We start from the raw sequence: 461,373 nt of genomic DNA, 5'->3' as shown, positions 1-461,373 counted from the left end.
AAAGTAGGGAAGTGTGTGAGCCATGCGTCAAGAAAAGCCGCTATTGTTTATACCGTACCCGTACCGTAAACCGACACAGGTGGATGAGGAGAGAATCCTAAGGCCGACGGAAGAAGCATTGCCAAGGAACTCGGCAAAATGACCCCGTAACTTCGGGAGAAGGGGTGCCAGGGAGACCTGGCCGCAGAGAATAGGCTCAAGCAACTGTTTAGCAAAAACACAGGTCTATGCAAAACCGAAAGGTGAGGTATATGGGCTGACGCCTGCCCGGTGCTGGAAGGTTAAGAGGAGATGTCAGGAAACGAAGCATTGAATTTAAGCCCCAGTAAACGGCGGCCGTAACTATAACGGTCCTAAGGTAGCGAAATTCCTTGTCGGGTAAGTTCCGACCCGCACGAAAGGCGTAATGATTTGAGCGCTGTCTCGGCAATGCATCCGGTGAAATTGAAGTACCAGTGAAGATGCTGGTTACCTGCGCCAGGACGGAAAGACCCCATGGAGCTTTACTCCAGTTTGGTACTGGGGTCCGGTATTGCATGTACAGGATAGGTGGGAGGCTGGGAAGGCATGACGCCAGTTGTGCCGGAGCCAATGTTGGGATACCACCCTTGCAGTATTGGGCTTCTAACCAGCCGCCGTGACCCGGCGGTGGGACAATGCCAGGCGGGGAGTTTGACTGGGGCGGTCGCCTCCGAAAGAGTATCGGAGGCGCCCAAAGGTTCCCTCAGAATGGTTGGAAACCATTCGCAGAGTGCAAAGGCAGAAGGGAGCTTGACTGCGACACCGACGGGTGGAGCAGGTACGAAAGTAGGGCTTAGTGATCCGGTGGTATTAAGTGGGAATGCCATCGCTCAACGGATAAAAGCTACCCTGGGGATAACAGGCTTATCACTCCCAAGAGTTCACATCGACGGAGTGGTTTGGCACCTCGATGTCGGCTCATCGCATCCTGGGGCTGTAGTAGGTCCCAAGGGTTGGGCTGTTCGCCCATTAAAGCGGTACGCGAGCTGGGTTCAGAACGTCGTGAGACAGTTCGGTCCCTATCCGGCGTGGGCGTAGGATATTTGAGAGGAGCTGTCCTTAGTACGAGAGGACCGGGATGGACGGGCCGCTGGTGTATCTGTTGCACTGCCAAGTGCATAGCAGAGTAGCCAAGCCTGGAAGGGATAAACGCTGAAGGCATCTAAGCGTGAAGCCCCCCTCAAGATGAGATATCCCATTCATAAAGAAGTAAGACCCCTTGAAGACGACGAGGTGGATAGGGCAGAGGTGGAAGTGCAGCAATGTATGGAGCTGACTGCTACTAATCGGTCGAGGGCTTGACCTAAGCACGAAAGTGCGAACGGCGGGTAAGAGAAAAGGTTTTTGTGTTTTGTATATGCGGTTTTGAAGGTATATACCTTCGTGATGGCCCAGTGGCTCAGTTGGTTAGAGCGCCGCCCTGTCACGGCGGAGGTCGAGAGTTCGAGTCTCTTCTGGGTCGTTATTTTCTTGAAAAAGAAAATAATAAAATATAATGGGATCTTAGCTCAGCTGGGAGAGCATCTGCCTTACAAGCAGAGGGTCATAGGTTCGAGCCCTATAGGTCCCATTTTTGGACGATTTCCCGAGTGGCCAAAGGGGACAGACTGTAAATCTGCTGCAAATTGCTTCGGTGGTTCGAATCCACCATCGTCCATTTAGCTGATAAGGTCAGACTTTAAAGTGAATATGCCGATGTGGCTCAATTGGCAGAGCAGCTGATTTGTAATCAGCAGGTTATCGGTTCGAGTCCGATCATCGGCTTTTCAACAATAAATTGTTGATTTAAATTAATAACGCGGGGTGGAGCAGTCTGGAAGCTCGTCGGGCTCATAACCCGAAGGTCACAGGTTCAAATCCTGTCCCCGCTACTCAAGTTTTACGCCCAGATAGCTCAGTTGGTAGAGCAGAGGACTGAAAATCCTCGTGTCGCTGGTTCGATTCCGGCTCTGGGCATTTTTATTGCCTATTAGTTTGCTAATTGAATATGGAGCATTAGCTCAGTTGGTAGAGCACTTGACTTTTAATCAAGTTGTCCGGGGTTCGAATCCCCGATGCTTCACTGTAGGACAGTTCAAATTCAGATATTTCTGTGTTTGAGCTGTTTTTTTATTATTTTTATGCAGGAAGGTCATCAGAGATTTTTACATAGAAAATAAGAAGCCATAATCTTGAGGGGGGATAGATCATGGCCTCTTATTTTCATGTCTACTTTTATAAAAATATAAAAAGAAGGAGAGCCGGTATAAGGGAATACCGGCATATGAAAAAGAAAAAGATTTTGAAAAAAGTCTTATTGGCTTTGTTCAAATACTAATATACATTGTAAATGTGATGAATCTGTGATGAAATAGTAAAAGAAATGTGAAAAAGTTTTTCATTTTTTATTTATATATGGATAGAAATCACTTACGTCCATACGAAGTATATATTGTAACGGCCGTTAAAGAATATAGAATCGGGTGACAGCTTATGAAAATAAATGAAGATAACTTTATAGAGCAGCTAAAGTTCTGGAACGAGAAGGCTCTTGAATATGTGATTGACAACTATGGAAGTATTGTTAGATCTGAGGTGTGGATGATTGTGGAAATCCAGTGGAATTTACATTTTCCCGGTGGAGTGATGGAATGGGAAGAATGAAGATCTCAACCATTGATAAAGGAAATCTCAGTGATGAGGCCACAGAATTGCATCTGACACCATACGCTGTGAAATTTCCGGAGCAGAGCAGAAGACTCAGTAATGATTTTAAACAGGCCGGAGATGAATTTGTTATCAATATAAGGTGACTGTGAGAACAAAGGGGCAGGCGGTTACGCCTGTCCCCTTTGTGTTATAAATTTGCTTTGTAGGGCGGATCTGCCGGATAACCGCTTCCTGCTTTCTGCATCCCCCGTTGAATGGCATCTCTGGAGTTCTTCCAGTCCGCATCCTTGTTCCGGTAATCAAATTTATCACAGAACCATTCCAGATCATCTGTGACTCTCTGCATGTTATCAGTCATGAGAGGAAAGAGGATTTCGTAGAAGGAAGCTTTCTCCTTGTCCGTAAGAAGAGATTCCGCGGTTTCTACCAGGTCGCCAAAATGGGAGAGGCAAAAGCCTTTACTATTTTTAAATAAAGCTACAAATTCCGGATTTTTTCTGTATAGCTCAAAAAAGGTATCAAGATAACGCACATATGTATTTTTGTAGTAGTCACAGATATAACAGTTCTGCTCCTGTTCCTTTATCCAGGCACCAATGTTGGTTTTAGGATTGTCCGCATCCAGTTTTGCCTTTTTAAAATGTCCCAGCATGGAGGCTTTTCCAGGAGAGAACATTTTGATCTGCTGTTTTAGCTCTTCGTTTTTTTTCTTAAAGTGTGTAGTCAGGATCAGCCCGCATCCCAGACGATTACCATAATCGAACATTTTCTTATAGTGTTCATGACAGAACCCAAGTTGATCTGTCTCTGCCCGTACATCGTCCTCCATATATGAGGCACCGGATCCAAGGACAAAGTCCATGGAGTGCTGTTCCAGATTTCTTTCGATAAAGCAGAAAGGGCATTCGTCGCCGGCATGGAATGCATCCATCAGCGGTATGGTGTATATTTTTTCCTTCATTTTTTCTTCCCCCGGTTTTTTTGCTTGTCTGCTATTAGAGTAACATAAAAAAAATAAGAAAGAAAGAGTGCAAAATGTATTTCTATGCGATACAATAGTAATATGGGTTTTTCCAGAAGATTTATGTGGATATCTAAAAAAAGTGTGGATAACTTCCGGGAAAGATCCATGTTCTGTTGAAAACTTCCGGTTACTGTATAAAAAACTGCGTTATCTGGAAACTGTGGGCAGGAACTCCTTCAGGGTTTCGCCTGGGAACCGGTTGCAGGTTTTTTTATGTCTGATAGTATAAAGTTTAGAGTCTGAAAGTGGGGATTTAAAAGAAAAATGAAGAGAAATGTAGATTTGCTGGAAGGGCCTATAGCGGGTTCTATGGCAAGATTAGCCTTTCCTATTATGGGAACATCATTAATACAGATGGCGTACAATATGGTGGATATGATTTGGATCGGACGTGTCAGCAGCAACGCGGTAGCAGCAGTAGGAGCCGCTGGTATGTACATGTGGCTGGCAAACGGCATTACCACCATTCCCAGGATCGGGGGACAAGTGACCGTAGGGCAGTCGCTTGGAGCTATGGATAAGGATGCTGCCATTGACTATGTCAGAGCCTCCCTGCGGATGGGGACGCTGCTGGGAATTATATATGGAATTATCTGTGTTTTGTTTGCCGGCCCGCTGATTGGTTTTTTTAAGCTGAACAGTCCGGAAGTTATAAATGATGCAGAAATATATCTGGTGATTACCTGTGGAGCTATTGTGTTTTCTTTTTTGAATCAGGTATTTACAGGAATATTGACAGCTATGGGAAATACCATGGCTGCCTTCCGGGCAACTACCATTGGGCTGATCATTAATCTGGTGCTTGACCCGGTCTTGATATTTGGATTTGGACCTATTCCCAGAATGGGAGTGACTGGAGCAGCGCTTGCCACAGTATTTGCTCAGATTATTGTGTTTGCCCTCTATATTGCCACTGTTTGGAGTGAGCCGGTTATTTTTCAGCACATCCATTTGACCCAGAGGGCAGAGAAGCAGCATGTGCGGGATATAGTGCGTATTGGATTTCCACCGGCTGTACAGGATGCGCTGTTTTCCGGAATTTCCATGGTAATTGCCCGTTTGATCGCAGGGTGGGGGGATGCCGCGGTAGCTGTACAGAAGGTTGGAAGCCAGATTGAATCTATTTCCTGGATGGCTGCCGGAGGGTTTTCCACAGCTGTAAATGCGTTTGTAGCCCAGAATTACGGAGCGGGAAAAAGGGATAGAATAAAAAAAGGGTATAAGACAGCCATGGGGATCATGGCTCTCTGGGGCATTTTTACCAGCTTTATTCTCATTGCGTTTCCTGAATTTTTCTTCCGGATTTTTATTACGGAGAAAGATGTACTGCCAATGGGGGTTGATTATCTGAGAATAATAGGAATATCGGAGTTCTTCATGTGTATGGAGATCACCACCGCCGGAGCTTTTCAGGGATTTGGAAAGACGGTCCCCCCTTCTGTGACTGGAATTGTTTTTAATACACTGAGGATACCGGGGGCTATGCTGCTGTCCTCTACGGTTCTTGGACTCAATGGTGTATGGTGGACGCTGAGCCTTTCCTGTGTATTGAAGGGCTTGGTGCTGCCGGTATGGTTCCTGATCATCTTTGTGAAATATTATAAAAGCGGACGGAAAGAATTTTAAAGGATAAGCAAGAAACAATATTTACGAAGATGACAGAATAGAAGAATCGTGGTAAAATGAACAACAGTAAAGTTTTGCCTGTAACTGTGGAGGTACGGAACCGTTACAGTTTTGGTATATTATGAAAAGGGGAAAGAACAATGGATAAAGAATTTCGCATTGAAACCAAATGTGTGCAGTCAGGATGGAAACCAAAAAAAGGAGAGCCCAGAATTCTGCCTATTTACCAGAGTACAACGTTTAAATATGATACCACTGAGGAGATGGGACGTCTTTTTGACCTGAAAGACGAAGGGTATTTTTATACAAGATGCCAGAACCCAACCAATGATTTGGTGGCAGCTAAGATTGCAGACCTGGAAGGCGGTGTAGCGGGAGTGCTTACCTCATCAGGACAGGCTGCTATCTTTTATGCTGTATTTAATATTTGTGAGGCGGGGGACCATGTGATCTGTGCGTCTGCCATCTATGGCGGTACATTGAACCTGCTGGGCGTCACAGCAAAGAAGATGGGCATTGAGTGTACCTTTGTGGATGCGGATGCGCCGGCAGAAGAGTTGGAGAAAGCTTTTCAGCCAAACACCAAGGCTGTTTTTGCTGAGACCATTGCTAATCCGTCTCTTGTTGTTCTGGATATCGAAAAGTTTGCAGGTCTGTCACATGCCCATGGGGTTCCGTTGATTGTTGATAATACATTTGCAACACCTGTAAACTGCCGTCCATTTGAGTGGGGTGCGGATATTATAATCCATTCCACAACAAAATATATGGACGGACATGCAATGCAGGTAGGCGGCGCTATTGTTGACAGCGGTAATTTTGACTGGGATGCTTACGGTGATAAGTTTCACGGCCTCACAAGGCCTGATGAATCCTATCATGGGGTGGTGTACACAAAACAGTTCGGAAAAGCAGCATATATTATGAAAATTAATGCGCAGCTTATGCGTGATCTGGGTTCCATTCCATCCCCCACCAACTGTTTCATGTTAAATGCCAGCCTGGAGTCCCTGGCGCTGCGTGTGGAGCGTCATTGCTATAATGCCCGGAAGGTGGCTGAATTCCTCAATGAACATTCCCTGGTAAGCCATGTAAATTATGCGGGGCTTCCCGGAGATAAATATTATGAACTGGCTAAGAAATATATGCCAAAGGGTACCTGCGGTGTTATCTCTTTTGAATTGAAGGACGGAAGGGAAGCAGCAGTGAAATTTATGGACAGCCTGAAGCTGGCAGCAATTGTAACGCATGTGGCGGATGCAAGAACAAGTGTCCTTCATCCCGCAAGCCATACACACAGGCAGTTAAATGATGAACAGCTTGTGGCAGCAGGGGTTTCACCTGGAATGATCCGTTTTTCCGTGGGTATTGAGAATGTAGAGGATATTATTGAAGACCTGGCACAGGCGTTGGAAGCCAGCACAAAGTAAGAAATGAAATCTTATCAGATCACAGAGTGGTGCCATGAAAGTTTTAGAATACATGCAAAGCGCGGAGGTGTGTATATAGATGCCACCATGGGGAATGGAAATGATACGCTTTTTCTGTGCAGGATGGCAGGTGAGACTGGCCGTGTAAAAGCCTTTGATATCCAGCAGCAGGCAATTGATGCCACAGAGAAGCTGCTGGAGCGGAATGGTTTGAGGCAGCGGGCAGAACTACTGCTGGAGAGCCATACCAATATGGGACTGTATGAGCGGAAAGAGACAGTTGACGGTATATTCTTTAATTTTGGATATTTACCCGGTGGTGACCATTCTCTAGCCACAAAGCCCGAAAACAGTCTGAGGGCCATTTTAGAGGGCCTGGAGCTGTTAAAAAAGGGCGGTGCTATGAGTCTTTGCATCTACAGCGGAGGAGATACCGGTTTTGAGGAGAGGGACAGCATTCTGGAAATGCTGAAAAATTTGGACAGCAGGAAATATGTAGTCATTTTGAGTACATACTATAACAGAGAAAATAATCCACCCATACCGGTATTGGTTTTAAAAAAATAAAATTTTTTCTCAGGGAATACATTGCGAAAGGCAGTGTATTCCCTGATTGCATGTAATAGGTATGGGACGAGAATGCCGATTCATATAATAAAAGAAAGAAATCGGCCGGGTTTTGTATGAAAGCAGGAAAAGGTCCGGGGATTTCCGGAATACTCATATTGTTTTTACTGCCATATCTTTTGACTGTTATTATATGCGGGAGAAAAGCGTGCCCTGTTTCCAGGGAATCAGATATGGAAGATTATCTTCCGGCTGTCACAGCATCTCAGATATCCTGGGATGCGCCCCGTGAAGCCATAAAAGCACAAACCATTATCGCCAGAAATAATCTCTATCTGGAGTGGAAGAAAGGAACCGCGGCGAATACCATTCAGAATGCTTCCCAGGCACTGAAAAAAAGAAAAATGGATGATCTGTTCCTGGAGCAGTTCCAGAAGTTCCAGGATGCGGCGGCTGATACCAGGGGGCAGGTACTTATGAAAGACGGGGATGTGGTGGAACTTCCTTATCATGAACTGAGCCAGGGAAAGACCAGGGATGCCCAGGAGGTACTTGGAGATGCTTTTTCCTATGCCCCTTCCGTGGAAACTCCGGAAGATATCAACAGCCCTTCCTACATACAGGGATGCTATTTTTCCCTGGATGATTTGAAAAAGCAGATCCAGAACACGTATCCCGGTTTTTCCATTGATGATATGGGGGAAATTGAGATCAAAAATACTGACCGTGCGGGTTATGTTATGGAGATCAATGTGGGAAACCAGGAATTTCAGGGGGAGAAGATAAGAGAGATCCTGCATCTGCCCTCCTCCTGTTTTACGGTCCAGACATTGGAGAATGAGGTGAGGTTTCTCTGTAAAGGTATTGGTCACGGGGTAGGGTTGAGCCAATATACAGCGGAAAAAATGGCGGGACAAAAGAAAAAGTATGAGGAAATCTTAAATTATTTTTTCCCTGATCTAAAATTGAAGGAAATACAAAAGTAAAAGAGTTGCTGCGCGGAATTTTAAAATTATGTATAAGTTCACATATTCTGGCAATCCTATAAGAGAAAACAAATGGTTACTATTTACATCCACTTTCCCGGGAAGAATCTTTCCAATGGGATGCAGCGCGATGCATAGCAAAGCGTGTTACTGGTCAGATAACTGCGCTTTTAAGGCTGTAAACAGTAACAACAAAAGGGGCGGATGCCCACTATAGGTTGAGGTGAAGAATATGAGTAAAAGAAACAAAATCCGCGTGGCTCTCAGCAGTTTTTTAGTGCTGGCCATAGTTGTAACATGTGCGGCTGTATATCAGTCCGGGAGTAAGAGCACACCGAATGAAAAGGAACTTGTCAAGAATGAGGAGAATACTTCTGACGAGGCAATGACAACAGAAGAAAAACCTGAGGAGGAATCCCAGGATGCCAACACCACTCAGGTTGAAGGTACCAGAGAAGTGCCGGAAGAGGCAGATACACAGTCAGAAGCAGTCCAGGAGCCTGCAGCAGAGCAGACTGAATCTGCAGACGCCTCTGCAGCAGAGAATACACAGCCGGAGGCTGATACACAGGATGCATCCGCAGAGGTGGACAACCAGGCAGCAGTTGCAGCTGCACCGGATGTGAACTTTACAGAAAGCTCTCTTATGGAGTGGCCTGTAAGTGGACAGGTAGTCATTGATTATGATATGGAACACACTGTATATTTCCCCACTCTGAATGAATATAAATACAGCCCGGCAATTGCTATTTCCTCAGAGGTTGATACACCGGTTGCCTCTGTTGCAAACGGTCAGGTAGTGGCTGTGGAAGAAAACGTTGAGACAGGAACAACAGTTACTGTTGACCTGGGTAATGGATATCAGGCAGTTTACGGTCAGTTAAAAGATGTGGCATTCCAGCCGGAGCAGTATGTACAGGCAGGGGCAACACTTGGTTATGTGAATGAGCCTACAAAATATTATACAAAAGAGGGTGCAAACCTTTATTTTGAACTGAAGAAAGACGGAAGCCCGCTGGATCCTATCCAGTACCTGCCGTAATCAGGAAAACCACTTCAAGACAGAATCACTGTTTTGAAGTGGTTTTTTATATTTACATAGAAAAATCTGTAACTGTAAGGGTAGTGAACAGTTAAAAAAGTTTTATTGGGGGTGTGAGGCGCAGAAAAGGGTAGTTTTTGAAACCCCCAAAATGGTATATTTTAAAGTAAGATAGAAAAATTTGTATACAATGTAAATTTTTATTTAGTTTGTTTGAATTTTTAGTGAATTTTTATTTTCTTGTTGACATTGGAAAAGAATGGTGTGAAAATATAAAGTATAAAGAAATTTATGCTTTTTTTGCAGTAGGAAAAAGCCGGAATGGAAGGAGTTCTATGCATTTAAAAAAATTGAGCAGAGTCGTGGCTGTAACAGTGGTGCTGACAATGGTTACACCGTCCGCTGTTTTTGCCGGCGATATGACAAAGGTTGGAACAAATAAAATTGAAAAGCCTGAGGATACGGATTCTGCAAGTATAAAAGATCAGGATAAAAACCAAAAACCGACAGGTTCGGAGAATCCCGAGAACTCAGACAATCCAAATACTGAAGAACCAGACCCGGAGAATCCAGACCCGGAAAACCCCAATCCGGACCCAGAGAACCCGGACCCGGAAAAACCGGAAAATCCAAATCCGGGCCCGGAGAACCCGGACCCGGAAAATCCAAATCCAGACCCGGAGAACCCAGATCCGGAAAATCCAGATCCGGACCCAGAGAATCCGGACCCGGAAAATCCAGATCCAGACCCGGAGAACCCGGACCCGGAAAATCCAGATCCAGGGAAACCAGACCCGGAAAATCCGGATCCCGAAAAACCGGAAACACCGGCGGAGCCTGAAAAGCCTGCAGAAGAAACACCCGCAGAGCCTGAGGCACCAGCAGAGGAGCCGGCACAGGATGCAGAGACAAGCGGCAATTTGATTGATAGCCAGCAGGCTTTTGAAATGCCGGATATTAAGGAAAATTTCCGTTTTCGTACCATTCGCAAGGTCTATGCATTTGCCCTGGAGAATCTGAACGTCTATGAAGAAAAATCAGAGCAGGCAAGGGTCATTGGAACACTGGATAAAGATGGTGTATGTTATCTTCTGAGCAATGATGGATTGAAGCTTCGTCTGGGCAATGAAGAGGAAGAACAGACCATGGATACGGATGATGGAACATGGGTATACATAGAGTCAGGAACTGTCAGAGGATTTGTGCTGAAGTCAAAACTTTTAACAGGTGATGAGGCGCAGAAGATAGCAGACGCAAAAGCAAAAGAAAAACAGGAAGCTGAAGAAAAAAACAAAACAGCCAAGAAGAAAATCGTGGTTGAAGAATTTAAACAGGCAAAAGAATTAATTTCACCTCTGGAAAATAAAGCATTCCTTTATACAAAGACTACTGTAAGGTCTACTGTAGTCTCAAAAGATTATGCAGTGTGCAAATCTTTACTTGGAACCATTCATGAATCTCAGAGTGATAAGAGCCGTGTCATCGGTAATTTGAATCTGGATAACATTTGTTTTGTACTTGCAGATAAAGATAAGGATTGGATATATGTAGAGTCCGGAGATGTAAGAGGATTTATTAAAAAGAGTTCTCTTTACCTGGATGATGAAGCAAACAAGATCATAGAAGAGCGCGGGGAAGAGAATCTGGATACCGCTGCAGAGCTTATAAAACCGGAAGATAACAGTGCATGTTACTATACGATCACCTCTATAAAGGGTGGAGTTCCGGGTGGAGCACTGAGACAGTCTATTCTGGAGTTTGCATCCCAGTTTGTAGGCAATCCCTATGTGTGGGGCGGCACAAGCCTGACAGACGGTGCGGATTGTTCTGGTTTTGTTCAGAGTATTTATTCACAGTACGGTTATGACCTTCCCAGAGTTGCCGAGGATCAGGCTTATTACGGTACACAGATACCGGTTGATGAAGCACAGCCGGGCGACTTGATCTTCTATTCCAACGGAAGTGAGATTTATCATGTTGTGATGTATGCCGGAGAAGGAAAAACTGTAGAGGCGGCAAACAGCCGTGCAGGAATTATTGTAGGAAATGTCAATACTGCAAACGCAGTGTGGGCAACCAGAGTTCTGGATGACACATATGGATTCTATGGAAGTGATATCGGAGAAGTTAACGCTTCCCAGGATCAGTATGGCGAATGTCTGGGCACATATAAGATTACACATTACTGCGGCGGTGCATGCTGTAATGACCAGTGGGCAGGGGTTACCTCCACCGGAGCACCTCTTGTGGAAGGCGATACCATCGCAGTAGACCCAACAGTTATTCCATATGGAACAAGAGTTATTATTAACGGACATATCTTTACCGCATCTGACTGTGGTGGTGCGATCAAAGGCAATCGCATAGATGTTTTTGTCAATGACCATAATCGCGGGAACAATCTGGGGGTATATTACACCAATGTATATCTTTTAAAATGATCATTTCAGAATATCTTTTTACAGGGACTGCCATTTGGTGGTCCCTGTATTCACATTTATGAGACTTTAGAGTATAATAAACTATGCGGAACAGAAAATCCGCAGCCGATCAGATTTCTACAGGTTTTATATCAGAACAGCGCTTCACTGTTCCTCTGCGGAAATATCCGAATTTCCGCAAATGGGAAATATACTTTTTTTCATCGGCAGCTTTGGAATAGAGGCGCCGTATTTGCCACTGGCGGGTGCGGTGCCATTACATAGAAGGCAGGTTAGGGATTTATCATGAATTATACTTACATCCTTAAATGCGGTGACGGCAGCCTTTATACCGGGTGGACCAATGACCTGGAACGGCGTATAAAGTGCCACAACGCCGGAAAAGGGGCAAAATACACAAAGTCCAGACTTCCTGTTGAGCTGGCCTATTATGAGTCCTTTGGGACTAAAAGGGAGGCCATGCAAAGAGAGTGGGAGATAAAACGGCTTTCCAGGAAGGACAAGCTGAAATTATTCAAGTAAGGATTGAAGGCAGATCATAAGCAGGGGGAGCGTAAAGAAATGTGATTTTTGTGGGGAAACAATACAGGGATAAAAGACGGCGAAAGGCAGCTGGATGTCCAGTGCGCTTTCGCCTTTTATTTATTATAATACTTTCTTCAGATTATACGCGTCATCCACCAGCAGGATATCCGCTTCTTTTCCGGGTGTCAAAGATCCGACTCTGTCATAGACTCCAATGCTCTTGGCTGGATTTCTTGTTGCGGCGAAGATGGCGTCTGCCTCAGAAATACCGAATTTCATAGCTGTTTTCATGCAGTCAAACAGGTTGGTTGCGGAGCCTGCGATCGTGCCGTTTGCCAATGTTGCCTTCCTGTTGTTCATGGTAACTTCCTGGCCGCCCAGCTCGTAGGTGCCGTTTTCCATGCCTGTTGCCATCATGGAATCACTGATAAGCACAACTCTTTCACTTCCGAACATACGGAAGGTATTTCTTACAACACTTGGGTGAATATGGATCCCGTCACAGATCAATTCCACCATACAGTTTTCTGCATCTGCAGCAGCACCCACAACGCCCGGGTCACGGTGGCCGTATGCCGGCATGGCGTTGAATAGATGGGTTACATGATTGGCGCCCTTTCTCATGGCTGCCAGTGCGGCGTCATAGCCGGCCATGGTATGACCAATGGATATTTTAACCTCATCCTTCAGTTCCTCTATAAATTCATCGGCGCCTTCCATATTGGGGGCAAGTGTTACGAGTTTTATGAGATTTCCGCTTTTTTCGTTGCATTCACGGAAGAATCCCATATCCGGTCTGCGTATATGGCGTTCTACATGGGCACCTTTTTTATCTGGGTCAATGAAAGGCCCTTCCATATTGATTCCAACAATCCTTGCCTGATCTTCTGCATTTCCTGCCTTTACAGCAGTTGCGAAAATATCCAGGAGCTGCTCTTTCGGCAGTGTCATGGAGGTGGGGCAGTAGGAAGTCACGCCATGGGATTTTTCATAACGGAGGACAGTTTTAAGTCCTTCCACATCCGCGTCGGAAAAATCGTGTCCGAATGCACCGTGGCTGTGTACATCCACAGCGCCGGGAAGGACTTTCATGCCCGAAGCATCAATCTCTTTCCTGTCTGTCACTTCTTCTATAGAAGATACAATTTTTCCGTTCTCTACATACAGGTCTTTCTTTTTAAAAGTGCCGTCTTCCTGAAATATAAATCCATTTTTTATTATCATCTGATTTCACTCCTTTTCTGATTTCACTCTATCACATGATTTGTTCCCTGTCCTTGTATTTTTTTGCACTTCTTTGGGAAAATATGTGATGTCACTACATTTACATGGTATGGTTCATGCTTCTATTATAATTCCCTTTACAAGTTAATTCAATGTATGATGTATAAATTGAAAGAACTTTCACAAAACGTCAATATCGATAAAAAACAAAGGTTTAACACGGCTAAAATTTGTGCAAGTTGATATTTGGTGTGAAAGGAATTTCTGAATCGGAAAAAATATTGAAAAAATTTTCATAAATGCTATACTGAAATCAAAGCGAAGGCAGCAATTAGAAGCCGAGATGCGGAAAGGAGAGAGTTATGAATCAGCGTTTAGAGAAGCTAAAGGGACATTTGATCGTATCCTGCCAGGCGCTCCCTCATGAACCCCTGCATTCTTCATTTATTATGGGAAGAATGGCCAGAGCGGCAAAGGAAGGCGGGGCCATGGGCATTCGTGCCAATACAAAGGAGGATATAGCAGAAATTCAGAAAAATGTGGATCTTCCCGTAATTGGAATTGTGAAACGGGACTATGATGACAGCAAGGTCTATATCACCCCCACCATGAAGGAAGTAGATGAACTGATGGAGGTAAAACCTGAAATCATTGCCATTGATGCCACAAAAGAGTTGAGACCCGGAAATGTTACTTTGGATGAATTTTATGTGGAGATCAGAAAGAAATACCCCGAACAGCTTTTGATGGCAGACTGCTCCACCGTGGAGGAAGCGCTTCACGCAGACGAGCTTGGATTTGACTTCATTGGAACGACACTGGTTGGCTACACAGAGCACAGCAAGGGCGACAGGATTGAAGAGAATGATTTTGAGATCATTCGCACAATTTTAAGCAAAGTGAAACATCACGTGATCGCGGAAGGCAACATCAACACACCCCAAAAGGCAAAACGTGTGATCGAACTGGGATGTTACAGCGTGGTAGTAGGGTCTATTATCACACGTCCCCAATTGATCACAAAATCCTTCACAGATGTGATGGCAACCCTGGAAAAGTAAATTTAAGAGGAAGATGAAAGGAGTCACAGCAATGAGTAAATTAGATAAGTACAGAGGAATTATCCCGGCGTTTTATGCATGTTATGATGAGGAAGGCAATGTGAGCGGAGAGCGTGTACAGGCCCTCACACAGCATTTTATTGACAAAGGCGTAAAAGGTGTGTATGTCAATGGTTCTTCAGGTGAATGTATTTACCAGAGCGTAGAAGAGAGAAAGCTCATCATTGAGAACGTAATGGCAGCGGCGAAGGGAAAACTGACTGTTATTAACCATGTGGCATGTAATAACACAAAAGACAGTGTGGAGCTGGCAAAACACTCGGAGAGTGTGGGTGTAGATGCGATCGCGTCCATTCCTCCGATTTACTTCCGTCTGCCGGAATACTCTATCTCAGCTTACTGGAATGCCATCAGCAATGCTGCTCCCAACACGGATTTCGTGATCTATAACATTCCGCAGCTTGCAGGTACTGCTCTGACAATGAGTCTGTTTGCAGAGATGATGAAAAACCCCAGAGTGATTGCTGTAAAGAACTCTTCTATGCCCACTCAGGATATCCAGATGTTCAAATCAGCAGGTCTGGCAGCAAAAGATGACTTCGTTGTATTCAACGGTCCGGACGAGCAGTTTGTAGCCGGACGCGCCATCGGTGCTGACGGCGGTATCGGCGGAACATATGGGGTTATGCCGGAGCTGTTCCTGAAATTAAATGAGCTGGTTGAAGCAGGGGAAAAAGGAAAAGCCTGTGAATTACAGTACGCCATCAATGAAATTATCTACAAAATGTGCTCCAGCCGCGCAAATATGTATGCTGTGGCAAAAGAGATCCTGCGCACAAATGACAACGTGAATATCGGCGGTGTCCGTGAACCGCTGGAGAACCTTCAGGAAGCAGATGTGGTGATTGCACATGAGGCTGCTGAGATGGTAAAAGCTGCGAAAGAAAGATATCTGGCATAAAAGCAAAAGATTAAATTGTTATAAAGGGATACAGAAAAAGATTAGGTAACCGTTCGGGTATCCGGACTGTTACAGGATTAGAGGGAGGTAACAGATGCAAGGCTTTACTTATATTGATTTGGCAATTTTGATCGTTTACCTGGCAGCCGTTTTATTTGCCGGTCTTCATTTTGCTAAAAAGGAAATGAAGGGAAAAGAATACTTTAAGAGTGACGGAACGGTACCGTGGTGGGTTACATCCGTATCTATTTTTGCAACACTGCTGAGTCCCATTTCCTTCCTGTCTCTGGCAGGAAACTCCTATGCGGGAACATGGATCATGTGGTTTGCCCAGTTAGGTATGCTGCTGGCTATTCCGCTTACGATCAAATTCTTCCTGCCTATTTACAGCAAGCTGGATATTGATACTGCTTATCATTATCTGGAGCTGCGTTTTAACAGCAAGGGCCTGCGTGTCCTGGGTGCTGTTATGTTCATTGTTTATCAGGTTGGACGTATGTCCATTATCATGTATCTGCCATGTATGGTATTATCCAGCCTTATGGGGATCAACGTGAATATCCTGATTGTCATTATGGGCATTATCGCGATCATTTACTCTTACACAGGCGGCCTGAAATCCGTACTTTGGACAGACTTTATCCAGGGTTCCGTACTTCTGGTTGGTGTAACCTTTGGCTTGGTGTTTCTGATCGCTCATCTTGACGGCGGTATTGGGGCTATCTTCCATGAGATGTCAGCAGGACATAAGTTCCTGGCAGTTGACCAGCCTATTTTCAATGCCAATATTTTAAAAGACAGTGTATTCCTGATGATCGTAGGCGCCGGTTTCAATACTATGGGGTCCTATGTGTCCAGCCAGGATATTGTACAGCGTTTCACAACAACAACAGATACAAAGAAACTGAATAAGATGATGCTTACAAACGGCGGTCTGTCTATTTTTATCGCCACTGTATTTTACCTGATCAGTACCGGGTTATATGTATTCTATCAGGTACAGGGGAATCAGCTTCCTCCGGCAGCACAGCAGGACCAGATTTTTGCATCCTGGATTGCATTTGAACTTCCTGTTGGTATTACCGGACTGCTTCTGGCAGCGATCTATGCGGCAGCACAGTCCACACTTTCTACCGGCCTGAACTCTGTGGCATCAAGCTGGACTCTGGATATCCAGGCTCGTCTTTCCAAAAAAGAGCTGAGCTTTGAGAAACAGACAAAGATTGGACAGTATGTATCTCTTCTGGTAGGTATTTTCTCCATTGTGGTTGCTATGGTCCTGGCTAACGGCGGTGTGAAATCTGCTTACGAATGGTTTAACGGATTTATGGGTCTGGTACTTGGTATTCTGGTTGGTACGTTCATCCTGGGCGCATTTACCAAGGTGGCCAATACGTTCGGGGCTGTATGCGCATTTATCGCAGCATCGGCTGTTATGGTGGCTATTAAATATGTGGTACCGGTTGTGGCACCGGATGTGACAATCTCTATCTGGTCCTACTCCATTATCTCTATTGTAGTTTCTCTGGTTGTGGGTCTGCCTGCAAGTATTATTTCCAGAAAAGTTAAGGGCGATAACTCCGTACCGGCTGCGCATACAACAATTTACAAAAACTGATCCTAATTTTGTTCTGTAAAGGAGGCAGCAAAATGGTATTTGGTAATATCAGAGATTTGAAGGATTATCCCTGGCTGGAAGAGGAAGTGTTGAAATGTTTCCGGTACGCAAAGGAACATGACTTACTGGGATATGAGAAGGGCAGCCACCAGATTGACGGTGACAATTTGTTTGTGAATATTGTAGAGTATGAGACTACAACACCCAAGAACCGTTTCTGGGAAGCACACAGACAATACCTGGATCTGCATTTTATGCTGAGAGGCCCGGAACAGATTGATGTGAATTTCATTGATAACATGGAACAAAAAGAATTTGTGGAGAAGGATGATTTTCTTCCTCTTGACGGTGAGCCGAACAGCCATGTGGTTCTGACGGAAGGCGATTTTCTTCTCTGCTACCCAAAGGATGCCCACAGGACAGCAGTTGCTGTTGATGGTCCGGCTGTGATTAAGAAAGCCATATTTAAGATAAAAATTAAATAATCCAGGATTCTTTAAGACTGTGGGGGCAGACTCATGGTACAATATAGGGAACTGTAACGGCCGCGGGGATGTGACATTACAGTTCCCTTTTGTCACGTTTTTATGCCGCGAAAAATGCGGGGAAGAAAAAGATAACTGTAAAGGTAGTGAACAGTAATATAAGGAGCATTCGTATGAAGCAATATATTTGTATAGATATTGGCGGTACTTTGATAAAATATGGTATAATACAGGAAGATGCGGTATTTGTTGCTGGAGGTGAGATGCCCACAGAGGCTATGCAGCATGGCGGACCGGGAATCATGAAAAAAACAGTGAAGATCATTGAAGATTACCTGAAGGATCACAGGCCGGCGGGTATCTGTATCTCAACAGCGGGCATGGTGGACTGCGAAGCGGGCAGGATCACATATTCCGCCCCACTGATTCCGGAATATACGGGAACAGAGATCAAAAAAACTCTGGAGGACAAATTTCATTTGCCCTGTGAGGTGGAAAATGATGTGAACTGTGCAGGGCTTGCGGAAAACTTTGCGGGCGCTTCCAAAGGGAGCAGGATCAGCCTGTGTCTTACCATCGGGACAGGGATCGGCGGTGCTATTGTGATTGACAACCAGGTGTTCCATGGATTTTCCGGAAGCGGGTGTGAAATCGGATATATGCATCTTCCGGGCGGCGAGTTTCAGGATATGGGGGCAAGCAGTATCCTGGTGAAGAAGACAGCTCAATACAAAAATATAAGTCCTGAAAGTATTGACGGAAAGTATGTGTTTGAACATGCAAAGCAGGGGGATATGGACTGTATCCGTGCCATTGATGAGATAGTGGATGTGCTTGGAATGGGAATCGCCAATATCTGTTATGTGATCAACCCGGAAGTGGTAGTTCTGGGAGGCGGAATCATGGCCCAGAAGGAATATCTGTATGAACGGATCAGAAAGAGCCTGGATAAGTATCTGATACCCTCAGTGGCTTCTCATACCAGGCTGGCCTTTGCGGAAAATAAAAATCAGGCAGGAATGCTGGGAGCATTTTACCATTTTAGGGGAAGGCATTCTTAACTGATATTTTAGCTGTCCGGTCCAAAGTGAGCTGCCTGCCGCAGGGACAGATAGAATGGAGGTGCTCGAATGGAGCAGTATGAAAAAAATATCATTCCTCAAATAGAATCAATTTATAGCAGCTTTACACCTCTGGAGAAGACGATCGCTGATTTCTTTATCAATAATACAGAGAAAATAGATTTATCCTCCAAGAGTGTTTCCAGCCGTCTGTACGTGTCAGAGGCATCCCTGTCACGTTTTGCGAAAAAGTGTGGATATAAGGGATACCGGGAGTTTCTTTTTTGTTATGAGCAGGGAACTGTGCGGAATTACCCGGTGAGTAATGACCAGACCAAAATGGTGCTGAATACTTACCAGGAACTTTTAAACAAGAGTTATTCCCTGGTGAATGAGGAGCAGATGAAGCGTATTGTCAATATACTGTCTGAGAAGAAGCGGGTATATGTGTATGGCAAGGGAAGTTCCGGTCTGGTGGGCGTGGAGATGAAGATTCGTTTTATGCGTATTGGTGTTAACGTGGAGGCAGTGACAGATACGCATATTATGAAGATCAACTCCGTGCTCTTGGATGAGGACTGTGCTGTTATCGGTATCAGTGTCAGCGGAAGGACAGAGGAAGTCATGACTTCTCTGAGGGCAGCCAAAGAGAGAGGGGCCACTACCATATTGATGACATCCAGGAAGGATAAGACATTTTTGGATTACTGCGATGAGATACTTTTGTTTGCGGTTAAGGAAAATCTGGAAAAGGGGAAGGCGATATCCCCACAGTTTCCGATATTAGTTATGGTGGATATTTTATTTTCCCATATACTGGAGTCAGATAAATTCCGGAGAGAAGCAATACATGAGTATACCCTCAATGCGCTGGATGCCAGGTGATGCAAAGCAGCTTGCTGCAATAACCCCCACGCAGTGCCAGTCCATAACACAAAAGCCGGCTGAAAAAAGAGCCGGCTTTTTTATAAATTATACTTGACAAAAATTGTTAAGTATAATATAGTTATATCAGTAACAATTATTGTTATTGAAAGGAGGGTGCGATGGCAACATTGAAGTACAGCCGTCAGCGGGAATCCATCCGCGAGTTCGTTATGAACAGCAAGGAGCATCCTACGGCCGATACTGTATATGCAGGGATCAAAGCCGATTTTCCGAATATCAGTCTTGGAACAGTATATCGGAACTTATCTCTTCTGGTAGACTTAGGCGAGATTGCAAAGATAACAACAGGAGACGGGCCGGACAGATTTGACTGCAATACAAAACCTCATAGTCATTTTATATGCACCCAGTGTCACAGTATCACAGACATAGAGGCAGGCGAATTTGACTGTATGAAGGAGAAAGTGGCCGAGAGCTTTGATGGTAAAATAACAGGTCATATGACTACCTTTTACGGTGTTTGTAAGAAATGTCTGGAAACAAAAAAAATTAAAAAAACTAGTTGACAAAAATTGTCAAGTATGTTACATTAAAACAGTAATAATTACTGTTATCAAGAAAACAATAAATAACAAAATTTTAATTAAAAAGGAGAATGAGTATTATGAAAAAATTTGTATGTAGTGTATGTGGATATGTTTATGAAGGTGACGCAGCTCCGGAGAAATGTCCAGTATGCGGCGTAGGTGCTGATAAATTTACAGAGCAGGCTGGCGAAATGAGCTGGGCAGCAGAGCATGTTGTAGGAGTAGCTCAGGGCGTAAGCGAAGATATCATTGCTGATCTGAGAGCTAACTTTGAGGGCGAGTGCTCAGAGGTTGGTATGTATCTGGCTATGGCTAGAGTGGCTCACAGAGAAGGATATCCGGAAATCGGTTTATACTGGGAAAAAGCTGCTTACGAAGAAGCAGAACATGCGGCTAAATTCGCAGAGTTATTAGGCGAAGTTGTAACAGACAGCACAAAGAAAAACCTGGAAATGCGTGTTGCTGCTGAAAACGGAGCAACAGCTGGTAAATTTGACCTGGCAAAACGTGCAAAAGCTGCTAACCTGGATGCTATCCATGATACAGTACATGAGATGGCAAGAGACGAGGCTCGTCACGGAAAAGCATTTGAAGGCCTGTTAAAGAGATATTTCGGCTAATCCATATAAAAGTTTTGGTATTTCCCTATTAGCAACCAATTGGCAGAGCCGGCAGATGTCCGGTTCTGCTAAAGAAAATAAATAGTCGTTATTTTCAGAATCTTATGGAGGGTTTTATTATGTCAAAGTACGCAGGAACAAAAACAGAGAAAAACTTATGGGATGCATTTGCCGGTGAATCACAGGCCAGAAATAAATATACATATTACGCATCAGCAGCAAAGAAAGCCGGTTATGAGCAGTTAGCATCTTTATATCTGGAGACAGCAGACCAGGAAAAAGAACATGCTAAGATGTGGTTCAAAGAGATTCACGGAATCCATGATATTGCTCAGAACCTGGAAGACGCAGCTGCAGGTGAGAACTACGAGTGGACAGATATGTACGCACGTATGGCTCAGGAAGCCAGAGAAGAGGGCTTTGAAGAACTGGCAGTAAAATTTGAAGGTGTTGCAAAAGTGGAAGCTGCGCACGAGAGACGTTATAAAAAACTCCTTGAAAGTTATAAAGCTGACAAAACCTTTAAGGGAGATGCTCCTTTAGGCTGGAAGTGCAGAAACTGTGGTTATGTACACGAGGCAGAGGAAGCTCCTGAAGTATGTCCGGTATGTGCTCATCCGAAGGCATACTTTGAAAGAAAAGTAGAGAATTATTAATTTCCTCACATTTGTATCATTCACATAGTAATCAGGGAGGGGCCGTTTGGCCTCTCTTTTTCTATTTTGTTGTTATTCCATCTTTTCTGGTGTAAGATAAAGTTATACAAATTCTGCCGTACGGTTAAAAAGCAGGTATTACAAAAGGAGAGGGAATTATGAAGCATTATCCATATTTATTCAGCCCCATAAAAATCGGCCGGCTGACATTAAAGAACCGAATCTGTGTGTCTCCCATGACAATTACCGGGCGTGGGGAAGAAAAGGGGTATTTTGCACAGGATAACATTGATTTTTATACCACATTGGCAAGAGGTGGTGCGGCACTTCTTACGATAGGGGAGACCGGAATCCATTCACGTACGGATGCATGTCATCCGCGGATGGCCCATCTGGATGATCCGGGCCTCCTGCCGTCCTTGACAAGGCTGGTTGACAGCGTGCATCAGTATGACACGTTTGTATCCATAGAGCTTGTGCACTCCGGGAGAAGAGCCCATCCTGCTTATCTTCCTGATAACGGGGAGGTGTGGGGGCCGTCCCCGTCAGTCAATCATTATGGTGCCAAAGTGAAAGAAATGACGGAGGAGATGATGAATGAAATTGCCGACGCCTATGCAGAGGCGGCTTTTATGGCGAAATTTGCAGGTGTTGATATGGTAATGATACATGGAGGTCACGGATGGCTTTTAGACCAATTCCTTTCACCATTAAATAATAAACGGACAGATGAATATGGGGGGAGTCTGGAAAACCGTGCCCGATTCCCTATTATGGTTTTGGATAGAGTGAGGGCGCGCTGCGGGAGGAATTTTCCCATTGAATATCGTATTTCAGGTTCAGAGCTTATTGAGGGAGGTCTGGAAGAGGAAGAAATGGCAGTTTTTGCCCATATGATTGAGAGCAAGGTGGATTCATTCCATGTATCTGTGGGGAGTTTCCATGACCCGGCCACTATGGTGCGAATGTTTCCGGGACCGTTTTTCCCAAATGGTGTAAACATACCATATGCAGCAGCTATAAAAAAAGCAGTCAGTGTACCTGTTACAGGTATCGGAGGATTGTCAGATCCGGATGATATGGAAAAACTGCTGGAGGAAGAAAAGGTAGATATGGTTGCGATGGGACGTCAAATGATAGCAGACCCGTTTCTTCCTAAAAAGGCATTGAAGGGAAAGAGCAGTGAAATTGCCCACTGTATCCGCTGTATGCGCTGTAACAGTGGCGCACTTATCCCTTATGTACCATATCCAAACGGTGTGGTATATTGTTCTGTGAATCCTGTTATGGGAAGGCTTCGTGAAATAGCCAGGGAGAATTCCTTTAAAACAGTGGAGAAAAAGATTCTGATAGCAGGCGGCGGCCCGGCAGGAATGCAGGCTGCTTTAGGTGCGCTGGAGAGGGGGCACAAGGTTATTTTATGTGAGGCAAGTGATTCTCTTGGAAAAACACTCAGTTATTCTGATCATATTGAGTTCAAGCAGGATATCCGTAAGTTCAGGGATTCGCTTATCAGCCGTATAGAAGACAGCCAGGTTGAAGTCCGTATGAATACGGTCGTGACCCCGGAACTGATCCGGAGTGCGGAACCGGATCTGGTTATAGGCGCCATAGGCGGGGATCCGTTTATTCCGCCTATTGAGGGAATTGCTGATAACAATGTATTGTACGCTGCATCTATGCATCGGTCAGGAGCCGTTCCGGGAAATAATACGGTGATAATCGGCGGGGGCCTTATGGGATGTGAGGAGGCCATAGCCCTTGCCCAGGATGGGAAAAATGTAACTATCGTAGAAATGACTGATATTATCGCAGGGGAGGCTGACGGCGGACTGAAGCAGATGATAGATGAAAAGATAGCATACTATAAAATCCCGGTGCTGACAGGCTGTTCCTGTAGGATGATCACAGAGGATGGCGCCATCGTAAAAAATAAAGACGGAGAAGAAAGAATGCTGGCGGCGGATTCCGTCCTCATCGCAGCGGGTGTGCGTCCAAAAGATTCAGAAACAAACAGGCTGCGAGATACCTGTTATGATTTGGGAATAGATTTTATAGCAGTTGGAGACTGCAAAAAGACAGGAAGAATACGTGAAGCCACAGCCAGCGGTTATTTTGCAGGCCGCAATGCTTAAGTATATGAAAAGAAATCGGTGAGGCAATGAGCAAGATCAACCTTCACGGACATACCCATTCCTGTTATCCGCTGACATGCCGCAGTGCCCTGAAGAATATTGAGATCATTGAGCGTGACGGTCTTGTGAAGAACAGCCGTGTGGTAGGTGACTATCTGCACAGCAGGCTTCTGGAGCTGAAGGATAAATACCCGGTCATCAAAGATGTTCGGGGACATGGACTTCTGCAGGGCATGGAGCTGGAGGGAACATCTTCAGAAGATAAATATGTACTTGGTCAGGAATTCTATGAATCCATGCTTCAAAATGGACTGGTGACAGAGCTGGAGAGTAGAAAAAACCTGGAAAATGTAGTTGTGGTTATGCATCCTGCACTGATCACTTCAAAAGAAAATGTGGATGAGGCAGTAGCTGTCATTGAGAAATCTCTCACAGAATGTTTGAAATAGCAGGCATTATCCGTTACAATAGAGAAAAATCGTAAATGTAAAGGCAGTGACAGTTAAAAAATAATAAGGAAGTGATTTCAATGACTATAGATGCAGATAGAAAACAGACGCTGACAGTCAGCACCATTAGAAATGTAAATGTTGTGAACATTATGCAGAGTATTTTACGGGACAAGACCAAGACCAGAAGTGAGCTGGCTAAAGAAAACCATATCAGTGTCATGACGGTAAAGCATATTGTGGATGACCTGATCGGGGGCGGTATCCTTGTGGAAAAAGTCTGCGGCGGCAGTGACGTGGGCAGAAAACCCAAAGCACTTGAAATAAATGAAAAGTTCGGCAATATTGTATGCATCAATCTGACATCTGTAGATGAGATCAGTTTCCTCATATATGATATCTATGAGGCACCTGAGGCAGAGCAGACACTGGAATTTGACCCCAAATGCACCTACAGGGAGAATCTCCTGCGTGCGGTTGGACTGATAAAGGAAAAGCTTGCGGCTTTGCATACAGTTACGGTGGGGATTGCAGTGTTTGTTCCAAGTGCCTATTATGAAAATGTTGACCTGGTTAATTATGACCTCATAGCTGACTTTAAGGACCTGCATATAAAACAATTGTTTGCGGAAGCGTTTGGAATCGGTAATATTTTAGTTCTGCACGATGTGGTTCCGGCAGCATGGTCAGAGTATGAGAGTATGGATTCTGAAGCAGACAGCCAGTTTTATTTTTACTGCGGTCATGGTGTGGGTGGGTTCTTTATCCACAGAGGCACTGCGGTCATGGGTGAGGAGCTCATGGCCGGAGAGGTGGGAAAGATGCTTTTGCTCACAGACACCGCAGGAAAAAAATATACCACATTTGAGGATATGATCTCTGTATCAGTCCTGAACCGTAAACTTCGTCAGGCGGGCATTGATAAGAAGTTCAAAGAGGTGATCCGCGCTTATGAGGAGCAGGTGGAGGAAGTGAAAAGGATCGTAGATGAGGCGCTGGATGTCATTGTCAGGGTTCTGTACAATCTGCTGTGGGTATATAATCCGGGAATGCTGGTTGTGGACAGCTGCTACAGTGACTACAGCAGGCTTATCATGACACGTTTCCAGGAATTTGTGGAATCTCTGGAGAATGAGGCGATCCCAATCCATGTGCAAGTCCGTCAGGCGCTGTATGATGAGTATCATATGATGCGCGGCTGCTTTCATATGGTGAGAGATGCCTGGGTGGATGAGATTTATAATTAACTGTGAAAATTCGGAACAGTTACGAAGAAAGAAGAGAAGTGGAGAATGAATAATGTAATAATAGGCATTGATCTGGGTGGGACAAATCTCCGCATCGGGGCTGTGACCCCGGAAAATGAGATGAGGAATCCTTCTGTCATCAAAAGCTTTTACATTGCCAATGCCCACAACCCTGTGAAGAAGCTCTGTGAAATTATTGAGAAGTACAGGGTTTCCAACGGAATTGAGAACATAGATGCTGTATCCATCGGTGTTCCCTCCTCCGTCTCAAATGATAAGGAAACGGTCATCTGTACTACAAATATAAGAAACAGTGCAGGGGAGGTTGTATTTCATAACAGGAATATTTCGGCTGAGATAAGGGAGTATTTTGAAGTTCCGGTATATGTGAACAATGATGTGAACAACCTTCTTCAGTATGATGTGGCGGTAAACCACCTGGAGAAGGACAAAATAGTGGTTGGTAGCATAATTTGAAATACGGAAGCTGCATTTACGATGCGAGATCTGTTATCAGCGCAATGCTGATCAGCGCAGCGCATTCCAATGTCATGCAGGTACATGCGGACCGTGAGGATGAGCTCAAGATCAAGGAAACCCGCAGCCCGGACTTAGAAAATAAATGGAAAAGCAGAATAATGACAGAAAGCAAAGAGTAAAAGGGATCGCCTGTGTATGGATTGGCGGTGCCTTTTTGACTTGTGGGAAATCCGTCTATCCTGTATACTTGTAGCAAGAGAATACGGAATCAGCTTCCGGTGTGTGAAAGGAGTAAAAGACTATGTCCATGGAAAAACTGCGCACATATTACTTTGGGCTGTACGGGGAGAATGGGATCACCCAATTTTTCTATGACCAGCTTATGGAAATTATGAAGACTGCAAAGGCGGACAGAAGTACTGCACTGAAAAAGCAGGATAAAAAGGGGAATGACTGGTATCTCTCGGAGAAGATGGTGGGGATGATGCTGTATCTGGACAAGTTCTCAGAAAACCTGTCCGATTTTGAGAAAAGAATTGATTACCTGGCAGACCTGGGAGTGACATACGTGCATTTTATGCCGCTTCTGCAGTCCAGAGAGGGCCAGAATGACGGCGGATACGCGGTGTCTGATTATTTGAACGTGGATAAGAAATTCGGCACTACAGAGCAGTTTGAACACGTTATTGACAGGCTGAAGAAAAAGGGGATCCGTACCTGTATTGATTTTGTTCTGAACCACACCGCAAAGGAACATGAGTGGGCGCTGAAATCCAGGAAAAACCAGCCGGGATATGAAGATATGTATTACATGTTCGACAATTACGGCATTCCCTCAGAGTATGAGAAGACTCTGACGGAAATCTTCCCGCAAGTGGCGCCTAAGAACTTTACTTATTATGAGGATATTGGAAAATTTGTCATGACACGCTTCTATGAATTTCAGTGGGATTTGAATTATAAAAATCCCAATGTGTTCAACCGGATCGCCCACGTACTTCTGACACTGGCCAATAAGGGGATTGATATTTTCAGGCTGGATGCCATACCGTATATGTGGAAGGAGCTGGGGACTTCATCCATGAACCTGCCTCAGGTGCACACACTGCTGAAAATGTACGAGATGATCATAGAGGAGGTATGCCCCTCTGTTATCTTCTTGGGTGAGGCTATTGTGGAACCCCATGAGATCGTGAAGTATTTCGGTACCCCGGAGGAGAAGGAATGCCACATTATGTATAATGCGTCCCTGATGGTGCTTCTTTGGAATTCTCTGGCTGCCAGGGATGTGCGGCTGATGCAGCGTTCCATGTCAATTGATTACGGTACGCCCAAGGACGGGGTATGGATCAATTATGCCAGATGCCACGATGATATTGGATGGGGATTTGAGAAGGATATCATCAAAGATCTGGGCATGGACCCTGAGGCCCATAAACAGTTTATTATTCAGTTCATGGAAGGGAAGTTTCCGGGAAGCTTTGCAAAAGGTGAATTATATGAGTTCAATCCTGAGACTCTGGATGCCAGAAACAGCGGCACTATGGCTTCCCTGTGCGGTCTGGAGGAGGCCCTTGCAAAGAAGGACAGGTATAAACTGGAACTGGCGGTCAAGAGGATCCTGCTTCTGAACAGCATGATCATCTCTTATACAGGCATACCGCTTCTTTACAGCGGTGATGAGATTGGCACCATGAACTGGTGGGACTATAAGAAAGACCATACCATTGCCCATGATTCCAGGTGGCTGCATCGTGCACCTATGGATTGGGATAAGGCGGCAGACAGACATGATATGGGGACTGTGCAGGGAGTTATTTTCAGCGGTATCAAAGAGATGATCCAGGTGAGAAAGGATAACCGTATATTTGCTTCGGATATTCCATCTATCCCCATTGATACGGGAAATAAGGCTGTCTTTGCATTTCACAGGGAGGATAAGATGCTGGTGCTGGCAAACTTCAGCGAGGAGCGGCAGACTGTGAACTGCAATGCTGTGAACTGGTTTGGCCTTCCCTGGGAGCTTCATGATCTGATTCAGGGAAAAACAGTTCCCCTGTGGGATAATATAGTATTGGGGCCATATGAATATCTGTGGCTGGCATAATGAATGCATACGGTATCTGCTGTACACAGGCTTCTGGCTGACCTGGGATTTGAAAAAATTTATAAAAAAGGGTTGCAATATAAGGAAATGAGTAGTAGTATAGTAAATATCAGAACATAGTATTTAAAACTACATGTGATATTTAAGAATACTAAATGTAGCTAAAGTATATACTATATACATAATTAAAGTAAGGAGTGATGTTATGAAACTGAAAATCAAAGAACCGGGCAGCGCGATCACACATTTTATAGGATGGGTGATGGCAGTTCTGGCGGCGGCACCACTGTTGATCCGATCAGCCAGGGAGCCGGACAGTATCCATATAATTGCAATGAGTATTTTTATGCTGAGCATGATACTTTTATACGCGGCCAGTACCATTTACCACACGGTAGATTCCACGGAAAAGGTAAACCGGCGTCTGCGCAAGATGGACCATATGATGATTTTTATTCTCATAGCAGGAAGCTATACACCGATCTGTCTGATCGTACTCCACGGAAAAACAGGTACCATTCTCTGCACCGCGGTGTGGTTAGTGGCCATTGTGGGAATCCTGATCAAAGCCTGCTGGATCACCTGTCCAAAATGGTTTTCTTCAGTCATATACATTGCAATGGGATGGCTCTGTGTGTTTGCCTTTGTACCCATTGTAAAAGCATTGTCACCGGCAGGCTTTGGCTGGCTTTTGGCAGGAGGGATCATATATACAGTGGGAGGTATTATTTATGCGCTGAAGCTTCCCATCTTCAATGCGAACCATAAATATTTCGGGTCGCATGAGATTTTCCACCTGTTTGTTATGGGTGGCAGTTTATGTCACTTTATTGTTATGTATTTCTTTGTTCTTCCCATGCCGGTATAAAAAGGCAGGTCCCGCGAAATGCACGGGACCTGTTTTTTAATCTTGTCTGCAGCAGTATTTTATAAGAATATCCTGCAGTTTATTCAAATCCACTGGCTTGGCAAGATGGTCATCCATGCCGCAGGAGAGGGCTTTCTCCATGTCTTCCCTGAAGGCGTTAGCCGTGATAGCGATAATGGGTACCGAGCAGGCATCTTTGCGGGGAAGGCTGCGTATAGCCTTTGCTGCCTCATATCCGTTCATTCTGGGCATCTGGATATCCATGAGAATGGCGTCAAAGGAACCTGGGGAGGAAGAGGAGAAAATGTCCACCGCCTCAACGCCGTCATGAGCGGAATCAGATACAACGCCCATGATCTCCAGGAACTGTTCTGTGATCTCCAGATTCAGTTCATTGTCCTCTGTGATAAGAACCCGCTTACCCTCCAGCATCGCAGACAGGTCTGCAGATTCCTGTTTGTCTCCTGCCGCTAATGTGGTATCTTCCACGGTGTTATGTCCTTCCGGGAAGGGCAGGATGATCCGGAAGACAGATCCTTCTCCCTTTTGGCTGTCCACGTCTATGGTGCCGTGCATTAAATCCACAAGGCCTTTGATCACAGACAGACCCAGGCCGGTTCCGCTGATCTGCATTTTATCTGCTTCCTCTGAGCGGGTAAATGGCTGAAACATGGTATCCATGAATTCTCTGGTCATGCCAATGCCGTTGTCCCTGCATGCAAATAAATAGAGGAGTTCGCCGGTTTCGTTTGTCCCCTTTTCTTTTGCTGTCAGTGTGATCTGCCCTCCTTCGGGCGTGAATTTAATGGCATTCATGATCACATTCGACAGTATTTGTTTTAATTTAACGCAGTCTCCCAACAAAATTCTGTCAGGCATGGAGACGCCGTTGATATCCATATTAATATTTCTGGATTCCGCCTGTATACTGAGCATGGCCCGCAGTTCCTCCAAAACAGTGGACATACGGAAAGTTTCCGGGGACAAGGTCTCCCTGCCGCTTTCAATCCGGGACATGTCCAGCACAGAGTTAATTAGGGAAAGAAGCTGGCTGCAGGAGATTCTGGCCTTTTCCAGATGGTCTTTGTTTTTTTCCGGGGAGTTTTCGTTCTGCATCAGTGTGATCATTCCCAGAATTCCATTTAAGGGTGTCCTCATCTCATGGGAGACATTGGACAAAAATCTTGTCTTGGCTTCAGTTGCCACATTGGCCAGTTCCAGAGCACGGCTCAGTTCCTTCTCGTTTCGTTCTCTTTCCACCAGTGTATCCTGCATACTTTTCTGTCGTATGCGTGAGATCACCACAAAAGCAATACAGGACAGGATAAATACAATCACAGCCAGTAGGATCAAGGTTATGGGAATCACATGCTTTTTAAAGAATGTTGATAAAGTCACGGAAGCGTTGGTCTGTTCTGTGATCATGCGCTGATAAACAATATCATCAATGGCTGAGGAATCCATATTCAGCACTGCTTTTTCCAGAAGGGTGAGAAGATTCGTATCGGCAGATGCTGGTGCGGCCAGGGTCATGGAAGTAAGCTTCAAATCGGTTGGTGCGATGGTAAGGTTTGGGTAACTGTTTACCATGAGGAGATACTGGGAGGCAAAGCTGTTCAATATGGTCTCTGTGGCAGTGCCGTCAGCAACGTATTTCAGACAGTCAGACGCAGAATCGCAGTACAGTACCTTTTCATAACTGTCCAGTATGGCATTGTCCTCCAGTATCTCATGCTCATACTTGGGCAGCACAAGTACAGGTTTGTTTGAGGAGGGATTGGCGGTGATACGCATCTGTTCAGGGGTATTATAGGAAAATAGCTGCAAATCTTCGTAGGTGTCCTCACTGCCCGGCAGTGCTGTCATGACAGGCAGAAAATCTGCTTTCTGCTCTTTTATCATCTGAACGGCATCCTCCGTGTTGTCTGCCACCACATAATCAACGGAAACACCGATCTTTTCACAGAAATACTCCGCGATATCCGCGTCCAGACAAGTATAATTCCCTTTCTCACCCAGATTATCCACAGCTCCGTATGATGTCCTGGGCAGGACCACTGTAAGGGAACCTTTTTCTTTGAGATAATTCTTCTCCTCAGCAGTGAACGCATTTGAAAGACTGGAATCTCCGTTCATATATTTGTTTTCTAATTTATTTACATAATTTTGTGACATGGCATGCATAGTATACAGCGCGGCATTGAGCTCCCGCAGAATATCCGGTTTACCTTTGGATACAATGGTGTAATAGGGGGAATCTGCAAAACGGGTGACTATCCGCATGTTGTTGCCCCGGGCAGCGCTTCCGGTCAGCATCATATCCGCTTCCCCATCTTGCAGGGCGCTTTCGTAGTCATCCTTGGAGGCATATATTTTTATATCCATTTGAATCTGATTGCTTTCACAGAAGTCCTCCACCATCTCCTTTTTTCCGTTCTCTGCCTGCATTTCTGTAATAGCCACGGACTTATTGTTAAGAGAAGTCAGGTCTCCTGATGTGATGTCTGTGTTGTCGTTTTTTACAACCAGGCAGGTATAGTCAAAACCGCTGGAAATAGAAGGATAATCCGCATATTCAATCATAGAGTCCAGATAACTGGTGGTTCCCATGATATCAATATCACCGTTATTGAAACGGTCGAACAGTACCGCTATCTCATCCACTACATACTGGATATCCCATCCCGCACATTTTCCCAGATTTTCAAAATATTCGTACATCATGCCCTCAAGACTTCCGTCTTCATTGACAATATAGAGACGGCTGTCAGTCAGTATGGGAAAGGCGACGGTAACTTTACGCGGCTCTTTGGCATAAACGGGTGAGGATATGGAAAAAAGTAGGATAATGCTCAGCAGCAAGGCAAGAAATCTTTTCATTATGTGCCCTCCCGGCTTATTGTTTTATAGAAGCTATATGTATAAGTATAGTGGATAAAAGGTAAAAAAGCAATTTAATTAGTTTTATCTGATAGAACGGATAAAAGATAATAAGTGGATGATCCGGTAGTGGAAATATGTGTTTTATTTATAAAAACCGTACAATTTAGGTGGTGCTATTAGTCAATCTGTCCAAACAAAAATAAAGTTATTATGTAATTTAATGGTGTTGCATAAAACCATTGAAATTAAAAAAGGTTGTTGCTAGAATGATGACTAGAAAAGAGCAGCTCCAAAGCGGATAGAAGAAAGGAAGAAAAGAATGAATAAATGGGTTTACCAGATTGAGAACATGGGACTTGCCAATGAGCAGTGTCTTTTAAATGAGACAGTTTTCCATAATGCCAATGGTTATATTGGGATCCGTTCTGATTTTGAGGAGGGTTATGCCAGGGGGTATGACACGATCCGGGGATCTTATATCAACGGCTTTTATGACATAGCAGAAATGTCTCAGGCGGAAAAGCTCTGCGGACTGGCAGAGGAAAAGCAGACTATGCTCAACGTGGCAGATACCCAGACCATTTATCTGCGTATTGAGGGGGACACATTCAGTATGTTTGACGGCACGGTGGAGCAGAGCAGCCGCAGCCTGGATATGCAGAACGGTTACACACAGAGGCAGGCAGTTTGGTGTTCCCCAAAAGGACACAGAGTCGGGATCACCATCAGGAGAATGACCTCATTTCTGCTTCTTCCGCTGTTTACCATATCGTACGAAGTGGAGGCACTGAATTTCAGCGGAACGCTGGAGTTTATATCCGTACATAACGGGGATGTGAAAAATTACTGTAATCCCAATGACCCAAGGGTGGCTGGTGAGAGCTTTCAACATCTGCGTCCCATAAGCGCGGATATGAAAGAGGGCGTGTCGTATCTGGTTACAGAGACAGTTACCTCCGGACTTACAGTATGTACGGCGGTAAAGGATGTGCTGGACTGTAGAAACGGTTCTGGCGTTCAGGAGGAATCCGTACAAAACGGGCACTGTATCACCCGGACAATGAGAACCGGTGTGGGAGAAGGGGAGAGTGTCCGTCTGATCAAGTATACGGTATTCACAGATTCTCTCAGATATGAAAACTGCAGGCAGGAAGCAGAGAAAACCATGGAAAAGGCATTGTCTGTCAGTCTGGAGGAATGGTACAGGCAGCAGAGGCAATACCTGGACGAATTCTGGGCACAGTCGGCACTGGATATTGAGGGGGACGATGACCTGGCGGTTGCTGTCAGGTACAATCTTTACCAGCTCCTTCAGTCAGCAGGCAGGGATGAACACAGCAATATAGCGGCCAAGGGACTTTCCGGTGAGGGGTATGAGGGGCATTATTTCTGGGATACAGAGATGTATATGCAGCCGTTCTTTACCTTGACCAATCCGGAGATATCTGCCAGTCTGATCGCATACAGGTACAGCATTCTGGATGCTGCAAGGGAGAATGCCAGAATTATGGGACACAGAAAGGGAGCGCTCTATCCATGGAGGACGATCTCAGGTTCCGAGTGTTCCGGATTTTTCCCGGCAGGTTCCGCCCAGTACCATATTGACGGGGATATAGCCTATGCGGTGGTGGACTATTATCTGGCAACAGGGGATTTGGATCTGATGGCAGAGAAGGGCGCCGAGATTATTTTTGAAACTGCCAGACTTTGGATGGATGCGGGAAATTTCCACAGGGGAAAATTCCATATCAATGATGTGACCGGTCCGGACGAATACACCTGTCTGGTAAACAACAACTATTACACCAACGCCGGAGCCCAGTATAATCTCCATTGGGCGGTAAGGTTTTATGAACTGCTGAGTGAGGCGGGTAAACTCGCGTCCGTGGCTGAGAAGATCGGACTGAGACCGGAGGAGATCGCGGAGTTCAAAAAGGCGGAAGAGCAGATGTATCTGCCTTATGACCCGGAGACCGGGATTAATCCCCAGGATGATTCTTTCCTTCAAAAAGAAGTGTGGGATATCAAGGGAACACCTGCAGACAAGTTCCCCCTGCTTCTCCATTATCATCCTCTCTGCCTATACCGTTATCAGGTCTGCAAACAGGCAGATACCGTGCTGGCACATTTTATCTATGAGGATGCGCAGGATTTGGAGACTATCGGCAAATCCTTCGCCTACTATGAGAAAGTGACTACACATGACTCCTCCCTGTCCACATGTATTTTCAGCATTGTGGCATCAAAACTGGGGTTGAAGGATAAGGCCTACGATTATTTCGGTGACAGTGCAAAACTGGATTTGTTCAATCTGCACCATAATACAAAGGATGGTATCCACACTGCTAATATGGGGGGGAATTATATGGCTGTGGTGTATGGCTTCGGCGGCCTGCGGCTGAAAGAGTCAGGTATCTGTTTTGCTCCGGTGCTTCCTGATAAATGGAAATCCTATACGTTCAAGATCAGATACCGGGGAAGCCACATCCAGGTCTGTGTGGAGAAAGAGAAGACCGTGTTTACCCTGGAAAAAGGGGAACCCAGGGAGATTACCGTGTTCGGCACAAAATATACACTGAAGGATATTATCGAGATCAAGAGATAAGGAGAAAACCATGAAATATAAAGGAATTATTTTTGACCTGGACGGCGTGATCTGCCATACGGACCAATACCATTACCAGGCATGGAAGAAACTGGCTGACAAGCTGGGTATCTATTTTGACCAGGAGATCAACAACAGACTCAGGGGCGTAAGCCGGATGGAGAGTTTTGATATTATATTGGAAAAATATCATGGTCAGATGTCCCCGGAGGAGAAAGTGCGCTATGCGGCGGAAAAAAATGACCTGTATCGTGAACTTCTGAAAAATATGACCACCGATGACCTGGACCCGCAGGTGAAAGAGACACTGGATACACTGAGAAGCAGGGGACTTCTTCTGGCGATCGGTTCCTCCAGTAAGAATGCAGGATTTATATTGGAGCGTCTGGGACTGGACGGATATTTTGATGCAGTTTCAGACGGCAATAATATTTCACGTTCCAAACCCGACCCGGAAGTATTCCTGAAAGCTGCAGAGTACCTGAATCTGCAGCCACAGGACTGTCTGGTGGTGGAAGATGCCCAGTCCGGTCTGGAGGCGGCTATAGCAGGGAATATGGACTGCGCTGCCATGGGTGACGCGGTAAAATGCAATAAGGCCGATTATGATCTGGATACATTCTCGGATCTGCTTTTGGCGGTGGGCGGCTGAATGGCCTCTACCGGGAGCCTTTCTTACAGTCCGTACAGTAAATGCGCAAATCTGCCGGAACGTTAATTTTCGTGACTTTACGGGAAAAGTTTGATAAAATAGTGGACATACAGGAGGATTGAATATATGTCATTGGAACAGCAGATGAAAAGCGGTCTTTTGTACCGGGAATTCGGGCACAAGGATGAAAGAGATGTTGCCTACGAAAAACTGATCGAAAGGCAGAGAAAGCACGGCAAGGAGCTGACATTCGCCTATAATCAGACAAACCCGTCCGACTATGGACGGAAGCGTGAGCTTTTGGAACAGATACTTGGTTCTCTGGGAGATGAGGTTTGGATCGAGTCACCGGTGAATTTTTCCTACGGATGTAATACCCATGTGGGCAATTACTTTTATGCTAACTTTAACCTGGTGATCGTGGATGATGTGGATGTGTATATCGGGGATTATGTTATGTGCGGACCGAATGTATCTATCTGTGTGACCGGACATCCGGTATACGGAGAATTCAGAAGAGACGCCACGCAGTTCTCCCTTCCGGTGCATATCGGCAACGACGTATGGATAGGCGCCAACGCGGTGATCATGCCGGGTGTAACCATAGGAAATAATGTGGTTATCGGGGCCGGCAGTGTGGTTACACAGGATATCCCGGATAATGTGATAGCGTTCGGAACTCCGTGCCGCGTGGCCAGGCCTATCACAGATGAGGATAAGGAGTATTTCCGCAAAGGTGTGCCTGTAAACAAAGACTGGAGAGAATAATCTCTGACGGAGGGGATATGTTTCATAAGAAGAAACAGGAAGACGAATACGAGATGATAAAGCTCAGGACCGTCTATGGAATATACCAGAGGGAAGCCCTGACCGGGCTGCTGGATGAAAATCATATTCCGTATATTGCCCAGGGGAACAGCTTAGGGGGATATTTTACCATTATTGCCGGGACATCCGGTACGTTTGGTACTGACATCCTGGTTGGAAGAAACACCTATGAGAGGGCAAAAGAACTGATGGATTCCATCAGTTGGGATGAACTGGAGGAGGAATCTGAGATTCCGGAGGAAGAATGGAATACAGGGGATAACCCTGAGGAGTAGAAAAGTACGCCCGGGGCAGCAGGAAAGCTGTCCCGGCGTTTTTTTAATTATTTGAACATCTCTTTGCTTACTTTCTCAATTGCCTCACTGGCTGTCTCATAAACACCCGGGAAGGTACTGATTCCCAGACCCTGGGTAATACACGGAATGTAATATTTTGTGCCGTATTCCTGGCAGGCGCGGCGTACTTCTTTTTCCACCAGCTCCGGTGTCCAGTCGGGACGGTCTACGGAAGCACTGTCAATACCACCCATGAAGGTAACCTTCTCGCCGTATTTGGCGATCAGATCCGCAATGTTATTGGAGGTCATACAGCCCTGCCAGATGTCGATTCCCATTTCGATCATAAACGGAACCAGAGTTGCCGCGTAGGAATCCGCATGGTGGATCACAACTTCTACGCCGTGGTCTTTGTAGTAGCCGTAAATTTTTTTGTAGGACGGAAGGAAAAATTCTTCAAACATATCCGGGGAGATAAAGGTGGAAGTCTGGCTTCCCCAGTCATCATGATGGAAGATGGCGTCCGGTTTGATATATTTGCAGATCTTTTCTGCGTACTGCAGTTCCCAGTCTGTGAGGAATTCAATCAATTCGTGGGTACATTCCGGTTCCTCATAGAAATTGATCAGCGCGTTCTGGATCTCCTGCAGATGGTGGCACTGCTCAAAAAGTCCCGGTGCAATAAACTGGGTGACAAAATATTCATTGCGGTCTACTTTTTCCGTTTCAGCAATAAATGGCTCCCACTCTGCATCAGAATAATCCAGGCGCGGAGCTTTCACATAATCTCTCCAGTGCGTGATATCTTTGCAGACAATATGTTCTTCATCGTGGATCGGGAATCCGCCAGGTGTTCCGTCAGGCCACACCATGGTTACGCCCCATGCGTTTTTGATCGGGGGTTTGCCGTATTCCGGGCTTGGGCTGGCAGCCGTATAAGGATTGCCGAAAATCATTCCCAATGCCTCGTATTGGTTTACATAACGGTCTGGATGACCGCCGCGGATCGTCTCTAATAAATTCTGTCTTCTGGTCAACATAAAATGAATACCTCCTTTGTCTGAAACCCCAACGTGAAATCAGGGAAAACACGTTTCCCTGCTAGATTTATAATAATTATAATAACAGAATTGTCATAAGCAGTAAATACGATGAAATAATTGACTTTTCAGTATGGATACACTACACTTTGTAGTGAGGAGATGATTTTGTATGAAACTTACTTTTTACCAAATTTATTATCATCTGAAAAAAAAGTATGAAGCCAGGAGAATTTCCTGCAATCCCGGTAAGATCAAGGTGGAAAGGCCTGTTTATTACAGGGAGGGACAGTTGTGCAGGGGGCACCTGATTTTGATCGAGAGTGGTGAACTGAGAAGAATAGACCTGAAGTCATCCCTGTGGAAGGATTGTATTTTTATCTGTTTTGGGGAAGTGGATGATATATTTTGTCGGATTGATACAGACCTGCTTGTGCTGGACAAAAAAGAATCCAGAGAGCAGGTGCTCAATGACCTGCAGGAGATTTTCCAGTATTTTGAGGATGTGGAGCGCGCGGTGACGGATGTTTTTATGGAGAACCAGGATTTCGGAGAACTGATAGACTGCTTCGGCAGAATCTTTGACACCTCCCTGGCTCTGACAGATGCCAATTTTTCATATGTGGCGCTGGCTGACAGGGATGGGAAATTTAAAAAAGGATTTATCAACGAAAGCCATGCACTGCCCATGCCGCTGGTGAGCCAGCTGATCTCAGACCCGTCTTACCAGCGGAGCACAACGCTTGCCGGGGTGTATACCTATTCGCTGGAGCAGATGACCTTTCTCTGCAAGAACCTGTTTTTCGAGGGGGAGTTTACAGGCAAACTGCTGGCTGTATCCTGCACCTCACCGTTGGATAATGAATACCACAAAGACCTGCTCCATATGGCGGCAGATTATGTGGAGCGGATGTATGAGCGGTTCGGGGCCTTTCACATAGCTGACCGTGCCTTAGACAGCCTGCATGAAATGCTCAGGCTGAAACTGAGGGGGAATTCTGTTCCCGGTGAGAGGCTCAGGACCGCTCTGGTCAATGTTTCCTGGTCAGAAGATGATCTCTATTACCTGATCCAGATGCGTCCGAGCTACAGGTATGATAAGTCCCTGTATGACAAATACCTGTGTCCTCAGATGGAACTTCAGTGGAAGGATACTTGTTGTGTGGCATATAATGACAGCCTGATGGTTCTGCTGAACGGCAGCAGGCTTCATATGACAGACTTTCAGCCGGAGCTGGCTTATTTTTTAAGGGAAAACCTTCTTGCAGCAGGAGTCAGCCGGAGATTCCGGGGGTTTGAGGGGATACAGACAGCCTTTAAGCAGACCGATATCGCCCTCGAGATGGGGATAAAAGAAGACTCCACACCATGGTACTTCAGGTTTGATGACTATGCGCTGGATTATATTCTCATACATGGAAGAGGGGAATTTGAACCGGAGCAGATCTGTGCTCCCGGGCTTTTGGTACTGAAAGGGCATGATGCGAAAATGCATACAGAGTACTATAAGACCTTGTACTGCTATTTTCAGTGCAGATATAACGCGGCACTGACAGCAAAAAAACTGTTTATACATAGAAGTACATTCCTGAACCGGCTGGAGAGGATCCTTGAACTGACCCAGATGGATCTGGAGGATTTCCGTTCCAGGCTTTACCTGTCCGCCTCCTTTTATATTATGGAGGAGGAGAATTAATTTTTTTCCTCCTCCTGCTCCAGAAGACGGAAGGACAGGTTCAGATAAAAAATTTCTTCCGGGTCATCCAGACCGGAATCCAGAATATTTTTGATCTTATCCAGGCGGTAAAGAAATGTGCTTCGGTGGATGAACAGCAATGAGGCAGCCTGTGTGGCGTTGAGATTTTCTTCCAGATAAGTTCTGAGGGTGAGCATGTATTCCGTATTCTGCTCCCGGTCAATTTTCTGCAGATCAAGAAGTTTGTCATGGCACAGCATATATCCGGGCAGTCTGCGTGTGGACTGTTCCAGGATGTAGGTGAGTGCCACATTGTTGAAGTGGTGGATCCACAGGTACGGCTTTTTCCGGCTTCCCACATCCAGGGCTGTGCTGGCCTGGATATACTGGCGCCGCAGATTCATATGGCCCTGCATGGGGCGGCTGTATCCGGCTTTCAGGAAACTGTCCCTGATGAAATAAGTAAGGCTGCCCGCTACGGTATCTTCATCCATATCCAGGCGGCTCAGATTAAAATATGTGACGATCTCTTCTTTGAAAAGAAAGCTGCAGGAATAGGGAAACTGTTTTTCCAGATAGTTGCAGATAGCCCTGGTGGTGATTTTCTTCTGATCCAGATAGGTGATCTGGAAGATCAGGCACAGATAATCGTGCTGTGTGCTCCAGCCAAGGGCAGACAGTCTCTGGCTGATGTCCAGATAGTCGGCTGTGCGGTCAGAGAGCACGGTAAGAAGGATCTTGTGCAGCGCATCGGACTGCCGTGAGGCAGGGGCCTGTTCGTGGTAGAGCAGATATTCCACATAGCCTCCCAGATGGGCAAGCAGATAGCCGTTGCCGTTCTCTATGGGGTGCTCATATTCTATGAGTGCCAGACGGTGTGTGGTATGCCCGTCCTGCCGCACATTGACGTTCAGGGTGTTCAGCCCCGTAATATAACCCGGGAAGAATACAGGAACGTCGGAGTCCAGCATTTTTGTGTAGTCCTCATCCTGAGCCAGTGCATTAACATATTCAATGTTCAAGCCATCCTCTGAGTACAGATGATATTTTTCCGGTATCCCTTCTGTCCCGGCATTAGCCACGGGTGTAAAATCCAGTCCGATGACACACAGAGGGTTATGAAAGATTTCCAGGGATACACTGAGAAGGTCACGGACACTGCCGTTGCTCAGCAGAATGGTACTGAGGCGTTCATCCCAGGTGTCAAAAGTGTCGTAGAGGTCCTGGATAAAATTGAAGATGCGGCTCAGAGTATAGCCGGTATCCAGAACCAGATAGGGGTGCGAAGGCGTTGTAAAGCTTTCACCGGGTCTTAAGGAGATGATCAGAAAGACCGGTCCTGTGAGCTGTGAGGCCAGTGATTCCGTGTCTTTGGCCCTCACAAGACAGATATGCCCTGTGGAAAAGCCGGAACCGTCCTCATATAAAAATGGACGAAGAAAACTCTCAGTTGTATCCAGATTTCCCTGAGAGATAACATGAAATTCTTTATTCATCATTTCGGATAAAAGCACTGCTGATAACTTCAAAGTGATCCCCCGTTTATACGATAAATGTCTTGGCTTTTTCCGCAGCATCCACTGCGGTTTCCGTGTAGGCGTCCGCACCGATGGAGTCGGCGAATTCCTGTGTGACAGCACCGCCTCCCACCATGATCTTCAGCCGGTGCTGCTTGTCGTGGCGGCGCAGAGATTTGACAACCTGCTGCATTTCCGGTATGGAGGTGGTGAGCAGGGATGAGATACATACAATGGAAACCTGCGGATTATCACGAACCGCTTTCAGGAATTGCTTTTCCGGAATGTCAACTCCGAGGTCAATGACCTTGAAGCCGGCACTGCGGAACATGATCGCAACCAGGTTTTTTCCAACATCGTGCAGGTCTCCTTCGACAGTACCCAGAATAACAGTGCCAATGCTTTGTTCTTCCAAGGCGCCGCATCGCTCCTCCAGGATGTCAAATCCTTTTCTCACACTGCGGGCAGCCGCCAGTATTTTGGGGATATCAGCATCGTTCTGCTTGTAATATTCCCCTACAGTCTTCATGGCAGGTACCATAGCCTGTTCCACAACGACGGAAGGATGGATATGTTCATCCAAAGCTCTGGACACAAGAAACTGGGCATCACGCGGATGCCCGTCTTCAATTGCCTGACGAAGTTCTTCTAAAGTAGTCATGATGTCCTCCTGTTTCAATGAGAAAAAGGCGTAACAGTCCAGAGGGCTGAACTGTTACCGAATAGCGCTTACTCCAGCAGAAAACAACTGGTATAGGCAATGGTGCAGGGACCATAATAATAAGTCATATCGTTGGCTTTGCAGATTTGAGTGACCAGCATACCATAGGCTTCCATAGAAGAAAAGGCCTTTTTAGGGAAGCGGCAGGGCTCGTCAGGGTAGGTGCAGGTTTCACATCTGGTACAGCAGCCTGCGCCTATGGCCAGCATGTCCGGATAGGTTTCCCTCAGCAGTTTTTCCATGGCAAAGAAGTTTTTCTTATGCAAAGCCTCTGTCTCCATCATGGTTTCCCCATCCATGGCATCCTCCAGTTGGCCTACGGTCTGAACCAGGATCCCGTTTTTATACTGCTGGATTCTGGCACGGCAGTCTTCCAGGGTCCCGCATCCCGGAGGGCAGCTCCAGCGTTTGCCGTACATTCCGCATGTGTTGGCTTCGCACATTTGGCGTACCTCCGGAAGCAGCTTGATGGTGCTGCCTTTTAGTGGTGCTATATGGGAGAAGCCGGTATCTGTTCCCAGTTTCACCAGTTGTTCATAGTCGATCATGTAAAATCCCCCATTCATCATTCTTTAGCTTTTATAGTAATGGAATATTTATTGTTCCGGGAATTCCAGTTCGTCCACAAAGCAGTCCTGGAATTCCGGGGAAGCAGCCAGTTCAACAAAGGATATCTCCTTTGCCAGTGTATCCGAGTAGAATAACTCTTCCCTGTTGATGAGCGCTATCTTGGAACCCTCTCCGGCAGCATTTCCCACCGGTACGATTTTCTTTTTCAGGCAAATGGGGATGAGGCCAATGTCACAGGCGCTTTCAGGGTTCATGTAGTTGCCGAAGGCTCCGGCTATATATACATGGGCAATCTGCTCCTCGGTGATGCCAAGCTCTTTTTGAAGAAGCCGGATACCGGCAGCGATGGCGGCTTTGGCAAGCTGTACCTCCCGGACATCCTTTTGACTGAGATAAACGGGGCTGCCGTTTCCGCTCTCCTTGGCAGGGACAAGTGTAAAGGCGGCTGTGCCGTCCTCTGACAGAAGTTTTCCGGCCTCATCTATGATCCCCGCTTTTCTCAGGCAGGCGATCAGGTCGATCAGGCCGGAGCCGCAGATACCAATGGCTTTTTCTCCGCCTACAGTGGTATAGCTCCATGTGCCATCCCTGTATTCCACGTGGTCCACAGCACCGGATGCGCCTCTCATGCCGCATTCGATCTTAGCCCCCTCAAAAGCAGGGCCTGCGGCTGTGGAACAAGCTGCCAGCCGGTCTTTGTTGCCCAGTACCATCTCTCCGTTGGTTCCTATGTCGATCATCAGAGAGATATCTTCCTGCTGGTCCGGGCGGATACAGAGCAGGCATCCCATGGTATCAGCACCTACAAAGCCCGCCACATCCGGAAGCAGGATAAGCTGTCCTCTAGGATGGATGCGCAGGTCATAAGAGGCGGCATCCAAAAAGAGAAGCTGGCTGATGGCCGGATTGTAAGGGGCATGTACAAGGGCTCCCGGGGATATGCCCAGAAACAGGTGGTGCATACAGGTATTGCCCACGATACAGATCTGGTATATGCTGTCTGTGGGGATGCCTGCTTTTTCAGCCAGGGAATCCAGGATCGACTGGACAGTCCGGCGTATGCAGGCACTCAGGTTTCCGGTTCCGTTTTCAAGTGCATAGTTGGCGCGCATGATCACATCAGCGCCATACTGGGCCTGGGGATTCATACTGCTCTCCACTGCCAGGACTCTGCCTGTGCGTGCATCCATCAGATACCCTACAACCGTAGTGGTCCCGATGTCAAAGGCGGCCAGGTATCCCTTGACAGGCTCTTTCTGCAAGTCAAGAAGGGTGTCATGAGACACTGCCGCATACCAGGTGTCCGTCTCCTTGAGCATTTCATACAGCCCGGAGGCTATTTCCAGATCGGGTTTTAAATGTTCCATGCTCTCTTTAAAGGTTTCCTCCAGCGCCAGTTTCAGGCGGTCCCAGTCGGACAGATTATCCCCTGGCTTTACCTTGCGGATATGTATTTTGCCGAACCGGAGCAGAGGATGGAGCGGTACCGGGCGGGAAAAGCCTTCAGCCAGAATGGCATGTTCTTTTTCTCTCACAAGGGTGTCAACTGTCATATCCCCTGTGATCTTTGTCTGGCAGGCTTTGAGAATGCCGGTCACGGGGCCTTTTGTCACGTGTACCATGCATTTTCCGCAGGTACCCTGCCCGCCGCAGGGGGCATCCGGATCCAGGCCTGCCTGCCGCTGTGCCTGCAGGACAGTGGTGCCTTCTTCTGCCAGGATGCATTTACCTTCACGGATAAAAGTTACTTGATGTGTATTCAATTTTCATTCCCCCAATTTTGCTATAGAGTAAGTATAACAGAAAAGACCGCAACAGTAAACTGCCGCGGTCAAGTTATGAAAAGTTTTTACTTGAAATCTCTAGGATTCTTTTACCAAATGCAGGTTCCAGCTCTGATATTCTGCATCCGGCACCGGCATGGGCAGCCCTGCATCCATGAGAGCAGCGCCCAGATAGATTTTATCGCCTATACGGTACATGGCATCCGGATCCAGTCCCCGCAGACGAATGCAGGTAAAGAGATTGTTTGCTGTGAGCTTTGTGGAGACAATGCCAAGCAGGGCTTCGCTCTTGTCCCGGGCTGCGAATTCCCATACGGTGTACTCCTCATTTTCGTAAGGACTTGCCAGGCGGTAGTAGGTACCGTCCTGAATGAGGAAATAATATTTTTTAAAGGTCTCGATCTGTTCCCTGACTTCCTTTTTTTCCTGTTCAGACAGTTTTGCCGGGTCCAGCTCATAGCCGAAGGTGCCGGCCATAGCTACAGTGGCTCTTGTTGCCAGGGAGGCAGCCCTTCCGGTCTGGTGGTTGGGGGAAGCGGATACATGGGCGCCCATGGTGCTGACAGGATAGGCAAATGAGGTGCCGTACTGAATTTTCAGACGTTCAATGGAGTCTGTGTCATCGCTGGTCCAAATCTGAGGCGTGTAGTATAACATACCTGCGTCAAATCTTCCGCCGCCGCCGCTGCATCCCTCTATGAGCATGTGGGGATAGCGCCGGTTTAAATTTTCCAGGAATTCGTAAAGTCCCAGCACGTATTTGTGTGCGGCTTCGCCCTGGCGGTCTGCGGGAAGGGCCGCGGAGAAAATGTCACCGATACTGCGGTTAAAATCCCACTTCAGGTATTCCACCTGTGCGTTGTCCAGCACATCGCACATCATTTTGTAAATATGGTCACGGACTTCTTTCCGGGAGAAATCCAGGACAAGCTGGTAACGGCTTCTCACCGGGTCTTTCTCAGGAACTTTAAAGGCCCAGTCAGGATGTGCCCGGTATAGACCGCTGTCCTCGGAGATACATTCCGGCTCAAACCAGATGCCGAATTTAAGCCCAAGGTCATGGATCCTGCGGGAAAGGTCATGTAAGGAACAGCCCAGTTTCTTTTCATTTACGATCCAGTCACCCAGGCCGGAATTGTCACTGTCACGTTTGCCGAACCATCCGTCATCCATAACAAACAGTTCTGCGCCCAGGTCTTTGGCCTGCTTTGCCATTTCTACCAGTTTGTCCCCGGTGAAATTAAAATAGGTGCCCTCCCAGTTGTTGATAAGAACAGGGCGGCGGGCTTTTTTGTATTCCCCTCTGCAGAGGTTATTGCGGATGGCACAGTGGAAACGGTGGCTGATGGCTTCCATCCCATCTGCGCTGTAAACCATGGCTGCCTCCGGCGCGTGGAAGGAATCGCCTGATTCCAGCTTATAGCAGAAATTATCCGGGTGTATTCCCATGAGGAATCTGGTCTGTCCGCTCTGATCTTTTTCCGCTTCGGCAAGGAAGTCACCGCTGTAGAGAAAGGAAAATCCGTAGCATTCCCCGCGGGTCTCTGTGGTATCTTTTGCGGCCAGCATTACAAAGGGATTGTAGTGGTGGCTGGATGCGCCCCTTGTGCTGCCCACAGACTGGATGCCGTGATGGACCTGTGTGCGGGAGTACAGTCTTTCCATGGCATGACGTCCGTAGAAACTGATAAAGTCAAAATCTCCGTACTGGAAATCGGTACAGGTGCTCATGATCCGCTCCAGATAAACAGGAGAGTCTCCTTTGTTTTCCACGGTCACGCTTCTGGTGATGATATCCTTTTCTTCCAGGACACCGTAATAGAGATGGACATATACGCTGCCGGTGCTGTCCTTCAGGGTGATGACCAGGGTGTCGGCAGTGTCTTCCTCCAGGGCGTAGAACGCAGGCAGGCCCGGAAGGGAATATTTGCCCTCCAAGATCTCAGCGGACGCATAGCGGAATTCACAGGAGGAAGCACCGGACGCATAACGGAGCCGTACAGCGCTCTCACGGTAGTCACCGTTGCCGTAGGTGGGAAATTCCTGGGGAAGGGTGTCCAGGGAATAGGCCCGGTTATCGCCTGCAGCGTAAGGATTGCCGGAAAAGCCCCGGTCTCTTCCCGCATTCAGATAGGAGTAGTCAAATACCTGTGTTCTTTTTCCGAACCAGGTGTGTACCAGAAAGTCCAGGTCATCCACTTTCATCTGGTACATGCTGTTTTTGGTAAGCAGGGTGAATAATTTTCCTGTAGTATCTTTCTTTATAGCCATTGATTGTTCTCCTTTAAAATAGAAATAAAAACGGACTTCTGTGTTCATTATATTGGATAGGGAGAGAAGCGTAAATATGTCATTGTGACAATAATATAGCAAAAAGAGGTTACTGTTCACTCAGCCACTATCCCGCGAGGTGTTTTCATGCAGGATGCATGAAAAGCCCGAGGGTTGCCAGCGCGATATGGAGCATATGCACCATATCTGTGCATCGCGCAGCGTGTTGCTGAGAACGGAGTGAACAGTAACAAAAAGAGAGAGGAGGCGCCAAACAACGGCGCCTCCTCCCTCTTTTATAGGGTATGCATGACAGATATGGATTTTAGCTTATTTTATTATGCTACAAGCTCTTTTGCTTTCTGAGCTGCGGATGCAGCATCAGCAGTATAAGCGTCAGCGCCGATCTCATCAGCAAATTCCTGTGTAATAGGAGCGCCGCCAACCATAACTTTAATATTTCCACGGAAATCCTGAGTATTTAATGCCTCTACAGTGGCTTTTAATGCAGGCATAGTAGTGGTCAGAAGAGCGGAACATCCAACAATCTTAACATCCGGGTTTGCTTTGATGGTCTCTACGAATTTCTCTGTAGGTACATCAACGCCTAAGTCGATCACTTCAAATCCGGCACTTTCAATCATCATAGCTACAAGGTTTTTGCCGATATCATGCAGGTCGCCTGCAACGGTTCCGATGACCATTTTGCCGCAGACACCAGCGCTTCCGCTTGCCAGATGCGGTTTCAGGACCTCAACGCCTTTTTTCATAGCACGTGCAGCAACTAACATTTCAGGAACAAAGATCTCGTTGTTTTTGAAACGTTCACCTACAACGCCCATTGCATCGATCATAGCGTTCAATACGTCTACAGCCTGGCATCCGTCATCCAGTGCTTCCTGTACCAATCCGCCAACCAGTTTTGCTTTTCCAGCAGCAACAGCATCTGCAACAACCTGAATCTTACTCATAATAAATTCCTCCCATTTCTTAAAAGATATTTGATAGTTTCTGGTTTCTTAATCATTGCTATTCCTCAACACGAACACATAAATGTATTAATTCTTCGGAGCAGGTCCGATCAGTCCCTGGCGGTAAGCGCCGATGTATTCCATACAGAAATCATCCTCGCCCATAAGTGCCTCTGTGGCATATACAAGTCCCAGCATATCACGGTTTGTAGGATCCATGATAGCACTGTCAAGTCCTGCGTTCATAGCCAGGATCATGAAGCCGTAATTTATCAGCTTGCGGACCGGCAGGTTGAAGGAAATATTACTGATGGCTGCCGTAATGTGGATGTTCGGATATCTTTTCCGTACTGTCTCAATGACTTCAATGTTCATGGCGATGCCATCTTCAGAAGTACACAGCATCTCTACCAGCGGGTCAATGTGGATACGGCTGGGGCTGATGTGGTATTCTTCCGCTTTTGCCATAATGTTGTCAAATACACGGAGACGGTCAGCGGCAGATTTTGGAATGCCGGTATCATCACTTAACAGTGCGATTACTTCCCATCCTTTGTTTTCTTCCATTGCCATGATCGGGAAGATGGTATCAATCTTGCTGCCCTCTCCTGATACAGAATTGAAAAGACCCGGTTTATTACAGAACTTGTAGGCCTCTTTCAAAACATCGGCGCTGGGACTGTCCACAGAGATTGGAAGGTCTGTAACTTCCTGAATACATTCGATCATCCATTTTAAAGTTTCAACCTCAACTTCTTCCGCAACGGAAGCACAGCAGTCTATGTAGGTGGCGTTGGCAGCAGCTTGTTTTCTGGCGCGGTCTTTGATGAACTCCGCATCCCTCTCAGCGATGGCTTTTGCAACTGCCGGTATGGAGCCGTTGATCTTTTCCCCAATAATTATCATATTTGCAAAACCTCCTGTACAAATTTATAACTTTATTGTACCAAAATGCCCAGAAAGTACAAGCCGCAAAACGGGGGGATTTTTCTTGGGTTTTCCTACAAAGTGTAGGAAGGGCAGAAAGCCACAAAAAATGCGGTAAAACAGGAAAATATCTGTATTTACCGCAATCGTAATGGTTAAAAAATTGTCAATCCGGCGGAAGGACGCTTTTTCTGACGACCAGCTCCACGGGAAGGCGGATCGCTTTCTCCTCCACGTTCTCTCCGGACAGCAGCCGGAACAGGATCTCGGAAGCCAATTCTCCTTTCCTGGCAATATCCTGATGCATGGTAGTCAGCTTGGGAACACAGAACTCCGCATAAGGATTGTCGTCAAATCCACACACGGAAATATCCTGAGGAACATAGCAGCCATGCTCGTTCAGATAACCGATCACCTCAAAGGCAAGCTGGTCTGCGGTACAGAAAAGCACATACTTTTTGCCGGACAGTGCCAGAAGGGAATTGTACTGGCTGTCCCGCCGTCTTTTCTGTGTGTCCAGAACCATGTGCCATTGTTTTTCTGTGCTTATATTATGCTCCTTCAAGGCTATTTTTGCACCTGCCGCTCTCAGTGCGGAGGAGCCTATCTTGGCGTCTGAGATGACAATAATATTGGAGAACCCCGTGTTGACCAGATAATTGACCATCTGTTTCCCTGCGCCGATATCATCCAGGGTCACATGATAGCCTGTATCCGGCAGTGGAGCGGTATCTTCCATGAATGTGTCGATGCCAACTACAGGGCAGTCCACCAGGGAGCACAATTTTTCGTAATTGGTCTTTGACAGTGTCACGGCAATGATCCCTGCCACATTCCAGGAGAGGGCAGTCTTAAAAATATTGTCAAGATTCCGGTCTATATAGAGCATCATATAGTATCCTGCCCTGCGTATCTCCTCCTCCAGGACGCCGATGGTCTGGCTGTAGAAAGGGTCGCCAACGGTTGTCTGGGTATAGCGTTTGGTAGTATGGATCACCACGATGATCAGCCTGGTCTTGCCTTTTGTCAGGGCTTCCAGCCCCATCTTCGGCACATAGTTGTGCTCTTTTAAAGCCTGCTGAATACGTTCTACGTTTTCTTTGGACACCTTGCTGGTGCGGCCGTGGATCACGTTGGCAACCGTGGTGGGACTGACATTCATCATATTGGCTATTTCTTTTATTGTTATCATCTGGTTACCCCCAAATGCGGACGGCTTGGGCCGTCTGTTGTATGAAAGTTTCAGTCTGAGTGTGACATAAGTAATGTATCGTAATTATTCAGCAGGTCTTCGCATTCACTGCGATGACCGTAAGAAAACATTCAGCAGCCAGGCAAGGATCCCATCGCCAAAGGCGATTCTGCATGGATTTCTGCTTTAACTGTGAAGGGACTGAACAGTTACAATGTATTGTTTATTACTTCTATTATAGAATAGCAGAAATAAGGGAAATTGCAAGAGGTTGTCAGAAAGTTCATCCATTTGTCAGATAAAGAGAAACGGAAATGTATAATTTGATGATTGTACAAGGGATGTATATATGCAAAGTGTATAATTAAATAGTGTTTAAATTATATATCGTGATGGTTTTACATAAAACCTATTTACATATTATGGGTATTATGCTAATGTTTAGTATATCAATAGAGGTGTTGCACAACACCGACAGCCAAGATGTGACATTTTATGTAAGTATCGTAAAACACCAACAAAAGGAGGAAACAAAATGAAAAGAAAAATGGTAGCGGTAATGTTGAGTACAGCCATGGTGTTTGGTCTGGCAGCCTGCGGAGGCGGAAATGACAAGGAAGCATCCACAGATACGGGCACGAAGGATACTAAGGAAGTGGAAGACACAAAGGATGACGCCAATGAGGCGGACGATGCAGGGGAAGCCGCAGACAACGGGACAAAGGAATCAACAGCAGATGGTGACCGTGAAGAGATCACTTTGTTCCGTTCGGATGATGGGAACGGCGCGGTAGAGGCAGTCATTGAAGGCTTTGAAAAATCCCAGGATAAATATAAAGTGAAATGGGTAACTGCTTCCAATGATACAGACCAGACGAGAAGCCAGTTGAACACAGCATTCTCGGCAGGAAGTTCTGAATATGACCTGGTATCCATTGATACGGTTTGGGCCGGTGATATGGCGGCAGCAGGCTATATTGAAGCGCTGGACAGCTATATGATGGAAGCCAAGAGAAGCCCGGCGGATTATAATAAAGGTTCTATCCAGGCTGGTACATATAATGCCAAGACATATGCGCTGCCTCTGTATCCTGACTTTGGTGTTATCTATTTCAGAAGTGACATTGTCTCAGAGGAGGATGCAGCAAAACTCAGAAGCGGCGATTACACATGGGATGATTTCCTGGCAATGGCTGAGACCTATAAGGGACAGGGCGGGACCAAGACAGGATTTACCTTCCAGGCAAACCAGTATGAAGGACTTGTCTGCAATGCAAACGAGTACACTGCCAACTTTACAGATGTAAAGGGCGGACTGGAATCTATGAAGAAGATCGTTGATTCCGACGCCACGCCGGATGATATTCTGGTATATCAGGAATCAGAAGCAGCCAACAGCTATGTGAATGGTGAGACCGTATTCTCCCGTAACTGGCCATATGTATGGGGCCTCTTAGGTGCAGACGGCGCGGCAGTGACACAGGATCAGACAGATATCGCTCCGATTCCCGGCGGTTCCTGCATCGGCGGATGGCTGCTGGCTATGAATGCAAAGAGCGAGCACAAAGACGGAGCATGGGCATTCCTGGATTACTTCACATCTCTGGAAGGACAGAGAATCTTCTGCAGCAAGGGCGGATATGTTCCCGGATTCAACGAAGCACTGGATGATGCGGAAGTAAAAGAAGCAAACCAGCTTCTCGGCAAAGAGGGATTTATGAAAGCTCTGGAGAACACAATTGCAAGACCGTCCTCTGACAAATACGAAGAGTTATCAGATGCATTGCAGATTTCCATCCACAAATTCCTGTCAGGAGAATCTGACCTGGATGCAGCCACAACAGAGGTGGAGGGACTGCTGAATCAGTAGAAAGTGTGCAGATATCCGCACAGAAACAAATGATTTGAGTGAGAGAAGGGGTGTCGTGTCAGGCGTTACTACATATACAAATATATGTCATTGACTTAATACGGCACCTTTGTTTTGTTCGGAAGAGAGGGTAGATCATGATAAAAAGAATGACGTTCAAACAATTCCTGTTCATTCTTCCGCTGCTGATCTTTATCGGTATATTTTCCATATATCCTATTGTTACATCCCTGATGTATACGCTGTTTGATTACAGGACCAATGACCAGCAGCACAATAGCTTCTATATGTCCCAGCAGTTGAACGGAGAGTTATATGCGCAGGATTTGGGCTATGTGAGCTGGTTTATAGAAACCGATATGGCCACTGAGGGACTGAGCAGTGAAGATGTGGCTGAGTTTGAAGCGATCAAAGCGGAAGCAGATGAGCTGCAGAAGGAATATAAAGACTCCAAAGGCGTGGAAAAAGTTTCCTCGGAAACCATTGAGGAGATAAAGGCCTTTAATAAGGATACCAGAGAAAGACTTACAGCCATTTATGACAGAAATGCAGATTTGGATATGTATAACAGGGATGGTATGCCTCAGATCCTGGATGATATGGACTCCTGCGTGGTGGAGTCAAACTTTATCGGGCTGAAAGGATTTGGAAAACTGTTTACAGACACAAGATTCTTTAAGGCACTGCTTCACACACTGCTGTTTACCGTTATATCAGTAGCCATCGAGCTTGTGATCGGCATGATCCTGGCTCTTATTATGGATAAGGCTATTAAAGGTATCGGCGCTGTCCGTACGATCGCTCTGATTCCATGGGCAATCCCAACGGCTGTGTCGGCTATGATCTGGAGTTATATGTATGACGGAAGTTATGGTGTCATATCCAAGATATTCTCTGTCATCGGATTGATTCCCAAACAGTCCGCAATGCTTTTGACAGCAAACGGCGCTATGACATCTGTTGTTATCTCCGATGTATGGAAAACAGCTCCCTATATGGCGCTGCTTCTCCTTGCCGGTCTGCAGGTAATAGACAGAGGCCTGTATGAGAGCGCTTCCATTGACGGCGCCGGTCCTATCAAGACATTTTTCAGGATCACCCTTCCGCTGATCAAGCCAAGTCTTCTTGTAGCGCTTTTGTTCCGTACCATGGATGCGTTCCGTGTATACGATTTGATCGCTATTTTGACAGGAGGCGGCCCCGGAAACGGAACAGAATCCCTCTCCGTGTACTCTTACAAGCTTATGTTCGGACAGAGTAATTACGGATACGGTTCAGTAGTGGTTATGGGAATGGCGGTCTGCGTTGCAGTCATAGCAGTGCTTTACGTGAAGGTGCTGGGTGCGGAAGTGATCAATAATGATTAGAGGGGAGGAAGGAAAATGAGTAAGAATAAAACATTTAATATAGTCTGCTGGATTTTTGTGGTTATCTTTCTGCTGATCACAGTATTTCCTTTCTTCTGGATCTTGATCAGTTCTTTTAAACCGGAATCGGAAATTTTCGGAGCCAACTGTTACCGAATCATTGCAGAGAATCCTACGCTTGATAATTACAAGACCGTTATTTTCGAGAAAGGAATGCTCCGGGCGATCGTAAACAGTTTTGTGATGTCAGCAGCCACCACATTCTATGTGGTAGTTGTGGCTTCCATGTCCGCGTATATTATCTCAAGGTTTAAATTTAAGGGAAAAGCCCTTCTTATGGGGCTGATCCTGGCAGTTGCCATGTTCCCGCAGATGATCGTTGTGGGACCTATATTTAATATGTTCTATAAACTGGACATTCTGAATACATACTGGGTCTGCCTGGCGTACTCCACAATAACCCTGCCAAGTGCGGTGTGGATCATGGTTGCCCATTTTAATCAGGTTCCGCTGGCCCTGGAGGAGGCGGCAAAGATTGACGGCTGCTCCACATGGGGAATGCTTTGGAGGATTATTTTCCCCATTGCGGCTCCCGGTGTATTTACCACGGCAATCATGAGTTTTATTGCTGCATGGAATGAGTATCTGTTATCCTGTACTCTGAACATTGACGAAAAGATCCAGACGGTTCCTGTGCGTCTGAGTTATTTGAAGGACCAGTTTACAGTATTCTGGAGCCAGATCGCAGCGGCCACGGTGGTGGTGGTCATACCGACACTTTTGATCGTACTTTTGTTCCAGAAGCAGATCGTGGCAGGTATATCCAACGGTGCAGTAAAAGAATAAGAATGATCAATGCTGCCGTAAAGGACAGTTATAAAGATACAGAGCAGTTGCAAATAAAAGTTGGAAGGAGAACAGTATGGAAAACGCGTGGTGGAAAGAGGCGGTTGTATACCAGATATATCCCAGAAGCTTTATGGATTCCAATGGGGATGGGATCGGAGACCTGCAGGGCGTGATCAGCAGGCTGGATTACCTGAAAGAGCTTGGCATTGATGTGATCTGGATGTCTCCCTGTTATAAATCGCCTAATGATGATAATGGATATGATATCTCTGATTACAGGGATATTATGGATGAGTTTGGAAACATGGATGATTTCAGGGAAATGCTTGCCGGGATCCATGACAGAGGTATGAAATTGGTCATGGACCTGGTAGTCAACCATTCCTCAGATGAGCATCAGTGGTTTGCGGAATCCAGAAGATCAAAGGAGAATCCATACAGGGATTACTATATTTGGAGAGACGGCAAGGACGGGAAAGAGCCGAATAACTGGACTTCCTATTTTTACGGTCCCGCATGGGAATATGATGAGACTACAGACCAGTATTATCTGCATCTGTTTTCAAAGAAACAGCCGGATCTGAACTGGGAGAATCCTAAGCTGCGCGGTGAGATCTACGATATGATGAAATTCTGGCTGGATATGGGATGTGACGGTTTCCGTATGGATGTTGTAAGCCTGTTTTCCAAGACGCCTGGGCTGCCGGATGGAAAGCCGGCTGAGATAACCGGCACCGAGCACTTCCAGGACGGTCCAAGGATCCATGAGTTCCTGCAGGAAATGAACCGGGAAGTTCTGTCCAAATATGATATTATGACAGTTGGTGAGACCCCGGATGTACCTCTGGAACATGCCCTCCGTTATGCAAACAATGAGGGTACGGAGCTGAATATGGTATTCCAGTTTGAGCAAAATGTTCTGGACTGCGGTCCTGAGCGGTATAGTTACCGGAAGGTGCCCCTTCCGGAGCTGAAAGCCTGCTTCAGCAAATGGCAGACCGCTCTGCAGGATAAGGCGTGGAACAGCTTATACTGGACCAACCATGACCAGCCGAGAACGGTTTCCCGCAGGGGAAATGACAAAGCGTTCCGCAAAGAGAGCCAGAAAATGCTGTACACCATGCTTCTGACCATGCAGGGGACACCGTACATTTATCAGGGGGAAGAGATCGGGATGACCAATGTGCATTTTGATTCCATTGAGGATTACAATGACATTGAGGTTAAGAACCTTTGGAAGGAACGTGTTGTCAACGGGGATGCGGATCCGGAGGTTCTGCTGGATGCCATTCGTTTCCGCTCCCGGGATAACGCCAGGACGCCTATGCAGTGGGATGACAGCCAACATGCCGGATTCACCGTGGGTACACCGTGGCTGAAGGTGAACCCCAACTATAAGGAGATAAATGTAAAAGAAGCGCTGGAGGACCCGGATTCTATATTCTATTATATGAAGAGCCTGATTCAGATGCGCAAGGCAAATGAAGTGGCTGTGTACGGAGATTTCAGGGAGTATGAGCCGGAGAATGAAAGCCTTTATATATATGAAAGAAATTATGAAGACAAAAAAATGTTCGTGGTCCTGAACTTTACGGAACATAAGGTTCCTTTCCATATGCCGGAAGGGTTAAATGCCGGCGGAGCTGCGCTGTTGATCGACAATTATAAAGGAGATGCGGCTCTGGAAGACCGGATGATGCGGCCTTATGAGGCGGCTGTGTATGTGATGTAAACTATATACACAATAAAAAGAACCAGAAGACGGTGCAGCATTGCGGCTGCGCCGTTTTCTGGTTTTAAATGGTATCTTATCGCCCGGATTTTCTCTTTCTACTCAACAGGGATATCCACATCCTTATAACATACATCCTCAAATGGAAGATAAACTCGTTCTCTTTTCAGAGAGGACAAATAGATCCCTTTTACCATCTCTAGTGTTTTTCTTCCCTCCATGGCATCTATCGCCACAGGACGGTGAAGAAGTATGGACTCATAAAAGTCTCTGAGCTGCAGATGATGGCTGCTGCCCCAGTAATCCGGCCCTACATTGGTGGTCTCGTAAGTGTTGCGGATCTCAGTGTAACAGCCCTCTGCCTCATAGAATCCCATATCCTGTATCAGGCCGCAGCGCCCTTTCTCTCCCTGGAATTCAATGGTGATGGGAGCGTCTGAGGCGTAGGAATTGCAGGCATAGAGATTGTAGATACAGCCGTTTTTAAACTGGATGGCAGCCTCGGCGGCATCCTCCACCTTTACCGTATCATGGCAGTGGTTGTGTATGCTTCCGTCGATCCATTCAATATCGCTGCCCAGCATGTAGCGTACCCGGTCCATGCTGTGTATGGCCTGGTCAATGAGCACGCCGCCGCCCTCTCTGTCCCAGGTGCCTTTCCAGTCGCTTCCCTCATAGTAGGTGCGGGGACGGTTCCAGGTAAGATAAGAGCGGGCAGAGAGGATGCGTCCGAAATATCCGGCATCCATAAGTTCTTTGAGTTTTTCCACACTTTTTGTATATCTGGTCTGGAATATGACGCCCAGTTTTTTTCCTGTGCGCTGCTGTGCCTCCATCATCTTATCCGCATCCTGCAGGGAAATGGCTATGGGTTTTTCTGTCAGAACATGGAGTCCTGCCTCCATAGCCTTTACAGCCATGACCGGATGCAGGTAGTGGGGAAGGCATAGGTGTATCACATCAAGATCATACGGCAGCGCGGTTTCCAGGTCTGTGCAGTAGTGGCAATTGAATTTTTCCGCGAAGGCCTTTGCCTTCTCCTGGTCAATATCTATGGCGCATACAAGCTCCACATGATCCGTAAGACGCCTAAACGCGTCCTCGTAGCAGACGGAAATCCTTCCGCAGCCCATAATTGCAGCTCTGAGTTTTTTCATTTCATACCTCCGTTATCATATAAGGAAATGGGCGCGTTCGGGCGTAACCCTTTTATCCGATGAAAAAGCTTCCGTCCATCTCCTGTGTAAAATTATAATGAATATCAAAAAAATACTTCATGGCACCATTGTACAGGGCGCCGGAATCCAGAAGGCTGTACCGCACGCTGACAGAATCTACCATGCGGCGGAAACCGGTCGTGTGCAGACATTCCTGTATCTCCTGTAAAAATACTGGTCCCAGGTCTTTTCCCTTGCCCCCTATAATGATCAGCTTCGGGTGCACCATACAGATCAGATTGCACAGTGCCTGGGAAAATTCATCGGCGATATCGCGTATCAACTTACGGGAGACCACATCCCCGTATACGCTGGCCTGTCCTAAATCCGCGTATGTGACAGGGGATGATTTTTTAAATGCCGGACTGCTGCCGGTCTGGGCGATCCTGTCCTTTAAGGAACCCTCCCCTATCATCAGTTCCAGGCATCCCCTGTTTCCGCAGGAACATAATTTTCCCTTGGGATTGATGGAATAGTGTCCAAACTGCGTGTAAGAGGCACAGGCGTGCCCCAGCATTTCATTCCGGATGAAGAGTGTGGCTCCGATACCTTTTCCGAAGTTTATAAAGGCGAAATCCTGTTCTGTAATCTGTGTGTAGACTTTTTCCGCGTAAGCAAAGCAGGCAGTATCATTTAGTATGTTGACGGAAAAATCAGAGAAGGCACGCTGTATATCCCCCACAAAATCCATTTGCGGAAGATTTAAGGTTGTGGCGAATATCTCTCTTTTGTCAGGGTCTATCATGGCAGGCACCACAATGCAGATTCCCAGCAGCTGTTCCTTTTGGATCTGTCCAAGCACTGTCTGCTGTATGTAATCCCGGCACAGGGGGATATAAACCTCCGGTGAGGAAACATCCATCTGCGCAGGCAGTAAGGAGGCCCCGGTAATGTCTACCAGGGCTGCGTTTAGCTTATCTTCCTCCAGACAGACCACGGCTACATAATACTGCTCCGCACGGAGGAGCAGGCTGTTGGGCTTTCGTCCCACAGTGGTGCTTCCCCCTGTCCCTGAATCATATACAAACTTTCGGGCGATCAATTCATCCACCAGTGAGGAGACAGCAGTTTTGCTCAAATGAGAGTCTTTGGACAACTGTGCTCTTGACGTTCCGGGGTTTTGGTAGATGGAATTGTAAAGCTGTTTTAAATTGGTATTTTTGATTAATTGTTGATTGACTAGTTTCATAGTATCCTGCTTTCCCTTTGCTTCATTAATAATATCCTGTTACGTGACAGGCCTGCAGCGCGCAGCCCATGGGACGGTAACAATTGACTTACTCTAAACATATCACAAAAAAGCATTAGGAACAAATAAAATCCTGTGTTCTGCATGAAAACACTTTGTGGAATTCCGGCTGTGCCGTCATCCGATATAGAAGGCGCCTGGCTTTGGTTCCAGGAAGGAATAATAGGTGTCAAAGAAATATTTCATGGCACCGTTTAGATAGGCATCGCTTTGAAGCTGGGAATACCTTAATCCGGAAAAGTCTACCATTCGCCGGAACCCTACATCTCTCAGTGAACTCTGTACCTCCTCCAAAAATAATGTACCTAGATGCTGCCCTTTTCCTCCCAGGATAATAAGTTCCGGGTTTACAATACAGATCAAGTTGCTCAGCGCCAGCGCCAGGTCCCTGGCCATTATCTCCAGTGTGTGGATGGCGGCGGGATCTTTGTAGAGCGCGGCTTTGCCCAAATCCTCAAATGTAATGGCCGCGCGTCCCAGGAGGCAGCTTTTTTTGCCTGACTCTTCCAGACGGGCCTTTATCTGCGATTCCGAGAACATGGCCTCCAGGCAGCCGTGGTTGCCGCATATACATAAGGGGCCTTTGGGAGTGACCGAATAATGCCCGAACTGGGTGACAGAGCCGCTGGCCTTGCCCAGCATGTTCCCTTCTATAAATATGGTTGCGCCGATGCCCCGTCCGAAATTAATGAAAGCAAAGTTTTTTTCTTTGACCTGCGTATATATTTTTTCCGCGTAGGCATAGCAGGCAGTGTCCTCCAGCAGGGCTACGGGATAATCCGGAAAGGCAAAGCTCAGTTCATGTATGAGATTACCGCCTCCTCCCGGGCCAAGGCTCAGGGTTGTGGAATATATCTCGTTTCGCACCGCATCTATCATGGCAGACACTACAACACAGATGCCCAGAATCCGTTTTGGATCAAACTTGGACAGGATATCCCTGCAAACGCAGATCTTTGACAGGGAGATATAGGTCTGTCCTTTTTCTAGTTTTAAACGTGTACTGTAGACAGAGGTGCCGGCTACATCCACCACATGGGCCTCTGCAATATTGTCCACCCAGCTTATGACGATCACATAGTGTTGGTTTGTCTGTGCCTTCAGGCAGTTGGGCTTTCTGCCGACGCAATCGGAGTGGGAGGTACCTTCATCGGCAATAAACTCCCCCTCGATCAGTTCGTCCACCAGTGTGGATACAGTGGTTTTGCTGAGATGGGTCCGTCTGGCCAGTTCTGTGCGTGATATTCCGTTTTCGATGTATATGGAGGAATACAGGTGTTTCATATTGGTGTTCTTGATCACCTGCTGTGTCAGAAGTTTCGTATGCTCACCTCCTCTGTGAGTTCAATTGTAAAGTGGTATTATTAATTGAATGCTACCATAAAACTAGAAGATATGCAATATTATTTGTGAAAAGTCACATAAAAGATGGGAGATATGAAGATTTTTACATGAAATGATGAATGTGAGCCATGATATACTATGAATATGATTGATGGAAGAAGGAAAATAGTGGAAATAAATTGTAATGTCATAGGAATAAGGCAGAACAATATAAAATATGCACAAAAAGTATAGCTATAAAATGTTGAAAATGTCGTAAATTACATTAAGTGCCAACAAAGACGTAAAAATATATTGACATATATGATATCAGATGCTATTGTATAGCTATCAAATGAATAAATTTTACATCAGCAAAAGCCAAAAACAGCTAAAACGGCGGCGAGGCTTTTAATTTTAAAATTTATTAGTAAGGTCACTGGACAAACAAAAAGAAAAGAGGATGATGAGATGAAAGTGGGATTAATCGGATGCGGAGGTATGGGAACTACTCACAACCTGTCGCTGAAAGCACTGTCATCCAAGATGGATGTTGAAGTAACAGCCCTGGCAGACTGCAGGCCGGAATTTCTTGAGAAGGCAGCAGAACAATGGCCGAACGCCAGACTCTACAAGAGGGGCATGGAACTTCTGGAAGCGGAGACGCTGGACAGCGTACATATCTGTCTTCCCAGTTATCTTCACACAGAACATGCTGTGGCAGCCATGGACAGAGGGATCAATGTGTTTGTGGAGAAGCCGGTATGTCTGAAAGAGGAGGAAGCACAAAAGCTTCTGGATGCTAAGACGAGAAACAAGGTGCAGGTTATGGTGGGCCAGGTGGTTCGTTCCTTTGATGAATACCGGTATCTGAAAGATTGTTATGACACAGGCAGATATGGTGAGCTGAAATCCATTACCATGCAGAGGGTAAGCGGTGACGCGGCCTGGGGATTTGAGGACTGGTTCCATAAAGAGGACAAGAGCGGTTCTGTTGTTCTGGACCTCCATGTACATGACCTGGATTTTCTCAGATATATGCTGGGAGAACCGGATTCCTTTGATGTAAGGGCAACTGCATTTGAAACCGGAATGATCAACCAGATTTTTACTACATATGAATTCGGAAAAGTGTTTGCAGTGACAGAGGGAATCTGGGATATCAGCTCCGCGCTTCCTTTTGAGGCCAGTTTCCATGCATGCTTTGAGGAGGCAAGTATTGTATTCCGCGGGCGGGAGGAAAAACCGCTGGCAGTTTATAAAAATGACGGAACCATTGAGTATCCCCAGCTTGAGCGGGAATATAACGTGAAGGATGATTCGGCGGGGATCAATGTTTCCAACCTGGGACCGTACTACACGGAGATCAAATATTTTATTGAATGTCTCCGGGACGGCAGAGAAGTGGAGGTTGCGCCTCTGGAAGAAGGAATTAAATCGGTCCGTCAGGGAATTGAAGAGTGGAGACGGGCAAAGGAATATGTGAAAAGGAAATAAAAATAATGATATATTTCAAGGAGGAAAAATTATGATGAAGAAAACACTGGCGGTTCTGATGACAGCGGCATTGGCAGCATCCTGCCTGACAGCCTGCGGCGGCTCAGATGAGGCTAAGAGCCAGGCGAAAAAGGACAGCAAAGACAGCAGCGGGGAGATTACCCTGAAGGTATTCGATGCCCATGCTTACGGCCTGGATGAGTATGCGGAGATGGCCAAAAAGTTCGAGGAATCACACCCTGGCGTTAAGATTGAAGTACAGCACGCTGCCAATGACAGCAACACACTTCTTCAGTCACGTATTAACTCAGGGGATATCCCGGATGTGTTTGACGTGGAGTCCGGAACATCAGCACAGAAATATTATGAATACGCTTATGACTGGACGGATGACAAGGAAGTCCTGGATAAATTTAATGAGGCGGCTTTGGAGACAGGAAGAGACGCTGACGGAAAAATCATGTCCCTGCCCTGGACTTATGAAAATATGGGAATGATCTACAACAAAGATTTGTTTGAAAAAGCAGGGATCACAGAACTTCCGAAAACCATGGATGAGCTGGAAGCAGCCTGCGAGAAGTTAGATGCAGCAGGCATCACCGCATTTGCACTTGCGGCAAAAGAAACATGGGTGCTGCAGCAGTTGTCCACACATTACATGATGGACAAATCCCTGGACGCTAAGGGTGTTGTAGAGAAACTGAACAGCGGAGATATGAAATTCAAAGATCTGAAAAATTTCCAGAACGTATTCCGTCTTCTGGACCTGGCTGTAAAATACGGACCGGACAAGCCTCTTGAGGTTGACTGGGAGACAAGTGAGAACATGCTTGCAAATGGCGAGGCAGCCATTATCCATATGGGTGACTGGTGCCAGTCCACACTGGATTCCTTCAATCCGGACGCGAACCTGGGATTCCTTCCCTGCCCGGTAAGTGATAACGCAGAGGATGTCACATTGCTGTCCTCCTGTAACTGGACATACCTTGTAAACAAAGATTCCGAAAACCTTGATCTGGCAAAAGAATATCTGGAATACATCCTCACATCTGAGGAGGGCCAGAAATGGATGTGTGACGGTGTCGGCGCTGTTCCCGGTGCAAAGACAGATATGGATGTAAAGGGCGCCCTTGCTAACGATGCATCCACATATGTGGAAGAAGGCAAGACAAACGGATGGATCCATACTATCGAGCCAAACGGATACGGCGACATTGTGGGACCGGCACTGCAGGCTTATATGACAGGTGATATGACTGCGGAACAGGTAACTGAAGAATTCCAGAACGGATGGGTTGTACAGTAAAGCTGGAAACTGCGGCGGGGTAACGATGACCGGACGGGGCTGTTGCGGCTGCAACGGCCCCGTTTTTTAAGACGGGCGGACAGTGCGGTCTGCTGTTTCGGAAAGGGGAAATTTGGAGGCGTGAAAGTGAAAGGCAAAGGAAAAACAAAAGATTTATTGATATTTGCATTGTTTGTGTTTCCGGCAGTGGCGTTTGTTCTTTTTTCCACAGATGTGCCGTTTCTGATGAATCTGTATTATTCTGTGTTTGACTGGAATGGAATCAGTAAGGATATGGAGTTTGTGGGACTTCAGAACTTTGTAAATATATTTACCAACGATGCGCTGTTTTGGAAGAGTACTGCGTTTACACTGAAATTCTCAGTGTTCTATGTTGTGATCGTAAACGTGCTCTCTCTTACGGTGGCGCTGGTCATGGCGAAAGAGAAGAAGAGTTCAAGTGTAGGACGTGCGTTTTATTATATCCCGTACATCATCAGTTTGACTGCGATCAGCTTGATCTGGAAATTTATTCTGGGTCCGGGATTTGAGGCGCTGTATCAGGTGACAGGATGGGAGATGTTTAACTGGAGCTGGCTTGGTACGGCTAAACTGGCATTCTTTGTTGTGGTGATCATGACGGTGTGGCAGAATCTTGGATTTTATATGGTGAATTACATAGCGGGTATTATTGCGGTGCCGAAAGAATTGATCGAAGCCGCGAAAATAGACGGTGCCAATAAGTTCCAGGTTCTAAGAAAAGTGACAGTGCCTCTGATCATGCCGGCGGTTTCCATCTGTATGCTTACATCTCTGACGTTTGCGTTCAAGTTGTTTGATGTGATCATGGTATTTACCAAGGGTGGTCCGGCGAACTCCACGATATCTGTGGCGTACAATATTTATAAAGAGGCGTTTGTCAACAACCGGTATGGAATGGCAACCGCGAAATCCCTTGTATTTGTAATGTTTGTTCTGATCGTAACAGTAATACAGCTTAAAGTGACCAAGAGTAAGGAGGTAGAGGCATAATGAAAAAAGCGGGAAAAATAAGCGTTCTTTCCATTATTGTGTTCATATGTTCCGTGTTCTGGCTGATGCCCCTGCTTCTGATATTTATTAACTCGTTTAAACCGTATAATGATATGCTGCAGGAATTCCTGGCCCTTCCTAAGAGCTGGAGTCTGAATATGTATATTGAGACATGGACTAAGTTTGACTTTCCGCTGCTGATCGGAAATACGCTGCTATATACCATATGTACAGTGCTGATCATTGCGCTGCTGGCACCTATGGCTGCGTATAAGCTGGCCAGGACAAAAGGGAAACTGTCAGGCGTGTGCTTTGTGCTGATCATTATCCCTATGATGGTGCCGTTCCAGTCCTACATGATCACGCTGACGAGACTGGTTGCAAATCTTGGAATGACAGGAAGTAAGATTGGCTATATACTGGTGAGTACAGGACTCTGTATGCCCCTGGCTGTTTACATGATCCACGGATTTGTAAAAAATGTACCTATTGAGCTGGAAGAGTGCGCCTGTATTGACGGTGCCAGCAAGGTCAGAACGTACTTTAACATTGTGCTGCCGCTGCTGAAGCCTATCCTGACCACGGTTGTGGTTCTGGATACCCTGGCTACCTGGAATGATATCATTACCAACCAGTTGATCGTAGGCGGAAATGCCAAGGCGATGAACATACAGAACGCCCTTTATATGCAGTTCTCCGCACAGACGGCCGACTGGGAACATGCTCTGCCCGGTATTGTGATGTCCATGATCCCCAGTTTGATCTTCTTCGTGATCATGCAGAAACACATTGTAGGCGGAATTACAGCGGGTGCAGTGAAAGGTTGAGAAAAGAAAAAGAGAGGTATTTATTTATGAGAGTAGGAGTTTTGATCGAAATTTTCCGGGATACGGATGTGGATGCCAAATTCGCGGAGCTGCGTTCCATGGGAATGGAGAGCTGCCAGCTTGTTTGCTGGGATAAAGAGATCATGAACCAGGAGACTGCAGATCAGGTCAATGCGGCTGCCAAACACCATGATGTGGATATCACGGCATTCTGGTGCGGGTGGGAAGGTCCAAGAGTATGGGATTTCTATGACGGCCAGCTTACCCTGGGACTTGTGCCCGAGGCGTTTCGTTTCGAGCGGGTGAAAATGCTGCAGAAGGGCGTTGCATTCGCTGCTATGATCCATGTTAAGGATGTGGCTACACACGTGGGATATATGCCTGAAAATCCCTATGACCCAAACTATGCGGGAGTTCTTGCGTGTCTGAAAGAGCTGGTGAAACAGTGCAGGGAGAATGGACAGAACTTTCTGTTTGAGACAGGACAGGAGACGCCGGTTACTTTAAAAAGGGCTATCCAGGATATAGAAAAAGAACTGGGAAAAGGAAATGTGGGTATTAATCTGGACCCTGCAAACCTGGTAATGTACGGAAAGGCAAATCCCGTGGATGCGCTGGAAGTGTTCGGTGAGTACGTCATGGGGATCCACGGCAAGGACGGAAAATATCCTACAGACGGCCATATGCTGGGGGATGAAGTGCCTCTGGGACAGGGAAAGGTAAATTACCCTGCCTTTGTGGCAAAACTGAAAGAAATCGGATATGCCGGGGACATCACCATCGAGCGTGAGATTTCCGGGGAAGAGCAAAAGAAAGATATTGTTATGGCAAAAGCAGTTTTGGATGAACTGCTGAAATGAGAAAGAAGGCACCGCCTGTGCAGGGAGCGCTGTTCGTTAAATACGGATCGGGCTGCTGCAGAGGGCGGTGTCTTTTTTGTGTCTATTTCTGCTCCTCTTTTTGAGGATCCTTTTCTTTTTCAAGGTAAGGCCGGAAAATCCGGTACAGCAGGAAAGAGTCAATATAGGCCGTCAGCGCGAAGCCGAAGAAAAACCAGCAGGACGCATAAAGCGGCATCAGCTCCAAATCCTGATAAGTCATAAACATAGGCAGAATTGTGATAACAGCCATAGCAAGCGTGGAAGGAAAATGCATGAAGGCAAAAAGAACGGAATTTTTCAGCAGGTTCCTGGTGGTGTTGGCAAAAGCGGCGATCACAGGAAATATATAGAGTGCTGTTATGACCCAAAGCCCCATAAGCGCTCCTGACATGTAGAATAAGATCTTACCATATGAGGACTGTCCCTGTGCCTGGATCAGAAAGCGAAGGTTCAGAAACAATATGACACCCACCAGCAAAATACCCAGCCACACAACAAGGGACTGGAGAAAGTTCTGCTTAAACGCGCGGAAAAATGTTTTGGCTGTACTGCTGTCATTTCCTTTTACCATGCGCAGGGTGCAGTGGTATAGTGCTGTGAGCGCCGGTCCTATGGTGACAATGGGGATGCAGCAGACAATGAACAGAAGATTAGCTGCTACCAGATCGCCGATCCTGCTGAGAAAAATGTGAACTACATTGTCTTCGTTTAAAAGATTCATAATTCCCGCCCTTTCTGAAATGAAGAATTTTGATGTTTATCTAAGGGCTATTCTAGCATTAAATGGTGAAGAATGCAATTGGGGTATGTAATTTTGCGCAAAACAATAGAAAAAACAGGAAAAATGTAAAAAATATGGAATAATGTAACCTCATTTAGATTTAATGTGGTGTTAATATGTGAGAATGAACCCGTCATTGTGACGAAAACAACCAAAAGTATATGGAAAACAAAGCTTGAACCTGAAGTAAACTGTAAGGAAAAGCCCATGAAATCAATGAAAAGTGTAAAAACCGCACAAACATATAACATTATGACATATTATAAAAACATATATCCATTTAACATTATTCCATGTGCAATTATAATAAGGTTATCACTCAGAGATACAGTAAAAACTGTTAATCTGACGAAAGCTTTAATGCAAAAGGAGGAGCAAGTATGAAATTCAGAAAGGTAGCAGCATTATCACTGGCAAGCGTTATGGCACTGTCACTGACAGCATGTGGAGGTAACAGCGGCGGAGACACAAAAGAGTCTGGTGACAGCGGCACCAAGACAGAGAGCGAAGGAGACAAAACCGAAGGTGAAGAAAGCAAAGGCTCCAGCGACGCAGAACTTTCTGTATCTATCTGGGATCCCTACCAGGAACCCGGAATCAAAGAGATCCTGGCAGGCTTCACAGAGCAGACCGGAATCAAGACAAAACTCTCCGTTGTAAAATGGGACGAGTACTGGACCATGTTAGAGGCAGGCGCGCAGGGCGGTTCCCTTCCGGATGTATTCTGGATGCACTCTAACGAGAGCCAGAGATATATGTCCAATGACATGCTTCTTGATCTGACAGACAAGATTGCAGCCAGCGATAAGATCGACCCGGAAAACTACCCGTCAGATATCTGGGGCCTGTATACATATGAAGATAAATGTTATGCAGTTCCTAAGGATGTAGATACTATTGCGCTTTGGTATAACAAAACAATGTTTGACGAGGCAGGCCTTGAATATCCTACAGCAGACTGGACTTGGGATGACGTGACAGAGGCAGCTAAGAAGCTGACAAAAGAAGACGGAAGCCAGTACGGTATGGCACTTAGAAACGACAACAACCAGGCCGGTTATTACAACATGATCTATGATAACGGCGGAACAGTGATCAGCGATGACAAGAAAAAATCCGGATGGGATGATCCTAAGACCATCGAAGCAATGCAGATGTTAGAAGGATGGATCAAAGACGGCGTTATGCCTTCCATCGAGACTATGTCTGAGAATGGTGAGGACGTACTGTTCCAGTCCGGCAAAGTAGCTATGGTATTCCAGGGTTCCTGGATGCTGGCAGCATACCGCGACAATGAGTACACAGCAGAAAACTGTGACGTTGTAGAACTTCCGAAGAATGCAGAAACAGGTAGAAGAGCTTCTATTTATAATGGTCTTGGATGGGCAGCAGCAGCAAACGGCGGGCATACAGACGAAGCTTGGCAGCTGATCGAATACCTGGGCTCCAAAGAAGCACAGGAAAAACAGGCTGAACTTGGTGTTACAATGTCCGCATACACAGGTACATCTGATGCATGGGCAAAATCTGCTGACTTTAATCTGGAAGCATACCTGAACATGATGGATGACATGGTGATCAGACCTTACTCCAAGACAACAGTTACCTGGGAAAATGAAGACAATGAAATCTTAAAGAGTGTATATACCGGTGAAATGTCCATGGAAGATGCCTGCAAGAAGATGGCAGAGCAGATGAATGAGAAATTAGCCGAAGAGTGATCGAAAAGAAGCTGAATTGACCGAGGATTAAATTGCAGGCAGGTTCGTAAGAATCTGCCTGTATTTGGAAAAGGAGTGAGTGGCGTGGCTAGTAATGGGAATGCAAAGAAACAAATGAAAACCAGCAGGGAACGCAGCGAGTTTTTGTGGGGCTGGCTGTTTATCCTTCCAACTGTGATTGGACTGGTTATTTTAAATATCATCCCGATTTTCCAGACTCTGTACCAGAGTTTCTTTAAGACAGGGGATTTCGGAAAAGGAAATATCTTTGTTGGAGTAGAAAATTATATTAAAGTTTTCGGAGACCATGAAGTTTGGCAGTCTCTGATCAACACATTCAAATATGCGGTCGTAGAGGTTCCGTTCTCTATTGTGATCGCTCTTGTTCTGGCAGTTCTGCTTAACAGAAAAATGAAGGGCCGCGGTATTTACCGTACTATTATCTTCCTCCCCATGGTTGCAGCACCGGCGGCAGTTGCCATGGTTTGGAGATGGCTGTTTAACTCAGATTTCGGTCTGATCAACAATGTGTTCCATACAAGTGTTAAATGGGTATCAGATCCCAAGATCGCAGTATTTTCTATTGCTGTTATCGGTGTATGGTCCATTATAGGTTATAACATGGTGTTATTTATATCCGGCCTGCAGGAGATTCCCCACGACTATTATGAAGCGGCGGAGATTGACGGTGCTACGGGTGTTAAGAGCTTCTTCCATATAACAGTACCCCTGTTATCCCCAACTATTTTCTTTGTTCTTGTAACACGTGTCATCGGTTCCCTTCAAGTATTCGATTTAATGTATATGGTAATGGATAAATCCAACCCGGCACTGGAGAAGACACAGTCCCTGGTATACCTGTTCTACAAATACGCGTTCATCAACAAGAATATGGGTTACGGTGCAACTATTGTTATCCTGCTTCTGATCATCACCATGATCATCACGGTGTTCCAGATGATAGGACAGAAAAAATGGGTGTTCTACAACTAGAAAGGGGGGTGCAGAATGGATAGTATGGAAAGAAAAAGTAAAATTATTAACATAATTATTCACGTGATCTTGATTCTGGTATCTATCACCATGTTGATACCTTTCCTGTGGATGATTCTCACAGCGTTTAAGTCAGTGACAGAGGCAACTTCTGTCAACCCGTTTGTTATCTTCCCCAAGGTATGGAGAACAGAAGCATTTACCTCCGTTATGGAGAACATGAACTTCCTTATTCTGTATAAAAATACATTGCTGCTGATTTTATTCCGTGTGATCTGCGCGGTACTTACAGCTACCATGGCAGGCTATGCCTTTGGGCGTCTGCATTTTAAAGGAAGAGATTTCTGTTTTTCCCTGGTACTTCTGCAGATGATGGTACCGGTTCAGATTTTCATTATTCCCCAGTACCTAATGGTAAGTAAAATGGGAATGCTGAATACCATTTTTGCACTGGTATTTCCAGGTATTGTTACCGCATTCGGTACCTTCCTGCTCCGTCAGGGTTATATGGGACTCCCCAATGACCTGGAAGAGGCTGCGAGACTGGATGGATGTAATATCGGACAGACTTTCCTCTTTATTATGGCGCCGCTTACCCGGTCCAGTATGGTTGCCCTGGGAATCTTTACAGCAGTGTTTGCGTTCAAAGACCTGATGTGGCCTATGATCGTCAACACAGATAAGGAGATGCTGGTTCTGTCTTCCGCACTTGCAAAAATGCAGGGACAGTATGTAGCTAAATTCCCGGAACTGATGGCAGCTTCCCTGATTGCCTGTATTCCGATGATCGTCCTCTACATGATCTTCCAGAAACAGTTCATTGAAGGTATCGCAACCAGCGGTGGTAAACTTTAAGAAATTTAAGGCCGGCGTAATAAGGAGTTATTGCGCCGGCCTTTTTTAAAAGGAGAGAAGTATGGCAGTTATATTTCATGAAAAGACAAAAGAATTTCATATTTTTAACAGAGAAGTAAGTTATCTCATGCGTATCATGGAAAACGGACAGCTTGAGAACCTGTATTACGGAAAGGTGATCCGCGATAAGGAGGATTTTGGTTATCTCCATGAGGAAGCCATGCGTTCCCAGATGTCAGTGTGTATCCCGGAGCCGGGTATATTGTCCATGCAGTATACAAGGCAGGAATATCCTGTGTACGGAACCGGTGACTACAGAAGCCCTGCACTTACCGTTCTGCAGGAAAATGGCAGCAGGCTGGTTGACTTTTCCTATGTTTCCCATGAGATTTATAAGGGAAAGAAAGGGATCCCCCCTCTTCCCTCCACTTATGCTGAGTCCGAGGATGAGGCGGAGACACTGGAGGTCACACTTCATGATCAAGTAACAGATACAGACCTGGTGCTCACGTATACCATTTATGAGGACTACCCTGTGATCACCCGGAATGCCCGTTTTGAGCAGAAGGGGGAGCAGAAGATCGTTCTGGAGCGCGCCATGAGTGCCAGCGTGGAATTTCTGGATATGGATTATGAACTGGTGCAGCTTTCCGGTGCATGGTCCAGAGAACGTTATGTGAAGAACAGAAAGCTGGAAATGGGTATTCAGTCTGTGCATAGTCTGAACGGCACCTGCGGTGGTGCGGAGCACAACCCGTTCATTGCTTTGAAACGGCCTCAAACCACAGAGAACCAGGGGGAAGTCTATGGATTCAGCCTGGTGTACAGCGGCAATTTCCTGGCACAGGCTGAGGTTTCCACTTTTGATATGACAAGGGTTATGCTGGGCATCAACCCGGAGGATTTTTCCTGGGAACTGAACCAGGGTGAGAGCTTCCAGACGCCTGAGGTGGTCATGGTATACAGTGACCGGGGCCTGAACAAGATGAGCCAGGCATATCACAGGCTTTACAGGACACGTCTTATGAGGGTGACCTGGAGAGACAAGGCACGCCCTATCCTGCTCAATAACTGGGAGGCCACATATTTTGACTTTAATGAGGAAAAGATATTAAAGATAGCGGAGAAGGCAAAAGAGGCAGGCGTGGAACTGTTTGTTCTGGATGACGGATGGTTTGGCGCCAGGAATGATGACTACAGAGGACTTGGAGACTGGTATGTAAACCTTGAAAAACTGCCGGACGGCATTGCAGGCCTTTCCCGCAAGGTGGAAGCTTTGGGGCTGAAGTTCGGCCTCTGGGTGGAGCTGGAGATGGTGAACAAGGACAGTGACCTTTACCGGGCACATCCGGACTGGCTCATTGGCGCGCCGGACCGCTTTGAGTCCCATGCAAGGCATCAGCATGTACTTGACTTCTCCAGAAAAGAAGTGGTAGATTATATCTACAAAATGATAGCAAAGGTTCTCCGTGAATCTTCCATTTCCTATATCAAATGGGATATGAACCGTTATATGACAGAGCCTTACAGCAGAGGTGCAGATGCCTCCCAGCAGGGTAAGGTGATGCATAAGTATATTTTGGGTGTGTATGACCTGTACACGCGCCTGACAACGGAATTTCCAGAAATCCTGTTTGAATCCTGCGCCAGCGGCGGTGCCAGGTTTGACCCGGCTATGCTTTATTTTGCGCCGCAGACCTGGACCAGTGACGATACGGATGCCAGCGAGAGGACAAAGATCCAGTACGGCACCTCTTATGTATATCCGGTTGTCAGCATGGGGTCCCATGTATCAGCAGTGCCGAACCATCAGATGCACCGTATGACACCTATTGAGACCAGGGCAAACGTGGCGTATTTCGGAACCTTTGGCTATGAGCTGGACTTAAACCTTCTGTCTGAGGCGGAGCTGGAGAGTGTTAAAAAACAGATCGCGTTTATGAAGGAATACAGAGAACTGATCCAGGTGGACGGTGATTTCTACCGTCTGTTAAGTCCGTTTGAGGGCAATGAGACTGCCTGGATGGTAGTGGCGCAGGATAAATCCCGGGCTGTGGCTGCATTTTACCAGAGAATGAACAAGGTGAATGCGTCCTGGATCCGATTCAAACTGCAGGGTCTTGATGCGGGAACGCTGTATGAGGTGAGCTGCGACATGGCTCCTTCCGCGTCCTATGATGAGAGTCTTGCTAAGATATATGGTATACAGACAGAGGAAAATATGGTGAAAACCTACCGGGCATACGGTGATGAGCTGATGCAGGTGGGAATACCGATCGACAGGGAAGATTTGAATAAAAAGGGCGGAGATTTTGCATCCCTGCTCTACACCCTGAAAAAGGTAACTGACTAGAATTTTGCGGCGGGAATGTTCAGGGTAGTGTTCCCGGACATTTCCGCCGTTTTTTATCCACGGCTGCAGCAGGTGCGGGTAAGGAGATGTATCCTGCAGGCTGCCGTATGTGCATACAGAGGGAGGGGGATTACGTTGAAACACACTACCGGTTTTACCAGTTCGGCCAGATACAGATGCCTGGAGGATCTTCAGAGGGAAGCTGTGGAGTTATGTCTTATCTACTGCGGCTGGGAATACTGCGACCCGGGGCACCGGTTCGGGCCGAATAAGAGGACTTCTTATGTATTGCATATTGTGAGGGAAGGTAAGGGGACTCTGGAAATCTATAAAAAGAAGTATCATTTAAGTGCAGGGGACGCGTTTCTGATCCCCCCCAGTACGGAGGCATGGTATGAAGCTGATAAGGATGACCCGTGGTCTTATATGTGGGTTGGGTTTACGGGCTTGAAGGCAGAGGAGTGTGCGGGCAGCGCAGGGTTTTCTGTGAAAACACCTGTGCATAAGGTGGAGTGCATGGGGGTGCTGAATGAGTATGTGGATTCCATGCTGGAGGCACATCAGCTCTCCTACACGGATGAGCTTAGAAGAAACGGGCTTTTGATGCTGTTTTTCTCTGCGCTGATCGATGAGCACAGGAAAAATATACCCGGCTCCGGCAGCCCTCATCCGTATCCCGGTTCTGTTTATGTGAAACATGCAATGGAGTATATTTCCTTTAATTATAACCAGAAGATCAAGATCAATGAGCTGGCGGATTATATTGGCGTCAACCGGAGCTATCTGACAAGCAGCTTTAAGAAGGCCATAGGTTGTTCGCCTCAGGAGTATCTGGTGAATCTGCGTATGGAAAAGGCAAGGTCCCTGCTGAAAAACACAGATATGCAGATCAATGCCATTGCCAATTCCGTGGGCTATGTGGATCAGCTGGCTTTTTCCAAGATATTTAAACAGCATTACGGGATGAGTCCCAGGGCGTACAGGGAAGAGGAGGAGGAGCTGGTGATCAAGAATAAAAAAGGTGATTATGAGGGAATGCCCTTGTAAGAGAAAAAAAGATATCCGCGGGCAGAGATGCAGGCGGATAAGGCCTGGTAGTGTCCGGCTGTGCCGGAGGGAATATCCCGGACAGTTCTTTTGTGTCAGAGCTGTGCATGGGAGGGGGGAAGTCACTGTGATATCCGGTGGGGTGTGCATGATCTGGATCGCAAGCTGTGCCTCTTTCCGGATTTGCGTATGTGATAGAAATTTATAAGTTTAGTATATTTTGGTATTAGTCATAAGAGGATTGACAAATGAAGAAAAGAGGAGTAAAGTTATTATTAAGAAAAATTTAATAATTTTACTCGATAATAGTAAAACTGCTGAAAGGCAGCGACACAAAACTAAAGGGTCTAAGGTCTCAATCGCAGACTATGATAGCCAGTTGCCGTATTTTGTTTGTTATGACTATAAAAGTAACCTGATTTGATACGCTTCTGCCTACAGATTCTGTAGGCAGTTTTTATGTCAAAAACGGGGAATCGAGAAATATTTTTATTTTTGTATTGTTACTGGTTATAACGATCACGGCAATGGCGGGCATTTCAGTATCTCGAAAATTTCTGGTTTACAGCAATCCGACTACTTAATCCCAAAATTCAAAAATTTATAAGGAAGATAAGGCAAGGACATTTTTACCTTTATAATTTTGCATTTTGTCAGGGAGGGTAGAAGAGACAGCTGTGTGTTCATGTGTGCATCAGACAGGTGGATGGGCAGAAGTTATACGGGTTGGTCTGTAAATGTAGTGTGGTTCATGTCACAGAAAAAACAAAAGAAAAAGAGGTTGACATATATGGCACGATCAGTAAGTATTTTGGCAAATAAGCGCACAGACAGACATATTAGATTCTGTTCTTTTGTTGTACTTAAAAACGAGAAAGAGCATTATTCTGCGATCTATGAATGGATGGCCGGATAATGCTCTTTTTTAGTCTTAGACTTTAGACAGATAACAATGTTATGGGGGAAGCAGTTTGTGGTATGGAAAAGTTATTGGGAAAACAAAATAAATTGACACGGATCAGCATGTTGGTTTTCTATGATATGTTTGCTATCGGTATTGCTCAGTTTGCGGCTCTTTACATACGGTTCGAGTTCCGGATCTCTGAAATACCGGGGGAATATCTGCATGGTGCGGAGAGATACGTGGTCGTCAATATAGTGACGGCCATTGTGATATTTGCATATTTCCAATTGTATGAGAGCCTGTGGAAATATGCCAGTGTTTCGGAAATGTGCAGTGCGGTCCTGGCCTGTATGACCAGCGCGGCGGTGCAGTCCTTAGGTATGCTGATATTACATATTTCCATGCCTGTAAGTTATCACATATTATATTTATTCCTGCTGCTCACAGGAATTTTAGGAGGGCGTTTTGCTTACCGCTTTATAAGAATGCTGAGGATGACTAAAAGAGCAGGGGAACGGAAGCAGCCGGTGAGAGCCATGCTCATAGGCGCGGGTGAAGCCGGCAGAGCAATTGTAAAAGAAATGAAATACAGCGATCATCTGAACTATCAGCCCTGCTGTATTTTGGATGATGATACAAGTTTGGCGGGAAGAAGGATATATGGCGTTCCCATCGCGGGGCCCAGGGAAAATATCTGTGAGATGGTAAATAAGTATGATATCCAGGAAATCTTCATTACGATCCCGTCGCTGAACATGGAGGAAAAAAAGAAGATCATTGAACTGTGCAGGCAGACGTCTTGTAAGCTGAAGATTCTTCCCGGGACATACCAGTTGATCAATGAAGAAGTCAATATCAGCAAATTAAGGGATGTTCAGATTGAAGATTTACTGGGGAGAGATCCCATTAACGTGTGTCCGGATGAGATCCTTGGATATGTGCAGGATAAGGTGGTGCTGGTAACCGGAGGCGGCGGTTCCATAGGAAGTGAGCTGTGCAGACAGCTTGCAGGCCATGGAGTCAGACAGTTGATCATTTTTGATATGTATGAAAACAATGCGTATAGCATTCAACAGGAACTGAAGGGGGAATATCCGGATCTGGATCTGCAAGTGCTGATCGGCTCTGTGAGAAACACAAACAGGCTGGCAAGTGTTTTCTGTTCATACAGGCCGGATATTGTCTATCATGCGGCTGCCCATAAACATGTGCCCCTCATGGAAGACAGTCCCAATGAGGCGGTCAAAAACAATGTGATGGGTACCTATAAAACCGCTATGATGGCAGATAAGTACCGGGCTGAAAAGTTCATTCTCATCTCAACCGATAAGGCGGTGAACCCTACCAATATTATGGGGGCCAGCAAACGTCTCTGTGAAATGGTGATCCAGATGTTTGACCGGCAGAGCCGTACCGATTTTGTGGCTGTGCGGTTCGGGAACGTGCTCGGCAGCAACGGCAGTGTGATCCCTTTATTCAGGGAACAGATAAAAAAAGGCGGCCCGGTTACTGTTACCCATCCTGAGATCATACGGTATTTTATGACAATACCCGAAGCGGTGAGTCTGGTCCTGCAGGCAGGCGCCTATGCAAAGGGCGGGGAGATTTTTGTCCTGGATATGGGGGAACCGGTGAAAATACTGGATTTGGCTAAGAATTTGATCCGCCTTTCCGGGTATGAACCGGAGAGGGATATTAAGATCACATTTACGGGGCTGCGTCCGGGGGAAAAGCTTTATGAGGAGCTGCTCATGGAGGAAGAGGGAATCCGGAAGACAGCCAATGACCGGATATTTATCGGACATCCTATTTCCATGGATCATGAAAGGTTTGCAGAACTTTTGCACAGACTGGATGATGCGGCCTGGGGAGAAAATTCCAATATCAGGGAACTGGTGCATGAAGCTGTTCCGGAATATTGTTATGAAACTGATAAAAAGAAAGAAGAACATGATGAGAAGCAAAACAAAACCGATAATGAGAATTCTGTTGATCCTGGGCAGCGTAATATGTGCCGTCTTGTTTCTCCTGTTTATCAGAAATGAGGAGAAATTGACGGCGGAACGCCAGCAGCATGTAAATGAGCTGGCAAAGGAGCTGCAGCCGGTGAATGGTGAGCGTAAGAAGTGGCAGGATGACGATAAGGCATGGAAGGCTACACTTGAAAAGAAGACAAAAGGGGAATCCTGTATGCTGCTGGGGGTGGATAGTATGGGAAGGAACCTTTATGATACGGTGTTTACAATGATGGCACAGTATGGATTTAAGGCTACGTTTACTTTGAAAGACGGGCAGCTTCCCATAAGTCCTGATGTGGAGGAAGCATCCAGAGAATATATTGACACAGAACAGTTCCGGGAAATGTTGGACGCGGGCTGGGAGTATGGAATATCTGTAAGTGAGCGTGAAATTACCGGGGAGGATGCCGGGGAAGACGACTGGCTGACACGGCTGGATGAAGCGTTGGGACATTTACAGGAAGGGCGGATCGGAGTGCCTGGAGTTGTATTTGCTTCAGCGTCCCAGTATTCTGCGGATGCAGATGCGGAGCTTATAGGAAGGGGATTTAGGGAAGTCAGTATTCTGAATAAGGAGAAGGCTTCTGTCATCACCGGGGACGAAGAGGATTTTATACATATTAACAGTTGTTTTTTAAACCAGAATAACATGGATATAGAACAGACCATGGATAAAGCCGCAGCCAACAGGCAGTCCATGGCGGTGACCATCAACGAAGTGCTTCGTGTTTCCAAAGACGGGGATGAGGATGTCAGTCTGACAAAATTTACATCATTTTTTAATAAGTTAAAGGGCATGGAGGAGCAGGGGCTGTTTCAGATCATGACATATTCGGAATATTATGATTACCGGAAACAATTAGAACAGAACAAAATAAAACTGCTTGCAGACTACAAAGCGTTTAAACAGGAAATGCAGCAAAAGATGGCTGAACTGGATCAGCAGGAACAGGAAATCGTGAAAAGAACAATACCTGAAGGCTTTCACTGAATATCACTGCGAAACAGACAAGAAATCTTTACAGGGGAAAGCATATAGGAGAGAAATATATGGAACCGTTGAGGCAGAAGGAAGAAGGAAAAATAGAGTTAAGACATATGATCGGGGTATTGATGAGCCGCATCTGGATCATTATTTTTTCGGGAATGGTAGTGGGACTGCTTGCGCTGATATTTACCAAAGTGATGACAACCCCCACATACACTTCCAGCACCAAGATATATGTACTGAACAAAGATGACAAATCATCAGATGTGACAAGCGGAGATCTGGCTTTGAGCGCTACGCTTGCCAAAGACTACGCACAGCTGATCACAAGCCGTAATGTAACTGAGAGCGTGGTATCAGAATTAGGGTTGAATATGAATGGTGATGCCCTGGCAAGAAAAATAACTGTAGAGATGCCCGGGGATTCCAGGATCATAACCATAAGTGTTACGGACGTGGACCCTTATCTGGCAAGCAAGATCGTGACATCTGTCAGGGATACAGCAGCCATACATATTAAAGAAGTCATGAATTCCCAGGCGGTAAATGTGGTGGAGGAGGCTAATATACCGCAAAGCCAGACCACCTTTGCGTATAAAAGAAACGGGGGATTCGGTATTCTGGCCGGTATAGCCATTGCTGTGGGGATCATCCTGCTTGGGTATATGTTCAATGACACCATTAAATGTCCGGAAGATGTGGAGAAATACGTGGGGCTTAGTGTTCTGGGATCTATTCCGCTTACAGAAGACGACAAGAAGGCAGACAGGATAAGGAAATACAGAAAATCTACAGAAAGAAGGACAGGGAATGAGCACGATAAAGCTAAAGATGAAAAAACTGGATTATGAGACTAATGAGTCTTATAAGACACTCAGAACCAACCTGCAATTCTGCGGAGAGGATAAAAAAGTGATTGTTATGACAAGCTGCACGCCTAATGAGGGAAAAAGTACGGTGGCGACTTACCTTGCATCAGCCATGGCCCAGGCAGGGAAGAGGGTACTGCTTATAGATGGTGATCTTAGAAAATCCCTGTTTACAGGAAATTTTGAGATCACGGATGAGGTGAAGGGAATGGCCCATCTTCTGTCAGGGCAAGCGTCTTTGGAGGAGGTTATCTGCAATACAGACCAGGCTGGGCTGGATGTGGTATTTTCCGGGCCGGTACCGCCTAATCCCACAGAGCTGCTGGGGGATAAAGCGTTTAAAAATATGATAAAAAAGTGCAGGGAGATGTATGATTATGTATTCATTGACAGTCCTCCACTGGGCAGTGTTATTGACAGTGCCATCATTGCGGAGTCCTGTGACGGTTCCATTATTATCATAGAAGCTGAGGTCATCAGTTACCGTTTTGTGCAGGAGATCAAAGAACAGCTTGAGAAAAGTAACTGTCCTATTTTGGGTACGATCCTGAACAAGGTAGATGTAAGGGGGCAGAAATATTACAGCCGTTATTACGGAAAGAAATACGGCTACGGCAAATATTATAAATATGGCCACTATGGAAAAGAGGAAAGAGAAAGAAATCATTAACAGGAGAGGACAGCAGCCTGATGAGGAAAATAATAGTAACAATATTAGCCGTCCTGAGTGCTATTCTGGCATGTGCCTTTTTCTGGCTGAAAGGACAAGGTGACTACACCCCGCCTGTTATCTCCTTTCCCCATAATGAGATCACTTTTACTGAAGGGGAAGATAAGGATATCCTCTTAAAAGGGGTGACTGCCATAGATGAGACGGATGGGGATGTAAGTGACACGCTGGTTGTGGAATCGGTGATCCCCATGAGGGATGAACTCAGGGCAACCGTTATTTATTATGCAAAGGATAAAAGTAATAATGTAGGGAAGGCTACACGGACCATCAGTTATCTGACGGAGGAGACAAAGGAATGGGTTGAACTTCCCACAGAAGATCCGGAGGATGAGCCGGAACAGGACGGGAAAACAGAACCGGCGAGCAGTGAAGATGGAGCAGATACAAAGCCGGACAGTGCAGGCGGAGATGTGGAAGCCCGGAACACGGAAAATGCGCCGCAAAGTGCAGAGAATCCCCCCGCCGCAGAGGAAAACACAGAAGAGGAGAGCAATGAGGAGGAACTTCCGGAGGGGAGTCCACGAATCACTTTGAAGTCGGATCAAGTTGAAGTGGCACAGGGTAGTCATATTAATTTTCTCAATTATGTTGAGGATATAACGGATGATAAGGATGACAGATCCTGGCTGTGGCATCAGATATATATAACAGGGCTGAAGAGTTTAAACTTGGATGTTCCGGGGACATATGAATTGTATTACACGGTAACAGACAGCAATAGAAATGTTTCTAACCGGGCAGAGCTTACGGTTATCGTAAAATAAGCAAAGGGCAGAATAATGTTTTTTTACAATTACAGGGTAAAGCGCCGAAGAAGATATCACCGGCACAGAAGAGAGAACTTTCATAGGCATCATCATAAAACAGGGGAGAAAAAAGGCCTGAAAATATTTTCGATCATTTTAGGCGTTTTGATCTTAATACTCTTATCCGGAATATTTTTCTGCTTTTATATGAAGTCGGCAGGGGAAAACAGCCTGATGAAGAATTCAGAGGGAAAGCAGCCGGTTATTGAAGAAAAGGAAGCCTCCTCGGACAAGATCAGGGAAGAGGAGGCAGGGATTGTCAGCAGAAATGGGAAGAAGTACCGCTATAATGAGAAGATTATTAATATTCTCTGCATGGGAATTGACAGATCTTCTGACATGACTTTACAGACGGAGGTTTCCGGGGAAAGTGGTCAGGCCGATACAATTTTCCTGCTGGTATTAAACCCTGATAAAAAAAGTATGCAGTTGATCGGTATCTCCAGGGATACAATGACAGAGATGAAAACATATGATTACCATGGAAATTATATAGGGATGAGCAAGAATCACCTGGGGCTTGCCTTTGCTTTTGGGAATGAAACGCAGTCCGGCGGGGAACTGGTGTCAGATGCGGTATCTGCACTTTTTTATGGTATGCCGATTCACGGATATGCAGCCGTAAACCTAAATGCGATTGAGAAGATGAATAATTCTGTTGGCGGTGTGACCGTCACACTTCCCGAAGACTGTACACTGGCAGGCCGGGAATACCCAGAGGGAGCGGCAGTTACACTGACAGGGCAGGAAGCGGAGAGTTTTATCAGGTACAGGAATACAGAGCAGGAAGGAAGCAACAATCTGCGTATGGGTAGACAGAAACAGTACGCATTATCTTTTGTAAATACAGCAAAGAATGCTGTAAAACAGGATATTAAACTTCCGGTGACCTTGTATCAGCAGCTTATGGAGGATATGTCTACAAGCATAAAGATGGACGAAGCGGTTTACCTGGCGTCCTTGCTGCCGGAGATCAGTTTTGATGCAGAACAAATTATGATGCTGGAAGGCACTACAAAACAAGCAGATCCTTATGAAGAGTTTTATGTGGATGAGAATGCATTAAAGGATCTGATCATTGAAACCTTTTATACTGAGGTGGAATAATTGAAAGATGATAAAAACAGGCGGCTGTTCTGGAATATAACAGCGATTGTGGCTTTTTTTGCGGCTGCATTTTGTGTGTTTTTTCTATGGAAAGACATAAGACAAAGGCAGGATGCTGCCATGCGTTATGAACAGTTAAGGGAGGAGGATGTAATAGAGGGGGAAGAAGATGAGACAGACCCCCCGAAAGAGGTTAAACCGGATACAGCAGTGAAAAAAAGTTTGAATATTCCGGTGGATTTTAAGAAGTTGGAGAATGAAAATCCGGATATTTATGCATGGCTTCGTGTTCCGGGTACGGAGATTGATTATCCTGTAGTCCAAAGCAGGACAGACGATACATTTTATATGACACATGGAATTGACAGAACGGTAAATGCTGCAGGTGCTATATTCTCAGAGGGTCTAAATAAATTGGATTTTTCGGATGCGCATACAGTACTCTATGGCCATAATATGCGGGATGGATCCATGTTTGCCGGTCTTCACGCGTTTGAGGATAATACATTTTTTGAGGAACACAGGGAAATAGAAGTGTATACAGAAGATGCAGTGCGTACATATAAAATATTTGCGGCCTATGGTTATGATGACAGGCATTTGTTGAAAAGCTTTGACTGCAGAAACCAGGATGCTTACAGGTCCTATCTGGAGGAAATAAAAGAACAGAGGAGCATTGAGGCAAATATTGACACGGAAATGGAGATCACAACAGATGACCGAATATTGACATTGTCTACCTGCCATAGGGCGGGGGATAACAGCAGGTATTTGGTGCAGGCGGTTTTGACAGTGGAATGGTAGGAATAGAAAAAGGTTATGAATTGTTCAGCAGTAAAACTTTAAAAGCAGGAGGGGTAGGGATGAAAAGGAAAGCAGCAGCGGCAATAGCAGCCGCAGTTTTGATCACATTGGCTTCAGCGGCGACCGCACTTGCGGCTCCCAGCATTGTGGGAAGTATTGATATGCCGCAGGTGAGCGCCAGCCGGGGAAGTGTGACACTGGAGGGTGTGGTTCCGGAAAAGTATGAAGAGGAAGTCAGAAATGTTATTGTATCCATTGATGCTGCTAACGTAGACAGCACTTTGAATGACGTATTTGCAGGACTGTCTTTGGCTGATCTAAATATACCAATCATCAGGATGGACAGCCAGATAGAAGTGGAAGCGGCAGATTTGAAGGAGTTTAAGTTTCTCTCTCCGGTTATGGAATTATCCATAGCAGATGCGGTGCCCACAGAGGAAAATCCGGTGGAAGTTACTTTTACGGTAAATAACCTGACGGATAATATTGAGGTGTTTGTACTGCATTTTTGTGAGAAGCATAGCTGGGAACTGCTGAGGACGGAAAAACTCAGTGATAATCAGATCAAGTCGGCATTTCATTCGGCTTCTCCGGTAGTGCTGGTGTATAGGGAGAAGGATGCGAAGATAGGTGTTACGGATGTCAGGTCGCCTAAGACGGGGGATGATGGAGTGATGTGGGCTGCTTTGGGGGCGGTTGGAATGCTTGGAATCGGGGGAGTTGCGGTTTGGAAGGGAAGAAGAAATTCCATATAGTAAGATTTCTCTTAAAATCCGGATGGGTACAAAAATATCTGATAATATAATGTAGATCATGGGAGAACAGACCAATGGAAGTCAAGTATGAATTGACAGAAAAACAGAAGAAGTACCTTCAGATCAAAAGGGCATTGGATATAGTGATCGCAGGTGGCGCCAGTGTTGCCCTTACTCCTGTTATGGGTATCATAGCTCTGGCGATAAAGCTGGATTCGCCTGGTCCGGTTTTATTTAAACAAAAACGTGTGGGAAAAGATAAGGAATTATTTGAAATATGGAAATTTCGTACTATGTATGTAGATACGCCCAAAGATACACCGACACATTTACTGAGTAATCCCCAGGCGTATATAACCAGAACAGGACAGTTTTTGAGAAGATTTTCTTTGGATGAGCTGCCGCAGCTTTGGCAGGTAGTGAACTCAACATTAACCCTTATAGGTCCCCGGCCTGCTCTCTGGAATCAGTATGACCTGATAGCAGAGAGGGACAAGTATGGTGCAAATAACATTAAACCGGGACTTACCGGCTGGGCTCAGATTAACGGCAGGGATGAATTGGAGATTCCTGTGAAGGCACGGTTTGATGGAGAGTATGTGCGGGACCTGAGCTTTAAAAGGGATTTGATGTGCTTTTTGGGGACAATAGGAAGTGTATTAAGTATGGAGGGTGTTGTAGAAGGCGGAATGGGCGCGATGGAAGAATCTGAAACCCCGGATCAGAGTGAAGAGAAAGAAGAAACAGAACTCTTTTCAGGTACATATGAACATAAGGATATTAAAAATAATATTATGGTCGGCGCTGTAGTCGTAACCGTAGTGAGTATAATTGGTATTTGGATCTTGACAGCTTTGGGAAAACATTTAAGCAGAAGGAACAAACCAAACCCTCTTTCTATTGCGGCTGTGGGAAGTACCACTGGCATTGCTGCAGGGGTTACTGCCTGTAAGAAGACACATCAGGGGAAGGGTGGCCGAAAAAAAGAATGAAATCAGATACTTGCAGAGAGGATGATAGGAAAAGAAAAAAGTATATGATCCTTACAAATCATTCTTATATGCTGTGGCAATTCAGACGGGAACTGATTCAGGATCTTCTTCAAAAGGGCAGTGTCATTTTGGTTATGCCGTTTGTAGGACATGAGGACGATTTCAGGGAATTAGGGTGTAAGTGTATTAATATCCGGCTTGACCGCCGGGGGATGAATCCAAAGACGGATATGGCCCTTTTTAAAATGTATTTAAGACTGTTAAAGCATGAGCACCCGGACATGGTTATTACATATTCAATTAAGCCCAATATTTACGGCGGATTTGCCTGCGAAAGATTAGGCATACCATATTGCTGCAATGTACAAGGGCTTGGAACCGCATTTCAGAAAAAGGGACTGGCGCAAGTTGTTGGTCTAATGTACATGGCAGCATTGAAAAAAGCAAAGACGGTATTTTTTGAAAACAAATCCAATGCGGAGGAGTTTATACACAGGGGAATTGTTGGAAATGAGAGAGTTAAGGTACTTAATGGCGCCGGAGTAAACCTGGAATATTTTGCTTACAAAGAATATCCGAGTGAAGAGAATAGTATCCATATTTTATATTTGGGCCGTATCATGAGAGAAAAAGGAATGGATGAACTGTTTCAGGCGGCAAAACAAATAAAAAAGAAATATGGGGATAGGTTTATCTTGGATCTTGTGGGATTTTTCGAGGATGAGTATAAAGATACGGTAGAAATGTTGGTAAAAGAGGGCATTATAGTTTTCCATGGATTTCAGGAAGATCCCAGGCCTTATTATGAGAAAGCTCACTGCGTAGTATTGCCTAGTTATCATGAGGGGATGAGCAATGTATTACTGGAGGCGGCAGCAACGGGTAGGTGCGTTATTACCAGTGATATTCCGGGATGTCGGGAGGCTGTTGAGGATGGGGTTAGTGGGTATCTTGTGAAGGTAAGAGATAGTGAGGATTTAGCGGACAAGATAGAACTGTTTCTTGGGGGAGATGGTCCAGATAGTGTTGAAAAGAGGTGTAGTATGGGGTGGTGTGGACGGATTCGGATGCAAAAGAGATTTGATAAGAAGAGGGTTGTTGCGGAGAGTGTTAGGTGGATTGATGGATGATAGGTGAAGGCGATATGGATACTGTTTTGAGGAGCAGAGAGGGCAATGTCTGAATACATTTTGATACTTTTATGGGTAGGAATTGCGGGTATAGTGGCATGCACAGGATGCTTTGATAGAGTGGAGGAAGTAAATGGGAGGAATGTCTGGAGGTTAAATCCGGTATATGCATTTTTGGTCCTTTTACCTTTGGCAGTTTGGAGGATAAGAGGAGTTTACTTAGGAGATACATATACTTATATCAATTCTTACTTTGGAATGCCTGAGAATTTTTCAGGGATTCCTGAGTACATGTCTATGGTGACGAAAGATAGGGCTTTTTATTTATTTGGGTGTTTGTTGAGAATCTTTTGGAAAGATAACGTGGGCTGGTATTTAGCAACCATTACGTTTGTACAAATTTGTCTTTTGACAAAAGTATATCGTAGGTATTCGGATCGTTATATGATTTCTATATTCCTATTTATAGCATCGGCAGACTATATTTCTTGGATATTTAATGGGTTACGCCAGTTTTTGGCGGTTACAATTGTTTTTGCGTGTTTTAATATGATCTTAAAAAAGAAATATATACCAGTTATTATTATTTTGTTATTGGCATCACAGTTTCATGGAAGCGCATTGATCGTAGCTCCATTTGTTTTTATATGTCAAGGGAAGGCTTGGAATAAAAGAACAATACTATTCTTAGCAGGGGTAGTATTTGCAGTGGTCTTTGTGGGTAAATTCACAGATATCCTAGACTTTATGCTGACAGAGACCCAATATACAAATGTTGTATCTGACTGGCATGATTTTAACGATGATGGGACTAATATGTTGAGAGTTCTTGTGTATTCCGTACCGGCGATTATCTCATGGTTTGGAAGAAGACAAATACAAGATCAAAATAATCCTATTATAAATTTGTGTACAAATATGTCAATTGTTGCTGCTGGTATGTATATTGTTTCTGCTTTTACAAGTGGGATTTTTATTGGACGTTTGCCAATATATTTTTCATTATATAGTTATATTTTATTACCATGGGAAATAGATAATTTGTTTTCTGAATCCGTTAGAAGATTAATTTATTGTATTATGGTTGGATGTTATTTGGTGTTCTATTATTATCAAATGCATGTTATCTATATGGTCTTTTAAGTTTAGGGAGGTTATGATCATGACATTACCAATAAGGGTACTTCAAGTTATTGGTATTATGAACCGCGGCGGTGCTGAAAATATGATTATGAATTTGTATAGAAATATTGATCGCAGCAAAATACAGTTTGATTTTGTGGAGCATACCGAAACGGAGGCCGCATTTGATAGTGAGATTTTAAGTCTGGGGGGGATTGTGTTTCATTGTCCCAGATATCAAGGAATAAATCATTTGACTTATATTGCATGGTGGAAAAGGTTTTTACAAATGCACGCAGATAAATATATTGCGGTCCATGGACATATAGGAAGTACAGCAGCAATATATTTGAGTGAGGCCAAGAAATACGGACTATATACAATTTCGCATAGCCATAGTGCTGGCGGAATTCAAGATATAAAAGGGGTTTTATATTGGATGTTATCTTATCCAACAAGACATATTGCAAATTATTTTTTTTCCTGCTCGAAGACGGCTGGTATTACAAGATTTGGAAAAAAGGTTGGAAACAGTACACGATGCAGGGTGCTGAATAACGCAATAGAGACTGGTAAATTTGCATTTAATATAAAAAAAAGAGTAGTGGTAAGACAAGAGCTTGGACTGAGGGAAGACCAGTTATGCGTGGGGCATATCGGAAGATTCGACAAATATAAAAATCAATCGTTAGTGATAGATATATTTGATAAGATACTGAAAAAAGTACCTGACGCAAAATTACTTTTTATAGGTGACGGACCGATGAGGAACCATATGGAACAAAAGGCAATAACACGTGGGATAATTTCTAATATAATTTTTACAGGCGTTAGAAGAGATGTTGATTGTTTCATAATGGCCATGGATATATTTGTATTTCCATCTATTTTTGAAGGATTTCCTTTAACTTTGGTGGAAGTACAAACTTCAGGCCTGCCGTGCGTGATATCGGATACTATTTCTGAGGAATGTATTCTTACCGAAGATCTTATAGAAAAATGCAGCCTGGACTGTGGCCCGGAAGTATGGGCAGACAGGCTGATTGGGAAAAGTCGACAGCCCAGATATAGCCACCGGCAGGAAATTTTGAAACAGGGATATGATATAAGCACAACAGCTAATTGGATAGAGGGATTTTACCTTGGGATATAAGAGCAAAGAATATAATGAGAGTATATTATTGACAGTTTTTACTCCTGCATTTAACCGTGCCCATACATTAATAAGAACATATAAAAGTCTCCAGGCGCAAACATGTAAAGATTTTATTTGGTTAGTTGTGGATGATGGTTCGACTGATAATACTGCAGAGTTAATATGTTCCTGGAAAAAAGAAAATAATAATTTTGAGATTCAATATATTTATAAAAAAAATGGCGGAATGCACACGGCACATAATACCGCATATGAAAATATATACACGGAACTAAATGTATGTATTGATTCTGATGATTATATGCCTGAAGATGCAGTAGAGCTGATTTTAGAAAAATGGAGTAAGATAAAAAATAAGGGTTATGCTGGAATTGTTGGATTAGATGCAGATTCATGTACTGGAAAAGTTATAGGCAAGGACTTTCAAAAGGGATTACAAGAAATCACATTGTCGGGTTATTATGCAGCAGGTGGTCGAGGAGACAAGAAGCAGGTTTACCGAACAGATATAATCAACAAATATCCTCCATATCCTACTTTTGAGGGAGAGAAATATTTTAGTTTGTCTTATAAGTATTTGCTTATAGATCAGGATTACAAATTGGCAGTTCTAAATAAGATTTTATGTTATGTTGAATATCAACAGGATGGTTCAAGCAACAATATGTTAAGGCAGTATTATGTAAATCCTAAAGGGTTTGCAGAGTGGAGAAAAATCAGAATGAGGTATGATCTCTCCTATAAAAGATGTATTATGGACTGTATACACTATTGTTCAAGTAGTATACTTTGCGGAAATAAAAATTATATTTCACAGTCGCCTTACAAGAAACTAGCGTTACTGTGCAGTCCCGCCGGATGGCTGTTAGCTAATTATATAAAAATATCAAATAAGAGAGATACGTTATGATACCTAAAAAAATTCATTATTGCTGGTTCGGTAAAGGTACTAAGCCTAAATTAACCGAAAAGTGTATTGTAAGTTGGAAAAAGTATTGCCCTGACTATGAGATCATAGAATGGAACGAGGATAATTTTAAGATAAATACAAACCCATATACAGAGTGGTGCTATGAAAATAAAAAATATGCATTTTTAAGTGACTATATTCGGTTGGCAGTTATCGAAGAATATGGAGGGATTTATCTGGATACGGATGTAGAGCTTATTCGCAGCCTGGATGATCTGCTTAGATATCCAGCTTATTTCGGGTTTGAAACGAATGAGTATGTAAATACTGGTCTTGGGTTTGGTGCAGAAGCACATAATGTTATTGTGCAGCAGATGATAAAAGAATATGAGAAGCTATCAGATGGAAAACATGGTACAATTGGCTGCCCACATCTAAATACAGATGCGCTGCTTAAATTTGGTATTTTAAAAAACGGGAAAAACCAGACGAATAAGTACGGTGTAATATTATCGTCTGATTACTTTAATCCCTATGATGCCCCAACCGGAAGATTAAATATAGTTAAGCAGACGTATTCTATTCATTGGTATGCAGGAACATGGATGAGCAAAAAACAAAGAATACGAAGCAATATAGGGAGACCGTTACACAGGATTTTAGGGAAGGATTTTATGAGGTTTTTTGGAAGGTAATACCTTCATATTTAAGTTGATCCAATTTAAGTGAGTAATAACGTATATTTTGTCGATTGTATCGGTTAAATAATAAATTAAAAGGATAAAAAAATGAAATATGATAAGTGATAAATTAACAATTATACAGGGTGTTCAACAAATAGAATTGGAGATAATGGACATTGTACATAAAATATGCGTTGAGAATCATATACGATATTCATTAATATACGGATCCCTTATTGGTGCGGTACGTCATAATGGTTTTATTCCATGGGATGATGATATAGATATATGTATGCCAAGAGAGGATTATGTTAAGTTTTTAAAGGTGTGGAGCGCATATAAGCTAAAGGATTATATATTACAGAATAAGAAGACAAATTGCGATTTTACTCAAAACTTTACTAAAGTAAGAAAATATAATACTACATTTCTCCAAGAAGATGATACAGGAGAATACCATAAAGGAATATTTGTAGATATATTTGCTGCGGATCGTGTGCCGGAAAGATCGGTACAAAAAATGGTTCAAAAAATATCTGTAGCAATTGATTTGTTGTATACGAAAGAACATGGCAGCGGAATACCTAATCCGATAATTTCTATGACTGAAAATTTTCTTCTCCATATTCCCCGTAAATGTCAAGTTGTGCTAAAAAAATGGGTATGCAAAAATATAATGAAGTTTGACAATAAAAATGTATTGAAATATATGATAGCGTGTACTTTAGAAGAAGTTAAAAATCTATATTCGGCAGATGTTTTTGAGAACCTTGTACTTTGTGAATTTTCGGGAAGAGAATATTATCGTTTTAGGGATTATGATTCTTGTTTAAGTATGTTATATGGAGATTATATGCAATTACCACCTGAAAATGAAAGGACCTGGAAACATACACCGATCATAGTTGATTTTTATAAAAATATTTCTGAACTGGATAATTGAATTATTGAAAAACCAAACGGATTTTTTGATGCAGTCCAGGAATGAGAAGGAGTCACAAATTGAAAAGGATTATTATTTTTTCTCATGGTATGGAAATTGGTGGTGCAGAACGGGCCTTGTTAGGGATACTTGAATGTATAGATACAGAAAAATATGATATTAGCCTGTTTTTGATGAAACACAAAGGCGAGCTGATGCGATACATACCAGACAATGTGAGACTTTTACCGGAAATTCCACAGTACGCTTCATTAGCAGTTCCAATTACAGATATAATTAAACGTAGACAATTTCGTATAGTGCTTGGAAGGATCCATGGAAAAATAGCAGCCAAGATACGCATAAAGCAGCTTAAGGTTTTAGGGGAAAATGATGTAGCCCTTGAATACAGCCATAAATATACACGGAATAAAATGCCTCAAATTAATAATCTTGAATATGATTTGGCAATTAGCTTTTTAACTCCCCATTATTTTGTGAATGAAAAAGTAAAAGCAAAAAAAAAGGCTGCATGGATACATACAGATTATACAGTTGTTCAGGTTGATGTAGAATCCCAATTAAAGATGTGGGATAAATATGATGTAATTATAGCTGTATCTGAGAATGTCAGGAGATGTTTTTTGAAAATATTCCCTTCTTTAATAAATAAAGTTCAGGTTATTGAAAATATAATGCCAATGAAATATTTGATAGAATCCACAGGAGCTTTTACGGTAGAACAAGAAATGATCAACGATGGTTCTATAAAATTGTTATCTATAGGTAGATTTTGTCCTGCTAAAAATTTCGACAAAGTGCCTTCTATTTGTAAAAAGTTACGATGTATAGGGCTGAATGTTAAATGGTATCTTATTGGGTATGGTGGTGATGAAAAAGTAATCCGACAAAAAATTGTGGAGAATAAGATGTCAGATCATGTAATTATCCTTGGGAAAAAAGAAAACCCTTATCCCTATATTAAGTGCTGTGATTTATATGTACAGCCAAGTAGATATGAAGGTAAATGTGTTTCAGTCATAGAAGCACAGATATTGAACAAGCCAGTTATTATAACTGACTATCCCACAGCGGAAAGTCAATTGGTAGATGGTTATGATGGTGTAATAGTCCCAATGGATTTTGAAGCTTGTGTACAAGGGATCGCGAGCGTGATTAAGAACAAAGAATTACAGGAGATACTTATTAGGAATACACAGGAAAAAGATTATAGTAATGTTGGGAAAATGAAAAATATTTATCAACTATTGGATAGTTAAGTTATTTGTTACAGATGTCTCAAGCTCAGATACATACCAGATACCTTGATGCTTTTAGCTGATCCATATGAGAATTGATAAAAGAGCCTAAAAAAAGGATAAGATATGGTTAGTATTATTGTTCCGGTTTATAAAGTGGAAAAATATTTGAATAGATGTGTGAAAAGTCTCCTGCAGCAAACTTTAACTGATATAGAAGTTATATTGGTAGATGATGGATCTCCCGATAGATGCCCTGCGATGTGCGACAGATGGACTTTAAAGGATAAAAGAATTAAAGTAGTACATAAAGAAAACGGTGGACTTAGCAGTGCACGAAATGTAGGACTTACTGTGGCCCAGGGGGAATATGTAGGTTTTGTAGATTCGGATGATGATGTGGAGAAAACGATGTATGAAAGGCTGTACACGATTATAGAGCAGGAGAGTGTAGATTTTGTAATATCGGATTATATCAGAGTTCCCAAAGAAGGGGAAGCGTATCTTAAGACACTGGATATTCAGGGAGGACATTACAATAAAGTGATGATAAAAGAGCACATTTTTCCAAAGCTGATAATGAAAGAAAGCTTGGAGTATGGGCCTCTCCTTTCAGTCTGTAGTTGTTTGTATAGAAAAGAATTTTTAACGAACTGTAATTTAACATTTGATGAACAAGTGCGTTGGTCTGAAGATAATATTTTCAGTGCTTTTGCAGGATATTTCGCAAACAGCTTTTATTACCTAAAAGGAGAGGGATTGTATCACTACTATAGTAATCCCGGAACAATCACTACCAGCTATCGTCCAGGGGCATGGGATGTTTATTGTATAATGAATGATCATCTGCGCAGTTTTTTTATGAATGTTCAGGAATATGATTTTGATAAGCAGTTAAAACTTCATATTATTTTTTACGCTTGTAATTGTTTGGGACAGGTTTTGGCAAGTGGAAAAAGTAAGAAAGAGCAGGGAAATCTGCGAAAGAAGATTATGCGGTCAGATACTTTAAAGAGAGCCTTTGAAGATTTTAAATTTCCAGATTGCTGGCCATTAGGCTTGAAAGTACAAGTCGCATTTATAAAGTATGAATGTGTCATGTTGTATGGAATGTTGATGGGATAGGAAAAGGAATAATGTGTAAGATATCAATTATTATGCCAGTGTATAACAAGGTAAATTACGTGGAGAAAGCAATAGAGTCTATACAAAAACAGACGTTTTTAGATTGGGAGTTGATCATAGTAGATGATGGATCTACAGATGGATCAGATAAAAAATGTGATGTATATGGTGAAGATTTTAGAATTACAGTTACACATTTAAAGCATGGCGGAGTATCAAGAGCAAGAAATTTTGGATTAAAGATGGCAAGAGGAAAATATATAACGTTTGTGGATGGAGATGATTGTGTAGACCCTGAATTTTTGGAAAAGCTGTATATTCCAGATCAGGAGATGATAATTGGCGGATTGCTTCGGGTAAACCATGAAGGCGGTATAGTGGCTAAAGTTATACCTTTATTATATGGTGAATATGAGATTACAGATGTTGCAAAGGGATTTTATGAAGAACAAAATGATTCTGGTATTTATGGATATGCAGGAGGTAAATTGATACAGAGAAAATTGATTGAAGAACATGGTATTACATTTGACGAGAAAATACCACTTGCGGAAGATTATGATTTTTTTTTGAAAGTATATTCTTTTGTTAAAAGCATTTGTTTTAGGCAATATGCTGGGTATCGCTATTTACAGGGGACCGTTAATTCCGCAGCAGCTTTAAATGATTTTGAGATTGATTTTTTTACTCAGATTGAAATACAAAATAGGGCCAAAGCATTTTTAATTGAAAAGGCATCTTTTGGGGATTTAGACAAGATAATATACTTAAGGATCGTTACAGGGTATGTTTATACGATTTTACTTATAAATAAAGGGTTAAAGTATAATGAGTTCTTGAAACTTTCTGATAGGTTAAAAGAATTAGTTCCGGTAGTTACATTAGAGATAAGCGGCCTGCAGAAATTTTGTATAACCCTTTATGATAGAAATGAAAAAAAGATGCTCTATCTGATAATGAAATTATTAGCATTAACAGGGAGATAAATATGAGGACAGTAATGTATGCGCATGGTGGAAGCAAAAACCATGGATGTGAGGCTATTGTAAGAGCAACAGCAGATTTGATAAAAGAAATAGATGATTGTCCTATACTTTTAACGCGCCAACAGGAAGAAGATATAACTTATGGGCTTGATCAGATTGTAGAAGTTAGACAGGGATCACATAATATAAATAAAAGAAAATTAGGATTTGGTGTAGCCTACCTACAGCAGAAGTTACTAAATAATTATCATCAGATGGATGCACTGCAGTATAAACAAGCAATAGAAAACCTTCCTGAGGTGGATACAGCACTTTTTATTGGCGGAGATAATTATTGCTATTCCAATGTGAAAAATTACAGCTATATCAACAATTATATGCGGAAAAAAGCCGAAAATCTGGTACTTTGGGGAGCATCCGTGGAGCCGGAACTATTGGAAGATAAAGAGATCAGTCATGATATCGAAAGATTTCATTGCATTGTGGCAAGGGAATCCATCTCCTATAAAGCGCTGCGGAAAGTAAATAAGCACACTATGATTCTTCCGGATCCGGCATTCTTTCTTCAAAGTGTTCCTGTAAATCTCCCACAAGGGTTTTTGGAATATAATATGATCGGAATTAACATTAGTCCCCTAGTGATCAATTTGGAAAAACAAAAGGATATATTGATGCAGAACTATAAGCGATTGCTTTCTTATATTCTGGAAAATTCCACATATAATGTGGCGTTGATTCCCCATGTGATCTGGGATGGAAATGATGATCGGGAGCCACTTAAATACCTTTATCAGGAATTCAAAGACAGTGGTAGAATAATTATGGTTATGGATCATAATTGTATGGAACAGAAGTATATTATTAGCAAATGTAGAATGTTTATTGGTGCGCGGACACATGCAACAATTGCGGCATACTCAATGGGAGTGCCAACTCTTGTAGTTGGGTATTCTGTAAAAGCCCGGGGAATTGCAAGGGATCTATTCGGTACAGAGACTAATTTTGTATTGGCAGTTCAAAACATAAAACAAGAAGATGATCTGGTAAATTCATACCTGTTTCTGGAGAAAAATAATGAAAAAATCCACAAACAATTGCAAGATAAAATGTATTTATATCGAAAATATCAAGGAGAATACAAGAGAAGTATAGCGGAAAAGATATGAAGGATGAGTTAATTAGCGTCATAGTCCCAGTATATAATGTGGCAAATTATTTAGCTAAATGTATAGAGTCGATTTTAGCGCAGACGTATTATAACTTGGAATTAATACTGATCAATGATGGCTCAATAGATGAAAGTGGTAAGATATGCGATAATTTTGCAATAAGGGATCAGCGAATCAAAGTTATACATCAGAAGAACCAGGGAATTGCTGCAGTGAGAAATAAAGGTATAATAGAGGCAAAAGGAGATTATGTTTTTTGGGTAGATGGAGATGATTATGTAGCTAATCATATTATCGAAGAATTGTATCAAAAGTTAGTGGAGAATCAGGCAGATATGTCCATCTGTAGTTATGTACAAGGCTCAGATCGTAATTTTTGTTTTGATAGAAAGGAAACGGCAAACACAGAGATATTGGATTATGTGAAGGGCCTTGAATGGATCTATAGAAGTAATAAATTTTCATTTGTTATGGCAGCTTCATGGGCGAAACTGATTAAAAAATCTTTATATAAAGGATTACATTATCCCAATGGAAAAATATTTGAAGATATTTATATGAGTCACCATTTAATAAGCAAATGCAGCAAAATAGTATATATAGATAGAGAGATGTATTACTATTATCAATGGCCGGAAAGTATTTTGGGAAAGAAATTATGTTTGTCAAAGTTGGATTATCTTGGCGCATTTGAGGATCGGATTCATTTTTTTAAAGAAAAGGGGTTATCTGAATTGGCTGAGACTGCAAGAATCCAGTATCTCCATGCATTAACGTGGGAATATTCAAGGGCAAAAGATATATTGCATGCCAAGTTAATGGTCAGTCATATAAAACGAGAATATCGTAAGTATTATCAACTTGGAAGTGTGAATATAGGAATAAAACATGAGACTAAAGGGTATATGTTAGCATTTTATGTGTGGCCGTTTGGAGTGGATGTGGCATATAAAATAAGAGCAAGAATATGGAGAAAATAACAAATGTACAAGCCATTGGTTAGCATTATTACGCCCTGTTACAATGGAGAAAAATGCGTAAAGCGTTATTTTGAATCAATATTAGCGCAGACGTATGTAAACCTGGAACTGATATTCATCAATGATGGTTCAGAAGATAAAACAGAGGAGATTGTATTTTTATATCAGCAAAAATTTAAAGAAAAGGGTGTTAGCTTTAAATACTTGAAACAGAAAAATGCAGGACAAGCGGCAGCACTCAATCGAGGATTAAAGCTGTTTACTGGAGAATATCTGATATGGCCTGATTCAGATGATGTGCTGGCGCCAGATAGTATAGAGAAAAAGGTGTTATTTTTGGAGAAGTACCAGGAATATGGGATGGTACGAAGTAATGGTTTCTATTATAACGAAGTAACCAAGGAAAAAAAGCGAATAAGTGAAAAGGGTTCAAATAGTAAAGAAGATATATTTGAGGATTTAATTTTATTAAAAACATATGGATGTTGCGGATGTTATATGATAAGAGCCAGTTTATTGAAAAGCATTTACCCGAAACTAGACATCTATGAATCCCGTTATGGACAAAATTGGCAGATATTACTGCCTGCAGCCAGTAAAACAAAATGCGGATATATAGATGAAGATTTATATATTGTGTATGAGCATGATGACAGCCATTCAAGAAGAAAGCACTCTAGCCAGGATGAAATTGATAGATGGAATGGTTTTACGGATATTTTACTTGAGGCCGTACAACATAGTGATTGTGATCAGGAGAGCATTAAAAAAGCCATACATAAAAATTGTGCAGAGAATCAATTTTACTATGCTTTGGGGATAAAAGACAAAAAGAAATTAAAAGAGATATTTAGAAAGTTAAGGTGTTATGGACAACCGACACTCAAGGAGTATTTGTTATATTTAAAATATATGTATGTTAGATAAAAAATCAAAGGAAGTTAAAATGTGTATTCAATTTTATATGATATATACTTTATAATGAAAAGAAAAGAGAGATTGCTCAAGGATAAAAAGTGGTATAAGGAAAGAAAATGTTTGCTTGATCACATAGAAGCATACTATAATTTATATATTGTGAAACGATATAGAAAAACGCGAAACAAAAAATTGGGGGTTGTACAAGGAAAACGAGGCCAAAAAATCATAGTGTCTTTAACATCCTACCCGAAACGTATAGGAACTGTTTGGATCACGATTGAAACAATAATGAATCAATCGTTGAAGCCGGATGAAATAATCTTATGGTTGGCCAAAGAACAGTTTAGCGGAATACAGTCGTTGCCTATAGAATTGTTGGAGCAAAGAAAACGTGGTTTGACAATTCGTTTCTGTGATGATTTGCGGAGTCATAAAAAATATTATTATACTATGCAGGAGTACCCGGATGATATTGTTTTATTGTTTGACGATGATATGTTCTATCCATATGATACAATTAAGAAGTTATGGAAACTTCATGAAAAATATCCCCGGGATATATGTTGTATTACATCACAAGTAATGGAACCTGATTTTATGTCTATCCCTTCAGGTTGGAGAAATCCAGAAGTAATAGAGCGTTTGGAGCATTCAGATAGAATCCAGGTATTTACGGGAAGTGGTTCTCTTTTTCCGCCAAAGTCGTTGAGTGAGGAGATATTTCAAAAGGATAATTTATTACGATTATGCCCTTTTGCAGATGACTTATGGATCACGTTTATGGCTTTCCGCGCAGGAACCAAGATTACATCTTTGAATAAGTGGAGGGCTTTTCCGGTATCGGTATATGGAACCCATGAGGGAAGTCTGTGGTATATCAATGGACAGGACGGAAAAAATGATGAACAGTGGAAAAATATATTAGAGTTTTACGGGGGATTTTAGAAAAAAAGTGAAAAAAATTAAGAAATTGCTGGCGTTTATAAGAACAATCCATTTACGGAATTATATATATTTAAATTACTTTTCTAAAAATGTATCCCGAAATGGAAAAGGGAAAGTTATACCCTATAAAAATGCAGTAATTGATTTAAAAAAAGGATCTAAAATAATTATTTATGATCGACCCCTGGAAATTGCTACGAATAAATTGAGAGGTTCAAAAGCAGAGACATATATTCGGTTGGGAAAAAATGCAGTCTGGAATGCAAAAGGCGGATGTAATCTTGCCTATGGCACCACTATAGAAGTTCTTGAGTCGGCAAAACTAGACGCGGGTTTTTTTTCAATGAATAGTTTTAGTACCATGGTGGTTGCAAATCATGTAACCATTGGAGATGATGTTATGATTGCAAGAAATGTTACTATATTAGACAGTGATTTCCATGAAATTATGTATAATGAAAGAAAATATAATAGAAATGAAAAAATTGAGATTGGAGATCATGTTTGGATAGCAGCAAATTCTACAGTTGTTAAAAATGTAAGATTGGGAGATGGAAGCATAATTTCTGCAGATACACTTGTTATTACTGATTCGGGTAAGCAGACGTTAGTTGGGAATGAAGTAAAACAGATCATACTACGGGAAAATGTGGAGTGGAAAAGATAGTGAGATGTTGATTAAAAAAATATTGCGGAATATAATATGGAGATTTAAAAATAAAAAAGCACCAGTTCTTACTTATATGGAGCAGTGCAGAGCCAGGGGTGTAAAAATCGGTGAAAATGTAGATCTGGTAAATGCAGAGATAGATTATTGTTTTGGACATCTCATTAGTATTGGAAATAACGTAACAATTACGAACTCGGTAATTTTGGCTCATGATGCAAGTACCAAAAAAGCCTTGGGGTATAGTAAAGTTGGTTGTGTTGATATTGGAAGCGATGTTTTTATAGGGTATGGAAGTATTATATTGCCAAATGTCAAAATTGGCAATAAGGTAGTGATCGGAGCAGGAACCGTAGTACCAAAGGATGTACCGGACAATGTGGTGGTTGCTGGTAATCCCTGCCGTGTTATTTGTACATACGATGCATATATGGAAAGCATGAAAAATAATATGCAAAAGAAACCCGTTTCCCATACATTGTTTTCTGAAAAGTCGGAAGAGGAGTGGGAAGATTTTTATACTGCTGTAAAAATAAGTGGGGGAGGGTACGATTTATAAATTTATAAAAAGGTACGAAGGCAATTGGTAATAAAAACTTTGCGGAATGGTGGAAACACAAGAATGAAAAAGTGGTTATATTTTATAGTCGAACATTATTCAATAGTTATGAGGATTTATCTTTGTATTTTTAATAAATTTGATGTAAAAAACAAAGGCAATATAAGAATAGAAGGTAGAAATATCCGGAAAAATCATGTGGTTGTACATGGTAATAGTATAATTATTATTGGCAAAGCATGTTCTATACAAAACAATACAATTCAAATAGAAGGACACAATAACAAAGTTATTTTAGGAGAGGGCGCGGAATTATATGGACAGGGAAAGAGAAGTATTTTTGTGAAAGGAGATAATAATAAAATTGTTATCGGAAATTGCAGCAAAATAGAAGATGGAAACATTTTTATTCTCGGTAATAATAATCAAATACATATAGAAAGTAAATTTTCTGGTGTTGCAGTGGAATTTCATATTGAAGAAGATAATAATAAATTATTGATTGATAAGGATACATCAATGCATGGGAGAGATAACAGAAATATTCATATTGCCCTAGATGAGGGAACGACTGTTCATATCGGAGAGGACTGTATGTTTTCTAATGATATTCAGATCAGAACAAGTGACTCACATAGTATTATAAATACGGAGAAGGAGCGGATCAATCCTGCAAAGAATATCAAAGTCGGTAATCATTGTTGGCTGGGCTTGGGATGTATGTTGATGAAAGGTACAGAGTTAGCTGATTCGACAGTAGTAGCAGCAGGGGCTGTATGTACAAAAAAATATGAGCATGGGAACGTGGTGCTTGCAGGAAATCCTGCGAAGGTTGTTAAAGAAAAAATTGATTGGGATAGAAAACTATTATAAATGTGAATTGAAAGATGGATACAGTAAAAATTATGTCAAGACAAAAGAACAGTATTTATAATTTGGTTTGGGGAATCGTTGGGAATATTATCACATCAATTGTGGCAATTATTATTCCAAGACTTTTTATTGTGAATTATGGATCGGAAATTAATGGCTTGTTAGCTTCTATTCGACAGATATATGTGTATTTGACGTTGCTTGAAGTTGGAGTGGGAGATGCATCAATTGTTGCTTTATATGGTCCAATTGCAAAAAGCGATCATCAGTCAGTGAATAAGATTCTTGCGGCAACAGATCATTATTATAAAAGAATAGGCGGGATATATGCAATTAGTATTATAATATTGGGGGTAGTATATCCGTTATTTCTAAATACAACAGTCCCATATCCAATATGCTTTGGTGTGATCGTACTACAAGGCTCCGGTAGTGTTATCAGTTACCTGGTACAGGGGAAATATAACATGCTGCTGCGAGTAGATAACCGGAGTTATGTGACTTCTAATGTAGGGACGATTACTTCTGTATTGACGGATGGCAGCAGAATTTATTTACTGTTGCATGGAAAAAGTATTATAGCAGTTCAAACTACTTATTTCATATTTAATTTGTTAAAAATGATATACATAGGCTGGTATATTAAGAAAAATTATCCTTGGTTAGATTTACATGTTAAACCGGATTTTCAGGCAGTTTCTCAAAAAACAGCAGTTTTTATTCATCAGATATCTGCATTGGTATTTAGTCATACAGATATATTGATTCTTACATTTGTTTGTGGATTAAAAACAGTAAGTATTTATTCGTTATATGCCACAATTTATGGAATGATTGACAACATTGTTACTATTACGTCAAATAGTGTGCAGGCTGCAATGGGGCAGATCTTTCATTCCGATAAGAAAAAATATTTAGATCTACAAGAATCTTTTGAAACATATTATTTAGCATTAGTATTTTCATTGTTTGCCATTGCAACAATATTTGTGATCCCTTTTATGAGGCTATATACAGTTGGGGCAGATATTAATTACATTGATCGGAAACTACCGATTTTGTTTGTTACATATAAACTATTGAATTATGGAAGGATTACCTCTAATAATATCATAGGTTTTTCTGGTGCATTTAAGGAAACGCAATGGCGTGCATGGCTTGAAACTATAATCAACTTAGTTGTGTCATTTCTATGTGTTTTCAAACTTGGAATCTATGGCGTTCTTCTTGGAACTATAGTTGCGTTGTTATATAGGGCGAACGACATAATTATTTTTGCGAATTGCAGATTACTAAAGAGAAGTGCATGGGGAACGTATCGGAGATGGATTACTAATATAATTGTATTTTGCTTAATCGTTATGATAGGGGTTGACATTCCGTTACAAATGGATACATATTTGTCACTTATATTAAACGCATTATGGGTAAGTATTTTAGTAACTATAGTTTTTTTTGGAGTAAGCAGCTTGATCGAAGTAAAAGCAAGAAAAATTGCACAGACATATTTAAAGAATATAGTATCTAAAATGCTAAAATTTAGATCAGATAATAGATGATGGACCGGACTGCTATGTGACAGACGGTCCGTCAGCCGCTATCCGGTATTTTACAGAGAACTCCCAGCATTTGGTATGGGATCGTTATCTTTCCGGAACTTCCGTGGAGCAACCCCTGTACATTTCCGAAACACCCGTGAATAATACCCCGCATCTGTAAACCCAGAGTTAAATGCTGCATCCGTGATACTATATTCCTCATCCCGCAAATAAGGAATGCTCTGTTCCACCCGGTACCTCAGCAAATAATCAAACAAAGACTCATTCATATGCTTCTTAAAAAACCGGCAACACTCACTCTTACAGATATGCACCGAATCCGCAATATCCGTAAGAGTGATCTTCTTATCATAATTCTCATGAATAAATCCCAATATAGTCTTTAACCGGGCCAATTCCTTAGGATTCAGTGACTCCGTTCCCTGATTAAAAGCCCCCTGATGCCGCAGTAAAACGAGCCAGATCTCCGACAACAGCATTTGTACCTCCATCTCATAAAAATCCGGCCGCTCCAAATCCAGTTCTATAACCTTCTTCATCTTCTTCCGGATATCCCCATGCCACTCCTCACTCCCATCAAACCAAAGGGCCGAAAACTCATGCCCGTTCACCACCAGATCCACATACTTTGTCTGTATCAGACTTTTTTCAAACCCATATACAATCTTGGGATCAAAAGTAATACTCCAGTAATGGCAGTCCTTCCCTTCGACCATATGCCCGCTGTGCAGCGTATTGGCATTGCCGAACATCACGTCCCCTTCCTTCAGATGAAAATCCGCTCCATTTACCTGATAGATCATCTCCCCATCCTCCACCAGCGTCATCTCAATTTCCGAATGCCAATGCCAGGAGAAGGTTCCAAATTCATAGTCCGTAATACATTCTTTACTCACCAATACAGGAAATGTAAAATCCCCGTGCGCCTTAATTTCCCGCTGATTCCTGTTTGTCTGTATCTGCATCGTAATTCCTCCCGGGTAAAATGCCAGAATCTCAATATGGTCCATATATACTTCAAGATATTCCTAGAAATCCACCGTATATCTACATTATAATACAAGTAAAGTTTGAGTCAAGAAAAACGGGAGGTATTTTACAATGTTTGAAAATGAAAAAGCAGTTGCAACTCTGAAAACAGTTTATGGTGAAGAGAAATTGCAGGTGGAGCAGGAGCGTTACGATCATCTGTACCGGGAATTTGTGAAAGCATTCGGCGAAGGTGAAGCTGATTTCTTCACATCACCCGGAAGAACAGAGATTCTGGGCAACCATACAGATCACAACCATGGTAAGGTGCTGACCGGAAGTATCGCTATGGATACCATCGCTGCGGCAAGAAAGAACGGCACTTCACTTGTTCACGTGATCAGCGAGAATTACGATCAGAGCATTACGGTTGATCTAGACAACATGGACACGTCCTGCAAATGCCAGGGAACCCTTTCCCTCCTGATCGGTATGTTTGAAGGATTTGTGAAAAAAGGGTATAAAGTGGAAGGCTTTGATGCTTATGTATCCACAGACGTGATCGGCGCAGCAGGGGTAAGCTCCTCCGCATCTTTTGAAATGCTTATCTGTGCCATTGTAGACTATTTCAGCAATGACGGAAAAATAGATTATGTTGAGTACGCTAAGATTGGCCAGTACGCAGAACACGAATACTGGGAAAAACAGTCGGGTCTGCTGGATCAGATGGCTTGTGCAGTGGGCGGCGTGATCACCATTGATTTCAAAGAGGATATGCCCAAAGTAGAGAGGCTGGATTTCGGATATGACCAGCTGGGATATGACCTGATCATTGTAAATACAGGAAAAGGCCATGCGGATTTAAGCGCAGAATACTCCTCCGTTCCCATTGAAATGAAAAAAGCAGCACAGGTTATGGGAAAAGAAGTCCTGGCAGATGTAGATGAAAAGGAATTCATGGAGAATCTGAACAAAGTGAGAAAAGAAGCCGGTGACAGAGCTGTTATGCGTGCACTTCATTTCTTCGCGGAGCAGAACCGTGTGGATGCTGCAGTGAAAGCCATCAAAGAAAAAGACTATGATACCTTTTTACAGTGCATCACCAAATCAGGAAATTCTTCCTGGAAATGGCTGCAGAACTGTTTTGCAACAAAAGATGAGACAGAGCAGGCCGTTCCGGTTGCGCTGGCTCTGACAGAAATGTTCATCGAAGAGGCAGGAAGAGGATACTGCAGAGTACATGGCGGCGGATTTGCAGGAGTGATCGCAGCCGTACTTCCGAAAGATATGACAGCGGACTATGTAAAATATATGACACCATACATGGGTAAAGAGAATATTTATGTAATGCAGATTCGTCAGACAGGTGCAGTACATATGGATTTCTAATAATTTGCAGTTGTAAAAAACATACGGATGTAAATAATATACGCAGGCAAAATAAACGGGCATAGGACCTGAGGGCACTCTCCTGTTCTATTCCAGGGGTTCTGTATCCCAGGTCCCGTCTTCCCGTATGGTATACTGCCCATGCCCTGTTGAAGTTTCCATTTTCTTTTCATGAAGCTGCCGATATGCTCTGGGGTTTGTCCCATAGTATTTTTCAAAGGTGCTGCCAAAGTGCTGGCGGCTGTTGTATCCTGCGTGAAATGCAATATCTGTCACAGATAAGGAGCTGTTTGTCAATAAAAAGGCCGCCTGTTCCAACCGTTTTCGGTTGACATAATCTGTGATCGTACAGTGCATATGTCTGTGAAAGAGTGACTGCAGATAGGATTTATTGATTCCGGCAAAAGCGGCCAGCTCCGGGATCCGTATGTCTTCGGTCAGATGCGCGGAAATATAGGACGTGGCCTTTTTCAAATACACGGCCCCTGTAGCCCCGGTATTTTCCAGCAGACAATGGGATAGTTCCAGCATTGTGCGGAAAAACAGCAGGCGGATCAGATAATCGGCATCAGGTGCAGTGTATTTTCGCGACATATGCACATCTTTGGAATAGGGAATCTTCTGTTCCAACTGAGAGATAAGGTCTTTCAGGGAATAGCCCAGATTCCCGGTATCATTGGTAACCCAGATCGCCTTTTTGGAACGGCAGAAACGGTCAAAGGATGCGCTTTCCCGTCTTGGTTCCAAAAGGTCCAGAGTGGTCTTTTCCTTCTGGCAGCAGAATTCCAGATTCAGCAGGGAACAGGGTGAACCCTTGGGAACCCATAACCGATGCGGAACCTCACCGTCCAGAAATATAAACTGCCGTTCTTCCAGACAATGCTTTTCATGGTTTACATAAATATGACACTTCCCTTTCGTGACATACATAATTTCGCAACTGGCGTGGGCATGGGCATGCATATCATACTCTGTCAGGGAAAGGGCATAAAAAGCGGTTATGGAGATGTAATGATGAGTAGGATTAAAGATGCTCATGGGAATACTCCTTTCTGATACCTTTATTTTGAAAGGTACATTCTTAAATGTCAAGAAAAATATATGCGGCAATATCTTGCATTTTCAATTTTGCGCAACAATACTTTCCACATCCCACAAACCCACCGTTTATAATAAACATCATAAAAACCAAGAGATGCAATAGAAAGTACATTTGCGGACTTCCTATTGCCATAAAAACGGGAGGTTATAGTATGAGTTTTAAAATAGCATTTATCGGAGCAGGAAGTCTTGTATTTGCAAGGACATTATTTACAGATATCATGTCAGTGCCCGAGCTTCGCAATGTGGAGATCGCATTTACAGATATCAATGGGGAGAACCTGGAGAGAACAAGAGCATTATGCCAGAGAGACCTGGACGCCAACGGGATCCCGGTGAAAATTGAGGCAACCACAGACAGAAGAGAGGCATTCAGAAATGCCCGTTACATCATTAACTGTGTGCGTGTTGGCGGACTTGAGGGCTTTGAGACGGATATTGAAATTCCGCTGAAATATGGTGTAGACCAGTGTGTAGGTGATACACTCTGTACAGGGGGGATCATGTATGGACAGCGGGTTATTGCTGCCATGCTGGATTTCTGCAAAGATATTCGTGAGGTGGCTGAGGAGGGAGCGATTATGCTCAATTACTCCAACCCTAACGCAATGGCTACCTGGGCCTGCAATAAATACGGCGGTGTGAAGACCATCGGCCTCTGCCACGGAGAAATCCACGGAGAACTGCAGATCGCGGAAGTTCTGGGTATTCCGAGAGAAGAGCTGGATATTATCTGCGCCGGTATTAACCACCAGACATGGTACATTTCCGTAAAACACCACGGTGAGGATATGCTGTCAAAAATCCTGCCGGGATTTGAAGCCCATGAGAAGTTCAGTGAAGAAGAAAAAGTGCGTATTGATATGCTGAAACGTTTCGGCTGCTATTCCACAGAGTCGAACGGACACCTTTCCGAGTATGTTTCCTGGTACCGTAAGCGTCCGGATGAAATCAAAGACTGGATCAACCTGGACAACTGGATCAACGGAGAGACAGGCGGATATCTGCGTGTGACCAGAGAGGAAAGAAACTGGTTTGATACGGATTATCCCAAAATTCTGGCTGAGGAACCGAAGAAGCTGGACGGCTCTGAGAGAGGAAAAGAGCACTGCTCCTATATTATTGAATCTCTTGAAACAGGCAAGAAATACAGAGGCCATTTCAATATGATGAATGAGGGCTGTATCACAAACCTTCCTTATGAAAGTGTTGTGGAGGTGCCCTGTTATGTAGACGGAAACGGCATCAGCGTTCCAAAGGTGGGCGACCTTCCTCTGGGATGTGCCGCTGTCTGTTCACAGTCCATCTGGGTACAGAAGCTGGCAGTGGAGGCAGCCGTGCATGGTGATGCAAAGCTGCTGAAACAGGCTGCATTGATGGACCCGCTCACAGGGGCTGTCTGCAATCCTCCGGAAGTATGGCAGATGATCGACGAAATGTTGGTTGCACAGGAACAATGGCTGCCGCAGTACAAGGAAGCCATTGCCCAGGCCAAAGAAAACCTGGCAAAGGGCAATCTGATTCCTACAAAAGAGGGTTACAAAGGTGCAGTCAGACTTCAGGAAAAATCTGTGGAGGAAGTTGCTGCCGAGCATGAGAAGAGAAAGATCACGGTATAGATATTACCGGAAAATTTTTTGTTGAATATTAAGAAGCATTTTGCTATATTATAGTTAGAAAAGAAACAACCGCCCACAAAGTGGTTGACTTCGAGTGACTAATAAGCCTGCCGGACGGTCAAGTACAAGGCAGGCTTATTTATTTTCGCTTGTTGTTCCTATCAATGCAGGCAAGCAGTGCAATCAGAAATGAACCGCCTAAAAATAACAGGCTTAAAGCTTCATATGTATCCATTTGCACCACCTCCCTTCTGTTTTCAAGTACGGGAGGTTACCACCTTGTAACACGGTTGTTCCATATGATTATTCTATCATGTCCAGAGCCATCAGACAATATTAGTCGTCTTCTTTGCCGTTCCGCTCTTTTCCACTAACTGTTCCAATGACTGGAACGTATACCCCATCTCTTCCCATTTTGTCAGCAGTTCATCCAAAATTTGTGCATTGGTACTGGATGTACTGTGTAAGAGCACCACAGCTCCGGGATGGATGCGTCCAATGAGTTTGCTGAATGCCTCCTCCTTGGTTGGCTGCTTATCCTGATACCAGTCCACATAGGCCAGACTCCAGAAGAAAGTTTTATACCCCAGCTCCTGTGCCATTTTCAGATTGCTTTCGCTGTATTTACCCTGAGGCGGGCGGTAAAATTTGGTCATGGGTTTGCCGGTAGTCTCTGTGTAGAGGTCTTCCAGTTCCTGAAGTTCTTTGGAAAAGGATTCCATGGTGGATATCTTCGACATATCCGGGTGGTGGTAGGAATGGTTGCCTACCGTGTGCCCCTCTTTCACCATCCGTTTTACCAGATCAGGGCTGGTGGAGATAAAGTTACCCACTACAAAGAAGGTGGCCGGGGCATTGTGCTTTTTCAGGGCGTCCAGGATCGTGGCTGTGTTTCCGTTTTCATAGCCGCAGTCAAAGGTGAGATAGATGACCTTCTCCTCTGTGTTTTCCGCATAATAAGCATCGTATTGCTTCAGCTCATCAAAGGTGGCATTTGCAACAGGCGGTTTGCCTTCCTCCTGGAAACTGAGACCCCAGTTGCCGTCAGCGGAGGAGGAGACGGATTCTGCCTGCCTGCCGTTTACTGCCTCAGCGATAAAACAGCCGGTAAAGTAGGCCGCGGCAAAGAGAAGGGTAATTGCAAGAAATTTCTTGATAGGAATGTTATGTATCATAATAAGTCCTGGAAAGGTTGTTTATTCTATCATATTTGACTGGCAGGGGATTTATGCTTTCTATTATGGATGGCTGTGTACAGCCGTGATAAAATTAGTGTCAGATAGGTTGGCGTGAACAACATGATATAATGGAGATATTTTCCACAGAGGGCAGGAATATCGAGGAGTTGTTTTGTGATGAAAGCAGGACTTATGACAAATGTCTGGGAGGTGACCCAGAAAAACCATACAAAAGCTACCGGGATCCAATTTATGTGCAGCCATCTGCATGCGGATATAGAGGATTGTTTTGCTGTTGGCGACAGTGAAAATGACTTGGATATGCTGAAGGCACCATACAAAATGAAAAGACAATCGCCGATATGATATACAAAAATGCAAAGGCCCTGGAAGTTCTGGCATGTATCTTTGACAGCTTTTTAAGATCAGAGAAAGCACAGCCTGCCCCGGATATTCCGGAGGTATTCATGGATATTTTCGACGATATATCCCAGATGCCTTCGGGATCCCCCCTATTTTCCTGCAGCGGAATATGCTGTTTGAGAAGGCCAAGGATCATCTGGTATCCTCGGCCATGAACATAAATGAAATCTCTGAGGAGCTGGGCTTCTCGGAACATGCGGTATTTACCCGGTTTTTCACGGAGAGAGCAGGTATATCCCCCAAGGAGTTCAGAAATACAGGTTTTTAAACAAGAGTGTGGAAAGCTGGTACCGGCTGGTCTTGTCCCGTCAGAAAGTTTCACCAATGGAGTGCTGCGCGTATTTGGTCTCACTCTCCAAATATCCCCTGAACTGGCTGGGGGTAAAGCCGGTAGCCTTTCGGAACTGGCTGCAGAATGCAGCCGCATCCCGGAACCCGCAGGAATAGGCGATCTCTGTGATGGTATACTGTGAGGTGCGCAGCATACTTGCGGATGTGCGCAGCCGGAGCCGCATGAGATACTGTTTGGGGGAAATGTGCTCCTCCTCCATAAATATACGGTATAGATAGGAGCGGTCAACACCGATGTATGATGCAATATCTGAAATCCGGATATTATAGCTGTAGTTGTTGTTCATATACTCCATTGCCTTTAGCAGGTACTGGCGGGGATAATTTTCCCGGCTGGTGGGTTCCTGCTCCTGCATGGAACCCAGAAGCTGGAAAAAGTGTCCTATGAGCGTCAGGCTGTTCTGCCCGGGAGAAAGAAAGGAATCCAAAAGTCCCAGGATCCGTGTAATGACAGCCTCCTTTTTTTTCTCATCTTCGGGGCAAAAATATACGCAGGAGTTCCCGAAACAGGTTCTCTTCAGTAAGTCCTCCACACTCATACCATCAAATCCCACCCAGGCATACCGCCATGGCTCTTTTGTATCTGCCTGGTAGTAGGTGGACTCCATGGGAGATATGAGGAACGCATCCCCTGCCTTCAGATGGTACGTCTCCCCGTTTCTTTTATAGACACCTTTTCCATCCAGCACCACATGGATCAGATAGTGGGGGCGGATGGCAGGGCCGAAGGCGTGCCCCGGAGTACAGGGCTCAGTGCCGCAGAAATAGATGGACAGGGTGCCCGATGGCTTTGCATTCATTGTGTTCACTCCTTTGTGTGTAACAGTTACCGTTATGCAACATTTTTACAATATTAAGAAACAAATAAGATAGAATCTTTTCTGTTCTGATTATATAATAGGAACCATCAGAAAACAACAGGAACGGGAGGAAATGATAAAATGGCTAAGATCACTTTTATGGGTGCGGGAAGCACCGTATTTGCAAGAAATGTACTGGGAGACTGTATGTGCAGCCCCGCACTGCGAGACAGCGAGATCGCGTTATATGACATTGACAGGCAGCGCCTGGAGGATTCCGAGATCATCCTCAATGCAATCAACAAAAACGTAAATGAGGGACGCGCACAGATCAAGACTTATCTGGGTGTGGAAAACAGAAAAGAAGCACTGAGAAATGCAACATTTGTTGTAGACGCTATCCAGGTGGGCGGATATGACCCCTGCACCATCACAGACTTTGAGATCCCCAAAAAATTCGGTCTTCGTCAGAGTATTGCGGACACACTGGGAATCGGCGGTATCATGAGAGGCCTGCGTACCATTCCGGTACTGGAAGGCTTTGCAAGAGATATGGAAGAGGTCTGCCCGGATGCGCTTTTCTTAAACTATACAAACCCCATGGGCATTCTGTCCGGTTATATGCAGCGCTACACAAATGTAAAGACAGTAGGCCTGTGCCACAGTGTGCAGGTTTGCTCTGAGAAGCTGCTTGAGAAACTGGATATGAAGGACAAGCTGGAAGGCCGTGTGGAGACTATTGCAGGTATCAACCATATGGCATGGCTGCTGGATATTAAGGATAAGGAAGGCAATGACCTGTATCCGGAGATCCGCAGAAGAGCTGCAGAAATGAATGCGTCACAGAAACATGACGATATGGTCCGTTTTGAATACATCAAACATTTGGGATACTACTGTACTGAGTCCAGTGAACACAATGCGGAGTACAACCCGTTCTTCATCAAATCCAGATACCCGGAACTGATTGAAAAATTCAACATTCCGCTGGATGAATATCCAAGAAGATGCATTGAGCAGATCAAAGGATGGGAAGAGGAGAGAAACAGCATCCTCAAAGACGGAAAGATCACCCACGACAGAAGCAAAGAGTACGCTTCTTATATCATGGAGGCAGTTGTCACCAACCAGCCATACAAAATCGGCGGCAATGTGATCAACAACGGCGCTATCGGGAATCTTCCTGCAGATGCCTGTGTGGAAGTTCCCTGCCTGGTTGACGGAACAGGTGTCAATCCCTGTAGAGTGGGAAGACTTCCGGTACAGCTTGCTGCTATGAATATGAGCAATATTAATGTACAGCTGCTGACTATCGAGGCAGCGGCCACCAGGAAGAAAGAGTACATCTATCAGGCTGCCATGATGGACCCCCACACAGGTGCAGAGCTGAGTATTGATGACATTGTGAAAATGTGTGACGAGCTTATTGACGCACACGGCGATTACATGAAAATGTACAAATAAATATGGGATAGGCATACATATGCCTGCCTCCTGATTCCGTACAATATGAATATGAAAACAAATTCCGGGTGCCGCAGAATTGCAGCACCCGATTTTGCTTTATCAAGAAACTAAAGTTTGTTTTTCTTTGTAAAAATAGAAGAATCCCCTTTATGAATTGAAAAACCGTGCTATAATTATACCTTATCAAGCAGCAAATGCTGCGAGCAAGCCCCAAGATATGTGTATAACAGACAAAGGAGAACAGCAGTATGGGATTCAATCCGATAAAAATGATGCAGGCCAGAACTGCCATGGCGCAGTTCGAGAAACGCCATCCAAAGGTCAGAGGATTTCTGGAGTCCGTGTCTGCGGACGCCCTGCAGGAAGGCACCGTGGTGGAAGTCAGCGTGACCACACCTCAGGGAAGGAATTATATTACGAATATCAAAGTCACCAGGGAAGATATAGAGTTGTTTCAGAATGCCAGGAAGGTAAGCCGGGGACGGCAGCAGGAAAAAGACACCTGATCCCGCTGCCCGGTTTAACATTTTCAGAAAAACAGAGAGGCTGCGCAGTACACAAGGAGAAGTGCCATAACAGTATTGACAGCCCTGGAATGCCTGGAGAAAAATCTGCAGAAAGCAGCCCCAAACATGGACCGGACAAAGCTGCCGGAGGCCCCAAGCAGGGACAGTACGGCAGTAAATCCGGCCGGAGAACGTTTTTAATGTTATAGAGAAAGTGCATCCACCGCGCTTTTTATCTGTTCCAGTGCCTGTTTGATAACTGCTCTGGGGCTGCCCAGATTCATGCGGAAGCAGCATTCTCCGCCTTCACCGAATACAGTACCTTTGTTCATCCATACTTTAGCCTTCTGTACAAGAAACTCTTCCAGGGCGTCGCTGTCCATGCCAAGGGCGGAGAAATCCAGCCAGATAAGATACGTGCCGTCCGGCTCCATGAGTTTTACCTGGGGAAGGTTTTCTTTCAGGAATTCCCGTACCAGGGCCACATTGCCGTTCAGATATTCCAGAAGCTCGTCCAGCCACTGCTCCCCGAAGGTGTAGGCAGCTTTGCAGGCATCCAGCGCAATCACGTTGCTGGCCTCAATGCTGGCCCGGGAGATTTCCTTCTCAAACTCCCTGCGGATGTCCTCATTGGGTATGAAGATATTGGACAATCCAAGACCCGCAATGTTGAAGGTTTTGCTGGGGGCTGTACAGATGATGCTTAACTGGGTCATCTCCCCGCTCACGGAAGCCCACTCTGTGAAGGTGTGGCCCGGAAGGATAAAGTCATGGTGTATTTCATCTGCCACCACATAGACATGATGGCGCAGGCAGATGTCCGCGATCTTCTTCAGCTCCTCCTCGTTCCAGATACGGCCGCCGGGATTGTGGGGCGTGCACAGAACCAGCATTTTCACCTGTTCCTCTGTTATCTGCTGTTCCATTTCCTGAAAATCTATGTAAAAGCGTTTGTTTTCTTCGGTCTTTAAACAGTGTGTTACCACCTTTCGGTTGTTGGCGGTCAGAACGTTCTTGAAAGGGTGGTAGACCGGCTGCATGATCATTACACCGTCCCCCTCTTCGGTCAGGGCGCGGACGGCTGTGGCAATGGCGCAGACTACTCCGGGAATGCGGATCATCCACTCCTCCCTGACATTCCAGCCGTGGCGTTTCAGCATCCAATCATGGACAGCCTGAAAGTAATCCTCATGTACACCCGCATAGCCGAATATGCCCAATTCTCCTGCCTCTGCGACCACGCTGCATACCTCTTTGGGGGAGCGGAAATCCATGTCGGCCACCCACAGGGGGATCACGTCTTCAGGTACATGATATTCCTTTTTAAATGCGTGTTTTATGGAATTGGACCGCCTGCGGTCAATATATTCGTCAAAATTGTATTCAGCCATATAAATTCTCCTTTGCATTTACTGAATTTGTCATGGAACAGTATAACATTTTTTTCTGGAGATGCCTACTGTGTAAAGACGCTTTCTGCAAGTTATACAAAGATAACCGAAATTTTTCTGCAAAGTGCCGGAAGTATGTTTGTTGCGGCATGAATAAGGAAATAGTATAATAGAATGTAACTATTCGGTATGTCAGCGCATTTACTGCGCTGATCGTAAGGGAACAACCCGCGGCAGGAAAAACCATGACTCAGGGCAGGACCGCGGCCTGTGAACAGTAACGAACAGTTACAATAGGATATGATTATTATATTGTAAAACGGAGGGCAGGAGAATGAAAGTTGTAGCAAAAGATTTTGAAAAGTCAAAGGATTTTTTAATATGTATTGATTCTGACGGCTGTGCCATGGATACCATGGATGTAAAACATATGCGCTGTTTTGCGCCGTGTCTGGTACATGAGTGGGATTTGGGGGAATACCGGGACGATATTGTGCGGCTTTGGAGAAAGATCAACCTGCTGAGCAGAAGCCGGGGCATCAACCGCTTTAAGGGGCTGGCAAAGATCCTGGTAGAGATCAACGAAAATTATGTCAGAGTGGATGGTATGGATGAGCTGGTTTACTGGGTACAGACCACAGATGAATTATCAGATGAGAGTCTCAGGGAGGCCTATGAGAGAACCGGCTGTATCTGTATGAAAAAAGCACTGGAGTGGTCAAGACTGGTCAATGACTCCATTGTCATGATATCCAACAGCAGAAAGTCACCCTTTGACGGGGTGGAGGAAGCCCTCAGGCTTATGGGGGATAAGGCGGATGTGGTCATTGTCACAGCATCCAACGGCAAGGAAATACGCAAAGAGTGGGAGGACAGCGGTCTTATGGAATATGCGGATCTGCTTCTGTCCCAGGAGTCCGGTACCAAGGAAGCATGTCTGCAGTCTCTGTCAGAACGGGGGTATGAAAAGGACCATGTGCTGATGATCGGAGACGCACCTGCGGATAAGATGGCAGCCGAAAGTGCAGATGCGCTGTTCTATCCTGTTCTGGCATATCAGGAGACAGAATCCTGGGAAGAATTTACAGAGGAAGGCTTAAAGCATTTCCTGGAGGGCACATTTGCCGGAACGTATCAGGAGGCAAAGATAAAAGAGTTCTACGCTAATCTGGATATATAGAATTTCCTATAAAGAAAAAAGAAAAGAGTTCCTGTCAGATAGATCCGGTCTGACGGGACTTTTTAGTTATACAAAAAATGACCTGGGGCAGTCCCTAAAAGCAAAAAAATCTTGACAAGTATACAATGGAGAGGTATTATAATAACACAATGTTCATGAAAAGGAGAAATTTAAATTACATGAATGTACAAGAATATAATATAATGAACGCCATTATAGATAAGGGATACCATAATCAGAGAATCCTGTCAGAGAGCACAGGTTATTCGCTTGGAAAAGTGAATCAGTCCCTGGCAGCGCTGGTACGGGAAGGGTATTTAGATAAAGAATACACACTCACAGACAAAGCAGTAAAGGAAATCGCGGAGAAGAAACCAAAGAATGCCATCATTCTGGCTGCCGGATACGGTCTGCGCATGGTCCCCATCAACCGTGAGATTCCCAAGGGTCTTATAGAAGTCAACCAAGAGCCTCTGCTGGAGCGCTTGATTAAGCAGCTTCATGAGGCAGGTATACACCGGATTGATGTGGTTGTGGGATTTATGAAAGAGCAGTATGAATATCTCATTGACCAGTACGGTGTGAATCTGATCGTCAACCGGGAGTATGGGGAGAAAAATAATCTGCATTCCCTCATGCTGGCAGTTGATAAGATCTCCAATACCTATATCATCCCCTGCGATGTATGGTGCGGTTTTAATCCCTTCTCGGAAAGAGAGCTGTATTCCTGGTATATGGTTACGGATATGGTGGATGATGAGAGTGATGTGCGTGTGAACCGTAAACTGGAGCTGGTTGCTGTGGATGCGGAAAAAAGCGGTAACGGCATGATAGGCATTGCCTATATTCTGGAACAGGATGCGGAGAAGCTCAGAAACAGGATCCGGGAGCTGTCCGGGAAAAGGTCTTCAAGCAACGCGTTCTGGGAAGACGCGCTCATGGAAAAGGAGAAGATGACGGTTCCGGCCAGAGTGGTTCCCGCCAGGGAAGTGTACGAGATCAATACATACGAACAGCTCAGGGAACTGGACGAGGAGTCAAAGCAGTTAAACTCCCAAATCCTGTTGGAGATCGCAGGGGCACTGCACTGTGAACTGAATGATATTGTACAGATCGAGGTGCTGAAAAAAGGGATGACAAACCGTTCCTTCCAGTTTGCCTGCCGGGACAGGCGCTACATTATGAGGATTCCGGGGGAGGGCACAGAACAGCTTATCAACCGCAGGCAGGAATATGAGGTGTATCAGGTCATCAGGGATTTGAAACTGAGCGACACCATACGGTATTTTGACCCGGACAGCGGCTGTAAACTGACGGAGTACCTGGAAGGGGCAAGATGCTGTGACCCGGAAAATCCTGAGGATGTGAAAAAATGTATGAAGGTGCTGAGGAAGTTTCACGGAAGCGGCCTGAAAGCGGAGCATACCTTTGACATCTTTGAGAGGATCGAATTTTACGAGAGCCTGTGGAAGGGGGAACCTTCCTGCTACCGTGACTATGCAGGGACAAAAGAAAAAGTTTATGAGTTAAAGAAATTTATAGACAGCCAGCCGAAAAACTGGATCCTGTGCCACATTGACTCCGTGCAGGACAACTTCCTGATCCGGGTAGAAGGTGAGGACGAGAAGATCTCTCTGATAGACTGGGAGTATGCGGGTATGCAGGATGAGGATGTGGATATTGCCATGTTCGCCATATATGCCATGTACGAGAAGGACAAGGTGGATGAGCTGATAGACGCCTACTATACGGAAGGGTGCACCAGGGAAGTAAGGCTTAAAATATACGCATACATTGCTGTCTGCGGTTTCCTGTGGAGCAACTGGTGTGAGTTCAAAAGGCATGAGGGCGTGGAATTCGGGGAATACTCCCTGAGGCAGTACGGATACGCGAAGGAATACTACAAGTATGTAAAACAGGGATTGGGAGGAGAACAGTGATATGTCTTATCAGGCAGATAATGCAGTCATTCTGGCAGCCGGCCTGTCCAGCAGATTCGCACCTATTTCATACGAGATGCCCAAGGCACTGACCCCCGTCAGAGGCGAGGTCCTTATTGAGCGCCAGATCCGCCAGCTTCGTGAGGCAGGCATTGACCAGGTCATTGTGGTCACAGGCTATAAAGCGGAAATGTTTGAGTACCTGAAGGAAAAGCTGGGCGTTATTCTGGTCCACAACGGGGAGTATCAGGAAAAAAATAACCACAGTTCCATCTACGCGGTCAGGGAATATTTGAAAAACACCTATATATGCTGCGGGGATAATTATCTCAATATAAATCCTTTTGAAAAAAATGTGGAGCAAAGCTACTACTCTGCCCTGTACGCAGCCGGAGAGACGGATGAGTGGTGTATGGAGACGGACGGGGACGGTATCATCACCTCCGTAAAAATAGGGGGCAGGGATGCCTGGTATATGAACGGACCGGCCTTTTGGTCGGAGGAATTCAGCAGAACATTCCTGGACATTCTGGAGGAAGCCTATGGAAAGCCCCAGACAGCTGGCAAGATGTGGGAGAATATTTATCTGGAAAACATAGACAGCCTTCCCCTTAAACTCAGGAAATACCATGACAGTGTCATCTATGAATTCGATTCCCTGGAGGAGCTGAGGGAGTTCGACGGGACATACAAAGAGCATTCCGGTTCCCGCATCATGGAATACATATCGGAAACCCTGGGATGCAGGGAAGGTGATATTTACAGTATCGATCCGGCAAAGAATGCGGACGGTTCTGTATCAGGCATACAGTTTCTGGCCCCGGGCGGCGCCTATCAGTATGACTATGCAGCAGGAAGTATCGTCAGATATGCTAAGCAGGGAAGCTGCCGGTCTTAATGCGGCGGAAGGGAAACCCGGACTGATGGATGGTTTGAGAAAAAGGAGAGTATAATATGATCACAGGTTTAGCAGCAGGTATCTTCTGGGCGGCAGATACGATTATTTTAGGGATCGCCCTTGCAATGACACCGTTTGTAAGTACGGAGCAGGCAATTTTTCTGGCCCCCTTTGTGAGCACCTTTCTGCATGATTTCTGTTCTGCAGTCTGGATGCTTTTCTATATGGGGATCAGAAAGCAGATGAAACAAGTGGTCCGGGCGCTGAAAACCAGGAGCGGTAAATTCATCATCCTGGGGGCACTATTCGGCGGCCCCATCGGTATGACCGGATATGTGTTTGCCATTAAATATCTGGGCGCAACTTATACGGCAATGATCTCCGCCATGTTTCCGGCTCTGGGAGCCGTGTTGTCCTACATCTTTCTGAAGGAGAGGATGAAACCCATTCAGATCATGGGATTTATTGTGAGCATCGGCGGTATGGTGGCACTGGGATATACACCGGGAGGAAGCCAGATCAGCAATTTTGGAATTGGATTTGCGTGTGCGCTCCTCTGCGTGGTAGGCTGGGCTGTCGAGGTGGTGATCTGTGCCTACGGCATGAAGGACCCCAATGTAAATAATGAACATGCCCTTATGATCCGGCAGATGACCAGCGCTGTCTTCTATGGCGTTGTGATCCTCACGGTGATAAAAGGCTGGGGATTTACCGCAGATATTGCATTTTCCAAGACCACAGCCATTATTCTGGCATCCGCCTTCTTCGGCACAGCGTCTTACCTGTGCTACTATAAAGCTATCAATACAATGGGAGCGGCAAAAGGCATGGCTCTTGATATTACATATTCCGCATGGTCCATTGTATTGGCCCTTGTGTTCCTGGGACAGATGCCTGATGCGAAAAGTGTCATCTGCGGAATCGTGATCCTGCTTGGTTCTTTGACCGCAGCAGCGGACCTTAAAGAGATTTTCGGAATAAAACCTAAAACAGCTTAGCTTTATATAACAAGAAAATGTATAGTTTCCTCTATTTTACAAATACTACATTTAACTGCCAAAGTTACCATTCGCTTCAGGCGAAGGTGAAGTTAAAGAAGATAAATGTCATAATGTAAAATGGAGGAAATTTTTTTATGAAAGCTACAGGTATAGTCAGGAGAATCGACGATTTGGGGCGTGTGGTAATTCCGAAGGAGATCAGACGGACACTGCGTATCAGAGAGAGCGACCCGCTGGAGATCTTTACGGACCGGGAGGGAGAGATTATCCTGAAAAAATATTCGCCTATCGGAGAGCTTGGGAATTTTGCCAAAGAGTATGCGGAGAGCCTGGCTCAGGTAGCAGGGTGTATGGTATGTATCTGTGACCACGACCAGGTGATCGCCGCTTCCGGAAGCGGTTCCAAAGAATATATGGGAAAAAGAATCCACTCTGAACTGGAGGACGTGATCGCCGACAGAGGCAATGATGTGATTACAGAGAAAGGTTTTCTGAAAGTAGTGGAAGATGACAGGTCTGAATACAGCTCACAGGCGTACTGCACCATCACATGCGCGGGTGACAGTATCGGTATTGTCATTCTGCTTGGGAGAGAAGGCCAGAAGGCATTCACCGAGACAGAACTTAAGCTTGCACAGGCAGCTGCCGGATTTCTGGGACGCCAGATGGAGCAGTAGAGTTCAAAGGAAACATCATGCACCTGCCCAAAACCTGAAAGTGAGGTTTGGGGACAGGTGCATTTTTCATGTACAGATCTTATTCGATGGCAGCTTGGCCCATTTCCTCCAGGAGCCTGGATTTGATGGCGTACAGCTTGTCGGATAAATCCACGTAGACCTCCTGGGGATTTACGAGACGCATGGTCTCACTCCAGAGGGTCTTCTTTTCTTTGGTGCAGATATCCCGTATTTCCATTACGGAGGGGGAGGTGTAGACACATTCGCCCTTCAGGAAGACGGGCACCAGAAGCTCACGCAGTGTATAGGTGCCGCCGCTGATCTTGGTCTTCTTCCAGGTGGCCATTGGGTCAAAGATGATCATATCCTTCCCTGTGTCAAAAGTCTCGTCAGCCAGACAGATCAAATCGGCGCGGATCTTGCCCGTGGCCTTGTCATATATCCTGTAGACGGTTTTGTTTCCGGGGTTTGTTACCTTTTCTACATTTTCGGAGAGTTTGATCTTAGGTGCAAAGTCCTCGTCATCTTTCTCCTTGATGGCAGCCAGCTTGTATACGCCCCCGAAGGCCGGATGGCCGTTGGAGGTGATCAGGTTGGTGCCCACGCCCCAGGAATTGATCTTGGCGCCCTGGGCCTTCAAGCTGTCGATCAGGTACTCGTCCAGATCACTGGATGCGGAGATGATGGCATCTCCAAATCCTGCCTCTGCCAGCATCTTGTAGGCCTGTTTGGAGAGGTAAGCCAGGTCACCGCTGTCAATGCGGATGCCGTATCCCTTCAGCGTAATGCCCTCCTCCTGCATTTCCCTGAAAACGCGGATGGCGTTGGGAACACCGGAATCCAGCACATCGTAAGTGTCCACCAGAAGAATACAGGCATCCGGATACTGTCTGGCGTACGCCTTGAATGCTGTGTACTCATCAGGGAAACTCATGATCCAGCTGTGGGCATGGGTACCCTTCACCGGCACGTTGAACATCTGGCCTGTCAGCACATTGGAGGTGCCGATACAGCCGCCGATCATGGCCGCCCTGGCGCCGTATATGCCGGCATCCGGGCCTTGGGCGCGCCGCAGGCCGAATTCCATAATACCGTCTCCCTTGGCGGCGTATACCACCCTGGAGGCTTTTGTGGCGATCAGGCTTTGATGGTTCAGGATGTTCAGAAGCGCTGTCTCAATAAGCTGGGCCTCCATGACAGGGGCGATGACCTTCACCAGGGGTTCCCTTGGGAAGATAACAGTGCCCTCCGGGATGGCGTAGATATCACCTGTAAAATGGAAGCCCCGCAGGTATTCCAGAAAATCCGTGTCGAAAATCTTCAGGGATCTGAGGTAGTCAATGTCATCCGGAGAAAAGTGGAGGTCACGAATATATTCAATGATCTGTTCAAGTCCGGCAGCAATGGCGTATCCTCCGTCACACGGATTTTTTCGGTAAAAGGCATCGAAAACGACTACCTGGTCAGTAGGGTTCTTAAAATAACCCTGCATCATGGTCAGCTCATATAAATCGGTCAGTAATGTTAAATTCAAAGCTCTCATACTATAGTGCTCCTTTGCAATAGCTTTATCTGTCTGCTTTCCCTTAAAAAGCGGTCTGTTCTCCGGGACTGCGTCAGCCTTGGTGATATTATAGCACTTTTTGTGCAAAATGCAAGGATACACTGGCATTTTGCTGGATTCTTTCGTGTATTTTCGTCTATTTATAACAAGTGGTATTCTTCCAGTGTTAATCCGGTGAGAGACAGATAGAGGGCAAGCGGTTCCCCCACATAGCGGATGTGCCAGGGTTCATAGGGAAATCCGGTGAGGGTTTCCTTACCCCTGGGGTAGCGGAGGATGAAGCCATAGAGGGAGGCATAGGCACTGAGCCATTTTCCCTCCGGCGTCAGGGCAAAGGTCTCCTCCAGATCATAGTTTTCAGAGGGGCAGGATACATCCAGGGCCAGGCCGGTCTGGTGTTCGCTGCTTCCCGGAGGAGCTACGGCGATCATAGGTGCTTCCCCGGTTTTCCTAAGCAGTTTCTCTCTTTTTGCAAGCGCAGCCCGGTACAGCTCTTGCTGGCGGCTATAGGGGCGGTAGCCTGAGACGCCGCACAGGCGGATGCCTTCCTTCCCGGCCCGCTGAAACAGTTCCTCCGCGGCTGTGGCCGCGTCTTTGACAAGAAGCCGCTTTTTGTCACCCGGAGGCGCGGAAAACGGTATGGATGGCTCCGTCAGAGGGCTGGGGATGTAGGTTTCCGGCAGGAGATGCTCCCGGTTGACCAGTATGGAAAATTTCGACATGGATTGACCTGCCTTATTATTGGTATTCAACCAATATTCTATGCAGAAAGGGGGCAAAAAAACACAGTTCCAGGATAGTAATAGGAAATATTTTGTAGTATCCTGTACTCATATATCAGGGGAGTCAATGGGCGGTATGAAAAGAGAGGAAAACAGTATGCTCATCCCAAGCTGAATAGCCGGACGCAGTAGAAAGGTCTCCCTGTCTGCAGCGGCTTCATATAGAGTGCAGGCAAAAAGATCAAATCTGGGTTGAATTTTTTTTCAAATATGATATGATTTTTTTGTAAAAAAGAAAATAGCAGATAAAAGAGGAGAACGAGTTGTGGTAGGAGGAAGCTGCAAGGAGAAAATTTTAGGGAGAATGCACTTGCTTACCAACACGGAAGCGAAACTGGCAGCTTACATACTGGAACATTATGAGGAAGTGCTGAACTGTAATATTACGGAGCTGGCAGAGGAGGCAGGGGTAAGTGATGCGTCTGTGGTGAGATTCTGCAAAAGTGTGGGCTACAAAGGCTATCAGGATTTTAAGGTCAATGCAGCCAGAGACGTGCTGCCCAGGGATAAACATTTTAATCCAAGCCTGGAGCAGGGGGATGACCCGGAAACCATCTGCAGGAAGATTTTTGCCTCAGAAGTAAATGTTTTGAACAGGACGCTGGCCGGAATAGATCTGCCTTCCCTCATAAAGGTGGCAGAGCGGATACGCAGCGCCAAACGTCTGATCTTTTTTGGCAGCGGCGGCAGCCTTCTGGTGGGAAAGGATGCCCAGCATAAATTTATGAAAATAGGTATCCGGGCGTTTGTCTATGACGACGTGGATATGCAGCTCATGGTTTCGTCACTGATGGAGGAGGGGGAGCTTGCCTTTGGCATTTCCCATTCCGGAAGTAACTGCAATGTCATAAATTGTCTGCGGAATGCCAGGGAAAACGGGGCCGATACCGTGGCTCTGGTGAGCCAGGGGAAGACGCCGCTTTCCAAGATCGCTGATTCGATCCTGTATTCTTCGGCGGAGGAGACCATATTCCAGTCGGAATCGGTAAGCACGCGGATCGCACAGCTTGCCATGATTGATACACTGGTGGCGATTGTGGCGTTTGAGGATTATGAAAATTCTTACATGGCGATCCAGAAGACCAGAAAGGCTACATCAGAAAATAAATTATAAAGCAGGTGCTCTAAGAGCAGTCCTGTCCAGATGAAAAGGTCCGGTTTACCGGGCTTTTTCTTTTTTTATTATGAAAAAAAATTACAGAAATAAATAAAGTATGTGAAAATTAAAAAAATGATTTTCTGAAAAATATTTTACAAAACATTGTCATAATGGTGAAAAATCATGAAAATATAGCGATGTAGACAAAAATAAGGGCTATAATTGAAAATAATTTACAAAAAGTAAAAATACTATTGAAAATAATTTTTAGATATGATATGATGGCGTCAAGATAAAAAAAGGAGTGAGATAGTATGAGAGCAGTTGTTTTAAACGGGCCAAATGATTTTGCACCGACAGATCTGCCGAAGCCTCAAATCGGGGATAAGGACATACTTCTGGAGATGAAAAAAGCGGCGATCTGCGGAACGGATATGCGGATCCTTGCAGGGACTAAGACAAAGGGTGTCCGATATCCCTCAGTGATCGGACATGAGATGTGCGGCATCATCTGTGAGATGGGAAAAAAGGTGTCCGGATTTCAGATAGGGGACAAGGTGTCCATCGCCAATGTGATCCCCTGCGGTTCCTGTCCGGCCTGCCTGGCAGGGAGAGAGAATGCCTGCATGAACCGCAAGGCAGTGGGATACGAGTTTGACGGGGGATTTGAGGAATATGTACTGATCCCGGAGATCGCTATTAAAAGCGGCAATGTCATCAAGCTTCCGGAACATGTATCTTTCACGGCAGGAGCTTTGATAGAACCTCTGGCCTGCTGTATCCGGGGACTGAAAAATGCCGGGACCGGATTTAATGATACCGTATTGATCGTAGGTGCCGGACCCATCGGACTGATGCACATGCAGCTTTCCAGGATCGCAGGCGCCAAACAGGTGATCGTCAGCGAACCCAATGAGATGAGACGCCAGGTCGCTCTGGAACTGGGGGCAGACAGAGTGGTGGACCCGGTCAGAGAGGATCTGGAACAGATCATCAGCGGCGCCACAGGCGGCATGGGAGCAGATGTGATCATTATGGCCATCGGTGTTCCGGCACTGGTGAACTCTACTTTGAAGCTCTGTAAAAAAGGCGGTACTGTAAACCTCTTTGCCGGATTTGCCGGAACAGGGGAATGCACCATAGAGGTGAATACCATCCATTATAACGAAATCACCGTCAACGGAAGTACAGCATACAAGCGTGCCGATTATCTGGAAGCAGCAGACATGGTCATGACACAAAAGATCAATCTGGATAGGATCGCAACACATACATATAAAATTGATGATTTTCAGCAGGCTTATGAAATGTGCAGGAGCGGACAAGGCCTGAAAGTTATGATCGAACCGTAAACCAATAACAGTTATATATAGAAGAAAAGGAGATTAATTATTATGGCAATGTTAGGAAAAGAAGTAAGAATGAGCAGACTGGTAAACCCCAAAAGCAATAAAATGATGGCAATTACAGTGGACCATGCCACATCAAGAGGGATTGCGCCTCTGACAGGTCTGCATCACGTGCAGGATACCATTGATAAAATAATACTGGGAAGACCAGATGCCATGACTCTCACAAAGGGCATTGCGGAGCACTGCATGTGGAACCACGCAGGGGAAGTGGCAATGCTCATGAAGATATCCAACTATTCTCCCGTAGCACCTACTAAAGACACCATCTTCGGTACTGTGGACGAAGCGATCCGTATGGGAGCTGACGCGGTATCCATGGGATGCATGACACTGGGAGATTTCCAGGGAGAGCAGTTTGAAGCCATCGGCAGGGTTTCCGAGGAATGTATGAGAAAAGGAATGCCTCTGATCGGACATGTATATCCAAAAGGAGAGAGTGTGAAGCCGGAAGACAGAACTGCCTGGGAAAACATTGCGTACTGTGTGAGAAGCGCATGTGAGCTGGGTATGGATATCATTAAGACAACCTATACAGGGGACCCGGACAGCATGGCAAAAGTAGTGGCTACCGTGCCTTCTTCCTTCCGTATCGTGATCCAGGGCGGAGATGCCTGCAAGACACTGGATGACTATCTGCAGATGACAAGAGAAGCTATGGACTGCGGTGTTGGCGGTGTGACAATGGGAAGATTTGTCTGGGATTACAAAGATGTGACAGCTCTTGTTATCGCGCTGCGTTATATCATCCATGAAGGTTACAGTGTGAAAGAGGCAAAAGAGCTTCTGGCCCAGCTTGAACATGACAAAAACTACAGTGAATTCTAAGAGAGACCAATAACATACGAAACGGGTGTATAAGATGGGAAATAGATACTTATTGGGAGTGGATGTGGGAACCACCAGCATCAAAGTGGCAGTTATAGACGAACATGCTAAAGTTTTAGGAATGAGCAGCAGTTCATACCGGCTGATCACGCCGAATCAGGATTATGCACAGATTGACACGGAGGATATGTGGAGTGCCTATCTAAAGTGCATCCGGCTGCTCCAGGAAGGGAAAAATATAGACATGTCCCGGGTGGCTGGAATCAGTATCTCCAGCCTGTGTCCCGGACTTGCGGCTCTGGGTGAGAACGGGGAAGTGCTTACAGATCCCATTATATATTCCGACCGGCGCAGCACCCGGGAGGCGGAGATGATACTGGAATCCGTGGGCAGTGAAAAGCTTTTTGAGATCACAGCCAATACAGCTATGGCAGGCGCCATGTCTGGGACCTCTATGCTTTGGATCAAGCGTAACCTTCCGGATGTCTATGAAAAGACAAAGTATTTTGGCCATGTGAATACGCTGCTGGCTCAGCGGATGTCCGGAAACTTCGCCATGGATTATTCCAATGCCTCCTATACGGATCTATTTGAAACCACAGGAGGCTTCAGGTGGTCTTCATTTCTCTGTGAAAAAATCGGGATCGGCATGGAGAAGCTGCCTCCCCTCCATGCATCCACGGATGTGGTGGGAGGTCTGATCCATCCCGATTTGATCCATATGGGAATTCCCGGAGATACCCCGGTCATCATCGGCGGAGGAGATACGGCCTGCGCTACTTTAGCGGCAGGCGTGACCAAAGCCGGTCAGGTATGTGAATCCGTGGGAACCACCAATGTTCTGACGGTATGTGTGGACCAGCCCAGATTTGACAAGGGATTTATCAACCGATGTCATGTGGTGGAAGGCACCTGGATCTATCAGGGTGCCTTGTCCCATACAGGCGCATCCTACCAGTGGTTCCGGGACAACTTCTGCCGGGATTTGGTGGATAAGGCGGTAGGCACGGATAAGACGGCTTTCCAGCTTATGAACCGGGAGGCTGACGAGGCGGAACCGGGAAGCGGAGGACTTGTATTCCTGCCTTATATGCTTGGCGAGAGAAGCCCTATCTGGGACCCTTACGCAAGAGGTGTTTTCTTCGGCGTATCCCTGCAGACAACCCGGAAAGAGATGAACCGGGCAGTTATGGAGGGATGCGGGTACGGACTGAGGCAGCTCTCTGAGATCGCCGAACGGGTCACAGGACAGAGGATACAAGAATTTACGTCTATCGGAGGCGGCGCCAAGAGTGAGACCTGGGCACAGATCAAGGCGGATATTACAGGAAAAGATATCAGGATTCTGGATATGAACGATATGGCCCCCATCGGCGCTGCACTGCTTGCGGGGGTGGGAGCCGGAATTTTCAAGGATGTCTATGAAGCTGCTGATAAGGTGGAGAAAAAAGTATATAAAGTTATCCGAAGCAGCCGGGCACATGATGATATTTACAATAAGAGATATCAGGTATATACACAGTTATATCCACAGATCAAGGAACTATATAAGATTGGGAGTAACCTACATTAGGAAAAGGAGAAGAAAAATGAAGAAAAGAGTATTAGCAGCAGTGCTGTCAGCAGCTATGATATGTACCGGACTTGCAGGATGCGGAGGAAACAGCGGGAGTACCCATGCTTCCGGAAAAGCAGATGCAGGAAAGAAGACGAAAATCACCATCGCAGTGCCGGACCCTGAGTCATCCTATATCTACCAGGCAGCGCAGGAGTTCGCGGACCGCGCCGGTGAGTATTCTGAAGGCACACTGGAATTTACGGTTTCCGGAAACGGTTCCCTCTATGGCGGGGACACAGCAGCTGGTATCAAACAGCTTTCCGCAGGTTCCCTGCAAATGCTGATCCTGGCCAGCAGTGTGTATGCCAGCTTTGAACCCGGATACAATGTGATCTCTGTGCCTTACATGTTTGACGACCAGCAGCAGCTTCTGGATTACTTAAACAGCCACACGGGGAAAGAACTTATGAACCGTGTTTCCCATATGGGAATCACCACAGTGGGAAGCTGGACCAGATCTTTCCGCAAGATCACCAATTCCAAAAATCCTGTGAACAAACCGGAAGATTTAAAGGGTATGGTCCTTAGAGTGCCCAACAATGCCCTGTATGTAGAGTTCTTTGGTGCCTGCGGTGCAGTGACAACGCCTATGAACTTCAGTGAAGTTTACAATGCGCTTCAGTTAAATACTCTGGACGGACAGGAAAATCCTGTGGATGTTCCCTTCTCTAACAAGTTCTATGAGGTACAGAAATATATCTCCGGCACAGAGCATATGGCAGACGCCTGGCTGGTAGGGATCAACAGCGCTGTCTTTGACGGCTTATCCGAAAAACAGCAGGAAGCCATCACAAAAGCCGGTGAGGAAGTGCAGCAGTGGAATGTTGATTTCATGGAAAAAGAAGATGAGACTGCCTTGCAGACACTGCTGGATAACGGCATGGAGTACAATGAGATCTCTGAGGAAGGCCGTCAGGAATTTGTCAAAGTGTCCCAGTCCTGTTACGGCAAGTTTAAAGAACTGATCGGGGATGACGAACTGTTCGACGCTACAACAAAATTTTGCGGTAAAAACTAAGAGAATGGTGGAGGTGTTCTTATGGAACGAAAGAAAACAGCCCTGTCCGGATTCTTTGATGTGATTGGCGGAGTGGAGAATGTGGTTCTTGCCATTATGGTGGTGGGAATGATATTCACGATCCTGGTGCAGATCATAGGGCGTGTGATCGGACATCCCTTTCCCTGGACAGAGGAAACCAGCAGGTATCTCTTCCTGTGGATGATGTTTGTAGCACTGGCGGCAGGCTTTAACCAGGCGGAATCTTCCCGGGTCACGCTGTTTGTGGCAAAGGGACCGAAATGGCTCAGAAAGTTCAGTGAAATATTATACGCAGTGATCGTAACTTTGTTTTTTGGCTTCATGATCGTTTACGGATGGGAAGTTGTCCGGCAGCAGATCATGATGAAAGAAATGGGGACAGCCCTGATGATCCCCATGTACATAATCGGCATTTGCCAGCCGGTTGCCGGGGTACTTGGCATTATAGGCGTCCTGCAGAGTTTTATGGAATATCACGGTAATGTTGAGATTGCCGGAAAAAGTAAAGAAAACAAAGTAACAGAAGAGAAGGAGAGGTGACGGCAGATGGTGATGAGTATTACATTATTGGTGGTTTTCCTGCTGCTTATGTTCCTGGGAGTTCCCATTGCGGTCTCCCTGGGTGCGGCATCTGTGTTTACAATTGTGACCATGTCCTCTCTGCCTCTTTCCATGGCGGCACAGTCAATGTTTACCTCTATGAACAGCTTTATCATGGTTGCGGTTCCGCTGTTTATTCTGTGCGGGTCTCTCATGGATGAGGGCGGAGTTGCGGATAAGATCTATGATTTGGCGGAGTCCATGGTGGGCTGGATCTTCGGCGGCCTGGGCCATGTGTCTGTTGTGGTAAATATGCTGTTTGCGGGAATGTCCGGTTCCTCTGTGGCAGCCATTGCCTCCATAGGCAAGATGAGCATCAACGCTCTGGAGAAGAAAGGCTATCCCAAGGATTATGCCACAGCTATCAACCTGTCCGGCTCCATGCTGGCTTCGGTCATTCCGCCAAGTATCCTGATGATCAACGCGGCAGCCACGGCGAATGTCTCTATCGGGCAGGCCCTGCTGGCAGGATTGATCCCCGGGATCATCATTGGTCTGATATTCATGGTTTACAATTACTTCTATTGTAAGAAGCACAAGATTGGCGACCGCACTCCTTTTGAGGGAAAACGACTTGGGAAAGCATTTGTAAGTGCCATCCCGGCACTGCTGACTCCGGTCATTCTGCTGGGCGGCGTATATACAGGTTTTTACACCCCCACAGAAGGCGCGGCAATTGCTGTTGTCTATACGATCCTGGTTTCCGTTTATGTGTATAAGAACCTGAGATGGAGGGACATTCCCCGCATTATCTGCAAGAATGCCCGCTCCACAGGAACCATTCTCTTTGTGGCCATCGCAGCAAAGCCCGCCTCTCTGATCTTCGAGCTGGACGGACTGCCAAGTGCAGTGGCAAATATGATAACCGGTATTTCCGACAACCGGATTGTCATTATGTTTGTACTTTACCTGTTCCTGATCTGTGTAGGCATGTTCATGGACGCCACAGCAGCAATTTTCATCTTAGTACCCATCCTTCTTCCTGCAGTGCAGGCGGTTGGTGTATCCCCGTTGTTCTTTGTGGTATTCCTGGTCATTACCCTATCCTTCGGACTGATCACCCCGCCGGTTGGCGTATGTCTCTATGCGGCGCAGAATGTTACGGGACTTGAACTTGAGAAGATAATCAAGGCATCTGTGCCATGGATCATCCTTATTGCAGTTGCCTTATGTATCTTTATTGTATTCCCATCCATTATTACAGTACCAGTGGGACTCATATTCGGAACCTGACAGAGAAATATTTGAGGAGGAAATGTTATGAAAATTGTAGTGTTAGACGGATATACGGAAAATCCCGGCGATCTAAGCTGGGAATCTCTAAAACAGTATGGGGAGCTTACGGTCTATGACCGTACTTCCTATGTGGACTCCCCTCTCATTGCCGAGAGAATTGGAGATGCGGAGATTGTAGTGATGAACAAGACTCCGGTTACCAGGAAGACCATTGATAAATGCCCAAACATTAAGCTGATCGCTGTGCTGGCTACAGGCTATAATGTGGTGGACTGCGCGTATGCCAAGGAAAAAGGCATTCCCGTGGTCAATGTTCCCACTTACGGGACACAGATTGTAGGCCAGTATGCAGTGGGACTTCTTCTGGAAATCTGTTCCCACTATGGACACCATGCGAAGACCGTAGCGGAAGGCAGATGGGAGAACCATGCGGACTGGTGCTATTGGGATTATCCTATGATAGAGCTTTACGGCAAGACAGCAGGGATCATCGGACTGGGTAGGATCGGCCAGGCCACTGCTAAAATTCTTCGGTCCATGGACATGAAAGTGCTTGCCTATGATGCTTACCAGAGCGAAGCTGGCAAAAAGCTGGCAGAGTATGTGGATCTGGACACTCTGTTTGCCCAGGCAGATGTGATTTTCCTCCACTGTCCGCTCTTTCCTGAGACAGAGGGCATCATTAACAAGGAAAATATTGCAAAAATGAAGGACGGGGTGATCCTTATAAACAACAGCCGCGGACAATTGGTAGTGGAACAGGATCTGGCAGACGCCTTAAACAGCGGAAAAATGTATGCGGCGGGCCTGGATGTAGTATCCACAGAGCCGATCAAAGGTGACAACCCGCTGCTGAAGGCAAAGAACTGTTTTATCACCCCCCACATATCCTGGGCAGCGCAGGCATCACGCCAGCGCATTATGGACATAACGGCTGGCAATATCAAAGCTTACCTGGTAGGCAGTCCTGTGAATGTTGTAAATATGCAGTAATTGTGAAGATGTCCAACAGTTACATAAGTGAAACTGCCGGCTCGGCAGCCCTGTGTAGACAGGTATACAGCGGGGCTTATGATAGAAAATCGTTTTCGACAGTTTGAGAATAAGAAAGAGAAGGAATCCTGCTTAAACACTGGATTTTCTTCTCTTTTTGTTATAAAAAAATGTTTTATGGAGACCGTCTCAGGAAATTAGATGCATACCTGCAGATAGGGTTTACTAAAACTGGAAAATGAATCAGCTGCCATACGGGCTAAGTAAATGAATGTACATGAGCCGTGAGACTGAGGAAGGAAGGATCGCCCCGGATCTGTATAGAACGCAGCATTTTTGCAGTGAAATACTTTGATTATCCGGATAAAACCTTTTGTTTTTAACTTTAAAAGCATTTCATGCAGTGAAACCTGCATTTAGGGATGAAGCTGAATTCCAGGGGTAAAGTTATGATAATATAAAAATACGATTAGATTATGGTTGTATAACTGTTCTTTGGAAATAAGCAGTCATTAAGGTTTCGATGGGAGACAGTACAGTATGAACAAAGGGGAGTTTTGATAAAATAACTTTTGGGAAAGGAGAATTGAGTACGATGAATGCGCCTAAAAAGAAAAATATGTTTAGGATCCTGGCGTTGTTTTTGGGCATTATATTGATTCTGACAGATCCAACAGGTTATTGGACGGTACATGCACAGGAGGAAACCCTGTCTGAACCTACAGTAAAACAAGAAGCGCGAGAACAGACCATAAGCGGGGAGGAAACGGTAGAGCCGTCATCTGGGAACGGGACGGATATAGAAGAACCTCAGGGAAATACATTAACAGAAGCATCCCAGGATGAGACAGCGGCAGAACAACCTCAGGATGAGACAGCGGCAGAACAACCTCAGGATGAGACAGCGGCAGAACAACCTCAGGATGAGACAGCGGCAGAACCGCCTCAGGATGAGACAGCAGCAGAACAACTTCAGGATGAGACAGCAGCAGAACCGCCTCAGGATGAGACAGCAGCAGAACCGCCTCAGGATGAGACAGCAGCAGGACAGCCTCAGGATGAGACAGCAGCAGGACAGCCTCAGGATGAGACAGCAGCAGAACCGCCTCAGGATGAGACAGCAGCAGGAAAACCTCAGGATGAGACAGCAGCAGGACAGCCTCAGGATGGGACAGCAGCAGAACAGCCTCAGGATAATATAACGGCAGAAGAATCACAGGGGGAGGATACTACTCAAACGGCTGGGGAAGCTGAAGATATTCCGGCAGCCGATACAAGTGATCCCCCTCGTCAAATGACAATCCGGGAACTGAAGTCAAAAGAGGGAGAAGCAGATGCCGCTATTCCGGTCCCTATGTATATTGAGGGAGAAATCACTCCCCGGCAGGAGAAGTATTCCTTTGCCGGTGGAGAGATTACAGGTATTGAAGATCAGAATTGGGATGGGTATCCATATAAGTTCCTGCGGGCGGAAATTAAGATTCTGAATGGGGCGTCCGTCTCATCATATCCTATCAATTATTACGATGAATATGAGGGGATTTATTATTATTCGGTGGCAGGAGAGGATGATGCACCGGCCCAGGATATCGACATCGCATATGAGGTGCCGGCTGGTGCAGAGGTGGCTTTTATATTCGCCCTCAATACCAAGAAATATGATATAACGGTTGACAATAACAAGGCAAATGAAAATCCGGAGTTTAAAGTAAGAATTATCAGCGGTATAGAAGACGTTGGTGGCAAGTGGAGTGCAAATTCTCATTCGCCGGTAAAAGTAGAACTGACCTATCCTATAGGGTATTACGTGAAGGATCCGCCGGTTGGTGCAGAGGCAGTTGGGATTAAATTTAATTTTAAGGATCCGGCTCCAAATATAAACGTGGATGAAAATTTTGAGAATAGAAGCATCACTTATGCTTTCGATTATCCGGCCCAGGATGTAACTATGACGGTCGTGGGAGATGAGGACACAGGTACTCTCACTTATGGATTATTTGATGGAAACCCTGCGTTCCAGAACAGAGAAAAAGGTAAGGGGTGGTGGAGAAAAATAGATGCATCTGGGAATTATAAAAAGGGAGATCCCTGGTATGGGGGATGGAGTTGGCGGAAGGTGGCCGATGAGACCCTTCCAGCCGACAGTCAGATGCAGGTTAAGGTTGTTCCGGGAACTCCTTCAAAAACTATAATGATGGACGGAGTAACAAAAACGATTTCGGGCGGGGAATTTCAAAAGGATACAGAATTAAATTTTCAGTACCTTTTTTTTCGTATAAAGACCGGAGCAGCGGCATATTTTATGTGGCCGTCTCCAACATTGAATTTGTGCTATTTTCCAAATGGTGAAGATTTTAGCACAGGTACACCGATTGTTGAATCATTTAAGATATGGGATGCCAGCTGGATAGTTGATCCGAAGAAGCCGGATGAATTTCCAGAGAAAACACTGACATATTCGGTAGGTAATGGTGCGCAGATTGAGATTACAGTTAAGAAGACCATGTGGGATAATTATACTATAGGTTATGATGCACCTGTCTATAGTGGTGATAGGTATCCTCAGTATGAAGCATATGTGAAAATAACAAATATGAAAAACAGCTTTTACCTAAGAACACAGGGCGCAGGCAGTGTACAGGGGCCTCACTACTTCCGTGGACTGTATGATATTTCAAATGAATCTAATGCGCTAGGTTCCGATTCTTATTTTTTAGATACTGGTTCTGCGGAACAGGGCGGTGATAATGGAGGGATTACCAGCAATATTATTAAAGGCGGCACTACGTTTTTAGATAAACTTGCTATCTATAACAGGAATTTGGGTGAAAGTAAAGTGCCTTGGGCAGCGGATTCGGCGGCATTTTTCAAATTCGGTATCACACCAAAATGGGGATATACGATACCCACAGTAGAAAGTTATGGAAAACCGACTGCTGATCAGCCGGAGTCCGATAATCTAGTCATGACGAATATGCCGATTGAACTAAAGAATAAGGCGGACGGCCATAATGCGGATCTTCAACTGGGAAAGTATTCCTGGTTTAATGTAAATCAGAACCGAAAAGAGGTTAGTTCTTTTCAATATGTTCTGTACATGCCTGTTACCTCCTTGACCGGCAGTCATGATATGCGCGCCCTTGATGTGAAGACGCAGAAGATTAAAGTTGACGTGACAAATAATACACAATATGCCGGCGGTACGGATAACCATATAGTCAGCGGAGGTGTTGGAACCAACGGGGCAGCCTTTGATCTGCTGGAGAATGATAAAGTAATATTCAATAGGGATTTTAAAGCTCCTGAGATAGCAAATAAAACCTTTGTTGGGTTTACCGGTACGATCACGGCACCGGATAATACCTTATTACCTGAGGGTTATAACTTGACATTGGCAAAATCTTTAGATAATACAGTGTACTTCAAACCCGGTGACTCCATTAATCTATCTAATTATTTCCGGCGGGATGCGGCTGTATTGTTAGATTCCTGGACGCAGAATGGAAGGTTAAATGAGGCAGAGCAGAAACGCTTAAATCTTCTAATGTTTTCTGCAAATTTAAAGATTAAGATTAATTTGGTATATTCGGACGGTACAACCAGCCAAGGCAAAACTTTAACATGTTATATAAATAAGTATCTGCAGGATGTTAACGCGGGGACTCTTACATATGACACTAATACAGCGGTTGCAAGCAAAAGCGTAAGCATAATTGAAAATTCCAATATTATGTTCAGCAGTTTTGGTGAAACCTTTAAGAAGGAGAATAGTCCAGATCCTTATACTTATTACTATAATAAGGACCAGACAACTTCCAAACATCAGATAACCCAAGACTTAGACGGTAAGGAGATTGCGTCCGTAAAGTATGACCGGGGATTGGAGGTTATTTATCAAGATCCGGAGAACAGCGCTCATCCGTTTAATAATATCCCTGTCAAGGATGATACCATCTATAAGACTTATGACGGAAGCAACCAGGCAACGATTCAATTCCCTACAGTGGCGCAGTCTCCGGTGGGGAAGGTATTGGATTATTGGCAAGTGGAAGAGCTTAATGCTGACACCGGCCAGTGGGATTTAAATCCTGATAAAGAGATTCGTGCAGGTGACTCTGCTTATCAATTCGCATCCGGTACGGATGGGAATAATAAGAGTATACGTTTAACGGCTGTGTGGAGGGATATCTCACCGGATTCCTATATTTCCATACCTAAGAATATTGTATTAACTGAGAATAATACTAATTTAGCAAAAGGCGACTATGCGGGTGCAAAGGTGACGGTTTCCTATCAATCTGTGAATGGCAGTGACAAGCTGGTAGATGTAAAGGTATTGACCTCATTTAAACTTGCTTTAACTAGCGATACAACAAAGCAGATTGAAGTTTTCACATATGATGTGCAGGGCAACAAATTAACGCCCACAGTGGCAGGCAGTAAATATGCGCAAGTCGGTACATTTGGTTCAAACCCTGATGAGAGTAAGTCGATCTGGTTTAATACAAAATCACAAAAGGGCAATGAGATCTACCAGGGGAAATTCTACAAAAAACCAGGTGACCAACCAGCGGATGAAAGTACGCTCTTCTATATCTCAGCCGCGGCAACGGGAGGTGGAGGCTGATGAAGAAAATGTTAAAAGTCGTCCTAATCGCTCTGATGATCACATGTCTCGGCACTCCTGTTTTTGCTGAAGGGAGCGCCGGCGGGAGTAAGGACACCACTACCGGGACGGGACAAATAACAGTAAGATATACAGCGGACAAGAGACCTCCCATAAAGGAGTTTCCAAAGGGGAACGGAACAAAGGTAATCAGCCCCAAGACAGGGGACATCACTTTGACAGAACTCTTACTATTATTGGTAACTGCATCGGTAAGTATGCTGATGTTGATTATATTTATAACAAAAAGGAGAATATTATTATGAAAAAAACAAGAATTTTGGGCTTAGTAGCTTTAGGCGCCGTGATTAGCACAACTGCAGTACCAGTTCTCGCAGCAGCAACAGCAGACGGAACCACAAATATTACTTATTCGGCGAATTCCGCATCCTCAGATGATGCTGACTGGGTAATGTCCTTTCCAAAGTCAGTTACCTTAACAGACTTCAATAATGCTAAGGAAAAAGGCCAGTCCCTGAAGTTTGCAATCACAGACAAAGCGGATCCAACGAATCCTTACTCAGGAACCAGGACGGTATCAGTAACTGCCGGAACTACTGCTGCACCCTATGATTCCACCACTGGTCTCGCCCTGACTCGCGGCCAGAATGCAACTGGAGATGCGGTTATGCATTTGACAGACAGTACGAAGGCGGATCTGACTGCTGGAAACAAAAAAATAGTAGACTTAAGCAAGGATGCTGCTGATAACGCAGGTTATGCATACTTAACAACTACAAATGCGGATGGTGATTTCTCAGGGACTGTCAGCTTCACATTCACAGATAATAGCACCAACTAGTCTTAGGCCTATGGTTTAAAATTCACAGAACGTTATGGAGTCAGTCGTTTCATGCGACTGGCTCCCTTTTGAATTTGGGCAGAGGAGGAATGACCTATCAATTATAAAGTACGCCCTATGCTTTCTGCGTCACATGAGTACAAAGATCACAGGGGAGTTTTATGGAAGTATATCAGCGATAAAGAATTACATCAAATGTTTCCAAACGGAGGGTTCAAGATATTCTCCGACATGGGAAAAAAGGACAGTCCCGAAGGGACAAATATCCTTGAGGCTGAGGGGGGGAGGGCCAGCCTTTACCCCTATAAGAAAAAACTGCCCTGGCTGAAGCTGGTGACAGGGTATATTCCTGCGGCGGATGAGGAAGGGGAAGAAGGCTTTATCCGTATCATTGGCAATGCCTGGTACAAATTGCTGTTCCTGATTCTCGCCCTTCTGGTGTGCAGCATTATCTTTATCGGGGGCATATGGTTTGCCGACAGGGATAAAGTACCGGGGCTGGATAAAACAGCGGTTTCCTATCATATTGAAGGGGTTAAGAATACAGACAGCGAATCCATTCTTCTTCCCGGAGTGAGTGTGCTGAAGGTAAAAGAAAAAGAAACCCATATTAAAGCAGCCCTTGTGAATCCGGACGGGAACGGATGCTACTTCAAATACACCGTCAAGCTTACAGATACCGGCGAGACACTATATAGCTCCGGCCTGATTCCTCCGGGGAAGGCTGTGGTAGAGTTTGACATCAGCCGGACCTTTGAAGCCGGGGAGTATCCCATCCAGGTAGGCATTGAAACACGGGATATTAAGGATCAGGATATAGAATACAATGCCGGGAATATTGACGCAAAGCTAAAAGTAACAAAATAAGATAAAGGAGATACTTATGGAATATCGGTATATAAAGGTGGAAGAGACGCAAAAGAAACTAAAGGCCCGGGACGGCAGTATTTGGCCGTACATACCCCAGAAAACATTTCTGGAAAAGGAGATGGATAAAGAGAGCATTATTTTTGGTGATGTAACAGGGCAAGTTGACGAAAGCGCGCCGCGGCTTATCAGTATGCAGCAAGGGGAGGAAAAAAGGACTATGAGGATACGTCTGTATCGCAGCAAGCTGTCTTTTTTTGACCAAGTGTCAGGCTATATGATGGCTATGGCTCCAACTGGTAAGGAAGGGTATGTGCGTGTCCGGAAAAAGTCGCCCCTTAAGATTTCCATTGCCATAGGACTTCTCCTTGTTGTATTGGCCGGGGGGATCACTGCAGCCCTGTGGGACAGGGGACCGTCTCTTGATAAAAATGCCATCGCTTACCAAATGCCCGGGGGAATCAAGAATACAGATCCGGAATCCATTATGCTGCCTGGATTCGACACCCTGGTAATGAACTACGCCACACAAAAGGTGGATATAGCCCTTCTGAATCCTGAGGGAAATGAATGTCTCTTCAAGTATCACATTATCCTGAAGGACAGCGGCAAGGAGCTGTATAAGACAGGTCTGATAAAGCCTGGTACAGCTGTGACAAGCTTTGAAGTCCAGGAAAAATTAGAAAAAGGGAAGTATCCAATCGTTGTCAAGGTGGATACGGCCGATTTAAAAGATCCGGAAAAATTATTTAACGGGGGAGCCGTTGAAGCAGTCTTAGAGGTGAAATAGGGAAATGAAAAAAGTTATGGGGTTGTTTTTATTCCTGCTTATAGCCTTAGGCGGCTGTGGGGCGGAGATCACAGCGGACCAGGAAGCAGATATAGGTCCTGATGTGAAAATGGATATGAATGGGGTTACTTTTTCCATAGATAAAGCAGAGAAGCGGAAAGAAGTAAAGCCTGAGAAACCAAACGGATATTATAATTATTATGAGGAAAAAAAGGGGTATACATACTTTGTGGTAACGGGTAAGGCAGAAAATAAAAGCGCAAAAAACCTGGATACGGACCACATTACGGTGCGGGGATTTCTGGATTCCGCAGAATATGAAGGAAGGCTGCTCTTTTCTAATACAGAGGAAAGTGATTTGGTTAAGGAATTGGGAAAGGGTGAGACCCAGACCTTTTATTTCATTTTGTTGGCCAAAGATAAGCAGGCAGCCCCGGATACCCTGGAGGTTTTTTACAACGGCAATTTTGAAAAAACAGAGAAAAAAAATCATTATGAAGAGTCCATACGCTGGACATTGCCCCAGTGGGAATGAAAGTATTTAGCAGAAAGAATTGTAAAATTGCACAATTCTTTCTGCTTATTTTTGTCCAATATGAAAGAGTATTTTAGGATGGTTTCATGGCATAATATGTTATGAAAATTTCATAGGAGGCAAGAACATGAAGACACAAAAGTATGGATATGTGCGCGTATCCACAAAAGACCAGCATACAGACCGCCAAATGGCTGCTATGGAAAAAGAAGGTATTATGCCAAGCCATATATATGAAGATAAGCAGTCGGGTAAAGATTTTAACCGTCCACAATATAAAAAGCTCATTAAAAAATTAAAAGCCGGAGATGTATTGTATGTGAAATCTATTGACCGCCTTGGGAGGGATTACGATGAGATCATTTGCCAATGGCGGAAGCTGACCAAGGAAATGAAGGCAGATATTGTGGTGATAGATTTTCCACTGCTAGATACAAGGGTAAAGGAAAATGATATTACCGGCATCTTTATAGCGGATCTTGTACTGCAGATCTTATCATATGTAGCACAAATCGAGAGAGAGAACATTCGTCAGCGGCAAAGAGAAGGGATTATAGCCGCCAAGGTGAAGGGGGTACAGTTCGGACGGCCAAGCAAAGAGCTGCCAACAGACTTTATCAAGGTCTGTAAGGAATGGTCGGAAAACAGAATCAGCGGAAGAGAAGCGGCAAGGAGACTGCATGTGGATCATAAGACATTTTTTAAATGGGCGGGTCAAAAAAAATTATAAATCGTTTGTTTTTGGCGAAATTGGTAGACTTTTTTCCTCACATGTGATAAAGTTACAAATATAGTAAAGGGTAACGAACCGAGAACCGACAAGAATATTATTGGGAAAAGCCTTGTAATGAAAAGATTCCAGGGTTTTCTAATGACTGACCGTGGATAATTTCCACAAAGATTCTGGCCTATCTATGGCCTGTTATTTTTATGTATTTTAGTTGAAGAAAAAAGTCTGATTTTTTCTCCAGAGTTTCTATAGTTTAAGAAAAGAGTTGGCAGAAATGAAAAAATATACAAGTGAGAGGCCCTCAATGTATTCTATCCACATCATGGGGGATGTGCAGACGGGGAGGAAGAACCTGGGGCCTGAGATGCCCGTGTTTGTTTACCGTTTATTTATGTATAGTATGAGAGACACGCTGGAGCGGCAGTTTGGAGCGGAAAAAATGATCCAGATACTAAGGGAATGCGGAAAAAAGGCAGGTATGGAATTTGCTGAAAAGGTGCTGGATTTGTCCTTGGATATGGATTCTTTTCTGATCCGCCTGCAAAAAACGCTTTCTGATCTTAAAATAGGTATTTTGAGAATGGAATCCTTTGATGATGAAATGCATAAAGCGGTATTTACCATCAGTGAAGATGTGGACTGTTCCGGATTTCCCATACTGGGGATGGCAATCTGTAATTATGATGAGGGGTTTCTCAAGGGGATTCTGGAAAAATACACCGGAAACTCCTATACAGTAACAGAAATTGACTGCTGGGCAAAGGGCGACCGTGTCTGCAGATTTGAGGCTGTGGAAGGCGGCAATTAAGGTTAGTAAAACAGGTAGCATTTATGGATAAAAATATAGAACAGATGGAGAAATATGTAAATGATGTTCTTTATAACCATCCCGCAGCTTATCTGGATCCGGAGCAGCTAGATCCGCAGTACAGAGAATTTTCCGAATCACTGCTGTTTTTAGGGAAGGCAGTATTAGACATGTATCAATATATATGTGAGATGTCCGATGGGGTGCTGGACAGGCAAATGGAAAGACAAAATCCCCTCCTTGGCCCCCTGAAGGATCTCCAGTCCAAGCTGAGCCATATCGCATGGCAGACCAAGCAGGTGGCCAGGGGAAACATTGATATCCAGATCCAATACCTGGGAGAGTTTTCAGATTCATTTAAGAGGATGGTGGAACAATTGAGAAAACGGGACGAGGCAGCAAGGCGGAATGCGGAAATGGAAAGAGAGATACTGGAAACAGAAAAGCGGCTGCTGCAGCATGAGATGGAAAACCAGGTAAAGCACTATAAGTCTGTTATCAGCATGAATCAGGAAATCCGGGCATATCAGCATGATATAAAAAACCATTTATTATGCCTGGGCAATCTGCTGGAAGACGGGCAGACGGAAGAGGCCAAGGAATACCTGGAGGAAATCTCCAAACGGGTTTACCATAAGGAGAAGATTCTCCATACGGAAAACTACATTTTGGATGCCCTCATAACCGAAAAAGCCCAGATAGCGGAAGAAAAAAATATCCGGCTGACCATGGATCTGAAATTGAAAAAAGAACTGAATATCCGGCCGGCTGATTGGTGCGCCATTTTTGGAAACGCCCTGGACAACGCCATCGAAGCATGTGAAAAGGTGGAAGAGGGAGAGCGGTTTATCCACATAGCGGCAAGCTGTGAGGGAAGCCTGCTGAAGATAAAAATTGAAAATGCCATGCAGGGTACTCTGGACGCAAACGGCCGTGGATTGGAAACTACGAAAAAAAGAAAAGATTATCATGGATTTGGCCTGAAAAATATAGAAAAAACAGTACACAGATATGACGGCATCATGGAGCTGACTGCAGAAAACGGAAGATTCATGATGCAGATACTGCTCTGTGATATTATGGGTCAGGCTGTTTAAAGGTTTCAAAGGAACAGGGAGTGCTATTATGGTAAACATTTGTTTATGCGATGATAATACCGTAATTATGGGAATATACGAAAAATGTTTGAAGAAAACCGCAGAAAAATATGATTTTGATATCTATATTAAAATATTTAACAGCGGGGAGCAGATAATAGAATATTTTGACATGGTTACGGAAGGCGGCATAGATATTATTTTTATGGATATTGTCATGGACAGTATAAACGGCGTGGAGACATCCAGGACGCTGAGAGAAAAGGGATATAAAGGGGAGATTATTTATCTGACCGCCAGCAGGGAATTTGCGGTGGACGCGTATGACACCTTTCCATTTTTTTATTTGATGAAATGCGAATACCAGGAAAAACTGGAAGAGGTTTTTCTCCAGGCTGTAAACTATAAAAAGGAAAAGTTTCAAGAGGGAATCTTGTGCAAAAAGGGCAGTGTGATCAAGAGGATCCAGCTGGATGATATTCAGTTTATGGAGGTCTATGGAAGGAATATTATCATCCATATGCAAAAAGAAGTGTTTGAATTTACAGCAAATATGGAAATGATAGAGGAAAAGCTTAAAGACAAAGGATTTTTGAGAACCAGCAGGTCTTTTATTGTTAATTTGAAGTATGTGAAAAATATATTGAGAAATGAACTGGAAATGTATTCCGGGGATAGGGTTCCCTTAACCGGGAAAAACTGTATGGCGGTTAAGAGGAAAATCCTCCGGAGAAATCCGGATAGCTGAATATAAAGACTGCCAAATATAGAAGCGGAAAGGATAACGTGACCATGGGCGGCATCTTAGATTCAGGATTAATTACGGAGGATGAGACACTATATATTTTATTATGCAACGCTTCTTTTTATCTGCTGCAGGTTTACGAAAGCCTGATTCGGTATATAGCGCACAAGTATGGATATCACACGAAATTACTGCTGTATGAAAACGGAAAGGAAGCGGTTTTTTGTAAAGAGGACTGGACACAGAATTTAGATATTGTTGTAATTGGATGGGAATTTGAGAATACAAAAGGAATTGAAATCGCCAGGGAATTCCGTAAAGATGACTGCCAGGCCCGGATTATATTCCTGGGGAGCTGGACAGAGGATATTATTACATCTTATGAGGTGAATCCTTTTTATTATTTTATAGAAAACGAGGTTACTCATAAAAAGATTGAAGCGGTGATGAAAAAATGTTTTCAGACGGTTATGAAAAGTAAGAAGAACTCTCTGAAGTTTACCAGCAATGGAAAAAAGCAGCGGATTCCATTAGAACAAATCTTGTATTTGAGTGTGGAGCACCATATGGTCCGGGTAACATGCAGGGATAAGAAAGAGATTGTTTTTTTTGACAGTTTAAAAAATGTGGAAGAAAAAATTAAGAATGACACATTTGTAAGGACTCACAGGGGGTTTATTGTGAATCTGGCGTATGTGGATTATTTAGATAAAGATGAATTGCTTTTAAAGAGCGGAGACTCTATTCCGGTTACCCGGAATTACAAACAGGAAATTGTGGAACGGATAATGGAGCAGGAGAAGAATATCCTGATTTAGACGTTCTGCTTCTTGCCATCCATAATTATTTGTGGTATATAAGCACATTATCATATATAAATTAAATTTTTTAAAAAAAAATAAAAAAAGGGCTTGATTTTTTTTGAGATATACCTTATAATTCATTTTGTTGTAAAACAATGGGCTATCGCCAAATGGTAAGGCAACGGACTCTGACTCCGTCATTTCAAGGTTCGAATCCTTGTAGCCCAGCTAAGAATCAATATCCCAGACAAAAATGTCTGGGATATTTTGGTATACAGGAAAATGATCTGGTACAGGTTTTTTGTACCTGGGAGGCAAAAATGAAATATTCTTTTGAAAGTTATGTGCGCTACAGTGAGATTGGGGAGGATAGGAATCTGACCCTGAATTCCGTTATCAATTATTTCCAGGACTGCAGTACCTTTCATTCGGAACATGCGGGTGTGGGGATTGATCATCTGCAGGAGAAGAACCGGGTATGGGTGCTGTCCTCCTGGCAGATCATAGTGGAGCGGTACCCTAAACTCTGCGAGAGAATTAAGATAACTACCTGGCCTTACGCGTTTAAACGTTTTCTGGGCAGCAGGAATTTTACTATGGAGGACGAGCGCGGTGCCACTGTGGCATACGCCAACTCTCTCTGGACTTATCTGGACCTGGAGACAGGTATGCCTGTGAATGTGTCAGAACAGCAGATCGCAGCCTATACACTGGAAGAAAAGTATCCGATGGAATATGCGCCCAGAAAGATCAGGATGCCGGATGATACTGTGGAATATGAAAGCTTCCCGGTGCGCCCCCATCATCTTGACACCAACCACCATGTGAATAACGGACAGTATGTGGCAATGGCGGAAGAATATGTGCCGGCTGATTTCTGCGTTCACCAGATGCGGGCAGAATATAAGGGACAGGCAGTGCTTGGCAATATGATAGTACCAAAAGTGAAGCGTGAACAGGGATTATGCACCGTGGCTCTCTGCAGTGAGAACGGCGGACCCTATGCGGTTGTGGAATTAAAGGAGAAAAGAGAATGGAATTAGGTAAAAAACAGAAACTGGTTGTTGTGAAGACCGTGGATTTCGGTGTATATCTGGGAGACAGGCAGGATGCCGGGGAGATGGACCGCGTGCTGCTTCCGGGCAAAGAGGTGCCGGAGGGTACCAAAGAAGGGGATCAGATGGAGGTGTTTCTCTATAAGGATTCCTCGGACCGGCTGATCGCCACCACAAGGACGCCTGAACTTATGATGGATCAGGTGGGATTTCTGAAGGTTGCCCAGGTGACAAAAATCGGTGCATTCCTTTCCTGGGGACTGGAAAAGGACCTGTTCCTTCCATATAAAGAACAGACAAAGAAGGTCCATGAGGGGGAGGAAGTTCTGGTATCCCTCTACATTGACAAGAGCAGCCGTCTGTGCGCAACCATGAAGGTATACCATTACCTGAAAACCAAATCTCCCTATATTGTAGGGGATACCGTTACCGGTGTGGTGTATGAGCAGAGTGATAATTTCGGTGTGTTTGTGGCTGTGGACGGGCAGTATTCCGGCCTGATCCCAAAGCAGGAGGCCCAGGGCAGTTACAAGGTGGGTGAGGAGCTGACACTCCGCGTGACACTGGTGCGGGAGGATGGAAAGCTGAATCTCAGTGCCAAGCAGAAGGCCCACATCCAGCTCCATGAGGATGCCCAGAGTGTATATGAGATCATTCAGGATTTTGAAGGGGTACTGCCTTTTGATGACAAGGCCTCCCCGGAGATCATCCAGCGGGAATTCGGTCTGAGCAAGAACGCGTTCAAACGCGCAGTGGGGCATTTGCTGAAAGAAGAGAAAATCCAACTGAAAAACCATAAAATTTATATACGTTAGATGCTTCACGAATAGGAAAAGGTATGATATACTTGTACCGTAAATCAATTTATCAAAGTAACTATAATACACTCACATAGTTACTTATCAAATTCTTTATTTTATACTTGTCCAGAAGGAGGAAAATAAGTGGACTCGATAGATTATTATGACCGATACGCGGTACCTTATTATGAAGAAACTGTGGATCTGAGCATGGAGGAGCAGTTGGAGCGCTTTATGGACCTGCTGCCTGAAAATGCTGAAGTTCTTGATTTGGGCTGTGGTTCGGGAAGAGACACCTTGTTTCTCGAAGACGAGGGATTCAGCGTAACCGCAATGGACGGCTCCGCCAGAATGTGTGAACTGGCTGAGATCCATACGGGCAGGGATATCCTGCATCTGTGCGTGGAGGACATGGAGTTTGACGATGTGTTCCATGGCATCTGGGCGTGCGCCGTTTTGGGCCATTTTCCGCCGGACAAGATCCAGGACATGATGCAGAAAATTCTGAATGCACTGAAGGATGACGGGATCCTGTATTTTTCTGTGCGCAAAGGCGACAGGAACGGCAGATACAACGGACGGTATTATTATGACTACAGCAGGGACTCTCTGGACAACCTTCTGGATTCCATACCGAACATCAAAGTGCTGGATATTTGGAAAACCAGCGATGCCCGCGGGGAAGGCCACAATAACAGGTGGTATAACGTGCTGCTTCGGAAAGTAAAAAGTAAAGAAGAATAGACGTGACCATGTAAATACTGCATAGTTACGGTTAGACACCATACAGGAACAGTAAAACAGAGGAGAATAACAGTGGAGTTTACCCATTTACATGTACATACAGAGTACAGCCTGTTGGACGGTTCTAATAAAATAAATGAATATGTAGCCAGAGTAAAAGAACTGGGAATGGATAGTGCAGCCATAACGGACCACGGTGTCATGTTTGGCTGCATAGATTTTTATAGGGCGGCAAAAGCTGCAGGGATCAAGCCCATTCTGGGATGTGAGGTCTATGTGGCGCCCGGTTCCCGGTTTGACAAGGAGATTGGCAAAGAAGAGGACCGTTACTATCATCTGGTACTTTTGGCTGAAAACCAGGAGGGCTACCAGAATCTCATTAAAATTGTATCCGCCGGATTCGTAGATGGATTTTATTACAAACCACGTGTGGATCTGGAGATCCTGGAAAAATATCATGAAGGAATTATTGCATTAAGTGCATGTCTTGCAGGAGAAGTTGCAAGAAATATAACAAAAGGTTTTTATGAGGAGTCAAAAAAGGCAGCTCTGCACTATGAAGAGATTTTCGGAAAAGGGAATTTTTTTCTGGAGCTGCAGGATCATGGAATACCGGAACAGCAAAGGGTCAATCAGCAGCTTGTGCGTATGAGCAGGGAGACCGGGATAGAGCTGGTGGCAACCAATGATATCCATTACACCTACAGCACAGACGCGGAAGCCCATGATATTCTGCTGTGCGTGCAGACCGGCAAGAGGCTTGCGGATGAGGACAGAATGCGCTATGAGGGCGGCCAATACTATGTAAAATCCGTAGAAGAAATGGCGGCTCTGTTTCCTTATGCCCCCCAAGCCCTGGAAAACACCCACAAGATTGCCAAGCGATGTAATGTGGAAATTGAATTCGGCGTGACGAAGCTGCCGAAATTCCATGTGCCGGAGGGATACAATGCCTGGGAGTATCTGAATAAGCTCTGCTTTGACGGCCTTGCCGCGCGTTACAGCGGGGATATGGAGGAATTGGAAGAACGCCTGAACTATGAGCTGAATGTTATCAAAAACATGGGGTATGTGGATTATTTCCTGATCGTGTGGGATTTTATCCGGTATGCCAGGGACCATGACATTATTGTGGGACCGGGACGTGGTTCCGCCGCGGGAAGTCTTGTATCCTACACTCTTGGGATCACAAAACTGGACCCCATCAAATACAATCTGCTCTTTGAGCGTTTCCTGAACCCGGAACGTGTATCCATGCCTGATATCGACGTGGATTTCTGTTTCGAGCGGAGGCAGGAGGTCATTGACTATGTGGTGGAGAAGTACGGCAAGGACCGGGTGGTGCAGATCGTCACCTTCGGTACCATGGCTGCCAGAGGTGTCATCCGTGATGTGGGCCGGGTCATGGACCTTCCCTATGCCCAGTGTGATTCTATTGCCAAGATGATCCCCACAGAACTGAATATCACCATTGAAAAGGCCATGAAAATGAATCCGGAGCTCAGAGGCCTCTACGAGGCGGACGAGACGGTGAAAAAGCTTATAGACATGAGCAGAAGACTGGAGGGTCTGCCGAGGCATACCTCCATGCACGCAGCGGGTGTGGTTATCAGCCAGAAGCCTGTTGTGGAATATGTGCCGCTGTCCAGGGCATCGGACGGGTCTCTGGTGACACAGTTTACCATGACTACCCTGGAGGAGCTGGGGCTTTTGAAGATGGACTTCCTCGGCCTGCGTACCCTGACGGTTATCCAGAATGCAGCAAAACTGGTGGAGCGGGACAAGGGTGTGGTTCTGGATATGGACCATATTGACTATGATGACAAGAAAGTGTACGCCATGCTGGGGGCAGGCAAGACGGAAGGCGTGTTCCAGCTTGAGAGCGGCGGGATGACAAGCTTCATGAAGGAGCTGAAACCGGGCAGCCTGGAGGATGTCATTGCCGGAATTTCCCTCTACCGCCCGGGTCCCATGGATTTTATCCCACAGTATATCAGGGGCAAGAACAACCCGGACAGCATCACTTATGACTGCCCGGAACTGGAGCCCATACTGGACGCCACCTATGGCTGTATTGTATACCAGGAGCAGGTTATGCAGATCGTTCGGAACCTGGGCGGATATACTTTGGGCAGAAGTGATATGGTGCGCCGTGCCATGAGTAAGAAGAAAACGTCTGTCATGGAAAAAGAACGGCAGAATTTCGTCTACGGCAATGATGAGGAGGGCGTTCCGGGCTGTATCAACAAGGGGATCAGTGAGAAAGTGGCTAACAAGATCTTCGATGAAATGATAGATTTTGCCAAGTACGCGTTCAACAAATCCCATGCTGCGGCCTATGCGGTAGTGGCCTACCAGACTGCGTTTTTAAAATATTATTATCCGGTGGAATTCATGGCGGCCCTCATGACGTCTGTCATTGACAATCCATCCAAGGTATCCGAATATATTCTTTCCAGCAGAAGGATGGGGATCGCGATCCTTCCTCCTGACATCAACAAGGGAGAGAGCTCCTTCTCCGTGGACGGAGGTTCCATACGGTATGGGCTTTCAGCCATCAAGAGCATTGGCAGGCCTGTCATTGAAGGGCTTGTGGAGGAGAGGAACCTGCGCGGTGGATTCAAGACGCTCCGGGATTTCATAGAGCGTATGTCCGGGCGGGATATCAATAAGCGGACCATAGAGAATTTTATCAAGGCAGGGGCATTTGACGGGATCCCCGGCAACCGGCGCCAGAAGATGATGGTGTATGTGCAGATATTGGATGCTGTGAACCAGGAGAAAAAGACTGCCATGACAGGGCAGATGAGCCTGTTTGACCTGGTCTCCGAGGAGGAGAAGGAAGCTTACGAGATCCGTATGCCGGATGTGGAGGAGTATCCAAAGGAAGCGAAGCTGGCATTTGAAAAAGAAGTGCTGGGTGTGTATATCAGCGGTCATCCTCTGGAAGAATATGAACAGAGATGGAGAAACAACATTACGGCAGTCACCACGGATTTTCTGCCGGATGAGGAGACGGGAATGCCCAGGGTCATAGATGATTCCAAAGTCACCGTGGGCGGCATGATAACAGGAAAAACCATTAAATACACAAAGACCAACAAGGTCATGGCGTTCCTTACAGTGGAGGATTTGGTGGGAACTGTGGAGATCGTGGTATTTCCCAGGGACTATGAGAAGAACGCCCAGCTCATGGAAGTGGACGACAAAGTATTTATCCAGGGAAGGGTATCTGCAGAGGATGAGAAGGCCAGCAAATTGATCTGTGAAAATATACGTTCTTTCGATGATGTGCCCAGTGAATTATGGGTGCAGTTTTCCACAAAAGAGGAGTTCCTGTCAAAGGAGGAAGACTTTTACCGGCTTCTGAATGACTCAGATGGAAGGGACTCTGTGGTGGTATATATCCGTTCTCCCAAAGCAGTGAAACGCCTTGGCCCGTCCAGAAATGTAAAGATAAATGGTGAACTTCTTGGCAAACTGTACGAAAAGTACGGGTCTGACAACGTAAAAGTTGTGGAAAAGAGTATTGAAAAACTTACCAAAATGCATTAAAATAAGGAAGATTAGAGATAATTATTCAGTCAGAGCTGCGCATTTACTGCGCTGATCGTGCATAGGACTGGCGGCAGCAGGTATTCGCCCCATCGCGAAGCGATTTCAATGGGTGGATACCCATAGCTGTTCATATGTTTGAACAGCTGCGCTCAGAGGTCAAGAGGGAACAGATGAATTTACAGTAATGGAGGAGAAAAATGGCTGCGAATAAAGAGATCAAGACAATCGGTGTTTTAACCAGCGGCGGGGATGCCCCGGGAATGAATGCTGCCATCCGTGCAGTTGTAAGACGAGGCCTGAGCCGTGGCATTAACATGAAAGGTGTTTTAAAAGGATATAACGGATTACTGAATGAAGAGATAATTGATTTGACAGCCGTTGACGTTTCCGATACCATCCAGAGGGGCGGTACGATTCTCTATACGGCACGCTGTGCAGAATTCCGTACGGAGGAAGGACAGAGACGCGGTGCTGAAGTGTGTAAAAAGCACGGTATTGATGGTCTTGTAGTCATCGGTGGTGACGGTTCCTTTGCCGGTGCACAGAAGCTGGCCAACCTGGGGATCAACGCGGTAGGCGTACCGGGAACCATAGATTTGGATATAGCATGTACAGAGTATACGATTGGTTTTGACACTGCTGTGAACACTGCCATGGAAGCCATTGACAAGGTACGTGATACCTCAACCTCCCATGAGCGTGTCAGCATCATTGAAGTTATGGGAAGGAATGCCGGATATCTGGCACTGTGGTGCGGTATTGCCAACGGTGCGGAGGATGTTCTCCTTCCGGAAAAATATGATTACGATGAGCAGCAGATCATAAATAATATTATTGATAACCGTAAAAAAGGTAAAAAGCATCATATTATCATCAATGCTGAGGGCATCGGCCACTCAGAAGCTATGGCAAAGCGTATCGAAGCCGCAACAGGCATTGAGACAAGAGCCACCATCCTGGGACATATGCAGCGAGGCGGAAGCCCCACATGTAAGGACCGTGTATATGCCTCTATTATGGGAGCAAAAGCGGTGGATGTCCTGCTGGAAGGCAAGACTAAGAGAGTGATCGGATACAAGAATGGTGAATATGTGGACTTTGACATAAACGAAGCACTGGCCATGAAGAAAACCATTCCGGATTATCAGTATGAAATCAGCTATTCTCTGTCACACAACTACAGCAAGAATGTATAAATGATGGTAACTGTGAGGGATCTTAAGAAGAGGACCTTCATACGGTCAGCGCGGTAAATGCGCGGGCCTGCTGAACAGCTGCCAAATTATTTTCTGCCTGGATCTAAGGGCAGAGGTAAGGTGTGTATATGAGAAAAATGCATGTTAAAAAGACAAAATTTAAAACTGCACAAATCATCGCGCTGGGATTTGCAGGCATTATCCTGCTGGGAGCATTACTGCTCTCCCTTCCCATCGCATGGGCACCAGGGCATCAGATTAAGTTCATTGATGCCCTTTTTACGTCCACAACTTCCATCTGCGTGACCGGGCTTGTGACAGAGTCCACATATGCGGCATGGTCTGGGTTGGGACATGCGGTCATCCTTCTCCTGATCCAGCTTGGAGGCTTTGGCGTCATAACCTGCGGGACCCTGGTGGTTCTGGCGATGGGGAAACGCGTGAGTATCCGTAACCGGAGACTGATCCAGGAATCATATAACCTGGATACCTTGAAAGGGCTGATCGCCCTTGTGCGGAAGATTGTATTGGGGACCCTGCTGGTGGAGGCTGTAGGGATGATTTTGTATGCCTTTCAGTTCGTTCCCGAGTTTGGGATCCGAAGAGGAATGCAGATCTCACTGTTCAATGCGGTATCTGCCTTCTGTAACGCAGGTATGGATATCATCGGTGACAACAGCCTTGCAAATTATACAGGCAGCCCGCTGGTAAACCTCACCACAATGGCTCTTATCGTGCTGGGCGGTATCGGCTATCTGGTCTGGTGGGATCTGATAAAATGCGCAAAGCGTCTGTATCGCCGGGAGATGGGATTTCGCCAGGCATTAAGGGCTCTGGAACTGAATACTAAGATTGTGCTTACAGCTACGTGTATTCTGATCTTTGGGGGTGCTATCCTGATCCTGATCCTGGAGTACAGAAATCAGGGGACACTGGGAACTATGCCTTTCTGGGAGAAATGTATGGCCGCGGTTTTCCAGTCCGTGACCTGCAGGACCGCGGGATTCTTTACCATCCCCCAGGAAAATCTCCAGGAGGCATCAGCTATGGTCTGTATGATCCTCATGTTCATAGGCGGTTCCCCGCTTGGAACAGCCGGAGGTGTGAAGACGACAACAATTGCGGCGCTGCTTCTCACCGGTTCATCTTTCTTCAAAGGCAAGGAGGATACAGAGGTATTCAACAGAAGAATACCGGAGACGAATATCAGGACAGCCTGGGTGGTGGTCATGCTGGGACTGGGCGTTGTGCTGACATCCACGATCGGCCTGGCGATTGCCACGGAGGGCATGGCGGAGGGCGCGTCACTGATCAATATTATGTATGAAGTGACTTCAGCGGGAGCCACGGTGGGACTGACAAGGGGTCTTACCCCACTGCTTCCTGCGGCGGGCAAGCTGATCATTATACTGACCATGTATATCGGGCGTATCGGCCCCACAACTCTGGCTGCAGCGCTTACCATGCATGGCGAGAAGAAACCTTCGGGTATGCATCTGCCGGACCAGAAAATTTTTATCGGCTAGGAGAATGAAGATATGAAGAAAAAAACATTTGCAGTCATAGGTCTGGGAAAATTCGGCTATGCGGTGGCAGAGACACTTGCGAAGGCCGGGTATGAGGTTCTTGCGGTGGATGGGGACAATGAGAGGATACAGGCAATCGCCCCTTATGCATCCTATCCCCTGTGCGCGGATGTGACAGAGCCGGGCGTGATGGAATCCCTGGATTTTTCCAATGTGGATGTGGCGGTCATCGGTATTTCTGACCACATGGAGGCCAGTATTATAGCCACTCTTTACGCAAAGGAGGCCGGAGTGTCCTATGTTCTTGTCAAGGCCAACGGTATGCTTCACGGGCATATTCTAAAGAAAATCGGTGCAGACGAGGTTATTTTTCCGGAATATAATACCGGTGTGCGTGTTGCCAAGAATTTTATATCCGGCAGGTTTAAAGACTTCTTTGAACTTTCAGATGAGGTGAGCATGGTGGAGATGCATGTGCCTGCCTCCTGGGTGGGAAAAAGCCTGATCCAATTGGATCTGCGCGGACGTTACGGGATCAATGTGATAGCTGTCAAGGAAGGGGAGAATGTCACCATTGAGATGGATCCAAGTGAACCATTAAGAAGCGGGCAGACCTTGGGGATTGTAGGGAAAAATGAGATTCTGTCCCGGATCAGTGAGTCAAATTATCAGGATTGAGGTATTTTATATGATTACGAGCATGTCGAATTCTCAGATGAAGCATATACAGCAGCTTATGAAGAAAGCAAAAGTCCGCCGGGAAAGCGGGCTTTTTGTGGTGGAAGGGATAAAAATGTTCCGGGAGGCTCCGGGAGAGAGGATAGAGAAAGTGTATGTATCCGCATCTTTTCTTAAATCGGGGGATAACCGGGAGATTTTGGAGGAGAAGGGATTTGGCGCGGGAAGTCCCGGGACCGAGGTTGTGGAGGATAAGGTGTTCCGTTCTCTGTCTGATACGGTGACGCCCCAGGGGATTCTGTGCCTGGTCAGACAGGTAAGTACGCCTCTTTCTGTTATGCTGGAGAGTAAGGGGGAGGGCAGGGCGCCTCTTCTTATGATATTGGAGGATCTGCAGGACCCCGGGAATCTGGGGACGATCCTTCGTACAGGGGAAGGCGCGGGAGTGACTGGGGTTGTATTGAATAAGAATTGTGTGGATCTGTATAATCCTAAGGTGATCCGGTCTACTATGGGGTCGGTATATCGTATGCCGGTGCTGACAGTGGAGGATATAGCGGAAATCCTGCCGGAACTTAGGCGGCAGGGGGTGTGGTCGTATGCGGCGCATTTGAAGGGGGAGAGGTTTTATGACCAGGAGGATTTCAGGGGGAAGACAGCGTTTTTTATTGGAAATGAAGGGAATGGATTGACGGATGCGTTGACGGGGGAGGCGGATCGTCTGATAAAGATTCCTATGCATGGGGAGGTTGAGTCGCTGAATGCGGCTATGGCGGCGGGGGTTTTGATGTATGAGGCGGCTAGACAGAGGAGGGGGCAGGATATCTTGATCTCCCTGGCGCTCCACTGAGACATCTCTCACAGGCATATGGCCTCCCCGGCGCTCTCCCATCTGCTTCCTGGCTTTGGCTGTAGGCTTGGGGTGTTCGAGGATTTCATGGATGGTAGAATTCTTTGGATTTGTTTTGTGCTTGGGGTGGCGATAGGGATGGCGGTCGCTCTGGGGGATGGGATGATGAGACATTTTTAGAGGGGCTGGCGGTGGGGTGGTTGATTCTGGTTGTTGGTTTTGTGGATTATTTTATAGGGAGGGGTTTGTTTGAGGAGAGGGCGCATTTTGGGGTGAATTTTTGAGTTTGATTTTGGGGTGTTTCTGCAGGAAGAGACGGTTTTGGGGATTGTGGTGTTATTGGAATATGGGGATGGGAAACCGTAGCCGGAATCACGGGGGTGATTTGCGGGCTGCGGTTTTGTTTATTTTTTGGTACAAGCGATATATCGTCTTAATGCTTCATAAAATGATTGGCTTTCTGTAAATATCTACAAATTGTTACAAAAATTACCCGCTTGACAATAAAATGTAATCTTGATACAATAAGTCCGTAACAAAAATTAATAAATTTGTAACAAATAAAAACAAATGGACTTATAGGAGGCCCTTTTTTATGAAAGAAAGAATGCGACGTATTTTATGCTGTATGGGAACTGCGGGTGTCATGACTGTTATGATGGCGGTTCCGGCGATGGCGGCAGATGTTACGGAAGATGATCAGAATATAGAAGTTGTACAGGAAGCAGAACAGACAGTGGATGAGGCTGATGTTCAGGATGAAAGTGAAGTTCAGGAGACTGAGGTTCAGGAAGATGCACAGGCTGAAGATGCACAGGATAGCAGTTGGAGCGACAAGGTCGCGGCAAATGTTCTTACATATGCCAATATCCGTGAAGGGGCAGATGTGAGCAGCCAGTGTATCGGCCGTCTTCCCTCCGGAGCTGTGGCAACTGTGGTCGGAAATGATGAAGGATGGCTGCAGGTGACTTCCGGGGAAGTCAATGGGTATATCAGAGAAGATTTGGTGGTTTCCGGTGACGAAGCCAGAAATTTATATGAAGCTATGTATGGAGCAGGTGATATCTCTGCAGAGGCCGTAACTGTGGACGCGGAAGCGGAAGCAGCGGCAGCAGAGGCAGCAGCCCAGGCTTCACAGGTGTCTGCCGAGGCGGTTCAGCCGGAGCAGGGACAGGCAGCAGAGGAAACAGAGGCGGACAGCTCCCAGGCAGCAGCCCAGGAGGTATCAGTCTCAACATCAGATCTGGATTTGATGGCAGCTATCATCGAGTGTGAAGCCGGCGGTGAATCTTATGAAGGAAAGGTTGGCGTCGGAGCTGTCATCATGAACCGCATTAGAAGCGGGGAGTTTCCAAATACATTATCGGAAGTCATCTACCAGAGCGGCCAATTTGAGCCTACATGGACGGGCAAACTGTCAAATGTGCTCTCACGGGGAGCAAGTGAGGCATGTTATGCAGCCGCTCAGGATGTCTTCTCAGGAGCAAATACGATTGGAGACCGGCTCTTCTTCCACGCTGGTGGCGGAAGCGGTCTGACTATTGGAAATCAGACATTTTACTAAAATATTCGAGTAAGGGCGGAACGGGGAAAACCTGTTCCGTTCTTTTTTTCTGATTGTTGTCCAAAATGTAAAAGTGTATTAAAATAGGGAACAAAGGAGACTAGATCATGCTGATACAGATCGTAGAGGATGACAGGGCACTGAGTGACGGAATTGTGCTGGCTCTTGGGGAGCAGGGAACAGAATTTATACAATGTACAGGTGTAAAAGGCGCCAAGCAGGTTTATGGGGAGAAGCGTCCTGAGTTGATCATTCTGGATATCAATCTGCCCGATGGGAGTGGGTATGACTATCTGAAATGGGTCCGCAGCCAGGCTGACACCCCTGTTTTGATGCTGACTGCAAATGATATGGAGATGGACGAGGTGATGGGCCTGAGCCTGGGGGCTGATGATTATATGACAAAGCCCTTCAGCCTGGCCGTTCTCAGGGCCAGGATCCAGGTGCTTCTGCGCAGGCGGCAGCAAAGGCAGACAGACCGCTTTTTTGTGGATGGCTTTCTCTTTGATTTTGGCGGCCTTGTTTTTGAGAAGAATGGGCAGGAGATATCCCTCAGTAAGAATGAGCAGAGGCTGCTCAGACTGTTCCTGGAAAATGAGGGGAGGGTACTGTCCCGGGCGGTCCTTGTGGACAGGCTTTGGACAGACGGCGCGGAGTATGTGGATGAAAATGCCCTCTCTGTTACAGTGAACCGGCTGCGGGGCAAGCTGGAAGACAGGAGGGAAGGGGTTACATATATCCAGACTGTCTACGGACAGGGATACGTCTGGAAACGTGAGGAGACGGGGGAACAGGGAGATGCGGGGAGGTAAGGAAATAAGGAAAGTGGAGGAAATGCTGGATGCGGCTATCTCCGGGGAGTTCAGGGAATCGGATTTTAATGAGACAGAGCTTTCCAGGGTGGAGACTAAGTGGAAACGCTTTCTGAGCACCTCCGTGCTTTCCCGGGAGAGTCTGGAGCGGGAGAAGGAGAATGTGAAAAGCCTGGTATCAGACATTTCCCACCAGACAAAGACCCCTGTGGCGAATATCAGGCTCTATACGGATTTATTGAAAGAAAAGCTCAGCCGGGAGGCGCACACACCGGACAGGGAACAGGAACTCAGAATGGCAGAGGAAATATCCAGGCAGGTGGAGAAGCTGGAGTTTCTGATCCAGGCTCTGACAAAGATGTCAAGGCTGGAGAGTAATATACTGACAGTCAAGCCCCGGGAACAGGGCCTGGAGAGGCTGATCCGGGAGACCGCCGGGGATGTGATGCCAAAGGCAGATAAAAAGCAGATTCAGGTTGTCAACACTTGTGTGGATAACATCCGTGCATATTTTGATTTTAAGTGGACAAAAGAGGCGCTTTACAATGTTCTGGACAATGCGGTGAAGTATTCAAAGCCCGGAGGGAAAGTAACGCTTTCCGTAATGGAATATGAGTTGTATGCGGCGGTCAGTGTAAAGGATGAGGGGATAGGGATCTCAGAGGCGGACACACCTAGGATTTTTGGACGATTTTACAGGGCAGAGTCTGTCCGGCAGGCAGATGGTGTGGGTATCGGCCTCTATCTGACCAGAGAGATCCTGAAACGGCAGAACGGATATATTAAGGTAAAGTCAGCGCCGGGAAAAGGCTCGGAATTTATTCTGTATATCCAGCGCAGCAGGCTTTGACAGAAAAATGCCCGGGAGGGAAACCATGGCGGCAGTTTCCCTTCCGGGCATTCACAGTCCGGCCGTACGCGAAAGTGCAGCGGCCAAGGTGCTGAACAGTTACGCTGAAATTATATCATGATATATTTAAATATAAACAGCACGGCAAGTATATACATCAGTAGACTGATTTTTTTCTGTTTTGCTTTTCCGGTAACCAGATTGATGATCACGTAGGAGATAACTCCGAAGGAAATACCCTCGGAAATGCTGTACATGAATGGCATTGCAATAATGCAGATAAATGCCGGGATGGCTTCCGTATGATCCTGGAAATCAATTTTTGTTATAGATGTCAGCATCAGGAATCCAACGATGATCAGCGCAGGTGCGGTTGCAAAGGATGGAATCGCCAAAAATATAGGTGACAGGAACAGGGATAGCCCGAATAAAAGAGCTGCTGTCAGGCTTGTAAGCCCTGTACGTCCGCCTTCTGCCACGCCGGATGCGCTTTCCACGAATGTGGTGGTTGTGGAGGTACCAAGTGCTGCACCGGCAGCAGTACCAACCGCGTCTGCTAAGAGGGCGCCCTTGATCTTTGGAAGTTTGCCGTCCTTATCCAGCATATCCGCTTTGGATGCCACACCGATGAGGGTTCCAAGGGTATCAAACATATCTACAAACAGGAACGCAAACATAATGATTACAAAATCCATAGTAAATACTTTTGAGAAATCCATATGCATGAAGGTGGGTGCAATGCTGGGAATAGATATCCCATTGGAGAAATCCGGCAGCAGGCTGTAGAATCCGGCTTCGGGGCTGGGTACATAAAGCCCGGCAAGCTGGCAGACGATTCCCAGCACCCATGTGCCAAGAATACCCCACAGGATATTTCCTTTTATGTTCTTTACAAGCAGGATCGCTGTGATCAAAAGACCGATAAGAGCAAGCAGCACGGTAATGCCCTCTGACTGGAAGGTGCCGTTTTTGATGGAACTCTTAAAGGAAAACACAGTGACAAGCGTTGAGGAGTCCACAACGATCTTGGCATTTTGAAGACCGATGAACGCAATGAACAGTCCGATTCCTACGGACACCGCGTGTTTCAGGTTCATGGGTATGGCATTAAAGATGGCCTCCCGCACATTGGTCAGTGACAGTATGATAAAAATAATACCTTCCACAAATACTGCGCTCAGCGCCATCTGCCAGGAAAATCCCATGCCCATAACAACCGTATAGGTAAAGTACGCATTCAGCCCCATGCCGGGAGCCAGTACAAAGGGATAGTTGGACAGCGCAGCCATCAGACACGTTGCAATAAAGGACGCCAGAGCCGTGGCGGTAAAAACCGCCCCCCGGTCCATACCGGATTCTGAAAGGATGTTGGGATTTACAGCAAGGATGTACGCCATGGTCATAAATGTGGTGACACCCGCCAGAATCTCAGTTTTCACATCTGTGTGATTTTCTTTTAAATGAAATAATTTTTCTAAACTCATAAACTTTCCTCCTGCCTCCACTCATAGTACGAGCTACTGTTATTTTTTATGGACGAATTGCTGCTGGAAAATACCCGGAATCTGCCCCCCTTCCCTAAAAAATCCGTAAAAAATGCCACTGTCAATAAACTGCTGATTTCCGGCACAATCCTTCATGCGGAAATTTATAGGCAGCTATTACGGTAGCTGGTAGAGACGCTCAACCAATTTTGAGCCTATATAAACTTCACAAATATTTTATTTCCATAAAAAATTTATTAAGACTTTATAATGTTAGCATACTACATTTTTATTTAAAAGGCAATACCAAAAACAAGAATTCTTTCGGTCATTGTTCCAGGACCGGAACCGTTCAGACAGGTATGTCCATTTAATTCTTTCACAAGTGTTAGATTTCCGAAATAATGTGGTAAGAATAGAATGTTAGGATAAAGACAGAGAAAAAACAAAAGGCTTGGCTGTCTTTATTTTTGGATATATCCGGACAGCAGAAAGGTGGAGATATGGAAGTATTAAAAACAGAAGGGCTTAGAAAATATTACGGTTCAGGGGAGAATCTGGTGAAGGCCCTGGACGGTGTTGACATGTGGGTAAAGCGGGGGGAATTCCTGGCCGTTGTGGGGACCAGCGGAAGCGGAAAGTCAACATTGCTGCACATGCTGGGAGGGCTGGATTGTCCGTCAGGCGGGAAGGTGTATGTGGATGATAAGGATATTTCCACACTGAAGGAGGATGCGTTGTGTATCTTCCGGAGACGCAAGATCGGGTTTATTTTCCAGAGTTATAATCTGGTGCCGGTTCTGAATATATATGAGAATATTGTGCTGCCTGTGGAGCTGGACGGAAATGAGGTGGATAAAAGTTATGTTAATCAGGTTATTGAGGTGCTGGGCCTTGGGAGTAAGCTGAACAGCCTGCCCAGTCAGTTGTCCGGCGGACAGCAGCAGAGGGTGGCCATTGCCAGGGCGCTGGCCGCAAAGCCGGCAATTATTCTGGCTGACGAGCCTACGGGAAATCTGGACTCCCGCACCAGCCAGGATGTGTTGGGGCTGCTGAAGGTCACTGGGGAAAAATTCGGTCAGACGATCGTTATGATCACCCACAATGAGGAGATTGCCCAGATGGCGGACCGTATTATCCGGATCGAGGACGGAAGAATAGCAAAGGGCGGTGAGGCAGATGCGTAAAGTGAAGAACCGAAAGGCTGTCCGCCGGGTGGCTGACAAGACCAGGAAGGCTGCAAAGAGCAGAAATCTTATAGCCGTGCTTGCCATTGCACTGACGGCTCTGCTCTTTACCTCTGTATTTACCATTGGGGGAAGTATTGTGGAGAAGCAGCAGGAGGCCACCATGCGCCAGGTGGGAGGGAGCGCCCACGGAGGCTTTAAGTACCTGACACAGGAAGAATACGATATTGTCAAAAGGGATAAGAAGCTAAAAGAGATATCCTACCGGATCGTTGTGGGGGAGGCGGTAAATGAGTCCCTGAAGAAATTAAGGACAGAAATAGGATATTACGAAGATTTAGAAGCAAAGTTCAGCTTTTGTTACCCGGAGGAGGGGCGTATGCCGGAGGCTGAGGATGAGATCGTGACCAGTGACCTGGTTTTAAAAGCCATGGGTATCCCCTGCGAAGCCGGCCAAAAAGTCCCTGTGGAATTTACCGTGAATGACAGGAAATATGAGAAGACATTTACCCTGTCAGGTTTTTTCAAAGGAGACACCATATCCATGTCACAGATTATGCTGGTGTCAAAAAAACTGGCAGATAAAGTGGCGCCCACGCCCACCGTTTCAGCCATGGAGAATGATATAGACGCATCTGACTATGCGGGAAGGATCATGGCGGATTTTAATTTCAGCAGCAGTTTTGATCTGACAGGTAAAATGGAAGGACTTGCAAAGCGGTGCGGATTTCCAAAGGAGACCGTGACAGATGGGATTAACTGGGCATACCTTGGCATGGACTTCAATATAGGAGATATGCTTCCGGTCGCTGCCCTCCTGTTGGTGATATTGGTGTCCGGTTACCTGATCATATATAACATTTTCTATATTAATGTTTTCCATGATATCCGGCACTACGGCCTTTTAAAGACGATCGGCACTACGGGAAAACAGCTTCGCAAAATTGTGCGCAGGCAGGCCTATATGCTCTGCCTCTATGGAATCCCCCTGGGACTTCTGCTGGGAGGCGTGACGGGAAAGTGGATCCTTCCTATTGTTATGAGGAATCTGGTGTTTTCCAGTACGGCAGATACGAAGGTGTCACTGGAGCTCTGGATATTTGCTGCTTCCGCGCTGTTTTCTCTTCTGACTGTGTATATAAGCTGCATCAGGCCGTGCCGTATTGCCTCTTCAGTATCTCCGGTGGAGGCACTAAGGTATACGGAGGGACAGGATAGGATATGGGATAGGGAAAAAGGCAGAAAGACTAAGAAAGTGAACCCCTGGACCATGGCAGCAGCCAATATGCGGAGGAATAAAAAGAAAGTAGTGATTGTGACAACATCCCTTTCTTTGGGCCTTGTGCTGCTGAACAGTGTGTACGGGCTTGTAAATGGATTTGACATGGATAAATTTATAGCGTCCTCCACAGTCAGCGATTTTTCTGTGCGGGATGCCGGGCTTGATAACCCCACCATCTACGATAAACCCCTGGAGGGTGTTACCGGGGAATTCCTGGAGGCGCTGTCAGAGCAGAAAGGGGTGGAGGATGTCTGCAATATTTATATGAATCCCATAAACAGCCCTAATTTTACGGAGGAGGAGCGGGATGCATTTAATGAAAAGATTTTAAATAATCCCAAAGCCAGACCGTATCTGGAGGAATACTTTGGGGGTGAGGACTTTTGGGAAGCCGTGGAAAACAATTCATTTGACAACATTGACGGCAAAATATTTGGTGTGGGACGTCTTGCTTATGAGAAAATGGTGCTTACGGAAGGAGAGCTGGATTGGGAAAAATTTAAAACCGGTAAGTATGTGATAACCTCAAAATTCGGCTATCTGGGTTCCGCCGAAAACCAGATAAACTATTATGAGGTGGGGGATAAGGTCACGATCCATTTGGATGACGGAACCAGCAGGGAGTACGAGGTAATGGCAGTAGGGAAGCTTCCCTATTCCTGCGAGCTGCAGAGCTACAGTGTATTTGAGTATAATTTCGTGCTTCCGGACCAGGAGTACCTGGATCTTTATGGTGACAGGCTGCCCATGAGAACCTTGTTCAATGTGGAAAAGGATAGGGAGGAAGGCGTGGAAAAATGGCTGGCTGATTACTGTGAGAATGTGAATTCAGATTTGGATCTCACGTCAAAGTCCACCGTGGCCGCTGAGTTTGAAGCAGACAAGAATATGTACGCCATAGTGGGCGGCCTTCTGGCGCTTATCCTGGCAGCGATCGGCATCCTGAATTTTATAAATACCATGGTGACGTCGGTGCTGTCCAGGAAACAGGAGTTTGCCATGATGGAGGCTGTGGGAATGACAGGGAAACAGCTCCGTCAGATGCTGGGATGCGAGGGGATCATGTATGCGATTCTGACAGCCGCGGCCTCTCTGGTCCTGGGAGGTATCCTGAATGTGACGGCAGTCCGTAGTATAGGGAATATACTCTTTTTCTATAGCTGGCGCTTTACCGTAATGCCCATATTAGCCTGCATTCCTGTTCTTGTGGTGATTGTGCTTGCAGTCCCGGCTCTTTGCTATAAAGGCATGTGCAGAACCAGCGTCACGGAGAGAATGAGAAAAGCAGAATAAAAATATTGTTATTTTCAGTCTTTTACGATATAATATCAGCAAATGGATATATTATTTGTAAAGGACTGATTTTTTTACCTGAAATCATCCGGAAAGGAGAGGTGGGTATGTGGACAGCAATTACAGCAGGGACCATATCAATCATTTGGCTGATTCTTCTGGCTGTGCTCCTGGTGATCGAGATCATCACGCTGGGGCTTACAACCATCTGGTTTGCAGGAGGAGCGCTGGTGGCATTTTTGGTATCCATAGCCGGCGGACCGTTATGGCTGCAGATCTTATTGTTTCTTGCAGTATCAGTGGTGCTTTTGATCTTCACCAGGCCGCTGGCAGTAAAGTACATGAACAGAAATGTGAATAAAACAAATGTTGACAGTCTTCCCGGCGAGAAAGCCGTGGTTACAAAAACCATAGATAATTTGAGAGGAACCGGGCAGGCTGTGGTAAACGGACTGGAATGGTCCGCAAAATCCAGGGACGAAACAATTATTGATGAGGGAGCAATCGTCAGAATTGTGGCGGTCGAAGGAGTGAAACTTGTAGTAGAGGAGGAAAAATAATATGAATGTGGGTACAGTGTTACTGATTATTGTAGTTGTGCTTTTGCTGCTGGTCATTGCGTCCTGTATCAGGATCGTGCCGCAGGCCCATGCCATGATCATTGAACGTCTCGGCATGTATAAAGAAACCTGGGGAACCGGACTTCACTTTAAGTTACCGTTTGTGGACCGTATTGCCAAACGTGTGAATTTAAAAGAGCAGGTGGTGGACTTCGCGCCCCAGCCGGTTATTACCAAAGATAATGTTACAATGAGGATTGATACGGTTGTATTCTTCCAGATCACAGATCCGCGTCTCTTTGCTTACGGCGTGGAGAATCCAATTATGGCTATTGAGAATCTGACGGCCACTACACTGCGTAATATCATTGGTGATATGGAGCTGGATTCCACACTGACATCAAGGGAGATCATCAATACAAAGATGCGTGCATCACTTGACGTGGCAACAGACCCATGGGGAATCAAAGTAAACCGCGTGGAGCTGAAAAACATCATTCCTCCGGCTGCCATCCAGGAAGCTATGGAGAAACAGATGAAGGCAGAGCGTGAGCGCCGTGAGTCCATTCTGAGGGCAGAAGGTGAGAAGAAATCAACCATTCTGGTAGCAGAAGGTAAGAAAGCATCCATGATCCTGGACGCTGAAGGTGAGAAGCAGTCAGCAATCCTCCGTGCAGAAGCGGAGAAGGAGAAGATGATCAGGGAAGCGGAAGGACAGTCCCAGGCAATCCTGAAGGTGCAGCAGGCGAAGGCAGACGGTATCCGTTTCATCAAAGATGCCGGTGCGGATGAGAGTGTACTTACCATCAAGAGCCTGGAGGCATTTGAACAGGCTGCTGACGGTAAGGCAACGAAGATTATTATTCCGTCCAATATTCAGGGGATCGCAGGACTTGCAGCGTCTCTGAAAGAGATTGTTACGGATAAGGAAAACTAAAAATACCCGGGGCAATAGATGATTCAGGATGTACTTCTATTGACAGGGATTTATATGCAGAGGGGCGGTTGCAGTTATGTGACAGCCTCTCTGCGGCATTTTACCCGGAAGTAATTTGGAACCTGAGGCTATGCGCAGGTAGACAGCGGCCGGTCATAGTGCCGGTCACCGGGTTTCATCACAGGTAAGAGGAGGCATCACTCATGAAACCGGTAATTGACCTAACAAAAGAATATGGCCTGGTTCTGGAAGGCGGAGGAGCAAAAGGCGCGTATCAGATAGGTGCGTGGAAGGCCATGCGGGAAGCTGGTGTGAGGATAAAAGGTATTGCAGGCACCAGTGTGGGAGCACTGAACGGTGCCCTCATCTGTATGGATGATCTGGCTAACGCGGAGAAGGTCTGGGAAACAATCTCTTATTCCAGTATTATGTCCGTGGAGGATGAGAAGATGGAGCTTTTGTTCCAGCAAAAGAAGCTGGACGTGGACCTGCTGAAGAGTGTCTTTGATTTTATGAAGGAAGGCGGCATTGATGTGACGCCTTTGAAAGAACTCATAGCGGAATGTATAGACGAGGAAAAAATCATCAGCTCTCCCGTGGATCTGTATATCCTTACATTTAATGTGGATGAGAAGAAGGAGCTCGATATTGACGTGAAACAGTGCAGGCCGGAGCTTATAAAGGACTTTTTACTGGCAAGCGCTTATATTTTTCCGCTGTTTAAGAATGAACGCCTTCACGGCAAGCGGTATATTGACGGCGGGGCGATCAATAATGTACCCCTGGGCTCTCTCGTGGACCGCGGATATGAGAATATTATTATGGTGAGGATTTTCGGAATCGGGCGGGAGAAGAAGGTAAAGATTCCCGATGGGACCACAATTTATACAGTGGCTCCCAAGGTGAGCCTGGGGAGCATCATAGATTTTGACAGAAGAAAAAGCAGACGCCATATGAAACTCGGGTATTATGACACCATGCGGCTTATATATGGGCTGAAAGGAAAAATATATTATATTGATGAATCCGAGGAAGAGTGTTATTATTTAAAGCAACTGACAGATTTAGATGATTTGGTCTGTGAATATCTCATGGATACTTACCAGCTTTCCGGGGATCCGAAGCTGTTCCTGCGCAATATGACGGAGGTGATCCTTCCGGTTCTGGCGGAGGAGATGAAGCTTTCCAAAGAATGGGATTACCGGGAACTGTATCTGAGTATGCTGGAAGCCACTGCAAAGCTCTGCAGGGTGTCAAAGTACAGGATTTATACCTTGTCCCAGCTTCAGGAAGCGGTATATGGGAAACTGTACCGGCTTCACGGTACGGATGTTCCTGCTTTTGTACAGGTGATATCCAGGGATGTTCTGATTTGACAAAAGAGATGCGCGGCGGGACCGCGGCAAATGAGGAGGAAAAGTAAGATGGATTTAAAAGGTCGCAGTTTTCTGACACTGAAAGATTTTACGGCAGAGGAAATTGAATATCTCATTGATCTGGCTGCTGAGCTGAAAGAAAAGAAAAAACAGGGTGTTCCTGTAGATACCTTGAAGGGCAGAAATGTAGCGCTTATTTTTGAAAAGACCAGCACCAGGACCCGCTGCTCCTTTGAGGTGGCGGCTCACGACCTGGGTATGGGGACCACATATCTGGACCCCAAAGGATCCCAGATCGGCAAAAAAGAAAGCACCCGTGATACGGCCAGGGTTCTGGGAAGGATCTATGATGGGATTGAATACCGCGGATTCGGGCAGGAGATTGTGGAGGAGCTGGCAAAATACGCAGGAGTGCCGGTTTGGAACGGCCTGACAAACGAATATCATCCTACACAGATGCTGGCTGACCTTCTGACGATACGTGAACATTTGGGCAGAGTGAAGGGGGTTAAGCTGGTATACATGGGGGATGCCCGCTACAACATGGGGAATTCCCTGATGATCCTCTGTGCCAAGATGGGAATGCATTTTGTTGCCTGCGCCCCCAAAAAGTATTTTCCAAATGATGCCCTTGTAAAAGAGTGTGAGGCGTTTGCAGAGGAGTCCGGAGCCACGATCACGCTCACAGAGGATGTGGAAGCCGGAACCAAGGACGCTGACGTTATTTACACAGATGTATGGGTGTCCATGGGTGAACCGGATGAAGTATGGGAAGAACGTATCCGTGAGCTGACTCCTTACAAGGTGACAAAGAAAGTTATGGAGAATGCCGGAAGCCAGGCTATTTTCCTGCACTGTCTGCCCGCGTTCCATGACCTGGAGACCGTTATCGGTAAAGAGATGGGAGAGCGTTTCGGCCTGACAGATATGGAAGTGACAGATGAGGTGTTTGAGTCTGCCCAGTCCGTTGTTTTTGACGAGGCTGAGAACCGCATGCATACCATCAAGGCGGTTATGGCGGCGACGCTGGGGGCATAAGAAGCATGGAGTTAAAGACCGGATGGCTTGGAAAGCCGTGGAACTTTGCAGAGGAAACAGATTCCACCAATGACTGGGCGAAAAGAGAAGCCGGGAAAGGCGCACCCAACGGTGCGGTTTTCCTGGTGAGGAACCAGACAAAAGGAAAAGGAAGAAGGGGCAGAAGCTGGGCAGATCCCAAGGGGAGCGGCCTTGCCATGTCCCTGCTTCTGCGTCCGGATATGGCTCCGGAGCGTGCGCCCATGATGACAGTGCTCATGGGACTTTCCGCGGCTCAGGCAGTTGCGGATGTGACAGGTAAGGAAGCGCTGATCAAGTGGCCAAATGATCTTGTCATGTCAGGAAAGAAGCTGTGTGGGATCCTGACAGAGATGTCCATGCAGGGAACGAAAATCGCATATGTGGTCATAGGGATCGGCATTAATCTGACTGTGGAGAAATTTCCGGAGGAGATAAAAGACAAGGCCACATCCCTGAAGCTGGAATGCGGCGAGGCGCCTGATGTGGAAAGGATGGCAGCAGCGGTTCTGGAACGTTTTGAACAGAATTATGAAAGCTTTCTGGCAGCCGGTGATCTAAGTCCTTTTAAGGAAGAATATGACAGGCTTCTTGCCAACAGAGGGCGTGAAGTGAAGGTTCTGGAAAAGGAGCGGGAGCTTGTGGGCACCTGTCTGGGGATTGACGAGGCAGGGGAACTTCTTGTGCAGACACCCGGCGGGGAGTGTAAAACTGTTTTTGCCGGAGAGGTGTCTGTGCGGGGATTGTATGGATATGTGTAATAGTATAAGGAGAGTTTATGTATAAGGATAAAATTGTACTGTGCGGTGCCAATGCATATGAGAAAAAATATTATTTTAATGAAGATTTTTCAGCACTTCCCCAGTCCATACAGGACGAGCTGCATATTATGTGCGTACTTTATACAGAGGAGATCAGTGGAATTCTTACCCTGGAATATGATGAGGACGGCAGACTGGAATTCAAGACAGAGGCGCTTGAATCAGACGCCATGTACGATGAAATAGGCAGTGTGCTGCGTATCAAGCAGCTGCGGGCAGAGAAACAGGAGCTTTTGGAATCCCTGGAACTGTATTACCGGGTATTTTTCCTTGGGGAAGATGCAGAGGAGACACGGAAGGAAACGGAGGAATAGGACATGCTGTTAGTTATTGATGTGGGCAATACCAATATCACCCTGGGGGTGTTTGACGGCGAAGAGCTGAAGGGAACTTTCCGTATGACCACCAGACAGAACAGGACCTCAGATGAGTATGGAATCCTGATGTGCAACATGCTGGAATACAGAGGGATTCCAAAGGCTGCGGTAAAAGATGCGATCATCAGCTCTGTTGTGCCGGATGTGATGCATTCTTTGGCAAGCGGTGTCATAAAATATTTTAACATCTATCCCATCCATGTGGGACCTGGATGTAAGACAGGCATCCGCATTACGTCTGTGAACCCAAAAGAGATTGGCGCGGACAGGATCGTGGATGCTGTGGCTGCCTATGAGCTGTACGGCGGGCCGGTTCTTGTACTGGACTTTGGGACAGCCACCACCTATGACCTGATCACAGAGGACGGCTGTTTTGCGGCAGGCATCACCTCCCCCGGAATTGAGATCAGTGCCAAAGCCCTGTGGCAGGATGCCGCCAAGCTTCCTAAGATTGCCATAGAGAAACCGGATTCCATACTGGCAAAAGAGACCATCAGCAGTATGCAGGCAGGACTTGTGTATGGTTATATCGGGCAGGTAGAGTATATTATCAGAAAAGTCAAGGAAGAGTCAGGGATTGAGAATCTGAAAGTGGTGGCAACAGGGGGGCTGGGCAAGATTATTGCGGATGAGACAGAAATGATAGATGTGTACGATACACAGCTCACGCTCACCGGCCTCAGGATTATTTTTGAAAAAACGAAGAAGAGCAGAGGTTAATATGAAACTCACGATCGGAAATGTAACCCTTGGGAACAACCTGATACTCGCACCCATGGCAGGAGTCACGGACCTGCCATTTCGTTTGCTCTGCAAGGAGCAGGGCGCAGGGCTTTTGTGTACGGAGATGGTAAGTGCAAAAGCCATTTATTTTAATAATAAGAATACCAGGAGTCTGATGCAGATCCTGCCCGAGGAGCGGCCTGTGTCCCTTCAGCTTTTTGGGTCGGAACCGGATCTGATGGGACTGATCGCCCGGCAGATCGAGGAGGAGTCCTTCGACATTCTGGATATTAACATGGGCTGCCCGGTGCCAAAAGTGGTCAACAACGGAGAAGGCTCCGCACTGATGAAAAATCCAAAGCTGGTGGGGGAGATCGTACGGAAGGTATCCTCCGCTATCAAAAAGCCCCTGACTGTAAAGATCAGAAAAGGGTTTACCGGGGAGTCCGTCAATGCGGTGGAGATAGCAAAAATCATAGAGGATGCAGGAGCTTCCGCAGTTGCGGTCCACGGAAGGACCAGAGAACAGTATTATTCCGGCAAAGCGGACTGGGATATCATCCGCAGGGTGAAGGAGGCGGTATCCATTCCCGTGATCGGCAATGGGGATGTGGACTCGCCTGAGAGTGCAAGGCGTCTTCTGGAGGAGACGGGATGTGACGGTATCATGATAGGCCGTGCGGCCAGAGGGAATCCTTGGATCTTTGGCAGGATCTCCTCTTATCTGGAGAATGGTACAATGCCTCCGGGGCCATCCATTCCGGAGGTCCGGGATATGATCTTGAGACATGCACGGCTTCAGATTGAATACAAAGGGGAATATACCGGTATGCGGGAGATGAGGAAGCATGTTGCGTGGTATACAGCAGGAATGCCACACTCAGCCGCAGTCAGGAGGCAAGTCAATGAAGTGGAGACTTATGAGCAGCTGGAGCGGCTGGTGGAGACCTTTTACTGAGAAAAGTTACAGGAGATCTGCGGACGCCTGGCTTTTTTACGGGAAACAGAAGATATTTGCCGGGAATAGCAGATTGTTCTTGACATTCTGATGGCTTTTTCTTATAATATTATGACTGTTAAGGTTTATGGGACCTGAAAAAGATGGATTATACTGGGAGAAGAATCTGGGACTCTGTGTGGCCTTTGGTCATGACAGGCCCTCTTCTTGCTTTATAATATAGAAGAAAGGGTGTATAAAAAATGGAAGAGAAGAAAAATATTCTTACTTATGCGGGACTGAAAAAATTAGAAGATGAGCTTCATGATCTGAAGGTAAACAGAAGGAAAGAAGTAGCCGGAAAAATCAAAGAAGCCAGAGAGCAGGGAGACCTGTCCGAGAATGCAGAGTACGATGCTGCAAAAGACGAGCAGCGCGATATTGAAGCAAGGATTGAAGAAATTGAGAAAATATTGAAAAATGCTGAGGTCGTAGTGGAGGATGAAGTAGACCTGGAGGCCATCAGTGTTGGATGTAAGGTAAAAGTATTTGATGTGGAATTTGATGAGGAAATAGAGTTTAAAATTGTAGGTTCCACAGAGGCAAACAGTCTGGAAGGCAAGATCTCCAATGAATCTCCGGTAGGCAAAGCGTTGATCGGAGCCGGAAAAGGGCAGACTGTACAGGTGGAAATGCCATCCGGAATTATGGAATATAAAGTTTTAGAGATTGAAAGAAATATTTAACAGCAGTATCATCCGCCTTAGATTTGTGCGCGGAATGATGGTTAAAAAATAAGGAGAGTGTGAAAAGTGGCAGAGCAGTCAAAGAATGTACAGGAGCAGGACATCAACCAGTTATTGAAGGTCCGCCGTGAAAAATTAGCTGATTTACAGGCAAACGGAAAAGATCCGTTTCAGATCGTCAAATTTGATGTGACCCATCACAGCCAGGAAATCAAAGATGCTTTTGAGGAACTGGAAGGAAAATCTGTAACTATAGCAGGGCGCATGATGTCCAAACGTGTTATGGGCAAAGCTTCCTTCTGCAATGTTCAGGATTTACAGGGTAACATTCAGTCTTATGTTGCACGTGACAGTATCGGACAGGAGTTCTACCAGGATTTCAAAAAAATGGACATCGGTGACATTGTGGGTATCACAGGCGAAGTCTTCAAGACTAAGACAGGTGAAATCTCTATCCATGCTTCAGCGGTGACACTGCTCTCCAAGAGCCTTCAGGTTCTTCCGGAGAAGTTCCACGGCCTGACCAACACAGACCTGCGTTACCGTCAGAGATATGTGGACCTGATCATGAACCCGGAAGTGAAGGACACCTTCATCAAACGCTCCAAGATTATTAGCAGTATCCGTAAATACCTGGACGGACAGGGATTTATGGAGGTGGAGACACCTATGCTGGTGGCAAATGCAGGCGGTGCTGCGGCAAGACCTTTTGAGACACATTTTAATGCGCTGGATGAGGATTTCAAGCTGCGCATTTCCCTGGAGCTGTACCTGAAGAGACTGATCGTAGGCGGTATGGAGCGGGTATATGAGATTGGACGAGTATTCCGCAATGAGGGCCTGGATACCAGACATAACCCGGAGTTTACGCTGATGGAGCTGTATCAGGCTTTCACAGACTACAAGGGAATGATGGACCTGACAGAGAACCTGTACCGCCATGTGGCACAGGAAGTCCTGGGAACCACCACCATTACTTATAATGGTGTGGAGATGGACCTGGGCAAACCTTTTGAGAGAATCACTATGCTGGATGCTGTCAAGAAGTATGCTGGTGTTGACTTCAATGAGATCCATACGCTGGAAGAGGCCAGAGCCGCTGCAAAAGAACACCATGTGGAGTTTGAGGAGAGACATCAGAAGGGTGATATTCTGAGTCTGTTCTTTGAGGAGTTTGCAGAGGAACATCTGATCCAGCCTACCTTTGTTATGGACCATCCCATTGAGATCTCTCCGCTGACCAAGAAGAAACCGGAGGATCCGGAGTATACGGAGCGGTTTGAATTCTTCATGAACGGCTGGGAGATGGCAAACGCTTATTCTGAGCTGAACGACCCCATTGACCAGAGGGAAAGATTTAAAGCGCAGGAAGCACTGCTGGCACAGGGTGATGAAGAGGCCAATACAACGGACGAGGATTTCCTCAATGCTCTGGAGATTGGTATGCCTCCTACCGGCGGTATCGGATTCGGAATTGACAGGATGGTCATGCTGCTCACGGATTCGGCTGCCATCAGGGATGTGTTGTGCTTCCCGACAATGAAGACCGTCAAGGAATAAACCCAGTAAAATCAAGGGTTTCCGGCTGCTCAAATCCAAGTTGACAACAAATTGACAACAATTTTTCATATCAATACGAAGAATTGCGACGCAGAATGAATAGCTGGAGGCTGAAACGCAATACAGCACACATCGCTGAGAGAACACTTTTTGAAAGAAATTTCAAAGGTGTTCTCTTTTTTCGTTTGGTGCAACTCTCTGTCAAACAACAAATCGAATGGAGGATTCATTTTATGATTAGTGACAAGACGAAAGCCTATTATGAATTGAAAAAGCGAAATGATGTGCGGGAAAGTGCAAAAAGATTGCGCAGACAGTTTCTCCGGTATAAGGATGCGGAAATAGTTTATAGCATTACACACAAGAAGCTGTTGGAACTTGCTGGTAAAGCGGGAGCCATATATCGAATGGATGGAACCGTTCTGATTAACCGGGATATTTTTGATGAGTATCTGGAACAGTTTCATGAGCCGAGTACGTTGGTTTCACAGGAGGATAAAGAATGAGCGGAAATCTATGGATGTTTTCGGATATGTTGGACGATGAGGATGCCAAGATGATACAGCGTGAGTTCGTTACCTATTATGAAGGCGCTGATTATTACGGACTGGGCTTGAAAGTTTTTACAAGATTGGCTCATGAGGCAGGTGCAGTGTATAAGATTGGAAAGCGGGTTTTAATACGGCGAGATATTTTTGAAGAGTATCTTAGAATCTTGAGGCGCAAAGATGATGCGTCTGAGCAAGATGAAAGTATGAAAAGTGAGGATAATGATATGAGACAAGGAGCATTAACTTTAGATGCCCAGACTGGGCGAATGGACATTCGATTTGATTTGGAGGATTATTATGGAGGTCTTCAGTGTGGGGAGCGTATGGATGTCTTTATCAATGGAGACTGGAGGCCTGCCAGAATTGAAATGGGGAATGGTTGGTATTTAACTGGGATTAAGACGGACAGGCTTGAAGGATTAATTGTAAGGATTTAATTAAATTATATCGCCGGGCGGTTTCTTTAACAGGAACCGCCCTATTTTTATGCCCATAATTATGAAAGGAGGGAACCTAAGTGAAATGTTTGATGAAATACCAGTGGGTAAAGCTGCCCAGAAATTATCTTCCTGAGGGAAAGGGGATTATGGGTGCATGGGCGCGTCTGGCATCCCGTGCAGCATTTCGCAAGGGACAAGCCCTCTACTGCGGGCATATAAACGCTGTAAGCCCCGGGATGTGGTCAGGAGGCGTTGTAGGGCTAAAGAGTATTCTCGGCCTAAAAAGCCGTCAGAAAGCTCTGGAGGCGCTTCAGACACTGTCTGGCTTAGGTTATGTACAGTATACGCTTGACTCTAATACGAAAAAGCTGACCTATCAGATAACAGACTGGGTAGTGAAATGTTCCGGAGAAGAATGTATGCAGGGTGCTGTTTATGCAACGGATGGATATGGTTTTCTCTGCCTTCCTCGCAATATCACAGAACGCCTTGCGGAAAAACAATATATCTTTGAAGAAGCTGACGCTTGGATGGATCTCTGGTGCCATTCCGTGTATGAAGATCCGAACAATGCGTTTTCTTTTATGGCTCCGGTCATCCAGTATGGAAAATACGGAGCCTTACTCACGTTGGAAACCTTGGGACAGCGTTGGGGTTGGGAAAAGACGAAAGTATGGAGATTCATGAAAAAGTATGGGGATGTCTTTGCGCTATATGGTCTTCCAGGTTCCTATGGCTGTCTCATTTTTAATAAATTGTATCCGACAGGATCAGAGGTTTCAGTTCCAAACCAGGAGGAAATACAACGTATTCTTGATGAAATACGCATTTATGGCGCAGGTACGCATAAAACGGGTTCAGACCATGAGCATATGAACAAGCTCATCACATGGTACAGCCGCAGACTGACCAGAAGCAACCTGCCAGATGCAGACACACAGAACGCTGAAAATTGCGTTGCACTTTCAGACCCTATAATACGCGCGTATCTTTCTCCGTGTAGGAATTGTAAGAATTGTGGATATGACTGCCAAGGTAAAGGTTATATAACACAGGCAGTGATAGAAACGAGTAAAATCCGCGGGCCATGTGAGCCGGTGGATATCACGAAAATAGCAAAGGAGTATTTTACATATGAGCAAGCAGGATGAAAAAAAGTTGTATGAACAACAGGAAAACAGGATATTAGCGCAGTCAGACGCATTTATTTCCCTTCTTACAAAGCGAGGGATTCTTGGAGACCAAAAAATTGATGATGAGAAAGTGCGTGCTGCTCAAAAGGAGAAAAAGCGAAATGCTTATCACAATACCCAGATGCTCCTCAAGAATTACCGGAAGATGGTCTGGGTGTTTAGTTGTTACCCAGAGGAGATTTTGCAGGAGCTGGAGGCCCCGTTTGAAAGCTTTGACCGAATGGTGGACAGGCTGGATCTGGAGATGGCTATTGGGAACAAACGGATGGAGAGCCGTCTGGAGGCAGCGGCAAGGTCAAGATTGCTTCTGGATCGGTTTAACGAAGCGATGGCAGTTCTCCGCAAGGAGCCGACACGGGGCGAAAAGTTGTATCAGCTGATCTATACGGCCTATCTGGCACCAGAAAAGCTGAAACTGGAGGAGATTCTGTTTCGGCTGGACTTGTCACAGAGGCACTATTACAGGCTTCGTGAGCAGGCAATCTCCATTCTTTCCATTCGCCTGTGGTCAGCTCCAAGTGAGGATGTGGATGTATGGCTGGAGCTTCTGACGCTTTTTGAACATTTGGAATGACAAATTCAGGGTGAATAAATTGGCACAAAAATGGCATAAGTTCTGCCGATGACAGGGGAATAAAGCCGTGCTATACTTGTATCATCCCAAACTGGGATTGGGCAGACAAAGATGCCGTTTCTAAAGCTGAAATGCTTTGAGAAGCGGCATTTTTTATTGCCTAAAATCAAAAAAGGAGGTACTCGGCATGGTTAAACAAATCAAAAGAGGCGGAGGGCGTATGAAGACAGCCTACTGGTCGTTGGTCAGTATGGCGTCTGCAATGCTTATTTCGCTGCAGCCTGTTATGGCTGACACAATCTGGAACCGTTTTTCGACAATCATGAAGGATGTTTACGGCCAGCTGGTTGGAATCAGCACGATTGTGGCGGTTACAGCGGCGGCCATCGCATTGATTGTCAGGATGATTTCCAGAAACCAGCGCGCAGTCGATGAGGCAACGTCATGGCTTAAACGAATTGTAGTGACGTGGATTGTCCTCAATTCCCTGGGGTTCATCGTCGCCTATCTGCAGCCCCTTATTGCTGGTGGCAATTACACAGGATAACCAAAAAAGAGAAAGCAGATGGAGGAGGTGATGATAGATGCTTGATTGGATTTTTGAAGGAATCGTGACGTGGATCAGCAGCATTGTTTCACAAATGATGGATGCAGTATCCGGTCTGTTCCTTCAGGCGCTGGGAACAGATATGACAGCGATGGAAGAATATTTTCCGTTTGTGTCTAAGGCATTTACAGTCATGCAATACACAGCATGGGCGATTCTGTTCCTTGTAACGGTATGGCAACTTTTCCGTGTCTTTGGAGGACCAATCACGGAGGCAGAAAATCCGTGGGTGCTTTTGGCAAGAGGTTCTATTTTTGCTCTATTGATCGGCTATGCAAAGCCGATTTTTATGATTGTGCTGGATATCGCCCGAGCGCCATATACGGCTTTGATGGAGATTACCATGTCGGCAGAGGATTTTACTTTTGCGGGTGTGGAACAGGCACTGTCTAATGGTTTGACAACCATTGTAGCCATCGTATCAGTGGTAGGGCTGCTGCTTCTCATTATTTTAGAGATCGCTCTTGGCTGGAATTATTTTAAGTTGTTACTGGAAACCGTTGAACGCTATATTGTGGTTGGCGTGCTCTGTTACACCTCCCCTCTGGCTTTTTCCATGGGTGCTTCCAAAACAACAGCGCCGGTTTTCAAGAGTTGGTGCCGTATGGTGGGATCACAGCTTTTGCTGTTGGTGATGAATGTATGGTTCCTCAGGGGCTTTAATAGTTCCATGGGACAGTATATCGGAAACGGCGGTGCTCTTTCCACAGGTCAGGGAAGCATTTTTCTCTGGCTGTTCTGTGCATTGGCTTTTTTAAAAACGGCACAGAAATTTGACTCCTATCTGGCGGCCATGGGGCTGAATGTAGCCCAGACTGGTTCCAGTATGGGCATGGAGCTTATGATGGCAGCGAGGGTGATCAGCGGTGTTGGAGGCGGTGTGAGAAATGCGGGCAGTATGTTCCATAGTACAAGCACTGCAACCGGAACGGGTGCAGCTGCAAGCGGATTTGCTTCCGGGTTCGCATCACGCTTCAAGCCAAATTCCTTTGTCCGTGATGCGGTTGTGGATGGCGGAAGCCGTATGGGTGCCGGCGGCAGCATCGGTTTTGTCGGTCGTGCCTTTGGTGGCATGGCGGCACGCAACGGTGTCACGCTTACAGGAGACTCCATTTCTTCTGTAGCTTCAAGAAATCCCGGTGTTTCCGGAACGATTGCCGGTGACATTGCAGACAGAAGCCTTGGCAACTATATGCCTCAGATGCAGGGTCAGCAGCTGAAAGATACCCAGATTACAGGTGGTCAGATCAGTACAACTTCAATTGGCGCAGATGGAAAGAGTACAGCGCTTGAAATGTATAACGCATCACAGTTTGAGAAACCGGATGCACCGCATTCCGTTGTTACAGCTTCCGATGGAAGCCAGTGGTATCAGATGGCAAGCGGAGCCGGAGCAGGTGCGTTTTATGATGCGCCGGCATTTATGGGAAGTCCGTCAGAAGCGGCACAGGTTGCAGCGACTTTCCCCGATGCTTCCGAAGGAACGACCCTCAGGACGGTTGGCGATGGCGTAATCGAAGCAAGTTCCGATTCTGGCAATACCATGTGGTACAACAGCGCTTACTATGATGAGCCGGATGCACCACATACGATTATGCAGTCGGCAAACGGTGTAGACTGGTACGCTATGCAGCAACACGCTGAAGCGCCTGTATTTGAGCAGGGCGAGGCTGCTTTTGCATATAATCAGGCACAGTTCCAGGCATTTATGCCAGGATATGAACAACAGGTATCCTCTGTTGATGGATCCGGACGTATGGATGGTCATTTTGAGGTTCGCCATGAAAATGGATCGGGAACCATGTTCTATGATACATCTCAGTATGCGGCTCCCCGAGGGGACTATCAGGTGTTTGAAGATGCCCGCGGAGGGCAGTGGTTCGCTATTCGCGGCGAAGCCGCTGTGGAACGCAAACCGGTTTATCAGGATGGAAAACCGGTTTATGATGGTGACAGTGTACGGACAGTATCTGTGGAAACTGTTCGTTATAAGAATACGCCATCACGCTTTGGAGATCCAAAGCCCCGCAGCAAAGGGGAAATTAAGCCGCCAAGGCGGAAACGGTAAAATAAGTGCAGGCAGCCGAATCAGAGAAAGATACTGGTTCGACTGTTTTGCATTTTTGATGTTGAAATAACGCTGCTCTTGCAGCAGCTTGATATAAGGAGGTGGATTGCATGGCTGAGCCAGAGAAACAGCAAATCGGTGATGGCTCTGATAATTATGAACAGGCTGCCGGACAAATGGCAAAAGCGGCGAAGCAGGCAGGCCAGGAAGCAACAAAGCAAACGGCAGTAAAGGGCGCAGAGGCTACAGCTAATGCGGCCGCTGCTACTGTAAAAGCCAGTGTGGAGGGCGGAAAGGCAGCTTCAGAAATCGCTGCCGGTACTGCGGCTGGTGGTCCGTGGGGCGCTATCCTGTCTGCGGCATGGGCAATGCGCCATACTCTTTTCAAGATACTGATATGTATCTGTTTGTTTCTGTTGTTCCTGATTACCATGATTGTTTCCTTGCCGACGATTGTATCAAACAGTATTTTTGGGCTGGATGGTACGCAGCCGGCGGAAGGCGCAACTCTGATGTCAGCCTATACGGAGATGTCAGGTGCTGTTTCCGATGTGGTATATGAAGGATATAACCAATCGCTTGCCTATGCGGATAAGTTGATTACAGACGGTGGATATGATTACGATCTTTCTATGGATGCGTTGGTCAATTATGCACAGAGTTCCGCCGGATATGATGTCTGTTACATACTGGCGGCTTATTCAGCGTCCATGCAACAGCAAAACACTGGCAAGGACGATATGGTATCAAAGCTCAGAGGCTGTGCTGGAGATATGTTTCCCGTTACAGCAGAAGAAAAGGAAAAAGAGATACCCATTCCTGTTTCCTATTACACCTATAAATCAGTAACGCTCACTGTGATTACAAACAAGGTGCAGACAGGTACGATTAACGGCACACCCCAATACCGGTATGAGACAGCATCAAAAACTTTCTATCTCCCGGATGAAGCACATAGCAGTGATACGGCTGTCACGGTGGATGCCTATAAAGAGGTAGCGGTGGATATCCCTGTTTATTCCGGTGGGAAGATCACAGGCACAACCACAGCAAGTTATTATGTGGCAAACGGGCAGGAAACCCTGAGCCCTGGTACTGAGATTATCAAATATCTGGAGTGTACCATTCATCCGTTTGACAATACAGTGATTTCCAAAGCGTTTGGCATTGACCTGAATGCAAAATATGATCAGTTTAACCTCACTTATGGCGAGGTAATTCAGAACATGGCGAATGCGTTAAAACGGACGCTGTATGGTTCTGTAGGCAGTGGACAGACGGTTCCTCTGACGGATGCCGAGCTGATTGCTTTTGTGAACCGACAGAATTGTAATGCGACAAGAAAGCATATCCTCAGCACCGCCCTGTCCCTTGTGGGCAAGGTTCCATATTTTTGGGGTGGTAAGTCGGCACCCGGTTGGAACGATGAATGGAATACGCCAAGGCTGGTAACAGCTGCAGGGTCTTCTACAACAGGCACAATACGCCCTTATGGGCTTGATTGTTCAGGCTTCAGCACATGGGTATTTAATACAGCTGTGGGTGTAGATATCGGAGCCGGTACGTCCGGACAGTATCCAAATACCGTTGGGGTATCAGCAAGTGAGCTGCTTCCCGGTGATTTAGGATTTTTAGCAGAATCTGATGGAAACGGATGGAACCATGTACTGATTTTTGCCGGGTACGGTGAGAGCGGAGAACGGATGTGGGTGCATTCTTCTGGCGGACAGGGTGTAATCCTGAATACGCCCAGTTACGAAGCATCGCTTTCTTTACGTCGGCCTGTCAATGTGGATTTTGATGCGCCGGTATCCGGTGAGGTTTCAGGAACACCGATTTCTACTTTAGAAGTAGATGTTACCCATTACTGTGCATGTGCAAAATGCTGCGGAAGCAACGCAGACGGGATTACTGCCAGTGGTAAAAAGGTGGCTCGCGGCATGGTTGCAATGTCAAGCCATTATCCGTTTGGCACGCAGATTATGATAAACGGAACCATGTATACCGTAGAAGATCGCGGTGGTTCCGGCATTGAGAATGATATCCATCGTGTGGATATTTTTGTGCCGGATCATAACGAAGCATTACGTTTGGGCAGATACAAGACAACAGCTACAATTTACAGGATAGGCAGGTGAGAAATCTTGGATGAAAAAGAGTACAGTAATATTTATGCTATACCGGCAAATTACACAGATTCCGGCAAGATTTTTGGCGGAATGCTGGAGCCGAGAAATGCAGTAGAAACAGGGATATTGTTAGTTATTTTGGGATATCCGGAACTGATTCTGATTCCCATGTCCGGAACGATTCGCATTGTTGTCATGACTCTTACACTTTTACCTCTTGCGGTTCTTTCCATGATGGGGATTGACGGCGATTCGCTGTTTCAGTATATCGGACATATCATCCGATATTTTGCGAGCAGGAGAAAACTACATTACAGAAGGGTGGGATACAGATATGATCCAAAACAGCTCCGAAAAAAGAAAAAAGGCGGCAAAGCAAAGAAAAAAGGCAAAAAAGCCGGAAAAGCTGGAGTTCGTCCAGGACTTCATTCCAGTTAAAAGTCTCCAGCACGGTATTATTGAAACGACCGATGGGAGATATATTCGGATTCTTGAAATTGAGCCGATTAATTTTATGCTGCGTTCCGGAGAAGAACAATTTAATATCATATCGTCTTTTGCCAGCTGGTTGAAAATCTCTCCTATGCGGCTTCAGTTTAAGAGTATGACAAGAAAGGCAGACTCAGATAAACATATTGCCATGATCCATGAAGAACTGGAAGTAGAGGAAAGTGAAGAATGCCGACATCTTGGAGAAGGCTATATCTGCCTGATTAAAGATGTGGGAAGTAGAGAGGCGCTTACAAGGCGCTTCTTTTTGATTTTCCAGTATGAAGAGATTCGTCGTGGGGATGGGGATGATTTTTCTCTGATTTATGGCATGATGCAGACAGCGGAGCAGAATGCCCGCGCTTATTTCCTGCAGTGCGGGAATACGATTCTCCAACAGAAAGACCCGGATGAGGCAACTGCGGAGATTTTATATATGTTTTTTAACCGCCGGTCCTGTGTGGATGAGCCGTTTTCGTCCCGTGTGAACCGTGTGGTCGTGGATACGATGGCGGCGAAAGACAAGGTCATTGGCGTGGATCCTATCCCGCAGATTCGCATGGCGCACTTTCTGTCGCCGCGTGGAATTGACTTGACCCACTATAACTATGTCATGATGGATGGGCTTTATTATTCCTTCTTGTTCATAAAAGGGAATGGTTATCCGGGTATGGTGCGGGCAGGATGGATGTCGGCCCTTATCAATGCCGGGGACGGGATTGACATAGATATACAGCTGAGGCGTGAGAACCGAAGCAAGACCATTGACAAGGTGGCGCAGCGCATCCGACTTAACAGAACAAAGCTGAAAAGTATGCAGGATACAAGTACCGACTATGAGGAATTGACCAATTCCATACAGGCAGGCTACTTTATCAAGAACGGAATTGCCAATAACAATGAGGATCTGTTCTATATGTCTGTGTTCATCACAGTTTCCGCCAAAGGCTACGAGGAACTGATGTGGCGTAAGCAGCAGATCGTGGATATGTTAAAATCCATGGATATGTACGTAAGTGATTGTAGATTTCAGCAGGAAGCGGCACTTCGCTCCGTGATGCCGTTTTTGAAGATTGAACCATCACTGGAAAAGAAGTCGAGACGGAATGTGCTGACCAGCGGCGCCGCATCTGCTTATATGTTTACCTCTTTTGAAATGTCGGATGATACGGGTGTGTTGCTTGGTATCAACCGGCACAATAACTCTTTATGCATTGTTGATCTGTTCAATACGAAAAAGAATAAGAACGCTAATCTGAATCTGCTTGGCACCAGCGGCGCCGGCAAGACCTTTACTATGCAGCTTCTGGCGCTCCGCATGAGAATGAGAGGGATCCAGTGTTTTATCCTGGCTCCAATCAAGGGGCATGAATTCCGCAGGGCCTGCAAGAAAATTGGCGGCGAGTTCATTAAGATCGCCCCTGGTTCTCCGCACTGTATCAATATCATGGAGATCCGGCATACCATCTCCCCGGAGATGGAATTGATAGATGAGATTGATTACAGCGAAATGGATTCTATGCTGGCTCGTAAGATTCAGCAGTTGATGACTTTCTTCTCACTCTTGATACCGGATATGTCCAATGAGGAGGAGCAGATGTTGGACGAGGCTTTGATTCAGACCTATGCGAAGTTCGGCATTACTCATGACAATGATTCACTGTATATAGATCGCAGCGTATCTCCGCCAAAGATGAAGAAAATGCCGATTATCGGGGATCTTCACAAGGAACTGTTGGAGAACCCGATGACAAAGCGCATTGCCATTATCATCAGCCGATTCGTGACAGGCTCAGCCCAGAGTTTCAACCAGCAGACAAACGTGGATCTCAGTAATAAGTATATCGTGCTTGACCTTTCAGAATTGAAAGGCAAATTACTTCCGGTCGGGATGTTTATTGCATTGGATTACGTCTGGGATACGGTCAAGGCAGACCGTACCAAAAAGAAAGCCATAATGATTGATGAAATATGGCAGCTGATTGGCGCCAGTTCCAATCGGATGGCGGCAGAGTTCTGTCTGACCATCTTTAAAACCATAAGAGGGTTCGGAGGAGCAGCCGTCTCTGCGACACAGGATTTATCTGACTTCTTTGGGCTTGAGGACGGCAAGTATGGACGTGCAATCATCAATAACAGTAAGAACAAGATTATTTTGAATCTGGAGCCGGATGAGGCCAAGTATGTGCAGGAAGTTCTGAAGCTGACAAAAACAGAGATCCGTTCTGTTACCCGGTTTGAACGGGGTGAAGCGCTGGTCTGCTCCAACAATAACAAAGTTCCTGTTGTAATCAAAGCTTCCAAAGAGGAGCAGGAAATGATTACGACTGACCGGGCTGAGTTGGAAGCGTTGCTAAAGGAACGCCAGCAGGAGCAAACGCATTCTGCGTAGAATACGCATTTTAAGGAAAATACTCACAAAAAGGAGGTGTTGCCTATGTTGCTGCAAGATGAGCAGTATGTTGTAAAATGGCTCTCACAGTACGGAGCCTTGCCGAAAACTCAGATTACACGAATGCTGCAAAAGCCAGCCCAGACCGCAGATAAAATCCTGCGGAACCTGAAGAAGCAGATGCGGATTGCGGATGTGTCGAGCGGCTATTATATTGGGCTGGATGCAATGGATAAACCGGATCAGAGAACGATTCTTGCCGTATGGGTTCTTTTGAAATTCATTGATTATGTAGACCCGATGGCACATTATCCGGCGGTTTATCCATCTCAGCTTTTTTTCTTAAAGGAGAATACCGGTTACGAAATCGTGGTGTTATACGAAGGTGAGCAGAACCTTTTGAAACTGCTCCAGCCTCAGGAGGATTTGAAGTATATTATCGTTCTTCCCCGTATTTCTATGGCATATGGGATGCGGCTTCCTCACGCTCCCTGCCTGTTTGCTACAGTGGACTTTCAGGGGGACGAGGAGCCGGGGGTTACTTTCTATTCAGAGGAGGCAGTGAGCGATGACGAAATTTCTGGACACGTTGGATAAGATCGGGAGATTGGATAAGAAATTGCAGGAGCAGCTTGCTTCTGTACAATGGTTTTGTGAAAACGGGAGTATCTATGAAGTTTATCTGCATTCTCTTAATCTGGAAGAAACGGTGGAGCGGCTGGTGCTTCTGACGCGGGTGCTTCCCGCGTATACCGGCGTGCGGAATGCAAAGCTTGAGGTGGAGCACCGGATAAAGGATTGTATTCCCGTAGAAATTGGTTTTACAGAGGAGCGTTGGTTTTGCCTTCGCATCCCAGCATTGCTCCCAAAGAAGGCGGGCGGGTCAGCGGATTATATCCGCTCTTTCTTATATCCTGCCATGCGAGCCTTTTTTGAAAAGCGACCGCCTGTGCGGTATCAGGATTGTGTTCTGATTTACCGTCATGTATATGACAGAGCCAGACCCGAAAGAAAAATGCGGGATCATGATAACATTGAAATCAACATGGTTTCAGATATTGTTGCCATGTATGTGATGCCGGACGACAGTCCGGCGGTATGCTCTCACTATTACTGTAGCACAGCAGGACAGGAGGAACGGACGGAGGTATATGTGGTGCCGAAGAAAGAATTTCCTATATGGCTGGCTATGGAAAACACAATGCCGGATGAGGGGGTGGAACTCTATGAAAAAAGGTAAATTGAGCCGTAAAAACCTATGTAAAAACGGAACTTTTTTGGACAAGAAAAATTACATATATTCCAAAAGGAGCAAAAAGCCCAGTATAGCAGCGATTTGGGGACGTATTTACGCCGGAAATTCCGACAAAGAGAGCAGTCATGTTGTCGGAAAATGCTTATGAGCGGAGGTGAGTGCTATGGTGCATTTTCGCCCGGGCAGTCAGGTCTGGCAGCTCGTCATGCTTCTCTCATTTTCGGGAGAGTTCCCATTTCATAGCCTTTCCCTGCTTGGGAGTGAGCGGGTCTATAAGGCTCTCGTTTCCAGGCTGACTACGCTTCAGACGATTCGCAACTATCATTCCTGTGATGAAATCACCTGCCGCCTGCTGACCATATCTGGAAAAGGGGCAGGAAAAAGCATCCGGCTCTATAAGGGTGCACTTCCCATACTGGAATGGCTTTATCCGGGTGTGTATGAATATTATATGGACTCATTCTGGGAACATCGTTTTCCGGGTGATGCCTCGCACCGGGATAGGAATCATCGTGTTTCAGAGGCTGCGGCAATGTGTATGAAAGCCGGTATGGAGGCAAGACCTTATCTTCTCCCCAGACTTCAGAACCGGGAGATGCTGCAGGTTATACCTGACAAGCCCTGTTTTTATCTGGCAAAGGATATGAAAAAAGTCGGAGAGACAGAGATGAACAAGACGATGTTCACCCGTATGGCCGGCGCAATATTTTCTTCCAGCAATTGTTATGCTGTTTATAATACAAGGGATGCCGTAATGAAGTGGAGCGGCATGGGTGAGTTTAAAGCTCTCCACAGCCTGATCGAGCTTACAAGACTGAATGCCGGTATTTCTGAGGTAGACTCAGCGATACTATTTGGCCGGTCTGGAGAGATAGCCCTGCGGACACTGTTAGAATCAGACAAAACCAGGCGGTTGGAGTTTCGTTTCGATTCCATTTACCGTCATATCCATTTTATCCCAATGAACGGGGATGGCATCCGGCAGCTGCGTCTCTTTTCTGTACCAGACTGGAAAGCGCAGCTCCTTGAACTTTTATTTGAGCCTGAGGTCAGATCCTACGACCGAGGGCTTTTTGAATATGACGCCTGTGTGGACGGCGTAAATATCTTATCGCATCTGGACGGGGACATTTCAAGACTCATTCGTTTTCGGGAAGCAATTGAAAACCGAACCGGACAGTTTGAGGTTCTATGTTTTCCCCATCAGACGCACTTCCTCCGGGAATACTTGGGCGGGCTTGCCAGCATCAAAACCATCGGAATGGACTCGGTGGAAGAGGAGCTTTGCCCAGAAAGGAGGAATTTGCTTGAAAGATAAAAAAAGAACGGCTGCCATTGTGGCGGCCATCATACTGGGATGCGCAGCGTTTTTATATCTTGGTGGAATGCTTGGCCAGTTGTTTACAAACTATGTAGCATGGATGCAGGCAGACGGGCTTGCAGGCGAGGCCGCCATGAAACCGGTCAGCTGGAATCCTGCGGTCTGTTTCCCAATGGCGTTTACCCCAGACGGGCTGAAAGGAATGCTTGGAACCCTGATCCTTGGCGGAGGGATTTTTGCTTACATCAAGCTTCACGATAAGTTTGATGGAAAAAGCTATGACCCCAGAGGCTTCACCAAAAGCAAGTCAGGGATTTACGGAACCGCCTCATGGATGGAAGAAAAAGAAATGCGTGAGGTACTGGAGGTGTCTTCTGTTGATAAGGCTGAAGGAACGATTCTGGGTGAGTATAAGGGAAAAGCGGTCTGTATGCCAAAAGATACCAGACTCAATCGACACATCGCCATATTTGGTGCGTCGGGCACCATGAAATCCCGGGCAATCATCCGGAATTCACTGTTTCAGGCAATAAAGCGTGGCGAATCCGTGATTATCACAGACAGTAAAGCCGAACTGTATGCAGACACAGCAGAAATGTACCGGCAGGCAGGCTACGAGGTGAAGATTTACAATCTCGTCACACCTGAGCATGGAGATTCGTGGAACTGCATGTCAGACTTAAACGGTGATACCCTAATGGCACAAGTGCTGACCAATGTTATTATCGGCAATACCAGTTCTGGTAAAGGAGATCACTTTTGGGATAACGGCGAGGGCAATCTTTTAAAGGCTCTGATTCTTCTGGTAGACCAGGATAGAACCCGTAGTCCGGACATGAAACATCTTACTGCAGTATACCAGCTTCTGACTCAGAACAGTGAGCGACAGCTGACAGCCATGTTCGATAAGCTTCCCCTTGACCATCCGGCGAGGGCGCCTTTTAATCTGTTTGCCCAGTCCAGCGATACTGTAAAATCAGGAATCATTTTAGGTCTCGGCACGCGGCTGCAAGTGCTGCAAAACCAGGCAGTGCAGCGGATTACAAGTCAGTCTGACATTGATCTGACCTCTCCTGCCAGACACAGATGCGCATATTATATTATCCTGAGCGATCAAGATGCCACCATGGCATTCCTGTCATCGCTCTTTTTTTCGTTCATGTTTATTAAATTAACTCGCTATGCAGACAGCCGGCCAAACGGCCGTTGCGATGTGCCCGTAAATTTGATCTTGGATGAGTTTAACAACGTGGGTCGCATCGGTGGCGCAGAAGACGGATCAGATTTTGCCCGTTCTCTTTCGGTGGTGCGTTCCAGAGACATCCGTGTGATGCTGGCAGTGCAGAGCCTGGGTCAGTTACAGAACCGGTATCCAAATAATCTGTGGGCCGAAATCATCGGCAACTGCGACATCCAGCTGATGCTTGGATGTACGGATGAGGTTACGGCTGAGTATATCTCAGCAAGATCTGGAGATATGTCCGTGCAGGTAAATTCTACTATGACGGTGAGGCATACCATTGCAGTCGCTCAGGTCATACCCCAGTACCGTCATACTGAGGGTCAGGGACGAAGGCGGCTTCTGACTCCGGATGAGGTCCTACGGCTTCCAAACGAAGAAATGCTCTGCGTCATACGAGGCTGCAATCTCTTGAAGCTTGAAAAACTGGATTTTACAAAACATCCCATGTCAAGACAGATTGTGAGAGCATCCATCATGGATTACCAGCCAGCAACAATATTTACTGCACCGATACTTAGTGAACCAGTTCCAGTAGCAGAGCCGGAGAAAAAGCCGGCACGTAAAAAAAGCCTTTACAGCTCGGCAAAACCGCCGGCTGAATTTTAAATTTACAGGAGGTACTAATTATGGCAACAAAAAAACAAGAAAAGCTTTCCGGTGAGGAAATTCTGCAGGAAACAACCCCTCAGACTGATGGGAATCCGGAGCTTGAGGAGCTGTCCCAGCCTGAAGACGACTCCCCGGATCCGGAGCTGTCCCAGACTGATACAGAGGATTCCCTGGAGAGAGTCTCTTCAGAGGAATTCAGAGATGCAGATTCTGAAGGTGAAATTCTCCCTCAGACTGATATGGAAATGGCTGATGGGAAGCCGCCTTCGGAGCCGGAAGAGAAAATATCTTCCCAGACCGATGCAGATTCTCCCAGAGATGATATCTCTTCAGAAAACGCGTTAGGCGAAGAGCCCTCTCAAGGGGATGTTTCTCAGACTGAGCCGGAAAAGGTGAAAAAGCCCCGCGGGCGTAAGAAGACTAAGGAAAATACATCTCAGTCTGACACAGAAGCAAATCCCGAGGGAAAAAATATCGCCGACGGCGTCGAGGAGGCGCCTAAGCCAAGAAAAAGGCGTGTATCTGTCAGACCGACAACACCGGTGCTGGCCATTGATGACCAGCTCAGCGTCGAGACGGATGCTGAAAAAGCCAAAAATGATTTGCTGGATCTGCTGGAATCCCAGAAAACCGGGCGCATTCTGACTGGAACCATTCAGGGCGTAGAGCGTCCCGAGGACAACCCATCCCGTTCTTTCGCAGTCATTTACCACGGTGAGTTCAAAGTCATCATTCCTGCAGAGGAAGCGGTAGAACCGCCAGCGGATTATCGTGGCAGGCTTCCGGAGGACGTGCTGCATTACATGCTTACTAAGCGTCTGGGTGCGGAGGTGGATTATATCGTCAGAGGAATTGATCCGTCATCCGGCATTGCGGCAGCGAGTCGTCTGGAGGCGATGAAGGCAAAACGCAAGCAGTATTATCTGGGTACAGACAGGGATGGGAACAATCTGCTTTACTCAGGTGTGTGTGCAGAAGCCAGAATCGTATCAGTGATTCGTGCTGGCATTTTCGTGGATATCTTCGGGCTGGAGATTTACATTCCACTCAGGGAACTCAGTTACCAGAGATGGATGGACGCAGCAGCGCATTTCCAGCCCGGGCAACGTATCCTGGTAAAAGTGCTTGAGGTGGACCGCAGTGATCGGAACCATGTCAAGGCAACAGCCTCGGTCAAGCAGTCTGGGGAAAACCCGTATGAGAAAGCACTGCGCAGATATTCCGTCGGCAACCGCTATGTGGGTACAGTCAGTATGGTGGATACCAACGGTGTGTTTGTGGCATTGGATGGCGGTATCGACTGTTTGTGCAGTTATCCCAAGCGTGGCCGTCCGCCCAGAGGTTCGAGAGTGACCGTCAGAATTTTGGGAATCAACCATGACTCCAACAGGATTTGGGGCGCCATCACACATATCGCTGCCCCCAGATAATATATGAAACTCAATCTGAGAGAAAGGAGGAAATCCATGAACCATTGTGATCTCAGCCAGTCTGAGCAGAGGAAGCGCAAAGAGATTGCCGAGCATACACGAAAGATGATCCTGTCTGAACTGGAAATCGAAAGTCAGGACGAAATATCCCTGATGGCAGGATACCGGGATTATTATCTGCAGATTTCGTTTTCCGAGCTTCATCCACTTTTGGTATTCTGCCTGGCCAAGGCACTTGAAAAGCCGAGCACCGCCAGACAGAGACAGATGACAAACGAACTGAATCTGCACAGTATTCTCGGCAGCCATGCCATCAATGATGAGGTCGGCTGCTATTCTTACCGTGCAACTCAGTGGCTTGATGCAGAACTGGATGCGCCGCGTTTTTTTGAAATACTTGACCGGTGCGTTGATGAGGCGGACCGTGGATATGTAAAATTAACAGCATAATCAGTATAGAGGCAGGAACCCCGGTTTAATTTCCGGGGTTTTTATTCTGTCATGCTACGAATTAATTATTAAAATCAGGAGGAAACGTATGAAACTTAAAAGAATGTTTAGAAAGGCGGCAGCCATGCTGCTTGCCATAGTCACAGCTTTTTCTGTGATACCGATCCAGAATGTATTTGCTGCAACAGGTGATGCGGCGGTGATTACATTCTCCTATACTTATGATTCTAATGGCAATGCAATGCATTACAATTCCAGCGCTGTCATCAATGGTTATACTGCCGGAGGCCAGGGAAAGTACAAATACAGGATGTTTGTGGACGGTGATACCGGCTTTTGTATCCAGCCCGGTGTTCCATTGCATACAGGGGACAACCTGAAAGAAGCATCGTCAAAAACATGGGATGCCCTTTCCAATGCCCAACAAAAAGCAGTCGGAATGGCGCTCCTGTATGGGTACCAGGGAAACAGGGGCAATCTTTCCGGTAGTGATGATGAGAAATGGCTTGCTACACAGACGTTGGTATGGGAGTTCGTTACGGGATGCCGTGAAGCCACAGGTTCATACAAACAGACCAGCTCCACGGTGTACAACCTCCATTTCGGCTCCAATTATCCCAATAGTGGTGCAAGGGCAGCTTATGATCAGATTGTATCCCTGCTGACGAAACATAACACGATTCCAAGCTTTATGTCCGGTTCAACAAACGGAGCCACAAAGGAATTAAAATATTCCAATGGGAAATATACGCTGACTTTAACGGATAGCAACGGCGTGTTAAGTGATTACAGCTTTTCTTCGTCTAATTCTTCCGTAAAAGTAACCAAGTCGGGGAATCGGCTGGAGATTACCTCGGTGCAGGCATTTGAGGGCAGCGTCCGCATTTCGGCAACCAGAAATAATATACCGGCAGTAAGTGAAAGTGCAAAATTGATTGCTTATGGAGACGATGCTCTTCAGGATGTTGTGACCGGTGTGGAGAAGGCCAATCCAGTTAATGCCTACCTGAATGTGGAGACACCTGTCGGAACGATGAGCCTGAAAAAGACCTCGGAAGACGGAGTCGTGGGCGGCATCCAGTTTACAATTACCGGAAATAATTATAATAAGACCGTGACAACACAGGAAGATGGTACCATTACTGTCGAGGGCATGTTCCCAGGCACTTATACGGTAACTGAGGCTGGTTATGATCGGTATGAGCCTCAAAAGAGTCAAACGATTACTATTGTCGGAGGAAAGACGACGGCGGTAACGTTCGACAATAAACTGAAACGGGGAAAGCTGGAAGTGACAAAAACGTCTGAAGATGGTCTCGTAGAGGGAGTTACCTTCCGGTTATCGGGTACTTCCCTTGCAGGGCTTGCCGTAGATGAGTATGCAGTCACAGATTCATCTGGTGTAGCTAGGTTTGAAAATGTACTGATCAGTGGTACAGAGCCCTATACACTGGAAGAAACTGACACGGCAGTGCGATACGTGATTCCTGCAAACCAGATGGCGCAGATAGAATGGAATAAAGTAACAAAGTGCAGTTTTGAAAACATCCTGAAGAAGTTCCGTGTGGAAGTGAATAAAAAGGATCGCGTAACAGGCTATGCTCAGGGTGATGCAAGCCTGGCAGGAGCAGTGTATGGTTTGTATCAGGGTGATACATTGGTTGCTTCATATACAACGGATGCCGAAGGTTCCTTTATCAGTGACTATTTTATCTGTGATTCCGATTGGACGCTGAAAGAAATCAGTTCTTCGGAAGGCTATCTTTTAGACGAGTCCGTTTACACTATCCCTGCAGACCCTGGTAATTTTGAGATAGAGCTGAATCAAATTCCTATAAATGTTACCGAGCAGGTCATCATGGGTCGCATCCGTCTGATTAAGCATATTGACAAGGAGCAGGAGGATATTGAGACCGTTAAGGAAACGGAAACTGCGAAGGATACTGAGAACACTGAGAATTCATCTGCTTTTGGTGTACAGGTAGCGGAGCTTCTCATGCTTGCAGCGGAAAGCGGCAGCGACCCTCAGAAGGATGTCAGTAGCAGCGATCCCCAGACTGAGGCTGAAACCGCAGAAGCGGAAGATAATGGTAGCAATGTAACAGAAGAATCAAAAGATACTGCAGTAAGCGACGGGAATACCCAGATGGAATCGGAGACAGAAACAGTTCCAGAGGAGTCTCAGGCACCAGATACCGAAGAAACAGTTCCTTCAGAAACAGAACCTGAAAAAGATAAATATGAAACCACCCCGATTCCGGAAGAGGATATTAAGGCACCCGGACATGAGGGCATTATTGAACAGCCGGAGGAAGGCGCCAAGTTCCAAATTTATCTTTCCAGTGCAGGCAGTTTTGACAATGCCCGCGAAGCGGAGCGTGATATCCTGACAACAGATGCAGATGGATTTGCTGTTTCCAAGGATATGCCCTACGGTAGGTACACTGTCCATCAGATCGAAGGCATGGAGGGCCAGGCATTTGTTCCGGACTTCACTGTGTACATCCGTCAAGATGACCAGACTTATTCCTATATCCTGAACAACCTGACCCAGGCTAGTTTTATCCGTATTGAAAAACACGATGCAGAGACTGGGAAAATCATCCCTGCCGCCGGCGTTGGATTTCAGGTGCGCGACCTTTCCACGGGAGAACTGATTTCGCAGAATGTGTATTATCCGACCCCTGTTGTAATCGATACGTTTTTTACCAATGACGAAGGCTGGCTGATGCTCCCCTGCGAGCTCCCTTATGGCTGTTATGAGCTAATAGAGGTGGAAACGTGTTACGGTTATGTTTTGAGTAGCGAACCTGTATCCTTTCAGGTGGATGGAAGTCAGGACGTGGTGGTAGTAGAAAAACAGAATATGCCGCAGAAGAGCAAGATTCATATCACCAAGAGTGGCGAGATTTTTTCCACGGTTATGGTAGAGGAGAACAAAGGATTTTCTGACCGCTATACTCCAGTCTATGAAACCCGCGGGCTGGAAGGTGCAGTTTATGAAATCTGTGCAGCAGAAGACATTTACACGCAGGATGGAACGCTCCGAGCTGAAAAAGGTTCGGTAGTTGATACCATTACAACGGATGGCAGCGGGCAGGCATCCAGTACCCTTTTATATTTGGGAAAATATACAATTTCGGAGGTCCAGTCGCCGTATGGAATGGTTCTGAATATAAAATCCCAGTTAGTGGAACTGTCCTATGCCGGACAGGAAGTCGAAGTGACAGAAACTTCAGCCAGCTTTTATAATGAGCGCCAGAAGGTGCTGATCAGCCTGGAAAAAGTGATGGAACAGGATAAACAGTTCGGTATTGGAATGAACGGTGAGGTCCACAGCGTTATTTTTGGGTTGTATGCGGCGGAGGATATTGCAGCGGCAGACGGAATGGTCATTCCGGCAGATGGGTTAATCGAAATACTGGAGGTTCAGGAGGATGGAACCGCCACAGCACAGACGGATCTGCCTTTTGGTAGCTATTACCTGCGCGAAGACGGTACGGATCCTCATTACCTGCCAACTGACAAAAAGTACCCTGTGGTATTTGAGTATGCCGGGCAGGAAACAGCATTGGTACAGATTCTGGCCAATGATGGAGAAGCCATTGAAAACACTTTAAAATACGGCTCCATTTCCGGAAAGAAACAGGATGAAGACGGCAACGCATTGGCAGGCGCAAAGATTGGTCTGTTTACGGAGTCCACAAAAGAATTTACGGAAGAAAATGCCATTCTAGTGACTACATCTGCCGAGGATGGCAGCTTCGGTTTTGACAAGGTGCCATACGGAGCATGGATTGTGCGTGAAATAGAACAGCCGGAAGGTTTTGTCCTATGTGGGGAGTCTTTCTCCGTTGAAATTAAGCAGGATGGGCAGGTTGTCACATTGAAGATTACCAATGAGTTTATCGTGGGCAGTATCCATTTGACAAAATATGATGCAGATTATCCAGACCATAAGTTATCGGGTGCAGAGTTTGAGGTTTACCTTGACAGCAATGGCAACAAAAAGCTTGATGATGAAGATGAGCTACTTGGAACACTGGATGAAACAGAGCCTGGTGAGTATCAAATGACTGATTTGCGTTTCAACGGCTATCTTGTAAAAGAATCGAAGGCCCCGGAAGGTTTCTATTTGGACGAGGGCGTCTATTATGTCAGTATAGATACAGACGGAAAAGTCTATGAGGTGGAGAACGAAGCTGGCAAAGGATTCCTTAATCAGGCCAAGAAAGGCAACCTGAAGATTATCAAAACATCCAGTGACGGGGTTGTAGAGGGATTCAGTTTCCATATTGTCGGAGATGATTACGATAAGACGTTCAAGACGGATTCTAACGGTAAAATCTATATTGAGGACCTCCGGATCGGAAAATATACAATCACCGAGGTGGAAGACAGCCTCAGCGCCGGATACAAGCGTCCTGCGCCTGTGGTAGTCGAACTTGTTGCGGATGAAACCTTGACAGTCAATGTTCATAACGATAAAGTTACGGTGGATGTACCAAAGACAGGCGATGACTTCAATCCGTGGATGTGGATTGGCTTAATTGCTGCCAGCGCCGCTGGACTTGGCACAAGCATCTTCTGGGCCAAAAAACGCAAGAAGAAAGATACGAAGTAAGAATCTGTAAATCAGAAAGGAACTGGGCAGAGATTCTCTGCCCGGTTCTCAATTTAGACCCTTATGTTGATATGAAATCAAAATAAAAAAAGTTTTGGAGGACAAATATTATGACTTAAAATCGTAAATGATAATAAATGAAAAATCTATTTTGAGTTAAGTTGACAAATCAAAATAACGGAGGTATAATAAGAGTGTTATTTTGATTTGGAGGTGTCTTTTATGGGAAGAGCGGGAGAATATGTCAAGAATTTAAGCGGAGAGGCAGAATACAAATCTTTTTGTCCAGCACCACTTCCGCCGTTATTGGAGATGGATGCGGATATGATTACTGCTTTAATTGGGGCGACAAAAGCACTGGCTACACTGGACACTCTTTCTGCTAATATTCCCAATATGAGCCTTTTTATCTCCATGTATGTGCGTAAGGAAGCGTTGTTGTCCTCCCAGATCGAGGGCACACAGGCTACACTGGAGGATGTGCTGGATCCACTCATTGAACAGAATGCAAACCAGAATGTGTCGGATGTCATCAATTATATCAAGGCTACTGAATTTGCACTGAATCGGTTAGAAACTCTGCCGCTTTGTAATCGGCTGATTAAAGAGACCCATGCTGTTTTGATGGAAGGCGTCAGAGGCCAGGAAAAGAGTCCGGGCGAATTCCGGATCTCTCAAAACTGGATCGGAGCTGCAGGAAGCACGCTGAAAAATGCGAGATATATTCCGCCGCGCCCAGAAGACATGCAAAAAGCAATGTCGGATTTGGAAAAGTACATCCATTCGGATGATACGCTGGATATCCTAATCCAAGCGGCTCTTCTTCACTATCAGTTTGAAACGATCCATCCGTTTTTAGATGGAAACGGCCGTGTAGGGAGACTTCTGATTACTTTGTTTTTAATTGAGAAAAAAGCCCTGAAAACACCAGCTCTGTATATTTCCTGTTTTCTGAAGAAAAACCGCATCGAATATTATGACCGTATGAGTGAAGTCAGAAACAAAGACAATTATGAGCAGTGGGTCAGGTTTTTCCTGCAGGCAGTGAAAGAATCTGCTGAGGATGCAACGGAGGCAATCCATAAGCTCTCCGCTCTGCATGACCGTAACGAGGCGGTTGTTAAGCAGATGGGGCGTGCAGCGCAAACAGCAGAAAAACTGTTTTCCTATCTGGAGCAAAACCCGATTATTGATATTAGGAAGACAGCAGATGAATTAGGACTCTCTTTTAGCACAGTATCCGCAGCAGTGGGCAGGTTTGTGAAAGAGGGAATCTTAATGCAGACAAACAATGCAAGCAGAAACAGGGTATTTGCTTATCAGGAATATCTGGATATTTTACGAAAAGACACTTAAAAATTCATATGATTATCATGGGCTGTCCTTAAAAGGGCAGCCTTTTTTAGGAGGAAATGACCATGAAAGTAAAATTGTTAAAAGGAATTCTGACAGTCCTTTCTCTCATCTGTATCCTCTGCATTCCGGCCACACCGATCTATGCGGAGCCGCAGGGAACGGATGGAACGGAAATGCAGGTCATAGAACCTGAGAAACTGGAAATTCAGCTCGGTGCAGACTGGGCTGGAGTAGAATTTCAGCTGAAAACGGATTCCGGGATGTACCCTGGAACCATAGCAGTTGGCGAAGACGGTGTCCTGAGAATGGAACTGGGCGGCAGCAAATCCTATGTGCTGACCTGTATGAATTCCTCTGTATCTGCTCCACAAGCAACGCAAGTCCCTGCCACAACAGAGGAGATGCAAAATGAGAGCAGTGAGAACCAGAAAAGCAATGGTTCAAATAGCGGGCAAGATACAAAGGGCACAGTTGCAGGCATCCCGGTACTTCATCTCGTACTATTTGCAGGCGGCATGGTTTTGGCTGTCGGCAGTTTAGTCGTCATGCAGGTGATGAAAAAACGCAGTGAAAGCGATGTTGAGTACGAGGATGAATATGGAGAGGATTAGTCTCAGACTGATTTCGGAACACACGAGAAATCCTTATAGGAATAATTTGAACAAAAAATTAAAATAAATATTCCTATAAGGCTTGACATGCAGATTTTAATTTGCTATACTATAACCGTGGCAGGGACTTGCGTTCAGGCTCTCGGTACGTTTGTGGTATAGCGTCAGACCTGATTCAAGGGAATTAGGGAACCGTTACGGATTCTGCGCATTGAGCGGATCCATAACAACGCAAGTCATTTGAATATTAAAGCCGGAAGGCTGCTTAAATACTTACAGAGTCAATTTGCTGGATGAGACATTGAAATTCCAGTGCTTTGGCTCTGTATGCTTTTTTGCAGACCTTCCGGCTTTTTCTTTTATCCAAACGGAGGTTAAGACGATGAAAAAACAAAAAAAGAAAAGAAAGGGATTTCAGGCAGGTTCTATGCGTTGCCCTTATTGTGGCAGTCCGGTTATTTATCGGAGTGCGGATGGGATTTATCATGATAACAGTAAAAAAACAATGCTCTATGTATGCGGCCGTTATCCGGAATGTGACGCTTATGTACGAGTCCATGCTGGAACCAATATCCCAGTGGGAAGCCTGGCCAATCATGAACTTCGCACCCTCAGGCGGACCGCACATCACTATTTTGACCAGCTGCACCAGTCTGGGATGATGAGCAAACAGGATGCTTATCAGTGGCTGGCAGACTTAATTTGTGCTCCTTTATCGGAGGCACATATTGGCCATCTGGGGGAATATTACTGCAAACAGGTTATTGAAGAGAGCCGCAGGCTGATGGAGCGCCGTAAATCCGGAAAGAACAGATACCGATTTCGAGCATTAGAAGGGGGCGTGGCAGCCTCATGATATTAACAGGAAAAGAACAGGAGAAGGTTGCAAAAAATATCGGTCTGATACATAGAGTGATTCAGGATAAGCTGCAGCCCCCTTATCAGGTGGGTATGTATTCCTACGAAGATCTTTTTCAGATTGGAAGCATTGGCCTATGCAAAGCTGCTGCAACTGACAAGGGCGGCACGTTTTCCACCTATGCCTATCGGCTGATCTGGCATGAGATCTGTGATGCCATGGTTTATGCTACCCGAAGACAGGCGAAGGAGATTCTCTCCGATGTGACCCCATATATTGCAGCAGAACAGGAAACTCCGGAGGAACTATCGGATTTTCGTATGGACATCAATCGTATACTCGAACAGGCAAAGGCCGAGGCACCGCCTTCCACCAGTAAAGGCATAGACGCCATCTGCATGATGTCAAAAGGATATACAAGCAGTGAAATTGGAGTAAAAATGAATGCTTCAGCAAAACTGGTTTGTGCTTGGGTATCCAAAGCACGGAAGTTCCTGAAGAGCCGGCCGGAGTTTGTGCAGCTTGCAGATGCCTATCATCTGGAGGGGTGACGGGCAGATCATATGGGATGCGGATAGCCTTGATTGGTTTACAGCATCTCGCTTTTTTTTATTTTTGGAGGCAAATTATGAGTAGACTGAAAAAGAGCACATGGAAATGGATAATTCCGTTTCTCATTATGATCATTACATTGATTTTATTTAGGATGATATTTTTGTTGGGTTATGTACCTACGGAGTCTATGGAACCGACATTGAAAAAAGACAGTTATATTGTTGGAGTCCGGATTTATTCCAAACTTGAAACAGGCGATATTATTATTTTTCATCATGACGGGAAGCTGCTGGTCAAGCGGATTGCAGCGGTAAAAAATGAACATATAGAGCACAATGGAATCAGTGTGGCAGTACCGGAGAACTGTTATTATGTTCTTGGAGACAATGCAGGGCATTCACTGGACTCCAGATACTGGGAAGAACCTTTTGTGAGGGAAGAGGATATTATGGCGAAACTGATTTGGCCATAAATTTTTTATCATATTTCAGGCTGTAACAGACATTATGGAAAAGAATGTATTTGAATTAGGGGGGGAGTGGCTCTGACAGGGAAAAAAGTATGAATATAGAATGTTCTGAGGATGGATTTAGGAACACAGAGGAGATAATAAGAAAAAAGCAGCCAATCCGTGTGACCACTTTACTTTTTGCTGTTCAGTTCTTTCATAATGCCGAGGATATATGCCATTAATTTTGGATCCAGTTTCTTTGCTTCTGCAATAAATTCCTGCAGGGTTTCTGGATAAAGATTTTCTTCATCAAAGAATTCCTTTGGTGTTACGCCAAGATATTCACAGATATAGAAGAAGGACTGCATGGCAGGAAGTGATTTTTTGTTTTCAATGTTATTGATGTAGTTGTTTGCCTGCCCCAACGACAATGACATATCGCGTGCAGATACACCTTTTTGTAATCTCAGCTTTGCCAGCCGTTCCGGGACGAATTCTTCATACATCAGACCCACCTCCTACTCTGTAATAGATTGTACCTCATACATTACTTCTATTCGCAAATAGAAAAAGGGTATTTGCGTTGACTTGAAAAAATAAAGCTATTATAATGATGATAGATACAAAATTAAATCTATTAAACGGAGGAACCTAATGGAAGAAAAGACCTGTTGTGTCACAGGACACAGAGATATACCGGATGAACAGATAGACGCGGTAAAATATGCTTTGCGGCGTGAAATTGTAAAGGCGGTTTCGGATGGTTATACCGGATTTATGACCGGATTTGCCAATGGTGCAGACCAATACTTTGCGGAAGTTGTAGTGATTCTGCAAAAGGATTTCCCTGAGCTGCGGTTGATTGCGGTGCTTCCATACTGGAAACGGATGGACAGTCTGTGCCAGAAGGAACATACAAACGCCCTTCTGGATGCCTGTGCAGAGGTTATCGTAATTCAGGATGAATACAGGCCCAATGTCTATGCCAAACGCAACCGTTACATGGTGGAACATTCAGACCGTGTAATTGCAGTGTATGACGGTCGGGAAAAAGGCGGTACAGTTAAGACGATTCGTTTTGCGCACCAATTTCGGAAAGAACTGCGGGAAATACCCGTAGGGTTAAACTTGGACAAAAGCAGGATAAATCTTGGACAAAACCGGAAATGAAAAAGTGGAGGTACAGGCTGCTCTATGGTATAATAAATATTCAACCGTGAAGACCAGTGTCAATTCGGTTGGATTTGAATAAATAATCAATCAACTTATATGAAAATGGGAAACCACAGTTTGAAAGGAGTATTTGCATGAAACACGTATGTATGCTTATATCTGTGGCTGATATTAACGCCGCAAGAAAATTTTATGAGGATCTGTTTGGATTAGAGGTGTTCCAGGATTATGGCAGAAACATTGCTTTTACCTGCGGCCTGGCACTGCAGCAGGATTTTGACTGGCTTGTGAATCTGCCGAAAGAAAAGATATTAAAGAAATCTAACAATGCGGAAATCGTCTTTGAGGAACAGGACTTTGACGGTTTTCTAAACAAGCTGAAAGAATACCCGGACATCGAATATCTGGGAGAAGTGATCGAACATAGCTGGGGCCAGCGGGTGATCCGGTTTTACGATTTGGATGGCCATATCATTGAGGTCGGCGAGGATATGAAAATGGTGATAAAGCGCTTTCTTGCTTCCGGCATGACAATGGAAGAAGTCTCTGTGAAAATGGACGCTTCCGTGGAGGATTTGACAAAACTTCTAAATAGCTAATATATGATGGACGAATAAACAAATCGGGATTTGTGGAGGCGATATTATGCTTGAAAATAAACCATCTCAATCAATTATGACTGAATTACTTGGACAATCCTTGTATGAAGTTTGGCAAGCGCTATGTACGGCTATTGATGAAAAATACGATATGGAACAGTTATGGAATACTGGTGGTAAGAATTGGACTTACGAGTATAAATACCGAAGAGGGGGAAAAACCCTCTGTAGCTTATATGCAAAACGTAATTACGTTGGTTTCATGATTATTTTTGGAAAAGATGAAAGGGTAAAATTTGAAGCGATAAGGGATACTCTTTCTAATGCTGTTTGTAAGCAGTATAATGAGGCGAAAACCTATCATGACGGGAAATGGGTTATGTTTGAACCGACTAATACGGCTGATTTTGATGATTACATGAAATTATTGGCTATCAAAAGAAAACCGAACCGAAAATGAAAAATTTCCGTTTATCGGGAAGTTACAGAGAACAAAAAATCGGAATTTGAAGGGAGTATGCAGGCTATGGATAACTGGTTTACAATAGATAGAGTAGATGATAATACTTATATTATCAGTGAATATCGACATTGGGAAGAAACGCATTGCTATTTATTAAATGGAAGCGAGCGAAGCCTACTTATTGACACAGGACTCGGCATTTCAAACATATACGATGAAGTTATGAAATTCACATATAAGCCTATTACGGCAGTTGCGACACACATTCATTGGGATCATATTGGCGGACATCAATATTTTCCAGTTTGCGCCACAGCCCCGGCAGACCATCGCGCAGCGATTTTGTTCAATCGGGATTTTTGAAACATTCATTAAAGCAGAGGAGGATAAAATGCCATACACATTTCAATCAGTGAAAGACACGGAAAAATTAACAGATAGCAGTAAACTATATAATTTTATTGAAGGCTTTGCAGATTATAAAAATCAGTTTTCTCTTATATACGGTAAAATTAAAGCGTTATTTGGTCAACCAATCTATGAGACAGAAAATTTGGGAAATCTTTTTTTATATCGCATTTTAACGACATCGGATGAAGGGGAAGAAATCCACTTAGAGATTTACTGTGCAGGCTCAGGTCCCGCAGTTGGCGGTATGCAGGATGAAAAATCCAGAAAAGCGGCAAAGGCTTTAGTAAATTATGTCTGGCAGGCCGAACCGGTTAACTACACACATAAAGCTTACTATTTCGACGGACCTACAGTTCTTGAATTCGGAATCAAAAATGGCTCTCCTTATTATAACGAAACGGAGTTAAGACTTTCGGAAAAAGAATTTACGGAACTGTATACACATTTATCGTAAAACCTCAAAATATGTATCCTTTTCCTTTGTTTTTGCCTTTATGAAAGTTCATAACATGAGGGAAAAGGATATAATAGTTAATAAGTGCTATAAATTAGGTCTTATCAAAATTTCAGTTTGTCAAGTTCTTTCAAACCTTTCTTAACTCCTTTAGTTAAGAGACATCGTTTGCAATAGATCTATGGAAGTTTTGTAACCAGGTAGTTGAAGCCAATGGAGGAAACATATATGGGTATTCAGAAAAATATTTTGACTGGCTTGTGAATCTGCCGAAAGAAAAGATATTAAAGAAATCTAACAATGCGGAAATCGTCTTTGAGGAACAGGATTTTGACGGTTTCCTGAACAAACTGAAAGAATATCCGGCCATTAAATATTTGGGAGAAGTGATCAATCATAGCTGGGGCCAGCGGGTAATCCGGTTCTACGATTTGGATGGCCATATCATTGAGGTCGGCGAGGATATGAAAATGGTGATAAAGCGCTTTCTTGCTTCCGGCATGACCATGGAAGAAGTTTCTGTGAAAATAGATGCTTCCGTTGAGGATTTAACAAAGCTTCTGAATAGCTAATACATGCTGGACGAATAAACAAATCGAAAGTTGGAGAGGTGGTATCTATATGGAAATTAGAACGATAGACAATGAACAAACAGCTGATGCAGTTGCACTTATATGGACAACATTTTTACAGTTTGAAGCCCCTGATTATTCTGATGAAGGAATACAATCGTTTAGAAATTTTATTGAAGATAAAGCCATTTTGAAATACACTTGCATAAAATGATTGGATTGAAGAGTACAGATGATGTTGCTATGAAAATAAAAGCATTGCTGTAAGTTCTGGTTACAGAACTAATTTAATGTCGCCTTATTGGCAAAGAACGATGAGCCGCCTTAGGCGGAGAAAGCGTATGTCAAGATGGAAGAAAGGCCGAATGTAAATGAAAGAAATTATTAACTTTATTGAAATGAATGTGGATGGCAGAACGCTGGTTACAAAGGAATTGGTTTACAAACTGGAAAATGGTGCGTTACAGGGCGTATATGCTGACCAAATATCCTTTTCTAATCTGAAATATTCGCAAAGTGGATTGCAGATAGATATGTTTATTGTATCTAACGAGAAAATATGGCTTGTTGGTAAGGATGGGAAACGAGAGAAATTGAGAAAGGATTTTAGTGCTGTATCCCTGTTTCGTTTTGAACTGGCGAGGCGAAAAAGCACGAATGCAATTACAGGTTGTTTTCGTTTTATTTCAGCTTCAGGAAAAAATGTGGCGGCAGAGGCTATTGTAAGTGGAATTTATGATGTGCGCATTGAAAATGGTGTGTTGAAATTGTCGGAAGATCAGGCGCTGTACCGGGATCAGCCTATACAAGGTGAGCGTTTTAAGCCTGTTGCTTTTCAATCAGAACATCGTTTTTATTGCGAGGACGGAAAACTGCACTATGAATATGATGGCAGAAGTTTTGACGTAGACGCCAAAACTATGCAGCGTTGCGATAGTTGCGATGCATTCCCTCCGTTTATTTCAATCGAGAAGTAAGCCAATCAATTCCAGTTTGCTGAGTTCTTTCAACCCTTTTTTCTAACGATGTTTTGTAACCAGTGATTGTAGCCAATGGAGGAAACGAATATGGATATCCAGAAAATTATCAGTTTAGTAACAAAAACGCAGGTATTAATAAAAAACCGTGAAATGGCCGCTCATGTAAAAGAGAAGGGTCTTGCAGACTACGTAACGCAGGTAGATATTGCCGTGCAAAATTTTTTAAAGAAGGAGCTGTTTGCCCTTGCGCCGGATATTCAATTTCTCGGAGAAGAAACCGGATTGCAGGAAATAAAGGCGGATCGCTTTTGGATCTTAGACCCGGTTGACGGGACTACCAATCTCATGCACGACTATCAGCATAGCGCTGTATCGTTAGCGCTGTGCCGTCAGGGAGAAATTGATATGGGAATCGTATACGACCCTTTCCGTGAAGAAGTGTTCTCAGCGATTAAGGGAAAGGGCAGTTTCCTTAACGGACAGCCCATACATGTATCAACCGCAGAAAAACTATCCGACACGATGGTTGGGCTGGGGACAGCGAAAAGAGAGCTGGCTGATGAAAACTTTGTCCGATTCCGCAGAGTGTTCGGCCAGTGCCAGGATGTCCGCAGGATTGGGTCTGCCGCTCTGGAACTGGCATATACCGCATGTGGCAGACAGGGAGGCTATTTCGAGATATATCTGAATCCCTGGGATTATGCTGCAGGTATGCTGTTAATTCAGGAGGCGGGAGGGCGGGTAACTGATTTTACGGGAAAGCCGCTTGATCCGCGAAAAGGCGGCAGCGTAGTGGGAACAAACGGATACGTCCATGCGGAACTGTTAAATCAGTTGTGAGTTGTGTGTTCCCCTTTCGGAAACTGGTGAGAATATAGTAATACTTTTAAATAGCTAATACCTCGTGGACGAATAAACAAATTGCATTTTGGAAGAGATGGAAATGGAAACTAAGCACCCATCTATGTTAGACTTGTTGCTTGAAACACATATTGGATTGGAGAGCCAAGGCCCCGGAAGTTCCGAAGTCATCGAACAGGCTCTTGGATTTATTAAACCACTAAATAAGTTTTCACGAATTGCAGATTTAGGATGTGGAACTGGGGGACAGACTATTCATTTAGCGCAGCATCTGCCCGGTACTATTACTGGCTTGGATATGTTCGCTGACTTTATAGAGAAATTGAATGAAAATGCAAAAAGCATGAATTTGGGAAATCGAGTAAAACCTTATGGAAAACAGCGGAGCTGTCCATCAACATGGTTTGGAAAAATTCATGGAGGAACAGAAAGAGAAATACATCTGCCAAAAATGTGGTGGAATCATTTCTATTCACGATAGAGAATGTAGTGAGTGTCAAGAAAAAATGAATTAAGGAAATCCGAATGGGAGGAACGCAATCATTGTCAGATAGAAAAGTCATATTACAGTTTACAGTTTTAACCTTTTGTATTGCATATGGTGTATCTGGTGTTTTGATTGCTCTTGGGCAATTCGGATATAAGGTTTATAGTTTGGTTAATTCTTTACAACAATTTGCAATGAATATACCTTTTGCTATCTATATTTTATCTCCCGCGATTGCCTCTTATGTTGTTCTGAAGAAGAATAACAATGTAACAGGTTTTCCAGAATGGTTAAAAACAGTCTTTTTTGCAAAAAATAAAATTTCCGTCTATTTGTTTATTGTAACAGGGATTGCTTTGTATTTTGGGACACACATAATTGTATCGGGCTGTGATGGAATAGCGCTTCCCTTTTACATGTTTTTTCTGTCCTTGCCAGGGAATTTCATCATTGGCGGCATGGAGGAAGCGGGGTGGATGTATGTATTGCAACCCAGATTGGACAAAAAATACGGCTTTGTTCTTTCTTCTTTTTTAGTTGGAATGATTTGGGCATTTTGGCATATCCCTCTCTTTTTTATTCCCGGAACGAATCACTGTGACGGGCTGATTAATTTCTGGATGTTCAATGTTCAAGTCATGTCGTTAAGTTTTTTTAGAGGGGCAATCTACAAAATAGCAGGAAAAGGCTATGTGTTTGTGTATGTGCTTTTCCATACTATGTTCAACGCTGCATCCTCTCTGTTTGGCTCCATAATGATGACGTGGACGGGAACGATTGCCGCAAATGCTGTAATGATTCTTTTTTCAATAACAATCATTACTGTATACAACAAATCTAAGAAAATAAATTAAAAAATTATGATTTTAGGAGGTACATATCTATGAAGGATAGGATTGCATACTGCGGATTGGACTGTGAAAAGTGTGACGCATATCTTGCAACAATCAATGACGACCAGGCGTTGCGTGAGAAAACTGCAAAACGATGGGCCGAGTTAAATAATGCTCCCATTTTACCTGAACATATCAACTGTGAGGGATGTCGGGTTGATGGAATTAAAACTGTATTCTGCGATAGTCTTTGCGGAATTCGCCAGTGCGCATTGAAAAAAGGTGTGACGACATGCGGTGACTGTTCAGACATGGAAAAATGTCAGACTGTTGGGGAGATTATCTCAAATTGTCCCGAAGCTTTGGATAACCTGAAAGGGTAAACAAGATACTCTGACAACTTTCATTTTATTGAGGATAACACAAATGAATTTAACTTTTAGAAATGCAGAACGGAAAGATACTTTGTTGATCCTGCAATTTATCAAAGAACTTGCAGATTACGAAAAAAAGCTGAACGAAGTAGTGGCTGACGAGGCCACGCTTGAAACATGGATTTTCGATAAACAAAAGCAGAAGTCATTTTTGCTGTTGAAGATGGAAAAGAGGTTGGATTTGCGCTGTTTTTCCAAAACTTTTCTACGTTCTTAGGACGAGCCGGTATTTATCTGGAGGATCTGTATGTCAAACCGGAATGCCGCGGGAAAGGTTATGGAAAAGCTCTTTTGAAAAAATTAGCATCCATCGCTGTGGAACGTGGCTGCGGACGGCTTGAATGGTGGTGCATTGACTGGAACAAACCCAGCATTGACTTTTATCTGTCGCTTGGAGCAGAGGCCATGTCTGATTGGACAGTCTATCGTATTGCAGGCAATACATTAACACAGCTTGCTGAGTAATATCAGTGACATGGCAGACAGAGAGGCCATTTTGGGGTATTCTGAATCCTTGGGATTATTGGTTAAGGCGGTTTTCAAGATGAATGAAAGGATGGGTGCTTAATGAAAGAAATTATAAACTTCATTGAAGAGAATGTAAATGGCAAAACGCTGTTTACAAAGGAATTGGTTTATGAACTGGAAGATGGTACATTACAAGGCGTATACTCTGACCAAATATCATTTTCCAATTTTAAATATTCGCAAAGTGGATTTCAGATAGATATGTTTATTATATCTAACGAAAAAATATGGCTGATTGGTAAGAAAAGAGAACGAGAAAAATTAAGAAAGGATTTCAGCTCTGTATCCTTGTTTCGTTTTGAATTGGCGAAACGAAAAAGCACAAACGCAATCACGGGTTACTTTCGTTTTGTTTCTGCTTCAGGGAAAAATGTGGCAGCAGAGGCTATTGTAAGTGGGATTTATGATGTACGTCTTGAAAATGGGGTGCTGAAATTATCGGAGGACCAGGCTTTATATCGAGATCAGCCGATACAAGACGAGCGTTACAAGTCTGTTGCTTTTCAATCGGAACATCGTTTTTATTGCATAGACAGAAAACTGCACTATGAATACAATGGACGGTCTTTCGATGTGGATCCTGAAACTATGACGCGCAGCGATAGCTCCGATACATTTCCGCCGTTTATTTCAATCGAGAAGTAGACCAACAAATATTTGAGGCGATTCTACGAAAAAGCCGCTTGATTCGAGAAAAGGCAGCAACGGAGCAGGAACAAACGGATATTTCCATACAGAACTGTTGAATCTGCTTTGAACTGTGTGTTTCTTTTACGGAAATTGACGAGATATAGCAATACTTTTAAGGAGCTAATATCTCAAAGAGGAATCGACAAATCACAATTTGTGGAGAGATTTCTTGAACTTTCCTTATTTTACAGGCTTTCCAGCCCCTTAGATAGTGAAATGATATGTATTTTCCCTTATTTTTGCCCTTATGCGGAATCCGCAAGGGAAATAAGGGAAATTTTTAGTTAAGCATTGCTCGCTACTTTATCAAGAAGTCTTGCGGAATCCCGCTTTGCTTTTCTTGTTGAGTGAGCGTAAATATTCATTGTGGTACTGACATCAGAGTGTCCTAACAGTTCCTGTACATCTTTCGGAGCAGCCCCATTGGAAAGCAGGTTGCTGGTGTAAGTGTGACGCAACTGGTGAAAATGAAAATCTTCAAATCCTTCCAGCTTCTTTGCCACTGATCTGCATACAATGCTGAGTGTACTCGGCAGTTCCAAAGAGCCATCTGGTCGCAGGCAGACAAAGGAGATTTCTTTGTAGTCGGCTGGGACTTCCTGTGTTCCGTCAAGATGATAGTATTCATAATATATCCTGTTTTTTACATGCACTTCTTTGTAGTAATTGCGGTGATATAGTTCACCATATTGCATCCGGTTTTTGAGCTGTTCTTTTCTGACAGCTTTCAGTATTTCAGTCAGAGTATCGCCAAAATCAACAATCCTTACTTTCTTTCGCTTTGTTGGTCCGATAATATTTTTGTGTTTCATTCCGTCGTAGCGGATACTGCGTTTTATGGTAAGGCATTGTTCCTCAAGGTTAATGTCCTGCCATGTAAGGCCACAGGTTTCCCCGATACGGAGTCCGGCATAATATGCAATCTGGATTGGCAGAATGGCAGGTGGATTTTTCTTTTCCAGATAGTTGATAAGTCTCTCATAGTCTTCGTGTGAAATTGGCTGTGTGCCTTCTTCTACTTCATCATCGGAAAACAGATCGACTTCTTCAGCCTGCCTTTTCAACTTGATATATTGCATCGGATTGAAGCTGATTAGCTGTTTTGGAAATACCGCAAAACGGAAAGACTGCTGTAACACTGCGGAAAAAGAATGGATATAATCTTTGCTGTATCCTTTTCTTACTTTTCCATCAGGAAATTCGCCACCGAATGTAAGCAGATCGAGGAAACTCTGTAAATGTTCAGCAGTAACCGTTTTCAACTTGCGTTCTGCAATCGGGTGTTTCTTGATACATCGGATTGCACCAAGATAATTTTCCACTGTACTATTGCTGAGTGTTCCAACTTTCAGTTCTTCTTCCGCCCACATATCCAGAAGTTCTCCTACCGTAAAACTGTCTGCCTTTGCGACAAACTTCTTATTTTCATAATCTTCCAGTGCTTTGCGGAGAAGCTTTTCCGTCTCACTTTTGCTCTCGGTTCCGGCATATTCCTTCTGAACCATTTTACCGCTTGCGTCCTCTACATAGAAGCGATAGTACCATTTTTATCCTTTTTTTTTCTAACAGATCCTTTTGCCATAATCGTATGTCTCCTTTCGATATCAGACAATCGGAACTGTTGAAATGCTTCTTGCGTGTAGGCATCTTATGGACAAGTCCATAAGCCAATTCGCCACTCGTCAAATCTGTAAACAGCTTGACTCGCTTGCGCTCATTTTATCATAACTCCGATTATCTTACTATACCGATTCAGAATCTTCGTACATAACTTCGGATAAAAGATTTGCAAGCCTTTGTTCTGCTGTTTCCGGTTTCTTGGAATAGAGCCTTACAATATCTGCCATGTCGTTAAATGCGTTGACAGTATGGGTGATCTCCCTGAGAAACATAATCTCGTTATATTCATCGTTCGATTCAAACCCCATTACTTTGGCAATGTCCGCTCTTTGGGATTGCCCTTGTAATTCTTGCAGGCGTGCTGGAATGAATCCAGAAACAGTTCATATTGCTTTAACATTAATAGCAGTAAGTCTTTAGAAAAAGCATCTTCTGTTTTAGTAAGGTCAAGAGGTAACTGTTTGAGAATATCACTCATCGCATCACGAATCTGTAATTCCCTTTTATCCGTAATGTCGGTTTCATATTCATCGGTTTCCCCTTTGAGCCATTCAATAGATACATGAAGTGCTTCCGAGAGACCTTCCAGCACCATCTTTTTGGTATTGTCAATCGAACCGTTCTCATAACGCAGGATTGTAGAAGCTGTAACTCCCATCTTCTCTGCGAAAATTGAATAATGCAATTTAAAAGGAAGGTGATCACATGACGCAAAGAAAGCTTGCTTTATCTATTGAGGAAGCTGCTGATTATACGGGAATCGGCAGGAACACCCTGAGAAAACTGGTGGAGTGGAAGAAACTTCCGGTATTAAAGGTCGGGAGGAAAGTCCTGATTAAAACGGATATGCTGGAACTCTTCATGGAAGCCAACGAGGGCAGGGACTTGAGGGATAAGGGAAATGTGAAAGCAGTCACAAGAAACGGTTCAGCTTAAAAAGGCGGTTTCCGAAGAAACCGCCAAAGGTTCTATCAGACCGAAGTCATGATATACCTACACGCAAGCAGATTATACCATGTATTTCGTCTGACGGACAACAGGAAACTTATGTTTGGAAGAAAAGAGAAAGGACGATGATATTTATGGCAAGATCAACAAAGAGTTATGAGGAGCGTATGCTCCAGTTGGAAAAGAAAGAACAGGAAAGCCTTGAGAAAGCGAAACAGTACGCAGCACAGAAACGGGAACTGAAGAAACGTCAGAAATATGTGGAAACGAAAAAACGAACCCACAGGCTCTGCCAGATTGGCGGTGCGGTGGAATCAGTGCTTGGCTCTGCGATTGAGGAAGAAGATATTCCAAAGCTGATCGGCTTCTTAAAAAGGCAGGAAGCAAACGGAAAGTTTTTCTCAAAGGCAATGCAGAAAGAGCCAGTTGCAAATACGGAGGAAGTGTAATGCCGGAGGGAGTGGGTTTTCCATTCCCTTCATTGCTTTTTCATGAAGGGCGCACTTATGGACAACCAGAGGTTGTCCGTATAAGTTTGCCACAGGTGGCAACCGGTCTACGCTTACGCTTGCCGGGCTCGTTCCGTCGGCGGGCATTTCATGCAGACCTGCTCATGCCGCAGGAGGCACTCTTCGCCAGAGGGGCGCATTCCATGCAGGCTGTTATGCACAGGGCACTCTTACGCAGAGGGCGTTCCGGCAGATACTATTTTCTTTTAGGAAAAACGTTACTTGCCGGAAATCAAAGCCGGATACGGCAGAAAGGGGGAAACAGATTATGGCAATCTTCCATTATACAGTAAAGATTGTTGGACGGAGCAAAGGAAAATCTATCATATCAGCGTCTGCCTATCTTAATGGTGATGTGATGAAAAATGAAGAAACAGGCAGGATCAGCTACTACACTTCAAAAAAAGAAGTTGTTTATGCCAGCCTGATGATGTGTAAAAATGCACCGCAGGAATGGCAGAATGTACCTGCTGAAAATATCAAGTGGTTTCAGAAATCTGTCCGATATAAAAGGGCAGATAACAAAGAAGCTGCACTGGAAAAATTCAAACTTACCTTTCAGAAACAGCGTTTATGGAATGAAGTTTTGAAGATTGAGAAAAATTCAGATGCACAACTCGGCAGGTCGTTTGAGTTCTCACTTCCGAAAGAATGGAGCCGACAGGAACAGATTGAATTTACAACGGACTATATTCAGAAAAACTTTGTAGACAAAGGCATGTGTGCCGACTGGAGCATACATGATAAGGGTGATGGGAACCCACATGTGCATCTGCTTGTAACCATGCGTCCCTTTTAGCCAGATCATTCGTGGGGAAATAAAGAAGTCAAAGACTGGGATTTTGTCAGAGATACTGACGGAAATATCGTGGTTGATGAATCCCATCCTGACTGGTGGCAGGATAAAAAGAACCCTGACCGCCATGGAATCCGAATCCCAGTACTGGACGAAAACGGCAATCAGAAAGTCGGTGCAAGGAACCGCAAACAATGGAAACGGGTGCTGACTGATGCTACCGGGTGGAGCAATCCCAGAAACTGCGAATTGTGGCGGAGCGAATGGGCGAAAGTCTGCAATGCACATTTAGCGGTGGAACAACAGATTGACCACCGGTCCTATGCAAGACAGGGAAAACTAGAAATCCCTACAATTCATGAAGGTGCGGATGCAAGAAAGATTGATGAGAAATTCCAGAATGGACAGGTGCAGACCGCTTCATGGAAAGTAGAGGAAAACCAGATTATAAAAAAACAAAATTCACTGCTGAAAAAGATACAGACCAGTTTCGGAAAAGTGTCTGGTGCATTATCACAGTGGAAGGAGCGATTGAATGTCCTTAGAAGAAAGCCGGGAAGTCATTCCCATGATGGAGACAATGATAAACCAGATCGAGGAACAGCAGAACCTTATGGCAGAGATGGTAAAGGAATTGCAGGAACGGGACAGACAGCTTTTGTCCTTTCAGGAGCAGAACCAAAGTTTGCAAATCTTAAACAGCGAGTTATCCAGGCTGCTGAATCTTTTGCCAGATACAGAAGAACTGCTCTCCCAGATCGAACAGCAGAAAAACAGAATCGAACAGTTGGAAAACGAGAATCAGCAATGGCAGGAATTAACGCAGAAGCTGAACAGAGAGAACAGTTTATTGCTGAAACAGAACAGCGAATTGCTGACCTTAAACAGCAGATAGAGAAAGCGAGGGAGATTGATGAACGGATGCGTAAACTTAGAGAACGTCGGGCAGGTGGAAGAGCTTCTGCTGATGACGGAACAGATGCAGGACGAACTGGATCAGAAAGACCAGACGATTATGGAACTGAACAGGCAGCTAAGCGAATCGCTGACCTTGAACGAGAAATTGAACAGCGAAAACAGAGCCGAGAATATCGAAGCATTGCGGACAAGATTAAAGCAAACAGAGGAACAATTAACCAGCGAGACAGACAGCAGGAAAAGAGCCGACGCAGAAGTCGTGGCATGGAAATTTAGATACAAAAAAGCAGAACAGGAAAAATGCTATGCACAGACACACCAAAAGATGGTCGAGATACCTGTTGAGAAAAAGGTGCCTTATGAGAAATGCAAAAAATGTGACCGCACTGCTTACCAGAAAGCAAAAGAGAAATGCGATAACCGTAAAATCCAGCTTGAAAAGAAATATAAAAATATGATGGTTGGTTATGAAAGTCTTATGTTTCTGTTGGCATGGTACAGCATAGCAACAACACTGTTTACCGCTGTTCTTTCTCCGGTTTTCCTTAACGATTGTATCACCTTTTTTGGTGCGTTAGGAAAAGGAATTGGAGGTTTGTTTCGAGAGCTTGTGACAGGTGCAGATTCTTTCGGACAGTTAAGTAGTGGAATTCCAAACCGTATCGTTTCCGGGATTGTGTACTGGCTGATTGCTGGTGTTGTTATTGGAATTTTATTCGTAATAACAGGATTACTGATAATCGGGATTGGATATCAGGTAGGAAAAATCTACCGGAAATATTGTTGGGATATCATCAGCATCATTGTGGCAATAATGAGTACAGCTATTGCAATCTACTTTGGAGACTGGATAAAATCTGTTATTCCAATAAATCTTATTACGTTGTTACTACTGGTGCATGCGATTTATATAGGGATTAGATGCTATGTGAAAGATTAGCGGGACGAACGGGATATTATTAAAATTTAATTTTTCATTGGTGCTATTTATATTTACTTTCGTGCTAATGTGTATTATTATATTAGCATGAAAGGGGATGCTATATGACTCAATTTGAAAAATTAGATTTGTTGTTGCGTGAATGTGGGGGGACAATTCAGACATTTCAAGTTATAAATAATGGAATTAGTAAATCTATGTTTTATTCATATGTGAAGGAACGAGGATTAGAACAAGTTGCTCATGGTGTGTATGTATCGCCGGATACATGGACAGATGCGATGTACATTTTGCATTTACGTTGTAGTCAGGCTGTATTTTCTCACGAAACTGCATTGTTTTTTCATGATTTAACGGACAGAGAGCCTTTGAAATACACCATAACAGTAAGAACTGGATATAATCCAAGTCGTTTGCAGGAAGACGGTTTTCAAGTGTATACAGTAAAAAAGGATTTACATGAAATAGGGATTACGACTATGCAGACATCATTCGGGCGTTCAGTTCCGGTTTATGATATGGAGAGAACGATTTGCGATCTGCTTCGCAGCAGGAAAAATATTGAGATGCAGGTCTTTCAGGATGCATTAAAGCAATATGCTAGACGCAAGGACAAAAATTTGCGGATGCTTATGAAATATGCCTCCATGTTTCATGTTGAAAAGATACTAAGACCATATTTGGAGGTGTTACTTTAAATGATAACAACGGCAAGACAATTAAAGAATTTGATTCGTAATCTGTCAAAGAAAAAATCTGCTGATGCACAGATTTTGATGCGGAATTATATGATGGAACGTTTTTTGGAACGAATTTCTTTATCCGAGTATAAAGACCGGTTTATATTAAAGGGTGGAATGTTGGTGGCAGCAATGGTTGGTCTGGATGCCAGAGCTACCATGGATCTGGATGCAACTATAAAAGGCGCTAATGTTAGTGTTACGGATGTAGAGACGATTATATCAAAAATTATATCAATACCTATAGATGATAGTGTTTCATTTCGTATTAAACGAATATCAGAAATCATGGAAGAAGCAGATTATCCGGGGGTTCGCGTAAGCATGGAAACCAAGTTTGATGGAGTGATCACACCATTAAAGATTGATATTTCCACTGGGGATGTAATTACACCAAGAGAAATAAGGTATAGATTTAATCTTATGCTTGAAGATCGTACAATTGAAGTGTGGGCATATAATATGGAAACCGTATTGGCTGAAAAATTGGAAACTGTTATCAGTCGAAGTGTTACGAATACACGCATGAGAGATTTTTATGATATCTATATTTTACAAAAGTTATATGGAGAACAGTTCCAAAAAGAAGTATTATGGAATGCACTTGTGGCTACAGCCAGAAAACGAGGAACATTGAAACAGATAGAATCTGGGGACACAAGAGAAGTGTTTGATGAAGTTGAAACAAGTTCTATTATGGAAAGTTTATGGAACGCATACCAAAAGAATTATTCTTACGCTGCTGATATTCCATGGCATAGCATTATGAAATCAATCCGAACACTTTATGAAGAGATACACAGAGAAAGGATTTAAAAATGAGTAAAATATTTCTTTTAGAAGATGACCTGAGTCTTATAAATGGTCTTTCATTTGCTTTCAAAAAGCAGGGATTTGACACCTGCATCGCCAGAACGCTAGGAGAAGCATATGAACTATGGGCAGATGGAAAATATGACTTGCTGGTGTTGGATGTATCATTGCCGGATGGCTCAGGATTTGAATTTTGTAAGAAGGTACGACTTGCATCAAAGGTACCTATCATCTTTCTTACTGCTTCAGATGAAGAAACAAGTATCATTATGGGGTTGGATATTGGCGGAGATGACTATATCACGAAACCTTTCAAATTGGGCGTTCTCATTTCAAGAATCAACGCTCTGCTTCGCCGGGCAAATTCTTTTCAGGCAATAGATACAGAATTACAATCGAATGGTATTAAAGTTCTTTTGCTACAGGGACAGGTTTTCAAAAATGGGGCATTGCTTGATCTGACTGCCGCAGAATATAAGCTGCTGTGTCTGTTTATGAGAAACCCGAACATGGTACTTACCAAAGAACAAATTTTAGATAAGCTATGGGACTGCGATGGAAATTATATTGACAGCAGTACCCTTACCGTATATATGAGGCGGCTGCGTATAAAGATCGAGGATAATCCGAGTGAACCACAAATGCTTCTGACAGTTCGGGGAATGGGGTACAAATGGAATGTGATTGGGTGAGGTGGACTATGAAAATATTTGCAAACAAAGAAATCAAAAAATTGTTTCTTACAGTATCCGTTATTTGGGTAGCCTCCCTTCTGTTGACACAAGGGTTCTTATGGTTGTGCTATCAGCGGTTTTCTTTGTTCCTATTGCTCGTTTTCGTATTGGCAGGAGGGGCTATATTGGCGGTGTGTTGTTCCTATTTCAAAAAACAAAATCAAGTCCTGGAACAGGCGGTATCACAGCTTCATGAGTATCTTGACGGCGATTACAATGCCCGTATTGAATGTGATGATGAGGGCGAACTATATCGGTTGTTTCATACTGTCAATTCTCTGGCGGCTGTCTTAAATGCTCATGCAGATAACGAACTCCGGGAAAAGGAATTTTTGAAAAATACAATCTCTGATATTTCCCACCAACTGAAAACACCGCTGGCTGCTTTGAATATTTATAATGGTCTGCTTAAGGACGGGGATATGGAATTGAGTGCGGTAAAAGAATTTGCTGATTTATCCGAACAGGAACTTGACCGCATTGAAACACTGGTGCAAAACCTGCTCAAGATTACAAAACTGGATGCCGGTGCCATCGTGTTGGAAAAGACCACAGAGAATGTGGCGGATATGATGCGGGATATTGAACTGCATTTTGCATATAGAGCCAGACGGGAAAAGAAGAAAATCATTTTGTCTGGCTCGGATCATCTTTCTCTTTTCTGTGATCGTGATTGGCTGTCTGAGGCAATCGACAATATTGTGAAAAATGCGTTTGACCATACGGAAAGTGGTGCTACTATCCGCATTGCGTGGAAGGCATTGCCATCCGGTGTTCAAATTGTGATAAAGGATAATGGATGTGGCATCCACCCAGAGGATATACATCATATTTTCAAGCGGTTTTATCGCAGCCGTTTTTCCAAGGACAAGCAAGGGATTGGACTGGGTTTACCTCTGGCAAAGGCAATCGTTGAAGCACATAACGGCACCATTGAGGTTGACAGCGAATTAGGCATAGGGACAACCTTCACAATGAATTTTCTGATTCCTACAAAATTGTAGGCTGGTTGTAGGGTTACAGTAATATTCAGGTGCTATTCTTTCAAACATAGGCAGGACAAATAAAGACAGCCTGCCTATACGGTAAAATCATTCAGAAAGAGGTGTTTGCACTATGAACTTATTAGAGGTCAAAAATATAAGTAAGACCTATGGCAGCGGAGAAACCGCAGTCAAGGCATTGAAGGATGTTAGCTTTTCTGTCCCAAAGGGCGAGTATATAGCAATCGTCGGGGAATCCGGTTCCGGTAAAAGTACGCTACTGAATATGATTGGTGCTTTGGACACGCCGACATCGGGCAAGGTGCTGATTGATGGCAAGGACATTTTTTCCATGAACGATCGGAAGCTGACCGTGTTCCGACGCAGGAACATCGGTTTTATCTTTCAGGCGTTCAACCTGATCCCGGAGTTGACCGTGGAACAGAATATGGTTTTTCCGTTGTTGCTGGATTACCAAAAGCCGGACAAGAGATATTTGGAGGAACTGTTGACGGTGCTGAATTTGAAAGAACGTCGCAATCATTTGCCCAGTCAGCTTTCAGGTGGTCAACAGCAGAGAGTGGCGATTGGCCGCGCATTGATTACCCGCCCTTTTCTGATTCTGGCAGACGAGCCAACAGGAAATTTGGACTCCCAAAACAGCAGCGAGGTTATCGCATTGCTCAAAGAAACATCGAAAAAATACGAGCAGACCATCATTATGATTACTCATAACCGCAGCATTGCGCAAACGGCAGACAGGGTATTACAGGTATCGGATGGCACTTTGACTGATTTTGGGAGGTGCCGTGAATGAAAAGTTATCTTAGTCTCATTCCCATCTCTGCTAAAGTCCATCGCCGTCAAAATCGTATGACGCTGCTTTGCATTGTATTTGCTGTATTTATGGTGACAGCAGTATTCAGTATGGCTGAAATGGGTGCTCGGATGGAGTATACGCGGCTGCTTGGAAAGCATGGTAAGTTGTCCATGACAGATTTACTTGGAAGTTACATGGGACAATCGCTTCTCCTGGTCGCTTGTGTCCTATTCCTGCTGATTCTGATTGCAGGTGTTTTGATGATTTCCAGCAGCATGAACAGTACTGTCGCACAACGGATCAAGTTCTTCGGGATGATGCGTTGTATCGGCATGAGTAAACAGCAGATTGTACATTTTGTGCGGCTGGAAGCATTGAATTGGTGCAAGACCGCCGTTCCCATTGGCCTTGCGCTGGGCGTTGTTACGACATGGGGGCTGTGTGCGGTATTGTGTTTTCTGGTGGGCGAAGAATTTTCTAACATTCCGCTCTTTGGTATCAGCATCATCGGCATTGTCTGCGGTATCCTTGTGGGCGTTATTACCGTTCTTCTCGCCGCAAATGCTCCGGCGAAGCGGGCTTCCAAAGTATCCCCTGTTGCAGCGGTGTCTGGAAATGTGGGCAATGAGAAAACAATCCGCCATGCAGCCAATACCCGCTTTGGAAGAATTGAGACGATCCTTGGTATCAACCATGCTGTTTCGGTGAAGAAGAACTTGATTTTGATGACAGGCTCTTTTGCACTCAGCATCATTCTGTTTTTGAGTTTTTCCGTATTCGTCGATTTTGTGGCCTATCTGATGCCGCAGTCTGTTGCCACATCAGATATTGATATTGCAAGTGATGACGGCAATACGATTCCCCATGAGCTGCTTGTTTCTATTCAGGGAATGGACGGTGTAAAAGAGGTCTATGGACGTCGGAGTGCGTTTGATCTTCCAGCTTCCATTGATAAGAATGTAAGTCCTTCCGATACCGTCGATTTGATTTCTTATGACGATTTCGATTTGCAGAGCTTGAAAAAAGACGGCGATTTGAAAAAAGGCAGCGATCTGTCCAAGGTCTACGGAAATAGCAGCTTCGTATTGGCCACATCCGATGCGGACAGCACATGGAAAATTGGTGATACGATTCAGATTCAAGGGGAAACTCTTACGATAGCCGGACTGCTGAAAAATGATCCGTTCAGCAGTGATGGTCTGACAAATGGTAAAATCACGCTGATTTCTTCCAGCGATACCTTTGTCCGCCTGACTGGAGAAGAAAATTACTCGCTTGTGATGGTACAGACAACAAGTGATGCGACAGACGAAGATGTTCAGGCAATTCAAACCGCCGCAGGAGAAACATTCAGCTTCCGTGATAAGCGTGACGAGCGTACATCAGGAACCTATATGGCCTTTGTGTTCTGTGTCTATGCGTTTCTGACAATCATTGCTCTGGTGACGGTACTGAACATTGTCAATAGCATTTCCATGAGCGTATCCGCAAGGATGAAGCAATATGGAGCGATGCGGGCAATTGGAATGGACGAACGGCAAGTGACAAAGATGATTGCAGCTGAAGCGGTGACTTATGCTACGCTGGGGTGTGCTACGGGCTGCATCATTGGCCTGCCGTTGAGCAAACTGCTATATGATTTCCTTATTGCTGAGCATTTTCCTTATGCCGTTTGGCACTTCCCGCTGGAATCACTTTTAATCATTCTCTTGTTTGTTTCGTTCGCAGCAATCGTGGCATTTCTCGCCCCGTCAAAGCGCATCCGCAGTATGCCAATCACAGCGACGATCAATGAATTATAGTTTCATATTTTGATCTGCCGGACGATAGCAAAAGAAAAAAGTCATCGTAAAGTAGGCAATTTGAAACGGCGGCTTTGAAAAAAATCAGAGCCGCTGTCTCTTTGCATTTATACAAACTTATGATGACTTTTGGGATACAGTAGCGATATGCAGTTAATATGGTATATTTCTTTGGACATTAAAAGATTTCCAAAGAATCTTCAGCATCTACCCATATTTGCATATTGCCATCAAGATACAGTCTTGCATATTCAAGTGGTTCATCAATGGCAAGTGCGTTCAATGCATAGTCTGAACCGGGTGTTGTTTTTAAATACTTTTCTGCTTCCCAGCAGTCAATGCGGAGCATGTAGCCAGCGCTTGTATAAACATCAATACTGTTTCGCCGGGGATTGTATTCTGCAAATATTGTTTTCATCGTATCTAATCTCCTTATCGCTCAATCAATCATTAGTTACAAAAATTAGAAGCATTTCAATCAGTTCACCATGTCATTTTCATTTTGTGTTATAATATGTTATCAGATTTTTTTGCCCTTGTATTTGCCCTTAACAGAGTTCGTAAACACTGGTGGGAGGATATAACACAAGGAAAACAATAAGGGAAAGCTCACCTGTCACAAACTTAGTGTTTTCAAGGGCTTGTGAGGAATTTGATAACAAATCTTAACAGTTATTAAATTCTTTTGAACAGGTGAAATCTCAATCAGAAGTTGTAACAAAGATTATTTATATAATGTATGGAGGTATACCTTTGGAAACAGTAGAATTAAGATTTCAATATACTCAAAGTGAATATATAAGAGCAGAAAGGCAATATTTAATTTCTAGTAAAATTATACATAAATATGATATTGCTTTAGTCGCTGTATTTTTGCTGCTGTCGGTAGTTTATATGCTGTTCACCTCTTTTAGCATATTTAGTATTTTAATATTTGGATTGATAATTGTTGTAACTGCATTGGGAAGCTATTTATATATTCTAATGCCTATACTGAAATTCAAGCAAACTGCAAAATATCATGAAGAATATACGCTGGTATTCTCTAAAGAAACAATTGAATTTAAAACACAAAGCATTGAATCAGAAATGAAGTGGGATATTTACTCTGCACTATGGGAAAGCCATGATTTTTATTATTTAATTCAAGCACCACGAATATATACGTTAATTCCAAAAAGAGTTTTTAAAGACCTAAATGAAAAACGGCTATTTGAAGAAATTGTACAATCAAGAGTAAAAACAACAAAACATGTATAATGAACATACCCCACAATGTGAGTTCCAGTCTGTCGGAACTTTAAATAGAGCCGAAAAATGTGATTTGAAGGGAGAATGACTCAATGAAAGAATTTAGTCGAGAAGCAGAACAGATTATGATTGATCGTTTTGGAAAAGATACAGTTATAGCATTGGCAACAACAGTAAATGAAACACCTTATGTGCGATACGTCAATGCCTATTACGAAAATGGGGCATTTTATGTCATTACCCATGCACTCTCAAATAAAATGAAACATATAAAAGATAACCCTGTTGTTGCAATCGCCGGCGAGTGGTTTACAGCACACGGGAATGGCGTCAGTCTGGGTTATTTCGGGAAAAAAGAAAACTGTGTGATTGCTGAAAAGCTGAAAAAAGTCTTTGCTGAATGGATTGATAACGGTCATACTGATTTTAACGATGAAAACACCATCATTCTGCGTGTGGAATTAACAGATGGCCTGTTGCTCTCGCATTGACCGCCGCCGGGGAGCAGCCGAGAATAACGGCAATATCCTTGTACTGATACCCTTTCCAAAAGGCCAGTTCAATCGCGTACTGCTGCCGGTGCGTCAGGCAGCGCAAACCATTGGCCAGTTTTTCATTTTGAACAGTATCAATGAAATCTTCTGCGAACAGTTGCAGGGCAAAGTCCTCCTGGATATACAATGACCGCTCCTGATATGTAAGTTCCTCGCTCATACTCTCCAGAGAGTAATAATGGTAGCGGAAACGGCGGTCTGAATTTGCAATAATACGATCCTCCTCTTTAAGAATCGCAGCCCAATCTTTTTCGGCCATAAGCCATTTCTCCTTTCTGGTGTTTGTCTGCCTGGGCGGGTAGGCAAACGGCGGAGAACGGCATCCTACGGAAACACATGGTAGATAATAAAAAGCGTCTGACTGTTCTCTAATCAGCCAGACGCTATCTAATGGTGCGCCCGGCGGGTGCACGTTTCAAGGGGTGCAAGTCCCCAATCCGCCCGGTAGTGGGAAGGGTATAGCCAATGGCAAGGGTGTCCATCGCGAGGTGGAATCTGAAGGAAGCCGGATGGCAAACCTCTGGTCTGACGAACAGAAATCACATAAGAGGCTAGGCATGAGGATAAGGCTGCCTTACAAGTCGAAGTCCAATAACTACACAGAATCATGTTTGGTAAATGTGGCAGATAGGTGGAGGGAAGGAACGTGTGAGTACCCGGGGAGGTCTGTATGGTATGTCTTGAAAGAGATAACCGTTATCGCAAGATAACGCTGAACATACAGAAGTCAGCAGAGGTCATAGTAGCCGAGAGGTGAAGGACCAAATCAATAGGAGTCTTTAGTATGACCGAGGAAGGAGGAATGATTGATGAAAGCAGAAAACATGGATAATAATGGCTGTTCGCAGAGAGATAGTGCGGAACACGAAGGGTATGCGAAAGTGCGGAGGTCATTCCATTCGATATGGAAAGAAAGAGACAGTGCACAGCCGGAACTCTTGGAAAAGATACTGAATAAGGATAATCTTAACAGAGCTTATAAGAGGGTAAAGGCAAGCAAGGGGGCACCGGGAATTGACGGAATGACCGTCGAGGAAATCGGGGCATACCTTCGGGAAAATCAGAAAGCACTTATCGAGGGAATAATTAAGGGAAAATATACCCCTGATCCGGTAAGACGAGTTGAAATTCCAAAAGCAGATGGTGGAGTACGAAAGCTTGGTATTCCAACAGTCAAAGACCGCATTTTTCAACAAGCAATCACGCAGAAGTTAATGCCTATATATGAACCAATCTTTGCTGATTGTAGTTTCGGATATCGACCGGGACGCAGTGCGAAAGACGCTATTGTGAAGGTGAAGAAATATGCAGAGGAAGGTTACCGCTATGCAGTCGTATTAGACCTCTCAAAGTACTTCGATACGATTAACCATGAAAGATTACTGAACATCCTACGTGAGAACGTAAAAGATGAACGGGTAATCCAATGGATTAAGCGATATTTAAAGAGTGGTGTTATGGAAAACGGTGTAGTCACAAAAACAGAGGAAGGTTCGCCCCAAGGAGGAAACCTATCACCATTACTGGCAAATATCTACCTCAACGAGTTTGACCACGAGTTACAGGTCAGAGGTGTGCCTCTGGTTCGCTACGCTGATGATATTGTATTGTTGGCGAGAAGTGAGCGAGCCGCAAGGAGATTGCTGGAGAGCAGTACCAACTATCTTGAGGGGAAACTAAAACTCACAGTCAACCAAGATAAAAGTAAAGTGGTAAGTGTGTTTGCAATCCGCCATTTTAAATTTCTAGGCTTTACATTGGGAAAGGGCAAGAACGGTATCTTTGTTCGTGTCCATGCATTAGCCTGGAAGAAGATGAAGTCACGTCTGAAAACCCTCTCTTCCCGGAAGGGTGCACAGAGTATTCGACCGGCACTAGATAGAATCAAGGTGTTTATGCGAGGGTGGCTGAATTATTACGGAATTGCAGACATGAAGAGTAAACTCGAAGCCCTCAACTCGTGGCTATATCACAGAATTCGCATGTGCATTTGGAAACAATGGAAGTTGCCTAGAACGAAGAGAAGAAATCTTATTAGATTAGGCATTCCGGAATACTTTGCCCATATGACTGCCAACAGTCGAAGAGGATATTGGTTTGTGTCAGGCAGAGGAGCGGTTAGTAGAGCTTTATCAAAAGAAAGACTGATAAACAGTGGCTTTTATGATTTAGCCATTGCCTATCAGTCTATGCACGTCAACTATTGAAACCGCCTTGGTACCGAACGGTATGCCAGGTGGTGGTGTGCCATGCAAGGCATACAGAAGATGAAGGTAGGTCCTTCGACAGGAATTGAACAGGCAAGCCTGTCAAATCACTCTAATGCTGCTGTGATTCAGGTCATGGTAGTGAGCGATTAGAGAAAAGGTTGTACAAACAATCAGATATGATACATGAAGATGAATGAAAATGAACCATTGAAGAAGTGTCGAAAGCGTAAGATTTCTGCAAAACTTACTTTTCACCACTGAGTAAGGATGAGGATGGAGGAAACCTGTAAAGCTGACCATCCGTGGAACGGCATTAAGATGGCATGAGCATGTATCAGGCTTCTGTGTGAAACATGGGAACCTGTAGAATAATGAAAATCGAAAAGATTCAAGTCACAGAAAGATAAGGTCGAAAGTAGAGACGTATTCTACAGGGGCGGAGTTACTCGTAGTAGTGTTGAAGTTGTTGTAATGACAATGGAGCAAAGGGGTAACATCATTCTGCTTGATACTGAAAACAACTAGGAAACTAGGAGGATTTGATGAGCGAGAGCAAACAATACGAAATACCAAAGAAAGTGGTTATTGAAGCTTATAAGAGAGTAAAAGCAAACAAAGGAAGTGCGGGAATTGATGGTATAGATTTTGAACAGTTTGAAAAGAAACTGAATAATAATCTATATAAGATATGGAATCGAATGAGTTCAGGAAGTTATTTTCCATCTCCGGTATTAGCGGTAGAAATACCAAAGAAAACTGGTGGAACCAGGAGATTGGGCATACCAACTATTACAGATAGAATTGCACAGATGGCTGCAAGAATGTATGTAGAACCTGTGGTAGAGCCCATGTTTTGCGATGACTCATATGGGTACAGACCAAACAAGTCTGCAATTGATGCAATAGCAACAGCAAGAAAGCGATGTTGGAGATATGATTATGTCATTGAATTAGATGTAAAAGGATTGTTCGATAACATCGATCATGAACTTCTAATGAAGGTTGTAGCAAGGCATGTAAAAGAAGAATGGATATGTCTCTATATAAAACGATGGCTAGAAATTCCGTTTGTAACAAGAGAGGGGCATGTAATTGAGAGATTGTCTGGGACACCACAAGGAGGAGTAATAAGTCCAGTTTTAGCAAACATGTTTTTGCATTATGTATTCGATATGTGGATGGAAAGAAATTTCCCACAAGCACCATTTGAAAGATATGCGGATGATGGATTAATACATTGCCGTACAAAAGAGGAAGCTATCTTCATAAAAGAAAAGTTAGCAAATAGACTTGAGGAATGTAAGCTAGAACTGCATCCTATTAAAACAAGAATAGTGTATTGTAAGGATAAGGACAGAACCAGGGAGGAAGAACTTACAGAGTTCGATTTTCTTGGTTATACATTCAAAGCAGTATACATCATGTGTAAAGATGGAAAAATCAGACATAACTTTATTGCATCTGTAAGCAACTCTTCATCTAAAAGCTTTCGAGAAAAAATAAAGGCTATGGAAGTTCATAAGAGGACAGGGTGCAAAATAGACATCATAGCAGAAATGCTGAATCCCTTAATTCGTGGTTGGATGAACTATTTTGGTAAGTTCAATCCATCGGCAATGAAGGGAACGTTACAATGTATTGAAAGAAGACTTGTGAAATGGGCTATGTGTAAGTACAAGAACTTTCGAGGTAGACGACGTAGAGCAGAGAAATGGCTCTACACCGTGAGACAGCGAGAGCCAAAACTGTTTGCTCACTGGAGCAATTTATATTCGTATTGTTGAATGATAAGAGCCGTATGAAAGGAGACTTTCACGTACGGTTCCGGGAGAAGTTTGAGGTGAAAGTCCTCTTACTTACTCGACAGAGAGGACGGGAGTTAGTCACTCCCTCCTACTTGATTATTTTGAAATCTTTCTTCAAATAGTGCTTTGTAATTATTCCCCTGTCCAGGGGAAGTGCTTTTTTGGGTGACGCATACCCTGTCATATTTTGACGAAACACTTTTTGCTTCATGGCGGTTCCCTCCTAAAGCCGCCGTGATCTTTAGCGCGTGGTCGTCACTCCTTTCGTGAGGGCATAAAGGAACGGCGGCCTTGATTTATTCAAAGCCGCCGCGATTTCATCAGGGCATGGGTATTGGCTGCTGCACGACGGCTTTTTTCTTTTGCCGTCGTCCGGCAGAAACACATCTATTTGTTTTTATTTTATAAGGTTAATCTTACTTCCAAGTGACATCTATCTTACTCATAAGTAAGATAGATGTTCAAAGGCTGGCCATCCAAGGAAATGGAAGACCAGCCTTTGAAGATTGCTACTTGATGAAATTATTGCTGGAGCTTAATTGTGTTTACGATTGCCATTCTGCTAATTTGCCGGATGGGGCGTCTAATTGCAATCGCCGCAGATGCAAGGCAGAGGAACACGATTAGAAGAAGTGAACCCACAGGAATTTGCCATGAAGTTCCCCATTTATCTGCAATCAAGAACTGGAACATTAGCTTATTCAGCGGCAACCCTAAAACGCATCCAACAACACAGCCAAGTGCCGCATAGGTAAAGGCTTCCGCTGCAATCATCTTATAAAGCTGATTTGCCCCCATTCCGATAGAACGCATAATGCCGTACTGCTTTGTTCTGGACGCTACACTGGCGTTCATGCTGTTAAAAATGTTAAACACTGTGATAAGTGCAATAATGATGAGGAAGCCATAAATAAATACCGCGCCTGTATAGTAAGAGCTTTGGGACTCGGAATTGGTAATTCTCTTGTCTGAAACAGTACTGTCGGATGGGATCATGTTCCGTATTGTGGAAACAGTATCATCCCCACCAGCAGAGGAAAACTGAACATCAATCGTTATATAGCCCAAATCGCCAACCAAAGCGGCAAATGTCTGCTCCGAGCAAATCATATATCCGCTGCTGCCTGCGCTGTTGACTGTGCTGGCCGTAGCTGTTGACAGTATTCCAGCAATCGTTACCTGCTTATCGCCGGAAGATGTATGAAGGACTATGGTATCTCCAACATTCCAGTTTACGCCATCCTGATAAGTAACCAGAACACGATCTGTATTTTCCATAGCAGGCGCGATACTGCCCTCATTCAATTCTTCTTTTGCCCACCTGAATTGGTTATCATCATAGGAAATGAGTGTGACGGTTCCTTCTCCCATATCAGAGGAGACAGAAAGGCCAGCCATTTCCATACGGCCAAAAACTTTGTCAACACCTTCCGTTTCGCTGATCTGTTCCACCAGCGACTTGTCCAGCGGTGTATTTCCCATTGTGATAGATACATCCGCTGCCGATGGAGAGAGCGCAGGCATCCCCTGTTTGAGAAAGACTACCATTACCTGAAACGACAGGAACATCATAATACTGATAGCAAATGAGCAGGTCATAAGGAATACATTCTTTTTGCCGGATAGTGCATGGAAAAATCCCATGCTGGTTTCAATGTGGAACAGCTTTGTATTTGCAGCCCTCTTGTTCTGCGTAAGCTGTGTACTGCCGCTGATTGCAGTTACCGGCGATACTTTAGAAGCCTTTTTCGCCGGGGACAGGGATGCCAGCAGTACAATCAGAAAACCGATCACCGCACCAGCAATCAGACCGCTTACACTGAACTGAAAAAGCGGTATCTCTGAAAAGCGTTCCCCGCTGATGGATTTCAGCAAAAGGCAGGCACACCATGTAATGATCTGTCCGGCGACCAGCCCAATCGGTACACCCTTTATACTTTGGCGCAGCCCTTGAAAAATGACGAAGTGCTTTACCTGTACTTTGGATGCCCCCAGGCACCGCAAAAGGCCATAGAACTGAACCCGTTCCAGAACATTTGTGTTAAAGCTGGCGGCAATCATTACTGCACCGGCAATCAGCACCAAAAGGACAAGAAAACCCGCAACGATATATAGGGACTGCATTGTGCTGTTCTCACTCTGTCCCATCAATCCAAGGAGCGCCGTATTTTCGCTTACCTGACTGTCTGAAAGGCCATATTGTGCTTTTATTTCCTTTATGGCTGCCTGAATGTTCACGCCATCTTTGAACTGAACGCGGAAAGTAGTTCCGTCTTTGGCATTTTCATCCGCAATTTGGCGAAAACCGTCCTCGGTCAATACCATGCCATATACATCCGCTTTAAGCAAACTTCCCATATCGGCAAGGACGCCGGTAATGCGGTATTCCCAGCTGGAGCCATCCGGCACTGTAACGGTCACGGTGTCACCAACCGCAAGGCCCAACTGTTCCAAAGACGATTGGTTCAATAATGCTTCATCGGGCTGGGTAGGGTATGAACCGCTTTCCATATCCATTTCTGTCAAAGTGGAAAAGGTATCCTCATTCGCACCTGCGAAGCTGACCGCTTTAGAGCCGATAGAGCCGGTAGTTCCCTGATAGGTCCATCCGCAGAGGGCAACATCTATCCGCGCTTTTACAAGTTCCGCCGTCTGTTCATCAATATCGGTCAAGCTGATATGGTATTCACCATTCGTCTTGATAAAATAATTTTTCTGTGCGCGCAGCGCCATATCTGCCATACTGAAAATAGCAGTTACCAGCAATACCGAAAGGACAATGCAGAGAACCGAAATTCGATTGTTCTTGCGGTGTACCTTTTCATACTGCGGCACCAATCCAAGATAGCTTTTCAACGCGACGACACCCCCAAATCTTTTAACACGCCATCGGTCATACGGAACACACGATCTGCTGCGCTGGCGTGATTTTTGTTGTGGGTAATCATCAAAATAGTCTGTTGATACCTGTCCGACATGGTTTGCAGCAAAGCCAAAACTTCCTGACTGTTTTTGCTGTCCAGATTTCCGGTCGGTTCATCTGCCATAATCAGGGCGGGGCGTGTGACTAATGCCCGGCCAATCGCCACACGCTGCTGCTGGCCGCCAGAAAGCTGGCTGGGAAGGTGTTTTCGGCGCTCGCTCAACCCAAGCACCTGTAACAATTCGTTGACGAACTTTTGATTTGGCTTTTTATAGTCAAGCAGCAGCGGAAATGTGATATTCTGCTCCACATTCAGCTCCGGGATCAAATTAAACGACTGGAAAATAAATCCGATGTGCTGCCGCCGGAACACAGTCAATTTCTTCTCCGGCATCGAAAAAATATCCTGTCCATCAATCCATACCTTGCCGGAAGTGGCGCTGTCCAGAGCGCCGATCACATTCAGCAGGGTACTTTTGCCGGAACCCGACTCTCCAACAATGGCGATAAACTCGCCTTTACGGACAGAAAATGATACATGGTTCAAAGCGTGAACTTCTGTTTCACCCGTGCCATAGGTCTTGCACAGGTCTTGTACTTCAAGAATATTCATATTCAAAACCTCCTTACAGACACATCATACCCCACATGACTTACTTCTAAGTGACATCTATCTTACTCATCTGTAAGGTTTAGAAAATTCAATGTAAAAGTGGTTCCTGCGTCTAAACTGCTGGTTACGGAAATGGTTCCGCCGTGAGCCTCTACAATAGATTTAGCCAACGGTAGCCCCAAACCAATTCCGTGAACATCCGAAGAAAAACGACTGCGGTAAAACCGTTTGAAAATATTATACAGATCTTCCGGGTGTATTCCTTTTCCATCATCGGAAATTTCAATTTGTGTCATCAAGGGGGATTGGCTCCACTTTACTCCGATATGACCGCCGTTCTCTGTATGCTCCAAAGCATTTTTCACAATATTTCCGATAGCTTCCGATACCCATAGAGCATCACATGATAAAACAACATCTTTTTTGCCAGAAAGCGTAATTGTTTTATGTTCCCGTTCTGCCCAGGTTTCAAAGCGTTCCAGAACATCCTGCATCAGAACAGAAAGATTTTCCGGTGCCTTTTCCATCTGGATAATTCCTGCGTCCAGCCGCGCCAGTTTTAGTAAGGTGTAAATCACATCTTCCATCCGCTTGATCTCTCTTTGAGATTTTTCGGTGAAGCTGCTCACGGTTGCAGCATCATCTTTATGGCTCTCCATAATCTCATGGTACATTTTTAAGGCAGACAGCGGTGTTTTCATCTGATGTGATACATCCGAAATAATGTCCTGCAAAAATTCTTTGGTCTGTCGCTCGTTCTCGGCATGAGCAGAGAGGATAGCCGCCATTTCATTTATGTCATGAAAAAGACTATACCAGTCCCCAGCCTGGGAACATTCGATGCGCGACGTAGTATTGCCATCAAGAAATTGGCGGATGGTATTTTCGGCGTTATTGAAAGCCTTGTGCTGGCGGCGGAAATAGAGAAACAGCGATAAGTAGATTGCCCCGAACAGGAAAACCAACAGCAGAAATACGAAAAGCATCGCCTGATTTCGGTATGACTGGACAGCGGGCAGAAAACGCATGGAAACTGTTTCATCATATCCAATAGAAGCCAAAGCCTCCCTGCCACATTCTATATCATTCTCGTTTGGCAGCGAAGTAAAAGCGGAGATTGACAGCTCGTTTTCATTGTTCATCAAATGGCCCGCGACACCATAATCATGGAGCAATAATTCCTGCTGAAAATTTTTTGCCAGAAGTGTGGCAATCCCTCCTGCAAAGAGAAAGGAAACGAGGCAGATAGCAGTAACAGCGATTAACAGTGTCTTTGTTTCTTTCCCTAATTTGCCCATAAATCCGCCCTCACTCAACAACCCACTTATATCCAATTCCCCGTTCGGTCAGCAGATATTGGGGCGCATTTGGTGTATCTTCAATTTTGTTTCGTAGCCGCCGGATATAAACGGATAAAGTATTATCATCTACAAAATTCCCGTTGCCATCCCACATCCGGTCTAAAATCATTTCCCGTGGCATGAGATGATTAGGATTTTGCATGAACAGGCACAAAAGTTTGTATTCTACCAGAGGCAGGTCAATCGGCTCGCCATTTTTCCAAACAAGCCTTTCGGCGGTATCTATACGAATACCATTCGCCTCCAAGATTGCCTCTGCTTTAGAAAATTGTAGAGAGCGCCGAAGAAGTGCTTTAATTCTGGAAAGCAGCTCATTGAGTTTGAAGGGCTTTGTGATGTAATCATCCCCGCCCATGTCAAGGCCCTTAACAATGCTGATTTCCTGATCGGACGCAGTTAAAAATATAATCGGGATAGTTGAATTGCTACGCACCTCTTTACAAATATCGAAGCCGGTTCCATCTGGTAGTGTAACATCCAGAAGTAACAAATCGTAAGCATTTTGTTTGAATAGTTCTAATGCCTTTTTTATAGTCCGGGCATTATCCACGGTATATCCGCTGGTTTCCAAAGTATATTGCAAGCCATCAATCAGACTTAAATCATCTTCAACATAAAGTATCTTCTGCATTTTTTAGCTTCCTTCCTTGTTTTGTCCTACCGTCTATCGGCTTTTCCGCGTTTTTCGGGATTAACCAGATTGTTCCCATTTTTATGGCTCCGAGAATACGGCCAGAGGAACAATAATAATTTATCCAGCGGGGCGTTACGCCCCATATTTCACTTGCTTCTTTCAGCGTCATATAGTCCATATCTGCACCTCCAAACTCATTATAGTTCGTTTTCTCGAATAATACAAGACACATGGACAGCTTTTTAGTAGCTACGCAGAGTAGCCGCTAAAAAGCTACGCTCAAATCATTTTGAATACCTCACATTCACAGTACAATACTATATGTGAGGTGACGGAGCGTGGCTAAAAAAAGCAACAGACCGTTTATTACTTCGGTTCCTCGCATCGGCGTGCAAGAGAAAAACGGGAATACACCCGTGAGCAGATTGCTGAACGGGCGGGAATTAGTCCTCGTTTTGTTTCTGCGATAGAGAATGACCGTCGTAAGCCAAGTTTGGATGTACTAATTCGTCTTGTTCATGCTATTGGAACATCCTTTGATGAAGTGCTTATGCCGCAGACAATTTCAGAGGAATATACCGCCGATAGGATTAAACGTCTTATTACCCAGTGTAGCCAGCGAGATCAGGAACTTGTACTGGCACTTATTGACCAAATGCTGGATAGTAAAGAGGAGAAGCAGTGACACGGGTATGAATTTATTCACCTGTGTTACTGCTTTTTGTAATATGATGGAAATGTTGAATTTGTGAGCAATCTAAAGAAAATTGAGTATCTGCGACCTTTTTTGCAAGCAATGGAAAGGAATATCCTTTCCTGCTTGTTGGGGCGTTCCCCAAACCCCCGGCCCGACATAGAATGTGCGGGCCGAACACCACGCGAGCGTGGTGGCTTGCGCGTCCTTTTGGACGCTTCCATGCCAGGGGCATAGCAAAAGCCGGAAACGGGGTCAAGGGTAAAATAAATGCGCTACGCGCACCCCTGACGCCGCTTCCGGCCTTTGCTTTTTGGCAATAGGGCAAACTGGTTTTTACAGCCTTGGCCGCATTGATTTTGGGGAGTTTTTTCATCGCGCCACCTCCTGTTGCTTATTCCTGGACAGGGATTGCGCCATCTTTTTAACGACTTCCTGAAGCTGCACAAGCTGGCGGCGAATGGAGGGTTTGGCCTGGGTCTGATGCTTGACTACCTTGCCGGAGTATTCCGCAAAGGCAGCAGTCAGCGCGTCCGCGTCCTTTGACTTGAAGAACACCAGATAGCGGGGCGGCTGACTTGTTGTGTCCTTTTTCAGTGCAAAATCCACGCCGTATTTCCGGGCCACACGTTCAAAGGACTTAATATTTCCGTCGGTCACTTCGATATTGGAAACACCCGCGCCCTGCCGGACAAGGTGCTTCACACTCTGTTTGCCCCGATAGATTTTCGGGTTTTTCTGGCTTTTCTCCATTTCAGCCAGGGCTTTGGTTATGGCCTTTTTCAGCAGATCAGCGGTCAGCTTTCCCGCCTTGACGCTGATTGCCACGGTCTTTCGTTCCATTTCTTCCTGCATTGGGCGATTCCTCCTTTCCGGCAGGGTGGAAGTGGAAAAGGGGAACGGCTAAGGCGGCACCACCAGCCGATGCAGCAGGAAGCGCATCAGCCGGTGGAGATTATCAACAGCCCTCCTCATGGCCCTGGCTCCTGATTTTCAGAATACCGTCCAATGTGGTGGCCGTAATGCCGAGGCGCTGCGCTACGGCAATATCATTTTTTACGGCTTCGTCCACTTCCTCGCCGCAGACAATCAGGACATGGCTGCGACGCAGCAGTTCCCGCGCCATATCAATCCCGTCCTTGTGTTCGGCGGGGACTGTATCATTCAGAAAATGCGGCAGATACAGGATCGGGCAAATCGGGGTAAAACCGGCCAGATAAACCTTGCGGCAATAAACCGCTGCCTGGTCGGTGTCGGTAAATTCCTGGCCGCTCCAGGCGGCAGAAATATATGCAAAAGGTTTTTTCACGGGGGTTGCTCCTTTCTTCGGCAGTATGCCGAGTGGCAAATGTCCGTCCCCGTGTCAAGAATAAAATGAACGCGCACCGTGCGCGTTCTTGACACAGTGCCGTTCATTTACAGTTTGGTAGTTAAGGCGGGCCGGATAAGACCGGCTCGCCACCCTTATTTGAGTATAAAAAAACAGTTACCCGCTGCCGTAGAGGTCGTGATTGACCAGGGCAGTAAAGTAACTGCTTATGGTGGTAGGCGCATTGTAAAGCGAGGTCAGGAGGTATGCGCGGATATTCCGAACCTTTGTCGTGTTCTCCCGCAAGCTGCTTATCACATACTCGATATGTTCCGAGTCCAGCTTGAGCAACCGGCTTCTTACAACCTCCTTTGGGAAGTCCTCGCCCCCAATGCGTATCATTTTTCGAGTGCTGCATACCGTGTCTACCAGGATTTCCAGAATTTCATCCAGTATGTCCCTGTCATAGCCGAGTTTCTGGCAAAGATGGTCATACTCGATATTCTCTTTCAAAATCTCCCGATAGGCCCGCATCGTATCCATCGTATCAGCCGCCGTAGGCGGTCTATCTTCCGGGGGCCTTGCCGCCGGATAGTTAGATGGATCAGTATCACTCAAATCAGTCTTATTCTTATCAGTATTGATTGTGTCCGATTTTCGGAAGTCAAGAGTTCCGCTTTCGGGAAGTGCAGACTTCCGTTTTTCGGAAGTCTTGACTTCCTCTTTCCGAGTGAAGTTCTTGACATAGATTTTAGTGGGTCGGCCCTGGCCCTGCTTCCTGCGCTCAATCAGGCCCACCTTATCCAGTTCGGTAAAGAGTGCCACCGCCTTGTTATGGCCGCAGCACATCGCGTCCATCGCTTCCTCCAGGGTAAAGTAGATGAATACCCGGTTTTGTTCGTCCAACCAGCCGTTGCGTATGGACAGCCCCATACGGTCTAACATCAGGCCGTACAGGATTTTTGCGTCTGCTGTCATTCGCCGGAAGCCGGGGTCGGTAAACAAAACCTTTGGAATCCGATAAAAGGTGTATTGCTCTGCCTCGGCTCCATAGAAGTAATCCAATGCACCCGGCTCGGCCATGTTCTCGCCTCCTTTGTCCTTGAATTTACAAAACAAAAGGTGCTGCCCGAACGCAACACCTTTTGAAATCTTTTGCGCCAGAAACGGCGTAGTTATGCGGTTTTTTGATGATAAACCCTACAATTTAGCGGCGGCCTGTCTGTGTGTATTTATTGATTGGTGGAGGGTATCCCTATGGCTAGTTTGCTTTGCGATTATTATTTATACGGTATGAAAACCGATTATTATGAAACAGAAAGCGTGGCACAGCCACCTGAAAATCACGCCGGATTCCCCGGACTACATCAAAAGCGTTATCAGCGTTGGTTATAAATTTGAAGTGCCGTAACAAAGGCCACAAGGTAAGTCTCTGCTTGCCCTGTGGCCTTTATTAGATACGGTAGGTGGTGAAGGAACATTAGGAGACTTTACAGCTTGTGCTGCAAGGAAAAATTATCCCGAACATTTCTTCCCCAAATGCCTCTGTTGCTGGCTTTCTATGATATATTCGGGATAATCAGACTTTCGGTATAACCATTTAGCGGCAACCCGGAAAAGCCTGCAAAAACAAAAAAAACTTGGTACATTCTCATATCACCCATATATTATTCTACATTTCGGGTTAAGTTATGAGAACGAAAATAATTTTATGTTTTAGTAGTATTTTATTTCGTCAAACACTGGGTATAATGTAAATTAGGAATTTCTTAATATTCTCGCATGCAGAAAATAGCACATACTACACACCCAAAATCCTTTCCATCCTGTGCGTTGCGATTGCCGCTCCGATTTTTTCAAATGAATATCAAACGGGAGCCGACAGTATCCTGCGTGCAACAAAACACGGGCGTACTCGGTTAGCAATTACAAAGATTTCTGCATCAAGTACAATTTTCGTTTTAACCTTTATTTTTGGAATAACGATTCATTTACTGATTTTGAACATGGCTTTCGGAACAGAGTGCTTAAAAACTTCGTTTCAAATGCTTTTCTCTGTCATAAATCTATCCAATATCAATTTGGGACAGTTAGAAATAGTTTTGACATTGGTGGGATTACTTTCTATGTTAGCAAGCATTAGCTGTACACTATTTCTGTCCGCAAAATGTAAAGATTCTTTGACTGCGTTATTGGTTTCACTTGTTATTGTTCTTCTGCCAATATTTGCCTATACTGCATTGGGCGCATCATGGATTTCTTGTATTTTGCCATCGGCAGGAATTGGGTTGCAGAATAACTTTCTCTACCAGCTTGCAAATTTTAACTACCTGCATATTGGAGGAATGAGTTTTTGGACGCCTTATGTAATATTGATTTCAGCAGTGATTGAGATTTCCATATTTCTGTTTTTGACGGTTCGGACTTATTGTAAGCATCAAGTTGCTTAATAGTTGAAAAGCTGCTCTACGACGGCAAAAGAAAAAAAGCCGTCGTAGAGAAGACCTATTAACATGCCTATACCACCTTTCGGCGGCTTTGATTTTTCAGATTCGTGTCTGTGTCTCCTGACGAGCTCTACGAGCGCAAAGTTACCATGCAGGAGCTCCTTGCAGCAATCGCCAGTCTGCCAGACAAACAGGAAAAGCGAGTTTACGCTCACTTCATTCTTGGCATGACCCAGACGGACATTGCCAGGGTGGAAGGTGTCAGCAAAATGGCCGTGTGCTATTCCATCGAGCGGGCATTGCAGACGATGGAAAAATTTTTGAAAAATCGTCTGTGATGACTTTACAGAAGTTCCAAAAATGAAATGGCTTATGAAAGGTATACAGTCTCGGGCCAACTTGGGTCTGTTGACAAAGTAGCGCCAAACGCGCCCGAAATATGATATAAGCCAGTTGCTCCTGTGTTATCCCCTTGGCTTCTCTTTTGCGCTTGATCCCCAGCCCTATATCGTGAAAATCAAACTTGCGTTCATCGCGTTCAAACTTCATGTCATCACCCAAGGTAATTCTACATTTCAGGTGATAGTATTTGAACGATGTTTCTTTTCATGTAATAGACTGTTTAATTTCACAAACGGTACAGATTGACTGAAACACACCCAAATAATTGAGATGGATTTGAAATTTTGTTGACAAGTATGGCAGAAGTTATTATAATAATAAACAGAACAATATTCTGTTTATTGCGGAGAGGTGAATTGATATGTCGAGAAAAGCTGTTTTAGAGGGTGGAAAGCGCGATGAAATCCTAAATGCTGCGTTAGAATTATTCTTAAAAAACGGATATGAGGCTACTTCTATCCGAATGATTTTAGAACGGGTCAACGGGGAAGTCGGTATGTTTTATCACTACTTCAATTCCAAGCAAGAAGTATTTGATAAAGCCGTCGAACTCTTTTTTAAGAAAAGCGGAGAAAGATTTTCGGCCATAATGAATAAATCCGCAAACCACATCACCCCTCGATCAAGACTGGAACAGCTATATGATTGTTACACCAACAGTATGGCAGAACTAACTCAATTAGCAAATGGCTCAATTCATTGGTCAATATTGTATGCACTACATGAACAGACTTTAGAAGCAATGCTACCTGCTTTCCAGGTAATGATACATGAATTTCTGCAAGCGGCGGGCAAGGATGACTGCTACGGCAAAGAATATCTTGCCTCTTTTCTTCTGAAAGGAATTAGCGGTTTAGTGCATGATAGAGTATTCTCTACATTGTCCCTCGAACTTAAGGCGCAGGAAACCATGGAACTCATATGCAGAACATTGCAAATTCCGCACGATATATTTGAAAGCGAAGGGAGGCATCCTCTATGAAACAATATATACTGACTGAAAGGGCTCATCTCATGTGTCCTAATATGCACTTTGGCATCAAGGCAAAAATCGCCGCAGGATACGACGAGGGGAAATTTCACGATGCACTTCGGGCGCTTGCGTCTGCACATCCATTTTTGAAAAGCAATGTTGCCCGAGAAGCTAAAAGCGGAAAGCTGTATTATTGCCAGCATCAGGAAATAAAAATCCCAGTTTTTGAGAAAGACAATGCTTCCCGGTGGCAAGATGATTATAGCGATATGACAAGATATGGCTGGGACGCTTTTAAGAAGTGCCTTTTGAAGCTCATAGTTTACCCAGATAGAGAATCATTTGAAGTTATATTTATCGCGCATCACCTTTTGGGAGATGGACGCAGTATATTGAACTTGGTATGCGAATTTGCCAACTGCTATCTGTCCGGGAAAACGCCTACGCTTGCCGAAGAAAGCCCTATTTTGTCTATTGATGAACTTCCAAAAGGTAGCCAGCTTTCGTCAGTAAATAAGCTGATTATTGGCTATGCAAACCGCAAATGGAAACATGAAGGGCATACCGTCAGTTATGAGGATTACAGAAAATTTGAAACGGAGTTTATTGCCGACAATCCGGTTTCCTATCTGGAGGAGGTATGGGAGCCAAGGAAGACCGAAGAAGTTTTAAGAAAATGCCATGAACACGGAGTATCATTGAATGACTACCTTGTTGCCGAGATGATGCGTAAAGAGAAAACGAACCGGGTCGTGGCCGCAGTAGATATACGCAGACATCTCTCTCGCTATAAGGTAGGTGCGTTGGGTAATTATGCCTCTGCAACTGCAATAGAGGTTTCCAATAAATCCGAAGATATTTGGAACATAGCGAGGTCAGTTTCGGAAAGGCTCAAAAAGAATATAAGTAATCCAGGAAAATTGATGATGATCCTTGCCTGTTACCTCTATATGGAGCCGGAACTGATTGATGCTGCCGCAATTTCAGCTATAGGCAGATTTAACAGCAGCGCGGGAAAATTTATTGGGTCGGCAATCCTTGGGTATAAAAAACGCAATGGCTACAGTGTCACTAATCTTGGAAATGTGGATAATCCAAACATTGTTGAAGCGATGTTTATTCCTCCGGCATCCCCTGCGAATGTTAAAACAATGGGTGTCCTTTCCGTAAACCATCGTTTGAAGAAATGTACTGCCCATTATCAATAAGATTGGGTAACTTTGGCCGGAAAGAGTGATTACTATTTGACAGCATTTTCAAATGCAGAAATTTCTGCTCTACAAGAAAAATATAGGAATGAAGTTATCGAACGTTGGGGCAGCACCCATGAGTATCAAGAGTTTTCTTCTTTTTTTCAGCCAGAGCCAAAAAAGAGAGAAATCGGAAGTGGAATGATTTTTTAATATATTCCCAAAATGTCTTTGAACGACTGGCGGAATATAAGGCAGAAACACCTGCTTTACCTGCCATTCAATCCATTGTTGCAGAGTGGCAGGAGATATATCTGAAAACTTCTATCCCTGTTCGGATGCTATGCTGATGTATCTGGGCGAATTTTATCAAACAGATGTTCCCCAACAAAAAGCGCAATTGCTCTGATAGTTGTTTCCACACTCACGTTCCCTATTCCTTGATTTTGGTTACACTGTTAATGTTCTCTTAATAAGCGGTGAAGATAGTTCAGAGCAACGCTAAAGAGCGATATGATAGGTACTCATCTTGCATTTTTTAGTTCACTATGCTACGATTGGCAATCAAATGTATGGCCTTCGGCTGTTAATAAATACCTACCAAATAATAGGCAGACCTTAACCTATGCCTTTATTAAAGGGATTATACAATATGGAAAGCATAATAAATTTTAATGACATATTAGCTTTATCAAAAAAGTTGGAAACGGAACGACTAGACCGTGAATTAAGTGTAGTTATGGTGGACGAATATAAAATAGATGATCAGTTACGGAAGTCACTTAAAAATGACACCTATCAATTTCCAGACACTTTTCAAACGAAAACAAATAAGCAGATTCTAACAAGGGTACAAGATCAATTTTCGGCGAAAATACATATTAAAAGAACGCCCGTATATTTCCATAAACACGATTTTGTGGAAATTCTTTATATATATAAGGGACACTGCAAGCAATTTATAGAAAATCTTGAAACCTGTATAGTATTGCAGGAGGGTGATTTATTTATGTTAAACCAGAATGTTATTCATGCCTTACAGCAGGAAGATGAACAGTCTGTTTTGATTAAAATGATTATCCCTATGGAATGGATTTCCTATGAATTTATCCAGGATATAAACCATAAAAGTGCCTTGTTTGATTTTTTCGTAAGTGCAAAGTCTCCGCAGAGAGAATATTATAACTATTTACAATATTGTTGTGTGGGTGATGAGCGGCGTCTCATAGAAGGGATAATGACAGAATACTACTTGAAACAACGCTACTTTGAGGCTGCAATAAAAAGTTACCTGCAGCTTCTTATGATCTTTCTTGAAAGAGAACAGAAAAAATACAAGTGTTGCAGGTATCGCTTATCCCATAGCTCTTTGCAAGCCGGAGAGATTATTCAATATATTTACAATCACAGTGAACATATTACATTGGAAGAATTAGCCCATGTTTTTTCTTTCAATCAAAGTTATTTAAGCCGAGTTATTAAAGAAAATTGCAAGATGAATTTTCATGAATTAGTCAGAGAAAGCAGGTTGGAAAAGGCGGCTGTCCTTTTAAGCAGCTCTGATTACTCGGTGGAAAAAATTGCACAAGCAGTAGGCTATCAAAATGCTGTCCCCATTTATCAGGGGATAAAAGAAAAATTTGGGTGTTCACCTGCTGAATACCGGAAAAGCTACGGTAAAATGAGTATAGAAAATTCCACAAATCAATGAATAGAATATCAATTCCCTTATATGTAAAATGTATGAGTAACCTGATGAAAAAACACTTTCCAATACTTTTACAGTGAGGATTTTGTATTATGGCAGAGGAACAAGTTAAAAATAGGCTGGAACAAGATTCTATTGGAAAACTCATGCTGGAACTATGCACACAGACAACGCTTTCCATTATGATTTATAATATCTATACCATTACAGATACGTTTTATGTATCAAAGGGAATAGGAAGTGTGGCAAGCGGCGCTATTGGGATTTTTTCGCCGGTTTTACTCTTAGTGAATGGCGTTAGTTCCACTTTGGGAACGGGGGGAGCCTCCATCATATCCCGCAGGCTGGGCGAGAGAAATCCGGCTGGTGGAAAAAAAGTAGTAGGCTGCATGATGTGGCTTTGGGTTCTGTGTTCCTTGACAATTACGATCACAGGACTTGCTTTTTTAGAACCGTTATTGGAATTATTAGGCAGTACCTCTGAAATTTATCCATATGCAGTAGAATATGGGCGGATCATGTTGATAGGTACTATCATTAGCACAGGGTTCTCTGGTATTATGCGGGCAGAAGGGGATATTTTCTATTCTACGTTACAATGGTGCTGTCCCGTAATGATTAACCTGCTCTTAGACCCGCTGTTTATATATGGTTTTCATATGGGGATTTCCGGTGCCGCAGTAGCAACTTTAATTGCACAGCTTTTTTCTGCTGTAAACAGTATTTATTACTTTTTTATTCGGAAAAATACTCCATGCCGGGTAGCATTGGGCGATATTAGGTGGAACAGGCAGGCATGTAAAGAAATATTATATATTGGGTTGCCTGCTTTTCTCAATAGCCTCGGAAACAGTTTGACGGGTATGGTTGGAAACCAGATATTAGGACAAGTAGGAGGCACACAGGCAATCGGCACCTATGCAGTTATATCAAGAATACAATCCTTTCTTTCTACGCCGTTCTCTGGCATTATGCAGGGGATTCAACCTATGCTTGGTTTTGATTGGGGTCGTCAACAGAGAAAAAGAGTAAAAAGGACAGTGGCCTATGCAATATTAGGTGGAGCTGTATATGGAGGCGTTATTGCAGTATGCGTATATTGTGGAGCGGGTGGCATTGTAAAATTATTTTCTGTAGATTCTGAAATTACCAGTATAGGGAAAACGGCATTACAGATCATATGCTTCTCTTTGGTAATTGGAGGCATAATGCCTGTAATTCAGGCTTATTTTCTAGCATTGGGATATGGAAAAAAGGTCTTGTTTTTGTCATTGGAAAGTATTTTTGCCATTCGCTTACCGCTTTTACTGATAGCATGGCGGCTAGACAACCTTGACATTATATGGTGGATACTGGTTTTAACGGAATGGCTGATTGCAGGATTGGCCGTATATAACTATAAAATCGTAAGAAAGGAACGGTAAGATGGAGAGCTTGACAAAGAACAAACAGAACAGAGAAACTATATCGAAGATGGTGGAAAAATATTTCTCACCGCTTAAAATGAAAAACTATCGGGAATTGACAGAGGGTTATTTTAATATTGCCTATGAAATTCATTTGAGTAATGAGGAACAAGTGATATTGAAAATAGCCCCATTAAAAGAAATGCGTGTTATGACTTATGAAAAAAATATCATGTCCAGCGAAGTGGAAGCTATGAAATTGGCTATCCGGCATGGTAAAATACCTGTACCTAAAATGCTGGGGTATGATGACAGTTGTACCATTTGCAATTCACCGTATTTCTTCATGGAAAAGCTAGAGGGAAAAAGCCTTAATACTATAAAAGACAGCTTATCATTAGAACAGATAAACCGTATACATGTTGAAACAGGAGAAATAAACAAAAGAATAAACGATATACTCTGTCCTGTGTTTGGGTATCCCGGACAGCCTGAATTTCAGGGAAAGGAATGGTATCCTATTTTTCGTAAGATGATGGAGGCGGGGGTAAATGATGCACAGCACGGAAATGTAGATTTAAAAATACCAATCGACCAGATGTGGCTTTGTCTTGATCGAGATAAATCTATTTTTGAAGAAGTGTCAGAGCCAAAGTTGGTACATTGGGATTGTTGGGACGGAAATATCTTTATTCATTCTGGAAAAGTAACAGGAATCATAGATTGGGAACGGAGCATTTGGGGAGATCCTCTCATGGAAGTGGGGTTTCGTACTTACGCTGAGAATACCTGCTTTCAAAAAGGCTATGGGATTAAAAGACTAACTAAAAATCAGGAACGCAGGGCCTTATGGTATGATATATATTTAATGCTTTTGGTTGCATTGGAGTACGAATATAGAAAATATGAAACGATGGATAGCTATTATTACGCAACACAAATGTTAATTAAACAGTTTGAAAAAGTACAGGGATAAAAAACTGTTTACAAAGGAAGCGGAGGACGTTTATTCCTCCCCCGCTTCCTTGATTCTGATTTCCCTGTCAATGGCTCCCTCGATAATCGGCAAATACGGTTCGGGACACAGCTTTATTTTGTGGCCGTTTCTCTGGAGTTATTTGCTCGCCAGCTCATAAAGTACCGGAATAATGGGAAGATAGCCGCTGTTTTCAATATTTACAAGATACCGGGGATCAATACTGATTTGTTCAGCCAATGCCCTACGGGACAATCCCAATGCATTACGCGCTTCTTTGATGCTGCTCCATGCGTTTCAAGGCCGGGATATTTTGTTTCTTTCGCCATAGCGTTTCACCCCTTTACATTGAATTATGTAATGTACTCCAGTAAAGAAAGTGGGAAAAAGCGTGGAACCATTTCAGTTCCGTATGACCGAGCCAGTTTCGGATATGGCTTGCACGCCTCGCAAGAACCGTCTGGCCAAAGTTGACAAGGCGGCCCTTGACGAGTCCCCATCCCCCGGCGTGGGGAGTTCCCCAACAAGCATTTTTGCGGACTCCGGCCACGCAAAAAGAGCAAGTATGTCCAAACTTGCTCTGCTTGCCGTTTGTATCGTGAATTCCTGATAACCAGGATGGTTTTACCTGTTCTGATTTTTACGGGGGCTTTGAATAAATCAGGGCCGCCGTAAAGCGAGAATAGCTATTGTCTGAATTGCGTTAGCTTAAATGAAGCACATTATTCTTAACTTGCCGTACACTTGTCAAGTTTCTTGCGTTATAATATAGGCGGAGGTGTACGGTATGCAGATGAACAGGTTGTTTCAAATTGTCTACTATTTATTGGAAAACGGAAAATCTTCGGCTCCTGAATTGGCAAAGAAATTTGAGGTTTCTACTCGGACCATTTACAGAGATTTAGATACCATTAGCGCGGCAGGAATCCCGATTTATGCTACACAGGGAAAAGGCGGCGGTATCTCTTTGTTGGAAAATTATGTTTTGGACAAGTCTATATTTTCAGAAAAAGAGCAGGAACAAATATTGATTGCCTTACAGGGCATTGCATCCACAGAAGGTGAAAATGCGGATGAATTGCTATCTAAATTGTCAGCACTCTTTCAGATTAAATGGACGGATTGGATAGAAGTTGATTTTTCAGACTGGAATAAAAATAAGGCGGATCAGATATTTGCCGAGGTTAAAAAAGCGATTTTTGACAGAAGAATCATCACCTTTTCTTATTTTGGTAGCGACGGTCAGTATCTATCACGCTCTGTGAAACCGATTAAGTTGGTTTTCAAGGGTAAAGACTGGTATTTATATGGATTCTGTCTGTTAAGAAGTGACTACCGTTTTTTCAAGTTGACGCGCATACAAGACTTGGTAACTTCTGCCGAAACATTCATAATGGACATGTCGGACTTACCAAAGGAAAAGATGAAAATGCCTCATTACAATAGCGTTTCTGTAACTTTGAAATTCTCCCCGCAGGTTGCCTTTCGCGTACATGACGAGTTTTCTGATGCCATTACAACAGACGAAGAAAATAATCTATATGTAACCGCAAATTTACCAGACCATGAGGTCATTTATCATTATCTGCTTACTTTTGGAGAGCATGTCGAGGTGCTTTCCCCGGCGCATATCCGGGATGGGATAAAAGAGAAAGTATGCTCCATTCTAAAAAAATATGAAACATGACACAGGATTTCAGGTTTTGTTTGTTATACTTGTTTTAGAAACAGAAAACTTTTGGTATTCAATCAAAATAAAAGAATGAATACCTGCATTGACGGAGGAGGTGATAACATGGGAAATTAGCTGTATTTGATATATCTGAATCGGGCGGTAAAATTGCAGAAAAACTGCTTATGCTGTTAAATACCCGTCAGAGGCAGGAGTTAGTAAATTATCTTCTTGCTTTAAAAGGGCAACAGAATAATCCGGCTGATATCCCATGTGATATTCCCGATACTTATAGGGTGCAGGGAGCCATTGAGGAACCTTTTACAGAGATCCGCATGGGGGATTTATATTTCTGCCAGGAGCAGCGGCTTGTATGTATTGGCGAGCAGATAATTGAATTAACTGCTAAGGAATTTGACATCCTTGCTTTGCTAATTACACACCCGAAGCGGGTATTTACCTATGAGCTGATTATGGAATTGGTTTGGAATGAGGATCATTCGTATTACTCTCGCAAGGCAGTCAATAACCATGTAAGCAATCTGCGGAAGAAGTTGAAAATTACGCCGGATTCCCCGGACTACATCAAAAGCGTTGTTGGCGTTGGTTATAAATTTGAAGTGCCGTAATATGACTATGGAATCAGATGACAGTTGGATACATCTAAGGTGTGGCTGCTATATCTATCTGTTTCGCTTAATGTGAGGAATCGTCAAGATTAGGAATGCGTTGTCTTGACGATTATCTATCATTATGCTGATAATGTAACAGCGTTTTGGTACATAATAAAGATAGATAGTTTGGGCAGGAAGGAGCAATGCAATGAATGAAAAAATTTTAGTGGTGGATGACGAAAAAGGGTTGGCAGATTTGGTTGAAGTCTATCTGAAAAACGATGGATATACCGTTTATAAATTTTACAATGGTACGGATACGTTAAGGTGCATTGAGTCTACCCACTTGGATTTAGCCATATTAGATATTATGCTCCCGGATATTGATGGCTTTCAAATTTGCCAGAAAATCCGGGAGAAATTTTATTTTCCTGTGATTATGCTGACAGCAAAAGTAGAAGATGGGGATAAAATCATGGGGCTGTCCGTTGCGGATGACTATATCACGAAGCCGTTCAACCCATTGGAAGTGGTTGCCCGCGTGAAAGCGCAGTTAAGGCAGTATATGAGATACAGACAGCCGCAGATCAAGCAGGAGGATGAATGCAGCGAATATGATATAAGAGGAATGACAATCAGTAAGAAAAGCCATAAATGTATCTTGTTTGGAAAAGAGCTTCAGCTGACGCCGACAGAGTTTTCAATTCTCTGGTATCTGTGTGAAAATCAGGGGAAGGTTGTCTCAACGGAGGAATTATTTGAAGTGGTATGGGGAGAAAAAACTGTGTGGGGAGTGGGATATACCATTGAAATCTTGGACAAAACCAGAGAAGAAATAGTAGAGATACAGGCTGCTCTATGGTAAAATGAACTTTCAACAGTTAAGGCTTGTGAAGATCCGGTCAAAAATAGGGAACCACCACAGTTTGGAAGGAGAATTTGCATGAAACACGTATGTATGCTTATATCTGTGGCTGATATTAACGCCGCAAGAAAATTTTATGAGGATCTGTTTGGATTAGAGGTGTTTCAGGATTACGGTAAGAACATCGCCTTTACCTGCGGCCTGGCACTGCAGCAGGATTTTGACTGGCTTGTGAATCTGCCGAAAGAAAAGATATTAAAGAAATCTAACAATGCGGAAATCGTCTTTGAGGAACAGGACTTTGACGGTTTTCTAAACAAGCTGAAAGAATACCCGGACATCGAATATCTGGGAGAAGTGATCGAACATAGCTGGGGCCAGCGGGTGATCCGGTTTTACGATTTGGATGGCCATATCATTGAGGTCGGCGAGGATATGAAAATGGTGATAAAGCGCTTTCTTGCTTCCGGCATGACCATGGAAGAAGTTTCTGTGAAAATGGATGCTTCCGTTGAGGATTTAACAAAGCTTCTGAATAGCTAATACATGATGGACGAATAAACAAATCGGAGATTGTAGGAATGAACATGAAAGTGATTATTAAGAAGAAAATGGAAGAATTATTATCAAAGGAATTTTATTACAGTCCGGATGAACTAAATGGAAAATCAACGGTGTATACTGTTAACTTCAATGCAAAACCACCATATATTAAAATACTAGCCTATAGAAATTGTGTTGTGGTTTGTACCTCAGAGAATCTGCGTTATAAAGTTCAAGAACTTTTACAAAGCAAGAATAGAGATGAAATATTTGAACTTCCTTTGGTTTATGGGCAGACAATACATTATGTTCCTAATGATAACTATACAGAAGAGGCATTGATTTCATTGGATTGTAAGTGCGAGTATCTTTTTGGCAGAGATATTTTCCCTTACTGGATTGACTGGTTTTGAAAATTCCTTAGCATTTGATGAAAATGGTTCTACATCAACAAAAGGTGTTTATATTGCAAAGGACAATAATAAAATTATTGGAGTAGCAGGCGCCGCAGAATCATCAACAGATGGTGTATGGGAAATAGGTATAGATGTTATGGAAGAATATAGAAATGCCAGATTGGGAACGTATTTAGTGAGGGGATTGACAAAAGAATTACTGGCACGAAATATTATTCCATTCTATTCTGCTTCTATAACGAATATTGGTTCGCAGATGGTAGCAAGTAGGTGTGACTATATACCGTTATGGGTTGATACATTTGGAACTATTCTTGATGGGAGTTCAGTATACAATGATATGATTAAAGGTTTATCATTGTAATTTGCTGAATGAAAACTTCCAGTTTGTCAAGTTCTTTCAAACCTTTCTTAACCCCTTTAGTTAAGAGACATCATTTACAAAAACTCTTATGGAAGTTTTGTAACCAGGTAGTTTAAGCCAATGGAGGAAACGTATATGAACTGAAAATTATCAGTTTAGTAACAAAAACGCAGGGGTTAATAAAAAACCGTGAAATGGCCGCTCATGTAAAAGAGAAGGGTCTTGCAGACTATGTAACGCAGGTAGATATTGCCGTGCAAAATTTCTTAAAGAAGGAGCTGTTTGCCCTTGCACCGGATATTCAGTTTCTCGGAGAAGAAACCGGATTGCAGGAAATAAAAGGCGGATCGCTTTTGATCTTAGACCCGGTTGACGGGACTACCAACCTTATGCACGACTATCAGCACAGCGTTGTATCTTTAGCGCTTTGCCGCCAGGGAGAAATTGTTATGGGAATCGTATATGACCCCTTCCATGAAGAAGTGTTTTCAACGATTAAGGGAGAAGGCAGCTTCCTAAATGGACAGCCCATACATGTATCAACCGCAGAAAAACTATCCGACACGATGATCGGGCTGGGAACAGCAAAAAGAGAGCTGGCTGATGATAACTTTGCCCGGTTCCGCAGAGTGTTCGGCCAGTGCCAGGATGTCCGCAGGATTGGGTCTGCCGCTCTGGAACTGGCATATACCGCCCGCGGCAGACAAGGTGGCTATTTCGAGATATATCTGAATCCCTGGGATTATGCTGCCGGTATGCTGTTGATTCAGGAGGCAGGCGGTCAAGTGACTGATTTTGCGGGAAAACCGCTTGATCCGAGAAAAGGCGGCAGCGTTGTAGGAACAAACGGATATATTCATACAGAACTGCTAAATCTGCTGTGAGCCGTGTGTTTCCTTTTTGGACATTGATGAGAATATAGCAATGCTTTTGAACAGCTAATACCTTGTGGACAAATAAAAAAACTGGAATTTGTAGGAATAGATATTCTGGAAAATATAGTGAAAACTGCGCATTTGTGGGGATGATACGAATCGTGTCACACATGTGAAAGAGCGATTCTTTCGTCATTTTACGTTTTTTGATAAGGTGAAACTGTCGAAAAGACAAACCAATTATAGAAAGGACGTAGAATGATGAAAAAAAGTGGAAAACAGGTTTTATTATTTGGAGGAATACTTATTGTAGCGTTTACAGTATGGACAGCTTTGATCCAGATGGTAGACGTGCAGCCGCTGGGTCAAAACGGAACCAATATTGGATTTGCAACATTCAATTGCTGGTTTCATCGTTTGGCAGGTGTCAATATGACAATTTATACGATTACCGATTGGATGGGACTTATTCCTTTAGTTGTATGCCTGATTTTTGCAGGTATTGGAGTGGTTCAGTTAATAAAGAGAAGAAGTCTCTTCAAAGTGGATCCAGATATCATTATCCTTGGAGTTTACTATGTTGTCGTGATACTGGCATATTTGATTTTTGAAATGATCTCAATCAATTACAGACCGATTTTAATCAATGGAGTTATGGAGGCTTCTTATCCTTCTTCAACGACATTACTGGTATTGTGTGTGATGCCGACTTTGATTGAACAGATTCAGCGTAGACTGTCAAGCATTGCAATGAAAAGAATCGTTACGATTCTGGCAATCGCTTTTTCGGCATTCATGGTTATCAGCAGATTGATTTCCGGAGTACATTGGGTTACGGATATTGTGGGCGGCGTATTGTTAAGTGCCGGATTATTTACTGTCTATAAGGCGGTAGTTATGCTGTCAATAAAAAAATGAAATAAAAAAGGGGGTGCAGGAAGTGGAATTCCATGAAAAGCTTCAGGAATTAAGAAAGAGCCGAGGTTTGACACAAGAAGAGCTGGCCGAGGCTTTATTTGTCTCCAGAACTGCAATTTCAAAATGGGAATCTGGAAGAGGGTATCCAAGCATAGATTCATTAAAGGAAATATCCAGATATTTCTCTGTGTCTATTGATGAGTTGTTATCTGGAGATCAGTTGGTTTTGATTGCGGAAAAAGAAAACAAGTCAAACCTAGGCGGTCTATGTGACTTGTTATTTGGATTTGCCGATTTGCTTTCTTTGATGCTTATTTTTCTTCCATTGTATCCCAAACCGGTTGGCGGATATATCTATTCGGTCAATCTTATTGAGTATGTAGATAAAGAAATTTGGGTTTGTACGACATATTGGGGTCTTTTTATCGCATTAACGATTGTTGGAATTGTGAAGATTTTAATGGTCAATTTCAAATTTGAAAAGGGAAAAAAGGCGATTACTTTTTTATCTGTTGGGCTTAGTATTATTACTGTTTTGTTTTTGTCGATTGCGAGAGAAGCATATGCAGTAACAGTGGCTTTTCTGTTGTTACTTATAAAAGGGGGGCTGCTTTATAAACGAGCCGCAGCAGGCCGATAAGAGGTTGGGCCATACAACTTCCTGTTTGTCAGAGAGTAACGCAACAGAAAAGTAAATGGAAATTTATGGAGGATACGATGCTTGAAAATATACCATCTCATTCAACTATGACGGAATTGCTTGGACAATCCTTGCTCGAAGTTTGGCAAGCATTATGTTTGGCTATTGATAAAAAATACGATATGGATCGAGTATGGAATACTGGTGGTAAGCAATGGGATTACGAGTATAAATATCGCAGAGGCGGTAAAACACTTTGCTGCCTATACGCTAAAAGTAATTGCATTGGATTCATGATTATCTTTGGAAAAGATGAAAGAATAAAATTTGAAGATATAAGGGGTACTCTTTCTGACGCCGTTTGCAGGCAATATGATGAGGCAAAAACCTATCGTGACGGAAAATGGGTCATGTTTGAACCGACCAATACGGCTGATTTTGATGAATTTGCGCCACAGCCTGGCAGGCCATCGCGCAGCGATTTTGTTCAATCGGGATTTTTGAAACATTCATTAAAGCAGAGGAGGATAAAATGCCATACACATTTCAATCAGTGAAAGACACGGAAAAATTAACAGATAGCAGTAAACTATATAATTTTATTGAAGGCTTTGCAGATTATAAAAATCAGTTTTCTCTTATATACGGTAAAATTAAAGCGTTATTTGGTCAACCAATCTATGAGACAGAAAATTTGGGAAATCTTTTTTTATATCGCATTTTAACGACATCGGATGAAGGGGAAGAAATCCACTTAGAGATTTACTGTACAGGCTCAGGTCCCGCAGTTGGCGGTATGCAGGATGAAAAATCCAGAAAAGCGGCAAAGGCTTTAGTAGATTATGTCTGGCAGGCCGAACCGGTTAACTACACACATAAAGCTTACTATTTCGACGGACCTACAGTTCTTGAATTCGGAATCAAAAATGGCTCTCCTTATTATAACGAAACGGAGTTAAGACTTTCGGAAAAAGAATTTACGGAACTGTATACACATTTATCGTAAAACCTCAAAATATGTATCCTTCTCCTTTGTTTTTGCCTTTATGAAAGTTCATAACATGAGGGAAAAGGATATAATAGTTAATAAGTGCTATAAATTAGGTCTTATCATAATTCCAGTTTGTCAAGTTCTCTCAAACCTTAACTCCTTTAGTTAAGAGACATCGTTTGCAATAAATCTATGGAAGTTTTGTAACCAGGTAGTTGAAGCCAATGGAGGAAACATATATGGGTATTCAGAAAAATATCAGCTTAGTAACAAAGGCGCAGGAGTTCATAAAGAACCGTGAATGACCGCTCATGTAGAAGAGAAGGGCCTTGCAGACTATGTAACGCAGGTAGATATTGCCGTGCAAAATTTCTTAAAGAAGGAGCTGCTTGCCCTTGCACCAGACATATAAACAGTTAATACGTGAGGGACGAATAAACAAATCGGAATTTGTGGAGAGATTTCCTGAACTTTCCTTATTTTTCAAGGCTCGCAGAGCCTTATATGATGAAATGATATGTATTTTCCCTTATTTTTGCCCTTGTGAGATAATCGTGAGGGAAATAAGGGAAATTTCAATTTAGTCGTTGCCCGCTACTTTATCGAGAAGTCTTGCGGAGCTCCGTTTAATGTTAGTGTAACAGATGTGGAGACGATTATATCAAAAATCATAGCAATCCCCATAGATGACGGTGTTTCATTTCACATTAAAAGAATATCGGAAATTATGGAAGAAGCAGATTATCCGAGAGTACGAGTAAGTATGGAAACTAAGCTTGATGGTGTCATTACACCATTAAAGATAGATATTTCCACAGGGGATGTAATTACACCAAGAGAAATAAGGTATAGATTTAACCTTATGCTTGAAGATCGTACAATTGAAGTGTGGGCTTATAATCTTGAGACGGTATTGGCTGAGAAACTGGAAACTGTTATCAGCCGAAATGTTACGAATACACGAATGAGAGATTTTTATGATATTTATATCCTGCAAAAATTGTATGGACAACAACTCAAAAAAGAAATACTATGGAATGCACTTGTAGCGACAGCCGGGAAACGTGGAACATTGGAGCAGATAAAATCTGGAATATAAGAGAAATATTTGATGAAGTTGAATCAAGTCTGGTTATGGAAAAGTTGTGGGAAACATATCAAAAAAATTATTCTTATGCTGCTGATATTTCATGGCATATAGTCATGGAGTCTGTTCGATATTTATATCAAACTGGATGTTCGTCGAATTCTTGAAATAAACATACTCTCTCCAACAAAAATTCAAGAAAAAATGCTAATCTATAATATGGAGGTGAAGTAATGCAGAAGATTTTAATTGTCGAAGATGATGCTGATATTCAAGATATACTGAAAAACCATCTTATTGATGCAGGATATGAAGTTGCTGTCGCTTCTGACGGCGTGGCTGGGATAGCAATGTTTGACGATGCAATCGACCTTGTATTGTTAGACATTATGCTTCCTAAAATTGACGGTTATGGTGTATGTGAGGTCATTCGCAAGAGGTCACAAGTCCCAATCATCATGCTTACCGCGCTATCAGATGAAGAAAACCAGTTGAGGGGCTTTGAACAACAGATTGATGATTACATTCCAAAGCCCTTTTCTCCCAAAATACTGTTATGTAAGATTGCGGCTATACTTCGGCGTAGAACTACTGAAAATCAAAATCAATCCCTACTTACCTATAAAGAGTTGAGTATAGATATTGACGGATTTCATGTGTATCAAAGTGGAAACGAAGTCGTCTTGACCAGTAAGGAGTTTTCACTTCTTAGGCTTATGATTGAAAATCAAGGAAAGGTTTTTACTCGGCAGATGTTACTTGAACGATTGTGGTCGGATGATTTGGAAGTCGAAGATCGGATTGTTGACAGCCATATAAAGAACATTCGTAAAAAGCTAAGTGCCGATTATATAAAAACAATTAGAGGGGTGGGATATAGAATTGATAAAGTGCATTAAAAGGCGGCTATCTGTCAAGATTTTTATAATTACGTTTCTCTTACTGGGGGCAGCTTGTTGCGGAACATATTTCTTTATATCAAAGCTACTGCCTACGACATATTCAAATTTTATAAACTCGGCTACGGAGAAAGCCGCCATGCACCTTGCCGAGCAAATGACGGATTTTGATAATATAGACGATTGTGAAAATGAATTGACAGATTTTTCAGCGGAAACAAATGCTACTTTTTGGATTGAGGACAGCAACGGTTACATTATCTATCCAAATGAAGCATCAACGGAAACATCTACCGTTTCGGCAGACCAAACAGTTACATTTGATGAAGATGCGTCGTTCATAGATATGCAACCGTCCGGGACAACTACGACGAACTTTTATCCGATTACTCTAAAAAACGGTACTACTTATACATTGGCAGTTCAAACGGATTTGTACGTTGTACAGCAGGCAACAAAAGTATTGCTGTCCATACTTCCGTATGTCATCTTAATGGTTTTTCTGCTAGCGCTCCTTTGTGCATGGCTCTATACATGGTACATTACTCGACCTATTGTGCAACTGAGCAGGATTTCAAAACAAATGGCGGAACTGAATTTTTCCGGTCAATGTAATACTTCGCGAGAAGATGAATTGGGCTGTTTGGCGCAAAATCTAAATTCGTTGTCGGCTTCGCTCTCTACTGCATTGAACGACCTTCAAACTGCAAACCGGCAGCTCAAAACAGATATTGAAAAGGAACAAGCATTAGAGCAACAACGGGTAGAATTTTTCTCGGCAGCATCCCACGAACTGAAAACACCGCTGACTATTTTGAAAGGCCATTTGGCGGGGATGCTGAACGGAGTCAGCGGCTATGAGAACCACACAGAGTACATGGAGCGTTCCATTGCGGTTGTTGACAGGATGGAAAAGTTGGTAAAAGAGTTGTTATATGTTTCTAAAGCGGATGGAACTCAAAAATGCGAATATAAAACCGTTGACATTGCGGAAGTATTTCGGGTACAGATTGCTACAGTAACAGATTTATTGGAAAAAAAGAAACAGAGCCTTGAAGCAAATATTCCTGACCGACTTTACTGTGAAGTGGAACAAGTGCAGATGGAACGGGCAATTCAAAACATATTGGTAAACGCAATTCGGTATTCTCCAAGTGGCGAATTGATTCGTATTTCTTTGTCTGAAATATACGGTACGATTCGTGGTGAAATTGAAAATACAGGTGTCCATGTGTCTGATGATGCTATCCCACATTTGTTTGAAGCTTTCTACCGGGCGGACGCATCTCGTAACCGCAATACAGGAGGAACTGGATTAGGGCTTTATATTGTTCGTAAAATCATGGAAATGCACCATGCAAAGTATGGTATCTCAAATACAAGCAATGGTGTACTGTTTTGGTTTGAATTGCCATGCAAGCAGCCGATAGACAACTTCATCTAAAATCCATAATTCATGCAAACTATATCCAAGTTGCATTGTTATATTATAGCTGTCCTCAAGGGCAGCTATAATTTTTAGAAAGCGAGGTCTTATTTATGAAGAACAAAAAAATTTGGGCAGTAGGCTTGTGCGGAGCAATCTGTTTAAGTGTTGCAGGATTTACTTATGTAAGTGCATTGGCTTCGGACACGCCAAAGGTTTCGACATCCGAAACCGAAAATACATCCGGTGTAGATATTCTCTATCAGGATACCGATGGTGGTCAAATCAGCACTGACGGTAAAAGCTGGATTGCCGAGGTAGATTACGAAAAGAACAATGCAGCACCGGATGTGCAGTGGTGGACAGCCGACGAGTACGAGGCTTGGATGAACGAACAGAAAAAAGAAATGGAATCGTTGATTGGAACCGGAGATGGTTGGTATGATGGGCAAGGCGTATTCCATGAATTTACGAAGGAAAGTGTGGATGCTATGATGACCAGCTATAAAGAAACTCTGGAAAGTATTAAAAATGGAGTATTGTATTCCAAAGATAGCGGTGATGGTGATACCTATTCAATGATTCCACCTACCGATGATGTGGTTTCCGATTATAGCGTTGACATTACAACGGATAATGGTCAAAAGGTACACATTGGAAATTACTCAACAGTTGAAGAATTGAACAAAGCAATTTCTGACGCTGTTAAAACTGGACAGCTCACCCAAGAAGAAGCGGACGCAGCTTTCAAGTAAATATGCGAGGCTTGTCCTAAAGCAAGACAAGGAAGCTGTCACTCTCTGAGACACTGGGAGTGACAGCGTAATCATCATAGATAAAATGAATCTTCTGCATCCACCCACATCTGCATATTACCATCAAGATATAATCGTGCATATTCAAGCGGTTCATCAATAGCAAGAAAGGGAAATCTGGTTATGGACGATTGGTTTACAATAGATAGCATAGATAAAAAAACTTATGTTATTAGCGAATATCGACACTGGGAGGAAACTCATTGCTACTTGTTGAATGGAGATACCCAGAGTCTGTTGATTGATACAGAACTCGGTATTTTAAACATATACGATGAAGTGATTAAGTATACGGACAAGCCCATCACAGCGGTAGCGACACACATTTATTGGGACCACATTGGAGGTCATAAATATTTTCCTGATTTCTACGCTCACGCTGCTGAATTAGATTGGCTAAACGGTAAATTTCCCCTGTCGATGGAAACAATTCGGGAGATGGTAGTTGATCGCTGTGATTTACCAGACGGATTTGATGTCGGTTCTTATGAGTTTTTCCAGGGAACGCCGACAAGGATTGTAGCCGACCATGATATGATTGATCTTGGTGGACGGCAGATCGAGGTGCTACACACCCCTGGACACTCGCCAGGACACCTGTGTTTTTGGGAAAAAGAGACAGGATATCTTTTTACCGGCGATTTGGTATATAAAGATGTATTATTTGCCTACTATCCATCTACTGATCCGGAGGCATATCTCACCTCGTTGAAAAAGGTTGCGTCTTTGCCTGTTAAGAGAGTATTCCCCGCACATCATTCATTGGATATACAGCCGGAAATTTTAATCCGTATGCGAAAAGCATTTGAGGAACTTGAAGAAAATGGGAAACTTTGTCACGGCAGTGGCACATTTAATTATGGCGATTGGGGAGTTTGGTTATAAAAATCCCAGTTTTATAGAATTGAACAAATTGGAATTAAACTTCATAAATCGTATAGCTTGACATTTAAGTGTAATCGTAGTAAAATAATTACGGTATAATGCCAAATAATAAATGTGAGGTGAGAATATGGACAGTAGTAGTTGCAGTTGTAACAAGATGAATATGGTATTCCTATATTTTCAGAGATCGTATGTCAACTTGCTGTCTGTGTTCTAACTGCGTTTTTGAAAATATTTGAATGCCATTGTTTGCTTCAACACTACTCTACACAAACAGAAACAGGCTGTGTAGATGTTTTGTGACTAACAATGGTATTTTTATGCCCATTTTTAGCTATCAATGAATGTTTGCACGCCTGCCATTACGAATTCGTGTAAAGGAGGCACTAACAATGAACAAGAATATTTTCATTCCAGTAACCACAAATGCATCAATTTCTGAGTTTGCTTCTGAAATCATCAGCATTATCCGAAGCAATCTGACTCCTGGGAAATTGCGAGAGGCGATCGGCGAATATCACGAAAAAGACATTGCCGCTACGCTTACCTCGCTTACCAAAGAGGAGTGTCAGCGTTTATTCCGCATTATGCAGCCGGAGAATATTGCTAATGTTCTGGAATATGCGGAACACAATGATTCTTATTTTGAATTATTAGGAATCAATCAAAAAACAGAAGTTCTTTTCTTTATGGAAACATCTTCAGCAGTAGAATTGCTCCAAAACCTTTCCAAAGAAAATCGGACAACTTTACTGGATCTGATGCGACCGGATATTCGGGCTGAAATTAAGTTAATCAGTTCTTTTGATGAAGATGAAATCGGCAGCAAAATGTCAACGAACTTTATTGCTGTATCGAACAACTCTACCGTAAAGGTAGCTATGTCGGAATTGATTTGTCAAGCAGCGGAAAATGACAATATTTCCACTTTGTACGTGGTAGACGAAAACAAAACCTTTTGCGGTGCCATTGACTTAAAGGATTTAATCATTGCACGTGAAAACACACCGCTTTCTGACATTACGACACTGTCCTACCCTTATTTGTATGCAAAAATGGAAATACAAGATTGTATTCCTTTCCTGCGTGATTACTCTGAAAACTCAATCCCTGTGTTGGATGACGAAAACAAACTGCTCGGCATTGTGACTTCACACGATTTTATTGAAATCCTTGGAGAAGAACTCAATGAGGATTATGTAAAATTGGGTGGTCTGCCTTCAGAGGAAGATTTAGCGGAGCCGATTTTTTTGAGTATCAAAAAAAGAATTCCTTGGTTGAGTATTTTATTGGTATTAGGATTAGGCGTTTCAGCAACAGTAGGACTCTTTGAATCCATTGTTGCACAGATACCGATCATTATGTGTTTTCAATCTCTTATTTTGGGTATGGCAGGTAATGTAGGAACCCAGTCCTTAGCTGTTGCCATTCGTGTTTTGATGGATGTACAAATCGACCATAAACAGAAAGCTATGCTTGTATGGAAAGAAGTTCGTATCGGTTTTCTGAATGGCTTGATTTTGGGAGTATTATCCTTTGTTGCGATTGGTGGATACCTGTGTATAAAGGGAAATGCCCCATATTTCTCTTTTGCAGTTGCCGGTTGCCTTGGAATTGCAATGAACCTTGCAATGATGATATCCTCTTTATCGGGGACTGTTATTCCAATCTTCCTCAAAAAAATCGGTGTTGATCCTGCGGTTGCGTCTGGTCCGTTGATTACGACTATCAATGACCTTGTTGCAGTTGTATCATACTATGGTTTGTCTTGGCTTATTTTACTGAACATTATGCATATAGCCTAAGCAACATTGAATGGTGTTCCATAAGAAACTAAAAATATCAATAGCAAAACACGAAATACCGTCCATGGTCTTGATGAACAGTGCAAGCACTGCCATTGACGGTATTTCTTTATTTTGTTTTTAATCAATCAAGGGTGGTAAGCCCCAAATTGGCTTACCGGTTTACTTGTTCCAATGGGCGGAGATTTTGACTTTATGGATGAACATTCCCATCACGCTGCAAGCGGACTGACAGAGGAAGAATCAAGAAACCGGGATGTTCTAAGGCATATCATGGAAAGCAGCGGATTTGAAGCCTACTGTAACGAGTGGTGGCATTATGTTCTGGCAGATGAACCGTACCCAAATACATATATCAATTTTAGCATTTCATGACTAACTGAACTGGTATACTGATGATATTCGTCATTTCCAAACGAAAAGCGGAGAGTGATTTCCTCTCCGCTTTTCGTTTCAATTACTTTATTTTGTCACGAGGGGCTTTCCGTCTTTGTCAACTAATGGGCAAATGCCCCCGCCCGTTCCAAACTTTGCGACAAGGTAATTAACGCCGTTTCTCTATCTACTACCACATAAAAGCCCTTAACGCTTCCCTCGGTTTCTGTAATTTCAAATCTCTTGCCTTCCATAAAAGACACCTCCTCTATAGGTTAAAATCAAAATTCCTGTCTTGTAAAGATATGATAACTGATTTGGTACATTACATAGCACCACGCCAATGCAAGGAGCGGAGAACAGCACAGCAGGATAAAAACAAGCTGGTCTGTCAATTCAACGCCCAGTATGGCAAGAAGCTGGTATATCCCAAAACAAATCCCTGCCGGAATGAGAAATGATACTAATAGCAGCACACGGCCTTTTTCGGCCCCGAATTTGAACACAAGGGGGATTGACATACTTCCAAAGATCAGGGAGATCACCCATGCTGCCAAAGCCAAAAATAACAGCTCCCCAATTCCCGCCAAGTCAAAAGTGATTTTTCTCATAGCAAATCCACCGATGGAACCAATCACCAGACCAAACAGGCTGCCGACAGCACAAAAGATTGTTAATACAACAAATTTTCCGACCACTAACTCCTTCTTTGAAACGGGCATTATCATGGCATATCGTGTCCATTTGGAATTGTTATCAAAAGAAAAGGTTGTTACGATCATCATGCTGCATAAAATTGCACATACAAATATATATCCCTCTACGCCGGAAAATGGGATAAGCGCAATTGCAAAAACCACGAGAATGAACAGCATGGATTTCGCATTGTGGCCGATATTGAATAAATCTTTTAAAATAAGGCTTTTCATCTGGCTTGCTCTCCTTTCACATACAGCAGCAGAATATCGTCGATTGTTGCGTCGTCTACTACTGCATTTTTATATTTTCTTCTGACTTTTTCTTTATCCGCTACAAGCACATTCCATTGATAATCATCTTTTCGGTATGCCAAAATTTCTTCTTTATCGAGCTGATCGAACATTGCAGCTCCACAACGGAAAATACCATAGTGGTAACGAAGTTCATCTTTTGTTTTACAAAAAAGCACTTTACCCTGATGGATAAAAGTAATGTAATCCGCAACCTTCTCTAAATCGGTCGTGATATGGGACGACATCAAAATGGAGTGGTTTTCATCCTGCACAAAATCAAGAAATACGTCAAGAATATCATCCCGCATCACGGGGTCAAGACCGCTGGTAGCTTCATCTAAAATCAGCAGCTTTGGCTTATGGGAAAGCGCAACGGCTATACACAATTTCATTTTCATTCCTTTGGAGAGTGTTTTAATCTCTTTATCTGGTGGAAGCTGAAAGCGATTCAGAAAATCCTGATATAAATATTCGTCCCACTGTTTATAGGCGGCACTTGAGATTTTTCCGACTTTGGCAGGAGTCAAAGTATCATAAAAATTAATGCCGTCGAACACAACGCCTATATCCTCTTTAAGCTGCCTAGATGAGGATAATTCCTGTCCCCAAAAAGTAACTGTACCATCGTCTTTATGGATAAGGTCAAGAATTGCATTGATCGTTGTACTTTTTCCGGCTCCATTTTCGCCAATAAGCCCCATGATAGTTCCTTTGGGAACAGAGAACGAAACATGGTCTAACATAAAACCGGCGTACTGTTTTGTCAGATTTTCAACCTGTAAAATAGCGTCCATAGTCACTCCTCCTCTTGATAAAAAAGCGATAAAAGTTCAATTAATTTTTCCAACGATATTCCGCTTGTTCGTCCAATATCAGCAGCTTCCTGTAAATGTTCCTCTGCTAACCGCTGCTGTTCCTCTTGATAAAAGTCCTTATTCTGCGCTGATACAAAACTTCCTCTGCCGACAGTTGTTTCAATGAATCCGTCCCTTTGTAAATCCTCATACGCTTTTTGAACGGTAATCACGCTTACATGGATAGATTTTGCCAACGCCCGCATAGAGGGAATAGGGTCGCCTGTTTGTAATTCTCCGCTCATAATCAGGGCTTTTATCTGTGAAGTTATCTGCTCATATATCGGCTTGCTCGTATTGCTGCTTATGATAATTTCCACAATGTCCCTCCCCGTGTCCATTAATGTACTTATCGTACAAGTACATTATATTCATTTAAAACGGGTTTGTCAATAGGATGATGAAAAGATTTACCGTATCTATGGCCATCAGAGTGGGGTAACAATTTACTGTGACCGGGTAAAGGGAGACCAAGCGGCAGAGGTAAATATCCTCATAGTTGTAGAGATACTGCATTTATATAAAAATTCACAAAAAATAGGATGATAGCAGGACAAATCAGGAAAGAAAACAGAATCCTCCCTGGTACAATTTACTCAGCAAAAGCGGATGAGATCTGCCGCATAGTCAGGTAAATTGTAAGGGAGGAGGGGCTGTGTATATATAGAAGATAGTAAATCTCCTTACATCGTTATCCGTGGATCGGCGAGGCTCACAAAATGCCATGAGTGGGTATTTTGCTGCGGATATGGATCGCACAGTGAGTACACAGTCCCACCGTGAGGATTCGATATTCTCACAGCAATAGGATATGTATTTATAGCTATTGACTTTCTGTTTGCAATAAGCTATAATATGACCATAAAATTAAAACGGTCATATTGGAGATATATGGTATGTATAAAGAAGTTGATATTTCTTCAAATAATGTTCCGATAACACTTTCTATCTGGTATACAGAAAGAAGCTGTCCTACCATTGTTTTTTTGCCGGGTACTATGTCACACCCTCTCATGTATGAGAATTTTCTATGTGGATTGAGCGAAAGAGGGTTTATTATAATAGGTGTTCACTATCTTTCACACGGAAAAAGCCCAAAAATCAAAAAAAATTATATAATGGAAGATATGTTGCATAATGTATATGACGCAACAACTTACGGAATAGAAAATTTCGGCGAAAACATAGCTGTCATGGGTTCCAGTCAAGGCGGGATTTTAGCTGCAATGGCGGCAGGTAGGGACACAAGGTTAAAAGCCATTTTTCCACATAATATCATGCTGACTACATTAAAAGAAACTATGAGCTTAACAAAATATCCCGCATGGTCGTACCGTTTTATGGGGCTGATACAGTGGGGCTTTCGTGTAGGTGGAAAATTGCTGCCTAACTACAAGGTTCCAGGAGACGCTTATTTAGACTATGACAGAGTATTTTATAGTGAACAGGCAAAACAAGATTGCTTAAATGACCCTATGCTTTTACCCTATTATCCTTTAAGATTTGTCGCCAGCTTATTTAATGCTGACTTATCGTGCTTGGAGAATGGAGCTATACAATGTCCTGTTATTTTAATTACTGCCAAAGGCGACCCGCTTTTTAGCTTTGATTATACCAACAAAGTATTTGATTTAATTCATGTACCGCAAAAGGAATTACTTGCTTTAGAGCTTAATCGTCACATGATTTTTAATGAGGACACGGACACTACAATAAACGCATTGGAAGCTACCTTGCATAAATATCTTGGATAGCATATTGATTATATAATTAATAAATGTTATACTTTTCATGACGATATAAATATTTTAGTCATAAGGAGGTTATGAGTTTGCCACGATTTACGGAACAAGAAAAAGAAATCATAAACAGTAAACTTTTGATAGAGGGAGAAAAGCTGTTTGCATTACACGGCTTAAAAAAAGTAACAGTTGATGATTTAGTAGCTGCTGTAAACATATCAAAAGGTTCTTTCTATGCTTTTTATCCCAGTAAAGAACATCTATATGTTGAAATCAATTTTCGCTTACAAAAAGAGTTATTTACAAGTATAGAAACAACCGTTAAAAAGAAAAAGTATAAGAACCATAGAGATTTAGCAAAGGACGTTATCATGCTAAGTTTAACGGGGGTGATTACTTCGCCTATTCTTTCACAGATTGATTTATCTTTAATGGACTATCTGCAAAGAAAAATATCGTCAGATATTTTTGAAAATCATATGTACAGTGATATTCGTATATTGGAGATATTGGAGGATTTAGGGGTTGTATTTTTGGTTCCGCATACGGTTATTATAAAATCCCTGTATTCTGTTTTATCCTGTTTGGAACAATTCAAAGAGGACGAAGAACTGAATATGATACAAAATCTTTTAGTGAATGGTATTATTCAGCAAGTAGTAGCAGAGTAACAATCTTGTTTGGTTATTTGACAGGCAGATAGCCAAACATATTTTTTATAATTTATATGACTATATATTCATATAGGTCATAAAGTCTAAGGAGGACAAAATAATGATTGATGTGAAAAAACTGTATTTTAGCTATACCGACAAACCGTTTGTCGAGAATGTGAGTTTCCATGTTGGGAAAGGAGAAATTTTTGGATTTTTGGGCCCCTCTGGTGCCGGAAAATCAACCATTCAAAAAGTTTTGACCGGACTTAATACAAGATATAAAGGCAGCGTAAAAGTTGCAGGTACAGAAATTCGGGAGCGTACAAATCGGTTTTATGAAAATATTGGAGTAGACTTTGAATTTTCAACCTGCTACGAGAAATTCACAGCACGGCAAAATCTCGCCTATTTTGCTTCGTTGTATGAAAAGCAGCCTCGGTCTATTGATGAACTATTGCATATGGTTGGATTGGAAAATGACGGAGATAAAAAGGTTGGCGACTTTTCCAAAGGTATGCGTTCCCGCTTGAATTTTATCAAAGCGTTGATACATGACCCAGACATATTATTCCTTGATGAACCGACAAGCGGTCTTGACCCTACGAATAATCGTTTGATGAAAGATATTATCCTTGCAGAAAAGAAACGTGGGAAAACGGTTATCATCACTACTCACAACATGTTTGACGCAACAGAGCTATGTGACCAGGTAGCCTTTATCGTTGCCGGAAAAGTAAGCGCATTGGATAGTCCGCATAATTTGATTATGTCAAGGGGAGCTGCAAAAATACAATATACCTACTATGACAAAGGTGAGAAAACGGGAGAATGTCTGCTTGATAGAACCACAGAAGATAAGTTATTGAAAAACTTAATTTCCGAAAACCGTCTGCTTTCCATTCATAGTAGTGAGCCTACATTAAATGATATTTTTGTAGATATTACAGGGAGGACACTTCAATGAGATTGGGACGTTTAGTTTGTGGTGATATACATTTCCAATGGAAATATGGTTTCTATTTTATCTACTTTATTTTAACAGTTTTATATGTGTGCGGGATTGGCGCTTTGCCGGAACATTGGAAAACGGATATTGCTTCTATTATGATCTACTCTGACCCGGCAGCAATGGGATTGTTTTTCATGGGAGCGATTGTTCTTTTGGAAAAAAGTCAAAAGGTATTAAATGCTATGGTGGTATCCCCTGTAAAAATATCGGAATATATACTTTCAAAAACAGTTGCGTTGATTGCTATTTCTACGGTAATCGCATTGATATTAGGGGTAGTTTCCGGCAGCAATCATTTACTGGGTATCGCAGTTGGTACTGCTTTAACATCAGCAATCTTTACTATGCTTGGAATTATTGCAGCTACAAAAATTTCAAACTTGAACCAATTTCTCATTGTGATTATGCCAATAGAGATTATTTGCTTTGTACCGCCTATTGTTGGGTTGTTTGTAAAATTGCCAGATATATTTTCCTTTTTCCCCTTTATCGCCTGTATGAAACTTATAACCGGGAAAAGTTCTTTACTATCGTTTGATATGATACTTGTATTTGTTACATTGATTATCCTATACATGGTTGCGCGGCATACAGTTCAGCATATGTGGAGGACGTTAGGAGGTGTAAAGCTATGAAAAAGATATTATCCAGTACCATACAGGTATTTAGGCAAATCAAGAGCGACCCTATGATGTTCGCAGCCTGTTTTACGCCTTTTGTCATGGGAGCTTTGATTAAATTCGGTATTCCATTTATTGAAAGGATAACAGCTTTTTCTTTGCAAGAATACTATCCGATTTTTGATTTATTACTTTCTATCATGGCTCCTGTATTGCTTTGTTTTGCATTTGCCATGATTACGTTAGAGGAAATTGATGATAAAGTATCGCGGTACTTTTCAATTACCCCTCTTGGTAAGGCGGGGTATCTCTTTACAAGGTTGGTAGTACCCGCAATTATTTCAGCGGTCATCGCTTTTATTGTACTGTTGCTTTTTTCATTAGAAAAGTTGTCCATTGGAATGACAATATGTTTGGCGCTTCTCGGCTCAGTACAGGCAATTATTGTTTCACTTATGATTATCACATTATCAAGCAATAAATTAGAGGGTATGGCAGTTACAAAACTAGCTGCACTTACATTACTCGGAATACCAGCCCCCTTTTTTATTGATAGTTACTACCAGTTCGCGGTTGGCTTCCTTCCATCATTTTGGGTAGCGAAAGCCATGCAGAATGAAGCGGTTCTTTATTTCTCCATAGGATTGGTGGTAGCTTTAGTCTGGTACTACTTCCTTGCAAAACGTCTGTTTCGGAAGCTGGCAGGATAAGGAGGCATATTATGGAAAAGGGTAGACTGATTAATTCTTTATGACGCTCACTGAATTGCCGAAGAAGTCCATCAGGCGATTGAACACAGCTTTCCACAATGTAAACATTGTATGGTACATGTTAATACGAATGAACTTTCCCATTCTGCATAGGACGGGGAAGATGATTTAAGGTCACTGAAAGGAGGTGAAGTAGGTTATGGAACGATACTGGCGGATTGTCATTGTTGCGGTTTTGATTGTCGTTGGCTTACTTAAAATTGTAATTATGAAGAAGTTTAACCAAAGGAGAAATTCTAACAATTGTTCAAAAGATAGCGAGGACGACAAGATGTATTAAGGTTTATTGAAATCTGTAAAAATTCACAAAAAATAGGATGATAGCAGGACAAATCAGGAAAGAAAACAGAATCCTCCCTGGTACAATTTACACAGCAAAAGCGGATGAGATCTGCCGCATAGTCAGGTAAATTGTAAGGGAGGAGGGGCTGTGTATATTATAGAAGATAGTAAATCTCCTTACATCGTTGTCCGTGGTTCTGCATAAGTCGTACAATTGAATATTGTTTGGCGGCCTGTTCAAAAGCGTAAACAACAAAAGCACGATGCCTGGTTTTATATTGGGTATCGGTGCTTTTACTTTATTGCTGTTCAGGATGAAAGGCGAGCCATTTAGCTTCATAAGTATCTAAATAAAACCGGTTTCCATACTCATTTTGAACGTAATGTTTTTTTACCTGATACCAACCGCGTAATTCAGTCCGCAAATCTGAGTCTGGGGAAATGGGTTCCAGCCATATCTGAGTAAATTGCCGGATCTCAGATAAGACAAGAGGCTTTCCGGATGGCAGACTCGGCTCGGAAAACAGCTGCGGCAGCGTAAACAGCTTTTGGGCATCAGAGAACGGAATGGTTTGCCCGTTTGAGAGCATCAGAGTATGATTGATGGTGTTGACCAGCATCCAACCATGCTTCGCGGACCAAACCGGTTTTCCGTGAAAAATTGGAAGCGACTCTGAAGGAACTGGTACAGATTGAACTGAGATTCCCTGCTCCGACCGTCCAAGAAGAAAATCGGTTGTTACGCCGTAGAGATCGGACATTTTCTCAAGTCCTTCAACAGAGGGGGATTTGCGTTCTCCCTCCCATGCACTTAGAGTTGGTTGGGAGATGCCGAGTTTTTCGGCAGCCTCAATTACTTTCAAATTATTAATTTGCCTTGCTTTCTTAAAATATCTCGGCATTTGCCCACCACCTTTATCTTAACAATCATCTGTTATTCAAGAGTCCAGAATCTTCTTGCTGCGAACGTTTTCTCCTCCAGCTTTTTGATTCGTGAAAATACTGTTGAATGTCAGTCTACTATGTACATATTATTGTAGATATCGAGAATCGAATCTTTGGAACGGGAAATACCGATATCTGTTAGCCTAATATCAGTTTCACGTATCTGGGCAATAAAGTTTTGGATGTCCTCCCCAACGGAGGATGGTACTGAAATCCTCAGGTCTTCCCGAATTAACGGAAAAAGGCGAAATACATCCAGACGATGTTTCCGAATGTCACGGGGACTCACATAGAATCCCTGCGCCTTTTTGTCCTTGAGATCGAGCCAAGCTTTCATTTTCAAGGGAATGATGTGCTCGGCATCTAAGATGGATATCCCATCCGTGACGGTTCGGCCATCTAAAAGAAAATGATAGTAGTCGTCATTAAGAAGAATTGCGGACAGACTGGATACCTCATCATCAATATGCAGGGGCATGAGATGGGTATCAGCCTGAAGCTCCACATGATTCTGCGGTCTGGAGAAAAGCTCTATCATCTTAGGGTAAGAGGGATTGGCCGGGTCAATGAAGCGATAGAATTCAGGCTGTCCTGTGCTTCTCTGTCTGGCATGATAGCCGCCGGCTTCTATGAAATCCCAAAATGCTTTTGCAAATTCTGTTGTCAGTGCCTCCACGATAATTACCATGTCGATATCAGCGGTCTGGCGGAAGTCAAGTCCGGCATCTGACATAAGCAGATCGCAGGCAAATCCCCCAATAACCGTATACTGGTCTTTATAATTGTCGAAATGTTCTCTGAAAATATCTATTCCGTTTACCATGTGTGTTTCTCCTTATTATTCCTCATGCTTGATTGGAAGTACGTGTTTTTCTCTTATATCGTCCAGACCCATTTGAATCCGTTCATTTGGATTATCTTCCAAACTTAACAGCAATGAGATATCATCAACCCGCCCGTTATTTGCCAACAAAATCGGATCATAGCGCCATACTTCAAGAATGTGCCCTCCAAAATCCCGGAAATCCTGCTCAGAGATAATTTCTGCAGATGGGATTTGTGTGCCGGCTTTTTTTGAGATGGCAGTTGCACCATCCTGTTCGTTTGCCCCAACCATTGAAATATCCGCCAAAGCAAGGACACCGCTTTTGGGCAATGCTGAATCATGGAAGGGGGTTCTGACGTATATAAGTCGTTCTACAGGTGATTTTAAGCGGGGATAACCTTTCTTTAAAAATTCAGGCTTATTAAAGGATGGAGAAATCCATTTGTTTGTTCCCTCGGTCTTGTAAGTAATTAGGCCGGATACGGTAAGATCATCAATTGCTCTGGTGCAGGTGGCTTTGGAGAGCAGAAGATCTCTGGATATTTGCGTCAAATTGACGGTATCAGTAGTCTGCAAATAATACAGATACAGGAACACGAGTTGGGTTCCGGGCGCCATTTTGTCAGGAACAGTTGTTTCCGTTTTGAATTTTTCCAAAAAGGAACAGCCCCAGAATGGGAGATAAACCTGTTGGGATGGTGAAATAAATGGTATATTGCTTTCAATCAGATTACGCCGCTGTTTGGATGTTATGTTTTCAAGACACAGCGCGCAGGGGAATTCGCATATCTCCTGAAATTTAATTAACTGCTTTTTTAATGTTGGAAGTCTCCATGAAGAATCAATAGGAGACAGTAGTACACACTGGCTTTTATTCCAGGACAGGCTTTGAATCTTATATCCGTCACGAATATAAAAAGGTGTTTTGGCCGGACAATCAAATTCTGAAACTTTTATATTGTCCCCAAATATCGTTTCCAAAAAATCAAACATATTTTTCCCCCTTTCAAGACTCTGCAAAAATGTTTCATTAAAAATGACATTATACCATATATAATGAAACTTGTCAAATGCGAATGAAACAATATGGAGCTTTTAAGAGTCTTTTATTATAAATTTTATATCTATTTTTTGATAATCCGCATAAACACTATACTTTCAAGCACTTTGAAATATAGGAAAATACTCATTTTACCACGATTGAATGAGCCTTGATATGACACTGAAATCAATATGGGAGATAGCACAAACATCTGTGTATCTCCCGTTTTTTATTCGTGTAATATGATTACTTTACTCTGATTTCAAATTTCAAGATTGCTTTCATCATTTCTGTATAAATTTGACCTTTTAGATTTTACCACTTTCAGAGTGGTAAAAAGTACGCAAGCATAATTTACAGATATAAGCGTCATAGAATTTCAAAATTTCCTTTATTGCGGTTTCACTTTCAATTTCAAGAGCAAACTTTGACAGATTAAAGTCTTTTCCAAAACAAAATGGCATTAAAACATATTATTTACAGCAAGAAGCATAAATAAGAAGGCAACTACTAATACAGTACATACCATTGCTATTCGATTTAATATCTTATGTGTTTTATCCTTTAAAACAATAGATAATACATATACTAATGCAATTCCAATTATACCCCCTAATGTGTTGCTAATTAAGTCTGTAATATCACTTGCTCCGATAGCAAATATAAATTGAATTATCTCATATACAAAGCTAATTCCTAAAACAGAACCTATTGCTTTTAAAACAGATTTATTTTTAAAAAGCAAACTGAAATATGCACCTACAGGGATAAAAACAATGACATTGTTTATAATTTCATCGAAGTCAATTTTTCCATTTGCAATAACTGAACCACCAAAAGGAAGTAAGTTTATTTGTCTTATGTGGTCTAACGCAGAAAATGAAAATTGTAGCTTAAATAAAATAATCCATGATAAAATCAATAAATAAACAATGAGCAATGCGACTGTAATTTTTTTCTCATTCTTCATAATACACACCTACTTTCAAAAAAGATACTATCATATATTCTTACTTAACTAATACTGAAAATAAAGGGCAACATTCAAGCATACAAGTTCTTTATGACCTTGTATGCTTGGATGTTGATGAATTTTTCTGCCAATGATCTGGCAAAAAGCACCAGACGATTACAGGTAGAAAAACTTATGGATAACTTCACTGATAAAGAATTAGCACTTCATTGATAATTTTCCATAGTATTGTTACCTCCTTATGTATCAAAACTGTTGAATTGGAATTTGTCATAATGAATTAAGGATATTATAGGTTTAAGTAGTAGCAAGACTTTAATAAAGCAGAAAAGCCTCAATTGAATTTCTATACCAGATTAGTTACTGTGTATAACCTCCATATAAACGTCCTCTTCCATCATTTGTTCTTTTGATTTTTTATCCAGATATAGCAGATAACCACTCCGATTAAGGCTATCCCTCCCGTGGTTATATATGGTAATTCAATATTGCTTTCATACAGATACCCAGTTAATAAAGGAGCAATAACTTTGCTAAGATTTCCGGCGGTACTGGCAAATCCCATCAGTGTTCCTTTATGCTGATTGTCAGTTTTTGAAAGGGTTGCGTTTAATGTGGGTACTGTAATAGCAGAAGATACCGCAAATAAGCCAAAAACCACCAACACACTAACAAACCCAGTTGTCAATACCATGGCAAACGCTACTAAGGCTTTGCAAAACACACCTATCAGTATTAGTGGCTTCTCACCAATTTTTTTTGCTAAAGGACCAGTCAAAAAGCCTTGTACTACAATCAAAATACCTGCTAGAGCCATCCAAATAACACCAACTTGCTTAGTGGAAAATCCAAACTTATCTACGACATACAGCCCCGTAATTCCTTGCAAGCCTGTTTGACAGAAATGCACGACGAAAATAAGTATCAAAACCATTCCTGCTGAGCCAAAAATTATGTTTTTCAGGTCTGAAAAATCAAAGGGTTTTCTTTTTTCCGTCTGTCCTGAACGCTCAATTGACTCTGGCAAAAGTGTTAGAATTAGCAGAAAGGCAATAAATGAAATGCCAGCTCCGGTAAAGAATGGGAGCGCAAGCGAATAGCCTGCAAGAATGCCTCCCAATAATGGTCCCATCATTACGCCAACGCTCATTGAAGCTCCAAGTTGACTCATATTCTTGCTTCTTTCTTCCTCCGAACTGGAATCTCCAACATATGCCAAAGATGCAACGGACGTAGCAGATGACAAAATACCCGATAAACTGCGAGCTATAAATAGTGTCCAGAAGGATGAAGCCAAACCGAACAGGAACAAACTGATGGAATATCCTATAATACCAATGCTGATAATCGGCTTTCTACCAATTCGGTCGGACAGTGCACCCCAAAAAGGTGCGCATACTGTTTGTGCCAGAGCATATACGGCAGTGAGCCATCCAAGCTCACGACCGCCAGCACCTAGATTTTCCATGTAAAATGGCATGACAGGAAGAATTAAGCTATATCCTAACGCAATCACCAAAGTAGCAAGATTTAAAGCGAAAATCGGCTTTTTATTCATCAATCGTCACCGTCCCCTCCGAGCCGTCCACCGTTATCATTTGTCCATTTTTAATACTTCTCGTGGCTGTGTGTGTCGCCATAACGGCAGGGATACCACATTCCCGTGCAACAATACTTGAATGACTGAGAGGACCTCCAATATCCGTTACAATTCCACTTGCAGAGGCAAATAGGGGTGTCCAAGCCGGAGTTGTAGTAACGGCAACCAAAACACTTCCTGGCTGGAAATTTTTAAAATCTGCCGGACTATTTAGTACGCAGGCACGAGCTGTCACGACACCAGAACTGGTTCCTATACCCCTCAACACGGTTTTTCCATCTTTTTGTTTCTGTGGTGCATGTGATATGCTTTTTACTTTCTTCTCAGGTAACTGAGCTGGTGGCATATAGCCCTGATACTTTTTGAGTTCCGCTTTTCGCTCAAGTATCGAATTTCTTCTATCGGATAAAGGTATATTTTTGTCTAACTGTACTATGAGTTTTTCCAATTCCAATTTTGTGAGCCAATAAATATCATCTATATGCGAAGTAGCTCCGCCACGTATAAGGCGTGCTGAAATTTCATGAAACATCTGGCGAATCAGAGGATGCCCCATTCCCATGCAATAAATAGCATTTTCACGCATAGGAGCAGTTTCCTGCGCCCAATGGAGCAACTTCAAAAACAGTTTTTTGCGTGAGCTATCTATATGTTGTAAAATTTCTTCTTCTGCCTGTTTCCTATGCTTTTCAAATTTGGATTGACGTAAAAAAGGACTTTCACCTTTGCCTTCTACAAAGGTTTTTATGGATTCAAAGGTTGGTGTAAGTGTTTCCTGCGGTGTGGAATATGCAAAATCAAATTCATAAGCGGTACGACCAAACTCTTTAAAATATTGATTGATCCGATTTTTCCATTCTATCCATACTTCCAGCGAAACTTCGTCAGGCGGAACTGAGGACATAAAATTTTCCGCTATCTTTGCTGTTGGATTACTTTGCAGATAAAGGTTGAGAGTTTTATTTTGCTTTACCCATTCCGAGAGACTCCACAGGTTCTTTTCGGCTTGCAGAGCAATCGTATCAAATCCAAGCAGGAAAACAGAAGTATCTGTCATACCAGCGCGACGAGCCGCTCCCTGAAAAAATTTTGTAAATATTGTTTCGCTGATAGAGGCGGCTGGCAATGTAAGCTGAATCCTCGTGAAATAAATACAAGCGGCATAAAATACAGTCTGAATCCCCTTCATTATTTGATGGGCATTCAGCGTATGCAGAGGCTTTTCTTCCCATTGTTTAATCACATCCTCAAATTCCTTTCGTGCTGTTTCCCAGCGTGCAACACTGTTCGTGAGCGCACGGCGTAAAGATCGGGGTGAAAGGGATTTGACAGCAATCAAAAGAGGCTTTGAATTGTGGGAAAGATAAACATATCCGTTAATAATCGTATATGCTCCGTTTTCTGGCAGTAGCTTTTTCGCACTTTTACCAAACATATCTATCCATAAAAGCGCCGACGCACGGTTGACTATTTCAAGCCCAAGTGTGGCAAATAAGGGCGTAACAGGATTTGGCAAGTGTTCCGCTAGAGACTGCCTTTTGTATAAAACATCCTTTTCCGGTAACGTCCATTCCGGCGGTAGGACAGTAATGGGGCGAGCCTGAACAATATACAACTTATCTTTTTCCAGTGCCCACTCTACATCCATAGGCATTTCATAATACTTCTCAATTTTTTTCCAAGCTGTGTCAATCGCATAACTTGATTGTGAGTAAGAGTATGTTTTTTCCTAAACTGTTCAGGAGTTGGGATTTCTTCTGTTCCATCTGAGTTGCGGACTGTCATAATCTCTTTGTTTGCTACTTCATACGATACAATTCGTTCAGCATTTTTATCTACAACGATTGTATCAGGGGTGACTAAGCTAGAAACCACCGATTCGCCAAGTCCCCACGCGGCGTTAACAATCATTTCGCTACGTCTGCCATTGATAGGGTTTAGCGTAAACATAACGCCGGACGCATCGGAAAACGCAAGCTTTTGTACTACAACAGCAAGTGCGACGATTTCCTGCTTTATATCATTCTTCACGCGGTAAGCAATAGCGCGAGCTGTCCATAGGGAAGCCCAGCACCTCTTTACAGCGTCAAGAACTTCATTCTCACCTTGTATGTTAAGATAGGTTTCCTGCTGGCCTGCAAAAGAAGCGTCGGGCAAATCCTCGGCGGTTGCGGAGGAACGGACAGCCACCGCTATATTTCCCAATCCGGCATATGCGGTTTTAATTGCATCTGATACTTCCTGCGGCATTTCTCCATTATGGAAAAGCATCCCTATCTGCGTAGATGCATTTTCAAGCTGGCTGGTATTGTTAGAGTCAATACCGTCCAGCAACTTATTAATGTGAGGCTGAATATGGTTCTTTTCAACAAAAATCTTGTATGAAGTAGTCGTAACATGAAAGCCCTCCGGCACAGGGATGCCCGCTGTCAATAGTTTTGATAAAGACATACCTTTTCCGCCAACCATTTCAAGGGTTGCCTGTTTATGCAACAAGGGTAGAGTATAATAAATCATAATAATTCACCTCCATCATTCATAATTCCGTGTAGAAATATATCCATTGTTTCATCAAGCATTTTCTCCGGACTGGCTGATGGTCGGGATGTGTAAATGATTGATATAATGGAGTTAATTAACAAACGCGTCATAAGATCGGCATTCGTCTTACGGAAGACGCCTGATTCCACTCCATTTTCAATTACAGATTTTATAATATCCTGATATGCGTAACGCGCAGTTTTCAGCCGCTTTCGATAATCTTCTTCTAAATAGTCAGATTCTGTATTTAACCACATCAGCACCGTTCGCTGCTGCTTTGGTACTCCAAGATGATTCAGCATGATTTTTCTAAGACACTGTTCCGGCGAGGATTCATCGGCAATAATCCTATGAACCTTTTTAATTGTTTCTTCTATTTCTTTCTCAACTGCATATACAAAAATCTCGTCTTTCGTTTTGAAAAAATCATACAGACTGGACTTTCCCATGTTTGCTAAATTCGCAATTTCCCTCATAGATGTTTTTTGGAATCCATTTTTCTCTATGAGCTGCAAAGCAACACTGATTATTTCTTCTCGGCGCTCTTCTTGTTGTTCTGGTGTAAGAATAATTCCTTTTGGCATATTATGATCCCTCCTTATAACGACCATCGGTCGTTTCTTGTTTCGGTTTCATTATATAGCGACCGATGGTCGCTTGTCAAGCTAATTTTTTCAACACCAAAAAACGCGACTTATATATTATGTGTAAGGCGAGCAGAGACTATCAGCCAAACAGTTTTTGTTTTTAAATACAGAACGACCTCGATATAATGCTAATTATATTGAACTCGCAGAACGAATGAGTGGCAAAGTCTGCTCTCAGTTAAACACAATCATAAAGATATCCTGCCTAAATGAGTTAAATATAATCAAATCGGTTGTAGATTGCCTTGATGGATCGTGTAATAACAATGAGGAGGCGAATCAAATGATCGAAGAATTTACTGCTCATCTGCAAAGCTTGGGAAAGTCTGAAAACACAATCCGGACGTACAGTCATGATGTAACGATGTATCTGCATTGGTGCCAGGACAGTTTTGGAGAGGAGCCACAGCTTTTATACCGTGCCAATATTTTGGATTACATTTCCTATATGCGAAATATTCGGGGTTATCATCCGCGTACCGTAAATAACCACCTTTCTTCCTTGAAGAGCCTAAATGAGTATCTGATTATGAGTGGGCGGCAGACGGAAGCTGCTGTGCTGGACAGCGATTTTATGAAAATCCAGATACAGTATGCCAGTCCCTGCACTGTGGAGAAAAAAGATGTAGAGGCATTCCGCCAACGCCTTCTGGAGAGTGGAAGTAAACGGGACTTTTGCCTGGTCACACTTTATGCCTATTCCGGTATGCGGCGGAGTGAATGCGTCAATCTCAAGCTGGATCAGGTTGATCTGACAGCAAAGGAAATCCGGATTGTCGGCAAGGGAGACAAGCACCGCCTGGTCTATATCAATGACAAAATTGTTTACGCGATTCGGGAGTACCTAAAGGTGCGTAATTCGGACAGCCCATATCTGTTCGTCAGCCGCCAGAGTGAGAAGCTGAATCCTTCCCGTATCAACCAGATATTTAACCGATACTCGGATGTCATTACACCGAAGACGCTGCGGCATTATTTCTGCTCCAATGCCCTGGAGAACGGATATTCCATTCACGAAGTCGCCAATCAGGCAGGGCACAGCAATGTGCAAACCACACTCATTTATAGTAACCCGACGGCAAAAGAAATGAAAGACAAAGCCAATCGACTGTGAGGTAAGAACATGAAGATAAAAAGGATTATTTGTACTATACTGATTTTGATATTTGCAAGCGGTATTGTGATAGGTGCCATCCAATTATATAAGCAGCACCGTGAGTATTCGGAAGGCGAGGACTCCTATACTGATTTGGACCATTATGTGAAGCTGCCTGAAGAGCCTAAAGAACCTTCCCCATCTCCCACAGATGAAACTGAGTCTGGAGGACGGGAATGGCCGGTTGTAGATTTTGCTTCCCTGCAGGAAATCAATCCGGATATCGTAGGGTGGATTTATATTGAAGGAACAGGAATCAATTACCCGGTTGTGCAGGGCAGGGATAACCAGTATTATCTAAAGCATTTATTCAGCGGAGAGTGGAACGGATCCGGCTGCATATTTCTGGACAGCAGAAACAGATTGGATTTCTCAGATCGACACAGCATCATCTATGGGCATCATATGAAAAATGGCGCCATGTTTTCCGGGCTGACGGAGTATAAGAAGCAGGAGTATTATAACGAGCATCCTATTGCCCTGTTATTGACGCCGGATAAAAACTATGAGATAGAGATTTTCGGCGGGTATGTGGCCAGCGTTCAGGATAAGGCGTGGGAAGTGGCATTTCCCTCAGACTCAGATTTTACAGAGTGGCTGGATAAAGCCAGAGAGCGTTCATGCTTTACCAGTGAAATTACCCCGGCAGTCACAGACCAGATTCTGACGTTCTCTACCTGCAGCTACGAATTTAACAATGCCAGGTTTGTATTGCTGGGCGTATTAAGGCCGGAAGAGTAACTGATTCAGAGGAAAACAGAGTAATTGATTGAATCAGGAGAATGCTATTACGAAAAATGGTGCATTTCCCTGTTTATTCGTAATGGAGATGATCCGCTCCTAAGGTAGATGTTGGCCTTGTGGAGCATTATAGCACCGGCAAGGATGGTAAAAGACAAAAAAGCAGTTGGAAGTTGATTTTGTAGCAACCAAGGGCAGAGAAAAGTATTACATCGAGTCTACTTTTGCTATGAATAATGAGGATAAAGTCAGAAGAAATGAAAGGGTATTACTACTATGGGTCTTCGCAAAAATGTTCTCTGAAAGTATTCTTCGTCCCACACCTGTTCATGGAGCTGTTCATAGGTAAATACATGATCTGGATTGAACACCAGTAGGGAAAGCAATTCATATTCCCGGTAGGTCAACCGTAGGGGCCGACCACTTAAAAGTCCTACCGGTTCTCACGCTGTATCACAAGATCACTCTGGGCAGCTATTGTGTATGCCCGCGATTTGAGAGGGTTCAACTGGTGAAACGTTGTAAAAGCGCATAGATATGGGCAAGACATTCCTCGGTTTTAAAAGGCTTTGTCAGGAAGTCGTCAGCCCCTGTTTCCAACGCCTGTACTTTGTCTGCTAACACCGACGACGTAGAAAGCAACAGGATTGGCATAGGTTTCATACACCGCAGTGTCCTTAATAGCTCCATGCCATCTATTTCAGGAAAGCATACGTTAAGAATTACGACTTCGTAGTCTCGCGTTGCCAGAGCTGTTAACCCTTCCTGGACGGTTAGAGTGTAGTAGGCTTCTGTTGTTTCACTTTTCAGATTGTATTTAATGGCTTTGCAAGTTTGTAAATCGTGGTCGATTATCAAAACACAGTTTTTTCGCATACTTTCCTCCTTCCCAAGTTAGGTACAGCGGGGATATTGTGTTAGGGATCGCCTTGAACTATTGTATTCGCATATATTCTCACATCATCTAATTACTGTATTGGTAAAAAACAAGTCAGCAGGAAAGAAAACCTTACCCACTGACTTTGAAAATCAAGATTACGATTAACAGTCTGCACATACTTTCTGATTTGTAGTTTACTCGCCAACATTCTGTTTGCGGTATTCAGCCGGTGCAATTTTTATCACATCTCGAAAGGCTGTTGCAAATTTACTTTGGTTTTCATATCCAACCTGATTTGCGATTTCCGCTATGGTAGCTTGGGTTTGGCGTAGTAGTACAGCAGCCTGCTTTATTCGGTACTCTTTCATATAAGTTCCAATAGGTTGACCATAGATACCCTTAAATGTGTTCTTTAAGGTTGTCGTATTGATTAGGAACTCTTTGGAAAGCTCTTCAATCGTTGGTCTAATCTGCAAGTCTGAAACTAGCTTTCGATGTATCTCTTTTACAATCTCAACCTGTGGAGATGTGTATAATTCTCGCTGCTTTTCCTGTGACACGTCCACCATACATAAAAACAAAAGCAGCTCCTGAACTTTCAGCTTAAAATAGGGCTTTTGCAGGCAATCCGGTATGGAATAAAGTTCTGAAAAAACATGGTCAATTTCGTTTTTTGCGCGCATAATAAAGCATTTTCCGTCAGCACAAAATTTTTCTTTAAATCCCATCAAGTCAATTTCACTTTCGGAAAGTATTTCCGGCATATTCTTCGATAAAATTTTCAGGTTGATGACAACGGATATTCCCCGATAATGTTTTAATGGAAAAGTCATCTCTGGCGCACAGTTATCCATTGTGTGGATTGAGAGGTCGCCTTCTCCAAGATAGAGGCATGAGCCGCTTAATAAACGGCTGCCTTCCCGCCCTTCTCGGCAGTGGTTTATTTCTAAAATATTTTTATCCAGACCTTCATTCCATTCACAGCTCGCCGCTTCAAAGTCATTGTAAATTAGCTGAATGCCAGGAAATACTTGATAAACAGTCATAAGACCAAGACCATCTGCACAATCCATTTTGTAAACTGTACAGTATCCATCATTATCTTTCGGAATAACCGCAGACAGGTTCTTCGTATTCGTAATCATATTTTCATTCATACTGGGCCTTTCTGCTACTTCGTTTTCTATTTGTTTTCTCAATAGAGTTTGAGTTTCTTTCATTATAATTCTTTCTTTCATTTTGCTCCGCTCCATTTAGTAGATTTTACACTCCAATTAGAATTATAATATGTTTAATGAAGCAGAGCAAACAGATAAAACGAAAGACTAAGTAAATCAGAATCGGCCCTCTGATGGAATATCACAGATGGGGAAGATTGGTTCTATACTGCCGAAGTACAGCCTCATTGTCTGGATGACAAATCTTTTCTAACTGGGCAATCATCGTTTCCTTATTTTTAGGAAGTGTTCCTTCTACCCAGACGGCATTAGAGGCTCCCAAGGTAGCAAAATACACAGGAATTTCCAGGTGTTCAATTAGTGTTTTCAGCTCATTTAATTTTTCTAATTCACTTTCTTCAGCCCAGTTTCCTTTTTGAATTTCCTCATACAATTCAGATTCTGGGTAAATGGTCAGCATGGAGGAACCAATGATTTTAGGGCGGGTCATATTGAAGATTTTTGCACTTTCTAGTGCGCCCTCAACTCCACGGCCAGAACCTGATACCCCGGTGAGATAAAAAAAGTTGTAGGTAATAGAAGCCTGATCCAGCCGTTTCGTCTGCTCCACTATTTCCTGGGCCAGATAACCCTTGTGCATAAACGTCAGTGCTTCATTATCACCAGTTTCTACTCCTATCGTAATTCCGTCATATCCAAGCCGGTGTAATTTCTTTAATTCCTCATCTGTTTTAAGGGTCACATCTGTTACGCGCGCAAAGCACCCGATTGTTTCACATTCCGGGAAGTATTGATGAATGAGCTTCGATATTTTTTCCAGCCGTTCAAATTGGAGGACAAACGGATTTGCGCCAACCAAGTAAATTCGCTTCACCTGTTTGCTTCTCCAAGAACGCATCTGAATCTGTGCTTCCAAAAGATCGGCTTCCACATCCTCCAAGGGGGACATACGGAACTTAAACGGAAGATCATCATACAACGTACAAAATTTACATTTGTGGTGAGTACATCCTGCCGTAACTTCAATTAGCAACGAACCAGCCTCATAAGGCGGACGCCAGATAGTTCCTGTATAGTGCATATAAATTACTCCTTTCTCATACCTGTCAGTTTTTTTCTTTGACTTGCCTTTATGATACAAGGTCGCACTGATTTATTCAACTACTGTCTTTTTTTAGTAGTAGTATTATTTTTAATACTATATTTTTATTTAGACAGTATATTGATTATTGCTCGCCTTTAAGGTATAATTTTATTAAGGAGGATTATGAAATGGCTGACAATAAATTTCAAGCGAAAGACATGATGGCTCGATGTGTTCCTATGAGTAGTCTACAAGCCGTTTTAAGCGGTAAGTGGAAAATTCTTATATTATGGTATGTTGCTTTTTATAAGGTTCAGAGGTTTGGAGAACTAATACGCCGTTTAGATGGCATTACACAATCAACACTCACGAAGCAGCTCCGTGAATTAGAAAATGATGGATTTCTTCATCGGGAGATTTACAAAGAGATACCGCCCAAAGTAGAGTATACTTTAACGGAGTTAGGAAAAAGTTTTATTCCAATTTTAAATGATATGATGGCATGGAGCGAAACGCATCTTTGCCCGGAGGAATATGTAAACCCATATACAATTTCTAAAAGCTATGACTAAAATATGCGATACTATAAAAATTCCCGCCACCCTATAAAACGGGGACGGAAATTTTTATTCATTGTGAACCTTCTCTTTGACTGGCTATCCTTTTAACTTTATAACAACATAACGTCACAACTAGATTCCTGATCCGTCAGTGTGTATCTCAAAGCAGAAAGTGAGCCATTGAATTGTGACTTGACAGATTGGTGTTATAAGAATTGGGTTGCAACAAGTCGAAAAACTGCAAGTGAAACACTAATAATGATGCATAGAAAATTTCGATTGGAGGTGACTAACATTTTAAATATTACCCGTTATGCAATTAAAAACGAATGTCTTATTCCGTGGGTTAAATTTTTTTGGCACATTGAAGCTGTAAATGCAGACATACACTATAAACTTCTTCCAACAGATTGTATTGATGTGATATTGAATTTGGCTGATGTTATAGTATATGAAACAGAATTTAATAGAATAATAGCACCCCCTTTTCATATCAATGGACTGCGCAGTAAGTGCAGTTTTATCCATCAAGAAAATAACATTCGTATTTTCGGTATTACATTTTATCCTCATGGGCTATATCCCTTTGTGCTTAAATCACTTAAGGAAGTCCAAAACAAAGTGGTCGATCTAAACGGGTTTTCGTACAGTTTGACTCAAAAATTGAAAAATGCAGTCAATAATGATACTGCCGAAAAAATAATAGCTGAAATAGAAAATACTTTGATTGATGAGTTATCTATAAAGCAAGATTTTGTAGACAAAGCACAGCTAATATCAGATTTTATAACAATTAACGATGATATATCTGTCAAATCCTTTTGTGATGAACGGTCAATAAACATAAAAACGTTTGAGAGATTGTTTTTATATTATACGGGCTATACTCCTAAAATTTTGCGCCGTATAAAACGTTTCCAGAATACATGTAATCAATTAGTACATCAACATATGGCGAGCTTAACCGATATTACATACGATAATAATTTTACAGACCAATCATATTTTATAAAAGAGTTTACACATTTTTCGGGAACAGCGCCACGCACCTTTCAAACAGAGAAAGCTACTGTAAAAGAGAATGTTAAATACAAATACCTATGACCAGTCGATTTTCTACAATACATCTTGTTTTATTCCATGTAGACTATGAAAAAAACAGGAGGTATTTTTTATGTCTATTGCAACGGAAATCGTAACAATGAAAACTTTACAGGAGGTAACAAAATACAGCTTTATCAGCATTGTGGACGCGCTTGAAAAGGACTATCATTCAAAGCAACAAGGTTTTATCGACACGGAACTTCTCTATAACGAAGAAAACAGAGAATGGACTATGATACAGCATTGGGCTTCAATGGAAGAACTCAAGGCTGCTTCCGATAAAATGTTTCAAGATGAGGGAGCAGCCCCTTTTGTAAAAGCACTTGACGCTGCAAGTGTCAAAATGAGGATCATACCACAAATAAAAATATGGAGATAAAAAGTGAAAAAATTTGAATATCAAATTGAAAAGGTAACAGGGCATTGTTCATGTGGATATAAGGTAGGGGACATATTTCAGTGTGAGGGTATGAATACTCCCTGTACTCCATTTTGCGGAGGTGCTTACATGGCTTTGTTTCCTATTCAAGTTGCCCTACATAATGGAGCTACCTTCAATTTTGAAGAAAACCCAAAGTCAAAAGGAAATTTAGCTTGTCCTGATAATGGGTATGTTGTTTTCAAAGTTACTCTGATTGAGGAGTAATTATTTAGGAGAAAAGTATGTTTACCGATGGAAGAAGTAAAAGGGTCGTTTTCTTAGCACATTGCCTGTTAAATCAAAATTCTATTTCAGATGGAACTGCGGTTTATCCTGCGGCATTTAAGGAGGTGGTTGAATTATTTATCAACGCAGAAGTGGGAATAGTCCAACTTCCATGTCCAGAGCTTTGTTGTCTGGGTCTTGATAGAGGGAATGAAAATGGTGCTGATGAAAACGTTCTAAAAGAAAATACACGGATTAGACGAGAAATGCAAAAAGAAAATAAAAATAAGAAACTACAACATTTAGTAGATTATGTAATGCAACAAATCTTAGAATATAATAAGTACGGTTTTGAGATAATCGGCATCGTAGGAGCAAATCGCTCTCCAAATTGCGGAGTAGACACTACATCAGATTATAATGCAGAAATCAAGGGCAAAGGGTTGTTTATGTCTGAACTTTCTGGATGCCTAACAAAAGCGTGTTTGTCAATCCCGATGATAGGGCTAAAAGGCACAGATAATTTTGTAGAGAAGATAACGACATTGCTATAACATCCAGTACGCTGGTTAGTTATCCGGGAGTGGCCTTTAGTTACCTTCCTGAATAATATCACTACGGGTTAGCGTAGGGCATAAGAAGTAAACTGGCTTCTTTGCCCTACGCTTTTACCTATTTTGATGTTTATTGAGATTCATTCTTTTGGTAGTTCATATGAGTCGCAACCCAAATGCAACCTATAATAGCGTAATAGTTGGTAGGAGTTATCTTCATCGGCGTTGGTATCTCAGTAGAAGAATTGTTGAAAGATATAAAATGATTTGAATAGTTGCCGCACGATTGCAAGAAAAAGCCGTCGTGCGGCAACTATATTTCAGCGCACTTCATTGTATCGGTAGCTTTTAATATCAAGGCTACTGTTTTTATGTGGCCATAGGAGGGCCACTATGAGCAAATTTCCGAAACTCCCCAAACATCATTGAAAGAGTAATAACCACCAGAATCGCATCAGTCAAGGCAATCGCCAGCCATACGCCACGGATACCCATACCTCCAATCATCGGAAGAATAATTGCCAATGGAATGAACAAAATAATTTGCCGAAACAGTACCAGCCATGTCGCCTTATTTGCTTTTCCAAGTGATTGAAATAATGTCACAGCGATAATAAAACTGCCCTGCAAAATATAGGTGCTGAACATGATGCGGAAGTTTGCGGCTCCCGAAGCGGCAACACCAAGGTCTGTAATAAACAGGGAAAGCACTTTTGTTGGAAAAAGTTCAACCGGAATATAGAATATCAGGGACATTACGGTGGCGCTTGCGACAAATACGCCCGTCAAAGTCTTAACACGGGTATAATCCTTCGCACCATAATTTGTACCGGCGGCTGGCTGGAACCCCTGACTGATACCCCAAAGAGGAACAAAAGCGAAGTTCCACACACGGAGAGCCGCCCCAAGCAGAATCTGGGAGGCTTCTCCGCCATAGATAGAAGCTAAACGGTATATTACAGTCTGTTGCACCAAAGTCAAGATCTGCATTAACAATGCGGACACCCCTACGGCAAGAACCTGGGGAAGCAGAGTACCGTCAATGTGAATACGGCCTATTTTTACATGAACGCTCTTTTTCTTGAAATACCATAGTGTAAACGCAGCCTGAATGAATTGAGACAGAATCGTTGCATAGGCGGCACCCTCAATTCCTTTTCCATATGGATTCAGTATGGAAATGAAAATAGGATCAAGGATAATATTCAGCAAAGCGCCGCTTCCGATAATCAGCATCGCCTTTTTGAGCTGCCCCTCGCCACGGATTACCATATTGGCGCTCTGGAAAAAGTTTACGAACAGCGATCCCGCATAGACAATCCGCAGGTAGTTTTCAGCCGAGTTTAAGATGTCCCCGCTGGCACCGGCCAATGAAAGAATCTGGCGGGTAAACGTCATTCCCACAGCCATAATGATAACCGACAGAAGAAGAACCATGGCTGTCAGATTTCCCATGATTTTTTGAATCGTCTGCTCGTCCTTCTTACCAATAGCGCGGGACAGCACAGATGCGGAACCAACGCCGATCATGGCAGCGGTGCCGCCGTTAATCAATGTAAACGGGTACGATATAGATACCGCGCCCATTTGTACGCTGCCGACCATCTGGCCGACAAAAACGGAATCCATAAAATTATAAAGTCCCACGACCACCATGCCGAGAACTGCGGGAATACTTAGTTCCAGCATGAGTGAAAATGGATTTTGTGTCAGTAATTTTGTCCTTGTGTCAAGTGCCTGTTTCATCACTTTTACCTCCTCTTATTTATTAGCCATGTCTAACCAACTAAAGTATATAAAAAGCCGGGGCATTTGTACGCTCCTAACCGCAGAATTATCAATCCAAACAGATATGAAATCAGGGGCGGGAAGATTTTAATACTTCCCGCCCCCATATTTACTGTGCCATTTTTTCAAGCAGTTTTAAGGCTTCTTCCAGCTTCGGGTTTTCAGCGTCTGTTTTTAATGCTTCGCTGACGCAGTTTCTGATATGGGCCTGCAAAATCTGCTGATTGGCACTTTTCAGAATTGCCTGTGCAGCCAGCAGTTGATTGGATATGTCCACACAATAGCGGTCATCTTCAATCATTTGGAGGATTCCAGTCAGTTGCCCTTGTGCGATTTTGATTTTGTGGGTAATATTATTTTTCTTTGCTTTCATAAGCGGCTCTCTTATTGAAGGCTAACAAGTTCATAGCCTGCGTCCTCAATGGCCGCTTTCAGAACCTCGTCCGACACGGCCTGGGATAACTGAACCTGTGCTGTTTTGCTTTCCAATTCTACAACGGCCTCCTGGATACCGGGAATTTCCATCAGTGCCTTGTGAACGTGCTTTACGCAGTTGCTGCAAACCATACCTTCGATATTTAATACTTTTTCCATTTTCCTTTCTTCCTTTCTTATTTCATGTCTGCTTGACTCTTTATCCACTATCGGATTTACATAAGTTTCGTGTTTTGCCTTGAACCATCTAAGCCGTAACGCATTTGATACTACAAATACAGAACTGAAGCTCATAGCAAAAGCACCAATCATCGGATTCAGCTTTAAGCTAAAGGACAGATAGAACAACCCTGCCGCAATCGGAATCCCAATGATGTTGTAAATAAATGCCCAAAACAGATTTTGCTTGATATTGCGAATGACCAACTTACTAAGCTGAATCGCTGTGGACACATCCAGCAGATCACTTTTCATCAGAACAATGTCCGCTGATTCAATCGCCACGTCAGTCCCTGCGCCGATGGCTATACCTACATCTGCTCTGGCAAGGGCAGGGGCGTCATTGATACCGTCACCCACCATAGCCACCTTTTTACCCATTCCCTGCAAGCGCCGGATTTCTTTTTCTTTATCCTGCGGGAATACTTCCGCTACTACACGATCTACTCCAACCTGGTGGCGAATTGCTTCCGCTGTTTTTGCATTATCCCCTGTCAGCATAACCACTTCAATCCCCATAGCGGATAGCTCTTTAACGGCCTGACTGCTGGTGGGCTTTACAATATCTGCTACTGCAATCACTCCAATAAGCTGTCCTGCTCTGGCAAAGAACAACGGCGTCTTTCCATCTACCGCCATCGCCTCTCCCAATTTAAGCAAATCTCCATCAGAAATCCCATTGGAAGCCATCAGACGGCGGTTTCCGGCCAGACACAGTTGACCATTGATTCGACCTATAATTCCCTCACCAGGAATCTGCTTGTAATCGCTGACCGGCAGGAATGCAAGCCCATTTTTCTCCGCTTCTGAAACAATTGCATCTGCCAAGGGATGTTCAGACAGCTTTTCCAGGGAGGCGGCAACCTGCATCAAATCTTTCTGTCTGATACCGTTCCCGCACAGAATATTGGTTACAGCGGGTGTACCCTGGGTAATCGTACCGGTTTTATCCAGCACCACCGTGTCTACATTATGGGCGGTTTCCAGTGCTTCCGCAGATTTAATCAGGATTCCATTGGTCGCGCCCTTCCCGGTTCCCACCATGATGGCGGTGGGGGTGGCAAGGCCCAGCGCACAGGGACACGAAATCACTAAAATAGAAATTCCGATAGACAGTGCAAATTCAAAACCGTAACCAGCCAGAAGCCAGCCCACAATAGCCACCAGAGCGATTGTGATTACAATCGGAACAAATATTCCGCTAACCTTATCCGCCAGTTTTGCAATCGGTGCTTTTGAACTGGTAGCTTCGTCAACCAGACGAACAATCTGTGCCAATGTGGTATCGTCTCCGACCTTAGTGGCCTGCATTTTGAAATAACCGGATTTGTTGATGGTTGCACCAATTACCTTGTCGCCAACATGTTTTTCCGCCGGAATACTTTCACCGGTTAGTGCCGATTCATCGACAGCGGAAAAGCCTTCCACAACAACACCGTCTACTGGCACAGATTCGCCAGATTTTACAATCAGAGTGTCGCCCAGGCACACTTCCTCAATAGGAACCTGTATTTCCTGTCCGTCACGTTCCACCGTAGCGGTCTTAGGAGCTAAATTCATCAGCTTTGTGATGGCATCCGAGGTTTTTCCTTTTGCGCGGGCTTCCAATGTCTTTCCAAATGTGATAAGGGTCAGAATCATACCGGCAGATTCAAAATATAAGTCCATCGTAAAGCTGTGAACCATCGCCATGTCACCATGCCCTAAGCCAATACCAATTTTATAAATGGCATAAATGCCGTAGACAATCGCTGCGCCGGAACCGATAGCAATTAAGGAATCCATGTTGGGGGAACCGTGAAATAATGTTTTGAACCCCATGCGATAGTATTTGAAATTGATAAAAACGACCGGAACCAGAAAAAGAAACTGGGTGAATGCAAAACTCATTGCATTTTCCATTCCCAGTAGTCCGCCTGGCAGCGGCCATCCCATCATGTGTCCCATGGATATGTAAAACAGCGGGATTGTAAACAGGGCAGAAAGCAGCAACCGCTGTTTCATCTGCTTATATTCTGCCTGCGCCGTACTGACTTCCGGAACTGCGGCCCGGCCTCTAGGTTTGTTTTTATCCTGGGCCGGTACTTTCGGAAACGCACCATAACCTGCTTTTTCAACCGCTCGGACGATCTCCGGCGTATTCAAAACGGATTCGTCATATGAAGCAACCATGCTGTTCTTTAACAGATTTACGGACACTTCCTGAATACCTGACAATTTTGAAACACTTTTTTCAATCCTTGCGGAGCAGGCTGAACAGGTCATGCCCGTAATATCGAATTGCTCCTTTTTCAAAGTTATCCCTTCTTTCTTTCAGAAATTTGTGCAAGTACCCCTCCCCTGTGGGGAACTTAAAACTGTTACGAGAAGGGGCAACCGGCATTTCTTAGGGGAGGAAATGCCAGCAGCCCCAATCATAAAGGTGCACATGCGGTTTTTCTTAACCGCTCACAATTATATCCCGGAATATTGTTCGTTGTCCGCTCCAAAAAGAAGGATTCTACACCCAAAAAGCAATAAATTATAGTTGAAATCCAATTAGCAGGTTTTATGCTCCAAAGAGGAATATCGCCCCAAAATCCATTGACGAAATACGAGGTCACAGATATACTGAAACCCATGAACAATTAAACGCACATTTAATTGTTCGGCTATGTCAAACCAACTATAAACTATATGAAAGGAGGTCTTTTCCCATGAAAAAGACCATTAAACTCATCGACCTGGATTGCGGCCACTGTGCTGACAAAATCCAGAATGCCGTACAAAAAATTGACGGTGTAACCAGCGTAACTGTCAACTTTCTGGGCCAGAAAATGATACTGGAAGCGCCGGATGATCGGTTTGATTCGATTCTGTCCGAGGCAAAAGCTCTGATTAAAAAGATTGAGCCGGATGTGACTGTCAAGGCGTGATAAAAAGCTGGACACCGGCTGCCGTATACGGTAGCCGGTGTTTCTTAAAAGGAGGATTATAATTATGACACGAAGGCAAAAAAATCTGCTTTTTCGTATTATCGCAACCGCCGTATTGTTCGCGGCGGGAAGTCTGCTCCCTCTGGAGGGATGGGCAGAAATGGGGGTATTCCTGGTCTGCTATGTAATCGTCGGTTGGGATATTGTTTGGAAGGCAATTACAAATATTTTTAGCGGTCAGGTATTCGATGAAAATTTCCTGATGACGATTGCAACCATCGGCGCTTTAATCTTAGGTGAACACTCAGAAGGCGTTGCCGTTATGCTGTTCTACCAGGTTGGCGAGTGGTTCCAATCCTACGCTGTTTCCAAATCCCGAAAATCCATCGCAAGTCTCATGGATATTCGCCCCGACTATGCAAATGTAGAGCGTGACGGGAAATTAGTACAAGTCGATCCAGACGAGGTTATGATCGGCGATACCATTGTAGTAAAACCTGGAGAGCGGGTTCCGCTGGACGGAAAAATTATCAAGGGTACTTCCGCACTGGATACCTCTGCACTTACCGGAGAATCCATGCCCCGTGATGTGGAACCAGGTATGGAGGTCATCAGCGGCTGTATCAATCAGACAGGCATTCTGACAATCCAAACCACAAAGGAGTTTGGGGAATCTACCGTAGCCAAAATATTGGATTTAGTTGAAAACGCCAGTGATAAGAAAGGAAAAACAGAAAACTTTATCAGCCGGTTTGCACGTTACTATACACCGGCAGTTGTATTTGCGGCGATTGCGCTTGCAATTCTGCCTCCGCTGATTACCGGTCAGGCTTTTAGTATATGGATTTACAGAGCTTTAACATTCCTTGTTATTTCCTGTCCATGTGCGCTTGTAATTTCGATTCCCCTTAGCTTCTTCGGCGGGATTGGCGGTTCCTCTAAAATTGGCGTACTGGTCAAGGGTAGCAACTATCTGGAAGCGCTGGCCCATGCAGAAACAGTTGTTTTTGATAAGACAGGTACATTGACAAAAGGTTCCTTTGCGGTCAGTAAGATTCTCCCTGTTGGCATGAAAGAACCTCAGTTTCTGGAACTGGCTGCCTATGCAGAGGACTATTCCAACCACCCGATTTCCCTATCCATAAAAAAAGTCTATGGGAAGAAAATCGACAGTAGCCGTATTACAGATGTTAAGGAGATTGCCGGTCACGGCGTCCAGTCCATCATTGATGGAAAGATCGTTTTTGCCGGAAACGCAAAGCTGATGGAAAAGGAACATATCAGCTTTACACCTGCCGCCACTGTTGGAACCGTCGTTTACCTGGCTTGCGATGGAAAATACGCTGGCTGTATTGTAATTGAAGATGAGATAAAAGAAGATTCATCTGCGGCTATAAAGGCATTGAAATCGGTTGGGGTCCGTAAAAGCGTTATGCTGACCGGAGATGCCGATGCGGTTGGCAGAAAGGTAGCTGACCGTCTTGGGCTGGATCAGGCATACACAGAGTTACTTCCTGCGGATAAAGTTGATCGTGTGGAAGAATTGCTCCAGCAAAAGAGCGAAAAGGGAACGCTCGTCTTTGTAGGGGACGGCATCAATGATGCGCCAGTTTTAGCACGGGCCGATGTGGGTATCGCCATGGGAGGACTGGGTTCTGACGCCGCCATAGAAGCCGCAGACATTGTTCTGATGACGGATGAACCGTCTAAAATTGCAGCCGTGATTCGGATTGCAAGAAAGACAATCTGTATTGCAAATCAGAATATTGTATTTGCCCTCGGCGTCAAATTCCTGGTACTTATTTTAGGCGCGCTGGGTTATGCAAATATGTGGGCGGCAGTGTTTGCCGATGTAGGTGTTTCAATTATCGCAATCTTAAATGCAATCCGGGCCATGCGGGTCAAGCAGTTCGACGTCTCGGCGCATTGATAAGAGATCGCTCCAATAAATAATGCGCCGTTCTTTCTGTAAAAGGAAGAATGGCGCATTTCTCTTATAAATCGCTGGGACAAGACATCTCAAATAAAGCGTCCACAGTCCGGTGCAATAGTTTTGCCTCTGCTGTATCAGCTAATGTATAATAGACTTCTTTTCCTTCCCTGCGGCTGGTAATAAGCCCGCTATTCTTTAAGCTCCGCAGATGGTGGGAAATCGCTGGATCGCTAATTTGAATGGCGGCCGCAAGGTTGCAGACACATTCTTCACTGTGGCATAACAGCCACAATATCCTCAGCCGGGTAGGATCGCCCAACTGCTGAAGCAAAAAAGCAATCTTTTGGAAATCCTGAACAGATGGCATTTTATCTAAAACCTTTTCTATGGTTTGTCCATGCTTGTGAGGTAAATTATAATGCGGCATATGAGCACCCCCTTCCTGAAAATAGGATAACTGTAATCTATAAATCTGTCAATTAAATTAAGTGATAGGAGAACACTATGGAAAGAAAAAAAATAACAATACCTAACAAACCAGATACAGCGTATTTGGAAAAGCTATCCGACCTCCATAAAGCGATGGGCGACTATACACGCATGAAAATTCTCTGGAAGCTGATGGGCGGAGAAATTTGCGTTGGAGATTTAGCCAAAGAGATAGGCATTACAGAATCAGCGGTATCTCACCAGCTCCGGGCTTTGAAAATCGCAAGACTGATCCGTTGTCATAAGGTCGGGAAAAACGTATTCTATGTTTTGGAAGATGAACATATTAAGTGGATCATGGCGGAGACTTATGCCCATATTTTGGAGCAATAAACAAGGGCGCAGCCCGCTATTGGGGCTGCGCCTGGATTAGACTAAATCAATATGTATCGTATGATACCAAATCACTCATAGGGATACGGGTCTGCTCGAAGCGTTCGGTATTTCCGTTTCCTTCGGCGGAGTAACCAATCACCAGAATATTGACCGGTTCCAAGTTAGATGGGAGGTTGAACTCCTTACTCAACACATCTGGCTTGAAGTAACAAACCCACACGCTGCCCAGACCCAGCTCCGTTGCCTGAAGCATCATATGGTCTGTCAAAATAGACGCGTCAATGTCACAGGTCTGTTTCTTATCAAAGGGGCGCACCCAGGCTTTGCTATGATCGGCACATACGATGATAGCTAAGGGTGCATTGTAGATACTGGCAGCCTTTTCAATCTTAGCAAGACCGTCCTCGCTTTGAACGGCAATCAGGCGAGCCGGCTGAAGGTTTGCTGCCGTAGGTGCCACATGAGCAGCTTCAAGGATTTTTTCCAGCTTTTCCGGTTCTACCTTCTGATCAGTATAGCTGCGTACAGAGAAACGCTGTTTTGCAATATCAATAAATTCCATAGTTGTTGTATCCTTTCTTTTTGTTTTTAATGATGTCAAATCAACTACTAATTATATTTTATCACTCGTCAGGTGATTTACAAGAATGCACTTTTCGGGAAGATACTTTCTGAAAAGATAGCACCCCAATTATAAGGAGGAAAACATTGTGCAACAAGAAAAAGTAACCTTTACCTGTCCGGTGGAAGCCACACTGTCTTTGATCGGCGGTAAATACAAGCCCATCATTCTTTGGCATTTGATTAAACAGCCGCTCCATTATATGGAATTACAACGTCTTATTCCAAATGCTACGTCAAAAATGCTCTCTCAACAGCTCCGCGCCCTAGAAAAATCCGGTATGATTTCAAGAGCTGTTATTCCTGAAAAGCCGCCTAAGACCATCTATTCTTTAACCAATTTTGGCGCGAGTATTATACCGGTTTTAGATTCTATGTGTGATTGGGGAACTGGGTATCTTAACAAGCTGGATGTTTTTTGACATTATTCTGCTCTTGAAAATCTGAAATAAATATGCTATACTTTTTACATCAGTATCAGTAATTGCTTTCGAGCGATTAGAGTTTTCCGGTTACACAGTGTCTGAGAGTATATACTTTCAGGCACTTTTTTTGTTTCTTCTGCTTCTTTACTAAGAAGCACAGAACGGGGAGTCTGGAGGCACAAATCCTCCGCCCATCTGTTACAATTTCATATCAGGCCCTCGGGCAATAAAGGCACTCAGAGAATTTCGGTTCTTTGGGTGCTTTTTTTATATAGATCGGAGCTTTTATGGCTCCCCTAATTTTTGTTCCGGGGAGCCTTTCGGCATACCCGTGTATATAGATAAAACCACGCAGGAATGCAGAAAGGAAATGCCTATGATTCTTTATTTGGATGCCAGAACCACCGTCAAGGATTTGATCATTGACTATATTGAGGTGGAATTGGCAAACGGAGAAACTGCATCCCTTAATTGGGATGAAAGCGAAATTGAGCGTACTGGCAATGGTTTCAGTGCCCGATACAAAGGGGTGTGTTTTGGAGAAGTCTATGCCAATGGCAGACTGGAGCAGCTGCAGGATATGAAAATAACCGATATCGGTTTGTATTCTGAAAGCTGTGATCCCCTCAATATCTGTATCACTTCAATGGAGTTTGAAGACGATGGCAGATTGTTGAAGCTTGAAGCTCCCATTTTACATGGGAACATTGTTTGCCAGAACGAAAGTGATGAGGTGATATCATGTTGAAACGTGGAAAATATATCGCCGAACACGATAACGGAATACTTGACCAATACCGGATTGCGATGTCCGTAAAGGAAACGGAGAAGTCATATGTTTTTGAATTGCTTGAGTATGTAAGCCGGTATAGTCCGGCACAGATGGATATGCTGTTCGACAAGAATAAAAGAGTCGTGATTTCAAAGTCCAAAGGTGGCCATGCCATGCGCATATGGAGTGACCATGATTTTACACTTTACCCATATCAGGCCGGGATTCCGTTCCATTTTGAATGGGTCGGTGAAGGCGGCAATACGGAAGGGAGTGTTAAATGTGGTTAAAAAGAAAACATATCAAGATGAGTTGGTTGATGAAATCAAGAATCTGGCGCAGTCACAGGGGTTGAATCATGTCTTTACTACCTTTTTGGAGATTGCAGCAAACTGTATCTCTGCGCAGATGGATCCGTCAAACGCAGAAGAGCGTGAGAAGCGGTATGAGGAGATGGCATCCACGATGGAACCTAAAATCCTTAACTGCTACGCGCGTATGCTTGCTCTGCTTGCCCTTGCTATTTATGAGCATGAGGAGGATCCCTGCGATATTCTTGGCAGTATTTATCATGAGCTTCGCTTAAATAACGAGTGGAACGGACAATATTTTACTCCGGATTATATCTGCCGGTTGATGGCTCAGATTGTAGATCCAGTGAATGAGCATTCAGAAGCGGAAGAACCTATCATGATCAACGAACCAGCTTGTGGCTCGGGTACGATAGTGATTGGTGCAGTATGGGCAATGAAGCGGAAAAATTTCGATTTTCGGCACAAGAGTTTTTTTGTTGCCCAGGATATTGATATCCGCTGCGTGTGGATGGCGTATATCCAACTCAGTCTGTACGGAATTCCGGCTGTGGTCATTCATGGCGACACTTTAGCAATGAAAGAATGGTCCCGTTGGTACACTCCATTGGCGTCAGTTCCTTTCGGAAAAAGGAAATGCACTGCCTATAGCGCAGAGGAAGGGGTGGCGAAGATTGGATAATACAGAAAAATCATTGGACGCTTTGACCTTTTCTGATCTTCGGGTTCATTACGGAACCGGACGTGCTTTTCTGGTCAGACAAGAGGGCAGAAAGAAAATTTACGGATACCGAAAAGGCATTAAAACGGATGTGGGAGATCTGGAGGAAAAAGACTGGATACAGCTGGCTTCGGATTTGATTCTGAAAAGTGGAGAGCAGCAGATGCAGAAAAATCTGTTGGAATGGGAACAAGAGCATGATTATTGTCATAGTTCCCGAAAAGAGATGGAGATGACTGCACTGGAACTTCACATGGCCAGAATTTTTGATGATCCGCTCTGGGTGGACTACATCCCGTTCAACCGTAAGTATCGTCCTGAAGTTCTCCATTCCGCCAGACTGGTTTGGGTAAAAACAGAATGCTGCGGGATACCCGGGCAAATCACACAGGAACAGTTGGACAAATCTGCTGGAAATACTTTAGGAATTCCATGCCCCAATTGCGGTCGATGGTCTGCATTCCGGATCTGCTCGCCTAAGGAGGTGAGCGAAAATGGATAGACTGTTTATCATTGTGAAGGGCGGCAGCGTAGAGGAAGTCTACAGCACAAAATCATCAAATGAGCTATATGCGGAGGTTCTTGATTTCGATTCGACAGAAAGAACGGAAGAGGAGGAAAAAGCGCTTCAATTCCGGTATGAGGCAGTTCGGGAACTGATGCACAGAATTGACTGAAAGGAGAATGCACATGAGTGCAAAATATAAAACAAACCATGAGCGTATGCTGGAATTGATTGAGCAGCTCACAAAGGCAGACATTGCCTATTACCGGGATGATAATCCCATTATGTCGGACAGGGATTACGATATCCTGATGGATGAATTGAAAGACATTGAGAGCCGAACCGGGTTGATCCTTTCCGGTTCCCCGACCCAAAAGGTGTCCGGCGAAATATTGGAGAGTCTGGCTGAGGTGCGCCATAGTAAACCTATGCTTTCAGCGGATAAGACCAAATCTGTTGAAGATCTGGTGAAGTTTGCGGCAAAACAGCCGGTGCTGATAAGCTGGAAAATGGATGGTCTGACACTGGTACTCCGCTATGAGAATGGCGAGCTGATTCAGGCCATTACCCGTGGGCGTGAAGGCATTATTGGAGAGGATGTAACGCATACTGTGCGCAATTTTCTTAACGTGCCTCTTACCATACCCACTAAGGATTCATTTGAGGTTCGAGGTGAAGGCGTCATCTCATGGACAAACTTTGAGAAAATCAATTCCGGTCTGGAGGATCCCTATACTCATCCCCGAAATCTTGCATCTGGCAGCACGCGCAAGCTTGACGCCGGCGAGGCAAAAAAGAGATTACTTGAGTTTTGGGCGTTTGAGCTTGTGAGCGATTATCTTGAGCCGGAAAGTAAACTTGCTCAGCAGCAGTTTTTAGAGCATAACGGTTTTTCGGTTGTACCATACATTTATCTGGATGCACTTCATAATGAAACAATGATTCGTGATGCAATTGCCGCTATGGATCCTAAGAAGTTCCCTTACCCAGTAGACGGAATTATCATGGAATATGATGATGTTGCCTACGGAAAAGGTCTGGGAGCCACAGGGCATCACGAAAACCGTTTGATTGCATTGAAGTGGGAAGACGAGCTGTATGAAACCACATTCATTGGTCTGGATGTGGCGGTCACTCGTACTGGGATGGTCAGTCTGACAGGTATCTTCGAGCCGGTGTCTATTGACGGCGCTCAAGTCAGCCGGGCATATCTGCATAACTATGAGAATTATCTGGACCTTGCCTTGGGGCGTGGCGATAAGATTCGCGTGTATAAGGCAAACATGATTATTCCGCAGATTGCAGAGAATCTCGATAAGACCGGAACCTGCTGTGTTCCGCTCAGCTGCCCCTGTTGTGGTCAGATGCTGAGTTTTCGGAAAAGCAACGGCGGTATTCGCCAGCTATTCTGTGAGAATCCGCATTGTTCTGCCAAACTGGTGCGAAAGTTTGTCCACTTTTGTGAGAAAACGAGAATGAATATTGAGGGCCTGTCGGAAAAAACTCTGGAGCAGTTTGTAAGTCATGGCTGGATTCGGACGTTTGCAGATTTATATGCGTTGGAGCAATATCGTGATGAGATTGTCCAGACGGAGGGCTTTGGGGAGAAATCCTTTGAGCGGCTGCAGACATCCATTGAAAAAGCCGCCATTGTACGTTAGCAAAGTTTATTGCAGGCTTGGGAATTCCTATGGTGGGAAGACATGCCGGACGTGATTTGGACAGCTATTTTCATGGATCGTGGGAAGCGTTTGAACAGGCCATTGAGGACGGCTTCGACTTTACACAGCTTCCGGATTTCGGCGAGACGATGCACAACAACATTTATACATGGTATGCGGATACAGAGGAAGAAAAACTCTGGCGTCCGCTGCTTGAAAAAATTGAATTTGAAAAGGAGAATTTTGATATGAATACAAATACAACAAACCCGTTCTTTGGAAAAATCGTAGTGGCAACCGGGAAACTGGAGAATTACACCCGTGACGGTATTCAGATGAAGCTGATGCAGCTTGGCGCCAAACCGGCAAGCTCGATTACAAAGAAAACAGACTATTTGATTGTTGGAGAGAAGGCCGGCAGCAAGCTTGCGAAGGCGCAGCAGCTCGGTATCAGGACACTGACAGAGGAACAATTTGAGGCGATGCTGGCGTAAATTCGTCAGAATAACAGTGGCGGGGCAGATTTTCTGCTCCGCTTTTCACTTTCATAAAGGAGGTAATGGATATGAACCCACAAAAAAGGAATCTTGAAATCACTGGCAGGCTTATCTGCCCATTAACTGTTGGAACTGCCGCTTTTATCGCTGAAAACGGAGGGATGCGCAGGACAAGTAAGGTTCTTCAGATGGAGAAGATTTCTCCGGATGAGATCTGTTTTGAAACGTGTAATACCAATTACCGCCTGCATCTTATCCGGCAGGAGGTGGCAGTATGAGCAGTGAAATCTTTTATGATAAGGCATTCATACGTGTCGGAGAAAAGTATATTCCTATCGTAAATCATGGATCGTCAAACTGTTTTGATATTGACAGGCGGGACGTGAGATCCCAGAAAAGCGCTGGTCGGTTCTGAACTATCCCCATACTGGGAGGATGCTGTTTACTGCAGAGGAAATGCAGGAGATAGCGTCCATCTATGAGGAAGCCAACATGAATAACCGGGGCGGGACACGCAAAAGCCGGAACCGCACTTTTGAAGAAGGCGAGTTCGGACGCTGGATTCTGGCAGGGATAAAATCGGCACATACCGTGGAGGACTACAGAAAACATGGGAATGCCGTGATAGTGGTTGATTATGACCATGAGTATTGGCAGAGGCACTATGTCGCTACAACAGAGGAACTGCTGGATAAGATTGATGAGCTTTCTGGCCACAGCATTACAGTATCCTTCAGGAATAACCGCCATGTTATCCATCCGCCCATGAGGCGCAAGCGGACCCCATTTGATTTCGGTACACTGTCGGAATTTTATGTGCTTCGGGTAGAACAGGGATATTTTGTGAAGCGGAGCAGCCGGAAAATTTGGCTTGCGAGGATTCCGGAGCCGCAGTCACAGATAGTTCGGAAGTTCAAGACCGAAAAGGCGGCACAAGACTACTTGGACAGAAATCAAAAATTTTTTTCAGGATGTGTATTTGAAATTGAGTGTGTACAAAACGGAGGTGTCCTATCATGAGTGAGTCAAAACAGGATTACTTCCGATGTGTGGTGGAAACTCGGGATAATAAAATCCCCCAGACGGAATATCCGACTATTGTACTGCCTCTGCCGGACGGAACCAGTCTTAGGGCAGTGGCAATCGACGATGAGAATTTCCCTGCAATCAATGTGTACTGGGATACAGAAAAGCCGGAAATTGCTGAGCCAATCTGTTTTGCAGAATACAATCCTGAACGCGGCCCCTGCCACGAGGTTTGCATAGGAGCTTACCAATCTGACAAAGACGACACAGTTTATTACAAGCCATATATGGCAGAAAGGGAATCAAATGAGTAATTACACATATTGCCGTACACTCAAACTGGATTGGAAAGAAGCCTCCAGATTGATTGGAGAATGTGCAGGCAAAATTTTAGACAGAACGATTCATGGCATAGCGGGTTATGAAGATGATCATTACTGGGGATTTCAGGCCACCACTGATAGGTTTACCATTGCCGAGATAGATAAGCTTATCCGGTTTGTCAATGGGAATGAGGAGATGGAAAAGGAAGCAATTCCTCAAGACTCCGGAGAATCCGCTTCAATCGGTGAGAGCTTGTCTCGTGCACTGTTGGAAAAAGCTTTAAGGCTGTCCTGGTGTCATGAGAGTACCACGAAATCGGCTCTTTGGCTGGTCAATGTCCGGGAAAAACGGCCGACAGTCTATAGACGGATTGTTGAGATCAGTCCGCATGATATTTGTTTGGATAACCTTAGGAGCAAAAGTAAATTGATTGCTTATCTCCACGAAAACGGTCCAACGCATTCCACGCTGATGGATTTCTGCGCGGATTACAGGGAGCGGTATCACAACGAACTCTGCTGGAACTATCCAATCTCTGATGGGCTGCATCTTGGCACGTTTTTCGTTCTCGTAAAGGAAGGCGTTCTGGCTCTTCCTTATGACGATGCAGATAAGGTGGACTATGAGCTGCTTTGTCTGGACGATGCCAAAATGTGTGACAGAGAATCTATGGAGAATCTCATAACTGAGTGGGATAGCTTCGACCGGGATTTACGCTCCGCTATGCAGGGTATGTTGGCGTTTTACCGCAGAGAGGAGGAGCAACATGGATCAGAAAATTGACTGGCTCATCCATCTGGTGGCCAATGGCGCTTGTGATGAATGTGGTGAGGTAGAAACAGATTTTTTGCCCTATATGTGCAATGCCCACACCCACGGGCTGGAACGCTATGGGCACTTGGATTTCCAAATGGTACTTTTTTTGCCGACGGAGGAGATTGGACGAATCCTCAATACTTTGGGGCTAAGAGTTCAGTCTGGAGAACGCTTCCAGTCTGGAGATATGGTTTCCGGAATTTATGAAGACTGCGATGTGCGCTTGGATGAGTATGAGGAAACCGGGCGCAAGGTTTTGCGGGTCATCATACCAGATGCGAACAATATCTTCCCAGGGGAAGGAGATTGTACGCTCCCATACTGTCTGCAGCTCTTGAAGACAGATGAGCTCTGTGCAGAAAGGGGGATACCATCGTGAAAATCACGTTGTATCAAATCATCCCGGAACCGGAAAACAGATACTTGATATTCAGCGATTTGAGAAGCATCCGGGCGGCAAGTGGCGGACATGTCCCGGCTGAGATTTACGAAGCCGTATTCAGCGGGGATTTGGACATCGCCGTGCCCCGGAATGCCAAAAACAAAATGGATCAAGAACTTGCCGAACTGGAAGCGGTATATGTACGTTTTAACGTATCGCATCCGGAGGGCTTCCGTGGACGCTCCATGACCATGTCGGATGTAGTCGAAATCATCCGTTCCGAAAAGGAAAGCAGGTTTTTCTTCTGTGACCGGTTCGTGTTTGAGGAGATTGCATTTGAAAAGGAAAAAGCTGATTTTGGGCGCCTGTAGGGCGCAGAAAGGATACAATCATGAAGAAACTGATATTGAACTATAAAGGGCGCGACAGTTGGGACAGACCGGTTTATGAATCGGAAGGCTGTCTGTATGTGGATGTGGATCCATGCAAAGGCTGGAAACCGAATATCTGTACGAAATACAACAATGAGTTTGATGGAAAGCCGGATACGCCGATTGCCGAAGATACCGTTGTGGAGTTTGTTCCGTGCCGGGATATCTGGTAAGCGAGGAGGACGTATGAAAGAATTCATGACAAAAATGGTTCCTGTCAATCTGTCAGACAGATTTCCATTTAAATGCAGGATGTGCGGCGCTTGCTGCCGGCATGTCAGGGAAAGCGTGCCGCTGGAGAGTCTGGATGCTTTTCGGCTTGCCAAACATCTGAGAGACAAAGGTGAAAATGTGAGCTGCGTGGAAGATGTGCTTGCTACCTATGCGGAGCCTGTCTTGCTTAGTGAAAATGGATACACGGTATTTATGCTGAAAACAGCTGGAGCGGATGATGCGTGCATTTTTCTGAAAGATAATCGGTGTACGATTCATTCGGTTCATCCAAGGGCGTGCCGTACATATCCCATTGCTGTGGGACCGTATGAACTTGGCGGATATGAACAGTATCTCAGTATGGAACAGCCGCATCACTATTCTGGTCCGCAGATGTCCGTGAAAAAATGGATTCAGAAGCGCTGCAGCAAGCAGGATTTTGAATTTTTGAACACGGATATCGGTTCGGTACAGGAAATCGAAAGATTACTGAAGAGGATTCCTGAGCAAAATCGGACAAGGGCCGTGATGATGTTCCTTTTCTACAAGTATTCGGATTACGATCTGGATAAGTCTTTCTTTCCACAGTTCAAAAGCAATAACGATAAGTTGCTGGCTGCTTTGCGCAAAATGGCAGATGACGGAGACAATTAAATTTTCAGGTCAGTATGATATAACAACAAGGCGTCGGAATTCGGCGCCTTTATTATTTTTAGGAGGAAAAACTATGGATACAAGATTAAAAAATATCGTTGATAATTTAGAAACAATGAAAATCGGTGTGGATGAGCCATTTCCGTTTCACTGCACTATGTGCGGTAAATGCTGCATCAATCGGGAGGATATTCTTTTAACGCCGAGAGATATTTATAACATGGCAAAGGAGCTTGGGATAACGACTAAAGAACTGTTTGAAACCTACTGCGAGACTTTTATTGGCTGCGACTCCCGTATGCCGATAGTCAGATTGAAGCCTCGTGGCTCCATAAGAAGATGCCCGTTGATGAAAGATAGAAAATGTTCTGTCCATAAGGCAAAACCAACGGTATGCGCGCTGTTTCCAATAGGAAGATGTCTTATATTTGAAAAGGATATAAATCCTTCGGAGAAAATTTCGGTAAGCCAGATACAGTATATTTTTACCAATCCAGGGTGCGGTGATAATTCTAAAACCCATACGGTACGTGAATGGCTTGAGGAGTTCGGAATGTCGTTAGAGGATGAGTTCTTTATTAAATGGCAGCAGACAATTGTGGAATTAGGGCAGTTTTTCCGTGAAGCGGAAAAGACAGCCAGTGAGCGTATTATGGAGCTTTCATGGACAGCGGCTTTTATCGGATTATATCTGCATTACGATGTGGCTCAGGATTTTATGCCGCAGTTTGAAAAGAATGCACAAGAAATCACTGCATTACTGCAACTGGCACCCATAAAGGAAGGCGGTGGAAAAAATGAATGAGGATCGTAACCAGCATCAGATTATCCGAAAAGATGCCCGCAATTGTTTTGTGGAGAGTCTGAATGATGCTTTTAAGATTGGAAAAATTCATCTCGCCTTTGCAACTTATGATTTGAGTCGTCCGACTGGACAACGGCAGACGAACAACATCCATATTTATATTGCGGTGGATGAGTTCTTGGAACTATGCCGCAAGTTGGAAGGTGGGGAGCTTCGTTATCTTCTGAAGAACAAGAAGACAACAGGGGATAAAACACCTCTTTATCAGTGCTTGGGCGGAACTTCTGCCGAGAAGCTTGCAAAATACGGACGTTCCCGTGCAGATGGGAAAAGTCTGTCCAGAACAGCACAGCTATTGGCAGGAAGCAAATCAGATTTCCTGTTTGTGGCGGATAGCGGCCCCGGCGAAACAGATCAGAAAGGTTTAATTGTGCCTAAGTTCGGCAGTAAACCGGAAAATCATGTGGCAGTCAGTATGACATATGAGGTATTCAGTGAGTTATTACTCATGACAAGAATGCATTATACAGCATGGCTTAGTGCATGGTATGCAGATCAATATCATCAGGTCAATCAGCGAACAGCGCAGCTACAGGAGAACTCACAGTATCAGGAGAATGAGGGAGAAGCAGAATACGCTTCAGATCCAATGTTCTAAAGTTAAGAATGAAAATGCGGTGCAGTCTGATGATTGCGCCACATTTTCTCTTGATAATGACCATGTGGTGAGATATTGCAGTGAAAAACTTCATTGGCTTGGTATGGCAAATAAAATGGCACAAAAGTGGCATAAGAAATGCCGATGACATGGAAAAGAAAAACTGTTATACTTATATCGTCTACAAGTGGGTTCTCAGGAATCTGCTTGTTTTTTTATTTTCAGGAAAGGAGTTCGATACTATGAAATACTGTCCATATTGCGGCGGAGAACTTGTAAATTCAGCAGCATCCTTTTGTACGGAATGCGGGAAATCGTTATCCCCTGTGACACCGGAGGTTGTTCCGGTTGCCGAAACGCACGGGGAGAAGAAAAAAAGAAGCAAGAAACATGTAAAGAAAAGAAGATATTCGGAAAAAACAAAAAGACCAGTTGCTCCTGCAAAAGCCAGTGAAGTATCTGATCCGGTGAGAGAAGATGACTATGATGGCTATTATGATGATGTCCGTCCCTTTGATGAAGGGGGAGGCCGTGAGGAGATTGATAAGACATTGGTTAAAAAGATTATACTGGTGGTGGCTTGTGTTCTGTTAATTGCCGGAGTCTGTGTTGCCCTTATGTACTTGATATAAGCAGCGTAATAAAATGTTGTAAATCACCTTATCCAATCGTGTAATGTAATTGAAAGGTCAAAGAGGTGATGAACATGATTTATTTATCCAAAGGGATTGTAAAAGAAAACTCTATGGAACATCTTCTCCAGGTGGTGAGATGCGGTCAGGAATATAGCTTATCCGGAGAACAGGCGGCGCTGTGGCTGAATGGGAGATTGGAATTTTCCCAGGCAAAAACAGAGTCGGAGAAGCGGACGCTTGGGCATTTAGTAAGAATGGGTCTGACAGAAACAGAAGCGGAAAATACGGATGTGGCAAGATACAGAATCCTGACACAGTGTATTTGCTGTCCGGCGGTTAATACAAAACCGGAGTTCTTTTTGGGTCATGCGGAAAAGGAAACGTTAACCTGGCTTCGGAATGCGGGACTTCGGTTGACAGTAGCAGAACTTATCTTTCTTAGAGAGCATAAGATCAGACCTGAACCCCGATATCTCCATTCTGAAAACCGACAGGCGTTGGTGGAGGCGATCTACACAAAGAATACCATCGTAGATAATTGTCTGGAGCAGATCATGGAATGTGCAGAATGCAGGGATGAAACCGTAAGGATATTGCTCGGGCTGTTGAAGAAAAAGAAACTAATAGTATTGTGAGGTGAAGCGGATGAAGGAGAGATTTTATGAGTTACCAGTGCCTTTACAGAAGCAGATTGCCATTAGACTTGTAGGGGGTGCTGTTTTTCTGCTGTTATTTATTATCATCTTACTTGGCTTCCAGGATTTCTATTTCAGCCTTCCCTGTTTGCTGTTGTCTGGGTTTCTGCTTATAAATGGGATTCGACTATGCTATAATAGCTTTGCGGGGAACTATATGTGCATCCAGGGAACCTGCGAGAAAATTGAGACGTCCGGGATCCGAAAAAGAACCAAAGGGATTTGGGTTCAACTGGAGGAAAACATAGTGAAGATTCCTATTCGGCAAAGAATGAAGACGCTCTCCATTGGTGATACTGTTATTATATACTTATCAGACAAAACCCCGGTATATGAGCATGAGAGCGGCTATATGATATGCAGCTACTATGCACTGGGAACAGAAAAGAGAGGTAATTAAAATGGAAGCAGATAAGGAGATGTTAAATCGGCTCTTGAATGAAATTCAGGAGTTAGTCAGGGAAAACGAAAATGAAGATGGCACCTACCGATTTGACTTGTTGAAGGCAGTCATTGCTTTGGATTTTGCAAAAACAGAGATTGAAAAAGCAATTTTCAAGTGATTTTTCGGATGGATTGACTATTGAAGCTGCATATGCTATAATATCTACATCAGTTTCAAGATTTCCAAAGAGGAATCATGAGTTTCCGAGTTTTCAAAGTGTCAATTAGCACAATTGTGCTGGTTGGCACTTTTTTTGTTTCTTTTGGTTTCTACCTGCAAAGCAGGTTTGAAATAAATAATTTTTTATAGCAGGCAACCCCTGCAAGAAAGGAGATTTCCATGTTAAAAGTTTTTGCAACACAAGTCGTCGTATCCAAAGGTTATGACAACACGCCAGCTCTTCGCTTTTCTGAGAATGGAGATTCTGTGAGGTTCCGTATTGGCAAGAAGGTCTATGACCCTCATGCTGAAAACGACAGCCGCTGGATCAACCTTCCGGTTAAGGCGTTTAACGGCGTATGCGAACGCATCAAGAAGATGCAGCTGAAAGAGGGTTCTTATGTGAATCTGATCGGCAGACTGGACGAAGATTCCTGGGAAGATAAGGATACCAAAGAACTCAGAAAAATGATGGTTATCATTCTGGATGACATTGAGTATGCTTCCGGTGGAGGAAAGTCCAAGGAGAACCAGACAGCTGCAGGACAGCAAAATGCAGCTCCCCAAAATGCGGCTCCCCAGAATACAGCTCCGCAGAATGCTGCGGCAGCTCCTGCGACAGGTGCTGAAACGTCCGGAAATTTTACCGGATATGAGGCATTTGGCGGCGGATCATTCTTTGATGAAAACTGATTGGAGCAATAATTGAATCCGGCGTTTTAAGGCGCACATGAGTTACAGACATTGTATGCTCATGTGCGCTTTTTTGCGTTTTAAAGGAGGTGTCTTATGACAAATGAAACCTTTTGCCTTCTCTCTGAGGAGGAAAAACACACAAAATTTAAGGCTGCAATGAAGGGAAAGACAAGAGGATGTCTGAATGAAGAGGAACTTCATTGCATTCTGATGAAGATTTCTTTGAACAGACAGTATGCTATTTCGGTCTACCGTGATGGGGAGGAGTTTTGCCGTGTTTTGACAGCAACGGATGGTCTCAAAAGAAGAATCATTCTTGGTCAAGTAGCCGCAGGTATTGAAGGAATATCGGTAGAACAATTTGACTCATCGCAGGCAGCGGCAGTAATTTTGCATGATGCTGTTGATTGCAGTAATGCAAACTGTCTCTATATCTTTATCCCAAAGGAACGGAGTCAGAAAGGAATAGAATGATGAATAAGAAAGATCAAAAAAGGCACATGGCTTATGAGGCGCTGGTGCTGTTAGGTATGCTGGCTTTGCTTACTTTTATATGCCGGCTATGGCCCATCCTGTTACTGATTATTCTCGGTATTTTTGCAGCAGTGATAAGACTGCTTTTTCTTTCGTCCAGAAAGATTGAAGTAATCGCACCATTTCCTCTTTTACCGGAACCGGTAAAGGAAGCGACCGAGAAGGATGTGCAGGTGCTTGCGTATTCGGTCATACTCAGACGGGTTACAGAGCTTGTATTATCTGAGTATCCGGAAGCAAGATGGGTCTGGGAAGCGCCGAATGCTGAGAAACTTATTCGGGAAAACCAGGAAGTTTTTATTCTGCTCAATCGCGCGGGTGGATATCGGCGTGCTAAGGTTGTAATCCGAAATCTGCAGGTGGTTGGAATTGATTACAATCCACAGACTGAGGAGGAGGAGGCAACTTTAGAGCCGGAAAATAATGTGCCGGATTCTGATGAAGAACCAGAGGTGCAGAATTACGAATTACTGGCCTTTGAGTGGGCAGATGCTCATATCTTTGAGCTGAATGCCAGATGCAATGAAGCAATTGGAGAAAATCTCTCAGAACTGATTTTGCTTGAGGAAGAACTTCCGGTCCGTGAGAGCTGGGCGGATATCTGCCGGGAATTGATAAGAGCCGGCCTGGAGGATGTCCAGTGTGTGCCTGAGGGAATCAAAATTAATCTTACGCAGTCAAATGCAGAAAGGAAATAACGTATGAGTGCATATATGAACAATATTTTCAATTACAGCCGTTCCTTACCGGAACCGTTTGATACGCTGACGAACAAAAAGGTGTCAGTGTCATCGAAATATGGAGATGGGACAAATGCAACTTTGTGTTCAACAGTCATAAAAGCGGTACATGCAGTTTGCCGCTGCATGGATGGCAGCGCCGAAGGAGCTGTCGGGGTCATCGACCACAGGACAGTTGCTGAATACAAATCGTCCATGGGGCCTGATGATTATCATCTGGTAGTATATGACAGCAATTCCGGTTCGTTAATGGCAAGTGTGTATGACAAGAACACGGAAACTTTTGAAAACTATGTGCTGAACACATCAGGGCGTGACGGAGCTGCCGTTATGATGGCACTATTTCCAGTGCTTATGAATGACGAGGAATTCAGTGATAATTTTGAATTGTACCGCGATCAGTTTAGTCATGGATTTTCAGATTTACCCTCGGCTACGGAGTATATGGCCATGCTTTGTGACAACGCTTACAGACGTATCAAGAATACCGCTTGTACAGCAGCCGTCAAGGTGAGTGTGGACAAGGCCGGAAATCTGATGCGTGTATCTCAGGTGCAGCTGGATTCCGGCGCTTTTGAGCCTACCCATGTGATTGCGGGGGAATTTACAATCTTTGCGAAGACAGAAAGGGTTACTGTAAAAAAAGCAGAGGAGATCGTTGAACACGCAGATTTTGTCGGAAAATATAAATTGCATTCAAGGACTATGAGCAGCCAGGAAAAGCAGCTCATACCGGTGCTCCCGGAATGGTACATCATTCCGCAGGAAGTCGTTGATATCTGTAAACATGCTCAGGCAACTACCGGGAAACCGACGCAGATGAGGAATTTCCTCCTCCGTGGACCGTCAGGAACCGGAAAGACCAGAAGTGCAAAAGCGATTGCAGCAGGACTGGGGCTTCCGTATATGGCATATACCTGCTCAGCAGGAACAGAGATATATGATTGTGCGACTCGTTCTTGAACAAACATCATCCCACAGAAAGAAAGCTTGTGGGCGTAAGACCATATGATGCTAAAATCAAGCAACTCTATAACAGTAGAGTGAGAACTATCATCTCAACAGGTGGAATGAAGGGGTAACGCCCGGAAACGCCTGCCCTGATCCTCCGACATGCGTTCACTGAAAATCCGTGTAATTAAGGACGTGTGCGTATGAAGCTCGGTAAAGTCAGCTGAGAATTGCCGTAATAGATGGGTAAATATCCTGTCTAACGAAAGTCATCCAGAGGTGGATGGTGCAATCTATAGGCTGGGGGTCTATAAAATACCCATGGTTAGAATGTGGCCTTAACGGGGTCACTGACGAAAGCCCGAATGTAAGTGTCTATAATATTAGCCGATAGAAATGTCGGGGCACGCCAAGAGTGTGGTGCGTGAGGACGAGTAAGATTGGTCGATATGAAAATCCTTATACCGTTACAGGCGGTATCCAGCGTACAGGCACAAAGGGAAAACCTAAAGGTATATGCACAGATAGAGATGATGGAACGAGGAAAGGTTGGAACACGGAGCGATTGCACGCCAGGATGTGTTGGCTGGGAAAAGCCGGCAAGCTATAACCAGACTTTATCCAACCGAGAGTGATGCCATAGTACCGTTGAAGCCATGGAAACATGGTGGAGGGATGGGCATTAGTCAGCCGATATAACAGATTTATACTACAGAGTATCAAAGGTTCGAGTAAGACTAAGAAAAGCGGTTCCGAAAGGAGTTGCTGACTTTGACAAGCCGAAATAAAAAGCAAAGAAAGCTGCGGAATGCCGAATATTACGACATCCAAGGCATACTGGACAAACTGTATGCAGATAGCAAGAACGGGAAGATATTCACCAACCTGGTGGAATTGATATGTTTACCTCAAAATGTCGAACTCGCATACAGAAACCTCAAGAAAAACAGCGGTAGCAAAACGGCGGGAGTTGATGACAAAAATATTGATGACCTCGCCAAACTGACAAACGAACAGATTATCGAGTATGTGAGAAAGCGCCTGAACTACTACAAGCCGCATAAAGTCCGGAGAGTGGAAATCCCCAAGAAGAACGGTAAAATGAGACCACTTGGAATCCCCACAATTTACGACCGATTGATTCAGCAGTGTATTCTCCAGATTTTGGAGCCTATATGTGAAGCAAAGTTCTACCCGCATAGTTACGGTTTCCGACCGAATAAATGCTGTGAACACGCTATGGCAAGGGCTTATAAACTGGCGCAGAATCATAAACTGCATCACGTTGTAGATGTGGATATCAAAGGTTTCTTTGACAACGTGAATCACGGGAAACTACTCAAACAAATGTGGACTTTAGGGCTCAGGGACAAAAAGCTGATTTGCATAGTCTCCCAAATGTTAAAAGCAGAGATAGCAGGCATAGGTGTGCCAACAAAAGGCACGCCGCAGGGAGGAATTCTATCATCCCTGTTGGCAAACATCGTACTTAATGAGTTGGACTGGTGGATTGCATCACAATGGGAAATCTTCCCTACAAAATACCAGTATAAAAGTGATGTTATGCGGAAAGGTAAGCCTGGTATTAGCCATGGACACCGATACAGAGCGCAACGTGAGACAAAACTCAAAGAGTGTTATATCGTCAGATATGCCGATGACTTCAAAATTTTCTGCCGAAACAGAAAGGATGCGGAAAGGATATTCCAAGCCACAACACAGTGGTTGAAAGAAAGGCTGTTTCTTGAAATCAGTCCCGAAAAGTCCCGTATCGTAAACCTACGAAAAGGGTATTCGGAATTTCTGGGAATCCGTTTCAAACTGATAGCAAAAGGCAAAGAAAAAGATGGGTCACCCAAATTCGTTATCAAATCGCATATATGCGACTCTGCGATTGAAAAAATTGCAGAGAAAATGTATGTGTCTGTGAGTAACTTAGCTCACTGTGCAGACAAACGAGAACTGCATGTTGTGGTAGATAGTATCAATCTATACGTGCTGGGAATCCACCAATATTACCAAATGGCAACTCACATAGTCACAGACCTAAACCAAATAAACCGCTCAGTCTTGTCCAGACTCGGACACAAGAAAAACCTGAAATGCCTACTCACCGAGCAGGGTGAAGCCAAGCTGCCAAAGTATGTGGTACAGAAATACAGTGCCTCAAAATGTATGCGCTATATCAAGGGCAGAGCGTTGATTCCAATAGGATTCGTGCAAACAAAGCCGCCAATGTTCCAGAAAAGTGGTGTATGCAAATACACAGCAGAAGGACGGTCGCTGATACACGATGATTTGAAGACCATCAACATCTCTATTCTGCACTACTTGATGAATCACCCCAACTGGAACCGCAGTGTGGAGTACAACGACAATCGTTTGGCTCTATACTGTGCGCAAAATGGAAAGTGCGCTATTACAGGCAAAGTGCTGGAAATTGGTGATATTCATTGTCATCACATTGTACCTATCTATGCGGGAGGAACGGACAAATATCGGAATCTCAAGATCGTGTGTGTGGACATCCACAAACTCATCCACGCCGTGGATGAAAGAACGATAAGGGGACTTCTGGAAAAAGTCAAACTGAACGCATATCAGCTAAAACGGCTAAACTATCTGCGGAAAATAGCGGGTAATCAGGAAATACAAACGGCTTGAAAACTCTGTAATGAAAAAACAATCTGTTATTCGGCCGATGGAACGCCGTGTGCGCTGAAAGGTGCATGCACGGTGTGAAGCCGGGGAAAAGTTGGAGATGATATCAAAGACTTACCTATGGCTATTTATAGGTCAGATTTTTCCGGATACCGATTCGGGTTCTACCGGAGATGCACAGCTTGATCATGAAAAAGCGATTTTGGCGAGTATGGGTGGAATCAACTATGCCAACGTATCCAAAATAATGAATCTGCCGGATTTGGATGATATGGATTATGATCCGGCGGGGGTATATCAGGCTCTAACTGGTGTAGAAAATGCAGCCGCAACATCTCAGGACTGTATGAGCATTGTGCTGGATCGCGTAACGGAGAAGGTGTGTGCCCTGTCCAGACGAGATGAAAATTCCAAGAGCAGTGGTCAAACCTATACTTATATTGAGACAGATTTTATCAAGGCTCTGAAGTATGGGTATGTCATTGAGATCCAGGAGCCTACGACAATTGTCCAGCCCGGCGTTTTGCCAGGACTGAATTCTCTGCTGGAGCAGACCGGGACAATCACGCTTCCTACCGGAGAGGTGATAGAGCGTCATCCGGATGCGGTGGTCGTAGTAACAACTAATGTCGGATATGAGGGATGCCGCAGCATGAACCAGTCTGTTATCGACAGAATGAGTCTGGTACGGGATGTGGAACTTCCGACGCCTGAAGTTATGGTGCAGCGCGCCATGGCCGTCACGGGCGCAACAGATGAGTATCAGATATCCCAGATGGTGCAGGTGGTCAACGATCTGTCGGAGTATTGCCGAAAGAACAGTATTACGGACGGCTCTTATGGTATGCGCAGCCTGATTGACTGGATTGTGAGCAGTGAGATTACCGGCGATATATATGAGTCGGCATTGTACACGATTATCAGTAAAGCAACAACGGATGAAGTAGACCGTGAGGCGCTGATCAGTGCTGTTCTGGAACCGATTTTCACAAAGAGGCGAAGAAAAGCAATCGCATAAACGTATTTAGAAAGGAGGTCAACCCTGTATGGCGAGGGTGAATCATAAGTTAGTAAAACAGCGGCTCAATGAGCAGCGCAGTAAAATCTCAGACCGACAATTCTTCTCGTCCCGTCTTTTGGCGGGACATTTTGAAGATTTGGCGGCAGCACAGACGAGGCGGTATCGTTATAACCGACGGGTCCGCGTTAATCTTTACTGGAAACCGAGAGAAAAGCATGTGGCATCAACAGATAATATGCTTATACGTATCAATGCCGGGAATTCTATGGTCACGAAGGTAAAGGGGCGGGAAAACCGCTACCAGATCGTATGCGGCATGTTCGCACATGAACTGGGTCATGTCCTTTATACGGACTTCTTGGCGGCGCAGACACATACCAATTATTTGGGAAGTTACCGTTGGTATCCTTATCCGCCGGATCTGAAAACGACAGCGGATGCACGGAACGAAAAGGCATTCTGGAATTATGTGAAAACCGATCCAAAAAATCTTGAGATGGTGCAGATGGTTTCCCATTATATTTCCAATGTAATTGAGGATGGGTATATCGAAAACAGGATGTTGAATAATTTTCCGGGCACATTGGGATACGGCCTTGAAAAGCTGCGGGAGCAGCATTTTGAACATATTGAAACAGTGACACAGCTGATTGAAAATGAGGATGAAGGAAAGCATATTTTTGAAAGCATCCTCCAGATCATGTTGTCTTATGGCAAATTTGGAGAAATCAAGTATGGAGACGAACCGCTCAGCGACGAAAGGATTCAGTCAGTGTTTGGCCTGATTACCGATATTGACAGTGCTTTAATGAGCAAGTCCGGAAAAGACCGGTTGAATGTCGTCAATATGGTACTGGTAAGGTGCTGGGACTATATCGAATCTTTTTGTGAGGAATGTAAAAAACGTCAGGAAGAGGCGGAAGCCTCCGGCGGTTCCACCAGTCTTGCAGAAACCTTATCGGAAGTGCTGGGAGCGATTACCGGCGGTTCTGAATTGGGTGAGGGAAACAGCACACCGGTACCGGAAGCTTCTGGTGAGACAGAAGAATCTGCGACGGCAGGCAAACGTGCACAGACCCATGCAGACGCCGAGAATGAGGATGATTCCCAGACTGACTCTAAAACGGAAGAAAATCCATCTGGGTCTGGGGAAAGCGATAATTCTTCAGATGAAGACGCAATCCCGCTGAATGGGAGGAATTCTGGTTCTGGAAAAGAGGAAACTTCCGATACTGAGCAAGGGCGTATTCCTTATCACCAGTCAGAATCGCTCTCAGAACCTGTTGGTGGTTCCGTAGAAAAAAACGAAGATTACGAGCGGGAGCATTACGACCGTGCGGCGGCTGATATTGAACGCCTTCTGGATAAAATGGCGGAAAAGGCGGCCTGCGAGCAGTTGGAGAATGAAAGGATTCAGGAGCTGAATGATGTCGCTCAGAACATTTCCTATGGGAATATCCATGAAGGAGTACCTATCCGAATCAATCGGATTGCCTCTGTGGATGAGGAGCTTATAGAACAGTATAATGCTATTGCGGGACCTTTGATCAATATTTCCCGCCAGCTGCAGAAGAGTTTGCAGAAGCAGCTCAAGGAAAATCGAAGAGGCGGCAAGCTGACCGGTCTTATCATGGGCCGACGTCTGGATGTGCACGCATTGTGCAGGAACGATGGGAAGGTGTTTTACAAAAATAACCTGCCCAATGAAATTCCGGAACTGGCAGTCGGTCTGCTTCTGGATGAGTCAGGATCCATGTGTTCCTGTGACCGCTGTACTTATGCAAGAGCCTCGGCTATCATTCTGTATGATTTCTGTCAGAGCCTGGACATTCCGGTAATGGTCTATGGTCATTCCACCGATTATACCGATGTTGGAAATACGGTGGCACTGTATTCCTATGCGGAATTTGACGGCTTTGACCACGATGATAAATACCGTATGATGGACATTGCGGCCAGAGGCAGTAACCGTGACGGAGCAGCGCTTCGTTTTGTAGCGGAACAGCTGTCTAAGCGGCCGGAAGCAGTAAAAATCCTCATACTGGTTTCAGATGGGCAGCCTGCTGACAGTGGATATAGCGGTTCTGCAGCTGAGGAGGATCTACGCGGCATCAAACAGGAATATCAGCGCAAAGGCATTTTATTTGTAGCTGCGGCAATTGGAGATGACAAGCAGAACATTGAGAGAATCTACGGAGACTCATTCATGGATATCTCGGATTTAAAACAACTGCCCACAAAACTGACCGCTGTAGTTAAGCGGCATATAAGGGTATAACGACATCAAATTATAAAAAACACAACGGGCAGCCGGATTTCTACGGCTGCCCTCTTGTTATCCAGAAAGGAAGGTAATTATGCACTTTTTAACATTAGCAATTTTAGAAATTCCTGAGGTAAGGGAAGACAAGGAACTGGACAAACAGATAGTGGAGGCCCTGAAGGAATTAGAACTTCAGAAACAAATAGAAACAAAGAACTTTATGCTGGACTTTACGATTGGGAGGTTTCAAAACCTTCAGTCATCATTTTCCCGTGCAGTAAATGACGGCGTTTCTGAGCTGATGTATCCTTATTGTGAGTCGCTGGAGGATCCAGAATATCTGGAATTTGAAGATCGGACAGAAAAACTGCGCGAGGAATATGAGAGCGTGGTTGATTGTATAAAGCTGCCTCAAGGAACAATTGTGGAGCAGTATGGCGATCCACTCTGGGGCAGATTTGTTGTCCGTGACGGAAAAGTGTTCCAAAGGGATGCAGGATCGCTTCATCATGAAAAGCGTACAAAAAAAGCAAAACGAATGGTGGCTCTGCCTAATTATCCCCGCAAAAAGCTCTATAAGAGTTTTGAGAAATATGCAGAAGAAAGGTGTGGCTTTTCTTTTGATGAAAAGCATCAAGGCTATGGATATTATTATAATCCAAACGCCATATGGGACTGGTATTCCATTGGCGGGCGATGGCCGGAGATGTTCCTGGTAAAGGACGCCTGCACTGAGTATTCTATCGGTGAGCGAAGCTGGTGCAACTCGGATCGGAAATCAGAGGCGCCGGAAGGATACCGGTGGGTATGCGCTGCCAGGAAAAAGGACATTGCGTGGGATGCCATGCGAGACTGGCGAAACCAGAAAGCCGCAGAGCGGTTCCATAAGCTTGAGCAGATGTTCCTGGCAGGAAAGACGGATCCGGATTTCCATGGAGAGATTGTCCCAGACGGAGTTATGCACTGGGGCGAACTGGTTTACCGCAAGGACTCTACCTTGGAGGAATACCTGGAGGAATACGGGATTCCGGGCTGCTGGAAGTATCCGGTAGGCTCGCATGACATCGTGGATGAGGGCCAGTGGCTGAGCGTGGAAGACAGCGTGCAGGATCCGGGAACCGGCAGCTATGCCCCGGTAGACTGGCGCAGCTGCATTGATGGATACATTGATGACATGGATGAGGATATGGTACTGGTTTCCGTAGACTACCACATTTAAGGAGGAGACGGATGAACACTTATGTCGTTTGCATGGACTCTTCATGGGTCCGGGACTCACAAATGTTTGATATTGCCGGTTTGACAGATGATGAGCTGGCGGATATCGACATGTACAGTGCAGACAGCGAAGACAAATGGCATGATATGGAGCCGACTCCATTTATCGCAGTCATAAAAGCGGAAAACGAGGAGGAAGCCTGTAAAAAGGCAGCCATCGAAATGCGCTATGATCCCCGCTGCCTGTTTGCAATAAAAGTTTCAGAATAAAGAGGAGGTATCAAAAAATGATTATCAATCGAATCGGTGCTGAGTTTGAATACGACGGCACAACCTATGTAATCGGCGCTCCCATCGTGGGAACGCCGGAAAGCGAGTATGAGGGTCTGTATGGGACGATTACGGAAATCCGTGATGGAGAGGATAAGGAAACGGAAAATGAAACGCCGGATATATATTGCTCTTTTGAAGTTCCTGCACTGCCCTGTGAAGTAAAAAAGCTGGAAGAAATTTTTTCTGATTTGTATGACGAGCCTAAAACCATTGACGACATCATCCTGGATCTTGTCATCATGGCCCCGTCTATGGTGGAGACGCTTGATGACCTGAAAGAGTGCCGCCAGCACCCGAGGATCCATATTCTTTTGGAAGACTGGGCGGTGGACGGCGAACAGGGAAATTCTTCCGAGGTCTATACGGACTTCAATGATGCGAAACGCATACTGGTGCAGAAGCTGAAAGAGGAGCAGGAAAGCGGCTGTATTCCGCAATGGGCGGATGATGAGAAGTTCAAGGAGCATTCCACGGACTCCCTCTATGAATGTTACATTGACGGCGAATACTGTGAGAGCCATTACCATATCGCAATCGTCTCGCAGCAGCTCTGCGTTTCCAACCGGTTTGTCAGGGAGATGGGATGGCTTTATCAGGCATCCTGCCAGCTTGAGGATTTTGTATCGCAGGTGTCAGACTGGGATGAGCTGGATCAGCTGACCGATGAGCAATATAACCGCATGGTCCAGGATCCCCGTTTCCCGGAAAGGCTCCAGAACAAGCTGGGCAAAAACGATTCCTACTGGGAAGCCTATTGGGAGACAGTTTCCGAGGTTGCACATGAGTTTGTGAATGAGTATCTGCAGGAGGAGGCGTAAAGATCTATGAATACAAAGCTCAACTATCTCTATCGGGATGCCGACAACTACAAGATGCCAAATTCCTGTGTGGTTATTGGTGAGATAAGCGAAGCGCAAATCGCAGAAGTCATATCCTGTCTAGACTGTGGGGAATATTTCATTCCCCGGCAGGTGGGGCTTCCTGAAAAACGCTTTGACAGGTTTGACGAGGAGGTGGACCAGTGCTGGTTTGAATTAAGTGCAGATGGGTTTGAGGCTACCGAAAATGTTTCCGATATTGACATGACTGTGAGGCAACTCGTGGAGTTGTTTCGTAGTGCAAAAAACAACTGGCATGATGATGTGCCGTTAGGAGGTGCAGTATGAGTTACTCAGAATGGCATACTTACGGCTATGGAATCTGCGTTTCCGATATTACGGATGAGTCTGTGGAACGCCTGCAGAAGCTGATTTCCCTGGCGCCGGAGTACCAAAAGAAAATACAGGAATGGCTGGATGAGAGTGAGATATCGGAGCCGGCCTACGAGGATTATCTGGAGTTCGACCAGGACTATATGCTTGGCCTAGCAACCATCTTAAAAGAAGTGATCCTTGAGGCAGAGGACATTGACCTTGTGGCGTGCGACAGCCATGACGGCACGGATTATCTGCTCTATGTGCCGGACTATCCCTGGAACATGGGAAAACACAGACAGCTCATGACGGAGGAGGCCGTCGCAGGGCTTTTCCGAAAATATGTTTCCATTTTGACAGATGAGGCGATAGAAATAGATTACCAGTCTGTTGAGAATGGAGGTTAGGAGGTGGCGTTATGCCTTATAAAAGCGATACAAGGCCGCTGACCAGCATCGTTTCCTATCCGGAGCGTGGCGAAGGCGGCGACAACCGTTATCGGGGGAACTGCTCTCCCAGACTGATTGAGGATCTTTTAGGGTTCTTTCGCCCGGGAGAAATCTGTGACTACATGTGCGGCAGCGGGACGACCAAAGCGGCGGCGGACAAGCTGGGCGTTGGCAGTCATCTCTATGACCTGCACAGCGGCTTTGACATCATGAACTGCGAGATCCCGGAGCGCCCGGAGTTCATCTTCTGGCATCCTCCATATTGGGATATCGTCACGTTTTCGGATGTCATGTATAAAGCCTCAGATGTTCAAAAGAACTACGGCTATGACCCGAGACAGTATGATCTGTCGCGCATACCGGACTGGGAAAGCTTTGTTGATAAAATGAATTATGCCATGATGAAGCAGTTTTCTGCCCTTGAAAAAGGTGGCAGGATGGCGGTTTTAATGGGAGACATTAAGAAAAGAGGCGTGCTTTACAGTATGCTTTCTGAAATCGTCAAACCGGGGTCTTTGGAGAATATCATCATCAAGGCCCAGCATAACTGCTTTTCAGACCAGATCCAGTATAGCGGAAAATTCATCCCGATTCTTCATGAATATGTGATGATTGTCCGAAAGGATTCACCGCTTCTAGTTCCGATTATCATGGCAAAAAAAGCGGAGGTCGATATCCGGGATATGCCGGGGGCGACATGGCGTGATGTGGTTGCTGCCGTTTTGGAACAGTGCAGCGAGCCGGTGACGCTCACGTTTCTCTATGAGAAAATAGAGCCGCACAAAAAAGCACAGGCAAATAAGTGGTGGAAAGAAAAAATCCGCCAAACGCTTCAGATCAATCCTACATACTTCTTTCATGATGGCAGGGGAATGTGGTCGTTGAACAGAAGCGCAGCATAGTATCTGCGTCTGGGGGATGTCTTTTGTAGGCATCCCTCAGTTGCTTTAACTATATGTAGAAGAAGGATGGCTTTTTTGCTATAATACAAATATACTTATGAGCAGGAGGCGAAATATGTCTGTTTATTATAATCCGGACACGTACAGAAAAATTATCAGAAATGGTGAAGAATGTTGGGTATATGATTGGGGCAAAAATGCTGATATAAATTCGTTCAATTATATGCTGGATCGCTGGGAGGGCACTCAGCAACAATTTTTTATCAATGGTGAGACCAAGCAATATTTTCTTATTAATAAACAAGAGCGTACTGTCATGGAAATATCAAATCCAGAAGTAATAAGGTTCCTGTATGAGAATCTTTATATGGCGAATATTAACGAAACTTTTATCGAACTGTTCACCTCAATCGGAGGGTTTAAGACAGTAAAGTACGAGTAGATTCTGATTTTTTCTTGGGGATGTCGTTTCGGCGGCATCTCTTTTTGCATAATTGTTTTCAATTTGGACATACTAATCTCCGGGAGTTCTATTTACATTCGCACTTCAATAGTGTATAATATGGAGTGCGAATGTAAATAGAGCCAAGGAGGTGCATTGATACGGACACGATTTGGACTAAAATTCAAACAATAGCAGAAAAAAGTAATGGGTTTGTTAAGACTTCTGATATTGAGGCGGCTGGAATCAGCAGACCGATGTTGAAAAAGTATGTTGATATGGGAAAATTAGATCCGGTGCGAAAAGGGTTATATACTTTGACCGATGAATTTACTGATGAGTTTGCGCTTCTTCAGGCACAAAGCGCAAAGATAATATATTCCTATGGCACCGCACTGTTCTTTTGGGGGATGTCGGACAAGACGCCGAACATCTTGGATATAACGCTGCCTCGCGGAACGAACATCAGCAGGTTAAGGCGTGATAATCCGAATTTGCGTTGCCATTATGTGCAGACGGAAGTTTACGATCTTGGAATAACAGAAACAAAATCCCCTCAAGGCGGGATGGTAAAGCTGTATGACAGGGAGCGCTGTATTTGCGATGTGATCCGGGATAAGGATCAAATAGAGCTGCAGCTTTTTACGCAGGCAATTAAGGACTATTTTAAGACAAATCCAAATAATCGAAAACTGCTGAAATATGGCAAGATATTTGGAATTGAAGATAAGATAAGAACATATATGGAGGTTTTATAATGAAGACACCAGAACAACTAAAAGGAGCCATTCGTAGCATGGCAGCGAAGAAAAATCTTCGTGCACAGGAAGTGCTGCAGATGTTTTTATTTGAAAGAATCATTGATCGTTTGGCAGCCTCATCCTTTCGGGACAATTTTATTTTGAAGGGCGGACTTTTGATATCATCAATGATCGGTATTGGTGAACGTACTACTATGGATATGGACACAACGGTGCGTGGTATTCAGATGGAAGAGGACGAGATCGTTTCTGCAGTCAAAGAGATTATCGCAATGGATGTGGGAGACGGAATTTCTTTTGAATTTCAGAAAATTGAACCGATCCGCGAGGATGATGCGTACAATAATTTCCGGGTTCATCTGCGTGCAAAATACGGGAAGATTGACAGTCCAATGAAGATAGACATTACTACCGGAGATATTATTACGCCTGCAGCCATTCGATATGATTTCCCGTTTGTGTTTGAGGAGAAAACGGTTCCGGTCATGGCATATACGCTTGAGACAGTACTTGCGGAAAAATATGAAACGATTATCCGCAGAAACATTGGAACTACAAGGGCAAGGGATTTTTATGATTTACATACTCTTTACCGCAGCCGTAAAGATGTGGTTCAGATGGATGTTCTGAGGGCAGCAGTTATTCATACTGCGGAAAAAAGAGATTCGATTGATGATATCAGGGACTGGAGAGATATTTTGAAGGATATCCGTGAAGAGCCGCAGTTATATCTTCTGTGGGATAACTATGCTGCGGACAACAAATACATTGGAGATTTGAAATTCAATGAAGTTCTCGATACAGTGGACGAAATCGCAAAGATTCTTGATTTGTGATATCAAGTAAGAAAAGATTAGATTTTTTTTGAAGCACTTATAGTAGAAATCGGAGTTTGTGAAGGAGGATATTGTGTCACTTAATATAGCAGAAACATTTGAATTATTGTTTGATAAAAATAATAATGTTGCATACAAAGCATTACAGGAATTGCAAAAAGAAAGTATTGAAACAGATTGTGTTTATCTTTATATGGATAGATTAAGCGATATGCTTGACAGTGATAATTCTTATATCCGCACAAGAGGGCTTACACTGATTGCCTATAATGCAAGATGGGATAAAGATTATAAAATTGATGAAATCATTGATAATTATTTAAAGCATATAACAGATGTTAAACCTATTACAGCAAGACAATGTATTAAGCTGTTGCCGATTATTGCAAAGGATAAACCAGAATTGAAAAACGACATTGTTTCTGCACTTCATAAAGCTAATATAGGTATTTATGATGACAGTATGCAATCATTAGTTTATAAGGACATCCAAAAAACATTGAAAGAAATAGAAAAATTATAAAAAAGCAAATTCTGATTTATCAAATCATAAAGTGTTTGAAATAAAAAGAATATTGTAACCCGGAGATGTTGATTATCAGCATCTCTTTTTTATATCACAAAGGAGGTATATAGTATGGGATGGTTGATAGGTATCCTTAGTTTTATAGGCGGCAGCGTGTTTGGCGTTGTTTTTATGTGTATGTTTCAGATTAACCGAACTTACAGAAATAAGCGCTCGGAGGAATAAACATTTGCGGTATGAATGCTCTTTTCTCCTGGTGGATTGACTATTGCAAATAAATCTGTTATAATATTTACATCAGTATCAAGTTTGGCTACGGCTAAACACAGTTTAACAGAGTTTATCAAAGTGTCATTTGCAATTTTGCAGATGGCACTTTTTTTGTTTTCCGGCCAATTCATTTGGGCATAAGCCAGCAGTCTTTCGGGATTGCTGGCTTTTGTTATATATCAAGGCGGCAATCCCGCCAGAAAAGAAAGGAGCATGAAATATGCAAAAACAATGTCAGGATGGTTTCTACACCACATTCAGTTCCTATCCACTTATGCTGGATTATCACAAGGAGCAGTCCAAGAACAGCCGCTGGGTGAAAGCCAGGGTCAGTGACCTTGAAATTCAGCCGCTGGGCAAAGGCTCTGCTCTGAGCACTGATCTGCCGGCATTTGCGTCAGGAACCACACAGGACGCTGTGGATGACACAGCAAACAATCTCGGTCTGGCCATGCGTGTTGATGGGGAACTCTTCCCCATGCGCATGACAGCCTACAAAAGCCTTTTGGACAGGGCAAAAATAGGTGGTACGGCGCTCCCTAAACTGAGCCGTGAAGTGCTGGCGGAGGTGTTAAACGCCTGCCTGCGTCTTTATTCAGCGGATGCACTTTTGCTGATTCGTGATGAAAAAGTTGCGGCGGTTCATTCCGGGGATGCTGTTGATTATTCAGTGCTACCGATTGATGAGTTGCTCACTGCGCTGAAGACAAAGCTGGATGCCCGTTTTTCAGGAAACGAGTTTGAGTCCGGCTACTGTGACCATGCGATGGTAAGCGCAGCATGGACGATGTCAGATCAAAAAGAGGATTTGCTAGGAGCGTATACAAAGCTGCTGGATTCCCAAGGAAAAACGGCTATGGCTTCCAAACTGACTCCGGGTGTCCGTTTTATGAGTTCGGATACTGGAGTGGCTTCGGCAAAGGTCTCAGCCCTGCTGGTGAGCGGAAAGCGTTCTATCCATATCGGGGGCTGCATCGCAGTTGACCACAGGCATCAGTCCAAGGTTTCCGACTTTGATACAGCGTTGGATCAGCTGTTTGCCCAATTCGGGGATAGCATTGCCAAACTGCAGAAACTGTTGGAGATCCATTTGGATTATCCGGTAAACGCAATGACCAGGGTATGTAAAAAACTGAGTCTGCCAAAAAAGGCTGCAGTCGAAGCTATCGCCATGTACGAGATGGCATACGGAGGCGGCCCGGCGACAGCCCATGACGTGTTTCTTGCCATGCAGGAGATCCCGTTTATTTTGAGGACTGAGAACACGCCGGAAAGTAAGATGCTGGTTATAGAAGAAAATATGGCTCGTGCGCTTTCATTCAGGTGGAGTGATTATGACCTTGCAAAGGCGGTGAGTTACTGATGGCAAAGCCGATTATTCTTTGTGATACCGTAGGTATGACGAATGACAGATGGCTGGAATGCCGTATGCACGGCCCCAAAGGGGATATTCCCTATACTGTGGGCGGAAGCGATGTTGCAGCTATTTTTGGTGTATCACCATGGACGACTCCGCTGGAGCTGTGGAAAATCAAAAAAGGGCAAATAAAGCCTGCAAAAAAAGCCAATGCCAATCAATTGCAGATGGGACATCTTTTAGAGCCGGTTGCTGCCTATTGGTATGGTGCAAAGACAGGCAATGCCGTTACAGAAGACACGAATCTGTATCAGCACGCAGATCATCCTTACGCTCTTGCCAATTTCGACCGGCGCTTTACACGGGCGTCCGATAACGAACCGGGAATTTTGGAGTGTAAAAGCTGTACTTATCACAAAGCGGATGAGTGGGCAGATGGAGCGATTCCGCTCTACTATGAACTGCAGCTGAGGTTTTATCTTGCAGTAGCGGATGTGAACATTGGCGCTTTTTCTGCCGTTTGGGGAAATAATCCGGACAATGATCTGGCAATGCCTGAGATTATTCGTGATAAGGCGAAGGAGGATATGATTTTTGAACGCCTGGACGAATGGATTTGGAGCCTTGAGAATGATAAACCTCCGACAATGGCGGATGTTGCACCAAAGCTTGCTTTGGAGTCACTGGCAAGGATTTATGGTGCAAGTCAGGCGGGACTTCCAACAATAGAGTTTTCACACAAGTATGAATCGCCCTTGCGCAGAATTGCAATGCTTCAAGGGAAAATCTCTGAATGCAACAGAGAAATCAAAACATATGAAAAGGAGATTGAAGCACATAGTGTGCGAATTGCCGAAGTCATGAAGGAGCATGAGCATGGCATCTTGGAGACGACCAGTGATAAGCTTCTGATTGATTTCGTGACAAAAACAACCCGCAGGCCCGATTCCAAAGCCTTGAAAGAAAAGTACCCGGCAATATATACCGATGTTTTGAAAGCGTCGGAAAGCCGTAAGGTAAAGGTGTCGGTCCAGCCAATTTAGGAAGGTGATCATAATGGAAAACATTTATCATGAAGGTTGGGAACAGGAGCTGGTTTATCAGTTTCTCCCATATGACAGGTGCAAAAAGAGGGCCTATATCTGCTCGCCGCTCAGTGCAGACACGAATGAAGGGATTGCACAGAATATGCAGGCGGCAAGGGCGTATATGTTCTATGCCATGAAAAGGATGTGCATGAACGCAAGTGCGCCACATGCGTACATCCCGATGATTCTTTGCGACAATATTCCGTCTGATAGAGCACTCGCCCTTCAGTTCGGCCTGGAACTGCTGAAAGACAGCGATATTCTGTTGATATGCGGTAACCGGATCAGCAGCGGGATGCGTGGGGAAATTGCCCATGCAATCCGCCTGAAAATGCCAATGATTGCTTTTGATGAGGGTATATATCTGGAAGTACAGAAAGAACTGACAAAGCGTGGCTGCGATAAGCGGAAAGTTCGCCTGGACAGGGAGAATTTTCTGATGGGTATCTCTGCTCCTTTGTCATATCTTGAAAACGCAGCGATGTTCCGATGAAAGACCAACTGGCTGCAGCTTCACAAAAAACTCCCGTTGTATCTTTGGATACGATTCGGGAGTTTTTTGTATCTATAACACGACTTAGAGAAAGGAGTAAAAATTTTGCTATGTGAATTTGATAGGCTCATATATCCACAAAGTATTACGGCTGTTGATGCCAGCAGTTATATGATTGCACTCTACCATCCATGTGAAAAGATCAAAGATAGCACAGGGAACACGGTTACGCAGGTGAAAGCAGTGGGATATTGCTTACCTACATCAAGCAATCTGCGCTACGACATGCTTGGGCATTGGAGTAAAAATCCCAAATTTGGCGTCCAGTTTGAAGTGGAGAGTTACAACGAAGTGGTAATACCGACGAAGGAAGGCATCATTGCCTATCTTTCTTCCGGGCAGATTAAAGGGATTGGTCCCAAGATAGCGGAGAAAATTTACGCAGTTTTTGGCCAGCAGTCACTGGAGGTACTGGATAAAGAACCGGAAAGGCTTCTTGCCATACCGGGTATCAGTGAGATAAAACTGAAAAAAATCTATGATTCTTATCTGGTCAATCGTGGCGCCCGGGATGTGGTGGCGTTTCTGTCACCGCATGGCATTACGCCGAACCGAGCGGTACGCCTGTACAAAGAGTATGGGGAAAAGACGATGGATATTGTAAAAAATCATCCCTATCAGCTCTGCGACATGGCCGGGATTGGATTCAAGACGGCAGACCATATCGCTATGAGCATGGGGTTTGACCAGCTATCGACAGAGCGTGTGGATGAAGGACTTCTGTATACGCTGGCGGATGCGGAAAGCAAAGGTCATCTCTGCATGGAGAAACATGAGTTTGTGAAAGCCTGCCTAAAAATTCTGGATACGCCTGCGTTAACAGCAGAAATGGTGGCGAACCGTGCCGCCAGGCTGGTTTTCGGCGGACAGTTGGTGTCGTACCAGGGCAATGTGTATAGGGCAAAGACCGCACATGTGGAAGAACAGCTTGCCTCCGACATTCATCAGCAAATGAAGTACCGGAAGATGCACAGCTATGGGGATTTGGATGCCGCCATAGATGCAGAGGAGCAGAAGCTGAAAATGAAGTTTGCACTGGAGCAGCGCGAAGCGGTAAAGATGGCTCTGACGCAGGGACTTTCCATTATCACTGGTGGACCTGGAACAGGAAAGACTTTGATACAACGTGCCATTTTAGATATTTATCAAAAAAACAATCCCCAAAATGAAATCTGCTGTTGTGCCCCTACGGGTAGGGCAGCAAGGAGGATGGAGCAGGCAACTGGTGTTTCGGCCTCAACTGTTCATAAAGCCCTTGGGCTGATGGCGGATGAGGACGGAGACTATGATGAACCCGAAGCGCTTACTGCAGATCTGATTGTGGTAGATGAGATTTCCATGCTGGATGTTTATCTGGCTGAATATCTGTTTGATGCAGTGAAGTTTGGCGCCCAGATGGTGCTGATTGGCGATGCAGATCAGCTGCCTTCAGTGGGACCTGGCGCAGTGCTCAGTGAGATGATTGCCAGCGGATGTATTCCAGTTGTGCGGTTGGACAAGGTATTTCGCCAGAATGCGGGAAGCCGCATTGCGACAAATGCGAAGTTAATCCGCCATGGGAATGTGGGTCTGGAGTATGGGAATGACTTTCAGTTTATCAATTCTCCCAGGCTGTCTGATTCTGCTGAACTCATTGTCGATCTTTATCTGCAGGAAACTGAGAAATACGGGGTCGATAATGTGGCACTGCTTACGCCATACCGGCAGAAGACGGAAACCGGAGTCAATGCACTGAATGAGCGCTTGCGTGAGAAGGTGAACCCGCCGGATACGCAGAAACCGGAAGTTGTTTTCGGAAACCGGAAATTTCGGTGTGGGGACAAGGTCATGCAGATCAAAAACCATGATGATGTCAATAACGGTGATGTTGGGTATGTCAGAAAAATTATTCGCATTGGCGATGATACTACAATTCATGTGGACTTTGGTGACGGGCGCATGAAAGAGTACGATGCCAGTGAATTGGATATGTTGGATTTAGGTTATGCCTCTACTATCCATAAATCACAGGGATCGGAGTACCAGTCCGTCATCATCAATCTGCAGTGCGCCCATTCCATCATGCTGACAAGGCCTCTTATCTATACGGCAATTACACGAGGAAAAGAGCGTGTAACCATTGTCGGGGAAAAAAGGGCGCTTTGTATTTCAATCAAAAGAATTGACACAGAAAAACGCGGCACCTGCCTCGCTAAGCGGCTGCAGGCGCTTGAAGAAAGGAGCAGCTATGGCTACAATATTAGATCAATATCTTGAGAAACAGAATACTATCAGGTCCCAGATTGCCGAGAACAGTCTTCCGCCGGAAGATTTGCTGATTATGCAGGAACTGAATTACCGCATTTGCGTCTTGGAAACATTTCAGTCTTTTTGTAAGTCCGCGCCAATCACAATGGATACAAAGGTCATGGGCTATCACTTTCAAATGGTAGATGCGTATGTACGTTTTACCTTAAATGAAAGACGATTCGGATTAAAAGCCGATGCAGAAGGCCAGAAGCGTCGTGAAACAGCACTCAGTTCTTTTGAGCATGTTGTACAGGACGGCAGAAAGCGGTTTTCCAGCTTTAAGGCAGGGACACAGGAGCAGTACAAAACAAGTATCAGTCAATATGTTCATACGATTCTGCCGGTTTGGATGCAGTATCGGAACACATATATCAATTTATAAGGAGGCTACAATAATGAGTCAGAATAACTCGAATGAGAAGGCAGCAATGCTCGCCAAAATCGAAACTATTCATCAGGTGGATGGATTTGATCCTACGCCGTTTGCTGTGGATTATACAGATCTGGGAACCGGAGAGGTGCGCAAGCGCCTCCCGGTCATGATTCAGATGGCGTGGTTCCGTCTGAAATATCCGGAAGGACGCATTGCGGTACAGGTGAATTCTGCAAAGGATTGCTTTGTGGCAACTGCCCGCGTGTATCCAAACTATAAGGATGCAACGGACTGTTATCTGGCAGAAGCGACGGCATCCAGAGGATATTGTGAGGAGAAACCTTCGGTTTCACCACGGGAATGGGCCCAGACAGCTGCTGTCGGAATTGCTCTCCGAAATGCAGGTTTTGGACTTCAGTTTTCTATGGCAGGTGAAGATTTTGAGCCTTCAGCTGTGGATGAGCTGGGAATCTCCGCCGCTCAACCTCAAACAGAATCAGCAGAAAAACACGAGGTGTCAGAACCAAAACCGGAACCGGCACAAGAGGAATACACTGTAAATGAACCGGTGCAAAAGGAACTGACTCCAGAAGAAAAGCTGGCACAGGCAATGAATGTGCCTTGCCCAATCTCAAAATTCAGCGGGAAAACGCTTGGCGAGGTATTATCGCTGGATCCTGGTGCAATTAAATGGGTAGCAACGAAATTCACTGGCGGCGAGGAAATTAAAGCTGCCGCGAAGCTGATTTGTGAATTTTCCCTTCAACAGACAATTGCATAACAGGCGCTAAAGACCAGGGGATTAACGCGGTCATCCCCTGGCTAGGAACAAGACGAAAAGGAGGACAAAAAATGTGTGAAAAAACGAAAAAGCTTCGTTTCAAATGGGAGTTTGGAGATGAAATGGTCTCGTTGCATGTCAACCAATATGCTTATGGCGGGCGGCTGCACATCGGTATGATCAATTACGGAGAAGATGGTCCGGAACCCTTTGCAGATATGACGGTCAACCTACCAGCCTATGATCTGGAGGATAACGAAGCATTCATTAACGGAGATATCAGCAAAGACCTGTTAAGGTTTATCAGGGAGAACAAACTGGGAAAAGTGCTGCCTTACACCGTGAAATCCGGATATGGCAGATATGCGGCGGTGGCATTCGATCTGGAAAAGCTGGCGGAATACGATCCTTCAGGGGTTGCATCGTTTAAGGAAAACTGTGGGTTATAAGGAAAACAGCAATGAGAAGAGGCAGGGGACAGCGTGCTGTTCCCCGCAAGTTTGAAAAAGGAAAGGAGGCAGCATGGAAATATTTCATATGAGCGATGTTGTTTCGTTGCTGGGAATCCCGATGCCGCCGTCTGGAAGAAGCTCCTATTATGTGCAGTGCCCATGCTGTGATGAAAGCCCACGGAAAAAGCATTTGAACATCAATTTGAAAAAAGAAGTGTATCGCTGCCCGCGGTGCGGAATATCTGGTGGTATATTTGATCTGTACTCCTTATATACCGGGGTTCCGCGTGACAAAGTGCGAAAAGCTCTGGTGGAGAAACTGGGAATGCCTGATAACCGGCCTAAACCCAAAAAGAGGATACAGCCGCAGGCAAAGCCTGAATGCCCAATAACGGATGTTGATACCCGTCATGCCACATACAGTGCGCTGCTCGATAAGCTGACGCTGGCGGCAGACCATAAAGAGAACCTGCTTGGCAGAGGGTTGATGGAGGATGACATTATTCGGCTTGGATACAGGACAACACCTGTGGTCGGTATGACAGCGATTGCCGGCAAACTTCAGTCCGAAGGGATGTACTTAGCTGGGGTTCCTGGTTTTTACAGGAATGAAAGCGGTACATGGACTTTCATCCATGAAGAACGCGGTATCTTAATTCCAATGAGAGACCAGAAAGGAAGAATTCAAGGGCTTCAGATACGCAGAGATAAGGTGAAAAAGAGAAAATTTCGCTGGGTATCCAGTACAGAGCGGCCGGATGGTTGCCCTGCAGAAGGATGGACACATCTTGCAGGCCCGGTTAGGCCTATGCTGGTGCTGACAGAAGGTCCTATGAAAGCTGACGTGATTCATGCACTGACTGGTCTGACAGTGCTGGCGGTTCCTGGTGTTAATTCTCTGACACAGCTTGAAACAACCCTTAGCGATTTACGTGCAGAAGGGGTTGCAGAGATTAAGACTGCTTTTGATATGGATTTTGCGACCAACTACCATGTACAAAACGGTTACAACAATCTTCTCAGTCTTCTTGGCAATATGGGATTCCGGTTTGGTACTTACCTGTGGGATCCACGCTATAAAGGGCTGGATGACTACATCTGGGAATATTGTTTTCAAAAGAAACGTTAAGAACTGGGGTGGAGCAAAATGCTTCACCCTTTTTCGTGTGCTTTTTTTAATCAAATGCGTATAAAAGTTGTAAATACGCATAGCAAATCGTGTAATGATAAGTATAAGAATGAACTTTGCAGGAGGTATACATATGTTAATCGCAATCGACCATGGCAATTACGCCATAAAGACCACAAACCACTCTTTTATTTCAGGGCTTTCAGAGCATACGGTTAAGCCGCCTATGACGGATGAGATTCTGGAGTATGGAGGAAAATACTGGACCCTGAGCGGACGCCGCCTAAGTTATATGAGAGACAAAACACAGGATGACCGTTATTTCATCCTGACATTATTCGCAATCGCCAAAGAACTGGAGAACAGAGGGCAATATACGCCGGTAGAGCAGATTCAGCTGGCTGTTGGTCTGCCGCCGGAGCATTTTGGGGTTTTAAAAGATAAATTCGCTCGTTATTTCAAAAGAGATGGAATTATCAAATTTGTTTATGGTGATAAGCCATACAGTATTAAGATAGACCGTGTCATGGTGTTCCCGCAGGCATATGCCGCTGTTATTCCCCAGAGTAGTTTGGTTGTCCATACTGTTCGTATGTTTGTCGTTGACATTGGCGGCTATACCACAGATGTGCTGCTCTTGAAGAATGGAAAACCAGATCTGCAGTTTTGCCGAAGTCTGGAAACTGGCATTATTACTATGAACAACGAAATCATACGAAAAGTTGGTGCACTTCATGATATGCGTATCGAAGATGAGCATATTAGTGCAGTTCTCCAGTCCGAGAATACCATTCTGCCGGAGGATGTCAAAGAGACAATTTGTGAAGTAACGAAGTTACATGCACAGGATATTCTGAATCAGCTTAGAGAATTGCAAGTGGATCTGCGTTCCAATCCTGCAGTTTTTATCGGCGGGGGAAGTATTCTTTTAAAACATTTCCTGATGAGCTCGCCTTTGGTAGCAAAGGCAGACTTTGTTGAATCTCCGAATGCGAACGCACTGGGGTATGAAATGCTGGGCAGGAAAACGCTTTCACTTCGTCCGCTTGGATAAGGGACGGAGGGATGTATAATGAAAAAGGATGGAAAATATCGCTTTTCGCTTCAATTTGGCGCAGATTCAGAGGAACAAGTAAAGGCTGGAGAGTTGCTTGAAAGGCTGGGAAACAAAAAAAGTGCAGTTGTTGTTGCAGCCCTTAACGATTATCTTAATTCTAACCCGGATTTGCAGGATACACATTGTAAAATAGAGGTCAAGCTGACGTCTGGCTATAATCGGGATGGAATTGAAGAAATCATACGGCGCATTGTTGAGGAGAGACTTGCAACAGTTCATCAGGACGAATCCTTAATCGCATTTTCAGAGGGAAATGGGACAGATACTCTGGAGGCAGACATTGCACAGATGTTGGATAATCTGGATGTGTTTTCATAAAACTACAGTGCATCCGATAGGATAATGATGGTTATTTAACACACTTAATAATAGAAAAGTCCATGTGAAAAAGTTTGTATTCCACTTATAGTGCGTGTATTGGAATGTTGAGTTCTTCAATTCCATTGCCAGATTGTATAAAATAAAAATGTAAGGAGAATGTAGAACCATGGACTATGTTATTTTAGGTAAGAATATTAGGAAGTACCGACAAATGCGCGGAATGCGCCAGGAAGATTTGGCGGAGCTTTGTGATTGTGGTAACAGTCATATCGGCCAGATTGAAAATGCGAGAGGAATTCCAAGCCTGGATATGATTGTACGTATTGCAAATGCTCTTTCTGTAACGGTAGATCAATTGCTCAGGGAGTATTATACAGAACCTGAGAAGGTCTATTTGCGAGAGATTGCAGAGCGCATCGAGAAGTATCCGGTAAAGCAGCGTGTATACGCTTGCGAAGGTCTGGCTGAATTTTTAAATACCATTGAAAAGTTCAGTCATACGGATGAATGATGAGCATATAACAAAACAGAAAAAGTTTACGCTTTATAGAACGGCTATGCTACATGAAAATGTAGTATGGTCGTTTTTTGTTATCTGAAAATAAGGAGGTGATCCCATATGGATTAAGCCATTGACAACTGTAAAAAGGTAACAAGTTGAAAATTAAGGCACGCCACTACGGCGTGTCTTGACTTTTGCCCTGGTGGTGTGCCCCGTAAGGAGGTACAAATATGAACCATCAGCAAAAGTCTGAACATGACGAGCTACGGGCCAGATTCACAGCATGGCTGGAAACAACAGTTTACCGCGCCAGACTCAAATATTTGGAACGGGAAAAACCCAAGGTAAATATAGTTTCAATTGAGGAATTGCCAGAGAGCGCTTTAGCTGTTTCTGAAAAAGCTGCATATTATGCGAATCCAAAATCCGCTTTTGACTTTGAAGAGGAACGGTTGGCAGAGGCATTTGCAAAATTGCCGATAAAGCGGCAGGAGATACTGACAATGCTGTTTGTGGAAGAGAGAAAACCGGAGGAAATTGCACGGATATTGAACTGTTCTCCGCAGCATGTTTACGACCAGCGCTATCAGGCATTGAAGAAGCTGCGCATAGCATTGACAAAGGACGGTGATAAACTATGAATCACATGGAATTTGAAAAGATGCTTCAGGCGGCAGTTTCCGGCAGTCATGAGGCGTTAGAGCAACTATTTCTACTGTATGCACCATTAATTGATAAGCACAGTAAGGTTGACGGGCAAATAGATGAAGATTTAAGACAGTATATTTTGATACATATTGCGCTCAATATTTCAAAGTTTGTCTTTTAGACGAAGGCGGTCTCAGATTTTTCTGAGACCGTTTTCATTTTTTTTTGAATTCTGTTCGAGATTTGAGAGATGATGAGGCTTTTTATAGGTAAAGGCATCCCCATGCCATGGTACCTTGACAATTTCATAGCTTCCAACTCTACGTTCCCGAACCGAGAAGCGGCTATCCGTTTGTGTGGCGAGCAAAACCAGGAGCACTGATATATGGGCGGCACCCATATAACGCAATGATCCGGCCGGGGATAATGATACTTCTGTAATTCGCAGCCCGACCATAATGCAGGCGGGGAGATGAAATTTCTATGGACCTGACAGCCACAGGCGGAGAAGGGGGCATTTATTTTGATTTTAATAGTAAGGAGGCTGATTATGGGCTATAAAAGGAAAGACGTAGAGCAAACAAAGCAGTATGCAAAAAAGTTTGTGCGCTACAAAGAAGGAGCAGAGAAGTACAGCCTTGGGCTGACAAAGTTTCAAGAACTCGCAAAGGAAGCAAAAGCTGTTTATAAGATTGATGGCATTGCTTTAGTGAATTGCGAAATTTTTGAAAAATTTTTGGAGTCATTCCGAGAGTATTAAAGTAGGTGAGACATTATGGCTTTTTTATATAGAGGGACTTTAAGCACTTGGGGAATTGACTTTCTGTCTTACGATAAGTATAATGAAGACATGTGGAGGTAGCGGTATGACAAAAATGGGTAGACCAAAGGAGGACAATGCAAAGCGTAAGTCCATTACGGTTCGATTATCAGAAAAAACCCATGCTGAGTTGACCAGGTATGCTGCTGAACACAAGATTACAATGACAGAGGTTGCCCTGCGAAGTTTGGAAGAGTATTTGTCCAAGCGAAAGTAAGTGCTGTGAGTCCCTTCTTCATTTTATGAAGGAGGTTACAGACATGGCAAAGACACGAAAAGATGAGCGGGGAAGAGCACTCAGGAAAGGAGAAGTACAGAGGGCATCAGATAAGCGGTATATGTACACCTATACTGATCCGTTGGGCAGGCGTAGGTCCATATATGCGCAGGATTTGGCAACGCTTCGAGAAAAAGAAAAGCAGCTGATGAAGGATCAATTGGATGGACTGGATCTGTATGTTGCAGGGAAAGCATCCATAAATGATACCTATGATCGGTATATCTCTACGAAGTATGATTTGCGGGCGACCACCCGTAGTAATTACGATTATATGTATGATCGTTTTGTCAGACATACATTCGGAAAGAAAAAAATCGCAGACATTAAGTATTCAGATGTACTCCAGTTTTATTGCTATTTACTTAAAGAGGAAGAGTTATCGTTAGGGACACTGGATTCGATTCACACCTTGCTGCATCCGACGTTCCAATTGGCGGTTCGAGATGAAATTATTCGGAAAAATCCGTCAGACGGAATTATGAAGGAAGTTAGCAAGAAGGCGGATAAGTCAAGAGGTGTGAGACATGCTTTAACGATTGAGCAACAGAGAGTATTTCTGGAGTATATATCCAATCATCCGGTGTATTATCATTGGTGGCCGTTGTTTACGGTTTTACTTGGAACTGGATGCCGAATTGGAGAAGCACTTGGTCTCCGCTGGGAAGATCTTGATTTTGATAATCAGATTCTTAGCATCAATCACAGTCTGGTTTATTACCCGGTTGGAAAATCAAGAAAGTCTGTTCTGCGAATATCGAAGCCAAAGACAGATGCAGGTATCAGAACGATTCCGATGCTTGATATTGTATGTGACGCCTTCCACATGGAGCATGAGGAGCAGGAAGAAACGGGATTCAATGAAACCGAGATCGATGGAATGACGGGTTTTGTATTTATCAATCGTTTTGGTTCTGTTTTAAATCCGCAGGCGGTGAATCGTACTATCAAACGGATTATCATCGGGTACAATGCGGAAGAGGTCATCAATGCCAAGCGCGAGCGGAGAGAGCCAATTATTCTTCCAGATTTCTCCTGTCATCACTTGAGGCATACCTTTTGTACAAGACTCTGCGAACATGAAACAAACTTAAAAGTAATTCAGGCAATTATGGGCCATCGGAATATCGAAACTACGATGGATATCTATGCCGAAGCTACAGATCAAAAGAAAAAGGAATCTTTTGAAAACTTATCCAAATTGGACATCTTTTAGGAAGGGTTCTCAGTGTGAGTAAGCTGACAACAAACTTTCTGCGAAGACAACAATTTGACAACGATTTTCTTTTTTCCCTGATGTGATACGAAGCACTGTGAAGAATGGGAAAGTAAAGAAATGAAAGGATTTGAATCGTTATGACGGCATGTAAATTAGTTGGGAAACTTTTCCCGACCATGAAGTCACTGGGTGGTTCTGACAATGGGAAAAAGGCAGAAAAACCAGTGGGAAAAGCTGCTGAGAAGATTGATTTTTCTAAGGTGCAGATTGAGCCGCTGTTCCAGGATATGGTTGATTTTGAAACATTTGCAAGATCAGATTTCAGGGCAGTAAAAGTAAAGGAGTGTTCTGCAGTACCAAAGAGCAAGAAGCTTTTAAAATTCATCTTAGATGACGGAACAGGTGTTGACCGTGTGATCTTAAGCGGTATTCATGATACTTACGAACCGGAAGAACTGGTTGGGAAGACATTGATCGCGATCACAAACCTGCCGCCGCGCCCGATGATGGGAATTGATTCCTGCGGTATGATCATCTCAGCGGTACATCATGAAGAGGGTGTGGAAAAACTGCATTGTTTAATGGTAGATGAACGCATCCCGGCAGGAGCAAAATTATATTAAAAACAGCAGAAAGCTGACAGATATGAAAAATAGAGACAGCGCAGACAATGAGAGGATCATTGCTGTGCTGTTTTTGTGTACAGATTATGCCTGCCAGTACAGCATGGCACTCTCTGCATTGTAGTAGACAGCATTAGCCTGGGCTGGTTGAATAAAATACTATAAAACACTATGAATTACAATGAAATCATATTAAAAGATTGAATGAAAAGAGTATATGTGCTATATTAGAATCAATTTAGGGAACAAATTGTTGGTTATTTTTGGGAGACAAATATGAACGAAAAAAAGGAAGACAAGTGGATCGGATTGGAAGAAGCATCAATATATATGGATGTTACAAAAGATACAGTGAGAAATTGGATAAAAAGAACGGATATTCCAGCACACAAAATAGGAAAACTTTGGAAATTCAAAAAATTAGAATTAGATGAATGGATTAAAAGTGGAAAAAGTGCACTTTAATAAAAGAAGGGGTAATGTACATGGAAAAGGTGTTTTCAGTATTATGGAGAAATTATAATCAAGCAACGATTGATACACTTACGGGAAAATCTGCAGGACAGTATGATATTAGACTTGGTGCATCTAAAAAATTGGCAAAATGTTTTGAATTAGTTAATAAGGAAAATTACACTGCAAACGGCGGGTTCGATGTCAACGTTGATCTAGAGGGATATAGTTTTAATGGAGCATCAGTGCCTAAACAGACAGTTGGGGTTAGATATATGGGAATCAATTCTGCTAGAAAAGATTGGTATATTAGATCACAAAGACCAGGGACAGCATATCCAATGTGGGTTGAGACAACAAGAATGCCTAAGGCAGTTGATGAGAAAAGCTACATAGTTTTAATCAGAACTATGAGTGATAAATATTTTGGAAGAGTACTTTTAGAAAATGAAGTAAGTGGATTACCACAGGTTCTTCAAGATGCAATTCAAGAAACTCCAGATTGTGGTATGTATATTCCTGGAGTTCATGTGTCTAATGAAGCAGAAAAACTATACAATGAATTGATGACACACACCAACTTGTTAATGTATGGACCTCCTGGAACCGGAAAAACAACTTTGATGCAGGAAGTAGTAACTTTATTTAACAATGGTGGAGTGAGTAATTTAATGTTTGATGAAGATCAAATAAGTGATTACTTTTCGTTAGGAAGTGATTTAGTTAAGTCCAAAACTACATGGACAACTTTTCACCAAAGTTATTCCTATGAAGAATTTATAATTGGTATGTCAACGGATAGTTCATCAAAAAAGCTTATAGATATAAAACCAAAACCGGGAAAATTATTAGAATTATGTGAATATGCAAGGGAAAAGAATCAAAGATCATTATTAGTAATAGATGAATTGAATAGAGCAAATGTATCAAAAGTATTTGGTGAATTCATTACAATTATTGAACCGGACAAACGCCTTGATGCTTATGGAAATAAAAGAAATAGTACAGTTGAGATTCAATTGCCATATTTAGGTTATGGTGAAAAACTCGACTTTACGACATCGGATGGTAAGTATTCTGTAAGTAATCCTTTTTTAATGCCAGCTGAGGTATATACAATAGCAAGCATGAATTCAGTAGACAAATCAATATATCCATTAGACAGCGCTTTAAGAAGAAGATTTTATAGATATAATGACTATCCAGAAATATTATCATTAGAAACTCATTATGATATTGTCCGGATAGTTTATGCTTCAAATCCATCAACAGATGTAAAAGATCATGATATTAAGATGTTATTAGTATTGATTAAGGATATGATGAAACATATAAATGAAAAAGTACAAATATTTTTAGGCAAAGATTATATGCTTGGATATTCATATGTATGGAAACTAAGTGAAGAAAATAATCCAGAACAGTTAATGGATAGCTTTTTGTATTCTCTATATAATCAAATATTGCCTCAGTTGGAAGAGATATTTAGAAATAGAGAAGAGCAACTGATGTATTTATTGGGATGTGAAGAGGGGAGAGCAGCTCCCTATACGGTTACTAATCCAAGCGATGAAGAGGTGGATCTTGGCGGTGTAGAAATCATCTCCACAAATACTATGACAGCGATTGATGCTATAAGGTGGATGGAAAGCTTAAAATAATCGAAGGAGTGAAAGATGAAGCAGATTTTAGTAAAAGAATTACGAGAATATAATTATAAAGATTTATTTTCAGAATATGAGTCTGCTCATCTTATTCAAGAATTAGAAGTAAAGTCTGATGAGCTGAAAACTAAGCTTGGTATGCGAGTACAACCAATTCAAATCTATACAAGAAAGAAAACTAGAAAAATAAAGTTTCAAGGTATAGCAGGTGTTATTACATTGAAACAGTTGGAAATAGAGATTATGCCTAAGTTTCTCAAAACAGGAGATAAGTGGAGAGAAAGTTTATTTAATATGATTTATTGGTCTAGAAGTAATCGATTGCTTACACAAAAATCTTCGCATATTACTACATCAACGTTTTCGTTTTATGATCATGTAGCAATGATGTTTATAGAAACAATGGAAGATGCTTTGGGTAAAGATTCAATACATTCATACCGTGCCATTGAAGAAGCCTCTAGATTTTTGAAAGGAAGACTTTTACTAAGTGAACAGTTAAAAAATGTGATATCACATCCAGGAATTATGTTTTATGAATGTGATTTGTTTGATACAGATAACGAATTTAATTATTTGTTACATTGGTGTACAAAAACACTGATAGCGAAAGTTCGCAATAATTGGCTGAGGATTAAACTTAAAATGATTATTGATGTGAGTCCAAAAACGCATAAGATTTATAATATTCCGGTTAATACAAAGTTGCCACCACAATATAGTCATTATTTAGAAGCAATCAATATCGCAAACAATATAGCGCTTGGATATTCATACTATCATTCTGAAAAACTTGGTGGTGGTATAGGATATGTTGTTAACACAGAAGTCATCTATGAAAAATTTGTTGAGAAAATTCTACAGCAAATTAAAACGACAACTTATGGTATTAAATCTGAAGCACAGAGTAGTTTATTATTTGCAAGAGCTGTATCAGCAAATACATCATCGTACTATACAGTACCAGATAACAAGTTATATAAGGATGGAACTCCAAGATTACTAATTGATGCAAAATATAAGAATATATATGCAGATGACAAACAAAAAAAACCGATAAATGCGGACATATATCAATTATTTACATCACTAGTTACACATAATTGCGATACGGGAATTTTAATATCTCCATGTGAGAATGATGAAGCAATAACAGAACATTCATGGGAAGTAACAGATGGTTCAAAAGATTACAAATTATTTAGCTTAACAATAGATATGAGTGATCTTTCATCTGTAGATAGAATTGAGAAATTAAAAGAACGTCTATTTTCATATATAGACAAAAAATGGTAGGAGTAATATGGGGATAGAATTTCTTGGAAATAAACGACAACTTGAAGATTTTATTATAAGTAATATTAAAAATCATACAGATAGTAACTGTATAAATTGTTTGGATGCTTTTTCAGGAAGTGGCAGTGTCTCTATAGCTTTGAAAAAAAATGGTTATAGTGTGACTGCTAATGATTTTTTGGCATCGGCATCGGTAATTACATCAGCTGTTTTATTAAATCAAAGCGAGCCTAGATTTGAAAAAGTAATAACAAAAGAACACATAGAGACAGGATCTGATCCATACAATAGTGTTTTGAATTATTTAAATGCACTGGAAGGGAAATCAGGTTTTGTGTATCGAAATTATTCACCTGCATCAGTTAATAATTCTGATATTGAAAGAATGTATTTTACAGAAGAAAATGCGAAAAAAATCGACGCCATTAGAATGAAAATTCTAGAATGGAAAGATTATTTGGAAAAGAATGAAGAAGCTTTGTTATTAACAGATTTAATTCATGCAGTTTCTGGGGTAAGTAATATTGCAGGAACGTATGGTTGTTACATGAAATATTGGAAAAAAAAGGCGATTGCAGAAATTCGGTTAAAGAAAAGTGAGATTATTCCAGGCAAACTTAATCGCCATTATTATGTAACAAATGAAAATATTGATAATGTAATTGGAAACGAATCTTATGATATTATATACGCAGATCCGCCATATACCAAAAGACAGTATAGTGCTTATTATCATCTATTAGAAACGATTGTATTATATGATAATCCAGAAATAGAAGGAAGTACTGGTCTTAGAAATTGGAAGGAGAAATCTTCTGATTTTTGTTATAAAAGAAAAGCACCTAGGGCGTTAGAAAGAATGTTAAGTAAAGCAAAATGTAAGTATTTTGTGATGAGTTACAATGATGAGGGTCAAATCCAACATGAGAAAATACTTGAGATACTAGGAAAATATGGAGAAATAACAGTTAAAGAAGCAGAATATAAAAGATATAAAAGTAATAGTGCATCAAATCAAAGAAAAGATGTTATAGAACGACTTTATATTTTGAGAATGGAGAAATGAATTGAATACCAAGACAGATATACAAGAGGAAATAAAGGAAAGTCTTATACAGGTATTAGATAAAATAAATGAAAAAGATTGTGGCTACGAAAAATTATTAGTACTTTATTTTGAAATAGCCCTGGTTAGGTTTGCGAAAATAAATCATGCAATGCCTAATGATAAAAATACGTGGGAATGCATGGAAAAATTAAAAGAAAAATTTGAAGGAATCTTGCAAACAGATTTATTTGAATTATCAAAACACAAAACAATAAAGAAAAACATTATAGATATGTTAGCAATACACTTTGATGTTATGATTGAAAAGTATTCTTTAAATATTTACGATATTGGCAGGTTATTTGAAAGTCTTTTTAATATGGAATATTCTGATTCACAAATAAAGGAAACTACAGGTCGAAGTGATTCTGGAATGTTTTTTTCTGACGTGGATTTAGTAAGGGAAACAATAAACTTGCTGTTGGAGAACGTGAGTGCCGCCAAAGTAAAAAACTCAACATTTATTGATCCAGCAATGGGTGCTGGTATTTTTTTGTTTGAATTAGCAGAAAAAGTAAAAAGTAAAATGAGTAAAAAAGATTTTACGCATTTTCTCAAAAATAATGTTTATGGAATTGATAAAAATCCGATAATAGTTGACCTTTTCAAGGTTTGTTTTTGGATTAAATATTTCAATGAGATGGATGAAATGAATTTTTTGGGAAAGAATTTTGTTTCAGACGACAGTTTATTACTCCCAATAGGAAATAACGAAAATGAGAAAACTTGGGGGAGTATTTTTCCAAGAGCATTTAAAGAAGGGGGATTTGATTATGTAATAGGAAATCCACCGTGGGGAAAAATAAAGGCAAATATAAGAGAATATAATTTATTAAATGGTAATAATACAAAAGAATATCAAGGAATAAGATTAAAGCATTTTATTGAAGAGAATAGTGATAAAAAAGGGTGGAAAGAATATCAACAATACATTAAAAATTATTCAAAAGCGTTGAAAGAATCACCAAATTTTTCACATCAACAATATATTGTTGAAAATACAAAGACTGGTGGAGATTTTGACTTATATAAGTATTTTGTCGAGCTGAGTTATAAATTGTTAAAAATTAATGGTAGGTTAGGATATATTATTCCAGCATCATTTTATATGTCGGAGGGAGCAACAGCTCTTAGACATTTACTACTAGAAAATGGAGACATAGAATACTTACTTAATTTTGAAAATAAAAAACACATATTTCCGATTCATCCTTCTTTCAAATTTATCATATTAGTTTATGTTAAGAAGTCAGTACCAGGAAAGATAAAAAAGGCATATTTTGATTTGAGTAATGTGGATGAAATAAAAGAAAATAATATTTTAAAATTGAACTTTATATCTTATTCAAGAAAATTATTAAAATTATGTAGCAACGATTATTGGGCTATACCAGAATGTAAATCTGTAACTGAACTGAATATATTGGAAAAGTTATACAAAAAATATCCTAACTTGGGAAAAGAACAAAAAGGTAAATGGAAAGTTTCATTTAAAAGAGAACTCGACATGACGATGGATAGCGATAAATTCGTTAAAGAAGATGAACTACAAGAAAATAAAAGATACCTACCGCTATATGAAGGCAGAATGGTTCACCAATATAATTCATCCAAAAAAGTCTATATAAGGGGAACGGGAAGAACTGCATTATGGGAGAAAAACAAAAATAATAAAGAAGGTGTGATTCAACCACAATATTATGTAGAAGAAGATAGATGTAGGAATATTCCACAAATCTTTAGAGCATCATATTGTGATGTGACAGGACAGAAAAATGTAAGAACAATTCTAGCATCACTCATAAAAGAAAGGGCGGTATGTGGCAATAAAGTTCCTACATGTGAGTTTTATCCTAGTAATGATATAACTTTTCATCTTTATTGGATATCATTAGCAAATAGTTTTATAATCGACTGGATGATGAGAAAGAAAATGACAATAACATTGAATTTTTATCATTGGTTTCAGATTCCATTTCCTAAGTTGGCAAGTACAGATAAATCTTTTAAATGTCTTGTTGCATGGTCAGCACTTGTCTTGGAAAAAATGAATGGTTACAAATTATTATCATATATATCAGACAAAGAAATCGTTGATATTTATTATGCGAATGCAAATGAAAACATATGGAAGTTAAGATTGAAAATTGATAGGTTAGTAACTGATATTTTTGGGTTAAACAGCACAGAAATAGCATGTATTCTATATGGTTTTCCAAGTTTGGATAGTAATGAAGAAGGAATTTTGGGAGATAAAAGATACGGAACGACAAGAAAAGCTTCTTATGTAACAAGAGATTATCTATTGAGCGAAGTGCGAGAAAAAGAAAGTAGTGATAATGACATAAGTATTGTAGATATTTATTCTAGCATAGGTATTGATATAAAAGAAGAAACAGGTAGCATCACAAACTTGAATGAAAGAATTGAGTTTTATCGAAAAAATGGAATTGTACCATACAATGAGTAAGAATTCAAAGTGGAAATCACAGATTAGGCATCTGATTCATTTCTAATTACACTTTTGGGAGTGATGATGGATGCTCAATGATGAAGCCGGATTTACAGATCTGCGCAGAGGGATTGATGGTTTAGCCAGAATCATACGTTTTCAGTTCCATCTCGATCCTTATGATAAGAATACCTTTGACTTCGTGGAGGATGACAGACTGAGGTTTCAAAATGACCATGCGGCAGCCAATGAAACGTCCATTATCATGGCGGTAAGGCCGGAACTGGTGCAGCTTGAGCGGATCCGGGACGGTGGGAAGCAGCCTGTCGCTGTGGCAGGAGCTGACCCGAGAACGGATGCTTCCGTGGAGTATGGGGTGGAAATATTGGAGACAAACGTGGATGCTCTGTGCCGGGGCATTGAACAGCTTTTGAAGTAAGAACAAATATCCTGCCGTACAGTCCGCTGAGACGGTCTGTACGGCAGGATATATCCCTATCTCATTGTGATCTTAAACACTACCGGTTTATCGGTTCTGACATTCCGGGTTTCAATCTCCAGCCCATTTTCCGTACGTTTCCACACCGGAGTCTCCTCAAACCCCAGCACATCCACAGCGTCGATAATGCCGTGGAATTTTGGAAGACAGGAGGCATCCTGTTCTGCCAATGATTTTATGGATATGTGCCCGTCATGGGGATAGCTCAGACAGATGGCATACAGATGAGATCCGTTCACGGTGAAGCGGAAATCCTCTTTTGTAAAAACCTTATCCTTCCCATCTGTGAACTGCCCTTCCTCCACCACAGTGGGACCTTCCGCCGCGGTGCGCCAGATATGGGAGCCATAGATCGCTTCCCCGTTGGCTTCCAGCCATTCCCCGATTTCAAGAAGGACAGCCGTATCTTCGGCCGATATGGTCCCGTCCGCTTTGGGACCCACATTCAGAAGAAGGTTCCCGTTTTTGCTGACCACATCTGCCAGGTCACAGATAATATCCTTTGCCTTTTTGAAATCATTATTTTCTGTATAACACCAGGAATTTTTTGCAATAGCCGTGTCGGTCTGCCAGTAAAACGGCTGGACATTTGCAAATTGTCCCCGTTCAATATCTACAAGGGCAGTGCCGAACATAAAAGCATCATGTTTGTAGGCAATGAGGACTTCCTCATTCCATTCCACTGCCCGGTTGTAGTAATAAGCCGCTATTTTTTGGAGATATGGTTTGGCGCTGCTGTGCTGGATCCACCAGTCAAAATACAGCTCTTTTATTTGATAGCGGTCGATCAGTTCACAAGTTCTGACCATCCAGTCCTCCAGGAAGTCTTTCGTGGGAACCGGTTCACTGAACAGGTCCTGATGGTCACCCTCCGGCATGGCGGGCCAGTAAAAGTCCCCTTCTTTTTCCGCTTCTGTGATATCGCTCTCAAAATCCTTTCCGTGTCCCATAAAGAACCAGTGCTCTATGCGGTGGGTAGAAGCGCCGTTTATAAGTCCCTTCTTCTCCATTTCCTGAGTCAGCTCCCCGAGTACATCGCGTTTTGGCCCCATTTCGTAAGCGTTCCAATGGGAAATGTCACTGCGGTACATCTGAAAGCCGTCATGATGTTCTGCCACGGGGACAACATATCTGGCGCCTGCTTTCCGGAACAGGTCAGTCCATGCGGCGGCATCAAAATTTTCGGCTTTGAACATGGGGATAAAATCTTTATAGCCAAAATCTTTCTGGCTCCCATATACTTGCTGGTGATGACGGAATTCAGGGCTTCCCTGAATATACATATTTCTCGAATACCATTCATTTCCAAAGGCGGGAACACTGTACACACCCCAATGGATAAAAATACCGAATTTCGCATCTCGGAACCATTTGGGAGTCTGGTGCTGTGACAGAGAATCCCAGTTGTCCCGGTAAGGTCCTCCGGCAATGACATCTTCAATCTGCTGTAAATAAGCCTTTTTACTGTACATAGGCAATTCTCCTTTTGATGGCCATATTTTTACTGCCGCCGCGTGCGCGGCTGTCTGTCCTTATTGTAAAACAGTGATAAGTAAATAAGAAGACAGAGCAGCGTCAAGTTCTATAGGGGAATGTCGTTATTTCCAGAATAATTGTCCCAGAAACAGAGAAACAGTTTCCATATCTCTGTCAATTCGGTATAATATAGGGAACGTAACTGCTCAGCATCTTGGGTCAGTGGGGTGAATCCGGGCCAAATAAATACTTGGCGGCGCTTGCTGAAAGCAGGTTCAGGTACACTCCGGGAAATATCCGAAAAGGAGAAGAACAATGGCGGATGTAAATTACAAACTCAGCCTTGAGGGCATCCAATTCCATATAGTGTCTGTTGGAAGGGGAAACACCGGACATATCAAAATGCATTCCCACAGTATTGCCAGTTATGAGATCCATTATATAGAATCAGGACAGGGCGTGCTGCGTCTTCGCAGAGATGAATATACACTGAAAAAAGGGACTTTTTATCTGACAGGACCGGGCATAGCCCATGAGCAGATCACCATATCCCAGGAGCCTATGAGGGAGATTGTAATGTATTATACGGTTCCCCTGGTCTGCGGAGGCGGGGAGAACCGTAAAAGCCATAAAAAGAGGGAGCCATGGCTGGAACAGCTTCTCAGCCAGAGGTTCTGGATTGGTGAGGGACCACGGGAAGTTTGGGAGCCGTTCAGGCGGATCATCGGCGAGATACAGGAGAAACCGCCGGGTTACCGGACACTGGTGCCTTTTTTGGCCGGCGGGCTGTTCATTTCTCTGGGAAGGCTGTATCAGACAGGGGCCATGGATACCGGTGATACTTATGTCCCCTGCTCGGATGAGGTAAAGTATCTGCAGATAGAGCGGATTTTTCTGGATGACCCGGTACATATCACGATCCAGAAGCTGGCAAAGGAGCTGGGGCTGAGTGTACGCCAGGTACAGCGCCTGATGAAGAGCCATTACGGCATGACCTTCCGGCAGATGCAGATGGAAAATAAACTTGAACTTGTATGCCGCATGCTTGAGGAGAAGGTAAATTCCCTGGAGGAGATAGCAGAGCGCACCGGGTTTTCTTCGGCCGATTATCTTGGATACTGTTTCAAACAGAAATACGGTATACCGCCCGGAAAATACCGGAGGAAAGAGGAGGATAGTGTTTCATGGCAAAAATACTGATCATTGAAGATGATACAAATATAAATAATATGGTATCAGAATATCTGAGCGCCAATGGATATACGTGTACACAGGCATTTTCAGGGAGCGAAGGCTCTCTCAGATTCTCCATGGAGGAGTTTGATCTGATCCTTTTGGACCTTATGCTCCCGGGTATGACAGGAGAGGAGCTGATCAGAATGTTTGCGGGAAAAGTCCCGGTCATTGTCCTTTCCGCAAAAAATGAGCTGGACAGCAAAGTGGAACTTCTAACCGCAGGGGCTAATGACTATATCTGCAAGCCCTTCGATCTAAAAGAACTGCTTGTGCGCATTCAGGTACAGCTCCGCTCCCTGCCTGCCTCAAAGCTGCCGGATGTTCAGACAGAACTGCACTATAAAGTCTGGATACTTGACTCGGAGACCCGGAAAATGACGGCTAAGATAGATTTTGATACCATGCCGGCATCCCTGGGCGGGGAGCCTCTGACTATGACGCCCACAGAGTTTAAAATCCTGCGTCTTCTCATTGCCAATACAGAGCGGGTCATGACAAAGACCCTTCTTTTGGAAAAAGTATGGGACAGCACCGGGAATTTTGTGGATGAACATGCCGTGGCTGTGAATATCAACAGACTCCGCAAGAAGATTGAATCCGAAGAACACCCATATATTAAGACCCTGTACGGCATGGGATATCAGTGGAAGGGGAAGAAAACGGAATGGAAAAATTAATCCTGGCTTTTTCCCTCATCTGCCTTTTCCTTTCTATTTTTATAGTGATCAAAGTGAGAAAAAGGCTTGTTGAATACACACGCCAGATGAGCGACTGTCTGGATGCCATGATCGCAGGCCGAACGGATCTTGTGTTTCAGGAGGAGAAGGACACCCTGGCAGGTAAGCTGCAGTCTAAACTGCACCGCCTGTATGAGATACTCAACCAGCAGTCCCAGGAAAATAAAATACAGCGCCAGCAGATTGAAACTATAGTTGCAGATATTTCCCATCAGGTAAAAACACCCATTGCAAATGTGAGGATGTATCACAGCCTATTACAGAAAAAGAACAGTTCTTGGATGCTGCCCAGCGTCAGACAGACAAACTGGAATTTCTCATGAAGAGTATGATCAAGATGTCCAGGCTGGAGACTGGTATTGTGGAAGTCCAGCCAAAAGAAAATCCCATCCGTGTGCTGCTGGAATAGGCAGTCTATGACATTGCCCTGAAGGCGGAGGATAAGCAGATTGAAATAGAGACGGAATGTGACGAAAATCTGAGGGCGGTATTTGATAAAAAGTGGACGCTGGAAGCAGTCTTTAATATTTTGGACAATGCGGTAAAGTACACCGGACAAGGGGGGAAATACAGATTCAGGCGCAGATAACCGATTTTTTTGTCCGCATCGGTATAAGGGACAATGGAAAAGGAATTGAGGAAGAGCGGCTGACTGAAATATTTAAGCGTTTTTACCGCGAGCCGGAAGTGGCAGACCAGGACGGTGTGGGAATCGGCCTGTATCTGGCGCGGGAGATTGTTATGAAGGAAAGAGGCTTTATAGGTGCGGTCAAAAACAGGGAAGGGTACAACGTTTTATGTCAACCTGCCCGCGGCACAGTAGAGGGATTATCTCAAACTTGTTACTTTTTTGAGAAGAGTTTGAGATAATCTTTTTGTATGCTATATTCATCAAAGGAAAGGCAGGAAAAAAAGATGGAATATATTTTAGAGACAAAAAATCTGAAGAAATACTACGGACAGGAGCCGAATATCACGAAAGCGCTGGACGGCATAGATGTGAAAGTGGAACGGGGAGAATTCGTGTCAATCATAGGAACAAGCGGAAGCGGAAAATCCACACTGCTGAATATGCTGGGAGGACTGGATATTCCCAGTTCGGGAAGTGTAAAGATCAGAGGCAGGGAGATCGGTAAAATGAACGATGAACAGCTCACAGTATTCCGCAGAAGAAACATTGGGTTTGTGTTTCAGAATTATAATCTGGTACCCATCCTGAACGTATATCAGAACATCGTACTCCCCATAGAACTGGACGGCAGTACGGTTTACAAGACTTATGTAGAGGAAATCATACACCTGCTTCACCTGGAGGAAAAGCTGGATAATCTTCCAAACAACCTCTCCGGAGGACAGCAGCAGAGAGTAGCCATTGCAAGGGCGCTGGCAGGCAAGCCGGCCATCATCCTGGCAGATGAACCGACGGGAAATCTGGATTCCAAAACATCCCTGGAGGTTATGCAGCTTTTGAAAATGACCAGCACAGAGTTTAGCCAGACACTGGTTATGATCACCCACAACCCGGAACTGGCACAGATCGCGGACCGTATGATACATATCGAAGATGGAAAAATTGTAGAAAGAAAAGAAGATATTTAGGAGGATAGGGCTATGATGCTGAAAGAGCAGATGCTGCGCCAGGCTGGACGCGGTTCATGGTGTCCATCAAAAATCTGTCCCGGGTATAGCTGCATCCGTACAGCGGTGCTTGCAGCCCGCCTTTGTGTCCGCTTGTCTGTCCATGTATGGCAATAGCGGTACTTCCTCAATCCGCAAAGAATTGATTACGATATGCACATGGATATTCCCGCTGTGGTTATGACCGTCCGGGTGGGTGCATACCAACGCTTGGTGTCCGGGGAAATGCTCTTTACAGTACCGCTCGCCTAACTCCTGCGCCTTGTCTACCGTCAAGCCGTTGTCCTGTGCGTCACGGGGGATAAGCCGCCCGTTTTCGTCCAGTGTGGGCTTCATGGTAAACTCGTCATGCTCAAAGGTTAGGTACTGCTCGGCAGCTCCATAGTCGGCATTTTTAGAGCTGATATGTTCCCCGATTTCCTGTTTTGTATATCGTCCGAAGAAGTAAAGGTAAATAATTTCCCTCTTTTTCTCCGGCAGGGATAACAGGGCAGTCAGATAATAAACAGCAAAATGCCCTATTCCGGCAAATAAAATAGAAATGAAAACCGGGGATATAACAGATGGCGCAATCTGCAATATTTCCGGTGTGGTTTCCATAAACAGCATTGTAATCTGATTGGGAAACAGTACGCCAGTTAGAGCAAATACAACGCTTAAAATGATTTCTGCAATAACAGAATAACGGAACAATTCAAATATCCTGTTATATTGACCTCCTCCATAATTTGTCGAAATAATCGGCTGAACCGCTTGTCCTACGCCATCATATACCCTTTGGAATGTGGAAATACAGGTATATGCAACACCAAATACAGATAGCACCGCTTCATTTCCGTATTTCAAAACCTGATTATTTAGCAATGTTGTAAGAGAAATGTAGGCTATGTCAACAAGACCAGCACTAATTCCGGCAATAATTATCTTTTTAAATCCCCGAAACCAATGATTAGGCTTAGTTAAACGCAAACTGCACTTTTTGCTGAAGATGTATCCAATAAAAATTACAACCTGCACAGCATTTCCCAAAACGGTTGCAATCGCAGCACCAGCCATTCCAGTTCCGATTTTAAACGGAAATACTAAAAGATAATCCCCCAAAACATTAAATAGTCCACTGAAAATAACTGCCCACAATGCAATATTTGGTGCTCCATCTATACGAACAATGCAACCAAGATAGATAGAGAAAAAGAATACAGGGAAACAGCCTGTAATCCAGTTCCCATATTCTTTTACTAACGGCATTAAACGCTCATTTGCTCCCAGAAATCTGTAAATTGGTTCAGAAAACAGGATAAATCCCAACCAAAGCAATAGCGAAAAAATACCAATCAATACAAGCGAAAGCGTAAAACCCGCATAATATTTTTCTTTATTCCTTTCGCCCTCGGCAATTCCCATGTGAACAGAACCACCAATTCCCATAAAAAGACCAAGAAATGATGATACACCAAACAATGGTGTTACAATCGCTAATGCTGCCACGCCATCAGAACCAACGCCTTGACCAACAGCAACCATATCCACAAGTTGAAAAACAGATATTGCCGCTGCTGATAGAAGTGATGGAATCAGATATTTCCAAAACAATTTTCCTGTCTTTTCTGTTAATAAATTCATTGTATACACTCCTTGCTTGCATTTTTGTCCATATCGGTTTATTATAAACTCTAATATTATGTGAGAGTCAAGAGGCAAGTGTATGAAAAAACAAGAACTAATTCCGATTGGGGTATTATCCAAAATAACAAACGTCCATATTCAGTCTTTAAGATATTACGAAAAAATTGGAATTTTAAAACCAGCCTATATTGATATGGAAAGCAGATACCGCTATTACTCATTTTCACAGATAAAAATTGTAGAAGCCATACAATACTGTGTTGAGCTTGATATTCCATTAAAAGATTTTAACATTTTTATTTCTGATTCAGAACAGACCATTGACTATGCAACTCTTATAGCTTATGGTCGTAAGGCAGCATATACCAAAATAGAAGCTATAAAAAATAAAATGAAACACTTTGACATAATAGAACATGACATGCTTCATTCCCAAAAATGCAAGGAAAATACGATTGTTACCTCTTTTCTTCCCCAAAAAACATATTATCTGTTACCATATTGCGGTACACAGACAGAACCGGCATTTCGCAATATCGTGATTCAATTATTAAAGGAGATACATACAAGCGGCTACAAAGCAGGATATGATATTAGTCTGCTTGCAAAGTTCAAGAATAATTCAACCGAACAATATGTAGGCTCAGATATTCTTGATTATACAGGAGAACCAAATGACAAGAAAAATATTCTCTCTATTCCGGCTGGAAATCAATATTGCCTAAAACGTGGTCAAAGCGATATTCTTGATGCACCAGATATATTTAAACAGTATCTTAAAAATGTAAACAGTTTCATAGCAATAGAAACAGATTTTTTCTCCGAAAAATACGCTTATTATGAGCCAGATTATGAAATTAGATGTATTATACAGTGAATGTTATTTATGTATCAGAATAAGTATATAAAAATGAATATGAATGGGAGAAATTTTGTATTAATCGGCATTGTGCGTAATGTGTATAACTGGCTATTTCATGGAATTGTGGGTAACTCTGTTTGCAGGACGTGGGATAGCTGCACTTTAGCTTTTCCATGTGCTGTGAATAGCCGGAGGGCCCATGAGGGACTCCGGCTGTCTTTTCATTCCGGTTGGAATCATTTAGAAGGGAAAGGGAATTGATTTTGCGTGCAGCATTGGGGTGATGAGCATGGGGGCTGAGGGGATCTGTCAGATTGTGGATTACAGGAGAAATGGTCCGTATAAGGTGGAAGGGAAAGCCGGGCATTCCCCCTGGGGGATTATGATTTTGATGAGTTGTTTGCATGGATTGATGGAATCTGTAAGAAATAAAGAAGTGAACAAAAAACAGCAGGCGGCTTTTACGGCTTTCCTGCTGTTTATTGATTCCTGCGTATTTTTATTTGGTTATCTGTCATGGCGGTCATATTATTTTTTAGTCGGAACGTAGTATCCGCCGTTCATCATGATGATACCTGGTGCGATAATGTCTACATTTTCAATCAAATAATTTTTGAAACGCTCCCATAAAGTAGCTTTCTTCTCGTTTTTCACTTCTGCTGCCTGCATAGCTCCTGCGGTTCCTGCATATAATGTGTATTTGTTCATAATGGTTTCCCCTTTCATTTTTTGCTTTTCTTCGCTACGTGTATTATGTTATCATGAGTTTAAGGTAGATTTTAGATATTTTTTTAGCTATTTATTAGGGCAATATTGACACGGATACTTTTGAATATGCCTAAAGTTCTGATGTGAGCGGTAACATGTTGACATTTAGGAGGTGCATTTTTGCAGAAAATGATTTATGAACCACTGTTTGAGCTGGAGAAGACAGGGATCAATATCGCTTATCATACGAAAAAGGGAAGATACAGCCCCACCCATTGGCATTCCGCTATTGAACTGATTTATGTGCTGAATGGAACAGCCACGATCTCCATAGAAGGAAAAGACTACAAGCTGGTGGCAGGGGAGTTTATCGTGGTGGACTCTAACCGGATCCATGAGGCACAGTGTACAAGGGTATCCATGATGGTTGTGATCCACTATTCCAGGGCCAGCATGCAAAATTATATGACTAAGATTGATGAATACCGCATCTACTGCTCCCGGCAGACTTTGAAAAAAGAAAAGCTGGATAAATATCTGGAAATCTGCGGTCTTTTAAAACGTCTGCCGCCTCTGTATGTGACCCGTCCTCCAGGATACCGTCTGCAGAGCCAGGCTGTGGCTATGGAAGTGCTATTTGTGCTGGTTAATCATTTTTCTGTTTCCACAGATTCGGCGGGATTGGTGAACGACGTCACGGTTCTGGAACGTCTGGCGGAGATAACTGCGTATATAGAGGCGCATCACAGGGAGAAGATCGTGCTGGAGGATATTGCGTCCCGTTTTTATCTGAGCAGGGAGTATTTCAGTCGGTTTTTCAGGCAGAATATGGGAGTGACATTTTCGCGTTATGTAAACCAAGTGCGGCTGATGCATATTTATCATGACCTTTGCAGTACCGGAGATGGCGTTATGGAACTGGCGGAAAAGCACGGGTTTGCAAATTATAAGCTGTTTAACAGAATGTTTTGGGAGATATATGGGTGTAAGCCCAGTGATGTGAGGAAAAAGTGAAAGAAGAGGTGCTTACATGGATGTAAGGCCGGCTAGGGAGATATTCAGACCGTTTTGGAGTGAATGTAAAGTTTCTGCGACAGGGAATTGGCGGGCAAATGCTGAATGAGGCTGCAAAGCTAGCTGCGGAGAAAAACGCGGAGTATCTGCGTTTATTTGTTGTGGATATAAAAGGTACCCGCAGTGAACTTATACTTAAAGAACGGATTCAGGCAGGTTGAAGGCATATACGAGGAAACTTCAGGATCCCGCTTTGCCAAGAGGCAGTGCTGCTCTTCTGCTCCTGCATGAACATAAAAAAACTTTCCGCACATGACATGCGGAAAGTTTTTTAATATATGCGGAAAAATTCCTTTATTGTGATCAGTACCAGAGCACTGCACAGAACAGCGGACAGAATATTCCGGTATTTCGCCCTGGGGATAAAGCGTTCGGCCAGATAGGTGACGCCGCATACTGTGAAATACATCATGGGCACAAGACCCGGCAGGATATAGCGTCCCTGAGGCTGGAGATCCACACAGTAAGAGTGGTAAAAGTTCAGGATAAACGGGGTAAGAGCAGCGATCAGCATTCCCCAGTTGAACACTGCTTTTCTTTGGATCTCCCCGTTTTTACGGAGCCGGAACATCTTTTTCAACTGCATCAGACATCCCAGCAGTCCGCCCAGGAATAAAATGTAATAGAGGATTATGATCCAGGGTTCCACCCAGTATTGAAGTTGGCCAAATACCCCCACAAAGCCGCAGAGGACCCTGACCATCCAGGGGCCGGTGAGCATGGAAAAGACCGAGTAGCCCAATGCTCTTCCGGAGGAAAGAGCTGTGGAGGGCCGGAACTGCTCCTGCGCATAGCGGTCTGCAAAATCATTGCTGGTGGCAAGTCCCAGCCAGTCACCGTCGTAGATCATATAATTGCGTACAAACCACCAGCCGCAGACAAGAAGGCCTGCAGCGGCAACCAGAATACCCCGCTTCAGCCAGTATTTCCAGTCGATCTGTTTCTTATCGGTGGTCAGGCAGCTCAGAGTAAAGACAAAGATGCTGCAGAGCAGGAAACCGTAAGCATTCAGATAGGACATAGCGCAAAGTCCAAGCCAGAGGCCAAGGAAGATGCAGCTGGGCACGTCCCAATGCCGTTCCATGCCCACCAGCCAATAATATATAATGGCAGCGCCGCAGCAGATAGCCATGGCGTCATTATTTACATAAACACCCATGAACAAAGCCTCAGGAAGAACCGCTACCAGGCAGACAAAGAACCATTTGCTGTATCCGTCAAACAGCTTTTTGCCGGCACGGAAGACGAAAAATACGGCTCCGGTTGTAAAGCAGGCAGAGACCAGTCTGGCAGCCCACAAAAGCTGCTGAGGGTCTGTGGAAAAAATACTCATTACTTTCATGAACAGGGCTGATATTATATAGGATAATATAGGAAGAAACGCGTAGGAGGTTCCCCATACGGGATTTCGTATGGAAGGGTCTCCGCCGTGGGGGAGTCTGCCGTGTTCGTAGATATACAATGGAATATCATAGCGCATTTTTTCATCGGGGCCTGCATCCAGAGGCAGCAAATGCGCCCAGTATGCACAAAAGATAAATATTCCTGCAAGAAATGCGAATTCGCAGAGAATATAAATACGCGGACGGTTAGAAAGTAAGTTTTTAATTTGTAACTGCATTGGAAATCCTTTCTATCGTATATTGTAAACAGGTCAGTCCTATAGTAACGCATCTTTCCTGAAATGGCAACGATTAATCGTCGACAATTTCTGAAGATTGGTAAAGAATTATATTTATATAAGAAGAAAAAGAGTTGTTTTCAGGTATAAAAAACCATATTTTAGACAATGGTACTTTGCGATTTTTAAAAAGACATGTTATAGTGTAACCAGAAACAAGTAACAGCGGTATTGCCGCGGACAGGAGGAGTATAATGAGAAAAAAAGCATTGGTAATTTTAATGGCAGCAGCCGTATTTGCGCTGGCGGGCTGCGGGGACAAAACTGACAAGGATACCGGTAAAGAAGATAAAAAGCAGGAGGAGACTTCAGCAGAGACAGAGGCACCGGGTGAGGCAGAGCCGGAGGTTGATATGGAAGGACCAGCAGCAGAGGCGGAGCAGATTTCTGAGAGTGATGGAAGGAAACTCATGGAGACTGCCGTTGCATTCACGGAGGACCTGATCGCTGCAAACCATGATAACCTTGTCAATAACTATGAGTATGAAGAGGGGGATATGAAGACGTCGGTGGAGAATGGAGAACTGGAGCAGGCTATCAGTTCCGCTGCAGCGTCATCCGGAGAATTTAAAGGTACAAAGGCAGCATGGCTGGGGGACCAGGCGGGAGATTACACCAATGTGCAGGTACCATGTGAGTTTGCGGAACAACCCTGGAATATGTTCATATCTTTTGCCGCTGACGGTAAGATTGGCGGCGTACATACGGATGTGTATAAAGAGACACCGTGATCAGATTTACAGGCCTTTATTATTGTATCGTAATATCTTGTCTGACAGCAGGATTTGCAGTATGATATCATAAGAGAACTTTAATACGGAGGATAAGATTATGTTATGCATTAAAAATGGTCTGGTTTACACGATCGCAGAAAAGGAACCTTTTAAAGGAGATGTCCTGATCGGGGATGGAAAGATCCGTGCCGTGGGTGCGGATCTGGAGATCCCGGAGGGCACGGAAGTTCTTGACGCGGAGGGGCTGGAGGTCTATCCGGGATTTGTGGAGGCCCACTGCCATACAGGGCTGGACGGTTACGGGATTGGCTATGAGGGAAGAGATTACTGTGAACTCAACGATTTGGTGACACCCCAGCTTCGTGCCATTGACGGGATCAACCCTCTGGACCCGTGCTTTCAGCATGCAAGAGAGGCCGGTGTGACTTGTATTGGGACAGGCCCTGGCAGCGCGGATGTGCTGGGCGGAACTTTTGCGGCAGTGAAGACTGTGGGGAAACGGATCGACAAGATGGTAGTGAAATATCCGGTTGCCATGAAGTGCGCATTTGGGGAGAATCCTAAGAACTGTTATCAGGACAAGGGGGATACTTCCAGGATGACCACTGCGGCACTTTTGAGGAATGAGCTGTTTAAGGCAAGGGCTTATATGGAGAAGAAAGAGGCTGCAGGGGATGATGTTCGGAAGCAGCCGGAGTTTAACCTGAAGCTGGAATCCCTGATACCGGTACTGAAGAAGGAAATACCTCTGAAGGCTCATGCACATCAGGCTAATGATATATTTACAGCTCTGCGCATTGCAAGAGAGTTTGGACTGGATATTACATTGGAACATGTGACGGAGGGGCATCTGATCGCGGATGAACTGGCGGGAGAGCATGTGCCTATGGCTGTAGGTCCTACACTGACCCATGCCACAAAGTTCGAGCTGCAGAATAAGAGCTGGACTACGCCGGGCGTTTTAGCTTCTATGGGATGCCAGGTGTCTATCATAACGGATGCGCCGGTGATACCGCAGGAATTTCTGCCGCTTTGCGCGGGACTTGCGGTGAAAGCCGGGATGGATGAATTTGATGCTTTGAAGGCGATCACGATTAATCCTGCAAAACATTTGGGGGTTGAGGATAGAGTCGGGTCCCTGGAAGTGGGGAAGGATGCGGATGTTGTTGTGATGAGTGGGAGTCCTTTGAAGGTGGAATCTTTGGTGAAGTATGTGTTTATTGATGGGGTGATGGTTTATCAGAATTGAAGAGGATTTGTGGATTGCGGATTGCGGCTTAGTGTGTGGTGGCTCACGGACGGCATGCGTGAAGGGAGGGCAGACAGACCCCATTGGTTCCCTTTCACGGGCAGCCTCCGCGGGCAAGTCCTGCTAAGTCAAAACGAGGCCCCGGTCAAGGCACCGGGCAGAACCGCCATCCAGCCTTTATGGCTGAATGGCTCAACTGCCCTGAAATTTCGGATGGTAACCGAAATTTCTCCTTGACCGGGGCCTCGTTTTGCCTAAGCAGGACTAAGCCCACTCCGGCCTGCCCGTGAAAGGGAACCGATGGGGCCTGCCCGCCCTCCCTTCACACATGCCTGGTTGTGGTGACGGAAGTGGAAGGCATGAGCGGGCGGGGAAGATCGGAATATGGTGACGGAAGTGGAAGGCATGAGCGGGCGGGGAAGATCGGAATATGGTGACGGAAGTGGAAGGCATGAGCGGGCGGGGAAGATCGGATTGTGGTGATGGAAGTGGGGGGCTCCTGGGGATCAGGAGCCGAAGAGTTCGTTTAGGAGGGTGGCTATGAATGTGCGGGGGAGGAGGATCGGGATGGGGAGGTGGTGTTCCAGTTCTTTTTTTAGGGCGATGCTGTAACCCATGCAGTCGGGGAGGATCAGGGACAGATTTTCTTTTTGCAGGGAATGGGCTTTTTCTTGCAGAAGGGAGCTTTTTAAGTAGGGGGAGAGGGCTTGGACCTGGACCTGGATGTCGCTCTCGGAAAACCAGCTTTGGGCCTGGGGGATTTGGGATTCGTCCGGGACCAGGAGACCTATGGGACGGTCGTCTGCCAGTTTTTGCAGGAGGCTGTGGATGAGGGGCTGGGGGATGATCAGCATCCTTTCGTGGCGGAGTTTGGGGAATTTGCCGGTGCAGAGGAGGACGGTGGCCTGACAGCCGCCGGCTTCTGCCTGAGTGATGCAGGACTGGACCAGGGGGAGAATGTGTTCCTCACCGATGATGACCTGGGAGGCGTCGCGCATACGGGTGACCAGGACGGAACTGTCCGGGCCGGGGGCGAAGTTCTGGTTGATGTAGTCTTTGTCAAAGGGGTCCAGGGCACCGTATTCCTCAAGGGTTATGTTGGGAGCCAATAAAGGACAGATGTCCCCGGTAATATCGGTCCGGGGACTCTGTCCTATAGTGACGGCTCCTATTTTTATCTGGGTCCGGGATGCCGGAGTTTGATTTGTATCAGATTTTTTCATAGTGAGCACCTTGTCTTTTTCTGTTGTGGAGCCGTGTTGGCTGCATAACTGTATTTTTTCTTTATGGTGACAGAAGATCCGGCAAGCGGTTTTCTATTATCTGCCGAAGGTCTGGAAGACTTTCATTTCGCCGTAGAGTTCCAGAAGGTGAGCGTATTCCTGTTCGTTGTAGAAGGAAATCTTGCCTTCTCCGTAGTCTTTGGCTACTTCAACTGCAAATCTTGCTGCGGATTCTACGTCAAGAGGATGGCTGGCACCTGTTGCACAGCCGGCTACCGGCTGCTCGGTGGTGATGGCGACACCTACTACAGGGGCATCTGTAGCTGTTGCAGGCTGCAGGATGCTGTTTAAGTGGTGCAGGTCATTGCCGTAAGGTGTGATGTCCTGCTGGGAAACCGGGAATACATACGGCAGTTTTCCCGTCACGCGGGTCATTACGTCCAAGAGGTCATCGCTGACTTCCAGAATGTAGCCGCTCTTGATGGTTGGGGAGATGGCAAAGCCGTTGGTGTTGATGACTTTGTTGCCCTTTGTGGTGTCAATGGAGATAATGGCGTCCATGCGGGGGTCTACTTCTTTTTCGTTGTTGGTCTGCATGTCAATGGATGAATCCATGAACGGAACAGGATAGTGATCCTGTGTAGGAGCATCCGGGCAGATGTGGGTGGCTACAAGAATGTCGCCTTTCAGTACATCGCCGTTTTTGTTCATCTCAGCAAGCTTCAGACCTGCGGAGAGTGCTGCCAGGGCACCGTCACCGTCGGAGACGAAGCCTGTCAGTTCCGGGCGTGCGCCCAGGCCGCCCAGACGTCCGATAATGCCCAGAGTCGGGGTGCTGCCGCCGCTTGATCTGCCGTCGCTTCCTTTGATCAATACAGTGATGCAGTCTGTGCTGCCTTTTTCACTGGTTACGGTCTCCACGGTAACTTCATGTGCGCCGCGCTCTTTTAATAACTCTGTGATCTGTTTTCCGTTTGCTGACGGTGTGTCAAGCATGTCAAATAATTCCAAAACCTGTCTTAAAATCATTATGAATTCCTCCCATAAATGTGCGTTTTTATTCAGTCTATAACAACGACTGTCGAAAATCAATAGATTTTTGCGTATTATGTCGAAAAAGGAGTTGCAATTTAAAGCGCTAAAAGGTATAATACCTATAAAATTTGTCCCAAGATATTTTTTGTTGAGGAAAAATTGATATAAATGGGACAGATAAATAACTTTATCCTGGTAAAGTGTTACAACGAGGCAGTAAAAGGAGGAAAATTATGAAAAGAAAGAGTTTAGCATTAGCGCTTGCCGCAGTGCTCTGCGTATCCTCCCTGACAGCGTGTGGGAGCTCAGGAAACGACAGCAAAAAAGACACGGCTGATAAGGGAACCGAAGCGGGAACAGAATCCGGCGGTGAAACAGAACAGGTGGAAAAAGAACAGATTGAAGTGCCTGACGAACCTACTAAGGGAGGAACCCTTACCGTATCCTTATCCTCTTCACCGAGGAATCTGGACCCGGCGAAATATACAGGTTCTTATGAGGGCCAGGTGATCAACAACGTATGTGACAGGGTTGTTGAGTACAACAAAGATTTATCAGAGATCGTACCTTCATTGGCAGAGGAATGGACAGTCAGCGATGACGGACTTACATACGTGTTCAAAATCCGCCAGGGTGTAAAATTCCAGAAAGGTAAATACCAGGACGGACGTGAGATGACAGCAGAAGATATCGCTTACTCCTTAAACCGTTCCGCAAAAGATTCTTCCCTGAATCGTCTGGATATGCTGGAGAACGCAGAAGTGACAGGTGACTGGGAAGTGACATGTACACTGGCTGAGCCAAACGCAGCGTTCCTGACAGCTCTTACCGATGCAGGAAACTCCATTGTTCCCAAAGAGGAAGTTGAGGGATGGGGAGATGACTTCGGTGCACATCTGGTAGGTACAGGCCCATTTGCAATGGAATCCTTTGAGCTTGACCAGCAGTCTGTACTGGTGAAAAACCCGGATTACTGGGTAGCAGAACCAAACCTGGACAAACTGGTATTCAAAGTGATCACAGATTCCAACCAGGCAGCCAATGCCCTGAAGACAGGTGAAATTGATATAGCATCCAGTATCACAGGTGAGGCAGTGAAGTCCGTACGTGACGACTCCAAACTGCAGTTAATGGAGATGCCGGGTCTGCATGTGGCTTACATTTACTTCAACCAGGTAAATGGACCTACAGCTGACAAAAAAGTAAGAGAAGCATTGATCAAGGCTATCAACGTGGAAGAAATGACAGCCAGCATCTACCAGTACGGGGAAGCTGTTCCGGCTAAATTATCTCTGCCGCCGGGATCCTGGGGATATGATGCATCCTGTGAAGAACTGGTACCGGATTATGATCCGGAAGGCGCTAAGAAGCTCCTTACAGAAGCAGGATATCCGGATGGATTTGAATGCGACCTTTATATTTCCAATACAGCATTACGTGAGAAAATGGCAACTCTGGTACAGGCATACTTAAAAACAAACCTGAATGTTACGGTAAACATCAACAAGAGCGAGTGGGGTACCTTCAGTGAGTCCGCAGCTTCAGGAAACGCCCATATGTACGGCATGTCCTGGACCTGGTATCCGGATCCGTACTTCTTCCTGAACAAGCTGTTCTCCAGCAAAGAGATCGGAGCTCTCGGCAATGGTCAGGGATTCTCCAACGCAGAAGTTGACCAGCTGCTTGACGACGCATTGAAAGCGACAGACCAGAACGAACGTGCAGAAATGTATAAAAAAGCACTGAGGATCGTGACAGAAGAACTGCCGGGTATCTTCTACTCTAACGAGAATGTTATCCACGGCCTGAATCCGGAAGTACAGGATTTTGTACAGAAGGCAGACAACCAGATGTTCTTTGTGACACCGTGGACAAATGTCTGGAAAGTACAGTAATCAGTTAAGTTAAGAGTAAATGAGGTTGCAGGGGGTATTGCTGTTCGCGATGCCCCCTGCTTGTCAGATTAAAATGAAAAGGGCGGTAGAAATTCGTGTTAAAAACCATTTTGAAGAGAATCTTACAAAGTATTCCAACCCTCTTGATCGTAGTGACGGTAACCTTTATTCTGACCAGAATGATTCCAGGTAACCCAGCCCGAAGCTTACTCGGGCCTCAGGCATCTCCGGACGCCATTGAGGAACTGGAAGAGGAGATGGGACTGAATAAGAGTAAGGGAGAACAGTATGTGGATTACATGTTCAATGTCCTGAAAGGGGATTTCGGAAAATCCTATGTATACAACAAATCGGTGACAAGCCTGATCGCGGAGAGGATTCCAAATACACTTGTCATCACCCTTACAAGTCTTGTAATTGCATTGATCATCGGACTTGCCATAGGTGTTTTTTCTGCACTGCACCAGTATTCTATCCTGGATTATGTGTTCATGATCCTGGCTCTGGTGGGTGTGTCTATGCCTATCTTCTGGTTAGGTATGATGCTGGTTATGACGTTCAGCGTAAATCTGGGCTGGTTCCCGGCTCTGGGTATGGGTGATATGAGTCAGGGACTGGGGAATTTTATCAGCCATATGATCCTGCCCTGTTTTTGTCTGGCAACCATACCTACAGCTACATTTGCTAGGATCACCCGTTCCAGTATGCTGGAAGTTGTGAATAATGACTCTATAAAATCCCTCCGTGCAAGAGGTATCAAAGAGAGCGTAGTCATCTGGAAGCATGCACTGAAAAATGCACTGCCGCCAATCGTTACGGTTCTGGGACTTCAGCTTGCCCAGGCATTTACCGGGGCTATTCTGACAGAGAGTATTTTCTCCTGGCCGGGGATGGGCACCATGATCGTAAGTGCCATTGACAACCGTGATTATCAGCTTATCCAGGGAACCGTCCTGTTCATTGCAGTGGTGTTCGTTGTGGTCAATTTGCTGGTGGACGTGGTCTACATGCTGATCAACCCGAGAGTAAGCTACGAAAGCGGAAAAGGAGGAAACTAAATGAGCGCACAGAATACAGAAGCCTTAGGCGTAAAAGCTCAGGAGGACATGCTGAAAAAAGAGCGCCGGGCCAATAATGTCTGGAATAAACTGAAAAGAAATAAGACGGCTATGATCGGTCTTTTCATCGTGCTGTTTATGGTGTTCATTGCCATTTTCGCTCCCATCATAACAAATGTGGACCCGGATGAGATCCATCCTCTGGACACCTTTCTGACTCCGGGGCAGAATGGTCATATTTTCGGAACGGATGAGTTCGGAAGGGACCTGTTTGCCAGGGTTCTCTATGGTTCACGTGTCTCCATCATCGTCGCAGTGGGCGGTACCATTGTTGCAGGTATCATTGGGATCCTGCTGGGGCTGGTAGCCGGTTACATGGGCGGATTTATGGATGCTTTTATCATGCGTATTATGGACGGCCTTCTGGCTTTCCCGTTTGTCCTTCTGTCCATTATCCTGATGACAGTCCTGGGACCGGGAATTGTCAACGTGATCATAGCCATCGGTGTGGGGAATGTGCCCAGTTTTGCCAGGGTTGTGCGCGGTGAAGTGCATATTGTGAAAAATGAAGAATATTGTAACGCAGGAAGAGTTATCGGTGTTTCCAATATGAGAATGCTGTTTTCACATATTCTGCCGAACATTCTCTCCCCGGTTATCGTTTACGCCACACTGGGCGTTGCTGGTGCCATTATTTCTGAGGCTGCCCTGAGCTTTTTAGGACTTGGTATCTCCACACCGACTTCATCCTGGGGAAGTATCCTGCGACAGGGTAAGGACTGCCTGAACACGGCTCCTCATGTAGCTATGATCTCCGGTCTGTTCATCCTTGTCACAGTTCTTGGATTCAACCTTCTGGGTGATGGCATCCGTGACGTACTTGACCCGAAGATGAAGAAATAAGCAGGAGGTGCCAGATGAGCGATTTTAAAGAGAGAGTACAAAAGAGGGTGGAGGAGATTCTGCCTGAGTTGATCGGACTTTCCAACACGGTTTGGGAACATCCGGAATATAATTTTAATGAATTTCATGCCTGCAGATCCATGTCAGAACTTCTTAAGAAATTCGGCTTTCAGGTGACAACAGGTGTGGGCGGTGTTGAAACTTCCGTGAGAGCTGTGTATGACACAGGGAAGGAAGGTCCAAATATCGGTATTTTCGGCGAATTTGACGCGGTTCCGGGAATGGGGCATTCCTGCGGACATAATCTGATGTGTGCTATGGCAGTTGGAGCCGGCGAAGCGGTCCATTCTGTCATGGATGAGATTGGCGGTAAAGTGACCGTATTCGGAACTCCTGCGGAGGAAGGCGGCGGCGGTAAGATAATCATGTTGAACAACGGCGCCTTTCAGGGGCTGGATATTGCCATGATCCTTCACTCAGCCAGCGATACCGTGGTGAATGATATCTCTTATTCCCGGACAGATGTGATCGTGGACTACTATGGAAAAACATCCCATGCAGCCACATGGCCGGAGGAGGGGATCAGTGCCCTGAATCCTGTGCTGGACCTGTTCCAGATCGTAAATTCCATGCGTCTGGAGCTGGCTGACAAAGGCAAGATCATTGGTGTCATCTCCAAGGGCGGAGAAGAGCCAATCTATATACCGGATCATTGTCAGGCCAAGTTCACCATTCGTTCCTTCAGCATGAAGTATAAGCTGGAGCTGCTGGAGCGTTTCAAGAATATCTGTGAGCACGTAGCTGCCATTACCAATACAAGACTGGAGTTTTCCTATGACGGACTTTCCTATGAGGATATCCGCAACAACCAGTCTTTGGAAAATGCCTTGGAAAAGAATTTCACAGACCTGGGCGAGATCGTGAGGCCGAGAGAGAAAGCTCTGGGCATCGGCTGTACGGACATGGGAAATGTGACCCATGAGATACCGGGACTGCAGTCTTATGTGCTGGTAGTGCCGGAGACCAGAGGTCATACAAAAGAGTTTGAGGATGCCTGCTACAGCGAAGCCGGACACAAGACCATTGCAGTTGGTTCCAAAGCCATGGCTATGACTGCCGTGGATGTTCTGACAAATCCGGAGCTTTTGGAGGCGGTCAGAAGAGACTTTAAGGAAATGAAGGAAAAATACGAATAGATGAGGAGTTATTATGAGTGATACCTTACTGACAGTAAAAGATTTAAAGACTTACTTTTTCCTTGCAAGCGGCGTGTCAAAAGCAGTGGATGGTGTCAGTTTTGAGTTGAAAAAGGGAGAGACCATGGGAATTGTGGGAGAATCCGGCTCAGGCAAGAGTGTAAGCTCCTCATCCATTATACGTCTGCTTCCGCCGCGTACCGGAAAAATTGTGGGCGGCAAGATCGACTTTGACGGCAAGGATGTGCTGAAGCTTACCAAGAAAGAGCTTTTGGACTTCCGCGGCAAGGATATAGCAGTTATTTTCCAGGACCCCATGACAAGCCTGGACCCGGTATTTAAAATCGGAAACCAGATGGTTGAGATGATCTGCGCCCATCAGGATGTGGATAAAAAGACAGCCTGGAATATGGCAGTGGAAGCGCTGAAAAAGGTAGGGATCCCCCAGCCGGAAAAACGTATGGAGGCATATCCATATGAGTTGTCCGGCGGTATGTGCCAGCGTGTTATCATAGCTATGGCAGTATGCTGTAAGCCTAAACTGGTCATTGCCGATGAGCCGACAACCGCTCTTGACGTTACCGTTCAGGCCCAGGTGCTGGCGCTTCTGCAGGAACTGCAGGACGAGTATAATACTTCTATCCTGCTGATCACCCATAACCTGGGTGTTGTATGGGAAATGTGCGATACAGTTATGGTGCTCTATGCGGGCAATACGGTTGAGTATGCGACCACTAAAGAGCTGTATGCCAAACCCATGCATCCGTATACCTGGGGGCTTCTGGATTCTATGCCAAAGCTCTCTGATGAGAACAAAGGAATTCTGAACACCATACCTGGAACACCGCCTGACCTGCGTTTGACAGGAAAATGCTGTAACTTCTACAACCGCTGTCCTTATGTGACGGACAAATGCAGGGATGAAGTACCGCCTCTGGTAGAAGTGGAGCCGGGACATTTTGTGGCCTGTCACAGGCAGAATTTGGAGAATAAATTAGTCAGAGGGGAAGTGAACGAAGAAAATGAAGGATGAGAAAAAGGTTCTTATGAAGGTCAGGAACCTGACCAAGGAATTTAAGATAAAAGCCAGCAAATTCGGTGAGCAGCCCCAGGTTCTCCATGCAGTAAACGATGTTTCCGTGGATATCTATGAGGGTGAGACACTGGGTATTATCGGAGAATCAGGATGCGGTAAATCCACATTTGGAAAAACTCTCATCCAGCTTCATAAGGCCACTTCCGGAAGTGTGGAGTACAACGGCAGGGATATTTTTTCCTTACAGGGAAAGGAACTGAAGGACTTAAAGAGGGATATCCAGATGGTATTCCAGGATCCGTACTCCTCCCTTGACCCCAGAAAAACAGCGGCAAAGATTATCGCTGAACCTTTGGTGGTGCACAAACTGGAGCCTGACAAGAAGAAAAGAGATGACAAAGTGCTGGGACTCATGCGTGAGGTTGGCCTTGACGTACAGCATGTGAACCGTTTCCCTCATGAGTTTTCAGGGGGACAGAGGCAGCGTATCAATGTTGCCCGGGCACTTGCCCTGAATCCCAAGCTGATCATCTGTGATGAGCCGGTTTCCGCTCTGGACGTATCCATCCAGGCGCAGGTACTGAACCTGTTTAACCGTCTGCAGAAGGAATATAACCTGACTTATGTATTTATCTCCCATGACTTGGGCGTTATCAAACATGTAAGTGACAGGATCGCGATCATGTATCTGGGCAGAATCGTGGAGCTGTGTGATGCGGATAAGCTGTATGATAATCCGCTTCATCCATACACAAAGGCACTGCTGTCCGCGATCCCAACGGAATCTCCTTTTGTAAAGAAAGAGAGAATTGTCCTAAAAGGAGATATTCCCAGTCCTATCGGGGACCAGAAAGGCTGTCCGCTGGCAGGAAGATGTCCGCAGTGCATGGAGCGATGCCGTAAAGAAATGCCTAAGCTTATGAAGCAGGAGGAGGGCCATCAGGTAGCCTGCTTCCTGTATGATGAGAAATAAAAATAACGGCTGCCGCCGGGTGCTGCAAAATGCATATCCGGCGGCCGTGTATTTATTCTATTAAGAAAGTGTGAGCGAAAATGAGTAATGTGACAAGAGAAGAAATCCTGAAACTGGCTGAGAGCCAGACAGAAGACTTTATTAAACTGGTATCTGATCTGATCAGGATCCCAAGTGAAAATCCTACCGGAACCCAGAGGGAAGTGGTGGATTTTGTTAAGAATTATCTGAAAGAGGCTGGCATTGCCAGTGAGGAAGTTGCGGCACATCCTGATTTCCCCTGTGTACTTGCAAAGATCGGTAAAGAGGATGGATTCAGTGTTATCTTAAACGGTCATGTGGACGTTGTTCCGGCCGGTGACAGAGAGCAGTGGGAGTTTGACCCGTTCTCCGGGGAAGTGACAGACAAACTGATCCTGGGAAGAGGAACTTCCGATATGAAAGCCGGCGTAGCCGGGCTTCTGTTCGCCATGAAGATACTCACAGAGTCAAAAGCAGAGTTGAACGGCAATATCCGACTCCACATTGTTTCCGATGAGGAGAGCGGCGGGGAATACGGTTCCAGATGGCTGTGTGACAATGGGTATGCAAAGGATGCGAATGCCTGCCTGATCGCGGAGCCAACATCCAACAATACTATCGAGATCGGCCAGAAAGGCGGCCTGACTTTGATCATGAAAGCCAACGGTAGATCCGCACATGGAAGCCTGGGCGGATTTAAAGGGGAAAATGCCATCATTAAGCTTTCCAAGGTACTGGATAAGCTGCAGGGCCTGACAAAAATCGAGGGACATTTTAAGGACAGCCAGGCTCATGCACTGGAGAATTCCAAGCTGATTGCACAGCAGGAGATTGGTGAACCGGGAATCGGTGAGGTTATCAGCCATGTTTCCGCCAATGTTGGTGTGATCCAGGGCGGAACACGTCCAAATATGGTTCCCGATTACTGTGAGGCTATTGTGGATGTACGTCTTCCCATCGGTGTGGACCATGAGGAGATTGAGGAGATGGTGCGCACCATGATCCGTGAGAGCGGTGAGACAGGTATCGAGTATGAAGCGCAGTGGAAGAGCGAAGGCAACTACACAGACGAGGATGCAGCGATCGTGCAGACCGTGAAGAAGAATGCAGAGGCACTGTGGGGCATTGATGTGATTCCCGCTTACCAGTGGGCATCCAGTGATGCAAGAGAGTACCGCGCACAGGGTATTCCTACCATTCAGTACGGCCCGTCCAATACGGAAGGTATTCATTCTTATAATGAGAATGTGGATATTGAGGATGCAGTGAATGCGGGAAGGATTTATATTCTGTCACTGTGTGATCTGATGGGAATTGAATAAGTTGAAATAAAAATATGAAAGACCGGAAGAAGGAATCTAATCCTTTTCCCGGTCTTTTGTGCAATATCACAGATTGCCTGTGCTTTGGATAAGCGCTATAATGTAAAGACGGATAGCCATGTTACAGGGTGGACTGATTGTAAAGACATACTTTGCAATTTCTATCCGGGAAAATGATCAAACATCTTCCTGAACTGGGACGGTGTGCAGTTATTGATCTGTTTAAACGTTCTGTTAAAAGACGGCAGACTGGAAAACCCCGACTGCAGCGCAACATCCATAATGGACAGATCCGGATTCTCCAGCAGTTCCGTTGCGCGTGATACCCGCAGAGATGTAATATATTCGGGCAGGGACATCTGGTAATATTCCTTGAAAATCCTGGAAAAATGGTATTTGCTGAATCCGGCAAAGGCAGCCAGGTCTTCCAGACTGATCTGTTCTGTATAATGTTCTTTTATGTATTCTGTAACCGCATCAAATTTTCTGTCATATGCTTTCTGCTGCGGTGTTTTCTGAGCAGAGAGCGAATTCTCAATCTGATAATTATGTTCCCCTATCACAATGAAAAAATGGAGAAGTTCTTCATACAGACGCATTTCCTTAAAGCTGATATCACTGTAAAACAATCCCTTGATCTTTATAAGGGTCTCCAGAGGGTTGTCTGTAAAGGATACCGTATCCGTTACATCAATGACAGGCTGGCAGCAGAGGAGCTGCCTGTGCGTGATAAAATCATGAAGCTGGGGCAGCAGCATGTTGGAAAACTGCAGGACCAGGCAGGGCGCCGTGCTGTTTTTGGTCAGTGCGTGCAGGCTGCGGGGCGGTATGATCACCAGTTGGTTTTCTGTGAGTGTGTACGTCTCATTTCCAAGAGTGACAGCCATATCATTGGACAGTGGCGCAACGATTTCCATAAAACTGTGCCAATGCATAGGGAAATGAGAGTAGTAATGTCCGAATGATACATTAATGGACATATCATGTTCAAAGTACATTGGTTCTGACAAATCTGCCTTGATCATAATGATTTACTCCTTTAGATTTAATAGTGAAAAAGCATAATATTATATTGCATATGACAAACAAATCGACAAAATTTAACAAAGTAAGACAAGAAACATCTATACTGGATATTATAAGTTAAATATTGCGATAAATAAATGTATAAAATGCACAAAAATAATGCTGCAAAAATGTGAATATACAACAAAGGCATATTAATAATTTGCACTTACTCAAAATATAAAGCAATAAATGGGGTATATATAGCAATTATTTAATGGAAAATCCTTTATTACGATGCTATAGTAAATATATCAAAACCGAAGCGCGTGTAGGTAAGAGCAAGACATAATCATGGCAGAAAATAAATGAGTGCAGAACAGAAAGGAAAATGAAATGGGAATCATTGATGGAAAGACCATTTGCCAAGTGGCATTGGTGGTAAAGGATCTGGACAAAACAGTAGAAGAGTATGCAAAACTGTTTGGGGTTCCAAAGCCGGAGGCATTCCGTGTGCCGGAAGAATCTGTGGCACATACACAGTTTAAGGGAGCGCCCAGTAAGACGAGGGCCAGGCTGGCGGTTTTCGATTTGGGTCAGGTGGTTCTGGAGATTACGGAACCCGATGAGGAGCCCAGTTCCTGGAAAGACTTCCTGGAAAAGAATGGAGACGGTATCCATCACATTGCATTTATGACAGACGACAGGGATGCGGCAGTAAAATACTTTGAGAAAAATGATATGCCGGTCCGCCATTACGGGGAATACGAGGGCGGAAACTACACAGTATTTGACAGCAAGGAAAAACTGGGGACATTTGTACAGGTAAAATACGAGCCGAAAAAGTAACGGTCCGGCAGGTCTGCGTATTCACTGCGCTGGCCGTGAGAATTCATTCCGCAGCCAAGTAAAAATTCCGGCGCAGCGGTTCTGCATGGATTTTGGCTTGTGACTGTGAGGGGTACGGAACAGTTACCCGAACGATAAGGTGAATGGGGTAACGCAGGAAAGGAGAAACGTATGAAGAAAAAATTAGCAGCAGCATTATTAACGTTATGTATGGCAGCAGGTACACTGGCCGGATGCGGCGATTCAGCAAGTACATCCGGGGACGGAGAAACACAGCAGCCGGAAGAAAAGACAGAGCTGAGCGACGAGGCAAAGAAGGCACAGGAATCCGTAAAGACGAATGCGGAAGAACTGAAAGCATTGGGGCTTGAAGTGGAAGATACAGATTTGACCGGAGAATTTACATACTGGTCTGCGTTTACGGGGGATTCTCAGGTGTGGGACCAGAGCCGTGTAGATGCGTTCAACGAATTATACGAAGATAAAGGCATTAAGTGCAACGTACAGTTTGTACCGGACGGGGCAGGTATCAACAACGGGAAACTGCTGTCAGCCATTGCGGGCGGTCAGGCACCGGATCTGGTTATCTGTGACAATGCGGTTTCCGCCTATTCCTACGCGGCAAACGGGAGTTTTGAAATGCTGGAGCCGTATCTGGAGCAGGTAGACCTGAATGTAGACAGCTTTTTCAATGGATGTAAGGATGTTATATATTATAAGGATGAACCATATCTGATTCCTCAGGACACCAATGTCATGCTGCTGTATTACAATCCTGATATTGCGAAAGAGGCCGGGCTGGATCCGGAGAATCCACCCAAAACGTTAGATGAGCTGGATCAGTGGGCAGATGCCATGACCATTCAGAAGGATGACGGGACATATGAAAGATTTGGTCTTATCCCATGGCTGGACTTAAAAGATGACGCTTTTACACTACCATTTTTCTTTGGTGCCGACGTATATGATTCTGAGACCAACAAACTGAATCTGACATCCCCGGAAGTGGTTTCCTGTATGGAATGGCTGCAGTCCTACGGACAGAAATATGACCCGGAGAGAATCCAGTCCTTTACCTCAGGACTTGGAGGAATGTTTTCTCCGGACCATGCATTTATGACAGGTAAGGTAGGCATGACCATCACCGGAAACTGGTTCTCCAATGCGCTGCGTGTATATGCGCCGGATGTAAATTATAAAGCCTGCGCGGTACCGGTGCCGGAAGGCGGACGGGCTAACAGCACTACGTTCCAGACCAATGTATTTGCAATACCGAAGGGTTCAGAGAATCCCGAACTGGCTGCACTGTTCATTAAATTCTGTATGTCAGGTGCGGTTAATGAGGATAACTTTGCACAGTGGAGAAGTATCCCTACAAGTGACGCAGAGTTTGACAATGTCAGCCTGACAAAAGAGGGCGATGAAATGTATCTGATGGAGAGAGAACTTGCGAACTCACCGGAAAACGGAATACCCGCATTGTGCTCCTGCTCGGCTGAATTGTCCAAAGCATTTGTAACCTTCCGGGAAGGTGTTATTTACGGAAACATTACGGATATTCAGGGAGAACTTCAGAAACTTCAGGATAAATACCAGGCAGAACTTGATAAAGCAGAGTAAGCTCATCTGCGGTTTTTATGGAATACTCTGTGCGGCACATAAGTGCCGTACAGAGGGTTTCATCAGAATGAAAGGAGATTCAAAATGGCAAAACCGGATGGGAAGAGGAAACACAGAAAAGGCCCCAGTCTGGAAGTGATACTTTTATATGCATTTTTGATTATTTTGGCTATTCTGTTCGTTCTGCCGATATTTTATCTGTTTATGGGATCTTTTAAGGCAGAGAGTGAACTGTTCAGGACGCCGTTTAAATGGCTGCCTGATAAATTCAGGCTGGATAACTTTGAGAATATGTTTTCGTCAATTCCTTTTTTTAAGTACTTGAAAAATACAATGATCATTGTGATCTGCAATATTGCCGGTTCTCTTTTATCCTGCTCCCTGGTGGCATACGGATTTTCTAGACTGCGCTGGCCGGGACGTGATAAAGTTTTTATTTTAGTACTCATTACCATGATCCTTCCGTATCAGGTAACACTGGTGCCCCTGTTTCTTATGTTTACCAAGATGAAATGGATCGGGACTTTTCTTCCCCTTACCGTTACCTGCTTTTTCGGAAACCCGTTCTTTATTTTCCTGCTGCGCCAGTTTTTTACAGGGATTCCCCAGGATATTTCGGAAGCTGCCCGTATTGACGGGGCCGGGGAATTTACTATCTTCTCAAAGCTGGTTATCCCAATGGCTAAACCTGCATTGACTACGGTTGCTATTTTTGCATTTATACGATCCTGGAATGATTTCTTAGGACCGTTGGTATTCTTGGGGAAAGATGAACTGTACACACTGTCTTTGGCGGCTTCTATGCTGAAATCCAATCTGGATCCAAACTGGAGTATGCTGTTGGCGCTGGGAGCAGTTATGATCCTGCCGGTATTGATCCTGTTCTTTGTTATGCAGAAGTATTTTATCCAGGGTATTGCCATGTCGGGAATTAAGGGGTAGGAGGGGAAAATAATGAAAAAAATGAATATGAGAAAAAAAGAGGCCATTCATGGGCTGCTGTTTGTTTCCCCATGGATAATCGGTTTTCTGGTATTTACCTTATTTCCGATTTGTTCCTCCCTGTATTATTCCCTGTGTGATTACCAGGTGATCAAAGACCCTGTCTTTATCGGACTTGACAATTACAAAATGCTGTTTCAGGATAAAACGTTTCTGAAGGCAATGAGTAATACCGTTTATATGATCATTTTTGGAGTCCCTATCACTACATTTATTGCAGTGGCGGTCTCCATTATAATGAATAACAAGAAGTTAAAATACACCGGACCGTTCCGGGTGGCATTTTTTATTCCTACGCTGGTGCCCACAGTGGTGGCATGTCTGCTTTGGATATGGGTTATGCAGCCCGAGACTGGTATTATCAACCGCCTGCTCAGCTATATTGGGATTCAGGGCCCCGGATGGCTTTCCAGCATGTTTTGGTCAAAGCCTGCGCTGATCATTATGATGGTGTGGACCTGCGGCAATGCCATTATTATTTATCTGGCAGGTCTGCAGGATATACCCGACAGTCTTTATGAGTCGGCAGCTCTGGATGGGGCAGGGTTTTTCAGACAGACTATGTCCGTAACCATTCCGCTTCTGCGCTCTACGATCCTTTATAATGTAGTGACATTGATCATTGCGGTGTTCCAGTGGTTTGCAGAGCCGTACATTATGACAAACGGAGGCCCGGACAATCAGACTATGTTCTATTCCCTGTATTTGTATCAGAATGCGTTCTCTTACTTTAAGATGGGATATGCATCCGCTATGGCTTGGATCCTGTTGTTGATCGCACTGGGAATTATCTTGGTACTTTTCAAGGTCTTCCGGTTCGGGGAGTCAGATTATTAGGAGGCAGTATGATTGGATTAGTGACCGGCGCCAACCGTGGGTTGGGCTATGAGATGGTAAAAGAAGGACTGCTTAGGGGCCACACGATGCTGGCCGGATGCAGGAAAGGCGCAGATGAAGCATACGCCCGTGATCTGCTGGAGCAGAAAACAAAGTATCCGGACAGCCTATTGATCCTGGAGATGGATGTGATCAATGAAGAAATGGTAAAAGGTGCGGCGGAGCGGGTGCGTCAGAAGTACGGGCACATAGATTTTCTTGTGAATAACGCGGGAGTGCTGTTTGAAAAAATGGTAATGCCGGGCGATGCTGTCGCTGATTTAAATGTGGAAATGTTCAGAAAGACATTGGATGTGAATGTGACAGGTACGGCTATTGTTCTGAAATATTTTATCGGTCTGCTGTATGCGTCTGAGGATGCCTGTATTATGAATATCACGTCCGAGGCAGGGCATTTAACGCCTCAGGGCTACAATTATCTGGCATACTCAGTGTCAAAACATGCTGCTAATATGTATACGCAGAAAATACGGAACTATCTGGCAGAGGAGAAGGCAGACAGACATATGCGGATCTATATGATTCATCCGGGCCGCATGGATACTATTATGGGAAAAGAGAATGCCCAGATTCCGCCTTCGGAGTCAGCTTTAGGTCTGCTTGACATTCTGGACAGGAAAAAACAGATACCTGATATGGATGTTCCCTTCATTAATTACAGAGGAGAGCCAATGCCATACTGAGAGGTGAGGAAATATTCTGCTATTAGATCCCGGGACGATAGGCAGGCCCGGAATACACATGAAAATACAGTGAGGAATCAGATATGAGAAATGTAAATGTTGGAATACTGGGATGCGGCGTCATCAGTAATACTTATATCCGGGATATCAAACGCTTTTATCCCTCCCTGCATCTGGCGGCCTGTGCGGATGTGAATGTGGAGCTTGCAAAAAGCCATGCGGAGAAATACCTGATACCGTCAGGGTGTTCCGTGGAGGAAATGCTTGCCATGGAAGATGTGGAGCTGGTGGTGAATCTGACGCCTCCTCAGTTTCACATGGAATTGAACAAGAAAATACTGCAGGCAGGAAAACATGTATTCTGTGAAAAGCCATTTGCCCCCACGGCTGCCCAGGCCCGGCAGGTTATGGATCTGGCGGATGAGAGGGGGCTTCTTGTGGGAAGTGCTCCGGACACCTTTCTGGGATCTTCCCTGCAGACATGCAGAAAAATCCTGGATGACGGGTGGATCGGAAAGCCTCTCTATGTAACTGCCAATATGATGTCAAACGGTGTGGAGACCTGGCATCCGGCACCTGCCAATTTTTACGGGCAGGGGGCAGGGCCCCTGTATGACATGGGTCCGTACTATTTCACGGCACTGGCAGCACTGCTGGGTCCTGTGAAACGGGTCAGCGCTTTTTCCGGTACGGGGTTTCCGGTACGGAAGGTTTACACAGGCCCTCTGAAAGGGCAGGAGGTTCAGGTTGAGACGCCCACTCATTATTCGGGGACTGCGGAACTGGCATCGGGTGTGATCGTGAGCATGAATATCAGTTTTGATATCTGGCATTCCAATCTGCCCATGTTTGAAATATATGGAACAGACGGGACGCTGGAGGTGCCGGACCCCAATATGTCCGGCGGGCGGCCCAGGGTCTACAGGAAGGAAAGGTCTCTGGATGTACTGTATGATGACAGCCAGGAGACAAAGGAAAAGCAGAACACGAGTGTGGAACTGCCTGAACTGTATCCCCATATAGGTGATTATACCAGGGGGATCGGCGTTCTGGACTTGGCCTGTGCGATAGATGAGAAAAGAAAACCAAGGGTTAATGCAGAGATGGCCTGCCATGTGATTGAAGCCATCACGGGTATGATGGAATCGGCACAGGACAGGAAAGTATATGAAATGAAAACTACCTGCGAAAAACCGGAGCCTATAAAAACAGGCACGCCAGCGGGCAGAATATAAAAACAAAAAAAGAAAAGTGAGGTAAAGAGTATGAGTGCAGTAGTCGGTACAGATTTAGTTTGCCAGGTTGGGTTTATTGTTAAGGACATCAATGCCACAAAGAAGAAATGGGCAGAATTTTTAGGTGTGGAAGAGCCGGAAGCAGCTCTCTGCGGGGAATATGAGACAACGCGGACAGAATTTAAAGGCCAGCCGGCACCGGAGGCCAACAGTTATCTGGCATTTTTTGATGTGGGTCCGGGTCTCCAGCTTGAACTGATCCAGCCAAATGAGGCGCCCTCCACATGGAGAAATTACCTGAATGAGCATGGCGAGGGCATTCACCATGTGGCATTCAACATAAAGGGAATGAAAATGCCGGAAGCAGTAAAACGCTGTGAGGACTTGGGCATGGTGCTGGAGCAGAAGGGTGAGTACGGCGATGCCAGCGGAAGATATACTTATATGAATGCTTATAAAGACCTGAAATGTATTGTGGAACTGCTGGAGAGCGACAGATAACAGGAGGATATGCGGATGAGACTGGGATTATCCAGCCCTCTGGAGCACAAAAGCCCATGGGAATGGGCTGGGAAGATGAACCGGATGGGATGTACTTCTGTTAATTTCCCTGTGGATCATACCTGCGATGAGGATCTTCTGGAGGAATATGTTAAGGCAGCTCATGAATATGGACTGACGATCGCAGAGGTGGGCGCCTGGTGTAATCCAATCTCCCCGGATGCCAAAGTCAGGGAGGCGGCTCTGATCAGGTGTATTGAGCAGTTAAAGCTGGCCGATAAGATAGGTGCCAGATGCTGTGTCAACGTCTCAGGTTCCAGAGGAGAGCGATGGGACGGCCCTTATAAAGAAAATCTGACACAGGAAACCTGGGATTTGGTGGTGGAAAGCATACAGCAGATCATTGATGCTGCCGATCCGAAAAAAACTTATTATACCATTGAACCCATGCCGTGGATGTACCCTATGGGTCCAAATGAGTATGTGAAGCTGATCCATGATGTGGACAGGGAGCGGTTCGCCGTGCATATGGATGTGTTCAATTGGATCACGACCCCGGAGAGATATTTTTATCATGAGGAGTTTATGGAAGAGTGTTTTTGCAAACTCGGTCCTTATATCAGAAGCTGCCACCTGAAAGATGTGGTCCTTTTACAGGAATTTACCCTGCAGTTTAGGGAGACGGCCTGCGGCAGGGGAACCCTGAATTTGGAAAAATACGCAGAGCTTGCCGGCAGGACAGACCCGGATATGCCGCTGATCATTGAACATCTGGACGGTGATGCGGCTTACCTGGAAAGCCTGGATTATGTAAAACAGCGTTTTGGACGGGCAGGTATCACAATATAAGAACAGACAGCCGGAGCGAATGCAGGGGGAATCCTGCCGCTCCGGTTTATTCATAATAATAGAAAGTCCGCGGGGCGTGCTTTCTGTTGTTTTGTCTGGATTCGCTTTATAATTGTTGAAAACAAGGGATCTTTAGCATAATATGAATATATAGATCAACATTACTGTTTACAGAATTGGAGCAGGGCTGTGGATAGTCAGATACCATCATGCAGAGGAGGATTTTTTATGGGATTTCAGGATGATTTTTTATGGGGGACAGCAACCGCTTCTTATCAGATAGAAGGCGGTGCTTTCGAGGACGGCAGAGGTTACACGGTATGGGATGATTTCTCCAGGACCCCCGGCAAAGTATTTTCCATGCACAACGGGGATGTAGCTTGTGACCATTACCACCGTTACCAAGAAGATGTGAAAATGATGGCAGACATGGGAATCCAGGCGTATCGTTTCTCTATGGCCTGGTCCAGGATTTTTCCTGAGGGAAGAGGGGAGATCAACCAGAGCGGTATAGATTTTTATAATGCTCTGATCGCTGAACTTCTGAAATACAATATTAAACCGTGTCTGACGCTGTTTCACTGGGATCTGCCCTTTGCCCTGCACCGTCTGGGAGGCTGGCAGAACCCTGAGATCGTGGACTGGTTTGCAGAGTATGCGGCAGCGGCGGCAAAAGCATTTGGTGACAGGGTTAAATTTTTTATGACCTTCAATGAGCCTCAGTGCTTCGTGGGGCTGGGACATGTGAGCGGAGAACATGCGCCCGGCAATATTATGTCCCGCCGCAGCGTGCTGGAAATGGCCCATCATGTGATGATGGCACACGGAAAAGCAGTACAGGCTATCAGAAGCTTGGTGCCGGATGCACAGATTGGTTATGCGCCCACCTCCAATCCGGTTATTCCGGCAGCGGATACTCCGGAGGATATTGAGACTGCGAGAAGAGTATATTTTGCCGTGGAGGACAAGCCGGATTATATGTGGTCCGTAAGCTGGTGGAGCGACCCGGTCATGCTGGGCAGATATCCCGAGGACGGGCTGAAGCTGTTTGAGAAGGATCTGCCGGATTTTAGGCCGGATGACCTGAAACTGATGCATCAGCCCCTGGATTTTTATGGGCAGAATATTTACAACGGATACAAGGTGAAGAGTGACGGAAAAGGCGGCTGGGAGGCTGTGGAACGCCCTGTGGGGTATCCTAGGACAGGCAACGGATGGCCTGTGGTTCCGGAATCCCTCTATTGGGGGCCGCGGTTCCTCTATGAACGGTATCAGAAACCTATTGTTATCACGGAGAACGGCTGCTGCTGTGCGGATACGGTGTCTCTGGACGGAAAAGTTCATGACCCGGGCCGGATAGATTTTTATCACAGATATCTGCGGGAGCTTGGCCGGGCTGTTGAGGATGGGGTGAAAGTGGATGCCTATTTTGCCTGGTCCGTGATTGATAACTTTGAGTGGGCGAAAGGGTATTCGGACAGGTTCGGTATGGTCTATGTGGATTTTGAGACACAGGAACGCATTCTGAAGGATTCTGCACACTGGTATGCAGAAGTTATCAGAAATAATGGAGCAAATCTGTAGAGATAAGAGGGATTGGAACCACTTGGCGGGTCCGGGTATCTACGTTATTCCCAGTTTTCTGTACTTTGGGTTAAGGCAGTTGTGATTTTAAAGCAGTGTGATATAGTGAGACCAACGTAACTATTTATCAAATCCGCAGATTTACGGCGGTAAGGAGGAATCACTATGAAAAGAAAGGTAATGATAACTGTGCTGAGTGCTGCCGTCATGCTGGCGTTTGCAGGCTGTTCCGGAAATGATAAGGACACAGGGGACAAAAGCGCTGAGAAGAAGACCCAGGATACACAGGAGGAGGACAGTGCCGAAGAGAAGGAACCCGGGGCAGCGGGTGGGAACAGATCTGATGTTCTGACAACGGCTGAGACACTTGTAAAAGATTTGATCGAAGGTAATACAGATAACATAAAAGGAAATTATGAGTATACAGAACAGATGAAGTCCGCAGTGGAAAGCGGCCAGTTCCAGGCAGCTTTTCAGGCGACGCTGGAAGCAGTGGGGGAACTGAAAGAGGTTCAGCCCGCGTGGGAAGGGGAGCCTCAGTCCGGGTATGACATGGTACAGGTTCCCTGTGATTTTGCCGTACAGCCCATCAATCTGACCATATCATTCCTGGAGGGCAAAATCGGAGGCGTTACCACTTCTGTGTATCAGGAAAGCAAAGAAGAGGTCTCCATACCGGAAAATGTGACGGAGACGGATATGGATCTGAGTATAGCAGAGGGCCGTACACTGCCGGGGACTTTTGCAGTACCTAAGAACCTGAAGGAATACCCGGCCGTGGTATTTGTGCATGGTTCCGGCAGCAGTGACAGAAACGAGGCTTCCGGTCAGCTAAAACCGTTCCGGGATCTAGCCTGGGGCCTGGCGAAGCAGGGAATCGCCTCCTATCGTTATGACAAGATATCCTATGTGTATGGGAAAGAGTTAGCCGAGGATAAGGAGTTTACAGTCTATGACGAAACTATCAATGATGCGGCTGCGGCTGTTAAAATGCTGCGTGAGCAGGAAGGCGTTTCAAAGGTATACGTGGTGGGGCACAGCCAGGGGGCTCAGATGATGGGGGCAATTTCACGAGAGGCCCAGCCGGACGGCTGTGTCATGATGGCAGGTCCGGCCAGAGGGTTTGCAGAGACGCTGGAGCGGCAGTACACATTTCTTCAGAGCCTGAATCCCAATCCCTCAGAGCAGGAGAAGGCTGTGTATGAACAAGGTTTTGCTGCAGTGGAACAGATGAGAAATATAGACGCTCTCTCCGAAGATGAAAAGATTATGGGACAGAATCTCACATATATAAAAAGCCTGCTGGATTACGATGCCGTGAAGGAAGCAGAGGATATGACCATGCCGGTGCTTGTCCTTCAGGGTGAGGAGGATTATCAGGTGACTATGGATGATTTCCAGATATGGAAAGACAATTATGAGGGGAAAGACAACTGGCAGTTTGTGTCATTCCCCGGACTGAGCCATATGTTCATGGAGGGCAGATATGAGGACGGCCCGGCCAGTTATCAGGGGGTAAAGCATATCCCTGATGAAGTGACAGAGACAATTGCCGGATTTATTAACGGATAAAGAGGTATCCCCGTTTTGCAGACAATCATCATAATGCCGGTGATTGTCTGCATTTTTTATGGGAAGTTTTTGGGCGGGACCAACGCTGTTCAGGATATGGATGGGCTTATGCTTTGTGTGGTTATTTTTACTTGACAGGCTAGTGCATACTAGCTATAATAAAAGAAGCTAGTGTTTACTAGCTAAAAGCCCCGACAACCAGACAGAGAAAGGTATGGAAAAGATTATGGAGAGATTACAGTTAGAGCAGTATCTTAGCCGTGGAGTGGAAAATATTATAAAAAGAATGAAAAAAGCATCGTTCACAAATCCGAGATCAGCCATGTACCTGCTGAAATACGCTAAGGCAGCCGGACGGGCGGCAGGAAAGCGCAGGCAGGCGGAGCAGAACGGGAAACCTGTGCCCCCATTCCTGATCGCCAGCATAACCAGCCAGTGCAATCTTCACTGCAAAGGGTGTTACGCCCGGGCAAATCACACCTGCGGCAGCGAGGCAGTTCGGATAGGGATGAGTGCGGAACAGTGGGATGATATTTTTGCCCAGGCCGAGGAAATGGGAGTCAGCTTTATCCTGCTGGCCGGAGGCGAGCCTCTGATGAGACCTTATGTACTGAAAAAGGCAGGAATGCGAAAAAATATCTTGTTCCCTGTTTTCACTAATGGTACTATGATTAATAATGATACATTGCCCCGCTGCGTGGAAGGGGAACCGGTCTCCGAGGTGCCTGATAAAGGGGAGGCAGACAGAGGTACATATCTGCAGCTTTTTATGGATAACAGGAATCTACTGCCGGTTCTCAGTATGGAAGGCGACAGGCAGAAGACAGATGCCAGGCGAGGCAGCGGGATTTATGACGGTTTAATACAGACAATGGAGGATCTGAGGGATTGGGATATTTTATATGGGGTATCTGTAACCGTGACCAAAGAAAATATGGAGGAGGTTACTGCAGATGCATTTCTTAGGAAGCTTTCTCTCCTGGGCTGTAAAGCTGTGATCTATGTGGAATATGTACCGGCAGACAGGGCAACAAGGAATCTGGCGCCGGATGATGGGGACAGGGAATATCTGGCGGCCAGACTGGACGTATTGCGGGAAATGCAGGGGGATATGCTCCTTATTTCGTTTCCTGGGGATGAGAGGGCATCGGGCGGATGTCTTGCTGCGGGGAGGGGATTTTTTCATATCAATGCCAGCGGCGGGGCGGAGCCTTGTCCGTTCTCCCCATATTCCGACACCAGTCTGCAAAAGACCAGCCTCAGGGATGCTATGGATTCCCCTCTGTTTTGCAGGTTGAGGGAGGACGGCAGCCTCACTGAGATGCATACCGGCGGCTGTGCTTTGTTTGAGCAGGAGAAGAAAGTGAAAGATCACCTGAAAGGGATAGAATGAGTTATGTCAACTAAAGAGCAGATTGTGGAGGAGGCCCTCACACTTTTTTCAAGCAGGGGATACCAGGGCACCAGCGTGAAAAACATTGCGGAGGCAGTGGGGATCAAGGACAGCTCCCTCTACAAACATTTTAAAAGCAAGAAAGAGATCTTTGAGACCATTGTGGAGGAAATGGCAAGAAGGATGGAGGCTATGAGCCATACCTTCGGCCTGCCGGATGATACTTCCATGGAGGAGGCCGCACTTGCATACGGCGGGATAACCGAGAATGAGTTGGTGGTGCTGAGCAAAAAAGTTTTTTTGTTTTACCTACAGGATCCTTTTGCAGGAAGATTCCGCAGAATGCTGACCATAGAACAGTACCGGGATAAAGAGATCGCAGCGGTTTACCGAAAGATTTATATGGAGGACAGCATCCGTTACCAGACGGTTTTATTCGGTGATATGATACGGCAGGGCATTTTTTCGGGGACGGATGCCAGGGCTATGGCAGTGAATTTTTACGCGCCTATATTTTTTCTCCTGAATAAATACGACGGCGGGGACAGTAATGTGGAGGATGGACTTGAAGAACTGGAACGGCAGGTCAGGGAGTTTGTCCGTATTTACCAAAAATAAAAGAGGGCGTATTTGCAGAAGGCCGGCCTGCAGTCCCATATTTTAGCTGGGATACCCCAAGTTGTGCGTGAGATATAAAGTCTGATCGTATGATATGGAACTGTAGAAATTAAGAGATGATTGATCAACAGCCGGGCGTATTTACTGTACAGGCTGTTTTCGGAGGATGAATGAGCAGATTATGGGCAGAATAAAAAGGAAAAGACAGAGACCGTGGCCGCAGATGATCGTGGGAGCCCTGATCGGCGGAGCATGCGGGTACTTTGGCATGATGTTTGTGGAAAGAATGCACGGGGGGAAGGTTAGGACTGAGGAAATCCTGGCAGGTCTTGTGTGGATGATCCTGTGCCTTTATGTGGCTGCATGTCTGCAAGTTGTTGTACATGAAGGGGGACATTTGGTCTGCGGGATTCTGAGCGGATATAAATTTTCTTCCTTTCGCGTAGGAAAAGTGATTCTGGTTAAGAAAAGAGACGGGATCAGGCGGGGGCGGTATTCACTTATGGGAACAGGGGGACAGTGCCTTCTGGCACCGCCTGACTTGGTGAATGGAAGTATGCCGTATATACTGTATAACCTGGGCGGAAGTCTTTTTAATCTGCTGTCTGCCGGGGCCTCCCTGGTTATCTGTTTTGCGGTAGACGGACACGGGTATCTGCAGATCCTGTTCATGGCATTTGTTATCGTAGGTGTCTTTTTTGCGCTGATGAATGCAGTACCCATGCAGCTTGGCGGGGTGGATAATGATGGATACAATGTGCTCCATCTGGGGAAGGATAAAAAGGCAGTGCGCTGTCTGTGGCTGCAGTTAAAGATAAATGAGCAGTTTACATTGGGCGTACGCTTGAAGGATATGCCGCAGGAGTGGTTTGAACCTGCGCCTGAAGAGTTGTGGGATAATGCTCTGTGTGCAGCAACCGGTGTGTTTGCTGTCAGCCGTAATATTGACAGGGAGGACTTTCCGGCAGCACTGGAAATAGGGGAAAGGGTGCTGGAACATGCTTCCGGTCTTATAGGAATCCAGAGATCCATGCTGGAGGCGGAAATGATATTCTGCAGGCTTATGCTGAATGGTCCGGGGGAAGAAGTGCGCAGAGAGTACGAAAAGGCTGGTGTCCAGGAGTTTTTGAAGCGTTCCTCATCCATGCTGTCCGTGCTGCGTATTCAATACGCCTATGAGCTGATTCAGAATCAGGATGGGGAAGCAGCACAGAAATGGATCGAACTGTTTGAGAGAGCGGGAAAGAACTATCCCTTTGACGGCGATATTGCCAGTGAGAGGGAGTTGATATCCTATGTAGACCTTTTGTAACGGTTCGGTACCTTCGGAATGAAGTTTACATAACACAAAAGAAAGGTGAAAGGCTGGACATACTGACAGTAGACTGATTACTGGTATTGGCCTGTGGGAAAGGATAGCTATGCTGTTTTTGGAAGAAACTTTGAGGAACATTGTGGATTTGGCAATCCTGTTATTTGAATATATTGGAGTGGGTATTATTATCTTTGCCGGAATCCGGGGTATGATTCACTATATTAAGCGGGACCCCAATACAAAACTTCTCCTTGCAAAGGGACTTGCCATGGGGCTGGAGTTTAAACTGGGGAGCGAAATCCTGCGCACCGTCGTTGTCAGGAAATTGTCGGAAATTTATATTGTGGCGGGGATCATTGTGCTGAGAGCAATATTGACGATTTTGATTCATTGGGAGATTAAAAATGATGAGGGACACCTAATGGGCGGGGAGGCGGACAGTCCATAAAAAAGTGTAAAATAAATTGACAAAGACCTCTTTCTGTGCTAAACTAGACAAGCGACAGTGGAAGTAGGTCTTTTTTTTGTGCCTAATTTTCAGGAACAAAAGAGGTCTTGTCGCAGGAAACCGAAACGTTGCATGCGGCAGAGACGTGAATCTGCCGGAGATAAAAGACACATGGAGGTGGAGAAGTCGTGCGCGTAAAAATAACATTGGCATGTACTGAATGTAAACAGCGTAATTACAACATGACAAAGGAAAAGAAGAACCATCCGGAACGTATGGAGACAAAAAAATACTGTAAGTTCTGCAAGGCTCACACAATGCACAAAGAAACCAAATAATTGGGCTCGAGAGGTGAAGCTATGGATGCAGAAAAGAAAGTAAAAGCTCCTAAGAAGAACTGGACCAAAGGGCTTCAGGCTGAATTCAAAAAAATTATCTGGCCTGACAGGCCGACGCTGGTTAAACAGACGGTTGCGGTTGTAGCGATCACTGCCATCCTGGGAGTGCTCATTTCCGTGATTGACAGCGGCGTCCTGCAGATTCTGAATCTATTAATCAAATAAGGACAAGGTGATTTTATGTCAGAAACAAATTGGTATGTTGTACATACCTATTCAGGGTATGAGAACAAGGTAAAAGCCAACATTGACAAGACAATTGAAAACAGACACCTGGAAGATCAGATTTTGGAAGTCCGTGTTCCCATGGAGGACGTTGAGGAAATGAAAAACGGCCAGAAGAAGCTGGTGCAGAAGAAGATGTTTCCGGGATATGTCCTTATTAACATGGTGATGAATGATGATACCTGGTATGTTGTAAGAAACACACGCGGTGTCACAGGATTCGTTGGTCCGGGGTCAAAACCGGTTCCTTTGACAGAGGAAGAGATGGACCGTCTGGGTATCCGGAACGTAACCGTCCAGATCGACTTTGAAGAAGGTGACAGTGTTGTTGTTACAGGCGGAGTTTGGAAAGATACCGTGGGCGTTGTCCAGAGTATCAATGAATCCAAACAGATTGTGACAATAAATGTTGAGCTGTTTGGCCGCGAAACGCCAGTTGAAATCAGTTTCGCAGAAGTTAAGAAAATGTAACGAAGATGAAAGGGCCATACGTCACATGGCTCGTGGGAGGGAAATCCCCGACATTACCACATAATTAGGAGGTGCCGAAAATGGCAAAGAAAGTAACAGGCTATATTAAATTACAGATCCCTGCTGGAAAGGCAACACCAGCACCACCGGTTGGACCTGCTCTGGGTCAGCACGGTGTAAACATTGTACAGTTTACAAAGGAATTCAATGCGAGAACAGCAGATAAGGGAGATCTGATCATCCCGGTTGTTATCACAGTATATGCGGACAGAAGTTTCAGCTTTATAACCAAAACTCCGCCGGCAGCAGTTCTGTTAAAGAAAGCCTGCAACCTGAAATCCGGTTCAGGTGTTCCGAACAAAACTAAAGTTGCTACAATTTCCAAGGCTAAAATCCAGGAAATCGCAGAGATGAAAATGCCGGACTTAAATGCAGGTTCCTTAGAAGCAGCAATGAGCATGATTGCAGGTACTGCAAGAAGTATGGGAATCACTGTAGAGGAATAAGGCCAGGCCTTGCCTTTTGAACTATTGAAACGAACGTGGGAGGGACATTCCCGCAATTACCACTAGGAGGTTATTTAATATGAAACGCGGAAAGAAATATGTAGAGGCTGCAAAAGCAGTTGATCGCGCAAACTTATATGATACAGAAGAAGCTATCGCTTTAGTTAAGAAAACAGCAGTAGCTAAATTTGACGAAACAATCGAAGCTCATATCAGAACAGGTTGTGACGGACGTCATGCAGACCAGCAGATTCGTGGTGCAGTTGTACTGCCGCACGGAACCGGTAAAACTGTTCGTGTATTAGTATTTGCAAAGAATGCCAAAGCTGACGAGGCTCAGGCTGCCGGTGCAGACTATGTTGGAGCTGAGGAACTGATTCCGAAGATCCAGAACGAAGGCTGGTTAGATTTCGACGTTGTTGTTGCTACACCGGACATGATGGGTGTTGTTGGTCGTCTGGGTCGTGTACTCGGACCAAAAGGCTTAATGCCAAACCCGAAAGCCGGAACCGTAACAATGGACGTTACAAAAGCTATTCAGGATATTAAAGCTGGTAAGATTGAATATCGTCTTGATAAAACAAACATCATTCACGTGCCAATCGGAAAAGCTTCTTTCACAGAGGAGCAGTTAGCGGACAACTTCCAGACGCTCATGGGAGCTATCACAAAGGCTAAGCCAAGCACACTGAAAGGTCAGTACCTGAAGAGTGTAACACTCGCTTCCACAATGGGACCGAGCGTTAAGCTTAACCCGGTTAAGTTAGCTCAGTAATAGATGAAATAAAAGGAGGCCGCCGTATTGAGAGATCAATGCGGCGGCCTCTTTTTATGCCCGCCCCTGGTCCGGCGGGAGAAAACGCTCGTGTTTAAGCTCTAATCCTTTCTTTCCATATATCGGCCAGAAGTCCCTGCTCTTTGAGGAGGCTTTCCTTCCTTTGCAAATCCCACAGTCCCCTGATACTGCTGCACCACTTTTTTTACAGACTCCGTTCCGATTCCCGGACCGCCATGTTTGGTGGACTGGAAGGCTCCGTTCTTTTCTTTCAGGGGGTTGGAGAATGTGTTTTCAAAGCGGACCAGGAAGCCCGCCTCCCGGTATTCTCCCCGTATTTTTATATGAGGCCTGCATGGAATAACAGGGACAGCATACCTCCATCCGCTGATTGGCTGAAGGCAGTAGAAAAAATAAGACGAAAGAAAAACAAAAACACCTCCAGACATAAAATTCCACTGTTATTATAGCATGTAAAGCTTTCCGGTGTATTTACCATTCCAACAACAAAAAAGGAATTGGTACACTATTTAAGAAGGTTTGTTGTATTGTGTATATAGGATGTACATATCCGGTACAATAACAGATGACAGAAGTAAATGCAAGGTTCAAGATGCGACAGAAAGGCTGGTTGATTATGGAGTGCAGAAATGCGGCGGCAACGTTTCAGATGGATGAGGACGGTCTGGTGAAGGGCTACGAGAACTACCTTTTAAGGGAGGAGAGGAGCAGGAATACCATTGTCAAATATGTGCATGACCTGAGGTCATACTTTATGTTTCTTCAGGGGGAGACAGTTACAAAGGAAAGTCTGCTGTGCTGGAAGGAAAAGCTGACACAGAGTTATCTGCCTGCCAGTGTAAATTCTATGCTGGCAGCAGTAAACGGGTTTCTTGAATGGGTTGGGTATCCCCAGTACAGGGTGAAACCGCTGAAGATTCAGAAGGAGATTTTTACGAAACCGGAAAAAGAGCTGTCAAGAGAGGAGTATATCCGGCTGGTGAACGCTGCTGAGCAGAAACAGAACCGCCGTCTGGCCCTGATCCTGCAGACGATCTGTTCAACAGGCATACGGGTCTCGGAGCTGCAGTTTGTAACACTGGAAACAGTAAAAGCAGGACGCACTATTGTGGATTGTAAAGGGAAAAAACGTACTATTTTCCTTCCAAGGACCCTGAGCCGTGCTTTGCAGGTGTACTGCCGGGAGCAGGGGATCAAAAAAGGAGTTGTTTTTTGTACAAAAAACGGGAGGCCGCTGGACCGCTCAAATATATGGAGAGACATGAAGAATCTGTGCTGCAGTGCTGGCGTCGAGCCGGAAAAAGTGTTTCCTCATAATCTGCGTCACTTATTTGCAAGAACCTATTACCGCATGGAAAAGGATTTATCCAGACTTGCAGACCTGCTGGGACATTCCAGTGTGACCACTACCCGCATTTATACTATGGAGAGCGGTGTGGAACATGCCAGACAGGTGGATCGGATGGGGCTTGTTGTGTTGAGAACATAAAAAAACCACATAATGATGGTTATGTAGTCACGTATCTGCATATCAGGTTTCTGTGCATTTCACAAAAAAAGATTAACTTAAAAAAAGACACAGGAAATAAACCGGCGCATTTATATGGAGGCCTCCGGTTTACTTCCTGTGTCTTTTCCCATGTTCCCCGGCATAAAATCTTGTATTTTAAGAGGAAGCATGATAAAATTGCTATGTATTTAAGTTTACAACCTTTGTTTATATGACCACATAACCATCATTATGTAGTCTTCACAAGATAACGTAAAAGGAGGTGCGGAGTGTGAAGGATAAATTACTGGACAGGCTGGCAAGGGATAACGGCACAACAATGCTGTCGGACCTGCACGGCTGCATCAGCAGAATAAAAATCTATGACACAGTGAGCAGAATACCCACTCAGGAATATACACAGGAAGAGTGGGAGGAGGCAGCAGGGTACATATTGGGCCAAAAAACTCCGCACTTCAGAACCGCCCAGGCAGCCCGCCAGTATCTGTGCGATCGTTTAAAAAGGTTCTGACAAGGAGAATTCTGTACACAGGAGCAGCCAGTTTTGACGGAAGGACCGCATGAGCTGCCAGTAATCCACTCTGGGAAACCCGAATTCTTTTACGAGCTGGAATTTGGCCAGGATACTGCGCACATCCTCAAACCATACGATATGGTCTGTGCCCCGGTGGTTATATTCAAAGAAGGGCGCCTGTGATACTTCATCATACTGTATGACTGCATTATTGGCAGCGGCGATGGCCACAGCCTGCTGGTTTCCTATGGTTACGGCGGCTGTTTCTCCCCGGACAAAGGGCAGAGGCCAGTCATATCCGTAGTTCGGTATGCCCATGGAAATCTTTTCAGGGGGGATTTCCGTCACCGCGTATTCCAGGACCCGCCTCACGGAAGGTATGGGAGCAACCGCCATGGGCGGGCCGTAGGTGTAGCCCCATTCATACGTCATCAGCAGCACCGAGTTAGCCGCTTCCCCCAGAAGCCTGTAATCCACCCCTTCATACAGAAGTCCCGGCTGGTCGGCAGATACTTTAGGTGCCAGTGCCACGGAGACGGTGATTCCCACCGCATTCATTCTCCGGGTCAGCCTGCGCACAAATTCCACATAGGCAATCCGGTCCTCAGCCCTTATATATTCAAAATCCACATCTACTTCAGAATATCCCTTATTCTGTACCGTTCTCTGTATGTTTTCCATGAGATTTTCCTGAACTTCCATATTCTGCGAGGCAATGGTGACCAGATTGCTGTTAAAGGTTCCTGCTTCTGTAAAGGGTGTCAGCACAAAGACAGCCTTGGTGCCGTATACCCTGGCTGCCTCCAGCAAAGGTTCATCATAAATGGGGATCAATTCTCCTGATTCGGTAAACCCGTAGGAAAAAATAGACAGATATCCCAGATAGGGAAGGGTTTCCCCCAATAGCTTCATATTGATAAAAGGATAGGCATAACCGTCTGCAGTTAAAGGTCTGTCTGACTGGTCTTTGTAACGGATGACCAGATACTGTCCCTGTCGGAGAAAGGGCTGGCTGGTGAGAAAGGGATTATTCCGCACGATCTGCAGAGCAGGGACGCCGTACAGGTCCGCAATAGAAGGGATGGTCTCGCCCGGCGTGGTTTCATGGATCAGATCCGGCTGAAGTACGAGGAGAGCCTGGCCCACAACCAGGTGGTCCTGCTCGCTTAACTGGTTGTCAAAGGAAAGACGGCTTGGGGATACCGCGTACTGTGCGGCGATGTTGCTGAGGGTTTCGCCTGGAGCCACAACATGTATGATCATAAAAATACCCTTTTCTTTTAGTTTATGTAGAGAACAGAAAATGTTTAATCAAAGGCTTTGCTGAAACTCTAGCCAAAATGGTTGAAAATGTTATAAATGGAGTCGAATATGAAAAAAATCGTAGTGGCTGTTGTGATACTATATAAAAAATGGGATAAATTTCCGAATTTATAGTGCAAATGATGACAATGCTCGGGGGAGAGGAGGATGCAGATTTCAAGAAGTGAATAAAAAATATTCTGAATTAAAGGAGGAAAAGGTCAAAATGATGAAAAAATGGAAGTCAGGAATTTCCATGCTGATGGCAGCAGCCATGATCATGGGGAATATGACTGTAGCTGTGCCTGTCATGGCAGAACCGACTGCAGGTATGCTTGTAAATGGAGGATTTGAAGAAGACAATCTAAACGGCTGGACAAAAAACGGCTGGTGCACCAGCGGCGGAGCTAGTATGGAGAGAGTTGGAAGTGATGTGATCCAGCCGGCTGAGGGCAGTTATTGTCTGAGAGAGGAAGCAAAAGGCAACGGGTCCCAGGTGACACAGGACATTGCCCTGACACCGGGGAAGGATTACTGGCTCACAGCCCAGATTTACCAGACTGCTGCCAATTCCTATTCTATAGGATTCCATGAGAATGAAGGAAAGGGAAGTGACCCGCAGTTTGCCATAGAGTCCCAGAGCAAAGTGGGCGAGTGGGTTCAGGCTGCTGTGCGCTTTACCATGTGGGAAAATGCCCAGAAACCCAATGTCTATACATGGCTGAACGCAGGGGCAGGCACCGCATATGCAGATGATGTAAACCTGTATGAGGCGCCGGATCTATCAGTGCTTGAGGCAGCGCTTGCGGATGCAGAGGAAAAACTGGGACAGACGGATATCTACACCGCTGAGTCCCTGAACGTGCTTCAGATTAAGGCAGAGGAGGCCAGGGCTTTCACGGATATTTATTCTTACGATGCGGCCCAGAAGACCCAGGAGGAAGTAAATTCCATTACAGGAGAACTGGAAGCTGCTGCTGAGGGCCTGGAGAAACAGCAAGATCAGCAGGAGGAGACAAACCTTCTGACAAACGGTGACTTTGCAGACGGGCTGAATGGATGGGGGATCTGGCCGGAAAATGCGGACATCACGATCCATGAGGAGGAGGACGGCTTCTACAGTTCCTTTGATGCCGGCAAAGGGGCAAACGGAATCAACCGGAATGTGGACGGTCTGGAGCCGGAGGCTTGGTATAAACTCAGCGGAGAAGTATATGCCGACACTGCACAGGCCATTTCTATTGCCCAGAAAAAGCCTCAGACAGACAGTGGAGATAAGTCTTTTGCAGTAAATGCAAAAACAGGGGAGTGGGAGACCATATCCGTTACCTTCCAGATGCCTGCTGGCCAGACCTCCAAAAATATCAGTGTCTGGTTAGAGGAGGGAACTGCCAAAGCCAGGAATATCAGGCTTGTAAAAACTGACGTCCCGGAGAGTCCGGACAATCCTGGAGATGACTCCCTGATCACCAGCAGTGATACCTTCTATATAGATGCCCAGAATGGAGATGACGCTGCTTCAGGAACCTCCCCGGAACAGGCATGGAAAACCTTTGAAAATGTAAAGCGGCTCCGCCTTCAGGCAGGCGGCAAACTCCTTTTAAAGGCCGGCTGTACATGGAACGGTGAGCAGCTTAAACTTCAGGAGGCAGCAGGAACCCAGGACAACCCTGTCTATGTAGACAGATACGGTGAGGGCTCCAATCCTGTTATCAACGGCAATGGAAATCCGTGGCAGACAAACAAAAATGCGCCGAAACAGGATGTGGCAGCAGTTCATATCTACAATTCCAAATATACCACTGTCCAGAACCTGGAAGTGACCAACACGGAAGCGGATGCAGCGGACCTTGTGAACGACAATGCCAAAAAGAAACAGAGCCAGTACCTGCTCACAGGTATCCTTGCGGAGAACCACGATGGGGGAGACCTTCCGGGCGTTGTTGTGAAGAACAACTATGTACATGATGTCAACGGTTACATGCAGGGTGGTGCCCAGAAGGGTTCGGGCGGCTTGATCGCCCTGGTGACAGGAGATAAGGTGGAGTCCAAATTCACAGACCTGACGATTGTCGGAAATAAGGTAGAAAATGTCTGCCACGAAGCCATTTATATGGAGAGTTCCTGGGCATCCAGGGTATTAGTGGGCGGCAGCGGTGCACAGGAAGCAGGAAAAGGAAAATGGGTTGGATGGCCAAATGTATATGTGGCAGAAAACTATGTCTATGATGTGGCCGGCGACGGTATTGTGCTTATCAACGCAGACGGCGGTATCGCAGAGAAAAACCTTGTGGTGAAAAGTGCCAGTGAGGACTGGGACTATAGCAGAAATCCCGCCCATGCGGCAATCTGGATGTGGGACTGCAACAATGTGACCATGCAGTATAATGAAGCGGCCCACACAGAGAGTTATCAGGATGGTATGGCTTTTGACTTTGATTACGGCAACCAGAACGTAATGTACCAGTATAATTACAGCCATGACAACAAGGGCGGATTCTGGATGGCCTGCCCGGGACCTTATTATACGGTAAATGCGGTTGCCAGATACAATGTCAGCGTCAATGACGGCCTGTTTGACGGCGCGCGCATTATGCGTATCGGTGAGAGGGGCAGTATTGGCAATCAGGTTTACAACAACACCATTTACTGGGATCACGATTATAAGGTTAATGCTGTGGAACAGGCAACCTGGGGAACCGCGCCTTCCAGCGGTACAGATATTTACAACAATATTATCTGCGGAAACAGTGATACCTTTGTGAATAATGAAGGAGTAAATTACAGCAATAACTGTATTTACGGTACCATCGCGGATGTGTACCCAAAGGATGAGGACGCAGGCGTTATCATTGCTGACCCGCAGTTTGAAAATCCAGAAAACTATACGGACGGAAGCTTTGCTCACGGAACTGTGACGCTGGGAAGCGCCGAAGGATTTAAACTGAGATCAACATCACCCTGTATTGATGCAGGCAGTGATCACATGGACCCGCCCCAGGAATCCCTGAAAGCGGTGGAAAATGAACTGGTTGCTACACAGATCACCATAGAAAATAAAGACTATGCCGGAAATCCTGCTCCGTACACAGATGGGGAGAGCCAGGGGCTGGTAGATATGGGGGCTTTTGAGTACCAGGGCAAGAGTACAGCAGAGAGGCCGGAGGTGGACAGAACCTATCTGGAAGCTCTGACAGCCATGGCAGAGGCATATAGTGAAAATGTATACGATGCTGCCACATTTGCGGAGATGCAGAAGGCACTGGCAGCAGCAAAAACAGCCATGAACCGGCCGCTTGCCACACAGGAGATGATCGACAGTTATGCCAGGAACCTGGAGCAGGCAATACAGGCATTGATCAAGAAGGATGACATTAAAGAGAACGATGCTGAGACGGCAGACAATATTCTGGAATCTTATAATCCGGAAAAAAGTAATGGGGATTTCGAGTCCGGGGACGTAGGAGACTGGGGAGATTGGCAGAGTACCATATCTGTTGTAGAAGGGGATGCCCACAGCGGTGACCACAGCCTGAAAGTTGACCAAAAATATGCCGGAAATACTGCATACTCAGAACTGGGCGGCATACCCGTAACACCGAACACGGAATATATTCTGGAAGCATGGATCAAATGCAGCGCATCAGACACCGGCAAGGTTGCCATTGAAGCAAAACACCATAACAGTGTGACCGGTTCCGGCGACATTAAGCTCGGCAATGCCCATCCGGAGTCCCTCACAAAAGCAGGAGAGTGGAGGAAAGCAAGCTTTGCATTCACTACCAAGGGTTACGACAAGATCAGTATCAGCATTAACAGTGACTTGGCAACGGTACAGATGGATGATGTAAAACTGTACGAGAGATATACCGTGACCAAAGAGAATTTGGACACTTCTGCACTGGATGAAGCTTTGGCTCTCGTTCCGAAGGAGGAGGAATCCTACTATACAGAAGAGTCCTGGAACACATACCGGGAAGCTGAACTTGCAGCCAGGCTTGAGAAGGTGAATGCGGACGCGACGCAGGATACGCTTGACAAAGCAGCGGAAACATTGAAAAACGCCTATGAAGCTCTGACAAAGAAGAGCGAGAAACCGGTGGTGGATAAAAAAGGCCTGCAGGACCTTTATGATCTGTATAAAGACCACGTGCAGGGGAACTTCACAGATGAGACCTGGGAAAATTTCCAGAATGCTTTAAAGAATGCAGAGACGGTTCTCGGAGATGAAACTGCGGACCAGGACAAAATAGAACAGGCAAAGAAACTGCTTGAAGATGCAATTGCAGCACTGGAGGAGAAAACAGAAGGGAAGGCAGATAAGGCCGCTCTGGAGAAACTGTTTAACGCCCATAAAGATGACAAGCAGGGAAATTTTACGGACAAGACCTGGAAAGATTTCCAGGATGCGTTAAAGAATGCCGATACTGTTCTGAAAGATGATACTGCGGACCAGAAAAAGGTAGACAAGGCAAAGGAGAAGCTGGAAGCATCCATTGCCGCTCTGAAAGAGAATCCTAAGTCTGAAACAGACAAAAGCGATCTGGAAAAATTATACAATGCCCACAAAAATCACAAACAGAACAACTATACAGACAAAACCTGGAAGACCTTTACTGATGCCCTGAAAAACGCGGAGACAACATTGAACGATGACTCGGCCACCCAGGAGGAGATCAACAAAGCGGCGTCCGACTTAAGTGCAGCATTATCAGGACTGAAGGAGAAAGGGGCGGACAAGAGTTCTCTGCAAAAACTTTATGACAAACATAAAGATGACAAGCAGGGAAGTTATACAGATGCCACCTGGAAAACGTTCCGAAAAGCACTGGAAACGGCAGCATCAGTATTAGAAGACGACAAAGCAGCGCAGTCTGAAGTGGATAAAGCAAAAGAAAACCTGGAAAAAGCAATTAAAAACCTGAAGAAAAAGACAGGTACTCCAAGCACTACAAAGAAAAAGCCATCTTCCACGTCAGGAACTAAGACAACCAAGAGTGCTAAGACAGGTGATGAATCTCCGCTTGCGCTTTTAGCAGGGCTTCTGGTATTATCAGGAGGTACAGCAGTAATTTTAGGAAAGAAACGTAAATACCAAAAGTAAGTGGGAAGTATGGGGGCTGTTCTTGGCAGCCCCCATTTTTAGGAGTGACCAATGCGGAAAAAATATATTGTTGACGCTGTTTTTGTCATAGTCCTTTTGCTCCTGGGCGGGCTGGTTTTTTATATCAGATTTCAAAAACCGGAAGAACTGCGCACTGTGATGGAGATAAACGGACAGGACGTGGCAAAAGAGGAGTACCAGTCAGAGATAAAGCGGTTCCAGGCACAGGTAAAAAGCGGCTATTCCACAGACGAGGCAAACAGGAAAGATTTTTGGACAACAGAGGTGGATGGGGGGACACCGCTGTCGGTCATCATGAACCTGGCAAAGGAAGACCTGATATATAAGAAGACGCTTTCATCCATGGCAAAGGAAAATGGGATACAGGCAGATATGGACTACAGTGCCATGAAATCCGCCATGGAGGAAGAGAATGCCTCGCGTTTAAAGAAGGGGACATCCGGTGGGGTGGCTTATGGCTTGTCCTCCTACACGGAAGAGTCCTATTACCAGTATGCATACTCTGAACTGGAAGCTGAATTAATGGAGAAGCTGAAAAAAGAACAGACACTTTCCCGGGAGGAGCTGCAAACAGCTTACCGTGAACGTCAGAATGAGTATGGCTATGATACAGGGGTGAAAATGTTTGTGGCGGAAACAAAAGTTGAGAACGCAGCAGAACTTCAGGAGGCAGCAGAAGCCATAAAAGCAGAAAACAGCCGGGAAAAGCTTGAGGCAGATCATCCCGAAATCAACTTTTATGAGCTGGAGATGAATACGCTTGATACCCAGGAGGGAAAAAGCGGTGTCTACAGTATGCGCTGGATACTGGCGTCATCCATGCAGAAGGGCGAAATAAGCGAACCCTTCACAGCAGGCGGAAATATTCTCATTATGAAATGTCTGGAAAGAGTGGAAAACGGAGTCCTGCCTTTTGAGCAGGCAGAGGGAATCCTGAAAAGCCGGGTCCAGACAGAGAGAGCGGAGCAGGCAATTCAGGAGCAGGTAAAAAAAGCGAAAGTAAAAGAAAAAAGCAGGAAGCTGGAAGAAGCGGCAAAAGAGATTCTTTTACAGTGACGAGATTATGGAAGTATCCCGGAAGGGCAGTACGACGGGGAACCCAAAATGGGAGTTCTGGAAAACCAGATCAAGGGAATGGAACTGGCAGCATTTACAGAAAACGGAAGCCGGGATTACCAGCTTTCCGTGGCCCCGGGTCTGACCCCGGTAAAAGGCGCGCAGTACAGTGGATACAAAGATAGATAATATTTTGATCAAGTTTTTTGAAGAAAAAGCTTGACAATACTTGTCCCGCATGATATTTTAATACAGGAATAGCTGCCGAAGACAGCAGGTGCCGTTAGGCATAAGGATAAAACGCCTGCCGAGGAAAGATTCATTCTTGCAATTATTAGGATTGATGAAGCCTCTCTGTCTATGCAGAGAGGTTTTTTTCGTACTAATTATTGAAGTACCTTTCGATATATGTGCAGCGCAGCCTAAAAAAATAAGGAGGTGCACTAATTCATGGCAAAAGTAGAACTCAAAAAACCAATCGTAGAAGAGATTGCCAACAGTATTAAAGATGCCGCATCCGTAGTGTTAGTAAGCTACAAAGGTATCACTGTTGAGCAGGATACAAAAATGCGTAAGGAATTAAGAGGAGCTGGTGTTACTTACAAAGTATACAAAAACACAATGATGAACTTTGCTTTCAAAGGAACTTCTTGTGAAGAGTTATGTCAGCATTTAGAGGGAACAAACGCTTTGGCAGTATGTATGGAAGATGCAACTGCTCCGGCAAGAATCCTTGCAAAATATGCAAAGGAAGTTCCGACTCTGGAATTAGTAGCAGGTGTTGTGGAAGACGCTTACTACGACAAGGCAGGAATCGAGGCACTTTCCAAAGTTCCTTCTAGAGAAGAACTGCTTGGAAAACTGCTTGGAAGTATCCAGTCTCCTATCACAAACTTTGCTCGTGTGCTTAACCAGATTGCTGAACAGCAGAGCGGTGCAGCAGCAGAGTAAGCCAATACACTGACAAAGTCAGATGTACAATCAAAAAGAAAATAAATTAAAAAATCGGAGGTAAATAAAAATGGCAAAATTAACAACAGCTGAATTTATTGAAGCGATCAAAGAGTTATCTGTATTAGAATTAAATGAATTAGTAAAAGCTTGCGAAGAAGAGTTCGGTGTATCCGCAGCAGCAGGCGTTGTAGTTGCAGCAGCAGGTGATGGTGCAGCAGCAGCAGAAGAGAAAGATGAGTTTGATGTAGAACTGACAGAGGTTGGTCCTAACAAAGTTAAAGTTATCAAAGTTGTTCGTGAGGTTACCGGCTTAGGCTTAAAAGAAGCTAAAGAAGTTGTTGACGGTGCTCCGAAAGTCCTTAAAGAGGCTGCTTCCAAAGCTGAGGCTGAGGAAATCAAAACAAAACTTGAAGGCGAAGGCGCTAAAGTTACACTTAAATAATTTCGCTTATATAGAACCCCGGAACTGTCTGTTTTTCAGGCAGTCCCGGGGTTTTTTATGTACCGGCTGTGTCTTGGCAGCGCAAGGGGACACCCCTTTTAGGACCAGACACGGTATGTCCGGTAGTAAAATACGGTATTTCTCACTCAGTGTCGTGTTATATGCGGCGTTCCCGGACTATACTAACGTTGAAAGGAGGAACAAGGAATTGGACCAGAAAAAGATAGGGGGTTTTTTCAAAATGCTCCGCAAAGAAAAAGGGCTTACCCAGGAGCAGTTAGCGGAACATTTTAATGTGACCGGAAGAACTGTTTCGCGATGGGAGACAGGGAACAATATGCCCGATTTGGATATCCTTGTTGAAATGGCAGATTATTATGATGTGGATCTCAGGGAATTACTTGATGGAGAAAGGAAGAGTGAGAAGATGAATAAAGATTTAGAGGAAACCGTATTGAAGGTTGCGGATTATAGCAGTGATGAGAAAATGAGGCTGATGAAAAAACTGCATATTTTCTCTTGGATTGGCGTATTGTGTTTTATGGGTTTTATAATTCTGGAGGGAATGGGTCTGGCCGACAGTGGAGTCACGGAAAATATTGCGTCGCTCTGTGCCGGTATATCTTTTGGAATGCTTATTATAGCAGTGATTTATACAAGCAAATATATTTCTAAAATTAAATCGTTTAAAAAAAGAATTTTCCAACACAGATAATTGAAATATGTATGATCTCATCATGAATATGCAGGATACAGTTAGGATTCCCTCCGTAAGGGAGGAAGACTTGTTAAATAAAAGACCGATGGTGCCAGGGGAAAAGAACCTGATGCTATGGGTCTTTTGTCAATATAGAAGGAACGCAATGAGGAGCTGTTTTAGGCAGCCCCTCTTTGCGTTTCTCTTTTTTGATTTAAAGTTAAAGGTTGGGAGGGATTTATATGCACAAGTTTTTTGTGGAACCGAAAAAAGCTGTCCGGTTCCCTTTGCGGACCTCTGTATGGGCAGCTGCATTTACAAGCCGCATATGAACTGCAAAACATACCGGAGGTCAGAGCTTATCTGTCCCCAGGGGAGTAAGATCGATCATTTTGGGATCGTGCTGGACGGCATTCTGAAGGCAGTGGACCAGACCGTCAATGGGGATGAATTGTGTCATGCATATTTTGAAAAAAATGATATCTTTCCGGAACTGCTCTATTTCTCCGGAAAAAAATATTATACCTATACCCTGGTGGCTGCCAGGAAATCCACAGTTGCCTGGGTTCAGGTTGAGGTTTTGGGAGAAATGCTGGAACGGGACAGTCTGCTGATGTATTCTCTTCTGCTCTATATATCCCGGCGTGGGCTGAAGGACCAGCTTTACCTTAACTGTCTGAATTATCAGACCATCCGGGAGCGCATCGCTTACTGGATCGTGGGAATGAATGACATTGTTCCCGGGGAGACCGTGCACATGCCTCTGTCCCGGTCCATTCTGGCAAATATGCTCCATGTGAGCCGGTCTTCTCTGAATCAGGAGTTAAAAATGATGGAAAGAGAGGGGTGTTTCAGAATCCGGGGGCAGGAAATGTATATGGAAAATGTGGAGAAACTGCAGGAAATGCTGTGAAATACAGGGGAAAAGCACAGGGACAGTATGCCCAGAAAGCGCAAAAATATTTTAACAAAAAATGGTTGACACGCTTGACAGGGTGTGTTATAGTGAGAAATGCACTATTATGGCAAGTTATGCCTGTCTCTCTATTTATGAATGAAATTAAACTTTGTAATTGGGAAACTTCCTTTGGGAGGCTCAGGTATAAGCATAATAAAATTAAAACATACAAGGGGTGAAACGTCAATGGAGAAAAATAGAATCCGTCCCATTACAACCGGTAAGAGCATGAGAATGACCTACCAGCGCCAGAAAGAGGTACTGGAAATGCCGAACCTCATTGAAGTACAGAAAGACTCTTACCAGTGGTTTCTGGACGAAGGTCTTAAAGAAGTTTTTGAAGATATCTCTCCAATCGCCGATTACAGCGGTAAATTAAGCTTGGAATTTGTTGACTTTACTTTGTGTGAAGATGAGGTAAAATACTCCATCGAGGAATGCAAGGAGAGGGATGCTACTTTTGCAGCTCCTTTGAAAGTAAGGGTAAAATTATACAACAGAGAGAATGACGAAATCAGTGAACATGAAATCTTCATGGGTGATCTGCCGTTAATGACAGCAACCGGTACCTTCGTGATCAACGGCGCTGAACGAGTTATTGTCAGCCAGCTTGTACGTTCTCCGGGGATTTATTACTCTATCGCTCATGATAAACTGGGCAAAACCCTTTATTCCTGTACCGTTATCCCGAACAGGGGTGCCTGGCTGGAATATGAGACCGACTCCAATGACGTATTCTATGTACGTGTAGACAGAACCAGAAAAGTCCCTATTACAGTTTTGATCCGTGCCTTAGGTATTGGCACGAATGCAGAAATTATAGAGTTATTCGGTGAGGAACCGAAGATATTAGCCAGCTTTACAAAAGACACTGCTGAGAGTTATCAGGAAGGTCTTCTGGAGTTATACAAAAAAATCCGTCCGGGTGAGCCGCTGGCTGTGGAGAGCGCAGAGAGCCTGATCACCAGTATGTTCTTTGACCCAAGACGTTACGACCTGGCAAAAGTAGGCCGTTACAAATTCAACAAAAAGCTGCTGCTGAGAAACCGTATCGCAGGCCATATACTGGCTGAGGAGGTTGTGGATACCACAACAGGTGAGATCATGGCGGAGGCCGGCACAGTTGTAACAAAAGAACTGGCTGATCAGATCCAGAATGCGGCAGTTCCTTATGTATGGATCCAGGGCGAAGAGCGTAACATCAAAGTCCTTTCAAGCATGATGGTGGATATCACCAATTATGTGGACGCAGATCCGGCTGAGATGGGAGTGACCGAACTGGTCTACTATCCTGTCCTGGCTAAGATACTGGAAGAAAATGAGGATATTGAAGATATCAAGGATGCAGTCCATCGTGAGATCCACGAGCTGATTCCGAAGCATATCACAAAAGAAGATATCCTTGCTTCCATTAACTATAACATGCATCTGGAATACGGTCTGGGAAATGATGACGATATCGACCATCTGGGCAACAGACGTATCCGTGCAGTAGGTGAACTGCTGCAGAACCAGTACAGGATCGGTCTTTCCAGACTGGAGAGAGTGGTTCGTGAAAGAATGACAACACAGGATATGGAGGGTATTTCTCCCCAGTCCCTGATCAATATCAAACCGGTTACAGCAGCCGTGAAGGAATTCTTCGGGTCCTCCCAGCTGTCACAGTTCATGGATCAGAACAACCCTCTGGGTGAGCTGACCCATAAGAGACGTCTATCCGCACTTGGCCCCGGCGGTCTGTCACGAGACCGTGCAGGCTTCGAGGTTCGAGATGTACATTACTCCCATTACGGAAGAATGTGCCCTATCGAGACCCCTGAGGGACCTAACATCGGTCTGATCAACTCCCTGGCATCCTATGCCAGGATCAACCAGTACGGCTTTGTGGAAGCACCGTACCGTAAGATTGACAAATCAGATCCCAAGAATCCGCGGGTTACAGATGAAGTGGTCTATATGACCGCAGATGAAGAAGATAATTACCATGTTGCGCAGGCCAATGAGCCGCTGGACGAGGAAGGGCACTTTATCCATAAGAACGTTTCCGGACGTTATCTGGATGAAACACAGGAATATGAACGTCATATGTTTGACTACATGGACGTATCTCCCAAGATGGTGTTCTCTGTGGCTACAGCCCTGATCCCCTTCCTGCAGAACGATGATGCAAACCGTGCGCTGATGGGATCCAACATGCAGCGCCAGGCCGTTCCGCTTCTCACCACAGAGGCTCCTGTTGTAGGAACCGGTATGGAAGTGAAGGCTGCCGTTGACTCCGGTGTCTGTGTAGTGGCGAAAAAAGCCGGCACCATAGAGTGCGCAGCGTCAAAAGAGATCGTTATGCGCAATGATGACGGTACAAAAGACACTTACCGCCTTACCAAGTTCATGAGAAGTAACCAGAGCAACTGCTACAACCAGAGGCCCATCGTGACCAAAGGGGAGCATGTAGAAGCAGGACAGGTGATCGCTGACGGTCCGTCCACCTCCAATGGTGAGCTGGCTCTTGGCAAGAACCCCCTGATCGGTTTCATGACCTGGGAGGGTTACAATTACGAGGATGCCGTCCTGTTAAGCGAAAGGCTGGTACAGGATGATGTCTATACTTCTGTGCATATTGAAGAGTATGAGGCAGAAGCCAGAGATACAAAGTTAGGACCGGAAGAGATCACACGTGATGTACCGGGTGTAGGTGATGATGCCTTAAAAGACCTGGACGAGCGTGGGATCATCCGTATCGGTGCCGAGGTCCGCGCAGGCGATATCCTGGTCGGTAAAGTGACTCCTAAGGGAGAGACAGAGCTGACTGCGGAGGAGAGGCTGCTCCGTGCTATTTTCGGTGAGAAGGCCCGTGAAGTGCGTGACACTTCCCTGAAGGTTCCTCACGGTGAGTACGGTATTGTTGTGGATGCAAAAGTATTTACAAGAGAGAACGGCGATGAGCTGTCCCCCGGTGTGAATCAGGCAGTCCGTATCTATATTGCACAGAAGAGAAAAATCTCTGTGGGTGACAAGATGGCCGGCCGTCACGGTAACAAGGGTGTTGTGTCCCGTGTACTTCCTGTGGAGGATATGCCATTCCTTCCCAACGGACGTGCGCTGGACATCGTACTGAACCCTCTGGGTGTGCCTTCCCGTATGAATATCGGGCAGGTGCTGGAGATCCATCTGAGTCTTGCGGCAAAAGCCCTTGGATTCAACATTGCCACACCGGTATTTGACGGTGCCAACGAGAATGATATCCAGGATACTCTGGATCTTGCAAATGATTATGTGAACATGGAATGGGAAGACTTTGAGGCAAAGCATAAAGATACGGTGCGCCCGGAGGTTTTACAGTTCCTTTATGATAACAGAGCCCACAGGGAGCTGTGGAAAGGCGTGCCGATCTCCCGTGACGGTAAAGTAAGACTCCGTGACGGACGTACAGGTGAATATTTTGACAGTCCTGTAACCATCGGACACATGCACTACCTGAAGCTGCATCACCTGGTAGATGATAAGATCCACGCGCGTTCCACAGGCCCATACTCCCTGGTAACACAGCAGCCTCTGGGTGGTAAAGCCCAGTTCGGCGGCCAGCGTTTCGGAGAGATGGAGGTTTGGGCACTGGAGGCTTATGGTGCTTCCTACACACTGCAGGAGATCCTGACAGTGAAATCCGATGATGTGATCGGACGTGTGAAAACTTATGAAGCGATTATCAAGGGCGACAATATTCCGGAGCCTGGTATTCCGGAGTCCTTCAAGGTACTTTTGAAGGAGCTGCAGTCCTTGGGTCTGGATGTCAGAGTCCTCAGAGAAGACATGACAGAAGTGGAGATCATGGAGAATATCGACTATGGCGAGACAGATATGCGCTCCATCATTGAAGGTGATTCCAAACACCGCGGCGAGGAAGAATACGGTGACTACGGATTCTCCAAACAGGAATTCGAGGGTGAAGAATTAGTAGACGTGGAGGATGAGCCGGAAGAGGATGAAGAAGCATTCTTGAGCTTAGATGATGATACTCTTGTCGAGGAGTAAGGAAAGGAGTCCACAATGCCAGAAACAGCAAATAAAGAGGCATATCAGCCAATGACCTTTGATGCCATCAAGATTGGATTGGCGTCCCCGGAGAAAATCCGGGACTGGTCCAGAGGCGAGGTTAAAAAACCGGAAACCATTAACTATAGAACCTTAAAACCGGAAAAAGACGGCCTGTTCTGCGAAAGGATCTTCGGACCGAGCAAGGACTGGGAATGTCACTGCGGCAAATACAAGAAGATCCGTTATAAAGGCGTTGTCTGCGACCGATGCGGCGTTGAAGTGACAAAAGCCAGTGTCCGCAGGGAGCGTATGGGCCATATTGAACTGGCAGCACCGGTCTCCCATATCTGGTACTTTAAGGGGATCCCCTCCAGAATGGGACTGATCCTGGACCTTTCCCCAAGGTCACTGGAAAAGGTCCTGTACTTTGCCAACTATATTGTCCTGGATGCAGGAACAACGGAACTGCAGTACAAACAAGTGCTGACAGAGAAAGAGTTCCAGGATGCCAGAGAAAAATACGGCGACGGCGCATTCCGGGTAGGAATGGGTGCGGAGTCCATTATGGAACTGCTGGAGGCCATTGACCTGGAAAGAGAATCCAAAGAGCTGAAAGCAGGCCTCAAGGATTCTACAGGCCAGAAACGCGCCCGTATTGTAAAACGTCTTGAGGTTGTGGAAGCCTTCCGTGAATCCGGGAACCGTCCGGAGTGGATGATCATGACAGTGGTACCTGTCATTCCGCCGGACCTTCGTCCTATGGTACAGCTAGATGGCGGACGTTTCGCCACATCTGACTTAAATGATTTATATAGAAGGATCATCAACAGAAATAACCGTCTGAAAAGGCTGCTTGAACTGGGCGCTCCTGACATCATTGTCCGCAATGAAAAGAGAATGCTCCAGGAGGCGGTAGATGCTCTGATCGACAACGGACGCCGTGGCCGTCCGGTCACAGGACCGGGTAACCGTGCACTGAAATCCCTTTCCGATATGCTGAAAGGTAAATCAGGACGTTTCCGTCAGAACCTTCTGGGCAAGCGAGTGGACTATTCAGGACGTTCCGTTATCGTGGTTGGACCTGAACTGAAGATTTTCCAGTGCGGTCTGCCAAAAGAGATGGCGATCGAGCTGTTTAAGCCTTTCGTTATGAAAGAGCTGGTAAGCAACGGCACTGCCCACAACATTAAGAATGCCAAGAAGATGGTGGAGAAGCTGGAACCGGAAGTATGGGATGTACTGGAAGATGTTATCAAAGAGCATCCGGTCATGTTAAACCGTGCTCCTACCCTGCATCGTCTGGGTATCCAGGCATTTGAACCGATTCTGGTTGAAGGTAAAGCAATCAAACTGCATCCCCTTGTTTGTACTGCGTTCAACGCTGATTTTGATGGTGACCAGATGGCTGTACACCTTCCCCTGTCCGTTGAGGCTCAGGCAGAGTGCCGTTTCCTGCTCCTGTCTCCAAACAACCTGCTGAAACCGTCTGACGGTGGTCCGGTGGCTGTTCCCTCACAGGATATGGTTCTCGGTATCTACTATCTGACACAGGAGAGGCCGGGAGTTAAGGGTGAAGGCAAACACTTTAAGAGTGTAAATGAAGCCATTCTGGCTTATGAGAACGGATATATCACACTGCAGACCAGGATCCATGTATTCTGCAGCAAGACCCTGCCGGACGGCACGGTAATGCAGGACACTGTGGATTCCACACTGGGACGTTTCCTGTTCAATGAGATCATTCCTCAGGATTTGGGATTTGTGGACCGTTCTGTACCGGGCTATGAACTGAAACTGGAAGTTGATTTCCTGGTAGGCAAGAAACAGTTAAAACAGATTCTGGAAAAAGTGATCAACACCCATGGGGCCACCAGAACCGCAGAGGTGCTGGATAAGATCAAGGCCACAGGTTACAAATACTCAACCAGAGCTGCCATGACCGTATCAATCTCCGATATGACTGTGCCGCCTCAGAAGCCTGAGATGATCCAAAAGGCACAGGATACGGTTGACCTTATCACCAAGAACTTCAAACGTGGTCTGATCACGGAGGAAGAGAGATATAAAGAAGTAGTTGAAACATGGAAGAAGACGGATGATGAGCTTACCAAGGCTCTGCTGACAGGACTTGATAAGTACAACAACATCTTCATGATGGCTGACTCCGGTGCCCGTGGTTCCGATAAGCAGATCAAACAGCTTGCTGGTATGCGTGGTCTGATGGCCGATACAACAGGTCACACCATCGAGCTGCCCATCAAGTCCAACTTCCGTGAGGGTCTGGACGTACTGGAATACTTCATGTCCGCCCATGGTGCCCGTAAAGGTCTGTCCGATACAGCTCTGCGTACCGCTGACTCCGGTTACCTGACAAGACGTCTGGTTGACGTTTCCCAGGACCTGATCGTCCGCGAAGTGGACTGCTGTGAAGACAGAGGCGAGATTCCGGGTATGTGGGTAAAAGCCTTCATGGACGGAAAAGAAGAGATCGAAAGCCTTCAGGAGCGTATTACAGGACGTTTCTCCTGTGAGACCATCAAGAACGCCAAAGGCGATGTAATTGTAAAAGCAAACCATATGATCACCCCGAGACGTGCTGCCCGCGTGGTAAACGAAGGTGTGAATGAAAAGGGCAAGCCGTTTGATTCCGTTAAGATCCGTACCATCCTCACATGTAAATGCCACATCGGTGTCTGCGCCAAGTGTTACGGCGCCAACATGGCTACAGGTGAGCCTGTTCAGGTAGGTGAATCCGTAGGTATCATTGCAGCCCAGTCTATCGGTGAACCAGGTACACAGCTTACCATGCGTACCTTCCATACCGGTGGTGTGGCCGGCGGTGATATCACACAGGGTCTTCCCCGTGTGGAGGAGCTTTTTGAGGCAAGAAAGCCAAAAGGTCTTGCTATTATCACGGAGATCAAAGGTGTTGCAACATTAAAGGATACAAAGAAAAAACGTGAGATCATTGTCACAGACAATGAGGATGGCAATTCCAAGACTTACCTGATCCCCTACGGTTCCCGTATTAAGGTTCAGGACGGTCAGTTTCTGGAGGCTGGTGATGAGCTGACAGAAGGCAGCGTGAATCCTCATGACATTCTGAAGATCAAGGGTGTCCGTGCTGTTCAGGATTATATGATCCAGGAAGTACAGCGTGTATACCGTCTGCAGGGTGTTGAGATCAATGATAAGCATATCGAGGTTATCGTTCGCCAGATGCTGAAGAAGATCCGCATTGAGGACAATGGAGATACAGAATTCCTGCCGGGTACCCTGGTTGACGTTCTGGACTACCAGGAAGAGAACGAAAAACTGGTTGAAGAGGGCAAAGAGCCGGCAGATGGAAAACAGGTTATGCTTGGTATCACTAAGGCATCCCTGGCAACCAATTCCTTCCTGTCCGCAGCTTCCTTCCAGGAGACTACAAAGGTTCTGACAGAAGCTGCTATTAAGGGCAAGATTGACCCGCTGATCGGTCTGAAAGAGAACGTTATCATCGGTAAGCTGATTCCTGCAGGAACAGGTATGAAGTGCTACTCCAATATCAAACTTGATACAGATCTGATTGAGGATGAAGAGGAGATTGACGATGACTTTGAACTTGCTGAGGCCCTGGATGAACTTCCGGCGGAGGATGAAGAAGAAGTTGTCCGGCTGACGGATGAGGTTGATGAGGTGGAACTTTCCGAGGAGGAAGAGGAAGCTGAACTGACAGAAGAATAAAGCAAAAAATACAAAAGACCGCTTTTCCGGAAAAATGACCGGAGGAGCGGTTTTGTATATTCAGGTTATGCAGTCTTTTAAAGGAGGACAAGTATGAACAAAAAAAGAAAGTCACCTTTATGGATGCTGGTTCCTATGGGAGTCATCATTGTAGTTTTATCTATTGTCTTGATCGTCATTACCTTAAAGTCAGGAAACCCAAAATCAGAAGCCGTGTCCGCATCCCAGATGCAGAACAAAGAATCCGAGGGGAAAGAGTCCGTGAAAGAAAACAAAAGCGATTCCAAGGACACCAAAGACGCTGCCCGGGCAGAGCCTGGGGAAACGGATACAGGACCGGCTGAGATTTATGTATCCTCTGACATTCCTCAAAAGGTTAAGGATAAAGTAAAGAGCATGAGCCTTGAGGAGAAGGCGGCACAGCTTTTCTTTGTCACGCCGGAGGACATCACACAGGTTGATGTGGCAACCGTTGCCGGAGAGGATACTAAGAAGGCATATGAGCAGTACCCTGTTGGCGGGATCGTATATTTTTCCCAGAATATCCAGGGGCCGGAACAGCTTAGGGGAATGCTGGGAAAAACCCAGGATTACGCGGAGGAGATTGCAGGTGTTCCGGTGTTTTTAGGTGTGGATGAGGAGGGCGGAGAAGTATCCCGGGTAGCGGGAAACACGAATTTCTCCGTCACCAGATATGAGAGTATGCGGGCCATTGGAGACAGCAAAGACACTTCACAGGCCTATGATGTAGGAAAAACCTTAGCATCCTATTTGAAAGAATTAGGATTTAATATAGATTTTGCACCGAATGCGGATGTAATTACAAATTCTGGGAATACTGTTATAGGAAACCGTTCCTTTGGGGAAGACCCCCAGTTGGTTGCTGATATGACGTCACAGGTGGTCAGGGGACTGCAGGACAACGGTGTCTCTGCCTGCCTGAAGCATTTTCCGGGACACGGAGGAACTGTGGAGGACAGTCATGAGGGACGTGCCTACACGGACAAGACCCTGGAGGAGATGGAGGAAAAAGAGCTGGTACCTTTTAAGGAAGGGATAAAGGCAGCCCCTGATTTTATTATGGCAGGGCACATCTCCATACCAAAATCCCTGGGGGATAATACGCCGGCATCTCTCTCAGAAAAAGTTCTGACAGGCCTTCTCCGGGACCAGTACGGATATGACGGCATCATTATCACGGATGCCCTCAATATGAAGGCGGTTTCCGGGGTATACAGTCCGGCCGAGGCTTCCGTGAAAGCCATCCTGGCAGGTGCGGACATGCTACTGATGCCGGACGATTTCAGAGCCGCCTACAATGGCGTGTTGGAAGCTGTGGAGGAAGGCGGTTTGAGTGAGGAGAGGATCGACGCCTCTGTGGAGCGCATTCTGCGGTTAAAAATGGAAAAATATCACTATTCATGATCCTGTATTAGTAGTTTATGAATAGCAATACGCTTCGCCATGCACAGTTCTGCCCTTTAGGGTACAAAATGTAATAAATTACATTTTGGCGCTGGCTGCCTCGTGATTTTGCCTTGCAAAACACCTGGGGAGATAGTGGCTGTGCAATGATATTGCAAGAAATACTTAAAAATTGTATTTTTTTGAAGAATTTCCTTGACAGCACGAATTTCCATGGATATAATGAGAGAGCGTGCATGGAGACGCAGTTTTTTTGCGCGTAAAATCATTTATTCATGACAATGAATAACTGGCAGCCACTCATTTCTTCTATAATAATATAGAAGAGAAATAATACAGGAGGTGAAATGGAATGCCAACATTCAATCAGTTAGTAAGAAAAGGACGTCAGACTTCTGTAAAGAAGTCCACAGCTCCGGCGCTTCAGAAGAGTTTTAACTCTTTACAGAAGAGGACAACAGATATGTCTTCTCCGCAGAAGAGGGGTGTGTGTACAGCAGTTAAGACTGCTACACCGAAAAAACCTAACTCTGCTCTCAGAAAGATCGCCAGAGTTCGTCTTTCCAACGGAATCGAGGTAACAAGCTACATTCCGGGTGAAGGACATAACCTTCAGGAACATAGTGTTGTTCTTATCCGTGGCGGCAGGGTAAAAGACTTACCAGGTACAAGATATCACATTATCCGTGGTACACTTGATACTGCAGGCGTTGCCAACAGACGTCAGGCCCGTTCTAAATACGGTGCTAAGAGACCGAAAAAATAATTAATTAGAATCATTTGAAGTCACAGATATAACTATTAAAACTGATTTTGTACCGGGATTCCATAGACCCAGGTTGTGGCTGCGGGTTTCTATATAGGATTTACCGAGTACGGACATACAAAATAGTTGTGTGAGTACCGATGATCTAATCGTTAGGGCAATGACCGTTGTCCGTAATTTTGATAATGATTAAGGAGGGAAGTAACGTGCCACGTAAAGGACATACTCAAAAAAGAGACGTTTTAGCAGATCCGTTATACGGAAACAAAGTGGTTACCAAACTTGTCAATAACATTATGTTAGATGGTAAGAAGGGTGTAGCTCAGAAGATCGTATACGGTGCGTTCGCTAAAATGGAGGAAAAGGCCGGTAAACCGGCAATCGAAGTTTTTGAAGAAGCAATGAACAACATTATGCCGGTTCTGGAAGTAAAAGCCAGACGTATCGGTGGTGCTACCTATCAGGTACCGATCGAAGTTAGACCGGAAAGACGTCAGGCATTAGCGCTTCGCTGGTTGACTCTGTACTCCCGTAAAAGAGGAGAGAAGACCATGGAAGACAGACTGGCTAATGAATTACTGGATGCTTCCAACAACACAGGCGCATCTGTTAAGAAGAAAGAAGACATGCATAAGATGGCTGAGGCAAATAAAGCATTTGCTCACTATCGATTCTAGAGGAGGAAAATCCATTGGCTGGAAGAGAATATCCGTTAGATAGAACCAGAAACATTGGTATTATGGCACATATTGATGCCGGTAAGACCACTCTTACAGAGCGTATCTTATACTATACTGGTGTTAACTATAAAATTGGCGATACTCACGAAGGAACTGCTACCATGGACTGGATGGAGCAGGAACAGGAGAGAGGTATCACAATTACTTCCGCCGCTACCACCTGTCACTGGACTTTACAGGAAAACTGTAAAAGCAAACCAGGTGCACTGGAACATCGTATTAATATTATTGATACCCCAGGTCACGTTGACTTTACTGTAGAGGTAGAGCGTTCCTTACGTGTACTTGACGGTGCTGTTGGTGTATTCTGTGCAAAAGGCGGCGTTGAGCCTCAGTCTGAAAATGTATGGCGTCAGGCAGATACCTACAATGTACCCCGTATGGCATTCATCAACAAGATGGATATCCTGGGTGCAGATTTCTATGGTGCCGTAGAACAGATCAAGACTCGTTTAGGTAAAAATGCAATTTGTCTTCAGCTCCCAATCGGCAAAGAGGATGAATTTAAAGGAATCATCGACTTGTTTGAAATGAAAGCCTACATCTACAATGATGAAAAAGGCGAGGACATTTCCATCACAGATATCCCTGAGGATATGGCTGATGACGCAGAACTGTATCACACAGAGTTAGTGGAGAAGATCTGTGAGTTAGATGATGACTTAATGATGGAGTATCTGGAAGGAGAAGAACCTTCCGTTGAAGCGCTGAAAGCAGCCCTGAGAAAAGGAACCTGCGAATGTGCAGCCATTCCTGTCTGCTGTGGTACTGCATACAGAAATAAAGGTGTTCAGAAATTATTGGATGCTATTCTTGAATTTATGCCTGCTCCTACAGATATCCCGGCTATCAAAGGCCAGGATATGGACGGAAATGAAGTTGAGAAGCATTCTTCCGACGACGAACCGTTTGCGGCTCTTGCATTCAAGATCATGACTGACCCGTTCGTTGGTAAGCTGGCATTCTTCAGAGTTTACTCCGGTACCATGAACTCCGGTTCTTATGTACTGAATGCAACAAAAGGCAAAAAAGAACGTGTTGGACGTATCCTGCAGATGCATGCCAACAAGAGACAGGAACTGGATAAAGTATATGCCGGTGATATCGCTGCAGCCATCGGATTTAAATTCACCACAACAGGTGATACAATCTGTGACGACCAGCATCCGGTGATCCTGGAATCCATGGAATTCCCGGAACCGGTTATCGAGCTGGCTATTGAGCCTAAAACAAAAGCCGGACAGGGCAAACTTGGTGAAGCTCTGGCAAAACTTGCCGAAGAAGATCCGACCTTCCGTGCTCATACAGATAAAGAAACAGGTCAGACCATCATCGCCGGTATGGGTGAGCTGCATCTGGAGATCATCGTAGACCGTCTGCTTCGTGAATTCAAGGTGGAGGCTAACGTTGGTGCACCTCAGGTTGCTTACAAAGAAACCTTTACCAAGAATGCTGATGTTGACAGTAAATACGCAAAACAGTCCGGTGGTCGTGGACAGTACGGTCACTGTAAAGTTAGATTCGAGCCTATGGACGCCAACGGCGAAGAACTGTTCAAGTTCGAGAGCACGGTTGTGGGCGGTGCGATTCCGAAGGAATACATCCAGCCTGTAGGTCAGGGTATCGAGGAAGCTATGAGAGCTGGTATTCTGGGAGGATTCCCGGTTGTCGGTATTTACGCAAACGTATACGACGGTTCTTACCATGAGGTCGATTCTTCCGAGATGGCATTCCACATTGCAGGTTCTCTTGCATTCAAGGAAGCTATGGCGAAGGCAGCTCCGGTTCTTTTGGAGCCTATCATGAGGGTAGAGGTTACTACTCCGGAAGACTACATGGGTGATGTTATCGGTGATATCAACTCCCGTCGTGGACGTATCGAGGGTATGGATGATATCGGCGGGGGCAAAATGATCCGCGGATTCGTTCCTCTGGCTGAGATGTTCGGTTACGCAACAGATCTGCGTTCCAGAACACAGGGCCGTGGTAACTACTCCATGTTCTTCGAGAAATATGAGCCGGTTCCAAAATCTGTACAGGAAAAAGTGCTTTCAGTAAAAACAGGAAAATAATAATTAAAAACTTGCAAATATCCTTGATTTGCAATATAATCAAGGATAGCAGGTTGAATATATTGATATTCCAACCGCCTCGTTATGAGGCAACAAAAAAATAATCAAATTGCCCAGACGGGGCGCATGTGAATAAGGAGGAAATTCAAAATGGCAAAAGCTAAATTTGAAAGAAGCAAACCGCATTGTAACATTGGTACCATCGGACACGTTGACCATGGTAAAACAACTCTGACAGCTGCTATCACAAAAACTCTTTCCGAGAGAGTAGAAGGTAACGCAGCAGTAGATTTCGCTAACATTGATAAAGCTCCGGAGGAGAGAGAACGTGGTATCACAATCTCTACTGCTCACGTTGAATATGAAACAGAAAACAGACATTACGCACACGTTGACTGCCCAGGCCATGCTGACTATGTAAAGAACATGATCACTGGTGCTGCTCAGATGGACGGCGCTATCCTGGTTGTTGCTGCAACTGATGGTGTTATGGCTCAGACAAAAGAGCATATCCTGCTGTCTCGTCAGGTAGGCGTTCCTTACATCGTTGTATTCATGAACAAATGTGACATGGTAGACGATGAAGAACTGCTTGAGCTGGTTGACATGGAGATCCGTGAGCTGTTAAGCGAGTATGACTTCCCGGGCGATGACACACCGATCATCCAGGGTTCTGCTCTGAAAGCTCTGGAAGATCCCACCAGCGAGTGGGGAGACAAGATCATGGAACTGATGGCTGCAGTTGACAGCTGGATCCCGGATCCTCAGCGTGACACAGACAAACCGTTCATCATGCCTGTAGAGGACGTATTCTCTATCACAGGTCGTGGTACAGTTGCTACCGGTAGAGTAGAGGCTGGTGTTCTTCATGTATCTGAAGAAGTTGAGATCGTTGGTCTGAAAGAAGAGACACGTAAAGTTGTTGTTACAGGTATCGAGATGTTCCGTAAACTGTTAGACGAGGCTCAGGCTGGTGATAACATCGGTGCACTGCTTCGTGGTGTTCAGAGAACTGAGATCGAAAGAGGACAGGTTCTCGCTAAACCAGGTTCCATCAAATGCCATACAAAATTCACAGCTCAGGTTTATGTACTGACAAAAGACGAGGGTGGCCGTCATACACCGTTCTTCAACAATTATCGTCCGCAGTTCTACTTCAGAACAACTGACGTAACAGGTGTCTGCAACTTACCGGAAGGCACAGAGATGTGCATGCCTGGTGATAATGTAGAGATGACAATCGAGCTGATCCACCCGATCGCTATGGACCAGGGTCTTACTTTCGCTATCCGTGAAGGTGGACGTACTGTTGGTTCAGGCCGTGTTGCTACAATCATCGAGTAATCAAATCTAACTATAGATTCGTACCGTATGGTACATTGTGTCCAAGCATAAGATGCCCGTAGAACTTAGGTTCTACGGGTTTTTCTGTTATATAAAAGAAGTTATTTTGCCTCACGGCCATGTGGCATATCTAAATCATCAAGGGGTTGAACCGTTACACCCTAACAGCAGAATGCAGCGGCAGTTTTGTGGGACGATATCCCGGCATAATTTTACTTCGGTAAACTACCAAAAATTTCCCCATTTCTTTAGTCCTTTTTTCTATTGACGATTGTCTGCATTTGGTATATAAAGGGTGAAAGAGGCATGATAATCGGAAGGGTAAAGAAGAGATGAGACGGATAAAAAGTGTGCAGGTGCGTCATCAATATACACTGCTTCAGTGTTTTTACTGGGTTTCAAGCTGCGCGATCATGGGGTTTGCCACAGTGTTTCTCCAGTACAGAGGGCTGTCCAATACCCTTGTGGGAATGTCCATAGGCGGAGCGGCATTTATCAGCATATGGATGCAGCCATTTCTGGCCGGAGTGGTGGAAAAAGTCCGTGGGCTGAGTTTAAAGAAAATGATCCTTTTGATCATTCTGGCAGTGACAGCAGGGTACTTGTTTCTCGGTTTGGTGCCGCTGCCTAAGATGGCTATTGTGGGAGTGTATCTGGTGCTGAATACCCTGTATAACTCCATAACCCCGCTGATCACAGCCATGGGCATGGAATATATGAACCAGGGCTATGAGGTGAACTTTTGCATTTCCAGGGGGCTTGGTTCTGTCAGTTATGCGGTCAGTGCCGTAGTCTTAGGGCAGCTTGTGGAACACTTTTTTCCGGGGATTCTCACCTTCGCCTTTGCGGGTATGGAAATACTCCTGTTTACAGTGGTGGTCTCCATGCAGGAGCCGGAGTCATCTGTGGTGAAGGAAGAACAGGAGCCATCCAGCAGCGTTATTGAAATACTCAAAGGAAACAGGCCGCTGCTGTTGTTTGTGGCGGGATTTGGGATCTGCTATATGACAAGTTCCATTCTGGGTACATATATGATCAACATTGTGCGGGAACTGGGCGGGACGGACGGGACCTTTGGGATAGCAGCATTTTTCTGCGCGGCAAGCGAGATGCCGGCTATGTTCCTGTGCAATTATCTGATCCGTAAGGTTTCCTGCAAGAAGCTGCTGAAGCTGAGCAGTGTTTTCTTTGTGCTGCGGCCTCTGGTCATTTTTCTGGCACCTAATCTGGCAGTGGCGTTTCTTGGATTCGCACTCCAGTCCCTCTCTTTTGGAATCTTCACACCGGTATCGGTATTTTTTATCAACCAGGAGCTGAAGGAGAAAGACAGAGTGGTGGGACAGACCATATTCGGTATGGTGACAGTGGGTGTGGGAAGCTGTGTGGGCAATCTGGCAGGCGGTTTTCTCATGGACAGGATCGGATTAAAAACTACGCTGGGGCTCTGTGTGATACTTGCGGCAGTGGGATTTTTGATCACACAGAGAGTAAGGGTGGAGGAAACCGGGCCGAGACGCAGGATTCTCCAGATAGAAAGCAGCAGAGCAGAAAAGAAGGAATAGGACAGGGAAAGGGGCGGCAATGAGAGATAAAATTTGGGAAAAGTGTGTGGAATTCCATGGCCATGCGTGCGGTGGACTGACCATTGGCTATAAGGCAGCACTTTATGCTGTTGAACTTTTAGATTTAAAGACAGGAGACGGATGCTGTGTCTCAGAAGATGAACAGCTTGTATGCATTTCAGAAAATGATGCCTGCGGCGTGGACGCCATTCAGGTGATATTGGGCTGCAGTGTGGGAAAGGGCAATCTGCTCTTCCACATGTGTGGAAAACAGGCTTTTTCGTTCTATAACAGAAGCACAGGCAAATCCGTGCGGCTGGTGCTGAAGCCCCGTCCTGAGGGGCTCAGCAAAGGGGAATCGTTCCGGTATTATCAGGCCTGCAGTCCGAAGGAGATGTTCGATGTAAAGGAGACAAGGATTCCTTTGCCTGAGAAAGCCAGGATCTTTAAATCCATTTCCTGCTCCCGCTGTGGGGAGACTGCATCGGAAAATATGATGCGCCTTCAGGGAGAAGAAATTCTATGCAGGGATTGTTTTCATGATTACAACAGATTTCAGGTTTGACAAAGTTGTAGTTAGCGGTTATAATGCAAGAGGAATAAACAAAGTGTAACTATTCAGCATGTCTGCGTGTTCTGCGCTGACTGTAAGAAGGTGTTCAGCAGCCAGGTGAAATTTTGCGGCCTAAGGCGATTCTGCATGGGGTTTGCCCGTAATGCTGAAGACGAGGAACAGTTACATAATAGTTAAGAAATGAGGTGTCTTTGTGCTGAGGGTTTCCGTAGTGGAGATTACAGAATAATCGAATAGTTTGTAGGGATAGTATATCGTTTTTTCAGATATCCTATCCTTGTATCAGTGTACCTTGATGGCTGATACATTCGCTTACGAACCCTTATCATACACTTCAAATATATTGGAATGAATGGAAGAATACAATTACTCCGCTGTTTTGGGCAGGGGGATTGTTTCTGTACCTCCGTTTGTTTTCTTCTCATGGAAGACCACAGAAGTCGTATACCCGTTCGGGGCGTATGTATCTGTGGTTATTTTTTTTGAGAGGAAAAATCATGAGTAATAAATCGTTAGAAACAATCGGATATTATAATATATTAGAAAAATTGAAACAATGTACTTCCACAGAAAAGGCGGGAGAGAGAATTTTGGGAATGCGGCCGATCCTGTCAGAGGCAGATTTGAGAAAGCAGCTTCGCGATACGACCCAGGCCAGAGCTATGTTGGAATTGTCAGGGACTCCCCCCATTCCAGCTATGGAACATGTGGAGGAGTACCTGCAGAAGGCAGTACAGGGTAATATGCTTATGCCGGAGCAGATTGAGGAGATGGGCATGTTCTTGATCGCTGTGCGGCGGCTGAAATCCTATTTGCAGAGAGGGGAGGAGGGGCGGATCAGCCTTGCTTTCTATAACCGGAATCTGATTTTTCCGGAGGAACTGCAGGAGGAAATAGAGCGCTGCATCAGAAACGGAAGAGTAGATGACTATGCTTCCGCTTATTTAAAAGACGTCAGGAAACAGATCCAGTTTCTGGAGGAGAAAGTAAGTGAAAGAGCAGAGCGGGCTTTGAGAACGAACAAACAGTATTTGAATGATTCCTTTGTAGTCACCAGAAACGGGAGATTTTGTATCCCCGTGAAAAAAGAATGCAGATCCATGGTCCCGGGCACTGTGGTGGAACAGTCATCCACGGGCTCCACGCTGTTCATGGAGCCTGAGGCTGTGGCCAACCTCAGGGAGGAATTGGAAATATACAAAATAGAGGAGGATGCTGAGGAGCGTAAAATACTATACACCCTCACCAATATGACGGCTGAGAGGGAGACAGAGCTGCTGGAGGATATCCGGGTCATTGAAAAGCTGGACTTTATGTTTGCCAAGGGGAAGCTGAGTCTGGAGATGGATGGGACTGAGCCAAAGATCAACCTGGAACAATACATGGAGCTGAAAGGCGCCAGACACCCAATGCTGGAAAGGGAGAGTTGTGTGCCTCTGGATTTTCAGATTGGCAGAGGGATCCGGGGAGTTATCATCACTGGTCCTAACACAGGAGGTAAAACCGTTGCCATCAAAACCGTGGCACTTATGAGTGCTATGGCGTGTTCTGGCCTGCATGTGCCCTGTAGTGAGGCAGATATTTGTATGCAGAACCAGATTCTATGCGATATCGGTGACGGGCAGAATATTTCAGATAATCTGTCAACGTTTTCCGCCCATATTAAGAACGTGCTGGATATTCTGAGGCGGGTAAGACCGGACAGCCTTGTGATCATGGATGAGCTGGGTTCCGGTACGGACCCCCAGGAGGGAATGGGGATTGCCATTTCCATATTGGAGGAGCTGCGAAAAAGCGGTGCCCTTTTCCTGGTCACTACCCACTATCCGGAAGTGAAGGAGTATGCGGACAGGTATGAGGATGTACAAAATGCCAGGATGGAGTTTGACCGGGACAGTCTGAAGCCTCTGTACCGGCTGAGAGTGGGAGAGGCGGGGGAGAGCTGTGCCCTGTACATTGCCAAACGACTGGGATTTCCGGATAAAATGCTGGTGTCGGCAGCCAGGGAAGCATATGGAGAAAAGAGTGAATCCCTGATCCGCAGCATGAAACTGCAGGGAGGAAGCAGGAAGCTGGAGAGAATACATGCACCTCGTATTGAAAAGGCGGCCGTCATCAAGGATACCATGGATACAGTGCGGAAATTCACAAGAGGGGACAGTGTGACCATACTGCCGGATGAAAAAATCGGTATTGTGGTCAAACCTGCAGATAAGAATGGAAATGTATTGGTACAGCTCAGAAATGAGAAGATCCTCCTCAGCCATAAACGGCTGAAACTAAAGGTGGCCGCTGCTGAACTTTACCCGGAAGATTATGATTTCTCCATCATTTTTGACACCGTGGAGGTCAGAAAGGCACGGCACCGTATGGGAAAACATCACATGGAGGGCCTGGAGATAGAAGTGGAGGAATAAAGGGAGATCTGATATATTCCAAGTAAAGTAAAAGCGCCGGGAGTTGGATACGGGGGATTGTCTATCCTGCTGTCCATGGCAGCGGGCCTGCCTCTTAATGGCAGTGTGCATTATAGTTCCCCCTGCTATTTATCAGATGACGCAGAAGGACAGTGTGATCGAAAGGCTGCGGGCGGATGCGGAGCAGTGGAACAGGCGGAGTTCAGCGCAAGGTGCGCTGTATGCGGGTCCGGATATACAGAAATTTGACGGCTGGGGGGCAATGCCCTGCAGCCGTATGTGATCCTACAGGGCATATCCAATCAGGATGACTACTGTGAAGGATGTTTCGTCATAAGAGATACTGATTGTTCCGTTATATTTTTCAACGGTTCTCTGCAGACTGGTGAGGCCAAGGCCGTGTTCTGACTTGTTTTTCTTATCTGAAATGTATTTTCCTTTTTCTATTGTGACTGCATTTATCTTTGCATTCTTAATCTCATAACTAAAAAATCCGTTTTCTGCAATTCTGGCTTTGAGGGAAAGCTTCCGCTTTTCCGGTTCCGGTATTTTGAGGGAGGCTTCAATGGCGTTGTCCAGAGTGTTGGCAAATATGGAGCACAGGCTAACCTGGTCAATGGTGGTGAATTCCGGCAGATCAATGCGGAAAAAGCAGTCAATGCTGCAGTCCTTTGCCTTGTTGTATTTGGAATTTAACACGGCGTTTAAGACACTGTTTTTGCAGAAGCACCGGTTTTGAGGGGCTATCTGGGATTCTAATTCCCGGAAGTATGCATGTGCGGCGTCCTTATCGCCCTGGTCAAATAAGTCCCTTATGATCATCAGATGATGATTCATATCGTGACGGAACCTGCGTATTTCTGCCTGGTTCCGCTCCAGCTCTTCATAATATACGCGCTGGAGTTTTAAGCTGCTCTGCTCCGTCTCATGCTGGATGGCGTTTACAAAGTATCCCGCGAGATAGAGGCTGCCAATATTGGTCACCATACAGGCCACTGCACAGGGCCATATTTTGTAAGTCTCCTCAGGGGTGTAATAGATACACACCGTAATACTGACAAGGGAGGCAAGGCAGATGATCCCCAGGAGAAGCCAAGTGTTTTGGCTGTACAGTCTGCTGGCCTGGCGGACTTTGCTGACAAATGTCCTGTAGATCATATACCAGAAGAGAATATGGATAAAGCCGTCTGCTAAACTGACACTCATATCCAGAACGAAGGTTTTTCCGCCTGCAAGCCAGATACTTAATGAAAGTTCTGATATGAGAAAATTCAGGGCAATGATCAGGGGATAGATAACTGCTGTCACGGAGAGTTTGGAAATCACGGAGCCTTTAAAACACAGGAGCATTAACAGCAGCAGCCAGATGAAAGCCAGAGTCACATTAAACATGTCGTTGGGGTCAATAACCATACTTGGAATGAAAACGCCGGATATAAATATGAGAGTATGAAAGAAACGTCCTTCTTTTTTGGGCAGGATGCAGCAGAGCATTGATACCCTTCATGCCCTTTTTTCGCAGCCGTTTGGCTGTCTCTATGCCATCCAGGATCCTCATTTCTATATCTAAAAAAAGGATATCTATGTCCAGGCAGGCGATTCCTGCAGTGAGTTCTTCACCGGATGCATATTCCCATATCTCATATTCTATGCCCTGAAGCTGTAGAACCTGTTCCAGTGTTTGACTGAGAAGTTTTATCATCTGCGGCTCATCATCACAGATCCCTATTTTAACCATGCTGCTCCACTCCTTTTACATCCTATGTTCTGTCTATCTGCATTTTACAGGAAGTCAGGGCGGTTGTCGATTCTTTCTGCGAACTTTACAAAATCAATGTCAAACTTTACAAACAGCAGAGCGAGGTTCTTTCTCTTTTGTATTATCATTTATAGTGTAAATACATGATGGGTCTTGCCGAAACTGGGAAGGCACTTAGAAGTTACAGATTATTTGTGAGTGAAGGGAGAATATTATGCTGCAGGTGGAACATTTATCAAAAAGTTACAGAACCGGGGACCAGGTATATCCGGTTCTCAGGGATATATCATTAGAAGTGGATAAGGGGGAATTCGTGGCTGTCATGGGGCCCTCCGGGAGCGGGAAGACAACACTTCTGAACTGTATCTCAAGGTTTATTCCCTTTGATGAGGGGGCAGTTCTTCTGGGAGGGGATGATATCTCCGCATTGAATGAAAATGACCTGGCAAAGGTGAGAAACAGGAAGATGAGTTTTGTCTTCCAGGATTTTATGCTGCTGGACGGTCTGACGGTGTTTGAGAATATCTGTCTTCCTCAGATCATTGATGAGCGGCCTATAGCCCAGATGGAATCCAAGGCGGAAAATATATGCCGGATATTCGGGATTGATAAGATTATGCAGAAGTATCCCGCTGAGATATCAGGAGGCGAAAAACAACGGACTGCAGTGGCAAGGGCACTTATGAACCATCCTCTGGTGATCCTGGCGGATGAGCCCACGGGAAACCTGGACAGCAAATCCTGCAGGGCGGTGATTGATGCGTTTCTGAAAGCCAGGGATACTATGCAGGCCACCATATTTATGGTGACACATGACAGCTATGCGGCCTCCTTCTGCGACCGGGTAGTAGTTCTGAAGGACGGGCAGGTAAATGGGATTCTGGAAAACAGGGGAAACAGGAGAGTATTTATGGATGAGCTTTTGGATACGATCCGTGTACTGGGAGGGGAATTAAATGACAATGAATAAAATTATGGGCAAACTGAGGCGTAAAAATAAAAACCAGTATACCCTTTTAGGCATATGCATCTTTCTTTCTGTGCTGCTGGTGACTTCCTTTACATTTATGTATTTTTCTCCCACTGTACAGGAACTGCTGCCACAAGGGGGAGACACAAGAAAGTTATCGTGGCTCATGATGGGGGTCACATTTTTGGGATGTACGGTTTTTACATTCTATGGGGCAAATTTGTTTTTTCGTCACAAGAGCAGGGAAATAGGTGTATTTTTGGCTCTGGGGGAGCAAAAAAGAAAACTTGGAAAGTGCCTTGCCCGGGAGGTGGGAATTGTGATCATAAGATACGCGGTCTGCGGGATCGTGCTGGCTGTTCCGGTTTCCTACCTTATATGGAACGGATTTGAGGCACTTATCATCACTTCGGCGGGGATGAAATACCGGGTGGGCCCGGTGGGACTGGGGGTCGGTATTGTATTTGCGCTTTTCCTGGTTCTCTGTATCTTTTTTTTGGGGATACGTTTTATCCGGCGGGTAAATATTATAGAAATATTGAATGCACAGAGGAAAACAGAGATGGTAAGAGAGGTCAAGCCCTGGACAGGAAAAGTTGGTATTTTTCTTATAATTGCAGGCCTGGTGCTGGCTATGGCAGTACCGGCAGTCTGCATGAGGGTATTTCTGTTTGTCATGCCTTCCTTTTGGAATGTGACCTACGGTATCAGCGCTGTTGGGCTTTATCTTTTTATGCTGAGTGCGGTGGGGCGCACAGGAAGGGGGAAAAATCCGGAGAAGTATTATAAAAATATTGTGTCTTCTAATCTGATGCGTTTTACAGCCAGGCAGACCACGAAAAATATGTGTGTGATCACGCTGCTGGTTTTCGTGCTCCTTTTATCGGCATTCTGGGGAGCCATGTATTACCGCTCTGCCTATGCCGGAGGAGAAGGGGCCCCGTACGATTACTCCATGCATTATCCTTCCGGGGAGAAGCAGGTCACAAAGGATGATATATTTGAACTTGCTCAGGAATATGAAGTGGATATAGAGGCTTATGAGGAGGCAGAGGCAGTTGTGCTGCTGACGGATTATAAAATGCGGGATTTGACGGACAGAGGAAAATATGTGGATTTAAATTCCAGAAAGCTGGTTTCGTTTGTTTCTGCCTCTGATTTTTCCAGGATCGCAGGAAGAAAGACAGTAGTGAGATCCGGGGAATATAAAACCATTGTTCCCAGCGGATACCATCCCTCCATATGGGTAAAGCCCCACTGTCTTCTGAGGGTGGAGGACAGAAAACTGTCATATAAGGGAACAGAGGAGTTTGACAATTTGACGGAAACCAGTGATCCTTTTACCTTTATCCTTTCCGATGAGGATTACCATAATTTCGCAGGAGCGTCTGACGGGCCGGACAGAGAGAAACTGGTTTTCTTTTGTGTGGGGGATGTATACAGCACATATGATTTTGCCAGGGAACTGAAACATGAATATATTGCTCATGCGGGGGAGCTGTCTGACCATGTGGCATTGTATGATGCATATGAGGAGGAGCGAGCCGTGGAGCAGGGGACCGGATATTTTTACAGTGGGAAGGCAGGGCTTTCAGAGGATAATCCGGACCTTATGGGAGACTGGAAATACGCACCTTTTTTTAAAGTCCTGGTCAAGGCGGATGCTATGCAGATGGTGGCTGTCTTTGTGCTTCTGAGCGTATATATAGCTGTTATTTCCCTTGCCGCTGTGGGGGTAATGACCTACGTGAGGAGTGTGACCATTGCAATGGACAACCGGCAGCTTTTTGGCGACCTGGGGAGACTGGGGGCGGACAGAAATTATATAGAAAGAGTCATACGCAGACAACTGCGCAGAATTTTCACGTACCCGACAGCAGCGGGGAGTGTTATTGTGCTGGTGTTTTCTATGCTGCTGATTTATTTCAATGACATGCATCTGGATGCGGGAGAACTGCGGTTATTTGTAATGGAACTGGGGCTGATCCTGGGTGTGGCAGTGTTTATGTATGTGATGTACAGGGTGTCATTGCGGCGGATGGAGAAGATGGTATTATGATTAGGATTAATCAGCCTACAATAAAATGTGCAGGACAATAATTGTGTTTTTAACCAGTCTATGGTAAGATTGTATTTATATTTTAAAATCTTTATAGTCGGGGAGGAAACACCATCAAACAGAATCTAACAATAGATTGTTTAATATATGAGGCAAAAGTTTTCTGTGATCGTTGATCGGTGTGACAGACCGTTCCCGCTTGAAAAAATTGAAGAAATGACAGACTTAATGGCTGGCGATGGAAAGTTAAAGTAAATATAAATATATCACACCTACTTTTGAACATCAAAAATACTGTTGTTGGGACAAGTGTCCCGTATAATTACGGAAAATCAAGATTTTAGATATTTAAAGAAGTGCTTTAAGGGGGCTTGCATTATGGAACACTCTAAGTACAATACCACAAAATCAAACGCAACCTAGTAGCATATTATTTACAACTGAATATGCTGATACTTTAGCCTGTACAAACTATATGTTTTGTGCGGGCTTTTCCAATTTCATCTGGGTATAATGTATGGAGTGAATTTTAAAAAGTAGTTTGTCAACAGTCTGAGCACTTTATATCAAAAGGTACAGCACGCCCGATCCACGCCAGAACCCTGCCTGCAAAGCTGGTCGTAGCACTAGGCCGTGGTTTTGCAGGCGTGCTCCTGACGCAGATATCAGGCATTGACAACGCGGTTGGAATAGGCGGCTAAAAATGAATTGTCCGATGCGGTGAGTGCGGACTTAAAGAAAAGGGGATTTAAATACGGGACCTTGTTTACCGGAAGACAGGAGGCTGCCCTGAACAGAACAACATGGCCTGCATGAGGGGGTTCTTTAGAAGCAGCCAAACGGGCCGCGGTAAAACGGGAACCAGCATTTCGGTGTGTGACGCACCCTTTAGGAATTGCCGGTTCCCGTTTTTGTGAGTTTTATCTGAAAACATGCGCCGCCGCCGGGAGTATCCAGCAGTATTAGACGGCATTTTAACTGATGGGCCAGTTCACTGGCAATGGACAGCCCCAGTCCGAAGTGTTCTTTCTTGCTGCGGGAGGGGTCTGTTTTGTAAAAACGGCGGAATACAGCCTCTTTTTGGTCATCCGGGATGCCTGGTCCATGATCTGTGACGGATAAGGTGATATGGTGTCCTGACTGGCAGGCTGCAAGCTCGATCACAGGTTTCTCCCCTGACAGGGGCTTTCCGTAAGCCATGGCATTTTCCAGCAGGATGGCTAATAACTGGTATAAATATGCCGAATCAGAGAGAACAGGGGGCAGAATGTCATCCGGCATATGAAGCTGCAGGGAAATGCCCTTTTGCCGGCATACAGTCTCGAAGGATTCAAAGAGCCTGAGCAGCAGGGCATCCGCCTCCACTTCCTCCAGTTTTTTAGTGAGGGTTCCCGATTCTGAGGAGGCCAGAAGCAGCAGGTCACGGATGAGTTTTCCCGCCCGGCTGCATTCCCAACGTATAATGCCTGACATGGAGGCTGCCTGCTCCGGATTCTCCTCTATGACAGAGGCGCTGGTCTGGATGACAGACAGGGGAGAACGGAGTTCATGGGAGGCGGCGGATATAAAATCAGTCTGTCTCTGCTGGTATTCTGCAATAGGCTTCATAGCACGTCCGAGAATCAGCCGGGCAGTCAGATAAAGGGCCGCGAATCCAGCCAGATCCAGCAGTAAAAAGAAGACTCCAAGGGAAAGACTCTTTTTCCCCAGTTCCGTGATATCCTGCAGCAGCACCAGGGATTTGTAAACGCTGCCGCTGGGCATCTGTATGACAACTGCCTGGTAGGTGTCCCCCTCTTCCCCCTGGATATGCATTACGGAAGTCTTCTGCATGGAGTTGGAGAGCGGAGGACGGCTGATATCCACGTTTTCGTCCAGTGCCTGTTTCCTCGCCTTTTCGATCAGTGTATGGCGGCTGGTGGCCGGTTCCCAGGAACCGGGAAAAAACAGGGGGATCTTATTTTCTTCTATATGAATGATCAGCTTATTGTCTGCTTCCATCACAGCGAGCCAGTTGTCAGAGAAATTGATATCTGCCTCCAGTTTATTGGAGAGTTCCAGCAGATAGTTCTGAAACAGGTTTTCCTGCTGTGCCTGGTACAGATGGTTCTGGTATACCCAGACGATCAGGAAAATGACAGTCAGGATCAGGCTGGTGGTTCCTGCAAAGAGCAGGGTCAGACGTCTGCGGAAGGTAGTCAGCATGGCGGACACTCCAATCGGTAGCCGATGCCGTGTGCGGTTGCGACCTGGACACGGCTTTTCAGTTTTTTCAGTATTTTGCGGAGATAATAAATATAAGTATCCAGATTGCCGTCCTCCACTTCCCCGTCAGGTCCCCATACCCTGGAATACAGCATTTGCCTGGAAATGGTCTGCTCCGGGTTCTGCATAAAATATTCCATCAGCATGGATTCCCTGCGGGAGAGCTGCTGGGTATGGGGCCCGCAGGTCAGTTTCAATGTTGTGGTATTGAATACCAAATCCCCGTATTCCATATTCCGGTGGTCTTCAATCGGCTGGGGGCGTCTGACCAGTGCACGGATACGGGCCATCAGTTCTTCAATATCATATGGCTTTACAATATAATCATCGGCTCCGCAGTCCAGCCCTGCAATCCTCTCCGGCACCGCATCTATGGCTGTTGCCAGGATGACAGGGGTTGTGATCTCATTGCTCCTTATGAGTTTTAAAAGAGACAGCCCATCCATTCCCGGCAGCATACGGTCTAAAATGATCAAGTTATAGACAGGCTGCAGGGCATAATAGAGCGCGTCTGTTCCGGTCAGGCAGATATCTGTCTGGTATCCCGCTTTTTCTAAAGAAATTTTCAGCACATGGCAAAGTTCCTGGTCATCCTCTATCAATAAAATCCGCATTAAATATAATTCCTTTCTATATTGCAGCAATCATTTTCCATTATCACAGACATTTTTATCTTACTGCAATTAGTATGTTACTATTCACAGATCCGCAAAAAGCGCAGTTCTGCCAACAATATCATTATTATACCATTCATTTCTCAAAAAAATCTTTAAAAATTTCTGCAGTTCTTAAAAGTCTTTTTGAGATTTTCCTGATATTCTGGTAGATGTAGGGGCCGGAAGCTCCGGCAGAGAGGAGTTATCATAAATGAAATGGAGAAAAATACTGGCCGCAGGGATGGGCCTTGTACTGGCTGCAGGACTGATGTCCGGATGCGGAGACCAAAAAAAAGAAACAGGTAACGGAAAGAAAGATGACCAGGAAAAAGCCATGGGGCGCTATGTGGAGGAGGACTTAAAGCCGCCTGTACAGGACGGGGAAACCCCTCTGGGCGCATATAAAAAGGATGGGATCATCCATTTGTATACTTCAGGCGGCAGCCAGGATTCGGGTACAAAATATTATTCCTATCAATATCAGGATGGACAATGGTCAGAGGCGCAGGAGGACGCAGGCTTGACTGCTATGGCATCTGATTTTTTGCTGAATCATCTGGAATATGGGCAGGATGGGAATGTGTACGCAATGGGGGCACCGACAAACCCAACGGATGAGATGCCTTACGGATGGCATATATTTAAGAATATCCAAGATGGAGATACATGGGAAGATGTTACTCCTGAGAATCTGACAAAGGCTGATGAAAATGGGCTTGCTGTCTTGGTGACGGATGTGGATGCACTGGCAGACGGCAGTCTGTGTGTGGCAAACGGAAGCTCAGGACAAGCCGAACTCTATAAGGACGGAGAAAAAGTCTTCTCTGCTGATATGGAGCCAATGATGTCAAACTTCCAGAACACGATCAGCACCTCAAAGAACAGGTTGGCTGTGACAGCAAAAGACGGAAAAAGTATTACTTTTTATAACACAGACGATTTTTCAGAGACAGGCAGTGCAGCGCTTACAAAAAAAGGAGAATCCTTTAATCTTGCACCCGGTGCTGACGGAGCATGGTACTGTCTGACAGAAGGCGGGATTGTACGTTTCCAGGAAACAGGGGATCTTATGGAGACCCTGCTTGACGGTTCCTATGGAAAGATGGGGGCAACGGGAGCCGGCGTTATATCATTCTTTAGTGGGGATGATGATGAGCTTTATGCCTTATACAATGAGTATGACAAAGGCGGCCTGTTCTTGGCTCGCTATACTTACAAAAAAGATATGCCGGTCTCAGCGGATAACACGCTTACGGTCTATGGACTAAAAGAAAATAAGACCGTACAGCAGGCCATCCGTCTGTTCCAGACCCAGAATCCTGATGTAAGGGTAAATTACAGCTATGCGGTGGGAGAATACGAAAAACCAAGCTCCGATGATATCCGCAATCTGAATACAGAACTTTTGGGCGGAAAAGGAGCCGATGTGTTAATTTTAGATAGTCTGCCGGTGGATTCCTATATAGAAAAAGGAGTTCTCGCTGACATCAGCAGCCTTAGAGAGGAACTGGTAAAAGACGGCGGTATGCTGGAGAATGTGGCAGGGGCTATGGAAAGAGATGGAAAGGTTTACGGACTTCCGGCCCGCATGGGACTGCCGCTCATGGCTTCCAAGGATGACAGCAGCAAGGCTCTTGAGAGTATTGAGGCGTTGACCTCTTACCTGGGTGAAAATCCGGAGGCGCCGGTACTGGGAGATACTGTACACACCAATGCTGCGAAGACTTTGCTTGCCGTCATGTATGAGGAACTTGTAAAAGAGGATGGAAGTATTGATGAAGAGAAGATGGCAGAGTTTATAGATGACTATCTGCAGATTTGCAAAAACATGGATACACAGAGTCTGGAAGAAGCTTATGGATATGATCCTGAAGACACGGAGGATCGGAACATATATTTCTCATCAGGCTATTTTACCGGCTATAGAGACGGGACCGTGTCGTTATATGAGCTGCAGGGATACAGCAGCATGATGTATCCGGTCTATAGTATCAAGAAAGCGGGAATCGAACCAAAGGCAGTCAAAAATTACTATGTCCCATATACAATAGCAGGGATCAATGCGTCAACCAATCAGCAGGAAACGGCTGAACTGTTTATCAAAGCGCTGATGTCTGATGATGTGCAGGGCAGCGAGACCTGGGACGGTTTTCCTGTTACGGAGAGTGCGTTCAATAATATGATAGCATATGCAGACACGGACATAGCACAGAAGGATACGACGGCCAGCACCTACAGAGACCCAAAAACAGGGGAGGAAGTCATGGAAGAGTATGGGAATGCTGACGGACAGACGGTGCAGACCTATCTGGATCTGATCCGCACACTGGATGATCCGTTTATTCCAAACCAAACACTGTATGACACTGTCTTGGAGGAAATGGAGAAATGTTATGAGGGTACAGAGACATCTGCGGAGGCGGCAAAAGCCATTGTCCAGAAAATGGACACCTACCTGTCAGAATAAAACAGCATACGCATTTCTGGCACCCAGTCTGCTGGGACTGCTGGTCTTTGTCCTTCTGCCTTTCGGGGATGTGATACGACGCTCCTTTTTCCAGGCAGTGGGAGGACTGTTTGTGGGACTTGATAATTACAGGGAGGTGCTGGACAACAGTGCCTTTAGGCAGGCACTTGGCAATACAGTGCGGTTTCTCGGCATGTGTCTGCCTTTGCTTTTGGTCCTGTCGTTTCTGGCAGCCATTTTCTTGAACAGTATCACCGGGTTTGCCAGGATACTGCGGGCGGGATTTCTCCTGCCCATGGCAATCCCTGTGGCGTCCGTTGTTGTCTTCTGGAAACTTTTATTTGACCAGAAAGGTGTGGTCAATCAGATTTTGGAAACACTGCATCTGACAGGGCAGGACTGGATGAATACGGGGTACGCTTTTTGGATCTTGGTGGGTTCTTACTTATGGAAGAATATGGGGTATGATATTGTGCTGTGGATCGCAGCTCTGTCCGCTATTGGGGAGGAGCAGTATGAGGCAGCCAGAGTCAGCGGCGCAGGTGCATTTCAGTGCTTTCGGTATATTACGCTGCCGCAGATGAAAAGCAGTGTTTTTCTCATCGGGGTCCTGTCCTTTGTGAATGCGTTCCGGGTGTTCCGGGAGGCGTATCTGATCGCAGGGGATTATCCCCATGAGAGTATTTATATGCTGCAGCATTTGTTCAACAATTGGTTTACAAAGCTGGATATACAAAAAATGAGTGCAGCAGCAGTTTTCATGGCAATTGCAGTGAGTGTGATCCTGGTATTGGTGGAATGGTGGAATGAAAGGCAGGAGAACCGTGAATAAGAAAAAGACAGTGCGAACAGCAGTGCTGACCATATTCTGCCTTCTGTTCTGGGTACCTGTGCTTGTCATGTTCCCCAATTCATTTATGGGGGCTGAGGAGCTGAAAATATCTTACGGCGGGGTATTGGGAGGAGGTACGGAAGCGGTCCGTTTGGAACTGCTTCCGGTTTATCCAACCCTGAAGCCATATGTGGAACTGCTGCTGGATTCGCCGGGTTTCTTTGTTATGTTCTGGAATTCCGTTAAGCAGGTGGTGCCTATTCTGATCGGGCAGGTGCTGGTCGGTATGCCGGCAGCGTGGGCGTTTGGGAGGTACCGCTTCCGGGGACGCCGGATATTATTTTTATTATATATGATTTTGATGATCATGCCTTTTCAGGTTACCATGGTATCCAGTTATCTGGTACTTTCGGGACTGTCTCTTATGGATACCCATCTGGCAATTATCCTGCCTGGGATTTTCTCGGCATTTCCCGTATTTATCATGCAGAAGTTCTTCCGCTCCATCCCGGATGCCCTTGTGGAGGCAGCCATGGTGGACGGGGCCGGACAGTTTAAAATTTTTCTGCATGTGGGAGTGCCGCTGGGACGGCCCGGCATTATGGCGTCAGTGCTGCTTAATTTTCTGGAATACTGGAATGCCATCGAGGCACCCATGACATTTCTGAAGACAAAATCAAAGCTGCCTCTTTCCCTCTACCTTCCGCAGATCACTACGGACCAGGTGGGGAGTTCCTTTGCGGCGTCAATCGTGATGATGCTGCCGGCAGTGCTTATATTTTTATGGGGACAGGAGTATTTGGAGCAGGGGATCGTGGCATCGGGATTAAAGGAGTAGTTATGAAAAAAAAAGCAGGAAAAGCAGTGATATATTTTTTAGTGCTGATGCTGTGCTGTACTGTGGCTGCAAGGGCAGCCTCCTCCATAACGGTTGCCAAGGTAAAGACTACCAAGGTGGGGAAAGGGGTGCTGACCCAGCTTGTGACAGGCAGCGGAACGGTAACGGCAAAAGAGCAGTACAGCCAGTCTCTGCCGGAGGGACAGAAGGTGAAGAAAGTTCTTGTGAAACCCCAGACCGCAGTGGAGGCAGGACAGGCGCTGGTACAGTTGGATATGGATTACCTGGCAGAGAAGATAGAGGAAAAGAACAGGGAGATAGAAAAGCTGAAACTGCAGCTTGAACAGCAGAAGCTGGCAGGCCAGGAGGATGCCCGCACGCCCGAGACGGCTCTGGCACAGATTGCCTTGAACAACGCGGAAATACTGCTGGACCAGGCCCAGGCCGATTATGACCAGGCGGCAGCGGAGTATGAGAGTTTGGCGAATAATCCTCCGGCTGCGGACAGCGGTCAGGCACAGGACAGCGGCCTGTCTGGTGACCAGGGAGAAGGTTCTGATACAGCGGGGGAAACATCCCAGAGTGGCAATTCTTCCGGGGCCGGGGAATATGAACAGTGGGAGCAGGAGGTACAGGCGGCAAAAGATAAAATGCAGAGTGCTGCAGATACTTTAAACAGCCAGGCCATTTCTTATAATCAGGCGGTGGAGCAGTATAATTTAGCCAGCCAAAATGAGGCAAACGCGCAGCAGAACGAAGAAAAAAAGCAAAGATCCAATTCTCTTACTGTGGAGGGGGTTCAGGTAGATATTGAAGGCGCGGAAGCAGCGCTTAAAAAACTGACAGATATTCAGAATGTGGAGGGGATTGTAAGCGCCGCATCCTCGGGCATTTTCCAATCTGCAGGTGTGACAGAAGGCACTGTGACTGCTGGGACAGAACAGATCATCATTGCATCACAGGCCGCAGAGGTAAAAGGAATTATTGACCAGGCGGATGTAGGTAAAATACAGGAAGGTGATAAAATAAATATAAAGTTTTCAGGAAATACAGAGACTTTGGAAGTTAAGGCAGAGAGATTTGAACAGGCCTCCGCTCAGGAGACACCATCCCAGGAAGGGGCAGGCCAGGCAGAATCGGGTGGAATGGTCTGGTATGGACAGGTCGGCGAAAAACAGCTGAAAACCGGTACACCCTTTACTTATGAGGTAAGTAAAGAATCGGGTTCTTATGAACAGGTGATACCTTTGAGTGCCCTGCATCAGGTGCAGGGACAGACATGTGTGCTGACTGCAGAGGTAAGGGATGGTATTTTGGGGCAGGTTTATACTGCCGTGTCTGTTCCGGTAACCGTTTTGGATAAGGATGAGAAATACGCTGCTGTGAAGTCAGCTATAAACCAAAAGAGCCTTATCATAACAGAATCCAGTAAATATGTAGAGGAGGGAAATCAGGTACGGTTAGAGTGAGAAAAAAAGAGATGAGTTTTCTTCTGGCAGTTTTTCTTTTGATAATTTTTGCGGGAATCGGAACCTTCTGCTATAGTAGTTTAAGGAAACACGCTGCCGGGGAGCTGGGCCTTGTGTACCGCAGTACATTTGTGACCAGGGAACAGATGGAAACCTGGTGGCAGAATGCCGGAGAAGATGAAAGAAAATATATAAAGGATATGACACTGTGGAAAGCGCCGGAGGAGGTAAACGCAGTCAATACGTCTCTGGGACAGAGTGCAAAGGTACAGCTTATCAAGGCAGCGGGGAATATGAATTTGATCATGCCCGGAAAACTGTGCGGGGGAAGCCTGGTGAGTGATGGTGACAACACGGGATGTGTGGTCAGTAAAACACTTGCCCAGAAGCTTAATGTGGATGAAACGGGGGGAAGTATACAAGTATCAGGAAAACAATATCAGGTCAGAGGGATTTTGGACAGCAGCGAGGCTGTCTGCATCATACAGGGAGAGAGCGGTACTTTATACAGCAGGGTACAGGTGCAGTATAGAAATATGCCGGCATCCAGCGCGGAGCAGATGCTCTCGGGACTGCTTCCCGGAACTGCGGATGTGAGAGCAGAAGGGGATTTATTCCGCGGGCTGGGGGGATTATTCCTCATGGCCCCCCTGTGGGTTTTATTTGCCAGGTCCGCTGCCGGGCTTCGACGTGTTTACCGTAATGCAAAATGGAAGAACTGGATAAAGGAACTTTGCAGTATTTGCTTTCCTGTGCTGGTGATTGGAGGGATTGGACTTTTAGTGCTGCTGAGTTTTCATTTTTCTGATGACTATATACCTGGAGCCTGGTCGGATTTTTCTTTCTTTTCCAAACTGGCAGCAGAAAAGGCCGGGGATATGAAAGGGCTCATAACCCAGGCTCTTGACTACCGTGACAGAGATATGCTGCTTGGGACAGCAGGCTGTATGCTGGCAGGCAGTGTATCTTCTGTGATCATTCTGAAGTTTCTTCGTCCACCCTTCGGTTTTTATAATAATAAATCAAATCATCATCCGTGATCTCCCGCAGCACTTTGCATGGGTTTCCCACAGCAATGCAGTCTGCGGGAATATCTTTTGTCACAATGCTTCCGGCACCAATGACAGAGTGGTCGCCAATGGTAACTCCGGGCATGATGATCACACCGCTTCCAATCCATACGTCGTCACCAATGGTGACAGGGAAGGAATACATTTCCCCGTGGGGGCGGAGTTTATAATGCACAGGATGTCCTGTTGTGCTTATGGTGACATTTGGGGCAAAGAGTACGCCCCTGCCTATTGTTATCTTATAGTCATCCACTAAAGTCAGATTGGAGTTGATGTATGTATTGTCTCCGATCGTAACGGTTTTGCCGAATGCCAGGGTAAGGGGCGGTTCGATCCATACATCTTTCCCTAAGGAGCCGAAGATCTCAGAAAGTAAAGCCATTCTCTTCTCTTTCTCTTCCGGTCTTGTGTGGTTAAAATCATAGGTCAGCCCCCGTGCTCTTACCTGGGCGGCCATGGCCTCGGGGGTGTCTGTCCACAGCAGTCCTTTTGCTTTTCGTTCTTCCATTGTCATGGGATATTTCCTCCTTGATATTAAATAGTTATATTTTTCAGCCATTTTTTGCCCTTATAATGTTTCAGGACGAACGGCGTCTTGACCAGTTCATGCAGATTCATAATTATGTAAACCGTTACCGGAGGAAGCTTCCAGACAAAGCCCAGGAACAAACCTATCAGTACGGAATAACACCACATTACAAAGAAATCACAGTACAGACCAAATTTCGTATCCCCTCCGGCACAGAAAATGCCGCAGATGGCAGTGTTGGTAAAAGAGGAAAGTACAGCGTTTAAGGCCAGCAGCAGATACATGTTGTTCAGGTCCGTCAGGGCCTGGGGGGAGAGGCGGACGATCCCTGTCACCAGGGGTTTTAAAAGGAGCATGAGTACAGCACCGGCCAGGCCGCTTATGAGCGCAGCCTTTATAAGCTTTGAGGCATCTCTCTCAGCCTTTCTATAATTACTTTGTCCCAGTTCCTTGCCAAGCAGCACAGCGCCGCCCTCCGCAAAACCAAAACATACCACAGTAGCAAGTCCCTGTACCACAGAAGCCACAGAGTTGGCAGCCACAATGTCAGAGCCAAGATGTCCCATGATAGCAGAGAGGACAGCAGTGGCGCCTCCCCATACAAAGCCTTCCGCAGTGACCGGAAGGGAATACCGGAGAAAGTTCTTTGTGAGAACACTGCCCGCATCGTGAAAATCATCCCGTGAAAGATGTATTTTTTTGATCAGGCCTGCGTCCAGCGCGCACAGACCCAGCTCCGCCGCCCTGGATATGACGGTAGAAATGGCAACTCCGGTTACGCCAAGTTTTGGAAATCCAAATAAACCGAAGATAAATACTGCATTTAAGAATACATTGGCTGCCAGTGTGACAGAACCGATGGCAGCGCTCCTTCCCACCTGCTGGATGGATTTCAGTATACACAGGTAAATCTGAGACACGCCCATAAAGAGGTAGGCGAAAGCTATGATCCGCAGATATTCCGCCCCTGTTTGAATCAAATCCGGGTCTGAGGTAAAGATATGCATAAGCTGTGTGGGCATAAAAAAGGCCAGGATGAAAAAGAGCAGGGAAACACCCATGGAAAAACGGAGCACAACCAGGGTGAGCCGGCGGATGGAGGCAGTGTCATGTTTTCCCCAATACTGGGCAGTCATGGCAGTGGTTCCTGTCCGCAGCCCCACATACACCAGATTCAGGACAAATTGGACCTGATTGGCAAGGGAAACGGCAGAGAGGGATGTCTGGTTGACATAACTAAGCATTAAAACATCAGCCGAACCCACAGCCGTGGTAAGCAGGCTCTGCAATACAATTGGAAAGGTAATAAAAATCAGGGCTTTGAGAAAATCATCTTTTATTTTCAATGTTGTCTCCTTGTGCAAATATACATTTATAGATATAATTATATTAACTTTTATTGCAAAAAGCTTTAAAAATATCTGTTAAAAATTGCAAAATATTGATGAAAAGAGGAAATGTATGGCAGAGAAATGTATTCCGGTCGACAAAGAGCTTTGTTCTACGCTTTCATTTGGCACCTATTCTTTTCCCGCGGAGATCTTCTACGATGATTTGGATGAGTATGCCAACAATTTTGTGAACTGGCACAAGCAGAGGGAAGTGGAAATTTCTCAGATTCTGGAGGGGGAGGCTGAAGTGCAGGTTTTGGAGAAGAAGATCAGTTTGAGGGCAGGTGACGTTTTTTTGATCCTGCCTCATGCACTTCACATGGTTAAAAAAGGGGCGGGGAAGATAGCCAGATACCGTACCATTATTTTTGACCCGGTTCTGCTGTATGGGTATAAAGGCAGTTATTTTTATGAGGAATATTACAGGACATTTGCAGCGCAGCCCTTTTATCATTTTGCGGATACGGGGAAATCCTGGGAGCGGGAGGCAGCGGCGCATTTGGAAGGCCTGTTTGCCGGGTTCAGGGAGGTTACGGAACATAGGGAGCTGTGTATATGCAGGCATTTGCAACAATTATGGCTGTCTTTATGTGAGAACTTGTCTGACAGCAGCGGGAAAGTTGACTGCAGCGAACAGGAGCAGCAGCGAACAGCAGTGCTCCTTAATTTTCTGCATGAACATTACAGGGAGAAATTCACACTGGACCAGCTTGCGGCTTCTGCGCATATCAGCAAAGGAGAGTGCTGCCGGTTTTTTAAAAAGATGGTACATATGACGCCATGGGAGTATCTGCTGGAATACCGGCTGTCACGGAGCATGGAGCTCTTGGACAAGAAAGATTTAAACATTTCAGAGGTGGCGGAGATGACGGGTTTCAGTACGGTAAGCTATTATATTACGGAATTTAAAAAGAAAATGGGGGATACACCACTGGGATACAGGAAAAACAGACTGAAATAAAAAAGGCCTGGCAAAGCATGAGTCTGTGAACCGCAGCATAAAAGTTATATATTTTGAAAAAGCTGACAGAAAGTCTTTACAGAGGAAGGGAAGGGTAGTATTATATAGATGAACGATATATAGATAATCTATATAGTAGATGTTGGAGGCATGATCAGGACTTTGTTTTAGTCCGGGGTTTTTTAGAAGGGGGGTTGATGTTTATGAAAACCAGGGGAGGAGAGATCATACTGAGTATTGCAGCCTTATGCATAGGAATGGGGCTATTGGCAGATACCGGTTTGACTTTCGGAATGCGGGTATTATACGGGAAGAGCAGTGCTGTCAGAAAGGAGGAACCGTGATGGGATCAAACAAACCGGATAAAAGTCTGCTGTCAGGCAGCACAACGCTTCTGCTTCTTCAGCTTCTCTCAGAGCGTGAAATGTATGGATATGAAATGATAGAGACACTGAGAGACAGGTCACAGAATGTATTTGAACTGAGGGCAGGGACACTTTATCCCCTTCTCCATGGGCTGGAGGAAAAGGGATTTCTGGAGTCCTATGAGAAGGAAGCGGGCAAAAAGACAAGAAAATACTACAGGATCACAAAAAAAGGCCGCAAACATCTGGACGGGAAAAAGGAAGAGTGGGAGACGTACGAGACGGCAGTCAGACGCGTACTGGGAGGGCCGGCCTATGAAGGTTCATGAATATCTGAAACTTGTGGAAGAGCAGATCCACTGTAAAAGTATCTGGGAAGATATCAGACTGGAACTGCTGGGGCATATGGAGGAGGATACAGAATATTTCCGGAAAAAGGGGATGAGCCGGGAAGAGGCAGTGGAAAGAGCAGTAAAAGAGATGGGCGACCCGGTGGAGACAGGCATAGAGCTTGACAAGGTGCACAGGACCCGGCTGGATGTAAAGCTTTTGCTGTTTTTTATAGGGATAGATCTGCTGATGATGGTTCTGGTGTTGGCGTATTTTGGCAGCAGTTTAGGTGATGTGCTGGGGAGAAATCTGATCATGTGGCGGGGAATGGGGATTTTCTTTCTGCTGTTGTTTTCTTTTGGAAAGTACATGGAAGAATATTTCTCCAGGCCATATCAGCTTTGGCTGCTTTTTTTTATATTTAGCGGTGTGTTTTTAGTGCTGAGCATTTTCAGCGGCCCCTTCAAGGGCACCGGGTTTTATATCACAGACACAGCCTATCAGAGTATGCTGTTTGGCACAGCCCCAGGTTTTGGCCTGCTGACCTTCTATTATCGAAAAGGGGGATATGGTGAAGTACACCGGCTTTTAGGTATTGCCGGGATTGTGTGTCTCCTCAGCGTGATTCCGGGGGAATTCTTTTATACATTTTCGATCATATTGACCCATGTACTGATTCTCACAATAGCAGTGCGAAGAGGCTGGTTTCACATCAAGAGACGGGAGTTTCTCATAAAAATCTGGAGTGTTCCTGTAGTGCTGTCTCTCATTGGAGCCGGAATCATATATAAAGGATGCAAAGACCATTTGGTTATGCGCAGCGTCCGGGCATACATGGAGCTGGATGATACGCCGGGAATCCTGATGCGGATGTTGGGCAGTGCAGGTATTTGGGGAATCTTTTTAATGATATTGCTTATAGTGGGTGTATTTCTGTGGATGCTGCATGATATCAGAAAACTGACCAACCAATACTGCAATATTATATGTACTGGTGTACTGGCCGCGTTTGTTATGATGGTTTTGAATTCTGTGCTGGCTATGATGGGATTTGGCGATATAAACCAGGTGTATTTTCCGTTTTTCTCTGTTAACGGATACAGTAACGGGTGTGCGGTCTACATCTATTATGTTCTTGTGGGGACGTTTCTTCATATGCATAGACACGATAAAGTCCTGCCAAAGTCGGAGATGCCTACTAAGAGAGCGGCCTGACAGAGGATGGGCTTCAGATACCATATATGGTTTAGTCAGAGCACCATATATACCTAAGCCCATAGGAATACTGATCTTAAGGATAAAGCATTTAAAAATAAGGATGTGAAGTAAGAGTGATCATTATCTAAAAGGTCATGCAGGGGGACGCTGGTACACTACACAGCGGCCCCCATTCAACTGTAAAGTAAATTCTTTTACCGCCTCAAAAAATATTATCTAAATTTCCCAACACCCATTTATATAGGTAAGTAAAAACCCATTTACTATGCAGATTCACTATATTTTTCGTCTGCTCTTGCTGTTTTCCTTTTTTTTGTGTATAGTCTGCGGTATAGAGAAATATATGATTGGTATACATAGTGAAGGAGGGATTTCATGCACCGGGACAGGTTTTATCTGTCGGACAAGATCAGGGCGTACATAGAGAGCGCCCATATAAAAGAAGGAGAACGGCTTCCCTCTAATGAGGAACTGGCAGGACAGTTCGGTGTGCAGAAAGGAACTGTGCGGGCTGCGCTGGAACGTCTGAAGGAGGAAGGGATTGTGTACAGTGTAAAAGGCGTCGGTACATTTGCGGCAAAGAGGAAGATACTCAGAAATATGGAACGTTTTGAGTCTTTTTCCCAGATGGCACAGCAAAATGGAAGTACAGTAACCACGAAAGTGCTGTCCTGCCGTGTGATTCCGGCGGGATATACACTGGCAGAGGAATTCGGTCTGCCCTCTTGGGCGGATATCACAGAGATTGTCCGTCTCCGCAAGGCGGACCGGGAGACAGCAGCCCTGGAAATCTCCCACATTCCCGCTTATCTTGTTCCGGAACTGGAAAGTAAGCCGCTGGGCGGCTCTCTGTACTGTCTTTTGGAAGAAGAATACAGGATTCACCTGATACAGGGAAAACAGACCATGACTGTGAGGGCGGCCGAGGAGGAGGAGGCAAAGCTTCTGAAATGCAGCCAGGGGGATGCGCTGGCAGTGATGGAAATGCGGGCATTTGATCAGGATGGACATAAGGTGGAGTATGCCTGCTCCCTTACAAGAGGTGACAGATGCAGGTTCACCAGTATTTTAAGGATGGAGGCATGAACGATGCAGCAGGTCTGCGCATGTACTGCGCTGACCGTTCGGCAGCCAGGCAAAAATCCCATCGCCCAAGGCGATTGTGCATGGATCTTTGCTGGTGGCTGTGAGGGTGCAGAACAGTTAGGAGGAAGAATATGAGACTGGCAGCGATCGGTGATAACTGCGTGGATTTTTATGAGAGGCAGGGATGGGCCTATCCCGGCGGAAACGCAGTAAATGTGGCTGTCTACGGGCGGCAGCTGGATATGGATACCGCATATCTGGGATGGATCGGGACAGATACTTTTGGGGACATGATGCAGGAAAAGCTGAGAGAGCAGGGGGTGGAAACTATCCGTATGCAGAGAAAAGAGGGAAAAACCGCAGTTACTTACATAGAACTTCTGGACGGTGACAGAAAATTCGGGGAGGATTTCCTGAATGTTTTGGAAGGGTTTCAACTGTCCGGTGAGGATCTGCAGTATCTGGCAGGCTTTGACTGCGTACACATGGCGGTCTGGGGACAATGCGATGCCTGTCTTGGCAAACTGCCGCCTGAAGTAAAAGTTTCCTATGATTTTTCAAATAAGTACTGGGAGGAAAAGATAGAAAAATTAGCCCCCTATCTTGACTATGCCTTTTTTTCCTGTGAGAAGGACAATGCCTTTACCAGAGATCTTCTGAAACGTGTGAAGGAACAAGGGGCAGGCTTAGTCACTGCCACATTGGGGGAAAACGGCAGTGTGGCCTATGACGGAAAAGAGTTTGTCACCTGTGGTATTACAGGCACAAATGTGGTGGACACGCTTGGAGCGGGAGACTCCTATATTGCCGGATTTTTAAGCAAAGCCCTGGAGGGGGAACCGCTGAAAACCTGTATGGAGGCCGGGGCGGAAAAAGCAGCTCTTACGATCGGCCATTTCGGGGCCTGGTAATATGGGGGGCGGCGAGCGATTTGTGTACCCCCGCATAGCAGGGGCCATACGAAAGAAAATAGAAAACAGGGAATATCCGCTGGGCAGCAAAATGCCTTCAGAGCGGGAATTGGCGAAAGAATTTTATGTAAACCGTCTGACTGTGCGGCGGGCGCTTGCCATACTGGAGAGTGAAGGCCTTATACAGAGAAAACAGGGGGCCGGCACCTTTGCGTCCTCTGTGCCAAGAAAAGGAGATGTGTGCCGCCTCTGCGGATTTACCCAGACCATGAAGGAACAGGGAAGAAAGGCGGGCAGCAGGATCCTGGCATGGAGAATGCTGTCCTGTGCGCCTCTGTATTCAGATATGGAGGAACAGGCAGTGGGCCGGGGCGTGCATGAGATCGTGCGTCTCCGCCTGGGCGATAACCTTCCCGTGTCCGTGGAATATACTTATATCCCCGCAGATATTCTGGGAGAGGTACACTCCTGCAATCCGGAAGCTTCTTCCCTCTATGAGATCATGGAACAGAGGGGCGTGGAGCTTCATGAGTCCAGACAGGAAGTGACCATCATAAAAGCGGGGAAAAAAGAGGCAAAATGGCTTGAAATACCGGAGGGAAGCAGTGTTTTTCTCTTTACGTTCCAGACATATGACAGGCAGGGAAGGGTGGTGGAATACTGCAGGGCCTATATGAGGACAGATAAAGTGAAACTGGAAATAGAACTGAAGCAGCCGTAGGAACAGCGGGGAGATATCCGGCTTACTCCGGGCATGATAGAAAAAAGAGAAAGGAAGAAAGCGTATGTTAAGATTAAACAAAGAAGAGGTTCATTTTTTAGTGACAGCAGATATGAAAAATGAAGTGGCAGATTTTTTGGAAATAGTGGATGCCAAGACAGCGCCTATACTGGCATACATAAAAGAAAAACGGGTTGAGCGCATCTGCTTTATCGGCTGCGGCAGCTCCAGCGCTGCCGGAAGTACGGCAAAATACCTGGCGGATAAATATACAACCCTGGCAGTAAATGCATACACAGGATGGGAGTTTATAGACTCCATGCCTGTCTATGGGAATAAAAATATGCTGGCAGTCTTTATTTCCCAGTCAGGAACAACAGAGGAGATTGTAGAAGGGCTCAGAAAAGCCAGGAAACAGGGGATCATGACAGTTGGAGTGTGCAATCAGAGGGAAGACAATCCCCTGGGAATGGAGGCGGACTATGTGGTGGATTACCATGCGGAGGCTATGTGGGAGTGCCAGCTTGCCGCACTTTATACCCTGATCGCCTGCATAGCCCTAGAACGGGGGGAGAGCACAGAAGTCATGGAAAAGATACTGTCGGATATGAAACTTCTGCCGGAGGTGCTTGGGTATCATATTGAGCATTTTGAGGAGAAGGCTTTGGAAATGACAAAACCACTTCGGAACCTGAAAGGGTTCTACACCGTATCCGCCAGCTCTATGGTACCTCTTGCCTATAAGGAAGGCGTCATTACCGGCATGGAATTCCTCTGGTCCCACGGCGCCGTGATACAGGCCGGTGAATTCCGTCACGGCCCTCTGGAAATCGTGGAATCCGGTGTTCCGTTTTTATTTTTACTGCCCACAGATTCATCCAGGGCAATCACACAGAGGGCGCTTCAGTTTGTGGAGCGATGGAAGGGAACGGCAATCGTACTGGACTATGCGGATTTTGCCATGGGACTCCATGCAGATTTGGCACCTTTTGTAATGTTTGTACCTCTGGAATGGTTCTGTTACTATTTTTCTGTGGTGAGGGACCACAATCCGGATGAACGCAGATATTACGGTGTTGTGGAGTATTAATATAGTAAATAAATTTACTAGTTATAGAGGAAAAGGGCTGTTTTTAGACGAAAACAGCCCTATTCTTTTGTGTGGATTTACTAAATATAAGGGGTATAAATTTATATAAAACTTATAAAAATATCCGATATGTACAATTATAGCAGAAAAACCCTAAATGTATTGTTGACAAATTCTATTATTTCAAGTATTGTGAGGATGTAAGGAATGCAAATAAATTTACTAAATAATAAATATATTAACTAAACAATATGACCGTTGCGATGACCATCCAGCAGGCCGGCATGTTTACTGCATTTATTGCAGGAACGTTCCTTTCGGAGGACGCGGAAAGTGGTTCTGCATGGACGGCTGTCTGTAAATGTGAGTACCGGATCGTACGCGTGAAGTTAATTAAGAGGTGGGGATATGGCTACAATACGGGATGTCGCCCAGAGAGCCGGGGTATCTGCTGCATCCGTATCCAGGGTTCTGAAAAATGACTCTACATTTTCCGTCTCTCAGAAGACAAGGGAAAGAATCCTGGAGGCAGCAGGTGAACTGGGATACAACAAATGTTTTGAATATTCAGCTATACAGGGTACAAGAGGGACCATAGGTATTATGCTCCTGTACGGCGAGGCAGAGGAAGTGGAAGACAGATTTTATCAGGTCATCCGCATGAACATAAAAATGGAACTGGAGAAAAACGGGTTCAAAGTAAAAGAGGTGTTTGAGCCCATGCTGGATGTGGGCGCACCCAGAATTTCCGGTTACCAGGGGCTTGTTTTTGTGGGGTACTCCACACTTTGGTATCAGAAGAAGGCATTCAGGCGGGCTGTTCTGGACTCCGGGCTGCCGGTGGTATGTGCGGATTTTCAGCTAAGAGATGAGAAACTTACAGCCGACTGTGTAGTAAATGATTTTAAGCAGGCTGTAAAAAAAGCTATAGATCTGTTCCTGAAAAAAGGGTTTGACACCATTGGGTATATGGGGACCTACGGGCTGGAAGTCAACGGAAAGCTTCACAGGGATGAACGGTTTCTATATTTCCGCCAGATCATGAAAAGCCTGGAAAAATATGACGAAAAATACATTTACCTTGCCCAGTCCAACCACACCCAGTTTGGGTACAGGCTGGGAAAAGAGATCATCCGGCGGGGAAGGCTTCCCAGAGCCGTATTTGTAGAGAACGATACCATGGCGATCGGATTTTTGAAAGCTCTTGTGGAGGAAAAAATATCTGTTCCGGGTGATGTGGCTATCATCGGCTGCAACGATGACCAGGCAGCGTCTTTTGTGACACCGGCGCTTTCCACCGTGAAGCTGCATAACGACCTGATTGGAATGATGGCCGCCAAGACACTGATGGAATGTCTCTGGACCGACAGGGAACAGGGATTGAAGATAATCGTACCAAATCAATTGATTCTCAGGGAAAGCTGCCCTGAATAAAAAAAGGGGGAAAATATGGAATACTTATACAGACACATGGATTGGAGCAATATAGAAGTCCTTGGCAGGAACCGCCTCCCGGTCAGACCGTTTTATTGCGGCTATCCGGACCGGGAATCAGCCAAAAGAGGGATCAGGGAGGAAAGCCCGAATTTCCGTCTGCTGAACGGACAGTGGAAATTTGCCTATTATGGATCGCCGTTTTATGTACCTGACGGGTGCGTGCAGGAAAGCTATGATGACCGGGCGTTTGGCACCATGCCGGTTCCGGGGCACTGGCAGCTAAGTGGTTATGATTCGCCCCATTATAATGATGCAGTGGCGCTTTTCCCCATCCTGGATGATCCTGGCATACAGGCGGATAACCCCACCGGAGTTTACCGCCATGCGTTTCGGGAGGAGAAGCAGGAAGACAGGGAATACATCCTGCGGTTTGACGGCGTGGAGAGTGCTTACCATGTATGGCTTAACGGCATCTTCATAGGATACAGCCAGGGTTCCCGCAACACGGCTGAGTTTGATGTGACAGAGGCTTTGAAGGATGGGGACAATATGCTGGCAGTGACCGTCTATAAATTCTGTGACGGCAGTTATCTGGAAAACCAGGATATGTGGTGGTTTGCCGGAATCATCAGGGATGTGTCCCTGATACAGAGACCGAAGCAGCATATGCTGGACTGCCGGATCACATCCGGGCTGGTTTTGGAACAGGAGGGACCATGTACTGTCCGGGCGGGAGAGAAAAAAGGAAATTTCCGTCTGGAGGCTGTATTGGAAAACCATACGGAGGAGGAGACAGCGCTCACCATAGAGACAGAATTGTTTGACGGGGGGCAGGTTATTTTTAAAGACACCCGGGAGATATGCGGTAAAAAGGGTGAAACAGAGTATTTCACAGAGGCGGTACTGGACGGCATACGCCCCTGGTCGGCAGAGCAGCCCAACCTGTACCGGCTGGTCATCACATTAAAAAGAGAGGGCAAAGTCCTGGAATCCTACGGCGAGTGGACCGGTTTCAGAAACATTTGTCTGAGAGACGGACTGTTCCTGGTAAATGGAAAGGCCATAAAATTAAAAGGCGTAAACAGGCACGACTGGAATGAAAATACAGGAAGGTGTATTACAAAAGAGGACATGCTGGCTGACCTATATTTAATGAAGCAGAACAACATCAATGCAGTGCGCACCTCCCATTATCCGGCCCACCCGGACTTTCTGGACCTGTGCGACCGTCTTGGGTTTTATGTGATGGAGGAAGCTGACCTGGAATGCAACCAGATGGCATATACCAAAAACATGAACCGGATCAGTGATGATACGCTCTGGGAAAAAAGTTATGTCGACCGGGCGGAACGCATGGTGAGAAGAGATAAAAACCATCCCAGTATCCTGTTCTGGTCACTGGGAAATGAGTCGGGATTCGGAAGCAGCTTTGTAGCCAGCGGAAGGTTTATAAAAGAGTATGACCCCACCAGGCTGGTCCATTATGAGGAAGACAGGGACGCTTCCATAGCGGATGTGTACAGCACTATGTATACCAGGCATAAGGCCCTGGAGGACCTGGGAAGAGACACCACAAAAAAGAAACCCCACGTGGTATGCGAATATGCCCACGCCATGGGAAACGGTCCGGGAGGATTAAAGGAATACTGGGAAATTTTTGAGCGGTATCCCAGACTGCAGGGCGGTTTTATCTGGGAATGGATCGACCATGGGATCAAAAAATATGACAGGGACGGCAGAGGCTATTATACATACGGCGGAGACTACGGGGATCATCCAAACAGCGGTGCATTTTGCTGTGACGGCCTGATCCAGGCTGACAGAAGGCCCACCCCCAGTATTTTACAGGTGAAAAAAGTGATGGAGCCTGTAAAATTCACCGGGTTTGATAGGACTGCAGGAGAAATCACAGTTCACAATAAATATGATTTTACAGACTTATCCCATCTGGAATGCACATTCAAAGTCTATACACTGCAGGGCGTTTTGCTGGAAGGTAAGGCGGACGTGGACGGAATTGCCCCCCAGGAAAGCAGACGCATTGTTCTGTATGACCCAGCGGAGGCGGAAAATTGGACCAAAGAACAGGATATCTGGCTGATGATCTCTGTATGCTTCAAAGAAAAACAGGAATGGTCCGTGGAGGAGCATGATGAAGCCGCCTTCCATCAGGAGTGTATCAGCGAGGCGGTACAGGCGTTGTTATCAGATTCCGGGGACACAGTAAAGTGCATAAGATCCGGTTTGGACGGCGAAAGCGCGGCAAAGGGTTCCGAAACCGGGGAGGCTGCGGGACTGCGCATGACAGAAAAGTGCGGGACCATCTATATAGAAGGCAGGAATTTCACCGCTTTGTTTGACCGGGTCCACGGATATTTAAGCGGTTATACCTTGAATGGGGAACGCCTGATCAGGAAGGGCCTTGGCCTTAACTTCTGGAGGGCGCCTGTTGACAATGACAAGAATGCGGCAGAGATATGGGAAAAAGCCATGCTGAAAGCCATGACAAACCTTGTGGAACAAGTGTCAGTGGAGGAGCGGGAGCAGGAAGTCATCATATCTGTTTCGCAGATATACGCACCCATTACCGTTGACTGGAAAGTCATTGTAAAGGCAGAATACCGCTTCACTTCCGATGGTCTCATAACCATGAAATACAATGGGGTGCCCACCGGTGTACAGCTCCCGGAGAGTTTCCCCCGGATCGGTATGCGGTTTGTGCTGGACAAAGCCTGTGAACAGGCAGTCTGGTACGGAAGGGGGCCTCTGGAGACATACCCGGACTGCAAAGAAGGCGATCCGGTGGGCTGCTGGGAGAAACGGACAGAGGACTTTTACTTCCCCTATGTGGTGCCCCAGGAGACGGGAAACCACCAGGATACCCGCTGGGCCGCATTTGTGACCGGGGCGGGAAACGGGGTCTGCATAGCATCCGGGGAAGTATTCTCCTTTGGAGCCCTGCATTACACCCAGGAAGATTTGACACAGGCAGCCCACACAAATGAGCTTCACAGGACAGAACATATCCAATTGTCGGTTGACTATGCGCAGCATGGTCTTGGAAGCGCAAGCTGGGGCGCTGAATGTCTGGAAAAAGACAGGCTGTATCCGGAACCGTTTACATTTACCTGGAAGATTTTCGGGACCAGGCGGGAGACGCTTACAGAGCAGGCGGAGCAATACAGGAGAAGGTAAGAAAGGAAGGCAAAAATGGCTGGGGGAAAAGAAAAAAGAAAGAACTTTGTGAACAAAAAAACAGCGCCGTATATATTTTTACTGCCAATGATAGTCCTGTTTGGGGTGTTCATGGTCTATCCGGTAATAAAATCCCTGGGGCTGAGCTTCTATGATTTTGAGGGCGGGGAGTACCTGTTCTGCGGCTTCAATAATTATGTGACCATGTTCCGGGACCCGGTGTTCTGGAAGTCCCTGGGAAATACTTTTATTTATCTGGCGATCCAGGTACCCGTTATGGTGATCCTTTCCCTGGTGCTGGGCGTTCTGGTGGAGGAAAATTTCCTGAAATTCAGGACTTGTTACCGGATCAGCGTGTTCCTGCCATCTGTTACAGCACTGGTTGCATATGCTATGATCTTTAAACTGCTGTTCAACACGGATTTTGGTCTGGTAAACCATCTTCTCCGGTCTATAGGCTGGAGCGGTGTGGACTGGCTGAACTCCGTGTGGGGCGCCAGGGCAGTTGTCATTATGGGCATTACCTGGAGATGGACCGGATATAACACCATCATCATGATCGCGGGCCTGAAGGGAATCCCCACGGAGCTGTATGAATCAGCGGATATGGACGGGGCATCCTTCCTGCAGAAATTCTTCCGGATCACGGTTCCCATGGTAAAATCCATTATCCTCTTTGTGAGCATCACCTCCACCATCGGAACCCTGCAGTTGTTTGACGAGTCCTTTGTACTGACAAAAGGAGGGCCGGACAATGCCACGATAACTATTGGGCATTATTTGTACAACACCGGATTTTCCTACTACAAATTCGGGTATGCGGCAGCACTCAGTTATGCCCTGGTGATCATCATAGGCATACTGTCCTTTGTCCAGTTCAAGGCTACAAACGGAGGTGACAATTAGTGAAAACAACAGGAAAGAAAATAAGCGGACGCAAGATTTTTACCTATGTGTTCCTGACCATTGCGGCACTGATCTCCCTGTTTCCCTTTTATTTTATGTTCGTATCCGCCACGAACACCAATGCGGAGATCCTAAGTGCGGCGCCAAAACTGTTTTTTGGTTCCCATCTGGCAGAAAACTTCGCAAACCTGAACAAAAAGATGGACCTTGTGAGGATACTTACGAATTCCACCATTATGACAGTCAGCTATACAGCCCTTGCCATTGTACTGCATTCCATGGCGGGATATGCGCTGGCGAAGTTTGAATTCAAAGGGAAGGGACTGCTGTTCGGTCTGATCATGATAACCATGATGATTCCCGCCCAGGTCATGTATGTGCCTCTGTTCACGCTGATGAACAACATCGGCTGGGCCAACACGTATCAGGCAGTGGTGCTTCCCGGTCTTGCGGGAGCCTTTGGTATCTTTCTGATGCGGCAGAATATGCTGGCATTTCCAACTTCCCTGATCGAGGCAGCCAGAATAGACGGCTGCGGGGAGATCGGCATTTTTCTGAAGGTGGTGCTTCCCTCCCAGAAACCTGCGGTGGGTGCCCTTGGAATCTATATGTTTATGAGTATGTGGAACAACTTTATGTGGCCGTTGATCATTCTCAGTACAAAATCCATGTACAACTTCCCGGTAGCGCTGGCTATGCTGGACGGCGTGGTGTGGAGAAAAGACTACGGTGTGATCATGCTGGCAACGGTCTGCGCGGTACTGCCGATCATGATCATCTTTCTGGTATTCCAGAAACAGTTTGTGGCAGGTGTTATGGGCGGAGCGGTGAAAGAGTAGTGCGTCTGGTTCTGTAAAAAAATTTAGGAGGATATAAATATGAAAAAGAAACAAGCAGCAGCAATGGTAACAGCAGCAGTGATGGCATTGTCTCTGACAGCATGCGGCGGAGGCGGAGGAGCCGGCAAAGATGCGTCCGGTGACAAGGAAGGCGGTCTTTCCGGGGAGATCACGATCTGGAGCTGGGACGTGGCACTGGCCCATTTAGAAGCGTGGTCAGAGAAATTCCAGGAGGAGAACCCGGATGTAACCTTTAATTTTGAGGAGATGGGCGTGGACCAGGTGTATCAGAAGATGACCACCTGCCTGCAGTCCGGTATCGGGCTTCCGGATATTGTCTCCATTGAGGGTGAGCAGATGGCAAAATTCGGAGAAAAGTTCCCCGGAAAATTTGAAGAGTTCACGGATATGATCAACCCTGACGATTTCTTTCCTATTAAAATGTCAGAGTGTACCGTTGACGGCAAAGTCATTGCTTATCCCTGGGATTCCGGCCCCTGCGGCATGTTCTACAGAAGCGACCTGTTCGAGCAGGCAGGGATCAAGGCAGAAGACATTGTGACCTGGGATGATTTCATTGAGGCGGGAAAAGTATTAAAGGAAAAAACGGGCGCTGATATGCTCTGCATGGCAGAATCCAGAAATGATACCACTTACAGACTTCTCATGATGGAGGGCGGCGGCTTCTACTTTGACAAGGACGGCAGTACCCAGGTGGATTCTGAGGCTTCAGTCCAGGCCATGGAGACCTGTAAGAAAATGTACGATGCAGGCATTACGTTCAACAATTCCTCCTGGGACGATATGGTGGCCGGTATGGGCGCGGACAAGTTCGCGTGCATCGCGGATGCAGTATGGATGGTCGGTTCCATCAAAGACGCGGTTCCTGACCAGGACGGCAAGTGGGCGGTAATGCCCCTCCCAAAATTCCAGGCAGACCAGGAGGCCCAGGGCGCATCCAACGGCGGTTCTGTCCTGGCAGTCCCCTCAGCCAGCAAAAGCGCGGAGGCTTCCAAAGCATTTGTAAAATTCGTTATGGAGGATGTGGACGCCAATGTGGAAGGATTCCGGAATTACGGACTGTACCCCTCTTACCTGAAAGCACTGGAGTCTGACGTGTTCAAAGAGGGCGACGATTTCTTCGGAGGCCAGCAGATTTTTGACCTGTTTACAGAGATCGGAAAGACGGTTCCTCAGGTAAACTACACTGCCAACTTTGCGGAGGCGCTGGAGATGTCCAAGAATTCCATGGCAAAAGTCATGCTGAACAATGGTGACCCCACAGAGGTTCTGAATGGGGAGCAGGAGGAAATGAAAGCCAAATTCGGAAAATAGCAGTATATTCATAAATAGAACATTGCAAAACGGGTGTCTGAAGCATATTCAAACACCCGTTTTAAAAAGGATGGAGGTTTCTGTGTACGGAAAAAAGGCTATAAAACGAGAGATTTATCAAATCATTATTCCGATGATACTGGAAAACATACTTCAAATTTCAGCGAACCTGGTGATCACGGCTATGGTGGGACGGCTGCTTGCAAACGACATTTCCGCACAGGGGATCTGTATCCGGATCACGGATACTTTATGGTGTTTTTATAAGGGTGTGGCCATTGGAGCCACGGTCCTGATCGCCCGGGCGTACGGCGGGGGCAGGCACCAGGAGTGCAGGAAAATCGCGGAGCAGACCATGCTCACGGAACTGATCATTGTACTTGTCTTCCAGGTGGTGCTGTATTTTCAGGCACCGCTTTTTCTGGGGTTTTTCTCAAAGGATGCCCAGATCCTTTCCCTGGCCCAGGGGTATATGAAGACCATTGTGTTCGGTTTTCCCTTTGTGGTGATCATGACAGTGGTGACAGCTTCTTTCCAGGGATACGGCAACACGAAAGTGCCTATGTATATTGCGGTGCTCATGAATGTGGTCAATATCATCTGCGGCTACTGTTTTATCTTCGGTGCGTTCGGCATTCCGGGTATGGGGATCAAAGGCGCGGCCACAGCTCTTGTGACAGCCCAGGCAGTGGGTGCGTGCACCGGGCTGTATCTGCTGTATAAAAAGAAGGGCGGGCTGTTTCGGAAAATGCCCGCGGCCCACAGGTTCTTCAGTTTTGACAGACGGTGTATTAACGAAATCTACACCACAGGGATCCCGGCAGCGCTGGAGAGTATGTTCTGGCAGTTTTCTGCCATTATTTTGAGCAAGGTGATCCTGTTTTACGGAAACCAGGCATTTGCCGCATACCAGCTCGGCATACAGGCGGAGGAGATCACGGAGATGCCGGCTATTGGTTTCAGCACAGCGTCCACCACGCTGGCCGCCAGGGCTATTGGCAGGCAGGATGAGGAACTGCGCAGGGTTTATTTCAAAGAGCTGTTAAAAGTCGGGGTGGTCATCAGTTCAATTACCTCTGTGCTCCTGATCGTTCTGCCCCAGTTCTTTATGACACTGATGACGGATAAGCCTGAGCTGCAGGCCATAGGTGTTGTGTATGTGTTTGTTATGGGATTTATCCAGATACCTCAGAATCTGTCCAGGATTTACAACGGGACCATCAGGGCCATGGGCTACAAGAATGCCCCTATGCTGGTGGCGGGATTTGGTATTTGGATCGTGAGGATTCCGCTGTGTATGCTGGCCGCCTATGTACTGGGCCTGCCTTTGACGGCCATCTGGATCATTATTGCAGTGGATCAGATATCCAGGTTCCTGCTCAGTGCCGGATTATATTACCGGATCAACAGAAAGCGTGAGCGAATACTGGAAGCGGCACAGAACGGATGAGTAAGAGATGATAAATTTGAAAAGGAAAGATGAATATGAGCAGAGAATTTTTATACGGGCTGCTGGAAACAGCCTCTGTTTCCGGTTTTGAGGAGGAGATCCAGCAAAAGGTCATTAAATACGCAGGGGAATTTGCAGATGAGATCTACACGGATGAAATCGCCGATGTGGTGAGTGTTATAAACCCGGCGTCAAAGGTCAAAGTCATGCTGTCTGCCCATATGGATGAGATTGGCCTCATGGTGTCACATATTACGGAAAAAGGAATGCTCCATGTATCCAAGGCGGGCGGTATTTATCCGGGCACTTATCCTGGGCAGAAGGTCAGAGTTATGCATGAGGGAAATGTGGTTTACGGTGCAGTCCGCAACCACAGTTCCCTGAACAAGAAAGAGTTGGAGATCACAGATATCATCATTGATATCGGAGCGGTTTCAAAGGAAGACGCCATGGCTGCCGCAGCGTGCGGGGACCCGGTGATCTTTGACACGGATCACAGAGAGCTTTTAAATGACAGGCTCTGCGCCAGGGGCCTTGACAACCGCCTGGGCGGGTACATCATCCTGGAAGCGGCGAAAAAAGCAAAGGAGCAGGGCTGTACATGCGGTGTCTATGCAGCGGCCACCGTGGGGGAGGAGCTAACAAAACACGGGGCTTCCTGGTGCGCGTCCCGTATCGCCCCCACCCTGGCAGTTGTGGTGGATGTGACATATACCAGTGATTATGAGGGCGCAAGGGCCATTGAAAACGGGGAGATCCTTCTGGGCGGAGGACCTGTTTTCCTGCAGAATTCCTTCAGCCATAAAATGCTGGTGGGGCGGCTTAAAAAAGCTGCACAGAATCTGGACATAAAGTACCAGTGGGAGAACGGCTGCGGCAGGACCTGTACGGATGCAGATGCCATTCATGTGGCAGGCAGGGGGATTCCCACCACAGTTATGTCCATACCTCTTCGGTATATGCACAATCCGGCAGAGGTGTGCAGTATGGAGGACGTGCAGGGCTGTATTGATGTACTTGCAGAATTTTTATGCGGGATTGGGCCTGATATTTGTCTGAAGCCCCTGGAAGGATGAGGTGATCTATGAAAAAATATACGGCAATTGCAGGGCTGGTGGTAGTTACCGTTATCTGGGGAGGGGGATTTGTAGCCAGTGATATGGCGCTTGACAGCTTGCTGCCTTTTCAGATCATGGCGATCCGTTTCCTTTTGGCCTCAGTGCTCATGGGGGGGATCAGCATCCGCAGTCTGAAAGGGATAAAAAAGGAGGAACTGACCGCAGGAGCACTTATGGGAGCCGCCCTTTTTCTGGGATTCTCTCTCCAGATCATAGGGCTGCAGTATACGACTCCGTCAAAAAACGCGTTTCTCACGGCAACGAATGTGGTGCTCGTCCCCTTTATCGCTTTTTTGATCTGCCGGAAAAAGATAGGATACAGGGGCATAGCAGGGGCGGTGCTGGCCATAGCGGGGGTGGGCCTTTTGTCACTGGACAAAGATTTATCCCTGGGTCTTGGTGACGGACTGACACTTATATGCGCAGTGGGATTTGCCTTTCAGATTTTTCTGACCAGTATCTTTGTGAAGAAATACAGGGCCTCTGTGCTGAATTTTATCCAGATGTGTACAGCCGGTATTTTATCTCTGGTATTCATGGCTGCGTCCGGGCAGGTGCATTTTCAGATTACGGCAAAAGGATGGGGGAGTGTCCTCTATCTTGGCATCATCAGCACAACCGTCTGCTACCTGCTCCAGACTGCGTGTCAGAAATACGTGGATGAGACAAAGGCTGCCATTATACTGTCCATGGAATCCGTCTTTGGAACTTTGTTTTCCGTGGTGATACTCCATGAGAGGATCACGCTGCGCATGGTACTGGGATGCGTCATCATTCTGACAGCCGTTATTCTGGCAAATTCCGCCGCGGAGGAGACGCCGGCACCGGCCAAAGACCAGGATATGTGATAATGTTACGGTTGGCTCCGTGACAGCGGCCTGTGAAAAGTAACGTTATAATAATCCATTGCGGGCTTTCCGGCGATATGGCAATATAAACCATGAATGCACCGGCAGGGCTGATGCATATAAAAGGTGTTGAAAATGTATCATGCAGAGAGGAAACTAAGATGGCTACAATAAAAGACATCGCAGATCGGACCGGATTTTCCACAGCAACAGTCTCCAGGGTTTTGAACTACGATGATACGCTGAACGTGCAGGAAGAGACCCGAATGAAGATACTTGATACTGCCAGGGAACTTCAGTATCAGGCAAGAGAGAGAAAGAGCAGGAAGCGCCGTCTGGCAGTGGGGGTTTATTATTCCTATACCAGGGAGGAGGAACTGCGGGATATTTATTACCTTACCGTCCGCCTGGCAGTGGAGAGGAAGCTGGAGGCGGAGAATATGGAGCGCCGTCAGATCCAGAGCCTGGAAGAACTGAAGGATCTGGGAGGACTTGACGGCCTTTTGTGCCTTGGAACATTCAGCAGGAGTATGGTTAAGCAGATTGACGCGTTCGGAAAACCTACTGTGTTCCTGGATGCCATGCCAAAAGGGGACAGGTTTGACTGTGTGGTCAATGATCTGGCCGGCTCTGTGGAGGCGGTCATGGATTATCTGACAGGGCTGGGACATAGAAAGATAGCGTTTATCGGCGGCTTTGAGGTGGACAGGGACGGCGAGGAAGTGCATGACAGCAGAATTGTAGCTTATAAAGAATATATGGAGCGGATTGGGGAGTTTTCCCAGTCTCTCGTGAGGCTGGGAGAATTTACACCGGAAGACGGCTATGTGCTGTGCCGGGAGCTTTTGGAGGAGAAGGAGAGGCCCACGGCAGTATTTGCAAGCAACGACTCCCTGGCAGTGGGATGCTACCGGGCAGTCAGTGAGAAAGGGCTTCGGATCCCAGGGGATATGAGCATTGTGGGGTATAATGATATAGCGGTAGCCAACTATCTGGTCCCATCCCTGACTACAGTGCGGCTGCACATGGAACTTCTGGGCGAGGAGGCAGTCCGCATTCTTCGTGAACACATAGCTTCCGACAGGGAGATCGGGCTGAAGATCATTGTACCTGCAAAGCTTATTGTCCGTGACAGCGCAGGCAGGGTAAAATAGGTTGGTATGCACCATACAAAATTGGAGTTTTTTAACTTTGCATTTTTGTAATGAAGAACTCTATCATCTTCTGTTGAGATTGACTACAATAATATTTAAATAAGAATGCAGCAGAGATGACCGGAATACGACTGCGGTCTGCTTCGGCAGATGTTCAGCGCTATACCGGGTAAAAAGGACAGGAGGTATTTTGTATGGTATCGAAATTTATGCAGACAGCGGCAAACAGGGATTATTCCAAACACTGGCAGGCAGAGGGAAGCTTTCCATGGATTTTCCAGCAGCCCAAACCGCCTATAGGAGAGCGCCCTATCAGTGTCAGAGAAAATTATATCCGGTGTGTAAAAGGGGAGAAACCTTACTGGATGCCGGCTTATTTCTATGAATCCAACACGGTTTGGCCGGACGCCATGGAAGAACATCCGGTGCCGGAGGTGGATGGTTATGACTGGTGGGGGGTGGACTGGTTCATGGTGGAGGGGATCAACGGTATGATCACCCGTCCGGGAACCCGCACCATCTCTGACTTTGCCAATTGGAAAGAGGAACTTCCCTGGCCGGATCTGTCTGTTGTGGACTTTAAAGCCGACGGTGAGAAGCTCCAAAAAGCCATGGACCCTGACAGGCCCCATATTTACGAGTGCGTGGAAGGTATTTTTGAGAGGCTGCATGAGCTTATCCCCTTTGACGAGTCCCTGATCGCCTTCTATGAGGAGCCGGAGCTTCTGGAGGAGTTTTTCCAGAAGATGGCGGACTATAAGATTGAGAGTACAGACCGGATTTTCAAATACTACGGCAGAGTGGACGGTGTTCTCTATCATGATGACTGGGGAACGCAGCGTAGCGGATTTTTCTCAAACGAAATGTTCCGGGAACAGCTTATGCCTGCGACAGCCCGTTATCTGAAATTTGTGAAGGACCAGGGCAGATTCATAGAACTGCATTCCTGCGGACGCAATATGCAGTACGTGCCGGAAATGCTGGAGATGGGGATTGATATGTGGACACCCCAGGCAAATGCCAATGACCCGGATTTTCTGCACAATACCTATGGAAAACAGATGACCTTCTGCTTCCCTATCAATATTGGCGCTGACTGGGAGGAAAAGCAGATCCGAGCGGCGGTCCGTGACTATGTGGACCACTTTGGTGAGAACGGCAGAATGATGGCGTGGATCATGACAGAATCCCCGGACCCTGTAAAAGAAGAGATTGCCAGAGACGAGTTGTATCACTATTCTCTGGCATATTACAACAGGCTGTACCACAGATAAAACCCTGTCTTTATCAGCCGGAGAGTGAAGAGTATAGAAATGATGGAGCAACTCTATATGTTTCGATGGGCAACGGTATCCTGACCTTATTTGAGGACTTTGTGGGTGTGCGGGTGGATCGTGCGTACCATGCGCAGGGATCAAGCAAGTGCTTTATGGTCACAAGGAGGTCATCCCGCCCTGTGATGCAGCCATTTTTCAGTTGAGATAAACGTTTATTTCCGGCTTGGACAGCGGGGAACTGGGGCCGGAACGCTGTGTGGAAATACTCACAACGCTGTATCGGGGGGAATATGTGTGATTTGTACAAGCTAAAACTGCCTTTCTATTGGGAGAATTGCTGAAAATTGTCCATACATTAAAATAGTACTTACAATAATTTCTGAAAGGTGTTATACTAAGACAGTAGGAAGTCGCAGTGATAAGCCTTGTCTTGCCCTTTTCGGTGAGCCGGGGCTTTTTGGTTTTGGAAGGAGCGTGCCGTATGATACAGGAAGGCGATATTGTAGTTTTTAAATGCAGGGGATTGTATGAGGTTCAAAAAGTGGGTACATTGGATTTTTCATGTGCTGACAGGAAGAAATTATACTATACCATGCAGTCTGTGGATGATGAAAAGGAAAAAGCATACATCCCTGTGGAAGGTGACCACAATATCAGGAGACCTGTGACAAGAGAAGAGGCGCTGATGTTGATTGACGAGATGGATGACATTGATATTCTCTGGGTTACGAATGAGCGGATGCGGGAACGGGAATATAAGACCTGCATTTCAAGCTGCGAATGTGAAGCATGGGTAAAAATTCTGAAAACGTTACATCAGAGAACAACAAAAAGAGGTACAATTACCAGTATGGATAAAAAATACCGTCAGATAGCAGAGCGGGCACTTTACAGTGAATTCGCATATGCTCTTGGTATTTCCCAAGATAAAGTGGATGGCTTTATAAAGGACAGACAAAATCTATGACAGAATAAATTTTATAGTAAAATCCCTGTGATGCTTATGCACCCCAGGGATTTTTTTGCCATAGCCAGAATGCCGGACAGTGCAGCTTAGATCTACCAGCAGTTTTTACATGCCTCGTAACTTCCCTCTGCCTGTGAGAGGGGAATCTGGCGGGCTTTGTCGGGATTCATGTTGCCGCAGTTAGGTATGCGGTGGTATTTCTCACCGGTAGCAGAAAGCCATACCATCTGTTCTACAGGCTGGGCTGCGGCGGCCTCTGCCTCCTGAGCGGCAGCAGCCTCAGCCTGAAGCCTTGCTTCCTCCTCGGCCTGCTGTTTGGCCTGGGCTTCTGCCTGGAGCCGTGCCTCCTCCTCGGCCTGCTGTTTGGCCTGGGCTTCTGCCTGGAGCCGTGCTTCCTCCTCGGCCTGAAGTCTTGCCTCCTCCTCCGCTTTTTGTTTTGCCTCCGCTTCTGCCTTTTGTTTTGCCTCCTTCTCCGCTTTTTTCTTTGCCTCTTCTTCCGCTTTTTTCTTGGCTTCCGCCTCGGCTTTTTTATCCGTTACGGAGATGTGTATGGCATTGCTGTTTTTGCCGTCCGGAGTTTTTAGGCAGACGTTGGTTTCCCCTGTTTTCCCTGAGCTTTTAAGCAGACAGGATGACTCTCCCTGGGAATAATCCAGTGTCAGAAGTCCGTTATCTGTCACCAGTTCGAGTTTTTTCGGACGGGCGTCCTCCGGCTGGATCTGGATGTTGATGGGATATTCTGAGTTCACATCCATCTCATAGTTGGACGTGGGAGATATAGAAATCTTCTCAACATCAGGGGGTGATGCCTGCGCGTAACCGAATGCGCACAGGGACAACAGAGATAACGTCCCCAGAGCAGCTGTATACTTTTTCTTTCTGAGCGGCTCCTCCCTGAATTTTCTCCGGTATAGGAAAATAGCCGGAATAAACAAAATCCATGCGTAGGGCAGCAGCGATAGAAGCACCCCGAGGCAGATCAGCACTAAAAAGATATTGAGCAATGTTTTGCCCATAAAATCCCCCCTTTTTTATTACTATTTTACCATAAAATAAAAAGAAGAAAAGAGTTGTAATGAAAGAATATGTAACGATTCTGTGTGATGATTCACGGTTATAAAATATGTACCATTTTGTTTGCGGGAGAGTGGCCTATCCCCAGTCAAATCTTCAGCCAGAGGAAAACATATAGGGGAACTGCTGGTAAAGGACAGCCTGGTACAGGGGCGCAGCTGCGGATTCAGGATTCTGCAGTTCAATGCTGTAGTCAGGAAAAGACGGTCACTATGAGGATATATGCCCATATTACCGGGAATTGTAGAAGAGGAGATCCAGATATGCCAGGTACCGCAGCGGAGGTATTTTGACAGCACTCTATATTTAATATAATACAGATATAATTTATCGTAAAACAATAAAAATATATTGACATTTCCTTCCTGTGGCAATATAATAAATCCAGGAAGAATGGTAGTGGATTATTTTGAAACCGCAGGAGGAGCAAACATGAAGCAAACAGAGATGTCAAAGTATTTAAAAATAATAACAGCAGGAACAGGGATTCTATTTTTGGTTCTGGTAGTATGGTTTCTGCCTTCCGTATTGAAACAAATGCTGGCAGGGCAGGCGGGAAATGCCGTATACTGGGGCACTTGTATCTTTATCTGGATAACCGCAGTGCCTTGTCTGTTTTGCCTGGTCAAATTCTGGGGTGTCTGCAGCAGAATCGGGGAGAACAGGTCTTTTTGCAGGGAAAATGCAGAGGCGCTGAAGCAGATGAGCCATTATACCCTTGCTGATAGTGTGCTGTATGCTTTTTTTCTGGCAGTATTCTGTATACTGGGGTGGTACTCCTTTGGAATCGGATATTTATTCGGCATTGTTTTGATCTTGTTTATTTGTATTACACTTACCGTCCTGTGCGCTGCCCTGTCTCATTTGGTCTATAATGCGAGCCAAATGCAGGAAGACCGGGATTTGACCATATAGGAGGGACAGAAAATGGCGATTATCATTAATATAGATGTTATGCTTGCTAAGCGGAAAATGAGCGTCACGGAACTGTCTGAGCGTGTGGGGATCACAATGGCTAATATCTCCGTATTAAAAAACGGGAAAGCCAAGGCCATTAAGATCAGTACACTAAACAGTATATGCAAAGCTCTGGATTGCCAGCCCGGGGATATCCTGGAGTATGTGGAGGATAAGGCAGACTAACACAACGCTGTAACGGGATGAGGGGCAGTCCGTACGAAGATGCAGGAAAACTATTTAGGTTTGAGAAAGGAGCAGTAAAGTATGAATAGGGATGATAAAATGCCGGCAGACAGCAAGAGCGGTCTGCCCTGTGAAAGTGCGCCCATTTTTGAGGAGGATAAATGGAGAAAGGCAGAACCGGTAGATGCGGACAGAAAAGACAAGTGCTTTGCCTGGCTGTATCTGCTTGTTGGATATGGTTTTGTATACACATTTACCAGTATGAATTTTGGAAGACACCTGGTTTTCTTTACAATAGCATATGCGGCTGTTGTGCTTGCCTATGTATTTCTGAAAGGCGGGCGGCCGGGAAAGGAGAGCTGGTTCTGGCTGGTCATAATGCTAGGCATTGGGGTGCCCTACGCGTTCTGGAGTGCCATGCCCTTTCTGCAGATACCCATGCTGATCGTATGTGCGGCATACTGGACGCTGATCATATCCGGCAGCCTTCTGGAAAAGGATAAGACATCCCAGTGGGTGGTGTTCGATGGATGGAATGCACTTTTGTGGGTGCCCTTTGGAAATTTTGACTGTGGTTTTAGGATTGTAACAGGGCTTCATGCAGACCATGAGGAAAGTGGGGATGAGCTGGAGAAAAGGGGCAGAGGAAAGGATATTAGATATGTCCTGCTGGGTGTGGTCATTGCTGTTCCGGTTCTGTTTATTGTGCTTCCTCTGCTGTCCAGTGCGGATGAAGGGTTTCAGAAAATGATGCAGAACAGCGGACTGTATATACAGGATCATCTCCTGTATACTATTGCCAGAATGATACTGTCCCTGCCTGTTGCGGCATATTTGTTCGGCCTGATTTACGGGGGTATTCATAAGCGGAACACAGACAGGATGGATAAAGAATCACTCAGAGAGACCTGGCGTTCCATCCAAATAGTACCCACGACAGCCATTACCACGGCTATGCTGATCGTATGTGCCATTTACCTGCTGTTCATAGGGCTGCAGGGAAAGTATCTGTTTTCCGCCTTTGCAGGTATCCGTCCTGAAAATTTCACCTACGCGGAATATGCCAGAAGAGGATTTTTTGAACTGTGCCAGACCGCCGCGCTGAATCTGGTCCTTCTCCTGGGCGCAAACCTGTTTGCCGGAAAGAAAAATACGAACAGCGCCGTACTGCGGTGGCTGAATGTCCTGCTCTCTGTTCTGACTCTGCTGCTTATTTTGACAGCTATGAGTAAAATGGTTCTTTATATCACTGCTTTTGGATTTACCATAAAAAGGGTACTGACCATGGTATTTATGATTTGGATGGTACTTGTGTTTACCCTGGTCATCCTTCGCCAGTGGAGGGAGTTTCCTATGGTACGGATCTGCGTCATAGCGGGAGCTGTTTTATACTGTTCCCTTTGTGTGCTTCCGGTTGAACGTATGGTGGATTCTTATGATCAGAGGTATTTCCCCGAACAATTATGGGAGTAGAGTGCTATCCAGAACTGCCGCCATTTGTTATAATCACAGAATGGATAACAAAACACAGAAAAACAGGTGGACAAAGATGAAAAAAATAGCAGTGATCGAAGATGACGAACTCTTAAACCAGGCCCTTGTCATCACTCTGAAGAAAGAAGGCTATCAGGTAACAACCGGGAAATCCTGCAGGGATGGCATTGCCCTGCTTCAGGATAATCCTGACCTGATGCTGGTTGACATAAATCTTCCGGATGGAAATGGTATCTCCATCTGCCGGGAGGCAGAACATTTCGGGAAAACTCCGGTACTTTTTCTGACTGCCAGAGACGAGGAGCGGGATATGCTGGAGGCTTTTGATGCCGGGTGTGACGATTATGTGGTCAAGCCGTTTCAGATGCCTGTTCTGAAAAAACGGATTGAAGCCATTTTGCGCAGGAGCGGCGGGGAGGAGGATCTTTTTCTTTTCCGGGGACTTAGGGTTGACTGGAAGAAGAAACAGGTATTCTGCCAGGAGCAGCAGGTGAGTCTGACCGCAAAGGAATACAGCCTTCTGGAACTTTTGGTCAGAAACAGGGGGCAGGTTCTGACAAAAGAAACTATACTGGAAAGAATATGGGACATTGACGGGCAGTTTGTGGTGGAGAATACGGTAAGCGTCACAGTAAACCGTCTGAGAAAGAAAATTGAACCGGACAAGTCCAGCCCCATATATATTAAAAATGTATTTGGCCTTGGGTACACCTTTGGAGATTAGCCTATGAAAAAGTATTTATATTACACAGCAGGAATCCTCTCCGCCGCTGCGGGGGTCCTGGCCTCCATCATAACCGCCGACGCAGGATATTTGTTTCTGACAGTTCTTTTTCTCTGCTGCTCTATACCGGTATTTTCAGGGATAAGGAAGAAATATGAGAATGACCTGATACAGATCTCTGATATTCTGGAGCAGCTGATCCAGGGAAAGGGCAGTCCGGTCATAACGGAAAACGCTGACAGCCTGGCATCAAAGCTTCAGGCGCAGACTGTCAGGATCCATGCCATGGTGACAAAGTACAATGAAAAACTTTTGGAAGAGCAGGAGGAGGTCCGCCGATTTCTCTCCGAAATCGCCCATCAGATCAGAACGCCGCTTACAAATATGGAGACTTATCTTGATCTTCTGCGGGAGCAGGACTTGACAAAAGAGGAGCAGAACATCTGCATTTGTGCGGTGGAGCAGTCAGAACGGAAAATAAAATTTCTGACAGAGAGCTTCATTTCCGCGTCCCGTATGGAACACCGCATTATCCAGATCAGAAAAGAGAAGCAGGATCTCAGGGAGACCATAGCAAAGGCTATTTTCCAGGTAAGGAAAAAAGCCCAGGTAAAACACATGGAAATAACCCTGGACTGCCCGGCAGCCCTGTCCCTTTCTCATGACAGAAACTGGATCTCCGAGGCAGTGGCAAACCTGCTGGACAACAGCATAAAATATTCCCCTGCGTCTTCCGAAATCATTGTCCGGGCAGTAAAAAATGAGATGTTCACCCAGATTGAGGTCCGCGACTTCGGTATGGGCATCCCCGATGATGAGAACCGGATCTTCCGCCGCTTTTACAGGGGAAGTAATGTGAAAAACCAGGAGGGATTTGGTATCGGCCTGTATATTACAAGAGAAATTGTGAAGAGGCATGAAGGTTTTTTAAAGGTGAAAAAGGAGCTGGACGGAACTTCCATTTCCATTTATCTTCCCTGTTAGAAGATTGTTAGATTTACCTGTTATCCTCAGGATATGGCAGCAGGCATAACTGTGAGTGTATGAAACAGTTAGCAGCAGGCAAATAAACAGGAGCCAGCCGTGAAGTATGCACGGATCTTCCCCTGTGAGCCCGAAGGGGAAAGCAGCAGGGGAAAACGCACAGGAGCATACCTAAGCGGGCGGGCAAGGAGGAAAGTATGGAAGTTTTAAGGACAAGGGGCCTTGAAAAGATTTACAAAACAGGGGAGTTTGTGGTCCGGGCACTGGACGGCGTGGATATGGATATCAGGGAAGGAGAATTTATTTCCATTATAGGTTCATCGGGAAGTGGGAAGACAACTCTTCTAAACATGCTGGGCGGGCTGGATTATCCCACAACAGGCAGTGTGATCGTCAGAGGTTACGAGCTGGCAGCCATGGACCATGATGAGCTAACCGTATTCAGACGCAGGAATATCGGATTTGTGTTCCAGAATTATAATCTGGTTTCCGTGCTGGATGTATACGAAAATATTGTCCTTCCGCTGAAACTGGACGGAGTAAAGATCAACCGGGAATTTGTAGACAGGATCATCCACTCCCTGGGCCTGGATGAGAAGATCCGCCAGATGCCGGGCACCCTTTCCGGCGGACAGCAGCAGCGTGTGGCCATAGCCAGGGCGCTGGTGACAAAACCCGCTATTATCCTGGCAGATGAACCCACCGGAAACCTGGATTCCAAAACCGGACTAGAGGTGATCGGCCTTATGAAGACCATGGCCCAGGAGTATTCCCAGACCATAGTCATTGTCACCCACAATGAGGAGATCGCCCAGATGACAGACCGGATGATCCGGATTGAGGACGGGCGTATCTGCAGGAGGGAGGACTGACCATGGAACTGAGGAACAACAACAGAGAGGTTATCCGGGAACTTGCGCAGGCCAATTACAGGAAGAACAGGGGGAGGAACCGTATCCTGACATTTGCTGCCGCCCTGGCTGTGTTCATGGTATTCGGCGCATTCAGTATTGCCAGGGGCAAAATGGACGCGGACTATCTGTTATACGCCAGAAACGGGGGAAGTGTTGCCAGCCTTTCACTGGAGAATGGTTCGGAAAAACAGTATGAAAAAATAAAAACACTGGATTACGTGAAAAATACAGGGGTGGAAAATGATTTTGCTGTCTGGCAAAAAGAGGGGGCCTCTGTGATGGGCTGTACGGTTCTTGACAACACAGCCTTTGAAAAGCTGCAGAAGCCGGCTTATACAGATGTTACAGGACATTATCCCAGAGAAAAAAATGAGGTAATGCTGCCGCTTAGAGGGCTTGAACAGCTTGGAATAGAAAATCCTGCTGCAGGTATGACTTTGAATGCAGAGCTTCTTCAAAACGGCAGCAGGGAGAGCATGGAGGACAGCTTTGTCTTATCCGGTTACTATAAGGATTATGTAAACCCATTGCTGAATGCCCCTATTGCCTATTTTTCCGAGGCATACCTTGAAAGCCTGGGGATTCCCAAATTTCCTGCCAGCTATATCCTCATGGAACAGGACGGGATTCTTGCAGACGGAGAATTTATGGAGGAAAAGCTCTATGAGGATGTGCAGACAGAATCTGTCTCCCAGCAGTTCATTGGAATGAACTCCCTGACCTTTACGGTTGTGGAGGATTTTGCGGGCAGCTATCTGGTTGCGTTTCTCTGCAGTGTCATGATCCTGGGCGGTGCGTTTCTTTTGATCTATAATGTGCTGTCCATCACATTTGGCAATGACATACGGCAGTACGGACTGCTGAAGACCATCGGCACCACTAACAGCCAGATCCGGAAGATCGTATTCAGACAGACCGGAAAAGTGATTCTAGCCGGATGCCTTATGGGGGCAGCGGCCGGCTCTCTGGTAATGAAGTTTGTCCTTCCCGGGACGCTTGGGGAATTATATCTGCATGGGATGGGAAGTGCCAGGGGCATGACTGGTTTTTATCCCGGGTTTTTGGCAGTCAGCGTTGTGTTTGTGAGTATGACGACTCTGCTGGCAGCCGGGATTGCTGTCCGCAAAGTGATGAGGCTCAGTCCTATAGAGTCTGTCCGCTATGAGGAGACCACATCTGTGGCAGCCGGCCATACCGGGGGCCGCCTGAGGCCTGCCCTGCACCGGCAGAACAGCGCCCGGCGGGACGGCGGAAGAAGAAATCACTGCGGGGATGGCACGTCTTTTGCGGGGATGGCCTGGAGGAATATTGTCCGTTCCAGAAGACGGTTTACAGTTACCCTGCTTTCCCTGAGTATCGGATGCGTTTCCGCTCTGGGAGCAGTGGTCATCAGCAGGGGGACAGACATTACAAACAGCATTGAGGAGCGTCCGGATTTCGATATCAGTACCTTTGCAAATATTGTGTACGATGCCGGTTCTTCTGAATATGATTGGAATGATGATACACCGGTCATTACAGAAGAGATAAGAGACAAAATACTGGCAGTGGATGGGGTTACTGCTGAAAATACAAGTTATACAAAAGGCTGCTTTGCCATGCTTGATATGCCTTCTGCTACTAAGGGGATAGAGAACAGCGGGGACGAAGCCCTTCTGCCCCGTTTGAAGTCTGTATATGGTTCCATGGACGCTAATTTTTTTACTACTGTGCAGATTGTAGATGATGCCTTTGTAAAAGAACTGAGGGAGTATGCGGATGCCTATGGCATAAAAGCAGATGTGGAAAGTCTGGAAAACGGTACAGGCGCCATGCTCCTGCACACTCATGAGCTGTCAAAAGAACTGCAGGAGGACGCTGACAAAACGATTGGGAAGCCCCTGCACTTTTACAGCCTTTCACTTTTTGAGGAGATGGTGGATGACAAATACCTGAAAGGGGAACTCACCTGTGCAGGATATCTGGACATATTCAAAAAACATTTTCCAAAACTGAGAATGACAACCCACGGAAGCGGCATCAACTATTTTATCATGACAGAGAAAGCTTTTAAGAGCCTGGAGTTTAAGGAAAAGATTTTCGGTATACAGATTGAGGTGGACAGGCAGAAGGAGCCTCTGGTCAAACAGGAACTTACGCAGATCATACAGCAGGAAAACCGGACCAGAAGTGAAGCGCACTATATCTATATGAACAGTAAATCAGATGCTCTCCGGGACGCTTCCTCCTATATCCGGGCAAGCAGGATCATTATGGGGGCATTGAGTGTTCTTCTGGTGGTCATGGGAATCACCAATTACTTTAACACACTGTACACAAGCCTTTCAGCCAGGCAAAAAGAGCTGGCCGTTATGGAGAGTGTGGGAATGACTGGAAAACAACTGGGCAGGCTGGTGGTTTTGGAAGGGGCATTTTACGGACTGAGCGTGATCGGGATTCTGCTGACATTTGGTTCCGCAGTTCTCTGGATCCTTGGAAAAGCCATAAAACAGAACTTGCTTTACTTTAAATTTTATTATCCCTGGGCATGGATGGGGGGAATCGCTGTGTGTCTGTTCCTTATCTGCGTATTGACTGCAGCATGCATATACAGGCGGATGACAGAAAAAAGCATAACAGAACGCCTGCGGAGGTATGCGGACTGAAATTCCGCGTACCTGCCTGCACATCATGTGAAAAATTTATATATTTCTGTAACGAAATCAATGCGGGAAGCTCTTATGGGTAAGGAGGACGAAAGATGCAGGATATGGAGTGGATCTACACAAAATATGCTGTCCAGGTATACAAGTACCTGTTCAGCCTCTGCCGTAATCCTCACACAGCGGAAGAACTGACACAGGAGACATTTTTCAGGGCTTTGAAATCCATTGACAGCTTTCGGGGCGACTGCAGGCTTTATGTCTGGCTCTGCCAGATCGCAAAGAATCTCTGGATCAGAGAGCAAAAGCAGGTGCAGAGGGTAGAGGGGGAGGAACCGGGAGAGGAAATCCCGTCAAAAGCCCTGCAGCCCGATGAGGAAGTGATAGCCAGGGATGAAAGAATGTACCTGTATAAGAGGCTGCATCAGCTTCCGGAACCTGTCCGCGAGGTTATGTATCTCAGGATCAGCGGTGATTTCAGTTTCCGGGAGATCGGGGAGATACTGGGCAGAGATGAGAACTGGGCACGGGTGACATTTTACCGCGGCAAGCAGAAAATCAGAGAGGAGAACAGGCATGAAATGTGATGTGGTGCGGGACCTTCTGCCTTCCTATGCAGACAGGCTGACCAGTGGGGAGAGCAACAGGGAAATCGATAAACATTTAAAGACATGTGAGAATTGCAGACAGTATTATCAGGAAATGACAGGGGAAGGCCCGGAAATCCTGCCAAAAGCAGATGTGAAAGACGCGGCTTTACTTGCGGGAATGAGGAAAAAGAGAAAGCGGGCACTGCTTGCTGCAGTTATCGTTATTTTGATTCTGGCGGCAGGCGGGCTGTGGACTTTCATAGGATACAGCGTGGGGAGCAGCAAAGTCCTGGCTGAGGATGTAAAACTGTCCTATGGCCGGAAGGAAGACACGGCTTATCTGGAGATGGAACCAAGAGGAGGAGCGTTTGAATTCAGCAGCTTCACCGAAAAAATACAGGACAGCAGCGGAAATATTATCGGTACGCGTACCCGCCTGAAGGCGCAGCGCTTTAGAAAAGGCTGGTTTGTAAAAGGCAGCATGGGCTGGAAAAACGAGATAGAGGGTGGAGATTATATCTGTGAATGGGTTCTGGAATTTTCCGATAAGACCCTTACGATCAGAAACGGAAAGCTGATCAGTGAAAAAGACACAACGTCTTTACCTCAGGATTGAAAAACGAAAATTTAGATGGGACAAAGGAGAGTTGGGTTTACTCAGCCCTCCTTTTGTGCATAATGTACAGGAAACAGAATCAGAAATTGTACATATAATGGAATCTAACGAAAACTATTGACTTTCCAAACATAGGATGTTAGGATGTATTCAGAAAGAAAAACAACCAACGTAGGATGTATTGAAGCGGGAGAACTTAAAGGAGGTATTTATGAAAGCTAGGGTGTTAAGCCTGCTGTTGGCCGGGGCCGTTATGACAGGGCTGCTTACGGGGTGCGGCGGCGCTGAGAATGTGGAGGCTTCAGGGGAAACCGGGAATGGTTATCATAAGATCGAACTGGTCATGGCAGTGAATGGAACGGACATTCAGATTGACTCCAGAGTAGCAGACAAATTTGCGGAGCTGGTGGAGGAAGCATCCGATGGAAATGTGACCATTGCTGTGTATCCCAATGACCAGCTCGCCGGAGGAAACTCTACAAAGGGAATTGAGATGATAGCAGGCGGGGGAGTGGACCTGGCAGCCTACGCTACATGTGTTATGGCAGTGATAGACGAGCAGTTATCTGTGGCAACCATTCCATGGGTATTTGATGATTACAAACATGCAAGAGAGATCATTGACAGTACCGGCGGCGAGTATTACGCAGAGCGTCTGGAGGCAAAAGGAATCACCTATCTGGGTTCTTTCCACAATGGTTTCCGCCAGATCACAAACAGCAAACGTGAGGTGCGTACACCGGAAGATGTAAAGAGACTGAAAATCCGTGTGCCGGGCAGTGAAGTCTATATGAAGTTCTTCAAAACTTTAGGCGCTGACCCGGTGGCAATGAGCTGGAGCGAGGTCTTCACAGCCATCCAGCAGGGAACCATCGACGGACAGGAAAACGGCATCTGTATCACGGAATCTGCCAAGATGGATGAGATTCAGGACTATCTCACATTGTGGAATTATACATATGAAAACGATTTATTTGTAGCAAACACGGAGATCTGGGAATCTCTGGAGCAGAAGACAAGGGAACTACTTCAGGAAAAGGCAAGAGAAGCATGTGAGTGGGGAAGAGATACGGTGGAGGAAGAAGAGGCAGCCATTGTGGAAGAGTTCAAATCCGAGGGCATGACGGTAACAGAATTAAACGCAGAAGAAATGGATGCCTTTAAGGATGAGATCAGCGGTGTAAAACAAGAATTTATTGACAAATACGGCGAGAAGGCCTGTAAGGCTTTCCGGATAGAAAGCGAATAGAGAGGGAGGAAATGAAATGCGGATATTTGACAAGATAGAGGAAATACTGGCAGCTGCCTGTCTGATCGTTATGACGATCCTCACATTTGCCAACGTGGTTGCCAGATACCTGTTCAGCGCATCCTTTTCTTTTTCAGAGGAGATCACAACCTACCTCTTTGTACTGCTGAGTATGCTGGGCACAGCAATAGCGGCAAAGCGGAGAGCCCATCTGGGGCTGAGTATTGTGACCGATGCGGTGGGACCCAAGGTGGAAAAAGTGTTAAAGATCATAGGTTATTTTGTGGCAGTTTTGTTTACGGGAGCTATTTTCTACTACGGAATCCTCATGGTGAGGAATCAGAGGATTCTGGGGCAGGTTACGGCAGGTATGCAGTGGCCTGAATGGATCTTCGGTTCCTTTGTGCCAATCGGTGCATTCTTTGCAGTCATTCGTTTTTTACAGGTTTTAATAGAAGAGATCAAGAGAAATCCCGAAAAGGAGGTAAGCAAATAGTGGTAGCAGCAATCCTTTTTATAAGCTTCGCCGTACTGCTTCTCATGGGAGCGCCCATAGCGGTGTGTCTTGGCACTTCCAGTGTGGTTGCCATGATCGCCCAGGGAGCAGGAAGACCGCTGGATACAGTAATGAGCAGTCTTCCCATGATCGTATCGGCGTCAACCAGCAAATTCGTATTACTGGCAATTCCTTTCTTCATCTTAGCAGGAAATATTATGGAGAAAGCGGGAATATCAGAGAAACTTATCAAACTGGCTGAGGCCTGTGTAGGCCATATCAGAGGCGGGCTTGCCATTGTATGTGTCATTGTTTCCTGTTTCTTCGCGGCTATTTCGGGTTCAGGACCGGCAACTGTGGCGGCACTTGGAGTTATCGTTGTGCCGGCCATGATCAAATCAGGCTATAAACCTGCGTTTTCGGCAGCGTTAATGGCAGCGGCCGGAGCCATAGGGGTCATCATTCCTCCTTCCATAACCTTTGTGGTATATGGCTCCATCGCCGATACATCCATCGGTGAACTGTTTATTGCAGGACTTATTCCGGGTCTTCTGATGGGAGCGGCACTGATGGTGGTGGCTCTTGTGGTAGGAAGAAAATCCGATTTGAAGACACTGCCGAAAGCCGGCAAAAAAGAGCGCTGGCTGGCGTTTAAAGATGCGTTCTGGGGGCTTATGATGCCGGTTATTATTCTGGGCGGTATCTATGGTGGTATTTTCACCCCAACAGAGGCAGCGGCAGTATCGGTTGTGTACGGACTGTTTGTAGGAGTTTTTGTTTACAAGAAGATAAGGCTGAAAGAGTTTTATGCCATACTTCTTGATACTACATCCACCACAGCCACGGTTATGTTTATTACAGCGGCAGCCAGCCTGTTCGCATATGTACTTACCAGGGCAAGACTGGATGTAGCCATCAGTTCCGCGCTTCAAAGTGCAACAGGCGGAAATGTGATCGTTTTCTTTATTATAGTAAATATTATTCTGCTGATCGCAGGCTGCTTCCTGGATTCCACTTCCGCTTTATTTATCTTTACCCCGCTGTTCGTGCCGGTGGCACAGGCGTTGGGTGTGGATCTGATTCACCTGGGCGTGGTGATGATCGTCAACCTGGCGATCGGGCTTTTCACTCCTCCGGTAGGGGTGAACCTCTATGTGGCATGCGGTGTGGGCAATGTAAACTTAAAGCAGATATCAAAAGCAGTGATCTCATTGATCATAGCAGCACTGATCGTATTGCTGTTCGTAACCTATATACCTAAAATCTCATTGTTATTCTTATAAAAAGGAGCGGGGAATATGAAAAATGTAAGCGTTGAAGAACTGGAAAGAGAGAGTATCGAATTAAGAAAAAAGGTGATCACCATGATTCACAAAGCGAAATCCGGTCATCCCGGCGGGTCACTGTCCGCAGCCGACTTTGTGACAGCCCTGTATTTCAGGGAAATGAATCTGGACCCCAAAAACCCTAAATGGGAGGATAGAGACCGTTTTGTCCTTTCAAAAGGCCATGTGTGTCCGGTACAGTACGCGGCACTGGCGACCCTGGGATTCTTTGATGAACCGGTACTGGGTACCCTCCGCCAGGAAGGTTCTATCCTGCAGGGACATCCTGATATGAAAAAATGCCCCGGCATTGATATCTCCACCGGTTCCCTGGGACAGGGACTGGCCTGCGGCGTAGGGATGGGCATTGCGGCTAAGAGAGATGGCAAAGATTACCGTGTATTTGTAGTGGTGGGCGACGGCGAATGTCAGGAAGGCGAAATCTGGGAGGCAGCGCAGACCGCACATAAATATGAGCTGGATAACCTGGTGGTATTTGTGGACAACAATAACCTGCAGCTTGACGGCACCACCGATGAAGTTATGCCTAATATCAATCTGGGTGAGAAATTCAGGGCCTTTGGGTTTGATCCTTATGAGATTGACGGACATGATATGAAACAGATCGTGGACACCTTAGACAGAATCCGCATGAGAAAGAACGGGAAACCCAAATGTATCTTTGCCAACACAGTGAAGGGAAAAGGCGTTTCCTTTATGGAGAACCAGTGCGGATGGCATGGAGTTGCGCCAAATGACCAGCAGTACCAACAGGCAATGGACGAACTGGATGCACAGCTTAAAAAACTGGAAGTCAGAAAATCAGCATAAGCGGATGGAGGATAAGAATATGAGTGAAATAAATAAAGCGACCAGAGATGGTTTTGGTGAGGAGATCGTAAAGCTGGGTAAGCTGGACAACGATATTTATGTAGTGGATGTTGATATAGGTAAATCCTGCAAGACAGGGGAGTTCCGCAAACAGCTTCCCAAACAGTATTTGAATGTGGGGATCGCAGAACAGAACGCGGCCGGCGTTGCTGCAGGCCTTGCCACCTGCGGAAAGGTTCCCTTTGTAGTGACCTACGCTGTGTTCGGTTCCCTGAGAATGTGTGAGATGATCCGACAGGAGATCTGTTATCCTAAACTAAATGTAAAAATCGCCTGCTCCCACGGGGGTGTTACACCGGCAAATGACGGCGCCAGCCATCAGAGTATAGAGGACATGGGTGTTCTGCGTACTATCCCTAACATGACGGTTCTCATGCCTGCGGATTACAATTCAGCCAAGAAGCTGGTAAAAGCAGCCGCAGATTATGAAGGGCCTGTCTATCTGCGCTTTACCAGGGATGCCATTCCGGTCATTTATCCGGAAGACGCGGAATTTGAGATCGGCAAAGCCAACAAGTTAAAAGACGGAAAAGATGTCTCTATCATTGCCAACGGGGATACCGTATCCATTGCCATGAAAGCGGCAGAGCTATTGGAAGCCCAGGGTGTATCCGTGAAACTTTTGGATATGCACACCATCAAGCCGCTGGATGCTGACGCGGTTATGGAGTGTGTGAATGAAACAGGCAGGATCATCACTGTGGAAGACCACAATATTATGAACGGCCTGGGCAGCGCAGTCAGTGAGGTGGCCGCAGATACAGGGAAATGTGTTGTAAAACGTATCGGTATCCAGGACCAGTTCGGCCAGTCCGCCCCTTATGAGAGACTACTGGAAATGAACGGGATCACAGTGGAAAATATAGTGGATACAGCAAAAGCATTAGTAAAATGATCAGGAGGATAATGAAAATGTTTGATTTTGACGGACAGGTAGTAATTGTAACAGGAAGCGGCTCACCGAAAGGAATTGGCAAGACCATTGCAAAAACATTTGCAAAACAAAAAGCAGCAGTAGTGATCGCCGACATGAATGAAGCGGGCGTACAGGACACTGTAAACGAGATCAGGGCTGAGGGCCAAGAGGCCATGGGCGTGACAGTCAATGTAACGGATGAGGCATCTGTGCAGAAAATGGTGGATGACATTATGGGTGCTTACGGCAGAATTGACGTGCTGGTGAACAATGCGGGCATTTCCCAGAAGGTGACCGTTGAGGATATGACACTGGCAGATATGAGAAAGATTTTTGAAGTCAACATGTTCGGCCTGTTCCTCTGCACACAGAAATGCATGAAGATCATGCGTGACCAGAAATACGGAAGGATCGTAAATCTGTCCTCCGTATCCGGAAAAAGAGGCGGCGGTGTATTCGGCGGCGCACATTATTCCGCTTCCAAAGCGGCGGTACTGGCATTTTCCAAGAATCTTTCGAGAGAGATCTCCGCGGAAGGCGTTACAGTGAACAGTGTCTGTCCGGGGCTTATTAACACAGAAATCTGGAAATCTCTTCCCAGGGAGGACGCGGATAAAATCATCGACGGAATCCCCATGGGACGTCCGGGCGAGACGCAGGAGGTGGCAAATGCCATTGTATTCCTGGCATCCAAGGAGGCTTCCTATATAACAGGCGAGGAAATCGACATCAACGGCGGCTCGCATATGGATTAGGCAGGTTACTGGCCTAAACAATACAAACACCCCTTATTTTATCCGGGTATGATAGACAAAAGCCGACTTTTATGGTAGTATGTAGGTTGTAGGATAAACCGATAAAGGGGTGAGTAAAATGCAGAACATCAGTTATTTAAAAAAGGTAAACAGTGAATCAGTAGTACAGCAGGTGATCAATGCGCTGACGGAAGCCATGCTTAACAGGGAACTTCGTCCCGGAGATAAAATACCCACGGAGGCAGAGCTTGCCGAAAGCATGGGCGTGGGAAGAAACTCCATCCGTGAGGCCATTAAGATCCTGGTATACCTGGGAGTGCTTGAGATCAGGCGGGCAGAGGGAACCTTTGTCTGTGAGGGATTTTCTGAGAGCATGATCGACCCTATGATTTACGGTATTATTTTAGATAAAGAGGATTCATATGAAAATCTTATGGAACTGCGTGAACTGATAGAGGTTGGTGTGATGCAGCTCGCCATGCAGAAGATTCAGGAAGACGATCTGTATATACTGAAAGAGAAGCTGAACCGCATGGAGAAAGAGATCAACAAGGGGCCGGAGAACGTGGAGAACGCCTTCTGGGCCGACAATGAATTCCATAATACCATATCAGATATGGGGAAGAATCCCCTGGTGAATAAAATCAACCAGGTGGTGCGGGTGCTGACTCATTCCATGAGACTGAAAACCGTGGAGACAATGATCAAGACGGGAAGAGGCTGGGAATTATTTGAAGCACACCAGAAAATCTATGAGATGATGGCAAATAAAGTGACAGACAATCTGAACTCGGCTGTAAGAAAAACATACTTTTCTGATATTCCTTTCACAGGGGCAGAAGAGTAGCCCTCGTTCAATTTCCGATCGCAGTCATTTGATGGATGCCCTGTCCATTCATTGTTATATCGCCATGACCGCAGGTGTACGCCGGATATTGGCACAGAAGCCTTCCGCCTTTGCCCCCAGAGAATATCTGAAAGCAGGAAGAGCCAATGTAAAAGAACTGGTGTACCGGAAACGCGCCCTCCGCTGAAAGTTCAGCGGAGGGATTTTTATTTATAGGTTGATTATGTTCCGGATTAATTATAAAATAGCTTATAAGTCGTACATGATCGAGGAAAAGATATGCAGTGGAATATTGTGGCGGAGTGTATTTCCGGAATCAACCTTATTATCATCTGGTTTTATTCAAGGAAAAGTAATCTGGTCCCTTCGTTGAGGAACCGTCTGTTTCAGTTCTGTTTTTTAGTGACCTTTTGCGCTATGTCCTTTAACATCGCGTCTACCATTATGATCGCCTACCCTGACAAATTTCCATATCTTCTGAACTGGCTGGTGACAACCGTTTATTTTGTAGCCACCCCTCTTATGGGAATGGCCTATTTTTTCTATACCTTAGCCACCGTGTTTGAAAACAGAGGGAATCCTCCAAAGATTTTGGCATGGACTGCTCTTCCCGGGGGTATTTATTTTCTGCTGGTTCTCTGGAATCCGCTTTCAAAGATATTATTCAGCATCAGCAAAGACGGAGCGTACACCCGGGGGCCGCTCATCTCTCTGACGTATATTATATTTTATCTGTATGGCGTGGCAGCCATGGTGGCTGTTGTTGTTTGGAGAAAGTACATGGAACGGGCGATCATAAGGATACTGGCTATATTTCCCATGATCGCGCTGGTGGTCATTGTTGTCCAGCAGCTTTATCCCACCGTGATCCTCTCCGGCTCCGCGGCCACCTGCGCGCTGCTGATCATTTATCTGTATCTGCAGAATAAACAAAACTCTGTGGATTATCTTACCGGTCTGCCAAACCGGCAGGAATTTCTGAAAATGATAGAACTGCTGATCGGAAAATCGAAGTATTTTAATATTACAGTGCTCTCCCTGAGAGGGTTTAAGCGCATCAATGATACCTATGGACAGCATACCGGGGATTTGCTTCTCCAGGAAATTGCATCTTATCTTAAAGGCATTTCAGAGCCTCACTGCCTGTACCGTTTCAGCGGTGATGAATTTGCCATTTTATCCTATGGGCCTCTTGACGCCGGTATAGGCACGAAAGTGGAAAAACTGGAGCAGAGGATGCAGCAGGCCTGGAACTGGGGGGAAAACAACTGTGTTGTCCCTGCCGTGATCGGAGTTGTGGGGTATCCCGAGTGTGCCAATACAGTAGAAGATTTGATCAGCGGAATTGAATATTCTGTATCCATGGCAAAGGGGGCGTCCGGCACCAATGTCTATTTCTGCGGACACGAAATGCTGAATTCTTTGCATAGGCGGCGGAAGATCGTGGAGATACTGGAGAAGAATCTGAGAGATAACAGTTTCTCCGTCTTTTACCAGCCTATCATTTCTACCTCTACAGGGAAGTATACAGTTGCGGAGTCTCTGCTGCGCATACCGGATTCACCCATTGGCCCCCTCTATCCAAATGAATTCATACCCATTGCGGAGGAGACAGGCATGATCGTGGAGATCACCTATCAGATACTTGACAAGGTATGCGGGTTTATCAACAGGCTGTCCCGGGAAAATATTGAATTTGACGGAGTGCACGTGAACTTTTCCGGCCGGCAGTTTTCTCAGATTGGCCTGGCAGAAAAAGTGGCGGAGATCATTGAAAAGAATCAGACTCCTTTTTCCAGGATCAAGATAGAGATCACAGAGAGTATACTTGCAGAGAACGCGGAGGCGGTGGAGGAATTTTCCCTGGAAATGCAGAAACGGGGAGTTCTCATTGAGCTGGATGATTTTGGGACCGGGTACTCCAATATTGTGTCAGTCATGAACACGCCTCTGGATACGGTAAAGCTGGACAAAAGCCTTATCTGGTCTGCCATGGAGAAAAGGGAGACGGCAGCTATGGTCAAAAGCCTGTCAACCGTATTTCACGAGATGGGACTACAAGTCCTTGCAGAGGGTGTGGAGAATGAGGAGCAGGAGACCTTTGTAAAAAGCTGCGGGATAGATTACATTCAGGGCTTTTATTTTTCCAGACCCCTTCCGGAGGAGGAAGCCTTTTCTTTTATAAAAAATGCGCAGAGCCTGTAGTTCTTTATTTTTAGCCGGCAATGCATACGGAGGATGGAACCATGGAAAAGAGACAGCTTACAACAATGGAGAAGCTGAGCTTCGGAGGCGGTGATGTTGCCAACTGTGTTACGTTTGGGGTGACTTCAGCTTACCTGTCTTACTATTATACCGAATGAGGGGCTGGCAACCCTGCTTCTGGCCATGTCGCCCATCTCCATGCTGGTCAGCTCCCCGTTTATCGGGCAGGTGCTTGACCGGGTGGGGAACAGGAAAAGCATGGTCCTGGGAAGTATGGGGATGATACTTTCTATACTGGGCATGGCAGTTTCCGGCAGCAGTGTGGCAGGACAGGTTGTGTTTAATTTTCTCTGCGGCGCAGCCTCCAACCTTTGTACAGGTCCATTGTATTCCGCATGTTCCGATACTATGGATGAGGTGGAGTATCTGACAGGGGAAAGGCCTCAGGGAATCATGACTTCTGTGATGATGTGCACCAATAAGCTGGGAATCGCGTTTGCGCCCATTATCTCCTCTATTGTTTTGGGAGCAGGCGGTTATACAGCCGGCAGTGCCCAGTCTGCAAAAGCCCTTGCGGCTATCAAAGGAAATGTATTCTGGATTCCGGCTGTACTCTCAGGGCTGGGAATTCTGGCTGCACTGTTTTTTGACCTGGATAAAAAGCACGGAACCATAACGGAAGTTCTGGAAAAGAGAAGAAATAAAATTGTATAATTGAATCCCAGTGGTATCGGCAGATGACGGTAAGGAGATAAAAGGCATGGCGTTCTGTGAATGCAATATCTCGGGGCCATGCCTTTTTAGATTGGATTCATGTATTTTTCATAGTTTGTTTCTTGACCTTACAGCAGGTGTATAGTTTAGAATAGCATATGACAGCAAATAAAGCCGGGTACCCTCGGAACAGGGGACGGCATTTAATGAGGTGGAATGATGAAACAAAAAAAGTTGAATGTAACTTACAGGGATTTAGAAAAAAAGGATTATCCCTACATTGAGAAGATTATCAGGGACACATGGAACTATGACAGCATCTGCGACAAGCCGTCCACAGCAAAGCAGATGGCAAAGGTATATCTGAGAGGCTGTCTGACACAGAAAACCTTTGCCAGGGTGGCTGTCTGCAGGGACAGGGTTGTGGGGATCATTATCGGGCAGTATAATGGTGACAGGAAAATGAATGTGGGTATGCACATAAAAAGTTTTTTCAGCGGCCTGAGACTGATGCTGTCCGGGGACGGAAGGAAAGTGGGAAGACAGTTCCGGGGATTTGACAAAACAGATAAAGAGATGCTGGAAGGCTGCGGAAAAAAGTTTGACGGGGAGGTTGTATTTTTTGCCGTGTCTAAGGCAGTCAGAGGATGCGGCGTGGGAAAAGAGCTGTGGGGACAGTTAAGAGGCTATTTCCGGGCCAAAGGTGCAGAAAGTGTCTATGTCTATACCGATAATACCTGTAATTATAAATTTTATGAAAGCCAGGAGTTTGAGCGCCTGGACTGCCGTGAACTGTTGGTGAGTCCCCGCGGTCAGAGATTCCGTCTGGAGATGTATCTTTATGAATATAACTTTTAAACCGGTCACAGAGGAGAACAGAGCAGATGTCCTGCAGCTTAAGGTGGGAAAAGGGCAGGAACATTTTATTGAGAGTGTACAGCAGTGCCTGGATGAGGCGGATAAAAGGAAAAGCTGGAGAC

The 461,373-nt window shown here is 45.0% G+C and carries 449 protein-coding genes, 8 tRNA genes, 1 rRNA gene, 20 pseudogenes, 2 riboswitches and 1 other annotated feature (2 of these 481 only partly in view); of the genes and pseudogenes, 395 read left to right on the top strand and 83 right to left on the bottom strand.

Annotated elements, in window-relative coordinates; all coding sequences use genetic code 11:
• The 10 genes from A4V09_RS20095 to A4V09_RS24670 form a co-directional block, all read left to right on the top strand.
• Positions 1-1,327: ribosomal RNA gene (locus A4V09_RS20095) — 23S ribosomal RNA — on the top strand; it begins 1,557 nt to the left of the window's first position.
• 82 nt (positions 1,328-1,409) lie between these two features.
• Positions 1,410-1,483: transfer RNA gene (locus A4V09_RS20090), tRNA-Asp, on the top strand.
• A gap of 35 nt (positions 1,484-1,518) precedes the next feature.
• Positions 1,519-1,591: transfer RNA gene (locus A4V09_RS20085), tRNA-Val, on the top strand.
• Between the two features lie 5 nt (positions 1,592-1,596).
• Positions 1,597-1,678: transfer RNA gene (locus A4V09_RS20080), tRNA-Tyr, on the top strand.
• 34 nt (positions 1,679-1,712) lie between these two features.
• Positions 1,713-1,785 (top strand) — tRNA-Thr (locus A4V09_RS20075).
• Positions 1,786-1,818: 33 nt separating this feature from the next.
• Positions 1,819-1,892, top strand: a tRNA-Met gene (locus A4V09_RS20070).
• Positions 1,893-1,904: 12 nt separating this feature from the next.
• A tRNA-Phe gene (locus A4V09_RS20065) sits at positions 1,905-1,977 on the top strand.
• Between the two features lie 33 nt (positions 1,978-2,010).
• A tRNA-Lys gene (locus tag A4V09_RS20060) sits at positions 2,011-2,083 on the top strand.
• A gap of 410 nt (positions 2,084-2,493) precedes the next feature.
• Positions 2,494-2,664 carry a hypothetical protein gene (locus A4V09_RS25010; RefSeq protein ID WP_198168558.1) on the top strand — a complete coding sequence of 57 codons (171 nt, stop codon included), beginning with the start codon at positions 2,494-2,496 and terminating at the stop codon, positions 2,662-2,664.
• Positions 2,652-2,813: a hypothetical protein gene (locus tag A4V09_RS24670; protein ID WP_157123535.1), complete on the top strand. Its 162-nt coding sequence runs from the start codon at positions 2,652-2,654 to the stop codon at positions 2,811-2,813. The genes A4V09_RS25010 and A4V09_RS24670 overlap by 13 nt, the downstream gene beginning before the upstream one ends.
• A gap of 44 nt (positions 2,814-2,857) precedes the next feature.
• On the opposite strand, the gene A4V09_RS20050 is transcribed toward A4V09_RS24670, so the two are convergent.
• Entirely contained in the window at positions 2,858-3,631 is a 774-nt protein-coding gene (locus tag A4V09_RS20050; protein ID WP_065543883.1) for a DUF6062 family protein, read from the bottom strand.
• A 327-nt stretch (positions 3,632-3,958) separates the two neighbouring features.
• On the opposite strand from A4V09_RS20050, the gene A4V09_RS20045 reads away from it, so the two are divergent.
• From A4V09_RS20045 to A4V09_RS20015, 7 genes are all read left to right on the top strand, one after another.
• Complete coding sequence (locus A4V09_RS20045; RefSeq protein WP_065543882.1) at positions 3,959-5,320, top strand: MATE family efflux transporter; 1,362 nt, start codon at positions 3,959-3,961, stop codon at positions 5,318-5,320.
• 140 nt (positions 5,321-5,460) lie between these two features.
• A complete protein-coding gene (locus A4V09_RS20040) occupies positions 5,461-6,750 on the top strand; it encodes an O-acetylhomoserine aminocarboxypropyltransferase/cysteine synthase family protein (protein WP_065543881.1) in 1,290 nt (429 codons plus the stop codon).
• 3 nt (positions 6,751-6,753) lie between these two features.
• Positions 6,754-7,317 (top strand): tRNA 5-(aminomethyl)-2-thiouridylate-methyltransferase MnmM, encoded by a 564-nt coding sequence (gene mnmM / locus A4V09_RS20035; protein ID WP_065543880.1) that lies wholly within the window; start codon positions 6,754-6,756, stop codon positions 7,315-7,317.
• Between the two features lie 116 nt (positions 7,318-7,433).
• Positions 7,434-8,303: a SpoIID/LytB domain-containing protein gene (locus A4V09_RS20030; RefSeq protein ID WP_065543879.1), complete on the top strand. Its 870-nt coding sequence runs from the start codon at positions 7,434-7,436 to the stop codon at positions 8,301-8,303.
• A gap of 232 nt (positions 8,304-8,535) precedes the next feature.
• On the top strand, positions 8,536-9,345 hold the full coding sequence (locus tag A4V09_RS20025; protein WP_065543878.1) for a M23 family metallopeptidase: 810 nt from the start codon (positions 8,536-8,538) through the stop codon (positions 9,343-9,345).
• A gap of 335 nt (positions 9,346-9,680) precedes the next feature.
• On the top strand, positions 9,681-11,786 hold the full coding sequence (locus A4V09_RS25805) for a C40 family peptidase (RefSeq protein ID WP_065544885.1): 2,106 nt from the start codon (positions 9,681-9,683) through the stop codon (positions 11,784-11,786).
• A 285-nt stretch (positions 11,787-12,071) separates the two neighbouring features.
• Positions 12,072-12,308 carry a GIY-YIG nuclease family protein gene (locus tag A4V09_RS20015; protein ID WP_065543877.1) on the top strand — a complete coding sequence of 79 codons (237 nt, stop codon included), beginning with the start codon at positions 12,072-12,074 and terminating at the stop codon, positions 12,306-12,308.
• 123 nt (positions 12,309-12,431) lie between these two features.
• Here A4V09_RS20015 and nagA read toward each other — a convergent pair whose 3' ends face one another.
• Positions 12,432-13,535, bottom strand: a complete 1,104-nt coding sequence (gene nagA, locus A4V09_RS20010; protein ID WP_065543876.1) for an N-acetylglucosamine-6-phosphate deacetylase — start codon at positions 13,533-13,535, stop codon at positions 12,432-12,434.
• Between the two features lie 362 nt (positions 13,536-13,897).
• Here nagA and A4V09_RS20005 point away from each other — a divergent pair, with 362 nt between their 5' ends.
• From A4V09_RS20005 to trhA, 16 genes are all read left to right on the top strand, one after another.
• Positions 13,898-14,596, top strand: coding sequence for an N-acetylmannosamine-6-phosphate 2-epimerase (locus tag A4V09_RS20005; RefSeq protein WP_065543875.1), 699 nt, complete (start codon positions 13,898-13,900; stop codon positions 14,594-14,596).
• Positions 14,597-14,627: 31 nt separating this feature from the next.
• A complete protein-coding gene (locus A4V09_RS20000) occupies positions 14,628-15,557 on the top strand; it encodes a dihydrodipicolinate synthase family protein (RefSeq protein WP_065543874.1) in 930 nt (309 codons plus the stop codon).
• 94 nt (positions 15,558-15,651) lie between these two features.
• Complete coding sequence (locus A4V09_RS19995) at positions 15,652-17,175, top strand: sodium:solute symporter family protein (protein WP_065543873.1); 1,524 nt, start codon at positions 15,652-15,654, stop codon at positions 17,173-17,175.
• A 32-nt stretch (positions 17,176-17,207) separates the two neighbouring features.
• Positions 17,208-17,660: a NanQ anomerase/TabA/YiaL family protein gene (locus tag A4V09_RS19990; protein WP_065543872.1), complete on the top strand. Its 453-nt coding sequence runs from the start codon at positions 17,208-17,210 to the stop codon at positions 17,658-17,660.
• A 173-nt stretch (positions 17,661-17,833) separates the two neighbouring features.
• On the top strand, positions 17,834-18,721 hold the full coding sequence (locus A4V09_RS19985; RefSeq protein WP_065543871.1) for an ROK family protein: 888 nt from the start codon (positions 17,834-17,836) through the stop codon (positions 18,719-18,721).
• Between the two features lie 69 nt (positions 18,722-18,790).
• Positions 18,791-19,606, top strand: coding sequence for a MurR/RpiR family transcriptional regulator (locus A4V09_RS19980; RefSeq protein ID WP_065543870.1), 816 nt, complete (start codon positions 18,791-18,793; stop codon positions 19,604-19,606).
• A gap of 161 nt (positions 19,607-19,767) precedes the next feature.
• The gene (locus A4V09_RS19975) at positions 19,768-20,175 is read left to right on the top strand and encodes a Fur family transcriptional regulator (protein WP_065543869.1); all 408 of its coding nucleotides are present in this window, start codon (positions 19,768-19,770) and stop codon (positions 20,173-20,175) included.
• A 98-nt stretch (positions 20,176-20,273) separates the two neighbouring features.
• Positions 20,274-20,816 (top strand): NADH peroxidase, encoded by a 543-nt coding sequence (locus tag A4V09_RS19970; RefSeq protein WP_033141649.1) that lies wholly within the window; start codon positions 20,274-20,276, stop codon positions 20,814-20,816.
• A gap of 119 nt (positions 20,817-20,935) precedes the next feature.
• A complete protein-coding gene (rbr, locus tag A4V09_RS19965) occupies positions 20,936-21,472 on the top strand; it encodes a rubrerythrin (protein WP_018596131.1) in 537 nt (178 codons plus the stop codon).
• A 158-nt stretch (positions 21,473-21,630) separates the two neighbouring features.
• The gene (locus A4V09_RS19960) at positions 21,631-23,607 is read left to right on the top strand and encodes an NAD(P)/FAD-dependent oxidoreductase (RefSeq protein WP_065543868.1); all 1,977 of its coding nucleotides are present in this window, start codon (positions 21,631-21,633) and stop codon (positions 23,605-23,607) included.
• 14 nt (positions 23,608-23,621) lie between these two features.
• Positions 23,622-24,056, top strand: coding sequence for an aminotransferase class III-fold pyridoxal phosphate-dependent enzyme (locus A4V09_RS19955; protein WP_288867990.1), 435 nt, complete (start codon positions 23,622-23,624; stop codon positions 24,054-24,056).
• Positions 24,057-24,136: 80 nt separating this feature from the next.
• Positions 24,137-25,303 (top strand): ROK family protein, encoded by a 1,167-nt coding sequence (locus A4V09_RS19950; RefSeq protein WP_065543866.1) that lies wholly within the window; start codon positions 24,137-24,139, stop codon positions 25,301-25,303.
• Between the two features lie 45 nt (positions 25,304-25,348).
• A complete protein-coding gene (locus A4V09_RS19945) occupies positions 25,349-25,780 on the top strand; it encodes an ROK family protein (protein ID WP_242963874.1) in 432 nt (143 codons plus the stop codon).
• On the top strand, positions 25,777-25,962 hold the full coding sequence (locus A4V09_RS19940; protein ID WP_065543865.1) for a hypothetical protein: 186 nt from the start codon (positions 25,777-25,779) through the stop codon (positions 25,960-25,962). The genes A4V09_RS19945 and A4V09_RS19940 overlap by 4 nt, the downstream gene beginning before the upstream one ends.
• A gap of 122 nt (positions 25,963-26,084) precedes the next feature.
• Positions 26,085-27,890, top strand: coding sequence for an alpha-amylase family glycosyl hydrolase (locus tag A4V09_RS19935; RefSeq protein ID WP_065543864.1), 1,806 nt, complete (start codon positions 26,085-26,087; stop codon positions 27,888-27,890).
• Between the two features lie 205 nt (positions 27,891-28,095).
• Positions 28,096-28,758: a PAQR family membrane homeostasis protein TrhA gene (trhA, locus tag A4V09_RS19930; protein WP_065543863.1), complete on the top strand. Its 663-nt coding sequence runs from the start codon at positions 28,096-28,098 to the stop codon at positions 28,756-28,758.
• Positions 28,759-28,794: 36 nt separating this feature from the next.
• On the opposite strand, the gene A4V09_RS19925 is transcribed toward trhA, so the two are convergent.
• Positions 28,795-31,638, bottom strand: a complete 2,844-nt coding sequence (locus tag A4V09_RS19925; RefSeq protein WP_065543862.1) for a response regulator — start codon at positions 31,636-31,638, stop codon at positions 28,795-28,797.
• A gap of 322 nt (positions 31,639-31,960) precedes the next feature.
• On the opposite strand from A4V09_RS19925, the gene A4V09_RS19920 reads away from it, so the two are divergent.
• The 4 genes from A4V09_RS19920 (at position 31,961) to A4V09_RS19905 (ending at position 36,001) form a co-directional block, all read left to right on the top strand.
• Positions 31,961-34,246: a glycoside hydrolase family 65 protein gene (locus A4V09_RS19920; RefSeq protein ID WP_065543861.1), complete on the top strand. Its 2,286-nt coding sequence runs from the start codon at positions 31,961-31,963 to the stop codon at positions 34,244-34,246.
• Between the two features lie 10 nt (positions 34,247-34,256).
• A complete protein-coding gene (gene pgmB, locus A4V09_RS19915) occupies positions 34,257-34,898 on the top strand; it encodes a beta-phosphoglucomutase (protein WP_065543860.1) in 642 nt (213 codons plus the stop codon).
• A gap of 126 nt (positions 34,899-35,024) precedes the next feature.
• A complete protein-coding gene (locus A4V09_RS26580; protein WP_065543859.1) occupies positions 35,025-35,666 on the top strand; it encodes a sugar O-acetyltransferase in 642 nt (213 codons plus the stop codon).
• A 17-nt stretch (positions 35,667-35,683) separates the two neighbouring features.
• Positions 35,684-36,001, top strand: coding sequence for a putative signal transducing protein (locus A4V09_RS19905; protein WP_065543858.1), 318 nt, complete (start codon positions 35,684-35,686; stop codon positions 35,999-36,001).
• 47 nt (positions 36,002-36,048) lie between these two features.
• On the opposite strand, the gene A4V09_RS19900 is transcribed toward A4V09_RS19905, so the two are convergent.
• Positions 36,049-37,041 (bottom strand): uroporphyrinogen decarboxylase family protein, encoded by a 993-nt coding sequence (locus tag A4V09_RS19900; protein WP_065543857.1) that lies wholly within the window; start codon positions 37,039-37,041, stop codon positions 36,049-36,051.
• 172 nt (positions 37,042-37,213) lie between these two features.
• Between A4V09_RS19900 and A4V09_RS19895 the strand changes: the two genes are divergently transcribed.
• Positions 37,214-38,737 carry a PucR family transcriptional regulator gene (locus A4V09_RS19895; RefSeq protein ID WP_065543856.1) on the top strand — a complete coding sequence of 508 codons (1,524 nt, stop codon included), beginning with the start codon at positions 37,214-37,216 and terminating at the stop codon, positions 38,735-38,737.
• Here the strand turns inward: A4V09_RS19895 and A4V09_RS19890 are convergent.
• The 8 genes from A4V09_RS19890 to A4V09_RS19855 form a co-directional block, all read right to left on the bottom strand.
• Complete coding sequence (locus A4V09_RS19890) at positions 38,734-40,266, bottom strand: PucR family transcriptional regulator (RefSeq protein ID WP_242963873.1); 1,533 nt, start codon at positions 40,264-40,266, stop codon at positions 38,734-38,736. The genes A4V09_RS19895 and A4V09_RS19890 overlap by 4 nt on opposite strands.
• A 13-nt stretch (positions 40,267-40,279) precedes the next feature.
• Positions 40,280-40,915, bottom strand: a complete 636-nt coding sequence (locus tag A4V09_RS19885; RefSeq protein ID WP_065543855.1) for a cobalamin-dependent protein — start codon at positions 40,913-40,915, stop codon at positions 40,280-40,282.
• Positions 40,916-40,983: 68 nt separating this feature from the next.
• The gene (locus A4V09_RS19880; protein WP_065543854.1) at positions 40,984-41,523 is read right to left on the bottom strand and encodes a DUF2284 domain-containing protein; all 540 of its coding nucleotides are present in this window, start codon (positions 41,521-41,523) and stop codon (positions 40,984-40,986) included.
• A 48-nt stretch (positions 41,524-41,571) separates the two neighbouring features.
• Positions 41,572-43,308, bottom strand: a complete 1,737-nt coding sequence (locus A4V09_RS19875; RefSeq protein WP_065543853.1) for an ASKHA domain-containing protein — start codon at positions 43,306-43,308, stop codon at positions 41,572-41,574.
• Positions 43,309-43,407: 99 nt separating this feature from the next.
• On the bottom strand, positions 43,408-45,600 hold the full coding sequence (locus A4V09_RS19870) for an alpha-galactosidase (protein ID WP_065543852.1): 2,193 nt from the start codon (positions 45,598-45,600) through the stop codon (positions 43,408-43,410).
• A gap of 338 nt (positions 45,601-45,938) precedes the next feature.
• The gene (locus tag A4V09_RS19865; RefSeq protein ID WP_065543851.1) at positions 45,939-46,571 is read right to left on the bottom strand and encodes a cobalamin B12-binding domain-containing protein; all 633 of its coding nucleotides are present in this window, start codon (positions 46,569-46,571) and stop codon (positions 45,939-45,941) included.
• 87 nt (positions 46,572-46,658) lie between these two features.
• Positions 46,659-47,477 (bottom strand): methyltetrahydrofolate cobalamin methyltransferase, encoded by an 819-nt coding sequence (locus A4V09_RS19860; protein ID WP_065543850.1) that lies wholly within the window; start codon positions 47,475-47,477, stop codon positions 46,659-46,661.
• A 187-nt stretch (positions 47,478-47,664) separates the two neighbouring features.
• A complete protein-coding gene (locus A4V09_RS19855) occupies positions 47,665-48,690 on the bottom strand; it encodes a LacI family DNA-binding transcriptional regulator (RefSeq protein ID WP_065543849.1) in 1,026 nt (341 codons plus the stop codon).
• Positions 48,691-49,225: 535 nt separating this feature from the next.
• Here A4V09_RS19855 and A4V09_RS19850 point away from each other — a divergent pair.
• The 4 genes from A4V09_RS19850 to A4V09_RS19835 all read left to right on the top strand — a co-directional run bounded on the left by A4V09_RS19850 (position 49,226) and on the right by A4V09_RS19835 (position 54,508).
• The gene (locus A4V09_RS19850) at positions 49,226-50,560 is read left to right on the top strand and encodes an extracellular solute-binding protein (protein WP_084043691.1); all 1,335 of its coding nucleotides are present in this window, start codon (positions 49,226-49,228) and stop codon (positions 50,558-50,560) included.
• A 137-nt stretch (positions 50,561-50,697) separates the two neighbouring features.
• Entirely contained in the window at positions 50,698-51,927 is a 1,230-nt protein-coding gene (locus A4V09_RS19845; RefSeq protein ID WP_084043690.1) for a carbohydrate ABC transporter permease, read from the top strand.
• A gap of 15 nt (positions 51,928-51,942) precedes the next feature.
• Entirely contained in the window at positions 51,943-52,773 is an 831-nt protein-coding gene (locus tag A4V09_RS19840; RefSeq protein WP_065543848.1) for a carbohydrate ABC transporter permease, read from the top strand.
• Between the two features lie 76 nt (positions 52,774-52,849).
• Positions 52,850-54,508 (top strand): glycoside hydrolase family 13 protein, encoded by a 1,659-nt coding sequence (locus A4V09_RS19835; protein ID WP_065543847.1) that lies wholly within the window; start codon positions 52,850-52,852, stop codon positions 54,506-54,508.
• Positions 54,509-54,606: 98 nt separating this feature from the next.
• Here A4V09_RS19835 and A4V09_RS19830 read toward each other — a convergent pair whose 3' ends face one another.
• The 3 genes from A4V09_RS19830 to A4V09_RS19820 all read right to left on the bottom strand — a co-directional run bounded on the left by A4V09_RS19830 (position 54,607) and on the right by A4V09_RS19820 (position 58,258).
• Positions 54,607-55,665: a Gfo/Idh/MocA family protein gene (locus A4V09_RS19830; protein WP_065543846.1), complete on the bottom strand. Its 1,059-nt coding sequence runs from the start codon at positions 55,663-55,665 to the stop codon at positions 54,607-54,609.
• A 52-nt stretch (positions 55,666-55,717) separates the two neighbouring features.
• Entirely contained in the window at positions 55,718-56,914 is a 1,197-nt protein-coding gene (locus A4V09_RS19825; protein WP_065543845.1) for an ROK family transcriptional regulator, read from the bottom strand.
• A 177-nt stretch (positions 56,915-57,091) separates the two neighbouring features.
• Positions 57,092-58,258 carry an ROK family transcriptional regulator gene (locus A4V09_RS19820; RefSeq protein WP_065544881.1) on the bottom strand — a complete coding sequence of 389 codons (1,167 nt, stop codon included), beginning with the start codon at positions 58,256-58,258 and terminating at the stop codon, positions 57,092-57,094.
• A 510-nt stretch (positions 58,259-58,768) separates the two neighbouring features.
• Between A4V09_RS19820 and A4V09_RS19815 the strand changes: the two genes are divergently transcribed.
• From A4V09_RS19815 to A4V09_RS19795, 5 genes are all read left to right on the top strand, one after another.
• The gene (locus A4V09_RS19815) at positions 58,769-59,794 is read left to right on the top strand and encodes a Gfo/Idh/MocA family protein (protein WP_065543844.1); all 1,026 of its coding nucleotides are present in this window, start codon (positions 58,769-58,771) and stop codon (positions 59,792-59,794) included.
• Between the two features lie 31 nt (positions 59,795-59,825).
• Entirely contained in the window at positions 59,826-61,100 is a 1,275-nt protein-coding gene (locus tag A4V09_RS19810; protein WP_171286640.1) for an ABC transporter substrate-binding protein, read from the top strand.
• 126 nt (positions 61,101-61,226) lie between these two features.
• Positions 61,227-62,111: a carbohydrate ABC transporter permease gene (locus A4V09_RS19805; protein ID WP_065543843.1), complete on the top strand. Its 885-nt coding sequence runs from the start codon at positions 61,227-61,229 to the stop codon at positions 62,109-62,111.
• Complete coding sequence (locus A4V09_RS19800; protein WP_065543842.1) at positions 62,111-62,938, top strand: carbohydrate ABC transporter permease; 828 nt, start codon at positions 62,111-62,113, stop codon at positions 62,936-62,938. Before A4V09_RS19805 ends, A4V09_RS19800 begins: the two co-directional genes overlap by 1 nt.
• Positions 62,939-62,964: 26 nt before the next feature.
• The gene (locus A4V09_RS19795) at positions 62,965-63,798 is read left to right on the top strand and encodes a sugar phosphate isomerase/epimerase family protein (protein ID WP_065544879.1); all 834 of its coding nucleotides are present in this window, start codon (positions 62,965-62,967) and stop codon (positions 63,796-63,798) included.
• An 82-nt stretch (positions 63,799-63,880) separates the two neighbouring features.
• Here A4V09_RS19795 and A4V09_RS19790 read toward each other — a convergent pair whose 3' ends face one another.
• Positions 63,881-64,540, bottom strand: coding sequence for a YesL family protein (locus A4V09_RS19790; RefSeq protein WP_065543841.1), 660 nt, complete (start codon positions 64,538-64,540; stop codon positions 63,881-63,883).
• Positions 64,541-64,980: 440 nt separating this feature from the next.
• On the opposite strand from A4V09_RS19790, the gene A4V09_RS19785 reads away from it, so the two are divergent.
• The 32 genes from A4V09_RS19785 (at position 64,981) to A4V09_RS19625 (ending at position 98,511) form a co-directional block, all read left to right on the top strand.
• Positions 64,981-66,321, top strand: a complete 1,341-nt coding sequence (locus A4V09_RS19785) for an ABC transporter substrate-binding protein (protein ID WP_065543840.1) — start codon at positions 64,981-64,983, stop codon at positions 66,319-66,321.
• 114 nt (positions 66,322-66,435) lie between these two features.
• Complete coding sequence (locus A4V09_RS19780; RefSeq protein ID WP_065544878.1) at positions 66,436-67,314, top strand: carbohydrate ABC transporter permease; 879 nt, start codon at positions 66,436-66,438, stop codon at positions 67,312-67,314.
• 15 nt (positions 67,315-67,329) lie between these two features.
• Positions 67,330-68,169 (top strand): carbohydrate ABC transporter permease, encoded by an 840-nt coding sequence (locus A4V09_RS19775; RefSeq protein ID WP_065543839.1) that lies wholly within the window; start codon positions 67,330-67,332, stop codon positions 68,167-68,169.
• Positions 68,170-68,230: 61 nt separating this feature from the next.
• The gene (locus A4V09_RS19770; protein ID WP_065543838.1) at positions 68,231-70,522 is read left to right on the top strand and encodes an alpha-galactosidase; all 2,292 of its coding nucleotides are present in this window, start codon (positions 68,231-68,233) and stop codon (positions 70,520-70,522) included.
• Positions 70,523-70,657: 135 nt separating this feature from the next.
• On the top strand, positions 70,658-71,569 hold the full coding sequence (locus A4V09_RS19765; protein ID WP_065544877.1) for an AraC family transcriptional regulator: 912 nt from the start codon (positions 70,658-70,660) through the stop codon (positions 71,567-71,569).
• A gap of 297 nt (positions 71,570-71,866) precedes the next feature.
• Positions 71,867-71,956: riboswitch (cyclic di-GMP riboswitch) on the top strand.
• Between the two features lie 403 nt (positions 71,957-72,359).
• Positions 72,360-72,485 (top strand): hypothetical protein, encoded by a 126-nt coding sequence (locus tag A4V09_RS25800; protein WP_274537177.1) that lies wholly within the window; start codon positions 72,360-72,362, stop codon positions 72,483-72,485.
• 62 nt (positions 72,486-72,547) lie between these two features.
• A complete protein-coding gene (locus A4V09_RS19750) occupies positions 72,548-74,518 on the top strand; it encodes a nucleoside-diphosphate sugar epimerase/dehydratase (RefSeq protein WP_065543835.1) in 1,971 nt (656 codons plus the stop codon).
• A gap of 7 nt (positions 74,519-74,525) precedes the next feature.
• Entirely contained in the window at positions 74,526-75,482 is a 957-nt protein-coding gene (locus A4V09_RS25005) for a polysaccharide deacetylase family protein (protein ID WP_162291122.1), read from the top strand.
• A 59-nt stretch (positions 75,483-75,541) separates the two neighbouring features.
• Positions 75,542-76,330, top strand: coding sequence for a YveK family protein (locus A4V09_RS19740; protein ID WP_065543833.1), 789 nt, complete (start codon positions 75,542-75,544; stop codon positions 76,328-76,330).
• Entirely contained in the window at positions 76,290-77,018 is a 729-nt protein-coding gene (locus tag A4V09_RS19735) for a polysaccharide biosynthesis tyrosine autokinase (protein WP_065543832.1), read from the top strand. The genes A4V09_RS19740 and A4V09_RS19735 overlap by 41 nt, the downstream gene beginning before the upstream one ends.
• Before the next feature lie 20 nt (positions 77,019-77,038).
• Complete coding sequence (locus tag A4V09_RS19730; RefSeq protein ID WP_065543831.1) at positions 77,039-77,845, top strand: hypothetical protein; 807 nt, start codon at positions 77,039-77,041, stop codon at positions 77,843-77,845.
• Between the two features lie 216 nt (positions 77,846-78,061).
• Positions 78,062-78,994: an LCP family protein gene (locus A4V09_RS19725; protein WP_157766985.1), complete on the top strand. Its 933-nt coding sequence runs from the start codon at positions 78,062-78,064 to the stop codon at positions 78,992-78,994.
• Positions 78,995-79,798 (top strand): class B sortase, encoded by an 804-nt coding sequence (gene srtB, locus A4V09_RS19720; RefSeq protein ID WP_084043688.1) that lies wholly within the window; start codon positions 78,995-78,997, stop codon positions 79,796-79,798. It begins immediately after the preceding gene.
• 59 nt (positions 79,799-79,857) lie between these two features.
• Entirely contained in the window at positions 79,858-80,553 is a 696-nt protein-coding gene (locus A4V09_RS19715) for an LPXTG cell wall anchor domain-containing protein (protein WP_157766984.1), read from the top strand.
• A 74-nt stretch (positions 80,554-80,627) separates the two neighbouring features.
• Entirely contained in the window at positions 80,628-81,545 is a 918-nt protein-coding gene (locus A4V09_RS19710; RefSeq protein WP_065543829.1) for a sugar transferase, read from the top strand.
• 134 nt (positions 81,546-81,679) lie between these two features.
• The gene (locus A4V09_RS19705; RefSeq protein WP_334297919.1) at positions 81,680-82,675 is read left to right on the top strand and encodes a glycosyltransferase family 4 protein; all 996 of its coding nucleotides are present in this window, start codon (positions 81,680-81,682) and stop codon (positions 82,673-82,675) included.
• A 45-nt stretch (positions 82,676-82,720) separates the two neighbouring features.
• Positions 82,721-83,818, top strand: a complete 1,098-nt coding sequence (locus A4V09_RS19700) for an EpsG family protein (protein WP_065543827.1) — start codon at positions 82,721-82,723, stop codon at positions 83,816-83,818.
• A gap of 19 nt (positions 83,819-83,837) precedes the next feature.
• Positions 83,838-84,950, top strand: a complete 1,113-nt coding sequence (locus A4V09_RS19695) for a glycosyltransferase (RefSeq protein WP_065543826.1) — start codon at positions 83,838-83,840, stop codon at positions 84,948-84,950.
• Positions 84,940-85,863, top strand: coding sequence for a glycosyltransferase family 2 protein (locus A4V09_RS19690; protein ID WP_242963872.1), 924 nt, complete (start codon positions 84,940-84,942; stop codon positions 85,861-85,863). Before A4V09_RS19695 ends, A4V09_RS19690 begins: the two co-directional genes overlap by 11 nt.
• On the top strand, positions 85,860-86,558 hold the full coding sequence (locus A4V09_RS19685) for a glycosyltransferase family 32 protein (RefSeq protein ID WP_065543825.1): 699 nt from the start codon (positions 85,860-85,862) through the stop codon (positions 86,556-86,558). Before A4V09_RS19690 ends, A4V09_RS19685 begins: the two co-directional genes overlap by 4 nt.
• A gap of 100 nt (positions 86,559-86,658) precedes the next feature.
• On the top strand, positions 86,659-87,489 hold the full coding sequence (locus tag A4V09_RS19680) for a LicD family protein (RefSeq protein WP_065543824.1): 831 nt from the start codon (positions 86,659-86,661) through the stop codon (positions 87,487-87,489).
• Between the two features lie 59 nt (positions 87,490-87,548).
• Positions 87,549-88,748, top strand: a complete 1,200-nt coding sequence (locus A4V09_RS19675; protein ID WP_198168557.1) for a glycosyltransferase — start codon at positions 87,549-87,551, stop codon at positions 88,746-88,748.
• A gap of 105 nt (positions 88,749-88,853) precedes the next feature.
• Positions 88,854-89,852: a glycosyltransferase family 2 protein gene (locus tag A4V09_RS19670; protein WP_065543822.1), complete on the top strand. Its 999-nt coding sequence runs from the start codon at positions 88,854-88,856 to the stop codon at positions 89,850-89,852.
• Between the two features lie 11 nt (positions 89,853-89,863).
• The gene (locus A4V09_RS19665; protein WP_065543821.1) at positions 89,864-90,838 is read left to right on the top strand and encodes a glycosyltransferase family 2 protein; all 975 of its coding nucleotides are present in this window, start codon (positions 89,864-89,866) and stop codon (positions 90,836-90,838) included.
• Positions 90,839-90,840: 2 nt separating this feature from the next.
• On the top strand, positions 90,841-92,004 hold the full coding sequence (locus tag A4V09_RS19660; RefSeq protein WP_065543820.1) for a polysaccharide pyruvyl transferase family protein: 1,164 nt from the start codon (positions 90,841-90,843) through the stop codon (positions 92,002-92,004).
• Positions 92,001-92,987 carry a glycosyltransferase family 2 protein gene (locus A4V09_RS19655; RefSeq protein ID WP_065543819.1) on the top strand — a complete coding sequence of 329 codons (987 nt, stop codon included), beginning with the start codon at positions 92,001-92,003 and terminating at the stop codon, positions 92,985-92,987. Before A4V09_RS19660 ends, A4V09_RS19655 begins: the two co-directional genes overlap by 4 nt.
• Before the next feature lie 3 nt (positions 92,988-92,990).
• Complete coding sequence (locus A4V09_RS19650) at positions 92,991-93,914, top strand: glycosyltransferase family 2 protein (RefSeq protein WP_065543818.1); 924 nt, start codon at positions 92,991-92,993, stop codon at positions 93,912-93,914.
• Between the two features lie 21 nt (positions 93,915-93,935).
• Entirely contained in the window at positions 93,936-94,853 is a 918-nt protein-coding gene (locus A4V09_RS19645) for a glycosyltransferase family A protein (RefSeq protein ID WP_065543817.1), read from the top strand.
• Positions 94,854-94,860: 7 nt separating this feature from the next.
• The gene (locus tag A4V09_RS19640) at positions 94,861-95,520 is read left to right on the top strand and encodes an acyltransferase (RefSeq protein ID WP_065543816.1); all 660 of its coding nucleotides are present in this window, start codon (positions 94,861-94,863) and stop codon (positions 95,518-95,520) included.
• Positions 95,501-96,079: an acyltransferase gene (locus A4V09_RS19635; protein ID WP_198168556.1), complete on the top strand. Its 579-nt coding sequence runs from the start codon at positions 95,501-95,503 to the stop codon at positions 96,077-96,079. The genes A4V09_RS19640 and A4V09_RS19635 overlap by 20 nt, the downstream gene beginning before the upstream one ends.
• A 63-nt stretch (positions 96,080-96,142) precedes the next feature.
• Positions 96,143-96,952 (top strand): acyltransferase, encoded by an 810-nt coding sequence (locus A4V09_RS19630; protein ID WP_065543815.1) that lies wholly within the window; start codon positions 96,143-96,145, stop codon positions 96,950-96,952.
• A 14-nt stretch (positions 96,953-96,966) separates the two neighbouring features.
• Complete coding sequence (locus A4V09_RS19625) at positions 96,967-98,511, top strand: polysaccharide biosynthesis protein (RefSeq protein ID WP_084043684.1); 1,545 nt, start codon at positions 96,967-96,969, stop codon at positions 98,509-98,511.
• Between the two features lie 50 nt (positions 98,512-98,561).
• Here A4V09_RS19625 and A4V09_RS19620 read toward each other — a convergent pair whose 3' ends face one another.
• On the bottom strand, positions 98,562-99,476 hold the full coding sequence (locus A4V09_RS19620; RefSeq protein WP_065543814.1) for a helix-turn-helix transcriptional regulator: 915 nt from the start codon (positions 99,474-99,476) through the stop codon (positions 98,562-98,564).
• Positions 99,477-99,612: 136 nt separating this feature from the next.
• Here A4V09_RS19620 and A4V09_RS19615 point away from each other — a divergent pair, with 136 nt between their 5' ends.
• On the top strand, positions 99,613-100,869 hold the full coding sequence (locus tag A4V09_RS19615; protein WP_065543813.1) for a galactokinase: 1,257 nt from the start codon (positions 99,613-99,615) through the stop codon (positions 100,867-100,869).
• A gap of 87 nt (positions 100,870-100,956) precedes the next feature.
• Here A4V09_RS19615 and A4V09_RS19610 read toward each other — a convergent pair whose 3' ends face one another.
• Positions 100,957-101,907 (bottom strand): AraC family transcriptional regulator, encoded by a 951-nt coding sequence (locus tag A4V09_RS19610; protein ID WP_065543812.1) that lies wholly within the window; start codon positions 101,905-101,907, stop codon positions 100,957-100,959.
• A gap of 215 nt (positions 101,908-102,122) precedes the next feature.
• On the opposite strand from A4V09_RS19610, the gene A4V09_RS19605 reads away from it, so the two are divergent.
• Positions 102,123-103,589, top strand: coding sequence for an alpha-glucosidase/alpha-galactosidase (locus A4V09_RS19605; RefSeq protein ID WP_065543811.1), 1,467 nt, complete (start codon positions 102,123-102,125; stop codon positions 103,587-103,589).
• Positions 103,590-103,728: 139 nt separating this feature from the next.
• On the opposite strand, the gene A4V09_RS25635 is transcribed toward A4V09_RS19605, so the two are convergent.
• Positions 103,729-103,824, bottom strand: a complete 96-nt coding sequence (locus tag A4V09_RS25635; protein WP_242963871.1) for a putative holin-like toxin — start codon at positions 103,822-103,824, stop codon at positions 103,729-103,731.
• 91 nt (positions 103,825-103,915) lie between these two features.
• Positions 103,916-104,764 carry a delta-lactam-biosynthetic de-N-acetylase gene (pdaA, locus tag A4V09_RS19600; RefSeq protein WP_065543810.1) on the bottom strand — a complete coding sequence of 283 codons (849 nt, stop codon included), beginning with the start codon at positions 104,762-104,764 and terminating at the stop codon, positions 103,916-103,918.
• 180 nt (positions 104,765-104,944) lie between these two features.
• On the opposite strand from pdaA, the gene A4V09_RS19595 reads away from it, so the two are divergent.
• Complete coding sequence (locus tag A4V09_RS19595; RefSeq protein WP_065543809.1) at positions 104,945-105,133, top strand: HAD family hydrolase; 189 nt, start codon at positions 104,945-104,947, stop codon at positions 105,131-105,133.
• 58 nt (positions 105,134-105,191) lie between these two features.
• A complete protein-coding gene (locus tag A4V09_RS26210; protein ID WP_084043683.1) occupies positions 105,192-105,458 on the top strand; it encodes a helix-turn-helix domain-containing protein in 267 nt (88 codons plus the stop codon).
• 40 nt (positions 105,459-105,498) lie between these two features.
• On the opposite strand, the gene A4V09_RS19585 is transcribed toward A4V09_RS26210, so the two are convergent.
• Positions 105,499-106,341, bottom strand: coding sequence for an AraC family transcriptional regulator (locus A4V09_RS19585; protein ID WP_065543807.1), 843 nt, complete (start codon positions 106,339-106,341; stop codon positions 105,499-105,501).
• 141 nt (positions 106,342-106,482) lie between these two features.
• Here A4V09_RS19585 and A4V09_RS19580 point away from each other — a divergent pair, with 141 nt between their 5' ends.
• Both A4V09_RS19580 and A4V09_RS19575 read left to right on the top strand, forming a co-directional pair.
• Positions 106,483-107,805, top strand: a complete 1,323-nt coding sequence (locus A4V09_RS19580) for an alpha-glucosidase/alpha-galactosidase (RefSeq protein WP_065543806.1) — start codon at positions 106,483-106,485, stop codon at positions 107,803-107,805.
• Between the two features lie 251 nt (positions 107,806-108,056).
• On the top strand, positions 108,057-108,314 hold the full coding sequence (locus A4V09_RS19575; RefSeq protein WP_065543805.1) for a hypothetical protein: 258 nt from the start codon (positions 108,057-108,059) through the stop codon (positions 108,312-108,314).
• Between the two features lie 203 nt (positions 108,315-108,517).
• Here the strand turns inward: A4V09_RS19575 and A4V09_RS19570 are convergent, their stop codons facing one another.
• On the bottom strand, positions 108,518-109,705 hold the full coding sequence (locus A4V09_RS19570; RefSeq protein WP_084043682.1) for a MalY/PatB family protein: 1,188 nt from the start codon (positions 109,703-109,705) through the stop codon (positions 108,518-108,520).
• Positions 109,706-110,039: 334 nt separating this feature from the next.
• Here A4V09_RS19570 and A4V09_RS19565 point away from each other — a divergent pair, with 334 nt between their 5' ends.
• From A4V09_RS19565 to spoVT, 5 genes are all read left to right on the top strand, one after another.
• Positions 110,040-110,885 (top strand): HAD family hydrolase, encoded by an 846-nt coding sequence (locus tag A4V09_RS19565; protein ID WP_065543803.1) that lies wholly within the window; start codon positions 110,040-110,042, stop codon positions 110,883-110,885.
• A gap of 179 nt (positions 110,886-111,064) precedes the next feature.
• On the top strand, positions 111,065-112,825 hold the full coding sequence (locus A4V09_RS19560) for a phosphotransferase (RefSeq protein ID WP_065543802.1): 1,761 nt from the start codon (positions 111,065-111,067) through the stop codon (positions 112,823-112,825).
• A gap of 1 nt (position 112,826) precedes the next feature.
• Complete coding sequence (locus A4V09_RS19555) at positions 112,827-113,723, top strand: NTP transferase domain-containing protein (RefSeq protein WP_065543801.1); 897 nt, start codon at positions 112,827-112,829, stop codon at positions 113,721-113,723.
• 56 nt (positions 113,724-113,779) lie between these two features.
• On the top strand, positions 113,780-114,721 hold the full coding sequence (locus tag A4V09_RS19550; RefSeq protein WP_065543800.1) for a DMT family transporter: 942 nt from the start codon (positions 113,780-113,782) through the stop codon (positions 114,719-114,721).
• A gap of 137 nt (positions 114,722-114,858) precedes the next feature.
• Complete coding sequence (spoVT, locus tag A4V09_RS19545; RefSeq protein WP_065543799.1) at positions 114,859-115,401, top strand: stage V sporulation protein T; 543 nt, start codon at positions 114,859-114,861, stop codon at positions 115,399-115,401.
• Between the two features lie 79 nt (positions 115,402-115,480).
• Here the strand turns inward: spoVT and A4V09_RS19540 are convergent, their stop codons facing one another.
• The gene (locus A4V09_RS19540) at positions 115,481-116,944 is read right to left on the bottom strand and encodes a nicotinate phosphoribosyltransferase (protein WP_065544871.1); all 1,464 of its coding nucleotides are present in this window, start codon (positions 116,942-116,944) and stop codon (positions 115,481-115,483) included.
• A gap of 161 nt (positions 116,945-117,105) precedes the next feature.
• Entirely contained in the window at positions 117,106-117,687 is a 582-nt protein-coding gene (locus tag A4V09_RS19535; RefSeq protein ID WP_065543798.1) for a M15 family metallopeptidase, read from the bottom strand.
• 325 nt (positions 117,688-118,012) lie between these two features.
• On the opposite strand from A4V09_RS19535, the gene A4V09_RS19530 reads away from it, so the two are divergent.
• From A4V09_RS19530 to A4V09_RS19370, 31 genes are all read left to right on the top strand, one after another.
• A complete protein-coding gene (locus A4V09_RS19530) occupies positions 118,013-118,861 on the top strand; it encodes a MurR/RpiR family transcriptional regulator (RefSeq protein WP_065543797.1) in 849 nt (282 codons plus the stop codon).
• A gap of 299 nt (positions 118,862-119,160) precedes the next feature.
• Positions 119,161-120,198 (top strand): zinc-binding dehydrogenase, encoded by a 1,038-nt coding sequence (locus A4V09_RS19525; protein WP_065543796.1) that lies wholly within the window; start codon positions 119,161-119,163, stop codon positions 120,196-120,198.
• A 42-nt stretch (positions 120,199-120,240) separates the two neighbouring features.
• Positions 120,241-121,083, top strand: a complete 843-nt coding sequence (locus A4V09_RS19520; RefSeq protein WP_065543795.1) for a class I fructose-bisphosphate aldolase — start codon at positions 120,241-120,243, stop codon at positions 121,081-121,083.
• A 34-nt stretch (positions 121,084-121,117) separates the two neighbouring features.
• Positions 121,118-122,656, top strand: coding sequence for a xylulokinase (locus tag A4V09_RS19515; protein ID WP_065543794.1), 1,539 nt, complete (start codon positions 121,118-121,120; stop codon positions 122,654-122,656).
• A gap of 16 nt (positions 122,657-122,672) precedes the next feature.
• Positions 122,673-123,719, top strand: coding sequence for a DctP family TRAP transporter solute-binding subunit (locus A4V09_RS19510; RefSeq protein ID WP_065543793.1), 1,047 nt, complete (start codon positions 122,673-122,675; stop codon positions 123,717-123,719).
• Positions 123,720-123,740: 21 nt separating this feature from the next.
• Positions 123,741-124,280: a TRAP transporter small permease gene (locus tag A4V09_RS19505; RefSeq protein ID WP_065543792.1), complete on the top strand. Its 540-nt coding sequence runs from the start codon at positions 123,741-123,743 to the stop codon at positions 124,278-124,280.
• Positions 124,281-124,292: 12 nt separating this feature from the next.
• Entirely contained in the window at positions 124,293-125,573 is a 1,281-nt protein-coding gene (locus A4V09_RS19500) for a TRAP transporter large permease (RefSeq protein WP_065544870.1), read from the top strand.
• A 27-nt stretch (positions 125,574-125,600) separates the two neighbouring features.
• Positions 125,601-126,569 (top strand): D-2-hydroxyacid dehydrogenase, encoded by a 969-nt coding sequence (locus A4V09_RS19495; RefSeq protein ID WP_065543791.1) that lies wholly within the window; start codon positions 125,601-125,603, stop codon positions 126,567-126,569.
• 595 nt (positions 126,570-127,164) lie between these two features.
• A complete protein-coding gene (locus tag A4V09_RS19485) occupies positions 127,165-131,196 on the top strand; it encodes an ICP22 family protein (RefSeq protein ID WP_065543789.1) in 4,032 nt (1,343 codons plus the stop codon).
• Positions 131,196-131,501 (top strand): hypothetical protein, encoded by a 306-nt coding sequence (locus A4V09_RS19480; RefSeq protein WP_065543788.1) that lies wholly within the window; start codon positions 131,196-131,198, stop codon positions 131,499-131,501. The genes A4V09_RS19485 and A4V09_RS19480 overlap by 1 nt, the downstream gene beginning before the upstream one ends.
• Positions 131,498-132,037 (top strand): hypothetical protein, encoded by a 540-nt coding sequence (locus tag A4V09_RS19475; protein ID WP_065543787.1) that lies wholly within the window; start codon positions 131,498-131,500, stop codon positions 132,035-132,037. Before A4V09_RS19480 ends, A4V09_RS19475 begins: the two co-directional genes overlap by 4 nt.
• Positions 132,038-132,268: 231 nt before the next feature.
• On the top strand, positions 132,269-132,904 hold the full coding sequence (locus A4V09_RS19470; RefSeq protein ID WP_157123534.1) for a hypothetical protein: 636 nt from the start codon (positions 132,269-132,271) through the stop codon (positions 132,902-132,904).
• A 16-nt stretch (positions 132,905-132,920) separates the two neighbouring features.
• Positions 132,921-133,694 (top strand): hypothetical protein, encoded by a 774-nt coding sequence (locus A4V09_RS19465; protein ID WP_065543785.1) that lies wholly within the window; start codon positions 132,921-132,923, stop codon positions 133,692-133,694.
• Positions 133,695-133,698: 4 nt separating this feature from the next.
• Positions 133,699-134,229, top strand: coding sequence for a hypothetical protein (locus tag A4V09_RS19460; protein WP_065543784.1), 531 nt, complete (start codon positions 133,699-133,701; stop codon positions 134,227-134,229).
• 127 nt (positions 134,230-134,356) lie between these two features.
• Complete coding sequence (locus A4V09_RS19455; protein WP_065543783.1) at positions 134,357-134,959, top strand: recombinase family protein; 603 nt, start codon at positions 134,357-134,359, stop codon at positions 134,957-134,959.
• Positions 134,960-135,233: 274 nt separating this feature from the next.
• Positions 135,234-135,767: a V4R domain-containing protein gene (locus A4V09_RS19450; RefSeq protein ID WP_065543782.1), complete on the top strand. Its 534-nt coding sequence runs from the start codon at positions 135,234-135,236 to the stop codon at positions 135,765-135,767.
• Positions 135,768-135,790: 23 nt separating this feature from the next.
• Positions 135,791-136,864, top strand: a complete 1,074-nt coding sequence (locus A4V09_RS19445) for a sensor histidine kinase (RefSeq protein WP_065543781.1) — start codon at positions 135,791-135,793, stop codon at positions 136,862-136,864.
• Positions 136,865-136,892: 28 nt separating this feature from the next.
• Positions 136,893-137,612: a LytR/AlgR family response regulator transcription factor gene (locus tag A4V09_RS19440; RefSeq protein WP_065543780.1), complete on the top strand. Its 720-nt coding sequence runs from the start codon at positions 136,893-136,895 to the stop codon at positions 137,610-137,612.
• Between the two features lie 44 nt (positions 137,613-137,656).
• Positions 137,657-138,427: a LytR/AlgR family response regulator transcription factor gene (locus A4V09_RS19435; RefSeq protein WP_065543779.1), complete on the top strand. Its 771-nt coding sequence runs from the start codon at positions 137,657-137,659 to the stop codon at positions 138,425-138,427.
• 141 nt (positions 138,428-138,568) lie between these two features.
• Positions 138,569-138,640: transfer RNA gene (locus tag A4V09_RS19430), tRNA-Gln, on the top strand.
• 92 nt (positions 138,641-138,732) lie between these two features.
• A complete protein-coding gene (locus A4V09_RS19425; RefSeq protein WP_065543778.1) occupies positions 138,733-139,455 on the top strand; it encodes an acyl-[acyl-carrier-protein] thioesterase in 723 nt (240 codons plus the stop codon).
• On the top strand, positions 139,446-140,282 hold the full coding sequence (locus tag A4V09_RS19420; RefSeq protein WP_065543777.1) for a CvfB family protein: 837 nt from the start codon (positions 139,446-139,448) through the stop codon (positions 140,280-140,282). The genes A4V09_RS19425 and A4V09_RS19420 overlap by 10 nt, the downstream gene beginning before the upstream one ends.
• Before the next feature lie 129 nt (positions 140,283-140,411).
• Entirely contained in the window at positions 140,412-141,011 is a 600-nt protein-coding gene (locus A4V09_RS19415; protein ID WP_065543776.1) for a class I SAM-dependent DNA methyltransferase, read from the top strand.
• Between the two features lie 72 nt (positions 141,012-141,083).
• On the top strand, positions 141,084-144,566 hold the full coding sequence (locus A4V09_RS19410; protein WP_065543775.1) for a DNA polymerase III subunit alpha: 3,483 nt from the start codon (positions 141,084-141,086) through the stop codon (positions 144,564-144,566).
• A 200-nt stretch (positions 144,567-144,766) separates the two neighbouring features.
• Complete coding sequence (gene pfkA, locus A4V09_RS19405) at positions 144,767-145,765, top strand: 6-phosphofructokinase (protein ID WP_065543774.1); 999 nt, start codon at positions 144,767-144,769, stop codon at positions 145,763-145,765.
• A gap of 128 nt (positions 145,766-145,893) precedes the next feature.
• Complete coding sequence (locus A4V09_RS19400; RefSeq protein ID WP_065543773.1) at positions 145,894-147,291, top strand: TrkH family potassium uptake protein; 1,398 nt, start codon at positions 145,894-145,896, stop codon at positions 147,289-147,291.
• A gap of 12 nt (positions 147,292-147,303) precedes the next feature.
• Positions 147,304-147,969 carry a potassium channel family protein gene (locus A4V09_RS19395; protein WP_065543772.1) on the top strand — a complete coding sequence of 222 codons (666 nt, stop codon included), beginning with the start codon at positions 147,304-147,306 and terminating at the stop codon, positions 147,967-147,969.
• Between the two features lie 10 nt (positions 147,970-147,979).
• A complete protein-coding gene (locus tag A4V09_RS19390) occupies positions 147,980-148,819 on the top strand; it encodes a TrmH family RNA methyltransferase (RefSeq protein ID WP_065543771.1) in 840 nt (279 codons plus the stop codon).
• A 595-nt stretch (positions 148,820-149,414) separates the two neighbouring features.
• Positions 149,415-150,383, top strand: coding sequence for a cell wall hydrolase (locus A4V09_RS19380; protein ID WP_065543769.1), 969 nt, complete (start codon positions 149,415-149,417; stop codon positions 150,381-150,383).
• Between the two features lie 107 nt (positions 150,384-150,490).
• Positions 150,491-151,195, top strand: coding sequence for a response regulator transcription factor (locus tag A4V09_RS19375; protein WP_065543768.1), 705 nt, complete (start codon positions 150,491-150,493; stop codon positions 151,193-151,195).
• Positions 151,182-152,045, top strand: coding sequence for a sensor histidine kinase (locus A4V09_RS19370; protein ID WP_065543767.1), 864 nt, complete (start codon positions 151,182-151,184; stop codon positions 152,043-152,045). Before A4V09_RS19375 ends, A4V09_RS19370 begins: the two co-directional genes overlap by 14 nt.
• Positions 152,046-152,155: 110 nt before the next feature.
• Here A4V09_RS19370 and A4V09_RS19365 read toward each other — a convergent pair whose 3' ends face one another.
• Positions 152,156-153,529, bottom strand: coding sequence for an NCS2 family permease (locus tag A4V09_RS19365; protein WP_065543766.1), 1,374 nt, complete (start codon positions 153,527-153,529; stop codon positions 152,156-152,158).
• 147 nt (positions 153,530-153,676) lie between these two features.
• Positions 153,677-153,772: riboswitch (purine riboswitch) on the bottom strand.
• A gap of 260 nt (positions 153,773-154,032) precedes the next feature.
• Between A4V09_RS19365 and A4V09_RS19360 the strand changes: the two genes are divergently transcribed.
• The 34 genes and pseudogenes from A4V09_RS19360 to A4V09_RS19200 all read left to right on the top strand — a co-directional run bounded on the left by A4V09_RS19360 (position 154,033) and on the right by A4V09_RS19200 (position 191,612).
• Complete coding sequence (locus A4V09_RS19360) at positions 154,033-154,716, top strand: ABC transporter ATP-binding protein (RefSeq protein WP_065544869.1); 684 nt, start codon at positions 154,033-154,035, stop codon at positions 154,714-154,716.
• A complete protein-coding gene (locus tag A4V09_RS19355) occupies positions 154,709-157,291 on the top strand; it encodes an ABC transporter permease (protein ID WP_065543765.1) in 2,583 nt (860 codons plus the stop codon). Before A4V09_RS19360 ends, A4V09_RS19355 begins: the two co-directional genes overlap by 8 nt.
• A 107-nt stretch (positions 157,292-157,398) precedes the next feature.
• Complete coding sequence (locus A4V09_RS19350; RefSeq protein ID WP_065544868.1) at positions 157,399-157,851, top strand: NfeD family protein; 453 nt, start codon at positions 157,399-157,401, stop codon at positions 157,849-157,851.
• A gap of 1 nt (position 157,852) precedes the next feature.
• A complete protein-coding gene (locus A4V09_RS19345; protein WP_065543764.1) occupies positions 157,853-158,788 on the top strand; it encodes an SPFH domain-containing protein in 936 nt (311 codons plus the stop codon).
• A gap of 203 nt (positions 158,789-158,991) precedes the next feature.
• Positions 158,992-160,164 carry a patatin-like phospholipase family protein gene (locus A4V09_RS25625; protein WP_065543763.1) on the top strand — a complete coding sequence of 391 codons (1,173 nt, stop codon included), beginning with the start codon at positions 158,992-158,994 and terminating at the stop codon, positions 160,162-160,164.
• Positions 160,165-160,212: 48 nt separating this feature from the next.
• The gene (argF, locus tag A4V09_RS25620) at positions 160,213-161,202 is read left to right on the top strand and encodes an ornithine carbamoyltransferase (RefSeq protein WP_065543762.1); all 990 of its coding nucleotides are present in this window, start codon (positions 160,213-160,215) and stop codon (positions 161,200-161,202) included.
• A gap of 5 nt (positions 161,203-161,207) precedes the next feature.
• Complete coding sequence (locus tag A4V09_RS19335; RefSeq protein WP_065543761.1) at positions 161,208-161,981, top strand: biotin--[acetyl-CoA-carboxylase] ligase; 774 nt, start codon at positions 161,208-161,210, stop codon at positions 161,979-161,981.
• 17 nt (positions 161,982-161,998) lie between these two features.
• Positions 161,999-162,355: a DUF6145 family protein gene (locus tag A4V09_RS19330; RefSeq protein WP_065543760.1), complete on the top strand. Its 357-nt coding sequence runs from the start codon at positions 161,999-162,001 to the stop codon at positions 162,353-162,355.
• A 3-nt stretch (positions 162,356-162,358) separates the two neighbouring features.
• Positions 162,359-163,138 carry a type III pantothenate kinase gene (locus tag A4V09_RS19325; protein ID WP_065543759.1) on the top strand — a complete coding sequence of 260 codons (780 nt, stop codon included), beginning with the start codon at positions 162,359-162,361 and terminating at the stop codon, positions 163,136-163,138.
• Position 163,139: 1 nt separating this feature from the next.
• A complete protein-coding gene (gene dusB / locus A4V09_RS19320) occupies positions 163,140-164,099 on the top strand; it encodes a tRNA dihydrouridine synthase DusB (RefSeq protein ID WP_065543758.1) in 960 nt (319 codons plus the stop codon).
• Between the two features lie 242 nt (positions 164,100-164,341).
• Complete coding sequence (gene greA, locus A4V09_RS19315; RefSeq protein WP_065543757.1) at positions 164,342-164,824, top strand: transcription elongation factor GreA; 483 nt, start codon at positions 164,342-164,344, stop codon at positions 164,822-164,824.
• A gap of 66 nt (positions 164,825-164,890) precedes the next feature.
• Positions 164,891-166,372, top strand: a pseudogene (lysS, locus tag A4V09_RS19310) (lysine--tRNA ligase); the annotation flags it as partial.
• A gap of 245 nt (positions 166,373-166,617) precedes the next feature.
• A complete protein-coding gene (locus tag A4V09_RS19305) occupies positions 166,618-166,890 on the top strand; it encodes a DUF6462 family protein (RefSeq protein ID WP_025641423.1) in 273 nt (90 codons plus the stop codon).
• The gene (locus A4V09_RS27025; protein ID WP_442876299.1) at positions 166,887-167,372 is read left to right on the top strand and encodes a DUF6462 family protein; all 486 of its coding nucleotides are present in this window, start codon (positions 166,887-166,889) and stop codon (positions 167,370-167,372) included. Before A4V09_RS19305 ends, A4V09_RS27025 begins: the two co-directional genes overlap by 4 nt.
• An 80-nt stretch (positions 167,373-167,452) precedes the next feature.
• Positions 167,453-168,526: a hypothetical protein gene (locus tag A4V09_RS19290; protein WP_065543755.1), complete on the top strand. Its 1,074-nt coding sequence runs from the start codon at positions 167,453-167,455 to the stop codon at positions 168,524-168,526.
• Complete coding sequence (locus A4V09_RS19285) at positions 168,510-169,142, top strand: hypothetical protein (RefSeq protein WP_029467218.1); 633 nt, start codon at positions 168,510-168,512, stop codon at positions 169,140-169,142. Before A4V09_RS19290 ends, A4V09_RS19285 begins: the two co-directional genes overlap by 17 nt.
• 187 nt (positions 169,143-169,329) lie before the next feature.
• Positions 169,330-169,689 carry a hypothetical protein gene (locus A4V09_RS19280; RefSeq protein ID WP_025641427.1) on the top strand — a complete coding sequence of 120 codons (360 nt, stop codon included), beginning with the start codon at positions 169,330-169,332 and terminating at the stop codon, positions 169,687-169,689.
• A gap of 37 nt (positions 169,690-169,726) precedes the next feature.
• Positions 169,727-171,817, top strand: a complete 2,091-nt coding sequence (locus A4V09_RS19275) for a hypothetical protein (RefSeq protein WP_065543754.1) — start codon at positions 169,727-169,729, stop codon at positions 171,815-171,817.
• 110 nt (positions 171,818-171,927) lie between these two features.
• A complete protein-coding gene (locus A4V09_RS19270; RefSeq protein WP_065543753.1) occupies positions 171,928-173,955 on the top strand; it encodes a C40 family peptidase in 2,028 nt (675 codons plus the stop codon).
• 6 nt (positions 173,956-173,961) lie between these two features.
• Complete coding sequence (locus A4V09_RS19265; protein ID WP_065543752.1) at positions 173,962-174,384, top strand: hypothetical protein; 423 nt, start codon at positions 173,962-173,964, stop codon at positions 174,382-174,384.
• Entirely contained in the window at positions 174,281-176,827 is a 2,547-nt protein-coding gene (locus tag A4V09_RS19260; protein WP_065543751.1) for a VirB4 family type IV secretion system protein, read from the top strand. The genes A4V09_RS19265 and A4V09_RS19260 overlap by 104 nt, the downstream gene beginning before the upstream one ends.
• A gap of 45 nt (positions 176,828-176,872) precedes the next feature.
• A complete protein-coding gene (locus A4V09_RS19255; RefSeq protein ID WP_025641438.1) occupies positions 176,873-177,424 on the top strand; it encodes a DUF5697 family protein in 552 nt (183 codons plus the stop codon).
• On the top strand, positions 177,396-178,067 hold the full coding sequence (locus A4V09_RS19250) for a DUF6100 family protein (RefSeq protein ID WP_065543750.1): 672 nt from the start codon (positions 177,396-177,398) through the stop codon (positions 178,065-178,067). Before A4V09_RS19255 ends, A4V09_RS19250 begins: the two co-directional genes overlap by 29 nt.
• Positions 178,054-178,230 (top strand): hypothetical protein, encoded by a 177-nt coding sequence (locus A4V09_RS24665; protein WP_157123533.1) that lies wholly within the window; start codon positions 178,054-178,056, stop codon positions 178,228-178,230. The genes A4V09_RS19250 and A4V09_RS24665 overlap by 14 nt, the downstream gene beginning before the upstream one ends.
• A 15-nt stretch (positions 178,231-178,245) precedes the next feature.
• A complete protein-coding gene (locus tag A4V09_RS19245) occupies positions 178,246-179,400 on the top strand; it encodes a hypothetical protein (RefSeq protein WP_065543749.1) in 1,155 nt (384 codons plus the stop codon).
• Entirely contained in the window at positions 179,390-181,252 is a 1,863-nt protein-coding gene (locus tag A4V09_RS19240) for a VirD4-like conjugal transfer protein, CD1115 family (RefSeq protein ID WP_065543748.1), read from the top strand. Before A4V09_RS19245 ends, A4V09_RS19240 begins: the two co-directional genes overlap by 11 nt.
• Before the next feature lie 20 nt (positions 181,253-181,272).
• Complete coding sequence (locus tag A4V09_RS19235) at positions 181,273-182,685, top strand: S1 RNA-binding domain-containing protein (RefSeq protein ID WP_065543747.1); 1,413 nt, start codon at positions 181,273-181,275, stop codon at positions 182,683-182,685.
• A 36-nt stretch (positions 182,686-182,721) separates the two neighbouring features.
• A complete protein-coding gene (locus A4V09_RS19230) occupies positions 182,722-183,135 on the top strand; it encodes a hypothetical protein (RefSeq protein ID WP_065543746.1) in 414 nt (137 codons plus the stop codon).
• Positions 183,136-183,223: 88 nt separating this feature from the next.
• Positions 183,224-187,759 (top strand): SpaA isopeptide-forming pilin-related protein, encoded by a 4,536-nt coding sequence (locus A4V09_RS19225; protein ID WP_065543745.1) that lies wholly within the window; start codon positions 183,224-183,226, stop codon positions 187,757-187,759.
• Positions 187,760-187,981: 222 nt separating this feature from the next.
• Positions 187,982-189,115 carry a Fic family protein gene (locus A4V09_RS19220; protein ID WP_065543744.1) on the top strand — a complete coding sequence of 378 codons (1,134 nt, stop codon included), beginning with the start codon at positions 187,982-187,984 and terminating at the stop codon, positions 189,113-189,115.
• Between the two features lie 62 nt (positions 189,116-189,177).
• Positions 189,178-189,726 (top strand): hypothetical protein, encoded by a 549-nt coding sequence (locus A4V09_RS19215; RefSeq protein WP_065543743.1) that lies wholly within the window; start codon positions 189,178-189,180, stop codon positions 189,724-189,726.
• A gap of 382 nt (positions 189,727-190,108) precedes the next feature.
• On the top strand, positions 190,109-190,582 hold the full coding sequence (locus tag A4V09_RS19210; protein WP_084043808.1) for a DUF3268 family zinc-finger domain-containing protein: 474 nt from the start codon (positions 190,109-190,111) through the stop codon (positions 190,580-190,582).
• A complete protein-coding gene (locus tag A4V09_RS19205) occupies positions 190,579-191,136 on the top strand; it encodes a sigma-70 family RNA polymerase sigma factor (protein ID WP_065543742.1) in 558 nt (185 codons plus the stop codon). Before A4V09_RS19210 ends, A4V09_RS19205 begins: the two co-directional genes overlap by 4 nt.
• Before the next feature lie 77 nt (positions 191,137-191,213).
• A complete protein-coding gene (locus tag A4V09_RS19200) occupies positions 191,214-191,612 on the top strand; it encodes a S26 family signal peptidase (protein WP_065543741.1) in 399 nt (132 codons plus the stop codon).
• Positions 191,613-191,782: 170 nt separating this feature from the next.
• Here A4V09_RS19200 and A4V09_RS19195 read toward each other — a convergent pair whose 3' ends face one another.
• On the bottom strand, positions 191,783-192,097 hold the full coding sequence (locus A4V09_RS19195; protein ID WP_025641464.1) for a helix-turn-helix domain-containing protein: 315 nt from the start codon (positions 192,095-192,097) through the stop codon (positions 191,783-191,785).
• Between the two features lie 148 nt (positions 192,098-192,245).
• Between A4V09_RS19195 and A4V09_RS19190 the strand changes: the two genes are divergently transcribed.
• The 15 genes and pseudogenes from A4V09_RS19190 to A4V09_RS19125 all read left to right on the top strand — a co-directional run bounded on the left by A4V09_RS19190 (position 192,246) and on the right by A4V09_RS19125 (position 200,031).
• A complete protein-coding gene (locus tag A4V09_RS19190; RefSeq protein ID WP_065543740.1) occupies positions 192,246-192,761 on the top strand; it encodes an SLOG family protein in 516 nt (171 codons plus the stop codon).
• Between the two features lie 137 nt (positions 192,762-192,898).
• Positions 192,899-193,363, top strand: a complete 465-nt coding sequence (locus A4V09_RS19185) for a VOC family protein (RefSeq protein ID WP_025641469.1) — start codon at positions 192,899-192,901, stop codon at positions 193,361-193,363.
• Between the two features lie 46 nt (positions 193,364-193,409).
• Positions 193,410-193,823: a DUF3788 domain-containing protein gene (locus tag A4V09_RS19180; protein ID WP_065543739.1), complete on the top strand. Its 414-nt coding sequence runs from the start codon at positions 193,410-193,412 to the stop codon at positions 193,821-193,823.
• A 66-nt stretch (positions 193,824-193,889) separates the two neighbouring features.
• Positions 193,890-194,129: pseudogene (locus A4V09_RS19175) on the top strand (MBL fold metallo-hydrolase); the annotation flags it as partial.
• 88 nt (positions 194,130-194,217) lie between these two features.
• Complete coding sequence (locus A4V09_RS19170; protein WP_065543737.1) at positions 194,218-194,691, top strand: hypothetical protein; 474 nt, start codon at positions 194,218-194,220, stop codon at positions 194,689-194,691.
• A gap of 224 nt (positions 194,692-194,915) precedes the next feature.
• Positions 194,916-195,263 carry a VOC family protein gene (locus A4V09_RS19165; protein WP_285927351.1) on the top strand — a complete coding sequence of 116 codons (348 nt, stop codon included), beginning with the start codon at positions 194,916-194,918 and terminating at the stop codon, positions 195,261-195,263.
• A 49-nt stretch (positions 195,264-195,312) separates the two neighbouring features.
• Entirely contained in the window at positions 195,313-195,477 is a 165-nt protein-coding gene (locus tag A4V09_RS19160) for a hypothetical protein (protein WP_195958066.1), read from the top strand.
• Positions 195,478-195,634: 157 nt separating this feature from the next.
• Complete coding sequence (locus A4V09_RS19155) at positions 195,635-196,240, top strand: hypothetical protein (protein WP_065543735.1); 606 nt, start codon at positions 195,635-195,637, stop codon at positions 196,238-196,240.
• A 90-nt stretch (positions 196,241-196,330) separates the two neighbouring features.
• Complete coding sequence (locus tag A4V09_RS19150) at positions 196,331-197,083, top strand: inositol monophosphatase family protein (RefSeq protein WP_065543734.1); 753 nt, start codon at positions 196,331-196,333, stop codon at positions 197,081-197,083.
• Between the two features lie 97 nt (positions 197,084-197,180).
• Positions 197,181-197,450, top strand: a pseudogene (locus tag A4V09_RS26205) (methyltransferase domain-containing protein); the annotation flags it as partial.
• A gap of 19 nt (positions 197,451-197,469) precedes the next feature.
• Positions 197,470-197,619, top strand: a pseudogene (locus A4V09_RS27020) (DUF3795 domain-containing protein); the annotation flags it as partial.
• Between the two features lie 10 nt (positions 197,620-197,629).
• Entirely contained in the window at positions 197,630-198,445 is an 816-nt protein-coding gene (locus A4V09_RS19140; protein ID WP_285927237.1) for a CPBP family glutamic-type intramembrane protease, read from the top strand.
• A 29-nt stretch (positions 198,446-198,474) separates the two neighbouring features.
• Positions 198,475-198,807, top strand: coding sequence for a DUF3795 domain-containing protein (locus A4V09_RS19135; RefSeq protein ID WP_065543733.1), 333 nt, complete (start codon positions 198,475-198,477; stop codon positions 198,805-198,807).
• Positions 198,808-198,850: 43 nt separating this feature from the next.
• Positions 198,851-199,323 (top strand): annotated as a pseudogene (locus A4V09_RS19130) (GNAT family N-acetyltransferase).
• Between the two features lie 102 nt (positions 199,324-199,425).
• Positions 199,426-200,031, top strand: a complete 606-nt coding sequence (locus tag A4V09_RS19125) for a hypothetical protein (RefSeq protein ID WP_065543732.1) — start codon at positions 199,426-199,428, stop codon at positions 200,029-200,031.
• 329 nt (positions 200,032-200,360) lie between these two features.
• On the opposite strand, the pseudogene A4V09_RS19115 reads toward A4V09_RS19125, so the two are convergent.
• Together A4V09_RS19115 and A4V09_RS19110 are read right to left on the bottom strand one after the other, a co-directional pair.
• Positions 200,361-201,658, bottom strand: a pseudogene (locus A4V09_RS19115) (tyrosine-type recombinase/integrase).
• Positions 201,659-201,818: 160 nt separating this feature from the next.
• Positions 201,819-202,366 (bottom strand): annotated as a pseudogene (locus tag A4V09_RS19110) (helix-turn-helix domain-containing protein); the annotation flags it as partial.
• 35 nt (positions 202,367-202,401) lie between these two features.
• Between A4V09_RS19110 and A4V09_RS19105 the strand changes: the two are divergent.
• From A4V09_RS19105 to A4V09_RS19055, 10 genes and pseudogenes are all read left to right on the top strand, one after another.
• Positions 202,402-202,632, top strand: a complete 231-nt coding sequence (locus A4V09_RS19105; RefSeq protein WP_065543731.1) for a helix-turn-helix domain-containing protein — start codon at positions 202,402-202,404, stop codon at positions 202,630-202,632.
• 146 nt (positions 202,633-202,778) lie between these two features.
• On the top strand, positions 202,779-203,093 hold the full coding sequence (locus A4V09_RS19100) for a DUF3847 domain-containing protein (RefSeq protein ID WP_065544865.1): 315 nt from the start codon (positions 202,779-202,781) through the stop codon (positions 203,091-203,093).
• Positions 203,094-203,421: 328 nt separating this feature from the next.
• Positions 203,422-205,143, top strand: a pseudogene (locus tag A4V09_RS19090) (MobA/MobL family protein).
• On the top strand, positions 205,127-205,807 hold the full coding sequence (locus A4V09_RS19085) for a DUF6040 family protein (protein ID WP_065543729.1): 681 nt from the start codon (positions 205,127-205,129) through the stop codon (positions 205,805-205,807). The pseudogene A4V09_RS19090 and the gene A4V09_RS19085 overlap by 17 nt, the downstream one beginning before the upstream one ends.
• 104 nt (positions 205,808-205,911) lie before the next feature.
• Positions 205,912-206,505: a type IV toxin-antitoxin system AbiEi family antitoxin domain-containing protein gene (locus A4V09_RS19080; RefSeq protein WP_065543728.1), complete on the top strand. Its 594-nt coding sequence runs from the start codon at positions 205,912-205,914 to the stop codon at positions 206,503-206,505.
• On the top strand, positions 206,506-207,363 hold the full coding sequence (locus tag A4V09_RS19075; RefSeq protein ID WP_065543727.1) for a nucleotidyl transferase AbiEii/AbiGii toxin family protein: 858 nt from the start codon (positions 206,506-206,508) through the stop codon (positions 207,361-207,363).
• A gap of 2 nt (positions 207,364-207,365) precedes the next feature.
• The gene (locus A4V09_RS19070) at positions 207,366-208,052 is read left to right on the top strand and encodes a response regulator transcription factor (protein ID WP_065543726.1); all 687 of its coding nucleotides are present in this window, start codon (positions 207,366-207,368) and stop codon (positions 208,050-208,052) included.
• An 8-nt stretch (positions 208,053-208,060) separates the two neighbouring features.
• Positions 208,061-209,098, top strand: a complete 1,038-nt coding sequence (locus tag A4V09_RS19065; protein ID WP_065543725.1) for a sensor histidine kinase — start codon at positions 208,061-208,063, stop codon at positions 209,096-209,098.
• Between the two features lie 112 nt (positions 209,099-209,210).
• On the top strand, positions 209,211-209,894 hold the full coding sequence (locus tag A4V09_RS19060) for an ABC transporter ATP-binding protein (RefSeq protein WP_065543724.1): 684 nt from the start codon (positions 209,211-209,213) through the stop codon (positions 209,892-209,894).
• Positions 209,891-211,699 carry an ABC transporter permease gene (locus A4V09_RS19055; RefSeq protein WP_065543723.1) on the top strand — a complete coding sequence of 603 codons (1,809 nt, stop codon included), beginning with the start codon at positions 209,891-209,893 and terminating at the stop codon, positions 211,697-211,699. The genes A4V09_RS19060 and A4V09_RS19055 overlap by 4 nt, the downstream gene beginning before the upstream one ends.
• A gap of 178 nt (positions 211,700-211,877) precedes the next feature.
• On the opposite strand, the gene A4V09_RS19050 is transcribed toward A4V09_RS19055, so the two are convergent.
• The gene (locus tag A4V09_RS19050; RefSeq protein ID WP_065543722.1) at positions 211,878-212,117 is read right to left on the bottom strand and encodes a DUF6061 family protein; all 240 of its coding nucleotides are present in this window, start codon (positions 212,115-212,117) and stop codon (positions 211,878-211,880) included.
• 335 nt (positions 212,118-212,452) lie between these two features.
• Here A4V09_RS19050 and A4V09_RS19045 point away from each other — a divergent pair, with 335 nt between their 5' ends.
• Positions 212,453-212,959 (top strand): YcxB family protein, encoded by a 507-nt coding sequence (locus A4V09_RS19045; protein WP_065543721.1) that lies wholly within the window; start codon positions 212,453-212,455, stop codon positions 212,957-212,959.
• Positions 212,960-213,042: 83 nt separating this feature from the next.
• Complete coding sequence (locus tag A4V09_RS19040) at positions 213,043-213,441, top strand: pyridoxamine 5'-phosphate oxidase family protein (protein ID WP_065543720.1); 399 nt, start codon at positions 213,043-213,045, stop codon at positions 213,439-213,441.
• On the opposite strand, the gene A4V09_RS19035 is transcribed toward A4V09_RS19040, so the two are convergent.
• On the bottom strand, positions 213,395-213,763 hold the full coding sequence (locus A4V09_RS19035; protein ID WP_065543719.1) for an RNA polymerase sigma factor: 369 nt from the start codon (positions 213,761-213,763) through the stop codon (positions 213,395-213,397). The genes A4V09_RS19040 and A4V09_RS19035 overlap by 47 nt on opposite strands.
• Positions 213,764-214,313: 550 nt before the next feature.
• On the opposite strand from A4V09_RS19035, the gene ltrA (A4V09_RS19025) reads away from it, so the two are divergent.
• Both ltrA (A4V09_RS19025) and ltrA (A4V09_RS19020) read left to right on the top strand, forming a co-directional pair.
• On the top strand, positions 214,314-215,711 hold the full coding sequence (gene ltrA / locus A4V09_RS19025; protein WP_065543718.1) for a group II intron reverse transcriptase/maturase: 1,398 nt from the start codon (positions 214,314-214,316) through the stop codon (positions 215,709-215,711).
• 545 nt (positions 215,712-216,256) lie between these two features.
• Positions 216,257-217,498, top strand: a complete 1,242-nt coding sequence (ltrA, locus tag A4V09_RS19020) for a group II intron reverse transcriptase/maturase (RefSeq protein ID WP_065540556.1) — start codon at positions 216,257-216,259, stop codon at positions 217,496-217,498.
• 109 nt (positions 217,499-217,607) lie between these two features.
• Here ltrA (A4V09_RS19020) and A4V09_RS25795 read toward each other — a convergent pair whose 3' ends face one another.
• The 6 genes from A4V09_RS25795 to A4V09_RS18995 form a co-directional block, all read right to left on the bottom strand.
• Positions 217,608-217,730 (bottom strand): hypothetical protein, encoded by a 123-nt coding sequence (locus A4V09_RS25795; protein WP_268866311.1) that lies wholly within the window; start codon positions 217,728-217,730, stop codon positions 217,608-217,610.
• Positions 217,731-218,041: 311 nt separating this feature from the next.
• A complete protein-coding gene (locus A4V09_RS19015) occupies positions 218,042-220,375 on the bottom strand; it encodes an ABC transporter permease (RefSeq protein ID WP_065543717.1) in 2,334 nt (777 codons plus the stop codon).
• Positions 220,372-221,055, bottom strand: a complete 684-nt coding sequence (locus tag A4V09_RS19010) for an ABC transporter ATP-binding protein (RefSeq protein WP_065543716.1) — start codon at positions 221,053-221,055, stop codon at positions 220,372-220,374. The genes A4V09_RS19015 and A4V09_RS19010 overlap by 4 nt, the downstream gene beginning before the upstream one ends.
• A 62-nt stretch (positions 221,056-221,117) precedes the next feature.
• Entirely contained in the window at positions 221,118-222,353 is a 1,236-nt protein-coding gene (locus tag A4V09_RS19005) for a sensor histidine kinase (protein WP_065543715.1), read from the bottom strand.
• A gap of 10 nt (positions 222,354-222,363) precedes the next feature.
• Positions 222,364-223,047 (bottom strand): response regulator transcription factor, encoded by a 684-nt coding sequence (locus tag A4V09_RS19000; RefSeq protein ID WP_065543714.1) that lies wholly within the window; start codon positions 223,045-223,047, stop codon positions 222,364-222,366.
• A complete protein-coding gene (locus A4V09_RS18995) occupies positions 223,025-223,228 on the bottom strand; it encodes a helix-turn-helix domain-containing protein (RefSeq protein WP_065543713.1) in 204 nt (67 codons plus the stop codon). The genes A4V09_RS19000 and A4V09_RS18995 overlap by 23 nt, the downstream gene beginning before the upstream one ends.
• Positions 223,229-223,447: 219 nt before the next feature.
• Between A4V09_RS18995 and A4V09_RS26575 the strand changes: the two are divergent.
• Positions 223,448-223,735: pseudogene (locus A4V09_RS26575) on the top strand (helix-turn-helix domain-containing protein); the annotation flags it as partial.
• 13 nt (positions 223,736-223,748) lie between these two features.
• Here the strand turns inward: A4V09_RS26575 and A4V09_RS18985 are convergent.
• From A4V09_RS18985 to A4V09_RS18970, 4 genes are all read right to left on the bottom strand, one after another.
• The gene (locus A4V09_RS18985) at positions 223,749-224,120 is read right to left on the bottom strand and encodes a hypothetical protein (protein ID WP_065543712.1); all 372 of its coding nucleotides are present in this window, start codon (positions 224,118-224,120) and stop codon (positions 223,749-223,751) included.
• Entirely contained in the window at positions 224,117-224,599 is a 483-nt protein-coding gene (locus tag A4V09_RS18980; RefSeq protein ID WP_065543711.1) for a PcfB family protein, read from the bottom strand. The genes A4V09_RS18985 and A4V09_RS18980 overlap by 4 nt, the downstream gene beginning before the upstream one ends.
• Positions 224,600-224,702: 103 nt before the next feature.
• Complete coding sequence (locus A4V09_RS18975) at positions 224,703-225,053, bottom strand: DUF7768 domain-containing protein (RefSeq protein WP_065543710.1); 351 nt, start codon at positions 225,051-225,053, stop codon at positions 224,703-224,705.
• A 177-nt stretch (positions 225,054-225,230) separates the two neighbouring features.
• Positions 225,231-226,136 (bottom strand): DUF6017 domain-containing protein, encoded by a 906-nt coding sequence (locus A4V09_RS18970; protein ID WP_065543709.1) that lies wholly within the window; start codon positions 226,134-226,136, stop codon positions 225,231-225,233.
• Between the two features lie 174 nt (positions 226,137-226,310).
• On the opposite strand from A4V09_RS18970, the gene A4V09_RS25000 reads away from it, so the two are divergent.
• From A4V09_RS25000 to A4V09_RS18930, 9 genes and pseudogenes are all read left to right on the top strand, one after another.
• Positions 226,311-226,448, top strand: coding sequence for a hypothetical protein (locus A4V09_RS25000; RefSeq protein ID WP_171286745.1), 138 nt, complete (start codon positions 226,311-226,313; stop codon positions 226,446-226,448).
• A gap of 731 nt (positions 226,449-227,179) precedes the next feature.
• Entirely contained in the window at positions 227,180-227,503 is a 324-nt protein-coding gene (locus A4V09_RS26195) for a hypothetical protein (RefSeq protein WP_230322409.1), read from the top strand.
• Between the two features lie 101 nt (positions 227,504-227,604).
• Positions 227,605-227,838: pseudogene (locus A4V09_RS26570) on the top strand (sigma factor-like helix-turn-helix DNA-binding protein); the annotation flags it as partial.
• Between the two features lie 425 nt (positions 227,839-228,263).
• Positions 228,264-228,884 carry a TetR/AcrR family transcriptional regulator gene (locus A4V09_RS18950; protein ID WP_065543707.1) on the top strand — a complete coding sequence of 207 codons (621 nt, stop codon included), beginning with the start codon at positions 228,264-228,266 and terminating at the stop codon, positions 228,882-228,884.
• Positions 228,881-230,083 (top strand): hypothetical protein, encoded by a 1,203-nt coding sequence (locus tag A4V09_RS18945; RefSeq protein ID WP_065543706.1) that lies wholly within the window; start codon positions 228,881-228,883, stop codon positions 230,081-230,083. The genes A4V09_RS18950 and A4V09_RS18945 overlap by 4 nt, the downstream gene beginning before the upstream one ends.
• Positions 230,084-230,119: 36 nt before the next feature.
• On the top strand, positions 230,120-230,278 hold the full coding sequence (locus tag A4V09_RS24655; RefSeq protein ID WP_157123531.1) for a hypothetical protein: 159 nt from the start codon (positions 230,120-230,122) through the stop codon (positions 230,276-230,278).
• Positions 230,279-230,717: 439 nt separating this feature from the next.
• Positions 230,718-231,776, top strand: a complete 1,059-nt coding sequence (locus A4V09_RS18940) for an AraC family transcriptional regulator (RefSeq protein ID WP_162291120.1) — start codon at positions 230,718-230,720, stop codon at positions 231,774-231,776.
• An 89-nt stretch (positions 231,777-231,865) separates the two neighbouring features.
• Complete coding sequence (locus tag A4V09_RS18935) at positions 231,866-233,197, top strand: MATE family efflux transporter (protein ID WP_065543704.1); 1,332 nt, start codon at positions 231,866-231,868, stop codon at positions 233,195-233,197.
• Position 233,198: 1 nt separating this feature from the next.
• Entirely contained in the window at positions 233,199-234,155 is a 957-nt protein-coding gene (locus A4V09_RS18930; protein ID WP_065543703.1) for an aminoglycoside phosphotransferase family protein, read from the top strand.
• Between the two features lie 138 nt (positions 234,156-234,293).
• On the opposite strand, the gene A4V09_RS26905 is transcribed toward A4V09_RS18930, so the two are convergent.
• Both A4V09_RS26905 and A4V09_RS26900 read right to left on the bottom strand, forming a co-directional pair.
• The gene (locus A4V09_RS26905; RefSeq protein ID WP_230322416.1) at positions 234,294-234,395 is read right to left on the bottom strand and encodes a hypothetical protein; all 102 of its coding nucleotides are present in this window, start codon (positions 234,393-234,395) and stop codon (positions 234,294-234,296) included.
• Positions 234,356-234,484, bottom strand: a complete 129-nt coding sequence (locus tag A4V09_RS26900) for a hypothetical protein (protein WP_268866314.1) — start codon at positions 234,482-234,484, stop codon at positions 234,356-234,358. The genes A4V09_RS26905 and A4V09_RS26900 overlap by 40 nt, the downstream gene beginning before the upstream one ends.
• 458 nt (positions 234,485-234,942) lie before the next feature.
• Between A4V09_RS26900 and A4V09_RS18920 the strand changes: the two genes are divergently transcribed.
• From A4V09_RS18920 to A4V09_RS18855, 16 genes and pseudogenes are all read left to right on the top strand, one after another.
• On the top strand, positions 234,943-235,842 hold the full coding sequence (locus A4V09_RS18920; RefSeq protein WP_065543702.1) for a helix-turn-helix transcriptional regulator: 900 nt from the start codon (positions 234,943-234,945) through the stop codon (positions 235,840-235,842).
• 170 nt (positions 235,843-236,012) lie between these two features.
• Positions 236,013-236,456 (top strand): winged helix-turn-helix domain-containing protein, encoded by a 444-nt coding sequence (locus tag A4V09_RS18915; protein ID WP_065543701.1) that lies wholly within the window; start codon positions 236,013-236,015, stop codon positions 236,454-236,456.
• Between the two features lie 193 nt (positions 236,457-236,649).
• Positions 236,650-237,306 carry a response regulator transcription factor gene (locus A4V09_RS18910; RefSeq protein ID WP_089280665.1) on the top strand — a complete coding sequence of 219 codons (657 nt, stop codon included), beginning with the start codon at positions 236,650-236,652 and terminating at the stop codon, positions 237,304-237,306.
• A gap of 78 nt (positions 237,307-237,384) precedes the next feature.
• Positions 237,385-237,849: a VOC family protein gene (locus A4V09_RS18905; protein WP_065543700.1), complete on the top strand. Its 465-nt coding sequence runs from the start codon at positions 237,385-237,387 to the stop codon at positions 237,847-237,849.
• Positions 237,850-237,887: 38 nt separating this feature from the next.
• The gene (locus tag A4V09_RS25595; protein WP_230322408.1) at positions 237,888-238,262 is read left to right on the top strand and encodes a hypothetical protein; all 375 of its coding nucleotides are present in this window, start codon (positions 237,888-237,890) and stop codon (positions 238,260-238,262) included.
• Complete coding sequence (locus A4V09_RS25590) at positions 238,222-238,629, top strand: GNAT family N-acetyltransferase (RefSeq protein WP_230322407.1); 408 nt, start codon at positions 238,222-238,224, stop codon at positions 238,627-238,629. The genes A4V09_RS25595 and A4V09_RS25590 overlap by 41 nt, the downstream gene beginning before the upstream one ends.
• 140 nt (positions 238,630-238,769) lie before the next feature.
• A complete protein-coding gene (locus A4V09_RS18895) occupies positions 238,770-239,513 on the top strand; it encodes an inositol monophosphatase family protein (protein ID WP_268866312.1) in 744 nt (247 codons plus the stop codon).
• 249 nt (positions 239,514-239,762) lie between these two features.
• On the top strand, positions 239,763-240,422 hold the full coding sequence (locus A4V09_RS18890) for a phosphatase PAP2 family protein (protein WP_065543698.1): 660 nt from the start codon (positions 239,763-239,765) through the stop codon (positions 240,420-240,422).
• Positions 240,423-240,444: 22 nt separating this feature from the next.
• The gene (locus A4V09_RS18885; RefSeq protein WP_065543697.1) at positions 240,445-241,062 is read left to right on the top strand and encodes a helix-turn-helix domain-containing protein; all 618 of its coding nucleotides are present in this window, start codon (positions 240,445-240,447) and stop codon (positions 241,060-241,062) included.
• A 77-nt stretch (positions 241,063-241,139) separates the two neighbouring features.
• Positions 241,140-241,619: a DUF3788 domain-containing protein gene (locus A4V09_RS18880; protein ID WP_084043674.1), complete on the top strand. Its 480-nt coding sequence runs from the start codon at positions 241,140-241,142 to the stop codon at positions 241,617-241,619.
• The gene (locus A4V09_RS18875; RefSeq protein ID WP_065543696.1) at positions 241,595-242,068 is read left to right on the top strand and encodes a hypothetical protein; all 474 of its coding nucleotides are present in this window, start codon (positions 241,595-241,597) and stop codon (positions 242,066-242,068) included. The genes A4V09_RS18880 and A4V09_RS18875 overlap by 25 nt, the downstream gene beginning before the upstream one ends.
• Before the next feature lie 224 nt (positions 242,069-242,292).
• A pseudogene (locus A4V09_RS26895) lies at positions 242,293-242,462 on the top strand (inositol monophosphatase family protein); the annotation flags it as partial.
• A 219-nt stretch (positions 242,463-242,681) separates the two neighbouring features.
• Positions 242,682-243,307: pseudogene (locus A4V09_RS18870) on the top strand (nucleotidyl transferase AbiEii/AbiGii toxin family protein); the annotation flags it as partial.
• Positions 243,308-243,373: 66 nt separating this feature from the next.
• Positions 243,374-244,039 carry a response regulator transcription factor gene (locus A4V09_RS18865; protein ID WP_065543695.1) on the top strand — a complete coding sequence of 222 codons (666 nt, stop codon included), beginning with the start codon at positions 243,374-243,376 and terminating at the stop codon, positions 244,037-244,039.
• Positions 244,040-244,178: 139 nt separating this feature from the next.
• A complete protein-coding gene (locus A4V09_RS18860; RefSeq protein ID WP_065543694.1) occupies positions 244,179-245,483 on the top strand; it encodes a sensor histidine kinase in 1,305 nt (434 codons plus the stop codon).
• A gap of 95 nt (positions 245,484-245,578) precedes the next feature.
• On the top strand, positions 245,579-246,220 hold the full coding sequence (locus A4V09_RS18855) for a hypothetical protein (RefSeq protein WP_065543693.1): 642 nt from the start codon (positions 245,579-245,581) through the stop codon (positions 246,218-246,220).
• Positions 246,221-246,294: 74 nt separating this feature from the next.
• On the opposite strand, the pseudogene A4V09_RS25585 reads toward A4V09_RS18855, so the two are convergent.
• Positions 246,295-246,387: pseudogene (locus A4V09_RS25585) on the bottom strand (DUF6061 family protein); the annotation flags it as partial.
• A 16-nt stretch (positions 246,388-246,403) separates the two neighbouring features.
• Between A4V09_RS25585 and A4V09_RS18850 the strand changes: the two are divergent.
• From A4V09_RS18850 to A4V09_RS18840, 3 genes and pseudogenes are all read left to right on the top strand, one after another.
• Positions 246,404-247,165 (top strand): MBL fold metallo-hydrolase, encoded by a 762-nt coding sequence (locus A4V09_RS18850; RefSeq protein WP_065543692.1) that lies wholly within the window; start codon positions 246,404-246,406, stop codon positions 247,163-247,165.
• 392 nt (positions 247,166-247,557) lie between these two features.
• Entirely contained in the window at positions 247,558-248,970 is a 1,413-nt protein-coding gene (gene mgtE, locus A4V09_RS18845) for a magnesium transporter (protein WP_065543691.1), read from the top strand.
• Positions 248,971-249,126: 156 nt separating this feature from the next.
• A pseudogene (locus A4V09_RS18840) lies at positions 249,127-249,345 on the top strand (M15 family metallopeptidase); the annotation flags it as partial.
• An 87-nt stretch (positions 249,346-249,432) separates the two neighbouring features.
• Here the strand turns inward: A4V09_RS18840 and A4V09_RS25580 are convergent.
• The 5 genes and pseudogenes from A4V09_RS25580 to A4V09_RS18825 form a co-directional block, all read right to left on the bottom strand.
• Positions 249,433-249,486 (bottom strand): annotated as a pseudogene (locus tag A4V09_RS25580) (DUF6440 family protein); the annotation flags it as partial.
• A complete protein-coding gene (locus tag A4V09_RS25790; protein WP_268866304.1) occupies positions 249,468-249,599 on the bottom strand; it encodes a hypothetical protein in 132 nt (43 codons plus the stop codon). The pseudogene A4V09_RS25580 and the gene A4V09_RS25790, both read right to left, overlap by 19 nt.
• Positions 249,600-249,626: 27 nt before the next feature.
• Complete coding sequence (locus A4V09_RS18835; RefSeq protein ID WP_065543690.1) at positions 249,627-250,274, bottom strand: ABC-2 transporter permease; 648 nt, start codon at positions 250,272-250,274, stop codon at positions 249,627-249,629.
• Positions 250,271-251,131, bottom strand: a complete 861-nt coding sequence (locus tag A4V09_RS18830) for an ABC transporter ATP-binding protein (RefSeq protein ID WP_065543689.1) — start codon at positions 251,129-251,131, stop codon at positions 250,271-250,273. Before A4V09_RS18830 ends, A4V09_RS18835 begins: the two co-directional genes overlap by 4 nt.
• Positions 251,132-251,133: 2 nt before the next feature.
• Positions 251,134-251,511: a GntR family transcriptional regulator gene (locus A4V09_RS18825; RefSeq protein ID WP_065543688.1), complete on the bottom strand. Its 378-nt coding sequence runs from the start codon at positions 251,509-251,511 to the stop codon at positions 251,134-251,136.
• Between the two features lie 576 nt (positions 251,512-252,087).
• Between A4V09_RS18825 and A4V09_RS18820 the strand changes: the two genes are divergently transcribed.
• The 5 genes from A4V09_RS18820 (at position 252,088) to A4V09_RS18800 (ending at position 255,928) form a co-directional block, all read left to right on the top strand.
• Positions 252,088-252,945: an alpha/beta hydrolase gene (locus A4V09_RS18820; protein WP_065543687.1), complete on the top strand. Its 858-nt coding sequence runs from the start codon at positions 252,088-252,090 to the stop codon at positions 252,943-252,945.
• A gap of 77 nt (positions 252,946-253,022) precedes the next feature.
• Positions 253,023-253,604 carry a TetR/AcrR family transcriptional regulator gene (locus A4V09_RS18815; protein ID WP_065543686.1) on the top strand — a complete coding sequence of 194 codons (582 nt, stop codon included), beginning with the start codon at positions 253,023-253,025 and terminating at the stop codon, positions 253,602-253,604.
• A 103-nt stretch (positions 253,605-253,707) separates the two neighbouring features.
• Positions 253,708-254,553, top strand: a complete 846-nt coding sequence (locus A4V09_RS18810) for an ABC transporter ATP-binding protein (RefSeq protein WP_065543685.1) — start codon at positions 253,708-253,710, stop codon at positions 254,551-254,553.
• Positions 254,550-255,233 carry a fluoroquinolone export ABC transporter permease subunit gene (locus tag A4V09_RS18805; protein WP_065543684.1) on the top strand — a complete coding sequence of 228 codons (684 nt, stop codon included), beginning with the start codon at positions 254,550-254,552 and terminating at the stop codon, positions 255,231-255,233. The genes A4V09_RS18810 and A4V09_RS18805 overlap by 4 nt, the downstream gene beginning before the upstream one ends.
• Complete coding sequence (locus A4V09_RS18800) at positions 255,230-255,928, top strand: Rv2686c family ABC transporter permease subunit (RefSeq protein ID WP_065543683.1); 699 nt, start codon at positions 255,230-255,232, stop codon at positions 255,926-255,928. Before A4V09_RS18805 ends, A4V09_RS18800 begins: the two co-directional genes overlap by 4 nt.
• Before the next feature lie 641 nt (positions 255,929-256,569).
• On the opposite strand, the gene A4V09_RS18795 is transcribed toward A4V09_RS18800, so the two are convergent.
• The 5 genes from A4V09_RS18795 to A4V09_RS18775 form a co-directional block, all read right to left on the bottom strand.
• Complete coding sequence (locus A4V09_RS18795; RefSeq protein WP_049947325.1) at positions 256,570-257,172, bottom strand: helix-turn-helix domain-containing protein; 603 nt, start codon at positions 257,170-257,172, stop codon at positions 256,570-256,572.
• 110 nt (positions 257,173-257,282) lie between these two features.
• Positions 257,283-258,038 (bottom strand): hypothetical protein, encoded by a 756-nt coding sequence (locus tag A4V09_RS18790; RefSeq protein WP_065543682.1) that lies wholly within the window; start codon positions 258,036-258,038, stop codon positions 257,283-257,285.
• 15 nt (positions 258,039-258,053) lie between these two features.
• Positions 258,054-259,034, bottom strand: coding sequence for a MarR family transcriptional regulator (locus A4V09_RS18785; RefSeq protein ID WP_065543681.1), 981 nt, complete (start codon positions 259,032-259,034; stop codon positions 258,054-258,056).
• 357 nt (positions 259,035-259,391) lie between these two features.
• Positions 259,392-259,547 carry a helix-turn-helix domain-containing protein gene (locus A4V09_RS18780; protein WP_435301261.1) on the bottom strand — a complete coding sequence of 52 codons (156 nt, stop codon included), beginning with the start codon at positions 259,545-259,547 and terminating at the stop codon, positions 259,392-259,394.
• On the bottom strand, positions 259,547-260,053 hold the full coding sequence (locus tag A4V09_RS18775) for a VanZ family protein (RefSeq protein WP_065543680.1): 507 nt from the start codon (positions 260,051-260,053) through the stop codon (positions 259,547-259,549). The genes A4V09_RS18780 and A4V09_RS18775 overlap by 1 nt, the downstream gene beginning before the upstream one ends.
• 93 nt (positions 260,054-260,146) lie before the next feature.
• Here A4V09_RS18775 and A4V09_RS18770 point away from each other — a divergent pair, with 93 nt between their 5' ends.
• Positions 260,147-260,269, top strand: coding sequence for a hypothetical protein (locus tag A4V09_RS18770; RefSeq protein WP_456297840.1), 123 nt, complete (start codon positions 260,147-260,149; stop codon positions 260,267-260,269).
• 184 nt (positions 260,270-260,453) lie between these two features.
• Here A4V09_RS18770 and A4V09_RS18765 read toward each other — a convergent pair whose 3' ends face one another.
• The 4 genes and pseudogenes from A4V09_RS18765 to A4V09_RS18755 all read right to left on the bottom strand — a co-directional run bounded on the left by A4V09_RS18765 (position 260,454) and on the right by A4V09_RS18755 (position 264,781).
• Positions 260,454-261,614 (bottom strand): MFS transporter, encoded by a 1,161-nt coding sequence (locus A4V09_RS18765; RefSeq protein WP_171287338.1) that lies wholly within the window; start codon positions 261,612-261,614, stop codon positions 260,454-260,456.
• The gene (locus A4V09_RS25570; protein ID WP_242964153.1) at positions 261,607-262,002 is read right to left on the bottom strand and encodes a PEP-utilizing enzyme; all 396 of its coding nucleotides are present in this window, start codon (positions 262,000-262,002) and stop codon (positions 261,607-261,609) included. The genes A4V09_RS18765 and A4V09_RS25570 overlap by 8 nt, the downstream gene beginning before the upstream one ends.
• 291 nt (positions 262,003-262,293) lie before the next feature.
• Positions 262,294-264,107 (bottom strand): annotated as a pseudogene (locus tag A4V09_RS27055) (PEP/pyruvate-binding domain-containing protein); the annotation flags it as partial.
• Positions 264,108-264,169: 62 nt separating this feature from the next.
• On the bottom strand, positions 264,170-264,781 hold the full coding sequence (locus tag A4V09_RS18755; RefSeq protein ID WP_065543678.1) for a TetR/AcrR family transcriptional regulator: 612 nt from the start codon (positions 264,779-264,781) through the stop codon (positions 264,170-264,172).
• A gap of 346 nt (positions 264,782-265,127) precedes the next feature.
• Between A4V09_RS18755 and A4V09_RS18750 the strand changes: the two genes are divergently transcribed.
• Together A4V09_RS18750 and srtB (A4V09_RS18745) are read left to right on the top strand one after the other, a co-directional pair.
• A complete protein-coding gene (locus tag A4V09_RS18750; protein WP_065543677.1) occupies positions 265,128-265,958 on the top strand; it encodes a tyrosine-type recombinase/integrase in 831 nt (276 codons plus the stop codon).
• A gap of 9 nt (positions 265,959-265,967) precedes the next feature.
• Complete coding sequence (gene srtB / locus A4V09_RS18745; RefSeq protein WP_065543676.1) at positions 265,968-266,741, top strand: class B sortase; 774 nt, start codon at positions 265,968-265,970, stop codon at positions 266,739-266,741.
• 248 nt (positions 266,742-266,989) lie between these two features.
• Here the strand turns inward: srtB (A4V09_RS18745) and A4V09_RS26890 are convergent.
• From A4V09_RS26890 to A4V09_RS18725, 4 genes and pseudogenes are all read right to left on the bottom strand, one after another.
• Positions 266,990-267,151, bottom strand: a pseudogene (locus tag A4V09_RS26890) (winged helix-turn-helix domain-containing protein); the annotation flags it as partial.
• A gap of 94 nt (positions 267,152-267,245) precedes the next feature.
• Positions 267,246-267,617, bottom strand: coding sequence for a response regulator transcription factor (locus A4V09_RS18735; protein ID WP_065543675.1), 372 nt, complete (start codon positions 267,615-267,617; stop codon positions 267,246-267,248).
• Between the two features lie 198 nt (positions 267,618-267,815).
• A complete protein-coding gene (locus tag A4V09_RS18730; RefSeq protein WP_065543674.1) occupies positions 267,816-268,859 on the bottom strand; it encodes a helix-turn-helix domain-containing protein in 1,044 nt (347 codons plus the stop codon).
• Positions 268,860-268,980: 121 nt separating this feature from the next.
• Positions 268,981-269,880: a radical SAM protein gene (locus A4V09_RS18725; protein ID WP_065543673.1), complete on the bottom strand. Its 900-nt coding sequence runs from the start codon at positions 269,878-269,880 to the stop codon at positions 268,981-268,983.
• Between the two features lie 191 nt (positions 269,881-270,071).
• On the opposite strand from A4V09_RS18725, the gene A4V09_RS18720 reads away from it, so the two are divergent.
• From A4V09_RS18720 to A4V09_RS18700, 5 genes are all read left to right on the top strand, one after another.
• The gene (locus A4V09_RS18720) at positions 270,072-270,455 is read left to right on the top strand and encodes a winged helix-turn-helix transcriptional regulator (protein ID WP_065543672.1); all 384 of its coding nucleotides are present in this window, start codon (positions 270,072-270,074) and stop codon (positions 270,453-270,455) included.
• 168 nt (positions 270,456-270,623) lie between these two features.
• The gene (locus tag A4V09_RS18715; protein WP_230322386.1) at positions 270,624-271,547 is read left to right on the top strand and encodes a helix-turn-helix domain-containing protein; all 924 of its coding nucleotides are present in this window, start codon (positions 270,624-270,626) and stop codon (positions 271,545-271,547) included.
• A gap of 70 nt (positions 271,548-271,617) precedes the next feature.
• Positions 271,618-271,926 carry an antibiotic biosynthesis monooxygenase gene (locus A4V09_RS18710; protein WP_065543671.1) on the top strand — a complete coding sequence of 103 codons (309 nt, stop codon included), beginning with the start codon at positions 271,618-271,620 and terminating at the stop codon, positions 271,924-271,926.
• A 3-nt stretch (positions 271,927-271,929) separates the two neighbouring features.
• Positions 271,930-272,193, top strand: coding sequence for a TIGR04076 family protein (locus tag A4V09_RS18705; RefSeq protein ID WP_084043670.1), 264 nt, complete (start codon positions 271,930-271,932; stop codon positions 272,191-272,193).
• A gap of 17 nt (positions 272,194-272,210) precedes the next feature.
• Positions 272,211-272,747 (top strand): CD3072 family TudS-related putative desulfidase, encoded by a 537-nt coding sequence (locus tag A4V09_RS18700; protein WP_065543670.1) that lies wholly within the window; start codon positions 272,211-272,213, stop codon positions 272,745-272,747.
• 369 nt (positions 272,748-273,116) lie between these two features.
• On the opposite strand, the gene A4V09_RS18695 is transcribed toward A4V09_RS18700, so the two are convergent.
• From A4V09_RS18695 to A4V09_RS18685, 3 genes are all read right to left on the bottom strand, one after another.
• The gene (locus A4V09_RS18695; protein ID WP_065543669.1) at positions 273,117-274,493 is read right to left on the bottom strand and encodes an MATE family efflux transporter; all 1,377 of its coding nucleotides are present in this window, start codon (positions 274,491-274,493) and stop codon (positions 273,117-273,119) included.
• A 151-nt stretch (positions 274,494-274,644) separates the two neighbouring features.
• The gene (locus A4V09_RS18690; protein ID WP_065543668.1) at positions 274,645-274,908 is read right to left on the bottom strand and encodes a metal-sensing transcriptional repressor; all 264 of its coding nucleotides are present in this window, start codon (positions 274,906-274,908) and stop codon (positions 274,645-274,647) included.
• 11 nt (positions 274,909-274,919) lie between these two features.
• Positions 274,920-277,484 (bottom strand): heavy metal translocating P-type ATPase, encoded by a 2,565-nt coding sequence (locus A4V09_RS18685; protein ID WP_065543667.1) that lies wholly within the window; start codon positions 277,482-277,484, stop codon positions 274,920-274,922.
• A 401-nt stretch (positions 277,485-277,885) separates the two neighbouring features.
• Between A4V09_RS18685 and A4V09_RS18680 the strand changes: the two genes are divergently transcribed.
• Positions 277,886-278,104, top strand: coding sequence for a heavy-metal-associated domain-containing protein (locus A4V09_RS18680; protein ID WP_065543666.1), 219 nt, complete (start codon positions 277,886-277,888; stop codon positions 278,102-278,104).
• Between the two features lie 64 nt (positions 278,105-278,168).
• Positions 278,169-280,034 (top strand): heavy metal translocating P-type ATPase, encoded by a 1,866-nt coding sequence (locus A4V09_RS18675; RefSeq protein WP_065543665.1) that lies wholly within the window; start codon positions 278,169-278,171, stop codon positions 280,032-280,034.
• A gap of 64 nt (positions 280,035-280,098) precedes the next feature.
• Here A4V09_RS18675 and A4V09_RS18670 read toward each other — a convergent pair whose 3' ends face one another.
• The gene (locus tag A4V09_RS18670) at positions 280,099-280,464 is read right to left on the bottom strand and encodes an ArsR/SmtB family transcription factor (protein ID WP_065543664.1); all 366 of its coding nucleotides are present in this window, start codon (positions 280,462-280,464) and stop codon (positions 280,099-280,101) included.
• 77 nt (positions 280,465-280,541) lie between these two features.
• On the opposite strand from A4V09_RS18670, the gene A4V09_RS18665 reads away from it, so the two are divergent.
• A complete protein-coding gene (locus A4V09_RS18665) occupies positions 280,542-280,859 on the top strand; it encodes an ArsR/SmtB family transcription factor (RefSeq protein ID WP_065543663.1) in 318 nt (105 codons plus the stop codon).
• A gap of 46 nt (positions 280,860-280,905) precedes the next feature.
• Here the strand turns inward: A4V09_RS18665 and A4V09_RS18660 are convergent, their stop codons facing one another.
• Positions 280,906-281,424 (bottom strand): nitroreductase family protein, encoded by a 519-nt coding sequence (locus A4V09_RS18660; RefSeq protein WP_065543662.1) that lies wholly within the window; start codon positions 281,422-281,424, stop codon positions 280,906-280,908.
• 145 nt (positions 281,425-281,569) lie between these two features.
• Between A4V09_RS18660 and A4V09_RS18655 the strand changes: the two genes are divergently transcribed.
• From A4V09_RS18655 to A4V09_RS18375, 64 genes and pseudogenes are all read left to right on the top strand, one after another.
• Complete coding sequence (locus A4V09_RS18655; protein WP_171287339.1) at positions 281,570-281,905, top strand: winged helix-turn-helix transcriptional regulator; 336 nt, start codon at positions 281,570-281,572, stop codon at positions 281,903-281,905.
• A 379-nt stretch (positions 281,906-282,284) separates the two neighbouring features.
• Positions 282,285-282,656, top strand: coding sequence for a hypothetical protein (locus A4V09_RS18650; RefSeq protein WP_065543660.1), 372 nt, complete (start codon positions 282,285-282,287; stop codon positions 282,654-282,656).
• Entirely contained in the window at positions 282,650-282,970 is a 321-nt protein-coding gene (locus A4V09_RS24990) for a hypothetical protein (RefSeq protein WP_065543659.1), read from the top strand. Before A4V09_RS18650 ends, A4V09_RS24990 begins: the two co-directional genes overlap by 7 nt.
• Entirely contained in the window at positions 282,963-283,673 is a 711-nt protein-coding gene (locus A4V09_RS18645; RefSeq protein ID WP_065543658.1) for an N-6 DNA methylase, read from the top strand. The genes A4V09_RS24990 and A4V09_RS18645 overlap by 8 nt, the downstream gene beginning before the upstream one ends.
• On the top strand, positions 283,666-284,214 hold the full coding sequence (locus A4V09_RS18640; protein WP_084043668.1) for a hypothetical protein: 549 nt from the start codon (positions 283,666-283,668) through the stop codon (positions 284,212-284,214). Before A4V09_RS18645 ends, A4V09_RS18640 begins: the two co-directional genes overlap by 8 nt.
• Positions 284,207-284,389 (top strand): hypothetical protein, encoded by a 183-nt coding sequence (locus A4V09_RS18635; protein ID WP_025641554.1) that lies wholly within the window; start codon positions 284,207-284,209, stop codon positions 284,387-284,389. The genes A4V09_RS18640 and A4V09_RS18635 overlap by 8 nt, the downstream gene beginning before the upstream one ends.
• A gap of 13 nt (positions 284,390-284,402) precedes the next feature.
• Positions 284,403-285,878, top strand: a complete 1,476-nt coding sequence (locus A4V09_RS18630) for a DNA ligase LigA-related protein (protein WP_242963868.1) — start codon at positions 284,403-284,405, stop codon at positions 285,876-285,878.
• Positions 285,879-285,907: 29 nt separating this feature from the next.
• Positions 285,908-286,372: a BRCT domain-containing protein gene (locus A4V09_RS25560; RefSeq protein ID WP_242963867.1), complete on the top strand. Its 465-nt coding sequence runs from the start codon at positions 285,908-285,910 to the stop codon at positions 286,370-286,372.
• Between the two features lie 71 nt (positions 286,373-286,443).
• Positions 286,444-286,653 carry a hypothetical protein gene (locus tag A4V09_RS18625; RefSeq protein ID WP_065543656.1) on the top strand — a complete coding sequence of 70 codons (210 nt, stop codon included), beginning with the start codon at positions 286,444-286,446 and terminating at the stop codon, positions 286,651-286,653.
• A complete protein-coding gene (locus tag A4V09_RS24635; protein ID WP_157123530.1) occupies positions 286,650-286,790 on the top strand; it encodes a hypothetical protein in 141 nt (46 codons plus the stop codon). Before A4V09_RS18625 ends, A4V09_RS24635 begins: the two co-directional genes overlap by 4 nt.
• Positions 286,791-286,810: 20 nt before the next feature.
• Positions 286,811-287,395 carry a hypothetical protein gene (locus A4V09_RS18620; protein ID WP_065543655.1) on the top strand — a complete coding sequence of 195 codons (585 nt, stop codon included), beginning with the start codon at positions 286,811-286,813 and terminating at the stop codon, positions 287,393-287,395.
• Entirely contained in the window at positions 287,392-287,715 is a 324-nt protein-coding gene (locus A4V09_RS18615; protein WP_025641559.1) for a hypothetical protein, read from the top strand. The genes A4V09_RS18620 and A4V09_RS18615 overlap by 4 nt, the downstream gene beginning before the upstream one ends.
• Positions 287,708-288,508, top strand: a complete 801-nt coding sequence (locus A4V09_RS18610) for a hypothetical protein (protein ID WP_065543654.1) — start codon at positions 287,708-287,710, stop codon at positions 288,506-288,508. The genes A4V09_RS18615 and A4V09_RS18610 overlap by 8 nt, the downstream gene beginning before the upstream one ends.
• On the top strand, positions 288,492-288,920 hold the full coding sequence (locus A4V09_RS18605) for a DUF4262 domain-containing protein (protein WP_065543653.1): 429 nt from the start codon (positions 288,492-288,494) through the stop codon (positions 288,918-288,920). Before A4V09_RS18610 ends, A4V09_RS18605 begins: the two co-directional genes overlap by 17 nt.
• Positions 288,917-289,294, top strand: coding sequence for a YodL domain-containing protein (locus A4V09_RS18600; RefSeq protein ID WP_065543652.1), 378 nt, complete (start codon positions 288,917-288,919; stop codon positions 289,292-289,294). The genes A4V09_RS18605 and A4V09_RS18600 overlap by 4 nt, the downstream gene beginning before the upstream one ends.
• Before the next feature lie 20 nt (positions 289,295-289,314).
• Positions 289,315-289,527 (top strand): hypothetical protein, encoded by a 213-nt coding sequence (locus A4V09_RS24985; protein ID WP_065543651.1) that lies wholly within the window; start codon positions 289,315-289,317, stop codon positions 289,525-289,527.
• A gap of 13 nt (positions 289,528-289,540) precedes the next feature.
• Entirely contained in the window at positions 289,541-290,221 is a 681-nt protein-coding gene (locus tag A4V09_RS18595) for a YkgJ family cysteine cluster protein (RefSeq protein ID WP_065543650.1), read from the top strand.
• 73 nt (positions 290,222-290,294) lie between these two features.
• Positions 290,295-291,026, top strand: coding sequence for a YkgJ family cysteine cluster protein (locus A4V09_RS18590; protein ID WP_065543649.1), 732 nt, complete (start codon positions 290,295-290,297; stop codon positions 291,024-291,026).
• Entirely contained in the window at positions 291,019-291,684 is a 666-nt protein-coding gene (locus tag A4V09_RS18585; protein WP_065543648.1) for a hypothetical protein, read from the top strand. The genes A4V09_RS18590 and A4V09_RS18585 overlap by 8 nt, the downstream gene beginning before the upstream one ends.
• 242 nt (positions 291,685-291,926) lie before the next feature.
• The gene (locus A4V09_RS18580) at positions 291,927-292,316 is read left to right on the top strand and encodes a hypothetical protein (protein WP_157123529.1); all 390 of its coding nucleotides are present in this window, start codon (positions 291,927-291,929) and stop codon (positions 292,314-292,316) included.
• Between the two features lie 74 nt (positions 292,317-292,390).
• Positions 292,391-292,954 (top strand): hypothetical protein, encoded by a 564-nt coding sequence (locus A4V09_RS18575; protein WP_065543646.1) that lies wholly within the window; start codon positions 292,391-292,393, stop codon positions 292,952-292,954.
• Between the two features lie 10 nt (positions 292,955-292,964).
• Positions 292,965-293,414 carry a hypothetical protein gene (locus A4V09_RS18570; protein WP_025641578.1) on the top strand — a complete coding sequence of 150 codons (450 nt, stop codon included), beginning with the start codon at positions 292,965-292,967 and terminating at the stop codon, positions 293,412-293,414.
• Between the two features lies 1 nt (position 293,415).
• Positions 293,416-293,577, top strand: a complete 162-nt coding sequence (locus tag A4V09_RS24630) for a hypothetical protein (protein ID WP_154670215.1) — start codon at positions 293,416-293,418, stop codon at positions 293,575-293,577.
• 221 nt (positions 293,578-293,798) lie between these two features.
• The gene (locus A4V09_RS18565) at positions 293,799-294,311 is read left to right on the top strand and encodes a single-stranded DNA-binding protein (protein ID WP_025641580.1); all 513 of its coding nucleotides are present in this window, start codon (positions 293,799-293,801) and stop codon (positions 294,309-294,311) included.
• Positions 294,312-294,407: 96 nt separating this feature from the next.
• Positions 294,408-294,788: a hypothetical protein gene (locus tag A4V09_RS18560; protein WP_025641587.1), complete on the top strand. Its 381-nt coding sequence runs from the start codon at positions 294,408-294,410 to the stop codon at positions 294,786-294,788.
• Complete coding sequence (locus tag A4V09_RS18555; protein WP_157123528.1) at positions 294,785-295,546, top strand: hypothetical protein; 762 nt, start codon at positions 294,785-294,787, stop codon at positions 295,544-295,546. Before A4V09_RS18560 ends, A4V09_RS18555 begins: the two co-directional genes overlap by 4 nt.
• A 3-nt stretch (positions 295,547-295,549) precedes the next feature.
• Positions 295,550-296,551, top strand: a complete 1,002-nt coding sequence (locus A4V09_RS18550; protein ID WP_195957954.1) for a P-loop NTPase family protein — start codon at positions 295,550-295,552, stop codon at positions 296,549-296,551.
• A 759-nt stretch (positions 296,552-297,310) separates the two neighbouring features.
• Positions 297,311-299,203 carry a group II intron reverse transcriptase/maturase gene (gene ltrA / locus A4V09_RS18545; protein ID WP_065543644.1) on the top strand — a complete coding sequence of 631 codons (1,893 nt, stop codon included), beginning with the start codon at positions 297,311-297,313 and terminating at the stop codon, positions 299,201-299,203.
• Between the two features lie 97 nt (positions 299,204-299,300).
• Complete coding sequence (locus A4V09_RS18540; protein WP_195957953.1) at positions 299,301-300,218, top strand: hypothetical protein; 918 nt, start codon at positions 299,301-299,303, stop codon at positions 300,216-300,218.
• Positions 300,219-300,246: 28 nt separating this feature from the next.
• A complete protein-coding gene (locus A4V09_RS18535) occupies positions 300,247-302,499 on the top strand; it encodes a nitric oxide reductase activation protein NorD (RefSeq protein ID WP_065543643.1) in 2,253 nt (750 codons plus the stop codon).
• A gap of 79 nt (positions 302,500-302,578) precedes the next feature.
• Positions 302,579-303,703 (top strand): hypothetical protein, encoded by a 1,125-nt coding sequence (locus tag A4V09_RS18530; RefSeq protein WP_065543642.1) that lies wholly within the window; start codon positions 302,579-302,581, stop codon positions 303,701-303,703.
• 11 nt (positions 303,704-303,714) lie between these two features.
• Positions 303,715-303,972 (top strand): hypothetical protein, encoded by a 258-nt coding sequence (locus A4V09_RS18525; protein WP_065543641.1) that lies wholly within the window; start codon positions 303,715-303,717, stop codon positions 303,970-303,972.
• A gap of 17 nt (positions 303,973-303,989) precedes the next feature.
• Positions 303,990-304,853, top strand: a complete 864-nt coding sequence (locus tag A4V09_RS18520; RefSeq protein WP_065543640.1) for a hypothetical protein — start codon at positions 303,990-303,992, stop codon at positions 304,851-304,853.
• A 6-nt stretch (positions 304,854-304,859) separates the two neighbouring features.
• A complete protein-coding gene (locus A4V09_RS18515) occupies positions 304,860-305,201 on the top strand; it encodes a hypothetical protein (RefSeq protein WP_065543639.1) in 342 nt (113 codons plus the stop codon).
• The gene (locus tag A4V09_RS18510; RefSeq protein ID WP_065543638.1) at positions 305,198-305,635 is read left to right on the top strand and encodes a hypothetical protein; all 438 of its coding nucleotides are present in this window, start codon (positions 305,198-305,200) and stop codon (positions 305,633-305,635) included. The genes A4V09_RS18515 and A4V09_RS18510 overlap by 4 nt, the downstream gene beginning before the upstream one ends.
• Positions 305,636-305,646: 11 nt before the next feature.
• Positions 305,647-306,579 carry a hypothetical protein gene (locus A4V09_RS18505; protein ID WP_065543637.1) on the top strand — a complete coding sequence of 311 codons (933 nt, stop codon included), beginning with the start codon at positions 305,647-305,649 and terminating at the stop codon, positions 306,577-306,579.
• Positions 306,580-306,694: 115 nt separating this feature from the next.
• On the top strand, positions 306,695-307,021 hold the full coding sequence (locus A4V09_RS18500; protein ID WP_016295823.1) for a hypothetical protein: 327 nt from the start codon (positions 306,695-306,697) through the stop codon (positions 307,019-307,021).
• Positions 307,022-307,158: 137 nt separating this feature from the next.
• Positions 307,159-307,779 (top strand): type IV toxin-antitoxin system AbiEi family antitoxin domain-containing protein, encoded by a 621-nt coding sequence (locus A4V09_RS18495; RefSeq protein ID WP_084043665.1) that lies wholly within the window; start codon positions 307,159-307,161, stop codon positions 307,777-307,779.
• Positions 307,779-308,618, top strand: coding sequence for a nucleotidyl transferase AbiEii/AbiGii toxin family protein (locus tag A4V09_RS18490; RefSeq protein ID WP_065543635.1), 840 nt, complete (start codon positions 307,779-307,781; stop codon positions 308,616-308,618). Before A4V09_RS18495 ends, A4V09_RS18490 begins: the two co-directional genes overlap by 1 nt.
• Before the next feature lie 73 nt (positions 308,619-308,691).
• Positions 308,692-309,141: a HEAT-like fold family protein gene (locus A4V09_RS18485; protein ID WP_065543634.1), complete on the top strand. Its 450-nt coding sequence runs from the start codon at positions 308,692-308,694 to the stop codon at positions 309,139-309,141.
• A 114-nt stretch (positions 309,142-309,255) separates the two neighbouring features.
• A complete protein-coding gene (locus A4V09_RS24625; protein ID WP_099421555.1) occupies positions 309,256-309,369 on the top strand; it encodes a DUF3789 domain-containing protein in 114 nt (37 codons plus the stop codon).
• A 265-nt stretch (positions 309,370-309,634) separates the two neighbouring features.
• Positions 309,635-310,777: a hypothetical protein gene (locus A4V09_RS18480; protein WP_065543633.1), complete on the top strand. Its 1,143-nt coding sequence runs from the start codon at positions 309,635-309,637 to the stop codon at positions 310,775-310,777.
• On the top strand, positions 310,777-311,814 hold the full coding sequence (locus A4V09_RS18475) for a YqaJ viral recombinase family nuclease (RefSeq protein WP_065543632.1): 1,038 nt from the start codon (positions 310,777-310,779) through the stop codon (positions 311,812-311,814). The genes A4V09_RS18480 and A4V09_RS18475 overlap by 1 nt, the downstream gene beginning before the upstream one ends.
• A 13-nt stretch (positions 311,815-311,827) precedes the next feature.
• Positions 311,828-312,352: a DUF7768 domain-containing protein gene (locus A4V09_RS18470; RefSeq protein ID WP_065543631.1), complete on the top strand. Its 525-nt coding sequence runs from the start codon at positions 311,828-311,830 to the stop codon at positions 312,350-312,352.
• 105 nt (positions 312,353-312,457) lie between these two features.
• The gene (gene recD2, locus A4V09_RS18465) at positions 312,458-314,668 is read left to right on the top strand and encodes an SF1B family DNA helicase RecD2 (protein ID WP_065543630.1); all 2,211 of its coding nucleotides are present in this window, start codon (positions 312,458-312,460) and stop codon (positions 314,666-314,668) included.
• Complete coding sequence (locus A4V09_RS18460; protein ID WP_065543629.1) at positions 314,640-315,083, top strand: hypothetical protein; 444 nt, start codon at positions 314,640-314,642, stop codon at positions 315,081-315,083. The genes recD2 and A4V09_RS18460 overlap by 29 nt, the downstream gene beginning before the upstream one ends.
• Before the next feature lie 13 nt (positions 315,084-315,096).
• Positions 315,097-315,855 (top strand): hypothetical protein, encoded by a 759-nt coding sequence (locus A4V09_RS18455; RefSeq protein ID WP_065543628.1) that lies wholly within the window; start codon positions 315,097-315,099, stop codon positions 315,853-315,855.
• A 71-nt stretch (positions 315,856-315,926) separates the two neighbouring features.
• Positions 315,927-316,304: a DUF4313 domain-containing protein gene (locus A4V09_RS18450; protein WP_065543627.1), complete on the top strand. Its 378-nt coding sequence runs from the start codon at positions 315,927-315,929 to the stop codon at positions 316,302-316,304.
• Positions 316,305-316,377: 73 nt separating this feature from the next.
• Positions 316,378-317,436 (top strand): DUF3854 domain-containing protein, encoded by a 1,059-nt coding sequence (locus A4V09_RS18445; RefSeq protein WP_065543626.1) that lies wholly within the window; start codon positions 316,378-316,380, stop codon positions 317,434-317,436.
• A 133-nt stretch (positions 317,437-317,569) separates the two neighbouring features.
• Entirely contained in the window at positions 317,570-318,490 is a 921-nt protein-coding gene (locus A4V09_RS18440; protein WP_065543625.1) for a ParM/StbA family protein, read from the top strand.
• Positions 318,491-318,508: 18 nt separating this feature from the next.
• The gene (locus A4V09_RS18435; protein WP_025641613.1) at positions 318,509-318,871 is read left to right on the top strand and encodes a hypothetical protein; all 363 of its coding nucleotides are present in this window, start codon (positions 318,509-318,511) and stop codon (positions 318,869-318,871) included.
• 169 nt (positions 318,872-319,040) lie between these two features.
• Positions 319,041-319,385, top strand: coding sequence for a helix-turn-helix domain-containing protein (locus tag A4V09_RS18430; protein ID WP_025641615.1), 345 nt, complete (start codon positions 319,041-319,043; stop codon positions 319,383-319,385).
• 221 nt (positions 319,386-319,606) lie between these two features.
• The gene (locus A4V09_RS18425) at positions 319,607-320,017 is read left to right on the top strand and encodes a sigma-70 family RNA polymerase sigma factor (RefSeq protein ID WP_025641617.1); all 411 of its coding nucleotides are present in this window, start codon (positions 319,607-319,609) and stop codon (positions 320,015-320,017) included.
• Positions 320,014-320,205, top strand: coding sequence for a helix-turn-helix domain-containing protein (locus A4V09_RS18420; protein WP_040197901.1), 192 nt, complete (start codon positions 320,014-320,016; stop codon positions 320,203-320,205). Before A4V09_RS18425 ends, A4V09_RS18420 begins: the two co-directional genes overlap by 4 nt.
• Positions 320,206-320,574: 369 nt before the next feature.
• Entirely contained in the window at positions 320,575-320,784 is a 210-nt protein-coding gene (locus A4V09_RS18415) for a DUF6462 family protein (RefSeq protein WP_025641620.1), read from the top strand.
• 106 nt (positions 320,785-320,890) lie between these two features.
• A complete protein-coding gene (locus tag A4V09_RS24620) occupies positions 320,891-321,061 on the top strand; it encodes a toxin-antitoxin system HicB family antitoxin (RefSeq protein WP_154670214.1) in 171 nt (56 codons plus the stop codon).
• 43 nt (positions 321,062-321,104) lie between these two features.
• A complete protein-coding gene (locus A4V09_RS18410; protein WP_065543624.1) occupies positions 321,105-322,337 on the top strand; it encodes a site-specific integrase in 1,233 nt (410 codons plus the stop codon).
• Between the two features lie 167 nt (positions 322,338-322,504).
• Positions 322,505-322,963, top strand: a pseudogene (locus A4V09_RS18405) (lysine--tRNA ligase); the annotation flags it as partial.
• A gap of 276 nt (positions 322,964-323,239) precedes the next feature.
• Complete coding sequence (locus tag A4V09_RS18400; protein ID WP_065543622.1) at positions 323,240-323,428, top strand: helix-turn-helix domain-containing protein; 189 nt, start codon at positions 323,240-323,242, stop codon at positions 323,426-323,428.
• A 20-nt stretch (positions 323,429-323,448) separates the two neighbouring features.
• Positions 323,449-325,077: an McrB family protein gene (locus tag A4V09_RS18395; protein ID WP_065543621.1), complete on the top strand. Its 1,629-nt coding sequence runs from the start codon at positions 323,449-323,451 to the stop codon at positions 325,075-325,077.
• A gap of 15 nt (positions 325,078-325,092) precedes the next feature.
• Positions 325,093-326,376, top strand: coding sequence for an McrC family protein (locus A4V09_RS18390; RefSeq protein WP_065543620.1), 1,284 nt, complete (start codon positions 325,093-325,095; stop codon positions 326,374-326,376).
• 7 nt (positions 326,377-326,383) lie between these two features.
• Positions 326,384-327,442, top strand: coding sequence for a DNA adenine methylase (locus tag A4V09_RS18385; RefSeq protein ID WP_065543619.1), 1,059 nt, complete (start codon positions 326,384-326,386; stop codon positions 327,440-327,442).
• A 1-nt stretch (position 327,443) separates the two neighbouring features.
• Positions 327,444-329,954: an Eco57I restriction-modification methylase domain-containing protein gene (locus tag A4V09_RS18380; RefSeq protein WP_065543618.1), complete on the top strand. Its 2,511-nt coding sequence runs from the start codon at positions 327,444-327,446 to the stop codon at positions 329,952-329,954.
• 70 nt (positions 329,955-330,024) lie between these two features.
• Positions 330,025-330,375, top strand: a complete 351-nt coding sequence (locus tag A4V09_RS18375) for a creatininase family protein (protein WP_065543617.1) — start codon at positions 330,025-330,027, stop codon at positions 330,373-330,375.
• 56 nt (positions 330,376-330,431) lie between these two features.
• On the opposite strand, the gene A4V09_RS18370 is transcribed toward A4V09_RS18375, so the two are convergent.
• Positions 330,432-331,907, bottom strand: coding sequence for an alpha-L-fucosidase (locus tag A4V09_RS18370; protein ID WP_065543616.1), 1,476 nt, complete (start codon positions 331,905-331,907; stop codon positions 330,432-330,434).
• 319 nt (positions 331,908-332,226) lie between these two features.
• Between A4V09_RS18370 and A4V09_RS18365 the strand changes: the two genes are divergently transcribed.
• From A4V09_RS18365 to A4V09_RS18350, 5 genes are all read left to right on the top strand, one after another.
• Positions 332,227-333,111 carry an AraC family transcriptional regulator gene (locus A4V09_RS18365; protein WP_065543615.1) on the top strand — a complete coding sequence of 295 codons (885 nt, stop codon included), beginning with the start codon at positions 332,227-332,229 and terminating at the stop codon, positions 333,109-333,111.
• Complete coding sequence (locus A4V09_RS18360; protein ID WP_065543614.1) at positions 333,096-333,824, top strand: response regulator transcription factor; 729 nt, start codon at positions 333,096-333,098, stop codon at positions 333,822-333,824. Before A4V09_RS18365 ends, A4V09_RS18360 begins: the two co-directional genes overlap by 16 nt.
• Positions 333,812-334,207, top strand: coding sequence for an ATP-binding protein (locus A4V09_RS25555; protein WP_242963865.1), 396 nt, complete (start codon positions 333,812-333,814; stop codon positions 334,205-334,207). Before A4V09_RS18360 ends, A4V09_RS25555 begins: the two co-directional genes overlap by 13 nt.
• Before the next feature lie 244 nt (positions 334,208-334,451).
• Positions 334,452-334,754, top strand: a complete 303-nt coding sequence (locus tag A4V09_RS26550; RefSeq protein WP_334293543.1) for an ATP-binding protein — start codon at positions 334,452-334,454, stop codon at positions 334,752-334,754.
• 45 nt (positions 334,755-334,799) lie between these two features.
• The gene (locus A4V09_RS18350) at positions 334,800-335,483 is read left to right on the top strand and encodes an ABC transporter ATP-binding protein (RefSeq protein ID WP_065543613.1); all 684 of its coding nucleotides are present in this window, start codon (positions 334,800-334,802) and stop codon (positions 335,481-335,483) included.
• A gap of 84 nt (positions 335,484-335,567) precedes the next feature.
• Here the strand turns inward: A4V09_RS18350 and A4V09_RS25545 are convergent.
• Positions 335,568-335,939, bottom strand: a pseudogene (locus A4V09_RS25545) (relaxase/mobilization nuclease domain-containing protein); the annotation flags it as partial.
• 102 nt (positions 335,940-336,041) lie between these two features.
• Positions 336,042-337,145, bottom strand: a pseudogene (locus tag A4V09_RS25540) (MATE family efflux transporter); the annotation flags it as partial.
• A gap of 82 nt (positions 337,146-337,227) precedes the next feature.
• On the opposite strand from A4V09_RS25540, the gene A4V09_RS18340 reads away from it, so the two are divergent.
• The gene (locus A4V09_RS18340) at positions 337,228-338,025 is read left to right on the top strand and encodes a MerR family transcriptional regulator (RefSeq protein WP_065543611.1); all 798 of its coding nucleotides are present in this window, start codon (positions 337,228-337,230) and stop codon (positions 338,023-338,025) included.
• A 513-nt stretch (positions 338,026-338,538) separates the two neighbouring features.
• Here A4V09_RS18340 and A4V09_RS18330 read toward each other — a convergent pair.
• Complete coding sequence (locus tag A4V09_RS18330; protein ID WP_157123527.1) at positions 338,539-338,718, bottom strand: hypothetical protein; 180 nt, start codon at positions 338,716-338,718, stop codon at positions 338,539-338,541.
• 189 nt (positions 338,719-338,907) lie between these two features.
• Between A4V09_RS18330 and A4V09_RS18325 the strand changes: the two genes are divergently transcribed.
• Complete coding sequence (locus A4V09_RS18325) at positions 338,908-339,732, top strand: AraC family transcriptional regulator (RefSeq protein ID WP_065544863.1); 825 nt, start codon at positions 338,908-338,910, stop codon at positions 339,730-339,732.
• Positions 339,733-340,063: 331 nt separating this feature from the next.
• Here the strand turns inward: A4V09_RS18325 and A4V09_RS18320 are convergent, their stop codons facing one another.
• Entirely contained in the window at positions 340,064-341,413 is a 1,350-nt protein-coding gene (locus tag A4V09_RS18320) for an ArnT family glycosyltransferase (protein WP_065543608.1), read from the bottom strand.
• A gap of 254 nt (positions 341,414-341,667) precedes the next feature.
• Here A4V09_RS18320 and A4V09_RS18315 point away from each other — a divergent pair, with 254 nt between their 5' ends.
• Both A4V09_RS18315 and A4V09_RS18310 read left to right on the top strand, forming a co-directional pair.
• Entirely contained in the window at positions 341,668-342,204 is a 537-nt protein-coding gene (locus A4V09_RS18315) for a hypothetical protein (RefSeq protein WP_065543607.1), read from the top strand.
• A 100-nt stretch (positions 342,205-342,304) separates the two neighbouring features.
• On the top strand, positions 342,305-343,456 hold the full coding sequence (locus tag A4V09_RS18310; RefSeq protein ID WP_065543606.1) for an amidohydrolase: 1,152 nt from the start codon (positions 342,305-342,307) through the stop codon (positions 343,454-343,456).
• A 506-nt stretch (positions 343,457-343,962) separates the two neighbouring features.
• Here the strand turns inward: A4V09_RS18310 and A4V09_RS26545 are convergent.
• Both A4V09_RS26545 and A4V09_RS18295 read right to left on the bottom strand, forming a co-directional pair.
• Entirely contained in the window at positions 343,963-344,679 is a 717-nt protein-coding gene (locus A4V09_RS26545) for an AroM family protein (RefSeq protein WP_084043663.1), read from the bottom strand.
• A 96-nt stretch (positions 344,680-344,775) separates the two neighbouring features.
• Entirely contained in the window at positions 344,776-345,708 is a 933-nt protein-coding gene (locus A4V09_RS18295) for a DUF1177 domain-containing protein (RefSeq protein WP_065543603.1), read from the bottom strand.
• A 239-nt stretch (positions 345,709-345,947) separates the two neighbouring features.
• Between A4V09_RS18295 and A4V09_RS18290 the strand changes: the two genes are divergently transcribed.
• The 7 genes from A4V09_RS18290 (at position 345,948) to A4V09_RS18260 (ending at position 354,118) form a co-directional block, all read left to right on the top strand.
• On the top strand, positions 345,948-347,609 hold the full coding sequence (locus tag A4V09_RS18290) for an ABC transporter substrate-binding protein (protein ID WP_065543602.1): 1,662 nt from the start codon (positions 345,948-345,950) through the stop codon (positions 347,607-347,609).
• Between the two features lie 95 nt (positions 347,610-347,704).
• Positions 347,705-348,667 (top strand): ABC transporter permease, encoded by a 963-nt coding sequence (locus A4V09_RS18285; protein ID WP_065543601.1) that lies wholly within the window; start codon positions 347,705-347,707, stop codon positions 348,665-348,667.
• Positions 348,668-349,570: an ABC transporter permease gene (locus A4V09_RS18280; protein WP_065543600.1), complete on the top strand. Its 903-nt coding sequence runs from the start codon at positions 348,668-348,670 to the stop codon at positions 349,568-349,570.
• Positions 349,571-349,584: 14 nt separating this feature from the next.
• A complete protein-coding gene (locus A4V09_RS18275; protein WP_065543599.1) occupies positions 349,585-350,766 on the top strand; it encodes a M20 family metallopeptidase in 1,182 nt (393 codons plus the stop codon).
• 13 nt (positions 350,767-350,779) lie between these two features.
• On the top strand, positions 350,780-351,799 hold the full coding sequence (locus tag A4V09_RS18270) for an ABC transporter ATP-binding protein (RefSeq protein ID WP_065543598.1): 1,020 nt from the start codon (positions 350,780-350,782) through the stop codon (positions 351,797-351,799).
• Complete coding sequence (locus A4V09_RS18265; protein ID WP_065543597.1) at positions 351,789-352,775, top strand: ABC transporter ATP-binding protein; 987 nt, start codon at positions 351,789-351,791, stop codon at positions 352,773-352,775. The genes A4V09_RS18270 and A4V09_RS18265 overlap by 11 nt, the downstream gene beginning before the upstream one ends.
• A gap of 80 nt (positions 352,776-352,855) precedes the next feature.
• Positions 352,856-354,118, top strand: a complete 1,263-nt coding sequence (locus A4V09_RS18260) for a M20 family metallopeptidase (RefSeq protein WP_171286847.1) — start codon at positions 352,856-352,858, stop codon at positions 354,116-354,118.
• Positions 354,119-354,279: 161 nt separating this feature from the next.
• Here the strand turns inward: A4V09_RS18260 and A4V09_RS18255 are convergent, their stop codons facing one another.
• Positions 354,280-355,143: an AraC family transcriptional regulator gene (locus A4V09_RS18255; protein ID WP_065543596.1), complete on the bottom strand. Its 864-nt coding sequence runs from the start codon at positions 355,141-355,143 to the stop codon at positions 354,280-354,282.
• A 352-nt stretch (positions 355,144-355,495) separates the two neighbouring features.
• On the opposite strand from A4V09_RS18255, the gene A4V09_RS18250 reads away from it, so the two are divergent.
• From A4V09_RS18250 to rplA, 19 genes are all read left to right on the top strand, one after another.
• The gene (locus tag A4V09_RS18250; protein WP_242963864.1) at positions 355,496-355,972 is read left to right on the top strand and encodes a VOC family protein; all 477 of its coding nucleotides are present in this window, start codon (positions 355,496-355,498) and stop codon (positions 355,970-355,972) included.
• A 171-nt stretch (positions 355,973-356,143) separates the two neighbouring features.
• Positions 356,144-357,592 (top strand): extracellular solute-binding protein, encoded by a 1,449-nt coding sequence (locus tag A4V09_RS18245; protein WP_065543594.1) that lies wholly within the window; start codon positions 356,144-356,146, stop codon positions 357,590-357,592.
• Positions 357,593-357,676: 84 nt separating this feature from the next.
• Entirely contained in the window at positions 357,677-358,534 is an 858-nt protein-coding gene (locus A4V09_RS18240; protein ID WP_065543593.1) for a carbohydrate ABC transporter permease, read from the top strand.
• A gap of 12 nt (positions 358,535-358,546) precedes the next feature.
• Positions 358,547-359,431 carry a carbohydrate ABC transporter permease gene (locus A4V09_RS18235; protein ID WP_065543592.1) on the top strand — a complete coding sequence of 295 codons (885 nt, stop codon included), beginning with the start codon at positions 358,547-358,549 and terminating at the stop codon, positions 359,429-359,431.
• Positions 359,432-359,439: 8 nt separating this feature from the next.
• Positions 359,440-360,174 carry an SDR family NAD(P)-dependent oxidoreductase gene (locus A4V09_RS18230; RefSeq protein WP_065543591.1) on the top strand — a complete coding sequence of 245 codons (735 nt, stop codon included), beginning with the start codon at positions 359,440-359,442 and terminating at the stop codon, positions 360,172-360,174.
• A gap of 83 nt (positions 360,175-360,257) precedes the next feature.
• A complete protein-coding gene (locus A4V09_RS18225; protein WP_065543590.1) occupies positions 360,258-361,409 on the top strand; it encodes a Gfo/Idh/MocA family protein in 1,152 nt (383 codons plus the stop codon).
• 30 nt (positions 361,410-361,439) lie between these two features.
• Entirely contained in the window at positions 361,440-361,910 is a 471-nt protein-coding gene (locus A4V09_RS18220) for a VOC family protein (RefSeq protein WP_065543589.1), read from the top strand.
• 15 nt (positions 361,911-361,925) lie between these two features.
• Entirely contained in the window at positions 361,926-362,759 is an 834-nt protein-coding gene (locus tag A4V09_RS18215) for a sugar phosphate isomerase/epimerase family protein (RefSeq protein ID WP_065543588.1), read from the top strand.
• Positions 362,760-362,987: 228 nt separating this feature from the next.
• Complete coding sequence (locus tag A4V09_RS18210) at positions 362,988-364,343, top strand: GH1 family beta-glucosidase (RefSeq protein ID WP_065543587.1); 1,356 nt, start codon at positions 362,988-362,990, stop codon at positions 364,341-364,343.
• Between the two features lie 165 nt (positions 364,344-364,508).
• On the top strand, positions 364,509-365,915 hold the full coding sequence (locus A4V09_RS18205; RefSeq protein WP_065543586.1) for an alpha/beta hydrolase: 1,407 nt from the start codon (positions 364,509-364,511) through the stop codon (positions 365,913-365,915).
• A 214-nt stretch (positions 365,916-366,129) separates the two neighbouring features.
• A complete protein-coding gene (locus A4V09_RS18200; protein ID WP_330396461.1) occupies positions 366,130-367,308 on the top strand; it encodes a radical SAM/SPASM domain-containing protein in 1,179 nt (392 codons plus the stop codon).
• A gap of 3 nt (positions 367,309-367,311) precedes the next feature.
• Positions 367,312-367,926 (top strand): TetR/AcrR family transcriptional regulator, encoded by a 615-nt coding sequence (locus A4V09_RS18195; protein WP_065543585.1) that lies wholly within the window; start codon positions 367,312-367,314, stop codon positions 367,924-367,926.
• 181 nt (positions 367,927-368,107) lie between these two features.
• Positions 368,108-369,238, top strand: coding sequence for a hypothetical protein (locus A4V09_RS18190; protein WP_157123526.1), 1,131 nt, complete (start codon positions 368,108-368,110; stop codon positions 369,236-369,238).
• Positions 369,239-369,347: 109 nt separating this feature from the next.
• Positions 369,348-369,689 carry a DUF1622 domain-containing protein gene (locus tag A4V09_RS18185; protein WP_065543583.1) on the top strand — a complete coding sequence of 114 codons (342 nt, stop codon included), beginning with the start codon at positions 369,348-369,350 and terminating at the stop codon, positions 369,687-369,689.
• Positions 369,690-369,877: 188 nt separating this feature from the next.
• A complete protein-coding gene (rpmG, locus tag A4V09_RS18180) occupies positions 369,878-370,027 on the top strand; it encodes a 50S ribosomal protein L33 (protein WP_018597038.1) in 150 nt (49 codons plus the stop codon).
• A 21-nt stretch (positions 370,028-370,048) separates the two neighbouring features.
• Entirely contained in the window at positions 370,049-370,252 is a 204-nt protein-coding gene (secE, locus tag A4V09_RS18175) for a preprotein translocase subunit SecE (protein WP_065543582.1), read from the top strand.
• 15 nt (positions 370,253-370,267) lie between these two features.
• Entirely contained in the window at positions 370,268-370,783 is a 516-nt protein-coding gene (gene nusG / locus A4V09_RS18170) for a transcription termination/antitermination protein NusG (RefSeq protein WP_065543581.1), read from the top strand.
• An 80-nt stretch (positions 370,784-370,863) separates the two neighbouring features.
• Positions 370,864-371,289 (top strand): 50S ribosomal protein L11, encoded by a 426-nt coding sequence (gene rplK / locus A4V09_RS18165; RefSeq protein ID WP_018597035.1) that lies wholly within the window; start codon positions 370,864-370,866, stop codon positions 371,287-371,289.
• A gap of 79 nt (positions 371,290-371,368) precedes the next feature.
• Positions 371,369-372,064 (top strand): 50S ribosomal protein L1, encoded by a 696-nt coding sequence (gene rplA, locus A4V09_RS18160; RefSeq protein ID WP_065543580.1) that lies wholly within the window; start codon positions 371,369-371,371, stop codon positions 372,062-372,064.
• A gap of 101 nt (positions 372,065-372,165) precedes the next feature.
• Here the strand turns inward: rplA and A4V09_RS18155 are convergent, their stop codons facing one another.
• Positions 372,166-372,513, bottom strand: coding sequence for a GHKL domain-containing protein (locus A4V09_RS18155; protein ID WP_065543579.1), 348 nt, complete (start codon positions 372,511-372,513; stop codon positions 372,166-372,168).
• 188 nt (positions 372,514-372,701) lie between these two features.
• Here A4V09_RS18155 and A4V09_RS18150 point away from each other — a divergent pair, with 188 nt between their 5' ends.
• Both A4V09_RS18150 and A4V09_RS18145 read left to right on the top strand, forming a co-directional pair.
• Entirely contained in the window at positions 372,702-373,574 is an 873-nt protein-coding gene (locus A4V09_RS18150; RefSeq protein WP_084043806.1) for a tyrosine-type recombinase/integrase, read from the top strand.
• Between the two features lie 292 nt (positions 373,575-373,866).
• Positions 373,867-374,106 carry a hypothetical protein gene (locus A4V09_RS18145; RefSeq protein WP_065543578.1) on the top strand — a complete coding sequence of 80 codons (240 nt, stop codon included), beginning with the start codon at positions 373,867-373,869 and terminating at the stop codon, positions 374,104-374,106.
• Here the strand turns inward: A4V09_RS18145 and A4V09_RS18140 are convergent.
• The gene (locus A4V09_RS18140; RefSeq protein ID WP_065543577.1) at positions 374,092-375,372 is read right to left on the bottom strand and encodes a glycosyl hydrolase family 18 protein; all 1,281 of its coding nucleotides are present in this window, start codon (positions 375,370-375,372) and stop codon (positions 374,092-374,094) included. The two genes, A4V09_RS18145 and A4V09_RS18140, sit on opposite strands and share 15 nt — an antisense overlap.
• Positions 375,373-375,637: 265 nt before the next feature.
• Here A4V09_RS18140 and A4V09_RS18135 point away from each other — a divergent pair, with 265 nt between their 5' ends.
• The 18 genes from A4V09_RS18135 to A4V09_RS18050 all read left to right on the top strand — a co-directional run bounded on the left by A4V09_RS18135 (position 375,638) and on the right by A4V09_RS18050 (position 403,584).
• Complete coding sequence (locus A4V09_RS18135) at positions 375,638-380,515, top strand: carbohydrate binding domain-containing protein (protein ID WP_157123525.1); 4,878 nt, start codon at positions 375,638-375,640, stop codon at positions 380,513-380,515.
• 51 nt (positions 380,516-380,566) lie between these two features.
• On the top strand, positions 380,567-381,592 hold the full coding sequence (locus tag A4V09_RS18130; RefSeq protein ID WP_065543575.1) for a peptidylprolyl isomerase: 1,026 nt from the start codon (positions 380,567-380,569) through the stop codon (positions 381,590-381,592).
• A 48-nt stretch (positions 381,593-381,640) separates the two neighbouring features.
• The gene (locus A4V09_RS24615; RefSeq protein ID WP_157123524.1) at positions 381,641-381,781 is read left to right on the top strand and encodes a hypothetical protein; all 141 of its coding nucleotides are present in this window, start codon (positions 381,641-381,643) and stop codon (positions 381,779-381,781) included.
• A gap of 57 nt (positions 381,782-381,838) precedes the next feature.
• Positions 381,839-381,979: a sequence feature (ribosomal protein L10 leader region), on the top strand.
• Between the two features lie 63 nt (positions 381,980-382,042).
• On the top strand, positions 382,043-382,543 hold the full coding sequence (gene rplJ / locus A4V09_RS18125) for a 50S ribosomal protein L10 (protein ID WP_065543574.1): 501 nt from the start codon (positions 382,043-382,045) through the stop codon (positions 382,541-382,543).
• A 70-nt stretch (positions 382,544-382,613) separates the two neighbouring features.
• The gene (rplL, locus tag A4V09_RS18120; protein ID WP_018596966.1) at positions 382,614-382,988 is read left to right on the top strand and encodes a 50S ribosomal protein L7/L12; all 375 of its coding nucleotides are present in this window, start codon (positions 382,614-382,616) and stop codon (positions 382,986-382,988) included.
• A gap of 115 nt (positions 382,989-383,103) precedes the next feature.
• On the top strand, positions 383,104-383,703 hold the full coding sequence (locus tag A4V09_RS18115) for a helix-turn-helix domain-containing protein (RefSeq protein WP_274537176.1): 600 nt from the start codon (positions 383,104-383,106) through the stop codon (positions 383,701-383,703).
• 310 nt (positions 383,704-384,013) lie between these two features.
• Entirely contained in the window at positions 384,014-384,598 is a 585-nt protein-coding gene (locus tag A4V09_RS18110) for a Crp/Fnr family transcriptional regulator (RefSeq protein ID WP_242963863.1), read from the top strand.
• Between the two features lie 231 nt (positions 384,599-384,829).
• Positions 384,830-388,672, top strand: coding sequence for a DNA-directed RNA polymerase subunit beta (gene rpoB, locus A4V09_RS18100; RefSeq protein WP_065543571.1), 3,843 nt, complete (start codon positions 384,830-384,832; stop codon positions 388,670-388,672).
• A 15-nt stretch (positions 388,673-388,687) separates the two neighbouring features.
• Positions 388,688-392,401 carry a DNA-directed RNA polymerase subunit beta' gene (gene rpoC / locus A4V09_RS18095; protein WP_065543570.1) on the top strand — a complete coding sequence of 1,238 codons (3,714 nt, stop codon included), beginning with the start codon at positions 388,688-388,690 and terminating at the stop codon, positions 392,399-392,401.
• Between the two features lie 93 nt (positions 392,402-392,494).
• The gene (locus tag A4V09_RS18090; protein WP_065543569.1) at positions 392,495-393,826 is read left to right on the top strand and encodes a glycoside hydrolase family 3 protein; all 1,332 of its coding nucleotides are present in this window, start codon (positions 392,495-392,497) and stop codon (positions 393,824-393,826) included.
• Between the two features lie 352 nt (positions 393,827-394,178).
• Positions 394,179-394,592, top strand: a complete 414-nt coding sequence (gene rpsL / locus A4V09_RS18085; protein WP_065543568.1) for a 30S ribosomal protein S12 — start codon at positions 394,179-394,181, stop codon at positions 394,590-394,592.
• A 206-nt stretch (positions 394,593-394,798) separates the two neighbouring features.
• Complete coding sequence (rpsG, locus tag A4V09_RS18080; RefSeq protein WP_207652261.1) at positions 394,799-395,269, top strand: 30S ribosomal protein S7; 471 nt, start codon at positions 394,799-394,801, stop codon at positions 395,267-395,269.
• A gap of 14 nt (positions 395,270-395,283) precedes the next feature.
• Positions 395,284-397,404: an elongation factor G gene (gene fusA, locus A4V09_RS18075; RefSeq protein ID WP_065543567.1), complete on the top strand. Its 2,121-nt coding sequence runs from the start codon at positions 395,284-395,286 to the stop codon at positions 397,402-397,404.
• A gap of 150 nt (positions 397,405-397,554) precedes the next feature.
• Positions 397,555-398,748: an elongation factor Tu gene (tuf, locus tag A4V09_RS18070; RefSeq protein ID WP_065543566.1), complete on the top strand. Its 1,194-nt coding sequence runs from the start codon at positions 397,555-397,557 to the stop codon at positions 398,746-398,748.
• A 332-nt stretch (positions 398,749-399,080) separates the two neighbouring features.
• A complete protein-coding gene (locus A4V09_RS18065) occupies positions 399,081-400,310 on the top strand; it encodes an MFS transporter (protein WP_065543565.1) in 1,230 nt (409 codons plus the stop codon).
• Between the two features lie 19 nt (positions 400,311-400,329).
• Entirely contained in the window at positions 400,330-400,875 is a 546-nt protein-coding gene (locus tag A4V09_RS18060; RefSeq protein WP_065543564.1) for an FmdE family protein, read from the top strand.
• Positions 400,876-401,381: 506 nt separating this feature from the next.
• Entirely contained in the window at positions 401,382-403,301 is a 1,920-nt protein-coding gene (locus A4V09_RS18055) for an endonuclease MutS2 (RefSeq protein ID WP_065544857.1), read from the top strand.
• A gap of 97 nt (positions 403,302-403,398) precedes the next feature.
• On the top strand, positions 403,399-403,584 hold the full coding sequence (locus tag A4V09_RS18050) for a hypothetical protein (RefSeq protein ID WP_065543563.1): 186 nt from the start codon (positions 403,399-403,401) through the stop codon (positions 403,582-403,584).
• A 2-nt stretch (positions 403,585-403,586) separates the two neighbouring features.
• On the opposite strand, the gene A4V09_RS18045 is transcribed toward A4V09_RS18050, so the two are convergent.
• A complete protein-coding gene (locus A4V09_RS18045; protein WP_242963862.1) occupies positions 403,587-404,714 on the bottom strand; it encodes an ATP-binding protein in 1,128 nt (375 codons plus the stop codon).
• Positions 404,704-405,039 (bottom strand): LytR/AlgR family response regulator transcription factor, encoded by a 336-nt coding sequence (locus A4V09_RS18040; protein ID WP_065543562.1) that lies wholly within the window; start codon positions 405,037-405,039, stop codon positions 404,704-404,706. The genes A4V09_RS18045 and A4V09_RS18040 overlap by 11 nt, the downstream gene beginning before the upstream one ends.
• A gap of 235 nt (positions 405,040-405,274) precedes the next feature.
• On the opposite strand from A4V09_RS18040, the gene A4V09_RS18035 reads away from it, so the two are divergent.
• Both A4V09_RS18035 and A4V09_RS18030 read left to right on the top strand, forming a co-directional pair.
• Complete coding sequence (locus A4V09_RS18035; protein WP_065543561.1) at positions 405,275-406,030, top strand: ABC transporter ATP-binding protein; 756 nt, start codon at positions 405,275-405,277, stop codon at positions 406,028-406,030.
• On the top strand, positions 406,017-408,089 hold the full coding sequence (locus tag A4V09_RS18030; protein ID WP_065543560.1) for an ABC transporter permease: 2,073 nt from the start codon (positions 406,017-406,019) through the stop codon (positions 408,087-408,089). Before A4V09_RS18035 ends, A4V09_RS18030 begins: the two co-directional genes overlap by 14 nt.
• An 888-nt stretch (positions 408,090-408,977) precedes the next feature.
• Here A4V09_RS18030 and A4V09_RS18025 read toward each other — a convergent pair.
• Together A4V09_RS18025 and A4V09_RS18020 are read right to left on the bottom strand one after the other, a co-directional pair.
• A complete protein-coding gene (locus A4V09_RS18025; RefSeq protein WP_065543559.1) occupies positions 408,978-410,294 on the bottom strand; it encodes a sensor histidine kinase in 1,317 nt (438 codons plus the stop codon).
• On the bottom strand, positions 410,288-410,968 hold the full coding sequence (locus tag A4V09_RS18020; RefSeq protein WP_065543558.1) for a response regulator transcription factor: 681 nt from the start codon (positions 410,966-410,968) through the stop codon (positions 410,288-410,290). The genes A4V09_RS18025 and A4V09_RS18020 overlap by 7 nt, the downstream gene beginning before the upstream one ends.
• Before the next feature lie 253 nt (positions 410,969-411,221).
• Here A4V09_RS18020 and A4V09_RS18015 point away from each other — a divergent pair, with 253 nt between their 5' ends.
• From A4V09_RS18015 to A4V09_RS17995, 5 genes are read left to right on the top strand one after another with little or no spacing between them, the layout of a single operon-like run.
• Positions 411,222-413,477 carry an ABC transporter substrate-binding protein gene (locus A4V09_RS18015; RefSeq protein WP_065543557.1) on the top strand — a complete coding sequence of 752 codons (2,256 nt, stop codon included), beginning with the start codon at positions 411,222-411,224 and terminating at the stop codon, positions 413,475-413,477.
• A complete protein-coding gene (locus tag A4V09_RS18010) occupies positions 413,404-414,309 on the top strand; it encodes a carbohydrate ABC transporter permease (RefSeq protein ID WP_065543556.1) in 906 nt (301 codons plus the stop codon). The genes A4V09_RS18015 and A4V09_RS18010 overlap by 74 nt, the downstream gene beginning before the upstream one ends.
• The gene (locus A4V09_RS18005) at positions 414,284-415,147 is read left to right on the top strand and encodes a carbohydrate ABC transporter permease (protein WP_065543555.1); all 864 of its coding nucleotides are present in this window, start codon (positions 414,284-414,286) and stop codon (positions 415,145-415,147) included. The genes A4V09_RS18010 and A4V09_RS18005 overlap by 26 nt, the downstream gene beginning before the upstream one ends.
• Before the next feature lie 2 nt (positions 415,148-415,149).
• The gene (locus tag A4V09_RS18000) at positions 415,150-416,616 is read left to right on the top strand and encodes an HlyD family secretion protein (protein WP_065543554.1); all 1,467 of its coding nucleotides are present in this window, start codon (positions 415,150-415,152) and stop codon (positions 416,614-416,616) included.
• Entirely contained in the window at positions 416,613-417,656 is a 1,044-nt protein-coding gene (locus A4V09_RS17995) for a hypothetical protein (RefSeq protein WP_065543553.1), read from the top strand. The genes A4V09_RS18000 and A4V09_RS17995 overlap by 4 nt, the downstream gene beginning before the upstream one ends.
• Here A4V09_RS17995 and A4V09_RS26540 read toward each other — a convergent pair.
• Both A4V09_RS26540 and A4V09_RS17985 read right to left on the bottom strand, forming a co-directional pair.
• Positions 417,592-418,200 carry a maltose acetyltransferase domain-containing protein gene (locus tag A4V09_RS26540; RefSeq protein WP_065543552.1) on the bottom strand — a complete coding sequence of 203 codons (609 nt, stop codon included), beginning with the start codon at positions 418,198-418,200 and terminating at the stop codon, positions 417,592-417,594. The two genes, A4V09_RS17995 and A4V09_RS26540, sit on opposite strands and share 65 nt — an antisense overlap.
• Before the next feature lie 20 nt (positions 418,201-418,220).
• Positions 418,221-419,561, bottom strand: a complete 1,341-nt coding sequence (locus A4V09_RS17985) for an MATE family efflux transporter (protein WP_065543551.1) — start codon at positions 419,559-419,561, stop codon at positions 418,221-418,223.
• Positions 419,562-419,676: 115 nt separating this feature from the next.
• Here A4V09_RS17985 and A4V09_RS17980 point away from each other — a divergent pair, with 115 nt between their 5' ends.
• The 19 genes from A4V09_RS17980 (at position 419,677) to A4V09_RS17895 (ending at position 440,814) form a co-directional block, all read left to right on the top strand.
• On the top strand, positions 419,677-420,567 hold the full coding sequence (locus A4V09_RS17980; protein WP_065543550.1) for a helix-turn-helix domain-containing protein: 891 nt from the start codon (positions 419,677-419,679) through the stop codon (positions 420,565-420,567).
• Positions 420,568-420,770: 203 nt separating this feature from the next.
• Positions 420,771-420,911, top strand: a complete 141-nt coding sequence (locus A4V09_RS24610) for a hypothetical protein (protein ID WP_157123523.1) — start codon at positions 420,771-420,773, stop codon at positions 420,909-420,911.
• Positions 420,911-421,261 (top strand): PadR family transcriptional regulator, encoded by a 351-nt coding sequence (locus tag A4V09_RS17975; protein WP_065543549.1) that lies wholly within the window; start codon positions 420,911-420,913, stop codon positions 421,259-421,261. Before A4V09_RS24610 ends, A4V09_RS17975 begins: the two co-directional genes overlap by 1 nt.
• Positions 421,248-422,477 carry a permease prefix domain 1-containing protein gene (locus A4V09_RS17970; protein WP_065543548.1) on the top strand — a complete coding sequence of 410 codons (1,230 nt, stop codon included), beginning with the start codon at positions 421,248-421,250 and terminating at the stop codon, positions 422,475-422,477. The genes A4V09_RS17975 and A4V09_RS17970 overlap by 14 nt, the downstream gene beginning before the upstream one ends.
• Positions 422,478-422,855: 378 nt before the next feature.
• Positions 422,856-423,566: a GntR family transcriptional regulator gene (locus A4V09_RS17965; RefSeq protein ID WP_065543547.1), complete on the top strand. Its 711-nt coding sequence runs from the start codon at positions 422,856-422,858 to the stop codon at positions 423,564-423,566.
• A 131-nt stretch (positions 423,567-423,697) separates the two neighbouring features.
• A complete protein-coding gene (gene frlD, locus A4V09_RS17960; protein WP_065543546.1) occupies positions 423,698-424,477 on the top strand; it encodes a fructoselysine 6-kinase in 780 nt (259 codons plus the stop codon).
• Position 424,478: 1 nt separating this feature from the next.
• Entirely contained in the window at positions 424,479-425,198 is a 720-nt protein-coding gene (locus A4V09_RS17955; RefSeq protein WP_065543545.1) for a GntR family transcriptional regulator, read from the top strand.
• A gap of 64 nt (positions 425,199-425,262) precedes the next feature.
• The gene (locus A4V09_RS17950) at positions 425,263-426,288 is read left to right on the top strand and encodes an SIS domain-containing protein (protein ID WP_065543544.1); all 1,026 of its coding nucleotides are present in this window, start codon (positions 425,263-425,265) and stop codon (positions 426,286-426,288) included.
• A 408-nt stretch (positions 426,289-426,696) separates the two neighbouring features.
• On the top strand, positions 426,697-427,722 hold the full coding sequence (locus tag A4V09_RS17945) for a LacI family DNA-binding transcriptional regulator (RefSeq protein ID WP_065543543.1): 1,026 nt from the start codon (positions 426,697-426,699) through the stop codon (positions 427,720-427,722).
• 15 nt (positions 427,723-427,737) lie between these two features.
• A complete protein-coding gene (locus tag A4V09_RS17940) occupies positions 427,738-430,920 on the top strand; it encodes a glycoside hydrolase family 2 TIM barrel-domain containing protein (protein WP_065543542.1) in 3,183 nt (1,060 codons plus the stop codon).
• A gap of 15 nt (positions 430,921-430,935) precedes the next feature.
• Positions 430,936-431,826, top strand: coding sequence for a carbohydrate ABC transporter permease (locus A4V09_RS17935; protein ID WP_065543541.1), 891 nt, complete (start codon positions 430,936-430,938; stop codon positions 431,824-431,826).
• The gene (locus A4V09_RS17930) at positions 431,826-432,665 is read left to right on the top strand and encodes a carbohydrate ABC transporter permease (protein ID WP_084043658.1); all 840 of its coding nucleotides are present in this window, start codon (positions 431,826-431,828) and stop codon (positions 432,663-432,665) included. The genes A4V09_RS17935 and A4V09_RS17930 overlap by 1 nt, the downstream gene beginning before the upstream one ends.
• 39 nt (positions 432,666-432,704) lie before the next feature.
• Entirely contained in the window at positions 432,705-434,000 is a 1,296-nt protein-coding gene (locus tag A4V09_RS17925; protein WP_065543540.1) for an ABC transporter substrate-binding protein, read from the top strand.
• Positions 434,001-434,082: 82 nt separating this feature from the next.
• On the top strand, positions 434,083-435,450 hold the full coding sequence (locus A4V09_RS17920) for an MATE family efflux transporter (RefSeq protein ID WP_157766974.1): 1,368 nt from the start codon (positions 434,083-434,085) through the stop codon (positions 435,448-435,450).
• Between the two features lie 35 nt (positions 435,451-435,485).
• Positions 435,486-436,526, top strand: a complete 1,041-nt coding sequence (locus tag A4V09_RS17915) for a M20/M25/M40 family metallo-hydrolase (RefSeq protein ID WP_065543538.1) — start codon at positions 435,486-435,488, stop codon at positions 436,524-436,526.
• Between the two features lie 8 nt (positions 436,527-436,534).
• Positions 436,535-437,416 (top strand): DMT family transporter, encoded by an 882-nt coding sequence (locus tag A4V09_RS17910; protein WP_065543537.1) that lies wholly within the window; start codon positions 436,535-436,537, stop codon positions 437,414-437,416.
• Between the two features lie 161 nt (positions 437,417-437,577).
• Complete coding sequence (locus A4V09_RS17905) at positions 437,578-438,570, top strand: LacI family DNA-binding transcriptional regulator (protein WP_065544855.1); 993 nt, start codon at positions 437,578-437,580, stop codon at positions 438,568-438,570.
• 194 nt (positions 438,571-438,764) lie between these two features.
• Positions 438,765-439,844, top strand: coding sequence for a uroporphyrinogen decarboxylase family protein (locus A4V09_RS17900; protein WP_065543536.1), 1,080 nt, complete (start codon positions 438,765-438,767; stop codon positions 439,842-439,844).
• Between the two features lie 484 nt (positions 439,845-440,328).
• Positions 440,329-440,814 carry a CarD family transcriptional regulator gene (locus tag A4V09_RS17895; RefSeq protein ID WP_065543535.1) on the top strand — a complete coding sequence of 162 codons (486 nt, stop codon included), beginning with the start codon at positions 440,329-440,331 and terminating at the stop codon, positions 440,812-440,814.
• A gap of 92 nt (positions 440,815-440,906) precedes the next feature.
• Here A4V09_RS17895 and A4V09_RS25535 read toward each other — a convergent pair whose 3' ends face one another.
• On the bottom strand, positions 440,907-441,830 hold the full coding sequence (locus tag A4V09_RS25535; RefSeq protein ID WP_065543534.1) for a hypothetical protein: 924 nt from the start codon (positions 441,828-441,830) through the stop codon (positions 440,907-440,909).
• A 490-nt stretch (positions 441,831-442,320) separates the two neighbouring features.
• Between A4V09_RS25535 and A4V09_RS17880 the strand changes: the two genes are divergently transcribed.
• The 21 genes from A4V09_RS17880 to A4V09_RS17785 all read left to right on the top strand — a co-directional run.
• On the top strand, positions 442,321-442,803 hold the full coding sequence (locus tag A4V09_RS17880; RefSeq protein ID WP_157766973.1) for a DUF2975 domain-containing protein: 483 nt from the start codon (positions 442,321-442,323) through the stop codon (positions 442,801-442,803).
• 12 nt (positions 442,804-442,815) lie between these two features.
• The gene (locus A4V09_RS17875) at positions 442,816-443,031 is read left to right on the top strand and encodes a helix-turn-helix domain-containing protein (protein ID WP_065543531.1); all 216 of its coding nucleotides are present in this window, start codon (positions 442,816-442,818) and stop codon (positions 443,029-443,031) included.
• An 81-nt stretch (positions 443,032-443,112) separates the two neighbouring features.
• Complete coding sequence (locus tag A4V09_RS17870) at positions 443,113-444,504, top strand: DUF4153 domain-containing protein (protein ID WP_065543530.1); 1,392 nt, start codon at positions 443,113-443,115, stop codon at positions 444,502-444,504.
• A 76-nt stretch (positions 444,505-444,580) separates the two neighbouring features.
• Positions 444,581-445,249, top strand: a complete 669-nt coding sequence (locus A4V09_RS17865) for a response regulator transcription factor (RefSeq protein WP_065543529.1) — start codon at positions 444,581-444,583, stop codon at positions 445,247-445,249.
• Positions 445,250-445,252: 3 nt separating this feature from the next.
• Positions 445,253-446,233, top strand: coding sequence for a sensor histidine kinase (locus A4V09_RS17860; protein ID WP_065543528.1), 981 nt, complete (start codon positions 445,253-445,255; stop codon positions 446,231-446,233).
• Between the two features lie 197 nt (positions 446,234-446,430).
• Positions 446,431-447,105, top strand: coding sequence for an ABC transporter ATP-binding protein (locus A4V09_RS17855; protein WP_065543527.1), 675 nt, complete (start codon positions 446,431-446,433; stop codon positions 447,103-447,105).
• Between the two features lie 2 nt (positions 447,106-447,107).
• Entirely contained in the window at positions 447,108-449,792 is a 2,685-nt protein-coding gene (locus A4V09_RS17850; protein ID WP_065543526.1) for an FtsX-like permease family protein, read from the top strand.
• Positions 449,793-449,887: 95 nt separating this feature from the next.
• Positions 449,888-450,376, top strand: a complete 489-nt coding sequence (locus A4V09_RS17845) for an RNA polymerase sigma factor (protein ID WP_065543525.1) — start codon at positions 449,888-449,890, stop codon at positions 450,374-450,376.
• Positions 450,366-450,995 carry a zf-HC2 domain-containing protein gene (locus A4V09_RS17840; protein ID WP_065543524.1) on the top strand — a complete coding sequence of 210 codons (630 nt, stop codon included), beginning with the start codon at positions 450,366-450,368 and terminating at the stop codon, positions 450,993-450,995. The genes A4V09_RS17845 and A4V09_RS17840 overlap by 11 nt, the downstream gene beginning before the upstream one ends.
• A gap of 211 nt (positions 450,996-451,206) precedes the next feature.
• Positions 451,207-452,244: a DctP family TRAP transporter solute-binding subunit gene (locus A4V09_RS17835; RefSeq protein ID WP_065543523.1), complete on the top strand. Its 1,038-nt coding sequence runs from the start codon at positions 451,207-451,209 to the stop codon at positions 452,242-452,244.
• A gap of 16 nt (positions 452,245-452,260) precedes the next feature.
• Positions 452,261-452,740 carry a TRAP transporter small permease gene (locus A4V09_RS17830; protein ID WP_065543522.1) on the top strand — a complete coding sequence of 160 codons (480 nt, stop codon included), beginning with the start codon at positions 452,261-452,263 and terminating at the stop codon, positions 452,738-452,740.
• Positions 452,740-454,023 carry a TRAP transporter large permease gene (locus A4V09_RS17825; protein WP_065543521.1) on the top strand — a complete coding sequence of 428 codons (1,284 nt, stop codon included), beginning with the start codon at positions 452,740-452,742 and terminating at the stop codon, positions 454,021-454,023. Before A4V09_RS17830 ends, A4V09_RS17825 begins: the two co-directional genes overlap by 1 nt.
• 15 nt (positions 454,024-454,038) lie before the next feature.
• Positions 454,039-454,896 (top strand): transketolase, encoded by an 858-nt coding sequence (locus tag A4V09_RS17820; RefSeq protein WP_065543520.1) that lies wholly within the window; start codon positions 454,039-454,041, stop codon positions 454,894-454,896.
• Positions 454,897-454,915: 19 nt separating this feature from the next.
• Entirely contained in the window at positions 454,916-455,851 is a 936-nt protein-coding gene (locus A4V09_RS17815; protein WP_089280638.1) for a transketolase family protein, read from the top strand.
• A gap of 17 nt (positions 455,852-455,868) precedes the next feature.
• Positions 455,869-456,627 (top strand): SDR family NAD(P)-dependent oxidoreductase, encoded by a 759-nt coding sequence (locus A4V09_RS17810; protein WP_065543519.1) that lies wholly within the window; start codon positions 455,869-455,871, stop codon positions 456,625-456,627.
• 118 nt (positions 456,628-456,745) lie between these two features.
• A complete protein-coding gene (locus tag A4V09_RS17805; RefSeq protein ID WP_065543518.1) occupies positions 456,746-457,474 on the top strand; it encodes a FadR/GntR family transcriptional regulator in 729 nt (242 codons plus the stop codon).
• Between the two features lie 31 nt (positions 457,475-457,505).
• A complete protein-coding gene (locus tag A4V09_RS24605) occupies positions 457,506-457,661 on the top strand; it encodes a hypothetical protein (RefSeq protein ID WP_198168553.1) in 156 nt (51 codons plus the stop codon).
• A 92-nt stretch (positions 457,662-457,753) separates the two neighbouring features.
• Positions 457,754-459,679: a putative bifunctional diguanylate cyclase/phosphodiesterase gene (locus A4V09_RS17800; RefSeq protein ID WP_065543517.1), complete on the top strand. Its 1,926-nt coding sequence runs from the start codon at positions 457,754-457,756 to the stop codon at positions 459,677-459,679.
• A gap of 144 nt (positions 459,680-459,823) precedes the next feature.
• Positions 459,824-460,393 carry an MFS transporter gene (locus A4V09_RS17795; RefSeq protein WP_330396583.1) on the top strand — a complete coding sequence of 190 codons (570 nt, stop codon included), beginning with the start codon at positions 459,824-459,826 and terminating at the stop codon, positions 460,391-460,393.
• Between the two features lie 216 nt (positions 460,394-460,609).
• Positions 460,610-461,251, top strand: a complete 642-nt coding sequence (locus A4V09_RS17790) for a GNAT family N-acetyltransferase (protein ID WP_084043656.1) — start codon at positions 460,610-460,612, stop codon at positions 461,249-461,251.
• Positions 461,235-461,373, top strand: partial view of a GNAT family N-acetyltransferase gene (locus A4V09_RS17785; RefSeq protein ID WP_065543514.1) — the beginning only. It continues 314 nt past the right edge of the window; 139 of the gene's 453 nt are visible here — the first part of the coding sequence; its start codon is at positions 461,235-461,237; the stop codon falls past the right edge of the window. Before A4V09_RS17790 ends, A4V09_RS17785 begins: the two co-directional genes overlap by 17 nt.

This window comes from Blautia pseudococcoides, from assembly GCF_001689125.2.
In the GTDB taxonomy this organism is placed as follows: Bacteria; Bacillota; Clostridia; order Lachnospirales; family Lachnospiraceae; genus Blautia; species Blautia pseudococcoides.
Note: the sequence above shows the minus strand (reverse complement) of the source record. Positions and strands in the feature narration are given on the sequence as shown.

What these genes read in the sequence shown, in the direction of transcription:
- A4V09_RS18770 (WP_456297840.1), top strand. Translation starts at nt 260,147, where the DNA reads ATGACCTTGTATGCTTGGATGTTGATGAATTTTTCTGCCAATGATCTG.
- A4V09_RS19705 (WP_334297919.1), top strand. Translation starts at nt 81,680, where the DNA reads ATGCCGTTTGTAGGACATGAGGACGATTTCAGGGAATTAGGGTGTAAG.
- A4V09_RS19425 (WP_065543778.1), top strand. Translation starts at nt 138,733, where the DNA reads ATGAAATATTCTTTTGAAAGTTATGTGCGCTACAGTGAGATTGGGGAG.
- A4V09_RS18725 (WP_065543673.1), bottom strand. Translation starts at nt 269,880, where the DNA reads ATGCACTATACAGGAACTATCTGGCGTCCGCCTTATGAGGCTGGTTCG.
- A4V09_RS25560 (WP_242963867.1), top strand. Translation starts at nt 285,908, where the DNA reads ATGGTGGGAAGACATGCCGGACGTGATTTGGACAGCTATTTTCATGGA.
- A4V09_RS24615 (WP_157123524.1), top strand. Translation starts at nt 381,641, where the DNA reads ATGGGAGTTCTGGAAAACCAGATCAAGGGAATGGAACTGGCAGCATTT.
- A4V09_RS19445 (WP_065543781.1), top strand. Translation starts at nt 135,791, where the DNA reads ATGGATAAAAATATAGAACAGATGGAGAAATATGTAAATGATGTTCTT.
- A4V09_RS18515 (WP_065543639.1), top strand. Translation starts at nt 304,860, where the DNA reads ATGAATACAAAGCTCAACTATCTCTATCGGGATGCCGACAACTACAAG.
- A4V09_RS19055 (WP_065543723.1), top strand. Translation starts at nt 209,891, where the DNA reads ATGAAAAGTTATCTTAGTCTCATTCCCATCTCTGCTAAAGTCCATCGC.
- A4V09_RS19255 (WP_025641438.1), top strand. Translation starts at nt 176,873, where the DNA reads ATGTTGCTGCAAGATGAGCAGTATGTTGTAAAATGGCTCTCACAGTAC.
- A4V09_RS18245 (WP_065543594.1), top strand. Translation starts at nt 356,144, where the DNA reads ATGAAGAAAAAATTAGCAGCAGCATTATTAACGTTATGTATGGCAGCA.
- tuf (WP_065543566.1), top strand. Translation starts at nt 397,555, where the DNA reads ATGGCAAAAGCTAAATTTGAAAGAAGCAAACCGCATTGTAACATTGGT.
- A4V09_RS19685 (WP_065543825.1), top strand. Translation starts at nt 85,860, where the DNA reads ATGATACCTAAAAAAATTCATTATTGCTGGTTCGGTAAAGGTACTAAG.
- A4V09_RS18590 (WP_065543649.1), top strand. Translation starts at nt 290,295, where the DNA reads ATGGATACAAGATTAAAAAATATCGTTGATAATTTAGAAACAATGAAA.
- A4V09_RS19230 (WP_065543746.1), top strand. Translation starts at nt 182,722, where the DNA reads ATGAACCATTGTGATCTCAGCCAGTCTGAGCAGAGGAAGCGCAAAGAG.
- A4V09_RS18390 (WP_065543620.1), top strand. Translation starts at nt 325,093, where the DNA reads ATGAAGCAGATTTTAGTAAAAGAATTACGAGAATATAATTATAAAGAT.
- A4V09_RS24665 (WP_157123533.1), top strand. Translation starts at nt 178,054, where the DNA reads ATGAAAAAAGGTAAATTGAGCCGTAAAAACCTATGTAAAAACGGAACT.
- A4V09_RS19885 (WP_065543855.1), bottom strand. Translation starts at nt 40,915, where the DNA reads ATGACTACTTTAGAAGAACTTCGTCAGGCAATTGAAGACGGGCATCCG.
- A4V09_RS17915 (WP_065543538.1), top strand. Translation starts at nt 435,486, where the DNA reads ATGAGCAGAGAATTTTTATACGGGCTGCTGGAAACAGCCTCTGTTTCC.
- A4V09_RS17845 (WP_065543525.1), top strand. Translation starts at nt 449,888, where the DNA reads ATGCAGGATATGGAGTGGATCTACACAAAATATGCTGTCCAGGTATAC.
- A4V09_RS18205 (WP_065543586.1), top strand. Translation starts at nt 364,509, where the DNA reads ATGAAAAGAAAGGTAATGATAACTGTGCTGAGTGCTGCCGTCATGCTG.
- A4V09_RS19235 (WP_065543747.1), top strand. Translation starts at nt 181,273, where the DNA reads ATGGCAACAAAAAAACAAGAAAAGCTTTCCGGTGAGGAAATTCTGCAG.
- A4V09_RS25800 (WP_274537177.1), top strand. Translation starts at nt 72,360, where the DNA reads ATGGCACGATCAGTAAGTATTTTGGCAAATAAGCGCACAGACAGACAT.
- A4V09_RS18425 (WP_025641617.1), top strand. Translation starts at nt 319,607, where the DNA reads ATGAACCATCAGCAAAAGTCTGAACATGACGAGCTACGGGCCAGATTC.
- A4V09_RS18155 (WP_065543579.1), bottom strand. Translation starts at nt 372,513, where the DNA reads ATGTCTGGAGGTGTTTTTGTTTTTCTTTCGTCTTATTTTTTCTACTGC.
- A4V09_RS17810 (WP_065543519.1), top strand. Translation starts at nt 455,869, where the DNA reads ATGTTTGATTTTGACGGACAGGTAGTAATTGTAACAGGAAGCGGCTCA.
- A4V09_RS17820 (WP_065543520.1), top strand. Translation starts at nt 454,039, where the DNA reads ATGAAAAATGTAAGCGTTGAAGAACTGGAAAGAGAGAGTATCGAATTA.
- A4V09_RS19780 (WP_065544878.1), top strand. Translation starts at nt 66,436, where the DNA reads ATGAAAACCAGCAGGGAACGCAGCGAGTTTTTGTGGGGCTGGCTGTTT.
- A4V09_RS17940 (WP_065543542.1), top strand. Translation starts at nt 427,738, where the DNA reads ATGGAATACTTATACAGACACATGGATTGGAGCAATATAGAAGTCCTT.
- A4V09_RS19105 (WP_065543731.1), top strand. Translation starts at nt 202,402, where the DNA reads ATGACGCAAAGAAAGCTTGCTTTATCTATTGAGGAAGCTGCTGATTAT.
- A4V09_RS18360 (WP_065543614.1), top strand. Translation starts at nt 333,096, where the DNA reads ATGGCAAAAATACTGATCATTGAAGATGATACAAATATAAATAATATG.
- A4V09_RS18025 (WP_065543559.1), bottom strand. Translation starts at nt 410,294, where the DNA reads ATGCTGACTACCTTCCGCAGACGTCTGACCCTGCTCTTTGCAGGAACC.
- A4V09_RS18765 (WP_171287338.1), bottom strand. Translation starts at nt 261,614, where the DNA reads ATGAATAAAAAGCCGATTTTCGCTTTAAATCTTGCTACTTTGGTGATT.
- A4V09_RS18755 (WP_065543678.1), bottom strand. Translation starts at nt 264,781, where the DNA reads ATGCCAAAAGGAATTATTCTTACACCAGAACAACAAGAAGAGCGCCGA.
- A4V09_RS18050 (WP_065543563.1), top strand. Translation starts at nt 403,399, where the DNA reads ATGGCAGTGTGCATTATAGTTCCCCCTGCTATTTATCAGATGACGCAG.
- A4V09_RS18550 (WP_195957954.1), top strand. Translation starts at nt 295,550, where the DNA reads ATGAGTGCATATATGAACAATATTTTCAATTACAGCCGTTCCTTACCG.
- A4V09_RS19855 (WP_065543849.1), bottom strand. Translation starts at nt 48,690, where the DNA reads ATGATAACAATAAAAGAAATAGCCAATATGATGAATGTCAGTCCCACC.
- A4V09_RS19070 (WP_065543726.1), top strand. Translation starts at nt 207,366, where the DNA reads ATGAGTAAAATATTTCTTTTAGAAGATGACCTGAGTCTTATAAATGGT.
- A4V09_RS25595 (WP_230322408.1), top strand. Translation starts at nt 237,888, where the DNA reads ATGAACATGAAAGTGATTATTAAGAAGAAAATGGAAGAATTATTATCA.
- pfkA (WP_065543774.1), top strand. Translation starts at nt 144,767, where the DNA reads ATGGCTGCGAATAAAGAGATCAAGACAATCGGTGTTTTAACCAGCGGC.
- A4V09_RS17790 (WP_084043656.1), top strand. Translation starts at nt 460,610, where the DNA reads ATGATGAAACAAAAAAAGTTGAATGTAACTTACAGGGATTTAGAAAAA.
- A4V09_RS24670 (WP_157123535.1), top strand. Translation starts at nt 2,652, where the DNA reads ATGGGAAGAATGAAGATCTCAACCATTGATAAAGGAAATCTCAGTGAT.
- A4V09_RS17900 (WP_065543536.1), top strand. Translation starts at nt 438,765, where the DNA reads ATGGTATCGAAATTTATGCAGACAGCGGCAAACAGGGATTATTCCAAA.
- A4V09_RS18440 (WP_065543625.1), top strand. Translation starts at nt 317,570, where the DNA reads ATGTTAATCGCAATCGACCATGGCAATTACGCCATAAAGACCACAAAC.
- dusB (WP_065543758.1), top strand. Translation starts at nt 163,140, where the DNA reads ATGAAACTCACGATCGGAAATGTAACCCTTGGGAACAACCTGATACTC.
- A4V09_RS18865 (WP_065543695.1), top strand. Translation starts at nt 243,374, where the DNA reads ATGCAGAAGATTTTAATTGTCGAAGATGATGCTGATATTCAAGATATA.
- A4V09_RS18375 (WP_065543617.1), top strand. Translation starts at nt 330,025, where the DNA reads ATGCTCAATGATGAAGCCGGATTTACAGATCTGCGCAGAGGGATTGAT.
- A4V09_RS19840 (WP_065543848.1), top strand. Translation starts at nt 51,943, where the DNA reads ATGAGTAAGAATAAAACATTTAATATAGTCTGCTGGATTTTTGTGGTT.
- A4V09_RS18660 (WP_065543662.1), bottom strand. Translation starts at nt 281,424, where the DNA reads ATGGAATTTATTGATATTGCAAAACAGCGTTTCTCTGTACGCAGCTAT.
- A4V09_RS18430 (WP_025641615.1), top strand. Translation starts at nt 319,041, where the DNA reads ATGGACTATGTTATTTTAGGTAAGAATATTAGGAAGTACCGACAAATG.
- A4V09_RS18055 (WP_065544857.1), top strand. Translation starts at nt 401,382, where the DNA reads ATGAGTAATAAATCGTTAGAAACAATCGGATATTATAATATATTAGAA.
- A4V09_RS25010 (WP_198168558.1), top strand. Translation starts at nt 2,494, where the DNA reads ATGAAAATAAATGAAGATAACTTTATAGAGCAGCTAAAGTTCTGGAAC.
- A4V09_RS18435 (WP_025641613.1), top strand. Translation starts at nt 318,509, where the DNA reads ATGAAAAAGGATGGAAAATATCGCTTTTCGCTTCAATTTGGCGCAGAT.
- A4V09_RS18280 (WP_065543600.1), top strand. Translation starts at nt 348,668, where the DNA reads ATGAGCGCACAGAATACAGAAGCCTTAGGCGTAAAAGCTCAGGAGGAC.
- A4V09_RS17975 (WP_065543549.1), top strand. Translation starts at nt 420,911, where the DNA reads ATGGGATCAAACAAACCGGATAAAAGTCTGCTGTCAGGCAGCACAACG.
- A4V09_RS18475 (WP_065543632.1), top strand. Translation starts at nt 310,777, where the DNA reads ATGGCAAAGCCGATTATTCTTTGTGATACCGTAGGTATGACGAATGAC.
- A4V09_RS17865 (WP_065543529.1), top strand. Translation starts at nt 444,581, where the DNA reads ATGAAAAAAATAGCAGTGATCGAAGATGACGAACTCTTAAACCAGGCC.
- A4V09_RS19050 (WP_065543722.1), bottom strand. Translation starts at nt 212,117, where the DNA reads ATGAAAACAATATTTGCAGAATACAATCCCCGGCGAAACAGTATTGAT.
- A4V09_RS19770 (WP_065543838.1), top strand. Translation starts at nt 68,231, where the DNA reads ATGGCAGTTATATTTCATGAAAAGACAAAAGAATTTCATATTTTTAAC.
- A4V09_RS19140 (WP_285927237.1), top strand. Translation starts at nt 197,630, where the DNA reads ATGGGAGGAACGCAATCATTGTCAGATAGAAAAGTCATATTACAGTTT.
- A4V09_RS18940 (WP_162291120.1), top strand. Translation starts at nt 230,718, where the DNA reads ATGGAAAGCATAATAAATTTTAATGACATATTAGCTTTATCAAAAAAG.
- A4V09_RS25625 (WP_065543763.1), top strand. Translation starts at nt 158,992, where the DNA reads ATGAAACCGGTAATTGACCTAACAAAAGAATATGGCCTGGTTCTGGAA.
- A4V09_RS18565 (WP_025641580.1), top strand. Translation starts at nt 293,799, where the DNA reads ATGTTAAAAGTTTTTGCAACACAAGTCGTCGTATCCAAAGGTTATGAC.
- A4V09_RS18530 (WP_065543642.1), top strand. Translation starts at nt 302,579, where the DNA reads ATGCACTTTTTAACATTAGCAATTTTAGAAATTCCTGAGGTAAGGGAA.
- secE (WP_065543582.1), top strand. Translation starts at nt 370,049, where the DNA reads ATGGATGCAGAAAAGAAAGTAAAAGCTCCTAAGAAGAACTGGACCAAA.
- A4V09_RS18290 (WP_065543602.1), top strand. Translation starts at nt 345,948, where the DNA reads ATGAAAAGAAAGAGTTTAGCATTAGCGCTTGCCGCAGTGCTCTGCGTA.
- A4V09_RS18150 (WP_084043806.1), top strand. Translation starts at nt 372,702, where the DNA reads ATGGAGTGCAGAAATGCGGCGGCAACGTTTCAGATGGATGAGGACGGT.
- A4V09_RS18020 (WP_065543558.1), bottom strand. Translation starts at nt 410,968, where the DNA reads ATGCGGATTTTATTGATAGAGGATGACCAGGAACTTTGCCATGTGCTG.
- A4V09_RS18995 (WP_065543713.1), bottom strand. Translation starts at nt 223,228, where the DNA reads ATGGACTATATGACGCTGAAAGAAGCAAGTGAAATATGGGGCGTAACG.
- A4V09_RS18445 (WP_065543626.1), top strand. Translation starts at nt 316,378, where the DNA reads ATGGAAATATTTCATATGAGCGATGTTGTTTCGTTGCTGGGAATCCCG.
- A4V09_RS19210 (WP_084043808.1), top strand. Translation starts at nt 190,109, where the DNA reads ATGAAAAAACAAAAAAAGAAAAGAAAGGGATTTCAGGCAGGTTCTATG.
- rpoC (WP_065543570.1), top strand. Translation starts at nt 388,688, where the DNA reads ATGCCAGAAACAGCAAATAAAGAGGCATATCAGCCAATGACCTTTGAT.
- A4V09_RS18735 (WP_065543675.1), bottom strand. Translation starts at nt 267,617, where the DNA reads ATGCGAAAAAACTGTGTTTTGATAATCGACCACGATTTACAAACTTGC.
- A4V09_RS18570 (WP_025641578.1), top strand. Translation starts at nt 292,965, where the DNA reads ATGAAGGAGAGATTTTATGAGTTACCAGTGCCTTTACAGAAGCAGATT.
- A4V09_RS18230 (WP_065543591.1), top strand. Translation starts at nt 359,440, where the DNA reads ATGATTGGATTAGTGACCGGCGCCAACCGTGGGTTGGGCTATGAGATG.
- A4V09_RS19080 (WP_065543728.1), top strand. Translation starts at nt 205,912, where the DNA reads ATGACTCAATTTGAAAAATTAGATTTGTTGTTGCGTGAATGTGGGGGG.
- A4V09_RS18775 (WP_065543680.1), bottom strand. Translation starts at nt 260,053, where the DNA reads ATGAAGAATGAGAAAAAAATTACAGTCGCATTGCTCATTGTTTATTTA.
- A4V09_RS19180 (WP_065543739.1), top strand. Translation starts at nt 193,410, where the DNA reads ATGCTTGAAAATAAACCATCTCAATCAATTATGACTGAATTACTTGGA.
- A4V09_RS19335 (WP_065543761.1), top strand. Translation starts at nt 161,208, where the DNA reads ATGGAGTTAAAGACCGGATGGCTTGGAAAGCCGTGGAACTTTGCAGAG.
- pdaA (WP_065543810.1), bottom strand. Translation starts at nt 104,764, where the DNA reads ATGATACATAACATTCCTATCAAGAAATTTCTTGCAATTACCCTTCTC.
- A4V09_RS19660 (WP_065543820.1), top strand. Translation starts at nt 90,841, where the DNA reads ATGAGGACAGTAATGTATGCGCATGGTGGAAGCAAAAACCATGGATGT.
- A4V09_RS19010 (WP_065543716.1), bottom strand. Translation starts at nt 221,055, where the DNA reads ATGAATATTCTTGAAGTACAAGACCTGTGCAAGACCTATGGCACGGGT.
- A4V09_RS19865 (WP_065543851.1), bottom strand. Translation starts at nt 46,571, where the DNA reads ATGAGTAAGATTCAGGTTGTTGCAGATGCTGTTGCTGCTGGAAAAGCA.
- A4V09_RS19200 (WP_065543741.1), top strand. Translation starts at nt 191,214, where the DNA reads ATGAGTAGACTGAAAAAGAGCACATGGAAATGGATAATTCCGTTTCTC.
- A4V09_RS19935 (WP_065543864.1), top strand. Translation starts at nt 26,085, where the DNA reads ATGTCCATGGAAAAACTGCGCACATATTACTTTGGGCTGTACGGGGAG.
- A4V09_RS19595 (WP_065543809.1), top strand. Translation starts at nt 104,945, where the DNA reads ATGAAAGCAGGACTTATGACAAATGTCTGGGAGGTGACCCAGAAAAAC.
- A4V09_RS18325 (WP_065544863.1), top strand. Translation starts at nt 338,908, where the DNA reads ATGATTTATGAACCACTGTTTGAGCTGGAGAAGACAGGGATCAATATC.
- spoVT (WP_065543799.1), top strand. Translation starts at nt 114,859, where the DNA reads ATGAAAGCTACAGGTATAGTCAGGAGAATCGACGATTTGGGGCGTGTG.
- A4V09_RS19845 (WP_084043690.1), top strand. Translation starts at nt 50,698, where the DNA reads ATGATAAAAAGAATGACGTTCAAACAATTCCTGTTCATTCTTCCGCTG.
- A4V09_RS25535 (WP_065543534.1), bottom strand. Translation starts at nt 441,830, where the DNA reads ATGGGCAAAACATTGCTCAATATCTTTTTAGTGCTGATCTGCCTCGGG.
- A4V09_RS19565 (WP_065543803.1), top strand. Translation starts at nt 110,040, where the DNA reads ATGAAAGTTGTAGCAAAAGATTTTGAAAAGTCAAAGGATTTTTTAATA.
- A4V09_RS24985 (WP_065543651.1), top strand. Translation starts at nt 289,315, where the DNA reads ATGAAGAAACTGATATTGAACTATAAAGGGCGCGACAGTTGGGACAGA.
- A4V09_RS18700 (WP_065543670.1), top strand. Translation starts at nt 272,211, where the DNA reads ATGTTTACCGATGGAAGAAGTAAAAGGGTCGTTTTCTTAGCACATTGC.
- A4V09_RS18510 (WP_065543638.1), top strand. Translation starts at nt 305,198, where the DNA reads ATGAGTTACTCAGAATGGCATACTTACGGCTATGGAATCTGCGTTTCC.
- nagA (WP_065543876.1), bottom strand. Translation starts at nt 13,535, where the DNA reads ATGATAATAAAAAATGGATTTATATTTCAGGAAGACGGCACTTTTAAA.
- A4V09_RS19345 (WP_065543764.1), top strand. Translation starts at nt 157,853, where the DNA reads ATGAATGTGGGTACAGTGTTACTGATTATTGTAGTTGTGCTTTTGCTG.
- A4V09_RS19860 (WP_065543850.1), bottom strand. Translation starts at nt 47,477, where the DNA reads ATGATAATTATTGGGGAAAAGATCAACGGCTCCATACCGGCAGTTGCA.
- A4V09_RS18695 (WP_065543669.1), bottom strand. Translation starts at nt 274,493, where the DNA reads ATGAAACAGGCACTTGACACAAGGACAAAATTACTGACACAAAATCCA.
- rplK (WP_018597035.1), top strand. Translation starts at nt 370,864, where the DNA reads ATGGCAAAGAAAGTAACAGGCTATATTAAATTACAGATCCCTGCTGGA.
- A4V09_RS19695 (WP_065543826.1), top strand. Translation starts at nt 83,838, where the DNA reads ATGACATTACCAATAAGGGTACTTCAAGTTATTGGTATTATGAACCGC.
- A4V09_RS18460 (WP_065543629.1), top strand. Translation starts at nt 314,640, where the DNA reads ATGGCTACAATATTAGATCAATATCTTGAGAAACAGAATACTATCAGG.
- A4V09_RS18950 (WP_065543707.1), top strand. Translation starts at nt 228,264, where the DNA reads ATGTCGAGAAAAGCTGTTTTAGAGGGTGGAAAGCGCGATGAAATCCTA.
- A4V09_RS26580 (WP_065543859.1), top strand. Translation starts at nt 35,025, where the DNA reads ATGTCATTGGAACAGCAGATGAAAAGCGGTCTTTTGTACCGGGAATTC.
- A4V09_RS19455 (WP_065543783.1), top strand. Translation starts at nt 134,357, where the DNA reads ATGAAGACACAAAAGTATGGATATGTGCGCGTATCCACAAAAGACCAG.
- A4V09_RS19790 (WP_065543841.1), bottom strand. Translation starts at nt 64,540, where the DNA reads ATGAATCTTTTAAACGAAGACAATGTAGTTCACATTTTTCTCAGCAGG.
- A4V09_RS18810 (WP_065543685.1), top strand. Translation starts at nt 253,708, where the DNA reads ATGATTGATGTGAAAAAACTGTATTTTAGCTATACCGACAAACCGTTT.
- ltrA (WP_065543718.1), top strand. Translation starts at nt 214,314, where the DNA reads ATGAAAGCAGAAAACATGGATAATAATGGCTGTTCGCAGAGAGATAGT.
- A4V09_RS18370 (WP_065543616.1), bottom strand. Translation starts at nt 331,907, where the DNA reads ATGTACAGTAAAAAGGCTTATTTACAGCAGATTGAAGATGTCATTGCC.
- A4V09_RS19075 (WP_065543727.1), top strand. Translation starts at nt 206,506, where the DNA reads ATGATAACAACGGCAAGACAATTAAAGAATTTGATTCGTAATCTGTCA.
- A4V09_RS20045 (WP_065543882.1), top strand. Translation starts at nt 3,959, where the DNA reads ATGAAGAGAAATGTAGATTTGCTGGAAGGGCCTATAGCGGGTTCTATG.
- A4V09_RS18340 (WP_065543611.1), top strand. Translation starts at nt 337,228, where the DNA reads ATGAAAAAACAAGAACTAATTCCGATTGGGGTATTATCCAAAATAACA.
- A4V09_RS19740 (WP_065543833.1), top strand. Translation starts at nt 75,542, where the DNA reads ATGGAACCGTTGAGGCAGAAGGAAGAAGGAAAAATAGAGTTAAGACAT.
- A4V09_RS18830 (WP_065543689.1), bottom strand. Translation starts at nt 251,131, where the DNA reads ATGGACGCTATTTTACAGGTTGAAAATCTGACAAAACAGTACGCCGGT.
- A4V09_RS17895 (WP_065543535.1), top strand. Translation starts at nt 440,329, where the DNA reads ATGATACAGGAAGGCGATATTGTAGTTTTTAAATGCAGGGGATTGTAT.
- A4V09_RS18790 (WP_065543682.1), bottom strand. Translation starts at nt 258,038, where the DNA reads ATGGTAAACGGAATAGATATTTTCAGAGAACATTTCGACAATTATAAA.
- A4V09_RS18795 (WP_049947325.1), bottom strand. Translation starts at nt 257,172, where the DNA reads ATGCCGAGATATTTTAAGAAAGCAAGGCAAATTAATAATTTGAAAGTA.
- A4V09_RS19560 (WP_065543802.1), top strand. Translation starts at nt 111,065, where the DNA reads ATGAATGTACAAGAATATAATATAATGAACGCCATTATAGATAAGGGA.
- A4V09_RS19815 (WP_065543844.1), top strand. Translation starts at nt 58,769, where the DNA reads ATGAAAGTGGGATTAATCGGATGCGGAGGTATGGGAACTACTCACAAC.
- A4V09_RS19735 (WP_065543832.1), top strand. Translation starts at nt 76,290, where the DNA reads ATGAGCACGATAAAGCTAAAGATGAAAAAACTGGATTATGAGACTAAT.
- A4V09_RS19750 (WP_065543835.1), top strand. Translation starts at nt 72,548, where the DNA reads ATGGAAAAGTTATTGGGAAAACAAAATAAATTGACACGGATCAGCATG.
- A4V09_RS18680 (WP_065543666.1), top strand. Translation starts at nt 277,886, where the DNA reads ATGAAAAAGACCATTAAACTCATCGACCTGGATTGCGGCCACTGTGCT.
- A4V09_RS20025 (WP_065543878.1), top strand. Translation starts at nt 8,536, where the DNA reads ATGAGTAAAAGAAACAAAATCCGCGTGGCTCTCAGCAGTTTTTTAGTG.
- A4V09_RS24990 (WP_065543659.1), top strand. Translation starts at nt 282,650, where the DNA reads ATGTTGAAACGTGGAAAATATATCGCCGAACACGATAACGGAATACTT.
- A4V09_RS19580 (WP_065543806.1), top strand. Translation starts at nt 106,483, where the DNA reads ATGGCTAAGATCACTTTTATGGGTGCGGGAAGCACCGTATTTGCAAGA.
- A4V09_RS18915 (WP_065543701.1), top strand. Translation starts at nt 236,013, where the DNA reads ATGCTGTTAAATACCCGTCAGAGGCAGGAGTTAGTAAATTATCTTCTT.
- A4V09_RS19285 (WP_029467218.1), top strand. Translation starts at nt 168,510, where the DNA reads ATGAGCAAGCAGGATGAAAAAAAGTTGTATGAACAACAGGAAAACAGG.
- A4V09_RS25635 (WP_242963871.1), bottom strand. Translation starts at nt 103,824, where the DNA reads ATGGATACATATGAAGCTTTAAGCCTGTTATTTTTAGGCGGTTCATTT.
- A4V09_RS20030 (WP_065543879.1), top strand. Translation starts at nt 7,434, where the DNA reads ATGAAAGCAGGAAAAGGTCCGGGGATTTCCGGAATACTCATATTGTTT.
- A4V09_RS25570 (WP_242964153.1), bottom strand. Translation starts at nt 262,002, where the DNA reads ATGCCACCAGCTCAGTTACCTGAGAAGAAAGTAAAAAGCATATCACAT.
- A4V09_RS19450 (WP_065543782.1), top strand. Translation starts at nt 135,234, where the DNA reads ATGAAAAAATATACAAGTGAGAGGCCCTCAATGTATTCTATCCACATC.
- A4V09_RS19970 (WP_033141649.1), top strand. Translation starts at nt 20,274, where the DNA reads ATGAAAAAATTTGTATGTAGTGTATGTGGATATGTTTATGAAGGTGAC.
- A4V09_RS19185 (WP_025641469.1), top strand. Translation starts at nt 192,899, where the DNA reads ATGAAACACGTATGTATGCTTATATCTGTGGCTGATATTAACGCCGCA.
- A4V09_RS18195 (WP_065543585.1), top strand. Translation starts at nt 367,312, where the DNA reads ATGTCAACTAAAGAGCAGATTGTGGAGGAGGCCCTCACACTTTTTTCA.
- A4V09_RS19655 (WP_065543819.1), top strand. Translation starts at nt 92,001, where the DNA reads ATGAAGGATGAGTTAATTAGCGTCATAGTCCCAGTATATAATGTGGCA.
- greA (WP_065543757.1), top strand. Translation starts at nt 164,342, where the DNA reads ATGGAAGAGAAGAAAAATATTCTTACTTATGCGGGACTGAAAAAATTA.
- A4V09_RS19665 (WP_065543821.1), top strand. Translation starts at nt 89,864, where the DNA reads ATGTGTAAGATATCAATTATTATGCCAGTGTATAACAAGGTAAATTAC.
- A4V09_RS18850 (WP_065543692.1), top strand. Translation starts at nt 246,404, where the DNA reads ATGGACGATTGGTTTACAATAGATAGCATAGATAAAAAAACTTATGTT.
- A4V09_RS19725 (WP_157766985.1), top strand. Translation starts at nt 78,062, where the DNA reads ATGAAGAATTCAGAGGGAAAGCAGCCGGTTATTGAAGAAAAGGAAGCC.
- A4V09_RS18675 (WP_065543665.1), top strand. Translation starts at nt 278,169, where the DNA reads ATGACACGAAGGCAAAAAAATCTGCTTTTTCGTATTATCGCAACCGCC.
- A4V09_RS18395 (WP_065543621.1), top strand. Translation starts at nt 323,449, where the DNA reads ATGGAAAAGGTGTTTTCAGTATTATGGAGAAATTATAATCAAGCAACG.
- A4V09_RS19555 (WP_065543801.1), top strand. Translation starts at nt 112,827, where the DNA reads ATGTCTTATCAGGCAGATAATGCAGTCATTCTGGCAGCCGGCCTGTCC.
- A4V09_RS19920 (WP_065543861.1), top strand. Translation starts at nt 31,961, where the DNA reads ATGAATAAATGGGTTTACCAGATTGAGAACATGGGACTTGCCAATGAG.
- A4V09_RS18190 (WP_157123526.1), top strand. Translation starts at nt 368,108, where the DNA reads ATGGGCAGAATAAAAAGGAAAAGACAGAGACCGTGGCCGCAGATGATC.
- A4V09_RS17945 (WP_065543543.1), top strand. Translation starts at nt 426,697, where the DNA reads ATGGCTACAATACGGGATGTCGCCCAGAGAGCCGGGGTATCTGCTGCA.
- A4V09_RS19355 (WP_065543765.1), top strand. Translation starts at nt 154,709, where the DNA reads ATGCGTAAAGTGAAGAACCGAAAGGCTGTCCGCCGGGTGGCTGACAAG.
- A4V09_RS19870 (WP_065543852.1), bottom strand. Translation starts at nt 45,600, where the DNA reads ATGGCTATAAAGAAAGATACTACAGGAAAATTATTCACCCTGCTTACC.
- A4V09_RS18920 (WP_065543702.1), top strand. Translation starts at nt 234,943, where the DNA reads ATGCAGATGAACAGGTTGTTTCAAATTGTCTACTATTTATTGGAAAAC.
- A4V09_RS20050 (WP_065543883.1), bottom strand. Translation starts at nt 3,631, where the DNA reads ATGAAGGAAAAAATATACACCATACCGCTGATGGATGCATTCCATGCC.
- A4V09_RS18235 (WP_065543592.1), top strand. Translation starts at nt 358,547, where the DNA reads ATGAAAAAAATGAATATGAGAAAAAAAGAGGCCATTCATGGGCTGCTG.
- A4V09_RS18980 (WP_065543711.1), bottom strand. Translation starts at nt 224,599, where the DNA reads ATGCAGGAAGAAATGGAACGAAAGACCGTGGCAATCAGCGTCAAGGCG.
- A4V09_RS19960 (WP_065543868.1), top strand. Translation starts at nt 21,631, where the DNA reads ATGAAGCATTATCCATATTTATTCAGCCCCATAAAAATCGGCCGGCTG.
- A4V09_RS18215 (WP_065543588.1), top strand. Translation starts at nt 361,926, where the DNA reads ATGAGACTGGGATTATCCAGCCCTCTGGAGCACAAAAGCCCATGGGAA.
- A4V09_RS19880 (WP_065543854.1), bottom strand. Translation starts at nt 41,523, where the DNA reads ATGATCGACTATGAACAACTGGTGAAACTGGGAACAGATACCGGCTTC.
- A4V09_RS19365 (WP_065543766.1), bottom strand. Translation starts at nt 153,529, where the DNA reads ATGAGTTTAGAAAAATTATTTCATTTAAAAGAAAATCACACAGATGTG.
- A4V09_RS18200 (WP_330396461.1), top strand. Translation starts at nt 366,130, where the DNA reads ATGGAAAAGATTATGGAGAGATTACAGTTAGAGCAGTATCTTAGCCGT.
- rplJ (WP_065543574.1), top strand. Translation starts at nt 382,043, where the DNA reads ATGGCAAAAGTAGAACTCAAAAAACCAATCGTAGAAGAGATTGCCAAC.
- A4V09_RS18415 (WP_025641620.1), top strand. Translation starts at nt 320,575, where the DNA reads ATGGGCTATAAAAGGAAAGACGTAGAGCAAACAAAGCAGTATGCAAAA.
- A4V09_RS19270 (WP_065543753.1), top strand. Translation starts at nt 171,928, where the DNA reads ATGGCTGAGCCAGAGAAACAGCAAATCGGTGATGGCTCTGATAATTAT.
- A4V09_RS19835 (WP_065543847.1), top strand. Translation starts at nt 52,850, where the DNA reads ATGGAAAACGCGTGGTGGAAAGAGGCGGTTGTATACCAGATATATCCC.
- A4V09_RS19280 (WP_025641427.1), top strand. Translation starts at nt 169,330, where the DNA reads ATGGTTAAACAAATCAAAAGAGGCGGAGGGCGTATGAAGACAGCCTAC.
- A4V09_RS19190 (WP_065543740.1), top strand. Translation starts at nt 192,246, where the DNA reads ATGGAAGAAAAGACCTGTTGTGTCACAGGACACAGAGATATACCGGAT.
- A4V09_RS18090 (WP_065543569.1), top strand. Translation starts at nt 392,495, where the DNA reads ATGAACAAAAAAAGAAAGTCACCTTTATGGATGCTGGTTCCTATGGGA.
- A4V09_RS24625 (WP_099421555.1), top strand. Translation starts at nt 309,256, where the DNA reads ATGGGATGGTTGATAGGTATCCTTAGTTTTATAGGCGGCAGCGTGTTT.
- A4V09_RS19730 (WP_065543831.1), top strand. Translation starts at nt 77,039, where the DNA reads ATGAGGAAAATAATAGTAACAATATTAGCCGTCCTGAGTGCTATTCTG.
- A4V09_RS18635 (WP_025641554.1), top strand. Translation starts at nt 284,207, where the DNA reads ATGGATAGACTGTTTATCATTGTGAAGGGCGGCAGCGTAGAGGAAGTC.
- A4V09_RS19500 (WP_065544870.1), top strand. Translation starts at nt 124,293, where the DNA reads ATGAGTATTACATTATTGGTGGTTTTCCTGCTGCTTATGTTCCTGGGA.
- A4V09_RS18035 (WP_065543561.1), top strand. Translation starts at nt 405,275, where the DNA reads ATGCTGCAGGTGGAACATTTATCAAAAAGTTACAGAACCGGGGACCAG.
- A4V09_RS19205 (WP_065543742.1), top strand. Translation starts at nt 190,579, where the DNA reads ATGATATTAACAGGAAAAGAACAGGAGAAGGTTGCAAAAAATATCGGT.
- A4V09_RS20015 (WP_065543877.1), top strand. Translation starts at nt 12,072, where the DNA reads ATGAATTATACTTACATCCTTAAATGCGGTGACGGCAGCCTTTATACC.
- A4V09_RS18665 (WP_065543663.1), top strand. Translation starts at nt 280,542, where the DNA reads ATGGAAAGAAAAAAAATAACAATACCTAACAAACCAGATACAGCGTAT.
- A4V09_RS18115 (WP_274537176.1), top strand. Translation starts at nt 383,104, where the DNA reads ATGTCCGGTAGTAAAATACGGTATTTCTCACTCAGTGTCGTGTTATAT.
- A4V09_RS19360 (WP_065544869.1), top strand. Translation starts at nt 154,033, where the DNA reads ATGGAAGTATTAAAAACAGAAGGGCTTAGAAAATATTACGGTTCAGGG.
- A4V09_RS19060 (WP_065543724.1), top strand. Translation starts at nt 209,211, where the DNA reads ATGAACTTATTAGAGGTCAAAAATATAAGTAAGACCTATGGCAGCGGA.
- A4V09_RS17805 (WP_065543518.1), top strand. Translation starts at nt 456,746, where the DNA reads ATGCAGAACATCAGTTATTTAAAAAAGGTAAACAGTGAATCAGTAGTA.
- A4V09_RS18985 (WP_065543712.1), bottom strand. Translation starts at nt 224,120, where the DNA reads ATGAAAAAACTCCCCAAAATCAATGCGGCCAAGGCTGTAAAAACCAGT.
- A4V09_RS24605 (WP_198168553.1), top strand. Translation starts at nt 457,506, where the DNA reads ATGGATGCCCTGTCCATTCATTGTTATATCGCCATGACCGCAGGTGTA.
- A4V09_RS18135 (WP_157123525.1), top strand. Translation starts at nt 375,638, where the DNA reads ATGATGAAAAAATGGAAGTCAGGAATTTCCATGCTGATGGCAGCAGCC.
- A4V09_RS18450 (WP_065543627.1), top strand. Translation starts at nt 315,927, where the DNA reads ATGTGTGAAAAAACGAAAAAGCTTCGTTTCAAATGGGAGTTTGGAGAT.
- A4V09_RS18260 (WP_171286847.1), top strand. Translation starts at nt 352,856, where the DNA reads ATGAGTAATGTGACAAGAGAAGAAATCCTGAAACTGGCTGAGAGCCAG.
- A4V09_RS19370 (WP_065543767.1), top strand. Translation starts at nt 151,182, where the DNA reads ATGCGGGGAGGTAAGGAAATAAGGAAAGTGGAGGAAATGCTGGATGCG.
- A4V09_RS19005 (WP_065543715.1), bottom strand. Translation starts at nt 222,353, where the DNA reads ATGGGCAAATTAGGGAAAGAAACAAAGACACTGTTAATCGCTGTTACT.
- A4V09_RS18585 (WP_065543648.1), top strand. Translation starts at nt 291,019, where the DNA reads ATGAATGAGGATCGTAACCAGCATCAGATTATCCGAAAAGATGCCCGC.
- A4V09_RS19215 (WP_065543743.1), top strand. Translation starts at nt 189,178, where the DNA reads ATGAAAGTAAAATTGTTAAAAGGAATTCTGACAGTCCTTTCTCTCATC.
- A4V09_RS18225 (WP_065543590.1), top strand. Translation starts at nt 360,258, where the DNA reads ATGAGAAATGTAAATGTTGGAATACTGGGATGCGGCGTCATCAGTAAT.
- A4V09_RS19700 (WP_065543827.1), top strand. Translation starts at nt 82,721, where the DNA reads ATGTCTGAATACATTTTGATACTTTTATGGGTAGGAATTGCGGGTATA.
- A4V09_RS18610 (WP_065543654.1), top strand. Translation starts at nt 287,708, where the DNA reads ATGAGTAATTACACATATTGCCGTACACTCAAACTGGATTGGAAAGAA.
- A4V09_RS19325 (WP_065543759.1), top strand. Translation starts at nt 162,359, where the DNA reads ATGCTGTTAGTTATTGATGTGGGCAATACCAATATCACCCTGGGGGTG.
- A4V09_RS19995 (WP_065543873.1), top strand. Translation starts at nt 15,652, where the DNA reads ATGCAAGGCTTTACTTATATTGATTTGGCAATTTTGATCGTTTACCTG.
- A4V09_RS18220 (WP_065543589.1), top strand. Translation starts at nt 361,440, where the DNA reads ATGAGTGCAGTAGTCGGTACAGATTTAGTTTGCCAGGTTGGGTTTATT.
- A4V09_RS18520 (WP_065543640.1), top strand. Translation starts at nt 303,990, where the DNA reads ATGATTATCAATCGAATCGGTGCTGAGTTTGAATACGACGGCACAACC.
- A4V09_RS18605 (WP_065543653.1), top strand. Translation starts at nt 288,492, where the DNA reads ATGGATCAGAAAATTGACTGGCTCATCCATCTGGTGGCCAATGGCGCT.
- A4V09_RS19825 (WP_065543845.1), bottom strand. Translation starts at nt 56,914, where the DNA reads ATGAAACTAGTCAATCAACAATTAATCAAAAATACCAATTTAAAACAG.
- A4V09_RS17980 (WP_065543550.1), top strand. Translation starts at nt 419,677, where the DNA reads ATGGCAGAGAAATGTATTCCGGTCGACAAAGAGCTTTGTTCTACGCTT.
- rbr (WP_018596131.1), top strand. Translation starts at nt 20,936, where the DNA reads ATGTCAAAGTACGCAGGAACAAAAACAGAGAAAAACTTATGGGATGCA.
- A4V09_RS19065 (WP_065543725.1), top strand. Translation starts at nt 208,061, where the DNA reads ATGAAAATATTTGCAAACAAAGAAATCAAAAAATTGTTTCTTACAGTA.
- A4V09_RS19505 (WP_065543792.1), top strand. Translation starts at nt 123,741, where the DNA reads ATGGAACGAAAGAAAACAGCCCTGTCCGGATTCTTTGATGTGATTGGC.
- A4V09_RS18690 (WP_065543668.1), bottom strand. Translation starts at nt 274,908, where the DNA reads ATGAAAGCAAAGAAAAATAATATTACCCACAAAATCAAAATCGCACAA.
- A4V09_RS19990 (WP_065543872.1), top strand. Translation starts at nt 17,208, where the DNA reads ATGGTATTTGGTAATATCAGAGATTTGAAGGATTATCCCTGGCTGGAA.
- A4V09_RS19510 (WP_065543793.1), top strand. Translation starts at nt 122,673, where the DNA reads ATGAAGAAAAGAGTATTAGCAGCAGTGCTGTCAGCAGCTATGATATGT.
- A4V09_RS18575 (WP_065543646.1), top strand. Translation starts at nt 292,391, where the DNA reads ATGATTTATTTATCCAAAGGGATTGTAAAAGAAAACTCTATGGAACAT.
- A4V09_RS17880 (WP_157766973.1), top strand. Translation starts at nt 442,321, where the DNA reads ATGAAGCAAACAGAGATGTCAAAGTATTTAAAAATAATAACAGCAGGA.
- A4V09_RS18185 (WP_065543583.1), top strand. Translation starts at nt 369,348, where the DNA reads ATGCTGTTTTTGGAAGAAACTTTGAGGAACATTGTGGATTTGGCAATC.
- A4V09_RS20000 (WP_065543874.1), top strand. Translation starts at nt 14,628, where the DNA reads ATGAGTAAATTAGATAAGTACAGAGGAATTATCCCGGCGTTTTATGCA.
- argF (WP_065543762.1), top strand. Translation starts at nt 160,213, where the DNA reads ATGGATTTAAAAGGTCGCAGTTTTCTGACACTGAAAGATTTTACGGCA.
- A4V09_RS19830 (WP_065543846.1), bottom strand. Translation starts at nt 55,665, where the DNA reads ATGAAAAAACTCAGAGCTGCAATTATGGGCTGCGGAAGGATTTCCGTC.
- A4V09_RS17860 (WP_065543528.1), top strand. Translation starts at nt 445,253, where the DNA reads ATGAAAAAGTATTTATATTACACAGCAGGAATCCTCTCCGCCGCTGCG.
- A4V09_RS18620 (WP_065543655.1), top strand. Translation starts at nt 286,811, where the DNA reads ATGCTGTTTACTGCAGAGGAAATGCAGGAGATAGCGTCCATCTATGAG.
- A4V09_RS18130 (WP_065543575.1), top strand. Translation starts at nt 380,567, where the DNA reads ATGCGGAAAAAATATATTGTTGACGCTGTTTTTGTCATAGTCCTTTTG.
- A4V09_RS18535 (WP_065543643.1), top strand. Translation starts at nt 300,247, where the DNA reads ATGGCGAGGGTGAATCATAAGTTAGTAAAACAGCGGCTCAATGAGCAG.
- pgmB (WP_065543860.1), top strand. Translation starts at nt 34,257, where the DNA reads ATGAAATATAAAGGAATTATTTTTGACCTGGACGGCGTGATCTGCCAT.
- A4V09_RS18710 (WP_065543671.1), top strand. Translation starts at nt 271,618, where the DNA reads ATGTCTATTGCAACGGAAATCGTAACAATGAAAACTTTACAGGAGGTA.
- A4V09_RS18730 (WP_065543674.1), bottom strand. Translation starts at nt 268,859, where the DNA reads ATGAAAGAAAGAATTATAATGAAAGAAACTCAAACTCTATTGAGAAAA.
- A4V09_RS18750 (WP_065543677.1), top strand. Translation starts at nt 265,128, where the DNA reads ATGATCGAAGAATTTACTGCTCATCTGCAAAGCTTGGGAAAGTCTGAA.
- A4V09_RS18935 (WP_065543704.1), top strand. Translation starts at nt 231,866, where the DNA reads ATGGCAGAGGAACAAGTTAAAAATAGGCTGGAACAAGATTCTATTGGA.
- A4V09_RS19670 (WP_065543822.1), top strand. Translation starts at nt 88,854, where the DNA reads ATGGTTAGTATTATTGTTCCGGTTTATAAAGTGGAAAAATATTTGAAT.
- A4V09_RS20005 (WP_065543875.1), top strand. Translation starts at nt 13,898, where the DNA reads ATGAATCAGCGTTTAGAGAAGCTAAAGGGACATTTGATCGTATCCTGC.
- A4V09_RS18720 (WP_065543672.1), top strand. Translation starts at nt 270,072, where the DNA reads ATGGCTGACAATAAATTTCAAGCGAAAGACATGATGGCTCGATGTGTT.
- A4V09_RS19435 (WP_065543779.1), top strand. Translation starts at nt 137,657, where the DNA reads ATGGGCGGCATCTTAGATTCAGGATTAATTACGGAGGATGAGACACTA.
- A4V09_RS19605 (WP_065543811.1), top strand. Translation starts at nt 102,123, where the DNA reads ATGAGTTTTAAAATAGCATTTATCGGAGCAGGAAGTCTTGTATTTGCA.
- A4V09_RS18310 (WP_065543606.1), top strand. Translation starts at nt 342,305, where the DNA reads ATGTTATGCATTAAAAATGGTCTGGTTTACACGATCGCAGAAAAGGAA.
- rplL (WP_018596966.1), top strand. Translation starts at nt 382,614, where the DNA reads ATGGCAAAATTAACAACAGCTGAATTTATTGAAGCGATCAAAGAGTTA.
- trhA (WP_065543863.1), top strand. Translation starts at nt 28,096, where the DNA reads ATGAAACTGAAAATCAAAGAACCGGGCAGCGCGATCACACATTTTATA.
- A4V09_RS18555 (WP_157123528.1), top strand. Translation starts at nt 294,785, where the DNA reads ATGATGAATAAGAAAGATCAAAAAAGGCACATGGCTTATGAGGCGCTG.
- A4V09_RS19170 (WP_065543737.1), top strand. Translation starts at nt 194,218, where the DNA reads ATGCCATACACATTTCAATCAGTGAAAGACACGGAAAAATTAACAGAT.
- A4V09_RS19460 (WP_065543784.1), top strand. Translation starts at nt 133,699, where the DNA reads ATGAAAAAAGTTATGGGGTTGTTTTTATTCCTGCTTATAGCCTTAGGC.
- frlD (WP_065543546.1), top strand. Translation starts at nt 423,698, where the DNA reads ATGAGACTGGCAGCGATCGGTGATAACTGCGTGGATTTTTATGAGAGG.
- A4V09_RS18320 (WP_065543608.1), bottom strand. Translation starts at nt 341,413, where the DNA reads ATGCAGTTACAAATTAAAAACTTACTTTCTAACCGTCCGCGTATTTAT.
- A4V09_RS18505 (WP_065543637.1), top strand. Translation starts at nt 305,647, where the DNA reads ATGCCTTATAAAAGCGATACAAGGCCGCTGACCAGCATCGTTTCCTAT.
- A4V09_RS19945 (WP_242963874.1), top strand. Translation starts at nt 25,349, where the DNA reads ATGAATAATGTAATAATAGGCATTGATCTGGGTGGGACAAATCTCCGC.
- A4V09_RS18855 (WP_065543693.1), top strand. Translation starts at nt 245,579, where the DNA reads ATGAAGAACAAAAAAATTTGGGCAGTAGGCTTGTGCGGAGCAATCTGT.
- rpoB (WP_065543571.1), top strand. Translation starts at nt 384,830, where the DNA reads ATGGAGAAAAATAGAATCCGTCCCATTACAACCGGTAAGAGCATGAGA.
- A4V09_RS19495 (WP_065543791.1), top strand. Translation starts at nt 125,601, where the DNA reads ATGAAAATTGTAGTGTTAGACGGATATACGGAAAATCCCGGCGATCTA.
- A4V09_RS26900 (WP_268866314.1), bottom strand. Translation starts at nt 234,484, where the DNA reads ATGGCGAAAGAAACAAAATATCCCGGCCTTGAAACGCATGGAGCAGCA.
- A4V09_RS17835 (WP_065543523.1), top strand. Translation starts at nt 451,207, where the DNA reads ATGAAAGCTAGGGTGTTAAGCCTGCTGTTGGCCGGGGCCGTTATGACA.
- A4V09_RS17840 (WP_065543524.1), top strand. Translation starts at nt 450,366, where the DNA reads ATGAAATGTGATGTGGTGCGGGACCTTCTGCCTTCCTATGCAGACAGG.
- A4V09_RS19465 (WP_065543785.1), top strand. Translation starts at nt 132,921, where the DNA reads ATGGAATATCGGTATATAAAGGTGGAAGAGACGCAAAAGAAACTAAAG.
- A4V09_RS24620 (WP_154670214.1), top strand. Translation starts at nt 320,891, where the DNA reads ATGACAAAAATGGGTAGACCAAAGGAGGACAATGCAAAGCGTAAGTCC.
- A4V09_RS18210 (WP_065543587.1), top strand. Translation starts at nt 362,988, where the DNA reads ATGGGATTTCAGGATGATTTTTTATGGGGGACAGCAACCGCTTCTTAT.
- A4V09_RS19925 (WP_065543862.1), bottom strand. Translation starts at nt 31,638, where the DNA reads ATGAAAAGATTTCTTGCCTTGCTGCTGAGCATTATCCTACTTTTTTCC.
- A4V09_RS19420 (WP_065543777.1), top strand. Translation starts at nt 139,446, where the DNA reads ATGGAATTAGGTAAAAAACAGAAACTGGTTGTTGTGAAGACCGTGGAT.
- A4V09_RS18480 (WP_065543633.1), top strand. Translation starts at nt 309,635, where the DNA reads ATGCAAAAACAATGTCAGGATGGTTTCTACACCACATTCAGTTCCTAT.
- A4V09_RS18010 (WP_065543556.1), top strand. Translation starts at nt 413,404, where the DNA reads ATGAGGGTACAGAGACATCTGCGGAGGCGGCAAAAGCCATTGTCCAGA.
- A4V09_RS18800 (WP_065543683.1), top strand. Translation starts at nt 255,230, where the DNA reads ATGAAAAAGATATTATCCAGTACCATACAGGTATTTAGGCAAATCAAG.
- A4V09_RS19650 (WP_065543818.1), top strand. Translation starts at nt 92,991, where the DNA reads ATGTACAAGCCATTGGTTAGCATTATTACGCCCTGTTACAATGGAGAA.
- A4V09_RS18385 (WP_065543619.1), top strand. Translation starts at nt 326,384, where the DNA reads ATGGGGATAGAATTTCTTGGAAATAAACGACAACTTGAAGATTTTATT.
- A4V09_RS19630 (WP_065543815.1), top strand. Translation starts at nt 96,143, where the DNA reads ATGAAAAAGTGGTTATATTTTATAGTCGAACATTATTCAATAGTTATG.
- A4V09_RS18875 (WP_065543696.1), top strand. Translation starts at nt 241,595, where the DNA reads ATGCCATACACATTTCAATCAGTGAAAGACACGGAAAAATTAACAGAT.
- A4V09_RS25795 (WP_268866311.1), bottom strand. Translation starts at nt 217,730, where the DNA reads ATGAAGCAAAAAGTGTTTCGTCAAAATATGACAGGGTATGCGTCACCC.
- A4V09_RS19680 (WP_065543824.1), top strand. Translation starts at nt 86,659, where the DNA reads ATGATAAGTGATAAATTAACAATTATACAGGGTGTTCAACAAATAGAA.
- A4V09_RS18930 (WP_065543703.1), top strand. Translation starts at nt 233,199, where the DNA reads ATGGAGAGCTTGACAAAGAACAAACAGAACAGAGAAACTATATCGAAG.
- A4V09_RS18785 (WP_065543681.1), bottom strand. Translation starts at nt 259,034, where the DNA reads ATGTTTGATTTTTTGGAAACGATATTTGGGGACAATATAAAAGTTTCA.
- A4V09_RS18240 (WP_065543593.1), top strand. Translation starts at nt 357,677, where the DNA reads ATGGCAAAACCGGATGGGAAGAGGAAACACAGAAAAGGCCCCAGTCTG.
- A4V09_RS18140 (WP_065543577.1), bottom strand. Translation starts at nt 375,372, where the DNA reads ATGATCATACATGTTGTGGCTCCAGGCGAAACCCTCAGCAACATCGCC.
- A4V09_RS17850 (WP_065543526.1), top strand. Translation starts at nt 447,108, where the DNA reads ATGGAACTGAGGAACAACAACAGAGAGGTTATCCGGGAACTTGCGCAG.
- A4V09_RS19245 (WP_065543749.1), top strand. Translation starts at nt 178,246, where the DNA reads ATGGTGCATTTTCGCCCGGGCAGTCAGGTCTGGCAGCTCGTCATGCTT.
- A4V09_RS24610 (WP_157123523.1), top strand. Translation starts at nt 420,771, where the DNA reads ATGAAAACCAGGGGAGGAGAGATCATACTGAGTATTGCAGCCTTATGC.
- A4V09_RS19275 (WP_065543754.1), top strand. Translation starts at nt 169,727, where the DNA reads ATGCTTGATTGGATTTTTGAAGGAATCGTGACGTGGATCAGCAGCATT.
- A4V09_RS19620 (WP_065543814.1), bottom strand. Translation starts at nt 99,476, where the DNA reads ATGCAGATACAGACAAACAGGAATCAGCGGGAAATTAAGGCGCACGGG.
- A4V09_RS17950 (WP_065543544.1), top strand. Translation starts at nt 425,263, where the DNA reads ATGTTAAGATTAAACAAAGAAGAGGTTCATTTTTTAGTGACAGCAGAT.
- A4V09_RS18670 (WP_065543664.1), bottom strand. Translation starts at nt 280,464, where the DNA reads ATGCCGCATTATAATTTACCTCACAAGCATGGACAAACCATAGAAAAG.
- A4V09_RS19980 (WP_065543870.1), top strand. Translation starts at nt 18,791, where the DNA reads ATGGAGCAGTATGAAAAAAATATCATTCCTCAAATAGAATCAATTTAT.
- A4V09_RS18835 (WP_065543690.1), bottom strand. Translation starts at nt 250,274, where the DNA reads ATGAAAAGCCTTATTTTAAAAGATTTATTCAATATCGGCCACAATGCG.
- A4V09_RS17870 (WP_065543530.1), top strand. Translation starts at nt 443,113, where the DNA reads ATGAATAGGGATGATAAAATGCCGGCAGACAGCAAGAGCGGTCTGCCC.
- A4V09_RS18400 (WP_065543622.1), top strand. Translation starts at nt 323,240, where the DNA reads ATGAACGAAAAAAAGGAAGACAAGTGGATCGGATTGGAAGAAGCATCA.
- A4V09_RS19400 (WP_065543773.1), top strand. Translation starts at nt 145,894, where the DNA reads ATGAGAAAAATGCATGTTAAAAAGACAAAATTTAAAACTGCACAAATC.
- A4V09_RS18330 (WP_157123527.1), bottom strand. Translation starts at nt 338,718, where the DNA reads ATGAACAAATACACATTATATGCAGGAACCGCAGGAGCTATGCAGGCA.
- A4V09_RS18970 (WP_065543709.1), bottom strand. Translation starts at nt 226,136, where the DNA reads ATGGCCGAGCCGGGTGCATTGGATTACTTCTATGGAGCCGAGGCAGAG.
- A4V09_RS18030 (WP_065543560.1), top strand. Translation starts at nt 406,017, where the DNA reads ATGACAATGAATAAAATTATGGGCAAACTGAGGCGTAAAAATAAAAAC.
- A4V09_RS18615 (WP_025641559.1), top strand. Translation starts at nt 287,392, where the DNA reads ATGAGTGAGTCAAAACAGGATTACTTCCGATGTGTGGTGGAAACTCGG.
- A4V09_RS19975 (WP_065543869.1), top strand. Translation starts at nt 19,768, where the DNA reads ATGGCAACATTGAAGTACAGCCGTCAGCGGGAATCCATCCGCGAGTTC.
- A4V09_RS17965 (WP_065543547.1), top strand. Translation starts at nt 422,856, where the DNA reads ATGCACCGGGACAGGTTTTATCTGTCGGACAAGATCAGGGCGTACATA.
- A4V09_RS18275 (WP_065543599.1), top strand. Translation starts at nt 349,585, where the DNA reads ATGAGCGATTTTAAAGAGAGAGTACAAAAGAGGGTGGAGGAGATTCTG.
- A4V09_RS17800 (WP_065543517.1), top strand. Translation starts at nt 457,754, where the DNA reads ATGCAGTGGAATATTGTGGCGGAGTGTATTTCCGGAATCAACCTTATT.
- A4V09_RS19395 (WP_065543772.1), top strand. Translation starts at nt 147,304, where the DNA reads ATGAAGAAAAAAACATTTGCAGTCATAGGTCTGGGAAAATTCGGCTAT.
- ltrA (WP_065540556.1), top strand. Translation starts at nt 216,257, where the DNA reads ATGAGCGAGAGCAAACAATACGAAATACCAAAGAAAGTGGTTATTGAA.
- A4V09_RS26540 (WP_065543552.1), bottom strand. Translation starts at nt 418,200, where the DNA reads ATGACAATGGAAGAACGAAAAGCAAAAGGACTGCTGTGGACAGACACC.
- A4V09_RS18910 (WP_089280665.1), top strand. Translation starts at nt 236,650, where the DNA reads ATGAATGAAAAAATTTTAGTGGTGGATGACGAAAAAGGGTTGGCAGAT.
- mnmM (WP_065543880.1), top strand. Translation starts at nt 6,754, where the DNA reads ATGAAATCTTATCAGATCACAGAGTGGTGCCATGAAAGTTTTAGAATA.
- A4V09_RS19440 (WP_065543780.1), top strand. Translation starts at nt 136,893, where the DNA reads ATGGTAAACATTTGTTTATGCGATGATAATACCGTAATTATGGGAATA.
- A4V09_RS18270 (WP_065543598.1), top strand. Translation starts at nt 350,780, where the DNA reads ATGAGTGATACCTTACTGACAGTAAAAGATTTAAAGACTTACTTTTTC.
- A4V09_RS17855 (WP_065543527.1), top strand. Translation starts at nt 446,431, where the DNA reads ATGGAAGTTTTAAGGACAAGGGGCCTTGAAAAGATTTACAAAACAGGG.
- A4V09_RS19715 (WP_157766984.1), top strand. Translation starts at nt 79,858, where the DNA reads ATGAAAAGGAAAGCAGCAGCGGCAATAGCAGCCGCAGTTTTGATCACA.
- A4V09_RS17815 (WP_089280638.1), top strand. Translation starts at nt 454,916, where the DNA reads ATGAGTGAAATAAATAAAGCGACCAGAGATGGTTTTGGTGAGGAGATC.
- A4V09_RS18470 (WP_065543631.1), top strand. Translation starts at nt 311,828, where the DNA reads ATGGAAAACATTTATCATGAAGGTTGGGAACAGGAGCTGGTTTATCAG.
- A4V09_RS18580 (WP_157123529.1), top strand. Translation starts at nt 291,927, where the DNA reads ATGAAATACTGTCCATATTGCGGCGGAGAACTTGTAAATTCAGCAGCA.
- A4V09_RS26195 (WP_230322409.1), top strand. Translation starts at nt 227,180, where the DNA reads ATGTTAGCAAGCATTAGCTGTACACTATTTCTGTCCGCAAAATGTAAA.
- A4V09_RS19250 (WP_065543750.1), top strand. Translation starts at nt 177,396, where the DNA reads ATGACGAAATTTCTGGACACGTTGGATAAGATCGGGAGATTGGATAAG.
- A4V09_RS19525 (WP_065543796.1), top strand. Translation starts at nt 119,161, where the DNA reads ATGAGAGCAGTTGTTTTAAACGGGCCAAATGATTTTGCACCGACAGAT.
- A4V09_RS19895 (WP_065543856.1), top strand. Translation starts at nt 37,214, where the DNA reads ATGAAACTTACTTTTTACCAAATTTATTATCATCTGAAAAAAAAGTAT.
- A4V09_RS19795 (WP_065544879.1), top strand. Translation starts at nt 62,965, where the DNA reads ATGAGAGTAGGAGTTTTGATCGAAATTTTCCGGGATACGGATGTGGAT.
- A4V09_RS18410 (WP_065543624.1), top strand. Translation starts at nt 321,105, where the DNA reads ATGGCAAAGACACGAAAAGATGAGCGGGGAAGAGCACTCAGGAAAGGA.
- A4V09_RS17970 (WP_065543548.1), top strand. Translation starts at nt 421,248, where the DNA reads ATGAAGGTTCATGAATATCTGAAACTTGTGGAAGAGCAGATCCACTGT.
- A4V09_RS18420 (WP_040197901.1), top strand. Translation starts at nt 320,014, where the DNA reads ATGAATCACATGGAATTTGAAAAGATGCTTCAGGCGGCAGTTTCCGGC.
- A4V09_RS19000 (WP_065543714.1), bottom strand. Translation starts at nt 223,047, where the DNA reads ATGCAGAAGATACTTTATGTTGAAGATGATTTAAGTCTGATTGATGGC.
- nusG (WP_065543581.1), top strand. Translation starts at nt 370,268, where the DNA reads ATGTCAGAAACAAATTGGTATGTTGTACATACCTATTCAGGGTATGAG.
- A4V09_RS18560 (WP_025641587.1), top strand. Translation starts at nt 294,408, where the DNA reads ATGACAAATGAAACCTTTTGCCTTCTCTCTGAGGAGGAAAAACACACA.
- A4V09_RS19625 (WP_084043684.1), top strand. Translation starts at nt 96,967, where the DNA reads ATGGATACAGTAAAAATTATGTCAAGACAAAAGAACAGTATTTATAAT.
- A4V09_RS20040 (WP_065543881.1), top strand. Translation starts at nt 5,461, where the DNA reads ATGGATAAAGAATTTCGCATTGAAACCAAATGTGTGCAGTCAGGATGG.
- A4V09_RS18860 (WP_065543694.1), top strand. Translation starts at nt 244,179, where the DNA reads ATGCACCTTGCCGAGCAAATGACGGATTTTGATAATATAGACGATTGT.
- A4V09_RS19710 (WP_065543829.1), top strand. Translation starts at nt 80,628, where the DNA reads ATGGAAGTCAAGTATGAATTGACAGAAAAACAGAAGAAGTACCTTCAG.
- A4V09_RS24630 (WP_154670215.1), top strand. Translation starts at nt 293,416, where the DNA reads ATGGAAGCAGATAAGGAGATGTTAAATCGGCTCTTGAATGAAATTCAG.
- A4V09_RS19570 (WP_084043682.1), bottom strand. Translation starts at nt 109,705, where the DNA reads ATGGCTGAATACAATTTTGACGAATATATTGACCGCAGGCGGTCCAAT.
- A4V09_RS18490 (WP_065543635.1), top strand. Translation starts at nt 307,779, where the DNA reads ATGAAGACACCAGAACAACTAAAAGGAGCCATTCGTAGCATGGCAGCG.
- A4V09_RS19485 (WP_065543789.1), top strand. Translation starts at nt 127,165, where the DNA reads ATGAATGCGCCTAAAAAGAAAAATATGTTTAGGATCCTGGCGTTGTTT.
- A4V09_RS17875 (WP_065543531.1), top strand. Translation starts at nt 442,816, where the DNA reads ATGGCGATTATCATTAATATAGATGTTATGCTTGCTAAGCGGAAAATG.
- A4V09_RS19390 (WP_065543771.1), top strand. Translation starts at nt 147,980, where the DNA reads ATGATTACGAGCATGTCGAATTCTCAGATGAAGCATATACAGCAGCTT.
- rplA (WP_065543580.1), top strand. Translation starts at nt 371,369, where the DNA reads ATGAAACGCGGAAAGAAATATGTAGAGGCTGCAAAAGCAGTTGATCGC.
- A4V09_RS18350 (WP_065543613.1), top strand. Translation starts at nt 334,800, where the DNA reads ATGGAATATATTTTAGAGACAAAAAATCTGAAGAAATACTACGGACAG.
- A4V09_RS19515 (WP_065543794.1), top strand. Translation starts at nt 121,118, where the DNA reads ATGGGAAATAGATACTTATTGGGAGTGGATGTGGGAACCACCAGCATC.
- A4V09_RS19535 (WP_065543798.1), bottom strand. Translation starts at nt 117,687, where the DNA reads ATGTCGAAATTTTCCATACTGGTCAACCGGGAGCATCTCCTGCCGGAA.
- A4V09_RS18365 (WP_065543615.1), top strand. Translation starts at nt 332,227, where the DNA reads ATGGCGGATGTAAATTACAAACTCAGCCTTGAGGGCATCCAATTCCAT.
- A4V09_RS19330 (WP_065543760.1), top strand. Translation starts at nt 161,999, where the DNA reads ATGTATAAGGATAAAATTGTACTGTGCGGTGCCAATGCATATGAGAAA.
- A4V09_RS19380 (WP_065543769.1), top strand. Translation starts at nt 149,415, where the DNA reads ATGAAAGAAAGAATGCGACGTATTTTATGCTGTATGGGAACTGCGGGT.
- A4V09_RS19585 (WP_065543807.1), bottom strand. Translation starts at nt 106,341, where the DNA reads ATGAATGCAAAGCCATCGGGCACCCTGTCCATCTATTTCTGCGGCACT.
- A4V09_RS17955 (WP_065543545.1), top strand. Translation starts at nt 424,479, where the DNA reads ATGGGGGGCGGCGAGCGATTTGTGTACCCCCGCATAGCAGGGGCCATA.
- A4V09_RS19155 (WP_065543735.1), top strand. Translation starts at nt 195,635, where the DNA reads ATGAAAGAAATTATTAACTTTATTGAAATGAATGTGGATGGCAGAACG.
- A4V09_RS19850 (WP_084043691.1), top strand. Translation starts at nt 49,226, where the DNA reads ATGAAAAGAAAAATGGTAGCGGTAATGTTGAGTACAGCCATGGTGTTT.
- A4V09_RS24635 (WP_157123530.1), top strand. Translation starts at nt 286,650, where the DNA reads ATGAGCAGTGAAATCTTTTATGATAAGGCATTCATACGTGTCGGAGAA.
- A4V09_RS19220 (WP_065543744.1), top strand. Translation starts at nt 187,982, where the DNA reads ATGGGAAGAGCGGGAGAATATGTCAAGAATTTAAGCGGAGAGGCAGAA.
- A4V09_RS19615 (WP_065543813.1), top strand. Translation starts at nt 99,613, where the DNA reads ATGTTTGAAAATGAAAAAGCAGTTGCAACTCTGAAAACAGTTTATGGT.
- A4V09_RS19550 (WP_065543800.1), top strand. Translation starts at nt 113,780, where the DNA reads ATGATCACAGGTTTAGCAGCAGGTATCTTCTGGGCGGCAGATACGATT.
- A4V09_RS19785 (WP_065543840.1), top strand. Translation starts at nt 64,981, where the DNA reads ATGAAATTCAGAAAGGTAGCAGCATTATCACTGGCAAGCGTTATGGCA.
- A4V09_RS18500 (WP_016295823.1), top strand. Translation starts at nt 306,695, where the DNA reads ATGTCTGTTTATTATAATCCGGACACGTACAGAAAAATTATCAGAAAT.
- A4V09_RS18265 (WP_065543597.1), top strand. Translation starts at nt 351,789, where the DNA reads ATGAAGGATGAGAAAAAGGTTCTTATGAAGGTCAGGAACCTGACCAAG.
- A4V09_RS25000 (WP_171286745.1), top strand. Translation starts at nt 226,311, where the DNA reads ATGGCTAGTTTGCTTTGCGATTATTATTTATACGGTATGAAAACCGAT.
- A4V09_RS18805 (WP_065543684.1), top strand. Translation starts at nt 254,550, where the DNA reads ATGAGATTGGGACGTTTAGTTTGTGGTGATATACATTTCCAATGGAAA.
- A4V09_RS17905 (WP_065544855.1), top strand. Translation starts at nt 437,578, where the DNA reads ATGGCTACAATAAAAGACATCGCAGATCGGACCGGATTTTCCACAGCA.
- A4V09_RS18065 (WP_065543565.1), top strand. Translation starts at nt 399,081, where the DNA reads ATGAGACGGATAAAAAGTGTGCAGGTGCGTCATCAATATACACTGCTT.
- A4V09_RS19135 (WP_065543733.1), top strand. Translation starts at nt 198,475, where the DNA reads ATGAAGGATAGGATTGCATACTGCGGATTGGACTGTGAAAAGTGTGAC.
- A4V09_RS19100 (WP_065544865.1), top strand. Translation starts at nt 202,779, where the DNA reads ATGGCAAGATCAACAAAGAGTTATGAGGAGCGTATGCTCCAGTTGGAA.
- A4V09_RS19950 (WP_065543866.1), top strand. Translation starts at nt 24,137, where the DNA reads ATGACTATAGATGCAGATAGAAAACAGACGCTGACAGTCAGCACCATT.
- A4V09_RS18630 (WP_242963868.1), top strand. Translation starts at nt 284,403, where the DNA reads ATGAGTGCAAAATATAAAACAAACCATGAGCGTATGCTGGAATTGATT.
- A4V09_RS18000 (WP_065543554.1), top strand. Translation starts at nt 415,150, where the DNA reads ATGAAAAAAAAAGCAGGAAAAGCAGTGATATATTTTTTAGTGCTGATG.
- A4V09_RS19905 (WP_065543858.1), top strand. Translation starts at nt 35,684, where the DNA reads ATGTTTCATAAGAAGAAACAGGAAGACGAATACGAGATGATAAAGCTC.
- A4V09_RS18315 (WP_065543607.1), top strand. Translation starts at nt 341,668, where the DNA reads ATGAGAAAAAAAGCATTGGTAATTTTAATGGCAGCAGCCGTATTTGCG.
- A4V09_RS27025 (WP_442876299.1), top strand. Translation starts at nt 166,887, where the DNA reads ATGAGCGGAAATCTATGGATGTTTTCGGATATGTTGGACGATGAGGAT.
- A4V09_RS18005 (WP_065543555.1), top strand. Translation starts at nt 414,284, where the DNA reads ATGAAAGGCAGGAGAACCGTGAATAAGAAAAAGACAGTGCGAACAGCA.
- srtB (WP_065543676.1), top strand. Translation starts at nt 265,968, where the DNA reads ATGAAGATAAAAAGGATTATTTGTACTATACTGATTTTGATATTTGCA.
- A4V09_RS18525 (WP_065543641.1), top strand. Translation starts at nt 303,715, where the DNA reads ATGAACACTTATGTCGTTTGCATGGACTCTTCATGGGTCCGGGACTCA.
- A4V09_RS19125 (WP_065543732.1), top strand. Translation starts at nt 199,426, where the DNA reads ATGAAAGAAATTATAAACTTCATTGAAGAGAATGTAAATGGCAAAACG.
- A4V09_RS18015 (WP_065543557.1), top strand. Translation starts at nt 411,222, where the DNA reads ATGAAATGGAGAAAAATACTGGCCGCAGGGATGGGCCTTGTACTGGCT.
- A4V09_RS18945 (WP_065543706.1), top strand. Translation starts at nt 228,881, where the DNA reads ATGAAACAATATATACTGACTGAAAGGGCTCATCTCATGTGTCCTAAT.
- A4V09_RS18045 (WP_242963862.1), bottom strand. Translation starts at nt 404,714, where the DNA reads ATGGTTATTGACCCCAACGACATGTTTAATGTGACTCTGGCTTTCATC.
- A4V09_RS18255 (WP_065543596.1), bottom strand. Translation starts at nt 355,143, where the DNA reads ATGATCAAGGCAGATTTGTCAGAACCAATGTACTTTGAACATGATATG.
- A4V09_RS18595 (WP_065543650.1), top strand. Translation starts at nt 289,541, where the DNA reads ATGAAAGAATTCATGACAAAAATGGTTCCTGTCAATCTGTCAGACAGA.
- A4V09_RS19810 (WP_171286640.1), top strand. Translation starts at nt 59,826, where the DNA reads ATGATGAAGAAAACACTGGCGGTTCTGATGACAGCGGCATTGGCAGCA.
- A4V09_RS19195 (WP_025641464.1), bottom strand. Translation starts at nt 192,097, where the DNA reads ATGTATGAAGAATTCGTCCCGGAACGGCTGGCAAAGCTGAGATTACAA.
- A4V09_RS18040 (WP_065543562.1), bottom strand. Translation starts at nt 405,039, where the DNA reads ATGGTTAAAATAGGGATCTGTGATGATGAGCCGCAGATGATAAAACTT.
- A4V09_RS18905 (WP_065543700.1), top strand. Translation starts at nt 237,385, where the DNA reads ATGAAACACGTATGTATGCTTATATCTGTGGCTGATATTAACGCCGCA.
- A4V09_RS18780 (WP_435301261.1), bottom strand. Translation starts at nt 259,547, where the DNA reads ATGCCATTTTGTTTTGGAAAAGACTTTAATCTGTCAAAGTTTGCTCTT.
- A4V09_RS19150 (WP_065543734.1), top strand. Translation starts at nt 196,331, where the DNA reads ATGGATATCCAGAAAATTATCAGTTTAGTAACAAAAACGCAGGTATTA.
- A4V09_RS17935 (WP_065543541.1), top strand. Translation starts at nt 430,936, where the DNA reads ATGGCTGGGGGAAAAGAAAAAAGAAAGAACTTTGTGAACAAAAAAACA.
- rpsL (WP_065543568.1), top strand. Translation starts at nt 394,179, where the DNA reads ATGCCAACATTCAATCAGTTAGTAAGAAAAGGACGTCAGACTTCTGTA.
- A4V09_RS19305 (WP_025641423.1), top strand. Translation starts at nt 166,618, where the DNA reads ATGATTAGTGACAAGACGAAAGCCTATTATGAATTGAAAAAGCGAAAT.
- A4V09_RS18890 (WP_065543698.1), top strand. Translation starts at nt 239,763, where the DNA reads ATGATGAAAAAAAGTGGAAAACAGGTTTTATTATTTGGAGGAATACTT.
- A4V09_RS18110 (WP_242963863.1), top strand. Translation starts at nt 384,014, where the DNA reads ATGAACTGCAAAACATACCGGAGGTCAGAGCTTATCTGTCCCCAGGGG.
- A4V09_RS19610 (WP_065543812.1), bottom strand. Translation starts at nt 101,907, where the DNA reads ATGAGCATCTTTAATCCTACTCATCATTACATCTCCATAACCGCTTTT.
- A4V09_RS25805 (WP_065544885.1), top strand. Translation starts at nt 9,681, where the DNA reads ATGCATTTAAAAAAATTGAGCAGAGTCGTGGCTGTAACAGTGGTGCTG.
- A4V09_RS18455 (WP_065543628.1), top strand. Translation starts at nt 315,097, where the DNA reads ATGAGTCAGAATAACTCGAATGAGAAGGCAGCAATGCTCGCCAAAATC.
- A4V09_RS19635 (WP_198168556.1), top strand. Translation starts at nt 95,501, where the DNA reads ATGTGGAGTGGAAAAGATAGTGAGATGTTGATTAAAAAAATATTGCGG.
- A4V09_RS17830 (WP_065543522.1), top strand. Translation starts at nt 452,261, where the DNA reads ATGCGGATATTTGACAAGATAGAGGAAATACTGGCAGCTGCCTGTCTG.
- A4V09_RS19040 (WP_065543720.1), top strand. Translation starts at nt 213,043, where the DNA reads ATGAAAGAATTTAGTCGAGAAGCAGAACAGATTATGATTGATCGTTTT.
- A4V09_RS26545 (WP_084043663.1), bottom strand. Translation starts at nt 344,679, where the DNA reads ATGAAAAAATCTGATACAAATCAAACTCCGGCATCCCGGACCCAGATA.
- A4V09_RS25555 (WP_242963865.1), top strand. Translation starts at nt 333,812, where the DNA reads ATGGAAAAATTAATCCTGGCTTTTTCCCTCATCTGCCTTTTCCTTTCT.
- A4V09_RS18820 (WP_065543687.1), top strand. Translation starts at nt 252,088, where the DNA reads ATGTATAAAGAAGTTGATATTTCTTCAAATAATGTTCCGATAACACTT.
- A4V09_RS19470 (WP_157123534.1), top strand. Translation starts at nt 132,269, where the DNA reads ATGGGAAAAAAGGACAGTCCCGAAGGGACAAATATCCTTGAGGCTGAG.
- A4V09_RS19900 (WP_065543857.1), bottom strand. Translation starts at nt 37,041, where the DNA reads ATGTTGACCAGAAGACAGAATTTATTAGAGACGATCCGCGGCGGTCAT.
- A4V09_RS19820 (WP_065544881.1), bottom strand. Translation starts at nt 58,258, where the DNA reads ATGAAACACCTGTATTCCTCCATATACATCGAAAACGGAATATCACGC.
- A4V09_RS19985 (WP_065543871.1), top strand. Translation starts at nt 17,834, where the DNA reads ATGAAGCAATATATTTGTATAGATATTGGCGGTACTTTGATAAAATAT.
- A4V09_RS18295 (WP_065543603.1), bottom strand. Translation starts at nt 345,708, where the DNA reads ATGATTTTAAGACAGGTTTTGGAATTATTTGACATGCTTGACACACCG.
- A4V09_RS19350 (WP_065544868.1), top strand. Translation starts at nt 157,399, where the DNA reads ATGTGGACAGCAATTACAGCAGGGACCATATCAATCATTTGGCTGATT.
- A4V09_RS25790 (WP_268866304.1), bottom strand. Translation starts at nt 249,599, where the DNA reads ATGGAAGGCAAGAGATTTGAAATTACAGAAACCGAGGGAAGCGTTAAG.
- A4V09_RS19475 (WP_065543787.1), top strand. Translation starts at nt 131,498, where the DNA reads ATGAAAAAAACAAGAATTTTGGGCTTAGTAGCTTTAGGCGCCGTGATT.
- A4V09_RS18650 (WP_065543660.1), top strand. Translation starts at nt 282,285, where the DNA reads ATGATTCTTTATTTGGATGCCAGAACCACCGTCAAGGATTTGATCATT.
- A4V09_RS17925 (WP_065543540.1), top strand. Translation starts at nt 432,705, where the DNA reads ATGAAAAAGAAACAAGCAGCAGCAATGGTAACAGCAGCAGTGATGGCA.
- A4V09_RS19575 (WP_065543805.1), top strand. Translation starts at nt 108,057, where the DNA reads ATGGGATTCAATCCGATAAAAATGATGCAGGCCAGAACTGCCATGGCG.
- A4V09_RS19035 (WP_065543719.1), bottom strand. Translation starts at nt 213,763, where the DNA reads ATGGCCGAAAAAGATTGGGCTGCGATTCTTAAAGAGGAGGATCGTATT.
- A4V09_RS19260 (WP_065543751.1), top strand. Translation starts at nt 174,281, where the DNA reads ATGATCCAAAACAGCTCCGAAAAAAGAAAAAAGGCGGCAAAGCAAAGA.
- A4V09_RS19160 (WP_195958066.1), top strand. Translation starts at nt 195,313, where the DNA reads ATGGAAATTAGAACGATAGACAATGAACAAACAGCTGATGCAGTTGCA.
- A4V09_RS19775 (WP_065543839.1), top strand. Translation starts at nt 67,330, where the DNA reads ATGGATAGTATGGAAAGAAAAAGTAAAATTATTAACATAATTATTCAC.
- A4V09_RS19520 (WP_065543795.1), top strand. Translation starts at nt 120,241, where the DNA reads ATGGCAATGTTAGGAAAAGAAGTAAGAATGAGCAGACTGGTAAACCCC.
- A4V09_RS19375 (WP_065543768.1), top strand. Translation starts at nt 150,491, where the DNA reads ATGCTGATACAGATCGTAGAGGATGACAGGGCACTGAGTGACGGAATT.
- A4V09_RS19480 (WP_065543788.1), top strand. Translation starts at nt 131,196, where the DNA reads ATGAAGAAAATGTTAAAAGTCGTCCTAATCGCTCTGATGATCACATGT.
- A4V09_RS17910 (WP_065543537.1), top strand. Translation starts at nt 436,535, where the DNA reads ATGAAAAAATATACGGCAATTGCAGGGCTGGTGGTAGTTACCGTTATC.
- A4V09_RS18540 (WP_195957953.1), top strand. Translation starts at nt 299,301, where the DNA reads ATGATATCAAAGACTTACCTATGGCTATTTATAGGTCAGATTTTTCCG.
- A4V09_RS19225 (WP_065543745.1), top strand. Translation starts at nt 183,224, where the DNA reads ATGAAACTTAAAAGAATGTTTAGAAAGGCGGCAGCCATGCTGCTTGCC.
- A4V09_RS18880 (WP_084043674.1), top strand. Translation starts at nt 241,140, where the DNA reads ATGCTTGAAAATATACCATCTCATTCAACTATGACGGAATTGCTTGGA.
- A4V09_RS18625 (WP_065543656.1), top strand. Translation starts at nt 286,444, where the DNA reads ATGAACCCACAAAAAAGGAATCTTGAAATCACTGGCAGGCTTATCTGC.
- A4V09_RS18060 (WP_065543564.1), top strand. Translation starts at nt 400,330, where the DNA reads ATGAGAGATAAAATTTGGGAAAAGTGTGTGGAATTCCATGGCCATGCG.
- A4V09_RS19540 (WP_065544871.1), bottom strand. Translation starts at nt 116,944, where the DNA reads ATGAGAGCTTTGAATTTAACATTACTGACCGATTTATATGAGCTGACC.
- A4V09_RS19800 (WP_065543842.1), top strand. Translation starts at nt 62,111, where the DNA reads ATGAAAAAAGCGGGAAAAATAAGCGTTCTTTCCATTATTGTGTTCATA.
- mgtE (WP_065543691.1), top strand. Translation starts at nt 247,558, where the DNA reads ATGAACAAGAATATTTTCATTCCAGTAACCACAAATGCATCAATTTCT.